This window comes from Rhodococcus sp. 2G (assembly GCF_001886355.1).
Classification (GTDB): Bacteria; Actinomycetota; Actinomycetes; order Mycobacteriales; family Mycobacteriaceae; genus Rhodococcus; species Rhodococcus pyridinivorans.
This window is the reverse complement of the sequence record NZ_CP018063.1, coordinates 1,608,866-2,070,238: the sequence shown is the minus strand read 5'-3', so window position 1 is coordinate 2,070,238 and position 461,373 is coordinate 1,608,866. Positions and strand designations below refer to the sequence as shown.

Here is a 461,373-nt window from a genome sequence, read left to right as displayed (position 1 = left end):
GTCCTCGCCGACCTGCAGACCATCCGCGAGAACAAGGGCGCCACCGCGGGCCTGCGGATGACCTACTTCGGCGACGGCGCCAACAACATGGCGCACTCGCTGATGCTCGGCGGCGTCACCGCCGGCATGCACGTGACCATCGCGTCCCCGGTCGGGTTCACCCCCGACTCACAGGTCGTCGACGCGAGCCGCGCACGGGCAGAGGAGACCGGCGGCAGCGTCACCGTCACCGACGACCCGCGTACCGGAGCCAGCGGCGCCGATGTGCTCGTCACCGACACCTGGGTGTCGATGGGGCAGGAGGACGACGGCAAGGATCGCGAGGCACCCTTCCGGCCGTTCCAGCTGAACGACGACCTCGTCTCCCTTGCCGACACCGACGCGATCGTGCTGCACTGCCTGCCGGCCTACCGCGGCAAGGAGATCACCGCCGAGGTCATCGACGGACCGCGGTCTGTGGTGTGGGACGAAGCCGAGAACCGCCTCCACGCACAGAAGGCCCTGCTGGTGTGGCTGCTCGAGCAGAGCCGGAGCTGACCGTGAGCACCGCGGCGAACCATGCGGACAGTGCGGCGACCGCGCCGACGCGCGCGGCGCGGCAGGCCCGCATAGTCGCACTGCTCGCCGCGCACCCGGTGCGCAGCCACACCGAACTCGCCGCACTCCTCGCCGAGGACAGCATCGAGGTGTCCACCGCCACCCTGTCCCGCGACCTCGAGGAACTCGGCGCCGTCAAGCTCCGCGCGGCCGATGGGGGCGCCGGGGTGTACGTCGTCCCGGAGGACGGCAGCCCTGTGCGCGGCGTGACCGGAGGCACCGACCGCCTGTCCCGGTTGCTCGGCGAACTGCTGGTGTCCACCGACTCCAGCGGCAACATCGCCGTGCTGCGCACCCCGCCGGGGGCGGCGCACTATCTGGCCAGTGCACTCGATCGGGCATCATTACCCGAGGTGGTCGGAACGATCGCCGGCGACGACACCATCGCGGTCATCGCCCGCGAACCGACGACGGGAGCCGAACTGGCCGCGAAAATCGAATCACTCGCCTGACCTACCACTCATAGACGCACGTCGAAATACGAAGGAGCACAAAGACAATGGCCGAACGCGTCGTACTCGCCTATTCGGGCGGGCTGGACACCTCCGTCGCCATCAGCTGGATCGGCAAGGAGACCGGCAAGGAGGTCGTCGCCGTGGCCATCGACCTCGGCCAGGGTGGCGAGGACATGGAGGTCGTGCGTCAGCGCGCCCTCGACTGCGGTGCCGTCGAATCGATCGTCGTCGACGCCAAGGACGAGTTCGCCAACGAGTACTGCCTGCCCACCGTCCAGGCCAACGCGCTCTACATGGATCGCTACCCGCTCGTCTCGGCCATCAGCCGCCCGCTGATCGTCAAGCACATCGTGCAGGCCGCCCGCGAGCACGGTGGCACCGTCGTCTCCCACGGCTGCACCGGCAAGGGCAACGATCAGGTCCGCTTCGAGGTCGGCTTCGGCGCCCTCGCACCCGACCTCCAGGTCATCGCACCGGTCCGCGACTACGCCTGGACCCGTGAGAAGGCCATCGCCTTCGCCGAGGAGAACGGCCTGCCCATCAACGTCACCAAGCGTTCGCCGTTCTCCATCGACCAGAACGTCTGGGGCCGCGCCGTCGAGACCGGCTTCCTCGAGGACCTGTGGAACGCCCCCACCAAGGACGTCTACGACTACACCGAGGACCCCACCGCCCACTGGCAGGCCCCCGACGAGCTGATCATCAGCTTCGAGGCCGGTCGCCCCGTCGCGATCGACGGCAAGCACGTCACCGTCCTCGAGGCCATCCAGGAACTCAACCGTCGCGCCGGCGCTCAGGGTGTGGGCCGCCTCGACATGGTCGAGGACCGCCTCGTCGGCATCAAGAGCCGCGAGATCTACGAGGCCCCCGGCGCCATCGCCCTCATCACCGCGCACCAGGAACTCGAGCACGTCACCCTCGAGCGCGAACTCGGCCGCTACAAGCGTCGCGTCGAGGAGCGCTGGAGCGAGCTGGTGTACGACGGCCTGTGGTACTCGCCGCTGAAGACCGCCCTCGACGCCTTCATCAAGAACACTCAGGAGCGCGTCACCGGCGACATCCGCATGGTGCTCCACGGCGGACACATCACCGTCAACGGCCGTCGCAGCCCCGAGTCGCTGTACGACTTCAACCTCGCCACCTACGACGAGGGTGACAGCTTCGACCAGTCCAACGCCAAGGGCTTCGTGCAGATCCACGGCCTGTCGTCGAAGGTCGCCGCGAAGCGCGATCTGGGCCTGTAGTCATGACGGCTCACGGCACCAACGAAGGTGCCCTGTGGGGCGGCCGGTTCGCATCCGGACCGGCCGCCGCCATGGCGGCGCTGAGCAAGTCCACGCACTTCGACTGGGCGCTCGCCCCGTACGACGTGCGCGCCTCCCAGGCCCACGCCAAGGTTCTGCACCGTGCCGGACTCCTCACCGACGACGACCTCGCCACGATGCTCGACGGCCTCGACCGGCTCGCCGCCGATGTGGCCTCCGGTGCGTTCGGCCCCGCCGAGTCCGACGAGGACGTGCACGGCGCGCTCGAACGGGGACTCATCGAACGGGTCGGCCCCGAGGTCGGCGGCCGGCTCCGCGCGGGCCGCTCCCGCAACGACCAGGTCGCGACGCTGTTCCGCATGTGGCTGCGCGACAGCGCGCGGCGCATCGCCGACGGTGTCCTCGATGTGGTCGATGCGATCGCCGACCAGGCCGCGGCGCACCCCGATGCCGTGATGCCGGGCAAGACGCACCTGCAGGCGGCGCAGCCCGTGCTGCTCGCGCACCACCTGCTCGCCCATGCGCATCCGTTGCTGCGCGACGTCGACCGGTTGCGCGACTTCGACAAGCGCGCGGCGGTCTCGCCGTATGGGTCGGGAGCGCTCGCCGGATCGTCGCTCGGTCTCGACCCCGACGCGATTGCGGCCGACCTGGGCTTCGACTCGGCGGCGGACAACTCGATCGACGCCACCAGCTCCCGCGACTTCGCGGCGGAAGCGGCATTCGTGTTCGCGCAGATCGCCGTCGACCTCTCCCGCATGGCGGAGGAGATCATCCTGTGGAGCACCCCCGAGTTCGGGTACGTCACCCTCGCGGACGAATGGTCGACCGGGTCGTCGATCATGCCGCAGAAGAAGAACCCGGACGTCTCCGAGCTCACCCGCGGTAAGGCCGGTCGCCTCATCGGCAACCTCACCGGTCTGCTGGCCACGCTCAAAGCGCAGCCGTTGGCCTACAACCGCGACCTGCAGGAGGACAAGGAGCCGGTCTTCGACTCCGTCGCACAGCTCGAGCTGCTGCTCCCGGCGATCGCAGGGCTCGTCTCGACGCTGACCTTCCACACCGAGCGCATGGCCGAGCTCGCACCCGCCGGATTCACCCTCGCGACCGACATCGCCGAGTGGATGGTCCGCCAGGGTGTGCCGTTCCGCGTCGCCCACGAGGCGGCCGGGGCGTGCGTGCGGGTCGCCGAAGGCCGCGGAGCCGGCCTCGAGGACCTCACAGATGAGGAGTTGGCCGGTGTAGATCCGGCACTGACCCCGCAGGTGCGGGAAGTGCTCACCGTCGAAGGCTCCATCGCCTCGCGCGACGCTCGCGGCGGCACCGCGGGCGTGCGGGTGGCCGAGCAACTCGGCCGCGTGCGCGACGCCGCGGCACAACTGCGCGACCGGGTTCGCGACTGACACGCCTGCCGTCCCGGGCACACCCCGAGTTGCCCGGGACGGTGAGGGCCGTGTGGCAGGCTGGCACATACTCTCGGCATGCAGCGGGTACCGGTGTAGAACCGCAGGTGCCGGGGACCGGTGCGGATACATCGTCGAGAAGGGGAACGGACCGTGGGACTGGACGCCGATGTAGTGACCGAGTCGGTGCGACGGCTCGTCGCCACTGCCCAGAACGGTCTCGAAGTCCTGCGCTTCGGTGGCCTCGAACCCGGACGGTCGTCGTCGCCCTATCAGGTCGTCGAGCGCACCTCCATGTACCGGCTCCGCCGGTACTTCCCCGAATCCGACACCGCCTCCACGGGCATCCCCGTCGTTCTCGTACCACCGATGATGGTGTCCGCCGAGGTGTACGACGTCACCCGTGACGCCGGCGCCGTCGGCAGCCTCCACGAAGCGGGTCTCGATCCGTGGGTCGTGGACTTCGGATCGCCCGACCAGGAGGAGGGCGGCTGGAAGCGCACCCTCACCGATCACATCCTCGCCCTCGACGAGGTCGTCGACTGCGTCCGTGCCTACACCGGTCGCGACGTGCATCTCGGCGGATACTCGCAGGGTGGCATGTTCTGCTATCAGGTCGCGGCCTATCGGCGCAGCCGCGGCATCGCGAGCCTGATCACCTTCGGCAGCCCGGTCGACACCCTCGCCGCCCTGCCGTTCGGGATCCCGGAGATCGTCGCGACCCACTCCGCCGACTTCCTTGCCGACCACGTCTTCAACCGCCTCGCGATCACCGGATGGATGGCGCGCACCGGCTTCCAGCTGCTCGATCCGGTCAAGACGCTGCGATCGCGCATCGACTTCCTGCTCCAGCTCCACGACCGGGAGGCGCTGTTGCCGCGCGAGCCGCAGCGCCGATTCCTCGACACCGAGGGATGGGTGGCGTGGTCCGGTCCCGCCGTCGCGGAGGTACTGCGCCAGTTCATCGCCCACAACCGCATGGTCAGCGGTGGGTTCGTCATCAATGACCGGGCCGTGAGCCTCGCCGAGATCACCTGTCCCGTCCTCGCAGTCGTCGGCGAGGTCGACGACATCGGGCAACCGCTCGCCGTGCGCGGCATCCGCAAGGCCGCACCCCGCGCGGAGGTCTACGAATACACCTTGCGCGCAGGTCATTTCGGACTCGTCGTGGGCAGTGTCGCCGGCCAGCAGACGTGGCCGTCGGTCGGGGAATGGGTGCAGTGGCGCGAGGGCGTCGGGGACCGGCCCGTCGGCATCGCGCCGATGGCGGCGCCGAACCCCACCGACGAGGGCACGGGCGTCTCGGTCGCATCCCGCATCACGCACACGGCCGCAACGCTCGCCGACGTCGGGACCGATCTCGGCAAGGGGCTCGCGGGGATCGCGGTCGGTGCCGTCCGCGGAGCACGCGATCTCACCGGGGAGGCCGCCCGCGCCCTTCCCCGCCTCGCGCGGCTCGGGCAGATCCAGCCGCGCACCCGCATCTCCGTCGGCGGTCTGCTCGCCGAGATCGGCCGCAAGTCGCCGAAGCGGGAGTGCTTCATCTTCGAGGACCGGGTCTACACCTTCGAGGCCGTCAACCGGCGGATCGACAACGTCGTCCTCGGGCTCGCCGACAATGGCATCCGTCCCGCGATGCACGTCGGCATCCTCATGGACGTGCGCCCCAGCGCAATGGCGGCGGTCGCGGCGATCTCCCGCCTCGGCGGCGTCTCCGCCCTCATCCCGCCGGGACCGGACATCGCCGAGGCCGTGCGACTGGGCGGTGTCGAAAAGATCGTCGCCGATCCCGAGAACCTCGACGCGGCCGTCGCGACCGGTCTTCCCGTGCTGGTCCTCGGCGGCGGCGACGTCCGCGACCTCGACGTCGAGCCCGGCGCCGACGTCGTCGATCTCGAACGACTCGACATCTCCTCCGTGCAACTGCCGGGCTGGTACGTCCCCGATCCCGGACTCGCGCGCGAACTCGCATTCATCCTGTTCTCCGGTGGTGGCGACACGCTCACGGTGCGGCGGGTCACCAACTACCGGTGGGCGCTGTCGGCCTTCGGTACCGCCACCGCCGCCTCGCTCGGCCGCGGTGACACCATGTACTGCCTTGCGCCCCTGCATCATTCGTCCGGTCTGCTGGTCAGTTTCGGCGGGGCGCTCGCGGGCGGGGCGCGTATCGCACTGTCGCGCGGGTTGAATCCGTCGCTCTTCAGCGACGAAGTGCACCGCTACGGCGTCACCGTCGTCACCTATACCTGGTCGATGATGCGTGAGGTGCTCGACAGCCCGTCGCTGCACATCGACGCCATCCATCCCATCCGGTTGTTCATCGGTTCCGGCATGCCACCGGGCCTGTGGCGCCGCACCCTCGACCGGTTTGAGCCCGCCCGGGTTCTCGAGTTCTACGCGTCGACCGAGGGCAACGTCGTGCTCGCGAACGTCTCCGGTTCGAAGATCGGCTCGAAGGGCCGGCCGTTGCCCGGTAGCGCCGATGTGCGCCTCGCTGCCTACGACGCCGGCGTCGGCCGACTCGTGGAGGACGAACGCGGCTTCGTGAGGGAGGCACAGGTCGGCGAGGTCGGACTGCTGCTCGGCAGGCCCGGTCCCGCAGCCTCGGCAATCACCGGTGTGATGCGCGGCGTGTTCGAACCGGGCGACGTGTGGGTGCCCACCGACAACCTGTTCCGACGCGACGACGACGGCGACTACTGGTTGCTCGACAGTCGGCGGACGGTGATTCCCACCTTCCACGGCCCGGTCTTCACCCAGAGCGTGGCGGACGTGCTCGAAGCGATCCCGCGTGTCGATCTCGCCGTCGCCTACGGCATCTCGGTGGGAGGTCGCGACCTCGCGGTCGCCGGCTGCTCGCTGCGGGGCAACCGTGCGCCGACGGCCGCGGAGATCACGGCGGCGTTCGACTCGGTCCCGGCAGACGAACGACCCGATCTCGTACACATCGTGCCCGACATTCCGTTGGGCCCGTCCTACCGCCCGTCCGCCGATCGTCTGCGCGAACAGGGATTGCCCGTGCCCACCGTCCGCACCTGGTACCTGAACCCCGACACCGGGACGTACAAGCGGTTCACCAAGGCCGTGGCCACGGCGTGGAAGGCGGGCACGGCCGGTTCGCCCGCCGGGGCGCGGTAGCCTGGGTCCGGTTCGGTTCCGCCCTTCGAAAGGACATCCGTGGCTGTCGATCCCACGTTGCTGAGCATTCTGGCCTGTCCGGAGGACAAGGGGCCGTTGCTTCTCGTCGACGACGCCGTCCTGTACAACCCGCGACTGCGGCGGGCGTATCCGATCGAGAACGGCATACCCGTCCTCCTCGTCGACGAGGCCCGCGAGGTCAGCGACGCCGAGCACGAGGACTTCACCGCGCGCGGTGTCGCCGGATGGAGCACCGACTGAGCCGCAATCGTCGATCCGTCCGCGGCGAACTCGAAGGACTCGATCCGGTCGAGGCTGCCGAAGCGCTGCTCGGAGCAACCGTCCGAGTGGGGGAGACCGCCGTCCTGCTGACGGAGGTCGAGGCCTACGGCGGCCCCGAGGACGGACCGTGGCCGGACCCGGCCGCGCACTCGTACCGCGGACCCACCCCGCGCAATTCGGTCATGTTCGGGCCCGCGGGGCACCTGTACGTCTACCGCAGTTACGGCCTGCACTTCTGCGCGAACATCTCCCTCGGTCCCGACGGCACCGCCGCGGCAGTGCTGTTGCGCGGTGGTGAGGTGATCGAGGGGGAGCAGGCCGTCCGTTCCCGACGCACGTCCGGCACGCCGTTCGCGAACCTTGCGCGCGGTCCGGGCAATCTCGCTGCTGCGCTCGGCCTCGATCTGGCCGACAACGGAATCGACGTGGATGCTTCCGACGCTCGGGTGCGGGTGGAACTTCCGGCCGAACCGCTGGTCGGAAAGGTCGTGCGGGGGCCGCGGGTGGGGATCAGCGTGGCGGCCGACAGGCCGTGGCGGTTGTGGGTTCGCGGGGCGATCGGGGTCTCCGCGTACCGGCGCAGCCCACGCGCGCCCGCTGCGCCTCGAGCGTGATGGGATGATCGAACGGTGACTGAGCACATTCTCGACGAACTGACCTGGCGCGGGCTCATCGCGCAATCGACCGATCTCGACGCACTTCGAGGCGAACTCGACAAGGGTCCGATCACCCTCTATGCCGGTTTCGATCCGACCGGCCCGAGCCTGCACGCCGGTCACCTCGTTCCGCTCCTCGCACTCAAGCGTTTCCAGCGCGCCGGCCATCGACCCATCGTTCTCGCAGGTGGCGCGACCGGCATGATCGGTGACCCGCGGGACGTGGGGGAGCGCACCATGAACTCCGCCGACACCGTCGCCGAATGGGCAGGGCGGATCCGTGGGCAGCTCGAGCGGTTCGTCGACTTCGACGACTCCCCGACGGGAGCCGTGGTCGTGAACAACCTCGACTGGACCGGCAAGCTGTCCGCGATCGACTTCCTGCGCGATATCGGGAAGCACTTCTCGATCAACGTGATGCTCGCCCGCGACACCGTCAAGCGCCGCCTCGAAGGTGACGGCATCTCGTACACCGAGTTCAGCTACATGCTCCTGCAGGCCAACGACTACGTGCAGCTCCGCCGCGAGTACGGATGTGCGCTGCAGGTCGGCGGTTCCGATCAGTGGGGAAACATCATCGCCGGCGTCGAGCTCAACCGCCGTACCGACGGTGAGAGCGTCCACGCCCTGACCGTCCCGCTCGTGACCTCGTCCGACGGCAAGAAGTTCGGCAAGTCCACCGGTGGTGGCAGCTTGTGGCTCGACCCGGAGATGACGAGCCCGTACGCCTGGTACCAGTACTTCGTCAACGCGGCCGACGCGGACGTCATGAAGTACCTGCGCTGGTTCACCTTCCTCGACAAGGACGAACTCGCCGAGCTCGAAACCGCCACCACTGAGCGTCCGCACGCACGCGAGGCTCAGAAGCGACTCGCAGCCGAGATGACCACGCTCGTGCACGGAGCGCACAACACCGCAGCGGTCGAGTTGGCCAGCCGCGCCCTGTTCGGTCGGGGAGAGCTCGGCGAGCTGGACGAGCCCACGCTCGCGGCTGCCCTGACCGAGGCGTCCGTGACGGAGCTCCGCGCCGGCGAGCCCGACACGATCATCGACCTGCTCGTCGCGTCGGGTCTGTGCGAGAGCAAGGGAGCCGCGCGTCGCACCATCAAGGAAGGCGGTGCGTCGGTCAACAACGTCCGCATTTCCTCGGAGGAGTGGACCCCCCGCGACGGAGAGCTGCTGCACGGACGCTGGCTCGTCCTGCGTCGAGGTAAGCGGAACTTCGCCGGCGTGCGAGTCGTCCGCGACTGAGGCCTTCGCCGACGCTGGCGAGCCCCTGACCAGCGGATTTGACGGCGCGTTAGCGTCGGCGTAACTTAGTCGTCGTTCGAGCGACACCGAACAGCCCGCCGGACCGAGAGGTTCGGAAACAGGCATGTTCGATGTCGCATCGATCGGCTCTCACAGAAGAGAACAGGAAAGCAGCGATTTGCGGCCCTGAAATCGGATGTGATAGCTTGGAGCGGTTGCATCGGAGCGAGCCGGACAGGTGTCCGGTAACGTAACGATGTGCGCGTGTTCTTTGAGAACTCAACAGTGTGCCGATGAATGTCAGTGCCAAATAATATTTGGTGCGACCATCGAATTTGTTCGGTGGTTGTTGCTGGACATCGCATTCTTCCGTCTGCGGTGATCCAGTGTTTGAGCTAGTTTGAGTTTTTTTGCTAGTGATTTGACTCTTTTGTCTTTGACTGATTGCCCCTTTTGGGGGTGATTGTGAGTCTTCAACGGAGAGTTTGATCCTGGCTCAGGACGAACGCTGGCGGCGTGCTTAACACATGCAAGTCGAACGATGAAGCCCAGCTTGCTGGGTGGATTAGTGGCGAACGGGTGAGTAACACGTGGGTGATCTGCCCTGCACTCTGGGATAAGCCTGGGAAACTGGGTCTAATACCGGATATGACCTCGGGATGCATGTCCTGGGGTGGAAAGTTTTTCGGTGCAGGATGAGCCCGCGGCCTATCAGCTTGTTGGTGGGGTAATGGCCTACCAAGGCGACGACGGGTAGCCGGCCTGAGAGGGCGACCGGCCACACTGGGACTGAGACACGGCCCAGACTCCTACGGGAGGCAGCAGTGGGGAATATTGCACAATGGGCGCAAGCCTGATGCAGCGACGCCGCGTGAGGGATGACGGCCTTCGGGTTGTAAACCTCTTTCACCCATGACGAAGCGCAAGTGACGGTAGTGGGAGAAGAAGCACCGGCCAACTACGTGCCAGCAGCCGCGGTAATACGTAGGGTGCGAGCGTTGTCCGGAATTACTGGGCGTAAAGAGCTCGTAGGCGGTTTGTCGCGTCGTCTGTGAAATCCCGCAGCTCAACTGCGGGCTTGCAGGCGATACGGGCAGACTCGAGTACTGCAGGGGAGACTGGAATTCCTGGTGTAGCGGTGAAATGCGCAGATATCAGGAGGAACACCGGTGGCGAAGGCGGGTCTCTGGGCAGTAACTGACGCTGAGGAGCGAAAGCGTGGGTAGCGAACAGGATTAGATACCCTGGTAGTCCACGCCGTAAACGGTGGGCGCTAGGTGTGGGTTTCCTTCCACGGGATCCGTGCCGTAGCCAACGCATTAAGCGCCCCGCCTGGGGAGTACGGCCGCAAGGCTAAAACTCAAAGGAATTGACGGGGGCCCGCACAAGCGGCGGAGCATGTGGATTAATTCGATGCAACGCGAAGAACCTTACCTGGGTTTGACATGTACCGGACGACTGCAGAGATGTGGTTTCCCTTGTGGCCGGTAGACAGGTGGTGCATGGCTGTCGTCAGCTCGTGTCGTGAGATGTTGGGTTAAGTCCCGCAACGAGCGCAACCCTTGTCCTGTGTTGCCAGCACGTGATGGTGGGGACTCGCAGGAGACTGCCGGGGTCAACTCGGAGGAAGGTGGGGACGACGTCAAGTCATCATGCCCCTTATGTCCAGGGCTTCACACATGCTACAATGGTCGGTACAGAGGGCTGCGATACCGTGAGGTGGAGCGAATCCCTTAAAGCCGGTCTCAGTTCGGATCGGGGTCTGCAACTCGACCCCGTGAAGTCGGAGTCGCTAGTAATCGCAGATCAGCAACGCTGCGGTGAATACGTTCCCGGGCCTTGTACACACCGCCCGTCACGTCATGAAAGTCGGTAACACCCGAAGCCGGTGGCCTAACCCCTTGTGGGAGGGAGCCGTCGAAGGTGGGATCGGCGATTGGGACGAAGTCGTAACAAGGTAGCCGTACCGGAAGGTGCGGCTGGATCACCTCCTTTCTAAGGAGCATTTCTCCCGGCGAGGGGTCACACAGGTGACTTCCTCACGGGCAGAGACTGTTTCGTTCCCGCAGGTGGAACGGCAGAAGCTCATGGGTGGAACGCTGACAACCATCACCGCGTATGGCGGGGATACAGATCCTCGTCGCGGTGGTTATATCGGTGCACTGTTGGGTCCTGAGAGAACACGCAATGTGTTTGATCAGCGACGATGTCGAAGAAAGTTCCGTGGAGTCCACGGGGTGAGTATTCGGTGTTGTGTGTTGTTTGAGAACTGCACAGTGGACGCGAGCATCTTTGTTGTAAGTGTTTATGAGCGTACGGTGGATGCCTTGGCACCAGGAGCCGATGAAGGACGTGGGAGGCTGCGATATGCCTCGGGGAGCTGTCAACCGAGCTGTGATCCGAGGATTTCCGAATGGGGAAACCCAGCACGAGTGATGTCGTGTTACCCGCATCTGAATATATAGGGTGTGTGGAGGGAACGTGGGGAAGTGAAACATCTCAGTACCCACAGGAAGAGAAAACAACATGTGATTCCGTGAGTAGTGGCGAGCGAAAGCGGATGAGGCTAAACCATGGGTGTGTGATAGCTGGCAGGCGTTGCATCCGTGGGGTTGTGGGGCTTTTCTTCCCGTCACTGTCATGACGGGCGAGAGTAAGAAACCGGTTGGTTAGTCGAAGTGGTCTGGAACGGCCTGTCGTAGAGGGTGAGAATCCCGTAGACGAAAACTTGCCGGCTCTCGTGAAAAGTACCCGAGTAGCACCGGGCCCGTGAAATCCGGTGTGAATCTGTCGGGACCACCCGATAAGCCTGAATACTCCCTGGTGACCGATAGCGGACTAGTACCGTGAGGGAAAGGTGAAAAGTACCCCGGGAGGGGAGTGAAATAGTACCTGAAACCGTGCGCTTACAATCCGTCAGAGCCGATGCACGATTCAGTTCGTGGTGGGTGATGGCGTGCCTTTTGAAGAATGAGCCTGCGAGTTAGTGGCATGTCGCGAGGTTAACCCGTGTGGGGTAGTCGTAGCGAAAGCGAGTCCGAATAGGGCGCATGAGTGGCATGTTCTAGACCCGAAGCGGAGTGATCTACCCATGGCCAGGGTGAAGCGATGGTAAGACGTCGTGGAGGCCCGAACCCACTTAGGTTGAAAACTGAGGGGATGAGTTGTGGGTAGGGGTGAAAGGCCAATCAAACTCCGTGATAGCTGGTTCTCCCCGAAATGCATTTAGGTGCAGCGTCGCGTGTTTCTCACCGGAGGTAGAGCTACTGGATGGTCTAGGGGGCCCACAAGCTTACCGAAATCAGCCAAACTCCGAATGCCGGTGAGTGAGAGCGCGGCAGTGAGACTGCGGGGGATAAGCTTCGTAGTCGAGAGGGAAACAGCCCAGATCGCCGGCTAAGGCCCCTAAGCGTGTACTAAGTGGAAAAGGATGTGGGATCGCTGAGACAACCAGGAGGTTGGCTTAGAAGCAGCCACCCTTGAAAGAGTGCGTAATAGCTCACTGGTCAAGTGGTTCTGCGCCGACAATGTAGCGGGGCTCAAGTACACCGCCGAAGCCGCGGCACTCACACAACACCCATTCGTTCCTGCGGGAACGTGTGCAGTGGTGTGGGTGGGTAGGGGAGCGTCGTGCAGCCGTGGAAGCGCCGGAGTGATCCAGGTGTGGAGGCTGTGCGAGTGAGAATGCAGGCATGAGTAGCGAAAGACGAGTGAGAAACTCGTCCGCCGGATGACCAAGGGTTCCTGGGCCAGGTTAATCCGCCCAGGGTGAGTCGGGACCTAAGGCGAGGCCGACAGGCGTAGTCGATGGACAACGGGTTGATATTCCCGTACCCGTGTATCCGCGCCCAATGGCGAATCAGTTGTGCTAACCGTCCAAAAGTTTCCGCTGTTCCTTCGGGAACTGTGGGGATGGCTGCACGGGACCCTGATTGTAGTAGTCAAGCGATGGGGTGACGCAGGAAGGTAGCTGGGCCAGGTGATGGAGTACCTGGTGTAAGCCGGTAGGGCGAATGGTAGGCAAATCCGCCATTCACACAGCCTGAGAGGTGATGCGTACCCGTTGAGGGGAATTCAGTGATCCTATGCTGCCGAGAAAAGCCTCTAGTGAGTTGGTACACGGCCCGTACCCCAAACCGACACAGGTGGTCAGGTAGAGAATACCGAGGCGATCGAGAGAACTGTGGTTAAGGAACTCGGCAAAATGCCCCCGTAACTTCGGGAGAAGGGGGACCACGCCCGGTGACGGCCCTTGCGGTCCGAGCTGGGGGTGGTCGCAGAGACCAGAGAGAAGCGACTGTTTACTAAAAACACAGGTCCGTGCGAAGTCGTAAGACGATGTATACGGACTGACGCCTGCCCGGTGCTGGAAGGTTAAGAGGACCGGTTAGCGGGGTTTACTCCGCGAAGCTGAGAATTTAAGCCCCAGTAAACGGCGGTGGTAACTATAACCATCCTAAGGTAGCGAAATTCCTTGTCGGGTAAGTTCCGACCTGCACGAATGGCGTAACGACTTCTCTGCTGTCTCGACCACAGACTCGGCGAAATTGCATTACGAGTAAAGATGCTCGTTACGCGCGGCAGGACGAAAAGACCCCGGGACCTTCACTATAGCTTGGTATTGGTGTTCGGTTCGGTTTGTGTAGGATAGGTGGGAGACTGTGAAGCTCATACGCCAGTATGGGTGGAGTCGTTGTTGAAATACCACTCTGATCGTATTGGACCTCTAACCTCGGACCATGATCTGGTTCAGGGACAGTGCCTGGTGGGTAGTTTAACTGGGGCGGTTGCCTCCCAAAATGTAACGGAGGCGCCCAAAGGTTCCCTCAGCCTGGTTGGCAATCAGGTGTCGAGTGCAAGTGCACAAGGGAGCTTGACTGTGAGACTGACAGGTCGAGCAGGGACGAAAGTCGGGACTAGTGATCCGGCACCGGCATGTGGAAGCGGTGTCGCTCAACGGATAAAAGGTACCCCGGGGATAACAGGCTGATCTTCCCCAAGAGTCCATATCGACGGGATGGTTTGGCACCTCGATGTCGGCTCGTCGCATCCTGGGGCTGGAGTAGGTCCCAAGGGTTGGGCTGTTCGCCCATTAAAGCGGCACGCGAGCTGGGTTTAGAACGTCGTGAGACAGTTCGGTCTCTATCCGCCGCGCGCGTTAGAAACTTGAGGAAGGCTGTCCCTAGTACGAGAGGACCGGGACGGACGAACCTCTGGTGTGCCAGTTGTCCCGCCAGGGGCATGGCTGGTTGGCTACGTTCGGAAGGGATAACCGCTGAAAGCATCTAAGCGGGAAGCCTGTTCCAAGATGAGGTTTCTCACCCCCTCGAGGGGGTAAGGCCCCCGGCAGACCACCGGGTTGATAGGCCGGAACTGGAAGCCCAGCAATGGGTGGAGGTGACCGGTACTAATAGGCCGAGGACTTACCACGAAGATGTTACGCGTCCACTGTGCGGTATCTGAAACAACACACACAGATCCGAAAATCCTGCAGCAGCAGGTGATTCGAGGAATCTGCGTGGACTATTGTTTCATAGAGTTACGGCGGTCATAGCGACAGGGAAACGCCCGGTCCCATTCCGAACCCGGAAGCTAAGCCTGTCTGCGCCGATGGTACTGCACTCGACAGGGTGTGGGAGAGTAGGACACCGCCGAACACCCGTTCCGAAAGGGGACCCACTCGTTTGGGTCCCCTTTCGTGTTTTCATGAGAGGATTTTTCTGTGTCCGACGGCAACGGTGAACGTCGGTCCTTCAGGAGTGGAGGATCCACTCCGTGGTCGGGCCGCAAGAACGAGCGCGAGGAACGCGCCGGCGACAGCCGCGACGAGCGCGCACCCCGCGACCGCGACGAGCGTGGACGCGGCGACGACCGCCGGCAGGGTGGCTACGGATCCGCCGGACGTTCGTCCGGACGAGACGACCGTCCGCAGCGCGGTGACGATCGGCGCCCGCACCGGAGCGACGATCGGCGCCCCCAGCGCGGTGACGATCGGCGCCCCCAGCGCAGTGACGACCGCCGTTCCTTCCAGGGCGGAGACCGCCGGGATCGCGGCCGCGACGACGCTCGTTCCGGTCGCAGCGACCGTCCCTACCGCGAACGTTCCGGAGGCGACGACCGCCCCCGCCGCAGCGATGACCGGTCGAGCCGCGGCGACGAGCGTGGTCGGCAGTACGGCGACCGTCCCCGTCAGGGTTCGGACCGTCCCGGCGGTGAGCGCAGCTACGGCAACCGCGACGATCGTCGTGGTGGCGACCAGCGAGGCAGTGACCAGCGAGGTGGCGGCGACCGGCGAGGCTATTCCGGCGACCGCCGTGGCCCCCAGTCCGGTGACCGTCGTGGCGAGGGAGCACCCCGTCGTCGTGGCGGTGAAGGTGGATTCGGTCCGGGTCGCGGGCGCGACGGCATCGCACCGCAGCGTCGCGATGCACGTCCGGACGAGCCGGACATCCCCGACGACGTCGAGGCATCCGAGCTCGACCCGACGATCCGCCGCGATCTGCTGAGCCTGGACAAGTCGAACGCGAACTCCGTCGCCCGGCATCTGGTGATGGCCGGTCGTCTGCTCGACGACGATCCTCGCGCCGCGCTCACCCATGCTCGCGCCGCCCGTCAGCGCGCCGGCCGCATCGCGGTCGTCCGCGAGGCCGCCGGCATCGCCGCCTACCACGCCGGGGAGTGGGCGGAGGCGCTGTCCGAACTCCGCGCAGCACGTCGCATGTCCGGTGGTACCGGACTGCTCGCCGTGATGGCCGACTGCGAACGCGGTCTCGGTCGCCCCGAGAAGGCGCTCGAACTGGGCCGGAGCGAGGAAGCTCGCAAGCTGACCGGCGACGAGGCGACAGAGCTGCGGATTGTCCTCGCCGGTGCCCGCATGGATCTCGGTCAGTACGACCAGGCCGTCGTCACCCTGCAGACGCCCGATCTCGACCCCGAGCGGACCGGTACACCGGCTGCCCGTCTCTTCTACGCCTACGCCGACGCTCTCGTCGCCGCCGGGCGGACCGAAGAAGGCCTGCAATGGTTCCTGCACTCCGCAGGCGCGGACATCGAAGGCGTCACCGACGCCGAGGAGCGGGTGGAGGAGCTCACCGGAGAGTCGCCGTGACCGACGGCACCGACGTTTCCGGCAGTACGGCTTCCAGCGACAGTCTGCGTCGGATCTACGACGTCCTGCTGCTCGACCTCGACGGCACCGTCTACCGGGGCGCCGAACCCGTCCCAGGTGCCCGCGAGGCGCTGGCCGCCGGTGACGACACCGTTCTGTACGTGACGAACAACGCCAGCCGCCGGCCGTCGGAGGTCGCCCTGCACCTGCGAGAACTCGGCTTCCCGGCCGACGACTCGTCGGTGGTGACGAGCTCGCAGTCCGCTGCGCGCCTGCTGGCCGAGCGGTTCCCGGCCGGTGTGCCGGTGCTCGTCGTCGGCACCGAGGCCCTGGCCGAGGAGGTGGCCGGTGTCGGCCTCACCCCGGTTCGGTCCGCGGACGCGCATCCGGTGGCGGTCGTGCAGGGGCATTCCCCGGACACCGGATGGGCGATCCTGGCGGAGGCGACGCTCGCCGTCCGCGCAGGCGCTCTGTGGGTGGCCACCAACGTCGACTCGACCCTGCCGACCGAGCGCGGACTCGTCCTCGGCAACGGGTCGATGGTCGCGGCGGTGCACAACGCCACCGGCGCGACCCCGATCGTGGCGGGCAAACCCGCAGCTCCGCTGCTCGAGGACGCGATCCGTCGCGGCGGTGCCCGTCGTCCCCTCGTCATCGGTGACCGGTTGGACACCGACATCGAAGGCGCCAACGCCGTCGGTGCGGATTCCCTGCTCGTGCTGACCGGGGTCAGCACCGTCGACGATCTGCTGCGGGCTCCGGCCGAGCAGCGCCCGACCTACGTCGCGGCCTCGCTCACGAGTCTCGATCAGCCGGCCGACCGGCTCCGTGTCGCATCGCACGACTCGTGGGACGTCACGGTCGACGGGGGTGATCTTCACCTCGCCGCCGCGCCGTCGGCCGCCGATCCGATGGAGGCGCTGCGGGGTCTGCTCGACATCGCCTGGGCCAACCCCGGATTCGGACAGGTCCGTCCGGTGGACGAGCGGGCGCGGTCCGTCGTGGACGCGTGGGCGGCGACGGTCTGATCCGCACCGGAGGGTGTAGCCCGGTCGCATCCATCGACTAGCGTGGACGGCGATGAGCACGCCGATTCCACGTCCGGGCGAACACCTTCCCGGCGCACGCCCCACCGTCGATCCCGCACACGTCCGCGAGGAGGTCGACGCTTTGCTGGCGCGTGTCCGCGAGGGCGCATCCGTCCCCGGTGCCGAGAGCGCCGATCAGTCCGTGCTGCTCGAGCAGGCCGACCTGCTCGAACGAGCCCACGAGGTCCTCGTGCAGGCTTTGTCGACCGTGGACAAGATCTGACGTGGCACGCCGGGCACGCGTCGACGCGGAACTGGTGCGGCGGGGTCTGGCGCGCTCACGCGAGCACGCCAGCGAACTGATCGCCGCAGGTCGGGTGCTGATCGCCGGCACCGTGGCCTCCAAACCGGCGACCGCCGTCGAACCGAACACGCCGCTGATCGTCACAGAGGGGAGCGACGAGGTCTCCTGGGCGTCCCGCGGTGCCCACAAGCTCCTCGGCGCCCTCGAGGCGTTCACGCCGCAGGGGTTGCAGGTGTCGGGGCGTCGCTGCCTCGACGCCGGCGCGTCGACCGGCGGTTTCACCGATGTCCTGCTGCACGAGGGTGCCGCGGAGGTCGTCGCAGTGGACGTCGGCTACGGCCAGCTGATCTGGCGCCTGCAGTCCGACGAGCGTGTCCACGTGATCGATCGAACGAATGTGCGTAGCATCGACGCGGAGACGATCGACGGGCGTGTCGACCTGGTGGTCGCGGACCTGTCGTTCATCTCGCTGAAGTTGGTGTTGCCGGCGTTCGTCGCCTGCGTCGCCCCCGGCGGCGACCTGCTGCCGATGGTCAAACCGCAGTTCGAGGTGGGCAAGGACCGGGTCGGCAGCGGTGGCGTGGTGCGCGATCCGGCGCTGCGCACCGAGGCGGTGCTCGACGTCGCGCGCGAAGCGCAACGCCAGGGTCTGCTCACCCTCGGAGCGGTGGCGAGTCCGCTGCCCGGACCGTCCGGGAACGTCGAGTACTTCCTGTGGCTGCGGGCCGGAGAGCCGGGGCCGGCGGAACTCGACCCTGCGGTGGTCGAACTGATCGAGCGTGCGGTGCAGGAAGGACCACAGTGAGCGAAGAGACCGCCGCGGAGGGCGCGGTGCGATCGGGCCGGGAGATCCTGCTGGTCTCCCATTCGGGGCGCGACGAGATAGCCGGCACCGCGCTGCGGGTCGCCAAGATGCTCGGTGAGGCCGGTATCGGTCTGCGCACCCTCGACGACGAGGCGGTGAGCAACGGACTCGGCGTCCTCGCCCTGCCGGGCAGTTTCATCAGCGTCGTCGAACCGGGACCGGAGGCGGCCGCCGGCTGCGAGATGGTGATCGTCCTCGGGGGCGACGGCAGCTTCCTCCGGGCCGCCGAACTCGCGCAGTACTCGGCGGTGCCCGTCCTCGGGATCAACCTCGGCCGCATCGGTTTCCTCGCCGAGTCCGAGGCCGAACACCTCGAGGAAGCGCTCATGCAGGTGGTGCGCCGCGAGTACCGCGTCGAACAACGCATGACGCTCGACGTGACGGTGCGCATGGACGCCGAGGTCCTCGACCGCGGGTGGGCGCTCAACGAGGCGAGTCTCGAGAACAAGTCGCGGCTCGGGGTCCTCGAGGTGGTGCTCGAGGTCGACGGTCGTCCGGTCTCGTCGTTCGGCTGCGACGGTGTCCTCGTCGCCACCCCGACGGGATCGACGGCCTACGCCTTCTCGGCCGGCGGACCGATCGTCTGGCCCGAACTCGAAGCGCTGCTGGTGATCCCGAGCAACGCACACGCTCTGTTCGCGCGCCCGCTGGTAACCAGCCCCGAGTCGATCATCGCCGTCGAGACCCTCGCCGGCGGCCACGACGGGGTGGTCTTCTGCGACGGTCGCCGCATCATCGACGTCCCGGCCGGGGCCCGGCTCGAAGTGGTGCGAGGATGCGATCCGGTCCGCTGGGTGCGGCTCGATTCGGCACCGTTCGCGGATCGGATGGTGCGCAAGTTCGAACTTCCGGTGAAGGGCTGGCGGGGAAGGAAACTCTGAGATGCTCGCAGAGATCCGGATCGACAACCTGGGTGTGATCTCCGAGGCGTACGCGCGCTTCCACGGGGGACTGACGGTGCTCACCGGCGAGACCGGTGCCGGCAAGACGATGGTCGTCACGAGCCTGCATCTGCTCTCCGGGGTGCGCGCCGACCCCTCCCGGGTACGGGTCGGCGCCAACCGCGCCGTGGTCGAAGGACGCTTCGAGATCGAACCGGCGCCCAGCCACATCGAACAGCAGATCGCCGAACTGCTCGAGGCCACCGGCGCCCAGCGCGACGAGGACGGCAGCATCATCGCCGTGCGCACCGTCGGCAGCGACGGCCGCTCCCGCGCCCACCTCGGCGGACGCAGCGTGCCGGTGGGGGTGCTGTCCGAATTCACCGGGCCGCTGCTGACCGTGCACGGCCAGAACGACCAGTTGCGGCTCCTGCGTCCCGACGAGCAGCGCGCCGCGCTCGACCGGTTCGGCGGCAAGACCGTCGCCGGTCTGCTCGACCGCTACCGAACCCGGCGACGCCGCTGGCTCGAGGCCCGCGCCGAACTGCAGGAACGCACCGAACGGTCGCGTGAGCTCGCGCAGGAGGCCGATCGCTTGCACTTCGGTCTCGACGAGATCGACCGCGTCGCACCCGAACCGGGGGAGGACACCCGCATCGTCGACGAGGTGCGGCGCCTGTCCGACCTCGACTCGCTGCGCGAGGCGGCCACCGTCGCGCACAACGCCCTCGCCGGCGACGACAGCGGCGACGCCGACGCGTACTCGGCGGCACTCGACCTGCTCGGCGAGGCCCGCGCCCGCCTCGAGGGCTGCGACGATCCCGCCCTGCGCGAGCTCGGGCCCCGCCTCGGCGAGGCGATCGCGGTGGTCACCGACGTCACCGGCGACATCTCCGGTTATCTGTCCGACCTGCCGTCCGACCCGAGCGCGCTCGAGACCCTGCTCAACCGGCAGGCGGAACTGAAGAACCTCACCCGCAAGTACGCCGCCGACATAGACGGCGTGCTCGAGTGGGCGCGCGAGGCCCGCGAACGCCTGTCCGGACTGGACGTCTCCGCGGAGGCGATCGACAAGCTCGCCGCCGAGGTCGACGCGGAGGCCGCCGCGACCGCGGAGACCGCCACCGCGCTGTCGGCGGCGCGGCACAAGGTCGCCGGCAAACTCGCGAAGGCCGTGAGCAAGGAACTGTCCGGCCTCGCGATGGGGCGCGCCGTGCTCGACGTGCACATCGCCGACCGCGCGGCGACCGTGAGCGACACCGCCCCGCTGTCGGTCGGCGACCGGCTCCTGCACGCCGGCGAATCAGGGATCGACGAGGTGGAGTTCCGGCTCGCTCCGCACAGCGACGCCCCGGCCCGCCCGCTCGCCCGCAGCGCGTCCGGCGGTGAGCTCTCCCGCGTCATGCTCGCCCTCGAAGTGGTGCTCGCCGGTTCCGAGCGCGGCGCGACGATGGTCTTCGACGAGGTCGACGCCGGGGTCGGTGGCCGCGCCGCCGTCGAGATCGGCCGGCGTCTCGCGCGCCTGTCGCGCACCCACCAGGTCATCGTGGTCACGCACCTGCCGCAGGTCGCGGCGTTCGCCGACACCCATCTCGTCGTCGACAAGGTCGACGACCGGGCCGGGGTGATCAGCAGCGGGGTGCGCACCCTCAGCGAGGAGGAGAGGGTTACCGAACTGGCCCGCATGCTCGCCGGTCTCGACGACACCGAGACCGGACGTGCGCACGCCGAGGAACTGCTGGCCGTCGCCCACGCCGAGCGCACCGGCTGACCCGCCCGGCGCGCCGGGGTGATGTTCACACGACTACCGGCGCGCCTCCACAACCTCACTCGTATACCGGCGCATCATCTCTTGCATGAAGATGCCGGCGCTGCTGTCCCGTAACAACGAAACGTTGCCCGGAGTGAGTGGCATTGCCCGGGTCGACAGGAACACCGCGAAGCTGCTGCGCCGGATCGGTCCCGGCGACGTGGTCGTCCTCGACGCCATCGACCTCGATCGTGTCACCGCCGACGCGCTCGTCGAGGCGGGCGTCACCGCGGTGATCAACGCGTCCCCGTCGATCTCGGGCCGGTACCCGAATCTCGGTCCCGAAGTGATCGTCGCGCACGACATCGTGCTCGTCGACAACGTCGGCACCGAGGTCTTCAAGAAGATCAAGGACGGCGCGAAGGTCCGGGTGCACGAGGGTGGCGTGTACGCGGGGGAGAAGCTCCTCATGGAGGGCGACGAGCAGACCGACATCGAGATCTCCGACCGCATGATCGAGGCGCGAACCGGGCTCGTCGATCACCTCGAGGCGTTCTCGGGCAACACCATCGAGTTCATCCGCTCGGAGAGCCCGCTGCTCATCGACGGCGTCGGCATCCCCGACATCGACCTGGACCTGCGCGACCGGCACGTCGTCGTCGTCTCCGACGGCCCCGGGCACGTGCAGGACCTCAAGGATCTCAAGCCGTTCATCAAGGAGTACTCACCGATCCTGGTGGGCGTCGGCCCCGGCGCGGACGCCCTCTCCAAGGCGGGCTATCGCCCCGACCTCATCGTCGGCGACCCCGACGAGATCGGCACTTCCACCCTCAAATCGGGCGCCGAAGTGGTGCTGCCCGCCGACCCGGACGGCCACGCCCCGGGTCTCGAGCGGATACAGGATCTCGGCATCGGCGCGATGACCTTCCCCGCCGTCGGCACCCCCACCGACCTGGCGCTGCTGCTCGTCGAGCATCACGGTGCGGCGCTGGTGGTGACCGTCGGCAGCACTGTCTCGCTCGACGAGTTCTTCGACCACGGCCGTCGCGACACCAATCCGTCGGCGGTGATGACCCGTCTGAAGGTCGGGCCGAAACTCGTCGATGCGAAGGCGGTGGCCACCCTCTACCGCAGCCGCGTCTCGGGCGGCGTGATCGCCCTGCTCGTCTTCGCGGCCCTCATCGCCGTGATCGCCGCACTCGCCGTGTCCAATCTCGGTGCCGACGTCGTCGAACTCGCCCGGCAGTGGTGGGACTCCGCCGTCGAGTGGATTCGGGGTCTGCGCGCGTGATCTCGATGCGCCATCACGTCGTCTCCCTGGTGGCGGTGTTCCTCGGCCTGGCGGTCGGGATCGTGCTCGGCTCCGGATTGCTGGCCGACAGCGTCGTCTCCGGTTTGCGCGACGACAAGGCCGAGCTGCGCCGCGAGATCCAGGAGGCCGAGGACCACGGCAGCCGGCTCGAGGCACAACTGCTCGCCGCCGACGGGTTCGACTCGACCGTCGGCCCGCGGATCGTGCGCGACGAACTCCTCGACCGCACCGTCCTTCTCGTGACCACCCCGGACGCCGCACCCGAGGACGTCGACGCCGTCGTGCGGTCCGTCGGTGATGCCGGCGGCCGGGTCACCGCCCGGATCGCGCTGACCGATTCGTTCGTCGACGCCTCCGGCACCGACCAGCTCCGCACAACCGTCACCAACGTCGTGCCCGCCGGCGTGGAACTGCAGACCGGCGCCGTCGACCCGGGCAGCCTCGCCGGGGATCTGCTCGGCGCGGCGCTGCTCGTCGACCCGGGCACCGGACAACCGCGCAGCACCCCCGAGGAACGCGCCCTCGCCCTGACCACGCTGCGCAGCGGCGGTTTCGTCACCTACGAGGACGGTCAGGTCGAACCGGCCCAGAGCGCCCTCGTTGTCACCGGCGACCACAGCGGCAACGCCGAACGCGCCGGCAATCGCGGGTCGCTCATCGCGCGCTTCGCCGGGGTCGTCGACGGCCGCGGCGCCGGCGCGGTGCTCGCCGGCCGCACGGGGGCAGCGGAGGGCAACGGACCGATCGCCGTCGTGCGGGCCGACGCCGCGCTCGCCGCGGGCCTGTCCACGGTCGACAATCTCGACCGCGAATCGGGGCGCCTGACGACGGTTCTGGCGCTGCGCGAGCAGTACGACGGGGGCACCGGCCGGTACGGGACGGGGCCGAGCGCCACCGCCGTCACCGTCGGCTCCCCGGCCCGCTGAGCGTCGCCGCCTGTGACGTCGATTGCACCGGGGGTCGGCAATCGCGAGTCGGGTACGCGCCCGCCCACGGAGGTGTTACCGTGAAGTTCCGTGGGTCGGCAGGCCCCAGCTGTATCGCATCAGTCCAAAAGTCCTGCACCTGACGTCACGGGAGCTTCTTTGCCACAGTCACGCCACTCGCGTACCCCTACCAAGCACATCTTCGTCAGCGGGGGCGTCGCGTCCTCTCTCGGCAAGGGGCTCACAGCGTCGAGCCTGGGCACTCTGCTCACCGCACGCGGCATGCGCGTGACGATGCAGAAGCTCGACCCGTACCTCAATGTCGACCCCGGCACGATGAATCCGTTCCAGCACGGTGAGGTCTTCGTCACCGAGGACGGCGCCGAGACCGACCTCGACGTGGGCCACTACGAGCGCTTCCTCGACCGCGACCTGTCCGCAGACGCGAACGTCACCACCGGGCAGGTGTACTCCACGGTCATCGCCAAGGAACGCCGCGGCGAATATCTCGGCGACACCGTGCAGGTCATCCCGCACATCACCGACGAGATCAAGCGCCGCATCCTCGCGATGGCCGCACCCGACTCCGAGGGCCAGACCCCCGACGTGGTGATCACCGAGATCGGCGGCACCGTCGGCGACATCGAGTCGCAGCCCTTCCTCGAGGCCGCCCGCCAGGTGCGCCACGAGGTCGGCCGCGACAACTGCTTCTTCCTGCACGTCTCGCTCGTGCCCTATCTCGGGCCGTCCGGTGAGCTGAAGACCAAGCCGACCCAGCACTCGGTGGCCGCGCTGCGCAACATCGGTATCCAGCCCGACGCGCTCGTACTGCGCTGCGACCGCGACGTGCCGGCCTCGCTCAAGGCGAAGATCTCGCTGATGTGCGACGTCGACGTCGCCGGCTGCATCTCCTGCCCCGACGCGCCGAGCATCTACGACATCCCGAAGGTGCTCCACAGCGAGGGGCTCGACGCCTACGTCGTGCGCCAGCTCGGCCTGCCCTTCCGGGACGTCGACTGGACCGTGTGGGGCAACCTGCTCGAGCGGGTCCACAACCCCCGCGAGACCGTCGAGGTCGCGCTCGTCGGCAAGTACATCGACCTGCCCGACGCCTATCTGTCGGTCACCGAGGCGCTGCGCGCCGGCGGTTTCGCGCACCGCGCGAAGGTCAAGATCCGCTGGGTCGCCTCCGACGAGTGCGAGACCGAGGCCGGTGCCGAGAAGCACCTCGGCGACGTCGACGCCGTCCTGATCCCCGGCGGCTTCGGCATCCGCGGCATCGAGGGCAAGCTCGGCGCCATCCGGTTCGCCCGCACCCGCCGGATCCCGCTGCTCGGCCTGTGCCTGGGCCTGCAGTGTGTCGTCATCGAGGCCGCGCGGTCGGTCGGCATCGAGGACGCGTCGTCCACCGAGTTCGATCCCGACACCACCGCCCCGGTGATCTCCACGATGGCGGACCAGGAACAGGCGGTCGCCGGTGAGGCCGATCTCGGCGGCACCATGCGTCTCGGTGCCTACCCGGCCACGCTGAAGAAGGGCTCGGTCGTGGCCAGGGCCTACGGCAGCGAGCAGGTCTCCGAACGGCACCGGCACCGCTACGAGGTCAACAACGCCTACCGCGACAAGATCGCCAAGTCCGGTCTGGTGTTCTCCGGCACCTCCCCGGACGGGCGACTCGTCGAGTTCGTCGAGTACCCGGCCGAGCAGCATCCGTTCTTCGTCGCCACCCAGGCGCACCCGGAACTCAAGAGCCGGCCCACCCGCCCGCACCCGCTGTTTTCCGGCCTCGTTGCCGCGGCACTGCAGTACAAGGCGGCTGAGCGACTCCCGGTCGACATCCACGGCGAGAACAGCACCTCCGAGGAATCGGTCGGCTCGACCGCGTCGACGTCCACCGCCGGCGACGCCGAGTAGTCGACATGGCGCAGCGACACGACTTCCGCACCCTGGACAGCCGGCGGATCTACACGGGCGCCATCGTGTCGCTGCGCGTCGACAACGTGGCGATGCCCGACGGGCACACCGCCGAACGCGAAGTGGTCGAACACCACGGTGCGGTCGCGGTGGTGGCCGTCGACGAGAAGGACCGGGTGGTGCTCGTGCACCAGTACCGGCACCCGCTCGGCCGGCGACTGTGGGAACTGCCCGCCGGGCTGCTCGACTCACCCGGCGAGGACCCCCTCGACACCGCCCGCCGCGAACTCGCCGAGGAGACCGGCCTGGCCGCCGCCGACTGGGAACTCCTCGTCGACATCGCGCTCTCACCCGGATTCACCGACGAAGCCGTGCGCGTCTTCGCCGCCCGCGGCCTGAGCGAGGTCGACCGGCCCGAACCCGAGCACGAGGAGGCCGATCTCGAGGTCCGCCGCGTCCCGGTGGACGAGGCCGTGGCGATGGTGCTGCGCGGGGAGATCGTCAACGCCACCGCGGTGTCCGGTCTCCTCGCGTTCGCAACCGCCCGCGCGACGGGCACCGCGACCCGCGCACCGGACGCGCCGTGGCCGGACCGGCCCACCACCTTCGCCCGCACGCGCGCGGAGGGGTGAGCAGTGCTGCCCGGTGAGGAGCGTCCCGCCACGCAGGTCGCTCCGCAGCCGTCCCCGACACTCACCGGGCAACTCGACGCCTATCTCGCGCACCTGACCGTCGAACGGGGGGTCGCGACGAACACCCTCGCCTCCTACCGCCGCGACCTGCTGCGCTACGTCGAACACCTCACCGACATCCACATCGGTGACCTCGCCGACGTGCACGAACACCACATCAGCGACTTCGCCGCGAGCCTGCGCCGCGGAGACCCGGAACGCAACCGCCCGGCGCTGGCAGCGAGCTCGGCCTCCCGCGCCCTGATCGCCGTGCGCGGCCTGCACCGCTTCGCCGCCGCCGAAGGACAGACCCCGGTCGACGTCGCCCGCACCGTCAAACCCCCGGCGGCCGGGCGTCGCCTGCCCAAGGCGCTGACCGTCGACCAGGTCACCGCGATCCTCGACGCCGCCGGCCGCGACGCCGACGGACCCCGCAGCATGCGCGACCGCGCCCTGCTCGAACTGCTGTACTCCACCGGCGCCCGCATCTCCGAGGCCGTCGGGCTCGACGTCGACGACATCGACACCGAATCACGCTCCGTGCTGCTGCGCGGCAAGGGCGGCAAACAGCGACTCGTCCCGGTCGGACGCCCGGCGCTCGGCGCGCTCGACGCCTATCTCGTGCGGGGACGACCCGCCCTGACAACCGGCCGCACCGCCGCGGTCTTCCTCAACGCGCGCGGCGGCCGCCTGTCGCGGCAGAGCGCGTGGAAGGTGCTGCAGACCGCCGCCGAACGCGCCGGAGTCGACGTCGGGGTGTCGCCGCACACGCTGCGGCACTCCTTCGCGACGCACCTGCTCGACGGTGGCGCCGACGTACGCGTGGTACAGGAGTTACTGGGGCATGCTTCTGTGACGACCACGCAGATATACACCCTGGTCACCGCCGGTGCCCTCCGCGAGGTATGGGCGCAGGCGCATCCGCGGGCACGATGACCGACTCCGCAGGGGACGCGTGTCCGTGCGGTGATCCTGCCGACGAAGCGGTAGCGTTCTGGGGACGAGCCGCCGGGTCACCCGACGGGTCGACGAGAAGACATCCGGGTCGCAAGACAGGGGGAGTACCGAACGTGGGCACACCTCGGCCACCCGCCACGTACACGGAGCCGGAGCACCTCCGGTCGAACACCGTCCCGGTCGACGCACACGGCCGCGAGGACACCGACAGAACGTCCACCACCGAGCCTTCCACCACCTCCGGAACCGCTGCCGAGCCCGATCTCGGACCGACCGGCCGGCCACGCCGTCCCGTCCCGGAACCGGTGCCGTTGTCCACCCACGGACCGGCCCGCATCATCGCGATGTGCAACCAGAAGGGCGGGGTCGGCAAGACCACCTCGACCATCAACCTCGGGGCGTCCCTCGCCGAGTACGGGCGCCGCGTCCTGCTCGTCGACCTCGACCCGCAGGGCGCACTGTCCGCCGGACTCGGTGTCGCCCACCACGATCTCGATCTCACCGTGCACAACCTGCTCGTCGAACCGCGGGTGTCCACCGACGACGTGCTCGTGCGCACCCACGTCGAGGGCCTCGACCTGCTGCCGAGCAACATCGACCTGTCGGCGGCCGAGATCCAGCTCGTCTCCGAGGTCGGCCGCGAACAGGCCCTGGGCCGCGCCCTGTACCCGATGCTCGACCGCTACGACTACATCCTCGTCGACTGCCAGCCGTCGCTGGGGTTGCTCACCGTCAACGCGCTCGCCTGCGCCGACTCGGTGCTCATCCCCATGGAATGCGAGTTCTTCAGCCTGCGCGGCCTTGCGCTGCTCAACGACACCGTCGCAAAGGTCCGCGACCGGCTCAACCCGAAGCTGACCGTTGCCGGCATCCTCGTCACCATGTTCGATCAGCGCACCCTGCACGGTCGTGAGGTGATGTCGCGGGTCGTCGAGGTCTTCGGCGATCTCGTCTACGACGCCGTCATCAACCGCACCGTCAAGTTCCCCGAGACCAGCGTCGCCGGCGAACCCATCACCCGCTGGGCGCCCACCTCTGCCGGCGCCGAATCGTACCGCGCACTCGCGCGGGAAGTGATCCACCGGAGCGGTCGCTGAGCCCCGTGCACGCTCCCGTTCACGACACCGCGGACACCGGCACGGCACCCGATGTGGAGGTCGACGCGGTGGTCCTCGAGGAACCCACCGAACCGGATCGGCCGGAGGTCGAGGAGACCACCTCGGGCTTCCATGTGCGCCTGCGCAACTTCGAGGGCCCGTTCGACCTGCTGCTCACCCTCATCTCGCAGCGTCGCCTCGACGTCACCGAGGTGGCTCTCCACGAGGTCACCGACGACTTCATCGCCTACACCCGCAAACTCGGTCCCGAACTCGGCCTCGATCAGACCACCGAGTTCCTGGTCGTCGCCGCGACCCTGCTCGACCTCAAAGCCGCCCGGCTGCTGCCCGCCGGCGAGGTCGACGACCCCGAGGACCTCGCCCTGCTCGAGGCCCGCGACCTGCTGTTCGCGCGTCTGCTGCAGTACCGGGCCTACAAGCAGATCGCCGAACAGTTCGCCGCCCTCGAGGCCGCCGCCCTGCGCCGCTATCCGCGCGCGGTGTCGCTCGAGGAGTGCTACGAGAATCTCGTACCGGAGGTCGTGCTCGGTGTCGACGCGCACCGCTTCGCCGAGATCGCGGCCGCGGCGTTCCGGCCGAAACCACCACCGACCGTCGGCCTCGACCACCTGCACACCCCGAAGGTGTCGGTTCCCGAACAGGCCGCCCACATCCTCGGCCTGCTGCGCGCCCGCGGCGCCGGCGTCTGGGTCGGATTCGACGAACTCGTCGCCGACTGCGATCTCGGACTGCTCGTCGTCGCCCGGTTCCTCGCGCTGCTCGAGCTCTACCGCGAACGTGCCGTCACCTTCGAACAACCCGACCCACTCGGACATCTGCAGGTCGCGTGGACAGGGGAGACCGACGGGGAGGCCATCGATTTCGAGGAGGACTACGGGTGAACGACGACACCGTCGCGCGGGAGCACGCGGACGACACCGTCGTGCGGGAGCACGCGGACGACGCTGCGCCCGAGAGTGACGCTGCGCCGGGGAGCGCGGACGACACCGCGCGGGAACGTGACGAAGACACTGCTGCGCCGGAACGCGCGTGGGACGGTGAACTTCTCGAGATCGCCGCCGACGAACTCACTGCGGCACTCGAGGCACTGTTGCTCGTCGTCGATACCCCCGCGCCGACCGAGCAGCTCGCGACCGCCATCGGGGTCACCGCCGACCGCGCCGAGGCCGCGCTGCGGCGTCTCGCACAGGACCTCACCGCGCGCGGATCCGGCATCGACCTGCGGTTCGCGGGCGACGGCTGGCGCTTCTACACGCGCCGCGATTTCGCGCCCTACGTCGAGAAGCTGCTGCAGGGTGGCGCGCGCACCAAGCTCACCCGCGCCGCACTCGAGACGCTCGCCGTGATCGCCTACCGGCAACCGGTCACGCGCAGCCGTGTCCGTGCCGTGCGTGGCGTCAACGTCGACGGGGTGATGCGCACCCTGCTCGCGCGGGATCTGATCGCAGAGGCGGGCACTGATCCGGAGACCGGCGGCACGCTCTACGTCACCACGGAGCTGTTTCTCGAACGTCTCGGCCTGGCATCTCTGCAGGATCTGCCGCCCGTTGCGCCGCTTCTGCCCGATGTCGATGTGATCGACGACATCGCCGACAGTCTCGAGTCGGACCCACGATTTGAGAGAATGGGTAGGAACGCGCGTCCCGAGACTCTCTCGCCCGCGGAGTTCGATCCAGAGAACTGACAGGAACCAAGTGAATACACCCGCTCGCCGTGATGGCACACCGGACCGTAGAAGAAACAATCCTCGTAGCGCGAACACGCGCAACACCGGGGGATCCCGCTCGGGACGCGCGGAAGCACCGCGTTCCCGAGGACGCACCGAAGCTCCCCGCTCCGATCGCCGGGCCACTCCCGGCCAGTCGGCCGGGGGCCGCAATCCGGCACAGTCGGCCGGAGGTCGCAATCCGGCACAGTCGGCCGGAGGTCGCAAACCGTCACAGTCGGCCGGAGGTCGCAAACCGTCACAGCCGGCCGCCGGTCGGAAACCGCACCGCAAGGGCACCTCGACCGGTAAGCCCTCCAAGCCTGCCGCCAAGCGCGTCGCGCAGCGCGTCGTTCCGACCGTGAGCAATGCCCGTCCCGCGCGGCACCAGCATCGCGAGGCAGGCCCCGCCCAGCTGCCCGCCGGTGAAGGCGTGCGGCTGCAGAAGGTGCTCGCCCAGGCCGGCGTCGCCTCGCGCCGCGCCGCCGAGGAACTCATCGCCGCGGGTCGCGTCGAGGTCGACGGCAACATCGTCGTCGAGCAGGGCCTGCGCGTGGACCCGGAGAACGCCGTGATCCGGGTCGACGGCGTCCGCGTCGTCATCAACAAGGATCTCGTGCACCTCGTGCTGAACAAGCCCCGCGGCTGGCAGTCCACGATGTCCGATGATCTCGGCCGTCCGTGCGTCGGCGACATCGTCTCCGAACGCGTCGCCGCCGGGCAGCGCCTGTTCCACGTCGGTCGTCTCGACGCCGACACCGAGGGGCTGCTGCTGCTCACCAACGACGGCGAACTGGCCCATCGGCTGATGCACCCGTCCTTCGAGGTGCCCAAGACCTACCTGGCGACCGTCAAGGGTGTGCTCGCCCGTGGTGTCGGCAAGCAGCTCAAGGCAGGCATCGAACTCGAGGACGGACCCGCCTCCGTCGACGAGTTCTCGCTGCTCGAGGTCCACGAGGGCCAGTCGCTCGTGCGGCTCGTGCTGCACGAGGGACGCAAGCACATCGTGCGACGTCTGCTCGACGCGGTCGGGTTCCCCGTGATCCGGCTCGTGCGCACCAACATCGGTCCCGTGGCGCTCGGCGACCAGCGTCCCGGCACCCTCCGTGTCCTCGGCCGCAACGAGGTCGGGGGCCTGTACCAGGCGGTGAAGCTGTGACCGGCGCACCGGCCGACGCGTTGGTCGTCGCGATGGACGGGCCGTCCGGCACGGGCAAGTCCACCGTCTCCAAGCGTCTCGCGCAGCATCTCGGTGCCGCCTATCTCGACACCGGCGCGATGTACCGCATCGCGACGCTGCACGCCCTGCGCCGCGTCACCGATCTGACCGATCCGGCCGCGATCGCCGCGGTCACCGCCGGCCTGCCGTGGTCGATCGGCACCGACCCCGCCGTCGAGGACATCCGCCTCGACGGGGACGACGTGCGCGAGGTCATCCGCGGCGCCGAGGTCACGGCCGCGGTCTCCGCGGTCTCCGCCGTGCCCGAGGTGCGCACCCTGCTCGTCGAGGCCCAGCAGCGGCTCGGCCGCGCCGAGCACCGCGTCGTGATCGAAGGACGCGACATCGGCACCGTCGTCTTCCCCGACGCGGACGTGAAGGTCTTCCTTACCGCTTCGGCGGAGGCCCGCGCGCACCGGCGCAACAACCAGAACATCGCCGAGGGTCGCGGCGACGACTACGAGGCGGTCCTCGCCGCGGTGCAGCGCCGCGACCACCTCGACTCCACCCGCGCGGTGTCCCCGCTGCGTGCGGCGGACGACGCGGTCGTCGTGGACACCAGCGACATGAACATCGACGAGGTGATCGCCGCGCTGCTCGCGGTGGTCACCGAGCAGACTGGAGCGAAGCTGTGAGCGACGACCTGAGTACCGACTACACCGGGTTCGACGGCGACGGCACGTGGTCGGAAGAAGGCGACTGGGACATCGAATTCGCCGAGGGCGGCGACCTCGAGGAGTTCGTCCCGGTCCCGACCGTCGCCGTGGTCGGCCGACCGAACGTCGGCAAATCCACCCTGGTCAACCGCATCATCGGCCGACGGGAAGCCGTCGTCGAGGACGTCCCGGGCGTCACCCGCGACCGCGTCTCGTACGAGGCGTCGTGGAACGGCCGCCGGTTCATGGTGCAGGACACCGGCGGATGGGAACCCGACGCGAAGGGCATGCAGCAGTCCGTGGCCCGCCAGGCGGAGGTCGCGATGCGCACCGCCGACGCGATCCTCGTCGTCGTCGATGCCACCGTGGGCGCCACCAGCGTGGACGAGGCCGTCGCGAAGGTGCTGCGTCGGTCGAAGACTCCGGTGCTGCTCGTGGCGAACAAGGTAGACGACGACCGTGTCGAATCCGAAGCCGCGACACTGTGGTCCCTCGGACTCGGCCAGCCCTATTCGGTATCGGCCACCCACGGTCGCGGCACCGGTGATCTGCTCGACGAGCTGCTCGCCAAGCTGCCGGCCACGCCCCGCGAGGGTACCGGTGGGGAAGGGCCTCGCCGCGTCGCGCTGGTGGGCAAGCCGAACGTCGGCAAGTCGAGCCTGCTCAACAAGCTCGCCGGCGACGAACGGTCGGTGGTGCACGACATCGCCGGCACCACCGTCGACCCGGTGGACTCGATCGTCGAGCTCGGCGGCAAGCCGTGGCGCTTCGTCGACACCGCCGGTCTGCGCAAGCGCGTCAACAGTGCGTCCGGCGCCGAGTTCTACGCCTCCCTGCGCACGCGGGGTGCGATCGACGCGGCCGAGGTGGCGGTGCTGCTCATCGACGCCTCGCAGCCCATCACCGAGCAGGATCAGCGGGTCATCACGATGGTCGTCGAGTCCGGGCGCGCCCTGGTGATCGCGTTCAACAAGTGGGATCTCGTCGACGAGGATCGCCGCTACGAACTCGGCCGCGAGATCGACCGCGACCTGTTGCGGGTTCCGTGGGCATCGCGGGTGAACATCTCCGCCAAGACCGGTCGCGCCGTGCAGAAGCTCGTCCCGGCCATGGAGACGGCCCTCGAGTCGTGGGACAAGCGCATCTCGACCGGACGCCTGAACTCGTGGCTCAAGGAGGTCGTGGCCGCGACTCCGCCGCCGATGCGTGGCGGTCGCCTGCCCCGGGTGTTGTTCGCCACCCAGGCGGCCACGCGGCCGCCGACCTTCGTGCTGTTCACCACGGGCTTCCTCGAGGCCGGCTACCGCCGCTTCCTCGAGCGTCGCCTGCGGGAGGAGTTCAACTTCGACGGCAGTCCCGTGCGGATCTCGGTGCGCGTGCGGGAGAAGCGCGACCGCCGCAAGTGAGCTCCCGACGTCCGGTCGTGAAAACGCGCTGACCAGCCGATTAGTGTTTCGGTCCGTTCCTGTTGTAATCTCTGAGAGCGCTCGGAGAGAGCGCGGACGGGCTGTGGCGCAGCTTGGTAGCGCACTTGACTGGGGGTCAAGTGGTCGCAGGTTCAAATCCTGTCAGCCCGACGTAAACGCCCAGGTGAGAGTAAGTTTCTCGCCTGGGCTTCGTCATGTCCCGGGGGCGTTTTTGCCTGGTCCCCCGGCCGGCCGAGCAGCCGCGTCGGTGCGGTGCGCGACGTTGGCTCGGCGGCTTCCTGTGGATAAGGGGACCAGAGCCGCAGCGAAGCGGTCGATCGGCGGTCACACCCTGCACCCCTGCCGGGCTCGCGGTGCCTTGGACTTCGCGGCACCGCGAGACGATCTAGTAGTGCCCCATAGAGTGGTGTAACTCGGTGGCCGAGATCGTCTGCGATTCCGTGTTGTGCACGGGTGTAGAGCGGCCACCGTGTGATCCTTCGAGTCAACCTTCTACCGAATCCTCGAACGGAGTCATCACGATGACCGCACCTCATATTGTCGACCCTGCAGGCCTGCTTGGCCAAGCCCTCGCCGACGCGTCGCCGGATCTGATGCGCGAGCTACTGCAGACCATGATCAACGCATTGCTCTCCGCCGATGCCGACGCCGTGTGCGGCGCCGAGTGGAACGCCCGCTCGGAACAGCGCACCAACCACCGCAACGGCTACCGCCACCGGCCCCTGGATACCCGGGTCGGCACCGTCGACGTCGCCGTCCCGAAGCTGCGCTCGGGCAGCTACTTCCCCGAGTGGCTGCTCGAGCGCCGCAAGCGAGCCGAGTCCGCGCTGATCACCGTCGTAGCCGACTGCTATCTGGCCGGGGTGTCTACCCGCCGGATGGACAAGCTGGTCAAGACCCTGGGTATCGACTCGCTGTCCAAGTCGCAGGTCTCACGCATGGCCCAGGACCTGGACGAGCAGGTCGCCGCGTTCCGGCACCGCCGCCTGGACGAGGCCGGGCCGTTCACCTTCGTCACCGCCGATGCGTTGACGATCAAGGTCCGCGAGAACAAGCAGGTCGTCAAGGCTTCCGTGCTGCTGGCCACCGGCGTCAACGGCGACGGCCACCGCGAGGTGCTGGGCATACAGGTCGCCACCAGTGAGACCACGGCCTCGTGGAACACCTTCTTCGCCGACCTGGTTGCCCGCGGCCTGGGCGGGGTGCGGCTGGTGACCTCCGATGCCCACGCCGGGCTCATCGAGGCGATCGCGGCGAACCTGCCCGGCGCCGCGTGGCAACGCTGCCGCACCCACTACTCGGCGAACCTCATGGCCGTGTGCCCCAAGTCCATGTGGCCGGCCGTGAAGGCGATGCTGCACAGCGTCTACGACCAGCCCACCGCGGAGGCGGTCAACGCGCAATTCGACCGGCTGCTGGAGTACGCCGAGCACCGGCTGCCCGAGGTCGCCGACCACCTCGGCGACGCCCGCGAAGACCTGCTCGCCTTCACCGCATTTCCCGACGACGTGTGGCGACAGATCTGGTCCAACAACCCCATATCGGTTAACCGGCCCTCCCACGACACGATCACGGTTGCAGCGTGAGGTCCTGAGCCGACGACCGGTTGAGGCGCATGCTGGCGGTGTCGGCTCCGATCGAAAGGCGGCGGACAATGACCGTTCGGGTGCGCATCAGCAGCAACGGGCATGTGATCGACGGCCAATGGGAAGGATGCGCAGCAGCAAACGCGTTCCTGACGCATCTGGCCGGACGCGGATTCAGTTCGGCAACGGTGCGGGCATATGCGTTCGACGTGCTCAATCTGGCCCGATTCCTGCTCGATCGCGACCTCACGGTGGCTGCGGTGACGCCGGTGACGGTGTTCGAGTGGGTCGACTGGCAGAACGTGCACCGCAAACCCCGCCCAGGCATGGCGACACGAGGTGATCGGGGCACTGCGGCATCGACGATCAACCGACGAGTCGCGGCGATACGCGCATTGTTCGAATACCTGGTGATGACCGGGATACGCACCGAAAATCCGGTGCCCTCACCGCGGCGCGGACAGGGACTGCGACCACCAGCGCGAGGACTGCTCGGACACCTCGGGCCGGGCCGACCCCGAGCCGGAGGCAGGCTGGTACGCCAACCGCGGCTACTGCCCGAGTCCCTCGACGCCGACGCGATCGAGCAGTTTGCGGCGTCGCTGCGCACCCATCGGGATCGAGCGATGTTGTGGGCGATGCTGTTCGGCGGGCTGCGCAACGCCGAGGTGCGATCCCTGCGGTTGGCAGACGTCGATTTCGGCCAGCGACGACTCCGGGTGCTCGGCAAAGGCTGCAAGGAACGGGTGGTGCCGGTCGATGCGGTGTTCTTCACCGAACTGTCGGCCTATCTGCGCCTCGAACGGCCACCGGGGTTGGCGACCGAGGAGTGTTTCGTGGTGCTGCGCGGCCCCACCGCGGGGGCGCCGGTGACCGAGGCGGGACTGCGGTCGCTGTTCCGGCGGCACCGGGACCTCTCCGGTGCGACGAGGGTGCGTCCGCACCGATTGCGCCACACCTACGGCACCGAACTCGCTGCCGCCGGAATCGATCTGATGGTGCTGCGAGAATTGATGGGGCATGTGTCTCCGGACACCACTGCCGAATATGTGCATTTGTCGGTCGAGCAGCTCGCCGCCGAATACGGCGCGGCCCGCGCCAGTCTCGCCGGAACACGACAATGAGCACCGCGGTGGTTGCGACGGTCGTCCTGCCGGCCGGACCGGGTGCGGTGCTCACCGACTACCTCGAGCACGTCGCCAGCCTCGGGCTCAGCGACAGGTCGGTGCGCGCTCGCACCCTCATCGCGACCACCTTCCTCACCACGCATCCGGACTTGCGGGACTGGATGACCCGACCCGCTGCCGACCGGCTGGCCGAACTACGCCGCACCGGGGCCTGGCCACTGCTGTGTCACCTCATCGGACGCGGCAACCTGCGGCTCGACCTCGAACTCGCGGCCGTCAAGAACCTCACCGGACTCGGCCGGGCCGTCGAGGACCGCGACCCGGACGGGTTCGCCGCGGTCCGGGCCGCCGGCCTGGTTTTGGGGTGGACACCGCAATGGGTCGAGACCGTCCTCGGCGAGTGCCTGGCGGTGCTGCTCGCCTGGCACGGCGGTTCCGTCAGCGGTGTGAGCGCCGAGACCGTCGGCGAGTTCGACGCCGCATTGGCTGCCACACAGTCAATCCCGGATACATCGAAACGCGCCTACCGCAACCGTATCGCGGGACTGCGACAAATGCTGTTTCAGGCCCGCATCGTCGACACCCCACCACGGCGCCGACCGTGGGCCCGCACCTACGCCCAACGCTTCGCCGACGCCCCGATGGCCGATCCGATCCGCGAGGCCCTGTTGCGTTACGTCACCGTCCGGGCATCGGTGCTCCGCCCGAAATCGGCCGAATCGCTGATCAACGACCTGCTGCCGTTCGCGGACTACCTCACCACCAACCATCCCGAGGTCACCTCCCTCGAGGATCTCGACCGCAGTCACATCGAGGGCTTCCTCGTCTGGAATCGCACCCGCACCTGGCGTGGGCAACGCGCCGCTGCCGGGGCCGGGCGCATCATCTCCAAGGCCGTGATCCAATCGACGGTACTGAGCGTGCGCAACCTGCTCGAGGACATCACCGAATGGGGCTGGGAGCAGGCCCCACCGCGCCGTCTGGTCTTCGCCGCCGACGTCCCGAAACTCGACCAACCGCTTCCGCGGGCATTGCCGCCCGACATCGATGCTGCGGTGATGAATGCGGTTTCCCAGCTGGATGATTCGTTCGCTCGTATCGGGTTGACGGTGCTGCGCGGAGCCGGTCTGCGGGTCGGGGAGCTACTGGATCTCGAGCTCGGCAGCGTCATCGATTACGGCCCGGCCGGGACCTGGCTCAAGGTTCCGTTGGGCAAGCTCGCCACCGAACGCATGGTCCCGCTCTCGGCGACCACTATCGCCGCGTTGGACGAGTGGACCGGCGGGCGTGGTATCTGTCGGCCATTGCCGCATCCCCGCACCGGAGAGTTGACCGATTTCCTGTTCGTCGCACACGGCCGCCGTCTCAGCCAGACCCGGCTGCGCAACGGTCTGCTCGCTGCCGTCGAGGCTTGCGGACTGCGTGGGGCCGGGGGTGCGCCGTTGGTGGTGACCCCGCATCAGCCGCGGCATACTTGGGCCACCGAACTCGCCAACGCCGGGATGAGCCTGCAGGCGTTGATGGCGTTGCTCGGGCATGTCACTCCGCAGATGACTTTGCGTTACGCCACTTTGGCTTCACCGACGTTGCGGGATGCCTATGACCAGGCGATGGGCAAGATGCGGCGGCGGTTCACGCTCACTCCGGTCGGCAAACCGATCGTCCCCGACGCGGTGAGTTGGCTCGGCAGTGAGATGCTCAAAACGCGTGTTGCCCACGGTTACTGTTCCCGTCACGAGAGCGCGGGTGCGTGTCCCTATGCCAACATCTGCGAGACCTGCGACAACTTCGTCACCGGACCTGAGTTCCGCGGCGCGCTCGAGGCGCAACGCACCGACATCCAGGCTCTCGAGGTCGATGCTCGTGACCGTGGATGGCCCGATGAAGCTGCCCGGCATCATCGTGTCGCTGAGGCGTTGACCGACCACTTGCAGCGTCTCGATCGCTGATTCGATGTGAGATCAGGGTTGATCTCATCCCTGAGGGCCGGATAACCGAGCGGCTCAACCGCGAGATCCGCCGCCGCACCGACGTCGTGGGCATCTTCCCCAACCGGGATGCCATCGTCCGCCTCATCGGCGCCGTCCTGGCCGAGCAGACCGACGAATGGGCCGAAGGCCGCCGATACCTCGGCCTAGAAGTGCTCAGCCGCTGCCGGCTCACCCTGACCACCAACACCGACACCAGCCAGGCGACGGAGGTGAGCACCGATGAACTGATGCAACTACCCGCCTGACCACCAACGAAGGATCAAAAACGAGTTACACCACTACCAGGGGCTTGACCGACGATCTGCTGAGAAGGGCGTTGGCCTGCCGGTAGTCGATTTTCACCTGGGCGAGGGCGGCCTGGAGCCTGAGCGAGTTGGCCCAGGCGTACTCGGGTCCCCGGACACCCCGGCGCTGGCGCACTCCAGCAACAGGCGGACGTTCGCTTCCCGCAGCCCCTCCAAGAAGGCGCCGATATCGAAGCCATAGACCCCGATCGTCATGATCGTGAGCATCGTATGCTCCCCATCTTCCTGCTGCTCGCGCCGGCGAGACCGGCACGAGCAGCAGGAGTGGCAAGGCTGCGTTACGCGACAGCGGTTCCTTCGAGTTCGATCATCTGACCGGGGATCGCCAGCCGCGTCACCCCGAGCATCGTGGTTGTGGGCGCGACGCCCGCGGCGCCGAGCCGCCCGGCGAGCACGCCGTAGTGCGGGAACAGCGCGTCCACGTCGGTGGTGTACACGTTGAGCCTGACGAGGTCTGCTAGGGACATGCCGGCCTCGGCGAGCACGGCTTCGAGGTTGTCCACGGCCAGCGCGAGCTGGGCCGCGATGTCCCCGTCGTGCTCGGGCCGGCCGTCCTTGCTCATCGCGGTCTGCCCCGAGATGTAGAGGGTCCGGGCGTGCCCTGCGACGACTTCGCCCTGGTTGAATCCCATCTCCTGCGACCATGTCACCGGGTTGACCGCTGTTCGTTCCATTGCCACTCCAATCGTTGCGACTGCGAGCGCCCGGCGGCCGGGTGGCCGCCGTCCTCAACGCCCGCAAACTCAGCCTCCCAACAAAACGCGACATCTTGTGTCATGATTTTTGATAGGGATGAAACTATGCGAGCCGATCGGTTGGTCTCACTGGTGCTGCTGCTGCGCCAGCGGGGTCGGATGACCGCGGACGAACTCGCCGGCGAGCTGGAGGTCTCCGCCCGCACGGTGCTGCGCGACATCGAGGCGCTGTCCACTGCCGGCGTCCCGGTCTACGCCGATCGCGGGCGACACGGCGGGTTTTCCCTGCTTCCCGGCTTCCGCACGGAGCTGACCGGACTGAACCATGACGAAGCCCTCGCGCTGCTGACCGCCGGGTCGGGCCGCGGCGAGAAGGTCTTCGGCCTCGGCACCGCGCTCGCTTCCGCGATGCGCAAGGTGGTCGATGCGCTGCCCGAAGGCCACCGCACCAGCCTGGACGATGCGGCCCGGCGGTTCCTGGTCGAGCCCGACACCGACCTGCTCTCACGACGGCTGGTCACCGAGGACGTGGCGAGTGACGTGATGGGCGTAGTCCGCCACGCCGTGCTCACCGGGCACAAGCTTCGCTTCCAGTACACCGCACCGGACACGGCACCCCGCTGGCACGCCGTCGATCCGATCGGTCTGGTCACCGTTCGCGACCGCACCTACCTGCTGGCCACCAAGTCGGGAGAGGATCGGACGTACCGGCTCTCACGCATGGTGACCGCCGAGGAGCTTCCGGAACTGGCCGAGCGTCCCGCGCAGGTTGACCTCGACCGAATCTGGGCCGAGCGCAGCGCCCAGTTCTTGTCGAAGAACCACATCCCTGTGCTGGTCAGGGTCGAACCCACGCGACGTGAGGAGTTGCTGAACACCGCGCGAGCTGTCCGCGCCGAGGAACCGGAGGAAGACGGCTGGGTGCGTCTCGACGTGACCTTCGAGGACCTGCGGCACGCTGTCTGGGCGATCTGGCAGCTCGACACCGCCGCCGAAGTCCTCGCACCCGAGTCGCTGCGTGCGGCCCTCCGCGACCGGGCGGCAACCCTCAATGCCAGATACGAGAGCTTTGCCCGGTCACCTGCGGAGCCTTCGCGCGGCTCAACGCCCGACAGCCACTAGGAGTGACGCCCACGCTACGGCGAAACTGACGGGCAGCGAAGTTCGGATCGCCCCACCCCACCCGCTCAGCGATCGTCGTGATCGGCGCAGCCGTGGTGCGCAGACATGCTGCCATTCGCTCCGTCCGGAGCATCGTCGGGTACGCGATCGGAGATTGCCCGAAGGGCGACGACGCCGAGGCAACAGTGTCCGACGGCGACGTCTCGTCGTGGGCGGTCCCGCGACGTGCGGTCGGGCGCGTGCTGGCCGATCTGGTCGACCGACCCGAGTACGCCCGCGCCACAGTGGCGGTCTCCTGACACGGATCGCGCCGAACGCTCCCGGAGCGGGGTGCGCACCGTCCACGATGAGAAATGCGTCGGCAGACGGTCATTCTTCGTGCGGCACCATCCGTGCCCTGCGGCACCCGCGAAAGGACCACGATGACCACACGATTCAATCCCTATCTCGCATTCCGCGATTCCGCGCGCGAGGCCATGGAGTTCTACAGGTCGGTGTTCGGCGGCGAACTGACGGTGAGCAGATTCGCGGACATGAACGCCTCGCAGGATCCGAGCGAGGACGACAAGGTGATGCACTCGATGCTCACCACCGACCGCGGCTTCGTGCTCATGGCCTCGGACACCCCGAACGGCATGGACTACACGCCCGGCACGAACTTCTCGCTGTCGCTCAGCGGGGACGACGAGAGCGTGCTCCGGGGTTGGTGGGACGCGCTGAGCGAGAGCGGTCGCGTCGACATGCCGCTCGAGCGTGCCCCCTGGGGCGATCTGTTCGGCATGTGCACCGATCGCTTCGGCGTGTCGTGGATGGTCAGCATCGGCGACCAGCAGGGCTGAACCCGCGCCGCTCGGCGCCCGTCAGCCGAGGCGGGCGTCGAGCTCGCGCACCAGTTTCGGTGGCGCGGTCTGCCGATAGGACATGTCGAGCAGTTCGGCGACCTCGTCCCAGTCCACCTCCGGACGGGCGAGGTCGTACCCGACCCACCCGGACGGCCCGAAATACATCGGCACATAGGTGTGGGGTTCCTCGAGCAGCGCGCGGCGCTCCTCCTCGTCGGGCTTGACGATGAGGGAGCGGGGAAACGGTGCGCGGGTGCCCTTCTCGCCGCCTCCGTAGACCGCGAAGGCCGTCCGGGTGGAGAAGAACGGACGGCCGTGCGAGATCTTCTCGGAGGCGCCGGGCAGGGCCAGCGCGAGCCAGCGCACACGAGCTAGCAGGGGATCCGCCTCGTCGAACATCACCGGATGCGGCATGAGCGGAGCGTACCGAGCGACTACGACAACGGTCGCGAGATCAACTCTTCCGACTCGTCAGCGCATGGATACCGGCGTGCAACAGCGGCTCGACGCCGCGGCCGAGTTCCTCGAACCCGTCGCCGACCGTCTTGCCCTGACGGAACCGGAAGTAGATGCCCTCGAGGATCACCGCGAGCTTGTAGTAGGCCAGGGCGAGGTGGAACGCCATGTCCGACAGGTCGCGTCCACCGGCGGCCTCGTACCGGGCAAGCAGTTCGTCGTCGCCGAGGAAGCCCGGAGCGCGGGACACCGTCGACACGGGGAACTCCGTGCTCTCCCGCGCCAGCCGCTGGTACACCAGCAGCAACGCCACATCGGTGAGGGGATCGCCGAGCGTGGCCATCTCCCAGTCCAGCACCGCGACCACCTTGTCGTCGTCGTCGACGAGAACGTTGTCGAGCCGGTAGTCGCCGTGCACGATGCCCACCTCGCCGTCGCCCGGCAGATTGTCGACGAGCAGCCGGTGCAGCTCGTCGGCGCCGTCGAGGTCCCGGCTGTGCGAGTTCTCGAGCTGGGTGGTCCAGCGCCGCACCTGCCGCTCGAGGAAGCCCTGGGGGCGGCCGAAGTCCTCGAGACCCACGGTCGCCGGGTCCACCGCGTGCAGGGCGGCCAGGGTGTCGACCATCCGCTCGGAGATCACGCGCGTGCGCTCGGCGCCGAGCGGTTCGAGTTCCTCCGCGGTGCGATAGGGCGTCCCGACGACCAGATCCATGAGATAGAAGGGCGCGCCGAGCACCGAATCGTCCTCGCACAGCAGATGCGAGCGGGGGACCGGTACCGCGGTGCCGGCGAGCGCGGAGATGACGCGGTACTCGCGAGCCATGTCGTGTGCGGTCGCGAGGACGTGTCCGAGTGGGGGACGGCGCAACACCAGCCGCCGATCGCCGTCGGTCACCTCGTAGGTGAGATTCGAGCGTCCGCCGCTGATCAGGCGCGCGCGGAGGGGACCGGAGAACAGGTCGGGGGCGGAGGTCTGCAGATAGGCATCGAGCGCATCGAGGTCGAGGCCGGCGGGCACGTCGTTCATCGAGCTCCTTTCCGTCGGCTCCCACTATGACCGCGGGTGGGGATCCGTGTTCGGAGAACTCCCACCCCACGCAGATAATCCGGACTGCACGGAAACCATAAATATCCAGAACTCCCCCCCTCGAGGCCGGTGTCACCGACACCGGCCAGGGCATGCGCCCAGCCGCCGGGGCAGTTGTGACGAACTACTGTCGACCCATGCCCGCTGCTCACCCTCTCGACAGAGACAACGTCCGCGACGCGCTGGACGCGTTCGATTCGCGCCGACTGCCGCTCGACGGCCGCCGGCACGCAGCCGTCGTCGTGGCGGTGCTCGACGACGGGAACGGTAACCCCGTCATGCCCCTCACACGGCGACCGACCCGTCTGCGGGCACATCCCGGCCAGTTCGCGTTGCCGGGCGGACGTCTGGACGAGGGGGAGCAGCCCGAGGAGGCCGCCCTGCGCGAGCTGCACGAGGAACTCGGAATCGACCTCGGCCCCGAGTCCGTCCTCGGCCGGCTCGACGACTACATCACCCGCTCCGGTTACGTCATGTCACCGTTCGTCGTGTGGTCGGACACCGCGGTGAGCGATCTGAAGCCCAGCCCCGACGAGGTCGACGTGCTCTTCGCCGTCACCACCGACGAACTCGACGTCGACCCGCGCTTCGTCACCATCCCCGAATCCGACAAGCCGGTGATCCAGTGGCCCTTCCGCGGTCACCTCGTGCACGCACCGACCGCCGCGGTGGTCTACCAATTCCGCGAAGTCGTGCTGCGCCGGCGGGCCACCCGCATCGACGGTCTCGAGCAGCCGGTCTTCGCCTGGCGCTGACACCCCGGAATCTCCGCTCGCGCGGCTGTGGAAGGCTGGACTCCGCGCCCGAACGGAACGCCGGCGGGGCATCACGAGAACGACCTCACGAGAACACGGAGCGGCCCCACCATGACCGATGCGACCGGAACCGCCGACGCGCGCGGATCGGACCGCATCCTCACCGTGCCGAACGTCCTCAGCTTCGTCCGGCTGCTGGGTGTGCCCGTCTTCCTCTATCTCATCCTCGTCGCCCACGCCGACGTCTGGGCGCTGATCCTGCTGGCCGCGAGTAGCATCACCGACTGGGCCGACGGCAAACTCGCCAGGCTGCTCGACCAGACCTCCCGCCTCGGAGCCCTTCTCGATCCCGCCGTCGACCGCCTCTATATCGTGGCCACCCTCGTCGCCCTCGTGGCGCGCGACATCGTGCCCTGGTGGATCGCGGTGATCCTCGTCGGCCGCGAACTCGTCCTGGCGCCGACCCTGGCCGTCTACCGGCGCCGGGAACTGTCCCCGCCGGACGTGCTCTACCTCGGCAAGGGCGCCACCTTCCTGCTCATGTGCGCGCTGCCGCTGATGCTCGGGGCCGTCGCCGTGCCCGCCTCGGAGCCGATCACCGGACCGCTCGGCTGGGCCGCCCTGATCTGGGGGACCGTACTGTACGTGTGGACCGGCCTGCTGTACCTCGGGCAGGCCGTCGTGACGGCACGGACCGTGCCGGCCGGGCGGTGATCCGATGAGCCGCGCGTGGGAACGCATCCGGCGCAATCCGGTGCCCTCGCTCCTGAAGTCGCTCCTCGAGGATCATCTCGACCCCGGCTACGCTGCGTCCGCCGCGGACCGGGCTGCGGGGCGCTCGAGCACCTCTCCGAGCGCGTCGCGCGCGTGGCTCGGCGCCGGAGTTCTCCTCGCCGGCCTCGTGATCGGCATCGCGTACGCGCACAACGCCGACGTGCAGGCCGGCACCGACAGCACCCGCGCCGAGATCCTCGACTCCCTCCGGGCAGGGGATGAACGCATCACCGCGCTCACTGCACAGCGGGACGAACTCGGTGCCGCGGTCGACGAACGACGCACCGCCCTGTTCTCCGACGGAGGCGACGGCGCGACCATCCTCGACCGACTCCGCGACGCCGAGGCCGCAGCCGCGGCAACACCGGTGCGCGGTCCGGGGATCACGGTCACCCTCACCGAACCCACCGCGCGACCGAACCTGTCGGATGCGGCGCGAATCGAGGACCGACCCACCGCGCTCGTCCTCGACCGCGACCTGCAGTCGGTCGTCAACGCGCTGTGGGCGGCCGGTGCGGAGGCCGTAGAGGTCGGGGGCGTGCGGGTGGGTCCCGGGGTGACCATTCGGCAGGCCGGGGGAGCGATGCTCGTCGACAACCGGCCCGTATTCTCCCCGTACACGATCTCGGCGGTGGGATCTCCCTCCCGACTGCAGACGACCTTCGTCGTCAGCGACGCCTACCTGCGCATCGCGGGGATACAGCAGCTCTACGGGGTGGGATTCACCCTCTCAGAGGAGGACGATCTCGAGTTTCCGGCCGCCACGGTCCGGAAACTCGGCAGCAGTGGAGAAACGGGGTACAGGTGAAGCGTCTCGAACACGGTCACGCGCTCTACGCGGTGCTCGCACTGGCGATCGGGATCGGCGCCGGAATCGTGTTCAGCCCACAGGTACCCGATGTCGTGCAGCCCTACCTGCCCATCGCGGTGGTCGCCGCGCTCGACACGGTCTTCGGCGGTCTGCGCGCCTATCTCGACGACATCTTCGACGCGAAGGTGTTCGTGGTGTCGTTCGTCTTCAACGTCCTCGTCGCCGCCCTGATCGTGTGGCTCGGCGACCAGCTCGGCGTGGGCACCCAGTTGTCGACCGCGGTCATCGTCGTCCTCGGCATCCGCATCTTTGGAAACGCTGCAGCCCTACGTCGTCGCCTGTTCGGGGCCTGACCGTGACCGAACCGCAACACCCCGGCCCCGCACCCGACACCGGCGCAACGCCCGAAACCGGCACTGCGCGCGCCACCCGATCGCAACGCGTCTTCCTCGTCCTCGCGGCGATTCTCGTCGTCCTGCTCGGCGCCGGCATCGCCACCCAGGTGCGTACGACCGATACCGGCGACGACCTCGACTCGGCGCGCCCTGCGGACCTGCTCGTGCTGCTCGACAACCTCAATCGCCGCGAAGCCGCTCTCCGCCAGGAGATCACCGAACTCGAGCGCACCCTCTCGAGTCTCGAACAGGAAGGCTCGGAAGCGGCGCTCGAGGAAGCCCGCACGCGCCTGTACACGCTGTCGGCGCAACTCGGCACCGAACCCGCCACCGGGCCCGGAGTGGTTCTCACCGTCGACGATCCGCGCGAGGGTGTCGGATCGGAGGTGCTGCTCGACATGATCCAGGAGCTGCGCGCGGCGGGTGCCGACACGATGCAGATCGCCGGGGCGAACGGTGAGACCGTGCGCATCGGGGTCGATTCGTGGGTCACCGGACCGGGCGGCGACATCGTCGTCGACGACCGCCGACTCGATGCTCCGTACACCGTCACCGCCATCGGCGACGGACCGACTCTCGCCGCCGCGCTGAACATTCCCGGCGGAGTGGTCGACACGGTCGCCCGTGCGGGCGGATCATTGTCCGTAGAACAGTCTCCGCAGGTGGAGGTGTCCGCCTTGCGGGAGATCGAGCCACGCCAATACTCTCAGCCCGGTAACTGAATCCGACGTTCCGGTCGAACGTCGTCTCCGAAAGGACCAGTCTTGACCGATTTCGCGACACCCGAGGATCTGCGGTACACCCCCGAGCACGAGTGGGTGCGCAGGACGGGCGCGACGACCGTGCGCATCGGGATCACCGACTACGCACAGTCCCAACTCGGCGACGTGGTCTTCGTGCAGCTGCCCGAGGCGGGCGCCGAGATCGCCGCCGGCGAGTCCTTCGGAGAGGTCGAGTCCACCAAGAGCGTGTCGGACGTGTTCGCGCCGCTGACCGCGAAGGTGACCGCCGTCAACATGGAACTCGACGCGAATCCCGAACTGGTGAACAGCAGCCCGTACGAGGACGGCTGGCTCGTCGACGTGGAGATGGGCAGCGAGAACGACCTCGACGAGGCGCTCGCGGAGACGCTCGACGCGGAAGGTTACCGCGGGATCACGGAAGGCTGACGGACCCGACAGGTAACGTGACCGCGACTGTCTGCGTCAGTACCCCCGAGCGGGGTACGGTCGGATATGGCGTGTGCCGTGTCGGACCTGAACGGGGCGAACGAATCAGCGACCGTCCGGGATCACCCGGGTGGTCGAACGGATAAGGAGAAACGGTGAGCGAGAACGGCAACGCGGGTTACGAGGAGACTCCTGCAGAGACCACTTCGGTATTTCGCGCCGACTTCCTGAACGAAGTGGAGGGCGCGGGTTCGGCCACCACCGAAGCGCCCGTCTCGGGTGTCGAGGGCCTGCCCGCCGGATCGGCGCTGCTGGTCGTCAAGCGGGGGCCCAATGCAGGATCGCGCTTCCTGCTCGACCAGCCCACCACCTCGGCGGGTCGGCATCCCGACAGCGACATCTTCCTCGACGACGTGACCGTCAGCCGTCGGCACGCCGAGTTCCGCCAGGACGAGGGCGAATTCCAGGTCGTCGACGTGGGAAGTCTCAACGGCACCTACGTCAACCGCGAGCCGGTCGACTCCGCCGTTCTCGCGAACGGCGACGAGGTGCAGATCGGCAAGTTCCGGCTGGTGTTCCTGACCGGTCCGCGAGGTAATCAGGGCGCAGGTAGCTGATGACCGCGGCCCGCCAGCCGGCGCCGGCCGGAATGTCGATCGGGTCGGTGCTCGACCGCCTGCGTCCGGAATTTCCGGACGTGACGATCTCGAAGATCCGGTTCCTCGAGGCCGAGGGACTGATCAGCCCGGAACGCACACCCTCGGGCTACCGCCGCTTCTCGATCGCCGATTGCGAGCGTCTGCGGTACGTGCTCACCGCGCAGCGCGATCAGTACCTTCCGCTCAAGGTGATCAAGGAGCAGCTCGAGGCGATCGACCGCGGCGCCGCCACGGTGGGATCGGTCGAGACCCGGATCACCCGGCCGCGTCCGCTGGCGGTGGCCCGCGGCGAGGTCTCGCCGGAGGATCTGCGCACCGATCGCGAGATCCGGGTGAGCCGCGAGGATCTGTGCACCCGTGCCGGGATCGACGCGGCCTTCCTCACCGAGCTGGTGGGGGCGGGCCTGCTCAAGCCGGGCCCGGCCGGTTTCTTCGACGAGGACGCGGTGCTGCTCGCCCGCACGGCGAAAGCGATGGCGGAGTTCGGCCTCGAGGTTCGGCACCTGCGGGCGTTCAAGCTTGCCGCCGACCGCGAGGCCGCGCTCGTCGCGCAGATCGCCGGCCCGATCGCGAAGGGCCGCGACGCCGGGGCACGGCAGCGCGCCGAGGAGATGGTGCGCGAACTGGCCGCACTGTCGTTGACATTGCACACCTGCCTGGTGAAAGCGGCGGTGCAAGGAGCCCTCGACCGTTAGGCGACGAATTCGTCGTCGAGTGCGACCACGGCCCCCCGTCAGGTGGTGACCTACGGCACCTGACGGATGCGCTGGAGGACACTAGAATTCCAGGCAGTACCTGTCGGGTGGTCCCACCACCGACGAGCAGCAGGACGGAGGCATCGCGATGAGCGAGATGCGGATAGTAGGGATTCGTATCGAACAGCCGCAGAACCAGCCTGTCCTCCTGCTGCGGGAGGTCGACGGCGATCGGTATCTGCCGATCTGGATCGGGCAGAACGAAGCGACCGCCATCGCCCTCGAACAGCAGGGGGTCGAACCGGCACGGCCGCTGACCCACGACCTGATCAAGAACCTCCTCGAGGCGTTCGGTCGCAACCTCCGCGAGGTGCGCATCGTCGACCTGCGCGAAGGGACGTTCTACGCGGATCTGGTCTTCGACGGAGGGATGCGTGTTTCCTGCCGGCCCTCCGACGGGGTCGCGGTGGCCTTGCGCATCGGCGCGCCGGTCCACGTCGAGGAACCGGTGCTCACCGAGGCAGGACTGGTCATGCCCGACGAACGGGAGGACGAGGTCGAGAAGTTCAAGGAGTTCCTCGACTCCGTCTCGCCCGACGATTTCAAGGCGACGGACGGCTGAGCGCCGTCCGTCGCACGGCGACGAGCGTTGGCGCGCGCGTCGGCCGTGACGGTAGTAATGTCGAACGTTGCCTTCCGGTCGGCGTGTCGCAGCCCGACGCCCAACACCGGAGCGTACGCTGAGTTGATCCGCCAGGGATGACTCGGTGAGCCTGGGAGGGCTCGATGATCGGATGTGGTCGGGGGATCCACCAATCGATCGTTGCGAGGCAGAACTGGGCGCGCGAGAGGGAGTCAGTAGTGCGAGATCGGACGAAGGGACAGCCACTCGGCGTCGATTCCGGCGATCGCTCGAATCCGGCGCCGCGGACGAACGAGACCGACGAGATCCAACCGGGCCTGTTTCCGGACAACTCGGCGCCCGACGAGCTCGTCGGCTACCGCGTGCCCATCGCCTGCCAGATCGCAGGAATCAGCTACCGCCAGCTCGACTACTGGGCCCGCACGAATCTGGTCGTACCGTCCATCCGCGGGGCTGCCGGTTCCGGTAGCCAACGGCTGTACTCGTTCAAGGACATCCTCGTCCTCAAGATCGTCAAGCGCCTGCTCGACACCGGCGTCTCGCTGCAGAACATCCGCGTCGCCGTCGACCATCTCCGCAGCCGTGGGGTGGGCGACCTCGCGAAGATCACTCTTTTCTCCGACGGCACCACCGTCTACGAATGTACGTCGCCCGAAGAGGTCGTCGACCTGCTGCAGGGCGGGCAGGGCGTCTTCGGGATCGCGGTGAGCGGCGCGATGCGCGAGCTCACCGGCAGCATCGCCGATTTCCCCGCCGAACGCGCCGACGGCGGCGGCGTCGAGGAACGCCCCGAGGACGAACTGGCGTCGCGTCGCCGCGAACGCATCAACCGCCGCATCGGCTGACCACACCACTGATGTCGCATCGGCCGACCACATGACCGCTCCACTCCACCGCCGGCGGCACTTTCCGCACCTGCGGTATTTCGACCCCCGCGACGTGAACTAGACTCGAAGACGCGTCGCCATCACGCGGGAGAGACCCGGACACCGAGCCGGGCGCCGAAGGAGCAGCACCTCCCCGTCAATCTCTCAGGCAACCGGGACCGCGTGAGCTCCGACGTCTCTGGAAAGTGGCGGGAGCACCCGCCCGCCCACGGGGAAAGGCTCTGGCCGGCCGAATCTCTCAGGCGCTCGCTCCGCGAGCTCACGACAGAGGGGGAGGAACCACCTCGCGCGACCGCGCGCATGTGGACCTCGCCGACCAGCCCGGGAGCTGCGATGACAGATGCCGTCACCTCGAACTTCGCCGATCGCCACATCGGCCCCGACACCGCCGGCCTGAACCGGATCCTCGACGTCGTGGGAGTCGATTCCCTCGACGCCCTCGCCACCGCCGCGGTGCCGGCCGCCATCCTCGACGACCGTGCAGACAACGTGCCGACCGGCCTCGACGTCCTCGACGCGCCCCGCTCCGAGCACGACGTACTCGCCGAACTGAAGGCACTCGCGTCGCAGAACACCGTGGCGACGTCGATGATCGGCCACGGCTACTACGACACGCTCACGCCGCCCGTGCTGCTGCGCAACATCATCGAGAACCCCGCCTGGTACACGGCCTACACCCCCTACCAGCCGGAGATCAGCCAGGGACGCCTCGAGGCGCTGCTGAACTTCCAGACCATGGTCGCCGACCTGACCGGCATGGAGATCGCGAACTCGTCGATGCTCGACGAGGCCACCGCCGCTGCCGAGGCCATGACCCTGCTGCGCCGCGCGAACCGCAAGTCCAAGAGCCCGCGCCTGGTCGTCGACGTCGACCTGTTCGCGCAGACCGCCGCGGTGCTGGCGACCCGCGCCGAACCGCTCGGTATCGAGATCGTCACCGTCGACCTCGCTGCCGACGGACTTCCCGAGGGCGAGTTCTTCGGGGTGATCCTCCAGGTGCCCGGCGCTTCGGGCCGGATCATCGACGCCGCTCCGATCATCGCGGCGGCCCACAACCGCGGCGCGCTCGTCGCCATCGGCGCCGACCTGCTGGCCATGACCTTGATCACCCCGCCCGGGGAGCAGGGCGCCGACGCGTGCTTCGGCACCACCCAGCGGTTCGGTGTGCCGATGGGCTTCGGCGGGCCGCACGCCGGCTACCTCGCCGTCGGTAGCGCCCACACCCGCACCCTGCCCGGACGCCTCGTCGGTGTCTCGGTGGACGCGGACGGCAACCCGGCCTACCGCCTCGCGTTGCAGACCCGTGAGCAGCACATCCGCCGTGAGAAGGCCACCAGCAACATCTGCACCGCCCAGGTGCTCCTCGCCGTGCTCGCGGCCATGTACGCCTCGTACCACGGCGCCGAAGGCCTCACCGGCATCGCCCGCCGCGTCGCCGGGCACGCCCGCCGCCTCGCCGACGGTCTGCGCGCCGGTGGCGTCGAGGTTGTCCACGATGAGTTCTTCGACACCGTCCTCGTGCGCGTCCCGGGGCGTGTCGACGCCGTGCTCGCCGCCGCCCTCGAGGCCGGCATCAACCTGCACCGGGACGACGACGATCACGTGTCGATCTCGTGCGACGAGGCCACCACCGCGGCGCACGTCGACGCGGTCCTGCGCGCCTTCGGCGTCACCGCCGGGGACGCCGCCGAGGGAACGGCGCTGCCGCAGGCTCTTGCCCGCACCAGCGAGTTCCTGCAGCATGCGGCGTTCACCCGCTACCGCACCGAGACCGCGATGATGCGTTACCTGCGGCGCCTGTCCGACAAGGACCTCGCCCTCGACCGGACGATGATCCCGCTGGGCTCGTGCACGATGAAGCTCAACGCCGCCGCCGAGATGGAAGCCATCACCTGGCCCGAGTTCGCGGGTCTGCACCCCTTCGCTCCGGCGGATCAGACGGCGGGGATCCGCCGCCTCATCGCCGACCTCGAAGGCTGGCTCGCCGCGGTGACGGGATACGACGCCGTGAGCCTGCAACCCAACGCCGGCAGCCAGGGCGAGTACGCGGGTCTGCTCGCGATCCGCCACTACCACCTCGATCGCGGCGACACCGATCGGGACATCTGCCTGATCCCGTCGAGCGCGCACGGCACCAATGCCGCATCCGCCGTGATGGCGGGCATGCGTGTCGAGGTCGTCGCGTGCCGCCCGAACGGGGATGTCGATCTCGACGACCTGCGCGCCAAGATCGCCGACCACGGTGCGCGCCTGGCCGCGATCATGATCACCTATCCGTCCACGCACGGTGTGTACGAGCACGACATCGCCGACATCTGCGGTGCCGTGCACGACGCCGGCGGTCAGGTGTACATCGACGGTGCCAACCTCAACGCTCTCGTGGGTCTGGCGCGGCCGGGCAAGTTCGGGGGCGATGTGAGCCACCTGAACCTGCACAAGACGTTCTGCATCCCGCACGGTGGCGGCGGTCCGGGTGTCGGCCCGATCGGCGTCCGTTCGCATCTGGCCCCGTACCTGCCGGGCCATCCGGCGGAGCCGGGACTCGGGGGAGCGGGACCGGTCTCGGCGGCGCCCTACGGATCGGCGTCGATCCTGCCGATCACCTGGGCGTACATCAAGATGATGGGTGCCGAGGGGCTGCGTCGCGCGTCGCTGACGGCGATCGCGTCGGCCAACTACATCGCGCGTCGTCTCGACGAGTACTTCCCGGTGCTGTACACGGGGGAGACCGGCATGGTCGCCCACGAGTGCATCCTCGATCTGCGTCCGCTGACGAAGGCGACGGGGGTGACGGTCGACGACGTCGCGAAGCGTCTGGCCGACTACGGCTTCCACGCGCCGACGATGAGCTTCCCGGTGGCCGGCACCCTCATGGTCGAGCCCACCGAGAGCGAGGACATCGCCGAACTCGACGCGTTCATCGACGCGATGATCTCGATCCGCGGTGAGATCGACCGGGTCGGGGCAGGGGAGTGGCCGGTGGACGACAATCCGCTGCGCGGCGCTCCGCACACCGCGGAATGCCTGGTGGGCGAGTGGAACCACCCGTATTCGCGGGAGATCGCGGTGTTCCCGATGGGGAAGAGCCGAGCCAAGGTTTGGCCGGCGGTGCGGCGTATCGACGGCGCACACGGCGACCGGAACCTGGTGTGCGCGTGCCCGCCCCTGGAGGCGTACAGCGGCTGATGCCGGGGATGTCCGACGGACACGTCCGTCGGACATCGTCATCGATGGGATAACTCCGAACGATACGGAAATCATAGAAATCCAGAACTGTCCCCCGCCTACAACTAAACTCACCGAGCCACTAAGACAAGGCCGTCAGTTCGCGGCGGTCAGCTCGAGGACGGAGATCTCCGGTGGAGTGCCGACCCGCACAGGCGGTCCCCACGCGCCGGTGCCCTGGGACGTGTAGATCTGCGTGTCGCCGAAGCGGTCGAGTCCGGTGACGGTCGGGTTGGCCAGGGAGACGAACGGCCGCAGCGGCCACATCTGTCCGCCGTGGGTGTGCCCGGACAGTTGCAGGTCGACTCCGAGCTCGCGTGCCTCGTCGACGTGCCGCGGCTGGTGGGCGGCGAGGATCACCGGGGTACCGTCCGCGATGCCGGCGAGGGCGGCGGGCATGTCGGGGTGGTGCGGTTCGGGGGCGGTGTAGTCGTGGACGCCGGCGAGCGCGACGACGTCGCCGTCCCGCTCGAGGACGACATGGTCGTTCCGCAGGGTGCGTACACCGAGCGTCTCCCAGTGATTCAGCCACGATTCGGCGTCGTCGGAGTAGTACTCGTGGTTGCCGCTGACGCCGTACACCCCGAGCGGGGCCTGCAGTTGCCGGAGCGGTTCGAGATCGGAGCCGACGAGTTCGACGGTGCCGTCGGCGAGGTCGCCGCCGAGCACGATCAGGTCGGGTTGCTCCTCGGCGACGAGGTCGACGACACCTTGCACGAAGTCGGCTCCGCGGGAGGGTCCGACGTGCAGGTCGGTGACGAGCGCGATGCGGGCACCGTCGAAGCCGGCAGGTAGGTCCTGCAGGGCGACGGGCACAGTGACGATCTGCGGCCGGTCGGCCTCGATCGTGCCGTATCCGACGGCGGCGACCGCGGCCACGACGAGCACGGCGGTCGCGATACGCAGCCCCCGTCGCGGGGTCTCGACGGTGCCGTCCTCGGTGATCGGCCGGGGTTGCCCGCGTCGGGCGAGGCGGGCGACGAACAACGCGACTCCGATGAGCAGGAGCCCGAGCATCAGGTACAGCACCACCGCCAACCAACTCCAGCCGAGGAACCCGATGGGGCGGGCCCAGGCAGGATCGAGCACCGTGCCCACCCCGGAGGCGCCGAGCGTGAGCACGAACAGGACGACGAGGACGAGATCGGCGGCGAGTGCGGCAGGTCGCGGCAGGCCGGGTGCCCGGACGAGTCGTCGATGCAGCAGGTAGGTGAGGAGGGCAAGGAAGACCCCCACGACGAGAAGTCGGAGCACGTCAGGACGTCAGCTTTCGGAGGAGGTCGGTGAGATCGGCGGGGTCGGTGGTGTCGACGACGGTGAGGCTGCCGTCGGTGGCTTCGGCGGCCTGCTCGAGGACGGGGTCGGCGCGGTCGCCGAGGACGACGACGTCGATCCGCACGGGGGTGTCGGGGGACGAGAGTTCATCGATCGCGGCGCGCAGGTCGCGGGCGGCTGCTTCGTCGGGGTCGTCGCTGTCGACGACGACGAGTACGGAGTTCGGTCGGCCCGGGTCGTAGTTGTCGACGGCGTCGCGGTAGGCGGCGGTGAGAGTGGCGTAGACGGGTTCGCGGTCGACGAGATCGATGTCGTCGAGGATCGAGGACATCGCCGCGCGCTTGGCTGCGGTGAGCCCGTCGCGGATGACGGCGACGCGGTGTCCCTCGGGGGTGTCGGCGAAGACGTACATGCCCATCACCGAGTTGATGGACGCGCGACGCATGGCCTCGCGTACGGCGCCTGCGGTCGCGGTGAGGTGGGTGCCGTCGCCGGCGGGGGTGCCCATGGAGGTGGAGGTGTCGACGACCATCGTGACCTTGCGCGGGGACACCGGGGCGAGACGCAGTGCGACGAGGACGTCGTCGACGGTGGGGTCGGCGGGGGCGAGGACGGTGTCGACGCGGGGCAGCGGAAGTTCCCCGGCGGGTTCGGGGACGGCGTCGGCGGTGCGGAAACCGTGGGCGGTGAGGATGCCGGCCTGCTCGGGGCGCCGCGCGTAGTCGGTGAACTCCGCGGCGGCGCGGGCGAGCGTCTCGTCGACCCAGGGGGCGTCGACGACGGCCGTGGGGAAGTCGACGACGGGCGCGACGCCGATCGGCAGGTGGCCGGTGAGGCCGCGGACCTGTCCATCTGTGAGGGCGCGGTGCAGTTGCTGTTCGATGACCGGCACGGCGTGGATCGGGGCCGCGGTGTCGGGGTGGGTGCCGAGCGCCGCGAGGGTGTCGGCGGTGGTACCGACCGCGCCGAGGGTGTCGGCGCCGAGGGCGAGGGTGCTCACGGCGGTGATGGCGGCGGGGGTGGCAACCTGTTCGAGGGTGACCGGTCCGGCGCCGATGCCGGTGGTGGCGGCGGTGACGGCTTCGAGGGCGAGGGTGGTGGCGTGGGTCTCGGTGCCGGTGGGCAGGGCGAGGCCGAGGGTGCCCCAGATGTCGAGTCCGCTCTCGCGCATGGCGGCGGGGTCGTTCTGGAGTCGGGGCAGGTCCTGCCAGCGGACGGTGGCGGTGGTGAGGGCGCGGCCGAGGTCGGTGGGGACGGCGAGCACGACCGGGGAGGTGGCGAGGGATCGGGGGGTGCCGTCGATGGCGTCGGCGGCGCGGGCGCTCATACGGGTGTCGAGGGGTACCCACAGGGCGGGTTCGGGGCCGAGCGTCGGATCCCAGGCGTCGGTGCCGAGGATGTCGGCGGCGGCGAGGCTGTCGACGGCGGTGATCTCGGCGGTGACGCAGTGGTCGCGGATGACGCGGACGCCGCCGTCGGTCCATTGTTCGGCGAGTTCGGTGAGGGCGGGGGCGATGAAAGGGTCGGCGGCGATGTGCAGGACGGTGTCGCCTTCGACGCAGGTTTCGGCGGCGGCGGTGGCCTGGTTGTCGATGTTGTCGCGGAGGCGGAACCAGCCGAGGACGGCGAGCAGGGAGAGTACTACGCCTAGGGTGACCACGATGACGCTGGTGCTGATTCCTCGTCGTCCGCTACCGCGATGTCGCCCGCTCACGTCGTGTCCGCCTCGTTTCGTTCGTCGATCCGATGGTCGAGTCTAGTGAGGGGCGGGATGTGATCCGGCTCCGCCGCGCGGTGCGGGGACGGGCAGGGCCCCGATCCGTGTGGATCGGGGCCCTGTGGTGTCGGTGTGCGGGTCAGGCGTACTTGGCCTTGTACTCGCGGCGACGACGGTGCAGGATCGGCTCGGTGTAGCCGCTGGGCTGCGTGGTGCCTTCGAGGATGAGTTCCTTGGCGGCCTGGAAGGCGATGCTGTCGTCGAAGTTCGGGGCGAGCGGCCGGTAGCCGGGGTCGCCTTCGTTTTGCCGGTCGACGACGGGGGCCATGCGCTCGAGGGAGGCGACGACGTCGTCGGCGGTGACGACGTCGTGGCGGATCCAGTTGGCGAGGAGCTGGCTGGAGATGCGCAGGGTGGCGCGGTCCTCCATGAGCGCGACGTCGTGGATGTCGGGGACCTTGGAGCAGCCGACGCCCTGGTCGATCCAGCGCACGACGTAGCCGAGGATGGACTGGCAGTTGTTGTCGAGTTCTTCGCGCTTCTCCTCGGCGGACCAGTTGGAGTTCTCGGCGAGGGGAATGGTGAGGATGTCGTCCACGGTGGCGCGGCTCTTGCCCTGGAGCTCGTTCTGGACCGCGAAGACGTCGACCTCGTGGTAGTGGGTGGCGTGCAGGGTGGCTCCGGTGGGTGAGGGCACCCAGGCGGTGTTGGCGCCGGCCTTGGGCTGGCCGATCTTCTGCTCGACCATGTCGCGCATGAGGTCGGTCATGGCCCACATGCCCTTGCCGATCTGGGCCTTGCCCTGCAGGCCGCAGGCGAGGCCGGTGTCGACGTTCCAGTCCTCGTAGGCGGCGATCCAGCGCTGCTGCTTCATGGCGGCCTTGCGGACGACGGGTCCGGCCTCCATGGAGGTGTGGATCTCGTCGCCGGTGCGGTCGAGGAAGCCGGTGTTGATGAACACCACGCGGTCGGAGGCGGCCTTGATGCAGGCGGCGAGGTTGACGGTGGTGCGTCGCTCCTCGTCCATGATGCCGACCTTGAGGGTGTTGGTGGGCAGGGAGAGGACCTCTTCGACGCGGCCGAACAGTTCGGTGGTGAAGGCGGATTCCTCGGGGCCGTGCTGCTTGGGCTTGACGATGTAGATCGAGCCGGTGCGGCTGTTGGCGAGCGGGCCGTGGTCCTCGTCGATGTGCAGACCGTGGATGGCGCACAGGCTGGTGATGAGCGCGTCGAGGATGCCTTCGGGGACCTCGTTGCCGTCGCGGTCGAGGATGGCGGGGTTGGTCATGAGGTGCCCGACGTTGCGGACGAACAGCAGGGAGCGGCCGTGCAGTTCGAGGTCGCTGCCGTCGAGGGCGGTGTAGACGCGGTTCGGGTTCAGCTTACGGGTGAGGGTCTTGCCGCCCTTGTCGAAGGACTCGGACAGGTCGCCGCGGTTGAGGCCGAGCCAGTTGCGGTAGCCGACGACCTTGTCGTCGGCGTCGACGGCGGCGACGGAGTCCTCGAAGTCCATGATGGTGGTGACGGCGGATTCGAGGACGACGTCCTTGACGCCGGCGGCGTCGGTGCTGCCGATGGGGGATTCGGGGTCGATCTGGATCTCGATGTGCAGACCGTGGTTGCGCAGCAGCACCGAGGAGGGGGTGGCCTTGTCGCCGAGGTAGCCGACGAGCTTGTCGGGCTGGGCGAGTCCGGTGACGGTGCCGCCCTCGAGGGTGACTTTCAGTTCGGTGCCGTCGATGCTGTAGCCGGTGGAGTCGGCGTGCGAGCCTTGCGCGAGGGGTGCGGCCTTGTCGAGGAAGTCGCGGGCCCAGGCGATGACCTTGTCGCCGCGGACCTTGTTGTAGCCGGTGCCCTTCTCGGCGCCGCCCTCTTCGGGGATGACGTCGGTGCCGTAGAGCGCGTCGTAGAGCGATCCCCACCGCGCGTTGGAAGCGTTGAGCGCGAAGCGGGCGTTGAGGACGGGCACGACGAGCTGCGGACCGGCGGTCTCGGCGATCTCGGTGTCGACGTTCTCGGTGCCGATGGTGAACGGTTCGGGGGTGGGGACGAGGTAGCCGATCTCTTCGAGGAAGGCCTTGTAGGCGACGGGGTCGTGGGGCTGTCCGGCGCGGTCGCGGTGCCAGCCGTCGATCTTGGCCTGGAGGTCGTCACGCTTGGCGAGCAGTGCCCGGTTCTTGGGGGCGAGGTCGTGGACGATCTTGTCGGTACCCGCCCAGAAGGTGTCCGCGTCGACCCCGCTGCCGGGGATGGCCTCGTTGTTGATGAAGTCGTAGAGAACCTGCGCGATCTGGAGTCCGCCGACCTGCACGCGTTCTGTCATCACCCTCACTCTTTCCGGTTGCTGTGCGGCCGGAAACGTCCCGGCCACACGGAATCGTCGATTATGTTACCCGCCGGTAGTAACGGACGCAGTGGTTCTGTGCGTCTGCAGGACGGTACATCGATTCACCAGCTCTTCTCTCAGAGCTGCGGCGCGACGGGTGAGCGCCGACTGCTCGCGGACGTACTGTGCGCGTCCTGCGGCAGTCTCGATCCTGATGGGCGAGTAGCCGTAGTCCTCGAGATCATACGGGCTCGCCCGCATGTCCAATTCACGGGCTGCGGACGCGTGTCGCAGGCACCGCACCGTCAGCTCCGAATCCGTCAGGGGCAGCAGCTTGTACGCCCACTTGTACAGATCCATGCCGGCGTGCAGACAGCCGGGTTGCTCGGTGCGTACCTGCTGGTCGCGGGTCAGTTCGGTGGCGTTGCGTGGGACGGCGTCGGGGGTGAAGAACCGGAACGCATCGTAATGGGTACATCGGAGCTGCATTGATTCCACCACTGTGTCGGTTCCGGTGTGGCCGAGCCGCAACGGCACCGACGAGTGCCGCACCCCGTCGGCTCCCGCCCGGTACACCATCGCCCATTCGTGCAATCCGAAGCAGCCGAGCTGCGGCGGCCGGGAGGAGGTCGCGGTGAGCAGCCCCGCGACGAAGCCGACGGTGTCGGCGCGTCGGTCGAGCACCTCCCGGCTCACCCGCACCCCCGGCTGCCCGTCGACGGTGGCCCGTTCGTAGCCGGGATGGTCGCGGTAGCCGCGCACCGCGGCCGCGCCGAGCAGCACGGTGCCGTAGCCGGGATGCCAGCGCCGCAGCTGACTCGGCCGCAGGCTGTAGTAGGTGAACAGGAAGTCGTGCACGGGATGGGTGCGGCCGGCGGCGCGTCGTTCGAGATGCCCGGCGAGCAGCTCGTCCACGGCGGCGTGATGGGCGTCGCGCCGCGCGGTCCACTCGTTCTCGGTGAGGATCGCCGGGCGGTCGGTCACGGACAGGGAGCGGGTCATGGTTCTCGTTCGGTCGATCGGGGTGCGGTGGTGCGGGGGCGGTTGCCCAGCGGATCCGCGACCCGGTGGGTGGCGTCGCGGACCGTTCCGACGAACTCTTCCACGAGGTCCTCGAGCGCGACGATGCCCCGCAGTGCTCCGGTGGTGTCGGTCACCCCGGCCAGATGCGCGTTGCTGCGGCGCAGCGCGGCGAGCGCCTCGTCGAGACCGTCGCCGATCCCGATGGTCGGCAGCTCCCGGATCACCGCGGCGGGGATGACGGTCTCGGGACCGGTGGATTGTTCCCGCACCAGATCGAGCACGTCCTTGATGTGCACATAGCCGGTGATCGTGCCGTCCGGACGGCGGGTGGGATATCGGGAGAAGCCGGTGGTGGTGACCGCGTGCTCGACGTCGCCGAGGGTCGGGCCCGCGCCGGTGTGCGGGACGGTGCGTACCCGAGCGAGCGGGATCATCACGTCGGCGACGGTGCGGTTGCCGGTGGCCAGGGCGCGGGTGAGGCGCTTGTGTTCCTCCTCGTCGAGCAGCCCCTCGGAGCGGGATTCGCCGATCATCTCCGTGAGCTCCACGGCGGAGACGGAGGTGTCGAGTTCGTCCTTCGGGTCGATGCGCGCCGCGCGGAGGGTGGCGTTGGCGCACAGGTTGTAGAAGGCGATGACCGGCCGGGCGGGTCGCATGAACAGCAGGTGGATCGGCACGAGCAGCATCGCGGCGCGTTCCGGGCCGGCGATGGCGATGTTCTTCGGCACCATCTCGCCGAGCAGGATGTGCAGCACCACCACGATCGTGAGCCCGATGGTGAACGCGATGGGGTGCAGCAGCGCGTCGGGCACCCCGGCCGCATGCAGCGGCACCTCGATCAGGTGCGCGATGGCCGGTTCGGCGACGCGGCCGAGCAGGATCGAGCAGATCGTGATGCCGAGCTGGGAGCCGGCGAGCATGAGCGAGAGGTGTTCGCCGGCGTGGATGACGGTGCGGGCCCGGGTCTTGCCCTGGGCGAGCAGCGTCTCGAGCCGGTCGCGGCGGACGGTGATGAGGGAGAACTCGGCGCCGACGAAGAAGGCGTTGCCGGCGAGCAGCAGAACGGCGAGGACGATTCCGAACCAGTCGCTCATCGCTGCGCACCCCCCTCGTCGGCGGCCGGGGCGTCGTCCCTGTCACCGTTGTCGCCGTCGGGGTTCTCGGGGTCGGGGGCGGCGCCGGGCACGAGCAGCACCCGGTCGATGCGGTGCCCGTCCATCTCGAGGATGCGCGCGTACCAGGTGAGGTCGCGTTCGCCGCGGCGCAGCGGCAGCTGGATCTCGTCGTCGACCTCGGGGATGCGGCCGAGTTCGGTGAGGATCAGCCCGGCGAGGGTCTCGTAGTCGCCGTCGGGGGCGCGGTAGCCGGTGAGCTGGGCGAGCTCGTCGGTGCGCAGCAGACCCGTGCACGACCAGCCCTCCCCGTCGCGGTGGGCGTCGAGTTCGGTCTCGTCGTGTTCGTCGCGGACGTCGCCGACGATCTCCTCGACGAGGTCCTCCATGGTGATCAGTCCGGCGGTGCCGCCGTATTCGTCGACGACGAGCGCGACCTGCATGCCGTCCGAGCGCACCCGTTCCATGACGGTGTCGCCGTCGAGGCTGGTCGGCACGGTGGGCACGAGGCGGGCGAGGGCGCCGACGGCGGTGGTGCCGCGCGCCGGGCCGGGCACGGTGAACGCGTGCTTGACATGCACGACGCCGAGCGGGGCGTCGAGGTCGCCGTCGACGATCGGGAAGCGGGAGTAGCCGGTGCGGGCGGACAGTTCGATGAGGTCGAGGACGGTGGCGTTGCGGTCGAGGCTCTCGACGGTGCTGCGTGGGGTCATGAGGTCCTCGGCGGTGCGGTCCCCGAACTGCAGGGATCGGTAGACCAGGCGGGCGGTGTGCTCGTCGAGGGTGCCGCTGCGGGCCGAGGCGCGCACCAGCGAACCGAGCTCCTGCGGGGAACGCGCCGAGCGCAGTTCCTCGGCCGGTTCGATGCCGAAGCGCCGCACGATGTGGTTGGCGGCGCCGTTGAGTCCGAGGATCGCCCAGCGGAACAGCAGGGAGAACGCCAGTTGGAGACCGGCGGTGGCGCGGGCGGTGCCCATGGGCCGGGCGATGGCGATGTTCTTGGGGACCAGTTCGCCGAAGACCATGGAGAAGGACGTGGCGATGAGCAGCGCGAGGACCAGCGAGGCGGTCGAGGCGACGGAGGTGCTCAATCCGATCGCGTCGAACAGGGGGGTGAAGAACTGCGCGAGGATCGGTTCGGCGAGATAGCCGGTGATCAGTGTGGTGATGGTGATGCCGAGCTGGGCGCCGGACAGCTGGAACGACAGGGTGCGGTGCGCGTGCTGGACCTGCCGGGCGCGCCGGTCGCCGTCGTGGGCGTGCGCGTCGACGGCGCTGCGTTCGAGGGCGGTCAGGGAGAACTCGGCGGCGACGAACAGGGCGGTGCCTGCGGTGAGCGCCACGAAGCCGAGGAGCGCGACGATATCGAGCAGGACGGACATCAGGGGCGGTCCTGCCGGGCGGGGTGGTGGCCGGGGTGGTGACCCGGCCCGATAGAGGATCCTTCCGGCCCGGAGTCGCACTCCGTGCAGGGGGAGGAGGTGTCGGGCGGTGGGGTGGCTGTGGGTGCCGCGGGCACCGGTGTCCTCTCGTCGGGTCCGGTCGCGGACGGTGTCTGCTTGCCGGAAGTGGTTTCGACGGGTACCGATTCTACTGAGGGTGGTTGCCGTGTGTTGCGGTGCCGGTGACGGCGTGGCGCCTACGGTGGGGATCGAGCAGGGGTCCCGGTGGAACGAAGGAGCGTGGATGAGCGGCGGCGAGGGTCCGGAACACGGTGGCGGCGAGCGGGTGCCGAGCCGGTGGGAGGAGATCGTGGCGGAGAATCCGGCGCATTCGTCGTGGTACGTCGAACGGTTCCGTGCGATGGTCGCCCGGGGGCAGGACACTGTCGGGGAGGCCCGGTTGATCGATGCGATGGTGCCGCGTGGGGCGCGGATTCTCGACGCAGGGTGCGGGCCGGGCCGGCTCGGCGGTTATCTGCATCGGGCCGGGCACAGTGTGGTCGGGGTGGATGTCGATCCGGTGCTGATCGCGGCGGCGGAGGAGGATCATCCGGGGCTGAGGTGGCTGGTGGGGGATCTGGCCGAGCTGGATCTGCCGGCCCGCGGTGTCGACGCCGATTTCGATGTGATCGTGTGCGCGGGGAATGTGATGACCTTCGTGGCGCCGTCGACCCGGGTGGCGGTGCTGCGCAATTTCGCGGCGCATCTGGCGCCGCAGGGCCGGGGGGTGATCGGTTTCGGGGCGGGCCGTGAGTATCCGTTCGAGGAGTTCTTCGCCGATGCGCAGCAGGCGGGTCTGGCGGTGCAGGTGCGGTTGTCGACCTGGGATCTGCGGCCGTTCAGCGATGACGCGGAGTTTCTGGTGGCGGTGCTGGGGCGGGCGTAGCCGCGGCGTCGGCGGGGGTGTCGGCGGCCTGGGCGCGGGAGAGCGCCACGGTGGTCACGAGCATCACGACGACGGCGGCGCTGACGAGGATCCGTCCGGGGCCGTCGGTGCGCAGGTGTTCGCCGAGCACGGTCATGCCGAGCACGATCGCGGCGAGCGGTTCGCCGACGGTCAGGGCGGGCAGCGATGCGGTGAGCGATCCGGCCTGGAAGGCGCGTTGCTGCAGGTAGATCGCGGTGGCGCCGGCGGCGACGAGTGTCCAGGTCTGCCACGAGCCGAGCAGTTGCGGGATGCCGTGTTCGGCGAGGTCGGTGACGTGTTTGGTGAACGCGCTGGTCACGCCGTAGAGGACGCCGGCGGCGATCCCGAACGACAGTGCCCGCCGTCGCGGGGAGAGCAGGGCGACGACGACTGCGGCGGCGGTGACGGCGAGCACCGTTCCGAGCGGCAGCGCCCAGCGGGCGGCGGCGGCATCTCCGGTGCCTTCGCTGGGGTTGCCGGCGAGCAGGAAGATCGCCAGCGCCGCGCACAGTGCGCCGGCGAGTAGCCAGGTGGTGCGGGTGACGCGGCGGCCGGTGGTGGCGGCGGCGAGCGGCAACGCGAACAGCAGTGACGCGACGAGCAGGGGCTGGACGAGCAGCACCGATCCGAAGACGAGCGCGATGACCTGCAGTACGTAGCTGCCGCCGTCGCCGAGGATGCCCGCCCACCAGCGGGGGCTGCGCAGCAGCGAGCCGACGAAGGAGTCGGTGTCGGGCACGGCAGCGGCCGAGGTCTGTTGCGCGACACTGCCGACCGCGATGAGCGCGGCGGCGGCGAGTGCGCACAGGACGGCGACTGCCGTGCCCGTCATCGGGTCAGGCCTGCACTTCGGAGCGGTCCCCGCTCCACAGGGTGTGGAACTTGCCGGGCTTGTCGGTGCGCTCGTAGGTGTGGGCACCGAAGAAGTCGCGCTGGCCCTGGGTGAGGGCGGCGGGCAGCCGGTCGGCGCGCAGCCCGTCGTAGTAGGACAGCGACGACGCGAAGGCCGGGACGGGGATGCCGAGTTGGGTGGCGGTGACCACGACGCGCCGCCAGCTGTCGATGCCGATCTCGATGGCGTCGCGGAAGTACGGTGCGAGGATCAGGCTGGGCAGGGCCGGGTCGGCGTCGTAGGCCTCTTTGATGCGGTTGAGGAACTGGGCGCGGATGATGCAGCCGCCGCGCCAGATCGTTGCGAGCGCGGCGCGGTCGACGTTCCAGCCGTATTCGGCGCTGCCGGCGGCGATCTGGTCGAAGCCCTGCGCGTAGGCGACGATCTTCGACGCGTACAGGGCGGCGCGGATGTCCTCGGTGAACTGCGCGGCGTCGGTGGGGGCGGCGCCGAGGTTGCCGGCGGCAAGGCCGCGGGCGGCGGCGCGCTGGTCGCGGGAGCCGGACAGGGCGCGGGCGAAGACGGCTTCGGCGATGCCGGTGACGGGGACGCCGAGGTCGAGGGCGGCCTTGACGGTCCAGCGGCCGGTGCCCTTCTGTTCGGCGGCGTCGACGATGACGTCGACGAGGGGTTTGCCGGTGGCGGCGTCGGTCTGGCGCAGCACCTCGGCGGTGATCTCGATGAGGTAGGACTCGAGGGTGCCGGTGTTCCAGTCGGCGAAGACGTCGGCGATCTGCCCGGCGTCGTAGCCGAGGGCGTCGCGCAGCAGGTGGTAGGCCTCGCCGATGAGCTGCATGTCGGCGTATTCGATGCCGTTGTGCACCATCTTCACGAAGTGGCCGGCGCCGTCGGGGCCGATGTGGGTGCAGCAGGGGGTGCCGTCGACCTGGGCCGCGATGGTTTCGAGCAGCGGGCCGAGCGCCTCGTACGATTCGGCGGGGCCGCCGGGCATGATGGACGGGCCGTTGAGGGCGCCTTCCTCGCCGCCGGAGATGCCGGCGCCGACGAAGTGCAGGCCGCGGGCGCGCAGGGCGGCTTCGCGGCGGATGGTGTCGGTGTAGAGGGCGTTGCCGCCGTCGATGATGATGTCGCCGGGTTCCATCGCGTCGGCGAGCTCGTTGATGACCGCGTCGGTGGCGTCGCCTGCCTTGACCATGATCAGGACGCGGCGCGGCTTTTCGAGGGCGGCGACGAATTCGTCGATGGTTTCGGTGCGGACGAAGGTGCCGTCGCTGCCGTGCTCGGCGAGCAGCGCGTCGGTCTTGGCGATGCTGCGGTTGTGGAGGGCGACGGTGTAGCCGTGGCGGGCGAAGTTGCGGGCGATGTTCGAGCCCATCACGGCCAGTCCGGTCACGCCGATCTGGGCTTGCGGTGTTTCGGTGCGTTCGACGGTCATGGTCTACAGCTTCCCCCGAAACGGGGGCCGATCGAAATCGGGGCGGGCCGAACGGTGCGGCGTGTCGCGGCTCAGAGGCCGAGCAGCAGGGACAGTTCGGTGAGCCAGGGCACCGCCACGGCGATGGTGGGTACGACGAGGATGGCGGCGGCGGCGGTGTAGGCGGCGGCGGAAATGCCGAGGTTGGGCCCCGGTCCGGTGAGGCGCTGCACGCGCAGCACGGTGCTCGGTCCGCCGACGGCGAGGGCGCCGGTGGGGGTGTGGGCGCCGGCGCAGGCGACGAGGGCGCGGGCCAGCGGTGCGGGGCCGGTCTTGCGGACGGCGGAGTCGTCGGCGAGCAGCTCGACGAGCAGTTTGACCGAGCCGAGCGCCGAGCCGGAGCGCACGACGCGGGGGAACGCTTCGTAGACGGCGGTGAACGCCTCGAGGATGAGGTCGTGGCGGGCGCGCAGGTGGGAGTGTTCGTGGCGCAGGATCGCGCGTAGTTCGTCGTCGCCGAGGTTGTCGAGGGTGCCTTCGCTGAGCACCACCCGGTGCCGCAGCCCGGGCAGGCAGTAGGCGATGGGGTCGGCGGTGTCGAGGATCCGCACGTGCGGGTGGTGGCGGACGGCGGCGCCGCTCTCGCGGCGGTCGAGCAGGTCGACGAGCATGCGGTGGCGGGAGCGGCGGCGGCGGGTGCGTACCGCGACGCGCAGCATGGAGAAGGTCAGGCGGGCACCGATGAACACGGTCAGGGCGAAGACGATGACGTAGGTCAGCCACAGGGGCAGACCGAGGGCGTCGATCTCTTCGAGGGGCCCGGTGGTGGGTCGGCCGTCGGCGCCGGGTGCGAGGAGGCGGGCGGCGATGGCCAGGCCGCAGGAGAACGCGGAGAGCACCGCCGCCAGGGCCACGGACTGCCACAGCACGAGGGCGGCCCGGGGGTTGCGGTGCGGCCAGGTGGCGCGGGCGAGCAGCCCCGGCACCGGACCGGCGAGGAGAAGCGCTGTGGTTCCGAAGAACAGCGCCGTGGTCGCGTTCATGACATCGAGTGTGTCAGCCGGCCCGCTCGGTGTCGTGGCCGGTGCTGTCGTCGCCGTGTTGCGCTTCGAGTTTCGCCAGCGCCGCGCGCAGGGCGGCGGCTTCGTCGGCGCCGACGCGGCCGACGAAGTGGACGAGGGCGGCGGCGCGGCCGGCGGTCTCGTCGGCTTGGTCGAGGGCGTCGACCATGAGGCTGGCGACGAGTTCGTCGCGGCCGTGCACCGGCAGGTAGCGGTGGGCGCGGTCGTCGCGTTGCTGGATGACGAGGTTCTTCTTGGCGAGGCGCTGCAGGACCGTCATGACGGTGGTGTACGCGAGGTTGCGTCGAGCCGAGAGGGCTTCGTGGACCTGCCGGACGGTCTGTGGTTCGGGGGTGGACCACAGGTGGTCCATCACTGCGCGTTCGAGTTCGCCGAGTGCTGCCATGGGTCGATTCTACGGATTTCTCCGACGAATGTGCGTACTACCCCTAGTCGTAGGTTCTGACCTGCGGTGGGACCATCGTCACCTCCGGTGGGGACCTCCGGCGGCGCCGTAGACGTGGCGGGTGCCGATGGGCACGATCAGCGGCCGGTCGGACACCGGATCGTCGATGACCGAGGCGTCGAGGTCGAACACCTCGCGCAGCAGTTCCACGGAGATCACCTCCGAGGGCACCCCGGAGGCGACGACGCGGCCGTCTTTCATCACCACGAGGTGGTCGCTGTAGCGCACGGCGAGGTTCAGGTCGTGCAGCACCATCACCACGGTGCGACCGAGTTCGCTGTGCAGCCGGTCGACGAGGTCGAGGACCTCCACCGAGTGCGCCAGGTCGAGATAGGTGGTCGGTTCGTCGAGCAGCAGGATGTCGGTGCCCTGTGCGAGCGCCATGGAGATCCAGGCGCGTTGCCGTTGCCCGCCGGACAGTTCGTCGATGGGCCGGTCGGCGAGGTCGGCGATGCCGGTACGTTCGAGGGCGATGGCGACCTCGTCCTCGTCGTCGGAGGACCACTGCCGGAACCACGACTGGTGCGGGTGCCGGCCGCGGGAGACCAGATCGGCGACGGTGAGCCCTTCGGGCGCGACGGGGGCCTGCGGCAGCATGCCGAGCACCCGGGCGACCTCGCGGGTGCGCATGGTGGTGATGTCGTGCCCGTCGAGCAGCACGGTGCCGGTGCGGGGCTTGAGCAGCCGGCTCAGCGCGCGCAGCAGGGTGGATTTGCCGCAGCCGTTGGGGCCGATGACGGTGGTGACGACCCCGGTGGGGATGGACAGGTCCAGGTCGTCGACGATGAGCCGTTCGCCGTAGCCGAGGCTGATGTGCTCGGCGACCAGTCGCGGCGCCGCGTGCTCGATCGGGCCGGGGGCCGGGACGGCAGGCAGATGGGTGTCGGTCATCGGGAGACCTTTCGGTTGGAACGCACCAGCAGGTACAGCAGGAAGGGGCCGCCGAGTGCGGAGGTGACCAGGCCGACGGGCAGCGGCACCGGCAGGATGGTGCGGGCGATGAGGTCGGCGGCGACGACGAACAGCGCCCCGGTCAGGGCGGAGGCGATGATCGGGCTGCCCGCCGAGCCGACGAGGCGCAGGGCGATCTGCGGGGCGGCGAGGGCGACGAAGCCGATGGGGCCGGCGGCGGCGGTGGCGACGGCGGCGAGCGCGCACGCCGCGACGAGCAGCAGCGCCTGCTGGGTCTGCAGCTTCACGCCGAGGGAGCGGGCGGTGTCGTCGCCGAGGCGCAGCGCCCCGACGGTGAAGGAGGCGGTCGCGGCCCAGCCGCCGACGAGCAGCAGCGCGATCGCGGCGGGCACCACCTGACTCCAGGAGACACCGTTGAGCGAGCCGGTCAGCCACACCTGGGCGCGGCTGACGTCGTTGATGTCGGCGGAGACGAGCATCCACTGGGTCAGGGCGATGAGCATGGCGTTGATACCGATGCCGATGAGCACGAGCCGGAAGCCGTCGGCGCCGCGCCGCCAGGCCAGCAGATAGATGACCGTGGCGGTGAGCAGCGCGCCGAGCAGCGCCGACATCGGCAATCCGAGGGTGGCGAGCAGTCCGACGATGGAACCGCCGCTGGTGACGACGATCAGGGCCACGGCGGCAGCGGAGGCGCCGGCGGTGATGCCGAGGATGTCGGGGCTGGCCAGGGCGTTGCGGGACACCGATTGGGTGATGGCGCCGGAGACCGCGAGGGCGGCGCCGACGACCACGGCGGCGATCCCGCGCGGGAGGCGCAGGTCGAAGACGATGAACCGGTCGAGGCGTTCCCCGCCGCCGAGGAGCACCTCGACGACCTGCAGGGGGCTGAGCGGGTAGTCGCCGCGGCCGAGGGAGATCGACAGCAGCACCGCGGTGGCGACGACGATCAGCGCGCACACGATGACCATGCGGGCACGCCAGACGACGGAGACGGAGCCGAGCCGGAAGGCGGGCCGGCCCGGGACGCGGGTGGAGACCTGCGCGGGTGAGCGGCGCTTGTCCGTCGTCGGCTCGTTCGTGTCGAGGGACGGGGTGGGGGTGTCGTTCACAAGGCCACCAGCTTCCGGCGACGGACGAGGGCGATGAAGAAGGGGGCGCCGATGAGGGCGAGCACGATGCCGACCTGCAGTTCGCCGGGGCGCACCACGATGCGGCCGACGACGTCGGCGAGGACGAGCAGTGCCCCGCCGAGCAGCCCGGCATAGGGCACGAGCCAGCGGTAGTCGGGGCCGGTGACCGCGCGGGCGATGTGCGGGACGATCAATCCGACGAAGGCGATGGGTCCGCAGGCGGCGGTGGCGGCGCCGGTGAGCACGGTGATCGCGGCGATGCCGATCACCCGGGTGGTGACGACGTTGGTGCCGAGCGAGCGGGCGACGTCCTCGCCGAGGCTGAGCAGGTTCAGGGCCGGGGTGGAGGCGAGCGCGATGAGCAGTCCGACGACGATGAACGGCAACACCTGCCAGAAGACGTCCATGCCGCGGCCGGCGACGGAGCCGACCACCCAGAAGCGGTAGCCGTCGAGGCTGGTCTGGTCGAGCAGCACGATGGTCTGGATCATCGCCTGCAGGAAGAACGCCACCGCCGCGCCCGCCAACGCGAGACTGAGCGGACTCGAGCCGCCGTTGCCGATGGACGCGAATCCGAACACCACGATGCTGGCGAGCGCGGACCCGGCGAAGGCGAACCACAGATACTGCCCCGGGGTGGAGAGCCCGAACAGGTAGATCGACAGCACCACCAGGAAGGCGGCGCCGGCGTTGATGCCGAGCAGACCGGCGTCGGCGAGCGGGTTGCGGGTGTGCCCCTGGATCAGTGCGCCGGCGACGCCGAGCGCGGTGCCGACCAGCAGCGCGAGCAGGGTGCGGGGGATGCGCAGCGAATGCACGATCACGTCGGTTTCGGAGCCGTCGTTGACGACGAGGGCGTGGAAGACCTCCGCGAAGGTCATCGGGCGGGCGCCGACGGCGATGCTGGCGAGCGCGCCGAGCACCAGCAGTACGAGCAGCGCGGCCAGGCCGAGCAGGCGCCGGCGGCGCAGGGCGGCGACGTTGCCGTCGGTGGGGCGCGGGGTGAACTCGTGGTGGCGGGCGTGGCGTTCGGTGACGATCTCGGTGCCGCGGCGCAGCAGGGCACGGCGGGTGCCGGCCGGTCCGGTGGTGGCGCGGTCGCGCAGCACGAGCCCGGTCCACTGCAGGCCCAGACTTTGGCCGGTGCGGCCGGCGCGGTAGCCGTGGTTCCACCACAGCAGTCCGGCGGCGGCGGCCAGGGCGGCGCCGCCGAAGACGATGCGGTCGGTCTGGCCGCCGCCGTTGGCGTCGGCGAGGGTGTCGACGACGAGGGCGCCGATGAGCAGGGGGATGGCGAGGAGCGCGAGGTCGCACAGGACGGCGGCGATCCGGCGTCCCGGGCGGGGCGGGGCGGTCGGGTCGGCGTCCGGTGGGGCGTGGGGGGTGACGGTCACGGGCGCGGGGTGCTCCTCGGGAAGGCGGTGGTGCGGTTCGGGTCGTCGCGGATCGTGGGGAACGCGAAGGCCTTCGGAGTTAGGTTACGGAATCCTATGTGCCGACGGGAGTAGGGGATGGGGTTGCGCACACCACCCCCGGATGCAATGGTTAGGCTTACCTAATCAAGATTCACCGTCGATCAGGAGGTGTCGGATGACGACGCTGCTGCTGCCGCCCACGGCGGCACCCGTCCGCCCGTTCGAGGACACGCGCGCTCGGCTGCGCGCACTCGCTGCGGGAGCCCCGCGCGTGTATGCGGTGGCCTGTATCGACGAAGAACCCCGCCGCCGCTGGTGGTTCCTCGGCGGCGGTGAACGCCAGCAGCGCATCGAGGCACTCTACGACCGTGCCCTGCTCGACACCGAGGACCCGCGCATCGCCGTCGAGCAGGTCGCCGGCGCCCTCATCCACGCCGTGGTCGGCCGCGTCCTCGCCCCCTACGCCCTCGAGGGCCGCGTCTGGGATCCGGGTCTGGACAATCTGTGGCTGCACCAGGACAGCGACGGCTGCATCGACTGGGCCGGTCTCGCCGACGACACCCTGCGGGTGCTGCCCGAGGACCGCGCCGTCGGGGAACGCGACGTGGTGGTGCTGCCGTGCGAGCAGGCGATGGCGGTGTGGACCGCGCACCGCGCCGCGACCGCTCTCGATGCCGTCCATCTCGCGCTGCGGTCCCTCGTCCCGCTCGACCGGAACCGCTTCTGGGCGATCGTCGGGCGCACCGTCGTCACCGGCGCCGCCCGGCTACCCGTGCTCGGTGGTGCCTCCCGCCGTACCGCCGCGCGCCGCGGTCAGGCATTGCTCGACGCCTTCGTCGCCGCCGGCTATCCCGTCCGAGGCCTTGCCGGATTAGGGCAGCCTTCCCTATAATCGAATCCGTTCCGACTGCCGGACCGCAGCGGAGTCCTGAGGGCTGCAGTGACTCCCGGTCCCTTCCCGCGGCGGGCCTCACATCCATGTGGGGCCCGCCGTCGTGTGTCCGGAGCCCTGCGCCGTCGACGCACAGCGCAACCGGCCGATCGCAGGCGCGGCGGTGGCGAACCCGGAGGATGCTGGAGGGATCCGCGCCGCGACCTGGGAAGCACCGAGAGATGACCACCCTGTGGATGATCGAAGACCTCGAACCGTGGCCCGACCCGCCTGCTCCCGGCCAGGTGTGTGAACCGACCACCTCCTGGATCACACCGGGCGCGAGCGACTGCATCCGCGAACTCGCGCGGCACGTGCCCGCCCGGGTCGAGCAGATCACCGTCGACGATCGGGTCGAGCTGCTCGCCCATCTCGGTCACGGCTTCACCACCGTGCTGCCACCGCAGCTCGACACCCTCGGCGACGTCGTGCTCACGGGGCATCTGGTGTGGGACCGCTATCTGTGGATGCTGTACCGCATCCGACCGCACGGGCGCGCCCGGGTCGCCGAACGGCATCCGGTGATCCAACGAACCAGGAGGATTCCGACCGCGGACGCGGGTTGGTACGGCGTCGAGTACGAGGGCCCGCGGACCGTGCACCGGTTCGGGCCGATCCCCGACGGCTACTCGATCGTCGCCTACGCGCTGCTGGTGACCCTGCAGTGACCACCCCGCCTGCCACGGTCGGAGGTGAGCCGTCCGAAAACCGCCATGTCCTACCATCGTTCGACGGCCACCTGTCCCGGCGGCCGGTCGAGACCGCGCACGAACAAGGGAAGCCCGTATGAGCGACCAGTCCACCTCCGCCCCGGCCCAGCACGACGTGCAGGCGATCAACGCCGTCAACGACACCGGCTTCAACACTGCCCTCGGCCTCGAGTTCGTCGAACTCGGCCCCGATCTCGCGCGAGCCCGGTGGACGATCACCCCCACGCAGCACCAGCCCTACGGCATCGTGCACGGCGGGGTGTACTGCGCGGTGATCGAGACCGTCGCCAGCGTCGCCGGCGCCAACTGGTTGGGGGACAAGGGCAACGTCGTCGGGGTCAACAACAACACCGACTTCCTCCGCGCCACCCGCGAAGGGGTCCTCACCGCGACCGGCACCCCGGTCCACCGCGGCCGCACCCAGCAGGTGTGGCGGGTGGAGATCGTCGACGAGCAGGACCGTCTCGTCGCGCAGGGACAGGTGCGCCTGGCGAACATCACGAACGCGGACCGCATCGGGCACTGACCCTGTAGCCGGGCGGCTCCGGCCGGGACACCGCGCCCGGCCGGAGCGCCGACGGTCAGCCCGCAGCCTGCGTCCCGCCGCGGCCCTGCCCGGCCGGCGCCTGCGCGGAGCGGTCCCCGTCCTTCGTCGCGCTCTCGCCGTTCTGCGAGTCGCCGTCGGGTTCGTCCGCGCGCATGTGCTCGAGCGCGATCCGCGCGAACACCTGCTGCTCGGTCGCGGCCATCTCGTTGCGGCCGGTGGAGAAGAACGCCTGCGCCCACGACAACAGCGTCGACAGCTTCGACGAGAACCCCACCAGATACAGCAGGTGGATGAACAACCACGCCACCCAGCCGAGGAACCCGCTGATCTCGAGTTTGCCGACCTTCGCGACCGCACTGAACCGCGAGATGGTCGCCATGCTGCCCTTGTCGAAATACTTGAACGGTTCCCGATGGGTCGGGTCGGCGCCGTCGAGGGAGGCGATGATCTGCCGGGCCGCGTACTTGCCGCCCTGCATCGCCACCTGCGCCAGACCGGGCAGCTTGTTCAGCGACATCATGTCGCCGATGACGAACACGTTCGGATGCCCCGGCAATGTCAGATCCGGCAGCACCTCCACCCGCCCCGCCCGGTCGACCTGCGCCCCGGACTGCTCGGCGAGCTGCTTGCCGAGCGGACTGGCCGACACGCCCGCCGACCACACCTTGCACTGCGACTCGATGCGCCGCTGCGAACCGTCCTTCTCCTTGACGACGAGACCGTCGGCGTCGACATCGGTGACCATCGCGCCGAGCTGGATCTCCACCCCGAGCCGCTCGAGGGTGTTACGGGCCTTGCGGCTGAGTTTGCCGCCGTAGACCGGCAACACATCGGAGGCGCCGTCGAGCAGCACCACCCGCGCCTCGGTCGGATCGATGTTGCGGAAGGTGCCCTTGAGGGTGCGGCGTGAGAGCTCGGCGATCTGCCCGGCCAGCTCCACCCCGGTCGGACCGGCACCGACCACCACGAAGGTCAGCAACCGGGCGCGTTCGTCGTGATCGTGGGACAGTTCGGCCTGCTCGAACGCCCCGAGGATCCGGCCGCGCAGCTCGAGGGCGTCGTCGATGGTCTTCATGCCCGGCGCGAACTCGGCGAACTGGTCGTTGCCGAAGTAGGACTGGCCGGCGCCGGCGGCGACGATGAGACTGTCGAAGGGCGTGGTGGTGTAGCGCTCGAGGAACCGGGAGGTCACCGTCCGGTTCTCCAGGTCGATCCTCTCGACGTCCCCGAGCAGCACCTGCGCGTTCTTCTGTTTGCGCAGCACCATGCGGGTCGCGGGGGCGATGTCGCCGACCGACAGGATGCCCGTGGCCACCTGGTACAGCAACGGCTGGAACAAGTGATGGGTGGTGCGCGCCACGAGCGTGACGTCCACATCGGCACGAGCCAGGGCCTGGGTCCCGAACAGCCCACCGAAACCGGATCCGATCACGACCACACGATGACGGCGGGGTTCGGTCTGCTCGACGCTCATGGATGCTCCTTCACGTTGCCGGATGGATTTTGTCCCCAGTCTTGCAGTTGCCGCGCCCGCCCACAGCGCAACCGACGAGCTAGCCCGGCCCGTCGCCGAGCGACCCGAGCAGCCCGTAGACGGGGTTGTGCCGGGCGGCGTGCCGCACCGCATCGTTGGTCGCCGAGGTGTACATCTGCACGGTCTGCAACGACCGGTGCCCGAGCAGCTGCTGCAACTCGACCATCGTTGCGCCGCTGTCGGCCAGGCTCGTCGCGAAGGTGTGCCGCAGCGCGTGGGCGAGCGCACCGCGTTTGCGTTCGGACTCGATACCCGCCCGGCGGTAGATGCGCCGCACCCGGTACTGCAGGGTGCCGCGGGTGATGCGTTTGCCGTCCGCGCCGACGAACAGCGGGTCGGCCGGGTCGTGCCGCTCCCACACGGGCAACTCGTCGCGGTCGCGGGTGCGGCGCCGCGCGGCGGGGAAGCGGGCGTAGCGTTCCTCGAGATAGGCGGTGACGATCGCCGTCCAGCTGTCTTCGAGGGGGATCTCCCGTTCGATCGCGCCCTTGCCGAGCACCCGCAGCACCGGTGCCCGGCAGCCACCGAGGATGCTGCCCACATCGAGCCGGATCAACTCGTCGGAGCGGATCCCGGTGAGCAGCAGGGTCGCGATGAGCGCGAGATCGCGTTGCGGCCAGTCCCGCGCCGACTCCGCGGGGCGTTGCGCCTCCACGGTGACGGTGTCGACGAGTTGGTTGATCGCGGTGGGGGAGAACGCTTTCGGGGTGGGTTGTGGTTTCTTGGGCTGCGCGATCGAGGCCATCGGGTTGCCTTCCGACACCCCTTCGGAGACGAGGAAGTTGCAGAAGTTGTTCCACACCGACCAGGCGCGGCGCACCGACGCCGGTTGCCGCTCGGCGGCGAACGCCGCGAATGCCGACCGCAGCCCGCGTACCGTCACGTCCCCGAGCGTCAACGCGTCCTCCGGCACGGCGGCAGTCGCCGCGAGATGCGCGCGCACCGCGTGCAGGTCGAGCCGGTAGGCCTTGATGGTGTGCGGAGACCGTTTCGCGGTCTGCAAGGTCTCCAGATACGACCCGATCCAGTCCGACAATCCCGGCTCGGTCGCGCTGCCCACCACGATGCCCCTCCCGTGAAGATCCGCTCGTACAGATGTGCGAGTCCAGTGTGACAGCAGGGACCGACGGGACAGCAGAGACCGCGTCCGGATTCGGGGAGACCGGCGCCGGGTACGCGATGGGCAACCGACCGTTCGTGGAGAGGAGCACCCCATGCCCGCAGGCGATGTCGAGACGTTCCACCAGGACGGATCCTGGCACAACCGCATCGAGGGCTCGAGCGACCTGCTCGGCACCTATCCCACCCGCGAGGAGGCCGTCGCCGCCGGCCGCGACGAGGCGCGCCGCCGCAAGGTCGAACACCTCGTTCACAACCTCGACGGGACGATCGGCGAACGCAACACCTACGGTCACGACCCGCGCGACATCCCGGGCTGATCGATCCCGAACCGACCGTCGCCGGGGCGATCGATACCGAGGAGGTCAGTCGCGGCGGCGTTTGGCGCGCGCGGCGAACTCGTCGAGCACCCGCACCACATCCTTGGCCTGCCAGATGCGATTGCGGCGCCCCTCGGTGATCTGCGTGAGGATCTCCGCATCCACCAGCCGATCGATGGCGATCTGCGCGTTGGCGCCGGTCACCGACAAGGCCGCGGCGGCCGACCGGTTGTCGATCACCGGCTGGCGCAGCAGCACGTCCGAGAGCCGGTGCACTGCCGAATCCCGCCGCGCCGTCACCCGGGACCGCCACAGCTCGCGTACCGCCTCGAGATCGGCGACGAGCGTGCGGCCGTTGGCGACCGCCGCGAACGACGCGTCGACGATCGAGTGCACGATCGGCCCGATGTCCCCGGCGCGGTAGGCGCCGAGCGCATCGAAGTACTCCCCGGTGTTGTGCAACAGGCCCGCCGAGACCGGCACGGCGACACTGCGGGTGAGCTGCCCGCCGCGCAACATCGCCTGGATAAGCGCGCGGCCCACCCGGCCGTTGCCGTCCGGGAACGGGTGGATGGTCTCGAACTGCGCGTGCGCGACCGCGATCTGCGCGACCACCGGCAGATCCACCCGGTGGGCGAAGGCCACCAGATCGTCGATCAGCTCGGGCACCCGCGCGTGGTGCGGGGGCACGAACTGCGCGGTGTGCGGGCCCAGGCTGCCCCCGCCGATCCACACCTGCTGGGTGCGCCACCGTCCCGCGATGGTCGGATCGTCGTACTCGAGCAGCGCGTGGTGCATCCGCAGGATCGCGGCGGCGTCGATCGCATCGGACAGCTCGAGCGCCGCGCGCATCGCCCGCACGTTGCCGACGATCAGGCGAGCGTTGCGGGAGGCGTGTTCGCCGAGTTCGGCGAGCGCGATCTGCTGCGCCCCGCTGGAGAGGTTCTCGATCTCCGAACTCGACGCGCTCTCGGTGCGCAGCAGGATGGAGGCGAACGGGGCGGTGATGTGCCCGACCTCGACATCGAAGCGGGTCAGTTCCGTCGCGGCTTCCTCGGTGAGGGCCTGCAGTTCGCCGTCGAGCGGGAGGGGCCGGTGGGCGATGAGCGGGGGGACCGCGGCGCGGTAGGGGCCGGTGGTCAGGCGTTTCTCCCGCCGCGAGCCGTAGGCATCGCTGTTCACCCACGGGTGCTGTTCGTAGGTGACCGCGGGCCAGCCGGACGCGACGTCAACCGATGCCATCCCCGGAACATACCATCGGATAGTCGATTATCCGATGGTATGGATCGGGGGTGGGTTCGGTTCCGGCCGTTGTGCACGGCCGGAACCGGAGGTTTGGGCCACAGGTGGTTCGGACGTAGGGTGCTGGGCCATGGCATTACCGACCTTCGACATCGACACGCCCATGGCCTATCACGTTGCGCAGCACAACATCCTGCAGAGACTCGATGCCGGCGACGACGCCGGGACGGTGCGGGAGGAATGGCGGCAGGCCATCGAGCGCATCATCGACAACCATCTCGCCGGCAACGACGCGCTGAGCTTCGTGACCGCTCCCGCGCTCGGCCCGGTCGACTGACGCACGCTCGGTACACCCCGCCTCGCGGACCGGCACGGCCCGCGGAGCGGGGACGCCGCGCTTGCGCCCCGTTACACGACGGTGTCGAACAACTGACCCACCCCATAGGTCACGACCATCGCGAGCGCACCGCCGAACACCACCCGCATCACCGCCCGGCCCCGCCGGGCCCGGCCGAGCCACGCACTGATCGATCCCGTCGCCGCCAGCGCACACAACACCGCCACGAACGTCACCGGGATCCGCACCGTGTCGGGCACCGACACCACCATCAGCAGCGGCACCAGCGCCCCCAGGGTGAACGACACGGCCGACGACAACGCCGCCGACCACGGATTCGCCAGTTCGGTCGGATCGATCCCCAACTCCACCTCGGCATGTGCGGCAAGCGGATCCCGCGCCGTCAACTCCTCCGCCGCGGCACGCGCCGTGACCGCCGACAATCCCTTGCCCTCGAGCAGGGCGGCGAGTTCGTCGAGTTCGGCCTCCGGCATGGCGGCGAGCTCACGACCTTCCGTGTACAGCGCCGCGCGCTCGGTGTCGCGTTGGGCGCTCACCGACACGTACTCGCCCAGCGCCATCGACACCGCCCCCGCGGCCAGCCCGGCCACACCGGCGGTGAGGATCGCCGCCTCGTTCGTCGTCGCGGCCGCCACACCGACGACCAGTCCCGCGGTCGAGACGATGCCGTCGTTCGCGCCGAGAACACCCGCCCGCAACCAGTTGAGTCTGCTCGCCAACCCGGCGGTGTGCGGTTCGCGGTCCTCGTGCCGCCTGCGGGAATCGTTCGGTGACGCCGGATCCGGACGGGGCATGTCGTGAAGCTACACCGACGGACGGCGGCGCGGGGGGATCCCCACGGCGGAGTATCGGCGCGCCTCCGCCGCGGCGACCGCCCACTCCGGATCCCCGGGCAGCGCACCCATCGGGTCCCGCTGCGCGCACGGCACACTCACATCGGCGGGCAGCACTGCGCGCTGCAGCGCCTGCACGATCCCCAACGGCCGATGAGCAGCCGGGGCCAGGCGGCCGATCCACCGACGATCGCGGGCCGTCATGTCGTGCCGCAGGCTCTCCATCAACGCCGCCACGGTTCCCGACGGCACCTCCGTCAACCACGAGCCGAACCGGCGGATCACCGCGCCCGGCAATCCGGCGACGGTGACCTGGGCGCGCGGCATGCCGGTGACCTGCCCGTAGAGGCGGAGCAACTCGGGATAATGCAGCGACTGTCCGCAGCCCACATCGAACGAGTCCGTGGGAGTGTCCGCGACGGCCGCCCCGAGCACTGCGGCGACCAGGTCGACGACCGCGATCGGCTCGACCCGCGAGTCCATCCAGTCGGGTACCACGGTGACGGGTAGGCGCCCCGCGAGTTGGCCGAGCACCTCGAAGCTCGTCGACCCGGAGCCGAGCACCATCCCGGCTCGCAGCGTGATCACCGTGCGGCGGGAGCGGGACAGTTCCTGCTCGACCTCCCAGCGCGAGAGCAGATGCTCGGACAGCGCGTCCGGCGCACACTCGGGGACGAACCCGGAGACGTAGACGACACGCGTCACTTGGGAGGCATCGACCGCGTGCCGGACGGTGCGGGCCGCTGCCAGGTCGAGGTCCCGGAAGTGCGCCGAGCGCATCCCGTGCACGAGATAGACCACGACGTCGACATCGTCGAGCGCCGGTGGGAGAGTGTGCGCGGCGGTGACGTCCACCTGCGCGGTCTCGACCTGGTCGTGCCACCAGAAGCGTCGCAAGGCCGCCGGGTTCCGAGCGGCGGCGCGCACGGTGCAGCCGATAGCGAGGAAGGCGGGGACGACCCGGCTGCCGACGTAGCCGGAGGCACCGATCACGAGAACTCTCATGCGCTGTCCCGTCCCTTGTCGCCTTCGGGAGGGATGCACGCGCGGGACCGTCGCGAAACATCAGGAGTGGTTCCCATCACCGGAAATAGTGTTACCGTTGGTCACAAATACAGTGGCCGGTACCGAAGGAGGCCTCCCATGTCGATGCTGCGCGGCAGCCCACTGCGACATCGGATCCTGTTCGTCCTCGCCGTCCCCCTCGGCGCCGGACTGCTGTCCGCCCTCGGACATCTCGTCCAGCGCCGCCACGGCCGGCCCACCTCCGTCTCCGAATCCCTCTTCGCCATCGCCAGCAGCCTGCGCCGCCGCACGCTGTTCACCCGCCCCACCGGCGGCCACCCCCCGGCCCCCGAGACGCCCGGACAACCATGACCACAGGACAACCATGACCACCCACACCGTCCCCAACGGGCCTATCCGACTCCACGTCGTCGAAGAAGGCAACCCGCACGGCCCGACGCTCGTCCTCGTCCACGGCTGGCCCGACACCCACGCCCTGTGGGACCGCGTCGCACCCCTGCTCGCCGACGACTTCCGCATCCTGCGCTACGACAACCGCGGCGCCGGCGCCTCCACCGTCCCCCGCGAGGTGGCGCACTACCGGCTCGAGCACCTCGCCGCCGACCTGCACGCCGTCATCGACGCCCTCGCCCCGAACGAACCGGTCCACCTGCTCGGCCACGACTGGGGCGCGGTGCTGTGCTGGGAAGCGGTGTGCGAACCCGACGCCGGCGATCGCATCGCCTCCTACACCTCGATCTCCGGACCCAACCTCGACCATCTCGGCCTGTGGATGCGCCGCCGTCTCCGGCGCAAACGCCCACTCGGCCCCGCCGAACAGGCTCTCGCCTCCGCCTACACCCTCGCCTTCCAGATCCCCGGTCTGCCGAATCCGGTGCTGCGCGGCCCGCTCGCCCACCACTGGCCGGCCTTCGTCGGGTTCTTCGACCGCACCGACCCCGCCGCGATCGCCCCCGTCGCCCCGACCCTCGCCGACGACATGGTGCACGGACTGTCCCTGTACCGGGCGAACATCCGCACGCGGCTCGCCCGACCCCGCGAGCGGCACACCGACGTCCCGGTCCAGCTGATCCAGAACCTGCGCGACCGAGCCGTACGCCCCGTCGGCTACGAGGACACCTCCCGCTGGGTCACCGACCTGCGCATCCACCCACTCGACGCCGGGCACTGGTCGCCGCGTTCCCACCCCCGCAACATCGCCGACGCCACCGCCCGGTTCGTGCAGCAGATCGAAGCCGCGCGCACCTGACCGCCCGACCTCAGCCGGACGACTCCGCGCGCGGCGCCGCCTCCACCGGCGGATCGTCGTCGTGCACCGGTAGCCGACGCGGACCCGGACCCTGCTGCCCGAGCACGTCACCGGGATTCGCGAGCGGACACGACGCCAAACTCAGACAACCGCAGCCGATGCAATCGGTGAAACTGTCGCGCAACGCGGTGAGATCCTCGATGCGGCGGGTCAGCCGGTCGTGCCACGCCCGCGACAGCCGCGCCCAGTCCTCCGTCGTCGGCACACGACTGTCCGGCAACGAATCGAACGCCTCCTTGATCTCCTCCAGGGACACCCCCACACCCTGCGCGACCTTGATGAACGCCACCTTGCGCAGCGTGTCGCGACGATAACGCCGCTGATTGCCCGAGGTGCGGCGACTGGTGATCAGACCACGCGACTCGTAGTAGTGCAGCGCCGAGACCGCCACCCCGGAACGGTCCGCCAACTGCCCGGGTGTCAGCCATATCGCAGGGTTCATCGGCCCCCTCCTCGCCCCGCGGACATCGTGATCGAGTTGTGCTGCACAGTACCGGCCACCGGAGGCACCGGGCACCCGGGTCGCGTGAGCACCCGGGGTCAGAACGACGGCGGCCCGAACTCGGCAGCGACCTCCGGCGCATCCATCCGCAACATGTCGTACGCGGTGTGCGCCAGCGTCCGCACCGACTTCGGATACGGCCGCTCGAACCGCTCGCAGACCCGCGCCGTCGCCAACGCCGCCTCGAACCGCCACTTACGCGAACCGCTCACGAACGTCCGGGCCTGGAACAGATAACTCGATGCGGGGATCGTCACGCCGACCACCGTAGAACCTCCGACCGGCACAACGGGGGAGCGGCACCCCGCGCGCCACGCCGATCCCACCCGTCCCGACCACATTCCTAAGGGAGTGTTAGGAACCGCCACAGACCCTTCCGCAACCACTGTGACCCGAACCACTGTGGGGAGCGCACAGATCCACGCAGCGAAAGGAGTCCCGGGTGAGCACCACCTCGACGGGCGAACGCCGAGTCATCGGCAACGTGTTGAAAGGCTCGGTCGGCAACCTGATCGAGTGGTACGACTGGTACGTCTACGCCGCGTTCAGCGTCTACTTCGCGAAGGAATTCTTCCCCGAAGGCGACCCCACCGCCCAACTGCTGTCCACCGCAGCGATCTTCGCCGTGGGATTCCTCATGCGACCGATCGGCGGCTGGATCATGGGCCGCTACGCCGACCGGCGCGGACGGCGCTCGGCGCTGACCCTGTCGGTCACCGTCATGGCCGTCGGCTCCCTCATCATCGCCGTCACCCCGGACTACGCGACCATCGGACTCGCCGCACCCCTTCTTCTCGTCCTCGCCCGCATGATGCAGGGACTGTCCGTCGGTGGTGAATACGCCACCAGCGCCACCTATCTCGCCGAGGTCGCCTCACCCGGACGCCGCGGGTTCTACTCCAGCTTCCAGTACGTCACCCTCGTCGCCGGACAGCTCATCGCCCTCGGCGTCCAGATCGTCCTGCAGCTCACCCTCTCCGCCGAGGCCATGCAGGCGTGGGGCTGGCGCATCCCGTTCGTCATCGGCGCCGTCGCCGCCGTCGCCGTGATGTGGCTGCGCCGCACCATGGACGAATCCGAAGCGTTCACCGAGGAAGTCGCGGCCAAGAGCGCCACCGACCGGCCGGAGAGCACGCCCGAGCAGGGCGGCATCCGGATGCTGCTGCAGTACCCCCGCGAATGCCTACTGGTGTGCGCGCTGACCCTCGGCGGCTGCGTGGCGTTCTACACCTACACCACCTACATGCAGAAATACATGATCAACACCTCCGGCATCTCCAAGGACACCGTCGCCTGGATCAACTTCGCCGCCCTGCTGGTGTTCATCGTCCTGCAACCCATCGGCGGGGCCCTGTCGGACCGCATCGGCCGCCGCAAACTGCTCATCTTCTTCGGGGTCGGCGGCACCGTGCTCACCGTCCCGTTGATGACGATCCTCGGCAGCACCACGAACCCGCTGATCGCGTTCGGGTTGATGATGCTCGGCCTGACCGTCGTCACCGGCTACACCTCGGTCAACGCCATCGTGAAGACCGAACTGTTCCCCACCAAGGTCCGCGCGCTCGGCGTCGGCCTGCCCTACGCGCTGACCCTGGCGATCTTCGGCGGCACCGTCGAAACCGTCGCACTCGCGCTCAAGCGCGCCGGCCACGAATCGCTATTCTTCTACTACGTGACCGGCTGCATCGCCGTCTCGCTCGTCGTGTACTTCTTCATGCGGGAGACCTCCGACGGCTCACCCCTGGACCGCACGAGCACCGACCGCACGAGCACCCACACCGACACCCCCGACGAGCACGCCGACCTGGCCACCTCGCGACACTGACCGAAAGGGACCCACGTGCAGATCGCGGTGGTCGAGGACGACGACGGCGTCGGCGACGCCCTCGTCGAAGCCCTCACCTCCCACGGCCACCGGCCGATCCGCATGCGGCGCGGCGCCGACCTGCTCCTCGGACACCGCGACCTCGACGTCGTCATCCTCGACCTCGGCCTGCCCGACGCCGACGGCCTGCAGGTGCTCCGGCAACTGCGGGCCGTCAACGACGTCCCCGTCGTGATCCTCACCGCGCGCGGCGACGAACGCTCGGTGGTACGCGGCCTGCGCGGCGGCGCCGACGACTACCTCGTCAAACCGGCCCGCCTGGCCGAACTGCTCGCCCGCGTGGACGTCGTCACCCAACGGCGCCGCGCACTGTCCGAGTCCTCCCGCATCGTCCGCGCCGGCGACGTCGTCGTCGACCTCGACGCCCGCGAAGTCGAGGTGGGCGGCGAACCGGTCACTCTCACCCCGAAGGAATTCGACCTGCTCGCCGTCCTCGTCGCCCGACCCGGCGCCGCGGTCAGCCGCCAACAACTCATGGACGCCGTGTGGGGCGACGCCTATGTGGCGATCTCCCGGTCGCTCGACGTGCACATGACCGGGCTGCGCGCCAAACTCGCCCGCCCCGGACTCATCTCCACCATCCGCGGCTACGGCTACCGGTGGGGCGGCTGACATGCAGCGACGCGTCCTGGCGGTGCTGCTCGTCTTCGCGACCGTCGCCGTCGTCGCCTTCGCCGTACCGCTCGCCCTCGCCACCAGCGCCGGCCGCACCGCCGTCCTGGGCGCGAACCGGGAAGCCGACGCCCACCACTTCGCCACCCTCGCCGTCCAGATGCGCGCCCCCGGCAGCACCGCCCTGCTCGACGAGGAGGTCACCCGCTACCACCGGCTCTACGACGAAGGCGTGCTGATCGTCGACGCCCGCGGCGCACCCCGCGCGAGCGCGGACCTGACCCCGACCGACCCCGGTGTGCCGGAGGCGATCACCGCCGGTCTACGCAATCAGAAACAGGGCATCGGCGGTCCGCTGACCCCGTGGTCCCCACACCGGGCCCTGCTCGCCGTACCGGTGGGCACCGGCGCCCAGGTCGAAGGAGCCGTCGTCGTAGACGTGTCCACCGACGCCGCCCGCCGCGACATCCGCACCTCGTGGCTGCTCATCGTCACCGGCGCAGCGGCGGCGCTCGTGCTCGTCACCATCCTCGCGACCGTGCTGTCACGGTGGACGGTCCGCCCGCTCACCGCGCTCACCGCGCGGGTCGCGGCGCTCACCGACAGCGTCCCGGCGCTGCATCCACGCTCCCGGACCGGGGACACCACCACCTCGGTCCGGCATCACGGCCCCCCGGAGGTCCGGGAACTCACGCAGGCCTTCGACACCATGTCCGAGGCGGTCCGCACGTCCACCCGCGCCCAGAGACAGCTCATCGCCGACACCGCGCACCAACTCCGGAACCCGCTCGCCGCCCTGCACATCCGACTCGACTCCCTCGAACCGCACGTCGGCGCCACCGGCGTGGAGACCTATCGGCGCACGGCCGTCGAAGTCGACCGGCTCGGCGGTATCCTCGACGGCCTGCTCGCCCTTGCCACCGCCGAATCACCTACCGATATCACCGAGACGGACGGGCACGACGGGTGCGATGTCGGCGCCGTCGTCGCCGACCGCGCGGATGCCTGGTCCGAGGCCCTGGCCGAGGCCGGTATGACCGTCAGCGTGGACGAACCGTCCGGGCAGCGCCTGCAGGCCGGCTTCTCCGCCGACCATCTCGCTCAGGTGCTCGATGTGCTGCTCAGCAACGCGAGGAAGTACGCCCGCGCGGCCACCGGGGTCCGCATCACCACCCGACACCACGACGGGACCATCCGGATCCGCGTCGAGGACGACGGCGCCGGAGTCGCACCCGACGAGCTCGGCGCCCTCACCTCCCGGTTCTTCCGCGGGTCCGGAGCCGACGGGCCCGGCACCGGTCTCGGGCTGTCCATCGCGGTCGCGCTCGTCGAGACCGGCGGCGGCACCCTCGACCTCGCCGCCGCCGACCCGCACGGACTGGCCGTCACCCTGACCCTGCCCGCCGACTCCCGCGCGGAGGCATCATGATCACCCGCCGCGATCTCCTGCGGTCCGTCGCGCTGCTGGCGGTGGGCGGAGCCGTCGCCGGCTGCACGCGCACCGGAGAGCGTGAGGAACTGATCCTGGCGGCAGGGGAGGAGGGTGGGTTCTTCTGGGAGTTCGCCGAACTCACCGCGGCCGCCGCCGACCGGGCGGGCCTGCCCATCGCGATAGTGCCGGAACGCACCCCGGGGTCGGTCACCAATCTCGCCGCGCTGACGGCGGGGAATGCGGAGCTGGCGTTGACCCTCACCGATGTCGCGGTGCGTGCCCACGACGAGGGCGCGCAGTTCACGGCGATCGGGCGGGTCTACGAGAACTACATGCAGTTGGCCGTGCGTGCAGACTCACCGATCCGGAAGATCGCCCAGTTGCAGGGCGCACGGATCAGCCTCGGCGCTCCCGGATCGGGTGCCGAATTCACCGGCGAACGCATCCTCGCCGTCGCCGGGCTCGCCGAGCCGGGAGCCGTCACCCGGGTGCACCTGTCGATGGCCGACGCCGGCCGCGCGCTGGTGGACGGCGAGATCGACGCGGTGCTGTGGGCGGGTGGTGTTCCTACCCCGTCGTTTGCGAACCTGGCTGTGTCGCTACGGCTGATCGATCTGTCCGTGCTCCTCGAACCGCTGCGGGCGCGCTTCGGTCCGCGTTACGAACCGGTGCTCATCCAGCCCGGCACCTACGGGCAGCCGGACGCCGTCGCCACCATCGGGTTGGGCAACCTCCTGCTCGCCGGAGCCTCGGTGTCGGACGAGGCGGCCGCCGCACTGGTCGATCTGCTCGTCGACCATGCCTCCGAACTCGTTCCGGCCCAGGCCACCGGCAGTCAGTTCCTCGACCGGCAGTCGCTGATCGTCACCGCCGATGTCCCGCTGCATCCGGGAGCGGTGGCCGCGTACCGGCGTCATCACGGCTGACGAGACGGGCGGACAGGGGAGAAGGGGCCCTGAATCGTGCCGACCCAGGCACATAGTGGGGTGGAAGGCATGCGCTGGTGTCGGTGGGATGCGGTGCGGAGATCGGGCTCGCCCTCGAGGTTCGAGGAGATCGGGACCGGATCGGCTGTGCAGGGGACATGCGCGGGGCACAATGGAACCGTTCACCTCTGTGTGCGTGAAATTCGTTGGCAGCCAACATGATTCATGGATAACGGTGATTATCCATCAAGTGTGGAAGAGGCGAGAAGGGGCGATCGGTGGTCGCAGCACCCCGGGGGACGGGATGATCCCGCGCCACCAACATGCGCATCGTCCGCGCGATCTGCGGCGCGCAACGCGCACGCGACGACCACACGGTGCTGCCGCAACGCCGCATCGGTGAACCGTGGGTCGGTGCAGTGTGCGCGTCGCTGCGGCATGGCACCCGATGCATGAGCAGCCGAACGCGCGTCGAGCGGATCGGCGGCTCGATCCGGCACGGGCGCCGGCAGGCCGGTCGCAGTCCGGAGGTGAGCCGGACTCGAGCCAGAGACCGAGTGACAGGTGGGGCCCATCGCATCGATCCGGGGCGAACCAGGGATCTCCGAACGCCTCGGACGCCCTGCCGCACCTGTCCGGAGGAGGTCCGGTTCCACTCTAGTTAACATAATATAGATTATCGGCAATTTTGATATGGGCGGTGAACTGGGGTTCGGCACTGAGAATCCCGATGCCGCCGAATGACGTCCCTGATCCGCAGATTCGCGCCGTCGTCGCACGCACTGCATCGCGTCGTGCGCCGTGCCGTCCGGCGCGCGTTGTTCCCTCCGCCTCGTGCGACGTGCGAACCGCGCCGCACGACGCGCTCCCGGCACTCGAGCTTGCTGCGCATTCGCGTGCCCGGCCCGGTCCGCCGCCTGGTGTCGGTTGGCTGCCTCGGACGCCCGATACGACCTTCCGGGCCCGCCACCCTCGCCCCCTGCCTGTCCGCCCAGCCGTCGTGAAAACGTCACAGTGACGTTTTCACGTGGTCAGCGGGTCCCGCTGTGGACACCTATCTGCGTCGATATCATCGGCGCGGCAGTGACAACGCGATCCGGGAAGGTCGACCGTGACGCAACCACGGCTCCTGCGTTCCTGGGTGGTCTTCGCGATCACCACCGTCCCGTTCTATCTCTGGGGTGCACTCACCGACGGTGAATTCGACATCACCGGTGCGCGTCTGCCGGTCAGTGCGTTGATGTTCGTCTGCCCGGCACTTGCGGCCCTCGCCGCCGGCGGCGGGCGCGAGTCGGCCCGGCGGCGCATGTGCACGCTGCCGCGCGCGCTGTGGCTGATCGTCGCACTGTTTGTATCAGCTGCGCTGGTGCTGGTCGCATCTATCGTGGTCGCCGGTACCGGTCCGTCCGGCATCTCGGTCTCCCTCGTGGCGGTCGCCGGTGCGTATTTCGTTGCGGCGGTGTGCGAGGAACTCGGGTGGACGGTGGACGCTCCTGGCGGCGAGCGGGATCTGCTCGCCTGTCGCGTCCGCGGTGGCCGTCGGGGTCGCCGTGCTCGTCCTGACCCTGTCTGCGGGTCGCGTCCCGCCGGGTCGAGGGTGCGGACTCCCCTCCTCCGCCTCGGACGATAAACCCAGAAACGTCACAGTGACGTATTAATCTCGCCTCCCGTATTATGACGCTCGCCGCAACCGCCGCAACTGCGCGGACAGATAATCCCGGGCACGGCGATGACCACCGACCCGGACGAGTTCGTCGGCGAGCTTCTCGAGCAGTCGTGACAGCAGCTCCTCCTCGGGTGACCAGCCCTCGCGCTGCCGGCACCGGTCGAGCCATTCGACCGGCGCGATGTGTCCGCGGTCGGCGTTGCAGCGTCGGCACGCGGCGACCTCGTTGGCGGTGATGCTCGGCCCGCCCTTCAGGCGCGGCACCAGATGATCGGTGGTCGGGGTGATCAGCCGCCCGAACTCCCGTCCACACCACAGGCACCGCCCGTCCTGACGGTCCAGGGCGAGCGAGAGTCGAGTGACGCGGTCCATCCTCCGATCGTCGCCTATCGGCGCCGCCGTAGTCGCCGATGAGTCCGATCCGGTGTCCCGGAGACTGTTTCAGGGGCGTGCTTCGAGGACGAGATTGAAGGGTGTTTCGGTGGCGCGGCGGAAGGTGCCGAATCCGGCTTCGGCCGCGACATCGGCGAGCCGTCGCTCCCCGGCCTGCGCGCCGAGCCCGAGCGCGACCGGCTGGTCGAGGGACGACGGGGTGCACAGCACCGTCGATGCGGCGTAGTACATCCGGCCGACCGGGTTGAGGTTCTCGGGCAGGCTGTCGCGGGCGAACGGTTCGACGAGCATCACCGCGCCGTCGTCGGCAAGCGCGCCGCGCGCGTACCGCAGTGCGCCGACGGGATCGCCCATGTCGTGCAGGCAGTCGAAGTAGCAGATCAGGTCGTAGTCGGATCCGGGGAAGTCGGTCGCGGAGGCGACGGTGAAGGTGGCGTTGTCGACGCCCTCCTCCGCGGCCAGTTCCGTCGCCCGCGCGATGGACGCGTCGTGGTAGTCGAAGCCGCGGATGGTGGACTGCGGGAACGCCTGCGCGAGCAGGGTCGTGGAGACACCGTGGCCGCAGCCGATGTCCGCGACGGTGGCGCCGGCGCGCAGTGTGTCGACGACCCCGTCGAGGGCGGGCAGCCACACGTCGACGAGGTTGGCGCGGTAGCCGGGGCGGAAGAACTGTTCGGTGCCGACGAACAGTTCGGGATCGTGTTCGTGCCAGCCGAAACCTTCGCCGTTGCGGATGCGTTCGGCGATGCGGCTGCGGTCCTTGTACACGGAGCCGATCAGGTGGAAGCCGCCGGCCAGGTAGACGGGGCTGTCCTCGCGGGCGAGGGCCATGGCGTGTTCCGGTGCCAGGCTGAACGTTCCGGCGTCGGGATCGTAGGTGAGATAGCCGCTGGCGGTCTCGGCGGAGAGCCATTCGCGCAGATAGCGTTCGCGGATGCCGGTGCGGTCGGCGAGTTGTTCGCTGCTGACCGGGCCGGCTTCGTCGAGCGCGCGCCACAGTCCGAGTTCGGCGCCGATGAGCACCAGTGCGCCGTTCATGGCCGCACCCATGTCGACGACGAGTTGTCCGAGGGTCTGCTCGAGTCGTGCTTGGTCGGGTTCGTGCATCTCCGTGGTCATCACGCACCTCCTGGCGATGGGAGTACTCGCTCACGGTAGGTCGCGTGGCCGGTTCCGCGGCGACGGCTCGGGTTCGATCGGGTGTCGATCCGGGTGGCGGTGCGTAGCGGGAGGTCACGAACCGGGTGGTGGCGGGAGGATTCGGGGGGTGCGTGGCGTGTTGCAGACAGCTACGCTTGTAGCAGACTGCAACATCAGGAGGCCGTCATGACGTCATCCACAGACAAGGTCACCCGCTTCGACGCCGAACTCGTCGACAGCGCCATCGCCGAGGGCGGCCGCCAGAACCGCACCGGACGCCAGCAACTCGAATACTGGGCCCGCATCGGCCGCGCGATGACCGCCCACGAGACCGCCTCCCTGCACCGGGTGCACGAGGCGCTGGCCGGGACACGGGAGCTGAGCGAGCTCACCGCCGCCGAGGGACGGCTGTTCGACGCGGAGATCGATGCGCGCCTGGCGGACGGGCTGGCCCGCACCGACTACGCCGAGGTTCTCGCCGCGCGTGGGGTCACCACGGTGGTGCTCGACGACGAAGGCCGGCTGGTCGAGCAGCGTCCCGACGGTAGTCGCCGGGTGCTCGACGACGCATGAGGCGTCTGGATCTGATCGTCGGTCCCAACGGTTCCGGCAAGTCGACGTTCGTCGAGTTGTCCCTCGCTCCCCTGCTGCCGCGCAGCGTGTTCGTCAATGCGGATGTGATCGCGCGGCAGCGCTGGCCCGACCGGGCGGAGGAGATGTCGTACGAGGCGGCGCAACTCGCCGCGGCGGCGCGGGACCGGTTGCTGCGGCAGGGCCGGTCGTTCATTGCGGAGACGGTGTTCTCGCATCCGTCGAAGCTGGAGTTGATCGACCGCGCGCACGAGGTGGGGTTCACGGTGGTGCTGCACGTGATGCTGGTGCCCGAGGCGATGTCGGTGCTGCGTGTACAGCGCCGGGTGGCCTCCGGTGGGCATGCGGTGCCCGAGGACAAGATTCGGGCGCGCTATCGGCGGTTGTGGCCGCTGGTGACCGAAGCGATCGGCCGCGCCGATCAGGCGTCGGTGTACGACACGGCGTCCGGGACCCCGGTGGTGGTGGCGCGGTTCGCCGGCGGGGTGCCGGTGGGTGCGGTGCGCTGGCCGGGATGGGCGCCGGCGGCGCTCACCGGGCTCGGCTGAGAGATCCGGGCCCGGTGGGCGGATGCGTCGAGGTCAGTTCCGGCGGTCCCCGTTGCGTCCGGCGACCTGCACCGCGACTCGTCCCCACCGGCGCAGCGCCGCGTCGCTCTCGGTCAGCCGCGCCGAGAGCACCGCGACGATCGTCTCCACCGCCCGGGCACTCACCATCTCGTGGTGATCGCAGTCGAGCCGGTACTGGTGGATCTCGCCGGCGATCACGTTGTGCCAGGCCGCCACCGCCGGGACCGGGGTCTCCGAGCGGGCCGCGGTGAAGAACAACGCGTCCCCGTCGAAGGTGTCCGGTTCGTGCCGCCGCGCGGCGCGGGCGGTGTCGGTCGACCCGGCGTGCAGCCGTTCGAGGTGGGCGGCGGTCAGGCCGGTGCCGCCCCCGAACGCCTCGTCGAGCACCGCGGCGGCGTGTTCGAAGCTCGGCTCATCGTCGTCGACGGGAAGCCCGAGATCGCGCAGCATGTCGCGGGTGCCGACGGCCGGGGACGCCCCGACCATCAGGTGGCTGTCGAGCAGGGCGAGGGTGTCGACGATCTCCCCGTCGCGGCGCAGTTCGACGGCGACGGCGTGCGCGACCACCCCTCCGAGCGACCAGCCCAGCAGGTGATATGGGCCGTGCGGCTGCACCCGGCGGATCTCCCGCACGTAGTGGCGGGCCAGCGCGGTGATGGTGTCGTGCCGCGGACCACCGGACAGGGCCGGCAACTGCAGACCGTAGACCGGCCGGTCGTCGTCGAGGCGGTGCGCGAGGGCGCTGTACGGCCAGGCCAGCCCCGCGGCGGGATGGATGCAGAACAGCGCGGTGCCGGTGCCGGGGCGCAGCGGCACGAGCACCCGGAACGCCTCGTCGATGCCGTTGCTCTCCTCGGACTCGCCGCTGCTCAGGTGTGCAGCGAGTTCTGCCGGGGTCGGATGGGTGAAGATCGACGCGATCGGCACCCGCCGCCCGAGTCGTTCCCCGAGCGCCGGTAGCAACCGGGTCGCCAGCAGCGAGGTGCCGCCGAGGTCGAAGAAGTCGTCGTCGACACCGACCCGGTCGAGGCCGAGATGCTCGGCGAACAGGTCGGTGACGAGCTTTTCGAGGTCGGTGCGCGGCGCCCGGTAGTCCCCGACCGGGGCGGTGAAATCCGGGGCGGGCAGCGCGGCGCGGTCGAGTTTGCCGGCCGGGGTGAGCGGGATGTCGTCGAGCACGGTGATCACCGCCGGCACCATGTGCGGCGGAAGATGCTGCGCGACGAACGTTTTCACCTCGGCGGCGGTGATGTCGGTATCGGGGGCGAGGCGGAGGTAGGACACCGGCACGGTCTGCCCGGACGGGGCGGTGTGGCCGAGGGTGTGGGCGAAGACCACCTGCGGGTGCGCGGTCAGCGTGGCGTCGATCTCGCCGAGTTCGACGCGGAAGCCGCGGATCTTGACCTGGAAGTCGGTGCGGCCGACGTAGTCGAGGCGATGATCGGTGGTCCACCGCACCAGATCCCCCGTGCGGTACATCCGCTCCCCCGAGCCGGTGAGATCGGGCACGAATCGGGCGGCGGTCAGCGCGGGCCGGTCGTGGTAGCCGCGGGCCAGACCCGGCCCGGCGACATATAGTTCCCCGGCCACCCCGGCCGGGACGGGTTGCAGCCGCCCGTCGAGGACCAGGGCGTGGAAACCGCGGCTGGGGGTGCCGATGGTGACGGGTTCGCCGACGGTGAGCGGCTCGCCGAGGGAGGTCATGATCGTCGCCTCGGTGGGACCGTAGGCGTCGATCACCCGCCGTGACGGCGCCCAGCGTGCCACCAGCTCCGGTGGGAGTGCTTCGCCGGCGACGAGCAGGGTGTGCAGTTCGGGGACGGTGTGCGGGTCGAGCGAGGCCAGCGCGGTGGGGGTGATGAAGGCGTGGCTGACCCGCTGTGCGCGCAGCACAGCGGCGAGCTCGTCGCCGCCGTAGACGTGCGGCGGCACGATCACCAGCGTCGCCGCGGCGCACAGCGCCATCATCTGCTCGAAGATCGACGCGTCGAAGCTCGGCGACGCCAGATGCGACACCCGGGCCGCGGCGGTGACCTGCAGACGGTCGCGTTCCTCCCGGGCGAGGGAGGCCAGGCCGCGGTGGGTGACCGCCACGCCCTTGGGGCGGCCGGTGGAGCCGGAGGTGTAGATCAGGTAGGCCGGTTGATCCGGGCGCAGCACCGTCGGCCGGTCCGCGTCGTCGATCGGTGTGACCGGCCCGGCGGTGAGGTCGAGGTCGTCGAGGACGAGCCAGTCCACCTCGTCGGGCAGCGCGTCGCGGTGCGCGGCGACGGTGATGCCGATGCGCGCGGCACTGTCGTCGAGCATGAAGGTGATGCGGTCGGCCGGATAGGTGGGGTCGACCGGCACGAATGCCGCGCCGCTGCGCACCGTCGCCCACACCGCGGTGACCGATTCGAGCGAGCGCGGGATCGCCAGGGCGATCACCTGTTCGGGTCCGGCGCCGCGGTCGAGCAGGCGCCGCGCGAGCCGGTGCGCGCGGGCGTCGAGTTCGCGGTAGGTGACCTGCCGGTCGTCGTCGACGACCGCGACCGCGTCCGGGGCGGTGGCAACGGCGGTGTCGAGCAGGTGCGGCCACAGCACCGCCGGTTCGGCCTGCGGTCCGATGGCGGGCACCAGCGCGGTGTGTTCTGCGGCGGTGAGCAGGTCGAGATCGCCGACGGGACGGTGCGGGTCGGCGGCGATCGCGTGCAGCAGCCGGGTGAACCGGTCGGCGAAGCCACGCACCGTCTCGGCGTCGAACAGGTCGGTGGCGTAGACGAAGGCGGCGTCGAGGCCACCTTCGGCGTTCTCCCCGATGAGCAGTTCGAGGTCGAAGTTGCACACCGTCGGGTCGAGGGCGACGCCCTGCACGCTCAGGTGCGGCAGTTCCACCGCGGGCAGTTCGGCGGTGTGGAATTCGATGGAGACCTGGAACAGCGGTGAGTGTGCGGTCGAGCGGGTCGGGGCGAGCGCGTCGACGACCCGGTCGAAGGGCAGGTCGGCGTGCGCGAAGGCATCGAGGTCGCTGTCGGTGACGGCGGTGAGCAGCTCGGTGAACGACGCTTGCGCGGGCACCGCGGTGCGCAGCACGACGGTGTTGACGAACATGCCCACCAGATCGTCGAGGGCGCGGTGTCCGCGACCGGCGACCGGCGAGCCGACGGCGATGTCGTCGCTGCCCGACAGGCGGGCGAGCAGCACCGCGAACGCCGCGTGCACGGTCATGAACACGGTGCTGTGCCGGACGGCGGCGAGCTGCTGCAGCCGGGCGAGCAGATCGGCGTCGACGGTGAAGCGGGTGATGTCGCCGCGGAAGGACTGCTGCGGCGGCCGGGGCCGGTTGGTGGGCAGCGGCAGCACCTCCGGCAGCCCCGCGAGGCGCTGCTGCCAGTAGGTGGTCTGGTCGGCGGCGAGGGTGCCGGGGTCGTCCGGGTCGCCGAGCCGGTCGAGTTGCCACAGGGTGTAGTCGGCGTACTGCACCGGCAGCGGTCCGAACGCCGGGGTCTCGCCGCGGCTGCGGGCGGCGTAGGCGATCATCAGGTCGCGGGCCAGCGGGCCGGTGGAGCCGCCGTCGGCGGCGATGTGGTGTACGACCAGCACGGCGAGATGGTCGTCGCGGCCGAAGGAGAACACCCGTGCCCGCACCGGGATGTCGACGGTGACGTCGAATCCGGCGCCGAGGAAGTCGGCGATGGCGGTGTGCACGGTGTCCTCCCCGGCGGGCACCACGTCCAGCGGCAGCGGAGCGTCGGCGGCGGCGAGGATCCGCTGGTGCGGCCCGGCCGCCGACGCCGGGTAGATGGTGCGCAGGCTCTCGTGCCGGGCCAGCACGTCGTGCAGGGCGGCGCCGAGCGCGGCCGGGGACAGATGCCCGGACAACCGGATCGCCAGGGGGATGTTGTAGGCGGCGGAGGTCGGATCGAACTGGTTGATGAACCACAGTCGTTGCTGCGCCGGGGAGAGGGGGATGTGCTCGGGGCGTGGTCCGGCGATCGGGCCGGAGGTGGTGTCGGCGGTGGGTTCCTCGACCTCGGTGGTGGGCCGGTGGTCGAGGTGTGCGGCGAGCGCGGCGACGGTGGGGGCTTCGAACAGGGCGCGCACCGGCACGGGTCGGCCGAGCCGGTCGCCGAGGCGGGCGACGGCGCGGGTGGCGAGCAGTGAGTTACCGCCGAGGTCGAAGAAGTTGTCGTCGACGCCGAGTCGGTCGAGGCCGAGCACGTCGGCGAGTTCGTCGGCGACGAGCGACTCGAGCGGGTCGGTGGGTGCCGGACGGTCGCCGGTGCCGGCGGTCAGGTTCGGTGCGGGCAGGGCGGCGCGGTCGAGTTTACCGACGGGGGTCAGCGGGATCTCGTCGAGCACGCTGATGACGGTGGGCACCATGTGCGCCGGGAGATGCTCGGAGACGTGGTATTTCACTGCGGCGTGGTCGATGTCGGCGCCGGGTGCGGGGTGCAGGTGGGCGACGAGGACCGTCTCTCCGCTCGGGGCGCGGTGCGCGACGGTGGCGGCGAATCCGACGGCCGGGTGGGCGGCGAGCACGGCGTCGATCTCGCCGAGTTCGACGCGGAAGCCGCGGATCTTGATCTGGAAGTCGCTGCGGCCGACGTATTCGATGCGCAGATCCCGCCGGTCGAGGTCACCGACCCAGCGCACCAGGTCCCCGGTGCGGTACATGCGTTCGCCGGGGGCGCCGTAGGGGTCGGCGACGAACCGGGCGGCGGTCAGCGCGGGCCGGGCGTGATAGCCGCGGGCCAGGCCCCAGCCGGCCAGGTACAGCTCACCGACGGCGCCGAACGGCACGGGTCGCAGCGCGGTGTCGAGGACGACGGCGTGCACCCCGCGCAGCGGACCGCCGAGGGTCAGTGGGTCGTCGACGCCCAGGGGGTCGCTGATCGCGGCCATGATGGTGGTCTCGGTGGGCCCGTAGGCGTCGACGAGACGCCGCGCGGGCGCCCAGGTGGCCTGCAGGTCCGCCGGCCACGCCTCCCCACCGACCGCGAGATCGGTGAGGTCGGTCGGATCCGCCGGGTCGAGGGAGGCGAGCGCGGCGGGGGTGATGAACCCGTGGGTGACCCGCTGCTCGCGCAGCAGCGCGCCGAGTTCGGCGCCGCCGACGATGTGCGGGGGCACGATCACCAGTTCGGCGCCGGACCCGAACGCCAGGAGGTATTCGAAGATCGACGCGTCGAAGCTCGGCGACGAGACGTGCATGACCCGCGCGCCGGGTCCGGCACCGAAGCGGCTGCGCTGGTCGCGGGCGAAGTTGTCCAGGCTGCGGTGGGTGGTGATCACACCCTTGGGGCGGCCGGTCGAGCCGGAGGTGTAGATCAGGTAGGCGGGATGATCGAGCCGCAGCGCGACGGGGCGGTCGGTGTCGTCGATCGTGGTGGTGTCCTCGCCCGCGGCGTCGCGGTCGAGGTCGTCGAGCAGCAGCCACGGCACCGTGTCCGGGAGCCGGTCGCGGTGTGCGGTGGTGGTCACACCGACGGTGGCGCCGCAGTCGTCGAGCATGAATGCGACGCGTTCGGCCGGATAGCGCGGGTCGACGGGCACGAACGCCGCCCCGGTCTTGGTGATCGCCCACATCGCGGTCACCGACTCGACGGAGCGGGCGATGCCGAGGGCGACGAAGGTCTCCGGTCCGGCGCCGCGGCGCAGCAGCACCCGCGCCAGCCGGGTGGAGCGTTCGTCGAGTTCGCGGTAGGTGAGCACCCGCTCCCCCTCGCGCAGGGCCGGCCGGTCCGGGTGTGCGGCGGCGGTCGCGGCGAGCAGTTGCGGCAGGGCGGCGTCGCTGCCCCCGGCCGGGCCGTGCACCGGCAGCAGCGCGTCCTGCTCGGTGGCGGTGAGTGCCGGCAGCGCGGTGATCGGGGCGGCCGGGTCGCCGGTGAGTGCGTCGAGCACAGCGGTGATGCGCGCGGCGATCGCGGCGACGGCGTCGCGGTCGAAGACCTCCGGCAGGTATTTCATGCGCAGGTGCACCGCGGTGTCGGTGTGCACGACCACCGACAGCGGGTAGTGCGCGGCGTCGCGGCCGGTGATGTCGGCGACCCGCATGCCGCCGAGGTCGGTGTCGCGGTCGAGACCGGCGCGTTCGACCGGGTACGACTCGAAGACGGTGAGGGTGTCGAATCGCACGGCGGCCCCGAGGTGCCGGTCGAGGGTGCCCAGGTCGAGATGGTGGTGATCGAGCAGGGCGACCTGTTCGGCCTGCACCCGGTCGACGAGCGCACCGACGGTGTCGTCGGGCCGCACGGTGATGCGCACCGGGACGGTGTTGATGAACAACCCGACCATCGCCTCGATGCCGGGGATCTGCGGTGGCCGCCCGGAGACGGTCGCCCCGAACACCACATCGGTGCGGCCGGTGAGGGCGCCGAGCACCACACCCCAGGCGGTCTGCACGAGGGTGTTGACGGTGACGCCGCGGGCGGTGGCGGTGTCGTGCAGCCGCACCGACAGAGCGGTGTCCAGGTCGAGGTCGAGGTCCTCGGAGATCCCGGCGGTGGTGCCGGGGCGGTGCTGCGGGGCGAGCAGGGTCGGTTCGTCCACCCCCGCGAGGGCGCGGCGGTAGGCGTCGAGGGAGGCTTCCGGGTCGCGGTCGGCGAGCCAGGTGAGGTAGCTGCCGTAGTGCGGCGCCGGGGGCAGTGCCCGCTGGTCCGCGTCGGTGGCGTAGAGCATCAGCAGTTCCCGGATCAGCACCGGGGTGGACCAGCCGTCGAGCAACAGGTGGTGGTTCGTCAACGCCAGCAGGTGCCGGCCCGGGCCGGTGTGCACGACGGTCGCGCGCAGCAGCGGCGTGGTCTCGGTGTCGAAGCGGGTGCGTCGATCGAGGGCGAGCAGTTGCGCGGCGGCGTCGTCCGGGTCGGGGTCGTCGCTGGTGTCGGCGACGGTGAACGGCACCTCCACGTGGGTGGGGATGACCTGGACGTGTCCGTCGCCGGCGGCGGGGAACGCCGCGCGCAGCGCCGGATGCCGGTCGAGCAGCAGTTGCAGGGAGCGGCGCATCCGGCTCGCGTCGACCTCGCCGCGCAGGTCGAGGACGAGCTGCACGATGTAGGCGTCGGGGCGGTCCCCGGCGAGCAGGGCGTGGAAGAGCAGCCCGGTCTGCAGCGGCGCGGTCGGCCACACCGTGTCCAGGGGCCCGTAGCGTTGCTCGAGGCGTTCGATGACGTCCTGGTGCAGTCGCACCAGCGGCAGATCCGAGGGGGTCAGGCCACCGGCGTGCGGGCTGCGGGTGTGCCGGGTTAGTGCGGTGGCGGCGGTGGCGAAGTGGTGCGCGAGGGCGGTGACGTCGGTGTCGTCGAGCAGCCCGGCCGGGTACGACCAGTGCACCTCGAGTACCGGCCCGGTGGGGGTGTCGGTGGTGACGGCGTTGATGTCGAGCACCGCGGCGGCGGGCATGTCCGGGCTCTGTGCCCCGCCGTGGGGGAAGCCGTCGATGGGCAGCCAGGGGGTGTCGGTGTCGGTGACCCCGGCGGTGGGGCGGCCGAGATAGTTGAAGCTGACCTGCGGCGTCGGTGCGTTCGCGAGTTCGGTGGCGGTGTCGGGGTCGAGATAGCGCAGCAGCCCGAAGCCGGTGCCGTGGTCGGGGACGGCGGCGAGGTGTTCCTTGACGGTCTTGACGGCGCGACCGGCGGCCGGGCCGGCGGCGAGCGCGTCGTCGAGGTCGATGCCGGTCAGGTCCAGGCGCAGCGGGTGGATGGTGGTGAACCAGCCGACGGTGCCGGACAGGTCGGCGCCGGCGGCGGCATTGCTGTCGCGGCCGTGCCCTTCGAGGTTGAGCAGCAGCTGGGCCGGGTGGTGGCCGCGGTCGCGGCGCCACGCCGCCACCGCGAGGGCGAGTGCGGTGAGCAGGCCGTGGTCGACGGCGCCGTGGAAGGCGTTGGGCACGGCGGTGAGCAGCGCCTCGGTGACGGAGGTGGGCAGTTCGGTGGCGACGGTGATGACGGTGGCGTTGGTGTCGCGGACCGGATCGAAGGGGCGGTGCCCGAGCGGCGGGTTCGGTCCGTCGAGCATGGCGCGCCAGAAGTCGAGTTCGGTGCGGCGGGTGGGGGCGGCGTCACGCAGGGCGTGGGCCCAGCGGCGCACGCTGGTGCCGGTGTGGAGGGGCAGCAGCGCACCACTCGTGGCGCCGTCGGCCGCGGCGGCCGCCCACGCGGCGGCCAGGTCGGGGACGAGGATGCGCCAGGACACCCCGTCGACGGCGAGATGGTGGATGACGATGAGCAGTCGGCCGGCGCCGCTGGTGGCGTCGAACCACACCAGCTGCACCACCCGCCCGCTGTGCGGGTCGAGGCGGTCGGCGGCGGCGTCGAGTTCGGCGGCGGCCAGGGCGAAGAAGTCGTCGCTGTCCGCGGCGCTGGTCACCGGCACCCGGTGGATGACGGTGTCGACGTCGACGCTGCCCGGGGCGGGCACGTGCAGGACGTGTCCGCCGGGGACGTCCGGCACCGCGTGCAGGTGCACGCGCAGCATGTCGTGCCGGTCGAGAACCGCGGTGACGATCGCCCGCAGCGTCGCCGCGTCCAGGCCGGTGGGCAGGCGCAGCAGCAGCGCCTGCGAGTAGCGGCCGATGCTGCCGCCGCGGTCGAGCATCCAGTGCGCGATCGGCGGTAGCGGCATGTCCCCGACCCCACCGCCGGGTAGTTCCGCGAGGGTTTCGGTGGGGGTGGCGGTGCCGACGACGGCGGCGAGCGCGGCGGGGGTCTTGTGTTCGAACACTTCGCGCGGAGTCAGGTCCAGGCCGGCGGCCTTCGCGCGGGAGACCAGCTGGATGGACATGATCGAATCGCCGCCCAGGGCGAAGAACGAATCGTCCACCCCCACCGTCGGCAGACCGAGGACCTGCGCGAACAGTTCCACCAGCACCGTTTCGTGGCCGCGCGCGGGGGCGCGGGAGACGGTGGTGCGGGCGGCGAAGTCGGGGGCGGGCAGTGCGCGCCGGTCGAGTTTGCCGGTTGCGGTGACCGGCAGCGTGTCGAGCACCATCAGGGTGGACGGCAGCATGTACGCGGCGAGTTCCCCGGCGGCATGCTCGAGCACCACGTCGACGTCGAGGTCGTGGCCGGGTTCGGGTACCGCGTAGCCGACGAGCCGGTCGGTACCGGAGGCCGGGTCGGTGTGGACGACGACCACGGCGCGGCCGACACCGGGGGCGCGCAGCAGCGCCGCTTCGATCTCGCCGAGCTCGATGCGGAAACCGCGCAGCTGCACCTGGAAGTCGGCGCGGCCGAGATATTCGATCTCGCCGTCACGGGTGCGGCGCGCCAGGTCCCCGGTGCGGTAGATCCGGTCGCCGGGGGCGCCGTGCGGGTCGGCGACGAACCGGGTGGCGGTCGGATCGGGGCGGTGCAGGTAGCCGCGGGAGAGCTGGGCGCCGGAGACGTACAGTTCGCCGATCACCCCGGCGGGCACCGGATGCAGCCGGTTGTCGAGGATGTGCAGGCGCAGCGACGGCAACGGTGGGCCGATCAGGCTTGCCGCGGCGGTGGCGGCGAGTTCGCGGGTGATGGTGCGGGCGGTGACGTGCACGGTGGTCTCGGTGATGCCGTACATGTTCACCAGCGTCGGGGCGGTGTCGTCGTGGCGCCGGTACCAGCGGTCGAGCTGCCCGAAGTCGAGGGCTTCCCCACCGAAGATCACCCGGCGCAGCGCCGGCAGGTCGGTGTCGGCGGCGCGGTCGGCGTCGATGAGCTGGTAGAAGGCCGTCGGGGTCTGGTTGAGCACGGTGACCCGTTCGCGGCGCAGCAGTGCCAGGAATTCCTGCGGGTTGCGGGCGGTGTGGTAGTCGACGACGACGAGCCGGCCACCGTGGGCGAGGGCGCCCCACAGTTCCCACACCGAGAAGTCGAAGGCGTAGGAGTGGAACAGTGTCCACACATCGGAGGCGTCGAAACCGAACATCTCGGTGGTGTCGGTGAGCAGGGTGACGACGGTGCGGTGCGGGACCATCACGCCCTTGGGGCGGCCGGTGGAGCCGGAGGTGTAGATGACGTACGCCGCCGCCTCCGGGTGCACGCGTGGCAATCCGTCACCGCCGCTGGGCATCTCGTCGAGGCGGGTGCGCACGGCCGGGTCGTGCAGGTCCACGATCGGCGGGGTGTGCGGGGGCAGAGCGGTGGCGTGGTCGGCGGTGGTGAGCAGGCACACCGGGGCCGCGTCGTCGAACATGTACGCGAGCCGGTCCGGGGGGAACGCCACGTCGATGGGCAGATAGGCGGCGCCGCTGTGCAATACGGCGAGCAGCGCGACGATCAGGTCGGTGCCGCGCGGCAGGGCGACGGCGACGAGCCGGTCGGGTCCGGCGCCGTGCTCGACGAGCAGCCGCGCCAGGCGCTGCACCCGGTCGGTGAGCTCGTCGTAGCGCAGCGTCCCGTCGGGGGCGGTGACCGCGATCGCCGCCGGGTCGAGTCCGGCGCCGCGGGCGTACAGATCGAGCAGCGACGCCGAGGCGGAGCCGAGCACGCTCGCCGTGGCCGGGCGCAGCGGCGCCGGGGCGGTGGGACGTTCGTCGTCGGTGAGCAGGTCGACGTCGCCGATGGGGCGGTGCGGGTCGGCGGTGACCGCGTCGAGCAGCCGCACCAGCCGCTGCGCGAAGGAAGCGACGGTGTCGGGATCGAACAGGTCGGTGGCGTAGGTGAACGCCGCGGGCATTCCGTCGCTCTCCCCTGTTCCGGTCGGGTCTGGGTCCTGCAGGGTCAGTTGCAGGTCGAACTTGGCGACGGGCAGCTCCGGGTCGAGGGCGTCGACCTCGAGTTCGGGCAGCACCAGGTGGGCCCGTTCGGTGTTGCCGTATTCGAGCACCACCTGGAACAGCGGGGACCGGTCGGTCTCGCGGGCCGGGGCGAGCACGTCGACGAGGGTCTCGAAGGGCAGCTCGGTGTGCCCGAAGGCCGCGAGGTCGATCTCGCGGGTGCGGTGCAGGTGGTCGGTGAACGACAGCGCCCCGTCGACGGGGGTGCGCAACACCACGGTGTTGACGAACATGCCGACCAGGTCGTCGAGGGCGCGGTGGCCGCGACCGGCGACCGGGGAGCCGATGACGATGTCGGATGTGCCGGTCAGGCGGGCCAGCAGCGCCGCGAACGCTGCGTGCACGGCCATGAACACGGTGGTGTCGTGCTCGGCGGCCAGCGCCTCGAGGCGCCGCTGCACGTCGGCGGGCACGGTGAAGCGGTGCAGGGCGCCGTGGAAACTGCGCTGGGTGGGGCGCGGCCGGTCGGTGGGCAGCGGCAGCAGTTCGGGGGCGTCGGCGAGGGTGTCGCGCCAGAACCGCAGCTGCGCGGCGGCGAGGGAGGTCGGGTCGTCCGGGTCGCCGAGCAGCCGGCGCTGCCACAGGGCGTAGTCGGCGTACTGCACCGGCAGCGGCGACCGATCCGGGTCCGTCCCGCCGGTGCGGGCGGTGTAGGCAAGCATCAGGTCGCGGGCCAGCGGCGCCATCGACGAGCCGTCCGCGGCGATGTGGTGCACCACCACCGCCAGGACATGGGCGTGCTCGTCCAGGCGCCACAGCCGTAGCCGCACCGGCACCGCCGCGGCCACGTCGAAACCGGCACCGACGAAGTCGGCGAGGTCGGTGGGCAGGTCGTCGCCGGTGACCGGCCGCGCCGTGAGCGCCGGCAGCACCCGGTCGGTGTCGACGACGACCTGGCGCGGGCCCTGTTCGTCGCCGGGATACCAGGTGCGCAGGCTCTCGTGCCGGTCGAGCACGTCGCGCACCGCTCCGGTCAGTGCCGCGACGTCGAGGCGGCCGGACAGGCGGATGGCGAGCGGAATGTTGTAGGCGGCGGAGGTGGTGTCGAACTGGTTGACGAACCACATGCGTTGCTGGGCCGGGGACAGCGGCAACCGTTCGGGCCGGTCGGCGGCGACCAGCGGCACCCGTCCGTGCCCACCGTGATCGTCGAGGATCCGCGCGGCGAGCGCCCGCACTGTGGGCGCCTCGAACAGGGCGCGGACCCCGGCGTCGGTGCCGAGCGCGGCGTTGAGGCGGGCGACGACGCGGGTGGCGATCAGCGAGTTGCCGCCGAGATCGAAGAAGTTGTCGTCGACGGAGACCTGCGGGTGCCCGAGGACCTCGGCGACGATCTCGGCGACGGTTGCCTCGAGGTCGGTGCTCGGGGGACGGTAGTCGCCGCCGAGCCGTGTCAGGTCCGGCACCGGCAGGGCGCGGCGGTCGAGTTTGCCGACCGGGGTCAGCGGCAGCTCGTCGAGCACCACCACCGCGGCGGGCACCATGTGACCGGGCAGCCGCGCCGCGGCCCAGGCGCGCAGTGCCCGCGGATCGATCTGCGTGGCGGTGGTGTCGGTGGTGTCGGGCAGTATGTAGGACACGAGCACGGTGTCGCCGCTGGGTGCGGGGTGCCCGATGGTGTGGGCGAAGGCGATCGCGTCGTGGGCGGTGAGCGCGGCGTCGATCTCGCCGAGTTCGATGCGGAAGCCGCGCACCTTGACCTGGAAGTCGGAGCGCCCCAGATATTCGACGGTGCCGTCGTGCCGCCAGCGCACCACATCCCCGGTGCGGTACATGCGTTCGCCGGGGGTGCCGTAGGGGTCGGCGACGAACCGGGCGGCCGTGAGGTCGGGGCGGCGATGGTAGCCGCGGGCCACGCCCGGCCCGGCGATGTACAGCTCGCCGGCCACCCCGACGGGGACGGGCCGCAGCCGGTCGTCGAGGACGGTCTGGTGGAAGCCGACGGCGGGGCCGCCGATGGTGACGGTGTGCCCGGGCCGCAGCTGCGGGCTGACGCTGGTCTCGATGGTGGCCTCGGACGGGCCGTAGCCGTTGAACATGCGCCGTCCCGGCGCCCAGCGCGCCACCAGTTCCGGTGGGCAGGCCTCGCCGGCGACGACGAGGACCTCGAGGTCGTCGAGTCCGGTGGGGTCGAGGGAGGCGAGCGCCGTGGGGGTGATGAAGGCGTGGGTGACCTTCTCCTCGCGCAGCAGCCGGGCGAGTTCGTCGCCGCCGTAGATGTCCGGCGGCACGATCACCAGGGTGGCGCCGGCGCAGAACGCCTTGGTGAACTCGAAGATCGACGCGTCGAAGCTCGGCGACGCCAGGTGCGAGACGCGAGCCTGGTGGGTGATGGTGAAGTGGCTGCGCACCTCGGCGTTGAGGTTGGTCATGCCGCGGTGGGTGACCACCACGCCCTTGGGGCGGCCGGTGGAGCCGGAGGTGTAGATCAGGTAGGCCGGGTGGTCGAAGTGCAGCGCGGCGGTGCGGTCGGCGTCGGTGATGGGTGCGTCGCTCGTCGCGGCGATCCGGGCGGCGACGGCGTCGTCGTCGAGCACCAGCCACGGCACCTCGGCGGGCAGCGCGTCGCGGTGCGCGGCGGTGGTGATGCCGAGGGCGGCAGCGCTGTCGGTGAGCATGTAGCTCACCCGCTCCGGCGGGTAGGCGGGGTCGACGGGCACGAACGCCGCGCCGGTCTTGGTGACCGCCCACACCACCGCGACCGATTCGAGCGAGCGGGTCAGCGCGAGCGCGACGACGGTTTCCGGACCGATCCGGTGCTCGTCGACGAGCAGCCGCGCCACGCGGGTGGACCAGGCGTCGAGTTCGGCGTAGGTGATCTGCCGGTCGGCGAAGCGCAGGGCGACCGCGTCGGGCAGGATCGCGGCGATCGAGGTGAGCAGTTCCGGCCACAGTTGCGGTGAGACCGGTGGCAGGCCCCGCGCCGGGGCCAGGTCGGCCAGTTCCCGGTCGGTGACGATGTCGATGTTGCCGACCGCGATGTCGGGGGTGTCGGTGATCGCCTCGACGATGCGCACGAACCGGTCGGCGAACGAGGCGACGGTGGCGGCGTCGAACAGGTCGGTGGCGTAGGTGAACGACGCGCGGATGCCGGCGGGGCCGTCGGCGTCGGTGGTCTCGGCGATGGACAGCTGCAGGTCGAACAGCGCCAGCATCGGGTCGAGGTCGATCACCCGCACCGACAGGTCGGGCAGTTCGATCTCGGGGCGTTCGGTGTCCTGGAATTCGAGCAGCACCTGGAACAGCGGGGTGTAGGCGGTCGAGCGGGGCGGGTCGAAGACCTCGACGAGCCGCTCGAACGGCACCTCGGTGTGCCCGAAGGCGGTCAGGTCGCCGGTGCGCATGCGGTCGAGCAGCGCGGTGAACGGCTCGTCGTCGTCGACGCGGGCGCGCAGCACCACGGTGTTGACGAACATGCCGACCAGGTCGTCGAGGGCCCGGTGGCCGCGCCCGGCGACGGGGGTGCCGACGACGATGTCGTCGCTGCCGGACAGGCGGGCGAGCAGCACCGTCAGTGCGGCGTGCACCAGCATGAACACCGACGCGTCGTGGGCGCGGGCGATGTCGAGCAGCCGGCGGTGCGCGGCCGCGTCGAGGGTGAACGGGATGCGGGCGCCGCGCCGCGACGGCTGCACCGGGCGCGGCCGATCCAGCGGCAGTTCGAGCAGTTCCGGGGCGCCGGCGAGGGCTGCGCGCCAGAACCGGAGCTGTTCGGCGGCCAGGGAATCGGGGTCGGTGTCGTCGCCGAGCACCCGGTGCTGCCAGAGGGTGTAGTCGACGTACTGCACCGGCAGCGGGGTCCACGGCGGGGTCTGCCCGGCGTGGCGGGCGCTGTAGGCGGCGATGACGTCGCGGGCCAGCGGCCCCATGGAGAAACCGTCGGCGGCGATGTGGTGGGCGACGAGCACGAGCACGTGCTCGTCCTCGGCCAGGGCGAGCACCCGGATGCGGGTGGGGATCTCGGTGGCCACATCGAATCCGGCCGCGAGGACCGGGGTGAGCTCGCTGTCGAGGTCGGTGCCGTCGTCGACGGTGAGCATCACCAGATCGGGGACGGCGGCGCCGGTGGGCACCACGACCTGCACGGGCCCGTCATCGGTGAGCGGATAGCGGGTGCGCAGCGATTCGTGCCGGGCGACGACGTCGCCGATGGCGTGCTGCAGCGCCGCCTGATCGAGCCTGCCGCTCAGGCGCAGCGCGACGGCGATGTTGTAGGCCGGGGAGGTGGTGTCGAACTGGTTGATGAACCACATCCGCTGCTGCGCCGGGGACAGCGGGACCGGGTCGGGGCGCGGCCCGGCCACCGGGGCGCCGCGCCCGGCGCCGGTACGGTCGGGCTGGTCGAGATGCGCGGCGAGATCGGCGACGACCGGATGATCGAAGATCTCCCGGATGCCGAGCTCACCGCCGGTGTCCGCGGCGAGCCGGGCGGCGGCGCGCATCGCGAGCAGGGAGGTACCACCGAGGTCGAGGAAGTGGTCGTCGGCGCCGACCCGGTCGACGCCGAGCAGGTCGGCGAAGACGGTGGCGACGAGCTGTTCGGTGGGGGTGCGCGGCGCCCGGTAGCCACCGGCGGCGGTCGGTGCCGGCGGAGCGGGCAGCGCGTTGCGGTCGAGTTTGCCGTTGGGGCCGACCGGCAGCGTGTCGAGGACGACGAGGGCGGCGGGCACCATGTAATCCGGCAGGTGCGCGGCGAGATCGGCGGTGACCGCGGCGGTGTCGATGCTGCGCCCCGGGGTGGGCACGAGATAGCCGGTGAGCCGGTCGTCGGCGCCGTGGTGGACGAGCACCACCGCCTGCCCGATCTCCTCGCGGGCGCGCAACACCTGCTCGATCTCCCCGAGCTCGATGCGCAGACCGCGGATCTTGACCTGGAAGTCGGTGCGCCCCAAGTACATCAGGGCGCCGTCGGCGCGGCGGGTGGCCAGATCCCCGGTGCGGTACATCCGCTCCCCCGGCGCCCCGAACGGGTCGGCGACGAACCGGTCGGCGCTCAGGCCCGGGCGGTCGAGATAGCCGCGGGCGAGCTGGATCCCGGCCAGATACAACTCGCCGGCGGCGCCGGCGGGCACCGGATGCAGCCGCGCGTCGAGCACGTAGGCGCGGGTGTTCCACACCGGGCGCCCGATCGGCACCGACCCGGCACCGGTGTCGGTGGTGGTCCAGGCGGTGACGTCCACCGCGGCCTCGGTGGGCCCGTACAGATTGTGCAGGGCGGTGTGCGGCAGCGCCTCCCGCAGCGCGGCGGCGGTCTCGGCGGGCAGCGCCTCCCCCGACGCGAACACGTGCCGCAGCGCGAGCGGCTCCCGGCCGCGGCCGTGCAGGGCGTCGACGAACACCGCGAGCATCGACGGCACGAAATGCGCCACGGTGACCCGCTCCTCGGCGAACAGCCGCAGCAGGTAACCGGGATCGCGGTGCCCGCCGGGGGCGGCGACGGCCAGCCGCGCCCCGACCTGCAGCGGCCAGAAGAACTCCCACACCGACACGTCGAAGGTGGCGGGGGTCTTCTGCACCACCGTGTCGTCGGCGGTCAGCGGATAGGTGTGCTGCATCCAGCGCAACCGGTTGGCGATCGCCGCGTGCGGCACCGCCACCCCCTTGGGGCGGCCGGTGGAGCCGGAGGTGAAGATCACGTAGGCGAGATGCGCGCCGGTCGGCTCCGGTCGATCCGCCGAGGTGAGGGCCGCCGGGGATTCGTCGGCGAGGTCGAGGCGGTCGATGCGCAGCACCTCGGCGCCGGTGTCGGGCAGGGCGTCGGCGACATCGCTGGTGGTGAGCACCGCGCGCGGGGCGGCGGTGTCGAGGACGTAGCGCAGCCGCTCGGCGGGATGCTCCGGATCCAGCGGCAGGTAGGCGGCACCGCTCTTGACGATCGCGTACATGCCGACGAGCAGATCCAGCGACCGCGGCGCGGCGAGGGCGATCACCCGGTCCGGTCCGGCGCCGGCGCGCAGCAACCGCCGCGCGAGCCGGTTGGTGACCGCGTCGAATTCGGCGTAGCCGAGGGTGTGGCCGTCGACGGTGACGGCCGGGGCGTGCGGGGTCGCGGCGACCTGCGCGGCGAACAGTTCCCCGAGGGTGGTGGCGGGTCCGGTGTCGGCGGTGGTGGCGTTCCACGTGTCGAGGACGGTGCGGCGTTCGTCGGCGGTGAGCAGCTCCACGTCGCCGACCGGCACCGCCGGATCCGCGGTGACCGTCTCGAGCAGCCCCACGAGGCGCTGCCCGATCGCGGCGGCGGTGGCGGGGTCGAACAGGTCGGTGGCGTAGGACAGCGCGCCGCGCAGTGCGTGGGTGCGGCCGTCGCCGTCGGCGACCGCGCCGAGCTGCAGATGCAGGTCGAATTTGGTGGTGTGCGTGTCGATTTCGGCGATGTCGACGTCCAGGCCGGGCAGGGTCAGGTGCGCGCCGGTGGTGTCGGAGAAGGCGAGCATCACCTGGAACAGCGGCGAGTAGGCCGCCGAGCGGGCGGGCACCACCGCATCGACGAGCCGGTCGAACGGCAGGTCGGTGTGCGCGAAGGCCGCCAGGTCGGTGTCGCGCACCGCGGCGAGGAAGTCTGCGAAGGACAGGTCGGCGGGTACGGCGGTGCGCAGCGCGACGGTGTTGACGAACATGCCGACCAGGTCGTCGAGGTGGCGGTGGCTGCGCCCGGCGACGGGGGTGCCGACGACGATGTCGTCGCCGCCGGACAGGCGGGCCAGCAGCACCGCCAGGGCGGCGTGCACGACCATGAACTCGGTGGCGGTGTGGGCGTGGGCGAGCTGCCGGATCCGCCCGTACAGCTCCGGGGCGATCTCGACGTCGACGCTCGCGCCGCGGAAGGACTGCTGCGGTGGGCGCGGCCGGTCGGTGGGCAGCGCCAGCAGGTCGGGGGCGCCGGTGAGGATCTCGCGCCAGTACTCGAGTTGCCGGGCGGCGCGGGAGGTCGGGTCGTCGACGTCGCCGAGCAGATCCGCGAACCACAGGGTGTAGTCGGCGTACTGCAGCGGCAGCGGCGCCCAGTCCGGGGCGGTGCCCGCGGCGCGGGCGGCGTAGGCGGTGACCAGATCCCGGGACAGCGGTGCCAGCGACGCGCCGTCGGCGGCGATGTGGTGCACCACCACGGCGAGCACGTGCTCGTCGCCGGCGACGCGGAACAGCCGCATCCGCAGCGGCGGGTCGACGGTGACGTCGAAACCGGCCGCGACCACCGCCGCGACGTCCGCGTCGAGATCGTCCGTGACCGTGGGGGTCAGATCCAGGGCGAGCGTGTCGACGGGCAGCACCTGCTGGATCGGCCCGGCCGGGGTGGCCGGGTAGACGGTGCGCAGCGCCTCGTGCCGGTCGAGCACATCGCGGGTCGCCGCGACCAGCGCCGCGTGGTCGAGGGCGCCGCGCAGCCGCAGCGCGATCGGGATGTTGTAGGCGGCCGAGGACGGGTCGAGCTGGTCGACGAACCACAGGCGTTGCTGGGCGGCGGAGACCGGGATGCGGTCCGGGCGCGGCAGCACCGGCGCCGGGGCGGGCCGGTCGACGTCGTCACCGGCGGGCAGGTTCGCCGCCAGCGCCCGCACGGTGGGGGCCTCGAACAGCGACCGCACCCCCAGATCGGTGCCGAAGGCGTCGTTGATGCGGGAGATCACCCGGGTGGCGACCAGCGAGTTGCCGCCGAGCTCGAAGAAGCTGTCGTCGGCGCCGACCTCGGCGACGCCGAGCTGGTCGGCGAAGATCGCGGCCAGCGCGGTCTCGGTCGGCGACATCGCCGCCGCCCCACCGGCGCCGGCGAAGACCGGTTCGGGCAGTGCCGTGCGGTCGAGTTTGCCGACGGCGGTCAGCGGGATCTCGTCGAGCACCATGATCGCGGCGGGCACCATGTGGGCGGGCAGCCGCGCCGCGAGCGCCGCGGCCAGCTGCTCCGGGTCGAGGGTGCAGCCGGCGTCGGGCAGCACATAGGACACGAGCATCTGTTCCCCGGAGGGCGCGGCGCGGCCGAGGGTGACGGCGAAGGCGACGTCGGGGCGGTCGCTGAGGGCGGCGTCGATCTCGCCGAGTTCGATGCGGAACCCGCGGATCTTGACCTGGAAGTCGGAGCGGCCGAGATATTCGACGGTCACCGAGCGGGCGGGACGGTGCGGGTCGCGGATGCGCCAGCGGGTGACGTCACCGGTGCGGTACATGCGCGAGCCGGGAGGGCCGAAGGGGTCGGCGACGAAACGGGTGGCGGTCAGGCCCGGCCGGTCGTGATAGCCGCGGGTGACGCCCGGCCCGGCGATGTACAGCTCCCCGGCGATCCCGACCGGCACCGGGTGCAACCGGCCGTCGAGGATCAGCTCGTCGATACCGCACACCGGGTGGCCGATGGTGACGGTCTCCCCCGGCACCAGCATGTCGGTGATATTGCAGACGATGGTGGTCTCGGTGGGCCCGTACGCGTTGTACATCCGGCGGCCGGGTGCCCAGCGCGCCACCAGTTCCGGTGGGCACGCCTCGCCCGCGACGGTGACCACCTCGCATTCGACGCCGGTCGGGTCCACCGACGCCAGCGCGGCCGGGGTGGAGAACAGGTGGGTGACCTGTTCGCGGCGCAGCAGCGCCGCCAGTTCGTCGCCGCCGTAGATGTGGGCGGGCACCACCACGAGGGTCGCGCCGATGGCGAAGGCGGTCATGTACTCGAAGATCGACGCGTCGAAGCTCGGCGAGGAGAAGTGCGAGACCCGGGCCGCCGGGGGTGGGGCCAGGCGGGTGTGCAGGGTCGCCGACAGGTTCGCCAGGCCGCGGTGCGGCACCACCACACCCTTGGGGCGGCCGGTGGAGCCGGAGGTGTAGATCAGGTAGGCGGGATGGTCGAACAGCAGGGTGGCCGGCCGGTCGTCGTCGGTGATCGGCTCATCGCTCGCCTGCGCGATCCGCGCGTCGAGATCCGGATCGAGGACGAGCCAGGGCACCGTGTCGGGCAGCTCGTCGCGGTGCGCGGCGGTGGTCAGGCCCAGGATCGCCCCGGAGTCGGTGAGCATGTACTCGATGCGTTCGGCCGGATACTTCGGGTCGACGGGCACGAAGGCGGCCCCGGACTTGGCGATCGCCCAGATCACCGCCACCGATTCGAGGGAGCGGGTGATGCCGACCGCGACGAAGGTCTCCGGTCCGGCGCCGGCGTCGATGAGGACGCGGGCGAGCCGGTTGGACCAGGCGTCGAGTTCGCCGTAGGTCATGCGCCGGTCCTCGCACACCACCGCCTCGGTGTCCGGCACCACCGCGGCGACCGCGCACAGGATCTCCGGCAGGGTCTGCGCGGAGCGGGCCGGGTCGCCGTGCGCCGGGACCAGACCGGCGACCTCGTCGCTGCCGACGAACGGCAGATCCCCGATGGGCAGGTGCGGGTCGGTGAGCACCGCGGTCAGGGCGCGGCCGAGTCGCCGGCCGGTGGTGGTGGCGGTGTGCGCGTCCACCCGGTCGGGCCGGTAGCCGGTGCGGACCTGCAGGGCGGTGCCGGTGGTGTCGATCGTCACGCGTAGCACCGCGTCCGCGGGGGCGGAGGTCGGGTCGTCGAGGGTGAGCACCACCGGGCAGGCGGGGGCGAGGCCGGCGAGCACGGCCGGGTCGACCTCGGCGTGGGCGGCGAGATCGGCGCCGAGGGTGCGCACGCGCCGCACCAGTTCGGCGAAGGGCTCGGCCGGGTCCAGCTCGACGCGCAGCGGCAGCACCCGCCCGTCGCGGGCCACGCCGACGAGGACGTCGTCGTGACCGGTGAGCCGGGCGATGAGCGCCGCCGTGGCGGCGTGCAGCACGGCGGCGACGGTGGTGTCCGGGGCGTCGCCCTCGGTGGTGGCGAAACGCGCGGCGAGCGCCGCGGCCGTGACCGCCAGGCGGTCCTCGACGTCGGCGGGGGTGTCGTCGGCGGGGGCGGTGACGGGGCGGGGCAGTTCGAGGCGTTCGGCGGCGTCGGCGAGCTGCTGCCGCCAGAAACCGGCGTCGGCGGCGGCGCGGCGGCGCTGCTCGCCCAGGGTCACGCTGGCCGGATGGATCACGGCGACCGCGCGGTCGGGGGCGCTGCGCAGGAAATCGTCGAGCAGTTCGACGAACCGGTCGTGGTGGGCACGGAGTTCGTCCTCGTCGTAGCGGTGCGGGTTGCCGCGGAAGTCGAGGAAGGTCCGGGCCGGGTCGCCGCTCTGATAGATGTTGACCAGCAGGTCCTCGACGGGACCGGAGGTCATGATGTGGAACTCGCCGCGGATGTCGCCGAGCACGATCTCCTGCCGGAACAGCATGACGTTGACCATCGGCCCGGCATAGCGGTACGGGTCGCCGGCGGCGCCGGTCTCGCGGCGGATGTCCTCGAGGCTGAATCGCTGGTGGCGCAGTGCCCCGGTGAGTTCGAGCTGCACCCGCCGCACCAGGTCGGTGCGGGTGTCGTCCGGTTCGAGAAAGATGTGCAGCGGCGCGGTGTTGACGAGCATGCCGCCGGAGCGGCGGGCCATGGCGGTGGTGCGGGCGAAGACCGGCAGGTTGATCATCACGTCGTCGCGGCCGGTCATCCGCGCCAGATAGCACGCGAACGCCGCGATGACCGCCGCCGTCGAGGACAGTCCCGGTTCGTCGTCGACCGCGGTCAGCGCGTCGACGAGGTCGTCGGGGAGGGTGTGGCTCGACAGCAGCGACACCGCCGCGGTGGGGGCGTCGCGTTGCGCCAGAGTCGAGCCGTCCTCGAGTCCGGCGACCCGCTCGATCCAGTAGTCGCGGTCGGTGCGGTAGCGCTCGGAGGTGCGGTACTCGCGGTCCCAGTCGTACAGGGCGCGCAGGTCGGCGGCTTTCGACGGTTCCGGCTCGCGGCCGTCGATCTCCGCGGTGTAGAGGGCGGCGATGCGGTTGACCATGGTCATCGCCGCGAATCCGTCGAGGGCGACGTGGTGGATGCGGGCGTACCAGAGGAACCGGTCGTCGGCGACCTGCAGGATCGTCATGTTCACCAGCAGGTCGTTCGCCAGGTCCACCGGGGTGGCGTAGTCGGCGGTCATCCACTCGTGCGCCGCGGCCATCGGGTCGGGTTCGCCGCGGAAGTCGAGCAGCGGGATCCCGTTGCGGTCCTCGACGGTGGGGTCGACGTACTGGACGGGTTCACCGTCGACGTCGACGACCCGCAGATAGGCGGACCGGAACTCGGCACCGGCGCGATATCCGCAGCGACGCAGCAGATCCAGGTCCGGGGCGCCGCGCAAATCCACATACTGCGCGATGCACACGGGTACCTCGGGTGCGAGCTGCTGCGCGAACCAGATGGCCCGTTGCGCGGACGACAGCGGGAAAGCGCCGACCGGTATCTGCGGACGACGGTGTCGCAGCGACATGTCCCCTCCGAAAGCGATGTTGTTGGCCGTGATCGGCGTATGTCCCCCGACATCGCGTGCAGGGGCCGACCCCGGTGCCGCTGGGCGTGCGGCGCCGCGATCGGACCCCCGTTCGATCGTGTGATCCCGTGTGACCGGGACCACACAACAAGCTAGACCACCTGTGCGCCCGGTACGACCGGATTGCGGCGACGACCGCACCACCACCCGCCGATGCGCCCCGGAGGCCGTGCCCGTGCCGCGACAGGACCGGTACGGAACCGCGAGTGACCTCGGAAATCGTTCCCGTGCAGGGGATCAGTCGCGTTTCGATAACGTTTTCCCGACGGCCGGGAGGAATGCCCTGTTCGTGACCGGAGTGACGAATGAGGTGGGCGTCGAAGCAGGATCGGGCGCGCCGGAAACGCCCCGAAACCGGACAGCTCTCCTTATTCTCGAAGCGGCCGTCACCTTCGTGCCCCCGTGCCGCGACCCGTGCGTGATCGGATCGCGACCGGATCGTCTCGTCCCGCCCGCTCGACCCGATTCGAAGGAGCCCGAGATGTTGCGTCGCCGATCCGCCCCGCTCGTCACCGCCCTGCTCGCCGCGGCCCTGCTCGCGGCCCCCGCCCAGGCCGCCGCCGACACCGCCCCGCCGGGGGTGCCGCTCGATCAGCTGCGCGCGGAGGTCGCCGACTCCCCCGAGACCCTCGCCGCGCTCGAGCGGCTCGTCGCCGACTCCGGCTCGGCGGATCCGTTCGCGCCGCCACCGAAGAACATCCCGCAGCCGTTCTCGTCACCCGCACCGACCGTCGGTCCGGGCTGCGGCGGCGGTTTCGTGCCGTTCGCGATGACCACCGCGTGGGTGCATCCCGGCCCGCACGGTCAGGTGCCGTTCGGGTCGATCGAGGTGATCGTCGAACCCACCGCCGGTGCGCCGGTGACCGCCTCGGACCTGAAGTTCGTGTGGATCAACATGGAGAACATCCGGGCCGGGGTCGCCACCCTCGACAACAACGGCGGCGGATTGCAGTCCACAGTGATCGACAGCGGTCCCGGTGCGGTGCTCGGCGCCCTGTTCGGCTCGCTGCAGTACGCCAACGGTGCGTTCTGCCAGGTGATCTACACCATGGGTGGCTTCTTCGCCTGAGCCCGCGCTCCCCGATCGGGGCGGTCAACGCAGTCGTTCGGCGTCGCGGGCCAGATCGAGCAGCTCCGCGCACAGGGCGGTCAGCTCGTCGGCCGCGGCGCCCTCGGCGACCGCGGTGGCGACGTCCTCGGCGGCGCAGCGCGCCCGGAACGCGCGGTCGGCGAGTGCCTCGACCTCGCCGGCGGTGAGCACCACCGAATCCTCGGGCAGTCCGGCGCGGCGGGCGCTGCTGCGCTGCTCGTAGGCGCGTTGCCGACACGACTGGCGGCAGTAGCGGCGTCGCCGCCCGGTGCCGATCTCCGGTACCGGGCGCCCGCACCACAGGCACGTGCTCGCTCGGGTGTCACGTCCGGTCACGAGCGTCACTGTACTGCCCACCTGCACCCCCCGGCGGGGCGGCGGGAACCCCGGACGCACGGGCCGGTGCGGGCACCGTGCGCGCGGCGGTGCGGCGGGTCGGTAGACTGGTCCCTCGGCTCCTCGGTGGGCCGCGGGAACGGAATCGGCTCCGCAGACGTTGAGCACAGTGGACGTCGAGCCCGGTGTCGATGTCGCACGGCATCGACACCCGGGCGGAGCACACAAGGAAGGACACCACCATGGCAGATCGTGTACTGCGAGGCAGCCGACTCGGGGCGGTGAGCTACGAAACCGACCGCGACCACGATCTGGCGCCGCGGCGAATCGCGCGCTACCGCTGCGACAACGGCGAGGAATACGACGTGCCGTTCGCGGACGACGCGGAGATCCCCGGCACCTGGATCTGCAAGAACGGCCTCGAGGGCACCCTGGTCGAGGGCGCCGCACCGGAGCCGAAGAAGGTCAAGCCGCCGCGCACCCACTGGGACATGCTGCTCGAGCGTCGCTCCGTCGAGGAACTCGAGGACCTGCTCAAGGAGCGCCTGGACCTGCTCAAGGCCAAGCGCCGCGGCGCCTGACACCCGCGCCGCCGAACACGTACGTGTGCCGCCCCGGACGATCGTCCGGGGCGGCACACGTCGTTACGGACCCCGCAAGCGCAGCCCGACGGGACGGTGGTTCCGCGAATTCGATTGCGGCCCCGCCACGAATCGATCAATCGTCGATATCGGCCGGACGGTGCGTGCAATCATGATCGCACGCCGATCGATCATGATCGGCACGCCCGATCCACGACCTTCGCGCCGGTGCTCCGGCGGGTCGCTTGCAAGGGGGTGAATGTCCGTGACCGACCGTCACCACACTGCGGCGGACGCGCCGTCGACACAGGCCGCCGCCGATTTGGCCGACCTGCGTGCCGAACTCGACGACATCGACCGGACCCTGCTCGACGGGATCCGCGCCCGCCTCGAGGTGTGCGGACGCGTCGCCGAACTCAAGCAACGCCACGGCCTCGACGTGCTGCAACCCGGCCGCATGGAGGTCGTGCACCGCCGCGCCCAGGACTACGCGCACCGGCACGGCCTGTCCGGCGACTTCGTGCGCTCGCTGTACACTCTGCTCATCGACGAGGCATGCCGGGTCGAGGACCGCATCGTCTCCGGCGGCGCCCCCGCGGACCGGGTCGGCTCCGGTCGCCGCGGCGACGGCACGAACTGAGGCCCGTCGTGTCCGCGCCCCGACCGATCCGCACGGTGTTGATCGACAACTACGACTCGTTCACCTACAACCTCTACGACCTGATCACCCGCGTCAACGGCATCCCGCCGCGGGTGCTCACCAACGATCGCAGCTGGGACGAGCTCGTCGCCGAACCGTTCGACAACATCGTCATCTCCCCCGGCCCGGGCCGACCCGACCGGGCCAGGGACTTCGGGATCAGCGCCCGCGCCCTCACCGACGCCGAAGTGCCGCTGCTCGGGGTGTGCCTGGGCCATCAAGGGCTGTGCCAGCTGTTCGGCAGCGCCGTGATCACCGCCCCCGAACCGGTGCACGGCCGCACCAGCCCGATCCTGCACGACGGCACCGGCCTGTTCGCCGGGCTGCCGTCGCCCTTCGAGGCGGTGCGCTACCACTCGCTGATCGCCGACCCCGTCCCCGACGAGCTCGTCGCCACCGCCCACACCCCGGACGGGTTGCTCATGGCCGTCGCGCACCGGCACCGGCCGCTGTGGGGGGTGCAGTTCCATCCCGAATCGATCGGCACCGCCCACGGCGCGCAACTGCTCGCCAACTTCCGCGACGCCACCCCGCCGCGCAGCCCGATCACCGTCACCGCCCCCGCCGATCCGGAACCGGTACCCGAACCGGCCCCGCGCTATCTGCTGGCCAGCCGCCGGCTGCCGCTGCACCCCGACCCGTCCGCCGTCTACGAGGCGCTCTTCGCCGCCGGCCCGCACGGTTTCTGGCTCGACGGCAGCGCCGCGCTGGAACCGCAGTCGCGGTTCACCGTCCTCGGCAACGGCGCCGGACCCCGTGCCGACTACCTGACCTACCGGGTCGGGGAGGGCATCGTGCGCGAACACCGCGCCGACGGCACCGTCGAGGAACACCGCCGACCCGTCTTCGACCATCTCACCGCCCGCCTCGCGGAGCGCCGCGTCGCCGCCCGCGACGACCTGCCGTTCGGGTTCGCGCTCGGCTACGTCGGGTATCTCGGCTACGAACTCAAGGCCGACGCCGGCGCGCAGCTCGTGCACACCTCCCCCTACGCCGACGCCGCGCTGGTCTTCGCCGACCGGGCGGTCGTCGTCGACCACGACGACCGCTGCTGCTATCTGCTGGCCCTGACCGAGGACACCGACGATCCCGAGACGCTCGCCTGGTTCGACGCGACCGCCGCGATCGTCGCGGCGCTGCCCGAACCGGTGACCGACGAGCAGATCCCGGTGCCGCTGATCGGCGCGGACGGTGGCCCGCAGCTGCGGCTGCGGCACTCCCCGCAGCGCTATCTCGATCTGATCGCCCAGTGCCAGAACGAGATTCGCAGCGGCGAGACCTACGAGGTGTGTCTGACGAACACCGTCACCGTCGACGGCGGCATCGACCCGCTGAGCACCTACCGGGTGCTGCGCCGCATCAGCCCCACCCCCTACAGTGCGCTGCTCGACTTCCCCGAGGTCGCGGTGCTCAGCGCCTCCCCGGAACGGTTCCTGCGGATCGACGCCGACGGCACCGTCGAATCGAAACCGATCAAGGGCACCCGCCCGCGCGGCCGCACCCCCGGCGAGGACGCGGCGCTGCGGGACGGACTGCACGCCAGCGAGAAGGACCGCTCCGAGAACCTGATGATCGTCGATCTGGTGCGCAACGACCTGTCGCGGGTGTGCGTGCCCGGCTCGGTGCACGTGCCGGCACTGTTCGCGGTGGAAACCTATGCGGCGGTGCATCAGCTGGTGTCCACGGTGCGCGGCACGCTGCGTCCGGACGTCTCGGCGGTGGACTGTGTGCGCGCCGCCTTCCCCGGCGGATCGATGACCGGTGCCCCGAAGCTGCGCACCATGGAGATCATCGACAAGCTCGAGGACGGCCCCCGCGGGGTGTACTCCGGGGCCATCGGATATCTGTCGCCGACCGGCGCCGCCGACCTGTCGGTGGTCATCCGCACCCTCGTCGCCACCGCCCACGAGGTCACCTTCGGGATCGGGGGGGCCATCGTGGCGCTGTCCGATCCGGACGACGAACTCGACGAGACCCTCGTCAAATCCGTGGTGATGCGCCGCTGCCTCGCCGCGGCCCGCGACACCACCCCGACCGACGGGACCGATGCGATCGGCTCCGCGGACCCGGACGATCTCGTCGACGGGCCACCGGTGCTCCCGGGGCGGGCCGGGCCGTGACCACGCCCGGCCGGGTGATCGTCGCCGGCGGATGCGGCGCCGTCGGCGCCTTGCTCACCGCGGCGTTGCGCGAGGCCGGCCGTCAGGTGCTCGTCGTCGACCCCGCCGCCGCCCCGGCTGCACCCGGGATGCTGCGCGCCGATCTGACCGCCCCCGACACCCGCCTCGCCGCGGCACTCGACGGCGCCGACATCGTGGTCCTCGCCGTCCCCGACGTCGTCGCCGGTGCCGCCCTGCCGGTGCTCGCGCGGCTGCTGCCCCCGCACACCCTGCTGGTGGAGACCCTGTCGGTGAAGACCCCGATCGCCGCGGCGCTGCACACCTACCGGCCCGGCGCCCCCACGCTCGGCATCAACCCGATGTTCGCCCCCGACCTCGGATTGCCCGGCCGGCCCGTGCTGACGGTGCGCCACCACGACGCACCGGTGGCGGCCGAATTCGTCGCGGCGCTGCGCGACTGGGGTGCCACCGTGGTCGAGACCACCGCCGACGAACACGACCGGATCACCGCCGCCGTGCAGGTGCTCACCCACGCCGCGATCCTCGCGTTCGGTATCGCCCTCGACCGGCTCGACGTGCCGGATGCCGCCGCGCGGGTCGCCGCGCCCCCGCACACCGTGCTGCGCGCGCTGCTCGCCCGCGTCTCCGGTGGCACCGCCGAGGTCTACCACGACATCCAGCTCACCAACCCGTACGCCGCCACCGCCCGCCGCGCCCTCGCCGGCGCGGTCGCCGATCTCGACGCCGCCACCGACGCCCTACCCGACTTCGCGGCGCTGCTCGACCGGGCCCGCGCCGCGCTCGGCGACGGGCAACCCGCCGCCGCGCAGCTGTGCGGGCAGCTGTTCGCGGCACTGCCCCGCGATCCGGGCGCGGTCGGCGGTCCGAGCGAGGAAAGGAGCCGGACATGAACGAATCCGACATCCCCGGCCCGCAGCTGCGCGCGCCGGAACTCCCGCAGTACGACCCGTCCGATCCGGCGGAGAGCGCGGTGATCGCCGGGCTGACCCGCTCGTGGCCGCGCCGCGCCGCCGTCAAGAAACCCGAGGTCGACCTCGACGCGCTGTTCGAGGCGGACCGCGCCGACTATCCCGAGCAGATGCTGCCCTTCGCCGAGCATCCGCGTTATCTCGCGCTCGACGAACAACAACAGGCGCGGCTGCGGGCCTGGGCGTGGATCGCCTACAACAAGAGCGTCGTCGACATCGAACAGCACGTCGTCAACCCCGGCTTCGCGTTGATCACCGAGGACGCCTTCGGTATCGGCCCGTCCGACACGGTGGTCACCGGGGTGCTCCAGGCGATGGTCGACGAGCAGTACCACACCCTCATGCACCAGCAGGCCAACGTGCTCACCCGCCGCCGCCGCGGCTGGGCGCTGAAGGAGTCGGTGCTGCCGCCGTGCCCGACCGTGCGCGAGCATCGCGCCGCGGTCGCGCACGCCGAGACCCCGCGGGACGCGGCGCTGGTGCAGCTGGCGTTCACCACCGTCGCAGAGACTTCGATCAGCGCCTATCTGGCGTTGCTCACCACCGACCCGGAGCTGCAACCGGTCAACCGCGCGACGGTGGCGGTGCACCGCCGCGACGAGCTGTGCCACGCCTCGCTGGCCGGTGAGCTGCTCACCGCGGTCCTCACCGAACTCGACGACACAGATCGGGTGCGGCTGCTCGACGCGCTCGGCACCGCGGTCGCGGCGTTCACCGGCTCCGACACCTCCACCTGGGCGGCGATCATCGCGCGCGAGAACATCCCCGGCGGCGACGAGTTGGTCGCCGACACCATCGCCGTGACCGAGGGCCGGCCGGTGGTGCAGGACTGCAGCGCCATCCGCCGGCTGTGCGCGGGACTGGGGCTCGGGGAGGAACTCGACGCCCGATGGCCGTGGCCGCGCAGCGCCTAGCGCCTCGGCCGCGCAGCGCCTAGCGCCTCGGCCGCACAGCGCCTAGCGCCTCGGCCGCACAGCGCCTAGCGCCTCGGCCGCACAGCGCCTGGTATCCCGGCCGCGCGGGCCGAGTCAGCGGCCCAGCAGTGCCCGCAACCGCGCGAGACGGCTGCGCAGCCCCCACACGGTGACCCGCACGAGGGCCTCCTGCACGATGTTGCCGTTCATCTTCGACTCGCCGATTTCCCGTTCGGTGAACGTGATGGGCACCTCGGCGACGGTGAATCCGGCCTGCAGGGTGCGCCACGCCAGATCGACCTGGAAGCAGTAGCCGTGCGAGGCGATCGCGTCGAGGTCGAGCTTCTCGAGCACCTCACGGCGGTAGGCGCGGTAGCCGCCGGTGATGTCCTGGATCGACACCCCCAGCGCGAGACGCGAGTAGATGTTGCCGCCGCGGGAGAGCACCTCGCGGTGCCACGGCCAGTTCACCACCGTGCCGCCGGGCACGTACCGGGAACCGAGCACCAGATCAGCGCCGGCGTCGACCTTCTCCAGCAGCAGGTGCAACTGCTCGGGGGCGTGGCTGCCGTCGGCGTCCATCTCCACGAGCACCGTGTAGTCGTGCTCGAGCCCCCACCGGAAACCGGCGATGTAGGCGGCACCGAGACCGTTCTTCTCGGTGCGGTGCAGCACCGCGATGCGCTCGTCGGCGGCGGCGAGGTCGTCGGCGAGGTCACCGGTGCCGTCGGGACTGCCGTCGTCGACGACGAGGACATGGGTGTGCGGCAGCGCAGCGTGCAGCCGCGTGATGATCCGACCGAGGTTCTCCCGCTCGTTGTAGGTCGGAATGATCACCAGGGTGCGGGCGCTGGGTGCGCTGTCGTTCCCGGCCGGCGTCGCCGCTGCCATCAGAGGTCCTCCTTGTCGAACCGGCCACCGGCCGGTGCTCCTGCTGCGCCGGTGCTGGTGCGAGCTGCCGCACCGGCCTTCTCCCGCCGTCCTCGCACCAGGACGAAACCGGCGGCGGCCACGGCCGCGGCGCAGAGCACAAGCTCCGGCGCCACTCCGAGCCGACTAGCCAGCGTAACGTCTGCGCGCACGGGCACCTGCGCCACCAGGGCATCGGGCACGAACAACGGTGTGCTCTGCTGCACCCGACCGGCCGGATCGACGATCGCGCTGACCCCGCTGGTCGCCGCGACGATCACGGCCCGGCCGTGCTCGACGGCCCGCACCCGCGACATCGCCAGCTGCTGGTAGGTCATCTCGGTGTCGCCGAAGGTGGCGTTGTTCGTCGGCACCGCCAGCAGCTGCGCGCCGGCGTCGATCGAGTCGCGGAACGCCCGGTCGAAGGCCACCTCGTAGCAGGTCGCCACCCCGATGTCGATGCCGCCGGCGGTGACCATGCCGTCGCCGTCGCCGGGCACGAAATGGCCGGCGCGGTCGGCGTACTCGGAGAACAACCGGAAGAACGACCGCCACGGCAGGTATTCGCCGAACGGCTGGATGATCTTCTTGTCGTGCCGCTCCCCCGGACCGGTCTGCGCGTCCCACACGATCACCGAATTGGTGGTGGTGCGGTCGTCGTTGACGAGCACCGCCCCGACGAGGATCGGCGCGTCGATCGCGGCGGACGCGGCGGAGATGTCGCGTGCGGCATCGGCGTTGCGCAGCGGGTCGATATCGGAGGCGTTCTCCGGCCAGATCACCACATCCGGGGCCGGGGCCCGTCCGGCGGCGACGTCCTCGGCGAGGACGAGGGTGCGGGCGACATGATTGTCGAGCACCGCCTTGCGTTGGGCGTTGAAGTCCAGGCCCAGGCGCGGCACACTGCCCTGGATCGCCGCGACCGTCACCGTCGACGAATCGTCGGTGGTGGTGCGCACCAGCGGCCACGCCGCCGCGGCGAGCAGCGGACCGAGCAGCGTCACCGCGACCGGCACCGTCCAGGCCCGCACGGGGCGGGGACGGCGGGAGGCGGTCAGGGCGAGGGCGGCGAGCCCGGCGCCGGTCGCGGCCACGGCGAACGACACCAGCGGGGCGCCGCCGACGACGGCGAGGGAGACGAACCCACCGTCGGGTTGGCCGAACGCCAGCCGACCCCACGGGAACCCGCCGAACGGGACGCTCGAGCGCAACCATTCGGTCAGGCTCCACGCCGCCGCGATCCACAACGGCGCGACCGGTAGCGACCGCAGGTGCACCACCAGCGCCCCGAACAGGCCGACGAAGACCGCCTCGGCGGCGGCGAGCGCCAACCACGGCAACGGCCCGACATAGACGCCGATCCAGGGCAGTAGCGGCACCAGGAATCCGAGGCCGGCGAGATAGCCGTAGCCGAACCCGGCGCGTCGCCGCAGCGGTACTGCAGTCGATACACCGACCAGGAGCGCGATCCCGACGGGGGCGAGGAACCACAGCGGACGCGGCGGGAACGACGCGAACAGCAACACTCCCGCGACGACGGCCAGCAACGCGCGCAGCGCGACGACACGCACCGCCCGCACGGTGACCGTCGCCAAGGGCCGGCCGGTCACCGCGCGTACACGACCCGGCCGCGGTGCACACTGCGCACCAGCACCGGATCGGCGGTGCCCGGGCCGAGATCCGGCAGCGGCGCCACCCGCGACCGCGGATCCGTCGACCATCGCTGCACCGAATCCTTCGGGGCGCTGACCACCAGCTCCCCGACCTCCCAGATCGCATACGACGCCGGCGCACCCGGATCGAGGGTGCCGGCCAGACCGTCACGCACCCCACCGGCACGCCACGCCCCGCGGGTCGCGGCGGCGAACGCCGCCCGAGGCGAGATCCCGCTGCCCTCGGTGCGGTGGTGCACCGCCGCCCGCAGCATCGGCCACGGCCGCGGCGCCGTCACCGGCGCATCCGAGCCGAACGCCAACGCCAGCCCGGTCGCTGCCAGCGGCGCGAACGCGTTCAACGCCGCGGCGCGGTCGGCGCCGAGCCGCTGCGCGTACATCCCGTCCGCCCCGCCCCACAGGGCGTCGAAGCTCGGCTGCATGCTCGCGATCACCCCGTACCGCGACAACACCTCCGCCTGCGCGACCGTCAACGACTCGACGTGCTCGAGCCGATGCCCGCGCGCGGCGAGCGCCGGTCCGCCGACCTCCGCGGCGACCGCCTCGAAGGCCGCGACCGCGGCGGTGGTCGCCGCGTCACCGATGACGTGGAAACCGGCCTGAATGCCCGCCGAGGTGCACGCGCGCACGTGCGCGGTCAGCTCGTCCTCGGTCAGATAGCGGGTGCCGCAGCAGTCCGGCAGATCGTCGTACGGGCGGGCCAGCGCGGCGGTGTGCGAACCGATCGACCCGTCGACGAACAGATCCCCGCCCAGGGCATCGGCGCCGGTCTCGGCGAGCAGCTCCGCGGCTTCCTCGCCGGTGCGCACCGCCTGACCCCAGTAGCCGCGCACCTGCACCGGATGGTCGGTGCCGAGCAGTTCGGTGAAGTCGTCGAGCCCGGAGATGTCGGGGCCGGCGCATTCGTGCACCGCGACGTAACCGTGCGCGGCGAAATCGTCGAGGGCCGCCAGGCGGGCGCGGGCACGCTGCGCGGCGGTCAGCCCGCGGCGGGCGGCGCCGCGCACCGCATGATGCGCCGCGGCGGTCAGCGGCTGCTGCGGATCGAAGCCGGCCAGCTCGTCGAGGGGTTGGGCGACGGCCCGCAACGCGCTCGACGCCGCCGCCGAATGCGCATCGATCCGGCCGAGATAGACGAGCCGGGCCGGGGCGGCGGCATCGAGGTCGGCGGTGGTCGGTGGCGTCGGGTCGGGCCAGCGGGTCTCGTCCCAGCCGTGCCCCCAGATCACCGCGTCGTCGTGCGCATCGGCGTGCGCGCGGACCCGGCGCAATGCGTCGTCGCGGTCGACGGCGTCGGTCAGATCCAGCCCGGTCAACGCCAGGCCGTGGCTGGTGGTGTGCACGTGGGTGTCGACGAAACCGGGGGCGACGAACGCGCCGTGCAGATCGACGATCTCGGCGTCCGGGTGCAGGGCGCGGCCGGGCCGGTCCTGCCCGACCCACACGACCGTGCCGTCGGTGACGGCCATCGCGGTGGCATCGGGGGCGCTGGCGCTGTAGATGCGGCCGCCGACGAGAAGCTGGGTGTGCGGTGCAGGGCTCACGAGTGCCCAGTCTGCCCGTTACCGCTCCTCGTGGCGGCGCGGGGTCTCCACGATCTCCCCTTCGAGCACGGTGCCACGGTCGTCGACCTGCTCGGTCACCGGCGGACCACCGGTCAGGTGCGGGGCACCGCCGACGACACTGTGATCGACGACCTGCCCGTCGACCACCACCAGCCGCTGCGCGGAGAACCCGGCGGCGCGGGCCCGCCGCGCGACCAGCGTGCGCACCGCCGGACGCAGCGCGGCGCGGGACGGCAGCAACAGCAGCACCCCGAGCACGGTGCTGACGATGCCGGGAATCAGCACCAGGGCCGCGCCGGCGCCGATGAGCGCGCCGTCGGTGAGCACCCGCTCCGGAGAATTCGCGTGCGGTGCCCGGCCGCCGCGCAGCTCACCGAGGTTGCGCAGCGCGCGGCGACCCAGGGCGGCGAGCACGAGATAACCGGCGGCGCTGACACCGAGGAAGATCAACACGGTGGCCAGGGCTCCGAGGGTGGAGCCGAGCCAGGCCAGCACCGCGATCTCCGCCACGACGTAGAGCACGAACAACAACGGGTACACGGCGGGACTTCCTTCCGTCGGCGGTTTCTGTCCGGTCAACGAACGGGCCACCGGTTTTGCTCCCGCACCCGACCCGCGGATGCGGCGCGTGATCGAATGGCCGCCATGACTGCAGGTGACTGGGCGTTGCTGATGACCGCCGCGACCGCCGCCGGCTGGGTGGACGCGGTGGTCGGCGGCGGCGGGCTGATCCTGCTGCCCGCCCTGTTCCTCGTCGCCCCGCAATTGACGCCGCAGGCGGCGCTGGCGACGAACAAGCTCACCGCGATCTGCGGGACCGGCGCGGCGGTGCTGACCTTCGCGCGGCGCATCCCGCTGCGCTGGTCGCTGCTCGGCCCCGCCGCCCTGGTCGCCGCGCTGGCCGCGGCGGCGGGGGCGGCGGCGGTCTCGCTCATCGACCGGGAGGTGTTCATCCCGATCGTGATGGTCGTGCTCGTCGCGGTGGCGGTGTTCGTCACCGCCCGCCCGAAACTCGGCACCGGCAGCACCCGCCGCCCGTCCACGCTGCGGCTGGCCACCGTCGTGGTCACGGCCGCGGCGGTGATCGGCTTCTACGACGGGATCCTCGGGCCCGGCACCGGCACCTTCTTCATCATCGTGTTCGCGGCGATGCTCGGCAGCGAGTTCGTCACCTCGGCGGCGATGGCGAAGGTGCTCAACTTCGGCTCGAATCTCGGGGCGCTGGTCCTGTTCGCCGTCGGCGGGCACGTGTGGTGGGCGCTCGGGGCGGCGCTGGCGGTGTGCAATGTCGCCGGCTCGGTGCTCGGCTCCCGGATGGCGCTCGCGCGCGGCGCCGGGTTCGTGCGGGTGGTGTTGCTGGTCGTGGTGGTGGCCATGGTGATCCGGCTCGGCATCGAGCAGTTCGGCTGAACCATCCCGCGGGGCTCGGTGCGGCAACCCCGGCCCCGCACATCCCGGCGTTACGGTGGGCGGGTGAATGCGGTGGACGACGATTTCCTGGCCCTGCCGTTGCACGCGGCCGCCGACGCGGGCCTGTCGGTCGCGCGGGCGGCGGGCGCGAGTCACGCCGATGTGCGGGTGCATCGGATCCGGACCGGGACGAGCATCCTGCGCGACGGCGCGCTGCAGGCGGCGGTGGACGACAGCGACTGCGGGGTGGCGGTGCGGGTGCTGCTCGACGGCACCTGGGGATTCGCGTCGCATCCGGTGCCCGGCCCGGACGGCGCCGCCGACGCCGCGGCCCGCGCCGTCGCGGTCGCCCGCACCCTGCGCGCGTTGAACCGGGATCCGGTGCAGTGGGCCGACGAAGCGGTCCACCGGGACGCGGTGTGGGTCTCGCCGTACGAGATCGACCCGTTCACCGTCCCCGCGGCCGAGCGCATCGCGGTGCTCGAGGACCGTTCGCGGCGATTGCAGGACGCCGTCGGTGTCGACCACGTCGCCGCGAATCTGACCCTGGTCAAGGAGCAGACCTTCTACGCCGATCTCGCCGGGTCGACGATCACCCAGCAGCGGGTGCGGATCCACTCCGACCTCGACGCGACCCGCGTCGACCGTGAGGCCGGCACCTTCGAGTCGATGCGCACCCTGGCCCCGCCGACCGGCCGCGGGTGGGAATTCGTGGCCTCGGACCGGTGGTGGGACTGGAGCCGTGAGCTCGCCGAGCTGCCCGCCCAGCTCGCGGAGAAGGCGCAGGCCCCGTCGGTGATCCCGGGCCGCACCGATCTGGTGATCGACCCGACGAATCTGTGGCTGACGATCCACGAATCGGTCGGGCACGCCACCGAATACGACCGGGCCATCGGCTACGAGGCCGCCTACGCCGGCACCTCCTTCGCCACCCCCGACCTGCTCGGCAGCCTGCGCTACGGCAGCGACGTCATGCACGTCACCGCCGACCGCACCGAACCGCACGGCATGGCCACCGTCGGCTACGACGACGACGGGGTCGCCGCCCAGTCCTGGGATCTCGTGAAGGACGGGGTGTTCGTCGGCTACCAACTCGACCGGGCGTTCGCCCCGAGGCTCGGGGTGGCCCGCTCGAACGGCTGCGCCTACGCCGATTCGGCGCATCACGTGCCGATCCAGCGGATGGCGAACGTGTCGCTGCAACCCGATCCGAGCGTCGATCGCAGCACCGCCGATCTGATCGCCGGGGTCGACGACGGGCTGTACATCGTCGGCGATCGCAGCTGGTCGATCGACATGCAGCGGCACAACTTCCAGTTCACCGGGCAGCGGTTCTACCGGATCCGCGGCGGCCGGCTCGCCGGTCAGGTCCGCGATGTGGCCTATCAGGCGTCGACCACCGAGTTCTGGGGTGCCCTCGAGGCGGTCGGCGGCGCGTCGACCTGGCAGCTCGGCGGCGCGATGAACTGCGGCAAGGCGCAACCCGGGCAGGTCGCGTCCGTCTCGCACGGTTGCCCGTCGGTGCTGGTGCGCGGCGTGAACGTGCTCAACACGGTGCAGGAAGGTGGCCGATGATCCCCGGAGACCGACTCGTCGAAACCGCCCTGGCGACCTCCCCTGCCGACGAGACCATCGTGATGGTCACCGACAGTGCCGAGGCGTCGCTGCGGTGGGCCGGCAGTTCGATGACCACCAACGGCTCCGCCCGTGCCCGCGGCGCCACGATCCTCGCGATCCGCCGCACCCCCGACGGCGCACACTGCGGGGTGGTCAGCGCCCCGATCGTCGACGCCGACGACATCGGCGCGGTGGTTGCCGCGGCGTGGGCGGCCGCGCAGCAGGCCCCGGCGGCACCGGATGCGATGCCGTTGATCGACGGCGACAACACCGACCCGCAGTGGGGCGACGAGGCCGTCGGTACCGACGTCGAGGTCTTCGCCCCGCTCCTCGACGGGCTCGCCGCCGGCTTCGACGACACCGACGCCCTCTACGGATTCGCCCACCACCAATCCACGACGATGTGGCTGGGCACCTCCACCGGGGTGCGGCGCCGCTGGGTGCAACGCGACGGCTCGCTCGAGATCAACGGCAAACGCGGCGGCCTGACCGGGGCGAGCGCCTGGGTCGGCGCCGGCACCGTCGACTTCACCGACATCGCAATGGATCCGCTGCGTGCCGAACTGGCGCGGCGGCTGGACTGGGCCGGTACCCGCGTCGACCTGCCCGCCGGACGGTACGAGACGCTGCTGCCACCCTCGGTGGTCGCGGACCTGATGATCCCGCTGCTGTGGTCCCTCGACGGGCGCGGCGCCGAGGAAGGCCGGTCGGTGTGGGCCGGGCCCGGCGGAACCCGCCTCGGCGAGCAGATCGCCGCGCTGCCGGTGACATTGACGTCCGATCCGGCCGCCCCGGGGCTCGGTATGCGCCGTTCGTGGTCGCCACCGCCTCCACCGACAGCGTCTCGGTGTTCGACACCGGGATGAGCGCCTCGCGGGTCGACTGGCTCCGCGACGGCGCCCTGCACGCGCTGGCGTATCCGCGGGCCGCAGCCGCCGAATTCGGGGCCACCCCCACGGCGCCGGGTGAGAATCTGCTGCTCACCGGTGGCAGCACCGCCGATGTGGACGACATGATCGCCCGCACCGAACGCGGTCTGCTGCTGACCACCGTCTGGTACCTGCGGGAGGTCGATCCGGCGGTGCTGTTGCTGACCGGCCTGACCCGCGACGGGGTGTATCTCGTCGAGGACGGGCAGGTGCGGGCGGCGGTGAACAACTTCCGGTTCAACGAATCCCCGGTCGATCTGCTCGGCCGCGCCACCGAGATCGGCGCCACCGAACGCACCCTGCCGCGGGAGTGGAAAGACTGGTTCACCCGCACCGCGATGCCGCCGGTGCGCATCCCCGACTTCCACATGTCCTCGGTCAGCGCCGCCCACTGACCTCCGGTCCGGTCGGTGACGTCCACCGACCGGACCGGTAGGCGCTCAGAGCAGGTCGGTGAGTTCCTTGCCGATCTCCTCGGGGGTGACCGTCGGCTCGAAGCAGCGCACCACCGCACCCTGCGGGTCGACGAGGAACTTGGTGAAGTTCCACTTCACCTCGTCGGTGCCGATCGCCTCCGGGCGGGTCTTGCTCACGTGCTCGAACAGGAAACCGTGCTGCGGCCCGAAATCACCGGGAGCCTCGGCGCGCAGGTGCCGGTAGAGCGCGGCCCCGCAGGTGAGGCCGAGATCACCACGGACCCTACGGGATCGGACGACCCGGGCGGGGCTGCCGGTGCGGGGTCAGTCCAGGTCACGGACGTGCCGGGCGGGGCTGCCCAGATGCAGCGTGTGCGGGGCACAGTCCTTCGTCACCAGCGAGTTCGCGCCGATCACTACACCGGCCCCGATGCTCACGCCCGGCATGACCACCGCACCGGAGCCGATCCACGCGCCGTCGCCGATGGTCACCGGCTCCCCCGTCAGCGTCGACGCGCGCTGTTCCGCGGTGCCCATGCGGTGGCTGCTGGTGAGCACCCGCACGTGGTCGCCGAGGAACACCCGCTGCCCGAGGGTGATGTCGGCGACCGTGTCGAAATAGCAACCGTGGTTGACGAACGAGCCCGCGCCGAGGGTGAGCCGGCCGAGGCCCTGCACCACCACGCCGGTGTGGATCAGGCTCGGCGGTGCGGCGTCGACACCGGCGCGGCGCAACCACTTCCAGCGACTCGAACCGGAGATCAGCGGGAGGCTCGCGAGCGCCACCGCGATCGCCTGGGACCGGTAGGTGTGAGAGCGCGCCACGACGCCTACCGGCCGGCCGTGTCGGCGGGATCGAGCGCACACGCCAACCCGACGGTGCCGGTGCGGCCACGGCGCACCACGCTCGCGCCGACGATGATCCGGCCGAGCAGCCCGTACTTGCGGGCGATCACCGACCGGGCGTGCGCCGAGCCGTCGGCGTCGAGCACCTCCCCCGTGCCGGGCACCGCCGCCGACTTCGCGTTGCCGCGCGCGTCGCAGATCGCCAGGGACACCCGCGGATCGCGGCGCAGTCGCCGCACCTTGTAGGCGTCGGCGACCGTCCACACCAGCAGCCGGTTCCCGTCGGGCGCCGCCCACACCGGGGTGTCCACCGCGCTGCCGTCCTTGCGGTAGGTGGTCAGCAGCACGAACTTGGCGGCGGCGAGGTCCGCGAAGGTGGGGGTCGTCGACTCGGGCATGGCCACCACCCTACAAACCGCACGGTCTCACGGCACCGCTCGTCCCGCCGGCGCCGCGTTCTACGCTGGCGGTCATGGCCGATACCGCTGTCGACGTGCACCTGCCCGCCGGGCATCTGACCTCCGCGCAGGTGCAGCTGCTCGCCGAACTCGCCCACACCCACGGCGGCGGCGAACTGCATCTGACCGCCCACGCCCAGCTGCAGGTGCGGGGTGACCACGCCGCGATCAGCGCGGCCGTCACCGCCGCCGGTCTCACCGTCGACGTGCCCACCCGCGCACGGCTTCTCGTCTCCCCGCTCAGCGGCCGCATCGGCGGACACCACGACCTGCGCGAACTCACCGCCGCGGTGCTTGCGCGCCTCGACGAGCGGCCGGTGCCGGCCGGCACCGTCCTCGGGCTCGACGACGGCACCGGCGACATCGTCGCCCTCGCCCCCACCGTCGCGGTCCTCGCCCGCCCCGACGGCCGCTTCGCGGTGATCCGCGACGGCGCCGACACCGGGGTGCGCGTCGACCCGCAGGACGCCGCAGAGGCGCTGCTCACCCCACCGACCGACCCCACCGGGGATCCGGAACCAGTGCCCGAGCAACCGCGGCCACCGATCGGCTGGCTCGACCAGCCCGACGGGGCCGTCACCCTCGCCGGCGGGCTGCCCAGCGGGATCCTCCCCGCGCGCCTGGCGGAATTCCTGGCCGCCGTCGAACGTCCGGTGATCGTCACCCCGTGGCGGTCGGTGCTGCTGTGCGATCTCGACGAGTGGACCGCCGAACAGGTGGTGCGGGTGCTCGCCCCCATGGGGTTGATCTTCGACGCCGACTCCCCGCACCTGCACTGAGCCGCCGCTGACCTGCACGAACGGGCGGACTTCGCGAACCGGGCCGTCGCCCCCGATCCGGCCCGCCGACGGTTCGGCCGCGCCTATCGTGGACGGATGAGCGGTCCGACAGCGGAATCCGACAGCTATGACGTGATCGTCCTCGGCGCGGGCCCGGCCGGGGAGAACGCCGCCCAGTACGCCATCGCCGGCAGCGACCGCACCGCGGTGCTCGTCGAACACGAACTCGTCGGCGGCGAATGTTCCTACTGGGCCTGCATGCCCAGCAAAGCTCTGCTGCGCCCCACCCAGGTGCTCACCACCGCCCGCAACATGCCCGGCGTCGCCGACAAAATCAGCGCCCACGGCGTCGAGGTACCGGCCGTACTCGCCCGCCGCGACAGCTTCACCCACAACCGCGACGACAGCTCCCAGGTGGACTGGGCGAAGGGCGCGGGCATCGACGTCGTCCGCGGCCACGGCCGCCTCGCCGGCGAACGCACCGTCACCGTCACCGGCAGCGACGGGGAGCGTCGCCTGCAGGCCCGGCACGCCGTGGTCCTGGCCACCGGCACCGTCCCGTCGATCCCGGACCTGCCCGGGCTGCGCGACGCGCTGCCGTGGACCTCCCGCGATGCGACGAACCTGCTCGAGGTCCCCCGCCGCGTGCTCGTCGTCGGCGGCGGTGTCGTCGCCTGCGAAACCGCCACCTGGCTGCGGCAACTCGGCGTCGAGGAACTCACCCTCGCGGTGCGCGGCGACCGGTTGCTGCCGCGCGTGGAGCCGTTCGCCGCCGAACGCGTCGCCACCCGCATGGCCCACAAGGGCCTGAATGTGCGCTACGGCACCGAGATCCGCTCGGTGCAGCGCCCCGACGTCAAGGACACCGGCGTCGGCCGCATCCACGGCGGTCCCGCCACCGTGGAGTTGTCCGACGGCAGCACTGTCGAGGTCGACGAGATCGTCGTCGCCGCCGGCCGCTGCCCCGCCGTGGACGGGCTCGGTCTCGACACTGTCGGCCTGACCGACCGGAAGGTGACCGTCGCCGACGATCTCACCGTCGACGGGGTCGACGGCCAGTGGCTGTATGCGGTCGGGGACATCGCCGGTCGCGCCGCACTGACCCACATGGGCAAATACCAGGCGCGGGTGTGCGGGGACGTCATCGCCGCCCGCGCCGAGAACCGCCCCACCGACGGGTCACGATTCCGGGCGAGCGCCGACCACGGCCAGGTCCCGCAGGTGATCTTCACCGTCCCGGAGATCGCCGCGGTCGGCCGCACCGCCGAGCAGGCCCGCGCCGACGGACTCGACGTCGAGGTCCTCGAGGCCGACATCGACGTCGCCGGGGCCTCGCTCGCCCGCGACGACTACGCCGGACACGCCGCGCTCGTCGTCGACCGCGCCACCGACACCCTGGTCGGCGCGACCTTCGTCGGTCAGGAGGTCGCCGAACTCGTCCACGCCGCCACCGTCGCCCTGGTGGGGAAGGTGCCGCTGGATGCGCTGTGGCATGCGGTGCCGTCCTATCCCACGATCAGCGAGATCTGGTTGCGGCTGCTCGAATCCCGCCGCAGCTGATCGTCTCTCGCGCGTGCAGTTGTCGTGGCGACACGCCGCGCGGCGACGAGAACTGCACGCCGACGGTCAGCGCGGCAGACGCCGCCACACCGCGCGCGGCAGCAGGCGCATCCCGAAGAACACCGACGGCATGCTGCGCCGCACCCTGCGCTCCCCCGACGGTGCCGAGGGCACGCAGGTCCCCGCGGTCTACGTGCATTTCGGCACGTAGACCGGCGACTTGTTGGAGCCCGGGCCGACGATGAGCGCGGGTTGCCTCCGGCGATGCGGACGCCACGGACCTCATCAACAGCGGTGACTGTCACCGGATGCGCCGGTGCCGCCACCTACCTGCTCACCGTTTGTTTCACGCCCGTAGTTCCCTGGCTCCGACCGACACCACCACCAGGACGGTGGGTTTGACAATGTGACGGCCGACCGGCGCGGACGACATCGTGAACGATCGAAGATCGTCATTCCGATTCCCCTGTCGATGTCCTTGTCGGCTCCCCGCGCCGGTGAAGGACAGTCGTACCGTAGGCTGGGACCAGGACGCGAGCGAGGGAAGGAGGCGATTGTGCTGGTAGGTGTGCTGGCCACAGTCCTCGGTTGTCTGCTCCATAGATGGGCAGCCGTGGCAGCCGCTCGACTGAATTTCGGCTCTCGGTTTCCTTATCTGTGGGGCATGTATCCGGTGCGTCCGACGCGTCGGGTCAAGCGCGCTCAGACAGCAGGGTGGCTGCTCAGCATTGTCGGTGCGTTCGGTGTCGCGAGGCGTTGTGGAATACGGCCCCTGGACGGAGTCTCGACGCCGTCCTCTCCATACTCGTCGTGGTCAACGCAGGTCCGAATCTCGTCACGACAGTCATTCATAACCGCACTGTTCCCCAACCTTGAGCAGTGGCGGTATCGGCTGTCGGGAACTTTCGCTCACGAATATTCAACATTCCCACAGACATCCGGCTGGTCCTGCAAGGTCGTGGACGCGATCGAGCGCTCCGAGACGGGCTGGACACGGACAAACGTCTACCTCGGGGTGCACGAGCGACGATGACCCTAGTCTCGGAAAGGTGCCTTTCGGAGAACTGGTCGCTCCGCCTCTGGGGCGGTAGGTGGACCCCTACCCGCAACGTCGCTGCTGAGGGGATCCCTGTGACTTTCCGAGACACGCCTCGACACCGATATCGGCCGGGGATCGTTCGGGTGTTCGCGCTGGCAGGTGTCGCCGTCGGCCTGATCTTGTATGTCGCTGCCTTCTTCATCACCGCACCGACCGAGGTGTGCATGACTCGACTGACATCGCACATGACCGGCTCCGAGGCAGTGGTAGCGACCTCAGCGAGCGCCGGCAAGCAGTGGGTGGGGATAGTCGCATCCCGCTGTCAGTGGACGTTCGCGACCGGGCCCCACGCCGGTGCTTCCGTGTCTGAGCATGTCGTGGAATGGGGGCCGTCGGCATTGGCGATCGTTGGTCTTGTCGTCGCGGTGGCCGGCGTGGGGAGCTGGATGTGGTTCCGCACCAAGCACATAAATGTTGCGCGGGCCGACCGCGGGTGACGTCACATCACTATCACTCATATCCCCCGGACGAGGACGCCACGCCGGCCTGGCTACGCGAGCACGAATGCGCGAGGCGAACGCTCACGTTCACCACGTCCAGCAACGTCGAGTATCGCCGTAGCTACCGGTACCCGTAGGCTTCAGCGGCCATAAGGGGTCTCGACCGAGCACGTCGCCTACAAGCAACAGGACCGACGACGCGATCACTAATGCGGGCTACCGACAGTGCGGCCCGGCCAAGGTGCTATCCGGCTCTTCGCACTTGGTAGGGGCTGGTGCCGATCGACCCCGATGCCGTGTCGGTGATTGAAAAAGGGCCCGCGCCCTTGTGAGCTGGGTGTTCTCAGGCATCCAGGACAGCAAGGAACGCGGGCATGCACCACGGTAGTTCATTGCTGCTCGATCTCGACGGCGTCATCGTCGAATCGGTGCAGCGCACGGTCGAGGGCAGCCGGATCGTGCAGATCGCAACGGCACCCGAATGGGTCGGAGTGTGCCCGCAGTGCGGGCAGAAATCATCGCGTTCGAAGGGTTGGGTCACCACCAGATCGCGGGATGTGCAGGTCGGACCCGACCGTCCGCTGTTGGTGTGGCGGAAACGGAAATGGTTGTGCACCAATACCTCCTGTGACCGTAAGGTGTTCACCGAGTCGACGCCGGGGGTGCCGTCCCGGGCACGGGTCACGCCACGAGCGAAGGCGCTGCTGGTCGACGCCGTCCTCGACGGGGACCGGTCGGTCGCCGCGGTCGCCGGCGACTACGGGTGCGCCTGGCACACCGTCCACGAGCACCTCGTCGTGGTCGCCGACGCCGCCCTGGCCGGCGAGCCTGAGGCGGTGATGGTGCTCGGGATCGATGAGACCCGGCGCGGGAAGGCGAAATGGGAAACCGATCCGGACACCGGTGTGCGGTCGTGGGTGGATCGGTGGGACACCGGACTGGTCGATCTGACCGGCGATCAAGGGTTGCTGGCGCAGGTCAACGGACGCACCTCGGCGGTGGTGATCGACTGGCTCGACGCCCGCGACGAGGCATGGAAGGCACAGATCATCCATGTCGCGATCGACATGTCGACGGTGTATGCGAAGGCGGTGCGCGAGGCATTGCCGCACGCGCAGCTGGTGGTGGACCGGTTCCACGTGGTCAAGAAGGCGAACGAGATGGTCGATACCGTCCGGCGCAGGGTCAACCAGGCCGAGCGGGGTCGGCGCGGCCGCAAGAGTGATGTCGAGTGGATCAATCGACGACGGTTGTTGCGGGCCGCGGAGCGCCTAACCGATGAGCAACGATCGGCCCTGTTCGAGAAGCTGACCGCCGCGGATCCGCACGGGGACATCGCTGCGGCATGGATCGCCAAAGAACTGCTGCGGGATGTGTTGCGCTGCACCGATCGTGGTGGCCTTCGCCATGAGATCCGGGACAGACTGTATCGGTTCTACACGTTCTGCGCGGCATGCCGGGTCCCGGAGATCGGCAAGCTGGCGACGACCGTCTCGGCGTGGCAGGAACCGATGATCCTGGCGATCACACCGGCCTGTCGAATGCGCGCAGTGAATCGTCCCTGGTTTCATTGAGGGTGAGCCAGATATCCCGGAAGGATCACCCCAGACTCAACATGGCGAACTACAAATACCCTCAGGAACTGCGTGAGCGAGCGACCCGACTCGCCGTCGAAGCCCGCCGCGACCCCGACACCCGCACCGGCGCCATCAACCGGATCGCCGAGCAGACCGGCGTCCACAAGGAAGCCCTGCGGACCTGGGTGCGCAAAGCCGAAGACGACGAGCTCCCCACTGAGCCCGTCGATGCCGAAGCACGGATCCGCCGTCTGGAGAAAGAGAACCGCGAACTACGGCAGTCGATGGAAATATTACGTTCTGCCACAGCTTTTTTCGCGAAGGCGGAGTTCGACCGCCGACTGAAGTGATCGTCGCCTTCATCGACGAACACAAACACCGCTGGGGGATCGAACCGATCTGTCGCGTTCTGTCGGAGAACACCGAGGTCAAGATCGCCCCGGGCACCTACTACGCCTTCATAGGTCGCGAACCCAGCGCCCGTGCACGCCGCGATGCCGTCCTCAAAGAACACATCATGCGCATCCACTCCCACCCACGGATGCGGGTCTACGGAATCCGCAAGATCCACGCCCAACTGGTCCGGGAAGGCCACGAGGTGGCCCGCTGCACCATCGAGCGGCTCTGCCGCGAACTCGGTGTCCGCGGCACCGTCCGCGGAAAATGGCCGCGCACGACGAAGCCGGCACCGGAAACCGATCAGCCCTGTGACCTCGTCGAACGAGACTTCACGGCCACTGCGCCGAACCAGTTGTGGGTGGCCGATCTGACGTATGTGCGGACGCAGTCCGGGTGGGTCTATGTCGCGTTCGTCCTGGATGCGTTCTCCCGCATGATCGTCGGGTGGCAGACCTCGACCCGGATGTACACCGACCTGGCGCTCGACGCGTTGAAGATGGGCCTGTGGGCACGACGACGCGCAGGCCGCGACGTCACCGGACTGGTCCATCACAGCGACCGCGGCGTGCAATACCGAGCGCTGCGCTACGCCCAGACCCTGGACCAGGCCGCCGCGGTCGCCTCCGTCGGATCGAAAGGCGACTCGTTCGATAATGCCATGGCCGAAGCGCTGAACTCGCTGTACAAGGCCGAGTTGATCTTCCTCGACGGTCCCTGGACCGGCCGGGAGGACGTCGAAGCGGCCACCGCGCAATGGGTGCATTGGTTCAATACCGAACGGGTCCACGGCATGCTCGACTATCGCACCCCAGCCGAGGTCGAGACCGCCTACTACGCACAACCGCCGGCCGCTTCTGCGGCCTGAGAACTGAACACACGCTCAGCCTCAACAAAACTCGGGACTTGACAGTCACCCGAGTACAGCGGTATGGGGGTCGAAATCACCGCGAGGTTACCGCGTTGCCACGTGAACACCTGGTAACGACCAGAGCCATCCAGCAGTTCATCGGCAACGACGATCTCGTCACCCGGCCGACCATTGATGTCGAGAACTCCGACGAATCCTCCGGCGGTGTGCAGGTCCGGGTTCTGCAACCGCTCCGCTGAGGTGGCAGAGGTGTGCGCCCGCGCCCCGGTCGCAGTCAGGACCTCGAGGACGTCTCCTGTTCGCCTCACCGTGTCGGGCAGGCTGTCACCGTCGATATCGGTTTCGGCGAGGACAACGCAGTCGGTCGATCCGGCACATACATCTGGAGCGTCCACCACCGTCGTCGTAGCAGTGTTTACACCGCTGTCGTCCCCAGCGGAAGGGGTGTTGTCAGTGCTGCACGCAGACAAGGCGACCAGCATGGACGCGGCGACCACCATCTGTAATCGAGTGCGACGGTTCAACTGGGATTTCCCCTTCTCGGGTCGGTCGACAACTCGCACCTCCGATCACATCAGTTCTCCGTGTTTACCGATGCGCTTCTGACAGCGCGGAGCCTGTACCGCGAGCGCCGGGAAGCTCATGGAGCAGGTCCACACGAGTACGTCGCCTCTACGCCCTCGACGGCACCGAAGGGTATGTCCCAACCTATTGGCCTCACGCTTTGCCTGCCACCGTGGCGCCCAACGCCGTGCTCATTGGCCTACCCCCGTACTAGAGACCATCGGGGATCACCGCGGCGGGGTGTTCATAGCTTTGGCTCGTCTGCGGGGCGCGTCAGCCTCCCCGGTACCGAGCCTCAGCGGCATGGCATCGGCGCTTCACACACTCTCCAACATCTGTAGCGAGCGTTACGCCGCCTCCTCGGCGAGCGCGTGGCAAGCCGGTTGGTGTCCTGCCGTTCGCTGTGGTCTCAGCGTGACTGGGCTGGTCCGGAGCTGGGCGAACCTGCGACGTCACCACGCTGGACCGCCAGCGCTGCTTGCAGGTCGATGGCATGCTTGCCCACGAAGCGGACGAATGCATCTTCCTCGGCGAGGACCACAGGTACAAGCACGCTTCCTCGGAATCCGATGTGCTGGCTGAGCAAAGCAGTGCGACGCTCGCCGTCGGTTGTGCTCTGAGCATGTCGGTACTTGGCCGCGCAGGTCGGACACAAGGCGAGACGGTTTTCTCGCAAATCCTGTCGACCGTCTGCGACGAACTGCACCGCTTCGAAGTAGTACTGCCCCTCAATCTTGAAGGGCATCGCCTCGGAGCACACCTGGCAAATCATGACGCCATCGTCATTGGTGTAGAACTGGCGCAGATAGCCTCGAGCATCACTGCGGTGGCCGGGCACTTGGATAAGAACCGACCGAAGCTTCTGTTCATACCGTCGCGTCGGGGCATCAGTGGACGCCTCTGCTGCTCGTTGGGCACGAAGCTCAGGTGCTGATGCCGGCTCCTCGGGGAGGCGGAGCTCCGCTTCGATATGGTCAAGGAAGCTCTTGAAACGGTCCGGGTCCCGCTTCCGCACGTCAGCAATCCTTCGGAAGTCCTCGAACGATTCGAACCCGTACTTACGCGCCACCTCCGCCTCATGTATGCGCTCTTGGGCACTGACCGCTGCTTTGCGACCGAACCCTGCCCGGTCCAACAGAGGTGAATCCGAAGGAGCCGAGAGACCTTCGGCCAGCTCCTCGGCAGTAATGTCTTCGGGCTTACGTAGGTTCCCGTCACGGTCCAGAATCCACGCCGTCGTCTGTAATGCCTGTAGGAGTTGGGATCTCATCGTATGGATAGGGCTGGACCCGTTGGCTCGGTAGGACGCGTTCGCATGTTGAACAGGCGAAGCAGCCACAAGCTCCCATAGACCCCGCAACAGAGTCTCATCATCGGACGACAGGATCGCGTCGAAGTGCGGGATCGTCCAGTCGGTGGACGATGACTTGCGGTTCTCTCGTTCCACCCACACCTGACGGAACTCACGGTTCTTCTTCGCCTCTGCTGCGGCGATACGCAGCTGGGACACTGCTCCGAGCGCACACGCCAAGGTGCACGCGTCCGCAAGTACCTGTGCATACTCGGGGTCGAGGCGTCCCGGCGGCACGCCTTGGTATTCGTCCGATTCGTAGAGGGCAGCGAGACCGGTCGAAGCGAAGGGTTCGTCCACGAAGACGTCCCGAGGTTTCGCCCAGTATCGGCTGCCGTTCCTCTGTACCGCGAGAAGAAGGGGTGTTCCGGAGTAGTCACTGCCTGCTACCGCCTTGTCCGCAATGAGCTGCTCGAGGACCTTCAGATCAGCGATGTGCTCGTCGGTAATCGCCCGTGGGATCTGTCCGTATGCCGACAAGCGGGTATCCAACTGGGCTTTGGCGTCCCACTTCCTCACCGTCGCCCTCGAGTAGAAGTCTCGCAGAGGGAAGTTGATGTCGGTATCGTCCTCCTCGGCGAACACTGCGAGCGAATCGACGACCAGACCGTCGCCTTCGAGACCGGGCACAGTAGGCATGTACGCCTCCAGTCCGGGAACATGACGAACACCCTCACCATCCTGGACACGGATCAACGGCGCACTACGCAGAACATCAGGGCCACTGGCCCCGCCGTCTCGGTACCCGTACCCGAACCCAACCCGAGGTTTGGGTATCACAGCCTCAAGCGCCATGTAGAAACGGCGTAACCACGAGTCACTCTTCGCACCGATCCAGTCATTCCACCAGTTCACCGTCTGCTGGGCATCGGCCGCGCCCTGATCGCCCGACGAACGCTCTACCTGCACATATGCATGGGCCACGCGGGTCAGCGTTGCGGACAACACCGAGCGGTCGAAGAGGATCGTGTCGAGGTCTGCGAGAAACGCCCGAGCGCGACCCTCTCGTTCCGGGATCCACCCTTTCGCGGTCGGGGTGGATTCATGGTGTCCAAGTGCACGAAGGGCGGTTGCGTCGTCCACTGACAGGATCGCTCGGGTCTGTGCCTCAGCGCGGAAGAGAGTCGTAGCCGGCGCATAGATACCGTTGTCTACCGTCGGGGTGAGGGGGCGCGTGTTGAACGCGTCGCGGACTTGCTCGCCGATGACGGCATATCGACTCGGCAATGGGTCGTTGCTGTGTGGCAGCGCCGCGAGCATATCGCTGGTGATCAGCCCGGCGTCGCGCATCTGGGGAAGCGCGGCGGTCACGAGTGTTGCAATGCCCCTTACAAGGATGTCGTTGTTCGGGTCGTCACGAACACTGTCTCTGGCCACTGTCGAGGCGAAGGGCGCGTGTATATGAAACTTCAGTCCCGACGTTTCCTTCGCGGCGGGGAAGTAGATGAACACCTTCCCGTCGGTTGGCTTGACCGAAAAATTCTTCGGGCCGGCGTCTTTCGATGCGTGGGGTTCGAGAGCGAACGCCGCTGCAACCGAGTACTTCGACCCGGCAACGTCTACATCCCCGATGAGGCGATACCAGTACGTCGAATCCTGCTCCTCGTGCACACTCTTGATCCGAGCAATGTTATTCCCGAGAGACTGTCGTACAAGTTCTCGTTTGCTGCCATCGGCGAGCGTGTAGCCGATCGATCGGATGTTCGTGAGAAACAGCAAGGTCGAGTGCGCTAGATCGTGCAGAGCGCGGGCGACCTCAATCACCGCGATGTCGGCAGGTTTGTCGTCCCGATCGAAGGGGAACCAGAACGTCGTCCATCCGCCGCGTGACTTTCCCTCTAGCGGAACGGGGACGAACAGATCGTGGATAGCGAATGCGGTTTCTCCTGAACGAATCTCAGGTGTGCTTGTGTATGCGAAGACCGCTTTGAATCCGACGCCGAACTTGCCGATGCGTGTGGCATCGTTGGCTTTGGTGGAATGACCGATGCTGGTGATCGAGTCGATATCACCGAGATCGAACATGCGGTTGCCATCGTGTTCGACGCGCAGACCGGTGTTGCGAAGATCGAAATTCACTGTATGAGCGCCTGCGTCTTCAGCGTTCTGCAGTAGCTCGTAGATGAAGTGCGCGTTGTCCGGGTAGAGGTCGGCCAGTAGTGTCCTCAAGCCCTCTTCGAACCCGTTCGCCTGCGTAATCGCCACCAAGTCCCGACGCAGTTGGGTCAAGTCCCTGAAATCGGTCACGGTGCCACCACCTCGAGTAGAACGTCGGCCAAATGCCGAGTCGTCAGATCAGCACCCGTGACCGCTCGCTCCTGCGCCGCGATGAGGCGATCGAATTTATCTCTCACCGAGGAAATTTCACTGCTGCGCATCTTCACGATCTTGGGGTCTTCAACATTCTTGATGTGCTCTTCGAGCACCCGTAGTTGTTGATCACGTTGTGCTCGAAGCGACGCAACGCGTTGTTCGCCTGCGGCGTGGGCACGGGCAATATGTCGCTCCCGGGCAGACTTCCATTCAAGATGGTGTCGCTGCTCCAGCATCTTGGAGCCCGGTGCATCCACTACCGCGTCGGGATCTCCGTCGACAGCCTTCGTCAACAGCACGTCGGCGATCTCCTCCACGGCAGGATCGGTACTGATGTAGCGCAGCGTCAGGGTGTCGCGCGAATCCAACCGCGTCCAGCCGTGGACAGCCACCGGGTACCGACCAGGAGCAACCAGGTCTGTGCGGACCCTCAAAGACGACATCGCCGGCCGCGTCAACGCTGCATGGCGAGCTGTCACCAGCACCAGAGGATGAGTCGTTCCGAGCAGTTCGACCGTGTCGTCGTCAACTGCAAGTTCCGAATCTGCGGTAAGGCGCAGCTGCGCCGGTCGGCGCCGTAACACTCGCTCGAGCCGAGGATCGCCGCCACACACAGATTGGAGATCGTCCGTCACCCGAGCGACTGCTTCGTCGTCCAGACGCACCACCGCCACTTTGCCGGCTTTGAGTGCGATACGCCGACCAATGGAGTCTTCAAAGTACAGACGCACCAGATCCCGGATCTTGTCTTCGGAAAGCCATTCGGTACTTGCCTCGGAGACCCGCGACTCGAACGACTCGGTGCTCAACCCGAGCAGTGCACTTTGCTGGTCCTCCAGTCGCTCCAATTCCTGAACCCGCGCGACCTCGTTGTCTGCAAGCTGACGAAGCCGCTCCTTCCTGTCTGTATCGGACAAACTCAGATCCTCAGCGATCCTACGTAGCTCTGACGTCAGATCACCCAGGATCTTCTCGCTGCCGCCGAGCGCCCGATGGAACACTCCGATGCGTGAAAGACAACGCTGGTAGATCTCTGCTTCGATCGTCCCCTCGGTCAAAATGTTGATGATCGCCACGGACTCGCTCTGCTGGCCCCGTCGGTCGATGCGCCCGATCCGTTGCTCGATCCGCATCGGATTCCAGGGAATGTCGTAGTTGACCAACATGTCGCAGAACTGATAGTCCAAGCCTTCCGTGCCCACCTCCGAGCACAGCATCACGTCGATCGCGTCGGGGTCGGACTGGGGCAGCTTGAACCGACGACGCAGCATGTGCCGATCTCCATCGGGCACCGCTCCGTGCACGACCGCAACTCGCACCCCCCACTGTCGCGTCTGCTCCTCGAGATATCGCAGGGTATGACGGAAAGTGCTGAACACCAGCACCTTGTTGTTGCTCGACCCTTGCTTGTCCTCCACAATCCCGCGGAGGACCTCAACCTTCGGATCCGGTAGTCCTTCCAGACGTGCAGCCATCCGCCCGATCTCACCGATCTGCTGTCGGAGACCATCAAGAACCGGCGCCGGCACGTCCGGCGCATCATCGTTCAACTCATACATGTCGAGCTTGTCCAAGCGGTTCTCGAGCACTTGAGCCACCAACGGCGCCAAACCGCTGATCGAACTCGCCGCCTGACGCCGAAGCATCGACATCAAGAACTCCACCGGCATCCCCGGCGCCTGCAGCTGAGTGATCCGACGCCCAACCTCGAGAACAGCGTCATAGACGGCTTCTTGCTCCGCAGTAAACGCGACCACCGGCGCACTGGGCTTACGGGTGGTGAAGGTACCGATATCGCGACGCCGCGTACGGGTGACAATCGACGAGAACGTGTTGAGGTCCTCCAACGTGCGGACCACTCGCAGACGCGCCCGCGAATCTGCCGGATCGGATGCGAGAAGATCGCGCACCTGCGCCACCCGAGGATCGACAGTCATCACCTGGCGACCCCATGACGTCGACAAAGCACCGTCCAGCGCCCGTCGAACCTCCGGCTGCCACTGCTCGTCTCCACCGCGCGCTGCCTCGACAGCCTCATAGAGAAAGTGGTTCGGCTCCAACATCTGCACAAAGTCCCGCTCGGTCGGGACAAGCTCGTCGCGAAGCAAGTTCACCAACGTGAAGAGATCCTGGCTGTCCGTCTGAAGCGGCGTCGCCGACAACAGGACCACAGCATTCGCCGACTCGGTCAGACGACGAACATTCTGATAGGCGTAGGTGGAACGGTTTCGAATATGGTGTGCCTCGTCGACAATCACCAGATCGAAGTGCGGGCCCGGCGCCAGGTCGGCCAAACCAACACGTCGAGGCCCGCCCGGTACCTCGCTGCCTACAAGAAGACGCTGGTCGAGCAGGGAGTACGGCAGGATCGCCTTCGCGAATCGTGACGGCCACTCCCCTTCACGCAATGTTTCCTCGAGGCAGAACCGCAACGAGGCGGTGTCGAGGTGCACGAAGTCTTCATCGAAGCGCTTGAGTTCGTTACGCCACTTCTCGTCGACGACCAGCGGCTTCGGGCAGATGACCAGCACCGAATGAGCTCGTTGCCGTGCCTGCAGTTCCTTGAGGATCAGACACGCTTCGATCGTCTTACCTACCCCGACATCATCGGCGATGAGGATGCGAGGCCGGTCGGCTTGGACGATTTTCAGCACAGGTCGGAACTGATAGGGCTCGTAGTCGATACGTCCGACGTTACGGGCATGCAGGTATCCCGTGTTCTTCTCGAGGAGCAACGTCGAGGTCAGTCCGGCACGCAACGCCGCAGCTGAGAGGATCTGCGGTGCTGACTCGGCAGAGATCGGTTCAATCTGTGACGCGAAATATCCATGCACGGCATTGTCGTGAAACACGTCGAATCGCAGCTCGCCGGCGATCTCGCGGGACCCGGTGACAACACCGATGACCTCTGGCCGAGCCACCAATCGAACTTGTGACCCCGGTCCGATGTCGGCCGTCCCCATATGTGCTCCCCTATTCTCGCCTCAAAGCAGTCCCACCGACCAACCGGCAGTGACTCGGTAGTTTATTGCCCCGCACCGTCTACAAGCCCCCCACCGGGGGCACAGTCACCAGCGGTAGATCCGCGCTCGCGAACTCTGACAGCGTCCCGCTCTCGAAGCCGGGGCCTACAGCTACCGTTGCATGCACTCCCTACGCCACTTCTTGTCGACGGCACGTGAAAACTGAACACGGCTGTCGACCGTCGCGTAATTCCCCAGGGGTTTCCGTCATGGAATTCCCCATGTCCGGGTGTGCTGAGTCGAGGGTAGCCGGGCCGGTGCCCGGGTTGGTTCAGTTCGCGGCCGCGGTGCGGTTCCCGGGGCGTTTGCGTGGCCGGTAGGACGGGCCGTCCATCAGGATCTGGTGGCTGGTGTTGATCAACCGATCGAGCAGGGACTCGGCCACGACCGGATTCGGGAACAGCGGATACCAGTCTTTCGGGGCCCGGTTGCTCGTCAGAACCAACGGCTTGCCGGCGATCGCCCGGTCGGATACCAGATCGTAGAGATCATCGGACTGGGTGGTGGTGTGCTCGCGCATCGCGAAGTCGTCGATGATCAACACCAGCGGCCGGGTGTATTCGCGCATCCGTTGGCCGATGGTGCGGTCGGCGTGTCCACCGGCCAGATCGGCGAGCATCCGGGAACACTTGACGAACCGCACGTCCCCGCCGCGTCGGGCCACATGATGCCCTAGCGCTTGTGCCACATGGGTTTTGCCGACGCCGACGGGTCCGTAGAGGATCACCGACTCGCCGGCGTCGAGCCACCGCAGCGCAGCGAGATCCCGCAGCATCGCGGCCGGGAGCTTCGGGTTGGCGGTGAAGTCGAAGTCCTCGAAGGTGGCCTGCTGCTCGAACTTGGCCCGGCGCACCCGCCGGGCCAAGGCGGCGGTTTCGCGGCGGGCGATCTCGTCCTCGCAGAGCACCTGCAGGAACTCGAGGTGCCCGAGCTGCCCGTCGCGGGTTTGCGCCAGGCGCGCGTCGAGGGTGTCGAGCATGCCGGTCAGCTTCAAGGTTTTCAACGCAGCCCGCAGGCTGGGATCATGGATGGTCATGACAGGTGTCCTCACAGCATCTAGTGAAAGTAATTGCAGTTCAATATTTCTGGCGATATGAACGGATCAAGCGGATCGTTCGGTGTCGAACGCGGCCGGCCCGCGCAACAACGCCGGCGCGGTGACCCCGGCATCGGCGACGTCCTGGCCGTCGTGTTCGGTGCCGGCGACGAGGATGCCCTTGACCGTGCGATAACGCGGATCACCGACCTCGAGGGCACGGGCGCAGGCCGCATCGATGCGGGCATCGTCGTAACGCGACCGCAGCCGGATGATGCCCTGGATCGATCGCAGTCGATGGATCGCGTTGACCTGGGACAATTCGTCGACGATCGCGACCGCGCCGGGTCCGATCTGCTCGGCCTGGACCCGGCACCACACCACCGTCTGCAACGTGAACGCGGTCTTCTCCGGCGGATAATGCTCGGGATTGGTCGCTCTCCCGGACAGGCGGCGCACATGGGTGGCCACGACCTGCTCGTCGTGGAAGATCTGCACCACATCCCCGGCGGTGCGCACCAGCAATCGTCGGCCGATCAGCTGCCACGGCGCCGAATACAACGCCTTGCCGGCCTTGACGTGACAGTCCGGGGCGAGTTTGCCGGTGGAGTAGACCACCGGCTCGAACCTCCTGGGCGGCAACGGCGTCAGGGTGTGCTTTTCGACGGCGTCGAACACCACCGCCGGGTGCGCACCACCGAGACCGCGATGCTGATGCCGGCCGTAGACGTCGGTGCACCATGCCAGTGCGGCGGCCTGCATCTGCGTCAGCGAGGTGAACTCGCGGCCCCGGAAGAACGAGTCCCGGATATAGGGCATGGGCCGTTCGATGCGTGGTTTGTCCTTGGGTTTGCCGGCCCGGGCCGGATCGATGAGCACCTGATAGAAGTCGGCGAGTTCGGCATAGGCCCGGTTGATCTGCGGATCGTAGAGATCGGGGCGGTCCACCCCGGTTTTGAGGTTGTCACACACCATCCGCGCCGGAGCGCCGCCGAAGAACTCGAACGCGGCCACATGCGAAGCGCACCACGAGGTTTGATCCATCCGCAGCACCGGTTGGACGAACAGCATCCGCGAACACGCCAGGATCATCGCGAACGCCCATACCGCCACCCGCCGATCCGTCGCCGGATCGCGCCACATCCCCAACTTGCCGTAGTCGACCTGGCCCTCGTCGCCCGGCGGAACCGGGCCGCGGGGAAAGGTTGCTTTCGACGCCGCGACCCGTTCGGCGAATCGTGTTGCGATATATCGCCGCACGGTCGATTCCGACACCGGGACACCGTGGTCGTCGCGCAGGCGTTGAGCGATCGTCGCCACGGTCACCGACTCGTCGAGTTGGCCCTCGATCCAGGTGTGGTGGGCGGCGATCGCCGGCCAGGTCACCGCCCGTGCCGTCGGGTCCACCACTTCCGGGAACCAGGACGTGATCAACTCGCGCCACAGGTTCTCGTCGAACTTGTCGCCGTCGCCAGGGGTCAGTCCCGCCGCCAGCGCCGGGGCCAAGTACTTGCGGATGGTTTTGCGGTCGAGTCCCAGGGCTGTCGAGATCTGCACCTGGGAGCGGCCGGCATGCCAATGCCGGAACAACTCCATCAGATCGGTCATCGTCCACGTTCTCCTTGCCACCGTCGGGCCCCTTCCCAGGCCCTCGGTGGACCTTGGGAAGAAGCGAACCTGCAGCAGCACCCACACCCCGGCCGACACGCCCCGAGGGTGGGGAATTACGTGACGGCCGGGTGAGGAATTACGTGACGGGTCGACCCCTCAACCTGGGGAATTACATGACCGCTGACACACGGCACGGCAGGCAGGTTCAAGTATTGGTCGCAACACCCCTGATAGAAGAGAGGTGTGCGACTGGGACGAAGAGGGCGAAAACGGCGACTCGAGCTGGAGACGCGGTACTGGGCACTGTTGGCCGGCGGTGTCAGCAGCGTCGAGGCATGCCGACAGCTCGGAATCGGACGCAAGACCGGCTACCGGTGGCGGGCGGAGTGCGGCGGGATTCCTCCGGAACGGTTGGCCGACGAGGCGCGATCGACCCGGTATCTGAGCCTGCTCGAACGCCAGCGCATCGCCACACTGCGAGCTGCTGGTCACCCGATCCGCGAGGTGGCCCGGCGTTTGGGCCGATCAGCGTCGACGGTCAGTCGTGAACTGCAGCGCAACACCTTTCCGCACGATCGCGGCGGCTATGACGCGACCTTGGCACACGCCCGCGCTACTGGACGCTCCCTCCGGCCCCGCCGGGGACGTCTGCTCGACGACCCGGATCTTCGGGCGACGGTACAGGACAAACTCGAGATCGAGTGGAGCCCGGAACAGATCGCCGCATGGCTGCGGGCCGAATATCTCGACCGTCCCGGCTGGCACGTGTGCCACGAAACCATCTACCAGGCGCTGTACAACAGCGGCCGGTCCGGTTTGTGCCGCACGTTGACCACCAAGCTCCGCACCAGACGTCCGCTGCGGCGCCGCCGGCGTCGGGCCGACGAACGCCGGATCCGGGTTCATCACCCCGTCCCAGTCGATCGACAGGCGTCCCGCTGTGGTCGAAACCCGCTGTAGGACTGGCGATTGGGAGGGGGATCTGATCGTCGGCCGGTCGGGCAGGTCCTCGATCGGTACGCTCGTCGAGCGGCGCAGCCGTTATGTCCGGCTCCTGCATCTACCGGGCGGACACCGCGCTGAACCGTTCGCCAAGGCACTGGGTGCGCTCTTCCAGCAGATTCCCGAGCAGGCGCGCTGGACCATGACCTGGGACCAGGGTTCTGAGATGGCACGTCATGATCTGTTCGGTCATCTGTTCGCCGAAGGCGTCTACTTCGCGCATCCAGCCTCACCGTGGTTGCGTGGCACCAACGAAAACACCAATGGCTTGCTCCGGCAGTATTTCCCCAAGGGCACCGATCTGTCCGTTCACGACGGCGAGACCCTGCGTGAGGTGGAAGATCGTCTCAACAACCGGCCACGCAAGAGTCTCGACTGGCGAACACCGGCGAAAGTTTTCGCCGAAAGTCTGGCACCATGAACCGACGGTGTTGCGACGACCGCTCGAATCCGCCCTTGAACCTGCCTGCCGGAAAGGGGTCAGTTTTCAGGTGCCGTTGACACTTCTCCTGGATTTCGGCACCGGGAACCTCTGCCACCATCGAGTTCCGCTCATGCACAGTTGATCCGACCGACGAGGGAAATTGCTACCTTCGTCGGGAACGCTCTCATGCACGACAGGAGACCGACGATCCCATGGCGCGTTCCGGAAAGACTCAAGCATCGAACAGGCGACGGCCCACAAAGCCGGTGACCGTCCCCACCAGAAAAGTCCCTGGGCCCACCAAAGCCACCGCCTCGGCACCGAAAGCACCCTTACCGCGCGAGGCAAACCCCATCAAGCACGAACGTCAGGCGTGCATGCGAGACTTCGACCCCGACCTACTCGACCAGCAGCCCGGATACCTCGCATGGCGCAGCCACCGGTTCCGCACTCGCCTGAGCCGAGAATGGGTCGACAACACCGGACGGATGCCAGCAGCCGGGGACCAAGCACGCGAAGCCGCCATACGGATCCGTCGACTCATCGACAAACATGGACACTTTCTCTTCGACACTCACCGCGCCTTAGAAGCCTTCCGCGAGGAGGACACACGCTTCAATGACCGAGTCGATCGCAGTGGTCACTCTCTCGACCAGCGACTTCGCCTGGCGATCACGACAGCACACGAGCTCCTGCCCCTCGCCTTCGTCCTACCTGCCGGAACGAACCCGATTCTGACTACCCTGTGCCGCCGCCTCACCGACCTCACCGACCGCGCGGATCGACTCATCACAAGCCACGGCCGTCACCAGGACGATCAACAATTGCGCTCCGCGGTCGACGAGGTGCATGCACTGATGAACGAACTACACGCGCTACGCAACTATCCCCCCGAAAAGTGGACCGCATTGCAAGCCAACTCCCGACGACAATTCGCCCAGTTGTACTTCGGCGGCTATGAGATGCTCGGCCACACCCAACCCCCGACGCCACCAACCACCCCGATCGGAGCACGACTTACCTTCACCGTCCTACCCGAAGGGACCTCGACTCGCCGTTTCGTATCCGAGCGACAGGCTTTCCACCGACGACAGTCCACTGCGAACACCCCGACCTTCGACCCACGACGAACCGACATCATCGACGAGCTCGTCGCACACTACGGCGCCAAACGATGCACCATCTACCGCGGCACCTCCGACACCGGACACGTCTACGACACCGGCGACAACATCAACGAGGACTACTTGGTGCTCGTCATCAGCAGCAAGATCGGCGACCACGCGGTCGCCATCAGCCCAGCTGCGGGCCGCCACGCTACCTACGTTGTGCGCCATGACGTAGGCAATCGGCAATGGAGCGAGGTATTCGCGCACCCGAAGATCGATGCCAAGAAGCTCGGCGCCGAACGTCTTGTCTTCCGCGAGAAACCTCCACTGGACCAGTACCAGTCGATGCGAGAGAAGATCAAGGCGCTGCTCAGTTGCAGCCCACGCGCCTTCCACGGCCGGCTGGACTACGTCCCGCAACGCCATACCTACGTCGCACGTTCCTGACCCCCCGACTACTGCAGCTTCACCTCCGTGGCGTAACCCTCCGGCCACAGCGATACGCCCCGCCGTCGCGGGTCCCGGAACAGCTGCCTGCTCGCAGATCGGTTCTCACCGACAACCTTGTGCCTCCCTGTTCAGCCCGTGGCCGAGTGCCTCGCTCCAGTCGCGACACGGTCATCCCACAGAAGTCCTCGACAAGATGTCGGGGTGGGATGTAACAATCCTCTTCGTTATCCCCCCTACAGGAATGACAGGGTATGAACCGTCTCGGGTTTGATGCCGCCTCCTTTCTTGAGGAGGATGCACATCATGTCCAAGCGTTACCCCGCCGAACAACGTGAACGAGCGGTGAAGATGGTCCTCGACCACCTCGACGAATATTCTTCGCCGTTCGCGGCGTGCAAAGCCATCGCCCCGAAGCTCGGCGTCGGTGTCGAGTCGCTGCGCACCTGGACCCGCCAGGCTCTGATCGATGCCGACAAGACACCCGGCGTGACCACCGCCGAGCAGCAACGAATCAAAGAGCTCGAACGCGAAATCCGAGACCTCCGTGAGGCCAACGAGATCTTGAAATCGGCCTCGATTTTCTTCGCGAGGGAGCTCGACCCTCGCCGCCGCTGATCTGCCAGTTCATCGACCAGATGCGTGCACAAGGACACCGGGTCGAGTCGATCTGCGCCGTGCTCACCGAGCGTGGCGTCAAGGTCGCCCCACGCACGTATCGGAACTGGAAACCGCTCCTCCGTCCCGCCGGACCGTCGCCGATGCACATCTGACGAACGCTCTGCGTGAGACCGTCGGCACCGCCGAAGGTCTCTACGGTCGCCGAAAGATGACCGTGCACCTGCGCAGACACGGCCACGACGTCGCGGCATGCACCGTCGACCGGTTGATGCGCGATGAAGGGCTGTCCGGAGCGGTCCGGGGCCGTCGGCACCGCACCACCATGCCCGGCGGCTCGGACAGTCGACGCGCCCCTGACCTGGTCGATCGTGATTTCACCGCCGAGGTTCCGAATCGGAAGTGGGTCACCGACTTCACCTATTGCCGCACCTGGGCGGGGTTCGTCTATGTCGCGTTCGTGATCGACTGCTTCTCGCGGGCGATCGTCGGCTGGCATGCCGCCACCGTCAAAGACACCGCGATGGTCACCACCGCCTTGAAGATGGCACTGTGGCGACGTGACCACACGGGCCACCCGGTCGGCTCAGGGTTGATCCACCATAGCGATGCCGGCAGTCAGTACACTTCCATTGCTTTCGCGGAAACCCTTGTGCTGGAGGGTATTGCCGCGTCGGTCGGCAGCGTCGGAGACGCATACGACAACGCTCTGGCCGAGAGCACGATCGGGTTGTTCAAGACCGAAATGATCGCCAAGGGAAACCGGTCAAGCCCCTGGTAGTGGTGTAACTCGTTTTTGATCCTTCGTTGGTGGTCAGGCGGGTAGTTGCATCAGTTCATCGGTGCTCACCTCCGTCGCCTGGCTGGTGTCGGTGTTGGTGGTCAGGGTGAGCCGGCAGCGGCTGAGCACTTCTAGGCCGAGGTATCGGCGGCCTTCGGCCCATTCGTCGGTCTGCTCGGCCAGGACGGCGCCGATGAGGCGGACGATGGCATCCCGGTTGGGGAAGATGCCCACGACGTCGGTGCGGCGGCGGATCTCGCGGTTGAGCCGCTCGGTTATCCGGCCCTCAGGGATGAGATCAACCCTGATCTCACATCGAATCAGCGATCGAGACGCTGCAAGTGGTCGGTCAACGCCTCAGCGACACGATGATGCCGGGCAGCTTCATCGGGCCATCCACGGTCACGAGCATCGACCTCGAGAGCCTGGATGTCGGTGCGTTGCGCCTCGAGCGCGCCGCGGAACTCAGGTCCGGTGACGAAGTTGTCGCAGGTCTCGCAGATGTTGGCATAGGGACACGCACCCGCGCTCTCGTGACGGGAACAGTAACCGTGGGCAACACGCGTTTTGAGCATCTCACTGCCGAGCCAACTCACCGCGTCGGGGACGATCGGTTTGCCGACCGGAGTGAGCGTGAACCGCCGCCGCATCTTGCCCATCGCCTGGTCATAGGCATCCCGCAACGTCGGTGAAGCCAAAGTGGCGTAACGCAAAGTCATCTGCGGAGTGACATGCCCGAGCAACGCCATCAACGCCTGCAGGCTCATCCCGGCGTTGGCGAGTTCGGTGGCCCAAGTATGCCGCAGCTGATGCGGGGTCACCACCAACGGCGCACCCCCGGCCCCACGCAGTCCGCAAGCCTCGACGGCAGCGAGCAGACCGTTGCGCAGCCGGGTCTGGCTGAGACGGCGGCCGTGTGCGACGAACAGGAAATCGGTCAACTCTCCGGTGCGGGGATGCGGCAATGGCCGACAGATACCACGCCCGCCGGTCCACTCGTCCAACGCGGCGATAGTGGTCGCCGAGAGCGGGACCATGCGTTCGGTGGCGAGCTTGCCCAACGGAACCTTGAGCCAGGTCCCGGCCGGGCCGTAATCGATGACGCTGCCGAGCTCGAGATCCAGTAGCTCCCCGACCCGCAGACCGGCTCCGCGCAGCACCGTCAACCCGATACGAGCGAACGAATCATCCAGCTGGGAAACCGCATTCATCACCGCAGCATCGATGTCGGGCGGCAATGCCCGCGGAAGCGGTTGGTCGAGTTTCGGGACGTCGGCGGCGAAGACCAGACGGCGCGGTGGGGCCTGCTCCCAGCCCCATTCGGTGATGTCCTCGAGCAGGTTGCGCACGCTCAGTACCGTCGATTGGATCACGGCCTTGGAGATGATGCGCCCGGCCCCGGCAGCGGCGCGTTGCCCACGCCAGGTGCGGGTGCGATTCCAGACGAGGAAGCCCTCGATGTGACTGCGGTCGAGATCCTCGAGGGAGGTGACCTCGGGATGGTTGGTGGTGAGGTAGTCCGCGAACGGCAGCAGGTCGTTGATCAGCGATTCGGCCGATTTCGGGCGGAGCACCGATGCCCGGACGGTGACGTAACGCAACAGGGCCTCGCGGATCGGATCGGCCATCGGGGCGTCGGCGAAGCGTTGGGCGTAGGTGCGGGCCCACGGTCGGCGCCGTGGTGGGGTGTCGACGATGCGGGCCTGAAACAGCATTTGTCGCAGTCCCGCGATACGGTTGCGGTAGGCGCGTTTCGATGTATCCGGGATTGACTGTGTGGCAGCCAATGCGGCGTCGAACTCGCCGACGGTCTCGGCGCTCACACCGCTGACGGAACCGCCGTGCCAGGCGAGCAGCACCGCCAGGCACTCGCCGAGGACGGTCTCGACCCATTGCGGTGTCCACCCCAAAACCAGGCCGGCGGCCCGGACCGCGGCGAACCCGTCCGGGTCGCGGTCCTCGACGGCCCGGCCGAGTCCGGTGAGGTTCTTGACGGCCGCGAGTTCGAGGTCGAGCCGCAGGTTGCCGCGTCCGATGAGGTGACACAGCAGTGGCCAGGCCCCGGTGCGGCGTAGTTCGGCCAGCCGGTCGGCAGCGGGTCGGGTCATCCAGTCCCGCAAGTCCGGATGCGTGGTGAGGAAGGTGGTCGCGATGAGGGTGCGAGCGCGCACCGACCTGTCGCTGAGCCCGAGGCTGGCGACGTGCTCGAGGTAGTCGGTGAGCACCGCACCCGGTCCGGCCGGCAGGACGACCGTCGCAACCACCGCGGTGCTCATTGTCGTGTTCCGGCGAGACTGGCGCGGGCCGCGCCGTATTCGGCGGCGAGCTGCTCGACCGACAAATGCACATATTCGGCAGTGGTGTCCGGAGACACATGCCCCATCAATTCTCGCAGCACCATCAGATCGATTCCGGCGGCAGCGAGTTCGGTGCCGTAGGTGTGGCGCAATCGGTGCGGACGCACCCTCGTCGCACCGGAGAGGTCCCGGTGCCGCCGGAACAGCGACCGCAGTCCCGCCTCGGTCACCGGCGCCCCCGCGGTGGGGCCGCGCAGCACCACGAAACACTCCTCGGTCGCCAACCCCGGTGGCCGTTCGAGGCGCAGATAGGCCGACAGTTCGGTGAAGAACACCGCATCGACCGGCACCACCCGTTCCTTGCAGCCTTTGCCGAGCACCCGGAGTCGTCGCTGGCCGAAATCGACGTCTGCCAACCGCAGGGATCGCACCTCGGCGTTGCGCAGCCCGCCGAACAGCATCGCCCACAACATCGCTCGATCCCGATGGGTGCGCAGCGACGCCGCAAACTGCTCGATCGCGTCGGCGTCGAGGGACTCGGGCAGTAGCCGCGGTTGGCGTACCAGCCTGCCTCCGGCTCGGGGTCGGCCCGGCCCGAGGTGTCCGAGCAGTCCTCGCGCTGGTGGTCGCAGTCCCTGTCCGCGCCGCGGTGAGGGCACCGGATTTTCGGTGCGTATCCCGGTCATCACCAGGTATTCGAACAATGCGCGTATCGCCGCGACTCGTCGGTTGATCGTCGATGCCGCAGTGCCCCGATCACCTCGTGTCGCCATGCCTGGGCGGGGTTTGCGGTGCACGTTCTGCCAGTCGACCCACTCGAACACCGTCACCGGCGTCACCGCAGCCACCGTGAGGTCGCGATCGAGCAGGAATCGGGCCAGATTGAGCACGTCGAACGCATATGCCCGCACCGTTGCCGAACTGAATCCGCGTCCGGCCAGATGCGTCAGGAACGCGTTTGCTGCTGCGCATCCTTCCCATTGGCCGTCGATCACATGCCCGTTGCTGCTGATGCGCACCCGAACGGTCATTGTCCGCCGCCTTTCGATCGGAGCCGACACCGCCAGCATGCGCCTCAACCGGTCGTCGGCTCAGGACCTCACGCTGCAACCGTGATCGTGTCGTGGGAGGGCCGGTTAACCGAGCTGGGGTTGTTGGACCAGATCTGTCGCCACACGTCGTCGGGAAATGCGGTGAAGGCGAGCAGGTCTTCGCGGGCGTCGCCGAGGTGGTCGGCGACCTCGGGCAGCCGGTGCTCGGCGTACTCCAGCAGCCGGTCGAATTGCGCGTTGACCGCCTCCGCGGTGGGCTGGTCGTAGACGCTGTGCAGCATCGCCTTCACGGCCGGCCACATGGACTTGGGGCACACGGCCATGAGGTTCGCCGAGTAGTGGGTGCGGCAGCGTTGCCACGCGGCGCCGGGCAGGTTCGCCGCGATCGCCTCGATGAGCCCGGCGTGGGCATCGGAGGTCACCAGCCGCACCCCGCCCAGGCCGCGGGCAACCAGGTCGGCGAAGAAGGTGTTCCACGAGGCCGTGGTCTCACTGGTGGCGACCTGTATGCCCAGCACCTCGCGGTGGCCGTCGCCGTTGACGCCGGTGGCCAGCAGCACGGAAGCCTTGACGACCTGCTTGTTCTCGCGGACCTTGATCGTCAACGCATCGGCGGTGACGAAGGTGAACGGCCCGGCCTCGTCCAGGCGGCGGTGCCGGAACGCGGCGACCTGCTCGTCCAGGTCCTGGGCCATGCGTGAGACCTGCGACTTGGACAGCGAGTCGATACCCAGGGTCTTGACCAGCTTGTCCATCCGGCGGGTAGACACCCCGGCCAGATAGCAGTCGGCTACGACGGTGATCAGCGCGGACTCGGCTCGCTTGCGGCGCTCGAGCAGCCACTCGGGGAAGTAGCTGCCCGAGCGCAGCTTCGGGACGGCGACGTCGACGGTGCCGACCCGGGTATCCAGGGGCCGGTGGCGGTAGCCGTTGCGGTGGTTGGTGCGCTGTTCCGAGCGGGCGTTCCACTCGGCGCCGCACACGGCGTCGGCATCGGCGGAGAGCAATGCGTTGATCATGGTCTGCAGTAGCTCGCGCATCAGATCCGGCGACGCGTCGGCGAGGGCTTGGCCAAGCAGGCCTGCAGGGTCGACAATATGAGGTGCGGTCATCGTGATGACTCCGTTCGAGGATTCGGTAGAAGGTTGACTCGAAGGATCACACGGTGGCCGCTCTACACCCGTGCACAACACGGAATCGCAGACGATCTCGGCCACCGAGTTACACCACTCTATGGGGCACTACTGGGAAACCCGTTCCATCCGGGTCCCTACAAGTCCGTCGAGGACGTCGAGTACGCCACGATGGAGTGGGTCGACTGGTTCAATCGCAGTCGCCTGCACAGCCGTCTCGGATACGTCCCGCCGGATGAATTCGAGGCGGCGTACTACGCTCACCTGTCGACTCCACAACCGGAGCCGTCACCGATATAGGAGCGGCAAGAAACCCGAGACGGTTCACTGCAAGACATTCTCGACAAGATCCCCGTCCTGGAACGGCGCCGGCGGGTCCGGCTCGACATCCCAGACGCTGCCGAAAGAGACCGGGCGGCCACCGACTGCGGGGTAATCGGTGACAGTGGATTCGACGAGGCACAGCATCGGGTGCGCATAGAGCGCGGCTAAGCGTGCTTGAACCGCGAAGATGTCGAGAACTACGCCGGCGGTGCGCCGGTCCATTTCGGCGAGGGTGTCATATCCGGCGATCGCGAGGACGGTGCCAGAGCTGGCGGGATCGCTGCCGTAGTCGAACCTGGCGACGTCGGATAGCACGTCATTGAGGGCGTCGAGGTTGCGGCCATAGTAGGAGGGAAAGGACATCGTCTCCGCGAATGCGGTGTGCATGTCCTCGACGGACGTCCACGGATGGGCGTCGATGCGGTGTACGAGGTATCCGAGATCCGTCAGGCGGGTGCAAGCGCTGTCGAGTTGGAATGCGTTGTCATACCGGTACACGTTGCCGTTTTGCAGGAGGCTCCAGTCGAAGCGTTGTCGCTGCTCGTTGAACAGATCGCGGTCGGTCGGATCGAACACACCTCTGCGGGTCATACCTTGAGCCTAGGTGGGTGCGCACCCTGACTAGGTCCGATCAAGACCGCTTGACGATCCGCTAACGGGATTGCGACTGGGCTGAAGATTCCGACAAGCTCGTGAAAATCAGGCACTGACACGATGTTGAGAACACGCAGATCGGATGCACAGAGAAGTGACACCGAGCAGTGGAACCTACACTTTTTGTAGGTTCCTCGGGAACGTGTCATTTTCCAAGGTTCATGTCACTCGGGCGCACACCGTAAAGTGCCCCGGCCAGCGAGGTTGAGGTCAGGTACGTGCAGGACTCAGGCACTCCTGACGCGACGACCCTCGCTGCGGCAGATCCCCATCGGAGCGCCGGTTGAGGTCCCCCCGAGACCGGCGAACGTCGGGGGATGACTGTCCCCGATCGGGTAATTATCGACGACCGGTCCTCGGTCCTCGGCCGGAACGGTGGGATGCGACCGGAAGGGGCTCTGTGGCCGCTAACGTGACAGGCGGGGAGGTGGCCAAAGTGGAGTCGATACCGTGGGTGCAAGTGCTGGTGCAGATGGTGCACGGTCCTGATTTTTCGATCCGTGGAATTGTGCGCAGCGTGGACCAAGACAACCGTCCACGCAACAAGGTCGGGTGGACGACGATCGGAAACCAGGTGCCGCCGACCCTCGCCGGCGGCGGTGTCGACGCGACTGAGATACGAGTGTGGCGCGATGGAATGCGTGTCCGCATCGAGGAGCCGGACGGCACTGTGGTGTTGTTGTGTGACGGCACCACGTGCTGGCGATTCCGGCCGAACCGGGATCTTCCGCTCGCTGCCCCGGTCGAAACGTTGCAATTTCGGGGCAATGGCACCGATCTGCTCGCCCGCCGGCCCGCCGCCCACTGGGTCGGCGACGACTTCACCCACCCCGTCGGCCAGATCGCAACGACACTCTTCCTCGACCGCCCGGCCTGGACATTCGAGTTGGCGCCACCACCGCACAAATCCCACCCGATGCAGATGGTCGTCGATCAGGCCACCGGACTGGTGCTTCAGCAACGCAGCGACGGAGCCGGCCTGGTGGAGGAATGGGTGGAGCTGACTGTAGGCGAGGTGTTCGACGACGCGTTGTTCGTCTGGAACGGTGCCGCAGACTCCGCCGAGGACGAGCGCCGCCGCCAACTCGCCGAGCATCACGATCGACGGGCCCAACGTCTCGACTGGTTCCGCACGCACGTGACCGCGGAGCCTTTGCAGGTCGCGGTCGTCGCGGACGTGAACGTGGACTACGTTCACACCTTCGACGAGCACACCGGCGCGTTCGAAGCCAGCCTGGGAAGGCAGATGATCACCGGATCCCTGGCTCGCCGCCCACGCTCATCCCAGCCGTGGGAGTTGAGGTGGGCGGGACCGGTTCATCGATGGTCCACCGCAGACTTCGACTGGGCAGTTGCTCTGCACGACACTGAACTTCCCGTCGAAAGTCTGGCCACGCTACAAACACGACTTCACCCAGGTGTGCCCGTTCTCGATCCATCTGACGGGATCTAGCCGGTACGTCGCCAGTAGCCGACCGTCATCCGGCGCTTCGCTCCGCATTCCGACCGAATCGAGGATTCCGACAAGTTCGCGAGAATTTCTGACTGACACGAAGTTGGAACGCCGCAGATCTACGCGCTGCACGACTGACAAGTTGGACGAGAACCTACACTGGCATAGGGTTCCACAATCGGTGTCGATTCCAGATTTCGTGTCGGTCGGCGCCGCACTGGGCGGACAGTGTGCACGTGCCCGGACCAGCGACGCTGGGGTCGGTATGTAAAGGACTCAAGTGCTTCTGCCGCGGGGTGTCCCTTCCGTCAAGATTGTTTCCGTCAAGGCAACGGCAAGGCTCAGGACCGGATGACGATGTAGCGTCCGGCGGTCTCCTGGAACTCGACGGCCGCGGCGATAGCCGCATCGTCGAGTGTCATAGAGGGGTCGGGAACGACGATGAGTTTGTCGTCATCGTCGTGGAGCCGGTGAACGATCGCGATGCAGGTGCCCTGTGCTGAGCTCATCGGTTCGGAAGGACCCAGATAGTAGGCATCGAGTTCGTCGCCGTCGGGCGCGAGTGTGCCGGGGACATAACCGTAGTTCGCCCGATAGAGAAATCCGTAGGTCGGGTGACGGCTTCCGTAGGGACGGTCGATCATCAGATCGACAATTCGGCCGAGGAACGGCCGCGCCAATCTCAGCGATTCGGATTCCTCGACAGGTGCGGGACCGGCCATCGTCACAGACTAGCGGGCGAGCTGGATCTGTACGCGGCCGATCGCGGCGCCCGATCGAACAGTTCGGCTCTGAGCATGACGAACAGGAACAGGTGCTGCCGTAGCCCATTTCCGGACAGCGATCGTTGACGGTGTTCTGGACTGGAAGGTTTGTGTCGGACGTCTGACACCGGCGCGGGCAGTCTTCCGTCGCGAAAGGGCCGGCAGCTGTGTACACGCCCTGTGACAGCTGAGCAACGAGACACGATGTCGGGCCGGTCATTGCAGGATCACCGAGAGTGCGTACGCGACGATGGAGTAACCCTCAGGGACGGGTCCGTCTCGGTGCACGATCTTTGGTCCCTCGTATTCGACGCTGTACCAGCCCACATATCCCGCCGGGGGCCCGACTGTCAAGTCCCGAGTTTTGTTGAGGCTGAGCGTGTGTTCAGTTCTCAGGCCGCAGAAGCGGCCGGCGGTTGTGCGTAGTAGGCGGTCTCGACCTCGGCTGGGGTGCGATAGTCGAGCATGCCGTGGACCCGTTCGGTATTGAACCAATGCACCCATTGCGCGGTGGCCGCTTCGACGTCCTCCCGGCCGGTCCAGGGACCGTCGAGGAAGATCAACTCGGCCTTGTACAGCGAGTTCAGCGCTTCGGCCATGGCATTATCGAACGAGTCGCCTTTCGATCCGACGGAGGCGACCGCGGCGGCCTGGTCCAGGGTCTGGGCGTAGCGCAGCGCTCGGTATTGCACGCCGCGGTCGCTGTGATGGACCAGTCCGGTGACGTCGCGGCCTGCGCGTCGTCGTGCCCACAGGCCCATCTTCAACGCGTCGAGCGCCAGGTCGGTGTACATCCGGGTCGAGGTCTGCCACCCGACGATCATGCGGGAGAACGCATCCAGGACGAACGCGACATAGACCCACCCGGACTGCGTCCGCACATACGTCAGATCGGCCACCCACAACTGGTTCGGCGCAGTGGCCGTGAAGTCTCGTTCGACGAGGTCACAGGGCTGATCGGTTTCCGGTGCCGGCTTCGTCGTGCGCGGCCATTTTCCGCGGACGGTGCCGCGGACACCGAGTTCGCGGCAGAGCCGCTCGATGGTGCAGCGGGCCACCTCGTGGCCTTCCCGGACCAGTTGGGCGTGGATCTTGCGGATTCCGTAGACCCGCATCCGTGGGTGGGAGTGGATGCGCATGATGTGTTCTTTGAGGACGGCATCGCGGCGTGCACGGGCGCTGGGTTCGCGACCTATGAAGGCGTAGTAGGTGCCCGGGGCGATCTTGACCTCGGTGTTCTCCGACAGAACGCGACAGATCGGTTCGATCCCCCAGCGGTGTTTGTGTTCGTCGATGAAGGCGACGATCACTTCAGTCGGCGGTCGAACTCCGCCTTCGCGAAAAAAGCTGTGGCAGAACGTAATATTTCCATCGACTGCCGTAGTTCGCGGTTCTCTTTCTCCAGACGGCGGATCCGTGCTTCGGCATCGACGGGCTCAGTGGGGAGCTCGTCGTCTTCGGCTTTGCGCACCCAGGTCCGCAGGGCTTCCTTGTGGACGCCGGTCTGCTCGGCGATCCGGTTGATGGCGCCGGTGCGGGTGTCGGGGTCGCGGCGGGCTTCGACGGCGAGTCGGGTCGCTCGCTCACGCAGTTCCTGAGGGTATTTGTAGTTCGCCATGTTGAGTCTGGGGTGATCCTTCCGGGATATCTGGCTCACCCTCAATGAAACCAGGGACGATTCAGACCGCCCGCTGGATCACCGGACGGCGTTCAGTGACCAGAGCCCGCCCGGCCGGCTGAGTGCGGTAGACCGTCCACAGGTAGCGGTCCCACACCAGGTGCCCGGTCAGCGTAACGTTCCCGACGGTATCGAGGCGCTGCGGCAGCATCGTGGTGAATCCGTGACCCAGGTGCGCGAGTTGCTCCACACGACCATCGACAGTGATCTCCTCCACCCAGGCGTACACGTGGTGCACGAGCTCGGCGACACACTCTGTCATGCCAGGGACGGCCCAGTACGTCGTCGGCTCGCACACCTGCCCGGGTGCGGGTTCGTCGGGCCAGAATTCGAGGTCTTCGATCATCCACAGTGTCGTCATCGTCAATCGACCGTCACATTGTCGAACCGATACCAGCCCTTGCCGATGCTCGCGAGATTCAACCGTTCGATATCCCGAGGTGTGCGGTCCGGGAAGTACACCCAGCCAGGGCTCGAGTGTGGAACAGGCCAGCTGCGCGCATCGTGGAAATAGACTTCGCCGGCGGTGGTGTCGTAGGCGACGTCGACATCGAACCGGCCGAGACGAAGATCGTGGGCGTAGCTGCGCTCCGGAGACGCCCGCAAGTCCGCGGCGATCTGCTCGAACTGCGGCCGAGCGTGCTCGAAGTCGGGGCGTACGAGCATTGCGATGCCGACCGCGACGAGAACTACCGATGGCAGTGCGCTGGTGTGCCACCGCCACCGTCGCCCGTGCGCGCGGTCGAACGCCATACGCAGTGCCCATCCCAGGCCCACACCGAGAAGCACGAGTATCGCAGCAGCGACCACCAGCAGATCACTTCGGCCGGTGGGCCAATAGTGACCGGAGGCGGCCACCAAGGCTGCTCCCGCGAGCGCGGCTATCCCCAGGAGACCGGCATCGGCTCGAGGCATGCGCCGGAGTTGCTCGACGGTATCCATGCCGACGAACCTACCGCGACGAACCCTGCGGAACTTCTGAGTCTTCCAACAAGATTGTGGGACTCCTTGGCTGGCACGCATTTGGGAAACCACAGTTCAGTGCGCTGTCCTACTGACACGTGCGGCAAGGACCTAAATGATTTGTAGGTTCCGCGGGAATGTGTCATTTTCCAAGTTTCATGCCACCCGGACGCACACTGTAGAAGCGCCCTGGACCAGCGAGGTTGAAGTTGGGTACGTGCAGGACTTAGGCGTGTGATCTTCGGGAAGAAGCAGCCGGGGATCTTCGGTGAAATGCGGCATGCGACGTTGAACTGCTCGAGGCTGAGGGCCTCCCTCGAGGACGAATGATCCGGCCGGATCGCCCCAGGTGGAGAATGCCGGCTGCGCTCAATGGTGCAGGCGGTCGAGGTAGTCGGTGAGCTCCCCGATCGGCGCGACGACCTCCCCTGTGTACCGTCCCCACACAGCTCGCCCATCGACGCTTCTGGGTGTCAGATGCCGGCCATCGGGCAACGTGGGCCATTGCAGCCATTCATCGACGTCCTGGAAGTAGGACGCGATCTCGACCGTGGTGGCGACGTCCTCCACCGCGCTGGAGATACCGAAACCGCTGTGCGGCGTGCCGCCGACGACGAGGGAGCACACCAACCCCGGCACCGGGACGACCTCGAGTCGGATGTCGATGCGCCACACCCCGGGATCGAACGTGTTCATCGCCTCGAAACGCAGCGTGTCCCGGGAGAGCCGGGCGAACGCGCAGACGAGCACATCCCGAATGTGATCGGCGGGTTCGAAGGTGAACTCGATGTCCCACCGCGAACCGAACTCCGGACCGGGTATGCGCATGCTGCGACACTATTCGATGCTCGTTCCGGAAGGTGGACGGAGAACATCGGTGTCCACCGGCTGCCGGGACCGTGACTCTTCTAGGCTGACGAGGTGTCCGAGAGGCGTGGCGAATACCGATTGGCGGTGCTGTGGTGGAGTGCCTTCGCCGGGATCGTCGTCTGCGCATTGAGCTACTGGTCGGTGGTGATGGCCATACGGCGCGCGTTCGACGTGCAGTCCTTTCCACCCGGCGGCGTCGACTACTGGCTGTGCTGGGCCGCTCCGCTCGTCGCAGTGGCGACAGCGGGCACGGTCACGCTCATCGTGTGGCGGCGTGCTCGGTTGGCCCTCGCGGGCTTTCTCGTGGCATTTCTGCTGACCGGCCTGTATATGGGCATGGTCGGCTATTCGGTCGACAGCATGCCGTACTACATGTGACCCGGGCACGGCCGGTGGGACATCAGCACAGCGCTCCGCTGTAGGTTCTTGTCGGATGTATCTGCGCTGAACCGTCGGCATCCCGCTGAACTGCTGATATCCCCAGTAGGATCAACTTTTTCGACGGCTACTGCCTCGTCCGGTGCAGGGAATCATGATCTGGACAGCACTCGACCGATCGGACCGGGTGGGGAACCTCGATGTGGGTCATGGTGTCCGATGTGCCTGCACGGGACGAACGGATCGACGTATGCCTGCCCTGCGTGGTCGGTCGGTGGCCGGTACAGGTTTGTCGAGCTGGTGCTGTGCGAAGCTACTGTCATGTTCGTGCCTGAGGTGAACTACCTGAACGTCTGGACGTTCCCGCAGCTCGTTCAGTTGCGGGGCTCCGGCAGGGATACTGACTGAGTGAGCATCACACGGTGTGACGAGGTGACTGCGGCACGGTGGATCGAAGAGCGCCCCGAGGACTGGAGTCGACTCGCCACGCGGGGTCCGGTCTGTTTCGACAGATATGCGCGTCTACGGATCATCCCGGACCCCAGCTACCCCGGGCAAAGCGAACATGAGGCTCACGTCGACCCTGGCGCCGTGCACGATACGGACCAGATCGGTGTCGTCCTGGCCGAATTGGCGCGGTACACCGGAACACCGGATGACTGCTATTTCCTGGTCTGGGACGGATGGCCGAGCTTTCGCCCGGGCGACCCGATGCCGAAGGTGTCGATCCCGAACCGCGACTTCTTCCTGTTCCACGGCACGCTCGCGGACTTCCCCGACTGGAACAGCCAGATCGAGGCGCTGCTCGACGACATCGAGGCGCCGACACCAGCGTTCGTGTGGCCGGCCGATCGAGCCTGGTGCGTGACGTGCGATGTCGATCCGCATTTCGCCACGATCGGCGGATCCGCCGAGGCGATCGCCACGCTCGTGGCCCTGCAAGAGGTCGATGTCGTCGAGGACGACCCCGACCGGGAGCCTCCCTACTATTACTGACGGCCCTGACCGGATCCGGCTGGCCGGCGTGCTCGGTCGGGCGGACGGGGTGTATTCCGACCTGCGTCTCGGCCCGGTCCGTTGTCGGCGGACGTGATCCTGGAAGCGGTAGGGCGGCGTGTCCGCCGTCGGCGCACGATGTCCGGATTACCGCACCACGAAGTCAGGACTCATCGTTCAGGGTGCCGCGGCCACGCTGCTCAGCGTGTAGATCGTGTCCCCGGCCGGTGAGCCGATGATCGACTCGAGCCACGGCAACTCGATCGGATCCCCGATCGGGAGGCCGGTACGCAGGTCGTAACGTGAGAGCACCGGCTGATTCTGATAATCGACCGCGGTGACGATCGCGTCCTGGACCGACACCCTCATAGTCTCGGCGGCCCCGGGCACGGTCCATTCGTGGACCACCGTCGGGGATCCGGTCACCGGCACCGACAGCACCTGCTTGTCCGGGTTGATCCAGTACAACCGGTCCTCGCTCACGCTCAGGGTTGCCCGCAGCGTACCTTTGCTGGCGTCCGGCATCTCCAAGACAGTGCGCTGGGGGATGCCGGTGTCGAGGTCGATGGACAGCACGGCCATCTCGCCGCCGCGGGGGGCAGGTGTTCGCCGACGCGGCGGGCTGCTGGGTCGGCGCCGAGCGATCGAAGCACAGGGATTATCGTCGGCGTCGCCCGTCCTTGTCGATGCGGCGTTGCCGGTCGACGGGTTCGTCGGGGTGCAGCATGCGTTGAAGATCGCCGATGGTCTCATCATCGAGGTCGGTATAGAGCACAACTGCTGCCCAATCCCAGTCGGGAGTCGACCAGACGTAGAAGCGCCCACCCCATGATGGTTCCCACCCCTCGGCGCTGCGGGGCCGACGCGAGAGCATCGTCAGGTCGTTTCCCGCATCGAATGCCCCTGTCTGCGGATCATGGAACGGGACCCGATCGGGAGTGAAATCCATCGGCACCCGCGTGCGCAGCGGCACCCCGGTGACGGCGGCGGTGAACCAGTGTCGCTGGTCGCGTTCGAGAGCGAACTGGCGCTCGCGGTACATCTGCTGTTCCTGCTCGGCGGTGAGTACCGGCCCCTCCCACACGAACAGAGTGTCGTCGACCGGTTCGCCGACGACGAGGTCGACGAACTGCGCGCCCAACCCCGCCTGCTCGATACGTTCACCCAACATCTGCCCGGTCTCGATGTCCACCCAGATCCGCATCGGATACGGCTTGCGCGGGGGCGGTGCCAACTCCACCGTCCAGCAACGCCGACCCGCGAACTCGACCTCCTCGACCGGACCGGTCGGCTGGGCGAAGTCGTCACCGGACCATTCGGCCGCGCTGCGCCGCCGCAACAGGAACTGACTGGTGCCCAGATACTGCACCTGACCGACCGGACCCATCCGCGGCCGTTGCGGATCCCGGGTGAAATCCCACGCGGCCGATCCGTCGGTAACAAAGACCGGGGTCCCGTCCTCGCGCTCAACGCGCAGCCGCGCACCGTGACGCCAAACACGGTGGCCGTCACCGGCCATCACCCAAAGTGTGCGCCCGGCAGACATGAACTGCTCAGTGTGCCCCTCCGGGTGCACCGCGCGGATCGTTCCCCGCACAGGCAGATCAGGACCGGTGGTCAGTGCCCGCAGTACCTCGATCCACGCCGTCATCATTCGACACTAACTGCTCGTGTCAGAATGACCTGGCACCCAGATGTCAACGACGGGTTAGAACGGCACACTACCGGTCATGTCGGCCCAACGCCGGTGCGAAACTCGTTCTTCGGATGACCATCGACACCTGTGCTGTTTGACGATCCTCAAACAGCACACCCCGACACGGTCCGGCACTCGATCGTGTCCTGCGGAAGACGGCCGTCCGACCGTCCTGCTTAACCGTCCTGCATGTCGGTCTCGAATAGCTGACTCAAACAGCACTTTCGTCGCCTCATGGACGGAATCCTGATCGGCTATTCCCGATGCAGCACCGCGGGCCAAGATCTGCAACCGCACCACGGAGCCCTCAAAGGCCGGAGTCCGCGACGACCGGATCTATACGGACAAGGGCGCTCTATACGGACAAGGGCTACGCGGGAGACAAGCGACATCGGCCCGGTCTGTGCGAAGCGCTCGCCGTCTGCCGCAGTCGTCAGCGCGGCAAACGCCGCCACATCGCCCGCGGCAGCAGGCGCATCCCGAAGAACACCGGGCGCAGCACCGCCGGCACCCACACCTCCCCGCGCCCGCGGTGCAGCGCCCGCACCGTCGCGTCGGCGACCTGCGGTGGGGTGCTCGACAACGGTGCCGGGCTCATGCCCTCCGTCATCCGGCCGATCACGAAACCGGGGCGCACCAGCAGCAGCGAGATTCCGCTGCCGTGCAAGGCATCCGTCAAGCCGGACGCGAAACCGTCGAGGCCGGCCTTCGCGGAGCCGTAGACGTAGTTGGCGCGGCGCACCCGCCACCCGGCCACGGAGGAGAACACCACCAGCCGACCCGAGCCTTGGCCGCGCAGCCGCTGCGCCAGGTCGGTGAGCAACGCGACCTGCGCGAGATAGTCGGTGTGCACGATCGACACCGCATGCGCGGCATCGGTTTCCGCGCGGGCCTGGTCGCCGAGGATGCCGAAGGCCAGCACCGCCACATCGATCGGCCCGAAGGCGGCGATCCGGTCGAGCACCGCGGTGTGGGTGTCGAGAGCATCGGCGTCGAACTCGACCGGATGCACCGCCGTGGCACCCGCTGCCCGCACGGCGGCGCACTCGTCGGCCAGGTCGTCGGCGCGACGCGCGGCCAGGATCACGGTGCGGCCCGCCGCGAGTCGGGTGGCGACCTCGACGCCGATCTCGCTGCGTCCCCCGAAGATGACGACGGTTCCCTGCGCGGTGTGGTTCATGCGGCCCAGTGTCCCGGGTCGATCTCCGGGATGCAGTGGCGGGGTTCCGCTCTCTGCGGGATGGACAGTGACCGCACCCCAAGCATCGACGTCTCCCTCGCCGACAAGCTGCTCGCCCTGCTCGACGAGCGGTGAACCCGGCCGGGTGTCAGCCCGGCAGCACCGTCAATCCGTGCGGGCGCAGGTTCATCGACTCGCAGCCGTCCTCGGTGACGACGACGATGTCCTCGATCCGCGCACCCCACTCACCGCGGAAGTAGATGCCCGGTTCGATGCTGAACGCCATGCCGGGCTGCAGGATGTCGTCGTTGCCGGAGACGATGTACGGCTCCTCGTGCACCGACAGGCCGATGCCGTGCCCGGTGCGGTGCACGAACGCCTCCCCGTAACCGGCGGCGGCAAGCAGGTTGCGGGCGGCGGCGTCGACGTCCTCGGCGCGCACGCCGGGCCGCACCGCATCCACTGCGGTCTGTTGTGCCTTCTCGAGCACCGCAATCTTCGTCGCGATCTCCGGGTCCGGTTCGCCGATGCTGTAGGTGCGGGTCGAATCCGAGTAATAACCCGGTTCGACGGGACCACCGATGTCGACGACGACGATGTCGCCGGATTCGATGACCCGCTCGGACACCTCGTGGTGCGGGTCGGCGCCGTGCGGGCCGGAACCGACGATGACGAACGCCGCCGCGGTGTGTCCCTCTTCGAGGATCGCGGCGGTGATGTCTGCGGCCACCTCGGCTTCGGTGCGTCCCGCGCGCAACCATTCACCCATGCGGGCGTGCACCCGGTCGATGGCGGCACCAGCGCGGCGCAACGCCTCGACCTCGTCGGTGTCCTTGACCATCCGCAGCTGCCGGATCACCGACGTCGCAAGCGCCGGGGCGTTGCCGAACCGGGCGGTCAGCGGCACCAGGTGCAGCGCCGGCATCGCCTCGGTCACCGCGAACGCCCCCGCCGTCGCGACGAGTTCGCGCACGAGCGCGTAAGGATCCTGACCGTCCACCCAGTCCCGCACCGGCAGACCGAGCTCACCGATCGCGGAGTCGTTCAGCGACGCCAACTCCAGCCGCGGCACCACCACGGTGGCGCCGGAGCCGTCGGTGGGGATCACCAGGCAGGTCAGGCGCTCGAACGACTCGGCGCGCGAACCGGTGAAATACCGCAGGTCCGGTCCGGGGGTGATGAGCAGCGCGTCGAAGCCGGCGGCGGCACCGAGTTCGGCGGCGCGGGCCAGGCGGGCCGCGTAACGGTCGGCGGGGAATCGGGGGGCGGCAGTGGTCATGTCTTCGAGCCTAGTGGCCGCGGCCGGATGGCAGGATGTGGTCCGTGACCGCACCGGAGAACCCCACGCCCGCACCGGACCCCACGCTGATGTTGCTCGACGGCGCGAGCCTGTGGTTCCGCGCCTTCCACGCCATCCCGGAGAAGGTCACCGCCCCCGACGGCAGCCCGGTCAACGCGGTGCGCGGCTTCGTGGACATGGTGGCCTCGCTGATCCGCACCCACCGCCCCACCCGGCTGGTGGTGTGCCTGGATCTGGACTGGCGGCCGGCCTTCCGTGTCGCGGCGATCCCCAGTTACAAGGCGCACCGGGTCGCCACCGGGTCGGACGGCACCGTCGAGGAGGTCCCACCCGCGCTGCTGCCGCAGGTGCCGGTGATCCTCGACGTGCTCGCCGCCGCCGGCATCGCCACCGGCGGGGCGGCCGGTTTCGAGGCCGACGACGTGCTCGGCACCCTCGCCGCCCGCGAGACCATCGACCGGGTGATCGTGGTCAGCGGCGACCGCGACCTGCTGCAGGTCGTCGCCGACAGTCCGGTGCCGGTGCGGGTGCTCTACGCCGGGCGCGGATTGGCCAAGGCCGAGTTGTTCGATCCGGCGTTGGTCGCCGAACGCTACGGGGTGCCCGGCGAGCGGGCCGGCGCCGCCTACGCCGAACTCGCGGTGCTGCGCGGCGACCCGTCGGACGGACTGCCCGGCGTCAAGGGGGTCGGGGAGAAGACCGCCGCGTCGTTGCTGCAGCAGTACGGCTCCCTCGACGCGGTGCGCGCGGCCGCGGTCGACGAGTCGTCGTCGATGGCGAAGGGCATGCGGGTCAAACTCGCCGCTGCGGCGGACTATCTGGATGCGGCGCTGCCGGTGGTGCGGGTCGCCACCGACGCCGACGTGGACCTGTCCCGTTCGGACGTGTTGCCGGCGGCACCGGCCGCTCCGGAGCAGCTCACCGCGCTGGCACAGCGGTGGGGTCTGGAACGGCCGGTGTCCGCGCTGGTCGCGGCCCTGGCCGACCGATGACCGCTTCCGGTCAGTTGGGGCGGCCGACCTCGTAGGTGCCGTTGTCGTCGGTGACGGTGACGGTCACCTCCCGGAACTGGCCGTCCACGGTGACCGCGCAGGTGAAGCTGTGGCCGGCCTCGACCTTCTGATCGCTCGGGCACTGCACGTCGCCGACCTGCCCGGCCCCGTAGGACTCGGTGAGCACCTTCGCGATGCCCGCCTGGGTGGATTCGGTGTCGAGGACCTTCCCACCGAACATCGTCGCGGCGAGGATCCCGACGATGGCGAGCACCACGACGAGCCCGGCGCCGCCGAGGATCCACGGCAGCTTCGACTTGCCGTTCTGCTGAGGCGCGCCGCCGGGCCGCTGCCAGGTGTTCGCGGGCGCTCCCCAGGGCTGCGCCCCGGCGGGCTGCTGCCCACCCCACCCGGGGACGGGCTGCGTCGGTTGCTGACCGGGCGCGCCCCACGGCTGCTGTGCGCCCGGTTGCTGACCCCAGCCCGGTGCCTGTCCTGGTGCCTGCTGACCGGGTGCCGGCTGCCCCCAGCCGGGGGCGGGCGGCTGCGGGGCCGGACCCCAGCCCTGTTGCGGCGCACCGGTCGGCGCACCCCACGGATTCTGTTGCCCGGCACCGGGCTGCGCGGGAGTCTGCTGCCCGGCGGGCGGCGCCCACCCGGGCTGCGGAGCGTTCCCGCCCGCACCGGTGTCGGGTTGCCACGGCGACTGCCCGGCGGTCGACTGTCCCCAGCCGGTGCCGCTGCCCTGCCCCCACTGCTGCTGGCCGGCGGGCGGCGCCCACGGTGATCCGGGCTGCTCACCGCCCCCGGAGGTCGGGTTGGGTGCCCATGGATCCGTCGATTCCGGCGGCTTCTGCCCCGGCGAGTCCTGCGGTTCGTTCGGCCCGGTCATCGTCGTCTCCACTCACCCTTCCCGTTGTGTGCCCATACGGTAGCGTCCACCCGCCGCGCGGGCATCCACGCCTACCGGGCGTCCCGGACACCCCGCAGGGGCCGGGTCATTCGGCGGTGGGATCGACGGCGACGACCCCGCGACGCACCGCCCCGACCGCCTTGCCGGCGGTGCGGGCGAGTTCCGGATCGTCCGCGCAGGTGCGGATCTGGTCGAGCAGATCGATCAGCTGCCGGCACCACCGCACGAAATCTCCGGGTGAAAGTTCCTTGCCGGCGGCCTCCGCAGCGACGAGCGCCTCGGTCAGCGACGCGGTCGACGCCCAGGTGTAGGCGGCGGTGACGAAACCCAGATCCGGTTCGCGGGTCGGGGGCAGCCGGTGCCGGATCTCGTCGGCCCGCAAGTCGTCGCAGATCCGGGTGGTTTCGGCCAGCGCGTGCCGGATCGAGCCGGTCGGCCCGACGACAGTGACCGGTTCGTCGGTGCGCGACTCGTAGATCACCGCCGAGGCGACCGCCGCGAGTTCGGCGGCGGACAGTCCCGCCCAGGCACGGCGACGCACGCATTCGGCGACCAGCAGATCCGATTCGGTGTAGATGCGGGCGAGCCGCTCCCCCGCCTCGGTGGTCGCCGGATCGTCACCCTCGGTGAGATAGCCGCGTTCGGTGAGCAGCGCGACGATCCGCTCGAAGGTGCGCGCCAGCGAATCCGTCGCCGCGGCGGCCTTGCGGCGCTGCTGCTGGGTTTCGCGCAGCAACCGGTGGTAGCGCTCCCCGGCACGCGCCAGCGAGTCCAGATCGGGGTGCTTGCGGGCCGGATGGTGCTTGAGTTCGCGGCGCAACGCGTCGATCTCGCGGGTGTCGCCCTTGGACGTGCTGCGCTTGGGACGGCGCGGCGGCACGAGGCCCTTCGACCGCAACGCCGACGCGATGTCGCGGCGCCCACGGCCGGTGCGGTGATCGACGTGCCGCGGCAGCCGCAGCGTGCCCAGCACCGTCGCCGGGGTCGGGAAGTCCCCGGCGGAGAGGCGACCGGACCACGCGTCGGCGGTGACGACCTGCGGCCGCGGATCGCCGGCGTCGGTGTCCGGCAGCACCACCACGGCCAGGCCGGTGTGTTTACCGGCGGGCACGGCGATGATGTCACCGCGCCGCAGGGTCACCAGCGACGCCACCGCCGCGGCCCGGCGATCCTGCATGCCGCGCCGCTCGTGGGCGCGTTCGGCGTCGGTCAGCTCGGCGCGCAACCGCAGATAGTCGAGGATCTCGCTGCCCTCACCGCCGAGCTGGTCGCGCAGCTGTGCGAGGGTGGCCTCGTTGCGGTCGATGCCGCGTTTGAGACCGACCACCGACTTGTCGGCCTGGAACTGGGCGAAAGACATCTCCAGCAGCGCCCGCGACCGCTCCACCCCGACGGCGTCGATGAGGTTGACCGCCATGTTGTAGGACGGGCGGAACGAGCTGCGCAGCGGGAAGGTGCGGGTGGAGGCGAGCCCGGCGACCGCCGCCGGTTCGATGCCCGGCTGCCACAGCACCACCGCGTGGCCCTCGACGTCGATGCCGCGCCGCCCGGCCCGGCCGGTCAGCTGCGTGTACTCGCCGGGGGTCAGCTCGGCGTGGGTGTCGCCGTTGAACTTGACGAGCTTTTCGAGCACCACGGTGCGGGCCGGCATGTTGATGCCCAGCGCGAGGGTCTCGGTGGCGAACACCGCCCGCACCAGCCCCCGCACGAACAGTTCTTCGACGGTGTGCCGGAAAGCCGGCAACATCCCGGCGTGGTGGGCGGCGATGCCGCGTTCGAGGGCGGTGCGCCACGACGCGTAGCCGAGGACCTCGAGGTCGCCGCGCGGCAGATCCCGGGTGTGCTCGTCGACGATCCGGCGGATCTCGGCGGCTTCGGTCTCGTCGGTCAGGTGCAGACCCGAGCGCAGGCACTGCTGCACCGCGGCGTCGCAACCGGCGCGGCTGAACACGAAGGTAATCGCCGGCAACAGACCGTCGCGGTCGAGACGGACGATGACCTCCGGGCGCGGCGGCGGCCGGAAGCGGGGGCCGCGTTCACCCCAGCGGTCCATCCCGGACAGACTCTGCCGTTGCCGCACCGCCGACGCCAGCTCCGGGTTGACGACGATGTCGCGGCGCCGCCGGGTCGGGGCGGTGTCGGTGTCGGCGCGGCGGTCGAACAGGTCGTAGATGCGGGAGCCGAGCATCATGTGCTGGTGCAGCGGGATGGGCCGCACCTCGTCGACGACGACGGTGGTGTCGCCGCGCACCGTGGTCATCCAGTCGCCGAACTCCTCGGCGTTCGACACGGTCGCCGACAGCGACGCCAGCCGCACGTCCTCGGGCAGGTGCAGGATCACCTCTTCCCACACCGCGCCGCGGAACCGGTCGGCGAGGAAGTGCACCTCGTCCATCACCACGTGGGTGAGCCCGATCAGGGCGGTGGACGACGCGTAGATCATGTTGCGCAGCACCTCGGTGGTCATCACCACCACCGGCGCATCGGAGTTGATGGACTGGTCGCCGGTGAGCAGACCCACCGAGTCCCGGCCGTGCCGGGCACACAGATCGGCGTACTTCTGGTTGCTCAGCGCCTTGATCGGGGTGGTGTAGAAGCACTTGGAACCGCCCTGCAGCGCCAGATACACCGCGAACTCTCCGACGACGGTCTTGCCGGCGCCGGTGGGGGCGCACACCAGCACCGAATGCCCACCCTCGAGGGCGCGGCACGCCTCGATCTGGAACGGGTCGAGCGGGAATCCGAGGCCGGTGGCGAACTCCGCGAGCTGCGGGGTGGGGACGAGCGGCGCGGTGCCGGTCTCGTCGTTACCGGCAGGGCCGGGAGTGGGGTCGCCGGTCACAGGGTGTCGGAGTAGTCGGTGCGGGCCGGATCGGTCCGTACGGTGTCGGTGGGCGCCGTCGGCGCTGCCGGCTCCACCGGGCTCGGGGCCGGGATCGTCGAACCCTCGTCGTCGTCGAGATCGGCCCAGCCCTCGGCGCGGGCCTTGCGGGCGCGGCGCCGGTCGGTCAGCCGGGCGATCTGGATGGCGAACTCCACGAGCAGCGTGAGCGCCAACGCCAGGGCGAGCATGGAGAACGGATCCTGGCCGGGGGTGGCGATGGCGGCGAAGACGAACACCGCCATGATCAGCCCGCGCCGCCACGCCTTGAGCTTGGCGTAGGGCAGCACCCCGACGCCGTTGAGCGCGACGATCACCAGCGGGATCTCGAAGGACACCCCGAAGATCACCAGCAGGTTGATGAGGAACCCGAAGTATTCGGCGCCCGACAGGGCGGTGACCTGCACGTCGTTGCCGACGGACAGCAGGAACGACAACGCGTGGGAGATCACCAGATAGGCCAGTACCGCGCCGGTGACGAACAGCGCCGCCCCGCAGGTGACGAAGCCGATCGCGTAGCGGCGTTCCTTGCGGTACAGGCCGGGGGTGACGAACGCCCACAGTTGGTACAGCCAGATCGGGCACGCCATGACGATGCCGGCGGTCGCGGCGACCTTCAGGCGCAGCATGAACTGCTCGAACGGTCCGGTGGCGAGCAGTCGGCACGAGCCGTCGTTGCTCAGGTCGGCGCGGGCCGAGGCGGGTAGGTCGCAGTAGGGGCCGCGCAGGATCTCCCCGAGGCTGTCGAGGCCGAACAGGCTGCGGCTGTACCAGACGAAGCCGAGGATGGTGGTGAGCACGATCGCAGCGAGAGCGATCAGCAGACGCGTGCGCAATTCGTAGAGGTGCTCGACCAGCGACATGGTGCCGTCGGGATTGGTCTTGCGCCGGCTTCGGCGCGGATCGAACGGGATGCGCACGGTGCGGTTCTCAGCTCCTGTCGAGACCACCGGCGTGCGGGCGTGCCGGGGTCAGCGGAACGCCGGGACACCCGTGGTGGGCGCCCCGGCAGGATGAACGTCGGTCAGGCAGACCGCGGTTCGGTGTGCGTGTTCGGCGCGGCGGGATCGGCTGTCGGCTGCGCGGCCGGCAACGGATTCGGCGCCGGCTGCGGCGTGGATGCCCGGGCGTCGTCGTTCTGCATCTCCTTGACCTCGCTCTTGAAGATCCGGAGCGAACGACCGAGACCGCGCGCGGCGTCGGGCAGCTTCTTCGAACCGAAGAGAATCACGACCACCAGCGCCACGATGGCCCAGTGCCAGGGGCTCATTGCACCCATTTACAACAACCTCCACTGATCGGCTCCGATCGATGCTACCGGACCTCGAGCACACACCGAGGCTTCGCGCCGGTGTATCCACCCACAATTTGCGGAGGGTTCACACCGATGTTGCACAACGCGACCGTCACGGTGTCGGACCCGCACCGCGGGTCGCGTTCTCCCCGTCGAGCTCGGCATAGGCCGCCAGCGCCGCCTCGGCCCGCGCCCGCACCGCGGCCCGCAACTCCGGTGGGTCGAGCACCTGCACCCCGGCGCCGAGACCGACGAGCAGCCGCGCCATCCACCCCGGCGACGCGTACCGCATCGACGCCTCGCACCTGCCGTCGGGAAGCACCTGCACGTCGGTGAGCGGGTAGTAGTCGAGCAGCCAGGTATACGACGGGGCGATGCGCAACCGCGCGGCGGGCAGCGACGGGTCGCCCTCGAACAGTTCGAGGTGCTCGTCGTCGGTGATCGCCCGGTGCGGCGGTCGCGTCGGCTCGTCGAGCACGGTGGCGGCGTCGATGCGGTCGAAGCGGAACAGCCGCACTCCTTCGGCGCTGCGGCACCACGCCTGCAGGTAGGCGTGTTCGTCGATGATGACGATGCGGATCGGGTCGACGTCGCGTTCGGAGACGGTGTCGCGGGAAGCCGAATAGTAGGTCAGGTGCACGGCGCGCCCGTCGCGCACCGCAGCCCGCACCTGTCCGGCGGCGTCGGAGTCCCCGGCTGCCTCCGGATCAGGCTCGGCAGTCGCCGCGGTGGCGGTGTCGGTGGTGGCGGTGTCGGCGGGCAGCGCGGCGGTCCCGGCGGCCGCCTCGATCTTCGCGATCGCCGACTGCGCCGCGGACGGGTCGACGACGCCGGGCATCTCCTGCAGCGACCGCAGCGCCACGAGCAGCGCGGTGGCCTCGGTGGAGGTCAGCCGCAGGGGTCGTTCGATGCCCGCGGTGAAGGTCACCACGATGCTGTCCTCGGAGAACGACAGGTCGATCAGATCACCGGGTCCGTAGCCGGGCAGGCCGCACACCCACAGCTGGTTCAGATCGTCCATCACCTGCTTGGGGGTGACCCCGAGATCGCGGGCGGCCTCGGCCGCGCTGATCCCCGGGTGCGCCAGGAAGTAGGGCACGAGATTGAGCAGTCGTCCCAGTCGCGCCGACAGTCGTGTGCTCATCGCTCCTCCTCCCCCGCATCCGTGACCGCCCGTTCGAGGATGCGGTGCACCTCGGCCCGCAACTCCGGTGGGTCGAGCACCAACGCGTCCGCGCCCTGCCCGGCGACGATCCGGGCGATCCATTCCCACGAGCGCACCGGCACCTCGAGTTCCACCCCGTCGCGGTCGCCGATCCGCCGGGCCGCGCCGGTCCGTCCGAGCCGGCGTAGCTCCCACGCGCGTCCATCGGCCACCCACAGGCGTGCCGATCCGCTGACCTCCGCCGGGGAGGTCGCGGCGAGCACCCGCCCCCGCAGATCCACGCCCTCCGGGATCTGCACCGCCCCCTCTGGGCCGATCGCGGTGATCTCGTCGCCGATGCGCGAGAGCCGGAAGGTGCGCACGGCGTCGCGATCGCGGTCGTGGCCGACGAGATACCAGCGGCCGTGCACGGTGACCACACCCCACGGTTCGACGGTGCGCGTCGACCACGGCTCGGTGGGGGAACTGCGGTGGGTGAACCGCACCGCGCGGCGCGCGTCGATCGCGGCGAGCAACGCCGTCAACGCGGGTTCGGAACCGCGGGCGCGCGGCGGCAGCGGCGCGACGACCTCCCCGCCGTCCGAGTCGACACGGATCCCGGCGGCGCGCAGCTTGAGCACCGCGCCCTGCGCCGCGGCGGTCAGCTCCGGCGATTCCCACAGCGCGGCGGCGACGGCCACGGCGGCGGTCTCCTCGCGGGTGAGGTCGATCTCGGGCAGTTCGTAGGCGTCGCGGTTGATGCGGTAGCCCTCCACCGTCGACGACCGCGACGGCCGGCCCGTCTCGAGGGGCACCCCGAGATCGCGCAGTTCGTTCTTGTCCCGCTCGAACATGCGGCTGAACGCCTCGTCGCTCGCGCATTCGGAGTAGCCGGCCACCGAGGCCCGGATCTTCTCCGCGGTCACGAACTGTCGGGTGGACAGCAGCGCGATGACCAGGTTCACCAGCCGTTCGACTTTCGAGATCGCCACGCGCCAACCCTAGTGCCCGCGCGCCGCCGGCACCGCATCACCGTCCATCGGAGCGGACCGGACGGTCCGCTCCGATGGACGACGGTACTCACATGGAGGCGATGAGCCGTTCGACGCGTTCGTCCACGGACCGGAACGGGTCCTTGCACAACACGGTGCGCTGCGCCTGGTCGTTGAGCTTCAGATGCACCCAGTCGACGGTGAAATCGCGGCCCGCGGCCTGCGCGGCGGCGATGAAATCACCGCGCAGCTTCGCGCGGGTGGTCTGCGGCGGGGTGTTCACCGCGGCGTCGACGGACTCGTCGTCGGTCACCCGCGCCGCCAGTCCCTTGCGTTGCAGCAGGTCGAACACACCGCGTCCGCGTTTGATGTCGTGATAGGCCAGGTCGAGCTGGGCGATCTTCGGGTCGGACAGCTCCATGTTGTAGCGGTCCTGGTAGCGCTGGAACAACTTGCGCTTGATCACCCAGTCGATCTCGGTGTCGACCTTCGCGAAGTCCTGCGATTCGACGGCGTCGAGGACGCGGCCCCACAGGTCCACCACCTGCGCGACGTGCGGGTCGGGTTCGCGCTGGTGCAGATATTCCACCGCCCGCGCGTGGTATTCGCGCTGGATGTCCAGGGCGCTGGCCTGCCGGCCGCCGGCCAGGCGCACCGGGCGCCGGCCCGTCAGGTCGTGGGAGACCTCGCGGATGGCGCGGATCGGGTTGTCGAGCGCGAAGTCCCGGAACGGCACCCCGGCCTCGATCATCTCGAGCACCAGCGCCGCCGACCCCACCTTGAGCATGGTGGTGGTCTCGGACATGTTCGAGTCCCCGACGATCACGTGCAGGCGCCGGTACTTCTCGGCGTCGGCGTGCGGCTCGTCGCGGGTGTTGATGATCGGCCGCGACCGGGTGGTCGCCGACGAGACGCCCTCCCAGATGTGCTCGGCGCGTTGCGACAGGCAGAAGGTGGCGGCTTTGGGGGTCTGCAGCACCTTCCCGGCGCCGCAGATCAGCTGGCGGGTCACCAGGAAGGGCAGCAGCACATCGGAGATGCGGGAGAACTCGCCGACGCGGGCGACGAGATAGTTCTCGTGGCAGCCGTAGGAGTTGCCCGCAGAGTCGGTGTTGTTCTTGAACAGGAAGATGTCGCCGCCGATGCCTTCCTCGGCCAGACGCTGCTCGGCGTCGATGAGCAGTTCCTCGAGGACCCGCTCACCGGCATGGTCGTGCTCGACGAGCTGGAGCAGGTCGTCGCACTCGGCGGTGGCGTACTCGGGGTGCGAGCCGACATCGAGATACAGTCGCGCCCCGTTCCGCAGGAAGACGTTCGAACTGCGCCCCCAGGACACCACCCGGCGGAACAGATAGCGGGCCACCTCGTCGGGGCTCAACCGACGATGCCCGTGGAAGGTACACGTGACGCCGAACTCCGTCTCGATACCCATGATTCGTCGCTGCACACTTCGACAGTACCGCGCGAACCCGACCCCCATGGGTCGCAACGACATCTACGGTCGAGGTGTGATCGTTCCCGAGCGTTACCGCACCGCCGACCGGGCCCTGTTCGAGCGCTCCGGGGCGCTGCGCGCGTCCCCCGCCGACCCGCTGCTGCGCGATCTCGGACGCGCCGCCAACCACAGTGTGCTGTGGGTGGCGTGCGCCGCGGTGTGCGCCACCGCCGGCGGTCACGCCCGCCGCGGAGCGGTGCGGGGTCTGCTGTCGGTAGCCGGGGCCAGCGCCTTGACCAACGGGCTGCTCAAACCGCTGTTGCCGCGCCGCCGGCCCCCGGCGCGCACCGACCCGAAGTTTCGACGCCGCACGGTGCCGATCCCCCGCTCGTCGTCGTTCCCGTCCGGGCACGCCGCGTCGGCGGCGGCGTTCGCGACCGGGGTGGCGCTCGAATCCCCTGCGGCTGGGGCGGTTCTGGCGCCGCTGGCCGCGGCGGTGGCCTATTCGCGGGTGCACACCGGCGTGCACTGGCCCGGCGACGTCGTCGTCGGCGCCGCGGTCGGGGCGACGGTGGCGTGGTCGACGCGCCGCTGGTGGGCGGTGCGCAGCCGCGAACCGGCGACCGTGCAGGTCGCGGCGGCCGCGCCCGCCCTGCCCGGCGGCGACGGAATGCTGCTGGTGGTCAACCGCGATGCCGGGACCGCCGAGGAGATCGCCGCGCGGGTCACCGCCGCGCTGCCGAGGGTGCGTCGCGTCGATCTGGATCCCGACGGTGATCCGGCGGCGCAGTCGGAACGTCTGCTGACCGAATATCGGCCGCAGGCGGTGGGGGTGTGCGGCGGGGACGGCACCGTCGCGGCGGTGCTCGACGTCGCCGTCGCCGCGCGGCTGCCGGTGGCGGTCTTCCCCGGCGGCACCCTCAACCATTTCGCGCTCGATCTCGGCGTGGTGGACCTGGACGAGACGGTGCGGGCGGTCACCGCCGGGCAGGCGGTGGCCGTCGGGCTCGGGCAGGTCACGGTGACCGGGCCGGACGGGCGCACGGTGCGGCGGTTCGTCAACACCGCCAGCCTCGGTGGCTATCCGGATGCGGTGCGGTTGCGGCAGCACTGGGAACCGCGGATCGGCAAGTGGCCGGCGGCGGGGTTGGCGATGCTCGCGGTGCTGCGCACGGCGAGCCCGATGCCGGTGCGGATCGACGGGGCGGGGCGGGCGGTGTGGTTGCTGTTCGTCGGCAACGGCCGCTACACCCCGGCAGATCAGGTGCCGATGTCCCGGGCGCATCTGGATCCGGGCACCCTCGACGTGCGGTATCTACCCGCGGAGAGTCGGTTCTCGCGGCTGCGTCTGCTCCTCGCTGCGGCGACCGGCACCCTCGGCGCGTCACCGATGTATCGGCAGCGGCACATCCCGGGCCTGGCGGTGGAGGTCATCGGGGACCCGGTGGCGTTGGCCACCGACGGGGAGGTCCTCGCCGACGGCACCGGTTTCGACTTCGAGGTGGTGCCGTCGGCGTTGACGGTCTATCGGCTCGCGGTGGATCAGCCCGCGTCGGGACCGGACTCGGTCTCCGAGCCGGTCGCGGTGTCGGACCCCGATTCGGGGGCCGGATCGGCGGGCGTCTCCGACGGCGCCGCCTGAGCGGACCCGGTGCTGGGCAGCAGCGCGTCGAGCGCCGCCCCCGAGATACGCCGGAAGGCGCGGCGCGGCCGCTGCTTCTCGAGCACCGCGACCTCGAGTTCCCCGCGGCCGAGCACCCGCGGCGCCGCGTCGGCGGTGGCGGGCTGCTGCAGCGCGGTCACCGCCACGGCGACCGCCTCGTCGAGCGGCAGACCCGGCTTGTACGACGAGCGCAGCGCGGTGATGATCGGTTCGGTGTTGCCGCCCATCACCACGAACTGCGGTTCGTCGACGATCGAGCCGTCGTATGTGATGCGGTACAGCTGCGGGCCGTCGTCGGTGTCGGCGCGCCCGACCTCGGCGACGCAGATCTCCACCTCGTACGGCTTGGGCTGCTCGGTGAAGATGGTGCCGAGGGTCTGCGCGTAGGCGTTCGCCAGTGCCCGCCCGGTCACGTCCCGCCGGTCGTAGGAGTAGCCGCGCATGTCGGCGTGCATGATCCCGGCGCGCCGCAGATTCTCGAACTCGTTGTACTTGCCGACAGCCGCGAAACCGACCCGGTCGTACAGTTCGCTGATCTTGTGCAGCGCCTTCGACGGATTCTCCGCCACCAGCAGCACACCGTCGGCGTAGGTCAACGCGATCACCGACCGGCCGCGGGCGATGCCCTTACGGGCCAGCTCCGAGCGATCGCGCATGATCTGCTCGGCGGACGCATAGTACGGAAGTGTCACCGGGCATCTCCTGCGGTGCGGTCGGCCACGATGGTGCGGGCCAGCTCGGACAGGGTTTCCTCCGCGACGGCCACGGCCCCGGCCGCGGTGATCACCACCGCCGTCGGGTAGATCCCGCGGGTGGTGTCGGGACCACCGGTGGCGGTGTCATCGTCGGCCGCGTCGTACAGCGCCTCGACGGCGCTGCGCAGCGCGCTCTGCTCGTCGGCATCGGCGCGGTAGAGCTTCTTGAGCGACGAGCGGGCGAACAACGATCCGGAGCCGACCGCGTGGTAGCCGGCGCGTTCCTCGTAGCGGCCCCCGACCACGTCGTAGGACACGATCCGCCCGGCGCGGTGCGCATCGGACGCGTCGAGGTCGAAACCGACCAGCAACGGCACCACGGCCAAGCCCTGCATGGCCGCACCGAGATTGCCGCGCACCATCGACGAGAGCCGATTGGCCTTGCCGTCGAAGGTCAGCGGCACACCTTCGATCTTCTCGTAGTGCTCGAGTTCGACCGCGAACAGTCGCACGAGCTCGATCGCCAGACCCGCGGTGCCGGCGATGCCGGCCGCCGAATAGTTGTCGGTGATGAACACCTTGTCGACATCGCGGGAGGCGATCAGGTTACCCATGGTCGCGCGCCGGTCGCCGGCGATGAGCACACCCCCGTCGAAGGTCAGCGCCACGATGGTGGTGCCGTGCGGGGCGAGGTCCACGTGGTCACCTCGTTCGAATCGGAACCGGTTCTCCGGCAGCATCTCCGGGGCGTGCATCCGCAGGTGGTCGGAGAACGACGACAAGGGCGACGCGAGGTGCAGCTTCGGCTGCACCTCGCGGTAGGGAAGAGAGGATCGTTCGGCTGTCACTGGCCACCTTTCTGCACATATGCCCGCACGAAGTCCTCTGCGTTCTCCTCGAGCACGTCGTCGATCTCGTCGAGAAGATCGTCGGTGTCCGAGGCGAGCTTCTCGCGACGCTCCTGACCGGCACCGCCGTCACCGACGACCTCGTCGTCGTCTCCGCCGCCACCGCGTGTGGTCTGCTCCTGTGCCATCGCCGCCGACCTCCTCCTGTACTCGGCGCGGAACCGTCACCGGTCGACGATCGGTGTGGTCACCGCTGCTTCGAACTCCTACCCTACCCAGCGAACCGGTCCACCGGTGGCGACACGCGTACTCGCGGCCTGTGATCCGGCCACCGCCCTCCGCCGGGAGGGGCGGTCAGTGAGTGAGCTGATCGACCAGTTCCGCCGCCGACTGCGCAGTCTCGAGCAGCTCCCCGACATGCGCGCGGCTGCCACGCAGCGGCTCGAGCGTCGGGATGCGCACCAACGATTCGCGACCGAGATCGAAGATCACCGAATCCCAGCTCGCCGCCGCGATATCGGCACCGAAACGGCGCAGGCACTCACCGCGGAAGTAGGCGCGGGTGTCCGAAGGCGGGGTGTGCACCGCATCGAGGACCTGCTGCTCGGACACCAGCCGCTGCATCGACCCGCGGGCCACGAGGCGGTTGTACAGGCCCTTGTCCAGGCGCACATCCGAGTACTGCAGGTCGACCATGTGCAGGCGCGGCGCCGACCAGGACAGTCCCTCGCGGTTGCGGAAGCCCTCGAGCAGCCGCAGCTTCGCGGGCCAGTCCAGCAGGTCGGCGCATTCCATCGGGTCGCGTTCGAGCAGATCGAGCACCATCGCCCACTTGTCGAGGATGTCGAGGATCCGCTTGTCCTCGGTGCCGTCGTGGAACTTCGCGACCCGCTCGTGGTAGATCCGCTGCAGCGCCAGACCTGTCAGCTCCCGGCCGTCGGCGAGCGCGACGGTCTTGCGCAGCGACGGGTCGTGGCTGATGTGGTGCACCGCGGTGACCGGGCGGGCGAGCTGCAGATCCGACAGGTCGATGCCGGCCTCGATCAGGTCGAGCACCAGCGCGGTGGTGCCGACCTTGAGGTAGGTGGACATCTCCGCCAGATTCGCATCGCCGATGATCACGTGCAGGCGCCGGTACTTGTCGGCGTCGGCGTGCGGCTCGTCGCGGGTGTTGATGATGCCGCGCTTGAGGGTGGTCTCGAGGCCGACCTCGACCTCGATGTAGTCGGCGCGCTGCGAGAGCTGGAAACCGGGCTCGTCACCGGACTGGCCGATCCCGACCCGGCCGGAGCCGGTGATGACCTGCCGGGAGACGAAGAACGGGGTCAGGCCCGCGACCACCGCGGAGAACGGGGTCTCGCGGTCCATCAGGTAGTTCTCGTGGGTGCCGTAGGAGGCGCCCTTGCCGTCGACATTGTTCTTGTACAGCTGCAGTCGCGGCGCGCCGGGCACACTCGACGCGTGCCGGGCGGCGGCCTCCATCACCCGTTCCCCGGCCTTGTCCCAGATCACCGCGTCGAGGGGGTCGGCGACCTCCGGGGCGGAGTATTCGGGGTGGGCGTGGTCGACGTACAGGCGCGCCCCGTTGGTGAGGATCATGTTCGCGGCACCGACCTCGTCGGCGTCGATGACCGGGGCCGGGCCGTTGAACCGCCCCAGATCGAAGCCCCGCGCGTCGCGCAGGGGCGATTCGACCTCGTAGTCCCAGCGGGTGCGGCGGGCGCGCGGCACCCCCTCGGCGGCCGCGTAGGCCAGCACCGCCTGCGTGGAGGTCAGGATCGGGTTCGCCGATGGCTCGTTGGGTGAGGAAATCCCGTACTCGACCTCGATACCGATGATCCGCTGCATGCCCTCGAGCCTAGGCGATCCGGACGCTCACGGTCGTGACCAGCCCCGCCACCGGTCAGCGGTGCGGCTGCGGGGTGCAGTCCAGATAGCCGTGCGCCCCGATCGCCTGCAGCGCCACCCGCACCGGCAGCGGCGCCCAGCTCGCCTGCGGATCGGTCCCGAGCCGCGGGTCGCGCGCCGGGATCGCCCTGCCCCGGGTGTGCACCACCGCCTCGCCGGCGGCGCACACGTTGCGCACCCAATCGGTGTCGGCGCCGTAGGTCAACGCGATCCGCAGATCGTCACCGACGGTGAACAGCAGCACCGGGGTGCGGAACACCCGGCCCGAGTGGCGCCCGCGATGCTCGACCACCGCGGTGCCCGGCAGCAGCTGCGCGAACGGGGTGGTGACCCGGTTGGTGACGATCTTGTTGAACCGGGCCAGGGTGCGCGGCAACGGCACGGTCGGTCCTCACCCTGGATAGGCCACGACGGCCGGACCTTCCGGAGGAGGGAAGGCCCGGCCGTCGCGGATCGATTGTCGCGGGGTCGATTCCTACAGGTACTGGCCGGTGTTCGACTCGGTGTCGATCGCGCGGCTCGCGCTGGCGTTCTTGCCGGTGACCAGGGTGCGGATGTACACGATCCGCTCGCCCTTCTTCCCCGAGATCCGGGCCCAGTCGTCCGGATTCGTGGTGTTGGGCAGGTCCTCGTTCTCGGCGAACTCGTCGACGATCGAATCGAGCAGGTGCTGCACCCGCAGACCGGGCGCCCCGGTCTCGAGCACCGACTTGATCGCATACTTCTTCGCCCGGTCGACGATGTTCTGGATCATCGCGCCGGAGTTGAAGTCCTTGAAGTACAGGACCTCCTTGTCGCCGTTGGCGTAGGTGACCTCGAGGAACCGGTTGTCCTCGGACTCGGCGTACATCCGCTCGACGACCCGCTCGATCATCGCCCGCACGCACGCGACCCGATCGCCGCCGAACTCGGCGAGATCGTCTGCGTGCACCGGCAGGCTCTCGGTCAGGTACTTCGAGAAGATGTCCTGCGCGGCCTCCGCGTCCGGACGCTCGATCTTGATCTTCACGTCGAGGCGGCCGGGCCGCAGGATCGCCGGGTCGATCATGTCCTCACGGTTCGACGCGCCGATGACGATGACGTTCTCGAGCCCTTCGACACCGTCGATCTCGGCGAGCAGCTGCGGCACCACCGTGGTCTCCACATCGGAGGACACACCGGAACCGCGGGTGCGGAAGATCGAATCCATCTCGTCGAAGAACACGATCACCGGGGTGCCCTCGGACGCCTTCTCCCGGGCCCGCTGGAAGATCAACCGGATGTGCCGTTCGGTCTCACCGACGAACTTGTTCAGCAGCTCCGGGCCCTTGATGTTCAGGAAGAACGACTTCGCTTCCTTCGAATCGTCCCCGCGGGCCTCGGCGATCTTCTTCGCCAGCGAGTTCGCGACCGCCTTCGCGATCAGGGTCTTACCGCAACCGGGCGGTCCGTACAGCAGCACACCCTTCGGCGGGCGCAGCGAGTACTCGCGGAACAGGTCCTTGTGCAGGAAGGGCAGCTCCACCGCGTCGCGGATCTGCTCGATCTGCCGGCCCAGACCGCCGATGTCGCTGTAGCCGACGTCCGGGACCTCCTCGAGCACGAGATCCTCGACCTCGGCCTTGGGGATCCGTTCGAAGGCGTAGCCGGCCTTGCTGTCGACCAGCAACGAATCACCGGGGCGCAGCGTGAACGAGTTCTCGTCGTCGACGAGCAGATCGGTCTTGTCGTCGGCGGCGGCCGCGGCGAGCGGGGCGGCCAGCCACACGATGCGTTCCTCGTCGGCGTGCCCGACCACCAGCGCGCGGGTGCCGTCGTCGAGCACCTCCCGCAGGGTGGTGATCTCGCCGACGCGTTCGAAACCACCGACCTCCACGACGGTCAACGCCTCGTTCAGCCGCACCGTCTGACCGGGCCGGAAGGTGTCGAGTTCGAGATTCGGGGACACCGCGACCCGCATCTTGCGGCCCGAGGTGAACACGTCGACGGTCTGATCGTCGAACGTCTCGAGCAGCACCCCATAGCCGCTCGGCGGCTGGGCCAGCCGGTCGACCTCCTCGCGCAGCGTGATCAGCTGCTGGCGCGCATCCTTGAGGGTCTCGAGCAGTTTGCCGTTGCGGACCGTGAGGGACTCGAGCCGGGCTTCGAGGTCGCGTACCTGATCGGACGGTTCGCCGAGCCGACGACGCAAGGTCGCCACCTCTGCGCGCAACTCTTCGATTTCGCGTGCCGCCGCAACCGCATCCGGCTTCTCTGACGAGCTCATAGCGACTCCCTCCACTGTCGGTCATTCCACGCTACCGGGACATCGCCCCACATGGGGGAGGACACGAAACAGTCGTGTTCCGAACATGTGTCGCGCGTGGGGCACGCCGTGGCGCCGCACCTCCGGCACGCTGTTAGGCTCCCCTAAATATCGTGCGTCGACCGTTTCTCTCGAAAGGTACTCCTCCGTGACCCCACGTCCAGTTCGCACACTCTGCGCCGCCACCGCGATCGCCGCCCTCACCGCCCTGACCGGCTGCAGCTCCGACGACGCCGGCGACGACACCGCTGCCACGACCAGCGCAACGACGACCACCAGCACCACCGTGACCGCCGCGGTCACCGTCGAGCAACTGCAGGAACAGATCGACGTGTTCTTCGACCCGGCCGCCACCACCGAGGACCGTGCCGCGGTCGTGGAGCACGGCGCCGCGCGCACCGCCGTGCTCGATCAGTTCACCGGTGTGCTCGCCGGTTACCCGCTCACCGGCACCGTCGGCGAGATCACCACGGTCGACGCCGACACCGTCACCGCGACCACCGAGGTCGCCGGCCCGCACGGCGGCGCCCCGATGCCGCTGACCTTCGAGCAGATCGACGGCACCTGGGTCATCGCCGACGAGAGCGCCTGCTCGATCCTGGCCGCGGGCACGCTCAGCTGCGAATAACCCCTGCGGGTCGGCGTCGGCTCAGCCCTTGCTGGGCCGGCGCTGCGGCTTCGGGGTCTCCACCCCGTCCTGCAGGCGCCGGGCACTGACCAGGAACGCCGTGTGCCCCTGCATCCGATGCTCCGGCCGCACCGCCAGCCCCACCACGTGCCAGCCGCGCACCATCGACTCCCACGAACGCGGCTCGGTCCAGCAGGTCTGCTCCCGCATCGCCTCGACCACCCGCGACAGCTGCGTCGTCGTCGCCACATAGACGATGAGTACCCCGCCGGGCACCAGCGCCTTCTTCACCGTCTCGAGCACATCCCAGGGGGCGAGCATGTCCAGCACCACCCGGTCGACGCGGCCGTACTTCTCGACGTCGTAGTCCGCCAGATCGCCGAGCACCGTCGTCCAGTTCGCCGGGCGCTGCCCGAAGAAGGTGTCGACATTGCGCTCGGCGTATTCGAGATGGTCCTCGCGCACCTCGTAGGAGATCACCCGGCCGCTCTCGCCGACGGCGCGCAGCAGCGAACACGTCAGCGCGCCGGAACCGGCGCCGGCCTCGAGCACCGTCGCGCCGGGAAAGATGTCGCCCTCCTGCACGATCTGCGCGGCGTCCTTCGGGTAGATCACCTGCGCACCGCGCGGCATCGACATCACATAGTCGACGAGCAGCGGACGCAACGCCAGATAGGGGGTGCCGTTGGTGGAGGTGACCACCACACCCTCGTCGGTGCCGATCAGATCGTCGTGCAGGATCCCGCCGCGATGGGTGTGGAACTCCTTGCCCGGTTCGAGCACCACGGTGTACTTGCGGCCCTTGGCGTCGGTCAACTGCACCCGGTCCCCCACCTGGAAGGGTCCGCTGCGCCCGAGTCCGCCTACCGCCATCGCCGTGTCCACCTTCGTTCCAGCCCCGCACCCGGGATCGGGCACGCGGGTCCGGCACCGTGTCGGACCCGCGTCCTAGCCTGCCAGGTGTGACCACAGCTGCGCCCACACCCCCCACCGACACGACGCGGCCGGTCGCCCTGTCCCCCTCCCGGGCCGCCGACTTCACCCGCTGCCCGCTGCTCTACCGCTTCAAGGCCGTCGACCGGCTCACCGCACCCCCGACCCGCGCCCAGGCACGCGGCACCGTCGTGCACGCCGCCCTCGAAGCGTTGTTCGGCCTCGACGGACCGGCCCGCACCGCCACCTCCGCGCAGACCCTGCTGCCCGACGCCCTGGCCCGGGTCCTCGCCGCCACCCCCGATCTGGGCGTGGACACCGACGACGCGGGGTTCCTCGCCGAGGCCGCCGCGCTGCTGGACACCTACTTCACCGTCGAGGACCCCACCGCGGTCACCGCCGACGGCTGCGAACTGCGGGTGGAGACCACCCTCGACGGCGACGTCCCGCTGCGCGGCATCATCGACCGCCTCGATGTCGACGCCACCGGTGCGGTGCATGTCGTCGACTACAAGACCGGCCGCGCCCCGTCCCCGCGCGGCGAGCGGGCGGCGCTGTTCCAGCTGAAGTTCTACGCGCTGATCGTGTGGCGGCAACGCGGCATCGTCCCGGCCTCGCTGCGGCTGCTGTATCTCGGCGACGGTCAGGTGCTGCACTACCGGCCCGACCCCGAGGAACTGCGCCGCTTCGAACGGATCGTGCGGGCGATGTGGGCGACGATCCGGCAGTTGCGCGCCAGCGGCGACTTCCGCCCCAATCCCGGTCCCGGCTGCCGGTGGTGCGATCATCGGGCATTGTGCCCGGCGTTCGGCGGTACCCCACCGCCGTATCCCGCCGACGGCGTTGCGACGCAATCGACACCGGGCGCGCCCCACCGCATCGAGCAGCAGGAGAATCCCGAGTGAGCGACGCCGCCTACTACGTGCCGGTCCCCCGGCCGACCACCCCCACCGGCCCGGTCGACGACGTCGAGATCGCGGTGTTCCGCCCCACCGAACACACCGTCAGCACCTGGGGACCGCACCTGCAGCACGGCGCCCCACCCTCGGCGCTGCTCGCCCGCGCCATCGACCGGCACCGGCCCCGCCCCGACACCCGCCTGAGCCGGCTCACCGTCGAACTGCTCGGCCCCGTCCCCCTCACCGACCTCGAGGTGCGCACCCACATCGAACGACCCGGTCGCCGCATCGAACTGGTCGTCGCCGAATTGTGGGCCACCGCCCCCGACGGCACCGACCGCCCGGTGGCGCGCGGCACCGGCTGGCGCCTCGAAACCATCGACCTGCCGCAGGTCGCGCGGACCTCCGAAACCCCGCTGCCCGCCCCCGACCACTTCGAAGCCACCGCCCCGCACGCCTTCTGGAAGGGCGGCTACATCGACACCGTCGAATGGCGCATCATCGTCCCCTTCGGCGCTCCCGGCCTGTCGTCGGCGTGGGTGCGCAGCGAGATCGCCCTCGTGGAAGGCGAAACCCCCAGCGGGCTCGACCGGTTGATGAGCGTCGCCGACGTCGCCAACGGTGTCGGATCCAAACTCGACCCCCGCGAGTACACCTTCCTCAACACCGAACTGACCGTGCACCTGTTCCGCGCCCCCGAGTTCCGCGAACAGGACTGGGTGGGGATCGCCGCGGAGATGTCCGTCGGACCCGACGGGGTCGGCATGACCGCCGGTCTGCTCTACGACGAGACCGGCGCGCTCGGCCGCATCGCCCAGAACGTGCAGGTGCGGTCCCGCTGATCAGCGGGACCGCACCGGAAGATGTCGGGATCGGTGCGCGTCTATTCGGGGGCGCGCATCGCCCGGCACGAGCGGATGTTCGACGCGAGGATCGCGCGGGCACCGATCTCGGCGAGCCGGTCCATCACCGCGTTGTGGCCCTTGCGCGGCACCATCGCCCGCACCGCCACCGAATTCTCGTTCGCCAACGGCGAGATCGTCGGCGACTCGAGACCGGGCGTGACCTGCACGGCCTGCTCGAGCAGGTGCTTCGGGCAGTCGTAATCGATCATCACGTACTGCTGCGCGAAGACCACACCCTCGAGACGGGCGATCAGCTGGTTGCGGGCCCGATCCGAGCGATCCGAATCCTCCCGCTCGATCAGCACACCCTCCGAATCGCACAACGACTCGCCGAAGGCTACGAGATCGTGCTGCCGCAACGTCCGGCCCGAGCCGACCACATCGGCGATCGCGTCGGCGACCCCGAGCTGGATGGAGATCTCCACCGCACCGTCGAGCCGGATCACCTCGGCCTCGATGCCGCGGGCGGCGAGATCACGACGCACCAGATTCGCGTACGAGGTGGCGATGCGCAGACCCTGCAGATCCTCGACCGACCAGTCGCGGCCCTTCGGCGCGGCGTACCGGAAACGCGAGGACCCGAAGCCCAGCGACAACCGCTCGGTGACCGGAGCCCCCGAATCCATCGCCAGGTCGCGGCCGGTGATCCCCAGATCCAGCTCGCCGGAACCGACGTAGATCGCGATGTCCTTCGGCCGCAGGAAGAAGAACTCGACGTCGTTGACCGGGTCGATGACCGTCAGATCCCGCGAGTCGGTGCGCCGACGGTAGCCGGCCTCCTGCAGGATCTCGGCGGCGGACTCGGACAGCGAACCTTTGTTGGGGACTGCGACGCGCAGCATGACGGATTGGGTCCTTTCGAACGACAAGCAGAAGCGAGGAAGGGATCTACAGGGGGCACGGACGGCGGCACCGGCACAGCGGGCCACCGGCCGTCACAGATGCTTGTAGACGTCCTCGAGCTTCAGACCCCGCCCCACCATCAGCACCTGCACCCAGTACAGCAGCTGCGAAATCTCCTCGGACAGTTCCTCGTCGGACTGGTACTCGGCGGCGATCCACACCTCACCGGCCTCTTCGAGTACCTTCTTGCCCTGGAAATGCACGCCGGCGTCCAGGGCGGCGACGGTGCCGGAGCCCTCGGGGCGGGTCGCGGCGCGTTCGGACAGCTCGGCGAACAGGGAATCGAAGGTCTTCACAGGGGTCGATTGTTTCATGCCCCGCCACCGGCCCCACAGCCAGGACACCAACCCTCGCTCAGAACTCGAGTTCCCGCCCGCTGACGAACCGCCGCTCCACCCCGCTGATCGGATCGGTGAACTCCAGCGACCGCGCCAGCAACCGCAGCGGATCGGTGAAATCGTCCGCGTCGCGCCGCCGGAACCACGGATAGAAGTTGTCCCCCACGATCGGCACCCCCAACGACGCCAGATGCAGCCGCAGCTGGTGGGTGCGACCGGTGCGCGGGAACAACCGGTAACGGGCCAGCTCCCCACGCCGCTCGACCAGCTCGATGCGCGTCTCCGAATTCGGTTCGTCGGCGAACTGCTCGGCCGTCGGCTCCCCGTGCCGCTTGACGATCCGCGTGCGCACCACCTGCGGGAACGACAGGTCGGACCGATAACCGGCGACCGCCTCGTACACCTTGCGCACCCGCTGACGCTCGAACAGCTCCTGATAGGGCCGCCGCCATGCCGGATCCGTCGTGCACAGCAACACCCCGGCGGTCATCCGGTCGAGCCGGTGCACCGGCACCAGATGCGGCAACTCCAGCTCGCGCCGCAACCGCACCACCACCGACTCGCGGATGTGCGCTCCGCGCGGGATCGTCGCCAGGAAATGCGGCTTGTCCACCACCACGAGACCGTCCTCCCGATGCAACACGCGCACCGGGAACGGCACCGGCACCTCCGGCGGCGGATCGCGGTAGAAGTACACGAACCGCGTCGGCTGATACGGCGTGCACGCATCGACGCGGCGGCCGTGCTCGTCGACCAACTCCCCCGCCCCCATGTGCGCCGCCCAGTCCTCCTCGGGGTGGCCGGCCTGCAGGAACTCGACGATCGTGGCCGCGTCGACATCGGCGGGCATCCGGATGCGGTCGGGGCCGAGCCCGTCGCGCACCGGCAGCGGTGCAGCACGCACCGGTCTACGCCTCCACGAGGTCCGGGACGCAGCCCTCGCACACCAGAGTCAACTCCCGGCCGTGGAGATCCGGATGATTCCGGTACCGCGAGGTCGGCGTCCCGCACAGGGTGCAGCGGCCGATCACCGGCGCCTCGGCGCTGAACTCGACGTTCATCCGCCCGTCGAAGACGTACAGCGAACCCTCCCACAGGCCCTCGTCTCCGAAGGTCTCGCCGTAGCGGACGATGCCACCGTCGAGCTGGTAGACCTCTTCGAACCCGCGATTGCGCATCAACGCCGACAGCACCTCACAGCGCACCCCACCGGTGCAGTAGGTGACCACCGGGCGGTTCTTGAGATGGTCGTAGCGTCCGCTGTCGAGCTCGGCGACGAAATCGCGGGTCGTGGCGACATCCGGCACGATCGCATCCCGGAACCGGCCGATCTGCGCCTCGAAGCGGTTGCGGCCGTCGAAGAACACCACCTCGTCGCCGCGCTCGGCGACCAGCTCGTGCACGCCGTGCGGCGACAGATGGGTGCCGCCGTCGACGATGCCGTTCTCGTCGACCTTCACCTCGTCGGGCACCCCGAACGTCACGATCTCCGGACGTACCTTCACCGACAGCCGCGGAAAGTCGTCGCCGGTGCCGTCGGACCACTTGATATCGGTGTCCTTGAAGGCCGCATAACCGCGCAAGCCACGCACGTACTTCTTCACGTCGGCGATGTCACCGCCGACGGTGCCGTTGATGCCGTGCTCCGAGATGAGAATCCGCCCGGTCAACCCCAACGACGACGCGAGGGTGTGCTGCCACAACCGGATCGCCTCCGGGTCGGGCAACGGGGTGAACTTGTAGAACAGCACGATCTTCGGGACCGCCACCTCAGGGCACCCCCGCACCGTGCAGCTCGTGCAGATCCTCGGCGCTCAACCCCTCGAGCGTGGACCGGAACACCCGCCGCTCCGAGCCGGGCACATCCACCAGTGACGGCACCACCAGCACCGTGCACCCGGCCGCATCCGCCGCGGCCGCCCCGGTCGGAGAATCCTCCACCGCCAGACACTGCGCCGGATCCAGACCGAGCAACTCCGCAGCCCGACGGTAGGGCGCCGGATCGGGTTTGCCGGCCGGCACCTCGTCGCCACACACCGAATGATCGAAATGCTCACGGCCCAGGGTCGCGAGGGCCACCTCACACAACGCCCGCTCGGTGTTGGTCACCAGCACCGACCCCAGTCCCGCCTCGCGGACGGTGCGCAGCGCGGCCTGCGCGCCGGGCCGCCACGTGAGCCCGTCGGCGAACAACCGGCCCATGTAGTCGGTCAGCCACGCCGCCGCAGCCGCCGCCTCGTCCGGGGACGGTTCCAGACCCAACCCGGCGAAGGTGCGCAGCACCGCCAGATCCATCGGCCCCCCGATCGTGGAGATGCGGGTCTCGTCGCTCATCGGCCCACCGAGATGCAACGACAACTCGTGCATCCCGATGTCCCACAAGCGTTCCGATTCGAGCAGGGTGCCGTCCATGTCCCACAGCACCGCCCGCAGCGCACCGGTCTGCACCGCGAGCGGCGCCTCCACCCGATCAGACATTGAAATACTTCGCCTCCGGGTGGTGCAGCACGAACGCATCGGTGGACTGCTCGGGATGCAACTGCAGCTCCTCCGACAACTCCACCCCGATCCGCTCGGGTTCGAGCAGCTCGACCAGTTTGATGCGGTCCTCGAGATTCGGGCACGCGCCGTAACCGAACGCGAACCGGGCACCGCGGTAGGCAAGCTTGAAGTACTCCGCGACCTCCTCCGGATCCTCGTCCGCGGCCGTGCCGCCCTCGGCGAACGCCAGCTCCTGCCGCACCCGCCGATGCCAGTACTCGGCCAGCGCCTCGGTCAGCTGCACACCGATGCCGTGCACCTCGAGATAGTCGCGGTACGAATTCGACGCGAACAACTCGTTCGCGAAGTCCGCGATCGGCTGCCCCATCGTCACCAACTGGAACGGCCACACATCCACCTGGCCCGACGCGAGCGCATCCTCCCGCGACCGCACGAAATCGGCGATGCACAGGAACCGCGAACGCTGCTGCCGCGGGAAGGTGAACCGGTAACGCTCGGGAGCATCCGGGCGCGGCTCGGTCAGCACCACCACGTCGTCACCCTCGGACACCGCCGGGAAGTAGCCGTACACCACCGCCGCGTGCTGCAGGATGCCCTCGGTCGCCAACCGGTCCAGCCAGTACCGCAACCGCGGCCGGCCCTCGGTCTCCACGAGCTCCTCGTAGCTCGGGCCGTCGCCACCGCGCTGCCCGCGCAGGCCCCACTGCCCCAGGAACAGCGCACGCTCGTCGACCAGCGCCGCATAGTCGGCCAGCGGGATGCCCTTGATCACCCGGGTGCCCCAGAACGGCGGCGTCGGCACCGGCAGATCCTTCGCGACGTCACTGCGCTCGGGGATCTCCGCCGGCGTTTCCGCGGCCTTGCGCTTCTCCGCGATCCGCTTGCTGCGCTCGTGCCGCTCCTTGCGCTCGGCGGCCTTGCGGGCGGCCTCGATCGCCTCCGGACTGTCCGGCGCCGGACCCTCACCGCGCTTCTCGGCCATGACCCGGTCCATCAGCGACAGACCCTCGAACGCATCGCGCGCGTAGGACACCTTGCCCTCGTAGACCTCCGCCAGATCGTTCTCGACGTAACTGCGGGTCAGCGCCGCACCACCGAGCAACACCGGGAACTGCTCCGCGACCCCGCGGGAGTTGAGCTCCTCGAGGTTCTCCTTCATCACCACCGTCGACTTCACCAGCAGACCCGACATGCCGATCACATCGGCGCGCTTGTCCACCGCCGCGTCGAGGATCGTCGCGATCGGCTGCTTGATGCCGAGGTTGACCACCTCGTAGCCGTTGTTCGACAGGATGATGTCCACGAGGTTCTTGCCGATGTCGTGCACATCGCCCTTGACCGTCGCCAGCACGATCCGGCCCTTGCCCTCGTCGCCCGTCGACTCCATGTGCGGCTCGAGGAACGCCACCGCGGTCTTCATCACTTCGGCGGACTGCAGCACGAACGGCAACTGCATCTGACCCGACCCGAACAGCTCACCGACAGTCTTCATGCCCGACAGCAGCGTGTCGTTGATGATCGCCAGCGGCGGGGTGGTCCTCATCGCCTCGGTCAGATCGTCCTCGAGACCGTTGCGCTCGCCGTCGACGATGCGCCGCTCGAGCCGCTCGAACAGCGGCAACGCCGCCAGCTCCTGCGCCCGCGACTCGCGTGCCGACGCCGCCGACACCCCCTCGAACAGCTCCATCAGCTTCTGCAGCGGGTCGTAACCCTCGCTGCGCCGGTCGTACACCAGATCCAGCGCGACCTGCCGCTGTTCCTCCGGGATCCGCGCCATCGGCAGAATCTTCGACGCGTGCACGATCGCCGTATCCAGACCCGCCGCGGTGCACTCGTTCAGGAACACCGAGTTCAACACCTGCCGCGCCGCCGGATTCAGACCGAACGACACATTCGAGATGCCCAGCGTGAAGTGCACCTCCGGATGCGTCTCGTGGAGGCGGCGGATCGCCTCGATCGTCTCGATCGCATCGCGCCGCACCTCCTCCTGACCCGTCGAGATCGGGAAGGTCAACGCATCGACGATGATGTCCTGCGGCGACAACCCCCACCGACCGGTCAGATCCGCGATCAACCGCTCGGCGATGCGCACCTTGTGCTCGGCGGTGCGGGCCTGGCCCTCCTCGTCGATCGTCAACGCGACCACCGCCGCGCCGTGCTCGACGACGTGCTCCATGATCCGCTCGAACCGCGAACCCGGACCGTCGCCGTCCTCGTAGTTCACCGAGTTCACCGCACACCGACCACCGAGATGCTCGAGACCCGCCTTGATCACGTCCGGCTCCGTCGAGTCGATCATGATCGGCAACGTCGACGACGTCGCGAACCGCGACGCCAGCTCCGCCATGTCCGCCGCCCCGTCACGCCCGACATAGTCGACGTTCAGATCAAGCATGTGCGCACCGTCGCGGATCTGATCCTTCGCGATGTCCAGGCACTTCTGCCAGTCCGCGGCGAGCATCGCCTCCCGGAACGCCTTCGACCCGTTCGTGTTGGTCCGCTCACCGATCATCAGGATCGACGCGTCCTGCTCGAACGGCACCGAGGTATACAGCGACGACACACCCGGCTCCGGCTGCGCGGCGCGCGGCGCCGGCTGCACCCCCCGCACCGCCGCCGCAACCTGCCGGATGTGCTCGGGGGTGGTGCCGCAGCAGCCACCGACGAAGGTCAACCCGTACTCGGAGACGAAACCTGCCAGGGCCTCGGCGAGCTCCTCCGGCTGCAGCGGGTACTCGGCGCCGTTCGCGCCCAGCACCGGCAGACCCGCATTCGGCATCACCGACACCGGGATCGTCGCGTGCTGCGACAGATACCGCAGGTGCTCGCTCATCTCCGCCGGACCGGTCGCGCAGTTCAACCCGATCAGGTCGATGCCGAGCGGCTCGAGGGCGGTCAGCGCGGCACCGATCTCGGAACCGAGCAGCATCGTGCCGGTGGTCTCCACTGTCACGTGGGTAACGATCGGGATCCGGCGACCGGCCTGCTCCATCGCCCGCTTGCTACCGATGATCGCGGCCTTCGCCTGCAACAGGTCCTGACAGGTCTCCACCAGGATCGCGTCGGCACCACCGTCGAGCATGCCCAGCGCCGCCTCACCGTAGGCGTCGCGCAGCGCAGCGAACGGCGCGTGGCCGAGGGTGGGCAGCTTCGTACCCGGACCCATCGACCCGATCACCATCCGGGCCATGCCGTCGGCGCCGGGACCCATCTCGTCGGCGACCTCGCGGGCGAGGCGGGTACCGAGCTCGGACAGCTCACGGATGCGGTCGGCGATGTCGTAGTCGGCGAGGTTGGGCAGGTTGCAGCCGAAGGTGTTCGTCGAGACGACATCGGCGCCGGCCTCGAAGTACGCCCGGTGGATCCCCCGGATCACATCGGGACGAGATTCGTTGAGGATCTCGTTGCACCCCTCCAAACCGCGGAAGTCGTCGAGCGACAGATCCGCGGCCTGCAACATGGTGCCCATCGCCCCGTCTCCGATGACAACGCGCTGGCTCAGCGCATCGAGCAGGACAGAATGAAGTGGGGTGGACATGCCCTTCAGACTAGTGGGCGCCCGGATCGGGCCGGGTCGTAGGCTGGACGAGTGAGTACACCAGAGTTTCCCGAGACCCCGGACCAGGACGTCCCCGTCCTGCGCGATCCGGTGCTCGTCGCCGCCTTCGAAGGGTGGAACGACGCCGGCGACGCCGCCAGCGGCGCCGTCGAACACCTCGAGTTGATCTGGGACGCCGAGCCGTTCGCGGAGCTGGACTCCGAGGAGTACTACGACTACCAGGTCAACCGGCCGCAGGTGCGGCTCGTCGACGGGGTCACCCGCGAGATCGACTGGCCCACCACCCGGCTGTCGCTGTGCTCCCCGCCCGGCAGCGACCGCGACATCGTCCTCCTGCACGGCATCGAGCCGAGCATGCGCTGGCGCAGCTTCTGCGACGCCATCATCGAACTCGTCGACGAGTTCGAGGTCCACACCGTCGTCCTGCTCGGCGCACTACTCGCCGACACCCCGCACACCCGCCCGGTCCCGGTGACCGGCACCGCCTACAGCTCCGAGGCCGCCGAACGCTTCAAGCTGCAGACCTCCCGCTACGAAGGACCCACCGGGATCACCGGCGTGCTGCAGGACGCCTTCGTCCGCGCGGGCATCCCCGCGGTGTCGTTCTGGGCGGCGATCCCCCACTATGTGTCCAACCCGCCGAACCCCAAGGCCACCGTGGCGCTGCTGCGCCGCGTCGAGGACGTCCTCGACCTCGAGGTGCCCCTTGGCGAACTCCCCCTCCTCGCCGAGGAGTGGGAACAGACCGTCACCGACATGATCGAGGACGACGAGGAGATCGCCGAGTACGTGCGCACCCTCGAGGAGCGCGGCGACGCCGAGGCCGAGGAGGACATCTCCGAGGTCATCGCCAAGATCGACGGCGACGCCCTCGCCGCCGAGTTCGAACGCTATCTGCGGCGACGGGGCCCCGGCGGCTTCAACAAGTGAGGGATCTGCGCGAACCGCTGCAGCGCACGGCGCTGTACGCGGGCGGCTTCCTCGGTCCCTTCGGCGGCAGTGTCGTCGTGTCGATGCTGCCGGAGATCGGCGCCGACACCGGTGTGTCCACCGGCACAGCCGCGACGACGGTCACCGCCTATCTCGGTGTGTTCGCCGCCGCGATGCTGTTCTCCGGCACGCTCGGCGCACGGTGGGGACGCGTCCGCACCGTGCGCACCGCCTATCTCGTCTACGCGGCGGTCTCGATCGCCGCGGCGCTGGCGCCGACCTTCTCGGTGCTCATCGGCACCCGCATGCTGCAGGGCGCGGCCAACGCGTTCACCACTCCGCTGCTGCTCGCGGCGCTGGCCGTTATCACCCCGAAGGACAGGCTCGGCCGCGCTCTCGGATTGTTCGGGGCGATGCAGGCCGCCGGCCAAACCGTCGCCCCACTGATCGGCGGTCTCGCCGCCGAGGTGAGCTGGAGATGGGCGTTCGTCGTGCTTGCCGGCGCCGCGCTGCTCCTGGCGCTCGCCGGCCTGCCCGAATGGGTGCGCGACGACCCGTCCGGTACCACTCGGGTCCGACTGCGCGACGCGCTGACCCCGCGCGTCCTGCGTATCGGGCTGGTCGCATTGCTCGGTTGGGGTGCGCTCGGCGGACTCGGATTCCTCCTCGCCTTCCGGGTCGAGGACGACTTCGGGTTGTCCCCGTCCGAACGCGGCGTGGTACTCACCGTGTTCGGACTCGCCGGCATCCTCAGTTCCCGGCCGGTCGGGATGCTCATCGACCGCGTCGGTGCCCGCGCGATCGTGCTCATCGGCGCGGTGAGCGGCGCAGCGCTGGTCGTGGTCGTCGGTACCGTCCCGTGGCTCGTCGTGCTCGGCGTCGCGTGGTTCCTGGCAGGTATCGCTTCGCAGTTCATCCTCGTCGGGGTCAACGCCGCGGTGCTCGGTGGGCCGGGCGGCAACCGCGGTGGCGCGGTGTCCGTCGTGCAGGCCTTCCGCTTCGGCGGTGCGGCCTTCTCCCCTCTCCTGCTGACGCCGGTGTACGGCGCCGACCCGGTCCTCGCGTTCCTGCTGCCTGCCGCGCTGCTCGGTGTGCTCGTTCCCCTGGCCATGACTCGACGCCCTGAGGCATCGAGCCGCTGACACCGACGTTTTCCTGGCAGGTTTGGTGGTTGGTAGCTGGTGCCGCGCTGTGTGGTGAGTAGGTCCTGAAGGAGGATGGGTTCTGGTTTTCTATGGTTTCCGTATCGTTCAGAATATCTCCAAAGCTCTCGAACCGGTCCCGCAGTCGCCTCAGACCGAGCGTCTCTCCCGTCCTCGCCCACCCGGCGTCCGGCCGGTCCACCGCTGGAACGCCACCGAGGAGCTCGACGCATCGGCGTAGCCCAGACAGTGCGCCACCTTCTCCACCGGCAGGCCCGCATCCAGCAGCTCCCCCGCCATCGTCCCCCAGCGTCTCGGCCACGATCGCCCGGTACGAGGCCCCCTCCTCCCCCAGCTGCCGCCGGAGGGTGCGCACACTCGACCCCAGCTCCGCGGCCACCTGGTCCTGCGTGGGGCCCTCCGCGGCCCGGCGCAGCAGCACTTCCCGCACGCGGGCGCCGAGCTCGCCGTGGTTCTGTCTGCGCTGCAGCAGTTCCGCGCACTCCCGCAGCAGTACGGCGGCGGCCTCCGGGCTCGCGGTCGGCATGGGCCGGTCCAACGCCCGCGCGTCCACTACCACCGCATGCGTCGACGTCGCGCTCCAGCAGGAAGCCCCGCAATCGAAGAAACGGGTGCCCACCTCGATGCCGTCGCGCACCGTCGCACAGCTCATCAGGGCGTAACCGAAGATCCCGTGCACCGCCGCCCGGATCGATGCGCGCTTCGGCACCACGGTGTTCCGGTGGCCTCTGGACGTCACCGACCGAGGATCCTTCGACGAATTCCTCAGCCTGGCCCACATGGAGTTCGGCGGGATCGACGTGCTCGTCAACAACGCCGGCATCATGCCCACCGGCGCGTTCCTCGAGGAGACCGACACGGTCATCGACCGGCAGATCGACATCAACGTCCGCGGTGTGATCCTCGGTTCGAAGCCGGCCGCGGCGCGGTTCACCGAACAGGGCTACGGACACATCGTCAATCTCGGCTCCGTCGTGGGCATCGAAGGCGCCCCCGGCCTCACGGTGTACTCCGCGACCGAGCACGCCATGGTCGGCCCGGACGAGGTCGCCGTCGCGATCGTGCAGGTGATCGCGACGGCTCGTCCCCGGCCTGCGGTACGTGCCCCGCACGGCGGGCGCGATCCTCGGAGCGCGGAAGGCGGTGCCGGAAGCGACCCGTCACCGCATCACCGCGGCATTCGGTCTGCAGTCGCTGGCACTGAACACCGACGAGACCGCGCGGGCGGCCTACCGTCGGCGCACCGAGGCTCCGAACCAGGCAGCGGCCGGCGAGGACTCGGCGGCGAAGAATCCCTCCGGCAGCGCACGCTGATCCGACGCGCGCTGCCGACCGGGGCTCAGTCTCCGGTCGGCAGCGCGCGCAGCGAGCGCACCGTGGCGTCGACGGCGCGAGCCGCCTCGGCGCCCTTCTTGACGAAGTGCCGCGTGAAGTACTCGACGTGCTCGTCGTGCTCGTGGAAGTTGTGCGGGGTGAGCACGACGGAGAAGACCGGCACATCGGTGTCGAGCTGGACGCGCATCAGGCCGTCGATCACCGCGGTGGCGACGAAGTCGTGCCGGTAGATGCCGCCGTCGACGACCAGCCCGGCCGCGACGATCGCGTCGTAGCGCCCGGTCTTCGCCAGTCGCTTGGCGTGCAGCGGGATCTCGAAGGCGCCGGGGACCTCGAAGAAGTCCAGGGCGTCCTGCGAGACGCCGAGGCGGGTGATCTCCTCGGTGAAGCCTGTACGTGCCTGGTCGACGATGGTGCGGTGCCAGGTCGCCTGAACGAACGCGATGCGCCCGGTGATGTCGGTCATGGTCACGAAACTAGCGTATGCCGCGTCATAGTTTGCGGTGCGGGAGAGGGGCTGTTCCGCACTGTGGGATTTCGATTATTTCTCTTTTCCGTCATGCACAGAGTGACTACGGTGGTGGATGTGACACAGTCGGCTCCCGCCCCCGAGAACACCATCGGTCCCCGCCCCGAGCGGTACATCGACATCTACCGTCGCGCCACCGCCCGACTCGAGGCGTGCCTGCCGCTCGGCTGGTCGCTGTCGAGCGACCGCCCCCGCTCCCCCGAGGCACCCACCCGGATGCTCGTCTCCGCCCCCGACGGCGACACCGTGTCCTTCTCCGTGGTCGCCTCCCGAGGTGTGCTCTCCGGCGACGTCGCGCGCATCGCCGCCGACCTGTCCGACTCCGACCGCGGCTTCGTGTGCGCCCACTATCTGTCCGATCCGGTGCGCCGCCAGCTCGACCGGCACGGCATCTCCTACGCCGACGCGACCGGCAACCTCTCGCTCGTCGCCGACCGCCCGGCGGTGTGGGTCCGCGACCGCGGCGCCGACGCCGACCCGTGGCGCGGCCCGGGCCGCCCGTCCGGGGTGCTCACCGGCGAACCGTCCGACCGCGTGGTGCGCGCACTCGCCGATCACGTCGGGGAGATCTCCGTCCCGGAACTGATCAAGCTGTCCGGCGCGTCCACCGGCGCGACCTACCGCGTCGTCGAGGTGCTCGCCGAACGTGAGCTCGTGCGCCGGGTCCCGCGCGGCCCGATCGTCGAGGTGCGCTGGGAACCGATGCTGCGGGCCTGGGCCGCCGAGCGGAAGGTGTGCGCGGTCCGCCGGTTCACCGCCCCCGAGGGCGTCACCGCGACCCGCGCGCGACTGGCCGAACGCATCGACATCCCCTACGCGCTCACCGGCGTCGGCGCCACCGACTACGCGGCCCCGACGCTGCTCGAGGTCTACGCCGACGACCCCGACGACTTCGCCGACAGTCTCGGCCTGCGCCCGGTCGAGCACGGCGGCGACGTCGTGGTGGCGATCCCCTGGTCGCCGGTGGTCTTCGAACGGATGGACCGTCGCAGCGGACTGCGCCATGCCGCCGTCTCACACGTCTACGCCGACCTGCTGACCGGCCCGTTCCGCAACGACGATGCCGCCGAACACGTCCGCTCCCGGCTCACCGCGGACGAGCACTGGCGACGCCCGGTCCGCTGACCGCTGCATCCGGCCGATCCCCCTCCCCGGATCCACGGCCGAGCCTTTCGATCTTTGTGTACGGTGCGAACCATGACGGGTCGCCGCGACGACAGGAGTACCGATCAGATGACCGCGCCGCGCACCGTGGAGGACCTACCGTCGGCACTCGACGGCGCCGCTCTGTCCGATCGTCTCGCGGGCCGCCGGCCCGCGGTCTTCCTCGACTACGACGGTGTGCTCACCCCGATCGTCGCCCGTCCCGAGGACGCGGTGTGGTCGGATGCCATGCGCCGCACCGTCCGTGAACTCGCCGACCGCGTGTCGGTGTGCATCGTCACCGGCCGCGACCGCGACGTCGTCCAGCAGCTCATGGGGGTCGACGATCTCGTCGTCGCCGGCAGCCACGGTTTCGACATCTGGAGCCCCACCCACGGGCAGATCGCCCACGACGTCCTCACCGACTTCACCGATCTGATCACCGAGACCACCGAGACCCTGCGCACCCGCCTGGACGGTCTCGACGGTGTCGGCATCGAACCGAAGCGCGCGTCGGTTGCCGTGCACTACCGGCAGGCCTCCCCCGAGGTGCACGACCGGGTGGGTGCGATCGTCGAGACGCTGTTGCAGGAGAACCCCGACCGGCTCGCCGTGGTGCCGGGAAAGATGGTCTACGAACTCAAACCGGCCGTGAACTGGAACAAAGGCAAGGCGGTCCTGCACCTGATCGAGGTCCTCGATCTCGCCTCCGACGACGTCGTGCCGCTCTATCTCGGCGACGACATCACCGACGAGGACGCCTTCCGGGCGTTGCGGGGTCGCGGCATCGGGATCCTCGTCGGCAGCCCCGACGACCCGGAGATGGCCGGACGCCGCACCGACGCCGAGTTCGTCCTCGCGTCGGTCGACGACGTCGAACGTTTCCTGTCGGCCCTGGGTAGATGACAGCGCCGCCGGGTGACAGCACCGCCGGACAGTTCGTGTCGAGTACGACCCGCCAGGAGGTTCGCGTGTACGACCCGGAGTTCACCCTCGACTACGACGGTTTCGATCCAGACGACGAACCCCTGCGCGAAGCCCTGACCTCGACGGGCAACGGCTACTTCTGTTCACGCGGCACCGCCGAGTGGGAAGACATGGGCGAGGTCCATTATCCGGGGACCTACGCGCATCGTTGCTACAACCGCGAGACCACCATCATGGGTGGCAGCCCGGTCCTGAACGAGGATCTGGTCAACCTCCCGAACTGGCTCGTGCTGAAGCTGCGCATCGACGGCGGCGAGGCGATCCGCCTGGCACAGGTGGAGATCCTCGACTACCGGCACGTCTACGACATCCGCACCGCCACCGTGGTCCGCGAACTGCGGTTCCGGGATCGGCACGGCCGCGAGACGTCGCTGCGCAGCAGGCGGTTCGTGAGCATGGAGCATCCGAACCAGGGCGCGCTCGAATGGTCGCTGACCCCGGAGAACTGGTCGGGGCGGGTCGAGATCGTCACCGCCCTCGACGGCCGGGTCTCCAACCGCGCCGTGGCCCGCTACCGCGATCTCGAGGCACGGCACCTCGATCCGGTCTCGCCGCGCACCTACGGCCCCGAGACGATCGCGCTGAAGGTGCAGATCCGCCAGTCCGACACCTACATCGCCCAGGCCGCCCGCACCCGGGTGTTCCGGGAGGGCTCGTGCGGGGCGATGCTCGTCGACCGCGATCTGTACCAGATGGAGGACTACATCCAGCAGGTCCTCTCCTTCGACATCGCCGAGGGCTCGACGGTGCGCATCGAGAAGATGGTGGCGATGTTCACCTCCCGCGACGACGCGATCACCGAGCCCCTCGCCTCCGCGGGCCGGCACGTGTTGCGCTATCCGGATTTCACCGAGGCGTACGACGAGCACGTCGCGGCCTGGGACGAGTTGTGGGACATCTGCGACATACGGCTGCCGCGGGAGCCGCGCGCGCAGTTGCTGCTGCGCCTGCACGTCTCGCACGTGCTGCAGGTCTGCTCACGGCACACCGCGCGCCTCGACGCGGGAGTGCCGGCGCGCGGACTCAACGGCGAGGCTTATCGCGGGCACGTGTTCTGGGACGAGATGTTCGTCTATCCCTTCCTGAACATGCGGGTCCCCGAGATCACCAAGGGACTGATCCTCTACCGTTACCGCCGGTTGGGCGAGGCGCAGGCCGCGGCGAGCGAGGCCGGTTACCGCGGCGCGATGTTCCCCTGGCAGAGCGGCAGCGACGGCACGGAGGAGACCCAGACGGTGCATCTCAATCCGATGTCGGGGCAATGGGATCCGGACTTGAGCCGGAACCAGCGTCACGTCAGCGCCGCGATCTTCTACAACGTGTGGCACTACTACCAGGCCACCGACGACGTCGACTTCCTGGCCGACTACGGCGCCGAGATGATGCTCGAGATCGCGCGGTTCTGGGCGTCGATCGCGCACTACAACCCGGAGCGGGACCGCTACGAGATCCATGGGGTGATGGGCCCGGACGAGTTCCACGAACGGTATCCGGGAGCCACCGAGGGCGGTCTGCGCAACAACGCGTACACGAACGTGATGGTCGCGTGGATCTCCGCGCGCGCCCTGGACGTCTTCGAGGTGCTGTCGAAGAGCCGACGGACGGCCCTGCGGGCCCGGTTGCGCGTCACCGACGAGGAACTGCGGACCTGGTCGGAGATGAGCCGGAGAATGTTCGTGCCCTACCACGACGGGGTGATCAGCCAGTTCGAGGGCTACGAGGATCTCGAGGAACTCGACTGGGAGCACTACCGCACCAAGTACGGCAACATCGGTCGGATGGACCGCATCCTGCGGGCGGAGGGCCGCGACCCGGATGCCTACAAGGTCGCCAAGCAGGCCGACACGGTGATGCTGTTCTTCCTGTTCGACGATGCCGAGTTGCGCCAGGTGTTCGAGCAGCTCGGTTATCCCTACGATCGCGACCTCGTGCGCCGCACCGTCGACTACTACGACCAGCGCACCTCGCACGGCTCAACGCTCAGTCACGTGACGTTCGCCGGTGTGCTCGCCACCTTCGACCCGCAGTCGTCGTGGCTGCGGTTCAAGCTCGCGCTCGAGAGCGATGTCAGCGACCTGCAGGGCGGCACCACCAAGGAAGGCATCCACATGGGGGTCATGGGCGGCACCCTCGATCTGGTGCAGCGCTACTACGTCGGTGCCCGCGCGTACGGCGACGTGCTCGTCTTCCGGCCCAAGCTCGTCTCGCACCTCGACGGGGTGTCGTTCTCCATGCGGTACCGCGGCACTCCCCTGCGGGTGCGGATCGACGGCGACAAGCTGTCGGTGCGCGCCGAGACCGAGGGCTTCCGGGTGCCGGTGCAGGTCGCGGTGGACGGCGAACTCGTCGAGCTCGGCGCCGGCGAGTCGCACGAGTTCCGGCTCGCCGCCGTCCCCGCCTGACCGCGAGGAGGACATCGTGCCAGAGACGCAGTCGCGGTTCCGTGCGGTGATCTTCGACGTCGACGGGGTGCTCGTCGATTCACCGCACGAGACGGCGTGGCGGGAAGCGCTGGCGGAGTTGATGACCGGCGACTGGCGCGACCTGCAACCCGAGACCTCCTGGACCGACGACGCGTTCACCGCGGCGGTGTACCGGCAGGTGCTGTCGGGTCGGCCGCGGATGGACGGCGCCCGCGCCGCGCTCGAATACTTCGCGGTGCCCGACGCCGAGCGCCGCGCGGTGGACTACGCCGAGCGCAAGCAGGCCCGGTTGCTGCGGTTGATCGACGAGCGCCGGTTCCGCGCCTACGAGGACGGGGTGCGCTTCGTCGCGGCCGTGCAGGCGGCGGGGATCGCGGTGGCCGCGGCGTCCTCGTCGAAGAATGCCGGGCTGTTCCTGCGGGCGGTCCCCGCCCACGACCGTCCTGGCGAGACGCTGCTCGACCGGTTCGACGCGGATCTGTCCGGCCGCCCGGTCGCCCACGGCAAACCCGACCCGGAACTGTTCCTCACCGCCGCCGACGAACTCGGGGTGACCGCCCAGGCGTGCGTGGTCGTCGAGGACGCGATCAGCGGGATCCGGGCGGCGAAGGCCGGCGGCATGTGGGCGCTCGGTGTCGCCCGTTTCGACGACGCCGCCGACCTCGAGGACGCGGGCGCCGATCTGGTGGTGACCTCCCTCGACGAGGTCGACGTCGACGCCTTCACCGCCGGGCGACTGGCCCGCCGCGGATCGGTTTGACGCTCAGTCTATTCCGACGCCCTGCCAGTGCCAGTCGGTGATCACCGGCATGTCCTCGCCGTGGGTACGCACGTAGCGGGTGTGTTCGGCGAGGATGTTCTCGAGTTCCTCGCGGGCGTGCCCGGCGATCGGCCGGATCCGCTCGACGCGGTCGAGGACGTCGAGCGCGAGGTGGTAGCGGTCGATGCGGTTGAGCACGCACATGTCGAACGGTGTGGTGGTCGTGCCCTCCTCGATGTAGCCGTGGACGTGGAAGTTCTCGTGGTTGGTGCGCCGGTAGACTAGACGGTGGATCAGCCACGGATAGCCGTGGTAGGCGAAGACCACCGGCTTGTCGGTGGTGAACAGCGCGTCGAAGTGCGCGCCCGGCAGCCCGTGCGGGTGCGCCCGGTCGTCCTGCAGCCGCATGAGGTCGACGACGTTGACCACCCGGATCCGCAGGTCGGGGAAGCGGCGGTGCAGGATGTCGACGGCTGCGAGGGTTTCCATCGTGGGGATGTCGCCGGCGCAGGCGAGCACCACATCCGGTTCGACGTCGCGGTCGGTCGAGGCCCACTGCCAGATCCCGATGCCCTTGCGGCAGTGGGTCATCGCGTCGTCGATGTCGAGGAACTGTACGGCCGGTTGCTTCCCGGCGACGATCACGTTGATGTACTGGCGGGTGCGCAAGCAATGATCGGCCACCGAAAGCAGGGTGTTGGCGTCCGGCGGCAGGTAGACGCGCACGACCTCGGGTTTCTTGTTGACGACGTGGTCGATGAATCCGGGATCCTGGTGCGAGAAGCCGTTGTGGTCCTGCCGCCACACGTGGGAGGTGAGCAGGTAGTTCAGCGACGGGATGGGGCGGCGCCAGCGGATCCGGTTCGTGGTGAGCAGCCATTTGGCGTGCTGGTTCACCATCGAGTCGACGAGGTGCGCGAAAGCCTCGTAGCTGGAGAACAATCCGTGTCGGCCGGTGAGCAGATACCCCTCGAGCCAGCCCTGGCAGGTGTGTTCGGACAGGATCTCCATGACGCGGCCGTCGGGGGCGACCCGGTCGTCACCCGGCTCGATGCGCGCGTTCCAGGTGCGGTCGGTGGCGTCGAGGACCGCGTCGAGGCGGTTGGAGTTGTTCTCGTCGGGCGCGAACATCCGGAAGTTCGTGGCGTTGCGCCGCATGACGTCGCGCAGGAAGGTGCCGAGGATGCGGGTGGCCTCGCCGGTGGCGGTGGCCGGTTCGGGAACGTCGACGGCGTAGTCGCGGAAGTCGGGCAGGATCAGATCCCGCAGCACCGCTCCCCCGTTGGCGTGCGGGTTGGCGCTCATCCGCCGGGTGCCACGGGGCGCGAGGTCGCGCAGGGCCGCGACGGGAACGCCGTCGTCGTCGAACAACTCCTTCGGCCGGTAGCTGCGCAGCCACTCCTCGAGGAGGCGGCGGTGCTCGTCGTTCCTGCGCGGATCACCGATCGGCACCTGGTGGGCGCGCCACGTGCCCTCGACCGGGGCGTCGTCGACCTCCACCGGGCCGGTCCAGCCCTTCGGGGACCGGAGCACGATCATCGGCCACGCCGGGCGGGTCGCGTTTCCCGAGCTGCGGGCGGTCTGCTGGATCTCGGAGATGCGGTCGAGCGACGCGTCGAGGGCGGCGGCGAAGCGCCGATGCATGTCTGCGGGATGGTCGCCGGCGACGACGATCGGTTCGTGCCCGTAGCCGCGCAGCAGCGAGATCAGTTCGTCCTCGCCGATGCGCGCGAGCACCGTCGGGTTGGCGATCTTGAAGCTGTTGAGGTGCAGGATCGGCAGTACCGCGCCGTCGCGGCGCGGGTCGACGAACTTCGTCGAATGCCAGCTCGCGGCCAGCGGCCCCGTTTCGGCTTCGCCGTCGCCGACGACCGCGGCGACGATCAGATCGGGATTGTCGAAGGCGGCGCCGTAGGCGTGCGAGAGGGAGTAGCCGAGTTCACCGCCCTCGTGGATCGATCCGGGGGTCTCGGGGGCGACGTGGCTGGGAATGCCGCCGGGGAACGAGAACTGGCGGAACAGGCGCCGCATGCCGTCCTCGTCGCGGGAGATATCCGGGTAGACCTCGCTGTAGGTGCCTTCGAGCCACGCCGCGGCCACCGGTCCGGGTCCGCCGTGACCGGGACCCATGACGTACATCATGTCCAGGTCGCGGGTGGTGATGGCGCGGTTGAGGTGCGCGTAGACGAAGTTCAATCCCGGTGTGGTGCCCCAGTGTCCGAGCAGCCGCGGTTTGATGTGTTCGGGCCGCAGCGGTTCGCGCAGCAGCGGATTGTCCATGAGGTAGATCTGGCCGACGGACAGATAGTTCGCGGCCCGCCACCACGCGTCGAGGGTGTCGAAGTCGGTGTCGGTGGTGGGGAGCTGCATCGTTCTCCTCGTCGTCGCTGATATCCGGCGCCGGCCAGGGCTTTCCCGCGAAAGCGCATGCGGGGCCCGGCCTGCCGCGTACCCTCGCTCGGAACGGTACCCAATCGGGGAGGTACCCACTCCCGGTACCGACCGGAACGATCCGACACCGGAAGTCGAATGCGAATGCCCTGGGTCAGGACCGCACAGTCGATTACGAAGCACCGCAGCGGCTGGTGATCCATCCCGTTCGCAGGCCGCGCGGTGGGGGTGATCGGGCGCTCGTGGCGTTCGCACACCTGGTCACGGCGGTGGCCGGTGGCCGCGGCTACTGGTTCGACGAGATGTACATGCTGGCCGTGGGCCGCAATCACCTCGACTGGGGGTTGGCCGACCAGCCGCCGGTCGCGCCGCTGATCGCATGGGTCGCCGAGGTGGTCGTGCCCGGGTCGGTCCTCGTGGGGTAGCCGTAGTACTCGGGAAAAATCGGGCGGATATGGCCAGGTAACCTGCTGACCTGGGAGTCTTCGTACTCAGGTGGGAGATGCGGGTGGCAGGCCAGGTGTTCACCGAAGAAGAGTTGATGTCCCTGCGGAGGTTCCCGGAGATCGGGCGGGAGGAGCTGTTCCGCTTCTTCACATTAACCCCGGCCGATGCGGCGTTCGTCGACCCAGGTCGAGGTCGCGGTCCAGCCGACCGGCTGGGTCGTGCTGTTGCCCTGTGCACGCTGCCGTGGCTGGGTTTCGTACCCGATGACGTGACCTCCGCACCACGGTCAGCGGTTCTGCGGCTGGCCGAGCAGCTTCGAGTCGATCCGGATGCGATCGGCTCCTACGGGCGGCGAGCAAAGACCCGCACAGATCATTTACTACTGGCGGCAAGGTATCTCGGGTGGCGGACGCCGACGACGTTGGAGTTCAAGGAACTCGACGAGTTCCTGTTGGCGCGGGCGATGGAGCACGATTCGCCGACCCTGCTGTTTCGGCTGGCCTGTGAATACCTGACCTCGGCGAAGGTGATCCGGCCGGGTCCGCTGACGGTGGTCAAGCGGATTGCCCATGCACGAGAGGTGGCGCAGGGAGAGACATTCGCCCGGCTGGCGCACGAATTCACCGCCGAACGCCGGACCGGACTCGATGGCCTGCTGGTGACCGATCCGATGATCGGAATGACCCGGCTGCGGTGGCTGGGTACCGGACCGGTGGAGGCCTCACCCGCCGCGGTGAAGGCCGAGATCGCGAAGTTGGAGTTCCTGCGCTCCCTCGGCGCGGACACCCTGGACTTGTCGGCACTGCCCGCGGAGCGGCGCCGGTTCCTGGCCACGATGGGTCGCCGCCTGACCGCGCAGGCGTTGACACGACGTGAGCCGCAACGGCGGTACCCGATCCTGCTGACGCTGGTGGCGCAGTCGGCCACCGAGGTACTCGACGAGGTGATCCAGTTGTTCGACCAGGCCATCTCGGCGCGGGAGAGCAAGGCCGGACACAAGATGCGCGAAGCGCTGGCCGAACGCGCCAAGTCCGGGGAGGACCGGCAGTCGCTGTTAGACGCGATCCTAGCCATCGTCGCCGACCCGGCGATGCCGGACGAGCAGGTCGGCGCACTGATCCGCGGCGAGAAGATCGGATGGCAACGGTTGCGGCCGGCGCAGTCGACCGCGCTGCCACCATTGCCGCGCGATCACGGCCACCTCGCCTCGCTGGACGGCTCCTACGGGTACCTGCGGCAGTTCACCCCACAGGTGCTGGCAGCAGTGACCTTCGCCGGCGGCACCGCCGCCACCGAGCTGCTGGGGGCGGTGGCGATCCTGCGGCACTTGAATGCCACCGGTGCCCGCAAGGTCCCCGACGATGCTCCGAACGGGTTCGTACCCGCCCGCTGGCGCGGCTACCTGGACACGGCGACCGAAAGCGGCAACACCAGCGCGTACCGCCCGCCACTACTGGGAGCTGTGCGTGCCGCTCGCCTTGCGCGACGGGCTGCGGTCGGGGGATGTGTGGGTGCCGGGCTCGCGCCGCTACTGCGATCCGACCGCCTACCTGCTCACCCGCGAAAAGTGGGCCGACCAGCGTGCAGAGTTCTGTCGACTGGTCGGCAAACCCGCCGACGCCACCACCGCGCTGGCCCAGCTGCAGGACGAGCTGCACACGGCGCTGGGCGAACTGGAACAGACTCTCAGCGAAGGCGATGGCCCGGTCCGCCTCGATGAGCGGGGCGATCTGGTGATCTCTCCATTGCCTGCGGAGGACGTGCCAGCCGAGTCGGTGGCACTCAAGGCGGAGCTGACCGAGATGCTGCCGTTCGCGCCGATCGTGTCGCTGTTGATCGAGATGGACCAGCGCACCGGGTTGCTGGACTGCTTCACCCACGCCGGCGGCAAGGCGACCCGCAGCCCGGAGCTGAAACGGAATCTGATCGCGGTGCTTCTGGCGCACGCGACCAACCTCGGGTTGACCCGCATGGCGGATGCCTGCGGCATCTCCTACGACACGCTGGCTTGGACCGCAGAGTGGTACGTGCGGGAGGAGACACTGCGGGCGGCGAACCTCGCGCTGATCGGCTACCACGGCCACGTTGCCGCTGACCCCGATTCTCGGCTCCGGCACGCTGTCGTCCTCGGATGGGCAGCAGTTCCCCACCCGCGGAAAATCGATCACGTCCAGGGCATTGAGCAGGTACTTCGCGCACGAGGGGCTCTCGACGTACACGCACGTGACCGACCAGCACACCACCTACGGGACCAAGATCATCGTCGCGACGAAACGCGAGGCGCACTATGTGCTCGACGAGATTCTCGGTAATGCCACCGATATCCCGATCACCGAACACGCCACCGACACGCACGGGGTGACGCTGGTCAACTTCGGCCTGTTCGACCTGCTGGGGTTGCAGCTCTCCCCGCGGATCCGGGATCTGGGCAAGATCACCCTGTACCGGACCGGCCCGAAATCACAGGCAGAGGCAAAGTCCCCGCTCGCGGGGCCGCTGCTGACCCGGCGGGCCAACCTCGAGCTGATTGCCGCGCACTGGGACGATCTGTTGCGCCTGTCCGGATCGCTAAAGTTCGGGCATGCCACCGCGTCGCTGCTGGTCGGCAAACTCTCCGCGTCGACCCGGCAGAACGCGCTCGCCGCAGCCCTCAAGGAGTACGGTGCGGTGCGGCGCACCATCTACGCTGCTCGCTATCTGTCCGATCCCGCGTACCGACGCAGGATTTCCCGTCAGCTCAACAAGGGCGAGTCGCTGCACGCCCTCAAACGTGACTTGCTGTATGCCCACGAGGGCACGATCCGTGCCCGCCACCTCGAGCAGCAGACCGAGCAGGCTTGGTGCCTGACGCTGGTCACCAACGCTATGGTGACCTGGACAACCGAGTACTACGGGCTGGCGGTCGAGTCGATGCGCAAGTCCGGACGGGCTATCGACGACGAGGTCCTGACCCATATCTCCCCGGCGCACAGCGAGAACATCAACTTCTTCGGCTCTATCGACGTCGACATCGAGGGTGAGCTGGCTCAGCTCGGCCCCACCGGTTACCGGCCGCTACGGATTGCCGACACCCTGTTCTGAGCGCCGCCTGACAGAGACAACCGCGCCCGATGGCAGGTTCCCGGGCAGGAGCGGTTTACGGATTCGGCGCTCGACGGTGTCGGTCGGTGCGCGGTGACAGCGGTGGTGGACGCCCTCGACCAGAACCCGTCATGGCGCTATTCCAGTACGTCCAGGGGGCGAGCCCGTCGGCGTGCTCGTCGCGCAGCACGCCAGCAGGCAGAGCCGTACAGCCCCGTTTCGAGATCGTGGGCGCGGCACATAGCACGCCGAACGCGACCCGGGATCGGACTTCCTCAACATACTGAACATTTGTTTTCTGTTACCAAAGTGATGCCTGATGCGTTTGCGCTTCATAGGAAAGCGTTTACGTTTTGAGGCAGCGATGGCGCCGCCGCTGACCCTGTACCACTCGAAAGACAGTAGGTGTCAGATGGATTTGCACACTCAGCGTGGTTCCTTCATGTCTCGACACAGATGGCTGGGCCGGTGTGTGGTCGCCGGCACGGCTGTGGTGAGGATTGCCGCCGGGGAGTCGGCAGCGCTCGCACAGCCGACCACCACCAGCCCGGCCGCTCCCACGACCACCACACTCTCGACCGCCCCAGACCTCGCACCGACGGACAGGCCAGTCGAGACCTCGGCTGATCCCTGCCTGGCACCCACGACCACACCGTCGTCCACCGCGACCGCGACGACGCCGCCATCCGTGCCGTGCGCGACGACTCCACCGGCGCCCGAGCCCGTGCCGACAATCTCGGCGACCGCTGCGGCGCCGCAGCCTGCGCAGGCCCCGGCGGTTCCCACGGAAGTGAGCACCCAGACCCCGGAATCGGGGCCGACAGAAGTACCACCGATCAGCAAGGTTCCCTACGCGTCGGGCCCCACGGAGAATCCGAACGCGACGATCGTGCCCGGACAGATGCGGTCCGACCGGCAGGAGATCCCGGAGCCGTTCACCAAGGCCGACGCCGACCTGGCCGAGACATTGGAGGCTCAGGCCCAGGCCTCCCGGTCTGCGTTCGCGCCGATGGCGTGTCAGTACTTTTGGCCGTCACCGCATATCGTGTGCGGGGCGATCCTCGACAAGTATCTATCCCTCGGTGCGGAGAACAGCTTCCTCAAGCACCCGATCAACGTCGAGCTGTCCAACCCCGACGGCATCGGATCCCGCCAGGAGTTTCTTGTCGGGCCAATCTACGCACATCCCACCGCCGGCGCTCACCCGGTCGTCAACAGCTTCATGACCAAATGGGGCTCGTTCGGCTGGGAGGCCAGCTTCCTGGGCTATCCCACCACCGATGAGATCGTCAATTCCGACGGGATCGGTCGCCGCCAGCACTTCCAGAACGCGGACATCTACTGGCACCCTGTCGCTTCACCTGGAGCAAATGTCATCGGTGGTGCGATCCGGGACAAATGGGCACTGACCGGTGGGGAGGGACCCGGCGGCCTGCTCGGGTACCCCATCACCGACGAGATCTGGGTCGGAGCCAGCAGCGAAGGCCGCATGAACCGCTTCGAACGCGGCGTCCTTTACTGGCACCCCAACCACGGAGCATGGCCCGTGACCAGTCCGGTCCTCGACGAATGGTCTACAGCAGGCTACGAGCAGAGCGTCTATGGATATCCTGTATCCGATGCGAGCCCGAACGACATCGGAGGAACGTTTCAGGCCTTTGAACATCGGGACATTGAAACGCCTCGTTCACCCGTCAGGTCAGCGTACTCCTGCATCGACGTTGCGCTTAGCACGGCCCAGGACTCCGGATTGACCTCCGGCTTCCAATTTGGTTGCACACCGTTCGGCGTAACGGTCACAGGCGCAGGCGGGCAGAATGTCTTCGTGGTACCGGATTCCGAGGAATTCAACCAGGCCCCGTCAATACCACGCCTCAACAACTCCACAATAGAGTGCGACACGATGGAGCCGACCAACATTTCCGCGCCGAGCTTGAACGGACCGCGTGTATCCAAGCATGTTGATTTGTGTATCGGTGCCGCATCCAGCTCGGGGCAGGTCGAGTGGAGCAAAGAGTTCGCCTTCCAAGTTGCAAACATTCTCGACAATAGGACTAACCAACGGGTCGAGACCAGAGTGACTACCCTCGGCTTCCCGTCACGAACTTTCGCTCTGACCTACCGAGTGCGACAGGATATTTCTAGAGCCGGGGATCGGACTGTAACGGAGAAGACCCTCGTTAATTCTGGGACGGACACCAATCCGGCATACAGTACCTATAATACTCCGCTCTCTGAGGGAAAATATTTCGTCGAGGTAATCAATCTCGGACTGGAGATTCCGTCGCTCGGATACGACCAAACATTTGGCGGGCTTCGGTTCGCGATCGGTCGGTACACTTGTTCGGAATATTCAGGAAGCGGGCCCGGCGACCTCTGCCAGTGGACAAACCCCATCGACGACCACACATAAACTGCGGCTCACGCGCAGCGAGCCAAGTGGGACATGGCCGAGCGGGAGTTTCACGGACGGGAAACCAACCAATTCTCGAAACTCCCGCTCCTTGTCGACCTGACGGTGCGCCTGATGCCATGGAGGTCCCGAGCCTCACCGAAGCGAGGTCGGGAAGGCGGACGATAGGCGGTAGCAAGGAAGCTCGCCCTAAAACACCTTTTCTTTTTATAACCTCAGTACGAGAGGTATCATGAGCTATTGGGACAACCTCTGCGAAACACGCTCCGTTTCCAGAATTCAGCAATTCGACCACATTGAAGAATCCGGGATCTCCAGTATCCTTATAAGGCCGTCGGGATACTTCTTGATAGAAATCGAAGGACAAACGTCAAGAGACGGAATTCTACGGTTTTTTCTTGCAACTGTCGCACCTATGGAATCGGCGTGGGAGGTGTTAGTCGACGGAGTCGAATACAGTCGCAATGTGGGACGAGTTGGGATGAGCTGGTTGAGGGCAGATGGAGAATCCTATACGACGTCTGCTCCCTACGTTCCGCGGCCACACTATCTCTGCCCATCTAACCTTGTGTTCTACGACAACCTGCCGATCTGGGGATCCACCATCGAGCGCTATGCTCGCGACTTCATTCCCGATCGCGTGTCTATGGGCAACGAGCGCTACAGTCGAATTTTGTTCCGTCCGGACGAACGTCGACAGAACGAGGGTAGTCGAGCGGAGATAATTATCGATTTGCTTCACCGGATAGCGGTCTACTACAAGATCGACCATCCCGATGGGGCAGGCATCGAAATGGCAGCCTCCAAGGCCCGAATCATATCCGAACCCGGGAATAGAGAGACCGAAGAGGTCTACGCGATCGATTTCCTTTAACGATCGGTCCCGTCGACTACCTTCTCCAGGTTCTCATCTGGAGAACAAACAGGTCCGCCGCTGGCCTGTACGCGCTCAGAGCCAGTTGCTACCGCTCGCACCGCATAAGAGACGCCCGGACCTAGGCCCGAGATATGATCTCTTTGCCCATCGTGGACGACGATCCTACGCCTCCAGGAGTGTGCAGCAGTGGACCACTACCATCGAGGTCGTGGCGTGGTTGATATTCTGTGCTTTCGGCGTTGTGGCATTGGTGGCGTGTGTGGTTCTGCCAAAGGGCTCCCGACATGAGCGGACCCCTGAATCCCCTTGGTTCTGGATGGTATTCCCTGTCACGTGCCTCATGATCGTAACCTCGGTAGGGGTCTTCATGGCCTGGCCACAGGCCATGAGCAGTTCCGGGAGTCTCTGGTGGGACTTGTCCGGTCCGAGAACACCGACAGGGCAATTCCTGTCGAGCGAGCAGTACCACGAGATCACCATGTGGAATCGGATGAGATGGCTGCTACCGGTGGCGTCTGTCGTAGGAATCGGGCTGTCCGTGTGGGCGTGGCGTCGAGGTCGCGTATAGGTGCACCTGCCCAACGTCGACGCAGAGTGTCGACGGCATGTGAATACTGACCCCGGCATGGCAGGCGGGCGAGTTCTGTTGCACCTGCGTGGGGTTTTGATTATGTGGACAACTCGGCGCGGGCAAGAGGCGGACCCAGGACCCGACTGGCCATTCAGGCATGTTCGGGGCACAGCAGCGTTGGGTCCGTTTGCCATCCGGCGTCGGTGAGCCACTGTTGTACCGGATCGGGCAGGACGTCGTTGGTGTCGATTTCGGCGGCGAATTCTCCGGCGAGGATGGGGCCGTCTCCACAGACGGTGCAGGCAACATCGACAGCAGGTTCTTCAGGTTGGCAATTGCGGCAATGGTTTCGAGCGACGATTTCGCCAGGGACGTCGAGGTCTCGGTGTAGCCAGGTGACGGCCACGTCGGCGCGTTGGTGAGCGGCCTCGGATCGGGTGCTGGGCTCGTGCCCGCAACTCGGGCAGGCACCCCGTGTCTTCCGCACCGGGACGGGGTGCTCGAGTATGTCCAGGCCAAGGTCGGTAGAGGTCGTTGTCTCGGAACCTGCCGATACATCGTCGGACTTGCTCAGGTGCCCATAAAGAGTGGTGCGGCGCACGCCGAGCAGTCCGGCGATCTGGGCGACGGTGTGCGTGTTGGCGTCGTAGAGACGTTGAGCGTGCTCGACCTGCTCGGCAGTGAGTTTCGGTGGGCGCCCGCCCTTGCGGCCGCGAGCCCTGGCTGCGGCAAGCCCATTGCGGGTGTTGGCCACGATCAACTCGCGTTGGAGCTCGGCGAGCACCGAGAGCATCCCGAACATGGCGCGGCCCTCTGCGGTGGCGGTGTCGATGCCCTGTTCGAGCACCTTCAGGCCGACGCCCTTTTTCCCGGAGTTCGGCGCCGAGGCCGATCAGGTGCAGTACCGAGCGGCCTAGCCGGTCGAGGCGTGTGATCGCGAGTTGGTCTCCCTGTCTCAGCAACCTGAGCACCAGATCCAGTTGGGGGCGGGATGCCTTCGCGCCGGAGGCGTGGTCGACGTGGATGTTCTCGTCGGAAACGCCGGCCCGGCGCAGCGCGTCGATCTGGTGATTCGGGTTCTGGTCGCCGGTCGAGACGCGGGCGTAGCCGATCAGCACGTGTCGACAATATCCGACGGTGAGGTTATCCGACGTAGTTTCTCGACACGGGTATTCAACATCCTCGACCTGGATAAACGGTTTCACGCTCAACCCTGTCGAGAAACGAAGGTTTTTCGACACAACCAAAGGTGGTGGTTACCGTCTCGGCCTCAACCCCCGCCACCTCCCGGCCGCCGGCCACTCCCGCGCGGTTCCACAGACCATAGGCGTGCACTCAGCCATATCCGCCCGATTTTTCCCGAGTACTACGGCTACCCCCTCGTGCTGCGGATACCGGCGATCGTGGCGACGGTGGCTGCGGTCGTGGTCGTCGCGCTGATCGCCCGCGAGCTGGGTGGTGATCGGCGTGGCGCTCGCCGCGCTCGTGCCGTCCGTCTCGGTGCCGATGTCCAACAGCGACGTCGGGGAACGGATCGCCGCGAGCACCGCGGGCGCGTACGAGGATCTGTCGGCGCACAGCCCAACCGCGCGTACGGCTATTTCCCTCTTCCCGACGAGTCGAGCACCGATGTGCTGTTCACCGGTGCCGACCCGTTCGACCTCGAACCGTATTTCACCGAGATCCGTGAGGTGCGCGGACCTGTGAGCGACGACATCGACGCCCGGGTGTGGCTGCTGACGGGAAGGACCACCGGGTGGCACGAGATCCGGCAGCAGATCCGCACACTCGACGTGGCGTGAGCTACGGCTGGGTGGCCTTCGCCTCGTTCTTCCGTTGCACCATCTCGCCGATCCAGGCCGGCGCGTACGGTGACGTGCAGCCCGGTGACGTCGGATAGTCCTTCAGCACCTCGAGGCGTTCGCCGATGTCGAGCGCGCGGGCCCGGTGGTCGGGGTGTTCGATGCCGACCTGCGCCAGGCACGTGTTCATCGCCCACTGCAATCGTTCGGGGGCGTCGCGCATCTGAGCGTCGATGATGTCGAGCAGGCCGGACAGGTCGAGGCCGTCGGCGTTCTTGACGACACGCTCGGCGGTGAGTGCCCAGCCTGCGCTCGCGACGATCGGATCTGGATCGGTCATCCATCGCCCGCGCAGCTCCTCCGCGTGCGGGTTCTTCTTCACGACGTAGTTCACGAACCAGTCGTGCACCTTCGGGGTGCCGGTCTCACGGACCATCGTGTCGAGTTCGTCGGCGGTGAACGCCTTCGGGCGGCAGATCAGCAGCGCGAGCAGCCGGGCGGCGGTGTCGCCGGTGGCCCAGAGTTGCTGCGCGAGCTCGTGCTGCGTCTTCACCCGCTTGGCGACGGCGCGCAGGGCGCTGAGGTTCACGCCGTGGTCGTCGCCGTGTTTCTCGTTCACCGCGCGGATCTTCGGGTCGTCGAGTGCAGCGAGTTCGGTGAGCAACTCGTCGATGGTCGGAGCGTCCGTTTTCGTCTGTGCCACCGCGATCTCCTGTCCGTATGTCGGTCGCGCCTCAGCCTACGAGCGTCGGGCGACGGCCTGGGCTGGTTCCATCGTCGATTCGGGTGGGTTCGGCGTCGCTGAGTGGGATCGGATCCACCCGGATCCGTTCACAGGCCGAGTTGGGTGACCGCGTTGCCGACGAGACCGGCGTGGTGGCGGCTGTACAGCGCGACCATCCGTTCGTCCGCGTGTCCGGTCTGCGTCATGATCGTCTGTGTGGTCGCGCCGCCGCGCACCGCCTGGGTGACGAACCCGGCCCGCAGGCTGTGCCCGCCCAGGGTGGCGACGAGGTCGTCGCTGAATCCGGCGCGGCGGGCGCGGCGCTGGATCATCGAGTGCACGGACTGCCCCGACAGCGCGGTCGTCCCCACCGCGCCGCTGTGGTGCACCGGCCGGAACAGGGGCCGGTCGCCGTCCTGCGTGCGCCCGGCCGCCAGACCACGGCAGCAGTGCTCGGCCGGGTCGGCCGCGGCGGTACCGAGCAGGTCGACGACGGCCTCGCGTCCGGACTCGTCCCACGCGTCGAGCACCTCCCGCCAGCGTCTATAGGCACACACCGGACAGGTGTGCGGATCGGACCCGTACGGCAGGGTGACCGTGCGGCCGCGCGCACTGCGGTCGGTCTTGGACCGGCGGACCGTCACGTAGAGCCCGTCGGCGCGGTGCGGGACGACGTCGGAGACGACGAGCCCGGTGAGCTCCGAGCGGCGCAGCGCCCCGGCCAATCCCATGAGCAGCAGCGCCGCGTCGCGACGTTCGGCGACGCGTTCGGCCCACCCTCCGTCGGCCGCCTCGACGCGCATCGCGGAGAGGATGGTGCGGATGTCGTCGGTGAGCAGCGGGGTCCGGCGCGCCGGCGGGGTGGCCCGATCGCGTCGGATGCCTCGCAGCAGGTCCCGGACCGATTCGTGCCCACCGGGTTTCGGTAGGCCCGCCAGGGCGTGCATCTTGTTGATGGTCGACACCCAGCGCGACAGCGTCGACGGCGCGTACGCCCAGCGTCCATCGGGGCGCACTTCGGCGGCCTTCTCGGTGAGGAACCAGCTCAGTTGCTCGGCGGTGGCCGGCATCGGACTGTGCCCGGTGCGTTCGCACCAGCGGGTGAAGATCGTCCAGTCGCCGATCTGGGCGGCGCGGGTGTTCTCCGAAGTCGCCTTCTCCCGCAGTCGCCGCATCGCGGTGGCGACCGTGTCCGGGACCGCGGGCCCCTCGGGACGGGGCAGATCCGGGCTGGTCACGGCGTGTTGATCCTCTGGACACGCAGGTCGCGGGCGAGATGATCGCGCTGTTCGATGACCAGGCGCCGCAGCGCGGCCGGGGCATCGGTGTGGGCCTCGAGCCAGGTGTCGACGGGTTCGAGGCTGTCGGCCGCGGGAAACAATCCGACGACGATGCGGCGGGCGATCTCGATGCTGCGGCTCGTCCACGTCTCACAGAGCACCGCGAAGTAATCGGTGTCGTAGGCGGAGATCAGGTCGCGGCGCTCCCCGGCGCGGAACCCGGCGATGGTCGCGTCGAGGTGGTCGTTGGTGAGGGTGTGGTCGGCGAGGATCGTCGCCCACGCGTGCGCCTTGACCTCGGCGCGCGGGCGAGAGGCGAGCGCGCGCAGGTGCGCGGTGCGTCCCGAGGCGGTGTCGTCGTTGCGCAGTTCCTCGTCGAGGTCGGCCTCGTCGGCGTCGCCGGTCGTGGTCAGCGCTGCCCACCAGCTCCATCGCAGGTCGGGGTCGAGGCGCAGGCCCTCCGGCGGTGCGAGGTTGCCGCACAGGATCGCTCGCAGGTCGGCGGCGTGCCGGTCGTCCACGCTCGCCGCGACACCGAGCGCGCGGGCGAATGCCAGCTGGGCGTCGCTGCCGGGTGCGACACCGTGCATTCCGTCCCAGGCCGCGTCGAGCCAGCGACGCCGCGCATCGGTGCGCGCCGAGTCCGGCACATAGTGTTCGACGGCCTGGGCCGCGTTGGCAAGCACCGCGGTGAGCAGCGCGATGTCCGCCTCGTACGGGGCGAACCCGGCGGCCATCGACAGATAGCGGTCGACGGCGAGTTCCCCGTCGCGGGTCGCGTTCCACAGCGCCGACCACAGCAGTCCGCGCGCGAGCGGTTCGCGGACGCGGTCCAGGGAGGACTCGACCGTGTCGAGCGACCGCGTGTCGAGGCGAACCTTGGCGTAGGTGAGGTCGTCGTCGTTGAGCAGCACCAGCGCCGCCTCGGGCAGGTCGACGGGGGTGCGTTCGTCGGCGAGGTCGACCTCGACGCGGTGGGTGCGGACGAGGTCGCCGGAGTCGTCGGAGTCGTAGCAGCCGACGGCGAGGCGATGCGGGCGCGGATCGCCCTGCACGATCTCGTACCCGGTCCCGGACTCCTCGAGATGCAGGGTTGATACGCCGGTGGTCTGCAGCCACGCCTGCGCCCACGACGTCAGGTCGCGGCCGGAGGTGCTCGACAGTTCGACGAGCAGATCGTCGAGGGCGGTGTTGCCGAAGGCGTGCTTGCGGAAGTACCGGCGGGCACCTTCGAAGAAGGCGTCGCGGCCGACATAGGCCACGAGCTGCTTGAGCACGCTCGCGCCCTTGGCGTAGGTGATGCCGTCGAAGTTCAGCTTCGCGGCCTCGAGGTCGACGATGTCGGCGACGATCGGATGCGTCGTGGGCAGCTGGTCCTGCAGATACGCCCAGGCCTTGCGGCGGTTCGCGAAGGCCACCCACGCGTCGGTGAACTTGGTGGCCTCAGCGCTGGTGAAGGCGCCCATGAAATCGGCGAACGACTCCTTCAGCCACAGGTCGTCCCACCACTTCATGGTCACCAGATCGCCGAACCACATGTGGGCCATCTCGTGGAGGATCGTGTTCGCGCGACCCTGATGCTGGGCGGCGGTGGCGGCACCGCGGAAAACGTACGCCTCGGTGAAGGTGACGCAGCCGGGGTTCTCCATCGCACCGAGGTTGTATTCGGGCACGAACACCTGGTCGTACTTGCCGAACGGATACGGATAGTCGAAGTGCTCGGCGTAGAAGTCCATGCCCTGCCGGGTGACCTCGACGATCTCGTCGGCGTCGAGATGCTCGGCGAGTGACGCGCGGCACAGCACTCCCAGCGGCACCGTCAGCTCGTCGCGGCTCCACGACGCGTCGACCCGGTGGTACGGGCCGGCGACGATCGCGGTGATGTAGGTGGAGATCGGCTGGGTCGGCGCGAACGTCACGGTCTGGGTGTCGTCGCGCTGCACCGTGCGCTCGGCGGCCTCGTTCGAGAGCACCTGCCAGCGGCGCGGGGCCGTGACCACGAAGGTGAACGGCGCCTTGAGATCCGGCTGTTCGAAGCACGCGAACACGCGACGGGCGTCGGCCGGTTCGTACTGGGTGTAGAGATAGGTTTCGCCGTCGACGGGGTCGACGAAGCGGTGCAGCCCCTCCCCCGACCGGCTGTACCGGCCGGTCGCGACGACGGTGACGACGTTGATCTCCTTCAGACCACCGATGGTGATCCGCGCGCCGTCGTAGACGACGGGCACGAGCTCACCGTTGATCGTCACCGACTCGACGGAGTCGCCGATGAAATCGAGCCAGGCCTCGTCGGTGGAGGCGGTGAATTCGAGCGTCGTGACCGTGGGGAATCCGGTGCGTCGGGCGTCGACGGCACCCCGCAGGTCGAGTTCGACGCGGTAGGAGTGCACGTCGAGTGCGCGGGCGCGCGCGGCGGTTTCGGCACGGGTCAGATTCGCGGAGCTCACGAGTCCCGATCCTGCCATCACGCGCCCGGACCCGGCGGTATTAGCCTGAATCCACCGATGCCCCCGGCGGGTAGCGGCGTGTCGAAATAAAGAAAGCGCCCCCTGAACTGGGATGATTGATGTTCTTCACGCACAAACCAGTCCAGTTCAAGAAAGGCACTTCCAGTGCAAGTGTCCCACACGTTCAACGCCGAGTCCGCACTGTTCGACGACGACAACATCGTGTCGTACGGCGGCCTGATACCGGTGATGACCTTGGCGCAGCTGACAGGCCTGTCCGACCTGCTGACCGAGAAGATCACGATCACCACCTCGAAAGTCAAATCCGGGGCAGCGAACCCCGCTCCGAAACTGACCACCCTGATCGTGCAGCAGTCCCCTTCGCCACGGGCAAGGGGTGCACATCGTTCCCTCCACAATCGCCTATCTGACCTGCGAACAGATCGACGATTTAGCGGCAGCGGCGGGCTTCAGTCGAGTATCCCGGACCGCGGACTGGAACGGCCATGCCTTTACTGACCAGTCCCGCAAACATATTTCCACGTATGCACTCAACAAGGAGATCTAGGACTATGACTGATCATGTGATGATCCTGAATCGGTGGGTCGACGAGTATGCCCAGTACGAAAAATACGTAGATCACACCCAACACACGGTCACCTACATCGCGACCAAAGTCGGCGTTGGCGGGATCCCCGTGTTCGCGAAAGACTTTCGACAGGTGGACTCTACGGACTCCTTTGAGACCGTTCTTGCTGCAGCAAACTCCCTGGTCGCCGAACACGGGATGCCGGACTATGTAATCGCCCTTTACGAGGACGACACCATCGTCGCTGCTCAACTGCGTGAGAGGTTCGGTTGCCCGGGCCCCAAGGTCGCGGACATCGTGAGATTCCGGGACAAACTTCATCAAGCACGAGTGATGGAGAAAGCAGGCATCCGGGCGCCCCGATTCGTCGCGGTCGAGGACCATGAGGACATCCGTGCGCTAGCGCAGGAAGTCGGGTTCCCGATCATCGTCAAACCTACCCTCGCGTCGTCATGCGTCGGCGTGACTGTCGTCAGATCCGCACAGGAAATTTCGAGGGTCGTACTCGATGACCAATACGTCTACATCGCTCAGTCCTACATCGATCTACCGACCTACAACATCGACGGACTCTACTCTCAAGGCGAGATAGTTCGCATCGGCACATCACGGAACTTCAACACCTGCCTGGAATTCCAAAGCGGAGGTTTCCTAGGATCGTTGGAGATCGATGATTCTCCCCTTCGACGCGGAATAGTTGATTATATCGATTCCGTTCTCAAAGCAATGTGCAGCAATGATGAAACAATTGTGTTCCACATCGAGATCTTCGTCGACCACAACGCTATGCCGGACCAGGCATGCACTTTTCTTGAGATGGGCTCGAGAGTCGGCGGCGCGGGAATACCCTTCGTGTGGCGCGAGATCTACAAGTTCGATCTGATGTGGATGCAATACGAACTCTCCTGCGGCCGTGGAATCAGCGCAGTAACGACAGGTCAACCTGAAGGCCGTGCAGGTTGGTTGCTTATGCAACTGCCTTATGAGCGGCCCTGCCGGATCGAGTCGGTGACGTCGATGATCGGTGTCACCCCGGGCCCTTATGCAGAGGCGCTCCCTGAACCGGGGCAGGTTGTTCCACTGACGAACACATTCTTCGAACATGTCGCCGGCCGCTTCCGTCTTTCCGGTGATAATTACACCGAACTGTTCGAGAACATGATGGCGACCGTGGAGGGCTTTTCGATCGAAGCCAGCCCCTATAGGTCAGAGGCTAGATAACGGGGTAGCGTCGAACGACCGGAAGTTCTGCGGCCAGCTCAGGAATGCCGGAGCGTCGACTGCCAGTCCCCCGCCGGAGGAAGGGCGAGCATAGACCCATCGCCCTTCTTCCCAGCCGGAGGGCTATTGCCGATAGTGGCTCAAGAAGTTGCCGAGGCGATCGAGCGCCGTACCGAGCTCATCGACCCTCGGCAGGGTCACCAGCCGAAAGTGGTCGGGCTTGGACCAGTTGAATGCCCGGCCGTGACTGATGAGGATCTTTTCCGAGCTCAGGAGGTCCAGCGCGAACTTCTCGTCGTCGACGATGCCGAATCGATCGGTATCAAGGCGCGGAAACAGGTATAGCGCGCCTTTTGCTTGCTCACAACTGACACCGTCGATCTTGTTGAGCATCCGGTGAGCGAGGTTGCGCTGTTCGGTCAACCGCCCCTTCGGCAGAAGCAGGTCGTTGATGGATTGATAGCCGCCGAGCGCCGTCTGAATGGCATGCTGCGCCGGGACATTGGCACACATCCGCATATTGGCGAGGAGCTTGATGCCCTCGATGAAACTGAAGGCGCGGTGACGTGGACCGGTAATGGCCAACCAGCCCGCGCGGAACCCGCACACCCGGTAGGCCTTGGACAGCCCCGAGTAGGTCAAACACAGGACGTCGCTGCCGGTCAATGAAGCCAGATTGGTTACGTCCTGGTTGTCGTAGACGATTTTCTCGTAGATTTCGTCCGCGAACAGTACGAGGTCATGTCTGCGTGCGATGTCGGCGAATCGTTGGAGCACTGCCGGCGAATAGACGGCACCGGTGGGGTTGTTCGGATTGATCACGACGATGCCCCGGGTGCGGTCGGTGATGCGCGCCTCGAGGTCTTCGAAATCCGGAGCCCAGGCGCTGGATTCATCCGTCAAGTAGTGCACCGGTGTTCCGCCCGCAAGCGCCACGGACGCAGTCCACAGCGGATAGTCCGGTGCTGGAATGAGGATCTCGTCCTCAGGATCACACATCGCCTGGAGGGTCATCGTGATCAGCTCGGAAACACCGTTTCCGAGGTAGACATCGTCTACGTCGAGTGCAGTAATGCCCCTGCTTTGGTAATACTGCACCACCGCAGTCCGGGCGGAGAACAATCCGCGTGAATCGCAGTATCCCTGAGAGGTGGGGAGATTCCGGATCATCGCCATCATGATCTCGTCGGGAGCTTCGAACCCGAACGGCGCCGGGTTGCCCACGTTCAGCCGGAGGATAGTGTGACCCTCGGCTTCGAGTTCTTCTGTCTTGTCCAGGATGCGTCCGCGGATGTCGTATCGCACCTGTTCGAGTTTGCGAGCCTGGTTGATGGGGCTACTCATTGAAGGGCGCTCTCCCGGGTTGATTTTGGCATGGGCGTCAACTCACCTTTCCGGTCGGGCAGTGCTCGAAGACGAGTGGTTCGGTGGCCGAAGCCATAAGGACCGGCGCTGAAGTGGGCCGGTATCGGCTTCGAAAACTCTCAAAGTGAAGCGTCCCGATGGCAGTTGTATAATGACGAACCCAACTTATCAAACCCGTCGTCCTGTTTTCGACCTGTTCGACATGCGTGGCGGTGGCACTGGTCGCGGCGCCAGCGACACTTCTGCTACTTGTGGTCGCCGCCCAATTCTTCGAAGACCAGCGCTGATAACCCTCCGATCTGCACAAGGTATGTCAACGACCCGCCGCCCATCGGGCTGGCCAGGACTTCACCGCATTCCACCACCCTTATAGCTCCACTCCCGGTAGCGGTTCAGCCGAGAACCGCGTCGTCCCAGTGCAGGTGGGACTGCTGCACGATCCGGTGACAGATTCGGTCACGCAGCCTGTGTGGCTGGTGTGGTCATGATGGTCTCGAACTCGACAGGCGTCAATCTGCCGAGCCGGAGCTGACGTCGCCGGCGGTGATAGGTCCGCTCGATCCAAGTCACGATCGCGATGCGCAACTGCTCGCGTGTGGCCCATCTCTGCCGGTCGAGGACGTTCTTCTGGAGCAGCGCAAAGAACGATTCCATCGCGGCATTGTCGCCGGCCGCACCCACCCGACCCATCGATCCGACCAGGTCGTGGCGGGCGAGGGCGCGGACAAATTTCCGGCTGCGAAATTGCGATCCACGGTCGGAATGAACCACACATCCGGCAACCGAGTCCCGCCGTGCCACTGCCGATTCGAGGGCCGTGACAGCCAGACGGGATTTCATCCGATCGCTGATCGAGTAGCCGACGATCCGGTTCGAGTACACGTCCTTGACCGCACACAGGTAGAGCTTGCCTTCCTCGGTTCTGTGTTCGGTGATATCGGTGAGCCACAAAGTGTTTGGAGCATCCGCGGTGAAGACGCGGCCGACGAGATCATCGTGCACCGGCGGCCCGGAGCGGCCCTTCTTCGAGCCACGTTTCTTGCCGAACACACTCCACCACCTGTTGGTCGAACAGATCCGCCACGCCGTGCGGTCCGACATCGACTCGCCCGCATCGCGGGCTTCGTCGGCGAGGAACCGGTAGCCGAACTCCGGGTCCTCGCGGTGGGCGTCGAACAGGGCGTTCGCCCGGTACGCCTCCTCGAGTTCGGCGTCGGTGACCGGGTCGGCGAGCCACCGGTAGTACGGCTGGCGCGCGATCCCCAGAACCCGGCACGTCACCGCGACGGGAATCCCGCCGGCGGCCAGCTCGCGGACGAGCGGGTACATCATTTTCCCGGAAGATTCGCCTGTGATAGATACGCCGCGGCCCGCCGCAGCACTTCGTTCTCCTGCTCAAGCAACCGGATCCGCTTTCTCAGCTCGCGGTTCTCTCTGGACTCCTCGTTCGTCGTCCCTGGCTTGGTGCCGTCCTCGACGTCGGCATTCCTGAGCCAGTTGGTCAGGCAGGATTCGCTGATGCCGAAGTCGGCGGCGATCTGCCGCAGGTGCTGACCTGGTTCGCGGTTGCGGGCCACGCGGACGACGTCGTCGCGGAACTCTTTCGGATAGGGCTTGGGCACGGGGTCCATCCTTCCAGCAGTGCCTCACGGCACCACAGTTCAGATGTCACCTATCCGTGCAGCAGTCCCGGTCGAGTCCTCTGCGGCGTCGGCGCATCGCCACTGACGCTCCGTACACGGCCAGCCGGCTTGTGTGCCGATCATCATCGTCGGTGCGCAGCACGACGACCGGGGTGCGGGTGACGTGCCCGGTCGAACCGGGAGGCCGGACCCGCTCGATGGACGTGTGGAGGATCCCCGCGGCGATCAGGTGTCGCACCACGAGCGCCACCCGGCTGAACAGATCACCCCGCCGGTCGTACACCGGTACATCGAAGCTGAACTGGCCCTCACGCTCGTGTGGATCGCCCGTCTCGGGGGCCGCCCACACCTGCGGGTGCAGACGCTCGGCGTCGAGCATCAGGGCGGGCAGGGCCGCACCCCCGTACGCGCGGGCGGCGGCGTCCGCGCGGCCTGCCTCATCAGTGGTGAGGGTGTCGTACGTCGAGATCCAGTCGGCGATGCGGAATCCTCCCCCGTCGGGCCACCAACTCAGCGCGTGGATGGTCTCGGTCGCGGCGTCGTCACCGTCGGCGGTGACCGTGAACGGAGCGGAGAAGGTCAGGTGGGTCTGCGTGTACGGCAGCTCCTCGGCCTGCACACCGAGCGCTGCGGCGTCGTCGTTGGTCAGTGCGTGTGCGGCAGCGATTGCGACCGCACTTGCGGCCGGTGAGGCGATGAGCAGCGGCATCTCGGCCAGTCGATCGGCGCGATCGGTCAGCCACTGGCCGACCATCGGCATCTCCGCGCCGGCAGCGAGGTCGCCGGTGGGCACGGCGGCGACGTAGCCGTAGGCGTGAGCGAGCCAGGCCGCCAAGCGCACACCGGTGGACTGCAGATCCGGATTCCAGGCCGCGGCCAGGTCCACCTCGACATGGGAGCGGAGCGCGGCTGCAAGGCGGTTCCGCAGCCACGCGACCGCTTCGGCGTGGTCGGTGACCGCGCTGGCGGCGGCGAGTCGGGCGTCCCAGGTGGGAAGCGCGTGCATGGTCATCGTGGGTGAGCTCCTCGATTCGGAGGTTGGACGGCGTCCGGGACGGCCGGACGCCTGAGCAGGGGGGTTGTTGTGCCGGTGGCGAGGATGCGGCGCTGGCGGGTGATGTCTCGGGTGCTCGCTTGGTGGGCGAGCACTACTGCGGCGGCGAGGGCCGCGAACAGCACGGTGAAGGCACCGACGACGAGGGCCACCATGGTGAACGGGAAGCTGGCGTCGGTCCACGTGAGGGACCAGACGGGATCCCCGGCACCATCTGGTGCGGCGAGGCGGTCGAGGCGGTAGGCCACGCGCATGAGGATCCATCCGACTGTGGCTCCGGTGAGGGCGGCCGTGGCGATGGCTGTGGCGGCGACGGCGTGTGGTGAGGCAGGACGCAGGGCGGTCATGGTGGCGGCGACGGTAGCTGGCGGGTTCACCGCTTCACCGCGTGGGTCGCTGCCTCCCCGGATCGGTTACTGGCCCGCCGGTCCGAACCGGTGTGTCACGTAGTTGCCGCCACCGCCTTCGTAGGTGGTGTCTCGGTTGTATTCGTCGTTGCCGACGATCACGCCGCCGGTACCGCGGGTCCAGGTGACGTCGTTGAGATATGTCAGTGCAGCCTGATACAGGCCGGTGACGGCGGCGTGGTCTCGGGCGTGGTTGTTCTGGGGGACTTCCCAGTGGAGGGTGCGTCCTTCGAGTGTCAGGCCGAACTCGCTCTCTCCCCATTCGCGGGTCCGAGCGTTGGGGATGGGAAACGCGGCGGCGATGACCGCTCGGGTCGGCTTGCGTCCGCCGTTGGATTTGACGATGGACTGTGCGCGCATCCGGGCATCGGCACGGCGATGCGTGTGCACGTCGTCGTACGACACCGGAATCGACACTCCGTAGGGGATCGCGGCAACCCGCTTGGCCAGGGGCAGGGCCTTGACGTCGTTCCACACAGCGTCGATTTCAGCCACGACGAGTGCCCTGTAGGTGATCGCGGAGGCGTTGAGTGCCTTGCGTAGACCGGGCACCGCGGCCGCTGGCAGGGTGATCGTCCCGGCCTCCCATTCGTAGCAGCTCATCTCTCGAAATCCTCTCGTGCGCTGGGGGGTCGGACTCTTCGATCGTCTCGATGGAGGAAGCCGGTGTTGCAGACCGTGGTCGCCACACGAGACGCCGGCGCCTGTCGGGCATCACGACGGACAGCACTGCGCTCGCCGACACCGCACTGCAACACCGCCACCACAGCCTCCGAACGATCGCTGGTGTCACCGCACATCGACCTGGGAGGTTTCCCGTGACCCCGTTGACGATCAGCTACGAGCGTTGCGTGCTCAACGCGCTGCTCGATGACCCCGACTCCTCGTTCGCCGAGCAGTTCGCGAACCTCGACTTCCACGACGCCGAGGCCGAGCGCGCATGCCTGGCATATCTGCGGTCGCTGCTCGAGTCGCTCACCGAGTACGCGGCGTGGAAGTCCAGCACCGAGGCGCGTGTGAGCGTCTACGGCGAGTTCACCTGCGACGGTGAGGGGTTCCCTACAGGAAACGGCCTGACGATGCAGGTTTTCCTCGATAGCTTCGGCATCGGCGATGTCGGGATCGACTCGGTATGGCAATTGCCGCTGGGCGAGGAGTTCACTGTCTTCGATCTGATCGACGGCACCGTCGCCTACTTCAACGAGTTGGTCCGCAGGTTGACCGGGCTGCTGTGTCCACCCCCGGCGCGGTCGCTCGCACTGTCGGTGTTCCCGCCCGATGTCGTGTGCAGCGAAGCCACCGAGGATCCTCACCTCAGCGACGTCGAGCGTGCCCGGCTGCGCGCGGCGACCGATGAACAGATCGCCAACGCGATCGACCAGGCGTGGCCTGCCGTGGAGGACCGTTGGTACGCGATCCATGACGAGCTGCAGCACGCGGCGGTGCGCGCCCTCGTGCACGAGTAGAACACGCCCCTTGGGCGGGAGGGCGGGCCAACGGGCGACGTCCTCCCACCCGGGGGTCAGCGTCGGTTCGGCCGGTCGAGGTCGAGGTACTGGCGTCTGGCTTCCTCGGCCAGCCAGGGGTAGGCCCGCGCAATCTCCACGAGCACCCGCTTCTTGATGACGGTGCCGGCAGTGTCGGACAGCTGTTGCCCGCCACTGCTGCGGACGCCGTTGCGGTGCGCGTCGTAGTTCGATCCGATGTGCCGCAGCCAATTCACGCACAGCCGTTTGAGGAATGCTTCGCTCGAGGTTGTCTCGGCCGGACGCTTGCCGGGCGCGAGGCGGGCGTTGTAGTGCGCGATCGCGCGGCGGACGAGCACCGGCGGCGCGAGCTGGACGACCTGCACATCGACTCGGGTGGCCGCGGTCATCGCCTTGGTGTGGTCAGGCGGGGTCATCGCGTGATCTCCGGGGCCGGATTGAATGCGACTGCTGCCTGCTGCGCGAGATGGTCTGCGGTGCCGGAGTCCTCGGCGGTCGCGCAGGAGCGTTTGAGGACCACGCCATCGATGTCGAGGACGCAGGTGACGTGCATGTCGGTGCCGGTCCCTGACACGCTCGCCGGGGTGAGACCGCGCCAAGCCTGCCGTTGGGTACTCATGGTCACTCCCCCCTGCGGGGCCCGCGTGGTGCTCGTCGGTGGGGTGGTCGGGGTTCGGGACGTCGAGGCCACCGGTATCTCCTGGGCGTAGCTCGGCGGTCCGGGGTCGGGTCCGGTCTGGGGAATGACAACGATGGTCCGCACCAGGTCGTCCTTGGTGGACGGGCAGCGCTGGTTGCTCGCGCTGATGTCCTGCCACACCGATTCGCGGTCGTCGCGACCGACAATCGCTGCGGTGACGATCACGTTCGTGGTGGCGGAGGGGTCGAAGTTGTCCCAGGACGTCGCCTTCGCGCCGGCCCCGGCATCGGCGGTGGTGTCGTCGGAGACGAAGATCCGCGAGGACTGCCACCGCATCCCGTCCGCCTCGGCGCCGGCCGCCGGCCGGGTGCCACCGCACGCCAACGATCGCGCATCGGCGGCGGACAGGCTTCGGGTGGTCGCGTTGGTGGCATCAGCACCGTCCGTCCACGACCGAAGGCTCATGCCGGGGATCGACTGGTTGGCCGGAAGGACCGATGCGGCGACGTTCGGCAGCTCCTGCTCGCGAAAGTCCGGTGCGCCGGTCATCGCTGCCGACAGCGCCAGCCCGCCTGCGACGGCGATGACCACCACGCTCGCGCCGACACCACCGAAGAGTGCGAGGGTGCGTTTGGAGATTCCGCCGGGCGCGGGTTCGTCCTCCGCGTCGGTGTCGGTGATAGGGCGGGGTCCCGGATCGTCGGTGCTGTCGATCGCTGCAGCAGCGAAGGTGAGGGCACCGCGGCACAGCACGTGCTGGGGATTCGCCATCACCTTCACCGGGCCGTGCACCCGAGCCGCTGCGGGCACGCCCGGGTCGTAGGCCAATCCACCGCACAGCATCAGCCGATGACTGATCGGCTCGGTGGCGCTCTCGTCGAGCCTCGTGAGCAGATCGCTGAACTGGGTGGCGAAGTAACGGTCGCCGGTTGCGTCGACCTCCTGCTCGGACAGCGTGATCCGTCCGACAGGCCGCGGCAGGTGGACGGTCACGGCGTCGTGGTCCGCGAGCGCTTCTCGGGCAGCGCGTATCCGAGGGACGCCGGCGAATCCCCAGCCTGGTGACGAACAAGTAGGGCTGAGCACCGGGCGCCTGCGCGGTCGCCACAGCGGCGGGCTATGCGTCGCCAAATCTGGCCGCGATGAGGCCATCGACGTCACGCGCCCAGCACAACGGGCCAGGGGCGCGAGCTGATCTATCTGACGCGCAGTGGGCACAGCTCGCTCCGCTGCTGCCGAGGGGGAAGAAGGTGGGGCGTCCACCAAAATGGACGAAACGCCAGCTCATCGACGGGATCCGGTGGCGGACCCGCACCGGGTCGCCGTGGCGAGGCGTGCCGGCCCGGTACGGGCCGTGGCAGACGGTCTACGGGTTGTTCCGCCGCTGGCAACGCGCCGGGGTGTGGGCGCAGATCCACACCCGGTTGCAGGCACTCGCCGACGCCGCCGGCGAGATCGTGTGGGATGTCAGCGTCGACTCGACCATCGCCCGCGCCCATCAGCACGCAGCCGGCGCCCGCCGAGACGGTGCCGGGCAGGTCGAGCCGCCCGGCGGGATCGAGGCTGAACCCGCCGATCACGCGTTGGGGCGCTCGCGTGGCGGCTGGACCACGAAAACCCATCTGGCGTGCGAGCGGGGCCGCAAACCGCTGTCGATCCTTGTCACCGCAGGTCAGCGTGGTGACAGTCCGCAGTTCGAGGCTGTTCTCGACGCGATTCGGGTGCCGAGGCTCGGGGTGGGAAGGCCGCGATGTCGCCCCGACGCGGTGCTGGCGGACAAGGCGTACAGCAGTGCCGCCAACCGCGAGTACCTCCGCGAGCGGGGCATTCGGGCGACGATCCCGGTCAAGTCCGAGCAGGTCGCCAACCAGAAGAAGAAGGGGTCGGCGGGTGGCCGGCCGCCCGCATTCGACCGCGAGCACTACAAGCAGCGGCACGCCGTCGAGTGCGGCATCAACCTGCTCAAGCAGAACCGGGCCGTCGCAACGAGATACGACAAACTCGCAGTCCGCTATACCGCCACTGTCTGCATCGCCGCCATCAACCTGTGGCTCCGCACCCCGCGCTTATGAAACACGACCTAGCCCATAAGAGACATGCTCTAACTGAACGGTATTGCGGCTAGGCCGCTGGTGGCCCAGTGGGTGTGTAGAGGCGATTAATGGTGAGGGCGGCAGCGAGTAGGCGGGAGTTGCTTGGTTCGCCGGGGTCGATTCCGGTGAGGTCGCCGACCCTGCGCAGCCGGTAGCTGAGGGTATTGGGATGGACGTGCAGATGTGCGGAGGCGCTTTTGCGGTCGGCTCCGAAACGCAGGTGCGCTTCGAGTGCTTCGAGCAGATGCGGTGCCCCCAGCAGCGGCACGATACGGGCCGCGAGCCGGTCGCGGGCCGCACCGGGCCGGGTGAGCTGGTACTCGAGCAGCAGGTCATCGAGGCAATACGCGCCGGGGGGTCGGCCCAGGGTGCGTGCGAGGGTGGCGAGTTCGGTGACCTCAGCCGCGGCGTCGGGTAGCTGCGTGCGCGGCACCGCGACCGATTCGGCGAGATAGATTACCGCACTGAGCTTCTCGGTGAGTATTGAGCTCAGGGAGTCGGTGCGCAGCCCATGCCCGGGGTCGGTGTGCACCGGGATCAGCGCGACTCCGGTGGAGCCGTCGAAGGAGACCAGCGCGGTGCCGTTGCTGAGTGTGTCCAGGGTGTGGTGCAGAATTCGGATCCGTCGCCGTGCCAGCAGGTCTGCGGTCGCGGTGCTCGGGTCTTCGGGTCGGGCGTGGATGGCCAGCACGGTGTAGGAGTCGGTCAGCGGGGTGTCGGCGCGGGCGGCGAGCGCTTCGACGGGTCGCCCGCGTAGCAGGGCCGAGCACAGTTCGCGGCGGGCTTCTCGGTCGGCGTTGTGGATGGACTGGCCGACCTCGGTGTAAGTCTCGGTCACGGTGATGGTGATGTTCTTGAGCAGGTCGAGCAGCCCGGATCCGATCGCCACCAGTTGGTCGATCTCCTCGGGTGCGGCGAGGGTGGCGGCCTCGGCGAGCACCGACTGGGCCGAGTTGTGGATGGCTTCGATCAGGCTCGCCAAGGGGAACCGGTCCTCGGCGTGACGTTCGGCGACCGGGGCCACGAAGTCGGCGACTTCGGCGCGGGTCAGGGCGCGGCCCTCGCTGATGGCTTGCAGGACCGCTCGTCCGCAGGCGTAGATGGAGGGCAGTACCTCGGGGCGGAAATGTCCGTCGGGTAGATCCGCCGCTGGTGGTGTGGCCCCCAGTCCATCGGCGAGTATCCGTTCAGCTATCTGCGGCCATCGGGGCAGCAGACGAGTGAGCAGCAGGGTGTCGGTGGCGAACGGCGGTGGAGCGGAGGACATGCAGAGATTGTGGCCCGCGACATCGAAAAGGGACACCCCGGCGAACGATCAGCGAGATGGTTTGTCTCCATCGACAAGAACCGCTTGCAGTAGTTCGTTCGTGCGTGCAGTGACGGCATCGGCCACCCGGTACAAACTCGCTGTACCGCCAAAGCGCAGCGGCTTTGATCACGCAACAGCCGCACTATGCGCCGAGCCACATGACCTGGTGTGGCGCTGCGAGGAGTAGATGGGAAGTACACATAAATGCTTGCAACGAGGCGACACTTGCGCTGGACGGTCTGCGCCGCGATCATTTCGTGCGTAGCGCTGGCGCAGAGTCCCGGAGTGGGAACCGCCGATACGGCGCCCTCGGCAGAAGCCGAGCTGGCGGCCTTCGCCGACACCCTCTCCGAGGGTCTTGCCCCGGCCCCCGACGGCCGCCAACCCAAGGCGATTGTCGATTCGGGCAGCGGATCGAGCAGTGGCTCCGGTAGCGGCTCGGGGTGGGGCAGCAGCACCGCTGCGGCCCCCGTCGGGCAGGGCCCGGAGCTGAGCGCGCCGCTGGCGGCCTTCGCCCACGGGCTGCTCAACCCCGATGTCGCCCCGGCCGGGGCCAACAAGTGGGACTGCAAACCCAGTCCTGAGCATCCGCGACCGGTAGTGCTGCTGCACGGCACCTGGCTCAACGCCTTCGACACCTTCTCTTTCCTGTCCCCGCAACTGGCCAGGGCCGGTTACTGCGTCTACGCGCTGAACTTCGGCAAGTCCGGTCTCGTGCAGGGCGGTGGAGTCGGGGCGATGCTGCCCGGCCGCTACGGTGTCGGGCCGATGGAGGAGTCCTCACTACAGGTCGCCGAATTCGTCGACCGTGTACGCACCGCGACCGGGGTGGACAAGGTCGACATCGTCGGGCACTCCCAGGGCGGCACCGTGGCCAACCACTACCTGAAATTCAACGGCGGCGCCGAAAGGGTCTCCAAACTCGTCACCTTCGGCGCCACCCACCACGGCACCACGCTGATGGGCATCGCCACCCTTGGCCGGACCATCAACAACCTCGGGGTCAACATCCTCGGGTTCGTCGAACCTATCGCGGGCATGTCGAATATCCAGCAGGCCGTCGGCTCGCCGTTCTACGCCACCCTCAATGCGGGCGGCGACACGGTGCCCGGGGTCGACTACACCGCGGTGGCCTCGCGCTGGGACGAGGTCACCAACCCCTACGACTGGGCATTCCTGCGCGCCGGCACCGGAGCCACCGTGCAGAACATCACCTTGCAAGAAGGGTGTGAACAGGACCTGTCCGACCACCTCACCATGATGTACTCGCCGCGCTCGGCGAGCATCGCTCTGAACGCCCTGGACCCGGCCGCCGCGACAGCGCCGGTGTGCACCTTCAACCCGTGGCTGATCGGCGGTGGCGGCAAACTATGACCACCAGCGTGACCGCGGGTTTGTGCGCGGCCGCACAGACCGAGAACATCGTGCGGCAACTGCTCGAGCGGATCCGCCGTCACAGCGGGCCGGGGGATCCGCTCCGCGAGGAGATCAACGCCGTCGTGGCCGGATGCCTGGACCTGGTGGCCGGCGAGGCGATGGCCCCGAGCGCCAGGATGGAACGCATCCACCGCGCCGCAGCGCGGTGGGCCGGAGTCGGGGTGCCAATCGAGACCGTGCACCGGCTCGTGCGCGAAGGCTTCCGACTCCACCTGGACACCCACCTCGACGATCGCCAATCACCGCCGCTGCGGCGCAATCAGATCGATCAGCTGATAGGGGCACAGAACGCGGTGAACGCGACCATGGCCAGAGCGTATCTGGAAGTTGCGCCAAGCACCGGCCCCGCACAGCAGCGGGAAGTGGCGCGTGCTCTGTTCGGTGGCCGCCATCCTGACCGGGTATCGCTGGAACACGGTGTGCCCCTCACACAGTGCTATACCGTCCTGGCGGTCGCGGCCACCGACGCGCGCGGTGCCCGGGCGATGGGCGCGTTTGCAGGAGTTGCCCGCGAGACAGTGCGGTTATCAAGTGCCGGCCTTGCTCAGCGAGTTCGGTGGCACAATCTTGGTCCCGGGCACGATCGCGGACGCCGAGGAGGGGCTGTGCACGTTCCTGACTCGGGTGCCACTGACCGCGTCGGTGGTCCGGGCCGACCCCCGCGGCGATACCCGCCGTCGCGGAGACCTCGCACGACCTGCTCGATGTGGCTCGCTGGGTTTATGGCAGCCCCGGGCTCTACCCGTTCGAGGATCTGGCCCTGGAATACCAGCTCACCCGGCCGGGCCCGACCCGTGACAGCCTGGCCGCCCTGCTGGACCCGAGCCCGAGCACCCGGAACTCTTGCAGACTCTGCGTGTACACATCAGCACCGATCTCAATCGTCGACTCAGCGCGCGGGCCATGTGCGTCCACGCGAACACCGTGGACTACCGGCTACGCCGGATCGGCACGCTGACCGGGCTGAACTGCACTCGTGCGACCGGGGTGTGACGCTTGCGTGCGGCCCTGATCGCACGCAACTCTCCACCCCAGTCCTCGATGGCGCAGTGTTCGAACCACAACGCGCTGCGAGCAGCGATAACACTGCCCTCCGGAGTTGAGGCCCCCAGTGCCCGGCCAATGCCGACGTCGAGCCTGCCCCGCGGGTGCAAACGAAACGATCGAATTATGTTGAAAGACAATTTTTTCTCACCACCAGTTCTTGCTAGGTTTGGGGTGTGCATACGGTCGATCGGCCGACTATCCCCTTTGCTGTATCGGTACCCCGACATATGGGCGCGCGAAAGGACCACCAGGATGAGCTCGCCCAGCGTTTCCGATGCTGCGCCCCCGACGCTCACCGACCATCCCGCCGCCCGAGCGACCCGCCCGGAAAACGACGAGTTCTACTGCCCACCCCCCGATCTTGCGGCCCGACCGCCGGGCGCGATCCTGCGCACACGCGTCACCGAGATCGCCTTGTTCGGTGTCATCGCTCAGCGGTTCCCTGCCTGGCAACTGCTCTACCGCACCAGCGATCTGCACGGGACCCCCGAAGTCGCCGTCACCACGGTGCTGCTACCGGCCGACGCCGAGGCCATAGCCCGCCCGCTGGTGTCGTTTCAATGCGCGATCGACGGTGTCGGGTCGAACTGCTTCCCCTCCTACGCCCTACGCCGGGGCGCGCGAGCGCTTGGCGCGATTCCGCAACTGGAACTACCGGTCATCGCCGAAGCCCTGGCCCGAGGCTGGGCGGTCTCGATCCCCGATCACGGAGGCATGGGCGGGCATTTCGGGGTCGCGCGCGAACCCGGCTATCGCGCCCTCGACGCCGCCCGCGCGGCACTGGCCTTCGAACCACTGGGCTTGACACCCACCACCGAGGTCGGCCTGTGGGGCTATTCCGGCGGAGGGCTGGCGACCGCGTGGGCGGCAGAAGTCGCCGCACACTATGCTCCCGACCTCAATATCGTCGGCGCGGTCGCGGGCTCGCCCGTCGGTGATCCCGGGGCCACCTTCGTCCGGCTCAACGGCTCACTGCTGTCCGGGTTCTCCACGGTCTGTGTCGCGGCATTGCAGCGCGCCTACCCAGAACTCGAGCAACTACTGGCCAATCACGCCAAACCCGAATTCCATACCCTCCTCGCCGACGCCGCCTCACGCACCACATTGGCACTGTTGTCACGATTTGCGGGCAAAAACCTGGACCGCTACAGCGAGTCCAGCTTCGCCGACCTGCTGAACCTGCCCGAGATGCGCGCCATCCTCGACGACATCCGTCCCGGGCTGCACGCGCCCTCGATGCCGGTCCTGGTCATTCAAGGTGTCAACGACGAACTGATCGCCGTCCAGGACGTGGACCGCCACGTCGAGCGATACCGGCGCGCCGGCGCACACGTGCGCTACGTCCGCGATCGTCTGAGTACGCACCTCGCCCTGCTCTACCTCGGCACCCCGATGACGATGGCTTGGCTGGCCGATCGATTCGGGGGTAACCCTCTGCCGCCCAGCACCACCACGACGGTGTGGTCGCTCACCTGGCGCGGATGCGATGTCGCGGCCCACCTACGATTCGCCGCAGTGTTCGTCCGGATGCTGTGCAGCAGGACTATCTCCCAACGTCACAAATAGGAAGGCACACTCCCGGCGGGTTCACGGACTCGTTTTGGTGGGCACGGGCTTCTCACAGCACCAGCATTATCCCGGGATAACGGCTTGCTATGAACCATCCCGGGTCTCATGCACACACTGTCATTTGTGTGCGACCGGTTGATCGGCACGGTGTTCAGCGTAGTACCTGGCTTCGTACTCGGCCGGTGGGATCCGCCCGAGGCGATGCATAAGCCGGCCGGTGTTGTACCAGTGCACCCACGCAAAGGCAGCCTCCTCGACGTCACTGATGGTGCGCAACGGGCCCTCGCGGAACGGGGAATCGTCGGCGATGCACTCGGTCTTGTAGAGCCCGATCGTCGTCTCTGCGAGAGCATCATCGTAGGCATCGGCCACCGAACCTATCGACGGCCGAATCCCTTGCAGGAACAGGGTTTCCCCGAACCAAAAAGCCGTATACTGCGAGCCCGCATCTGAGTGGTGAATAGTTCTCTCGCGCAACGGATTGCCGTGCATCGAGTGCAGCATGCAGGCCTGATTCACTGCCCGCTGCACAAACGCGGTCTCCTTCGACGTCGACACCTCCCAACCGACGATCGTGCCGGCGAACGCATCGATCACGAACGCCGTGTACGCGAAGCACGGCACCATCCGCACGTAGACATCCCACGCCGGTCAGCTGTCAAGCGGCGGCCGGATTCGGGCCGTCGTGAGCCTGGGGCCAGGCGGCCCGGTCGTCCCATGCCTCGCCGTGCTGCAGGCACCACCACAGGCGCCCGAGGAGCTTGTTGGCGAGGTTGCGCAGCGCGGCGTTGTGGTGGTCCCCGGCGGCTCGGCGTTTGTCGTAGTGGGCGCGGGCGCCGGCGGACTTGGTAAGCATCGCGAACGCCCACCAGTGGCAGGCGTCGCAGAGCAGCTTGTTGCGGACCTTGCGGGCCTTGACGTAGTGCGAGCGTCCGGAGGCGCGGGTGATCGGCGCCGTGCCTGCGAACGCCCGCAGCCCGGCTGGTGTGACGAATCGGGTTTGGTCGTCGCCGATTTCGGCGAGAACCCGGGCGGCGAGAATTGGCCCGAGTGCCGGGACCGAGCGCAGGATCGGTGCCTGCGGGTGCGTGTCGAAGACGCGGCCCAGTTCCTTCTCGAGGTCGTCGACGGCCCGGTGCATCGAGTCGACGATGCCGAGCAGCCCGGCGACCGCATGGCCGAGGGAGGCCTCGACCTGCGGCGGCTGCCGCAGCGTCGGGGCCCTCAGGTCGGTGAGAATCTGCTCGACCAGGCCGGGGTCGTTGCGGCGGCCGCAGCGGCGCAGCAGGTACTCCAGTCGGTGCCGGGTCAGTTTCTGCCCCGCCTCGAGGGTGGGCGCCGCCGTCAGCACCGTCAGCGCGGCACGGTGCTTCAGGTTCGGGAATGCTTGCAGCGCAGCAGGGTAGAACTCGAGCAGTACCGACCGGAGGCGGCTGATGGTTTGGTGCAGCGCCCAGATCGCCTCCTGATGCTGACGGGCCAGGGCCTTGACCGCCCGCCCGTGTTCGCTCACCGCCGGGAGCACCCGGTGCACGTCCGGGTCGGTGCGCAGGACGTTCGCCAGGACCGCGGCGTCGCCGGGATCGGACTTGCCGCCGGCCTGCCCGTGGCGTTCGCGGTAGCGGGCCACCGCACGCGGGTTGATCGGGTAGATGGTGAACCCGGCCTCGGCGAGGGCGACGACGAGCAGATTCTTGTCGGTCTCGATGGCGACCGGGGTGCCTTCGGGGGTGCCTCCGTGCTCGGCGATCATGCGCAGTAGGTCGTTGAAACCAGTTGCGCCGGTGTCGATTCGTGCTCGTGCGACGATGTGTCCGGTGTCGTCGGCGAGCGCAACGTCGTGGTGGGATTCGGCCCAGTCGATCCCGCAGTTGATCCCCATGTGCGGCCCCTTTCGTTTCGGCGTACCCTTGCGGAGCTCCAGGTGGTGCGGCGACCTAATGGACAGCGCTCGCGGCGCGGCATCTCACAAGCCGATCACGTTCCCGGGGGCGACTGGCAGGGCCACCACCGTCTACCTTTCAGACCTCTCACGCAGTCCGTGTCGTCAACAGCAGTGGTCACCTTCCAGCAGCTCACTGCTACAGCCTGCGCCCGGATCGGTGAAATCTCAGTGACCACCTGCCTGTCGCTTCCTCGTGTCGGATCGGGGTCCGACCCTCCCATTACGTGAAGTCGGCGACATAGAGCGCGTCGGGCCGCTCGACCCGGAAGTTCCGGTCGACCAGATCCGGTGGCCGCGGCGCCGACGGCTCCGAGATCGTGGTGCGGACCTTGGAGCGAGCGGCGCGGACCCAACTTCGGATTCGGGTGGCCGCGCGTGGCGCGCTGTCGTCGGGTGCTCGACTCCGGCCTGCTTCGACCTCTGGGGTGGTAGGACCGGCCGGCGCAACTGTGTCTTCGACGGTGGTGGCTCCTGGTTGTTCCGACCGCGGCTGCAGAGATTCGAGGCGCTGCGGTGGGGATGGAGCCACCTCTGGTGTCCACGACGGCACAGAAGGCCGCCACCATGAAGGTGGAGTCCACTGCGGCGGCGTCGACGTAGGAGGTCGAGGGGGCGGCCGCGAGAGGGTGAGAGTCGGGGCCCGCGGAATGACGACTTCGCCACCCGTTCCACCGGAACCGCGCTTCGAACCGGATCCATCACCTCCCGACGTCCCTCCTTCGGTACCGGACTCGGTCTCTCCTCGGTCGGGCCCCGAACAGGTCGAACACGCGTCGACTCCGGGCTTCCTCTGTGCTGCTGCGTGCATTGTGGACATCCCACCAACGAGAACCACTGCAAGGCAAAGCGTGAACAAGGCGCTGTATCGGCGTGACGGTGTCATCATGGTGCCCTCCGTGCGTGACATCCACTTTCGCGTCGCTTTACGGGCAACTCGCGAGTAGAGCACTACGCGAATCGGCGAACACGGTGGCGCACGCGGTGGCCTGCGGGTCCCCACCGATGTTTCGATCGCTGCCGCACCGCCGTTCGACGTCCTGCTGGTCTGGCACTGCACCCGGTCTCGCTCGTCGACCACGAACCGGCGTGCCGGGTCGCGCGACAGATGGACTACCGGTGGCAGGAATCCCCGGAACTCGACAGACCGGGACCGGCCGACCTCTGGCCGCAATGCAAAAATCCACCCCCACCGGCCCGGACGTGGCTGACAGAATGAAGCAGCCGGTCGTTCCGACCGGTATCGCTCGCCGGAAGGACATTCACGATGGCGCATGTCAACCTCGGTAAGCAGCACCCGGCCGCCTACAAGAGCGTATTGGCCCTGAACGAGGAGGTCGAGGAGGCCGTCGCGCGAGCCGGACTCGATGCGAAGCTGGCCGAACTGGTGAAGGTCCGGACGTCGCAGCTCACCGGATGCGCGTTCTGTCTGCGCATGCACACACGCGACGCGCTCGACAAGGGCGAGACCACCGATCGTCTCGCGGTCCTTGCCGCATGGTGGGAGTCGCAGTACTTCACCGAACATGAGCGGGCCGCGCTCGCCGAAGACGTCACTCACCACATGGAACCCGCTGGTCACGAGTGGGACAACGGATCACTGAGCGACGAGCAGGTCTCCGCGATCACGTGGCTCACGATCGTCATGAACGCGTGGAACCGCATCGCCGTCCGAAGCCACTACCCCGTCGCTCCGTGACCTGCGCCGGACACCACCTCCGACCGGAAGATCTCCCGCGTCAGAAGTCGGTGAGGTCCGGGAAGAACAACACCTGCCCGACGGTGATCTTGTTCGGATCGGCGATGTGATCGGCAGCCGCAACGATCGGGAACATCTCCGCGTTCCCGTAGTGGTGTTGCGCCAAGACCCGCAGGGTATCGCCGGCGACGGCGGTGTGCCGGAGATTGAGTCCCGGACGGATCAGCACGCGTCCGACCTCGACGTGGTCGGGGTCGGCGATGCGGTTCGGGAACGAAATGATCGGATGCAACTGCGCCGCGCCGTACCAGCGACGTGCCCGTTCCGAGAGCGTCTCCCCTGCGACCACGGTGTGCCCGACGTCCCCGAGTTCGGGAATGAGAAGCGATCGACCTACCCGGACAACGTTCGGATCCCCGATGTGGTTGGCCGCTGCGAGTACCGGAAAGAAAGTCCCGTCATCGTAGAAGTGCTGAGCCAGCCCCGACAGTGTTTCGCCGGACGCGACGGTGTGCCGGCGGGTGATATACGGGATGAGCAGTTCCTGACCCACACTGATCGTGTTCGGGTCGGCGATGCCGTTGGGGACAGCGATGACGGGGATAAGAGTTGCGTCGCCGTAGAACCTCTGAGCCAGCTTCGACAGGGTATCGCCTGCGGCAACTTCGTATTTCGTAACCATGGCCGTGCCCCTGGTGGTGTGGACGTCGGCGATTCGGATCGAGCCGCCGATGACCATGCTGCTCACCATCAGGAGCAGGTACACGCGTAGCGCGCTACCCGAATTCACTACCGAGGAGTCCCTTCGACCACGTCGGTGGCAGCAGTGGTCAGCAGAGAGGAGTGCGGCACCAAACCCGCACGAGTGAGCGCGCTCATCACGATGCTCTCGATGTGTCGCCACCGGCTCGGTCGGTAGGTGCGCTCGGGACGGAACGAACTATCGGTCATGGTCTGCCTTTACGACCGTCGCGCACCCCGGAAAGCGCGCGGAACGTGCTCGAAAAGGTTGGACACCGGCGTCCCACACGCCCCGGGCTCGCTGAGCCGGGGCGGCGTGGCCGACATGTCCGCATGTGGCCGGTCGGGCGGGCGACCCGTCAGTGCCGGCTGGTGGATTCGTCGGTGACGAGGCGGTACAGCACGTACACCGCGAACCACGCGATGAGCACCGACGCGATCACGAGCGCGATCTCGTAGAAGAGGACCATGTGCTCGATGCTACGACCCGCCGTGGCTACCTGCCTGTTATCACCGGAATTGTCCGCCGCGCCAGGTCGGCAGGTCGCGCGTTCCGAGTGCCACCTCGAGGGCCGCCTGTCCGGACAGTCGTGTCGAGTCCAGTACCGGTAACGGCGAGTCGGCCGGGGAGACCAACAGCGGGATCTCGGTGCACACCAGCGCAACCGCGTCGCATCCAGAGTCCGCGAGTCTGCCGATGAGGTCCACGAAGGACGTCCGGGTCTCGTCCCTGAAGACGCCGTGCACCAGTTGGTCGAAGATCGTCGCGTGTACCAGGTCCTGGTCGTCGTCGGTCGGGATGACGGCCTCGATCGCGCGTGCCACCAGTTCGCGAGGATACAGAGGGCCCTGCATGGTGAACCGCGTTCCCAGGATGCCGACGCGTCGGTGCCCGGCACGCTGCGCTGTGTCGGCCACGATGTCGATCAGGTGCAGCCCGGGAATTGCGAGTGGTTCGCCGGGTGCTTCGAGCGCGAGGTGTGCGGTGTTGTCCGGGCACACGAAGAAGTCGCAGCCGGCCCGGGCCAGTCGATCGACGCTGGTCGCCGGCACGGCGCGCACCGCTTCGTAGTCTCCGCGCTCCCACGCGGGCATGCAGCGCTCGAAGGAGATGCAGTCCATCGTCACGTCCGGATGTGCCGGGTGCCCGAGACGGTTGCTGTGCTGACAGACCTCACGCCAGCACAGCGAGGCACCTTCCCAGCTGTGGCCCAGGATTCCGACGTCTTTCACCCCTGCACCCTCTCTGTCCTGCACCTGTGGTCGCTCTCCGTGTGACGAGCGGGAGAGCGACCACGGCGGTGACGGATCAGGATCCGGACGACGATCCGGTCTCGATCAGCTGCGTGATGACGGCGACGAGAACATCCGCGAGGAACGTTGCTGCAGAGCCCATTCGATTACCTCTTCCTTCGGTGTACAGGTACGCACGCTCGGGCGAGCGCAGACTGCCTAGCGCTGCAATGGCTTTCATTGCATCCGCCGGCTGGGGCAGACAGTAGACAATTCTTGCTCCGCGCACTCGGTGACCGGCGCCACAGCCGAGGGGCGCTCCTCCCTCGGCAACCTTCCCGGCCCCGATCCGAGGGGTGCACAGTTTTCGATCCGCGCGCGTGTCTGATCGTCATAAGTGGGGATTATGACGATCAGTACGCACACTCGATCACAGATGAGATCAAGTTGTCTCTACTGCGCTCTTCGTTACGAAAAGCCACATCGCGTGGTTTTTACCCAGTTCACAGCGTTCCATATCGTTTCGTTTCATTACAGTTCCATTGCTTAATTACGTAACTAAATGCGGTACGATACCTGCGACCCGGGATTTCGACGCGCCACGACGAGGACCTCCATGACCGACGCACACTCCCCCACTCCCGAAGCGACCACCGACGAGGAGGACTCGAGCAAACCCCGGGTGGGACGCCCTCGGAAGTACGCCACGGCAGCCGACCGTGTGCGCGCCTATCGCGAACGCGAACGCGCCAAGAAAGAAGCCGCCGGCACGGCCCCGGCGGTCGTCGAGAGCCCGGACGATGCGGTCTCCGCGCTCACGGCCGCCACCACTGCCCTACGCGCCCTCGCAACCAACAGCGTCGAGCAGTACTCGGCGATCGCCGAACGGATCACCACCGCGGTCGACAAGCTCACCGACGCCGAGGCCCTCGAGGCGCAGATGACGCGGTCCGCCGCCGAACTCGCGAAGGTCAAAGCCGACGCCGACGCGAAGATCGTCCGTCTACGCGAACAACTCGCCCAGGCACTCGAGGACCGCGACAACGCCGACGCGGCAGTGGCCGCCGTCGACGCCGAACTCGCCGACGCTCGTACCGCACACACCGAACAGGTGCGCCGACTCGACGAGGCGCATCACGCCGAGTTGACGCGCCTCAAGGACGAGCACGCCGCAACACTGCAGCGGTGGAAGGACGAGTTCGAGGCCGCGACCGCCGAGCACACAGGGGTAGTCGGCGACCTGCGTGCGACGATCGTTCAGCAGGACGAATCCCTCACCGCGCAGCGACGCGAACTCGACGAGGCAGCAGCCCAGCGTGAGCGCGCGACCGTCGAGGTCACCGACCTGCAAGCCGAGATCGCGCGCCTGCAGGCCGCACTCGACCGGGAGGTCTCTACCCGCGAGCGCCTCGACACCGAGCTCACCACCGAGCGCGACCGCACCTCCGAGCTACGGAGCCGACTCGAGGAATCGCGAATCACCGCCGCGACGGCCCAGGCAGCCGAGACCGCGGCACGAGCACGCGGCGACGAACTGCGGGCCGAACTGTCGGCACTGCGCGACGAGATCACCGCCTTGCGCGACGAGACGAAGACGCTTCAGACTGAAAATCTGACGCTGAGAACCGAATCGACCTCTCTCCGCGCCGAACTGGATGCAGTGGGGGCCGCCGGGACGAGCTGAGCCGGTCGCCCGATCATCGAGAGGTTCGATGCCGATCTCCGCCGGCGGGGGCGAGCGTCAACCGAGCTGTTCGAACAACGACACGATGATGCCGTCCGGTCCCCGCACGTACGCCATTCGCACGCTGTTCTCGTATTCACCGATACCCCCGACGAGCCCGTAACCCTGCTCGGCTACAGCGTCGACGGCAACTTGGAGGTCGCCGACCTCGAACGACACATTGCGGATCCCGAGCTCGTTCGGCATCGCCGTCGGCGAACCGGGGAGGTGGTCGGGCGCGATGAAGCGCGAAAGCTCGAGCCGGGTCCCTCCGTCCGGGGGTCGGAGCATCACGATCTCGCAGTGCGTGCCGGGGAGTCCGCAGACGGTCGCAGGAAAGTCGCCCTGCACAGAGCCGGTGCCTTCGACCTCGAAGCCGAGGCCGGCGAAGAACGCCGTCGCAACGTCGAGGTCGGAGACGGTGAGGCCGACATGGTCGAAACGTCGTACGTGTGCCATGGGATCCATCCTTCGATGTTGTCTCGTCCGTTTACTGCTGGGACGGAGCCGGTGCTCGGATCTCGGCATTCCGCGGACTCGGTGGGATATCGGATCGTTCCCCACCACCGCATCGATGAGCTACGACGCGCCCCTCTGATCCGAGCAGCCCTGACAAGCATCAGCAGGCACAGCGCGATGCCCCATCCGATCTCCGACAGCATCACACCCGCACCACCGCCCCGTCATATCACACACCTGCTCATCCACATTCAGAGCAGTAGAGCCCGAATTGTTTCTGTGAGAAGTTCAATTCTTCCACTGCGACAGGGCATTTCGTTTTTACGACGCGCTGGTTATCTCCGCCGGTTCGGTGCATCCAGGCTTACCGGTAGCTACGGTCAAGGCCACGAACTCGGGGTGGATGTCTTCGTCGAAGGTCAAGGCACTCCGCTCGGAGCGACAGACCGGCCGACCCCGCGGCCACCGCTTCGGACTTCGGCGCACCCACCCGCACGGGTGCCGCGCCGCAGACCGGCTCGATCGACTGCGTTCGGTTCCCGAGCAGACTGAACAGTCATGTCAAGGTCCTTACCTCTGACTGTGGAAGGCGTCCGGGTAGAGCCGCTCCGCGATGGTTTCGACCGCCTCGACGTTGCCGATGGTGCCGGGATAGAAGTCGCTCTGTGGGACGCCGATGAGCAGACCGTCCCGAACCGCTGTGACGTTCGGGAATGTGGCGCGCAAGTATTCGAGCACCTGCTGTTCCTGCTTGTCGCTGGTGGTGCCGAACACAATGGCGTCGGGGTTGCGGCTGATGATCTCTTCAGGGTTGATCTCGGCCGAGAAGAAGTCCGCGAACTCCGGGGCGTCCGGGTCGAAGACGTTCTCGCCGCCGGCGGTGCGGATGATGTCGTACTCGATGCCCGCACCGATCGCACCGAGAACGTTCCCCTCGACCCAGACCTGGGCCACGGTCACAGGCTCTTCTCCTCTGATCGACTCTTCGACGGCCTCGAGGCGGTTCTGCGCGCCCTCGGCGAGCGCATCGGCCGCGTCGGCAACTCCGAGGATCTGCCCGAGGTTGGCGATGTCGATGAACAGGTCGGTGACTTGTGCGCTGGAGCGACGGTCCGCGCATCCGCCGGTGGCAACGTAGGCCTGGGCGCCGTTTTCGGAGAGTTGTTCGATGCTGGCGTAGCCCTGCTCGGCGGTGAACTCGTACTCGGTGGGCGAGACCACCAGATCCGGTGAGACCGTCAGGAGGTCCTCACGAGCCGGAGGCGTGTCCGTGCTGAGCACAGGGACGTCGGCAGCACGACCGGCGACGTCGTCAGGGAGTTCTGAGGTGCTGACCTGGGCCTGGCCGACGAGCGTGTCCTGGGCTCCGAGGCGCAGCAGCAGATCGGTCTGGGACGGCATCATGCCGACGACCCGAGTGGGCGGTTGCTCGAAGGTGAGCTCGCGCCCGCAGTTGCTGAACGTCACCGTCTCGCGCGTGCCTTCGGAAATGCCACTGCCGGTGGATGTCACGCTCGTGCCGCAGGCAGTGAGCAGAAGTGATGCGAGGACGAGAAGACCGACACCAGCGGTCAGGCCTTTACTCGCTGGTCTCGGGTTGCTGGAAAGAGAGTTCATCGGATGGGGATTTCCTTTCTCAGGGTGATACCGGCTTCATCGGCGGTGCGTACGCGCTCGTCGAAGACGAAGTGCCGTTGTCCGGTACGCGGGTGGACGACCGAGGTGGACTCGACATGGAAGACCGAACGGATGAGGTCGACGTCGAGCACTTCGTCGGGGGCTCCGTAGGCGATGAGCCCTCCGTCTGCGAGCACACCGATCGCGTCGCAGTTGCGAGCCGCGAGGTTGAGGTCGTGGAGGGCGACAAGTACTGTGCGCTCGGTCGTGCGCACAAGGTCGAGCAGCTCGAGCTGATGGGCAATATCGAGGTGATTCGTCGGCTCGTCGAGAATGAGCACCGGCGTGTCCTGTGTGAGCGCCCGGGCAAACAGCACGCGCTGCCGCTCACCGCCGGACAGCTCCGAGAACGCTCGAGATGCGAGGTGACCGGCGCCGACCTGGGCAAGCGCGCCCAGCGCGAGCGCGATGTCCGAGTCCGAGTCACGTCCGAAGCCCGCCCCGTGCGGGATGCGTCCGAGGAGTACAAGATCGAGGACGGGGATCTCGAATTCTTCGCTGTGCTCCTGCGTCATCACCGCCACCCTCTGCGCGAGCTGGCGGCGGGTGAGGGCGGCCAGCGAGGCATTGTCGTAGCGCACCGTCCCTGCTGATGGGATGTCGATTCCGGAGAGGGCGCGCAGCAGAGTCGATTTCCCGCTGCCGTTCGGCCCGAGCAGGCCCAGAACCGTGCCGGAAGGGACCTCGAAGCTGATGTCGCGGAGGATGTCCCGGTCTCCTCGGCGCGCGCCCAGTTGGTCGACGGTGACTCTCATCGGCTCATACCCAGCCGGTCGGCGCGGTCGCGGCGCAACAACCACAGGAAGAACGGGGCGCCGACCAGTGCGGTGAGCACTCCGAGAGGGACCTCCGCAGGTGCGGCCAGCGTGCGTGCCAGCAGGTCGCAGGTCGTGAGGAACACCGCTCCCCCCAGGACTGCGACCGGCAGCATCTTGCGGTGATCGGAGCCGACGATGATGCGGGCCACGTGCGGCACGACCAGGCCCACGAACCCGATGCCGCCGGAGACTGCCACCACCGCGCCGGTCAGAAGCGCGGCGGCGATGAGGACCGTGGCGCGCAACCCGTTGACGTTGATGCCGAGTGAGGTGGCCGCGTCGTCGCCGACGAGCAACGCGTTGAGCGCACGCGCACGGGTCGCGGCGAAGATCGCAACCGCGATCAACGCGATCACCGGGAGGAGCAACTGTGGCATCGTCGCCGCCGAGACGGAGCCGAGCAGAAAGAACATGATGCTGTACACGTTCTGTGCATCGGTTGAGATCGTCAGGTAGCTGGTGACTGCGCTGAACAACGATCCGAGAGCAACCCCTGCCAAGATCAGCCGTTGTGGAGCGATTCGACCGCCCTTGCACGCCAGGAGGTACACCGCACCCGTCGCGATCCCCGCCCCGATGAACGCTGATGCCCCGATACCGAGCGAACCGATCCCGATGCCGAGCACGATGTACGACACGGCCCCGACGCCGGCACCCGCCGAGACTCCGAGGATGTACGGCTCGGCGAGCGCATTGTGCGCCACGGCCTGGATGAGCGCTCCCGCCAGCGCGAGCGACGCACCGGTCAATGCCGCGAGAACGGCACGCGGAAGCCGGAACTGCCACACTGCGTTGTCCTGCATCGTCGTCAGCGAGCCGTCCGTCATCCACGGCATACCCGGCACCAGATGTCCGACAAGGATCTTCACCGCGTCCATCGCAGGTACCGCGATCGTCCCCACGCTCACGGACAACACAAGCATCACCACTAGGAGCACCGACAACGACGGCACCAGGATCCGCACCGCCAGCGCGCCCCTTCGGCGGGGGACGTGCGCGGCAGCGGCTGTGTCATGACCGGCCGCAGCTGAGAGGGAAACGGGCGGTTGCGGCGTTGCCGCAGCCGTCGAAATATCCGGTGTCATGCGTGTCGTCCTTCGGAAGAGCGGGTGCGTCGGGTGGTGTGTGCAGCGAAGCTGAGAAGCACCGAACCCATCGAGTGCAGACTGTCGAGATGATTGGAGCCGTGACCGGCGTGCGGTGCTTCCCACACGAGTGCTTCTGCTCCCGCTTCTCGGAGAACTGAGGCCAACGCATAGCTGTCATCGGGATTCACGCGCGAGTCCTCGGCGAGCACGATCCCGAGGAATCGCGGCAGCCTGTGCTCCGGGTCGATCATCTTCGCGCGGTGCAGCGGTGATATCGCACGAAGTTCCTGCGTGCCTTCGGGACTGCTCGTATCACCGAACTCGTCGAGCCAGATTCGGCCGAGCGGGTGCTTCTCGAGGGAGAGCAGATCCAAAGGTGCTGCCGTGGTGGCGAAGCCCGTGCATATTCCGCGATGGTCGAGAGCGCAACTCGCCACCACGGTTCCGCCGTGAGAAGCACCGGCGAGCACGAGCAATTCGGGGTTCGTCAAGTCTGCGCCGGCCAGACCACGAGCAGCGTCGGCAAGGTCATCGATCCCTCGCCGCTTCCCGGCGCCGTAACCGGCCCGACGCCACTGCTCACCGTGCTCCCCACCGCCACGGATGTGTGCTGTCGCGTATCTGCCCCCGGACTCCACCCACGCGGGAATCGTCGGTTCGAAGACGGGAAGGTCAGGGACTCCGAAGCCGCCGTAACACGTCAAAATGGTCGGGGCCGGGCCGGTGAGCCCTTTCGGAGAGGTGACGACGACCGTCAAAGTCTCCCCATCATCTGCCGCGAACTCGTGCCGCACAGTCTCGAAGTCTCCGGCGACCGTCGCCGCGCCACCGCCGCGGGTGCGCTCGTCGACGGTTACCACGTGCGGAGGCACTGCCGGTGCTTCGATTACGACATACGTTCTGCCGCCGTCGGCGCCCAGATCCGTGATCGATGCGACCGACCCGCCGCTATTCACGGGCCATTCGTCGATCACGGTTCCGTGTGCGAGTCGCAGTAGCACGCTGGCGCCGGCGCGAACCGCGCTCGCATGAACCGTGTCCCCGGTGACGGTGACGGCGGTCAGCCGCACCGCAGGGTCCATCCATCGCCATCGTTCCACCCCCGAATGCGCGTCGAGCACGTGCAATGCATTGCCCCCATACACGAGGACGTCGCCGTCGTTGATTCCGAATACACCCGTGATCGATGGGAAGGAACCGAGACGCGCACTGTTGTCGAGGCGGATCAATCGGGTCGGGCTCGCTGGTCGACTCTCGGCGAGAAGCATGTGGATGCCGGCAGAGAAGAGTCTGCATCGTGCATCACCGGCGACCGGTTCGACGGTGACTTCGTCGTGGACGACATCGACCTGCACGAGCCGTTGAGGGGAACGAGCAACCACTGCCAGCGACCGGGCGTCCGGAGTCCATTGCATCGGTTCGTAGCGGCAATGGATGTCGTTGTAGTGGCGGAGATTTCCGGAGGTGGTATCGAGCACGGCGAGAACCCCGTCTTCGTCTGCCCGCTCCGCGAGCTGAAGGGCGATGCGGCGGCCGTCAGGCGCCGGCGACATCGCCAGGATGTGCGCGTCCGGTTCGAAGATCGGTTGCTCCGATCCGGCGACGTAGATTCCGCGTGTGCGTCTGCCGGGCAAGCGGCTGAGTACGAACCCCGTGTCAGGTGTGCCGGGGCGGCCGTACTGTTCCCAACGTGCGAGCGCGGCATCGAGAGCATCGTTGATCGGGAAAGAGGATGAGGTCACGACTCAGCGGCCCATTCCGTCGTGAGGGCCTCCCGGCCAGAACAGCAAGCCCCCCTCGTCCACGGGGGTGGGAACAGTGACGGTCTCGAACGATCGGTCGGCGATCAGGTGGAGTTCGCCGTCCCCGCCGCGTGTGACGGCAACAGTGTCACCGGCGGGGGCAAGGGCGACGGCCCTGCGTTGCGCCGGTGCGTCACCGACCGGATCCCAGGGCAGGCGTCCCGGTGTCGGAGGGGCACTCATGTCGGGCAGTGACAGCTGCCGGTGAATGCGTAGCTGCGGTCTCTGCCGTTCGAAGATCGTAAGTTGGTCGCCGTCCGGATGGATCGTTGCGACTGCAGCGCGGGTGCGTGCCAGCGCGAAGCGAAAGGCAAGTCCCGGGGGCAGTGATGCGTGAGCGGTTCGGCCGGTGGTGAGATCGATCTCGACGAGGTGGTTCGTCCATTCCGCCCATGCAGTCGGGTTCGCCGGGCCCCCGCGCACAACACCTAGGGCTTTTCCTGCGTCGGAGTCCATGCGCAGGTAGAACGCACGACCGGGTACCGGCCACGGTACGATCCCCAGTGGCACAGGAACGCCCGCTTCCACCGCGAAGCGCTCGAGACCTCGGCTCGTCGCGGTGGCGAAGATTCCGGTCCGCGCATCTGCGACATCGCCATGCCCGTCGTCCGCGACCTCGGTCATCGCTCCGCGCAGGACGGGAACGTGGGGACCGACCCTGAGCGCTGCCGCGAGCGCGAGCGCCTCAATCGCCCCTGGCGAGCGATGCCGGAGGACGATGAACGGTTCACCGGTCGCTCGATCGCGGACGAGGCCCGCGCCGGGTTCGCCGATGCGTGAGCGGAACCGCCTGGATGTATTCGTATCGAGGTCGACGACTGTCACGACGTCACTCCACGGCTCGGAATTGGCACCGAAGCCTGTAGTTGCCACTACGTATCGTCCGCTCGGGTCACTTGCGATGTGTTCCACAGGCGTTGCGACCGGAACCGTCGCTGCGACGCCCTGTCGCACCACAATGAGTTCGCCGCGCAGATCATCGGCGAAGGCGTGCCCTCCCGATGTTCCCCCCAGGGAAAGAACCCCTGCGTGCTCCGCTGCGTGCCCGCGCCCGGGCCCGTGGAGCGTCGCTGTCGTATCGCTGATGCCGTACACGCGATCGGCGCGGTAATCGACGAGCACGAGCTGCGAAGGTCTCATGCGTCCACATGCTATTGATTCTGACAATCGTTTTCAATTATGCTCCGGTCGTTCGCCTCGCGGACACGGCCACCCCATCCGGTGCGGCCGACAGAACACACGAAGGAGAAGTCCCATGGACAAGCAGATCCTCGCCGAGATCGAAGAGACCGAGCAGCTGGCCCACCTGTCGGCCACGCACTCGAACGCACTCGTCGAGAACCCGTTCGACTGACCTTCGCAGCACACACTGCACACGCCCGGTCGAGCAGCCACCGGGGCTGCTCGACCGGGCTCGTTCGAAAGGCTGCCGATGTCCTCCAATTCTTCTGTTGTTGCGCTCCCTGGCGCTCCAGGCCATCTGATCGCCTCCAGGGACAACACAGTCACGCTCCGCACCACCGCGGGCACGCTCCTGCAGGTCCAGAACCCGCCGACCGATCTTCTTCCCGCACTGCAAGATCCGGCGTCAGCGACCAAGACTGCCTGCACCTACGTGCAGCGCCTGAACGAGGAAGTCGCCGAACGCGACACCGCCGACATGCAGGCACGCTGGCCCGAAGCGCGACGTGCAGTCATCCTTACCGGAACGGGACCGATCGCCGACGACACCGCCGACGCGCTCCGCACGTGGGGAGCCACACCGTCGCGTTTCGCCACCACCCAAGAACTCTCGAGAGATCCGATTCTCCGCGACGAAACCTGCGCCGACGATCCGAGCCTGGTGATCTCATACGCGGACTCGCCGAACGAGCGCCAACATTGGGGCCTGCTGGACGCACAACGTCGCCCGTCCGTCGCCTGGCTCCGCACATACCGAGAAGGCGACGTGTGTTTCGTGGACCCATTGACACTCGCTGCGGGCGACGCAACGGCCGACCACGTGCTACGGCGACGTATCGCCGCCAGCCTCACACCCACTGCGATGACCGAGTGGATCCACAACGCACCCGGTGCCACCACGGTGCCCGACACCTACGCCCGCGCCATGACAGTGAGCAAAGTCCTCACCGTCGCGCTTGCATGGGCGCAACAAGCGCCGACGCTGACACACCACCGCCACACACTCTGGAAACTCGTCCCCGCCACAGGCAGGACGACCGAACATCCGATCCTCGGATACGAACCGCCATACCTCCCCGACCAACCGCAGGCCACGGCATGACCCCGCCACCACTCCCCCGGTTACACACCATGACGACCTCGGACGACATCCGCCTCGGCGGCCTGTTGTGGGAGATCGACGACGCCGCCGGGATCGTCCTGCTCCGCACCCCGTACGACGCCCGGCGTCACACCGAGACCGGCCGATCCTGGGCAGGCCGCGGATACCACTGCCTGATCCAGGACGTACGCGGACGGTATCTTTCGTCCGGCGAATGGGATCCGTATCAGCATGAGACCATCGACGGCGCCGAGGTCATCGCGCAGCTCCGCGCGCACTTCCCGGGTCTACCGCTCATCGCATTCGGGGCCTCGTACGCTGCACATGCAGCACTCGAAGGCGCGTACGGCGCGATGCGGCACGAGCACTCAGCCCCCGACGGGATCATCGTGCTGGTGCCGGCACTGGGATTGGCAGAGACGGCATGGAATCCCGACGGTGCCCCTCAGATCGAACATCGCATCGCGTGGTGGCACGAGCACGGCATCGGCCCACGATCGCGGAAGCCGCTGCCCCCTGACGAGCTCGCCACCCGCGTTCGCCGAACCGAACAAATCGGCGTGATCTCAGCCGCCCGCGAATGGTCCTGGCCGGCAGCCGTGTTCGAGCGCTGGGAACGTCTCTGGACTGCGACGCACCTCAGCGTGCGCACCCGCTACGCAGAACTGATCTCACCATTGCTCGTCGTCACCGGAGCACACGACTTCTTCGACGCCGATGCCCGCCGCCTGGCCGCTTCCTGGCCGAGCGACAGTCATCTCGTGACCGGCCCGTGGGGGCATCGTCTCGCCGCAGACCTCACTGACCCCCACACGCGCGAACAACTCGACAACAGCGGAGGCATCGGGGGCATCATCGACGGCTGGCTCCGCACCCACACACCCTTCGCTGCACGGCTCGGCCGGCTCGAGCCCGCTCGTTACGTTTCTGCTTTCGATCCGGACAGCGGCAGCTGGCAGCAGAGCAGAACGGCAGCATGAGCAGAAAGGACCGCCCATGAACCCCCGAGACAGCGGCAAGAATTCACACAGCAGCGACCTCACCGTCCACGAGCTCCCTACACTGCCGGTCGAGTCACTGGTCGACGCAGAGTGCGGTGTCATCCGATCCGTACGCGCCGTTCCACACCCCGACGGCGCCCCCACCGCCTACCTGGGACTGACCGCGTCGGTAGCGGATGCTCGCCAGCTCGGGGAATGGCCCGCCGATCGCGTCTCGCTCGGCACGTCATTCGACGACCCGGACATTGCGCGGATCGCCGCGATCGCCGAGGGCGTCGAACGGTACTGCGGCAACTGGCTTCCCGCCGAGCTCCCTACCGAACAGTTCAGAATCGCTACATACGCAGACCTGCTGTCCGACGACAACGCCCCACTTCCACTCGACGACCTCCCCACATTTGCGTCGTGGCAGTACCAGCGATCGCGATTTCCCTACGCACCGTTGACGGAAACCACTCCCACGCTGTGGACCCGGTGTCAACGCACGGACGGTGAACACGCCTGGATCCCGGCGTCATTGATCTACCTGAACTGGCGGCAGTCGAGATTCCGACACCTGCCGCGAACGCATCACCTGAACTATGCAGGGATCGCTACCGGTCAAGGCGCCGACGATGCCCGGGACCGAGGTGTTCTCGAAGTCATCGAACGCGACGCACTGGAAGTCTGGTGGCACCTCGACGGGCCGACATACGGCATCGACCCGGACAGTGTTCCTGGCCTGCGTGACGATCTCACCGGGGGCAACTTCGAGGTGTCACTCGTCGCCATGCCTTCCGAGTTCGCTCCCGCTGTCGCCGCTCTCCTCCGCGACATGAAACGAGGGATCTACGCCGCCGGGTTCTCCGCTGCACTCGATCCGGACCGGGCCGCACGCAAGGCCGTCCTCGAAGCCGTGCATACCTGGGTCTACACCCAAGGTTGCACCACAGCCGACGGCTGGGTGTTCCGTGCAGTCGAACAGGGGCTCATGGCTCGCGGCCTCTACCTGGACTTCCGCAGCGACGCGCGCTACCTCGACGATGTCGGGGAACAGTTCGAGCATGTCGTCGACCTCGGCGCTCACGTACAGGTCTGGCTCGATCCGAGGGCCCGCCGCCACGCTCGACGCTTCACAGCCCCCGCACTCGGGATTCGGGCCATCGACGAAATGCCGACGGCCACGATGGCGGATATCTACGAACGGCTCGCCTCGCACGGGCATCAGATCTTCACGCGAGACGTGACCACCGCTGACATCCGGCGTACACCTCTACGCGTCGTTCGTACCTTCATCACCGGTCTCGTCCCGAACGCCCCGGCCGCATTCGCCTACTTCGGCATTCCCAGATTCCGAGCAGCCGCGCAGAATCGCGGCTGGCGCTCGACCTGGGAAGACAACGTCAACGACTTCTCACTCCTACCCCCTCCGCACATGTAGGCCCGCGATGACCACCTCGAATCGACCAGCGCACCCATCCGCACCGAACGAACCCGGTAGCAGCATCGGCCTCCCGCCGACGCTGGCGATGTCATTGACGGCACACACCCCCGGAGCCCCCCTCCCCCCAGGACCGCGGATGAACCCGTGGCGCCGATTCGGTACTCCATGTGTTCCCACAGAAGGACGAATCGAAGAGCTGCTCTGCGCCTTGTGGTACCCGGGCGACTGGCACCTCCGCGACGACGGCAGCGTCACAAGTATCGCGCGCCGGCCCATCCCGTCAGCCGGCGCGACATACGCGGTGCATACTCACGTGATTGTCGGCGGGGATGGAACCGACGGCCTCGATCCAGGCCACTATGCGTACGACCACGACAAAGGACAGCTTCTTCGCAGAGACAACGCCAGGGAAACCGCGGCGGGCTGGGAACTACCGCGCAGCCCTTCCCCAGGCTCGCGGTTGGTGTTCAGTGTGCAGCCAGGCCGTAGCTTCGGCCGATACCGGCACCGCGCGTGGCCGCTGTGGATCGCCGATGCCGCATATGCGCTGGAGGCGGTGCGCTTTCTTCTCGACACGGACTTCCCCACCGTCTTCGGCCCAGGGCCGGAGATCCGTGCACAACTCGGCGTGCCACCTGCTACCGAGACGTCCGCCTGGCTCTCTCGGGGCCTCGTACCCGAGATTCCGCTCGTCTCCATCGAACTGCCCAGCAACTGGGACATCGCCTCACAGCGGAGACATGCGCTTGCGCGGCGACGCTCACCGAAACTTGCCGACTTCGTACGAAATCCGGTCCGCGACACCAACGCCGCACACCTCGCCGAACTCGCAGGCCAGGCCTGGATTGCCCATGCCGACCGCATCGAGACATGGAAGATCATCCCGAGTGCCTCAGCCGAGACCATCTACGACGCCCTCTGGCATGCCCATCGCGCCGCCGCCCGGCTGTGCTACGACGCCGCGCTGTCCCAGAAAGTGAGATGCCGGCCTGTCTCCGGAATCCCTGCTGCGGCAGAGAGCTGGACGATGCACGCAGTGGCAATGCTCGACGGCGTCGAGAATAAGGAGGAAAAGGCCGAATGATGATCGTCCGCGAGCTGTGGCGTGAAGCGAGGCACTTCCCCGGATTGCTCGCCGGGAGCGTGCTGCTTGCTCTGCTGGTGTTCGCCAGTTATGTCGGCCAAGCGGTCGCGATCGCGTGGGCACTGACCGCGACGCTCCAGGGCACCGGCCCTACGGTGATCATCGCGCTGGCATCTGTCACAGGGCTCGCAGTTGCGCGAGTGCTGCTGATGGTGGCGCAAGATTCGGTCTCGGCGCGTCTCGGAGGCCTGGTTCGTCGAGAATTGCGGCATCGAGCAATCCGGTCGGCGTTGACCGCAGAACGGTTGCACGATGCGGGAACCCGCGACGGCTCCATTCGCGTCGCGCTCAGCGACGGCATCGATGGGACGGACACGTACGTCTCGAAGTACATCCCTGCCGTTGCTCTGATCCTCATAGCATGCCCGTGCATCGTCGTTGCTCTCGCGGTACTGAACCCCTGGGCGGGTTTGTGGGTCGCGGTCGCCGTGGTCATGGCTCTGGCAGGACCGCTTGCGTGGAAGACGATGATGTCGCGCCGGGGCCTCGAGCATTGGGACTCCTATGAAGCACTGAGCGCGGACCTGCTCGAGTCGCTTCGAGGCATGGCGACATTGCGTGCACTCGGCGACGTGCCCAGCACCCGGCAGCGGATGCACGAGCGATCGGAGGCGCTGCGCACGGCAACCGAACGGGTGATGCGAGTGTCCCTGGCAGAGACCGGCGTAACGGATTTCGCGATCCAGGCAGGTACCGTCGCCGCGGTCATGACGGCGATCGTCCACGCCGCGACCGGGCAACCCCCGGCGTTCGAGGTCTACCTGATTCTTCTGCTGTCCTCGGAAGCGTTCCGCCCGATCCGTGACCTGTCCCGCTACTGGCACGCCGGGTTCCTGGGGCTGACCGCGGTGCCCGGCCTGCACCGCTTGGGCGCGTTCGATTCGCCCGACAACGGTTCGGGTACGTGTGTCGTCGAACACGGAAGGTCCGGCAGGAACATACAGTGCCTGCAAGCTCGAGGACTGCGATACCGCTACCCAGGCTCCGACACCACGGTGTTGGAGAGTTTGGATATGACGGCACATCGGGGCGTACTCACGGCGATCATCGGTCCGTCCGGGGCCGGCAAATCGACGTTGTTCGACGTGCTCCTCGGCTTCCTGACACCCGAGTCGGGCACAGTCGAACTCGACGGCGAGTCCCTGCGCGCCGGAGACATCGCCGTCGTGTCGCAACGCCCCGTCCTGTTCACCGGAACGATCCGCGACAATCTCACCGTCACAGGCGAAACGACGGACGCCGACCTTGTGGACGCGTGCCGGGCAGCGGGCATCCTCGACGAGATTCTGGCCTTACCGTACGGTTTCGACAGCCGCGTCGCCGAAGCCGGCCTGAGCCTGTCCGGCGGTCAGCGGCAGCGTCTCGCGCTCGCACGCGCCCTGCTGACACGGCGTCCGGTGCTCCTCGTCGACGAGCCCACCAGTGCGCTCGATCCCGCACGCGCCGCTGAGGTAATGGAAACGCTCCGGGGACTGCTGCACGGATAGGTGACATCTGAACTGTGGTGCCGTGAGGCACTGCTGGAAGGATGGACCCCGTGCCCAAGCCCTATCCGAAAGAGTTCCGCGACGACGTCGTCCGCGTGGCCCGCAACCGCGAACCAGGTCAGCACCTGCGGCAGATCGCCGCCGACTTCGGCATCAGCGAATCCTGCCTGACCAACTGGCTCAGGAATGCCGACGTCGAGGACGGCACCAAGCCAGGGACGACGAACGAGGAGTCCAGAGAGAACCGCGAGCTGAGAAAGCGGATCCGGTTGCTTGAGCAGGAGAACGAAGTGCTGCGGCGGGCCGCGGCGTATCTATCACAGGCGAATCTTCCGGGAAAATGATGTACCCGCTCGTCCGCGAGCTGGCCGCCGGCGGGATTCCCGTCGCGGTGACGTGCCGGGTTCTGGGGATCGCGCGCCAGCCGTACTACCGGTGGCTCGCCGACCCGGTCACCGACGCCGAACTCGAGGAGGCGTACCGGGCGAACGCCCTGTTCGACGCCCACCGCGAGGACCCGGAGTTCGGCTACCGGTTCCTCGCCGACGAAGCCCGCGATGCGGGCGAGTCGATGTCGGACCGCACGGCGTGGCGGATCTGTTCGACCAACAGGTGGTGGAGTGTGTTCGGCAAGAAACGTGGCTCGAAGAAGGGCCGCTCCGGGCCGCCGGTGCACGATGATCTCGTCGGCCGCGTCTTCACCGCGGATGCTCCAAACACTTTGTGGCTCACCGATATCGAGCGCCACGAGGCGCTGTTGAACCGAGTGGGGGTGAGAGACCACCACGGCCGTGCTGTCGCAGCAGCACGGTGAAGCTGAGGGCAGCCTGATCCCCGGGACGGGGGTGCGGGTGGAAGCAGCCCTGACAACGACGAGACGCGTCAGCACTGCCAGATGGCGTGGGCTCGGCTAGCAAGACGGGAAGGCGTACGTGAGGAACCAGCGGCTGAACGCCCCTCAAGAGAGCCTCCGGCTCGAACCTGGTGGATCTGGGCCGGTTAGCAGCGCGCACCTGCAGTTCGCGTCCAATGACGCCGGACTGCGGGGAACTCCTTGGCTGGGTGATGTCGCCGGTCGGGAGGCCGTGGTGAAGGCCTGCGGCGTAGCCGCGGCGACGCTGCAGGGGCATAGTTGGGCGCCGACCCCGTCGAACGGTTCGGCAGTGAACGTGGGAACCACCGCGATGGCCCCCTACCCGGTCAGCAGCCTGCTGGCCGGCGGGAAGGCTCGTCGTCGGCTGATGCCGTCGCGGTGGGGCGGAGGACCCGTAGTAGTCCGAGGCCGGGAAAGCCGGTCACATGGCGAAGGGGTCCAGCGTGTTCGCAGCAACGAAGCACTCTCAGGAGTCCGCTGGTGAACACCGGCGAACCGAACCTCGATCTCTTCCCCGAGCGGGAGGAGGCCGAGTGGCGGGTACTGAGGATGCAGAAGAAGCTGCACCGGTGGGCGACGGAGGATCCCGACCGTCGCTTCGATGACCTCGCCAACCTTGTCTACGATCCGGCGTTCCTGGTCGTGGCGTGGCACAGGGTGCGGGGAAACAAGGGAGCACGAACAGCAGGTGTCGACGGGGTTACTCCCCGCGGCGTCGGTTGGGCGGTAACCGATCTGCTGGCCGGGGTCCGCGAGGACCTGAAGGCTGGGAGATTCACGCCGCTGCCGGTGCGGCAGAAGACGATTCCCAAGGCGGCGGGCAAGGTCCGTTCGCTGGGGATTCCGACTGCTCGTGACCGGGTCGTGCAGGCTGCGTTGAAACTGGTGCTCGAGCCGGTCTTCGAGGCGGATTTCAAGCCGTGTTCCTACGGCTTCCGTCCTCGTCGCCGTGCCCAGGACGCGATCGCCGAGATTCACTACCTTGCATCACCTACCCGGAACTACGAGTGGGTGTTCGAGGCGGACATCAAGGCATGCTTCGACGAGATCGACCACACCGCCCTCATGGGGCGGGTGCGCAGGCGCGTCGGGGACAAGCGGGTCCTGGGCTGGGTCAAGGCGTTCTTGCGGGCCGGGGTCCTCACCGAGGACGGCCTGAACCGCGAGACGATCACCGGCACACCTCAAGGTGGGATTCTCTCGCCGCTGCTGGCCAACATCGCCCTGTCCGTGCTGGACGAGCACTTCGCCGCCAAGTGGGAAGCACTCGGCCCGGAGTGGACACGTGCCAAGCATCGGCGCGCCGGGGGTGCGGTCATGAAGCTCGTCCGCTACGCCGACGACTTCGTAGTCCTCATCCACGGCCAACGCGCCGACGCAGAAGCGCTGTGGGACGAGGTCGGCGCGGTGCTCGCACCGATGGGCCTACGCCTGTCGACCGAGAAGACGAGGATCTGTCACATCGATGAGGGGTTCGACTTCCTCGGCTGGCGCATCCAGCGCCGTGCTTGGCGGAGCCGGACCGGCAAGAAGGCGATCTACACCTACCCGTCGAAGAAGTCGTTGGCTTCGATCATCGGCAAGGTGAGAATGCTGACGCGCCGTGCAACACATCGAACGCTCGCAGACCTGCTGCGCCGGTTGAATCCGACGCTGCGGGGCTGGTGCACTTACTTCCGCCATGGAGTGTCCTCGCGGACCTTCGGCTACCTCGACCATTTCGCCTTCTGGCGGGTCGTGGGCTGGCTCCGCAAACGACACCTCGGGCTGAACATGCACACCCTGGTCCGGCGCTATCTGCCCGGATGGCACATCCGTGCCGGCGGAATCGACATGTTCCGAGCAAACGCGGTCGCCATCGAGCGCTATCGCTATCGGGGCACCAAGATCCCGACCCCGTGGTCGAGTGCAACAAAGCCTGAACCTGTCCCAGCGGCATGAATACGTGGAGAGCCGGATGCGGTGAAAGTCGCACGTCCGGTTCGGAGGGCGGGCCGGGGAAACCCACTAGCCGAGAGGCTGGCAGGGCGCCCCGGTCCGACCCCTACACCGAACACAGAACCGAGGAAGGCAAGCTCTACCTGTGTGCGGTCAAGGACGTGTACTCGAACCGGATCGTCGGCTACTCGATCAGCGATCGGATGAAATCCCGTCTGGCTGTCACGGCCCTCGAATCGGCAGTGGCACGGCGGGACTCGGTTGCCGGATGTGTGGTTCATTCCGACCGTGGATCGCAATTTCGCAGCCGGAAATTTGTCCGCGCCCTCGCCCGCCACGACCTGGTCGGATCGATGGGTCGGGTGGGTGCGGCCGGCGACAATGCCGCGATGGAATCGTTCTTTGCGCTGCTCCAGAAGAACGTCCTCGACCGGCAGAGATGGGCCACACGCGAGCAGTTGCGCATCGCGATCGTGACTTGGATCGAGCGGACCTATCACCGCCGGCGACGTCAGCTCCGGCTCGGCAGATTGACGCCTGTCGAGTTCGAGACCATCATGACCACACCAGCCACACAGGCTGCGTGACCGAATCTGTCACCGGATCGTGCAGCAGTCCCCCGACATGCTGCGGCAGATCGGATCGTCGTGATGATCACGCACCGGCCCGAAAGCCTGTCCGGTGTCAACGAGCAGTTCCGGCTCGAGCACGGCCGGCTGGAAAGGAAACTCGTTTGAGCATCCGCAGCTCCCTCCATGCGTTCCGCGCGCTACTTCCCGCACTGCGCCCCGAATACCGCGGCATGCTCGTCAGCTATCTCACCGGCACAGCCAGCGCCCTCGTCCTTGCTGCGCTGGGCGTTCTCACCGCCTGGGGTATCGGACATACGGTCGTCGAACGCACCGTCCCCGGCGCGACGTGGTGGGTTGCTGTAACCGTTCTGGTGCTGGTCCGCGCTGTTCTGACCTGGCAGGAGATGAACGTCTCGCATGCCGTTGCCTACCGGGTGCTGGCTCGGCTGCGCATGGCGCTGTTCGACTCGTACGCACGCAGCGTGCCCGGACGCCGTCGTGAACACTCGGGCCGCGCGGCCGCGGTCGCGATGGACGACATCGAAAAGCTCGAGTTCTTCTACGCACACACACTCGCCCAAATCGCCACATCACTCACGGTGTTCATCTCTTCATTCGCCACGGCGTTCATCTTCCTGCCGTCCGCCGCGTGGATCATGCTGGCCGGAGCTGTACTCATCGCGGCCACCGCACTGGTCGCGCGACACCGGATCCAGCAGCTGGGTGATGCGGAGCAGCGACTGCGCGCGGACCTTTCGACGCAGATCGTCGATGCACTCGGATCGCTCCGAGAAGTCCTCTCCTACGAACTGGAAAGCAAGGTTGTCGCTGACACCCTTAACACGACGGAGCGGGCTACCGACGTCACCCGGCACCAGGGAAAGCTGACACAATTCGTTACCGGACTCCGCGAAGCGCTCGTCACCACGACCATCATCGGTGTCGTCCTTGTCGGTGCTTATGCGACCGGAGCGCTGGGCGGCGCCGCGACCGGAAACTTGCAGCTTGCGCTGCTCCCCTCGATGGTCGCTCTCACCCTCGCCGGTGTCTCGGCGGTCTCTGACGCTGCGACCACGCTCACGCAGCTCCATCCCCTCACGGCCAGCGCCGGACGCGTCCACGACGTCCTCCGGCGCGAGCCGGTTGTTTCCGAGCCGCCCTGCCCGCGCGCGATCCCCGACGGGCCGCTCGGACTGCGAATCCAGAACCTGTCGTTTACCTACGATGACCGTGCCATGGCGGTATGTGGCTGGTCTGTCGAAGTGCAACCGGGAGAACACGTCGGTCTCACCGGGGCTTCGGGAGCGGGCAAAAGCACGATCATCGCGCTGGCCGCACGGCTCTGGGAACCCCTGTCAGGAACGATCGAGCTGTTCGACGATCACGGCGAGCGCGTTCCGCTCCAGGACGTTGACGATTTTGCGCTCCGGCAGAGCGTCGCGCTGGTGGATCAGGAGACCACACTGTTCCATGGCACCGTGCGAGACAACCTGCTCCGCGGGGCAGGCCCGGTTTCGGATGACGAACTTCTCCGGATACTCGAACGCGTCGAAGCGGACGGGTGGGCCGGTCTCGACAGCGAGATCGGGCAGGGAGGGATCACTCTCTCCGGTGGGCAGCAGGCGCGCCTTGTCCTTGCCCGAGCGCTTGTTCGTCGGCCGCGGATCCTTCTCGTCGACGAAGTCACTGCCAGCCTCGATCCCGAGACCGAACACGCGATCTCCGGTGTTCTTGCCAACTACCCGGGCACCGTTGTAATTGCCTCGCACCGGGACGAAACCCTTCAGCGCATGCACCGGGTAGTCCCGATCCGATCTGCAAGTGAAGCCATCGCGTCACCGGCACGATAGGTAACGATCAGCTCGTGGTTCGGCCGCGCGGCGATGCGCGCCGCGCAGTCGACTCTATGGTCGACCCGGTTCAGCCCCTGATCGCCGGACGGCGGGGTCCCAGATTCCCGTCTCATCACCGCACAGTGCATCGTCATCGAAGTTCCCATTGCGGTTGCCGCAGGATCTGGTCCGGGCGGGGTCAATTCGCCACCAAGCGCAGATACAGCAATCTGTCATCAGCGACGATGACGCCGAGCTCGGGAGAACCCACCCGGATCAGCCGTCCGTAACGGACGACCCCGAGCACGATGACGGGCAGCTCCCGCGGCGAAAGGCCGAGCTCGTGCGGCTCCACACCGCGTTCAGAGACGGCGAACCCATCCTCGGGAGTCAACAGGTCCTCGATCATCTCCATCACCGTGGGAGTGGCAGGGGCCAGGCCCAGCAACCGGCCCGCCCGTCTCAGCGGACACCACGACCGTATCGGCACCAGACTGGCGCAGCACATGGCCCCGGCCAAGTGCAACACATCCGACTTGGTGGCCGAGCCCTGTACGGTCACCAGACCCTGCCGCGATGAGGAAGAACGCTCGCAGCGGCGCGATGACCAGGATGTTTACCAGCCGCGCCTGCGGGGTGAGCGGAGTGATGTCGCCGTAGCCGGTGGTCGACAGCGACACGGTGGCGTAGTAGACGCAATCCAACAGCGGCAACGGGGTTGTCCTGTACGTCGCGGTAGCCGTCCCGACCCAGATACACCACGATCACCGCCGCGGTCAGCGCGGCCAGGGCGTAACCGATGCGGCGCACGATCGCCCGGCCCGGGCTGGTCTGTTCCTCCGGGACCCGCAGCACCCCAACCAGAGCGAAGTCGGGACGGTCGGTGAGGGTATCCGAGCGTCGCAGCGGCACCCGCAATCTACTGGGCATCGACGGTCGGATCTGTCGATCGGACGGTGAAAAGCGCTACCCACGGCATGGTCATCAGCGTCTACGTAACCCTGATACTGAACCATCCCGGGTCTCATGCACACATTGTCATTTGTGTGCGACCGGTTGATCGGCACGGTGTTCAGCGTAGTACTTGGCTCCATACTCGGCCGGTGGGATCCGCCCAAGGCGGTGCATGAGCCGGCCGGTGTTGTACCAGTGCACCCACGCCGAGGTGGCTTCCTCGACGTCACTGACAGTGCGCAGCGGGCCCTTGCGGAACGGGGAATCGTCGGCGATGCACTCGGCCTTGTAGAGCCCGATCGTCGTCTCTGCGAGGGCATTATCGTAGGCATCGGCCACCGACCCTATCGACGGCCGAATCCCTTGCAGGAACAAGGTTTCCTCGAACCGAAGAGCCGTATACTGGGCGAGTTCAACCGGTCGATGCAACACCGGGCTACTGCAGGGAGCGTAGCTGCTCGGCGAAGACCTCGGCCGGGGTTCGCCAGCCGAGCACCTTGCGTGGCCTGTTGTTGATCGCCGGTCTGCAGGCAGTCAACTACGACGACAAGCTCGACGCTCGGTGGATGTCGCTGGTCACCGATCTCGACGGTCAACTGGCAGCGCAGATGAGCAGGGACTCCGACGCCGGGGCGATCACTTCGCTCTCGGACGACCATGAGGGTCTTGTCACGACGCTGACCGACATGATCGTCATGGCGTTCTCGAGGACCGATCGAACCCGCCGTCGCATCGAGTCGACTGATACGGCGGCGTGCTATCGCCTTCGTGGCGTGATGCGACCGGTCCACGCCCCTCTCTACTACCGGGAGGCAGTTCGCTTTTCCGCTACCTCTTCACCTTCGTTTCGTCGCGCCCTCAGAACAGCCCGACTGCTCGGATGATCAGACCGACGGCCACCACCAGGACCACGATCACCACGATCGCGATGGCGATGAGGGCCCCGGCACTGCGGCGCTGCGGCGGTTCGTGTTGCGGACCGCCCACAGCAGTCTCGGCGGGCGGAGTATCTCCGGGCGACACCCCGCCTCCGGGTTCGAGACCAGGAGTGTTCGCGGGATCAGGGTTCTGCGGGTCGAACTCGGACGCGTCGGGATTCTCGTCAGCCATACTCTCCTGTACCCGATTATCGGCGAGCAACGCGTCGACTTTTCTTCTTCGCAGCGCCGCACCTGCGAGTGCGCGGGGTACAACGTCTGGGACAACGGTTCGATGATCCCGGAATCGACGTGGCCGCCGATACGCCGGGATAAGCTGACAACGGCCGAACAATACACCGCTGCACGCTCCGGGAGCCGGTAACACCGCTGCTCCCAAGCCTTTTGACCTCGGGAGGAATCATGACCGACCCACAGCAGGATCCGAACAAGGAAGAAGGCCAGGAGGGCCCGGCGGACGGCGGTGCAGCCGGCGTCCCGGGCGTTCACGATGGCGGAGCTGACGGGGGTGCCGACGGGGGCGCCGACAGCGGAGCCGACGGCGGGGCTGACGGAGGTGCCGATGGCGGAGCCGACGGAGGCAGCTAGGTGTGAGGACTCCTCATATCGCATCCAGGACTCCGGCGTCGAAACGGACGCCGGAGTCCTGGAAACACGCTTGATCGACATCGGTCGGGAGAAGTTCGCGTCCGAAATCTGGGGACGTGCACCACTGCTGACGCGTCGCGCCGGCACATTCACCGACCTGTTCTCCGTCGAGGCAGTCGATGAACTCATCTCGCGACGAGGACTTCGCACGCCCTTTCTTCGCGTCGCCAAGGACGGGACGACACTGCCGGACTCGTCGTTCACCTCCCCCGGCGGTGTCGGAGCGACCATCTCCGACCAACTCGACGACACGATGCTCTGGCGTAACCTCGCCGACGGTGCCACCCTCGTCCTGCAGGCACTGCACCGCACATGGGAACCGATCTCGCAGTTCGGCACCGCTCTGAGCGACGAACTCGGACATCCCGTCCAGGTCAACGCGTACATCACTCCACCTCGGAACCAGGGGTTCTGCCACCACTACGACGTCCACGACGTCTTCGTCGTGCAGATCGAGGGAACGAAGAGGTGGGTGATCCACGAGCCCGTCCACCCGGCGCCGCTACGCAATCAACCCTGGACCGATCATCGCCCCGCTGTCGCCCGAGCCGCGACAGAGCCGGCGTGCATCGACACCGTGCTCGAACCCGGCGACTGCCTCTATCTGCCGCGAGGCTGGATCCATGCCGCCGAGGCCCGAGGGGAGATCTCCATCCACCTCACCGTCGGCATCCATACGTGGACGCGTCACGCACTTGCCGAGCATCTGACCCGAGCAGCGCTCACTGCGCTCGGCGACGATCCTGAGATGCGCGGTGCACTACCCATAGGCATCGACGATCCGGATGACGAGATCACTGCTGTACGTGAGCATCTCATCGCCGCACTGGCCGAGGCGGACGCCACCTCCCTGTTCCACCGTGCCCGGCGGGAGCAGGCGCGTCCGGCACCGCTGGGGCCGCTCGCCCAATTCGCCGCCGTCCACGATCTCGGCCCCGACACCACGGTGAAACTCCGCAGCGCGCTGTATGCGCGTCTGGAAGGTTCACACCTGGTCACGCGCGTCGGCCGCGTCACCGTGGCGGACGATGAAATGCCGTCTGTCACGCGCCTGCTCGACGGCGGATCCCACCCGACGAAAACCCTCGGGACCGACCTGGTCGAACGGCTGTTGCGCGCAGGGATCCTCGTCCCCGCGGAACAGTGACGGTGCACTGTGGCCTCAGCCGAACGCTTCTTCTGCGCAGACAGTGCCCGACAGCGGGGTGATCCGATGGCCGGCACGGCCCCACGCGGATTCGTTTGGATCCTCGTCGAATATCGGGGCAGATGGCCGGTGAACGGGTTCGAGGGGCTCGATCTCGACGCCGCGACCAAGACGGCCGTGTTCTCCGCCGCGCAGGCGGCCCGCGCACGCATACTGCTGGTCAAGCGCCCGGGCCGTCGTCGCCGCGGAGGACACGACCAATGGGCGGTGCTCCGCCGCGAGACCTCGGGCGCGGTGCGTCAGCAATGGGGAACGTGGGATCGCGAGGAGGATCTGACACAGATCGTCACCGCCCTCGAGACACCCGGCGACCTCGGTGGCCCCTCCGTCCTCTTGGTCTGCGCTCACGGTCACCACGATCCGTGCTGCGCCGTGCGTGGACGGCCGGTCGCGCGCGCTCTGGCCGAGCGCTGGCCCGATCAGGTCTGGGAATGCTCGCACGTAGGCGGAGACCGGTTCGCCGCCAACGTCGTCGTCGTACCCGACGGTGTCTACTACGGCGGTCTCGACGCCGAATCGTCCGTCCTCACGATCGAGGAACACTTCTTCGACCGGATCCACCACCACCATCTACGCGGCTACACCGATATGTCTCCGCCTCAGCAGGCCGCGCTCGCCGCCACGCTCCGACGCTTCGGTCCGGCCGGGCGCAGCGGTTACGTGATCGCCGAGAGTGTGCGCGAGGGTGATCGCTGGCGGGTCCGGCTCGCCGGTCGTGCACCGCACCCGGAGCGTGTCGACGTCGAACTGCAGGCCCACCGCACTCCCCCGTGCCGATTGACCTGCCGTGGAGCGCCGACGGGTTCCGTCATGCTCTACGAACCCACCTCGGTCCGCGCGGTGTGAGCGGACGGCCGCGCAATCGGCCGCAGGTCGTCACCCCAGCTCTTCCTCCGCCTTCGCGAGGGCCGCGAACTCCTCGTCCGGGGAGTTCGCGACGAGGTGGTGGCGGCTGTAGAGACCGAAGTAAGCCATGCATGCAGCGAACGCGGCGAACGTCCACAGAGCCGCAACAGGATCGACGAGGAAGGTGGCCACCACAGCGGCCGCAGCGATCACCAGCGCGAACGATGTCGTGACGATTCCACCGGGTGTGCGGTACGGACGCCGCATCCCGGGCTCGCGGACGCGCAGCACGATGTGGCTGACCATCATGAGTACATAACTCACGGCGGCACCGAAGACCGCCATGTTGAGGAGCATCGCGCCCTCACCGGTCAGCGACAGGACGAAACCGATCACGCCGGGAACGATCAACGCGAGCATGGGTGCCTTGCGGGAATTCGTCACCGACAGGCTCGTCGGCAGGTAGCCGGCCCGGGACAGCGCGAAAGTCTGCCGCGAGTACGCGTACATGATGGAGAAGAAGCTGGCGATCAACCCGGCGAGCCCGATGTAGTTGACGACCTTCGCCGCTGTCCCGTCACCCAGCGCCTCGACGAGCGGGTTGCCCGAGGTCGACAACCCCTCGGCGCCCAACGCACCGGTCGCCAGGAATAGCACGGTCGCTCCGGTCAGCAAGAGCACCAGCATGCTGGAGATGATGCCGCGCGGCACGTTCTTCTCCGGCTCACGAGCTTCCTCCGCAGCGAGAGGAACGCCCTCGATCGCCAGGAAGAACCAGATCGCGAACGGGACCGCGGCCCAGATACCGAAGTAACCGAACGGCAGGAAGCCCGAGGCGCCGACGGCATCGGTCGGCGCGATGTCCGTGAGATTGTCGGACTCGAACAGTCCCACCGCAGAGACTGCGAAGATCACGAGTCCGGCAAGTGCGATGGCGGTGATGACGAACATCGCCTTGAGCGCTTCGCCCGCACCGGTGAGGTGGATGCCGATGAAAATGGCGTAGACAGCGAGGTAGATCCACCATCCGTCGGTGATCCCGAAGATGTTCAACGATTCGACATAGCTGCCGATGAACGTCGCGATGGCCGCCGGTGCGATCGCATACTCGATGAGAATGGCCGTACCGGTGGCGAATCCGCCCCAGGGGCCGAGCGCGCGGCGGGCGAAGGTGTATCCGCCCCCTGCGGCCGGAAGGGCCGACGACAATTCCGCCATCCCGAGCACCATCGCGAAATACATGCCCGCGATGACCACGCCGGCGATGAGCAGACCGCCGAATCCGCCTTCGGCGAGTCCGTTGTTCCATCCGGCGTAGTCACCGGAGATGACATAACTGACACCGAGTCCCGCAAGGAGCACCCACCCTGCGGTTCCTTTACGAAGTGAACGTTTTTCGAGGTATTCGCTCTTCTCGGCGTGGAAGTCGGCGCCGTCGTGGTGCTTGCGGGTCCTCGAACTCTTCGATGGTTCTACGACTGCCATTCCGTCTCCCTGAGGCGATCGGTTCGTACGGCGGCGTCACGCCGAGGTGGAACGTCGCGCGAGCAGCTGCCGGTGTTCATGAGCTACCCCCCGGGGTCGTGGAGAATCGCGCAACGAGATGGAGTGCAGCCGTGTAACTCGGATGATCCAGCATCCTCCCGGGCGAACAGGGTGTCTGTTCGTTTCTCGAGTATCGGAGAAGACTGTTGCAACTCTGTTGCGCGCCTGTAATGGAACGCACGGTTACGCAGCCTGCGGGCGGTCTTCTACCAACCGACGACACGTGGAGGATTCGAAGTGACAGCGCCGCTGTGGGCGGTAGCGATCGTGGCCGTGGCTGCGTTCGGATGGGGCGCATCGGTAGTGTAGCGGGCTCATCGAAGTGTCGTGCGCCGATCCGAGGGTCCGCTCTCGGCCACGGGGCGTACCCGCATGGTGTCGGTCAGGCAGGTACAGGTCACCTTCGATTTCGTCGGACCCGAGCGAAGGCTGCGAAGAATCGGGTGCATCTCGATGTGCGCGTCGGCACAGGCTTGGAGAGCGACGAGCGACTGTCTGCTCTGCAAGCGGAGTCCGACCGACTGGTGACGCTCGGCGCTGCGCAAGTGAAGGTTCTGCACGCCGACGGTGTGGACGAGTCCTGCATCGTCGTGCAGGACATCGAAGGCAACGGGTTCTGTCTGGACTGAGCCCGTATACCTCGAAGTTCCGTGATCCGACAAACGATCACAGAGAAGCGGTGTGGTCCTCGACGATTCGCTCGGCAACTCGGGCGAGGGCGACGTTGAGATCCTGTGACAGCGTCCGCAGCATCACGAACGCGCGGGCGGTGTCGACGTCGCAGCGCTGGATCAGAACACCTTTGGCCTGGCAGATGGTGTCTCGGGTGGCCAACGCCGAGCGCAGATGCAGCTCCGCGCGTGCAGCCGTGAGCTCGGACGCCGCCTGCGCCGCCAATGCGATGCCCAGCGCCACCGCTGCACCGTCGAAAGTCTGCGGCTTCGATGCGAACAGGTTCAGCGAACCGGCGATATCGGTTCGGGTGTGAGTTGGAAGGACAACACACTGCCGACCCCGACCAGCAGGGCTTCCTCGGTGAACTGCGGCCACCGTCTCTCGGACCGCAGGTCGCTGCTGTAGACCACGCTCGTGACCCCGGCAGCGTCGATGCAGGGACCACCGGCGTCGCGTTGGATCCGACCGAGTTCCCGGGACGATGACGACGCCACTCCGTGCGCCTCGAATGTGTCCTTGCCGATGAGCACGATGTCGGCGCACTCGACCCCGGCGATCGTCACCGCGGCGGCCGTGGTCACCGCACGCAGTGCTTCACCGAAATCGTGCCGTCCGCTCGGCGGTCTTCATAGATCTCCAAGGGCCTTGATCAAGATTTCGATCGATTCGGCCATGAAATGCAGCCTCTTCCGCCTGTTTCACGATGCCGCGTGTCAAGGCGAGAAAGTGTCGGGCAAGATGCCCGTACCGCCCACGCTACTCGTGATTGTCGACGTGGGGTGAGGAACACCTGCTGGGCGTCCTGCGGAGACCTCAGGACTAGGGGGTGCCGACCAGGTCCGGAGATCAGAGGGTGTGGCCGAGGATGTGGGTGAGAGCGATGAGGGCGGCGAACCAGATGAGAGTTCCGCCGAGTGTGGCGAAGTCTGTGTACATGAGTGGTCTCGATCGTACGCCGGTTGAAGCATCAACGAAGATGTCCGCGGTCACAGTCCGTCACGCACGCGTTCGGCTTCCGCACGCTTGTCCCCACCGGGAATAGATAGCCATCGGGTCGCGTTGTGCTGGGCGGATCGGGTGCGTATTCGTGTCCCTCGGGCTCAACCCTTTGCCTTCACGGAAGTTCCGTTCGACTGGAGCCGTGTTGCGCCTTTCGCCGAGAGGCGACCGAACGCACCCGATCCCTTCACATTTCGTAACGCGAGTCGGCGCACTCCGCCACGCGAGCCTTCGCCAGCGGATGCGCTTCCCGCACGGATGTGGCCGACCCGCCCCGGCGACCGAATACCACCGGGTTCGGCCACCGCTCCACCGGGTACCTCCGGAAGACACCGACAGGTCCGAAAGAATAGCAAGTGCAGGAGGACATGTGCCCACCAACTTGACCGCCACCGACCTTCGAGAACTCCTCGATTCGACGCTCGATGACCCCGCACTCGTTCTGGAGGAGGGACGCTTCCGCGTGGTCGGAGGTCAGGAGCTCACGGATGAGAACCGAGCGTTCCTCGTGGTCACCAGGGAAGACCTCCGCAAGCAGCTACCGCAGGATCGGGACCACGACGAGAGCGACCTGGAGCTACAGGCGGGCGTGCTCGGCTCGACCGTCGCGAACCTCGGCGGGTGATCGCCTTGTATCGGCTGCCGACCGGAACAGTAGGTGACACACTCGGAGAATGAGCGAAGAACCCACATCCGCGCCGGTCTGGAACTACCTGATGGACATGGATGGTGTTCTCGTGCACGAGGATCACCTGATCCCCGGTGCCGACGCGTTCCTGACGGAGCTCCGCGACACCGGTACGCCGTTCATGGTGCTCACCAACAATTCCATCCGCACACCCCGAGATCTGCGGGCGCGCCTGCTGCGCTCCGGCCTCGACGTGCCCGAGAAATCGATCTGGACCTCCGCGCTGGCGACGGCGACGTTCCTCGCCAATCAACGTCCCGGTGGCAGCGCTTACGTGGTGGGTGAATCCGGATTGACCACCGCGCTGCACGACATCGGCTACGTCCTCACGGACAGCGACCCGGACTACGTCGTCCTCGGTGAGACACGCACGTATTCCTTCGAGGCGATCACCACCGCGATCCGACTGGTCGAACGCGGCGCCCGGTTCATCGCGACCAATCCGGACCCGACCGGCCCGTCACGAGAGGGTTCGCTTCCTGCCACCGGGGCAGTCGCAGCGCTCATCACCCGCGCGACCGGCCGTGAGCCGTATTTCGTGGGCAAGCCGAACGCCCTGATGATGCGGTCGGCCCTGCGTGCGATCGGTGCGCACTCCGCACACACGCTGATGATCGGTGATCGCATGGACACCGACATCGTCTGCGGCCTCGAGGCCGGTCTGCAGACACTGCTGGTCCTGACCGGCATTTCGACCCGCGAGTCCGTCGAGCGGTTCCCCTACCGCCCGACCCGCGTCATCAATTCGGTTGCGGATCTCGTTGGGTCAACGGCAAACCCGTTCTGAAGAGTATCGGGGGTCCGAACTTTCGGCCGGATCCGATGAGGGTGGGCTTTTCATGCACCGAGAGCGAAGGCGACCAGGAATCCCAGCGAAGTGCAGATACCGACCCACCATCCGCCTTCTCGATAGGCTTCCGGCATCAACGAGTCGGCGATCACCGCAATGGTGGCGCCTCCGGCGAATGCCTGGATCAGCGGAATTCCCGCTTCCGGCAGAGAATCGGCGAACGCAGTGGCCACCACAACCACCGCCACCAGCAGAACGGCCGTCACGCCCCAGATGAGCAGAGCAGAGCGATGCGACAGAGCCGACCGCATCGACGCCGCACCCGCCACCGCCTCGGGGATGTTGCCAACCGCCACGGCCACCAGCAACACGATTCCACCGCTGCCGGCTGCGAGAGTGGTCCCCAACGCAGCATTCTCCGGAACGCCGTCGAGGAGGGCCCCGAGCATCAGTGCCCAACCCAGGGCTGCAGGGCCGAGCATGTTCTCGATCACGCGATCGGCAACGACATAGACGACGGTTCCCAGCATCAAGGCCCCGCCGGCCGCCCACAACCCCTGGTCGGCGAAGGCCGGGGCGAACAGTTCTGTGGAGACCGCCGCCACCATGGCACCGGCGCCGAAGGCCATCAACCCCGCGAGCACCGGGCGGGGCAGGTTGTAGAGCAGGCCGATCGCAGCTCCGAGGAACAAGGGCACGGCGGTCCCCAGTCCGTACCACAGGGCCGTCAACATCGAACCGAACCCCCGCGTCGGCACCGTCCTCTACTCGTTACGCTCATGTGTACCTCTTCCGTCCCGGCGACCGGGTACCCAGGGACGTCACCGCCGACCGACTCGGCAGGGTCACCTATAACGCGATGATCGACGATTCCGTCGGCAAGGACACGGTGCCCAGGCATAATTTGCTCGAATCAGCGAGTATCGGCCCACCCCATCGATGAAGCACCGAGTCCGAGCGAAGCATCGTGAAGGGCCGAATCGACCGGTGGAGGATTCGTGCGCATGGGCCGTGCACCGATTATTCCGCGCGCCGCTCATCATGTCGGCGCACACTGGCGTGCTCTGTCCGAGATCAGGGGCACCGGTGACCGGTTCGTCCCGGCCCTGACCGAACCCCTGCCGCCTGCTGCGCGGCGTTGGATCAACCATGCGGTGGCCGAGGGCACGCCGATGGCCGCAGCCGCACGACTCGAGATGTCCGGGCAGATCCGGCTCGGATCCTGGCGACCGTTCACCGCTGTCCAACTCCTCGCCCCGACGTCGGGATTCGTGTGGGCTGCGACCACTCGGATCGGCCCGGTATCAGTGTCGGGGTACGACCGCTTCACCGACGGTTGTGGCGAGATGCGTTGGCGAATAGGGGGAATCATTCCGGTGATGTCCGCGGACGGCCCTGATGTCAGCGACAGCGCGGCCGGCCGCCTGGCCGGGGAGAGCATCTTCGTGCCGACGTCGTTTCCCCTCGCACGGTGGCGCGGCGACGAATTCGTCGCCGCGGCGACCTGGACGGTGGCCGGCCGCAAGGAAACCGTGCGTCTGGATGTCGCCGAGGACGGGGCGTTGTGCGGGGTGCGGATGCTGCGGTGGGGCAACCCCGACAATCACGAGTTCGGCCGGTATCCGTTCATCGTCGCGGTCGAGGCCGAACACCGGTTCGGTGGCATGACCATCGCCTCACGGATCCGCGCGAGCTGGGACACGGGAACCGGCACGGACGGCGAGTTCTTCCGCGCCGAGATCACCTCTGCCGACTTCTTCTGACGGTCCACGAGGCCTGCCGCGGAAACCGACGTCGTCACTGTCTGCCGGGTGTCTGTGTGCGGTCCCGCCGGTCGGCCGTCCACACCGATTGCAGCATGTGCCAGTCGGCGGGATGCGCGGCGATACCGGCGGCGAACCGGTCGGCCAGTAACTGGGTCGTGGCTTCTACGCCGCCTGCGGTATCGATCGGGGCGTCGATGTGGAACCCCCACCCGTCCGGAGTGAACCAGCAGTGCAGCGGCAGCAGCGGCGCACCCGTATCGATCGCGAGCTTGGCCGGGCCGGCAGGCATGCAGGCCGGTTCGCCGAAGAAGGTGACCGGCACGCCCGCTCCGGTCAAGTCACGCTCACCGAGGAGTCCGACGAACCGTCCCTCCCGGATCCGGGCGGTCAGCTGTTCGAACGGTGGAACTGTGCCACCGGTGAGCGGGATGATCTCGAAACCCAGGCCTTCCCGGAACCGGACGAAGCGGCGGAACAACGATTCCGGTTGCAGTCGCTCGGCGACGACGGTCGGTGTGCCGATCCGCTGTACGATCCACACTCCCGCCAGGTCCCAGTTCCCGCTGTGCGGAAGCGCCAGCACTGCGCCGCGCCCACGCGCGACGGCCTCGTGGATGTGTTCGAGACCGGTGGCCGCGGAGTCGATGGTCTCGGCCAGCCGTAGGGGATCCATCGACGGCAACCGGAACGCTTCGCACCAATACCGCGCGTACGAACGTAGACTCGCGCGCACGAGTTCGTTGGGCACCTCAGAGGGAGAGGTGGACAACACCCGAGCGAGGTTGCGTCGTAATTGGATCGGCCCGCCGTTTCGGGCCGCTCGATCCGCAGCCATCTCGAACAGGCGCCTCGCCGGCTTTTCCGGTAGCGCGCATACCGTCCACCAACCGGCGGCGTATGCGAGATCCCAGGCCCGATCCTTCATGCGCATCGAGTACCCCGAACGCGGAGGTCGACAACGATGACGACGCCGGCGACAGGGCTCAACAGCAGTATGAAGCCCACCATGAGCACGACCGCGACAGCTTCGAGGCGGTCGCGCCCCGTCCGACTTGCCAACAAAAATCCGGCTGCCTGCAGATTCGCTCTGCCGACAGCCGGATTCGGTGTGCCGTATCCAGTTCGCCTATCCGATGGGCTGGGCGGCCGGTGCCTCGCGCGACAGGATCGGAAGCCGCGACGCGAACGGCAGAAGCACCACGACGACCAGCGCGACCATCAACACGCCGAGCGCCATGCCCGACAGCACGTCGTGGACGTAGTGCACCCCCACCGTCACCCGGGAGAAGGCGAGCACCGCGGCGAGCGGAGCGACCAGCCAGATCAGACGCGGAGCCGCGAGGACACACGCCGTGGCGAACGACGCCGCGATGACGGAGTGGTTCGACGGCCAGGACCAGTCACCCACCTCGGGGCATTCCAGCACCGTCTCGATCCCGAGTGCGCGACACGGTCGCGGCTCCGTCACCACGAGCTTGACGAGTTCACTCGACAGGTAGGCACCCACGACACCGATACCGCCGACGGCGAGGGTGCCGAAGCTGCGTCGATCGTTCCGCCACAGCCACGCCGCGAGCACACCGGTGAAGGCGACCAGGACGAGCAGCCCCTTGTCCGCGACGAGACCTGCGAGCGGTCCGAGGAAGGACCCCTCGACGGTCTGAGCGACGGACAGATACAGGCGGTCGCGCATCGGTACCGTCGCCGCCGCGAGAAGAGTCAGCACGAGCGCCACCCCTACGGCAGGGATGAACATCGAGCGGACCAACCGCGGGGATACAGGAGGTGAATTCTCGGTGACGACCATGACCGAAGACGCTATCGCGCCACCTTGCCCGGCGGCAGACCGGCTGGTCGGGCGGGGTGACGGGGAGCTTCGAGCCTGCGACGCGTCCCGTTCCGAGGCGACTGCAGGCCGGCGGACGAAGTGGCTTCTGCCTCCCGCCCGGGCGATAGGCTCGCACGCGTGTGGCGAACCTGGATCCTCTCCGCAGCGATGGTGGCCGTCGCGGCGGTCGTTCTGCTCACTGGCGCATTCGACGTGACCTCGGTGGTGACGGCAGTACTGCTCCTCGTCTTTGCGTGGGTCACCTCTCCCCTGTTCTTCCCCCATCACGTCGACGACGCGACCGCCCGTCGCGACGCCGCAACCCGCGGCGTTCCGGTGGTGTACTGGCGCCCGGGGTGTACGTTCTGCATCCGGTTGCGCGCCACCCTGCGCACTCGCGCGCGTCGCGCGATCTGGGTGAACATCTGGCGGGATCCCGCTGCGGCCGCTCGGGTCCGGGAAGTCAACGGCGGGAACGAGACGGTGCCGACGGTGTTCGTCGGCGACGTGTCGCATACCAATCCCGACCCACGTTGGTTTCGCGATCAACTGGTCTGACGAGCCGACCCCCGACACGAACGAGGTCCCGGATCCGTGTGGATCCGGGACCTCGTTGATGCAGAGCGGTCAGCGGCGCACGCCTCGGCCGGTGACGGCCTTGACGAGGAACAGCAGGATGACCGCGCCGAGGAGGCAGGTCAGGAAGCTGAAGATCAGTCCGCCGCCTTCGACATCCACCCCGAAGACCTTCAGCAGGAAACCACCGATCAAGCCGCCGATGACGCCGACGACGATGTTGAGAAGAATGCCCTGCTGGGCGTCGGTGCCCATGATCTTGCTGCCGATCCAACCGGCGAGACCACCGATGATGATCCAACCGAGGATTCCGAGTCCGAGCATGTGCAGTCCTTTCGTGAACACTGGCTAGTTCGACCCAACTCAGATACCCAGTCGTCCCACCAGTCACACCTCTCACTTCTGACAAGTTCAGAGTGGCACGAATGCGACGCCCGGAAGGTCGGATTCGACGGCTCCGACCGTGGCACGTGCCGTCTGCCCGACGGGGACGGCTCGCGCTGGCACACTCGTGCGCATGACCCAGCCTCCCGTCACGATCACCGTCACCGGCCACGCCGAGCGCACCGTCGCACCCAACCGGTGCACGGCGGTGTTGCGGGTGCACGCCGACGGCTCGTCGCGCAAGCAGGCCGCCGAACCGGTGACCGCGGCCGTCGCCACCATCACCGATCTCGTCACCGAACTGCACAAGCGCACCCCGAACCCGGTGAAGCGGTGGACCTTCGATCGGGTACGCCACAGCCGGCGGCGCCCGTTCAACCGCGAAGGCAAGAACCGGCCGTGGGTGTACAACTCGTCGGCGTCGATCACCGTCACCTTCCACGAGTTCGACGCTGTGGGTGCGTTCGTCGAGCAGGTCGCCGAACTCGAGGTGGTCACCGTCGCCGATCTCCAGTGGTGGATCACCCGCAAGGCGCGAAAGAAGCGACTCGCACAGGTCCGCGACCTCGCCGTCCGCGACGCCCTCGACAAGGCGAAGGCGTACACGACGTCCTTGGGTCTCGACACCGTTCGTGCGGTGGCCATCGCCGATCCGGGCATGCTCGGCTCCCAGCCCTCACCCGTCCACGCGGGCGGCGCTCCGATGATGCGCACCGCGATGCTGCGCTCGGATGCGATGAGCGCACCCGAGTCCGCCGAACCCGCGCTGGTCTTCGAACCCGACCGCGTCACCCTCACCGCCGACGTCGAGGCGCGGTTCGAAGCGTCCCCCTAGCGCCGATGAAACTTCGGTGTTCCGGACCCCGCTCAGCGAGGTCGAGAACACCGAAACTCGAGCACCCTCCGCTCGATTCCTTGCGCGCCTTGTACAGACGGTGGCACGATGCCAGCACGCCGCCGATCCGCGCGGCCACAATCGAATAAGGCCCGCCAGGAGTTGCAGCTCCCGACGGGCCGGATGTCCGACTGTAAGGGAGTCGAACGTGGGTCAGAATACCCTGGCCGGCGGGGTGCGTCGTGGACCGCGCCTTGCCGCCAACTTCACCGTCCTCAGCAATGCCGTCATCACCGACGAGCGGCTGTCCTTCCGCGCGCGGGGTGTGCTCGTCTGGTTGCTGTCCAAGCCCGACGACTGGCGCACCCGCGCCGACTCGATCGCGGCGCAGTCGCCCAAAGAAGGTCGCGACGCCATCCGCTCGGCATTGCGCGAGCTCGCAGACCTCGGCTACCTGGTACGCGAGAAGATCCAGAACGAGCTCGGCCAATGGATCACCATCCAGACCATCTACGAACGTCCCGCCACCGACCCGGCGCCTGCGAATCCGACCCGCGGCAGCGCGGACATCGGAGACCCAGGCGCTCTTTCAAGTACCGATACACCAAGGACGGAAACCAACCGCACACCGCGCGTCGCGAAGACACCGCTCGGTCCCACGGTGGTTGAGCTTGCGGCAGCATGCAGGCAGGCCGGACTCACCGCGACCTTCGTCTACCTCAAACCCGATGCGGCAGCGGCGATCGAAGCACTCGTCGCCACACACGGCGTGCCGGCTCTGGTTGCGGCAGCGAAATCCGTGCACAGACCGGGCAATCCGATGCGACTGGCGCACGGATGGTTGCCGTTGTGGCGGTCGCTGTCGACGCCCCGTGTCCTCCACCCGAAGTGCGGCGACTGCGACGAGTACGGGTGGCTTCCCGATGACGAGCAGGGGCGTGCCGTGCGGTGCGGATGTCGCGCGCCTGTTGCGGCCTGAGATCCGATGCAAAGGCGCTCGGCCGAATTCCGTTGACCGATCGGATGGATCGGTTGTCTCATGAGGGGGAGGTGACGTTCTGCGGTAGACAGTCTCGCCGAGCTATCGACGGCGAGGGATGGTGATGGTGTCGGGAACCCGTATCGAAGTGCCCGTCGACGACGGCGTGCTGTCGGGACTCGGTTTCGGTGGCCGTGGGCCGGAAGTGCTTTTGGTCCACGGCAGCGGACACAACGCCGTCACTCGTGATCGCCTGGTGTTCATTCGTGCTCAGCAGAATGGCGTAAATTCCATTGCCCCAGCACTTGTCGAGGAGTACTACTGGGCGCTGGCGAATTTCGAGATCCTCGAGGAGAAACACGGCGATGGCCACCACGATCGAACGGCCGGACGGCACGAGCATTCATGGTCCGGGCAAGCTGTCTGCGGAGCGCTTGCAGCACGAGCTGGCGTTGCGTCGACGTGCGCAGCGGATACCGGCAAGGCGACGTCACGACGGAAGAGGCGGGCGTCGGCAGCAGCGACGTGCCGCCGCCGGAGCGTGGTAACTCTGCCCAGCATCGTCGAGGCCGCGGCGTGATCGGTCAGCGGCGCGCCGGCGAGGCGAGAGGAGAATCCCGACGACCTCCGGCGACGGCACTCCCCCACTGGCCGATACAACCGGACGAGCAGGGGGCATCAGCACGATCGCCGACGGTGCGGCGATGGCCACCGAGAGGATGCCGCCGAGGGGAAATCCGACCAGAACGTTGAGCCGGGACTTCGCGAGATCCCGCACCGTCCACTTCTCTTCCACCGCTCCGGAGGAGAAGAAGAACACCTCGTACGGAGTCCTCGCCGCACCGAACAACGCGATCGCGTAATACCGATATGCCGCCAGGTTTTCGCTGTCCGCCAGGGATGGAGTGAACATCTGGTTCGCGAGCTGCCTCCCAATCCGGGCCGATAAGGAACACCGCCACTGCGAACATGACCAGGCACAGTCCGACCACCCCGGTGACGTTCTCCATCACCGAGAACTTCACCCGCCAGATCACCAGCCACACCGCCAGGGCGGCTACCGGAATCCACATCTTCGGGTTCACACTGCTCGCCAACTGCAACGCCAGCGCGATACCACCGATCTCGGCGGTCCACGTCGACAGGTTGATCAGAAGCGACGCGCTCAGATTCGCCACTGCCATGCGCGGCCCGAGACGTTCGCGAATGATCTCGAAAGTGGCTCGGCCGCTGACCGCAGCGACGCGGCCGGACATCTGCGGAAGACACAGATTCCCAGCACGCCTACCGGCACCACCCAGGACAACCCGAAACGCGCGCCCACCACGGCATTGGTGACCAGATCACCGATGTCGAGAAATCCCCCGATCGCGGTGAGGATTCTGAGAGCGACGGCGAAGAGACTTTTCATCTAACCGTGTTCGCCGCCTGCAGGACCTCGGCGCGCAGGGTTCCCTGGCCGGGGGTGTCCACCTCTCGATCCGCGGTTGCCGAGACGGCCTGGTCGACCTCTTCGAGCATGTCCGACAGGGCGGTGTCCGTGGCGGCGGTGGTGTTGTGACCGTCGGCGAAACCTGCAGGCTCAGCTGAGCCGAGACCGCCGCCGAACCGATCTGCTGCGCTGCCCGACCGAAATTGCCTTCCACCCCGCCGCGCATCGAAGCGCACCCTGATGCGAAGACACCCAGGAGCAGCGCTGCAGCGACCACAGAAAGCAGCACACCCCTGCTCCGGCGTCCACCCGTCTCATGCGAGACGCGCCGTGAAGACCACGCTTTCCTCAGCAACCTCACGATAGAGGCCGGTTTCCGTCGCCGGTCGGTTTCGACAGCCGACACTCGCCGCGCTGTCGACCGGCGCCTATCGTTGTTCCCATGGATCCGCCCGTGACGCGGTACATCCAGCGCGACGGCGCCGCACTGGCGTATCAGATCGTGGGTGAGGGGCCACATCCGATCGCGTGGTTCTTCGAAGACATGATGCATCCGGATCTGATGTGGACCGATCCGCACTTCCACTACAACTTCGAACGTTGTGCCCGCTTCGCGCGTTCGCTGTTCTTCCAGCGACGCGGATTCGGACTGTCCGATCCCGTCGAGCACGTCCCCACGCTCGAGGAGCAGGCCGACGACGTCGTCGCGGTGCTCGACGACGCCGAGGTCGATCGCGCCACGCTCGTCGGCGCAGCCAGCACCTGCGGGCCCCTTGCCCTGGTAGCGGCTCGGCACCCCGACCGCGTTTCCGGGCTGGTCCTCGCCGAACCCTGGTCCGATACCCTGCTGTCCGACGGTGATCCGCCACCGGGATGGACTGCTGACGAGCGAGACCGGTTCGTCGAGTCGTATCGGGATGCGTACGCATGCTGGGGTCAAGGGAAGCTCACGTCCCTGGCGCACCCGACCCTCGATGTCCCACACAATCGACGGATCATGGCGCTGCTCGAACGCTGCTCCGCCACACCGAGAACTGCCCAGAAACATCTCGAGTGGGCTCTCCGCGCGAACTACTCCTTGATTCTGCCGGCAATCCAATGCCCGACGAAGGTGTTGCATCAGCCGGACACTCTGTTCGCTCGAGAGGCCGGCCGCAGGATGGCCGCGCAGATTCCGAACGGCCGCTTCTACGAGCTGCCACCGATCGCCCTCGGCGCAACCCTGGGTGAAGTGCTGATTCCTGTTCTCGACCACGTGGAGGAACTCGTCAGCGGCACGGACCATCCGGTCGAGGCCGATCGGTTCCTGGGCGCGGTTCTGTTCACCGATGTCGTCCGCTCCACCGACCTGCTCGCTGAGGTCGGTGACAACCGGTTCGCGAGGTTGCTGGGCGCGCACGACCGACTCGTGCGTGCGGAGGTCGAGGCCGGCGGAGGCACGCTGGTGGGCATCGCGGGCGATGGGACCCTCAGTGTCTTCGACGGTCCAGTGGCCGCACTGCAGTGCGCGCACCGGATTATCCGATCGACATCGACTCTCGGATTTTCTGTGCGCTCCGGCGTGCATGTCGGGTCGGTGACCCGCGCCGGTCCCGGGTTGACCGGAATGACGGTCCATATCGGAGCGCGGATCGCTGCCTCCTCCGGGCCTGGCGAGGTGCGATGCTCACAGGCGGTGCGCGAGCTTGCGGTCGGCGGAGATTTCGATTTCACCGACCTGGGCAGGCATCGGCTCAAAGGTGTGCCCGGTCAGGTCCAGGTGTTCAGGGCGACGGTCGGGGCCCGTCCTGCACAGCCTGCGCTGCCACCACGCCCGACCGTCTCGGACCGGGCAGTATTGACCATGGCGCGCCGGGCTCCCGGCATGCTTCGTGAGCTCGCCCGCCTCGCAGACCGTCGCAACAAGGCAGTGAGGCGTCCACGATGATCGTCGCCGACTAGGCTCGGCTCCGTGAGCGTGCGTGCAGGAATCATCGTGACCGGGACCGAAGTGCTAACGGGGAGGATCTCCGACCTGAACGGACCGTGGTTGTCCGACCAACTCCTGAAACTCGGCGTCGACGTCGCCCACATCACGATCTGCGGTGACCGGCCCGCCGACCTGACCGCACAGCTGCGTTTCCTCACCGAGCAGGGCGTCGATCTCATCGTCACCAGCGGGGGTCTCGGTCCCACCGCCGACGACCTCACCGTCCCCACCGTCGCCGAGTACTGCGATCGCGAACTGCTGCTCGACCCCGAACTCGAAGAACACATCGCAGGTGTCATCCGCCGGTTCCGCCCGGACACCCCCGATCTCGACACCGGGCCGACGCGTATCGGGATCCGGAAGCAGGCGCACGTGCCCGCCGGTGCCACCGCCCTGCCGCCCACCGGTACAGCGCCGGGCGTGGTCATCCCCGCGGTCACCGGCGAACGGCCGGTACCGACCATCGTCATCCTGCCCGGCCCGCCCGGTGAGCTGCAGGCGATGTGGCCGAGCGCGGTCGCCTCCCCCGCGGTCGCCGACGTGTTGGCGCGAGCCGACGACCTGCAGCAGCACACCGTGCGCGCCTACGGATTGCACGAGGCACAACTCGCCGAGACGCTGCGCCGGGCCGAATCAGAGATCGCCGGCCTCGAACGCCTCGAGATCACCACCTGTCTCCGACACGGCGAACTCGACATGGTGACGCGAGTCGCCTCCGGTGACGCGGATATCTACCATCGCCTTCTCGACGTCCTCACCGAACACCATGGACGCGAGATCTTCTCGACCGACGGTTCCACCATCGACGACCAGCTGATCGCCGTCCTCGACGGCCGCACGATCGCGACTGCGGAGTCGTGCACCGGCGGACTCGTCGCCGCGCGGCTCACCGACCGTCCCGGGTCGTCGGCCTATGTCATGGGTGGCGTCGTCTCGTACTCCAACGACGCGAAGTCCGATCTGACCGACGTACCGGCCGAGATGATCGCGGAACACGGGGCGGTGAGCGAGCAGGTCGCCGCAGCCATGGCCGAGGGTGCCCGACGGCGCCTGAAGGTCGACGTCGCGGTCTCCACCACCGGGGTCGCCGGCCCCGACGGGGGAACCGAGGCCAAGCCGGTGGGCACGGTGTGCTTCGGCGTCGCGATCGAGGGACGGCCGACGTACACGGTCACCCGCCGCTTCCCCGGAGACCGCGAACGGGTCCGGACTCTCACCACCACGGCGGCACTGCATCTGGTTGTCGGACAGCTCGGCCGGGATTGAGCCTGCACGCGCGCCCCTCGGCGGCCGTCAGTTCTCCCCCACCGCCTTCAGCTGTGCCCGAAGAGAATCCACTTCGGCTCGGAGGTCGTTGATCTCGTCGATGTAGGGACGGATCCGGGCGCGGACCGCTTCGTCGGTGTACTGCGGGATCAAGCTCCGTGAGCAGTTCCAGTCGAAGGCCTCGACATCGATGACGATGCTTCGCTCACATCGCGCCGAGATTCTCCGACCGTCACCGAGATCGCGCAGCCGGTCGAGAAGCTGCGGGTCGTCGTCCGCATCGACCACCCGCGCGGTACCGAAGACCTTCAACCGCCTCTTCAGCGGAAAGTCGGCGAGGAACAGCGCGACCCTCCCGTTGTCCGCGATGTTCCCGACCGAGACGAACTGCTGGTTGCCTCGGTGATCCGCAAACCCGATCGTCTGCCCACCGAGGTGGTGCAGGAACCCGACGGGTCCGCTGCGGTACTGGACATAGGGCCATCCGCTCGGGGTCACCGTCGCCATGTGGAACTGGAAGCTCTCGCGTACGAGAGCGAGTTCCCGGTCACCCAACGGCTGAGGTCCTCGGTCGGGTTCGTCGAGGTCGGCACCATAGGCAACGATGCTGCCCGCAGCTTCCTGACGAGCGACCGCCTCCGGGCCGAACGCCAGATGGTGATACCTCGATCCCATACCGATCTCCTCGCCGATGTCCGTTATGCCGACAGCGAGACAGTGCATCACAATCGACCGCGACCGGAAAGACGCGGGTGTCGACCCTGCAGTTCGCCGAACAGCGGCCGTCTGGTTTACGATACGGAACGTGTCGTATCTGAATGAGCCGCCTGCGCAACGCGGACGTCCACGCGACGCCGAACTCGAGCGTCGGATCACCACCACCGTTCTCGAACTACTGGCCGAACAAGGCTACGAGGGCGTGACGTTCGAAGCGGTCGCTCGACGTTGCCAGGCGTCGAAGGCAACGCTGTATCGACGTTGGCCGTCCAAGCGCGACATGGTGCTCGCAGCAGTGAAGGACGCCCCTGCGCATCCCTCGGCGGTTCCACTCCGGCGCGGCGACACACTCCGCGACGATCTGCTGATGCTTGCGCAACGCCTCAGCCTCACCATGTCCGCAACCGACAGCAACGCCGCCTTCATGCTGCTCCACGCGGGACTCGAAGACCCGGAGTTGTGCGACGCCATCGAGGAGACCGTCGGCCCCACAGGCGCACGCCTCCCCCAGGCGGTCCTCGACGATGCCGTTGCGCGAGGCGAACTCCCATCGGGCGCTCAACCATTCGCATACGAAGAGGTCGTGGGCACAGTCCTGCTCCTGCGACGAGCGAACGGTCTCACCGTCGACGACACCTACCTCGAAGCCCTCGTCGACACCGTCATCATTCCCGCGCTCACCGCGTCCGCCGGCCGAACGGACCTGCCCGCCGGGATCTTCTCCGGCCACCCCGAAACCTCCACCACGACTACGACTACGGAGACCCCATGACCCGCTGCACCATCGAGGACTTCACCTACCGCACGATCACCGGGGACGGCGGCGTGAAGCTCAACGTCGCCATCGGCGGGCAAGGTCCGGCCGTCGTCCTGCTGCACGGTTTCCCGCAGACCCACTACATGTGGCGCCACGTCGCCCACACACTCGCTGACGACCACACCGTGATCGTCCCCGACCTGCGCGGCTACGGCGCCAGCGACCAACCCCCGGCCGACAATCCCGAGTCGTATTCCAAGCGCACCATGGCGAACGACATCGTCGCGGTCGCCCGCGAGATCGGTTTCGACCACTTCGGGCTCGTCGGTCACGACCGCGGTGCGCTCGTCGCCGTCCGTGCGGGACTCGACCACCCCGACGCCGTCGACTACCTCGGCATCCTCGACGTCCTTCCCACGATGGACACCTGGGCCGTACTTCAGGGCGTGAACGCCAAGGTTGCCTGGCACCTCTACCTCATGGCCCAGCCCGCAGGGATGCCCGAGAAGATGATCGCCGCTGTCGCCCCGGAATTCTTCGGCTCGTTCCTCGATGCGTGGGACCCCACCGGAACCACCTTCACGCCCGAGGAGCGCGATCACTACGTCACCAGCTCGATCAACTCTGTCGACTCGATCGTGGCCGACTACCGCGCCACCGCCGGCATCGATCTCGACATGGACCTCGCCGACCGCGAACGCGGGGCTCGGCTCACCATGCCCGTCGCGGTCATCTCCCAGGACTGGGGCTCGCAACTGGGCTTCGACGCCTCGGCCCTCTGGCAGGCGTGGGCACCCGATCTCACCTACCAGGGCACCACCAGCGGCCACTTCATGGCCGAAGAGAACCCCGACGAGATCGCCGGCTTCATCACCGAGCTGGCCGCCCGCATCCCGGCCGACCAGCCCTGACGGACATGCCACCGGAGTCACCGGTCGGGGGTGACCACGATCACCGAAAAGCACGCATCCTTAACATGACGAACAAACGGGACATCGATATCATCGACCTCAGTTATTGTCTGGCGGGGGCACACGAGGAGAATCGCGCATGTCCCGGATCGATCGCAGACGCACACGCACCGTCGGCCTGCTCGCCGCAGGTCTGCTCACCGCAGGTCTGAGCGTCGCGGGTCCGGTCGGTTCCGCGTCCGCTGACCCGGTCCGCAATTGCCCTGAACGGTACGTCCTCGCCGTCGACGGAACCCGCGGCTTCGAAACCCGCGACTCGATCGACCCGGCATCCCCCTTGGCGAAGATCTCCGCTCGGTTCGAGTCTCCCGGCACCGTGGTCGAACACATCCGCTACCCCGCAGTGGTTGTGCCGTTGCCCGGGACCGGCTCGCACGACGATTTCGACGGCATCGACGACGACGGCACCATCGCCTACGACAGGTCGAAGCAGATCGGGCATCAGCGACTCCGCCAGACCATCACCGTCCGACACAGCACCTGCCCCGACTCGGACCTGTTGGTGCTCGGCTACTCGCAGGGCGCCTCGATCGCGGGCGATGTTCTCGCCGAGATCGCAGCCGACGGGTCCGTTCCCCCCGAACGGATCTCGGGCGTCCTCTATTCCGACCCCCGCGACGACCGCGGCGTCGAGACCCTGTTCCCGGGTCCCGTCGCTCCCGGTGTGACGCTCGGCGGCGGCCGGAACGACTTCGGTGAGATCCACGTCGAACGAGTCTGCATCGAAGGCGACGCGATCTGCGACGGTCGCACACCCGAGGACGGCAAGGACTGGCTCCGCGAGAACGTGACGGGGTACTTCCAGCTGCACACGAAGTACCCCGACTACCAGCCCTGACCGAGTCGGGCCGGAGAGTTCGCCGACCGCGCGGTGTGCATCAGTTCCAGAGTGACGAACTCGGGGGAGGTTGTGTGCGTGTTCTTCGCCGGAACCGCACACAACCTCCCCCGAGTTTCGACGGCCGCTACTCCTCCTCGACGCCACCAATGGCCCAACGCAAAAGGGAACCCATCCTCAGGTAAGGATGGGTTCCCTCGTCGGCGGGTCCCTAGCGGACTGTCGTTACTGCAGTCTGCGCAGGACTGTTATGCCTGTGCAGCGGCAGGTTCCTCGACGTGCTCCACGGGGCCGGCTTCCGTGACGGGATAGACGGGGTATTCCACACCCGACAGGTACTGGACCGTTCGCACGACCTGGCACGAGTAACCGAACTCGTTGTCGTACCAGACGTAGAGGATGGCGGTGTCGCCATCCACGATCGCTGCATTGGCGTCGATGATGCACGCCGCGCGCGAGCCGATGAAGTCGCTCGACACTGCGTCGGTGGCCGAGGTGTAGTCGAGGTTGCGGCGCAGCGCACCGGTGAGCGACTCCTGGTGCAGGTGCTCGAGCACCTCTTCCTTGGTGGTCTCACGAGTCAGCTGAAGGTGAAGGATCGCGACGGACACATCCGGCGTAGGAACGCGGATCGAGTTGCCGGTGATCTTCGCCTTCAGATCGGGAAGCGCCTTCGCGACCGCCGAAGCGGCGCCGGTCTCGGTGAGCACCAGGTTGAACGGCGCGGAACGTCCGCGACGGTCGGCCTTGTGGTAGTTGTCCAGCAGGTTCTGGTCGTTTGTGAACGAGTGCACCGTCTCGACGTGACCACGCACCACACCGAATTTGTCGTCCATGGTCTTCAGCGGCGGAACGATGGCATTGGTGGTGCAGGACGCGCACGACACGATCGTCTCGTCCGGGTCGAGGTCGCGGTGGTTGACACCGTGCACGATGTTCGGGAGATCACCCTTACCCGGTGCGGTGAGCACCACCTTGGCGATACCGGGGCGGAGATGCTTCGACAGACCGTCGCGGTCGCGCCAGATTCCGGTGTTGTCGATCAGGATGGCCTTGTCGATGCCGTACTCGGTGTAGTCGACGCTTTCCGGATCGTTGCTGTAGATGAACTTGATGACATTGCCGTTGGCGACCAAGGCGTTGTTCTCGGTGTCGACCTTGATCGTGCCGTTGAACTGTCCGTGGACGGAGTCGCGACGCAGCAGAGAGGCACGCTTGGTCAGGTCGTCGTCACCTCCCTTACGGACCACCACAGCACGCAGGTTCAGCCCATTGCCCGAGCCTGCCTTCTCGATGAGCAGACGGGCGACGAGCCGGCCGATTCGCCCGAACCCGTACAGGACCACGTCCTGCGGTTTCGCGGGGCTCGTCTGCGCGCCGCCGACCAGATCCGCGAGGCTCTCAGCGACGAAATCCGGGATGGATCGTCCGGCACCCTGGGCCTGATAATCCGTCACCAGCAGGCCGAGGTCGATCTTCGACGGCTGCAGGTCGAGGTCGGTCAACGCCTGGAGGAACGGGAAGGTTGCCTCGACCGACAGCTCGTCGCCGCGGATCTGACGCGCGAAACGGTGCGTCCGCAGAATACCGATCACCGACTTGTTCACGAGGGAGCGGCTGTGAAGCAAGATCGTGACCGAATGCCGGCGGTGCAGACCGCCGATGATCGGGATCATTGCTTCCGCAATAGCCTCTTGCGAGTTCCACTGTGCCAATTCCGGGGTGCTCACTGCGCTCCTCTGCCTTTCCGGCTCGTCTGACACGTCGCAGGCTGTTGGGTGCAGCCCAGACGAGACGCACGTCACTCGCCGGTCGGTGTCCGGATCGGTGGAACCGTACGCGACCGACGCCGATTACGGCGTGCGTACCGCCAAGCATATGAAAGAGCTCTCACGGTTCGACGCCCGGTAGGCGAATCGTGCCCGCGCGTGCGTGAAGCTGATCGTCTCTCCCCCGATAGGAAGACTTCGTCGGCACCCTGAGCTGTAGAAGAACCGGCGAGCTGCGTGTGTCGCCGGTCACAACACCTGTGGGGGTATGCGGGAAAACAGTTGCGACCTACTCGGATGGGAGCACTGAAACTCCGGCCTTTTCAAAACCTTCGAACCGCCAACAGATCTACTTGTCATTTCACACAACCGGGGCAGAGCCCAGGACTTATTCCGAGCTGCGAAAATCCGCTGCTCGCGCATGCCGATGCCAAGACCCTGCTGCACATGGCAAACCCGTGAGAAATGACGACGCCGAGGAAGACTTGCTTAGCCTCAATGCACCGAGCGTCTGATGCTGTCGTCGTGGCTTCCATTGCACGACTTGGGACAGGGTGTGGACATGGACGATCTTCCGACCTTCGATGTCGGGTTGTTCCACTGGTCTTTCGAGTCGTTGGCGGGCAGGGAGTGTCTGTTAGCCGAGAATCGGTCGGTTTCGTCCGAACACCGTGTCGAACAGGGCGTTCCACCCCGATTCCCACGGCCACTGTTGGGGTAGATGCAACGTCAACCGGCGCGCCGACGACGCGATCCGAGCAGGGACCGACACAATGGTCCGCCGGACAGTTCCGGTGGTGGCCTTGACCAGCTTCGGATCGCCTGTGACGGTAGCCGCGGCGCGGGTGAGGTTGAACGCCATCACCGCGCAGACCAGCCACGCAGCATTGGCAGTGAACCGAGACGACGGCAAATGAGCGAGCGCGGAGCTCTTCAGGTCCGCGTGGACCTGCTCGATGATCGCGTGATGGCGGTGGAGCTTGTCGGCGGCGACGGCATCGAGATCGGTGGCGTCGACGGTGGTGAAGAAGGCATGAAACCGCCAGACGTCGAACAATTCGCCCTGGCCCTGGTCCTTCTTCGGCCGCAGGTCGGGGATACGCCGTACGATCAACCGCCCCGGAACCCGGTGGGTCTTCTTCTTCGAGGCGAACGCGGTGAACGGTATCTCCGCGACCTCGGCAGCCGAGATCCAGCGTTCGGTGTCGTGGTCGTAGATCGCGTTGGTGTACTCGATCGGAGTCCACGCATCCTCGTCGATCGAGGCGATCGCGGTCTTGATGGGTGAGGTCAGGCGCACGGTGACCGAGACGTCGGCGCCGCCGCGCAGCGCCGCCCCGATGGTGGGATATCCGTAGAACGCCGAGTCGGCCCGCACCAGCGGTCTGGGCGTGGCCTGTGCCGTGGTTCGCGCCCCTGGGCCGGCGGTAGCTGTGTGCAGGTGCGCGACGGTGGTCAGGGTGTCGGCGATCATCCGGGCTGCTCCACGCGCTGATCCGCAGGACCCTTTGCGCAGACGCTGTCCGACGATCACCGGGGCCGCGGTGTCGGTGGTGACCGTGGTGATCAGCGCGTTCAGTCCGCGGACCCCGGAATAGCCGTATCCGGAACCCTGTTTGCCGTGCCCGTGCACTTCGATGATCGAATCGTCGATGTCGACCAGCACGCGTTCGGTGTCGATCCCGGCCACCAGCGGAGTTCTGGTGGCCAGTCCGCGCAGGAACCGGGAGGCAACGGCGTCGAGTTGCCGAACGTGCCCGAAGGTGAAGGTGCGCAGGAACGACCCCAGCGTCGACGGTGCGTACGGGCGGTCGAAGAGTGTTCCCATCGCCCCGTGCCGTAGTAATGCCATGTCGGCGATGCTGTCCGCGCCGGCGACCATTCCCGCGACGAGTGCTCCGATCTTGTCGCCGGAGTGAGCACCCTTGTCGGTGGGAACGCTGAGGTGTTCGTCGGCGAGAGCCTGCAGGCCGCAGTTCTGCGCCAGACCCATGATCGGAACCAGCCCAGCGGTCGACACGAGATTCGGATCGTCGAACCTCGCCGCAGCGACGGGCCGGGTGTGAGAGAGTTGCATCTACGAGATGCCCTTCGTTGTGGCCGAATTGTTTCTGTGAGAAGTTCAATTCTTTCACTACGACAGGGCATTTCGCCGTTACGACTCGCCCATCACATCAGCCTGATCGGTGCATCCAGGCTTAGTGGGCGTTGCAGGTTTTTTGATCGTTTCGACCCAGTCCGCAGCCTACGGGATGGCGCTAGTTCCTGACTGCAGCCAGAAGATGGGCGGTTACCGCATCCCAGTCGGGAAACTCGGCGCTGCCGAATTTGACCAGTTCACCCGTGAAGTCCTTCGCGCCATTGTGGTCGCGGTCGTCGACCAAGAAGTCTCCGTGATTGAGGTTCTTGTGGTGCGACAGGATCAATCGCTTGTAGGCGACGGAGGTGGGCTCGATGCCGAAATGCTTCTGCACCCACAGCAGCTTGTCCGACCACGCTGACGGGTTCTTCCACGGAGCAGTCGAGAGTATGTACGCATCGAAGTGTTCGGCCAGCAGTGTGAATGCTTCGATCGCACCGTCGACGGGATCCATCAGCGCGAAGATCCCGGGTGCCTCGTCATAGCGGTCCTGGTATTCCTGGAAATCGGCAGCGCCGAGCCGATCGATTCCGGACTTGAAGTGAACCAGCGTGTTGTCGAGGTCGACGTAGAGGATCTTTCGACGATCAGTCACGTCGTGACAATACCTGCGGCATCGTGAGGCGGTGCGCTTACGCCCTGCGTTTCAGCGTGAGTTGAGCCCATTGGTTCACAGGGGCCCGTCCGTCATAGGCCGGCATATCGACGCGGAGGCAGTCCGCCGAGTGGGACGGTTCGGTGTACTGGCTAGTCGGGTCGACCCCTGTCTCCGGGGCCGCCTGCGACCTACTGTCGAGGCCATGAGCGACAACACCCTGCCTCCCATGGCCACCTCCGATGGCGTCAACATCCCACACCGGTGGAGTGAAGACCTCATAGGAGATCCCGTCGCACTCTGGACCCTGGTCGACCTCATGAGCCACGGGCCGGGGTACCCGGCGACCGTCGACGGACTACGCACCCACCCGGACACCAGCCGGGAGGAGTACATCGAGGCGCTCCAGACCCTCGAACATCGTGGATACGTAGTCAACGGGCAGCTGCGCGACTTCACCCCCGAGGACTTCGGCGAAACACCGTGACCAGGGGCGATCACGTATTTCTCCGGATGAGAACCGCTCCGAGGATGTGCGTTTCCCAGCGTCGGCAGTGAGGCTACCCAGACCGGAGGACGTGCCATCGCCCCAGTTCAGGACCGGTGTTAGACCCGTCCGGGCATCTCGGTACTCCCGACAACCGACCGGACCTTCGTAGCCTTCGGACGGGGTCCTGTCGGCAGGGCACCCGCCGTTCGGAACATCTCAGAGTCCCGGCCGGAAGTACGACTGCACCCGCGGGCTCGCGGAATCTGCTAGTTCCTCCATGGTCCCCATAGCGAGCAACCGTCCCTCTTCGACGATCGCGATCAGATCTGCGTAGCCGGTGGCAGTGAGCATGGGGACATCGCCGGTGACCACGAGCAGAGCCGTCCCGCTGTCAGCACACTCGCGAAGCGATGTCCACACGCCGAATGCGGTCCCCCGGTCCAGAGAGGCGGTCGGACCGTCCGCAATCAGAATGTCGGGAGCAACGAGCAGGCCGCCGCGAGGGCCGCGCGCTGAATCTGCCCAGCCGAATGGTGTTTCGGCAAAGACGCGAGAGCGTCCACCGGATAGTAGACCGCCTCACACGCTCGAGCGACGGTCCGCTTGCCCTGCGGCTGCTCGAGCTCCCGCAGTTGCTCACCGACGGTGCGGTCGGGGACGAAGGCGTCGATGCCGTCCTGGGGTATGTAGCCGACGGTGCCCTCGATCAGCACCTCGCCGGTGATCTGCGCGGTCACGGGCAGACGATCGGTGAGGACATAGGTGATCATCGTTTTCCCGGCACCGGGACCTCCCAGCAGGGCGGTGATACACCCGGCCGGAACCTCCAAACTCACCTCGGTGAGAACCGTCTCGCTCCAACGACCGGTGTCGATGTGCACGGTCACAGAGCGCAGTTCGGCTGGCATGAAATCAGTGTCGAGCCTGGTGCTCTGCTGTCAACAACGTCGAATCTCCGCCAGCTCGGCCCTTCGCATGTATGCGACCGACGCGCGCCGTGCCGTCGACGGCGGGGCAGATGGTGAGTTCGTAGTCGTCACCCTCGGACTCGACGAACGGTGCGGTGACATGACAGTCGGTTAGGAGCCGTTGCGCATGCTCGAGTGCGACCGGCGTCGCGGTGCCGATGCATCGACCTATCGAAGGCTCGGCCGACGCAGCAGGGCGAGAACCATCCCTCACTCGGGGGGTAATTCCATTTGATTCGAGCTCGCGCCACGGTGTAGCAACAGGTGCGTTCCAGGCGCTGCCGGCAACCACGGCCGAGGGTCAACCCCCCACAGTGCGTCGCGCCGCGTCGGCAACCACCTCGGTGAAGGAACCACCGCTCTCGAGGACACGACGTTGCCGGATCGCGCCGTTGCCTCGGTCCAGGGTCACCGCCAGAGCGTCGTGCACGGAGGAATAGACGCCGAGTTCCTCGAGGACGGGCCGGAGCTGAGCGAGCAGGCGTCGGATCAGGTCGACAGCCGGAACCAACTGCGCAGAGCCGAGATCGACGCCGTGCCCCGCCAGACCGTCCCGGGCCGCTCTCCAGCACGCCGCGCGCAGCAGCTCCTGATCGACCGAAGGCGCCGCCTCACCGCGCTCGATCGACGCCGTCGCCTGGGCGACCAATGCATACACCAAGGTGGCCAGCGTGACGGTCTCTTCGACGGTCGCGGGCACGTCCGCGATGCGAATCTCGAGGGTCGGATGACGCGCGGAGATCCGCACATCCCAATAGACCATTCGAGGATCCAGGATCGTGCCGGTGGTGAGCAGCGATTCGACCGCCGCGTCGTATTCCGCGGCCGAGGCGCACTGCGGGGGCAGTCCCGCGCTCGGCCAGCGCCCCCACCGCAGGTATCGCCAGCTGGCATATCCGGTGTCCCGGCCGTCGGTGATCGGCGAGTTGGCGGTCAGCGCCAGCAGGGCGGGAAGCCATGGGCGCAGATGGTTGATGAGCTGGGCCGCGCGGTCACGATCGTCGACACCGATATGCACGTGGCATCCGCAGATCACGCCGTCGGTGACGCCACGATAGTGCTGTGCCATGCGTTGGTAGCGAGGCGTGACGGTGACCGATCCGCTCGGAGGTTCGAAGATCGGTGTGCCGACCGCTACGAGCCGGCATCCTGCGCGCGCTGCGGCGTCGGCGGCCGTCGCGCGGGAGCGGCGCAGCTCTTCGCGTAGGTCCTGCAGGTGTGTACATACCGTGGTGGCGGTCTCGACCTGACACGGGGAGAGCTCGACCTCGAGCTCGATGCCGAGTGTGCGTCCGGCCGCGAGCACGTCGAGACTGCGCAGGAGGGGACGACCGGTACGGGGATCGACCAGGACGAATTCCTCTTCGACGCCGATCGTGGCCGCCGCCCCGCCGCGCACAGGAGAGGTGTCGGTCGGTCCTGTGGCGGCCATGGCGTTCTCCCCACTCGAGATCTTTCACTCTACGAAGGAAGAGCGGCCGGCGTGGGTGTACTGCAGTCGGAGATCTGTCTTACCGGACGGTGCGTGCGCGTTGCCGGTTGGCGGCGTGGCGGAGCTGCAGAATCCGCAGACCCCCGGCGAGGCCGACGATCACCGCTCCGGCGATCGCAGCGAACAGCAGTGCCACACCCAGCGGCAACGAGAAGTCCCACGCGAACAGTTCGAGGGTGACGCTGTCCAGGTTCTGCAGGATGAACACCAATAGCAACAGCAGGATCAACACACCGACGATCAGGGCAGTCCACAACGCCCCGGTGCGGGTGCCTCTGATGCCTTTGCCCCGGGCGACGTCGGGGTGCAGCCTACTGGGAGCGTCCGGATCCGGTGTCGCCCCGGATGGCGGTACCGGAGTATCGCTACGTCGCGCGGGCGGCGAGAAATCGGGGTTCGAATCGCCAGGGCCCCTCGAGCTGGTCGTCATATTCGATCGGGTACCCCGGCCCTGTTCCGGTTATCCCACCGGCAGAATCTTTGCGGTCAGTTCACGTCCCGGCTCCGCACCAGAATCCCGGTGGCGACCACTGCGACGGCAATGTAGGCGGCGACGGTGATGAGCGCCCTCGGTCCCGAGATCACATCCACCACCCCGGGTGTGCCCTCCCCTCCCCCGGTCACCGCGCCGACGAACGATCCGGCTGCGGTTCCCGACAGGAAGGCCGTCACGTCCTCGACGAGATGCAGCGCGGAGCCGACGCCTCGCAGCAGATTCTCGACGACAACCGTCCATACCAGCCCCAGTCCGACCGACAGCGCCGCACTGCGGGCGTAGGTGCCGAGGGCGAAGCCGATCGTTCCCCACATCATGAACACGAGGTACGCCGCACCCGCGGAGCGAAGAAGTGCGCCGGCCGACGGCATCGTGAGCGGTTGTGTTTCGATCGTGGCGAGCGAGACGGACACGACCGTGCACAGCACAGCGGTGACGACCACCATCGCGGCAACGATCACCGCAAGAGCGAGCAGGGCACCGATTGTCGGGCGCAGACGGCCGTGAGTGAACACGGTCTTCCACGTTCCCCAGCTGTACCCGTTCCCGGCGATGAGAGCACCCAGGACGAGCACGAGCGCACCACCGAACAACGGTGTGCCCTGGACCAGGATGTCAGGGATCGATTCGGGCAGGGCGCTCTGCAGCAACGCTTCGGTCGGCTCCCCTTCCGTGGAGAAGCCGGCCGTTCCGGTCGTGTAGGAGACGTACGGGAATACGTAGCCGAAAACCATCGCGAGCAGGAACCACGTGCCGACCGTCGTCCACATCGCCGGCCACGAACGCAACCGGTACAACTCGGCACGCAAGCTCCGAGCAACGGTGTTGTGCCGTGCGGCAAGTGAGGTGGAATCGGAGTGCGAGCGGAGTGTCGAGGCGGACATGTCACGCCCCTTCGTGGGTGTGGAACGAGTGGTCATTTCGAGGAACACGTCCTCGAGGATGCGTTCGGCCGGTCCGACCGACAACACATCCACGCCGTCGGCGACGAGCGCGCGGACGACGTCGGGCCGCGATCGGGCGGCAGATCCAGCAGCACCGAGTCGCCGTCGATTTCGAACCCGTTCTCTCCGGCGAGATCCGATGCGATCGAGACCACCCGATGCCCGGGCGTGCCACGAACTTTCAGCACCGCGTCGCCGAGCAGGGTGGAGACGGTCGTTTCGCGCACCGGGCGCCCGGTGACGAGATCGGCAGGATCGGTATTCGCTCCGCACAAAATGACGCAGGGCCTCGGGTGACACCCTCTCACCGAATGTCCCACCACGGGCGCCGCTTCTGTAGGAACGCCGTCATCCCCTCCGCGGCTTCCTCGGAACCGAACATCCGCGCCGAACGTGCTGCCAGGTCGTCTCCGTAACGATCGAAGTCCTCGAGGATCCGCTGCGTGACGAGGCGTTTCGATTCGGCCAGACCCTGCGGTGAGCAGGCACGGATCTCCGCGAGCAACTCCACCAGGACAGCGTCGGTATCGGCCACCGACAGGGTGACGAGACCCTCGGAGGACGCCTCCTCGGGACCGAACCGTTCGCCGGTCAGGAAGTACCGTGCCGCTGCGCGCGGCGACAATCGCGGGAGCACGGTCAAAGAGATGATCGACGCGGCCAGACCGAGCCGTGCCTCGGTAAGTGCGAACGTCGACGCCGGCCCGGCGACCACGATGTCGCAGGCACCGATCAGACCCATGCCGCCGGCGCGGACGTGCCCGTCGATGCGGGCCAAGACCGGCTTGGGGAGCTCCAGGATCTTCCGGAGCAAGGCCGTCATGTCGCGGGTGCGTGCGGCAGCCGTTTCCTGCGCGGATCCGGAAGAGCCGCTCAGATCCGCTCCGGCACAGAATGTTCCACCGGTATGGGCGAGGATGACCGCGCGGACGGCGGGGTCGGCGGCCGCGTCGACGAGTCCGCGGCTCAATTGGGTCAGCAGCGGTACGGACAGGGCGTTGCGGTTGTGCGGGGAGTCGAGGGTCAGTGTCGCAGCGCCGTGGTCGACGACGTAGCGCACCACCACCGGATCGGGTTCGGTCATGACAACTCCTCGATGTGGTGGCCCCCTTCGCTGTCGGGGCTCTCGACCGGTGCGGACACGTCGTGCGGGGTGACGACAGCGAGGACGGTGCCGACGGCGACCTGATCGCCGACTTCGACGGCGAGCGTCGTGAGCGTGCCGGCAGTGGGTGCGGTGACGGTGTGCTCCATCTTCATCGCTTCGAGCCACACGAGCGGCCTCCCCGCTTCCACCACATCGCCGACGACAGCGCCGAGCCGGATCACCGATCCCGGCATGGGTGCGAGCAGTGATCCTGCAGCAATTCGGGCGGTGGGGTCCACGAAACGCGGCACCGCGGTCAAGTGCACCGGTCCGAGCGACGAGTCGACGTGTACCGCGTCGCCGTATCGCGCCACCACAAAATGCCGGCGGACACCGTCGACGTCCAGAACCACGCGATCCGGGGCGAACCCGACGACACCGAGGTCGTCACGGCCGTCGACGTGGACACCGTCGCGGGTGACTCGGTAACGCACCACGTGGTCATTGTGGACGCCCGTGAATCGTGTGGCCTGCGGCTGCGAGGGCAGATTCCGCCATCCCGAGGGCAGTCCCGCATTCACCGTGGCAGCGGTGCGATTGGTGGCCGACTCCGCCAGAGCAGCGGCGATCGCGGACACCGCTTCCGCGTGCGCTGAGGCGAGCGGTGCCGACAGTTCCGTGAGTCCGTGGGTGTCGAAGAAGGCGGTGTCGGTCTCCCCCGCACGGAAGGCGGGATGTTTCAGCACCGCGACGAGGAGGTCGCGGTTGGTGACGATGCCGTGGATCTCGGTGCGCGTCAACGTCGATGCCAGCAGCCGCACCGCGCGGTCACGGGTCGGTGCGTACGAGATGATCTTGGCGAGCATCGCGTCGTAGTGGACCCCGACCTCCGATCCCGCGAGGACACCGGAATCGACGCGCACACCGGTGTGCCGGAGCACGTCGAATTCGCGAACCTCCTGTGGCAGCGCGAAACGGTGCACGGTGCCGGACTGCGGTTGCCAGTCCCGGGCCGGGTCCTCGGCGTAGAGCCTGGCCTCCACGGAATGGCCGTGTACCGGGGGTGGTTCGGGGTCGAGGAGGTCACCGTCGGCGATGCGGAACTGGAGATCGACGAGATCGAGCCCGGTCGTACATTCGGTGACGGGATGCTCGACCTGCAGGCGCGTGTTCATCTCCAGGAAGTGGAACCGCCCCGAGCGGTCCGCGAGAAACTCGACGGTGCCGGCGCCCTCGTACCCGATGGCCTGAGCGGCGCGCCGGGCGGCGTCGAACAGGCGTGGACGCATCCCCTCGATCGCGTCGACGAGCGGCGAGGGGGCTTCCTCGATCACCTTCTGGTGGCGACGTTGGATCGAGCATTCGCGTTCGCCCACCGCCCACACCGTGCCGTGGCGGTCCGCGAGGATCTGGACCTCGATGTGCCGCCCGTTCTCGAGATACCGCTCGCAGAACACCGTCGGGTCGCCGAACGCCGACGCGGCCTCCCGGCGGGCAGCATCGAGTTGCCCCTGCAGGTCGGCCAATGTCCGCACCACCCGCATTCCGCGCCCTCCACCGCCGGCGGAGGCCTTGACGAGCACCGGGAGGTCGGCGTCGGTGATGTCGGCGGGGTCGAGTTCGGCGAGAACAGGGACGCCGGCGTCGGTCATGATCTTCTTGGCCTCGACCTTCGAGCCCATCCGTTCGATCGACTCCGGGCGCGGTCCGATCCAGATCAACCCCGCCTCGAGCACTTCGCGCGCGAATCGTGCGTTCTCGGAAAGGAATCCGTAACCCGGATGGACCGCGTCGGCGCCCGTCGCCAACGCTGCCGCGACGATCTTCTTCCCGTCGAGGTAGGTCTCGGAAGGGGTGACTCCCGCAAGTCGCACGGCGGCATCGGCGTCGCCGACATGCGGACTGTTCGCGTCGGCATCGGAGAACACCGCGATCCCCCCGAGTCCGGCCCGACGGCACGACGCGAACACGCGGCGGGCGATCTCCCCGCGATTCGCCACGAGCACCGTGGTGATGGTCGATTCGGTCACGGGAACCTCACATCCGGAAGACGCCGAAGGATTCGGCACCTGTGATCGGGGCGGTGGCAACAGCCGACAAGCACAGTCCCAGCACAGTGCGGGTATCGCGGGGGTCGATGATGCCGTCGTCGTAGAGACGACCGGACAGGAACATCGGCAGCGATTCGGCTTCGATCTGGTTCTCGACGGCCGCGCGCATCGCCTCGTCGGCGGCCTCGTCGAAGTCCTGGCCGCGTGCCTGCGCGGCAGCGCGTCCGACGAGAGAGATGACCCCGGCCAGTTGGGCACCGCCCATGACCGCAGACTTGGCGCTGGGCCACGCGAACAGGAACCGCGGATCGAAGGCACGTCCGCACATGCCGTAGTGACCGGCGCCGTAGGACGCGCCGATGAGGATGGAGATGTGCGGCACCGTGGAGTTGGCGACCGCGTTGATCATCATCGCCCCGTGCTTGATCATGCCGCGTTCCTCGTATTCCCGACCGACCATGTACCCGGTGGTGTTGTGCAGGAACAACAGCGGCGTATCGGCACGGTTCGCGAGTTGGATGAACTGGGCTGCCTTCTGCGATTCCTCGTTGAACAGCACGCCGCGCGCGTTGGCGAGAATCCCGACCGGATAGCCGTGCACCTGTGCCCAGCCGGTCACGAGCGACGACCCGTAGAGCGGTTTGAACTCGTCGAAGTCGGAATCGTCGACGACGCGGGCGATGACCTCACGCGGATCGAAGGGTTGCCGAAGATCCTCAGGGACGATCCCGAGCAGCTCCTCGGCGTCGTACCGCGGTTCGCGTACGTCCGTCCGGGGTGCAGGGCCGGCCTTGCGGTAGTTGAGGCGCCGCACAATGCTGCGACCGATGCGCACCGCGTCCTGTTCGTCGACCGCGAAGTGGTCGGCCAGACCCGAGATACGCGCGTGCATCTCGGCGCCGCCGAGCGACTCGTCGTCGGATTCCTCACCGGTGGCCATCTTCACCAGCGGCGGGCCGGCGAGAAACACCTTCGACCGCTTCTCGATCATCACGACGTGGTCGGACATGCCGGGGATGTATGCGCCGCCGGCGGTCAAATTGCCGAAGACCACCGCGATCGTGGGGATACCTGCCGCCGACAACCGGGTCAGATCGCGGAAGAGCCGGCCACCGGGAATGAACACTTCTTTTTGCGTGGGCAGATCCGCGCCGCCGGATTCGACGAGGGAGATCAGCGGCATCCGGTTCTGCAGGGCGATGTCGTCGGCACGCAACGTCTTGCGGAGCGTCCACGGGTTACTGGTTCCCCCGCGCACGGTGGGGTCGGTGGCCACGATGACACATTCGACGCCTTCGACCACACCGATGCCCGTGACGACGCTGCCGCCGACGGGAAACTCGGTGCCCCAGGCCGCGAGCGGTGAGAGCTCGAGGAACGGCGAGTCGGGGTCGAGGAGCAGTTCGATCCTCTCCCGCGCAAGCAACTTGCCTCGGTCGTGGTGTCGCCGGACGTACTTTTCTCCCCCGCCGGCGAGGGCCTTGCCGTGTTCTGTGTCGAGTTCGGCCAGGCGAGCACGCATTGTATCGGCGGCTGCGCCGTATTCGGTGGAGCCGGCATCCAGGGTCGAGATCAAGGTGCTCACGTGTGCTTCTCCAGCAGGACGGTGGGGATGTCGAGGTATCGGGCGCGCAACCATTCACCGAGGCCCTTGGCCTGGGGGTCGAAGCGGGCACGGGAGGCGACGCCACGACCGAGGATTCCCTCGATTACGAAGTTCACGGCCCGCAGGTTCGGGAGCAGATGACGTGTGACAGGCAAGGGTTCGATCTCGGGGAGCAGGTCCTTCAGCGTGTCGACGGTGAGAGTGTTTGCAAGCCATTGCCATTCGTCGTCGGATCGGACCCACAACCCGATGTTGGCGTCACCGCCCTTGTCGCCGCTGCGGGCACCGGCGATCGTGCCGAGCGGAACGCGACAAGTCTGTCCGGGCGACAGCGGCGCGGGCACACTCGGGTCCGGCAACGGTTCGAGGGTCCGGGTGGTCACCGCGGCCGGGATGTCGACGCGGGTGCCGTCTGGCAACACTGCAATGTGCGGCACGCGGGTCGCCTCGACGTACTCGGCCGTGTAGACACCGTAGGCGGTGCCCGGGCCGGGCGGAGCGGTGACGAAGAACCCGGGAGAGCTTGCGAGGGCGAACTCGACCGCCGTGGAGGTGAATGCGCGTCCGACGACGTCGGGATCGGAATCGCGCGCAGTGCAGCGCAGCAGAGCGCTCGCGGTTTCCTCCGTGTCGGCATCGGCATGGTCGGTGCGAGCGAGAGTCCATTCGAGTTCGGCAGGCCGCCTCGGCAGATTCGATTCCATCTGAGATCGCACCAACTGGGCCTTCGCGTCGATGTCCAGTCCGGTGAGGACGAAGACGACCTCGTTGTAGAACCCGGCGAGCGCGTTGAGGCACACCTTCAGAGTCGGTGGGGGCGGCTCGCCCTTCACGCCGGTGATGCGGACACGATCGGGTGCTTCCCGGCTCAGCGTGGCGGTGTCGATGCGCGCGGTGACATCGGGGTTCGCGTAGCGTCCGCCCGTCACCTCGTACAGCAGTTGTGCGGTGACCGTGCCGATGGTGACGGCTCCTCCCGTACCCGGGTGCTTGGTGATCGTCGCCGCGCCGTCCGCCTCGATCTCGGCGATGGGAAATCCGGGGCGGACGAGGTCGTCGAGTTCGACGAAGAATGCATAGTTTCCGCCGGTCGCCTGGGTACCACATTCGATGACGTGCCCGGCGACAACAGCACCCGCGAGTGCGTCGAAGTCATCGGGTGCCCAACCGAAGTGGGCGGCGGCGGGACCGACGATCACCGAAGCGTCGGTGACGCGTCCGGTCACGACGATGTCGGCTCCGGCATCGAGGCACCGCACGATGCCCCACGCACCGAGATATGCGTTCGCGGTGAGCGGGCGCGGGTCGGCGACGAAACCGAACTCGTCGATGCGAGTGAGGAGATCGTCGCCTTCGACGTGGGCGATGCGTGGTGACAGACCGAGCCGATCCGCAACCGTGTGCAGCGCCGAAGCCAGACCCGCGGGGTTGAGACCACCGGCGTTCGCGACGATCCGCACCCCCTTGTCGAGAGCGAGCCCCATGCAGTCCTCGGCCTGCCGCAGGAACGTCTTGGCGTAGCCGAGTTCCGGATTCTTCAGACGGTCGCGACCGAGGATGAGCATCGTCAGTTCGGCGAGGTAGTCACCGGTCACATAGTCCAGTTCGCCGCCTTCGAGCATCTCGCGCATCGCCGACAGACGGTCGCCGTAGAAACCGGAGCAGTTGGCGATTCGCACGACGCGGCTCACGCGATCCGCTCCTGGACCGTGCGTCCTGGCCGCTGTGGAACGAGCGGACAGAGATCGTCGAGAAGCTCACGCGACTCCACCATGTGGTCAGCGTCACATGTCGCTGCTCTCGGAGCAAGCACTCATGACTGTTTCGCGCGGCTCCTGGTCGTACCCCTCACCGCCGATAACGGGCTCACCGCTGTGTGCGGCGACGACTCCTCCCATCCGGCACGTCGGATTGCCCGGACGGTTCTGCGGCTCCTCGACTGCTCCCGAACTCGACGACATCTGCGTCCGCACCTCGGCCGGTCAGTGCCTGCACCACCATCTCGAGGTCGTGCAGCGTCACCTCATCGGCCGACGAACGGCCTTCTTCATCTCGAACGGAACGGGCCATGACAACTCCTGACAGAAGAACCACCGACCGCACCGTCGACCGTCACAACACGAACAGAACCATCGCCACACGAACCGGCGCCGGCAAGGCACCGGGCCCGACATCATCGGCAGGCCTGCGACACCGGTGAGTCTAATCCTGCTCGGACGTACTTTCGCCGCGATCGGTTGCGTGCACGTAACTGGCCCGGACGACGAACGTCGAAATCGTCACGGCTCCTCGTTCACGACTCCTGCCTACCTCGCGGCAGATACCGTGGATGCATACTTCACCGAGGTCAGGAGTTGCCGTGCCGAAGCTGGAGATCAAGCAGAAGGCCGAACTTTCCCGCAAGCAGGCGTCCGAGCGGTTGATCGCACTCGGCCGCGCCTTGGCGACGGGATCCGAAGTGGAACTGGACTCGGGCGGTGACACCATTTCGCTCGTCGTCGCCGACCGACTCGAATGGGAACTCGAAATCGAGGTGGACGGCGACCAGGTCGAGATCGAGGTCGAATTCAGTTGGCGCGACGCACCATCCGACAGCCCAAAAGCCGATGCGGACGAGGAGGAGGACGAGGAACCGGACGAGGAGCCGGACGAGGAAGCGGACACCGCCGAAGGTTCGGATGAGGACCCGGGTGAAGACGAGGACGAAGGCGAGCCGCAGCAAACCGAGCCGCGACGAAGAGCCCCGGTCAAGAAGACGGCGCGGCGTGGCCGGCCACGTAAACGCGTCGCCGACTGATCGATGCACAGCCCCTGCGCCGTTCCTCCTCTCTCGTCACCGTAGGGACGATGCAGCGCAGAGTCACCATTGACAGCTACTTCATCTCATTTGATACTTCAGAATCATGCTGCGCATCAGGTAGGTGATGGATGTGGCGGTCGAGGGAGGGAAACTTCTCGCGCGTGCCCTGGAGTCGGCCGAAGTATCGGACGCCTTTGCGCCACGCAGAAGTCGCCTGGATGCATTCCGGACCGCCGTCCTTATGCCGCATCGCGGAACCATCGCAGAGTCCAGGTTGCACCGATGAAGGCCGTCAGTTGCCATCGCGCGACGCTGTCGGTCGTCGACATCCCTACCCCCGGACCCAACCGAGGACAATTGCTCCTCGACGTTGTGCGTTGCGGCATCTGTGGATCGGATCTGCACGCAAGAGACCACATCGACGAGCTGACAGAGGCGATGTCTGCACTCGGTGTCAAACATGCTGCCGGCAGCGACATGCCGTTCGTCTTCGGGCATGAGTTCTGCGGTGAGGTGGCCGAGCGTGGCCGCGGCGTAAGTGGACGGTTCAAACGGGGCTCCAGGGTCGTATCGTTCCCGCTGCTGCGGGACCGCAACGGTGTGCACATGACAGGTCTGTCCCCGGCAGCGCCGGGAGCCTACGCAGAACAGGTATTGGCAGAGGCTGCACTTAGTTTCGTGGTACCCAATGGTCTGAGTTCCGACATCGCGGCACTGACCGAACCCATGGCTGTCGCGCTCCACGCCGTACGGCGCAGCGACATCTCGCGTCGTGATACCGCCATCGTGGTCGGTTGCGGTCCGGTAGGTCTAGCGATCGTGTGCCACCTGAAGGCGCAAGGGGTGGAAACGATCGTCGCTAGCGACCCGTCTCCGGGCCGCCGAGAACTCGCCCGACGATGCGGCGCGACCCTCGTCGTCGACCCCACGCAAAATTCGCCGTATGCGGCAGCACCTGGAGTGACGTCAGGTACCGAACTCTACGAGCTGGGTACGACTTCCATGGAGAAGTTACGGCGTCTACCCGGATGGGTGCCGCTCTACCGCATCGCTGAGAAGCTCGGCACGACCACACCGAAGCGTCCGGTCATTTTCGAATGCGTCGGCACCCCGGGCATGCTCGACTCGGTCCTGACATCGGCACCGTTCCATTCCCGTGTCGTAGTGGCCGGGGTGTGCATGGGCACCGACCGGTTCCGGCCGATGTTGGCCACCGGCAAAGAGATCGATCTGCGATTCGTCTTCGCCTACACGCCTCTGGAGTTCCGCGATACCTTGCATCTGCTCGCCGAGGGCAAAGTCGACGCAACAGCGATGGTCACCGGGACTGTCGGCTTACACGATGTGCCCTCCACATTCGAGGCCCTGCGCACTCCCCAGGACCAAGCCAAAGTACTGATCGACCCGTCCCTGGGTCGGCCCCGGCACCGTCCGTCTACCAGATGTACAGCGGGTACTCGGGAGCGCCGTTCAGGCGGTTGACGACAAGGCCGACGAGTACGAGCACCGCGGCAGCGGATCCTGCAAGGAGAATGAACTCCCAGCTGGGGACTGTTGTCGCGGTGGTCCCGATGACCGCAGTCGCCGCCGCCGGGGAATGTGGCACACGAGCCAGCATCATCGCAGCCAGAGCCAGGGCGCCGGCGAGCGCGCCGAGCCACAACGATTGGCCCAGCAGTCCGACCGAAGCGCCGACTGCGGCAGAGATGATTTGGCCGCCGACCACGTTGCGAGGTTGGGACAACGGAAGTTTCGGCGCCCCCACGACCAGGGCCATGCTGGCCGCCATCGAGGGGATGAGGAACGGACTTCCTGTCACCTCGGTCAGTGCGGCGAGCCCCAGAAGCCCGAGGGCCGCAGCAATCAGTGCGAGTGCGACCGTGCGCAGGGCCGGTCGTGGCGACGCGGAGGACCTCCACCAGGGACGACGAGCCGCGTCGAGGACGGGAGGGGACGACATGGACGGCGACGAATCGGCGACTGGGGCCTGCTGGGAGAACATCCGAACTCCTAACTAATCGTTAATGCATTAGCCGAGACTCTAGGGATAGATTGAAGTACATTGCAAGCACGAATGCACGCAGAACCCGATCGGGAGAGGACCGACCATGCGGACGCAGTACATCGAGAACGGCGTCCTGGTCCGGCCGCTCGAACCACCGTCCACCAATTTCCTGAGCAGCCGCTACTACGACGGTCGCGGCATCACCGACCTGTTCGACTCGCCCGACCGGGCCCACGCGTGGATGCAGACACTGAATGAAGAGATCAGCTTCCCTCGATCACCTTTCACACCGACCGAGGACCAGCTCGCGCAACTCCGACAACTCCGCGACACGCTCGGCTCCGTCTACCGCGACACGCTCGACGGTGATCCGGCCCAGGCAGCGGCCCACCTGCGCACGGTGCTCGATCGCACACGCATCACTCCCGGCATCGTTGTCGGTGACGATCGCCTCCACGTCCGCTGGACCACGGACTCCCACGACCCGTTCGAGGAATTGGTCGCCGAAATCGCTGTATCCGCAATCACAGCGGTAACCGGTCACGCGGCAACCTTGCTGTGCAAGTGCGAGGCACCACGGTGCGTGCTGTACTTCACCCGACTCAACGCACGTCAGCACTGGTGCAGTGACGTGTGCGGCAATCGCGCACGTGTCGCTCGCGCCGCGAGGACGCGCCGGAAATCGCATCCCGCAGAAGGCTCACAACCGAAAAGCGAGGCTCACAACCCTGGTGGTCGACCCGGGTTGTGAGCCTCACTTCTGCATTGTGAGCCTCCCGTCGAACGCCATCTGCGGTCAGCGGGCGTAGCGGTCGGCGAGATCGGCTCCGATCCGCGCCAGTTCCTCCTGCACCGTGACCAGCTCGAGGACCTCGACATCGTCGACTCCGTGAAGGTCCCCTGAGATACACCTCGCGACGGACGTGCGCACACCGACCCCGACGACCGGCGACCTGCACCCGCCTCGCTACGCTCCAGCCCATGAGTGAGCCGACTTCGACCTACGCCAACGTGACGCTCGACCCGCGTGCCAACGTCTACTTCGACGGCAAGTGCGTCAGCCACAACTTCCATCTGGCGGATGGAACCCGCAAGTCGGCCGGCGTGATCCTTCCCGCGACCCTGAACTTCGGCACCGTTGCACCGGAGGTCATGGAGCTGCACAGCGGCGCGTGCCGCGTCCGATTGGCCGGCGGCGAGGACTGGACCTCCTACGGTGCAGGCGACTCCTTCTCGGTGCCCGGCGACTCGTCGTTCGACATCGAGGTCACCGAGGCCGTCAGCTACGTCTGCCACTACGGCTGACCACACCCTCAGCATGCGAGAACGCTCCCACCGAGTCCTGCTCGGTGGGAGCGTTCTTCCGTTCGTGGCGACCGGCCACTACATACGAACCCGGCTCAGCCGGTGACCTCTGCGCGATCCGGCGAAGCTCCGGCCTGCGCCTTCCGCTGCGACGATGCGTGACCGACGAACATCGCCGACGCCACGATCCCGATGATCAGAACCGACGCGGGCAGCAGCATCGACTGGCTCAGCGCGGTGCTGAACTTCTCGGCGATCTGCTCCGGGAGACCGGCTCCCATCGTGGCTCCGCCGCCTTCACCGGCTTGCACCTCACCGAGTCCTTGCGCGGCCATCAAGGACGAGATCAAGGCACCGATCGCGGCGCTGCCCAGCACCGAACCGACCTGGCGGGTGGTGTTGTAGATGCCGGCACCGGCGCCCGCCTGATGGATGGGCAGGTTGTGCGTGGCGGTGGAGGCCAGCGGTGCCCAGATGCACGAGTTGGACATGCCGGCGATACCGGCGATGAGCAGGAACAGCACGATGGGGCTGTCCGGCGTCATGAGCACCGCGAAGCCGAAGATCGTCGCGGAGAAGAGCGTGAAGCCGACGGTGGGCAGCACCCGGGGCGGCATCCGGTCGGAGAACTTACCGATGAGCGGTGCGGTGAGACCGGTGACGATCGCCATCGGGGCGAAGATCAGGGCGGCTTTCGTGGGTGAGAATCCGCGGACCGTCTCGAGATAGAAGTAGGCCGGAACCATCAGGGCGGTCATGGCTGCGCCCATCGAGTAGTCCGCTACGCATGGTTCCGCAGCACCGAGGGTGATGCTTCATTCGATGCCGCTTCCGGAGCAGGAGAGGATCCGTCATGGCCGACCTGGACTCCCCATCGACCCGCGAGGTCTGCGGAACGCCGGACAGGACAGCGCGCACCGGCCCCGACAGGTGTCGGGAGCATTCCGGTCGTCGTTCACGTCGCGCATGATCCCGCGTCGCCGTCCCAGATCCTCAACTACGCCCAGTTCCCCGGCCGACCGACAGCGACCGCCGGTGTCGTCATCGCCCACTCGTGCTTCGGGACCACCGGCACAGCGCGACCTCCCTTCCATCTCGGTCGCACCGCGACATACGAGATCGGTCGCTGGTTGAGCCTACGCCGCATCTGGGGCGACGACGGCGATGCGATGCTCATGTTCACCTCCGGGCAGTCGCTCCGCATGCGGGCGTACCTGGAAGGACCGCGTGCGCCGTTCCTGCTCGGGGCGATGGACCCGGCCCAGACGGACCCACTCGCGCTCGGTCCGTCCGGCAACGGCGGGACACGAGCCGATACCTCGGCACTTGTGTCACTCGACGGCGAGGTGGACGAGCTGCGACGTCAGATCGCCTCGCTCCGGTCGCTTCTCGATCAGATCGGCGCAATCCTGGACCGCGTCGGCTGATCACCCACCACGGACCCGTCAGGACGCACTGTGAGCGAACCGTCGTCGATCATCGGTACCTGATTCCATTCCTACGAGGAGGACACCGACACCGCGAGGGACTACCGCCCTCGCGGGTTTCCGTTTCTCGCTCACCAGGTCCTCACGTTCGAATCGGGGCAACCATGAACCTGAGATGAGCGGTTCCGGCCGATGCGACGCACCGGCCGGAACCCGTCGTTCGAATACGGTCACGATCTGTGCAGCCACACACCGGCGCTGCCGAACCCCATGTTGTCCGCGCGACCGTCCCCGGTTGTATCCACCAGGAACCGCGGGGATGCCGATCGGTGCGCCACGATCCGGCGTTGTACCCGAAAATGTTGACGGCGAGCTGCGGCACCCATACGAGGTGCCCGCGAGTGAAGCCGCAGACAGTGAACGTGTTGCCCTTCATCAGGCACGGGACGCCACCTGCGGCCGCGCAGTTCTCGAGGTCGGAAACACCGAAGATCGTGTGCGGTCAGTGGTTGAGATGTTGCAGCCGTTCGTGTTCCGACAGTCCACCCCACACTCCGTGCGGTTCGCCGCTGAGTATCGCGTGGGTGCGGCACTCGGCCAGCACCGGGCAGTTCGCGCAGATGCGCTTCGCGACGACCTCGCGCCGCCTGCGGATGTTCGGTGGTTCGCCCTCCGGGGCGAAGAAGAAGTACTCGTCGGAGGTCCGGCAGTTGGCATGCTGTTGCCATCCGAGTCGCGGCCGGACACGCTCGGTCAGCATGGTCATCCGACCATCACCACCTCCAGTGTGCGGGGGCCGTGCACGCCCTCGACGCGTTCGAGTTCGATGTCCGACGTCGCGGACGGTCCGCTGATCATCGTGATCGGCCGCTCCGGGACGAGCCGGGCCAGCGCTTCGGGCACTCCCACCTCGACGTCGCCCATCGCCACCACACACACGTGCAGGTCGGGGACCAGTGTCAGCGCGCGTCGCCCCTGGTCGGGGTTGCCGTCGAGGAAGATCGTGCCCGTCTCGGCGCAGGTGACCGCAGAGCCGGTGACGACCCCGTCGAGATCACCGAGGTCGGCTGCAGGTCGGTCGGTGGAGTCGACCACCACCTCGCCACCGAACTCCGCCATCCACGAGCGTTCCAGGCCCTCCGGGATCCCGACGCGGCGCACCCCCCGATCCGTGAGAATCTTCGCCAGCACGACGGGTAGATCCTCCGGCGTGCTCTGGTGCACGTGGGCCTTGTAGTCGACCAGTCGGTCGACCAACAGCTCACGGCGTTCGGCGTCCGGCAGGGTGCGTCCGAGACGGTAGTCGCGCGGTACCTCGACCGGTACCGGCGGTGCCAGGGTCTGCGCCGAACGGATCCGGCCGAGAATCGCGTCGCGACTGCTCATCGCTGCTGTCCTTCCTCGCGTGCCTTCGCGAGCGCGGCACGTCCTTCGTCGGATGCCCACCATTGCCGGAAGGTCTGTTTCGGCGGGGCCGGCATGTCGCGGGCGTCTGTCCAGCCGGCCAGTGGACCGGGAAGATGGGTGATCTTTCCCTTCTTGCCGGCGAGGACGCGGCCGAGCCCGGCGGCCTTCTGCGCGGCCGTCCAGCGTCGTGAGGTCGACATGGCCAGCGAGGCTGCCTTCATCGCCGCGGCCTCGGGTCCGAAGCGGGCGTGTTCGACCTTCTGGTGGCGCAGTTCCACCAGCAACGAGGGGATGTCGATCTTGACGGGGCAGGCGTCGTAGCAGGCACCGCACAGGCTCGATGCGAACGGCAGGCTGGCGTTGGGGTCGTCGGGTTCGTCCATCCCGGCCAATTGCGGGCTGAGGACGGCGCCGATCGGGCCCGGATAGGTCGAGCCGTAGGCGTGGCCTCCGGTGCGCTCGTAGACCGGGCACACGTTCAGGCAGGCCGAGCAACGGATGCAGTGCAGTGCTTCACGTCCGATCTCGTCGGCGAGCGCGGCGGTGCGGCCGTTGTCGAGCAGCACGAGGTGGAATTCCTGCGGTCCGTCGCCGGGGGTGACACCGGTCCACATCGAGGTGTAGGGGTTCATGCGCTCCCCGGTCGACGAGCGCGGCAGCAGCTGCAGGAACACCTCGAGGTCGCGGAAGGTGGGCAGCAGCTTCTCGATACCCATGACGGTGATGAGCGTCTGCGGCAGCGTCAGGCACATGCGGCCGTTGCCCTCGGATTCGACGACGGCGAGGGTGCCGGTCTCGGCGATGCCGAAGTTCGCGCCCGACACCGCAACCGGCACCGTCATGAACTTGTGTCGCAAGAATTTTCGTGCCGCGGCTGCGAGATGGCGGGGGTTGTCGTCGAGGTCGGGGTCGACGTCCGGCATCTCACGCAGGAAGATCTCGCGGATCTCGGCGCGGTTGCGGTGGATGGCGGGCACGAGGATGTGCGAGGGCTTGTCGTGGCCGAGCTGGACGATGAGCTCGGCGAGGTCGGTCTCGTAGGCCGCGATCCCTTGTTCCTCGAGGTGCTCGTTGAGTCCGATCTCCTGGGTGGCCATCGATTTGACCTTGATGACCTCGTCGGATCCCGTCTTCCGGATCAGGTCGGTGACGATGGCGTTGGCCTCGGCGGCGTCGGCCGCCCAGTGCACCACGCCGCCGCGCGCGGTCACCGCCTCCTCGAGCTGGGTGAGCAACTCCGGGAGGCGGTTGAGCACGTCGGTCTTGATGGCGGCGCCGGCGTCGCGCAGTTGCTCCCAGTCGGGCAGTTCCCCGGTGACGTCCAGTCGCTTGGCACGGATCGTGTGGGTGGCCTTGCCGATGTTGCGGCGCAACTGCGGGTTCGCGAGTTCCTGGTGCGCTGCGTCGGGAAACTTCCTGATGCCGCGCAGATTTCCGGATCCACGCGGCGGGACGACGGGCATACCGAGTGCGGTCACGCGGGCACTCCCTTGGGGGCGACGGCCGGTTCCACGGAGGCGAGGATCTCGGCGAGGTGGATGGTGCGGGTACCGGTGCGCAGTCGTGTGAGACCGCCACCGATGTGCATCAGGCACGACGAGTCGCCGGCGCTGCAGTATTCGGCACCGGTGGCGGCGACATTGTTCAGCTTGTCGGCGAGCATCGCGGTGGAGGTCTCGGCGTTCTTGATCGCGAAGGTGCCGCCGAACCCGCAGCACGAGTCGGCCTCGGGCAGTTCGACGAGGTCGATCTCGCGCACGGCCCGCAACAGCTGGAGCGGCTTCTCCCCCACTCGCAGCATCCGCAGCGAGTGGCAGGTGGGGTGATAGGTCACCCGGTGGGGGAAGTAGGCGCCGACGTCGGTGACGCCGAGGACGTCGACGAGGAATTCGGACAACTCGTACGTCTTGGCCTTGACGGTGTCGACCCGCCCGCACAACGACGCGGAACCGTAACGGGAAGCGACGATTTCGTGCTGGTGGCGAACGGATCCGACGCATGATCCGGAAGGGGCGACGACGGCGTCGATACTGGTGTCGTCGAAGGCGTCGACGTAGTTCTCGACGAGCGGCAGCGCGTCGGGTTGGTAACCGGTGTTGACGTGCATCTGGCCGCAGCAGGTCTGGCGTTCGGGGAAGACGACGTCGTGCCCGAGCCGGGTGAGGAGCAGGGCGGTGGCCGAAACGGCCTTCGGGAACATCGTGTCGCCGAGGCACGTCGCGAACAGGGCGATTCGCATGGAGATCTCCGCATCGGGGGTGTGGTCTGACCACATTGAACCACACGTTCCGGAGATGCGCCGCACATTTTCGGATATCGACTGCACATTCCGTCAGGGGGTCGACTGTGACGCGGACCATGGTGTACCTTCACGTGGTCTGACCACATCGGTCGAAATCACATCCGCCGCCGACAGCGGCGCAACCACAGGAGTTTCGTGTGGCAACCCGTATATCGGCGGTGACATTCACTCCCGCCACTGACGCCATCGCAGGCAGCCTCACCGCATCGGCTCTCGTGGGCCTTGCGCCGCTGCTGACCTTCTTCGTCCTGCTCGCCGGCTTCAAACTCAAGGCCTGGTATTCCGGACTCGGTGCCCTCGTCGTCGCGCTCGTCGTCGCGATCATCGGTTTCGACATGCCCGCGCCGCTGGCCGGCCTGTCCGCCCTGCAGGGCATCACCTTCGGGCTCTTCCCGGTGATGTGGATCGTGATCACCGCGATCTGGTTCTACGAACTCACCGTCGTCAGTGGCCGGTTCGAGGATCTACGGCGCATCTTCAACTCGATCGGTCACGGCGACATGCGGATCCAGGCGATGCTCATCGCTTTCTGTTTCGGCGGCATGCTCGAAGCACTCGCCGGATTCGGCGCACCCGTCGCGATCACCGGCGCCATGCTCGTCACCCTCGGTATGCCCGCCCTGCGGGCCGCGGTCACGGTCCTGATCGCCAACACCGCACCGGTCGCCTTCGGCGCCATGGCCATCCCGATCACCACCGCCGGCGCCCTGACCGACATCCCCGCCACCGAGATCGCTGCCGTCGTCGGCCGTCAGACACCCGTCCTGGCGCTCTTCGTGCCGCTGTTGCTGCTCTTCCTCGTCGACGGTCGTCGCGGTGTCCGGCAGGCCTGGCCGATCGCACTGGTCACCGGCACGACCTTCGCACTCGCCCAGTTCTGGTGCTCGAGCCACTTCTCGTACGAACTCACCGATGTCGTCGCCTCGCTCGCCGGCCTCACCGCAGCCGTGCTCATGCTCCAGGTCTGGAAGCCGCGGACCCCCGAGGACCAACTATCACGCACCCGCACCCGCACCGATGCCGTCGCGGTCCAGGCCGGCAAGGAGGGACCCGGAGGCGCTCACGCTCCGCAGCGTCCCGTCGCCGACGAATCGCTGACCGCTTCGCGCGTCGTCATGGCCCTGTTCCCGTATCTACTGGTCATCACGGTGTTCGGTATCGCGAAGCTGTGGACCGTCGGTGTCGATCTGCCGGAGCGTCTCGCCGCCACCGACGTCAAGATCAAGTGGCCCGGCCTGTACGGCAATCTGATCACGGGCAACGGCGACGCATCGAGCAGCGCGGTCTACACGTTCTCGTGGCTGTCGTCGCCGGGAACACTGCTGCTGCTCAGCGGCGCGATCGTCACCCTCGTCTACGCACGGTGGGACAGCGGTGGCATGTTCCCGCTGACCGTCCGCCGGGCCGCGGCCACCTTCGGCACCACCGTCGTGAGGATGAAGCTCGCCATCGCCACGGTGGCCACCGTCCTGGGTCTGAGCTACGTGATGAATCAGTCCGGCCAAACCGTCGCGATCGGCACGTGGCTCGCCGGAACCGGCGCGATCTTCGCCCTGTTCTCCCCGATCCTCGGTTGGCTCGGCACCGCCGTCACAGGCTCGGACACCTCCGCCAACGCCCTGTTCGCCCGCCTTCAGCAGGCCGCCGGGCAGACCGCCGGCATCGACCCGACTCTGCTGGTCGCGGCGAACACCTCCGGTGGTGTGGTCGGCAAGCTGATCAGCCCGCAGAATCTCACCATCGCTGCCACCGCAGTCGATCGGCCGGGCAGCGAATCGGTGTTGCTGCGCAAGGTGATCGGCTACAGCATCGCGATGCTCGTCATCCTCTGTGTGCTGGTCTACCTGCAGTCCACCCCGGTGTTGTCCTGGATGCTTCCCTGATCCGGAATCGACTAGGCTCTGAAGTCATGTCGTCGTCCGAGGGTCGTGCGTGGGAGCAGGTGCTCAACCACTTGGAGCAGATGCTGGTCACGGGAGAACTCGGCCCGGGCCAGCGTCTGCCCCCGGAGCGCACGCTCGCCGCACAACTCGGCGTCGGCCGGTCCTCTGTTCGTGAGGCGCTGCGGGTGATGGAAGCCCTCGGTCTGCTCAGCACCCACACCGGATCCGGGCCGAACGCCGGCGCGATGATCGTCTCGCGACCCACCGGCGGGATGTCGATGCTCATGCGCCTGCAGGTCGCCGCGCAGAACTTCCCGGTCTCCGACATCGTCCGCACGCGCCTGGTGCTCGAGACGGAAGTGATGCAGACTCTGGCCGACCGGACCCCGGCACCGGAACTCATCCAGGCCGAGGAACTCTTGGACGCGATGGACGATCCGGAGTTGGCCGCACCCGAGTTCCTGGTTCTCGATGCCCAGTTCCACGTCGCGATGGCCGACGCGGCGGGCAACCTCGTCGTCGCGGCGATGATGGCCGGTCTGCGCGACTCCATCGAGAGCTACGTCCTCGCGGGCGCACCAAGTACCGACTGGCCCATGACCTGCGTGCGGCTGCGTCACGAGCACCGTGGTCTCGTCGACGCGGTCCGCGCCGGCGATGCCACGCTCGCCCGCAAGCGCATCGTCGAGCACATCCGCGGTTACTACACTCAGAGTTTCGGCGCCGACGCGTTCTGACGTCCGACTCGGGCGATGTCCACCGAAGGGTCTGTGACCGGTTCGGGGACGCGTGCGGATCGTCGGCGATCGACCAGCACCGCGAGTACCACGATGAGCAGCAGCGACCACCCCCAGGTAGGGCGCATGTACTCGGCATACCGTCCCGCCTCCACCCATCTGCCCGAGTACCATTCGTCGGCACTGAGGAAGCCGTACACCGCCAGCCAGGCCGGCCAGTTCCGCATCACGGACTGTGGGAGGACCACGCTCATGAGCAACGGGAACAGGAGCATCGAGTAGTACATCTGCCCGAGCGAACCGAGCAGGAACGACGCGGTCATCAGCACGCCGGCACCGGTGACGACGAAGAACACCTCGTCGTGCCGGTGGTAGCGGTGGAGCAGATACATCGTGGCCGCGGCGAGGAACGCGAAACCGATGCGCAGCGCGAGGATCAGTGGTTCGGGCAGACCGTAGTAGGTGCCATTGCCGGTGATCGAACTGTTGAAGTAGTCGCGGGACTGCAACAGATACGGAACGGTGCGTTCGACGAACTGCCACGGATCCGCAGCCCACGGCCACGCCAATGCGGTGAGCCCGACCGGCACCAATGCGGCGGTCAGGAGAACCTTGCTCTGGCGGCGCAGCACGGGAAGCAACAGCAACGGCGCGAGAATCGGTTTGATCGCGAAGGTCACCCCGATCGCCGCGCCCGCCCAGAGGTCCCGCCGCGCCAGCAACAGCGTCAGGAACGCCACCTGGCCGAGCAGGATCACCCCGTTGATGTTGGTGAACACCAGGGTGTTGATCACCGATTCGGACGCGAAGGCGACCGTCACCGCGATCGGGAACACCGCCGATCGCGCCGTGTACCCGAACATCCGCACGACGAGATACACGGCGACGAGGACGGCCGCCGCGTTGACCCCGATGAACGCCCATCGCGAGAGTTCGTGTTCGAGGACCGCGAACGGTGCGATCAGCAGCGAACCCGACGGCGGGTAGAGGTAGTGCGGGTCGACGTGTTCGTACGTCGCTGTGTAGACCGGTTCACGGTTCCAGAAGGCGACGGCTGCGCGGTAGACGCCAGTGAAGTCGTCCGTGCGCGCACCGTCCACGGCGCGGATCACCGTGCGATGGACGACGAGCATCACGGCGACCGGCCAGAAGACACACGTCAGCAGAGCCTGCGGTGACCGCACGGTCGGCTGGACCCACCACGGCCCACCGTCCCGACCGCGATCCGAGCTCTCGCTCATCGCTGATAAACGTCGGGAATCCCGTCGCCGTCCTCGTCGACCCGCTCGGCTGCCGTGATCCTGCGGTAGGCACGGTTACGGGCGACGAGAACAGTCGAGGCCAGAGCGGCGCTGAGCAACGATCCGCACAGCACGGCCACCTTCACGTGATCGGCTGCGACGGTGCCTGCACCGTAAGCGAGGTCGCCGATGAGCAGGGACACCGTGAAGCCGATACCACCGAGCAGGGACACACCCAGCACGTCCACCCAACTCAGCTCGTCGTCGAGATGTGCTCGGGTGAAGCGCGCCACCAGGTAGCTGACCCCGAAGATTCCGACGACCTTGCCGACGACCAGACCGGCGATCACCCCGGCGGAGATGGGATCGGTGAGGGCGTTCGCCAGGCCGGTGAATCCGCCGACGGTGACGCCGGCGGCGAAGAAGGCGAAGACCGGCACGGCAATTCCGGCGGACAGCGGCCGGATCCGGTGTTCGAGGTGCTCGGCGACCGGAATCGTGCGGTCCCCCACCTGCCGGGCGACGGGAACCGCGAAGCCGAGCAGTACACCGGCGATGGTCGCGTGCACACCGGATTCGTGGACCAGCCACCAGGTCACTGCCGCCAACGACGCCAGGAGCCACCAGGCACCGAAGCCGCGTCGGAGCGCGATGCCGAACAGCGCCAACGGGATCAGCGCCCCGCCCAGGTAGAGCAGGTTCACCTCGTCGGTGTAGAAGACCGCGATCACAGTCACGGCGAGCAGGTCGTCGACCACGGCGAGGGTGAGCAGGAACGTTCGCAGCGCCGACGGGAGATGACTACCGATGACGGCGAGAATCGCTACGGCGAACGCGATGTCGGTGGCCGTCGGGACCGCCCATCCGTTCAACGCGTCGGCGCCACCACGAAGATTGATGACGGCGAAGATCACGGCCGGGACGATCATGCCTCCCAGGGCGGCGGTCACCGGCATGGCGGCACGCCGCAGGTCCCGCAGACTGCCTTCGACGAATTCCCGTTTGAGTTCGACGCCGACGACGAAGAAGAACACGGCGAGCAGTCCGTCGGCCGCCCAGGTGCCCAGGGACAGGTCCAGGTGCCATGACGCCGGACCGATACGGGTCTCCCGCAGGGCGTGGTAGGAATCCGACCATCCGGTGTTCGCCCAGATCAATGCGATGACGGCGCCGATGAGCAGCAGGACACCGCCGACGGTCTCCTTGCGGAGGATCTCCGTCACACGGCGTGTGTCCTCCCATGTTCCGCGAGAGAGGAAAGGGACTCCGGAGAAGATGTTCGGCATCACAGGTCCTCGGAATTCTCGACGGCACGCGGTACGCGAACGTGGACCGGCTGGGTCGGATGCACCCGATCCGCATGGGCGGCAGTATGTTCCGATCCTCGGAGTGGAATCGGATACCGAAAACTAGGGCATCCCTGCGATTTCGGTGTCGCACGCCGACACGCAGCAGGGAGGCCGATGCGACCTCCGGCGCTGCGGTGGGAATGCCTCGCGAGAGTGCCGCTCACTGCGCCGGCTGCAGAGCTCGGGCGCGACGGGTGGCGACGGGACAGACGGGTACAGACACGGGTCCTCCGGTTCGACGACGTAATTCCTTCTGCCGACCAGACTTCCCGGCGCACCGAGATCGACCATACCGCATCGGGTCAGTTCGACGCGGTGCCCGTCACGTTCTCCTCGGGAGCGACCCGAACGGCGACCGTGGGTTCGTTCGTACCCCCATCCGGCGAGATGACGGTGGGATCGACGACGAGCACAGGCACATGAGAGTGCCCGATGAGGTATTCGGCGACGCTACCGAGCATCCGGGAGGACATGCCTCGTCCGCGGCGCCCTACGACGAGAACGTCGGCGTGGTGTTCCTCGGCGAACCAACCCAGGCATCGACCGGCCGGGCCGGCGAGGACGGCATATCCCACCGAAATATCACCCATCGATTCGACGGCCTGCTCGAGGCGTCGTCGCACCGTGGCGAGAAGTTCGGAGTCGGGATCGCCGGCGTCGTCGTAGGAGATCACGACGACGAGTTCGAGCACTCCACCGGCGGGGCCGAACAGTCGTCGCGCCGCATCCAGCGCATGCTTGGCCTCGGTGGATCCGTCGTAGCCGACCATCACGCGAAGTCCGCCCTTGTCGACCTCTCCGGCGTGCTGCCGGGCCACCGTCGTCACTTCGACGGACCGGGGAACACGCTCGATGCGCTCGAAGGCGATGGGGACGAACAGCGGTCCGAGGATGACGGCGATGATCGTCCAGCGAGGGTCGTGGCCTCGACGTGCCATCCACAGACCGGTCACGAGTCCTGACAGCACCCATACGACGAGGAAGGCGACGAAGACTGCCCAGTTCATGGCGTGCCCCCAGATGCGTGCGCCGAGAAGAGGTGTACCGCTGCGTTCATGTCATCCTCCGGGGTCGTCGAAGAAACCTGTTCCCGCCGACCAGTCTTCCCGGCACACCAGGGGAGACGATACCCGACCGCGTGATCTCACCCGTTGTTCCGACAGGTCTGCGCGCGGAGGACGTCGCCGCGAGGTCGCCCCGTCAGCGTCGAGTCGGACCCCCGGCGGTATCCGCCCGATCACTGTCCTGCAACTGCCGGATGGCGTCGACCAGCGGCGCCAGGACGGGTTCGGTTGCGGCCTCGTCGAGCGCCTCCCGCAGGGCGGCGTTGTGGGTGGGCCGGGCCTCTTCGAGCAGGCGCCGGCCGGCGTCGGTGACGTCGGTGTAGATGCCGCGGCGATCGGTGGGACACAGATAGCGCGCGAGCAACCCGCGGTCCTCGAGCCGGGTGACCAGCCGCGTCGTCGCGCTCTGACTGAGGACCACAGCGTCGGCGACCTGGCGCATCTGCAGGTGCCCGCCCTCCCCGTCGTGCTGACGGTTGAGCACGTCCAGCAGCGAGTATTCGCGCACGCTCAACTCGTGGCCGGACTGCAGAGCGCTCTCGATCCGGTTCTCGATTCGCCCGTGCAGGAGCGACAGCGCCGACCAACTGTTGGCCAACGCGGTCATCGACGGGTCCGTGGCGGTCATGGTCGGCTCCTGGGTCGGCTCGTACGAACAGGTGACGCGGACGGCATGCCGACGTCGCCACATCGCTCACTATACCCGCGCTTGCAATTAGCCAGCGTCTGCAATTATTGTCTACGCCAGTAAAGCGCGTCTGCGTCTCTTCTCGATCGAAGGATCGTTCTCATGCCACTTGCCCTGCTGGCCCTGGCCATCGGCGCCTTCGGAATCGGCACCACCGAATTCGTGATCATGGGGTTGCTCCCCCAGGTCGGATCGGATCTCGGAGTGTCGATCCCCACCGCCGGTTATCTCGTCACCGGCTACGCCCTCGGCGTCATGATCGGCGCCCCGATCATGACGGCGCTCGGCACCAGGATCTCCCGTAAGAACATGTTGATGCTGCTCATGGGCCTGTTCGTCCTGGGCAATGCCGTCTCTGCCCTCGCGCCCACCTTCGCCGTCATGCTGATCGGCCGCGTGGTCGCCTCCCTCGCTCATGGAGCGTTCTTCGGCATCGGCTCGGTGGTCGCCGCGGAGCTGGTGGCACCGCAGAAGAAGGCCGCTGCCATCTCCCTGATGTTCACCGGACTGACGGTGGCCAATGTCGTCGGCGTCCCACTGGGTACCTTCGTCGGCCACACCGCGGGCTGGCGGGCGACGTTCCTGGTCGTCGCCGCGCTCGGCGTCGTCGGCCTCGTGGGCGTCGCGAAACTCGTCCCCGACGTACCCCGACCCGAGGGCGTCCGGCTGCGCCACGAGATCGCGGCGTTCAAGAACGTCCAGGTCGTGCTGGCCATGACCATGACGGTCCTCGGCTTCGGGGGCGTGTTCGCCGCGATCACCTACATCGCACCGATCCTGACCGATGTCGGCGGTTTCGCCGAGTCCTCCGTCCCCTGGCTGATGGCCGTGTTCGGAACCGGCATGGTGGTCGGCAACCTCGTCGGGGGACATTTCGCCGACCGCAATCTCATGCCGATGCTCTACACCGCCCTGGCCGGCCTGGCCGTGGTGCTCGGTCTGTTCACCTTCCTGGCCTCCGACAAAACCGTGTCCGTCGCGGCGGTCTTCCTGATCGGCGCTCTCGGTTTCGCGACCGTCCCGCCCCTGCAGAAGCACGTGCTCGACCATGCGCACGGCGCCCCGACCCTGGCGTCCGCCGCCAACATCGGTGCCTTCAATCTCGGCAACGCTCTGGCCGCCTGGCTCGGCGGCATGGTGATATCCGCCGGATTCGGGTACACGGCACCCAACGCCGTCGGGGCCGTCCTGGCCGCGTCCGCACTGATCCCGGCGGTCCTGTCCCACCGCCTACAGCGAAAGGACGATCACGCCAACGCAACTCGCCCATCCGCAGAACCCGACCTCCACAGCACCTCCCGTACTGCCGTCGACCCCGTCCGACTCTGATCCCGAACTACGCGAACACCCCCGAAGGAGCACCATCTCGTGACATCGTCCACGATCCCCACCGTCACCCTGAACAACGGCGTCGAGATCCCCCAGCTCGGCTTCGGCGTCTTCCAGATCCCCGAGGACGAGACCACTGCGGCCGTCAGCTCCGCACTCGAGACCGGCTACCGCCACATCGACACCGCCGCGATCTACGGCAACGAGGCCGGCGTCGGCCGCGCGCTGGCGGACTCCGGACTGTCCCGCGACGAGCTGTTCATCACGACGAAGGTGTGGAACTCCGATCAGGGCTACGACGCCACCCTCCGTGCCTTCGACACGAGCCTCGCCGCGCTCGGCCTCGATCGTCTCGACCTCTACCTGATCCACTGGCCGACCCCGGCCCGCGACCTCTATGCCGACACCTGGCGTGCCCTCGAACGCCTCGTCGAGGAAGGACGCCTCCGCGCCGCGGGCGTGTCGAACTTCCAACCCGCCCACCTGCAGCGCCTGCTGGACGGCAGCTCGCTCGTCCCGGCGATCAACCAGATCGAATTGCACCCCGGTTTGCAGCAGAGCGAAGTGCGTGCCTTCCACGCCGAACACGGCATCGCCACCGAGGCATGGAGCCCGCTCGCCCAGGGCGCCGTGCTGAACGACGAGGAGATCACGTCGATCGCCGAACGCACCGGCAAGTCGCCGGCCCAGGTGGTGCTGCGCTGGCATCTGCAGCTCGGCAACGTCGTCATCCCCAAGTCCGTCACGCCGTCCCGGATCCGGGAGAACTTCGAGGTCTTCGACTTCGAGCTGACCGACGAGGACATGTCGACCATCGCCGGTGCCGATCGCGATCTGCGCACCGGACCTCATCCGGACCAGTTCAACTGACAGACCTCGCGGCTCCGGGCGGATCCACCGCCCGGAGCCGGTAAGGCGCTCGAAGAGCTGCGTTCAGGTGTACTCGACGGTCATCCTGTCGATGCTCCCGTCGAACGGGAACGGTGCACGGTCGAAGTAGTCGAGCGAAACCGGTGAACCCAGGCAGGTGCCGATGTCCAGGCAGTCGTTGGCCGTGAACAGCAACGGCGCACTGACCGGCACGACGCACTCCCCCACCGACTGCCCGTCGACTGACATCCGGACGTTCAACGGACCACCGGGGCGCGCTTCGGCGTACTTGGTGACCACCTCGACGAGGTGGTGCCCGGGTGCGATGCGGGTCGCCGAACGCATCTTCGTCCGCATCAGGATGAAGAGGTTGTACTCGTAGCAGAGGTAGCCGTCGTCGGCGAAGCACGTCAGGCCACCACCGTTGGCGCCCAGCGCATATAGGACGCCGTGCGCCCGCTCCGGGAAGGTCACCTCGATGCAGACCCGGTTGTTCTTGTTTCCCAATGCGGGAGCGCAGAATTCGGGCATACGCGTGACGTCACCGGTGAAATCCCAGCTCGTGTACGGCGTGGTGATGCGTTGCTCGGGATGGATCGCCGCGACCCAGAGACCCCCACCGATGGGAAGAGCGTTGTTCTTGGCCGCTTCGATCGCGAAGATCTCCCGCATCTGGGCCAACTTCTCGGGGTACTGCTCTGCGAGGTCGCGGTTCTGCGTCCAGTCCTCGTCGAGGTTGTAGAGCTCCCAGGTGTCGTCGTCCGGGCTCCAATCGCGGATCCCGCCGGGCAGCCCCGGCAGCCACGGTGCGCGGGGACCGAAGGCCGACGCCATCCATCCGTCGTGATAGATCGCTCGACTGCCCATGACCTCGAAGTACTGGGTGAGTTTGCCCGCCGGCGCGTCACGGTCCACGAACGTCCAGGCGAAACCGGCGCCGTCGATCGGATCCTGCGGAATCCCGTTGACGGTCCGCGGCGGTGTGATGCCCAGTAGCTCGTAGAAGGTCGGCACCAGGTCGTTGCAGTGAAGGAACTGGGTTCGCGGGGTGCGATCCGGCGTGATGCGCGCCGGCCAGCGCACCACCATGGGATTGCGGGTCCCCCCGAGATGGGACGCGAGAAGCTTCATGCCCTTGTAGGGTGTGCTCCCCGCCCAGGCCCATCCCGCGTGGTACATGTTGTCCGTCTTCGGGGAGCCGAGAACATCGAGTCCGCCGAGTTCGTCGAGCGCCGCGATGTGCTGGGCCGTGGTCGTGGGGATCCCGTTCTGCGCGAGCAGTTCGCTGATGGTGCCGTTCTGGCCCTCACCGGACGACCCGTTGTCGCCCCAGATGTAGAAGACCAGGGTGTTGTCGCGGTAGCCCAGCCGGTCGAGTTCGTCGAACAACCGCCCCACCTGGACGTCGCAGTGTTCAGCGTATCCGGCCGCGACCTCCATGAGGCGTCGTTGGAAGGGCTTCTCGTCGTCGGGGATGTCGTCCCAGGCCGTCATGGTGGGATGCCGCTCGGTGAGTTCGGCCTCCGGTGGGATCCAGCCCTTCTCCTTGGCCCGCTCGAACACCCGCTCGCGATAAGCGTCCCATCCGTCGTCGAACTTGCCCGCATACCGGTCGGCCCACGGCTTCATGATGTGGTGCGGCCCGTGCAGACAACCGCTGGCCCAGTACATGAAGAACGGCCGGGACGGATCGAGCGCCTTGTGGCGGCGCAACCAGCCGATCGCGTCGTCGGCAAGGTCCTCACTGAGGTGGTAGCCCTCCTCGGGAGTCTTCGGAGGCAAGACGACGGTGGTGTTGCGGACGAGATTCGGCTCGTACTGCGACGCCTCGCCGGCGAGGAAACCGTAGAAGTAGTCGAAACCGACTCCGGTGGGCCAGTTGTCGAAGGGACCCGCTGCGGTGGTCTCCTCCGCAGGGGTGTTGTGCCACTTGCCGAAAGCCGCTGTGGTGTAACCGTAGTGGCGCAGTACCTCGGCTCCGGTGGCGCTCGACTTCGGGATGTGCCCGGAATAGCCGTCCCAGTCGTTGGCCAGTTCGGCGATCTGCCCGTTTCCGACGCGGTGATGGTTGCGTCCGGTCAACAACGATGCGCGGGTGGGCGAACACATCGCCGTGGTGTGGAAGCGGTTGTAGCTGATGCCTTCGTCGAGCAGGCGGTCGAGCGTGGGTGTGCTCACCTCGCCGCCGAATGCGCTCGGCAGACCGGGGCCCGCGTCGTCGATGAGGACGACCAGGATGTTCGGGGCGTCGTCGGGAAGGCGACGGTGCTGTGCGCGTGGGCTGTAGACCGATTCCTGCATGGTCCGGCCTGCGATGCTTCCCGACGGCACCGGTGGGAACGGCAGAGTTTCTCCGCCCGGGATCGGATCCGGACGCAGATCCTGGCTCATGGTGGATACCTCTTCTCACCCCATCCGTTCCCAGTACACCACCGGTATCGGGCCGCACACACCCCTGATCAGGGTGAAACCTGCCCTGTTACGGGCGAATGATGCAGCGGAATCCGATATGGCACGTCGCGGTCTCCTCGGTGTCACCTTGACGGGCCGCGGGTCGGTACCGCAGGCAGTAGTTCGGGGCGCAGAGATGCGATCCGCCCTTGATGACACGGCGCGGATACGCTTCGCGCGGATCGTGTTCGGCCTTGTCGACGCGGGGATTCGTCGGGATGCAGCACGACGACGCCGGCGCGACGTTCTTGCCGCTCGAAGCATGGTTCGCGGTGAAGTAGTCGGCGGTCCACTCCCACACGTTGCCCGCCATGTCGTGGAGGCCGTATCCGTTCGGCCGGAAGTGTCCGACCGGTGAGGTTCCGGCGAATCCGTCCGTTTCGAGGTTCTGCCACGGGAATTCGCCCTGCCAGACGTTCCCGCCGGGCCGGCCCTTCGGTTCGTGCTCGTCGCCCCATGTGAAGGCCTTGCGGTCGAGTCCGCCGCGGGCGGCGAACTCCCATTCCGCCTCGGTCGGCAGTTCCTTGCCGGCCCACTCGGCGTAGGCGCGGGCATCGAACCACGACACGTGGGTGACGGGATGGCGTTCCCGCCCGCCGACGGTGCTCCCCGGCCCTTCGGGATGACGCCAGTTCGCGCCCGGGACGAACGACCACCACCTCGTGTAGTCATCGAGCGGTACCGGCCCCGGAGGCGGCGTGAACACGAGCGAGCCAGGCGCGAGCAGGGACGGATCGGCGCCGGGATAATCGGCGGGGTCGGGCGCGACTTCCGCGGTGGTGACGTATCCGGTGTCCTTCACGAAGCGCCGGAACTCGGCGACGGTCACCGGGTGCGTGTCCATCCAGAACCCGTCGACCGTCACCTGGTGGACCGGTCGTTCTTCCGGATAGAAATCCTCCGACCCCATCCAGAACATGCCTCCGGCGATGAGAGTCATGTTCTGTGTCGCAGCACGCGTCATGACGTCAGCCTCGCACGGCCCGGATCGGGGCGCGAGGGACGCACCGACGCGACGAGACCGCGCATTCACCGGTCCCGTCCCTGCCCCGTACCGCAGACTCGGGATATGCCCTCCACGACGACGGAACTGTCTCCGATGCTGGCGACCCTCGGTCCGCCGCCGACAGGGAACTGGGCGTTCGAGATGAAATGGGACGGCCAGCGCACCCTCGCCACGGTGACCGACGGACAGTGCCGGCTGACCAGCCGCACCGGGAACGACATCACCCGGAGCTTCCCCGAACTCCCCCACCTGCTCACCACCGCGACGGGCGGCCGGGACTGCATCGTCGACGGCGAGATCGTCACCCTCGATTCCGAGGGTCGGCCCTCCTTCGCCCGGTTGCAGCGCCGCATGCACGTCCACCGTCCCACCGAGGAGCTACGCGCCGAGCTACCGGTGCTGATCTACCTGTTCGACGTCCTCGCTCTCGACGGACAGTCCACGACGGAGTTGTCCTATCGGCAGCGCCGGGCCGTCCTCGACGATCTGATCGTCCCCGGACCTCGGGTTCAGCTGTCGCCCTACTGGACCGATGTCGACGCACCGACCATGCTCACGGTCGCGCACGAACACGGCCTCGAAGGGATCGTCGCCAAGGACCCGGACGCACCGTATCTACCCGGGACCCGCAGCGACGGCTGGATCAAGACGCCGCTGCGTCGGAACACCGAGGTGGTCGTCGTCGGGTGGCTCCCCGGATCCGGCAAGGCTGCCGGCGGCATCGGTTCACTGCTGCTCGGCGCGCACGACGACGAGGAACGGTTGGTGTTCATCGGCCGGGTCGGGACGGGATTCACCGCCGCGACCCGACGTGAGTTGCGATCGCAGCTGCGTCCCTTGGAACGACCGACGACCCCACTGGCGGTTGCGCCGCCGGCACGGGAGACCCACGGCGCCCACTGGGTGGAGCCCATCCTCGTCGGAGAGGTCGAGTACCGGGAGTACGCGGGTGGAAGCCTCCGGCATCCGAGCTGGCGAGGACTACGCACCGACAAGACGGTGCCGGAGGTCGATCTCCCGGGCCGACACTGACCGTCCGGTTACCGTGAGGCGCATGGACGTCCGTCGCAGTGTCGCCGATGCCCGAGTGGCCCGCCTCGCCACCGCCGACGGGTCCGGCGAGCCACACCTCGTCCCCATCGTGTTCGCCATCGACGGCGACGTGATCCACACCTGCGTCGACGACAAGCCGAAATCCACCCGGCGCCTCCGTCGACTCGCCGACATCGCCGAGAACCCGCGGGTGTGCGTGCTCGTCGACCACTACAGCGACGACTGGTCGCAGCTGTGGTGGGTCCGCATCGACGGCATCGCCACGGTCCACGACGCCGATACGCCCGAAGGAACTGCGGGCATCGACGCTCTCGTCCGCAAATACTCGCAGTACCAGGCGAAACGACCACCCGGACCGGTGATCACCATCGACAGGCTGCGCTGGCGGTCCTGGTCGGCGTGAGCAACTACCGGTCCAGCGTGAGCATCGCCTCGGCGATCTCGGCGACCGCCGCAGCGGGGACCGCGGTACCGGCATCGTCCAGGTCGAGCCACCGCACTCTCGGGATCTTGCGTGCGATGGCTTCTCGGTTGCCGACGGGGAAGAACGGAACGACGGGCTACGGGGGAAGCTGTGCGTGGCGCTGGGCCGACCCGAGCTCGCGACCGATGCACGGTTCGTCCACCACCGTGATCGCATCGAGCATCGCAGCGAACTCGACGAGGTCCTCACCGCGGCGTTCGCGACCGGGACGGTGCAGCACTGGTGCCGCATCCTGGAAGACCACGGCGTGCCGGTCTCCCCCATCCGGCATCTCGACGAGATCTACAGCGACCCGCACACCGCCGCGATCGGCATGGTCGGCACCGTCGACCATGCGTCCGGGCCTCTCGAACAGATCGCGTTCCCGGTCAATTTCGGAGGGGTACGACCGCCGCTGCGGTCGGCGCCGCCGCTGCACGGGGAACACACCGACGAGATCCTCGCGGGATATCAGGAGGTCTCCGTTCCGTCCTAGCGACGAACGTCTCGAATATCGCTGACCTACGGCCGTTTCCGATCGATCGGGAACGGCCGTAGGCCTGTTGGCCAGGGACGGCGATGGCGGCATCCCACTGCGGTGTTGCCGGGGTCACGCAGTGCGGCAGCACTTCTGAGGTCGACGCGTCCGGATTTCTCCGCGATACGCGGGGGTAACGTCCGCGAAACAAGAGCCGCGCATGATCGGCATCGATTGCACGACCGCCGACTCGCACGAAAGAACGATACATGCAGCTGACTCCCGCCGACACCGAGAAACTCCTTCTGGCCGTCGCCGGCATGGTGGCGCGCGACCGGCGGGACCGCGGCGTCCGACTGAACTATCCCGAAGCCGTTGCCCTGTTGTCCACCTGGGTGATCGAACGGGCACGCGAAGGCGCCGATGTCGCCGACCTCATGGTGAAGGGCCGCGAGGTCCTCGCCCGCGACGAGGTCATGGGCGGTGTCGCCGAGATGTTGACCGACGTGCAGGTCGAGGCCACTTTCCCGGACGGACGCAAGCTCGTCACGATCCACCACCCGATTTCCTGAAAGGAGCCCGACATGGCATCCGGACCGACTTCGGGACCCGGAGCGATTCGCGTCGCCGAGGGCTCCCTCACCCTCAACGCGGATCGCTCCGACGACGAGCGCATCACCCTTGTCTTCCTCAACACCGGTGACCGTCCCATCCAGATCGGATCGCACATCCACCTGCCGGACGCGAACGCGGCCCTCGAGTTCGACCGCGAACGCGCGCAGGGCTTCCGCCTGGACATCCCGTCGGGGACCTCGCAGCGATTCGAACCCGGCAGCAGCCGCGAACTGGACGCCGTCGCCCTGCGCGGGCGACGCGTCGTACCCGGCATCCAGGTGCGGAAGCAGGAGGACTGAGAACGTGGAGATCACACGCGCCGAGTACGCGGCACTGTACGGACCGACGGTGGGCGACCAGGTACGTCTGGGTGACACCGACCTGTGGATCCAGATCGAGGAGGACCGCACCTTCGGTGGTGAGGAAGCCGTCTTCGGTGGCGGCAAGTCCATCCGCGAATCGATGGCCCAAGGTGTGACGACCTGGGCCGAGGGTGCTCCCGACACCGTCATCACGAACGTGATCGTGCTGGACTGGTGGGGCATCGTGCGCGCCGATGTGGGCATCCGCGACGGTCGCATCGTCGCCCTCGGCCGCGCCGGGAACCCGGACATCGCCGACGGCGTGCACCCGAAGCTTCAGATCGGCCCGTCCACCGACGTCATCTCCGGTGAAGGTCGCATCCTTACCGCGGGCGCCTTCGACTCGCACGTGCACCTGCTGTCGCCGTCGCAGATCGTCGAGGCGCTCGCCACCGGCATCACCACCATCGCCGGCGGCGGAACCGGCCCGTCCGAGGGATCGAAGGCCACCACCGTCACGCCGGGTCCGTGGCATCTGATGCAGATGCACCGCGCGCTCGACGTGCTGCCGGTGAACGTGCTGTTGCTCGGCAAGGGCAACACCGTCTCCGCTGAGGGGCTGCGCGAGCAGGCCCTCTCCGGTGCCGCCGGGTACAAGGTGCACGAGGACTGGGGCTCCACTCCCGCCGCGATCGATGCGGCGCTGCGCGCGGCCGACGAGCACGGACTGCAGGTCGCGCTGCACTCGGACTCACTGAACGAGGCAGGCTTCGTGGAGAGCACGCTCGCCGCGATCGGTGGCCGCTCGATCCACGCCTTCCACGTCGAAGGCGCCGGAGGTGGGCACGCCCCGGACATCCTGAGCATCGCCGGATTGCCGCACATCATCCCGGGCTCGACCAACCCGACGTTGCCGCACACCATCAACACCGTCGACGAGCACCTCGACATGCTGATGGTCTGCCATCACCTCAACCCCGCCGTCCCGGAGGACCTCGCGTTCGCCGAGTCCCGGATCCGGGCCACCACCATCGCGGCCGAGGACATCCTGCACGACATGGGCGCGCTGTCGATCACCTCGTCCGACGCCCAGGCGATGGGTCGCATCGGTGAGGTCGTCACCCGCACCTGGCAGGTCGCGCACGTGATGAAGAATCGGCGCGGGGCGCTCGACGGCGGCATGCCCGCCGACAACGAACGGGCCCGCCGCTACATCGCGAAGTACACGATCAACCCTGCGATCGCGCATGGTGTCGACCACGAACTCGGTTCGATCGAGGTCGACAAGATGGCCGATCTGGTGCTGTGGGATCCGAAGTTCTTCGGTATCCGGCCGTCGCTGGTCATCAAGGGCGGATCGATCGCCTGGGCCGCACTCGGCGACCCCAACGCATCCATCCCGACACCGCAGCCGGTGCTGCAGCGACCAGCGTTCGGCGATGCGCTCGCCCCGCACACATCGGTGTCGTTCGTCTCCCCCGCCGCCCTCGACGACGGTCTGGAAGAACGACTCGGGTTGCGCCGCAGACTGTTACCACTGCGGCCGACCCGGCACATCGGCAAGGCCGACATGAAGCAGAACGACGTGTTGCCGCGCATCGAGATCCGTCCCGACACCTTCGACATCGACATCGACGGCGAGCGGGTCGTTCCGGCGCCGGCCACCGAACTGCCGCTCGCGCAGCTGTATTCGATGTTCTGATGTTGCCCGACACTCTGTCCCCCACCACAGTGCTGCTCCTCCTCGCAGACGGGCGCGCGCCGGTCGGCGGGAACGTCAACTCGGGCGGGCTCGAACCGGCGCTCCAGGGTGGGATGTCGCCGACCGAGGTGCGTCGCTTCCTCGTCGCGCGGTTGCGCACCTCGGCGGCAGTCGAGGCCGGCGTCGCCGTGGTCACCCGGCACGCCGTGGACTCCGATGCCGGAACCGCCCCGACGCTCCGGATCGACGAGATCGAGGACCACTGGGCGGCGCGCACTCCGGGCCCGGCCCAGCGCGACGCGTCCCGGTTGCTGGCCCGCGGTTACCTGCGACTGGCCCGGAACCTGTGGCCCTCCACCGTTCTCGACGACCTCGACGCCCGGACCCCGCGACCGTCGCGGGGACTGGTCGTCGGGGCCATCGCGGCGCTCGCGCGCATCCCGGCGATCGACACCGCCCGACTGGTGTTGTACGAGGAGGCGCAGGCGATCGTCGCGGCCTTCCTCAAACTGCACCCCACCGACCCGGCCACCGGTTCGCGATGGGCGCTCGAGGCCTGCGCTCATCTCGAACCGCTCATCGCCGAGCTGTCCGCTCTCACCGATCCGGCGGACATCCCGGCCACCGGTGGTCCCCAGACCGAATTGTGGGCCGAAGCCCACGCATCCGCTCCAGAAAGGCTGTTCCGTGCCTGAACACATCACCACCCGTTCGCTCCGTCTCGGCGTCGCCGGTCCCGTCGGCACGGGCAAGAGCTCGCTGATCGCGACCATCTGCCGCACCCTCGCGTCCGAGCTGCAGCTCGGCGTGATCACCAACGACATCTACACCGACGAGGACGCCCGTTTCCTCCGCTCGGCGGGCGTGCTCGACCCCGAGCGCATCCGCGCGGTGGAGACCGGTGCGTGCCCGCACACCGCGATCCGCGACGACGTGACCATGAACCTGCTGGCCGTCGAGGATCTCGAACGTGACTTCGCGCCGCTCGACGTCGTCCTGGTGGAGAGCGGCGGCGACAACCTCACCGCGACCTTCTCCCCCGCGCTCGTCGACGCGCAGATCTTCGTGCTCGATGTCGCCGGTGGTGGCGACGTCGCCCGCAAGGGCGGTCCGGGCATCAGCCGCGCCGACCTGCTCGTGGTGAACAAGACCGATCTGTCCCCCTATGTGGGTGTCGACGTGCCGCAGATGGTCGCCGACGCCGAGAAGGCCCGTGAGGGCGGACCGGTGCTGGCTCTGTCCCGGACCGACGCCGCATCCGTGCAGGCACTCGGTGACTGGGTGCGCGCGATGCTGGCAGCCCACCGCGCCGGGTCGCACACCCCTGTCGATCCCGGTCCGATGGCTCCGCACTTCCACGCCGACGAGGACGGCGACCACGATCACGGCCATGGGCACGGTCACGGTCACAGCCACGATCACGCCGTCGCACACACGCACGACTGATCATGTCCCGCACCATGATCCGAATCGACCGCGCGCCGGGCCGGGCACGCCTGGCCCTGCGGGCGGGCATGCTCGTCCCCCGCACGGTCGAGGTCGGTCCGGACCATGCGCGTGTCGCTCTCGTCGCCGCCGGCGCGTTGTTGCTCGGTGGTGACTCGGTGACCGTCGACGTCCACGTCGACGCCGGGTGCACGCTCGAACTGCAGGACATCGGTGGCACCGTCGCCTACGACGCCGACAACCGGTTGTCCCGGTGGGACGTGCGGATCACCGTCGCCGAGGGCGGCACCCTTGTCTGGGACACCTACCCGTTCGTGATCGCCACCGGTGCCCGCGTGTACCGCGACACCCGGATCGAACTCGCCTCCGACGCCGCCGCGAGCATGCGGGAGACCCTCGTCCTCGGACGCCACGGAGAAACCGGAGGTGCGATCCGCAGCCGTACCTCGGTCACTCTCGATCGTCGTCCCCTCTTCGTCGAGGAGTTGTACGCCCACGGAGCGTTCCCCGAACCCGGGATCCTCGGTTCCGCGCGGGTGCACGACGTCATCGCGACCTACGGACGACGCATCGAGGGCGACGGTGTCGTCCAGCTCGAAGGGCCCGGCAGCCTGCTGCGGTTCCTCGGCGCCGACGCCCACTCCTCGCCGCTCGAGTCGACCTGGCGCTCCTGGCGCTCCACACACGTTCACCCGTCCACCCTCGAAGGGAGTCTCACCCATGCACGTCCCTGACCATTTCCTCCCCATGAGCGCCACCGCGCCCGCCGCGGCGATCGCCACCGGTGCGGTCGTCCTCGCCGCCACCGCCGGGCGGCCGCGCATCACGATCCGGGACACCCTTCTCGCCGGAACGACCGCAGGGATGATCTTCGGCGCTCAGATGGTCAACTACCCCATTGCCGGCGGCATCAGCGGCCATCTCATCGGCGGCGCTCTCGCGACCGCGCTCCTCGGGCCCCGGCTCGCGCTTCTCGCGATGACCGCGGTCGTCGGTGTGCAGGCATTGCTGTTCGGGGACGGCGGGATCAACGCCCTCGGGGTGAACGTGCTGCTGATGGCGGTGCTGCCCGTCCTCGTCACCGCCGGTGTCCGCACGGGCGCCGAGCGACTCGGCCTCGGGAAGCTCACGCGGACCACCGCGATTGTCAGCGCCGGTCTGTCCGTGCCGGTGAGCGCCGCGGTTCTCGGAGTCGCGTACTCGGCGACCACCGGAACCGGCGCCGCAGCAGCATTGATCGGCGATCTGATCGCGGTCCACCTGGCCATCGGTCTCGGTGAAGCCCTCATCACGGCTGCCGTGCTGAGCGCCGTGATGGCGTTCGCGCCCGGCGTCGCCGCGTGGGACGCACGGTCCTCCGTCACTCCTGTTGTCGTTCGACGGGGTCTCGCCGCGATCGGCGGCCTGGGCGTGGTCAGCGCCTGTGCGCTGGCTCTGGTTGCGTCCGGCAGCCCGGACGGTCTCGAGCACATCGTCGGTGCCTATTCGCTGCCGGTCGGTGACGCCGCCTTCGCCGGCCTTCCCGGCCTCGCCGACTACGGCACGCTCAGCGGCACCGAATTCCTCGCGGCACTGGCCGGTCTCGCCACCACCGCGGTGATCGGCGCCGCCCTCGCCACGATGGGCCGCCGCACGCCGGTCCGTCAGAGCGCGTAACGGTCCTCTCGGAACCCTTCGAGCGGTGCGGTCGCTGATGCGGCCGCACCGTTCGGCGTTCCACGACCGCCACGTCCGTTGATCGTCTGCAGCGCCGTGACCTGGCGTTTCCACCGCCGATCAGGAATCTCGGAAATTTTTCGATTCGGTGGGAACCTTTCCGCCTCCCGGTCCCTCTTACCTGTGTCAGTCACCGAGACACCGAAAGAGGCACCGACCATGGCTACCAACTCCTTCCCCGGCAGCAGCTCCTCGAACGCCGACCGTGCCGCATCGCAGTCCACCGCAAGCGACCGCGCGGACTCGTCGTACGGCTCGCAGTCCTCCTACGACGGCAACTCCTCCTACGGTTCGTCCTCGGCCGACCAGTCGGGATCGACGAGCTACGAGTCCTACGAGCGTTACGAGCGGTACGACAGCTCCGGCTCCTCGAGCTCGGACTCGTCCTACGGCTCGGCGAGCAATTCGGGTGCGTCGAGCTCCGCCGGATCGGCCTCCTCGGCTTCCGATCGCGCCGCCGCGGAGAACGCCGAGTCCACCTCGACCGTGACCTCCGGATCCGCCTCCACCGAGCCGGTCGTGCTCGACGAGTACACCCTCGGTGACGGCACCCGCGTTGCCGACGTCGACATGGACGGCGACGGTCAGGTCGATCTGTCGCTGGTGGACTACGACGGCGACGGCCGGACCGACGCGCAGATCAGCGACTCCGACGGCGATGGCAACGCCGACCTGATCGAGTTCGACCGCGACGGCGACGGCTACATCGACGCCGCCGCCGGTGATCTCGACGGTGACGGCCGGCTCGATCTGGCCGTCTTCGACGAGGACGGTGACGGCGAGGTCGATGTGGTGGTGGACCTGCACTCCGGAGCGGTGGACTACGACGGCGACGGCATCGCCGACGACTACGTCGACGTCTCGGCCTTCGACAACGGTTCCGAGTCGACCGACGCCGGTTCCGATCTGGTCTGAGGCCCACTCCGACCGGTCCGAGACGAAGGGCAAGCAGGTGATGTCACCGCAGATGCGTGAGCGGATCGACGAACTGATCGCGGCGGCGGACGTCGCGGCGGACGGGCCCGAGCGCGCCGCCGCGACCGCACGACTCGCCGATCTGGGAGTCGAACGTCTGGCCGTCGCGCCCGGGACACGGTTCGATCCGAGCCGTCACCGTGCAGTGGCGGTGACGCCGGCAGCGGCACCGGCGGAGGAGAACCTGGTCGTCGCGATGATCCGGCCCGGCTGGTGTCACGAGGGGCAGATCCTGCGCTATGTCGAGGTGCGGGTGCAGGTTCCGCCGGCGCAGTGCCCCACTCCGGGGGCGTCGTGACACCCGCCACCGGGCGACGACCGTTCGCCGCTATAGAGTCCGCGACGGTCATCGCACCGTCCATGCAGGTTTTGTGGGTTCGCATTCGAGAGGCACGATCGAGATGAGCTGGGTTCTGGCGGTCGATTTCGGCACGTCCAACACGTCGGCGGCACACCGGATCGGCCCGGACCGGGTCGAATCACTGCCGCTGACCCACACCTCCAACCTCATGCCGTCCTCGGTGTACGTCGACCACACCGGGGCGATCACCACCGGCGACGTGGCCATCAACCAGGCCACCGTGGATCCGGCCGGCTTCGTCGCCTACCCCAAGACCCACGTGGCCGTCGGGTCGGTGATGGTCCGCGGCCAGGACGTCCCCGTCGCCCACACCATCGCCTCGGTCCTGCGCACCGTCTACAACCAGGCGCTCCCCCGGCACAACAACCACCCTCCGGCGGAGGTCGTGCTCACCCACCCCGAGGCCTGGTCCCAGCGCGAACTCGACGTGCTGCGGCACGCCGCGTCCCTGGCCGGTCTCGGCGGCAGCGTCTCGCTGATCTCCGAACCCCGCGCCGCCGCGTTCTACTATTCACGTCAGCACGATGCGAAGATCGTCAAGGGCTCGACGATCGCGGTGTTCGACTTCGGCGGCGGCACCCTCGACATCGCCGTACTCACCGCGACGAGCGAATGGACCTTCGAGGTCGTCCGGGCCGGCGGCGACAACACCCTCGGCGGCAAGAACCTCGACGCCACCGTCGCCCGCTGGGTCGACGAACGCCTGCGCGACGACGATCCGGATCTCGCGGCGTGGTTGCGCACCCCGGACGGGCTCGATGCCCGACGCACCCTCGACGATCAGATCCGCCGCGCCAAGGAACTGCTCTCCGAACATCCCTCGGCGACGATCCGGGTCACCGGCAACGGCGCGGATCTGACCTTCACCATCACCCGCGACGAGTTCGAGCAGCTCATCGAACCGCAGATCACCCGTGGCGTGCAGCTCGCCGCCCAGGTGCTGCGCGATGCCGGGGTGGACCGGTCGAGTCTGCAGGCGCTGTATCTGACCGGCGGCTCCTCACGGATCCCGTACGTGCATCGGCGGCTGTCCGAACTCGGACCCATCGCCACCCTCGACGACCCGAAGACCGTCGTGGCCAAGGGCGCGGCCGGGTTCGTCGCCGGCGGACGCACCACCGAACCCGCCGCGGACCTCGACACCGAGGTGCTGCGACCGGATGCTCCCAGCCCCGCAGCACCGCGAGCCGGTGTTCCGCGCCCGGGTACCCCGGCGGCACAACCGAACCCGGCACCGGCGCGCGACGTGGAGCGGTCACGACCGTCTCGGCCCCTGCTCATCGCCGGAGGCGCCGTGCTGGCGGTGCTCGTCGCCGCCGGGGCGGTCTTCGGCCTGACCCGTGGGGACGCGGACGACGGAGCGTCGGCCGGCGCCGCGGCCGCCCCCGCTGTGGCCGAGGACAGGTCGGACACCGGCGCACCGCCTCCGGCGACGTCGGATTCGGTCTATCGCAGCGAAAGCACCGACGAGGTGGTGGAACTGCTGCCGACCAAGTTGCTCACCGGGTCGAGTTCGTGCGAGAAGTCCGGCTTCTCCTCGGAAGGTGCCATGCAGGTCCGGTGCCAGATCAGCCCCAATTCCAACCTCGGGAAGGCGCTGGGCATGGAGCCCACCGACTACGAATCCGTGTCGGCGTACCGGGACGATCAGTACGCACGCTCGAACTTCATCCGGCTCCGCGACGCCAAGAACGACAACACCAGGATCGTCTCGGCGGACGGCACGCGCATCGCCGACTACGACCACCCGCCGGGCGGCAACTCGTACTTCACCGTCATCGACAAGTCCACCGGCCTCGTCGCGCAGTTCTCGACGACGACGGAGCGCGGCGAAGCACTGCTCGCCGAACTCGGTTGGAACGCCTGACCTGCCTTTCTCCCATACCTTCCTCTTCAGGAGTCCTCTTCTCATGCACATCCCTCGAACAGGCCGTCTCGCCCTGGCCCTGGCGGCCGTCACCGTCGTCACCGTGGCCGGTTGCGCGTCCGACAGCGACGCCACCGTCGTCGACGAGACCACCACGACCGAACAGACCTCTGCCGGTGTCGATCTCGACTCGCTCGATACCGGCGACTACAACACCCAGCCGCGCGATTTCGTCGCGCTGGGCATGGCGGCCGAGGACTTCGGTCCTGCGGTGGAAGGCCAGCGACTCGCCGAGTTCGTCATCCACCCGCACACAATCGACCCGGCCCTCACCGTCGGCGGATCGACCAACGGGATGTTCCTCGGCGGCACGGGCAACATCTTCTCCGGCAGCGAGAACGAGATCCTGAAAGAATTCTCGATCATCAATGCCTTCACCAGCTTCCGGAGCACCGACGACGACAGCCGCGAGTTCGGTGTCAGTGTCTGGCGATTCCCCACCCCCGAGGACGCCGCCGGCGCCGCGCAGGCCCTGTACGAGTACAAGCTCGCACCCGCGGACGGTCCGTTCGCCACCGGTCCGGAAACCCCGATATCGCTGCCGGCACTGCCCGACACACTGGCCACCACCTACTCCTGGCCGGAACTGGCCACCACCTCCCTGAGCACGCTCACCACACGCGGCATGTTCGTCGTCTACACCTACAGCGGCGACGACAGCGATGGGATCGAGTGGATCACCGATACCGCGACGCGCGGCGTGCAGCAGCAGATCGAACTGCTCGACCGGTTCCCGGCCACCCCCACCGACGAGATCGCCTCGCTGCCCATCGATCTGGACAAGGTGATGGCTCGGGCCGTGGGATTCGTCGACAGCGAGTACTCGCGTAACTCCGACATGGCGGTCTACGGACCCGACGGCTGGTTGCACTACGACTCCGCTCCGGCCGACACCGAGGTGGTGTTCGAACAGACCGGCACCGACCGTGTCGCGAAGGTCAACAGCGTCGTCTATCGCACCGCCGGCCCGGACGAGGCCGAGGTCCTGAAGGACGCGTTCGCTGCACACACGGCGGAGACCTATCCGGACCTCGTCGAGGATCCCTCGCTGACGCAAAGCCTCCCGAACACCACCTGTTGGTCGGGCGACGTCGCCGAGGGCCGAGCCGCCGCGTGCCTGATGACCTACGGCCGCTACATGGCCGAACTGTCCGGCTTCCGCTCGATCGGCAACGAGAACCCCGATTCCGACACCCTGCGCACCGTGCCGCAGCGCGTCGCGACGCAGTACGTCAAGTTCGTCCGCGCCGAGGAGATGGGCCTGGGCGAGAACTGACCTCCCTCGCGGTCCGGTGACCGTCGGTGCGCGCCACCGATGACGGTCACCGGACCGCTGCGCGACGCGGCCGGGTAGGTTACTCCGCGTACAGATGGGGGTGCCATGAACGAGACCGAGTTGATCGAGCGGTGCCGGTCCGGCGACCGGGCCGCGTTCGCCGCACTGGTGGAACCGTCGCGCACCCAGGTGTGGGCGGTATGTGTGCAGATCACCGGTAACCGCCACGACGCCGAGGACGCCCTGCAGGACGCCCTGATCGCCGCCTGGCAGAACCTCGACAAGTTCCGGGGCACCTCCCGGTTCGGCTCCTGGCTCTATCGCATCGCGAGCAACGCCGCGCTGGCGATCGTACGCAAGCGCCGCGAGATCCCCGACGACGAGATCGACCTCCGTCGGGCCTCCACGGTGCCGGGACCGGCCGATCGCGTCGTCGACACCGACGCGGTGCGTCACGCCCTCGCTCAACTCCCGGAACAGTTCCGGGTCGCGGTGGTGCTCCGCGAATACGCCCAGATGAGTTACGCCGAGATCGCCGAGCATCAGAACGTGCCGGTCGCGACGGTCAAGACCCGCATCAACCGGGGGCGAGCACAACTCGTCGAACTGCTCGATCCCACCCGCCTCGATCCCGCCGGTCTCGATCCCTGACCGGTAGATTGGGACGAGGCAGGAACATTCCGGGGCCCACACGACTCCAACCTGACGACGACGGACAACGGGGGAAGAAGGAAGAGCCCATGACAAGCGATGAGACCGATCCGCTGCCCTCACTGGGGGAGCTGCTCGGTATCGATGTGCTCGCCGACCTACCGGAACTGCCCGATCAGGTCTGGGAGCGCGCGCTCGACATCGCCACCGACCCCGGCACTGCCGCGGTCGATATCTCGTTGGTCCCGGACGACGACGAGATCGTTCCGGAGACGGTCACCGTCGACTCTGTCGACCTCGATCCTGCCCTCGACCCCGATGCCGACCTCGACAGCGCTGGTGGAATCGACCCCGGCCTTGTCGACGACGACAACGGCGAGGCTTCATCCGACGACGAGGCAGCCTCGTTCGGCTTCACCGACAACGTCGACGAGCCCGATCTCGGCGCGTAACCCGCCGACCGGGTCAGTGTCCGCGGACGATCACCGTATAGGCGTGCGTAAGCGCTGTCAGCGCCGTGTCCTCCGCCGCCGACCGCGTCGACACGCTCTGCGCCTGCACCGCGACAAGCTTCTGTTGCGCCATCGCTCGGATCTGCTCGGGTGACGCCGTCGGCTCCAGCCCCAACGCCTCGGCGATCGTGCCGCCGCGCAGCACCTGGTCCAGTTCGTCGACCGCCGGGGCGCTCGGGTCGGCCTGCAGCAGAGATCGCAACGCCCGCAACAACTCCACCGGCACCAGCGCCGGGTCAGTGCGCAGCGCCGAGACGATCTGCCGGATGGCGTCGCGCGCCGGATGCGAATAGACGAGGGCGTCGAGTTCGGCGAGGATCCGGCCGGCGCGGTGCAGCACCGCGAAGCGACGCAACGACTGTTCGAGCACCGCTCGCAGCGGATGGACGCCGGACACCCCGGACAACCACTGGTTGACCTGGTGCGCCCCACCCGTTGCCTGCGCGCGGGCGTGCACGAGCCCGTACTCCCCGATCAGCTCCAGCAGTCGCCACACCTGGTCGCGTGGCACCGGCAGCGCGGCCGGATCGGCGTCGAGCAGATCGAACAGCTCCAACGGGGCCAGTGGGTCGAGCGCCGCGAGCGCGCGGGCGTCGGCGTCGGTGAACGCACCGGTGTGGGAGGTCTGCGCGAGCAACCCGGCGACCGGCACCACCGTGCCGACCTGTCCCGCCAACCGCCGCGCGAGCACGTTCGCATGTTCGGCGGCGTGTCCGAGCGGATCGCGGTTGCCGAGCACCCCGCGGCCGAAACCGTCTGCGCGCGAGAGCACTCCGAGTGTGTTCAGCGGAGTGAAGCCGAGGCGCTGCAGGAATTCGACCTCGTCGGTGCGCGGCATCGAGTCGAACAGGAACACCGCCGCGTCGGCGTCGACGGACGCCGAGCGGGTCTGCTCGAACCCGTCGATCAATGCGCGCTCGGTGGCGGCGGCATTGGTGACGGTCAGCGTCGCCAGGCCGGGGGTGTCGACGAGGGTGATCGTGCTCAGCGCATGGGAGGGCAGGTAGCGGTGCACGTACGCGACCTGCTCCGGCGGGACGCCGAGGTCGACGGTGGTGCCGAGTGCCAGCGGCACGGGTCGGCGGGTGCCATCGGTGGACACCACGTCGGCGCGGGAGGGCGCACCGTTCTCGTAGACGGTGACGACATTGGTGGCCTCGAGCGCCGCGGTCTCGGCGACCGGCGCGCCGATCAGCGCGTTCACCAGGGTGGATTTGCCGGCCTTGAGCCGCCCGACGACGACGATGCGCGGCGGTGACCACAGGATCGCGCCGATACGGTTGGCGTGTGCGACGAGATCACCGCCGAGCGCGGCAAGTTGGTGCAGGGCCGCGTCGATGCGCTGGTGCACCGGATCGGGTGCCCCGGTCTGCGGTGGGATGTGCGGGGCGCTCATGTGGCACCTCCCCTCAGAGCCGTATCGATCGGGGTGATGCGGGCGCGGGTGATGCGCAGGTTCTTCTCCAGTCGTTCGATGTTCGCGGTGCGGGTCGCGGCGTCCGCCTGCGCGGCGCGCTTGGCCTCGTCGATACGCTTCTGCAACTCGGTGATCCGGTCCTGGAGGTGTTTGCGGCGACGCAGCACGATCTCCGGGCGGGTGGTGGCCATCGCGGCCTCGAGCATGCGGGTGGTGACGGTCCGCACGGTCGCGAGGGTCTCGCGCAGCCAGGTCAGCAGGTTCGTCTTGCCGGTGCGCATCGCCTTGAACCCGAGATTGATCGCCACCCAGGCGACGCCGGCGATGGCACCGGCCCCGATCACCGCGCCGAGCATGGTGGTGCCGATCATGCCCATCGTCAGCACGCTCGGATCCAGCAGCCCTTGGCGTTTCGAGCCCACCTCCCCGGTCACCAATGGATCGGTCTGCAGCGCCTCGAGGGTGATCTCGCGGATATGCTCCCACTGCTGCGGGTCGTCGAACAGGTCGGTGACGATCTTCTCGAGGTCGTCGAGGAACACCTGCGCGGTGGTGGCCATCGCGTCGAGCAGGTCGGCCTGGATCTGGGCGGTGAACACCTGCGGGGAGCGCCGCAGCACCTGCATCGACGACTTGTTGATGCGCGTCGTCCAGTCCTCGCGCACGCGGGCGAGCTCCTCGTCGAGACGGGTGATCGCCCGTTGCCGCGCGAGAGTGAGGTCGCGCTGCAGGTGCTGTTCCCATTGCTGCGCCTCGTCCTTGAGGCCCTCGAGCCGTTCCATCTCGGCGGTCAGGTCCGGGATCGCGGATTCGCCGTCGCGGACGACGGAGAGTTCGTCGCTGATTCCGGTTTCGATGCGGCGCAACCCGTCGAGGGCGACGCGCAGCGCGTCGGCTTCGGGACGGTGCCGTGCGGCGGCGACCCGCTCGTCGAGCATCCCCCACAGTCCGGGGAGCCCGGAGCAGGCGAGGCTGCGCTCGCGCACCGGGGAGCGTGGTAGGGCGGTCGCGGCCAGGGCACGCACGCTCGAGACGGCGACGACGGGGATGTCGCGGCCGACGTGTTCCGCGACGGCGCGGCGGTTCTCCGCGACGATCTGTTCCCAGCGGGTGAGGTTCTTGTCGGTCTTGGTGACCACCACCAGCACGTTCTCCACCCCGGTGGCGCTCTCGCGCAGGAACCGCATCTCCGGTTCGGTCAGAGGGGTCGACGCGTCGCACACCAGCACGAGCACGGCGGCCCGATCGGCGGAGTGAGCGGCCATCGCGGCGTGCCGGGGGTCGAGGCCGCCGATGCCGGGAGTGTCGACGACCGACGCGTTCGTGAGCTTGTCCGAGGCGATCGGCACGACCGCCGCGACCGGCAGCGCCTCGACGGTCGGGTCCTGGACGTAGCGGCCGCCGGTGGTGATCCACTCCCCCAGCTCGGCGTGGTCGATGCGCCGGCGCCCGTCGGGGAACACCAATTCGGCGGTGCCCTCCGGGAAATCGTCGGTGGCGGTGACGAAACGGGTTGCGACGGCGGTCGAGTGCTCGACGTCGTCGAGAGCGGCGCCGTCGCGGCCGATGAGAGCGCTGACCAGCAGACTCTTGCCGCGCTTGATCTCCCCCACCACCACGATCGACGCCGGCCGGCCGGTGTCGGCGAGTTTGCGTTCGGCGCGGTCGGCGACCTCGTCGTGCTTGTAGGCGCGCAGCACCTTGCACGCGCCGGCGATCAGGTCGGCCACAGACGGATCAGGAGACACGCGACGACACTACATACCGGCCGGTACGGGGGGCGTGCTCCACTCCGGCGTTCGGACTCGTGGCCGCGCCCACGATGATTTCCGGCTCCTGCCCCGGTCAACATTCGTGAACGGATCCGTCCGACTCCGGGAGACGTCATGACCCAGCAGACCACCCGCGCCCTTCCTCCGATCGTCGACGAGCAGACATGGCGGTCGGCGCTCGACGACCTACGGCGACGGGAGAAGGCCGCCACTCGCGAACTCGACGCCATCGCAGCGCAGCGCCGCCGGCTGCCGATGATCGAACTACCCGACTACACGCTGATCGGCGCCGACGGTCCGATCCGGCTCGTCGATGTGTTCCAGGGCCGCTCGCAGCTCATCACCTATCACCACATGTGGTCCGACGGTGCCGAATGGCAGTGCGGTGGATGCACGAGTCTCACGACGCAGTGGACCCGACTCGGCATCCTCGACAACTACGACGCCCGCGTGGTCATCGTCACCAACGGGCCGATCGACGAAGCCCTCGCCTACAAGGCGAAGGTGGGCAACACGATGGAGTGGTACTCGTCGTCGGAGAGTTCGTTCGGCGCCGACGTCGACGCACCTCCCGGTGGAGGGTTCGCGGTCAACGTGTTCCTGCGCGACGGCGACAAGGTCTACCGCACCTGGCACACCACGGGCCGGGGCACCGAACAGCTCAGCTACACCTTCGCGCTGATCGACCTTCTTCCGTGGGGCCGTCAGGAGGAATGGCAGGACTCGCCCGAGGGCTGGCCGCAGTCGCCGACCTATTCGGGGTGGCTCGACTCCCCCGACGTGGCGCGGCTCTACGGTCCCGGCACCGGCGCGCAGTGAGGGCCGGGTGACATGACGGACTCGACACCCTCGCGCAGCGGGCATCTGGCCATCAACGGCCTGAGTCTGTACTTCGAGGTGCACGGCGAACTCGGCGGGTCCGCTCCGCTGCCCTTGCTGCTGATTCCCGGCGCGTTCATGAGCACCGAATCGATGCCGTCCTGGGTGACCGCCTTCGCCGAACGGCGCCCGGTGATCGTCTTCGATCAGCAGGGGCACGGTCGCACCCGGGACACCGATCGTCCGATGTCGTACGAGCAGTTCGGCGACGATGCGGCGGAGTTGCTGCGGGCTCTGAACGTCGAGCGTGCGGACGTGATGGGTTATTCGCAGGGCGGCGGGGTGGCGTTGCAGGTGGCGCTCCGCCATCCGGACCTCGTCGGAAAGCTCGTCACGTTGTCGGCCACCTACCGGCAGGACGGTTGGTACGCGTCGGTGCTCGAGGGCGTCGGACATCTCGATGCCGAGGTGTTCGCCGGTTCCTCGGTCGAGAAGTCGTTCACGGAGCACACGCCCGATCCCGCGGCGTTCGCCGCCTACGTCGACAAGATGAAGGTCCTCAACATCGAGGACCAGCAGATCACGGACGAACAGATGCGGTCGATCACTGCGAACGCGATGGTGATCGTCGGCAACGCGGACGGCGTGAAACCGGAACACGCGGTGACGATGTTCCGGTTGCTCGGTGGCGGCGACGAGGAAGCAGCAGCGACGGGGATGCTGCAGAAGGTTCCCCGGGCGCGCCTGGTGATCCTCCCGGCGATGTCACACCTCGGCATCTCCGGCGAGGCGGACGTGCTGGTGCCGATGGTGACGGCGTTCCTCGACGACGTGCCGCCGGTGTCGCCGGAGCTCTTCTGAGCCGGCGGCCGGCGGACTTTCACTCGGCGAGATAGCGCAGCATCACGGCGGTCGTGAACTGTCGTGTCTCGACCAGGCGCAGATCGACGCGCTTCTCCAGGGGCGGGAACATCGGTGTGCCACCACCGAGCAGGACGGGTGAGACGAACACCTGGTACTCGTCGATGAGACCGTGCGGGATCAGCGACGCGGCGAGATTTGCCCCACCGACCTCCATGACGCCGTCGCCCTCGGTCTTGAGCCTGCGCACCTCCTCCACCGCGTCGTCGCTGACGAGGCGACTGTTCCAGTGGACCTCGGTGAGGTTGCGGGAGAAGACGACCTTGGGCGTGGTCGTCCACAACTCGGCGAAGTCGCGTTCGATGGGCGAGGCGTCGTCGGGCAGGTGCGGCCAGTACTCGGCCATCAGCTCGTACATCCGCCGGCCGTGCAGCGAGAGCTCGAGCTGACGGAACCGGTCGTTGTGGAACTGGTGCAGTTCGTCGTCGGGGTCGGTCCAGTCGATGTTGCCGTCGCGGTCGTTGATGTAACCGTCGAGGGACACGCCGAAGTCGTAGATCAGTTTTCTCATGCTCCGATAGACCGTCGGCGGGCCCCGAACTCATCGGCCCGGTGCGAACGTGTCGCGCTTACGGCTGGAGCAGCACGTCCAGGCCACGCTTGAAGTCGTCGATGCGGCGACCGAGAGCGTGGTGACCGCCGTTGACGAGCTCGGACACCCGGACGATCCCCGCGGTGTCCGCGACCTCGTTGAGGTTGCGCGACGTCCAGTACCAGGCAGCGGTGGTGAAGGCATTCTCCGGCGCAGCGAGCAGCTCGGGGTGCGCGACGAAGTCGACGCCGATGTGCTCGCTGACCTTCTCGTAGTTGTGGCGACCCGTGATCTGGATCGCGCCGCGACCCTTGTAGCGCTCACCGTCGCCGGGATGGGTGTTGCCGAGATCGGCACGACCCTCGTAGGCGCGACCGGACGCGTACTCCTCGAAGGTGCGGAAGGAGTCCGATTCGACGGCCAGCTGGGCGATGAACGCCGCTTGACGGACCGGATTGTCGATGCCGCTGCGCGCCATCGCCTCGTTCAGCGGCGCGATGAACTGCTCGACCTTCTCCGCCGGGATGCCCGGCACGATGCGGGTCAGTTCCTCGGGTGTGACGGCGGGCGGCGCGGGAGTCGTCTCGGCGACGAGTTCGACCACCGCGGTCGCCTCTGCGGATTCGGCCTCTTCCTCGACGTCGGTCACGGTCCAGCCGTCGGCGGCCAGGGCGTCGAAGTCGAGCGCCCGGAGCAGGTCGCGGGGCTCCTGGAAACGGGTCTGGGTGGGGGCGGTGGGTGCGGTGTCGGCATGGGCGGCGGAGGTACCGACGCCGAGCGCGGCGGTGAGGACGGCCGCCGCGGCGACCGCGGCACGGAAACGGCGCAATGATGAAACGGACAAAGGGTCGTGCTCCAAGATTCGCCGAAGCTGGTTCGGCCTTCGAACGGGGCCGCGGGCATCACCGGCGGGATCGTTACCACCGCACGGAGGGCCAACACGCGACCATCAGGTCACAACCAGGTAACGTCGCAGGTCGAGAGGTTTTCAAGCGATCGTGGCTGACGCCATCTGAACCCGAGAAAGTGATGCGCGCCATACTCGAAAGTCGATCATTGCGGCGCCCGCATTCGGCCGGCCCAGCGAGAACCCGTCGCCACAGCACCCGGCCGATCCCGTCCCTCGTCCACCGAGGATCGCTGCGATCTCATCAAATTAGTTGTGCAGCAATACCTTCGAGGACACGACGGCACGCGCCGAAGGTTTGTCCCACAGATGATCGAATCGAGGCCGCGATGGGTCGCCCCCTCGAGAACAGACCGGTTCGGTTCGACCCAGGAGAAGTACACCCCCGAGCTGGGTCGTAATCATTTCGTGTCCGACGACACACCTCGATAACGCGCAGCTGCACGCCCGCCGAGACCGTCCGCGTTCACAATGCGACGGACGCGAGCAGGAAGTACCGACCGGCATGTTCGCGCAGGTCGAAGGCCCCGACCATTCGGTCGGGTCTTCCATGATCAGCGCGTCGAAACGGGGTCGACGCGGCGTGTTGCAGTAGCGAGCCCCGGTTCACCGCGCGAACTACGCGGAGGAGTACCGACCGCCCTGTATGCCGCGCCGAAAACCCTCAGCGGTCGCGGTAGTACGCCCGGATCGCGCGGCTCATCACCTTGATCTCCCGGGTCCGCTCGTGCCGCAATCGGGCATCGGACCGCGCCGCGATCCATTCGTTCTCACGCCGCAGTTTGCGATGACTCTCCACTCGCCGGGCATCGAGGTCGCCGCGGTCGACGGCGGCACGAACCGCGCATCCCGGTTCGGTCTCATGCGCACAGTCCGCGAAGCGGCAGTACCGCACAAGCTCGTCGATCTCGGGAAAGGCGGAAGCGATGCCGGCACCGGCGTCCCACATCCCGACGCCCCGTAACCCCGGAGTGTCGATGAGGGTCACGCCCCCACCCAGAGGGAACATCTCCCGATCGGTCGTGGTGTGCCGGCCCTTGCCGTCCGCCTGCCGAACCGGTGCCGTCGCCTGGATGTCGCGACCGCACAGCGCGTTGACCAGTGTCGACTTCCCGGCGCCGGACGCTCCGACGAACACGACGGTGCCGTGGAGCAGCGTGCGCAGTTCGCTCAATCCGGATCGGTCCGGTGCGCAGACCTCGACCACGCTCGCTCCGGGTGCGAGCACGGCGACCTGCTCGAATACCGCTTCGGTCGCGAGGTCGACCTTCGTCAGGGCGACCACCGGTTGCGCGCCGCTGTCCCAGGCCAGCGCCAGCAGACGTTCCATGCGACCGAGATCGAGGGTGTCGGATGCGACCGTCACCACGACGGTGTCGACGTTGGCAGCGAGAACCTGCTCTTCCGAACGCCCCGACGCGTCGGTACGACGAATCGCGCCGGTACGCGGCAGCACCGCACAGACCCTGCCGGTCATATCGCCTTCGGTGGCCGGTTCGCGCACGATCACCCAGTCGCCGGTGCCGACCCTCACGACCCGGCCGGGGGATCCCTGGACGTCGTTGTCCGCGAACCGTTCCGCGATCTGCTCGGACCAGCCGTACTCGACCAGCGGATCGGTTCCGGGTGGGACATCGGGGTGCACGGTGACTCCTGGATCATGACGAGGCGCGGGTGGTCCGCTCCGACAGATCCGGTGGTGAACTGCGCACCCCGGCAATGCAATCGAATTTCCGCGTGCACCCTCAATCGCGGTGGGCCGACAGCAACCAGGCCGGGAGCATCGAGCGGCCCTTGTCGTCCCGCTGCCACGCGGCAGCATCCTCGTCGCCGAGAAACGCGTGGATGAATGCCGGCCGCACGTCGTCGACGGTCCAGAACTCGGCGACCGCGTCGCGCAACTCGTCGTCCGTCACCGGATTCGGTCCCTGACCCTCTTCCGGAAAGGCGTCCTTCGAGAAGGCGAGGACGAAGAAGGACGCGCTCGGAGCAGCGGCACGGGTGACGGCGCTCAGGTAGGCGCGGCGCCGGTCCACGGGCAGCGAATGGAACAGGGTGCTGTCGACGATCGTCGCGAACCGGCCGTCGAACCCCGTGAACGACGCGATATCGGCGACCTGGAAGGTCGCGGTAGTCAGGCCCCGCTCCGTCGCCGCGGCCCGAGCGGCTTCGATGGCGGTCGGCGACAGGTCGAGACCGACCACCGTGTACCCCTGTGCCGCGAGATGGAGGGAGGTCTCGGCATGTCCGCAGCCCGCGTCGAGCACGTCGCTGCGGAATCCGCCCTCGTCGATCAATCGGGCGATCTCGGGCTGGGGTTCGCCGATGTTCCACGGTACGGGGCCCGAAAACCCTTCGGCGACGCCCCGGTAGATGTCGTCCCACGGTGCAACCTGGCCGTCCTCGGTCATGGATCCGACGGTACGCCCGCCGCCGAATCCACCGCACCGATTCCGAATTCGGCACCGGTAATCGGTTCACTCGGCCGGGTTCGTGAGGAAGGATCGACAAGCGCCACCGTTCGAGAGGGGAACTCACTCGTGACCGAAACCGCCGCATCTGCACCCGCCGGCCCCGGCCGCGAACGTCAGGGGGTCGTGTACCGCAACGGCGCGCTGGGCCGGCGTCCGGCCGTCCCGACGTCCTTCGGCGACCTCGAACACGCCGCGCGACGCGCGAGTTCGAAGCGGGCCTGGGCGTATGTCGCGGGCGGCGCCGGCGAGGGACGCACGATGCGCAACAATCGGCGTGCGTTCGACCGATGGGCGATCGTCCCGCGCATGGCCCACGGAGTCACCGAACGCGACCTGAGTACGACCGTGGCAGGCACGTCGCTGTCCTCACCGTTGTTGCTGGCACCGATCGGCGCGGGAGCATTGATGGCCGCGGACAGCGACCTGGCGATCGCGCGGGCGGCCGCCGCGACCGGCGTGCCGTACATCTTCTCCAATCAAGGGTGCAATTCCATGGAGGACTGCGCTGCCGCAATGGGCTCTGCGTCCCGCTGGTTCCAGCTGTACTGGAGTTCCGACGAGGATCTCGTCGACAGCCTGCTGCGGCGGGCCGAAGCGGCGGGCGCCGAGGCCGTCGTCGTCACCCTCGACACGACGATGCTGGGATGGCGTCCGCAGGACCTGAATCTCGGGTCGTTGCCGTTCGCACGCGGCGAGGGCATCGCCCAGTACACCTCGGATCCCCGCTTCCTCGACATCGTCCGGCAGCGGCTCGACGCCGCCCGCGAGACGGTGAGGGAGCGACCCGACGTCACGCTCGGCGCGATCCGCACGCTGCTGTCGATGACCCGCAACCATCCGGGCCGATTCCTCGACAACCTCCGCTCCCCCGTGCCGCGCGCCGCCGCTGAGATCTTCCTCGACATCTACTCCAATCCGGGACTGAGCTGGAAGCATCTGGCCACGTTGCGGGAGCGGACGCGACTTCCCATCGTGCTCAAGGGAATTCTGCACCCCGATGATGCGCGTCGCGCGGTGGACCTCGGCGTCGATGCCCTCGTCGTGTCGAACCACGGTGGACGCCAGGTCGACGGATCGATCGCCTCGCTCGATGCCCTGCTCGACATCCGTGCCGCGATCGGCCGGGAGCCGACCGTGCTGCTGGACAGCGGGATCCGAAGCGGTGCCGACGTCTTCGTCGCGCTCGCGCTCGGCGCGGACGCCGTGCTGCTCGGCCGGCCCTACATGTACGGATTGGCGATCGCAGGTCGACAGGGTGTCGAGGAGGTGATCCGCAACGTGATCGCCGAGTTCGACCTCACCATGGCATTGACCGGTGCCCGTTCGGCCGCCGATATCGACGAACGGTTCGTCCGGCCGAATCCCTCCTTCTGAAACAGGGTCAGGCCTTGCGCGCACGCACCTTGCGGTACGGGGTCTCGTCGATGCGCGTGGTGATCTCGGCGACCATCCTGTCGTACGACTCGTTCTTGCGGGCGATGCCGATGAGTCGCTTGGTGGTGCGCGCGGCGGCGCCCAGGTTCATCGGGCGGCCCTCGATGCCGCACATCAGGCGCGCCCACTCCGGCAGCAGCGACAACATGTCGTCCTGCACGACGACGAAGGTGAACACCTTCACCGGATTGCCCCACAGGTTCGGCTTCCGGAGCGCGTGCGTCACCTCGGCGGCGGCGAGCGACAGCGACAACCAGTGGCGCTGCTCGTCGACGTACGCCTCGAGGTCGGCGCGGGTGGCGGGAAGACGGGCCGGGTCTGCGCCGACGAGCTCTGCGGCGATGTGCTGTTCGACGACGAACTTGTCCTGTTCGGCGGGGGTCAGGTCGAGGCCGAAAGCCTCCGCACCACGCAGCAGCGCGAACGCGAGAGCGTTGTGAGTCCAGTCGATCCACACGGGCTCGTCTGCGCGCAACGTCGTGCCGATGTGCAGCCGGTACTTCACGGTGTTGCGGTGGAGGACGAGTTCCTCGGAGGTCTGCACATAACTTCCGCCGGTTCGCAGGAACACCCCCGTCGTGTCCCGTAACCGCTCCGCGGCCGGGCTGTCGATCGCGAGCCGGCCAGCGTATCGGCGACAAACGCGTGGTCGTCGCGAAGTCACTTGCCAGCACCGCGATTTCACCCTCGTCTCGTCAGGCGAGGAGCGCGGCGTCGAGCACTCGGCGCGCCGCTGCGGGATCGTCGACATGGATCGCGAACCGGCTCACGAGCGCTGGACGGCGGCGATGTTCGAAGAAGGCCGGCAAGAGGGCCTCGACGGGTTCCGCGAGGACGAGATCGAGATTGGTGCCGTCGGGTCCGGGTAGGAACAGCACCTCACCGTCCACGCTCGTCTCCGTCGGCTGGAAGCGATGGCGCGGGATGCATCGCTGCAGGTTGTCGACGTCGATATGGGCCACGACCTGATGTCCGGAGCGCAGGACCAGGCCGTCCCGCGTCAGAAGATGCGGGTTGACGACACGATCCGCGAGCCACCCCACGAGAGGAAGAAGCGAGTACACCGACACGATCAGCAACGTCCAGCGCAGCCATTCCCAGGGCACGAGTATGTGGACCACCGCGATCTCGATGACCGAGGCCACGAGCCACGCGATCGGCACGCTCATCGTGCCTCGGGTGTAGCCGATCGTCGTCACGTCAGGTCCGACGCCGATGCGACGCCGTCGTATCAGGAACCACAGTGCGCGGTAGCTTCTCAACTCTGCGCGGATCACGGTCGCGGGCACGCGACCGACGAGTTCGTCGAGCACCCCCGCCCACGGTGTTCCGGATCGGCGCAGGACTCGGACGCGGAGTGCGCCGACGATCAGCACCAGGATCCCGAGAGATAGCTCGAATGCGAGCCAGACCTTCAGCGCGGCCGCCGGTGTGAGGACGCCCAGTGCAGCGAGGGCGGCGTTCGTACAGGCCACCACCACGGTGAAGACGAGGGCGGTTCGGTGGGCGAGCCGGACGGTGCGCTCGGTCATGCCTGCGATCCGTCCTGCTGCGGTCCCGAGTGCGCGGCAACGCGCCGGACGAACCCGATTGCGACGGCCTGCTGTGCCGGGTCCGGAAGGAACTCGGCGAGCACATCGGTGTTCGACTCGAGGGCCGTTGCCGCCTCGGACGCCCACGAGCCGAGCACCTCCCCCATGATCGGTATGTCGTCGAGCAGCGCGGTCATGCCGTCGATGACGGCGGTGATCTCGCCGGCCGCCGCGGTGGGATCCTGCCCGGCGAGCGCACCGAAGCGTCGGTAGACGGCGACCATGGCGTGCCGTTGTTCGGGGTCGTCGAGCAGGGTTCGCAGGGCGTCGAGATACTCCGGTGATGCCTGCCCGGTGAGGGCGAGCATCTCCCAGCTGTCGCGTTCGCGTACGAACAGAGTCCGGGTGTGCGGGTCATCCTCACCGTCGATGAGCTCGTCGAACGCGTCGACGATCGGCGCGGGCAAGGGCGAGAGCCGATCGCCGGCGCGGTGACGCTCGAGAATCGCGGCGAGTGCATCGCGCTTGACCTGCAGGGTCCGGATCTGGGCATCCGCCGCCTCGAGGAGCGATTCGAGGTCTGCGGTGAGATCGGATTCGGCATCGCGGTCGTCGCCATCGGTGAAGTGGCCACCGAGGACGGTCGCCACCGAACCGAGCGGGACACCCGACTGGGCGAGCCAGCGGATGCGCAGTAGGCGCACCAGGTCGGCGAGTTCGTAGTCCCGGTATCCGTTGGGTGTCCGTGAGGGTTCGGGCATGAGCCCGAGCCGGTGATAGTGCCGGACGGCGCGAACGGTGGTTCCTGCGGCCTGGGCCAAGTCACTGATCCTCATGGCTTCAGCATCGACCCTGACGCTACGTCAGGGTCAAGTCGTGGATGCGCCACACGTCGGGTGGGAACAACTCGAGGAGGACGGCGGTTGAGTGCAGTAAGGTAGTTGACAAATCAACTACATGACCGAGAGGGGTTACCGTGCCCGCCGTAACCGTCGACAACGTTCTCGCTCTTCCCCGCGTCGAAGAGCCCGTACCCGACGCGCTCTCGCGTCCCGTCCTGTCGGTGACCACCGCTCCGCGCGGCTTCGAAGGCGAAGGCTTCCCCGTCCGCCGTGCATTCGCGGGCATCGAAACGAAGTACCTCGACCCGTTCATCCACATGGATCAGATGGGCGAAGTGAACTACGCACCCGGCGAACCGAAAGGCACGCCCTGGCATCCGCACCGCGGCTTCGAGACCGTCACCTACATGATCGACGGCATCATGCAGCACCGCGACTCCCACGGAGGCGGCGGCACCATCGGTGGCGGCGACACCCAGTGGATGACCGCGGGCAGCGGCATCCTGCACATCGAAGCACCACCGGAACACCTGGTGGTCAGCGGCGGACTGTTCCACGGCGTGCAGCTGTGGGTGAATCTGCCCAAAGCCGAGAAGTTCGTCGCCCCGCGGTACCAGGACATCGGCGGCGGCGAGGTCGTCCTGCTGTCCTCGGCCGACGGCGGCGCGCTCATCCGGGTGATCGCCGGAGAGCTCGACGGGCACCGCGGCCCCGGTTCGACGCACACGCCGATCACCCTGCTGCACGCGACCGTGGCGCCGGGAGCGAGCGTCACCCTGCCGTGGAACCCCGAATTCAACGCCCTGGCATACGTGCTCGCCGGCGATGGCGCGGTCGGACCGGAACACCGTCCGATCCGCACCGGACAGACGGCCGTCTTCGGCAGGGGTGAGAGCCTGACGATCTCTGCTGCCGCGACGCAGGATTCGCGCACCGACGCCCTCGAGGTGTTCGTGCTCGGCGGCAAGCCGATTCGTGAACGCGTTGTCATGGCCGGTCCGTTCGTCATGAACACCCGCGCCGAGATCATCGAGGCGATGGAGGACTTCCAGGCCGGGCGATTCGGTTCCATTCCCGCCGTGCGCCCCTCAGACGGGAAGGCATAGACGGGTAGTTGCGATTCGGGTGGTTCAGGCCCCGGAAAGCGGGTCGAAGCCACCCGAATCGTCTATCCACTGTGGTCCACGAAGCGATCGCCGACGAGCACGGGCACGGTCGCACTCCGATCAGCCTCCGCCGCCACAGCGAGGGTTCACGCCCCTATCCTCACACATGCCACGAATCCGGTGTTCCCGACCGCGCTGAGCGAGGTCGAGAACACCAAATCGTCGGCCGCGCCGCTTCTACGCCAGCGCCAACGCTACGAGCGCGATCAGCGACGGCACGCTCTGGCAGAGCGACCCCACCACCCCGGTACCTCGTGGACGGCTCATCGCCATCCGGTCCGAGACGAACAATGCAATGCCGGCCAGGAACATGAACGAGCACGTGTAGACGACGAGGGTGCGGCCCGGCGTCTCGTGGCCGGTCCACCACAGGATCATGCCGGCGAGCGCTCCGGATCCGAGGAAGAGGTTGTAGAAGCCGACGTTGAACGCCCACATCCGCACCGGCTGGACGTCCTCGGTCGGGATGCGGAACACGTCCCGGTGGATGCTCGGACGGCGGAAGAGGATCGTCTCCCACACGAAGGCCAGCAGGTGCACCGCGGCGGCGACGAGGGCCGCGAGTTGTGCAACGACGATCATGGCGAGACCTCCTCGGCGAATCGGATGCCGTAACGGGTGGCGATCTGCCCGAACCTGCTCATCAGCGCGTCCTCGGGCAGGTACTGCTTCCCCAAGGCGTCGACATCGGTGAAGAAGCCGCTCATCCCGGTTCCGGGACAGACGAGGAGAAAGACCGCATCGTCGGTGAGGACCGAGAAGGTGTTCATCGTGCCCGCCGCGATGGTGAGCGTGTCACCGGCGGCGAGTTCGCAGCCCTCGCCGTCGAGCAGGACGAGGATCCGGCCGCGCAGCAGGTGGTAGGTCTTGGGCCAAGGCTCGGAGTGCAGGGGCGGTGGGCTGCCGCAGGGGGCCTCGACCAGCATGAGCTCGTAGGCGTCGCCGGTGTGTTCACCGGACGACAGGACGGTGACGACGGCGTCCGGCATCGACAATCGCCTGCCCGTACCGGCCCGTTCGAGATGAATCGTGGACACATCTGCGACGCTAGGGGCCCGGAAGCAGCCGAACCATCCCCTCAATCGGGGATGCTCCCGTCTCCCGGATCCGGCGCATACTGGGCTCATGCTCGAAGTGCGGGCGGAGCGGCTACGCCGCGAGATCCTGGAGTTCGCGGGCACCGGCGTCGGCGTCACCGCACTGCACCAACGTGCCATCGAACTGGTCGATCGCACCGTACGCAGCGACTTGACGTGCTGGGCACTGTTCGATCCCCTGACCCTGGCGTTCGGTTCGATGACCAGTGGGCGCAACCGCATTCCCGGTGAGTACGAGCCACTGCTCGCGGAATCGGAATGCGATGGACACGATCCCGCAACCTTCGCAGACATCGCCCGCAGTGGACGAACAGTGGTGCGGGCCTCGGATCTACCGTCGACCGAAGTCGCCCACAGCCTCCGGAACGCTGCGGTATGGCGTCCACTCGGACTCGACCGCGAGGTGCGAGTCGTCTTCACAGTGGACGGGTTGCGTTGGGGGGCAGCGGGTTTCGTCCGCTCGGGTCCGGACTTCACGGATCGGGAACTGGAGTTCCTGACAATGACCGCACCGGCGGTGGCGGTTGCGACCCGGGTGGCCGCCGTCCATACCCTGCACGCACGCCCCGGAGCCGATCCCGGTCCTGCCGTGATCGTGACGGATCCCGCGGGTGAGCCGGTCGCATCGACGGTCGCGGCGCGGATCTGGGAGGATCGGCTCGCCGGTCCGGTGCGACTGGCGCTGCTGTTGCGGGCGGCAACGTTCGGGGCTCGGGCGAGTACGACCGGGGTGTTCCGGGCACGTATCCGCAACGACGGCGGAGGCTGGATCGTCGTCCGTGCGGCGCCGTTGAGCGCCGACGGCGACGAGGCCCGCACGGCGGTCACGATCGAACCCGCGGCCGACAGTGAACTCACAGACATGCTGTTCGCCGCGTACGCGCTGACCGCCCGCGAGTGCGAAGTGTGCACCGACGTGCTGAACGGACTGTCGACGGCCGAGATCGCTCGGCACCGGGGCATCACGCCGAACACGGTGCACGACCATCTCAAATCCGTCTATGCGAAGACAGGGGCGGGTAGTCGCGCGGAACTCGTCGCTCGGTTGGCCGGCCGGCAGATGCCCCGACCGTCCCTGTCGCCCCCATACACGCCGACGATCAGGTCCGCGCACTGAGCGATCACGCTCACTACACATTGAGCGGGGTTGCTCGTTGTATGCCACAGTGCCACTCGGTGCATGCAGCTGCCACGCCCGAAATCCCTCTGTTCCAGAGCAGGTGACGTCGGCCCGTTGTTTTTTGCACCTTGTTGCACATAGTCTGGAGTGAGAGGGACCGCCCTAGACGAAGAAGGAACACACCATGACGCTGCCACCGATCCTGTCCGGCCCGCTGAGCCTGCCCCTGGTCGCTTCCCCGATGTTCATCGTGTCGGGACCGGAACTGGTGTCCGCCCAGTGCCAGGCCGGAGTCGTCGGGTCGTTCCCGGCACTCAACGCCCGTCCCCAGTCGATGCTTGTCGACTGGCTGCAGCAGATCACCGAGAGCAACGCCGACTACGCGGTGCGCCACCCCGAGGAGTACGTCGCGCCGTTCGCCGTCAACCAGATCGTGCACCGCTCCAACGAGCGACTCGAGCAGGACCTCGAGGTGATCGTCGAGCATCGGGTCCCCATTGTGATCACCTCGCTCGGTGCCCGAGAGGAAGTCAACGAGGCTGTTCACTCCTACGGCGGCATCGTCCTCCACGACGTGATCTCGAACGAGTTCGCGCACAAGGCAATCGACAAGGGCGCGGACGGCATCGTCGCCGTCGCCGCAGGCGCCGGCGGCCACGCCGGGACGCAGTCACCGTTCGCATTGCTCCAGGAGATCCGCCGGTGGTTCGACGGCCCCCTGCTGCTGTCCGGCTCCATCGCCCACGGCCGCTCGATCCTCGCTGCCCAGGCCGCCGGTGCCGACCTCGCCTACGCCGGCACAGCCTTCCTCGCCACCGAGGAGGCCCGCAGCGCCGACGACTACAAGAACATGATCGTCGACAGCACCGCCAAGGACATCGTCTACAGCAACCTGTTCACCGGCGTGCACGGCAACTACCTGCGGGGAAGCATCGTCGCCGCCGGACTCGACCCCGACGACCTCCCCGAGTCCGATCCGTCCGCCATGAACTTCGGGTCCGGTGGCAACACCGGCGCCAAGGCCTGGCGCGACATCTGGGGCGCCGGCCAGGGCCTCGGCGCGATCGAGTCCGTCGTCCCCGCCCGCGAGCTCGTCCAACGACTCCGCGACGAGTACGAGCTGGCGTGGACGTCCCTCGAACGACGCCGAGTCGCCATGATCGACGCCGGATAGCGTGACCTAGGCTGACGCGGTGTCTCTCAGGTTCGCCATCCTCACCGCACTGGTCGAGCGCGACAGCACCGGACTGGAACTGACGCGGCGCTTCGACCGGTCGATCGGGTACTTCTGGCCCGCGACCCACCAGCAGATCTACCGAGAACTGGACCGGATGCGGGCGGGCGACCTGATCCGTGAAGTCCCGACGGACGGAAAACCCGGTCGCGGTCAGCCCCGACGTTTCACCATCACAGCGGACGGTCGCCGACTGCTGCGCGGCTGGATCTCCGAGATCGAGGATCCGGACGTGGTGCGCTCCGGTGTCTCCGTGCGCCTGCGCGCGGCCGCGGCGCTCGACGATCCCGACGCCGCGCGTCCCGCGCTGGAACATCAACGCGCCTACCGGACGGCGATGCTCGAGCAGTATCGCGCCATCGAGCAACGCGACTTCGTCGAGGTCCGGGGCGACGCGCGGAGCACCCTGCAACATCTCGTGCTCCGCCTCGGCATCCTCCTCGAAGAAACGTGGCTGACCTGGCTGGACGAGGCGCTCGACACGATCGACCGGCTCGACCCGACACCGGATTCCTCCGCCGACCGCAGCGGAACGGTCCCGTAGACCGGAACACGAGAACCGGGCCGAGGCGTACCACGCGAGGGAGGTCGGCTTGTCTACACGGATGCAGGTCTACCTGTCACGGTGCGTTTCCGGCCTCAGGGTCGACTGCCGTCAGCGCGGTGATCAAGGTCCGACTCGGCCGCATCACGGCCACGGTCTTGTCCCTGTCCGGCCGGTAGTAGCCGCCGATGTCGACCGGCGCGCCCTGCACCTCGTTCAACTCTCGCACGATCGTGTCCTCGTCCCTGGCCAGTGCCTCGGCCAGCGGGGCGAACTGTTCTGCGAGTTCCGGATCCTCGGTCTGCGCGGCAAGCTCCTGTGCCCAGTACATCGCGAGGTAGAACTGGCTGCCCCGGTTGTCGAGCTCGCCGACCTTGCGCGACGGGCTCTTGTTCGTCTCCAGCAGCTTGCCGGTCGCTGCATCGAGCGCGTTCGCCACGATCTTGGCGCGCTCGTTGCCGGTCTTGATGCCGAGGTCCTCCAGGCTTACGGCCAACGCCAGGAACTCACCGAGCGAATCCCAGCGCAGGTGGTTCTCCTCCACCAACTGCTTGACGTGCTTGGGCGCCGACCCGCCGGCGCCCGTCTCGTAGAGGCCGCCACCCGCCATCAGCGGCACGATCGACAGCATCTTGGCGCTCGTACCGAGCTCGAGGATGGGGAACAGGTCGGTGAGGTAGTCACGCAGGATGTTGCCGGTCGCGGCGATGGTGTCCATTCCGCGGTTCAGCCGCTCCAGCGTGTACCGCATCGAGCGCACCTGCGACATGATGTGGATGTCGAGGCCATCGGTGTCATGATCCTGCAGGTACAGCTCGACCTTCTTGATCAACTCGTTCTCGTGGGGGCGGTACGGGTCGAGCCAGAACAGGACCGGCATACCGGAGTTGCGTGCCCGGGTGACCGCGAGCTTGACCCAGTCGCGGATCGGCGCGTCCTTGACGGTGCACATGCGCCAGATGTCACCCGCCTCGACGTGCTGGGTGAGCAGCACCTCACCGGTCTCGGCATCGACGAAGTTGGCCTCGCCCGCCTCCGGAACTTCGAAGGTCTTGTCGTGCGAGCCGTACTCCTCGGCCTTCTGCGCCATGAGACCGACGTTGGGAACGGTACCCATGGTCGTCGGGTCGAACGCGCCGTTGGTCTTACAGAAGTTGATGATCTCCTGGTAGATGCGCGCGAAAGTGGACTCCGGCATGACCGCCTTGACGTCCTTGGGTCGTCCGTCGGCGCCGTACATCTTGCCGCCCGAGCGAATCATTGCGGGCATCGAGGCATCCACGATGACATCGCTGGGGGAATGGAAGTTGGAGATGCCGCGTGCGGAATCGACCATGGCCAATTCGGGACGGTGCTCATGGCAGTTGTGCAGGTCCTGCTTGATTTCGTCGCGCTGCGTACTGGGCAGCGTCTCGATCTTGTCGTACAGGTCGCCGAGACCGTTGTTGACGTTGACGCCCAATTCGTCGAACAGCTTCTGATGCTTGGCGAAGGCGTCCTTGTAGAAGGTCTTCACCGCGTGGCCGAAGACAATGGGGTGCGAGACCTTCATCATCGTCGCCTTGACGTGAAGGGAGAACATCACGCCCGTCTTGCGCGCATCCTCCATCTGCTCCTCGTAGAACTCGAGCAACGCCTTCTTGCTCATGAACATGCTGTCCATGATGTCGCCCTCACCCAGCTCCACTTCGGGCTTGAGGACGATCGTCTCGCCATCCTTGGTGACCAGCTCCATCCGGACCTTGCGCGCCCGGTCCAGCGTCATCGACTTCTCGCCGTGGTAGAAGTCGCCGTGCCGCATGTGCGCGACGTGGCTGCGTGAGGCCATCGACCACTCGCCCATGCTGTGCGGGTGTTTACGGGCGTACTCCTTCACCGCCCGGGGTGCGCGCCGATCGGAGTTGCCTTCACGCAGGACAGGGTTGACCGCACTGCCGAGAATCTTGCCGTAGCGCTCCCGGATGGCACGCTCTTCGTCCGTCTTCGGGGCGTCCGGGAAATCCGGGACCTGGTAGCCCTTACTCTGCAGTTCCTTGATGGCAGCCAGGAGCTGCGGCACGGACGCACTGATGTTGGGCAGCTTGATGATGTTGGTCTCGGGCAGTTGCGTCAGACGACCCAGCTCGGCCAGGTTGTCCGGGACGCGCTGCTCTTCCGTGAGGTGCTCGGGGAACTCGGCCAGGATCCGCGCCGGCACCGAGATGTCGCTGGTCTCGACCTCGATGCCCGCGGCTCCAGCGAAGGTACGCACGATCGGCAGGAAGGCGTAGGTCGCAAGCAACGGCGCCTCGTCGGTCAACGTATAGATAATGGTCGACTGCTTGTCGGCGCTCATTCTTGTCTCGACTCCCTACGTCGGTCCGGTCCGCCTCACGAAATGCTCCGCGTGCGGGATTGCATCGGGTATCAGGCTACGTGCGAGAACTCGAGAACGACATTTACTCGCCGGTAACTCGAACTCCGCCGACAGGCTTCGACGGCCCCTCGGGCGCCCAACCGTCGACCTCATGTCCGCTCGCGACCGAGAACGCCGCAGTCCTGCGAGCCACCGCTTCGATGGCCCCTCGACCTGTCGTAACGCGGGTGCGACCGGCGCACAGCATCGCCGTCAGGAAAGAAGTCTTCACAAGCAGTGGGAAGACTACTGTCACAAGCGATTCCGTTGTCGAACCGGACTGTGATCCCTCGTCCGTCCGATCGCGGCTCGAATGCCGACGCCGGAAGATGCTGTCGGCGGGGACGATCGTTCCGTCGAGAATCGAGGTTCGTCGATCGTTGCTTGGGGGAGACGACCGCGGACCCGAGAGGGAACCGCACGCCTGCGTCCCGATGAAGTACTTCACATTTCTCGCCGACGACTCGACCCGAGCGTTTACCGACAGGAGCCCGCCACTACTCCGACATCAATCGCAGGCGGGCGCGGGAACATCCTCGAACAGCGGCGACCCGATCGGCACGAGGTACACCACGTCGAGGATCACCGGTTCCGTGCCGAGATTGCGACCGACGTGCAGATGGTCCGGACCCGAGGGTTCGTTGATGAAATCACCGGTCTCGAACATGACAGGCTCGCAGTCTCCTTCAGGATGCGTCAAGGTGCCGGCCCGCACGATGCCGAGCACGGGACCATCGTGATAGTGCCAACCGGTGCTACCGCCCGGTTCGATGGTGATCTCCCGAGCCACGGCGTGCACGCCGTCGGGTACGAACGGCAGCAGTCCCGGTGGCACCTCGATGTCCACCCATGTCACCCCTGAGATGCCCTCGCTCGGAGTGGCGTAGGCCCACCCGGGTATCGCCACCGCTACTGCACATGCCGTCGCCGCGAGTACACCCTGCACAGAGCGCTTCATGCGCACGGACGCTACCGTCTACACGACACTGCTGCAGGACAGCTCGCATTGCGACCCGCTCGCCTGCACCCGCGTCACTGTCGCCGGGTACGTCGAGCGGCCCGAAGGCGAGAAACTGGCCGCCGCGCGCGAAGCTCACCTGGCCGCTGTCCCCGGGACCCGCGTGTACATCGATTTCACCGACTTCACGCTCTGGGTTCTTCGGGTTCGGCGCGTGCGCTGGGTCGGTGGGTACGGGCGGATGGATTCGGCCACCGCCGAGGACTATGCCGAAGCATTGCCGGATTCTGTGACCCCGTCGGCAGCTCGTGCGATCGCGCATCTCAACGACGATCACGCCGACGCGCTGCTGGCGATGGCCCGGAAGCTCGGCGGGTTCCCGGATGCGACGGCGGCAACCTGTGTCGGAGCCGACCGATACGGCCTCGACCTCGATGTCACCACGCCGCGTGGGCGAGCCATGACGCATGCCCGCTATCTGTCACCGCCCGACTCCGACTACGAATTGCGCTCAGCGACAGTTGCTTTGGCTCGCGCGGCGCACCGCCAGACCGTCGTGGACACGTCCGTCTGCGTCGACGTCGGCGGCGAGGGCGTCACGGTAGTCGAGTCCCGCCTCGTTCACCGTGACGCCGTGGGCCGACAGGTGCAGGTCGTGCCGGGCGGCGAGCGCGAGGGCGTCGGTGACATCGAAGGGTCTCATGCGGTTCACGCTCTCTTCGCCGCGTCGTTCCGGTCTACCGATATCCTCGGACGGTCGTGGCGGCCCACGTGCTGCTACAGGCGGGGAACAGGTCGGCCCCACACGCGTGTCCTGCCCGGGAATCGCCGCCCACTCGTGGCAATGTCCACAGAATGCATCCGTACGACCAGGGGTTCGAGCCTCCGCAAGCGTGCTCCGAGTGGTGCCGGGCACGCTCGTTCGACCTGCAGGTGCTCGACGAGGGCGTCACTGTCGACCTCAAATGGTGGAACAGCCACCTCGAACGGACCGGGCACGATATCCGCCTCCGGGGAAGGAATCTCGACGGACGGATCATCGACGACGGCGACGCGATCGTCCAACGCAACGACCTCCGCCTCGACAGTGAACTGATCGAAGCCGACCACGCCGGTCTGGGGCTGTTGTTCCTGTGCGCGGCCTGGCGCAGCGCACATCCGCGACGACGCGGTGCCCGACGTTTTCCGGACGTCCGCGACGCACACGCCCCGAAGGACCGGCACCGGTTCACCAAGATCAAGGGAGTCCTCGACTACTGCGCGAAGACCAATTCGCTACCCGACACCGCGCGGCAGACCTGGTCCGGATGGCCGGACACCCCCGGCGTCGGCGTATCGCTCCTGGCGACCTATCTGTGGGCGGTCGAGGTGCGGACCGAGGCGGGCCCGGCGCAACTTCTCGATCAGCACGCGGTGTCGACGCTCATCCACGAAGGGTGGCTCGAGGATCCGTCGGTCGCCGACTTCACGCTGCGGCGCTATCACCGGTACCTCGAACTCCTCAACATGTGGGCGTCGTTGATCGCCACGCGTCCGGAGATGGTCGAGATGTGGCTCGTCGACCGGTGGCACGCCCGAATCTGCGAAGCCCGGGACGGGTCGCACGCGACTCCGCGATTGTTCTGATCCTCTTGGGCGTCGCGGTGAGGCCGCCCGAATCGTCCCGTGGAGGCTGATGCACACTCGCAGAATGGGGTCACCGACTACGACGAGCATCACCATGACGACCGGCGCGCAGTCGATTCCACAGCCGCGATGGAGACTTCCGCTGGTGGGTGATCTGCTCAGCATCGACGTGGCCAAGCCGGTTCAGCGTGAGATGCAGATGGCACAGGAACTCGGTGGGATCTTCGAACGCAAGATCCTGCAGCACCGGTTGATCGTGGTCTCGGGCGCCGATCTGGTGCGCGAGGTCAACGACGAGGAGAAGTGGGCGAAGTTCCTCGGCAAGCCGCTGCGCAAGCTTCGCGTCATCGCCGGCGACGGACTGTTCACCGCGTTCAACTCCGAACCGAACTGGAGCAAAGCCCACAACATCCTCGGGCCTGGCTTCAGCCAGGCCGCGATGCGTAGCTATCACGACTCGATGCTCACCGTCGTCGACCGACTGGTCGACAGCTGGGACAGCGCAGCGGCCGACGGCGAGTATGTGGACGTGCCGAAGAGCATGAAGTCGCTGACCTTCGACGTCATCGGCCGGTGCGGCTTCAGCTACGACTTCGACTCGTTTGGCCGCACTGAACCCGATCCGTTCATCGCGGCGATGAGCCGGGCGCTCGAGTACATCAACCGTTCGTCGAACGACATCCCCATCCTCCGGACACTGTTCGGCCGCAGTGCCAGGGAGCAGCATGAACACGACATCGCGCTGATGCAGGAGACGGTCGATCGCATCGTCGAGGAGCGGATGCGCTCCGGCGAGCAGCACGGCGATCTGCTGGACCTGATGATGCACACCGTCGATCCCGACACCGGCGAGCAGCTCGACCGTGAATCGATCCGCAATCAGGTGCTGACCTTCCTGGTCGCGGGTAACGAGACCACCGCGGCCACCCTGGGGTTCGCGGTCCATTTCCTGAGCCGACATCCCGAGGTGGTGGCGAAGGCGCGGGCCGAGATCGCCGAGGTCGTCGGTGCCGACGGCCGGATCGGGTACGAGCAGGTCGCCAAGCTGCGGTATGTGCGGCGGGTGGTGGACGAGACGCTGCGGTTGTGGCCGGCCGCCCCGGGTTACTTCCGCGAGGTACGCGGTGAGACCACCCTCGGCGGACGGACGCTGCCGAAGGGTTCGTGGGTGTTCGTGCTGTTGCCGCAACTGCACCGCGACCCGCTGTGGGCGACGATCCCGAGCGGTTCGACCCGGACCGGTTCGAGCCCGCGGCCGTGCGCAAACGGCCGGCGCACATCTTCAAACCGTGGGGCACCGGCATCCGGGCCTGTATCGGTCGGCAGTTCGCGCTGCACGAGGCGGTGCTCACGCTCGCGTCGCTGATCCGGCGATACGACTTCGCTCCGGAACCGGGCTACGAACTCGACGTTCACGAGGCGATCACATTGAAGCCCCGTGACCTACGGGTGCGGCTCTCCCCCGCCTGATCCGTCGCGTCGCCCCGGCAAGAGGGACGGCGGTCGGGTCGTCGACAGAGGCTGGCCGATCGGTGGCGACGAGCACGGCGATCCTTCCGATCATGCACTGAAGGACCACACGTCATCGCTCTATGCTCGGACGATGTTCCTTCTCTTCGGCTTCGGCACCAAGCGACAGAATCTCGGTCCAGGGCAGAACCGGACGTGTTCGCGCTGCCACAACACCACGCAGTGGCTCCGGATCCGGGAGTCCAAGCAGTTCACGCTGTTCTTCGTGCCGGTCGCGCGGTGGGGCCGCCGACAGTTGGAGCAGTGCGGGATCTGCGGTACCGCCGTGGAGATGTGAGCCCGGTCAGTCGGGATCGGCGAAGGCCACGAACGTCCTCGGCTGCCGTTCGGAGACGTGCCGTCGTCCAGGCACCGCCCGCCTCCGGCGTGCAGACCGTGACCGAACCGTTATAGTCGGCGTCGTGACTACAGTTCTCGGTGTCTCGGTCGGTGCCAGCGCGGTGCGCTTTGCGCGACGTGACACCGGGAGCCTCGACAGCCCCGTCTTCGGATCCCACTCGATGCCCGCCCTGCTCGACCGGCCGGCCGAGCTGGCCGCGGAGTCCATCGAGACGATGCTCGCCGAGACCGACGAGATCGAGCAGGTGCGCGCCATCGGCGTCGCCTACCAGAACGAGACGCAGGCCGATTTCGTCCAGGGCGCGATGAGCCGCCTGGACATCGACAACTTCCAGCTCGTCCCGGAAGTGACCGCCGCGCTCGAAATGCTGGAAACCACAGGAGATCTCGACGACCACGAAACACTCGTGTTCTACGACCTCGGCAGCTCGGGCCTCACCGTCACCGTCGTCGATCGGGGCACCCGCATCGCATTGAGCACGGCACGCTCGGACCGGATCAGCGGCGACCTCGTCGACCACCTGATCTACGACCACCACGTCGAACTGCAGCGCTTCGCCGAGCCGGCCGACATGGCGGCGCAGCGGGCCCTCACCGCCCGGTGCCGCGACGCGAAGGAGCAGCTGTCCTCGAAGGACGCGGTGTGCATGCCCGGCGAGGGGGGTCTGCTACTGCTCTCGCAGGCCAGCTTCGATTCGCTCATCGACGGACCTGTGAAGGCCTCGGCCCGCCTCACCCTCGACGTCATCCGCCGCTCGGGACGCACTCCCGACGCTGCGGTGCTCATCGGAGGCGGAGCGAACATTCCACTGGTCACCGCCGTGATGGAGTCGTGGCTCGACATTCCGGTGATCGTGCCCTCGCAGCCCGAACTCGTGGCGGCGGAAGGCGCGGCGCTCCTCGCCCGCCCGGACACTGCGAAGGTCGTCGAGATGGCGGAGTTCGCTGCGCCGACGGAGTTCACCGAGACCGCACAGTTCGCCCCGCATCTGGTCGCGCCGGACGCACCGACCGCAAGCTTCGCTGCCCCCGACATCCGGCAGGAGACCGAGACGCCCGCGCAGCCGCGGAACCGTCGACGCTTCCTGCTCGCCGGTGGTGCCGTCGTCGTCGCAGCGGCGATCGGCCTCGGTGTCGACCTGCTGCAGAATTCCGGTCGCGATCCGCAGCCCACCTCCACGCACCAGGAGACGCAGGAGCCACCGGCGCAACCGGCAGCGGAACCGCGGCCCACGACCACCACGGACGCATCGCCCGCGCCGGAAACCGTCCCGGCAGTGTCGGACGAGCAGTCGACGGCCATCGATCGCAGCGAGACCCGCAGCACCTACCGGCCGCAGACGACGGCGGAGACCTCCGCGCAGGTCCCCATCACCACCGGCGCGCAGGACGATGCGGCAGCCGACACCTCGGTGCCGTCACTCGAACCGGAGCCGGCCCCGATGGTCCCCGGGCTCCCCCAGTTCGAGCTGCCGCCGCCTCCGCAGATCCAGCTCCCGCAGCTGCCCAGCATTCCCGGGTTCTGATCAATCAGCCGCAGACTGCCGCGGTGCGGCGCGCCGTCTCAGGTTCCGGATGAGGCAGCAGTCGCTGCCACCACCGGGCCACCCGCGGACTAGGAATCAGTCGCGCGATATGGAACCGGTTCGTCTCGGGTCCGGTGCGAACCGGCGACGCGGGCGGCAGGATCCGCTTCCGCGGAGGCGGACGGCCGGGGACCGACCGTGGCCGCGGAGACCTTCGAGGCGCTGGGGGCACTCGCCGACGCGGCCGATGCCCACGCCCTGGCCCCGTTCGCGTACCGCGACCACGCCGACACCCAACGGTCCGTCGAAGCCGCCGCCGCGGCCGCGGCACTGGCTGCGCGATGCGATCACGCCTCGTCGCCTGCGCTGGACGAAGCGGCCCGCCCACTCCCCTTGACCAGCCGGGAACGGGAGTTCGCCGCCATGGTCACCGCCGGGCTGTCCAACCGGCAGATCGCCGACCGGCTCGTGGTGCCGGTCGGCACCGTCGAGGGGCACATCTACCGGGCGTGCACCGAACTCGACGTCTCCGACCGCACGGAGCTCGCCGAGTTGATGCGCGACACTGGCCGGCGCTAGCGCGACCTCCGGTTCATCCCATCGACTTCGATCCGTCGAGGGACTCGCGGATGATGTCGGCGTGTCCGGCGTGCTGCGTCGTCTCGGCGACGATGTGCAGCAGCGCGCGACGCACCGACCAGGCGTCCTCGATGTTCCAGGGGGCCTTGGGGAGTTCGTGGACGACGTCCAGCGACGGCAGCGTGCGCACCAACTCGTCGGTTCGGGCCGCCACCTCGTCGTAAGCGCGCAGCGCACCTTCGAGGGTCTCACCGGGCTGCAGCTGGAAGTCCTTGTCGCGTTCGGCGAAATCCTCTTCGGTCCACTCGGTGAAATCCTTCTCCATGTAGTCGGCTCCGACCACGAGGAAATCCGCCCAACCCCGCTCGACCTCGGTGACGTGCTTGATGAGACCACCGATCGTCAAGTTGCTCACCGTCGTTCGCTGCGACGCCTGTTCGGTGGTGAGATCGCGGGCCGTGAACCGCAGGAAGTGCCGCGCGTGGGCGAGGCTCGACAGCAGATCGCGGCGTTCCTGGTCGAGGGTCGGGGTGGCGTTCCGGGTGGTGGTGGTCTCGGTCATCGGGTACTCCTCGTCGTCGTGATCCGGCAAGATCTACGCTACGAGCCATTGGTGCCAGTTCGTGTCACTTATAGGTCGGCAGGTGCGGAAGAATGAGGTCATGTCCGACACGAGCTCCCGCATCCTGCGGCTTCTGTCGCTGTTGCAGACCCACCGCTACTGGCTCGGCGCCGAACTCGCCGACCGGATGGGCGTCTCGTTGCGCACCCTGCGCCGCGACATCGAACGGCTCCGCGATCTCGGATATCCGGTGCGGTCCGATCGCGGGGTCGGCGGTGGGTATCAGCTCGCGCCGGGCGCGTCGTTGCCACCGCTGGCTCTCGACGACGACGAAGCGGTCGCGCTCGCGGTCGGCCTACTCACCGCGGCCCAGACCTCGATCACCGGGATCGCCGAGATCTCCGTGCGCGCGCTGGCCAAGGTCATCCAGGTGATGCCGCCGCGGCTGCGACGCCAGGTGGAGGCGATCGATGCGGCGACGGTCTCCGCCGATATCCCCTGGGCGACCCGCGCGACCGATTCGCAGCAACTCGTCACCGTCGCGCGCGCCTGCCGCGACGACGAACGCATCGTCTTCGAGTACACCGCCGCCGACGGCACCGCGACGGGCCGGCGCGTCGAACCCCGGCAGCTCGTCTCCCTCGGGCGACGCTGGTATCTCGTCGGCTACGACCTCGACCGCGGTGACTGGCGCAGCTTCCGGCTCGACCGCATGGCCGAGACCACGGCCACTTGGATGCGTTTCCGACAACGCGAGCTGCCCGGCGGCGACGCCGCGGCCTTCGTCGAACGCGGCATCCGCAGCCGCTCCCAGGTGAAGGTCAGCGCCGAACTGGAGGCGTCGGAGCACGAGGTGCGCCGCCGGATCGGTCAGTGGGCCGAGGTGATCGCGATCGACTCCGAACGGTGCCGGATCGAGGTGGACGCCGACAGCATGGACTGGGCGGTATTCGCCGTGGGTATGTCCGGTGGGCGGCTGCTCGGCGCGTCGCCACCGGAGTTCGTCGAGTACCTGGAGAACTGGTCGAATCGGCTGGTCACCGCCGACGAACACTCGAAGTGACCATCCATCCGGCGCTATGACACATCCCACAATCGGCCGGGCATCGGAATGCCGTCGGGGGTGGGGGTGGTTGCGCCACCCATGGATCTGTTCACACCCGTAGCCCTCGGAGACCTCGAACTCGCGAACCGCATCGTCATGGCCCCGCTGACCCGCCTGCGTGGTGGTTCGGCCGGTGTACCCGGAGACCTGATCGTCGAGCACTACCGTCAGCGGGCGAGTGCCGGCCTGATCATCACCGAGGGAACCTATGTGAACTTCGAATCGCAGGCCTTCGTCGGTCAGCCCGGCATCGTCACCGACGAGCAGGTCGCCGGCTGGCGTCGCGTCGCGGATGCCGTGCACGAGCGCGACGGACGCGTCGTGCTGCAGTTGATGCACGGCGGCCGCGTCACGCATCCCGACGTCAACGGTGGCCGGCGTGTCGTCGGGCCGAGCGCGATCGCCATCGACGGCCAGGTGCACACCGAGCAGGGCAAGCAGCCCTACCCTGCGCCGCACGCGCTGACCATCGACGAGATCCCGTCCGTCGTCGATGATTTCGTCGCCTCGGCTCGCCGCGCGATCGATGCCGGATTCGACGGCGTCGAGGTCCACAGCGCCAACGGCTACCTGTTGCACGAATTCCTCTCCCCCGCATCGAATGTGCGGGACGACGAGTACGGCGGTTCGGTGGAGAACCGGATCCGCCTCGTCGTCGAAGTCGTGAAGGCCGTGTCGGCGGCAGTCGGCGCCGGACGTGTCGGGTTGCGGATCTCTCCCGAGCACAACATCCAGGACGCAGTCGAGACCGATCGCGACGATGTGCGTGCTGTCTACGGCGCTCTGGTCGACGCCCTGCAGCCCCTGGGCCTGGCGTATCTGTCGGTCCTGCACAAGGAGCCGACCGGAGATCTGGCGCAGGAGCTCCGGAAGCGTTTCGGCGGCAAGGTGATCGCCAACAGCGGTTTCGGCTCGCCGACCACGCGTGACGAGGCCGTGCAGCTGATCGACGATTCGCACGCCGACGCCGTGGCCGTCGGCCGCGCGCTGATCGCCAATCCCGACCTGGTCGAGCGCTGGCGAGACGGGCAGCCGGAGAACGCACCGCGTCCGGAGCTGTTCTATGCGTCCGGAGCCGAGGGGTACACCGACTACCCGTTCCTGCAGACCGTCTGAGCGTAAGCCCTACGAGGCGCTCGGATCCTTGCGCGCCGAACCGTTTCTCGCCGCTGCTGTAGCGCGGGCGAGCCTCGGTTCGGCGCGCGAGGTCGTTTCGGTCTCCCGAGACAGGTCGGGCATCATCCGTTCGAGCACCGGCCGCCAGCGCGCCACATCATCCGGGAAACACGTGCTCAGCAGCTCGACCATCGCCGACGGAGCGATCGAAGCGCCGGGCGACGCCCCGAGCAACCCGGCGATGCTGCCGTCCGCGCTCGCCACGACCTCGGTGCCGAAGGTCAGGACCCCGACCCTGCGACGATCGGGTTTGACGAGCTGAGCTCGTTGCCCCGCGTCGATCAACTCCCAGTCGGACTCCCGCGCCTCGGGACAGAATCGCTGCAGCTGCCGGAACTTCCGCGCGCGGGACGCGAGCAGCTGGCCGACGAGATAGCGCACCAGCGACAGATTCTGCAGGCCCACCGCCACCAACGGGGCGATGTTGTGCAGGCGCAGGGTGGTGAACAGATCGGTGAGCCGGCCGCGTGTGAGCAATCTCGTGCTGAACGTGGCGTACGGCCCGAACATCAACCACTCGCGGCCGTCGACGACCCGCTTGTCGAGATGCGGCACCGACATCGGTGGTGCTCCCACGTCGGCCTGGCTGTAGACCTTCGCTGCATGCTGGGACACCACGTCGGGCTCGCCGGTGCGCAGGAACTGCGCGCCGATGGGAAAGACGGCGAAACCTCGCACCTCCGGGATCCGGGCCTTCTGCAAGAGTTTCAGGGCGTACCCGCCGGCGCCGACGAACACGAACCGGGATCGGACCGAGAACCGTCCCGTCTTCGTGTGCCCGGAGACGGTCCACCGCCCGTTGGCGGCGCGGCGCAGTCGTGTGACCTCGTGTCCGGTACGAAGCTCGACGCCACGACGACGCGCGTCCGACAGCAGTCGGTGTGTCAGGGCACCGAAGTCGACGTCGGTGCCCGCCTCGTAGCGCGTGGCGGCGACCGGTTCGGAGCCCGAGCGACCGGTCATCACCAGCGGTGCCCACCGCGCGATCGTGTCGGGGTCCTCGCTGTACTCCATGGCCGAGAACAGCGGCGAGCGTTGCAGGGTGGCGTGCCGCTGTCGCAGATAGTCCACATCGCGTTCGCCGAAGACGACGTTCATATGCGGTGTCACGTTCACGAACGTCGCCTCGCCCGGGTCGTCGAGGGACTCCCAGAACTGCCGTGAGATCCGGAACTGTCCGCCGATCTCCTCGGCCCGGGTCGAATCCGCGGGATCGGGCATGTAGTTCAGTTCGCACAGACCTGCGTGGCCGGTGCCCGCGTTGTTCCATGGGGCGCTGCTCTCGGCCGCGACCTCGTCGAGTCGTTCCAGGACGAGGATCGACCGATCGGGTTCGAGTCGTGTCAGCAGTGCACCCAGTGTTGCCGACATGATGCCGCCGCCGATCAGGACGGCGTCGTACTCCTGGTCGCCGTACTGTGCTCCGTCGGCAGAATGCCTCCGATCCACCATCATTCACCTGCTTTCGCCGTTGTCGACCTTCAGCGTGCCCCCTTCCGATTCATCCGTCCAATGAGATCTTGCAGGCAGTACCATGCAGATGTGGATTGGTATGTGACGCCCGAGACCGCAATGGTCGCCCCGCTGCTCGTCGCCTTCGACGCCGCGGCGCGCGAAGGTCACATCACGCGCGCGGCGGATCTGCTCGACGTTCCCCAGTCTTCCGTCAGTCGCCGCATCCGGGCACTCGAGAAGGTAGTGGGTGTGGCGTTGTTCCAGCAGTCCGGGCGAGGAGTCGTGCTGACGACTGCCGGGAGGGAGTTGCACGAACGCACCCGGCATCTGGTCCGCGAACTCGACGGTGCGATCACCACGGTGCGTGAGCACGCCGATCCCGACCACGGCGTCGTCCGCTTCGGGTTCCCGCTCACCCTCGGGCCGGTGAGCATCCCGTCGTTGCTGGCCGAGTTCCACCGACTGGCCCCCGGCGTCCGGTTGCATCTGGTCCAGGCACACGGTGAAGAGCTCGCGGAGATGGTTCGCGACGGCCGGCTCGATCTCGCCGTCATCATCCCTCCACCGGAGGATCTGCCGGTCACCGTGCTCGCGCAACAGCGACTGTTGCTCCACCTCCCGAGCAGCCATCGACTCGCCGGCCGTGCCCGCCTCGACCTGCGCGATCTCGCGGACGATCACTTCATCGCCAGCCCACCCGACTATCACATCCGCAGAGAACTCGAATCAGCTTGCGAAGAAGCAGGATTCGAACCGTACATCGCGTTCGAGATCAGCGAGTTCGAAACGATCCGGGCATTGGTCGCCCAGGGCCTCGGTGTCGCACTGCTGCCTCGCTCGGAAACGCCTGTGCCCGGAATCGTCACCGTGCCGGTCGCCGGAATCGCGAATCGCACCATCGGATTGACGACCGGGACGAGGACGCCGTCCCCGGCGGTCGCGCGACTGCACGCTCACATCGCCGGGCACGCCGATAGATTCGACGGTCGCCGGCTCGATTCGTAGGTATCGTCCATCGAACGCAAGACATGGCGCACAGCTTCGCGAGCCGTGCGCCATCTCCTGCGTCGCCGGTCCCGACAAGGCGCAACTCCGGGTTCGAATGGTCGCCGGCGGGGTATGCCACACAGATGCGATCGCCCGCAAACAGTGGTACCCGACGCCGCTGCCTACCACCAGCAAGGCGGCGCACTGTGAAAACATGTTCGATCTGCGCCATCCGGGCAGGAGCCGGTAACGATCTGCGACGTGCTCCGGCCGGCGCTGGGGCGGTTCCCGTTCGGTCGGCCGGTGAAGACCGATCCATTGAGCAGATCGACACCACATTCGACGATTCGGCAGACACATCGACCCCCGAGCCCGTCGTCGCCTTTCTCTGACCTACCTACCGTCGAGGAGTTCTCCATGACAGCAACAGATCTCGGTTCCAGTGCCACGTTCGCCGGGCAACCGGTCGCCTCCCAGTTCATCGATGGGCAGTGGCGCGAGGGACGCTCCGACCGCGTCCTGACCGACACCAACCCGTTCGACGACAGCGTGGTCGCCACGATCCGCCTCGCTTCCGCCCAGGACGTTGACGCCGCCTACACCGCTGCCCGGGCAGCACAGACCGAGTGGGCCGCGACCGCTCCCGCCGAGCGCGCCACAGTCCTGCGTCGCGCCGCACAGATCCTCGAGCAGCGCCGAGCCGAGATCATCGACTGGCTGGTCGCCGAGTCCGGCTCGACGCGGATCAAGGCCGATACCGAGGTCTCCCTGGCCATCGGCATCACGCAGGAGGCGGCGTCGTTCCCGTCCCGGGTCCACGGATCGATCTTCGATTCGAACACCCCGAACCGTGAGATGCGGGTGTACCGAAAGCCCATCGGAGTGGTCGGGGTGATCAGCCCGTGGAATTTCCCGCTGCACCTGTCGCAGCGATCGGTGGCACCGGCGTTGGCGTTGGGCAATGCCGCGGTGATCAAGCCGGCCTCGGACACTCCGGTGACCGGCGGCCTGTTGATCGCGCGGATCTTCGAGGAAGCAGGCCTTCCGGCGGGAGTGTTGTCGGTGGTGATCGGCTCCGGTTCTGAGATCGGCGATGCTTTCGTCGAGCATCCCGTCCCGCGGTTGATCTCCTTCACCGGCTCGACACCGGTCGGCAAGCAGGTCGGTGCGGTCGCCACCGGCGGTAAGCACCTCAAGAAGGTGGCACTCGAATTGGGCGGCAACGCACCCCTGGTGGTCCTCGACGACGCCGATCTCGACGCGGCCGTCGAGGCAGCGGTGACCGGGTCGTTCTTGCATTCCGGACAGATCTGCATGGCCGTGAATCGCATCATCGTGCAGGCGCCGGTGTACGACGATTTCCTCGATCGGTTCACCCGAGCCGCGCAGGCCGTGTCCTACGGCGATCCGTCCGCAGACGGCACTTTGGTCGGGCCCGTCGTCAACGATTCGCAGTTGAAGGGCCTCGAGGAGAAGATCGAGCAGGCCCGGGACGCCGGAGCACGCGTTGCGCTCGGTGGGGAGATCGACGGCCGGGTCGTGCCTCCGCACGTGTTCGTCGACGTCACGTCCGATATGGAGATCGCCCGCGAGGAGATCTTCGGCCCGATGGTCGCGGTCCTACGCGCCGATGACGAAGCACACGCCCTCGAACTGGCCAACGACCACGAATTCGGTCTGTCCAGCGCGGTCTTCACGCAGAACATCGACCGGGGACTGCAATTCGCGCATCGGGTCGAGGCGGGCATGACGTTCATCAACGAGATGACCGTTCAGGACGAGGCACACGTGGCATTCGGTGGCGAACGCAACTCCGGGCTCGGACGATTCAACGGCGAGTGGGCGATCGAGGAGTTCACCACAGATCACACCATCGGCGTGACTCGGCTGGTGTAGGCACGCCGCAGCGCCCTCCGACTCCGATACGACATTCTGCCGTCTGCACCCTGCCCAGCCTCGGGGTGCAGACGGCAAGCTGTCACAGAAGCCTCCTCGGTTGACGGTGAGAACGCCCGGGCCGGCGTGCCGTTGCGTTCGCTGCCTCCTCTTTGTAGGCTCCGTTCATGGCAGGATTGTCGACAATCCTACAAACCCGGAGGCGGCCGATGGAGTTCCCGAACCGACGCGCCCATATTCTCTGCGGTCCCCGATCTTGACGCGGCGCACGCGATGAACGACGACCAGCTCAACATAGGACAGCGCCCCAGCGTCTCCTGCACGGACGAGGACGTCCGGATTCGCGTCCTCGCCGACAGACTCCGGACACTGGGCGTCCCGGTCGACACCTCCACGCGTCGACGGGCCGAGTACTCCTACGACGCCTCCAACTACCGGGTGCCACCTTCGGCCGTGGTCTTTCCTCGGTCGGTGGACGACGTCGTGGCGGTGGTGACCGTCTGCGGCGACACCGGGATTCCGTTGGTCAGCAGAGGGGGCGGGACCTCGATGGCGGGCAATGCCGTCGGCCCCGGTGTGATCGTCGACTTCTCCCGGCACATGAACCGCATCCTCGACATCGACGAGACGGCCGGTGTCGCCGACGTCGAACCGGGCGTCGTGCTCGCGACCCTCACGCGGGTGGCCGAGGACGCGTCCTCGGGCCGGACGACCTTCGCCCCCGATCCCTCCTCGAAGAACCGGGCCACGGTCGGTGGCGCGCTGGGCAACGACGCCTGCGGCAACCACTCGGTGCGCTACGGCCGCATGTCCGATCACGTCCACGAGATCGACCTCGTCACCGCCGACGGGTTCCGGCTCACCGCGGCGCAGCGAGGCCTGCGTGCCACCGATCCCGACGACGCGGCCGCTGCGGCGCGCGCGCAGCAGCTCGACGCCGAGCTCACCGCGCTGGCAGGCGAGCACCTGTTCGAGTTCCGCACCGAACTCGGGAGGATCCAACGGCAGGTCTCGGGTTACCACCTCGATCATCTGTTGCCGGAGAAGCGGTTCGACGTCGCCCGTGCGCTCGTCGGATCCGAGGGAACCTGCGCGGTGATCGTCGGTGCCCGCGTCGAGCTGGTTCCCCGCCCGTCCAGCGCGTTGCTGGTCTGCCTCGGCTACGACGATGTCGTCGACGCGGCCCGCGACATCGGAACCATCCTGGAGTTCTCGCCTGCGGCAGTCGAGGGTGTCGACGCGGCGATCGTCGAGACCATGCGGCTGCGTCGGGGCGAGAACTCCGTCCTCGGACTCCCGGTGGGAAACGCCTGGCTCTACGTCGACCTGGACGGTGACGACCCGGACTCCGTGGCCGCGGCCGCCGACGCACTGCTCGACAAACTTCGCCGGAACGGCCGCCTCGTCGACGGCCGCCTCGCGGCCGACACCACCGAGCGTGCTTCCCTGTGGCGGGTGCGCGAGGACGGCGCCGGACTGTCCTCCCGCCTGGCATACGGCGGCGAATCCTGGCCGGGCTGGGAGGATTCCGCTGTCGCGCCGGAGAACCTCGCCGATTACCTCCAGGACTTCCGCGCACTGCTCGACCGGCACGGCCTGCAGGGCGTGATGTACGGGCACTTCGGCGCCGGCTGCATGCACATCCGCATCACCTACGACCTGCGCACCGAGGAAGGCCGGCAGGTCTTCCGCGAGTTCATGCACGAGGCCGCGCGGCTGGTGGTCCGTCACGGCGGATCGCTCTCCGGAGAACACGGCGACGGCCGTGCCCGCTCGGAACTGCTGCCGGTGATGTACTCCGCGCGGATGATGAGCGCATTCCGCGCCTTCCGCACGATCTGGGACCCGCAAGGCATCCTGAACCCGGGATCGCTGACCGACCCGGCGCGGATCGATGACGATCTGGCGTTGGCGGACGTTCCCGAACGCACCTGGCGTACCCACTACGACCTGCACCCGATCGAGGCGGTCCGTCCCGACGGCGCGCGGCCGCAACACACCCCCGCCCCGTGGGTGCACGCCGTCCAGGGCTGCATCGGCGTCGGACGATGCCGGGCCGACTCCGGTGGCGTGATGTGCCCGAGCTACCGCGCGACCCGCGACGAGAAGGACTCCACTCGGGGCCGGGCCCGGGTCCTGCAGGAGATGGTGCGCGGCGCCCGCACAATCGAGCAAGGGTGGAAATCCGAGGAAGTGCGTGAGGCACTCGATCTGTGCCTGTCGTGCAAGGCCTGCTCGACCGACTGCCCGGCCGGCGTCGACATGGCCACCTACAAATCCGAGTTCTTCTCGCACTACTACGACGGCACACGACGACCGGTGTCGCATTATTCGCTGGGGTGGCTGCCACGCTGGCTCCGCCTCACGGGGTTGGCAGCACCGCTGGTCAACGCGGTCCTGCGCACTTCTCTCGCCAAGCGCGCCGCCGCACTCGGCGGCATTTCCCCCGACCGGGTATTTCCGCCCTTCGCCTCCCGGCGGGCCTGGAAGAAGGCCGTGCGCGACGCACTACGTGGCCGGTCCGGTTCGACGCCGGTGGTGCTGTTCGTCGACACCTTCACTCGCGGGTTGCGGCCGGAGGTCGCCGGTGCCGCCGCCCGCGTGCTCGCCTCGGCGGATCAGCAGGTGATGAGCTGCTCCGCAGACGCGTGCTGCGGACTGACGTGGATCTCCACCGGCCAGCTCGACACCGCGAAGAAGAAGCTCTCCCACGCCGCCCGCACACTGGACGACGGCACCGACCGGCCGATCGTCGTTGTCGAGCCGAGTTGCGCCGCCGCCCTGCGCAAGGACCTGCCCGAGCTGGTGCCCACCGAGGCTGCGCGTCGCGTCGCCGCACGGGTCCACAGCTTCGCGTCCTATCTGGACACCATGGTGCGCAACGGCTGGACACCCGCCCCTGCACAACCGCTACCGAACGAGATAGTGCTGCAGACCCATTGCCACGAGTACTCCGTGTTCGGCGCCGGAAGCCATCGCCGGATCCTGACCGCAGCGGGAGTCGACGACGTCCGCGACGCAGTCGGATGCTGCGGCGTGGCAGGAAACTTCGGATTCGAGAAACAACACCACGACATCAGCATGAAGGTCGCCGAGACCTCCCTCGCCCCGGCACTGCGCGCGGCCGACGACGACTCCGCGGTGGTCACCGACGGCTTCTCATGCGCGATGCAGGTTGCGCAGATCGACGTGTCCGCCCCGGGGCAACATCTCGCAGAACTTCTCGACCCCGGGCCACGAATGTCGATGAACAACACCATCTCCGAGGAGGAAAGCGCATGACCGATGCAACGATCGTCGGGACACGGGTGGGCGTCTCCGACGCAGTGTCCCGCGTCAGCACAGAATTGTTCATCGACGGTGAGTGGGTCGAATCGACCACCGGCGAACGATTCGAGGTCGTCGCCCCGGCGACCGAGGAGGTCATCGCGACCGTCGCGAACGGCAACGCCGACGACGCCCGGCGTGCCGTCGAGACCTGTGCTCGCGTGCAGAAGCACTGGGCGAAGACCGCTCCGCGCGAACGCAGCGTGATCCTTCGCCGGGCCTACGAGCTCATCCTGGAGCGGCAGGACGAGTTCGCGACCATCATGACCACCGAGATGGGCAAACCCTTCGCCGAGGCGAAGGGCGAGGTCGCCTACGCCGCGGAGTTCTTCCGGTGGTTCTCCGAGGAAGCCGTCCGCATCGGCGGCGATGTGACCAGCACCGGCGACGGCACGACCCGCATCCTGGTGTCCAAGGAGCCGGTGGGACCGTGCGTCCTCGTCACGCCGTGGAACTTCCCGCTCGCCATGGGTACCCGCAAGATCGGACCCGCCATCGCAGCCGGATGCACCATCGTCTTCAAACCCTCGGAGCTGACGCCGTTGACCTCGCTGGCCCTGGTCGACGTGCTCGTCGAGGCCGGTGTGCCCAAGGGTGTGCTGAACGTCGTGCCCACCACCGCACCCGGGGAGGTCGTCTCGACCTGGATGTCCAGCGGTATCGCACGCAAGATCAGTTTCACCGGTTCGACCGCGGTGGGCATCCGGCTGCTCGAACAGGCATCCCAGCACGTGATGCGCAGCTCGATGGAGCTGGGCGGAAATGCCCCGCTCATCGTATTCGAGGACGCCGATCTCGACCGGGCCGTCGACGGCGCGCTCGCCGCGAAGATGCGCAACATGGGTGAGGCCTGCACCGCCGCGAACCGCATCTTCGTGCACCGCGCGGTCGCCGATCGGTTCGCCGAGAAGCTCGCTGCCCGTATGGATGCCCTCGCCGTCGGGGACGGCCTGGTCGAGGGCACCCAAGTCGGTCCGCTGGTCGAGGAGAAGGCTCTGACGAAGGTGGAACGTCTCGTCGCCGATGCCGTCGAACGTGGAGCGCGCGTGGTGTGTGGCGGCAGCCGGCCCGAGGGACCCGGCTACTTCTACCCACCCACCGTCCTCGCCGACGTGTCGAAGGACGCCGCGTTGATGAGCGAGGAGATCTTCGGGCCGGTCGCGCCCATCGTCGTCTTCGATACCGAGGACGAGGTCGTCGAGATCGCCAACAACACGCCCTGGGGACTGGCCGGATACATCTTCACCCAGGATGTCGACCGCAGTTTCCGTGTCAGCGAAGCGCTCGAGGTCGGCATGATCGGGCTGAACACCGGCATCGTGTCCAACCCCGCGGCACCGTTCGGCGGCATCAAGGCATCGGGTCTCGGACGTGAGGGAAGCACCATCGGTATCGACGAGTTCCTCGAGGTCAAGTACGTCGCTGTTCCTCGTCGGTGACGCATGGTCTCACTGCGCCGCCGATCCTTGCGCGCCGAACCGTGTTTCGACGCAACTGCAACGCGCGCGAAGCCCTGTTCAGCGCAAGGTCGGTACGGCCTACCCGCGTAGCTCAGGAATCACCTGTTCACGCAACGGTTCCTGCTCGGCCGGCCGCAGTGCCGCACCACTTCGCGAGCGCGGCGTCGAGACCGTCCGTCGAGCCCCCCACCCATGCCACGTGCCCGTACGGGCGCACGAGCACAGCCGACGGCGCGTCCCCCTCACCGAGCAACGACAATCCCCAAGCGGCGTCGTAACGCGCCCACACGAGGTCGACGCATTCAGGACGATGCCCGGAATCGATTGGTGGACCGTCGGATTGCAGCAGAAGTGGGCGAGCCCGAACACTCGAACCGGCTTCTCCTCGGCAATGACGTCGAGATCCGGCATGCGTCGTCCCAGCAGCGGGTGTCCCTCACCGAGGTCGTAGGCGACGTCGAGGCCGGAGATCAACGCCGCGATCGGTGAGCCGGCATCGTCGACGCGGAGCACCTCGTCGATCAGATCGCGCAGGGCCTCCTAGCGCGAATCGGCCTTCTGGATGCCCAGGCCGACACCAAGTCCGCCGGTGGGGAGTTCCTCGGTGACCCGCACTTCGGCGATCAGGCTGCTACGTGTCGCAGCCGACCCCTCGAATCCGATCCCGGCCTCGCAGCGCACGACAGCGCACGACACTGCGCCCGCCACGTACCGAGCCTGGTGCACCCGAAGGTCGCGGTGTTCACCGTTCGCCCCTCGGCAAGGAAGCGCCCGGCGATCCCTCGATGATCGACGAGCGTCCCGGGTCAGCCCTCGATGATGCGCTTGATCGCGTCCAGGGTCGCCGGAATTCCGCTGCGGGCGGCCTGCTCCCGCGCGGCGATCCGGGCAGGTGCCTCCGCCCCCAACTTCTCGTGGAAGAATTTCTGCCCGGCTTCGGTGAACTCCCAGGTCTCCGTGAGTTCCGTGCCGGCGTCCGCGGGCTTGATGACGTAGCTCCAGCGCACGAGGCCCGGGCCGACCGACCATGCGAATTCGCGGCCCGGGGAGGCGACGACGACCTTCGACCGGGCCTCCCAGGTGCGTTCGGGGGTGACGTTCCGGCCGGTGAAGAAGGAACCGACCTCGGGGCCCTGCCCTTCGTCCCACCAGCACTCCGCGCAGACGGGCGACCATTCACCCGTGCGGGTGACGTCGGAGACGAGGGCGTACACCTCGTCGGGGGTGGCGGAAACGACGACGGAGGACTCGAAGGTCAGGGGTGTGGTCTGCATGGCCACCATCCTGCCCTGTCCCGATCAGTGCGGCGCGACGCACCTGCCTGCCCGCCTGCCCTTGCCGACGACTACGCAGTGACGGCTCTGGTCCCCACACGCGCGGGCACGGGTCCGGCCGCGACCAAGGTGAACGGCGTCTTTACCGGAAAATCGTCGTGAAGGGATTCCACCTCGAGTTTTCGCACCACACTGGCGAGGCCCAGGATTGCTTCGAGCATGGCGAAATGATCTCCGATGCAGGTGCGTGGGCCACCACCGAACGGCAGATACTGCCACCGCGACCTCGCTACCGATTGCCCGGGGGCGAACCGATCCGGGTCGAATTTCTCGGGCTCGTCCCAGAGCGACGGATCATGGTGGAGCGCGTAGGTGCCGACGATCGTATTCGTCCCGGCAGGGATACGGTAACCGTCGACCTCCACGTCGCGCATTGCCATTCGCGCGGCCGTCGCTGCGGGCGGACACATCCTCAGTGACTCATGGACTATCTGGACGGTGTAGGGCAGATCCCCGATATCGCTCGCGCGCAACAGGCGGTCTCCGATGGCTGCAGCCTCCCGCGCCACCCGCTCCTGCATCTCGCGATTGCGGCCGAGCTGCCACAAGCTGTAGGCGAGAGTGGTCGCGGTGGTGTCGTGACCCGCGAAGAGAAACGCGAGCAACTCGTCACGGATCTTCTCGTCGCTGAACGCTCTGCCAGTGACCGGATCGGTGAGCTCGAAGAACAGCTTGATCAATTCGGCGCCATTGCCAGCACCGCTCCGCGCGGCGTCCATCGCCTCGTCGAGCGTTTCGGTGACAACAGCCAACGAAACACGGAAACGATGACGGGCACGTGTCGGCAGCCATGTCGGGGTTCGTATCGGTTGCAGGGCACGTCGTCCCACGAATTGCACCACCTGTCCGAGTGGAACTCCGACAGCTTCGGATCTCTCGCTGAGATCCGTTCCGAAGAGTGACCGGCCAAGGACACGCAGGGTGAGTCGCCGGGTTTCGGTGTCGAGATCGATCGACCCGCCCTCGCTCCACTCTGCCGCCATCGTGTCGGCGACCTCGGCGATCCGGTCGGCGTAGACCGCTACGTGCTTCTTGGTGAACAAAGGCTGCAACGCACGACGGTGCGGCACCCACGAACCGTGAGGAAGATTGAAGAGATTGTCGCCGACCCACACCCGTCCCTCGACGTGGACGGTCATTTCCTTGTCGAAGGAACCGTCGGAACCGCCGAGAACATCGTGGGCGCCCTGCGGTGAGGTGACGATAGCGAAGGTCGGCGCCCACCGGGCAGGACCGATATGTACGAGGGTGACCGGCCCGCCTGCATCACGGAATTTCTCGGGACCGGTATCGAGATGTCGGAGTGCCCGGATGCGGTCGATCAAATGCATCGGCACGTCGGGCGCAATCGGAAAATCCTGGGCCTGTGCGCTTGTCCTGGCCATTCTCCGAGTGTGGTCCGCCTCGGACGGTCACACCAGACCCACTACCGAGTCATTGCGCAACCGCAACCTTGCTGAACTCGAAGGGCAGGCTCGCATGTAACAACAGTTTGACCCGCGGGAAGACCGGATCTCGAATTGCACTCTCGAGACGTAAAGCGGTGTCCGCGTGAGGATGTCCACTTGTACTCGCGCAATGTTGATCATCGGGATTATTCTGTTCGGGCTGCTCGTCGGCGCGGTGGCACAGCTCGTCGTGGGCAGGTCCGGGACCGGGATCGACTGGACTCTCGCGTTGGTCGCGGGCGTCGGGGGTTCGTTCATCGGCGGTCTGCTCATCAGCCTTCTCGCAGGTGACGGACTCGAATCACGCCCCAGCGGGATCATCGGCCCCTCGCCGGCGCGATCATCGTGACCGCTGCCTGGTCGGCCTGGAAGTCCCGGTCGCGTCAGGCCTAGCGCTATCGGTATCCCGCGACGAGAGACGATGCCCGAGTGACCTCACGCCCCGCAACCGAGCAGCGACTGCTCGACATCGTTCCCGGAAATCCGGTGTGCCGGGTCGTCCTGGACCGGGCGGGTGAACTCGGCATCGGAGACTGGTATCTCACCGCGGGCGGAGTCTTCCAGTCGGTCTGGAACTTTCTCGACGGCCGCGACCGGCAGGCCGGCATCCGGGACTACGGGTCTACGCTCCGCACGGTTTCGACGACCTGTTCGGGATGGTGCTCCTGGGCTGACCCCGTCTGAGCGCTCCGGGTTGAGTGAGAGTCTCGTGGCCCACGCTTGTGGGCAGGAAGGCTCAACCCATGGCAACGAGGAAACGGCACACGCCGGAGCAGATCGTCAGGAAGCTGGCCACTGCTGACCGGCTCATGGCCGAGGGTAAGGACGTCGCGGACGTCTGCCGCGAGCTCCAGGTCACCGAGGCGTCCTACTACCGGTGGCGTAACCAGTTCGGAGGGCTCAAGGCCGACGACGCGAAACGGCTCAAGGACCTCGAGAAGGAGAACGCCACGCTGAAGCGGCTCCTTGCCGACGCGGAGCTGGAGAAGGCCGCGTTGAAGGAGATCGCCCGGGGAAACTTCTGAGCCCGGAACGCCGGCGGGCAGCCGTGGAGCACCTCATCCGTGTGATGGGTGTGTCCGAGCGGTTCGCCTGCCGGGTCACCGGGCAGAACCGGACCACCCAGCGCCGCCCACCCGCCGCGGCTACGCCGGCCGATCCCGACGCGGGCTTGAGGATCTGGCTGAGGGGCTGGGCCAAGACCCACCCCCGCCGCGGGTTCCGGCCTGCCTACCACGACGCCCGCGCCGAGGGCTGGCTAGTGAACCACAAGAAGCTCCAGCGGCTGTGGCGAGAGGAAGGCCTCCGCGTCCCGCAACGCCGACGCCGCAAGCGGACCGGGACTTCGACGGTGCCGATCATCCCGCCCGCCGACAAGCCCGACGCCGTGTGGGCGGTGGACTTCCAGTTCGACTCCCCTACCGCGACCGCATGGCGGTCCTCGGGCAGCACCTGGTCCGTTTGGTTGCGCTGTCCCTCGAGCTCGACGAGGACTACTTCGACGAAGGCTTCCAGGACCACGTCATCACCACCCGCCTGCTGCACTACCCCCCGCAGGACGGCGTCGGCGAGGGGAACGAGCTCGGCGCCGGCGCTCACACCGACTGGGGCCTGATCACCATGTTGTACCAGGACGAGGTCGGCGGACCGGAGGTCCTCAACGCCGATGGCGAGTGGGTTCGGGCCCCACACATCCCCGGCACCTTCGTGGTCAACCTCGGTGACCTCGTCCCGAAGCTCACCAACGGGCTCTACCTGTCCAACACCCACCGCGTGCTCAACACCACCGGTGTCCGCCGGTACTCGGTGCCGACGTTCTTCGACCTCGACTACGACTACGTCGTCACCGCAGTCCCTACGGTCCTCGACGAGAACGAGCAGCCCGGCCCGGGCATCACGACCGGCGACCACCTCGCCGAAATGCTGCGTCGCACCTACGCAGCCAGTTGAGCCAGACACGCGCCGAAGAGACGACGTCCGGTGTAACAGAAACGTCACTCTACATTCCTTTGATGAATACACATTCCGACAAGACTTGCGACTACCGAACTGAAATGGAGGAGCACATGAACACCCCCGCCTTCGAGGTCCCCGTCGTGGACATCTCGGCCTACACCAGCGCCGGCACCGCCGAAGAGCGTGCCGCCGTCGCCCGCGCCATGGACAAGGCCTGCGCCGCCGTGGGATTCATCCAGATCCTCGGCCACCAGGTCCCCGACTCCGTCGTCACCGGCCTCAAGGAGGCGGTCGACGACTTCTTCGTCCTCCCCCTGGAGGAGAAGAAGGACTACGTCGTGCCGGGCAACCGTGGCTACAGCCCGCCCAAGAGCGAGTCGCTCAGCCTCAGCCTGGGAGTCGAGTCCGCGACCCGCATGAACGACTTCTTCGAGGCCTTCAACGTCGGCGCCGAGGCCGGCTGGTTCGACCGCCTCGACCTTTCCGACGACGACTACGGCGTCAACACCTGGCCCAACGTCGACGGGTTCCGCACCAAGGTCGAGGCCTACTACGACCACGCCGCACGCGTCGCGCGCACGCTCACCACCATCTTCGCCGACGCCCTGGGCGAGGACTCCGGCTTCTTCGACTACCTCACCGACCACTCCGTCGACGTGCTCCGGATGAACAACTACGCCCTCCCCGAGGGCACCGACGTCTCCCTGGACGGCGAGCTGACCGGGATGGGCGAGCACACCGACTTCGGAATCGTCACTGTGCTGTGGGCCGACCAGGTCGCCGGCCTCCAGGTCCTCGCCAAGGACGGCACCTGGCACGACGTCCAGCCCATCGAGGGAGCGCTCCTGGTCAACCTCGGCGACCTCACCGCCCGCCTCACCAACGACCAGTGGCTCTCCACCCTGCACCGCGTGAAGCCCCCGGTCATCGACGGCACCATCCAGCGCCGCCGGTCGGTGGCCTTCTTCCACGACGGCAACATCGACGCCACCATCTCCACCCTACCCAGCCGTCTCGACGCCGACGGCGGACTGGCCTACGAGCCCATCCTGGTCAAGGACCACATCGCCGCCAAGCTCAACGGCTCCCAGTACGGCAAGGCCAACACCGCCGCCGTCCGCGAGGCCTCCCGCGTCCTCGCCGCCCAGAACGCCTGAACCCAGCCCACGCCCACCCGGAAAGAGACCCAGCCCATGTCGAACACACTGACCGACGTCATCCCCCTGATCGACCTCGCCGACTGGCGCACCGGCGACGCCGGCGTCCAGGCCGCCGCCGCCGCGAAGGTCGACCAGGCCCTGCGTGACTCCGGCTTCCTCATGCTCGCCAACCACGACGTCGACCCGCAGCTCGCGGCCGACCTCCGCAGCGCCGCCAAGGCCTTCTTCTCCCTGCCGCGAGAGACCAAGGCTCGCTATGAGACCACCGTCGGTGGCCGCGGCTGGCTGCCCAGCGGGAAGGAGGCGAACTCCTTCGCCGGCGAGGAGGCTGACAAGGCCACCCCCGACATGAAGGAGAGCCTGACGATGGGCCGCCCGTACGCCACGGGCAACCCCACTCTCGACAGCACCGCCTTCGCCCCGAACGTGTGGCCCGACGAGGTGCCCGAGCTCGAGCTCCTCGCCACCACCTACATGGAGGCCATGTACGGGCTCTACGACGAGCTGCTTCGCATGTGCGGCGAGGCCCTCGGGCTCGGCCGCGAGTGGTTCATCGAGCGCTGCGCCAACGGCACCCGGACCCTCAACATCAACCGCTACCCCTCCCTGGAGGAGACCGGCGTCCCCAAGCCCGGCCAGTTCCGCGTCGGCGCGCACACCGACTGGAGCATCTTCACCCTCCTGGACCGCCAGCCCGGCTACGGCGGCTTCCAGGTCCAGCTCAGCGACGACGGCGAGTGGCTCGACGCGCCCTTCGTCGAGGGAACCCTGCTGGTCAACATCGGCGACCTCCTCGCCCGCTGGACCGGCGACCGGTGGCGCTCCACCCGCCACCGCGTCCTGCCACCGCAGGAGTCTGCGCCGGCCGAGGAGCTGATCTCCTTGATCCAGTTCTGCGACGCCAACGTCGACGCCATCGTTGAGACGATGCCCGCCCCGATCGGCAGCGGCACCACTTACGACGCCGTCCTGGCCGGGGAGTACCTGCGTCAGCGCGCCATCCAGGCGACCGTGAAGTGAGCACCGACGTGAACACCGAGACAGTCCCCGACGCCAACCCCGACACCAAGGCCGGTGTCGCGCTCTCGTTCGTGACCCTGGTCTGCCAAGACGTCGACGAGGTCTCCAACTTCTACGCCGAGCTCTTCGGCCTGGACCACGTCACCTACCTCGAGGGCGACTACTTCCGGGCCCTCCAGCTCGGAGGAACCATCCTCGGCTTCAACACCCCCGTCGCCTACGAGCTGCTCAACCTGCCCGAGAGCGACCTGTCGGCCTCCGCGCCGTCGTTCTGGACCTTCGAGGTCGACTCCGAGGAGGCCGTCGACACCCTCGCCGCAGCCGCCGTCGCAGCGGGCGCGACCTACCGCAAGGAACCTTTCCGGACCTACTACGACGCCTGGCAGGCGGTGCTGCTCGACCCCGAGAAGAACGTCTTCCGGATCAACAAGTCCGCCTGAGTCAGCCCACGGTGCGGGCGAGGCCTCTGTCAACGACGCCAGAGCCCTCGCGCGCACCGTGGCAGTGAGACAGGTCGGTAGACTTCCGACGCCCGCTGGGCACCGCAGTCCGTAGAGAGAAGTCGATGTTGCAGGCACCGTCGCCCGTCGTCCCCGCCCGAGCCCGGGAGTTCGTTCTCATGGAATCCGAGGAAGCCGTCTCCGACGCCGTTGCTCAGGCCGTCGGCGAGCGCGTGAAGTACTGGCGAACCGAGCGCGGTCTCCTGATGCGCGAGCTCGCCGACGCCGCCGGAATGAAGCAGCCCTTCCTCAGCAAGATCGAGAGCGGCAACGCCTCACCCTCCATGCTGAGCCTCTACCGGATCGCCACCGCCCTGAACATCACCCCCGGCGACCTCCTCCCAGCCGTCGCCCCGCAGCCTGGCGCGACCGTCATCCGAGCCGAGGAGGGCCGCATCGTCGCCGGCACTGAGCAGTCCAGTGTCCCGGTTCGATTGGTCGGCGGCTCCGAACAGCACTCCTTCGAGATCTCCGAGATGGAGTTCACCAAGGACCAGAACAACAATGAGTGGTTCGACTACCCCTCACCAGCGGCCACCTACCTCATCGAGGGACAGCTCAACGTCATCATCGAGGGCGACACCATCCATCGCCTGAAGCCGCGAGACACGATTTTCTACCCCGCCCGCATCCGCTCCAAGTGGGAAGCCGTGGGCGACGAGACCGTCCGCGTCCTCCACATCGTGACCCGGCCACGCCAGGCCTGACCTAGGGTCGGTGCTCGGTTGACGGACGGCGCCGGTCGGACGCTGGAGTAACCGGCGGCACCGAGGCTCGCAGCCCGTCTGTTGCCCACCGTGCGCAGCCCTGCACGTTATCCGCTCGTCCCGGGCTTCTTCGCCGCCGGCGGCGGCCGGCTCAGACACGCCACGTGCTGGCGAGCTGGCGGTCTTGCGGGAGAACGCCTACTCGCCGGTGACCACGGCTTCTGGCCACTGATTGCAACGCTTATCCCGGCGTCCACATGAAGCACTACGACATCGGCCTGGCACGGCCTGCGCCAGATCGCGTACTCCGACATCGACGGCAGTTAGGCCGCTGCCGGGATCCCGCCTTTACCGGGTTCAACCACCCCGACACCCGAGCCCACTAGGTCGTAACCACCATCGACTTCTGCTGATAGTCGAAGTAGGCACCTGAGGTGATCGCTTCGTACTGGTGACTTGACCCCGGAGTGTGGACACGCCAATCCCGGTTTGATGCCGGGGGAAGCGAGACGATCCACGTATGGCACGCAAGACCTACAGCGAGGAGTTCTGCCGCGACGCGGTCGACCTCTACGCCACCACCGACGGGGCGACGGTGAAGCAGATCGCCTCCGACCTCGGCATCACCGACGCGACCCTCTCGACCTGGCTGAAGGCGGCGGGAGTCGCGGTCCGGGGCCGGACCCCGAAGGACCCTCCCGAGGGCAGCTGCGGGCCGGAGTCGCCGGCGCAGGAACTGGCCCGGCTGCGGCGTGAGGTCGCGGACCTGAAGGCTGCCAAGGACCTGCTGTCCACCGAGCGTGACATCCTCCGTCGGGCCGCGAAGTATTTCGCCGGGGAGACGCGCTGGTGAGTCGCTTCCAGTTCGTCGCCGACAACTCCGCCACCTTCGAGGTGAAGCGACTCTGCACGGCCGTCGAGATCAAGCGGTCCTCCTACTACGCCTGGAAGGCCGGCACCCCGGCACGCGCCAAGCGGGCCGCCAGCGATGCGGCACTGGCGGCGAAGGTCCGAACGATCCAGGACCCCAAGACAGGTGGCGACCGGGCCTACGGCGCGCCGCGGGTCACGCACGAGCTCAACGCCGGGGTCCCACCCGAAGAGCGGGTCAACCACAAACGCGTGGCGCGGGTGATGCGCGAACACCACCTGGCCGGACTCCGGCTACGCAGGAAGGTCCGCACCACGATCCCCGCACCCGACGACGCCGTCGTGCCCGACCAACTCAACCGTGACTTCACCGCCAAGCAGATCAACACCCGCTACGTCGGGGACATCACCTACCTGCCCTGCGGCGACGGCGCCGGGGGCACGAGGTTCCTCTACCTCGCCACCGTGATCGACCTCTACTCCCGACGGCTGGTGGGCTGGTCCATCGCCGACCACATGCGCACCAGCCTCGTCGAAGACGCCCTCAACGCAGCCGCCCACGAACGAGGCTCACTCGCGGGCTCGGTGTTTCACAGCGACCACGGGTCGGTCTACTGCTCGGCCGACTACGCCCGCCTGTGCGCCGAGCTGGGCGTGTCCAGGTCGATGGGCCGGGTCGGCACATCGGCCGACAACGCGCTCGCGGAGTCGTTCAACGCCACCCTGAAGCGCGAGACCCTCGCAGGCGAGCACACGTGGCCCGACACAACCACCTGCCGGCGCGAAGTGTTCAAGTGGATCCTGCGCTACAACAACCGACGCCGGCACTCTGCCTGCGGCTACCTCTCACCAACCGCCTACGAGCACGCCACCGCCCCATCCACCACGACCAGCACTACGCTGGCCGCCTAACCACAAATCCCGTGTCCACACTCCGGGGCGAAGGCCCCTTCGCGGGTTCCGTGTCGTCGAGACTCTCGATCAAAGCGTCGTAATTCGGCTGATGGAAGAAGGCCATGCTGAATCGGGCTTGATCCCACTGCCCGTCGGACGGATTGACGACGCGGTGTCTGGTCGAGCTCCAGACGTCGTTGGTCCAGCGCTGCATGAGATCACCGATGTTGATCACGAAGGAGTCTGGCACCAGCGGGACGTCCTCCCATTCCTCGTCGTTCCAGACCTGCAGGCCTTGGACCGAGGGGTAGCCGTAGAGGATCGTGAGGCTGCCGAAGTCGGTGTGCGCGCCCCCGCGAAGTTGTCCCGGTTCGGGGGCCTTCTCCAGGGCAGGGTAGTAATAGAGGCCGAGATGATGAGGCTCAGCGAATGTGCTCGCTTGTGCTCAACGAAAGTGCCCACTCGCTGGCTGTTTCACTGTAGCGGTTGCCGTGTTCCGGTGGTGGCCCGACGGAGCTTCTCGGCTCGGGCGTGGTGATCGCGCAGGCGGTAGGAATTACCATCGAGGTTGAGCACGACCGATCGGTGCAGAAGTCGATCGAGCATCGCAGCGGCGACGGTCGTATCGCCGAGGACCTCACCCCACTCACCGACACCGCGGTTGGTGGTGATGATGATCGAAGTCTTCAGATAGCGTTGCGCGACAACCTGAAACAAGGCGGATGCGGCCTCACCCGGTAACGGAAGATAACCGAGCTCGTCGATCACCAACAGCGTCGGCCCGGCGTAGAACCGCATCGTTGTCGCCCATCGGCCTTCGATCGCAGCGCGGTGACAGCGGGCCGCCAGATCGGCGGCGGTGGTGAAATAGGTGCGATAGCCGGCATGCGCTGCCGCCCGCGCCAAACCCACCGACAGGTGGGCCTTTCCGACCCCCGGAGGGCCGATGAGCAGGACGTTCGTCGCAGTTTCGAGGAATCGGCAGGTGCCCAGTTCGGTGATCAGTGCCCGATCGAGTCCGGGGGCGGCGTCGTAGTCGAAGTCGTCGAGTGAGGCCGGGGTGGGCAGGCACGCGAACCGTAACCGTCCGGCCAATCTCCTCGCTTCGGTGGCGTCGACCTCGATCGACAGTAGCTGTTCGAGGGCTGCGGTCATCGACAGTCCGTCCTTTTGGGCCCGGTCGAGCACCGACGGCAGCGCTTCGGCGGCGTCGTGCAACTTGAGGGTGGCCAGGTGCCCGCGCAGACGCTGATAGAGACTCGTCGAGGTGGTGGTGTCGGGGGTGATGGTCATGCGAGGGTGTTCCTTCCGCGGGCAGCGCGCTCGTAGGCGGCCAGGTCGACAACCGTCGACCGCGGTGTCGTCGACGGCGAGTGATGGTCAGTGGTGTTGGTGCGCAGTACTTCTGCTGCAGCACGTGCGTCCGCACCGGGTGGGATGCGTTCCTTGCGGCGGTGCGGCCGGCCTCCGACCGCGGCCCCGGCCATCGCGGCCTGCTCGAGGGCGTGGACGTGGCCGTGATCGCGCACGATGACCCCGGCCCCGTCCGGAGCGAGCCGGTGCCGGGCGATGGTGATCTGCGAGGCGGTGACGATGTCGATCACCTCGTCGCCGAGCCGCCGGGTGACCTGCACCTGTGCCGCGGGCCAGTTCCGGGGGCACCGAGTAGCGGTTGCCGCGGTAGGCCACCAATGCTTGCCGGGAGACGGTCCGCGGTTCGCTGATGAGCACCGGATACGGATCGGCTGGCATCGGCGTCAGGGGTTCGCGGGCGGCGACGGTCAGCACCGAAGCCTTGCCGTCGGCGGTGGCGCGCATCCGGGCATCGGCGCGCAGGGTGCAGAACTTGTCCACGCTCGCCTGTGCCTGCTCGACGGTCAACTCATCGGCCACGGACCGCCACCATCTTTGTGCTGCAGTGTGATTGGCCTTCTCGACAACGCCTTTGCGGTTCCCGGCTCGCGGTGGGCAGATCGCCGGCACGACACCGTAGTACTTGGCGACACCGGCGAAGGAGGCGGTGACTTTCCCGCTGTCCGGGTGACAGACCGTGGCCATCCGATCGAACCGCCAGGTGCGGGTCAGGCCGCCGAGTTTGCGGCAGATCCGGTCGAGGCCGTCGATCAGATGCGGCTGGGTCATCGCCGGGGCGAGCACCCCACGCCACCGGCCGGAATGCGCGAGCGAACCGACCAGCAGGTAGGCGGTCTTGCCCCACCCCCACGATTCGGGTGGGTTCGGTAGTTCGACCCAGTCCCATTGGGTTTCCTCACCGGGTGGATGTTCGATGACCGCGTTGGGACGGTCGGTTGCGCACGCGCAGGCCTGGCAGACGGGCCGGAGTTTTCGTTGCCGGATCTGGCGGGTCAGCGTCTGATACGAGGCGGTGTAGCCGAGGTCCTCGAGTTCGTCGCACAAGGTCCTCGCCCACCACAGGTGCGGATCCTCGGTCAGACGGGCCGAGACGTAGTCGATGAACGGCTCGAATGGGTCTTCACCAGCGGATTTGCGGACTCCGGGTGTGGTAGTGCCGTTCAGATAGTTGCGGATCGTGCGCCGGTTTCGGCCGGTGTGCCGGGCGATCGCCGAGATCGTCCAGCCTCGTTTGTGCAGTGCGTGGATCTCCACGTCTTCCTCCCATGTCAACATGAGAAAACGGGTCTCCTTCGGGGTGCTGGTGCGTGGTCAGAGACCACCAGCATCGAAGGAGACCCGCCCTCATCGGCGGAGCCACACGGGTGAGCACTTTCGGTGAGCGGGACTGAGCAAGATCAATGAGCGCCATCAGAGATAGCTGTCGTGGTGATCGGTGAACTGCTCAAAGTAGTTCTGTTGCTTGCCGACGGCGAGGGCAAAGATCTGGCCGATGACGTCGGCGCGTCTGTCGAGGGTCGTGTAGTACCGCACAAGTGCGTCGCGGAACGCCTCGTTGATGAGGGGGTCTCCCCAGATCGGCGAGACCCAGTCGATGATGTCGAGGCGCCGCACGCGAAACTCCTCACGAAGATCCGGCGGCACCGTTCCATCGCCCTCGAGATTGCCGAGGGACATCGATGCGAACTGTTTCCAACCGGTGCCACGAACCGAATTGTCATGAGCGGCCTTCGTCGACTCTGGCTGCTCGTAGAACGATCGGATAGCGTCGAGCGCACCCTGCATGATTTCTGGGGCGACGCCGTGTCCGGTGACCACAAGGAAGCCCGTGTTGCGGCACGCATCGTCGACGGCGGCGACTACGGACTCCTTGTCAGTGCCGTCGATGAACGACTTCAGGTCGATGATGGGTACGTTGCGTGGCATTAGAATAACCTCTTTCTGGGTATGGGGTCTTGCCCCGAGCTACTGCAGCCCGATGGCGGGATCGATGAATTTGTTGGTGGCGAGATCCTCGGCGCTCAGGTTTGCGGGGAGGTTGGTTCCCCTTTTGCCGAGGATTGGACGCATGACGTCGATAAGCTTGTCGATGCGGTCCATGTCGAAGTTGCCCAGCGTCTGGTCGGGGCCGTTGCCGACGAAGCCGTAGGACGTGTCCTGGTACATCTGGGCTGACCCCGTCTGAGCGCTCCGGGTTGAGTGCGAGTCTCGTGGCCCACGCTTGTGGGCAGGAAGGCTCAACCCATGGCAACGAGGAAACGGCACACGCCGGAGCAGATCGTCAGGAAGCTGGCCACTGCTGACCGGCTCATGGCCGAGGGTAAGGACGTCGCGGACGTCTGCCGCGAGCTCCAGGTCACCGAGGCGTCCTACTACCGGTGGCGTAACCAGTTCGGAGGGCTCAAGGCCGACGACGCGAAACGGCTCAAGGACCTCGAGAAGGAGAACGCCACGCTGAAGCGGCTCCTTGCCGACGCGGAGCTGGAGAAGGCCGCGTTGAAGGAGATCGCCCGGGGAAACTTCTGAGCCCGGAACGCCGGCGGGCAGCCGTGGAGCACCTCATCCGTGTGATGGGTGTGTCCGAGCGGTTCGCCTGCCGGGTCACCGGGCAGAACCGGACCACCCAGCGCCGCCCACCCGCCGCGGCTACGCCGGCCGATCCCGACGCGGGCTTGAGGATCTGGCTGAGGGGCTGGGCCAAGACCCACCCCCGCCGCGGGTTCCGGCCTGCCTACCACGACGCCCGCGCCGAGGGCTGGCTAGTGAACCACAAGAAGCTCCAGCGGCTGTGGCGAGAGGAAGGCCTCCGCGTCCCGCAACGCCGACGCCGCAAGCGGACCGGGACTTCGACGGTGCCGATCATCCCGCCCGCCGACAAGCCCGACGCCGTGTGGGCGGTGGACTTCCAGTTCGACTCCACCACCGACGGTCGGCCGGTCAAGATCGCCACCATCGTCGACGAACACACCCGTGAATGCCTGGGTGGGCTCGTGGAGCGCAGCATCACCGGCGACGACCTGATCGACGAGCTCGACCGCATCGCCCTGACTCGCGGCTACCCCGGCGTCCTACGCTGCGACAACGGCCCCGAGCTGGCCTGCGACGCGATGGCCGAGTGGGCCCGGGAACGCGTCGGGCTGGCGTTCATCCCACCCGGCGAGCCGTGGCGCAACGGCTACGTCGAGTCCTTCAACAGCCGCATCCGTGACGAGTGCCTCAACATCAACATCTTCTGGTCCCTGGCCCAGGCCAGAGTCGTCATCAGCGATTGGAAGGAGGACTACAACCATCGCCGACGGCACAGCTCCCCCGGCTACCAGGCGCCAGCGGTCTACGCTGCTGCCTGCACCCATCGATGAACTCTCATCCAATCTGGATCAGTTCTTGGGGTCCGCCCACTCCGCCCGAATCCGGTGCTGGCACCTCGCAACGTGTACGAAGCGAAAGCCCGACGATGGCAGGTGGAATGGCCTCGATTGGTCGTCGAACCGTGGCCCGAGCGCTGACATCCTCATTCGCCGAGATCCTCGTCGAATCTGCGTCGCGCTTCCTCGATGCGAGGAAGATTCGTCGACGCCCACATCAACAGAGCGTCGATCGGTTCGCGCACCGTCTTCCCCAGTGCCGTGATGCGGTATTCGACCGCGACGGGACGGGTGTTCACCACCCGGCGTTCGACGATTCCGTTGCGTTCGAGTCTGCGCAACGTGGTCGTCAGGGATTTCTGCGTGACCTCGGGAACGGCGCGCCGCAGCTCGTTGAAGCGGCGCGGAGCCTCGCACAATTCGGTGAGCACGCTCAGGGACCACTTGTCGAGGATCTGCCCCAACAGTTCCCGGTGGGCGGCGACGGCGAGCAGATCGTGGTCAGCGGTATCCGACATGAAACCTGGTTTCGTTGAAGTGACTTCCGGATACCAAGTATAAATCAGATACCATTTGGTTCCGACCCCAGGAGAACTCCGTGTCCGTCACCCTGTTCAGCCCCGAAGGCACGCTGCCGAACGCTCCTTACCACCACGTCGCAGTCTCCACCGGCACGCGACAGGTCCATCTCGCCGGACAGGTCGCATACATGCCGGACGGCTCACCGATTCCTACCGAGCTGGCCGGTCAGGTGGCCCAAGCGCTGCGCAACGTCGCACGAGGCTTGGACGGAGCCGGCGCGACCTTCCGCGATGTCGTGCGCCTGACGTTCTACGTCACAGACTGGCATCCCGAGAAGATCGGACAGTTCATGGCCGGTGTGCAGGCCGTCGCGCAGGAGATCGATCTGCCCGATCCGATGCCGCCGGCATCGCTGATCGGTGTCGCGGCGCTCTACGAATCTGTCGTGCTCGTGGAGATCGAAGCCACCGCGGTTCTCGAGGGATGAGCGTCGTAGATCAGGCCGCGCAGATCCCGAAGACGGGGAATCCGTCGTCACCCGCAGTGGACCGGAACGCGACCCGCACCCGGGCCTCGGCGCAGTCGGGGAACGATCCTTCGATCTTCGAGTAGAGCCATGGCCCGTCGTCGAGTTCGACGATCGCGAGGGTGACCACGCTGTCGTCCTGCGCGCCGTCGTCGAGCGGTTCGACGACCTTCCAGGACACGATCGAGCCGGTGCCGGAGCAGCGGGCGGACTCGAGGTTCGCGCCGCCGCAGGAGGAGCAGCACGCTGTCTCCGGAGCGTGAAGCGTCGTGCAGCTTCCGCAGCGCAGGATCGTCATGCAGTTCTGCGTCGCGTGGGGCGCCATCGCAGTCCTTCCGTCAACGGAAAATGTCCGAGCCACGAAGCGGTCCGTCGTAGAGGGGGGCGGGACCCCGACGGGCCGATGACGTAGCTCCGATCATCGGCCCCCTATTCGAAGGTAGGTCGGCTCGGGACCTTTTCCATCGGTACGCGAGCACACAGATCGTGGGGGTTCGCTGGTCGCAGCGCACAATGCCGGGTCGGTCGACAGGGGCTTTCGGGTCGTTCGGGCCACCGGATGTCACTTGGACAAGCGCCGAAAAAACCTCCCTACCTGCAGATCTTCCCTACTTCGGCGTGTTCCAGCTCGCACCGGCACCCAGTGCCACGCGCGGACACTGTGCGCGCAGCCCGAACCACTACCGAAACAGTGTGCAGCCGCACCGGTGAACCGAGGGACGTTCGTCCTTCACGTGGAAGACAGCGGCACCCGATTCGCCGGGTCGACTCGCCCGCAAGCTCGGTCACTCCAACGCCGCACACTGCGCGCTGTTGCCCGGCAACGCACTCGAAGCGCTGGCCGGCCTTGCAGGACGTCGCCAGGAGTCGGGGCGGATCTGCCCCGCCGACGCGGATATGTCGGGCATGCCGCCCACGCTCATCCAGGTCGGCTCGCACTAATTGTTCTTGTGGACGCGGAGTCGATGGCCGACCGTCTCGCCGACGCCGGTATGGCGTGCGATCTGCAGATCGGCGAGATCGGACGGTTCGTTCGCAGCACCGTGCCCGGCTCCCGCTGACGCGCAGTCAGCCGGACGCGGGCGGAATCTCCGAATCGGGGGCGAGCACGGCGGCGCCGAGCCAGTGGCACAGCGCCAGCGCGTTCTCGAGGTCGAGCCGACACTCGCGGACACTGTGCCCGATCTGCTCCTCCGCCTTGCTGATCCGGTAGGCGACCGAGTTCCGGTGCAGATGTAGTCTTTCCGCTGTGGCGACGAAACTCCCTCCGCTGGAAAGGAATTCCCGCAGCGTGTGCCGCAGTTGCGCGGCAGCGGGATCGTCGGCGGCGAGGCGACCGAGCACATCCCCCACCCAGCCGCGGGCCCACTCGAGATTCGTGCACATCAACGCGACCGCGCCGACCTCGTCGATCGAGACGAGACGCGGACCCGGCAGCGCCGATGTCAGAGCCACCTCCCGCGCCTGCGCCGCCTGCCGATGGGTGCGGACGAAACCGTCGATCCCCTCCTGCGGCGCGCCGACGGCGACACCGACAGGTCGCTGCCATGCCGCGACGATCCCGGACAGTCCCCTCGGGTCGATGCGATCGACCGTGCCGAGCGGGATCCATGCCCATGCGGTGTACTCGTCGAACTGTTCGAACAGCACCCGACCTCCCCGCCCGAGATGTTCGGCCAGAGTCGTCACTGCCTGCTCGAGACCGTTCCATTCGGTGCCGGACCGGTCCCCACCGACCACCTCGATATCGTCCGTCCAGACGATCACCCCGAGGTGGCGCTGGCCGAGCCGGTAGCCGAGGGTGTGCTCGGCGTCCCCCACCTCGATCGGTCGTCCGGCCAGGATGTCCTGGATGCGGGCGGTCCGGGAGGCGTTGCGGTTGAGCAGCCAGGTATCGCGCTCGGTCTCGTAGACCCCGAGCAGCTTCTGCGACACCCCGTCGATCCCCGCGGAGAGTTTCATCAGGATCTCCACGCCCGCCTGCATCACTGCCGCGGCGTCGTCGCTGAGTCCGGCCAGCACCTCGAGGCACCAGCGCATGATGCTGTCCTGCGCGAGCCGGTTGCTGCGGTCGACCACCGAGACGGGGAATCCCTGTCGGGCCAGCATGCGCACCAGCGAGTAGGACGCCGCCGGGATCTCGATCTCCTCGAGGTCGTCCCGCAGGAACCGGGTCATGGCTGCGACGCCTTCCTCCGCGGCCTGGGCGAGGGAGCGGCGGGTGTGGCGGTCGGTGGACACCGCCTCGATCTCGGCCGAGATCCGCTCGGTCATGTACTGCGTGATCTCGGCGTGCCGCGTCGTCGACAGGTCGGCGACCGCCTCGATCAAGGCACGCGTGGCAGGTCCGGGATCGCCCACGCTGTGGGTGTCCTGTCCGATCTCGTGAGGATTCATCGTGTCCGATTCCGGAGGCTACGGCGTCTGTCCGAGTGCACTGCCTTGCCGAGCGCACCGCCTCGACCGTAACGGCTCGGGACGGGCCGCCACCGCGGATCGGGGCGTCCCTCGGGCAACGATCATGCCGACACTCACGCCGGGTGTTGTCCGGACCCGTCGGTTGCGCCGCCTAACCTGTCACGGTGAGTGAATCAGGCCGAGCGCGGTTCGGCGCGATGGAGGACGCGTTGGTGCGGGACGACCGCCTGCGCCTGTTCTCGTTCGCGACGGCCGAGAAAAGGGTGCACTACCTGTGGGTTCTGCGCGCATTCGATCACGCGCGCGGCAACTACTCGGTGCTGTTGCACGCCGGCGACGTCGAGAACGTCCTCACCCGACTGCCCGGCGCGAGCGGCGACGACGTGCCCGATTCCTCCGAGATCCCGGCGCTGCTCGAGCAGCTGCACGCGTGGGGTGTGCTCGAACGCAGCTACGACGGATCCCGGGCAGCGACGCTCGCCGAGTACCGCAACCGGCACTACGTCTACCAGTTCGGGCAGGCGGGCTACCGGGTGTTCCGCGCCGTGGAGGACGTGTTGTCCTCCCGCGGGGAGGACGTCTCGCTGTCACGTCTGGCCCTTCCCGATCTGCTTGCCGATCTCAACGATCTCGCCGACGCGAACGCCGCCGGCGACGGCGAGCTGGTCTACCGGAAGTTGAGCCGCCTCGACGCGACGTTGTCGGACATGGCCGAGCGCGCCGCCCGTTTCTATCTCGTCCTCGGCGAGCTGGTGCGCACCACCGAGGTCACCCCGAAGACCTTCCTCGCCCACAAGGACGCGCTGCTCACCCATATGCGCGAGTTCAGCACCGACCTGGCCCGCTACGCCCCGAAGCTTTCCACGGCGCTCGACCGGGTACAGGCCACCGGGGTTCAGAAGCTCAGCGCGGCCGCGGCCCGGCACGACGAGCGGGTGCTGCTCTCGTTCGAGGAACGCGAAGCGGACTGGGCGCAGCGCTGGTGGGGCGTCGAACACTGGTTCGTCGGTGTGGGCTCCGAACCGAGCGAATCCGAACGCCTGCGCGGCGCGACCATCAACGCGATCTCCGCGGTGCTCGGGCTGCTGCGCCGGCTCACCGAGCAGCGTCGCGGGGGTGTCAGCCGCGAGTCGCAGCTGCGGCATCTCGCGGGCTGGTTCGCTGCCGCGCCGTCCGAGGAGGCCGCGCACGCACTGTTCGATGCGGTGTTCGACCTGGGCCGGCCCCGACACTTCTCCGTCGCCCATCCCGATGCCGACATCGTGCCGGTCACCCGCTCGTGGTGGGAAGCGCCTCCCGTGGAGATCGCCCGCACCCTCGCCGAGACCGGCCGGCGCCCCGCAGCGGGAGCGCCGGGGCGGATCCAGCGCAACGACGCCGGAGTACGGCGGCTGCGCGAGGCGCAACTCGAGAAGCAGCGTCGCCGGGCCGAAGCGGCGCGTTCCCTCGCCGCCGGAGGGGTGCGCGAACGGAAGCTGAGCGAACCGGAAGCAGAGGTGCTGTTGAGCCTGCTCGACGCCGCACTGTCGGCCCGCGTGCCCGTGAGCGGGCGGGTGCGCAGCGACGATGCGTCCTCTGGTACGCAGAACGGCGTCAAGCTCACCCTCCGACCGAGCGGCGAGTCGACGGTGGTGCACACCGCGCGCGGGCGCCTGTATCTCGACGGTCTGTCGGTGGAGGTGCGATGAGGGCGCGTTCGATTCCGTCCGTCGAGCTGGATTCGTATCAGCGCGCCGCGCGGCTGGTGCTCACCCACCACCTCGTCACCGCGACCTTTCCCGACCGGTCGGCGCTGGCGACGGTGCGCCGCTGGGCCACCGAGCTGCGGGAGGATCTGCTCGCCACCTTCGGATACCGGCTCGAGGTCACCGAGACCACCGCGCGGCTGTTCACCGTCGCCGATCGCCTCGACGCGGGGGCGGGCACGTCGACGCACACCGGCCGGCCGTTCGACCGGCGCCGCTATGCCTATCTCGCGTTGGCGATCGCGGCGCTCGGTCGCGGCGCCGGGCAGATCACGCTGTCCGAACTCGCCGAGCACGTCGCGTCCGAGGCGAGCCGGGTGGACGGTGTCGAGCTCGACACCGAACGAGCCGCCGATCGCGATGCCTTCGTCGATGCCGTGACCTGGCTCGGCGTGCGCGGGGCGATCACCCTCGCCGACGGTGATGCGGGCAGGTGGGCGAGCGATCCCGACAGTGGTGAGGCGCTCTACGACGTCGACCGCGCGGTCGTGCATGCCCTGTTCCGGCCACCGCGGGCGTTGCAGCACCTCGAATCGGTGCGCGGCCTGCTCGGCAATGCCGGTGCCCCGCAATCGGATACGGCGGAGGTACGGAGGCGGGTGCGACGCGCACTGGTGCAGCGTCCCGTGGTGTACGCCGACGATCTCGACGACGACGAAGCGCTGCAGTTGGCGTTGCCGCGCACCACCGACGCAGTAGAGTTGCTCACCGGCCTGGTGTGTGAGCGTCGCGCCGAAGGCGTTGCGCTGGTGGATACCTCGGGACGACTGTCAGATGTACGGTTTCCGAACACGGGGACGGTCGCGCAGGTCGCGCTGTTGCTGGCCGGGGAGATGTGCGATCGCGTCCTCGATCCCGACGCCCCTGCCCCACCCCGGATACCCGTACCTACACAGACACAGGACGCTCTCCTCGCGGCCGTCGATTCCGCGATCCCGAGGTCGACGGTGTTCACCCCGCTCGCGGCGTCCGACACTCCGATCCCCGACGAGCTGGAGCAGGACGACGCCGCTCGTGCCCCGCTCGAGCATCCCTTGCTCGAGGATTCGTGGCTGGCGGGCACGGTCGGGCGTCTCGTCGACATCTACGGCCGGACCTTCGCCGCGCAGTGGCAGGCCGACCCCGCGGGACTGGCCGAGGCCGCGGTGGACATGCTCGATCGGCTGCGGCTGGTGGCCCGGGTACCCGGCGGGGTGCTCGTCCTGCCCGCGATCGCGCGCTTCCGCGGCGTGACGGTCAGTGTGCGCGAACGTGATCCGGAGATCGACCTGTTCCCCGAGACCACCCCGCCGACAGTCCCCGCACCCGATACGAACCCGACGGAGATCTCATGAGCAGCGCCCGATTCCGCCCCACGCGTGCCGGGATCATCAACCTGTGGGACTACCGCGACCAGGAGTTCTCGTTCGCCGACGGACGACTGGTGCTGCGCGGACCGAACGGGTCGGGCAAGACGAAGGCGCTCGAGGTGCTGTTCCCGTTCGTGCTCGACGGCCGGATCGAACCGCGACGTCTGAACCCGTTCGCCGGCGAGGAGCGCACCATGCGCTCGAACCTGCTGTACCGGGGGCAGGACAGCACCCACTCGTACGTGTGGATGGAGTTCTGCCGCGGCCGCGCCGACGACCCGGAGGCCGTCACCGTCGGCATCGGGATGCGCGCCACCCGCGGCAACGACAAGGTCACCCGCTGGCATTTCGTCGTCGACGGCCGTGTGGGAGTGGACTTCTCGCTGCTCGACGACGAGGACCGACCGCTCACCCGCAAACAACTGGTCGATCAGATCGGGGCCGACGCGATCGCCGATCGTCCCGTCGACTACCGGGCGGCGATCGACGCGCGCATGTTCGGTCTGGGCGCACAACGCTACGACCAGCTGATCAACCTGATCCTCACGCTGCGCCGCCCCCAGCTCGCCAAGAACCTCGACCCGAAGGGCCTCTCGCAGGCGCTGACCGACGGTCTTCGTCCCCTCGACGACGATCTCATCGTCGAGGCCGCCCGCTCGTTCTCCGCGATCGAGGAGGTCGAACGCACCCTCGAATCCCTCGCGGCCGCCGACGATGCGGCGCAGCAGTTCGTCAAGGTGTATTCGAAGTACATCCGGCAGCAGGCCCGTACCGCAGTCGACAAGGTCGCCACCCGTCTCGGGGTGGTGGACACCGCGGTGCGGTCGCTGCGTGAGGCGGCCGAGGCCCGCACCGAGGCCGCCACCGCACGCACGGCCTCGGAGGAACAGCTCCTGGTGGCCGAACGTGACCACGAACAGGCACGCACCACCCTCGAGGCACTGCACCGCTCCAGCGCCTACGAGGGCAAACAGCAACTCGACGACCTCGCCTCGGCGGTGAAGAACCTCGAGCGCACCACCGCCGCGCAGGCCGAGCAGGCGAACCGCGCCCAGGCCGCCGTGGCCGACCGGCTCCGCGACCACGACAGTGCCCGCGACGCGCTCGAGACGGCGACGGCGGCACGTCGTCGCGCCGAGGACGGGCTGAGTGCGGCGGCCGAGGACGCCGGCATCACATGGACCGGTCTCGACGGCATCGAACGGACCGAGCAGCTCAGCGCGGCGATCGACGCGCTCGCCGAGGAACGCGACGCCGACGTGCGCGTGGTGCGCAGCGCACTGTCCCAGCTCGACGGTGCCGCCGCTGCGCGGTCGCGGGCCGAGGCTGCCGCGGTGCGTGCTCGCGCGCAACGCGACACCGCGTCGGCGGCGGTGGAGGCCGGCGAGACCATGGTCGAGCTGTCCCGCAGCGAGGTCGCCGCCGAGCTGGGCCGGTGGTGGTCCGATCGCGCCGAGACCTTCGCGGCTGTGGGCCTGTCCACCCCGGTCTTCGAGGCGCTCGACACCGCCTTCGGCACCGTCGGTCAGGACGATGCCCCGTCCCCGGCGGCGGTGTTCGCCGAGCACACCGGGCCCGTGCTCGACGACCTGCGGTTCCGGCGTCGCGTGTGCGGCGCGGAGATCGAATCGCTCGGCACCCGGATCGCCGAACTCGAGGCCGAACGCACCGCCGTCGCAGCCGAAAGTGACGACGCTCCCCCGACCTTCCCGGCCCGCACCGGCAACCGCGACGATCTCGTCGGCGCGCCGCTGTGGCAGCTCGTCCGCTTCCGCGACGACGCCTCGGCGCAGGACGCCGCCGGTATCGAAGCGGCCCTGCAGGGCGCGAACCTGCTCGACGGGTGGATCACCGACGGCGTCGGCGACCTGCCGGACATCGAGTCGGAGCAATTGTTGGTGCCGCTGGCACCCGGGCACCGGCCGAGCGGTCCCACGCTCGCCGATGTACTCGTTCCCGAAACCGACACGGCCGTCCCCGAGGAACGGGTCGCCGCGGTGCTGTCGTCGATCGCATGGGCCACCGATCCCGGCCCGGACGCGCGGGTGTCGGTCGATGCGCACGGTAGGTTCCGGCAGGGAGTGCAGCTCGGTCGCCACGTCAAGGAGCAGGCCGAGTTCATCGGAGCCACCGCCCGCGCCCGGCGGCGGCAGCGTCGCATCGTCGAACTCGAGACCACCATCGCCGAGTGCCGAGCCGACGTGGCGTCGCTGCGCGAGCAGGATCGCGAGATCGGCGACCGGCTCACCGCACTCGACGAGGCCGTGAAGTCGTTGCCGCGCACCGGATCCGTGCTCGCCGCGCTACGTAAGGTCACCGAATGCGCCGGCGCGCTGCGGACCGCATCCGAATCCGCATCCGCCGCCGACCGCGATCTGGATCAAGCGATCGCCGCGGTCGCCACCAAAGAACAGCACCTGCGGTCGACGGCCGGCCGGCACCGGGCACCGCTCACCGCGACGGAACTCGACAGTCTCGATGCGGCCGTGCGGCACTTCCGTTCGCAGGGCCAGGCCTTGCAGCGCGCGCTGCGCGAGCAGGTCACCTGCGGTGATCGCCTCCGCGACAACGACGTTCGCCTCGACGAGGCGCGGGTCTCCGCCGAGAATGCGGCCGAACTCGCGGCGGAGAACGCCGAGACGCTGGCCAACGAGCAGCAGAAGCTCGAGACGCTACGCGAGTCGATCGGGGCGAGCGCCGACCGAATCGATGCCCAGCTCGACGAGGCCCGGCGCCGAATCGAGGCGGCGAAGACCGCCGAGCGGACCGCACGTAAGGCCCACGAGTCGGCGCTCGAGCGGATCGGCAAGGCCGAGGCCGCCCATACGGGCGCCGAGCAGACACTGCGGTCGGCGCTCACCGAGGCCCGCGCCGACGCCGATGCTCTGGCTCCCTTCGCCCGCCGCGACCTGCTGACCCTGCTAGGCGTGGAGAGCGAGCACATGTGGCCGTCCAGCGCCGCCGCGTGGCTCGACGCCGATCAGCTGACCTATCGGATCCGGCAGTCCCCCGACGACACCGTCGACGTGCTGCCCACCGAGGTTGTCGCGTTGTTCCGGGCACTCGACGCCGCCACCGACTCGGTCACGGCCTCCGAGTCGACCCGCAAGTCCACCGCGTCTGCACTGACCTCCGCGCTGCAGGAGTTCGACGCCGAACTCGCCCGGGGTCGCGACTACCGCCTGCATTGGGACGCTGCCGACGGCATCACCGTCGTGCAGGTACAGGACGAACAGGGGTACACGTCCGTCGCGGCGTTCGCGCAGCGCATCGCGCGGGCGCGGCAGGAACAGGAAACCCTGCTCACCGACTCCGAACGGCGCATCCTCGAGGACGCGCTGCTCACCGGTCTCGCGCAGCAGATCCACGAGCGCACCGTCGACGCCCGCGACCTCATCGCCCGGATGGGCACCGAGATGCGGCAACGGCACATGTCCTCGGGCAACACCATCGGGGTGCACTGGGTGCTCGCCGACCATCTCGACGAACCGGCCCGGGCAGTGTGCAAGCTCCTCGACCGTGACGCGTCGATGCTGGCTCCGGAGGATCTGGCGGGGATCCGCGCGCATTTCGCCTCGCGGATCCGCGCGGAGCGGGCCGCGCATCCGGAACGGTCGTACCCGGAGATCCTCGCCGCGACGCTGGATTACCGCCGGTGGCGGGTGTTCTCGTTCAGCCTCGTCGGTGCGGACGGCAGTGAGGACCGCCTCACCCCGGCCCGGCACTCGGCGTTGTCCGGTGGCGAACAGTCCGTCTCTCTACACCTGCCGTTGTTCGCCGCGGCGCACGTGATGCTCGATTCGGCCGACCCCCACGCGCCGCGCCTGCTCGCCCTCGACGAGGCCTTCGCCGGTGTGGATGACACCGGCCGCAGCGAATTGCTCGGCCTGTCCGTGCAATTCGACCTCGACCTGTTCATGACCGGTTTCGACCTGTGGATCACCTATGCGGGCGTGCCGGGGTGCGCGCACTACGACCTGTCGCATTCCGTGGCCGAGCACACCGTCGCCACGACGCTGCTGGTGTGGTCGGGTGGCGAACTGCTCGCCGAGCACGACGGGTCGGATCTGGAGAGCGCGCTCGGATCCCCGCGCACCCGACGGGTCACACGCCCGGTGGAAGGAGCCCTCGAGTTCACCTGATCGTGACGATGGTCACTGCGGCGTGTTCCTCCTCGATCGGGGCTCTCACCTGCGCCGCGGACCTACGATCCGGAAGATGACGAGGCTTCGGGTATCCAGACTCATCGTCGGCGCCGCGACCGTGGTCGGGCTGCTGCTGGACACGAGCCCCGCGGCAGCGGCACCGGCGCCCGGCGCACGGGTGACCGCGTCGCCGGACGGTTTCGCGCTCGACGGTCGGGCCTGGTGGCCCACCGGGTTCAACGCCTACCAGCTCGCCACCGACTGGTCGGTGAACTGGGGATGCGGAGCGATGGTGGACCTCGACGCCTATTTCGGTACGTTGCCCCCGAATTCGCTCACCCGCTTCAATCTCTTCCAGGCGCTCGCCGTCAACCGGTTCACCGGGCAACTCGACTTCGGACCGATGGACGCGGTCTTCGCCGCGGCCGAAGCGCACGATCAGATGCTGCTGCCGGTCCTGGCACCACAGGACGGCGCATGCGAGGACGAGGTTTTCAAGGGACGGCAATGGTACGTCGACGGGTGGACCGAATTCACCCCGGGACACGAACAGGTGGTGATGAGCTACCGGGACTGGATGCACACCGCCGTCGCCCGCTACCGGAACTCACCATCCCTCGCAGCATGGGAACTGGTCGGCGAACCGGAGACGAGTTCATGCACCGACCCCGCGTGCCACTGGTGGACCCGGTCGTGCGAGCCCGGCGCCGCGCAGGTGCTGCGCGACTTCTTCGACACGGCCGGAGCCGAACTGCGCGCCGTCGACCCACACACCCTGATCACGGCCGGCTACACCGGGGGCGGTCAGTGCGGCACCCAAGGTGACGAGTACCAGTTCGTCAGCGCCTCCCCCTATGTCGATGCCGTGCAGTACCACGACTACGGCGCCGACGGCCTGCCGTTGCCCGGCGATCAGTGGAACGGTCTCGCCCGGCGGGTCGCGCAAGCCGCAGCCGTCGGAAAGCCGTTGCTCGTGGCGGAGATCGGTGAGCTCGCCGGGTCCTGCGGGTCGCTCGGTGACCGCGCCGACCACATCACCACAAAGATCGAGGGCCAACGCGCCGCCGGCACCGCAGGTGCACTGCTGTGGGCGTTCGTGCCCGACCCGCGGGAAGCCGACTGTACCTACGACATCGGATTCGACGACCCGTTGTGGGATGTGGTCGAGGACCTCGGATCCCTCGAACCCTCCACCCTCCCGAACGCGCAGTTCTCTCCGTAAGAGCAGTCCTCACACATCGACGGTGAATCCGAGATCCACATCGCACGCGGCCTGCCCGGCGCGGATCCCCCAGCTCTCGGTCGGGATGTCGCGCACGATCACGGTCACGTGGTCGGCAGGAATCGCGAATGCGCCGAGCCGCTCGGTGATCTCGCGGTAGAGGCGCCGCTTGGCGTCCACGCTGCGCCCGGCGAAGCAGTCGACGATCACGAGGGTGTAGAGCTCGGGCGATGTCAGGGTCGGCGGCACCGCGAAGCGTTCGGGTTCGTGAACCACGAGCCGGATGTGCTTGTCGGCCTCCGGAATCCGGAAGGCAGCGACGAGCGCGTCGTGGACGGCGTCGATCATGCCGGTCTCGACCTCGCGGTCGTGGCGGGTGCGAACCTCGATGAGCGTGCTGGGCATCCGACACTTCTACCCGTCGGAGAACCCCTGTGCAACCTCGTGGGGCAGGGCGTCACCCATCCGCTGCGCCGGTCCCCAATCGGTCGCCGTCGCGGATCGGGAGCGCACGTAGTTCGGCAATGCGTTCATCAGCCGTGCCTGCCGTGCCTCGACCGCTCTGATCGAGTGTTCCGCGGCGGGCCAGTGCTGGGCGAGCAGTTCGTAGGCCACACGGCCGAAGAACATGCCGTCGATGCCGGCGAGGACGTCGGCCATGTGATCGTCGAGGTCGTCGTCCGCGACATCGGTGTGCGGGCACGAATGTCGTCCGACGATCGGCGGCCCCAGCAGGCATGCCGGCGATTCTCCGGTGTCGCCGCAGGTTGCCCACGCACACCCGGCCCACGAGCGCGGGATGCATCAGATGTCCGGGCGGATCCATCAGCCTGCTGACCCGAGGGAAACGGTCGACGACCACGGGATCGTTCTCGGCCGCGGCCAGGACCCGCGCCACGTACGCGTTCCCGAGTCGCGTCTGCACGCTGCGGGGTCCTTCGACTTCGGGCAGCGCGAGGTCGGAGCCGATCGCGAACTGCCACGCAGCACCGATCGGTTTCTTCGCGGCCCGGAAGAACCTGCGGGACAGGTCGTCCTCGCCGAGGGGTTCGGCGGTCCGGAGCGCGGCCACCACGTGGTCGGGTGCGTACGCCTCCACGGCGAAGATCATGCCGCCCAGGCTCGGTGGCGGTTCGCGACCGGCCCTCGCAGCGACCGTGAACAGCCACATGTCGTTCTTGTAGCCGAACAGCGCCATGCCCGCCGGACGTCCCGGCACAACACCGATCAACACCATCTTCTCCATCGGTATGCCCGGCGCGAGTCGTAGCAGCCGGCTGCGGTACACGACGTGGACGACGACCTGCTCTTCGACCGGTCGTCCGTAGCCGAGTTTCTCGAGACCCGCCGGGGTGCGGGCGCCCCGTCCCATCGCGTCGACCACCAGATCCGCCGTCATGATTCGAACACCGTCGCGGCTGCCCATCTGCACCCCGGTGACCCGGCGGCGGTCGGGTGTCGCCGTCAGGTCGCCGACGTTGTGTCCGTCGAGGAGGGTGATGTTCGGGATGGCGCGGACGCGTCGCCGGACATGGTGTTCGAGCAGCGGCCGACTCGGCACGTAGGTGGCTCGACGGTCGCGGAAGCGACGGTTCTCTGCACCGGACGGGAGGACGTCGCGTTCGACGACCGTCACCGCGTCGTAGGACTCTGCCGGCGCACGGGCCGCGAGCAGACCACCGACGCTCGCGCCCAGAACGATTGCATGGTCCCCGATCTTGTCCATCTCGTCATCTCCGTCGTCCGGTCGACTGTCGCACTCCGTGCCTGTACACGAAGTCTGTGGTGGCGATCGCCGAGGGTCGCGAGTAGCGCACTACTCGATTCGGAATCCGGTTGACCGGCCGCGGCGGCACTGCTTCGATCGGTGCCATGAGCGACCGCACGCGCCTGACCCGCAAACCCGAACGCGGCACCGACGATCCGGCGGTGCTGCACCGGCTTCTCGACGAGGCCCGCATCGCGCACGTGGGTTTCGTCCGCGAAGGATCGCCTGTGGTGCTGCCGATGGCGGTGGGCCGCGACGGGGACCGGTTACTGCTGCACGGCTCGACCGGCGCCGGCATGTTTCTCGCCGCGCGGTCCGGGATCGAGGTGTCGGTCGCGGTGACGCATCTCGACGGGCTCGTCTTCGCCCGGTCGGCCTTCGACCACAGCATGAACTACCGCAGTGCGGTGTTGTTCGGTGTAGCCACACCGGTCGCGCCGGGCGAGAAGGAACACGCATTGAAGGTGGTGACGGAGCATCTGATTCCCGGTCGGTGGGACGAGGTCCGGTCGCCGACACCGAAGGAACTGGCCGCCACCACGGTCCTGGAAGTGCCGCTCACCGAGGTGAGCGTAAAGGTCCGGGCGGCCGGACCGGGAGAGGACGCCGGGGACGGTGAAGACCACTCCGTGTGGGCGGGAGTGGTGCCGTTGCGGACCGTCGCCGACGATCCGATCCCGTCACCGATCACCGGGTCCTCGACCGCGTTGCCACGCTCCGTGCGCGCATTTCTGTGACATCGAACGGGCTGTCCGTTGTGACATCGAAGGGGCTTTCCGTCGTGTCCGCCCCCGAATCCGACATCGGTGATGAAAGGATGCCCGCGTCGAAGGAACAGATCGGAGTCGCCGCGAGTGCCATCAACGTCCGTGTCCGTGAAAGCCGCACGCAAGCGGCTCGGTGAGCTGGTCCGGGAGGTCAACGACGAGACCGTCGCCGTCGAGATCGTCGGCAAACGCGGCACGGGCGTCCTGATCTCCAAGGACCGCTATGCGGCGCTGCAGGAGGCAACCTTCCTGCTCCGCTCCCCCGAACTAATGGACAGCCTGCGCCGGGAGATGCAACGTTCGCTCGAGGCCGCCGCGTCGACGGGCCGGCGGCAGCCGCCGGCTGCTCGCCGGCGCGCGAAGAACAAGAAGAAGCGCAAGAAACGGCGTCGCGCCCGTTGACCGTCTCCATCCCGTACATCTGCACACCGCCGCCGAGCACTGCGGCCGGGCGGTGCAGATGCCGGAAGTCTCGCCGCGAGGCGGTGAAAGCGGTCGTCCAGCTCGCCGATCCCGACTGGTCCAGAATCGACCGAGACCGGTATTGTTCGCGAAATCCGTTGGGAACTCGCGAACAACACCGGTCTCGATTCGTCAGTATCGGGCGGTCAGGTGCCGCAGAAGGTCCGGAAGGACTCGGCGAACGAACGCGGTGCGGGCGAGACATATTCGTTCCACTCGGCACGCGCCTCGAAGGGATGTGTGACGACCTCGAGCAGCTTCGCGAACGGTTCGAGGTCGCCGCCGGTCGCTGCCTTCAGTGCGGCGTCGACCTGATGATTGCGCGGGATGTACAGCGGGTTGACGCGGTCCATCGCCTCCGCCCTCTCCCCTGCTGCCCGGTCGTCCCGCTCGGCCGCGGCGTGCCAGCGTTCGAGCCACGGCGCCGAGCGCTCACGCGGCACGAGTCCGTCGAGGGGTGCCGGATTGTCGCGCAGTTCGTCGGCGAGGGCACGGAAGGTCACCGTCCAGTCGGCGCGGTGCTCTTCCAGCAGCGTCAGCAGATCGTCGACCAGTTCCTGATCGAGAGAGTCCTCCGGGAGACCGAGTTTGGCGGCCAGACCGGACCGGTAGTGACGCTCGTAGCGGGTGTCGAAACTGTCCAGAACAGCGGTGACCGCGGCGATCGCCGCATCCGGAGTCGAATCGACGAGTCTGAGCAGGGTTTCGGCGAAACGCGCCAGATTCCACTTCAGGACGGCGGGCTGGTTGCCGAACGCATAGCGCCCGCTGTGGTCGATGGAACTGAACACCGCCGCCGGATCGAAGGCGTCGACGAAGGCGCACGGACCATAGTCGATGGTCTGCCCCGAGATGGTGGTGTTGTCGGTGTTCATCACCCCGTGGACGAAACCGACGAGCATCCACTGCGCCACCAGCGACGCCTGCGCCTCGACCACGGCGGTGAACAAGCCGAGGTAGCGGTTGTTCTCACCGGTCTCCGGCAGGTCGAGCAGATCCGGATAGTGCCGGGCGATCGCGTGGTCCGCCAGTGCGCGCACGACCTCGCCCTGCCGCGCCGCGAACTCGAAGGTCCCCACCCGCAGGTGGCTGGCCGCGACACGGGCCAGTACCGCGCCGGGTTCGGCGCCTTCTCGGTAGACCGGCCGACCGGTCGCCACCACCGACAACGAACGGGTGGTCGGGATGCCGAGCGCGTGCATGGCCTCGCTCACCAGATACTCGCGCAGCATCGGCCCGACGACCGCGAAGCCGTCCCCACCCCGGGAGAAGGGAGTGGGACCCGAACCCTTGAGATGCAGATCGACGCGGCCACCGTCCGCGTCGACGAGTTCACCGAGCAACAACGCCCGACCGTCGCCGAGCAGCGGAGCGTATCCGCCGAATTGATGTCCGGCATAGGCCATCGCGACCGGCTTGGCACCCGCCGGCACCTCCGCGCCGGCCAGGACGGCGACGCCGTCGGCGCTGCGCAACGCCGCCACGTCCAGTCCCAGCGACACCGCGAGGTCCTCGTTGAGCGCGAGCAGTTCCGGGTCGGGGGCCTCGGCGCCCTGCCACGCCACCGACAATCCGCTCAATTCGTCGGCGAAGGAACTGCCGAGACCGGATATCGTGGTGTTCGTGCCGACGGGGAAATCCGGAATCGCAGTCATCCTTCGAGGGTAACCGTGTGAGACCGACGCATGTCGCGGGCGAGGAGCACGCCGGTGGAGCCTGGTCACCGGCGGCGCATCATTCCGCCCCGGACCGGGTATCCGCCCCCGTGCATACCGACCCGGACGATCCTCGCCGTCCCATCCGGCGGATCCAGGTCCGCGACGTCGCCGAGCACCTCCGCGGTGTCCTGCGATCCGGACCAGCGGACCGGCACGACCATGTGATCACCGGCATCAGCGACGATTCCCGGACGGTGCGCCCCGGCGATCTGTACGTAGCGCTACCCGGACACCACGCCCACGGCCTGGACTTCGAAGCCGAAGCCGCCACCCATCGCGCGGTCGCGGTGCTCAGCGACCGGCCGTCGCGCCTGCTGCCCGCCTTCGTGGTCGATCGACCGCGCGGCGTGGTCGGCCCGTTGGCGTCGTGGATCCTCGGGCATCCCTCCCACGACCTGCAGGTCCACGGCATCACCGGCACCAACGGCAAGACGAGCGCGACCTATCTCCTCGACACCGCACTCGCGGCCACCGGCGTGGTGACCGGCATGATCGGCGGGGTCGTCGTGCGCGGTCCGGCCGGCACACGACCCGCGACCCGTACCACTCCCGAGGCCTCGGTCGTGCACCGCACGCTTGCCGAGTTCCGTGACCAGGGCGTGCAGGCGGTGACGCTCGAGGTGTCCTCGCACGGCATCAGTCAGGGCCGCGTCGACGGTGTGCGGTTCCGTACCGTCGCCTTCACCAATCTCGGGCCCGACCACCTCGACTTCCACCACACGATGGAGCAGTACTTCGCCGCCAAGGCGGCACTGTTCACCGCCGACCGCACGCAGACGGCCGTGGTGAACATCGACGACGAGTACGGGCGACGTCTGGCGGCCTCCGTCGACGTGCCGCTGTGGACGCACTCGACCTGCGATGCCCGCGCCGACGTGTACGCGGACTCGATCCGGTGCGATCTCCACGGCACCTGCTTCACCGTGCACACGCCGGCCGGGAGTGCGCCGGTGCGACTGTCGCTGCTCGGACCACACCAGGTGGCCAATGCGCTGACGGCGCTCACCTCGGTGGCCGCCGTCGACGGCGACGTCCTGCAGGCCGCAGCGGGTCTGGAGACCCTCGCGGGTGTGCCCGGCCGGCTCGAACGCGTCGACGCCGGTGAGGGTGTTCTCGCGCTCGTGGACTACATGCACAACACGTCCGGGCAACGCGAACTGTTGCCCTTCCTCCGGTCGCTCGCCCCCGAGCGGCGACTGGTCCTCGTGATCAGCGCGACCGGAGAACGCGATCCCGGCAAGCGATTTCCGCTCGGGCACACCGCCGCGACCTACGCCGACGTGGTGGTCGTGACCGACGACAGTCCCCTCTCGGAGGACCCGCGTGTGCTCAGGGATGCGGTCGCCGAAGGTGCCTTCGCAGCGCGCAGCGCCCGCGTCGTCGTCGAGGCCGACCGACGTCGCGCGTTCGATATCGCCGTCGCCCACACCGGCCCCGGAGACGTCGTCGTCGTGGCCGGACGCGGATGCGAGCCACGCCTGGTCTCCGGGGACACGGTGCAGGTGTTCGACGACCGGGACGAACTGCGGCGCGCATTGCACCGCGCGCAACGCAGGCCCGTTTCGCACGTTCCCAGCCCCTGAGCGTCGCGGGTCGCGAGGGCTGCAGCTCGTCACGTCCGGTTCGAGTGGTTCGTCGGTCGTCGCGCGTGCACCTTTCGTCGTGAGGCATCGGCATGTTGCGACACGATGTGCACAGCACCGAGGCAGGAGGGGCGGGCGGCTCGCACGGGCAGTAGCCGTTGGCAGGCCCGGCAGGTACCCGCCTCCCGACCTTACGCTTCGCCCCGTGTGTCGAGTAGTTCGTGGCACGGACAGAGCGACTATTCGCCGCGGTCGGTCCGACGAATTCGCCGGCGCAGCGCGACAACATCGCGAGCGTGCGACTCGTCCCCGAGCCGCACCGCGAGGGTCTTCTCTGCCAGCCCCGGTGGTAGCGCTGCGGAGAATTTCAGTCCGGCCACAGCGTTCGGTGCGACATGCGGGACGGTCCACGCGGGATCTGCCAGAGCCGCGTGCACCTCGGCCGGAGTGATACCCGGGAGCAACCGCAACGATTTCTCGTCGACCCGCTGGCGCGGATCCACCAGTTCGGGAAGCGAAGCCTGCACCGTGCGGTTGGCGGCCGTGCCTGCCCAGGTCCACCATCGGCCGGACTCTTCCCACGGCATCGTCAGCACAGACGCTTCCGCGTCGACGACGTCTGCGTAACCCTGACGGAGCTCCGCAAGCACGTTGTCTGCGCGGCGGGTGAGGGTCACGCCTGTGGGCGTGACGCCGAGGAGCACTGCGCGCATCCCCTGTGTGACGTCGTAGCTCACTCCGCCCCCGGTGCCGGACCACTTCGCCCTGCCGCCCCCGTCGACGGGTTCGACGAAGCACCGTCGTCGTTGCCAATCGATGTGGGTCACCAGCCATGAGCGACCACCGAGCAACAACACACGAGGACCGTCGACCTCTTCGACGAGCAGGTCGGTCCCCACGGTGCCGACCTCGTTGCGTCCGGCCAGCACGGTGAACTCCGGTGGGGCGCTGAAGACTGCGGTCAGGTCGGAGAAGTATCGGCGTCCGAACCGGCGTTCGGCCTCGGGACCGATGTGCAGAAAGCTGCCGTCCCGCTCGAAGTAGCCTTGGGCTTGGAGGAACGCCATGATCTCGTCGGCGTGCTCGTCGAAGATGGGCAGCGATCCCCACCAGTCCCTCCAGCTCTTCTCCCCCAGCCGGTGGTCCTGCAGACACAGCGCCAGCATCTGCTGAGCGGCGATGTGCCGAGGGGACGGTGGGGCGACGATCGGTTCGACCCATCCCCGCGACCAGCATTCGAGCATTCCCAGGGTGAGCAGCACCTGCTCGTCGTCGATGCCTAGGAACAGACAGTTGCGGACAGTACCCGGGCGGCGTCCTGTGCGGCCGAGCCGCTGCAGGAACGACGCGACGGTACGAGGTGAACCGATCTGGATGACGCGGTCGAGGTCGCCGACGTCGATACCCAGTTCGAGGGTGGAGGTCGCGACGATCACCGTGTCCCGCGCATCGGCGAAGGCCGCTTCGGACCGACGCCGTTCGGCCGCCGAGAGCGACGAGTGCGACAGGAAGGTCGTAATTCCCCGCTCCCGCAGGGCCGCACCGAGTTCTTCGGCGCGGCGCCTCGAGTCGACGAACACCAAACGCTTTTCCCCCTGGTGCAGCGCGGCGATGACCGTGGCGGCGTTGTCGATCGACCCCACGTGGTCGACGGTGATCTCGGGAGTCGTAGCCGCGGCAGGCACCGCGGGATCGACGACTCGGCGAGGCCGGCCGGGCGTCCCGCCCTGCAACCACTCCAGCAACTCGTCGGGGTTACCGACCGTGGCCGACAGGCCGATGCGCTGCAGAGGTCGGCCTGCGATACGTGCAAGTCGTTCGAGTACGGCGAGGAGGTGCCAGCCCCGGTCGTCGCCGGCGAAAGCATGCACTTCGTCGACGACGACGGCGCGTAGGCCTGCGAACAGTACGCGCGGGTCGACCTTGGTGGACACCAGCATCGCTTCGAGGGATTCCGGTGTGGTGAGCAGGATGTCGGGGCGCTCGCGCAGGATCCGCTGCCGCGCGGACTGGCCGACGTCGCCGTGCCACACGGCGGCGGTGCGGCCGAGCCACTGGGCGTAAGTGTGCATGCGTGGTTGGAGGTTGTTGAGCAGTGCCCGCAGCGGGCACACGTAGAGCACCGACGTGCCCTGCCAATCGTGCTCGGCCATCGCCGAGAGCAGAGGGAAAGCCGCCGCCTCGGTCTTGCCTCCCGCGGTCGGGGCGAGGACGAGAGCGTCCTCGCCCCCGAGGATCGGTTCGACGGCGACGGCTTGAGTGGGGCGAAGGCCGTCCCAACGCAGCGTGTTGACGAGGTGATACTGCACGCCGGGATGGAGGAGGGTGAATGCGCTGTCAGTCATGAATCGAATCGCTCGATCACATGCGGGTTCGGGGACACTCGTCGATCATTCGCGTCAGGACTGTCAACAGCAACTTCACTCCCACGGGGTGCTAGCGCATACGCTAGCATTGAGACGTGTCGAAAGCAGAGAAGCTTCGATCGAGGATCGCCCAAAATCCCCGGAACGTCCGCTACGAGGATCTGCATCGGTTGTGTGTGGAAGTCTTCGGGCCACCTCGCCACGATGGGGGTAGTCACGCCGTGTTTCGAACACCGTGGCCGGGCGATCCACGCGTGAACATCCAGCGCGGCAAGAACGGGGAGGCCAAGCCGTACCAGGTCAAACAGGTGTTGGCAGCGATCGAGAAGATGGAAGAGGAGTCATGAGCCGACCGGACGCACGTCACTACAGCTACCGAGTTCAGTGGTCGCCGGACGACGACGAGTACGTGGCCACCGTGCTGGAGTTCCCGGGATTGTCGTGGCTCGAAAGCGATCAGAGCGAAGCATTGGCCGGCCTTGTCCGTCTCGTCGAGAGTGTGATCGGCGATATGATCACCAACGGCGAAACCGTGCCGCAACCCTTCGCCGAACGTTCCTACAGCGGTACGATCTACGTTCGCACCTCCCCCGAGCTGCATCGACGTCTCGCAATCGAAGCTGCAGAACGTCACGTCTCTCTCAACCAGCTAGCCGTCCAGCGATTGGCGAACGCATAGCCCGTCGCACCCAGACGCCCACTCATTCATCGGCCGATCCGCGCCCGCAAGTAGATCCGCGACGGCGATCGCCGCGCACCTGCCGCCACACCGTGACCGGACGTTTCAACCGAATGCTTCGGCCAGAGCAGCGCGGAGTTCGCCTCGAGCGCCAGGCCGGTTGATTCCCGGAGGGGACGGCGAGGGACCGAAGACCACATGCGCATCCGGCACTACATCGTCGAATGAATGCTTCTTCCACCCGTCCCGAACTTTGCTGCCCAGCACCAGAACGGTTCGCGGGCAATGGATCAGTTCGGTGAAGGACCGGAAGTACTTCTTCCCTTTCGCCAGCTCGGTGTCGTCGGGATCGAACTTGCGGATCTCGAACGGGCAGATATTCCACGCAACACACCGGCGCCTCTCGATCCCGAGTTCGCGGAACATCTCGAACAGTGTCGCAGCCACTTTGTCGTCGTTGTCGAGCGAGATCAACCGACCCGCTCCTCGTCTCGGATCTGCGTCGGCCTGGGGTGCCTTGAGCAACAGAACGACGTCCGCGTCTACACCGCCGTAGGTCGGATCGAGGTACGGAAGGCGGTCGAGGCATTCTTCCCGTTTGCTGATGCGCCAGATCAGCCGGTTCAGTTCCAGAACCGATGGTGCCTTCTTCGCCTGTTCGAGCCGCGCCAGGCGGAGTGTGTCGTCACTCAACGCGCGCGGGCTGCTCGGAATCTCGAGGCAGCTCACAGGTCCAGCTCCACATCGTCCGCCGACGCGACCTCCCGTTCGGCCTCCGACAACTCGGATGCCCCGATCTTGATCTCGTAATCCGCATACGGGTCGAAATCGGGATGCAGTTCGATGACGTCGAGAACGTCGACGAGTTTGCGCAGGAACAGCCTGGGTGCAATCCCGACACGACCACCGAGACTCCCCGCGACTGCACCAGCAAACCGGCGAAGGAACTCGTCGTCCGCGGTCGACCGCACCCGTTCCCCCGCGTCGATGCCGGAGCAGAACAGCTCCCGCACCCGACCACCGAGCTCGACGAGCCGGTCGAGGTCGAAGCCTGTCAGTCGCAACTGTGGGGCGCGCGGGTTGTCGAAGCGCGGATCCCGGGAGAAGTCGGTGTGCAGCCGATCCGCCAGGGGCGGGAGCAGCTGGATGCCTTGCCGACCTTCGAAGAACGCCGGTGTGCCGGTGATCAGCAGGTACAGACCCGGAAAGTGTCCATCGTGGATCTCGTCGATCAACTGACGCAGCGCATTGAGCGCTTTCGCGCGGGCGTCCGAGCGCACCCGCTGCAGGGTTTCCACCTCGTCGAGCACCAGGAGCAGGCCGGCGTTGCCGGCGTCGGCCAACACTGCGAGCAGGCCGCGGAGGAAGCCGAGCGCGAGGAAATGGTCGAGGTCGCCTTTGATGCCGGCGCGGCGCTTGACCGATGCTGCGACATGCGGTTGGCCGCCGAGCCAGGCGACCAGCCCGTCGGCGCCGTCGTGGTCGCCTTCGGCCACCATCCGGCGGTAGGCCCGAATTGCCATGGGAAACACCGGTGCTCGCGCGGCGACGTCCGCGAGGCGACGTTCGAGGAGATCGTCGACGCTCACGCCCTGCTGGGTGGCGTCGTCTTCGATGGTGAACAGCCACGCATCAAGGATCGGACGCAGCGCGGAGGGCGGAATCGAGGCGGTATGCAGAGATTCGATGCTGCGCCGGTACACGGTTTCGAGCTTGTGCAGTGGCGTGTCGATCTCGTTGATCTGCACTTCGGCGACGGCGAAACCGCGTTTGGTGGCGCGATCGGCGAGCCAGCGGGCGAAGAAGGTCTTGCCGGAGCCGTAGTCCCCGCGCACGGCCTTGAACATCGCTCCCCCGCCGGCGACCACCTCGAGTTCGGCGTCGAGTTCGGATTCGAACCGGCCGAGTCCGACGGCGAGCTGGTCGAGACCGTTCGCGGGGACGGTGCCGCGTCGCAGCGCGTCGAGGATTTCTCGTCGCCTCCGTGGCGACACCGCCGCGTTCACGATTCGATCCCGAACTGTTCGCGCAGCGCCGCTTCGTCGAGTCCGACGACACCGCTGTCGAGCAGCAACACCTCGTAGCCTTCGACGTCCAGAACCCGCTTGATCTGTAGCAACGCGCCACCGACTCGGATCGGGGCCAGTCCGAGGAGGGCCGCTGCATGGGCGGTGGTCAGTTCCCGCGCCGGTGCCGCAAGCAGTGCAGCGAGCAGTGCGCGAATCTGGTCGGGACGCACCACGATCCGGCCTGCCAGCCGGATCTGATCGGCAAAGACCGTGGTGGCGAGCACCTGTTCGGCCACATCCCCACCGGCGTCGGCCACGAAACGTTCTTCGCTGTCGAAGAGGGTGGGTGCCGCCGGCTTCGCTGCCGGCGCTGGGCGCACTCGGGGGGCGTCGACCTGGACGGGGCTGTGCCACCAGGGTGGCTCGACCGGACCGAGTGCGGTGAGTGTGTCGGGACGCACTCCGGTGTGCAGAGCGAGCACGGGCACCACTACCTCCGCGGGACTGGCCCCGCCGTGGTAACCGGCGTTGACGGGTCCGTAGCGGATGGTGTCGTCGACGGCGAGCACCACCGATCGACTGTCGGTGAGCACCCGCGGTCCTCGTACCACGATTTCACCCTCGTCCACCCGGTCTAGGTCACCGTGTGCGCGCTGCCCGTACACGGTGACACGGTCGCGTTTGGCGGAGGTGCGGCGCTCGATGATGTGCCCGTGGTCGGAGGTGATGATCACCGCGCGACCTGCTCGCTGCGCGGCCTGCAGCAGCGGGCGCAGGTGGGTGATGGTGTCGATGCCCCAGTCGGTTCCGCCCGGGTCGGTGTGGTGGAGGGTGTCGTCGACGAAGTTCAGCACCGTAGCCACCAGCGGGCGGCCGGTGGTGTCGACGATGGCATTGGCGACGTCGGTGGCCAGATCCGCTCCGGCGGGCACGGTGTCGAGTGCCTTCTTGTGGAAGATCGGGTCGATGCGCCCCGGTGCCGCTTCCAGCTTCGCGTCCCGCAGGAGTTTGAGGAATCCGGTGCGTTCGGCAGTGTCGTTTCCTTCCCGCAGGTCGCCGGCCAACAGTGAACAGCGGCTCCGTTGCGTGAGGGTGGGCAGGACGGCAAGTGCGCCCGTTCGCCGGGAGGAGCCGAGGACACCCGCCTCCATCCAGCCGGATTCTGCGGCGGCCGCGGCAAGTTCCGTTGCGGCCGCGACCGATAACGCATCGACCACGATCAGTAGCGTGGGCGTCGACTTGGCCAGGGGCAGCACCACGGTGGGCAGTAACTGTTCGACGAGTACGCCGGTGGGGTGCGGCGTGTCGGCGAGGGCCGCTGCAAACCGACGATCGTGATCGCGGCGGTGCGAGGTGACCAAGGCGATGACCTGGGTAATCGCCTCGGCGAGACGCCGATGATCCGAACCGCGATGCGAGGTCACGAGGGCGGCATCGACCCAGCCGTCGACGTCGACGTATCGGCGGGTCAACGTGTCGAGCCCACTGTCGGTTGGGGTATCCACGACGAGCCACCGCAGCAACCGCACGGCGGCTTCGGCCGCTCGGCAGGAAGTGGACGTGCGGGCGGACAGGTGTTGCAGCACCCGCTCCCATGCGCGTTCGACACCGTCGATGCCCTCATGTTTCGGTCCGCGAGCGGCGTCGCCGGGCAGGGCGTTCTCGATGGCCTTTGCCAGCTCGTCGAGGCGCGCGACGAGGCCCTGGGGAAGCAGTTCGGACCGCTCGGCGAGATGTTCGATGTTCAGCTCGCGCACGTGTGCGGCGGCGGATTCGAGAACCGCGTGGCGTTCCCGTTCGACGAGGCTGCCGACAACCAGGCCCGAGGTGTCGTCGTACCACGCGGCGAGATCGTCGGCGCTGAGACTGTCGAGGCCGAAGCGCCCGAGAAATACTCCGAGCTTGAGATGAGTGGGGTCGGAGAACAACCCCGCAATGAGACCGAGTGGCACAAGTTCGGCGATCCGCTGGGCTTTCAGTAGCGCCGCCACGGGTTTGCCGAGTCTTCCCGCTCGCTCGGCAAGCCACTCCACGACGGCATTCATCACCTCGGGGCCCCCGTCTGCGCGGAGGCGAGCGAGGTTGTCGGTCACGTCGGGGCGACGGCTCCATTCGAGGATCGCCAAAGTGTCGATCTCGGTGGCGGGATCATCGGTGATCGCGAGCGTGCCGCGCGCGAGGGTCGACATCACGTGCGTGCGCGTCAGCACACCGCCCGGCGCGGGTGTGACTGCGGCGGTGGGGACCGCTGCAAGCAATCCGAGGGCCAATGCCCGGTCGTTGGGTACGCGGTAGAGGGCGGGTTCGATGGTGGTGGCCGCGAACGTCGAGCGCAGCGCGTCCCACGGGTCGGGGCTGAGGAGCCGGCCGTCGATGAGGTGGGACAGCACCCCGTCGCCGAGATCCTTGTCGTCGACGGGGGTGAGGATGACGAGCCACTGGTCGTCGGCGCGGGATTCCAGGGCCTCCCACACGGCGAGGGTGGATGGGCACGGCACGACCGTCACCGGGGTTCCGTCGTGCTGGAAGGTACCGCCGTCCCATGCAGGCGCGGCACGGAGACCGAGAACACCGCTCTTGTAGCGCTTTTCGACGGCTTTCGCGAGCTTGGCAGTGATGATCGGACGGGTGGCGGTAAGAGTGTTCATTCCACCCACCACTTCACATACAGGCGTTTTCCGTGCTCCGTGAAAGCGGCCTGCAACTGGGACGTAAGGGAGTTGAGGTCGTCGATGCCTTCGAGAGTCACTTCGTCAGGGTTGGTGCGAGAAGGCGTGATGCGATGCTTGGGAGGCTTCGGGGGAAGCGGCGGCTTGGGGGGTTGAGGCGTATTGTCCACCACCCACTCGACCACGCGGGTTTCCGTGCTGTTGAGCTGGTCGGCCAGGGAAACTCCCTGAGTGGTGATCAGCTCCTTCAGCTTCTTCACGATCACCCGCGCGGATTCGCCTCGCTCACCGTCGGCTTCGGCACCGGCGAGCAATGCTCCGACGAGTTTCCATTGGAAGCCTCGCAACGCTGCTGCGTCGTGCGCCGCTTCCGTCCGCATCCGACCGGCGGATTCCGCCGAGCCCGGCACAGGTTCGGTGGCGAGCAGGTCGATGAGCGCGACGTTACCGGGGGTGCCGGCCAGGGTGTCGAGGTAGTCGACGAGCGCCCGGGCGACGCTGATCCGGTCGGTGTCGGTGACATCCAGTTTCAGGACTCGGTGGGCGTCGGCCAGCCGGTCGGCGAGCTGACGCAGGTCCGAGGTCTTCTCCCCCGCCCTGGCGCGTACCTGCTGTGCGAAGTCGGCGACGTTCGCGCCCGTGAGGAAGGTACGCGGCATCGTGTAACCGAGTAGGTAGCTGACCGTGGTGCGGGCGGCGTCCCACGCCGCCTGTTCGGGCAGTTCCTCGGCGCGCAGTTCGATGCTCTCGCGCATCCGTCCGAGCGGCGGTGCCGGGACGGGCGCGCCCGCCTCGAACCAGGCACGTTTCCGGAGCAGCGCCCACGCAGCCACGATCAGGTCGCGCGCTTCGGGCCGCAGTCCCCACGCGGGACTTATCGAGTCGATGCGGTGCTGCAGCACGCCGACGGTGACGCGGTCGGTCTCTGCGGCCGCTCGGTCGAGTTCACCGGCCCAGTACGCGAAGGTGTCTTCACCGAACAGGAAGTGGTCTTCGGTGGCTTTGCCCACCTTCAGCGGCGCTGCGATGCGCTGCGCGACCTTGCGTTCGGCGCCGGCTGTGGGTACCCGTCCCTGGCGGTCCGCGACCGCCTCTTCCACGAAACCGCGGACGATCTCGTAGTGGCGGGGGGTGACCTCGTCGTCCGGGCTCGGGTACTGCGGATGGTTCGGGTACAGCGCCGTGAATGCCTGGTCGATGACCTTGTCGAAGGCGTCCCGCAGGTTCACTGCGGTGGGTAGTTTCGGGCTGAAGTCCTTGCTGAGGGAGGTGAGGATCTCGGTGTGACCGGGGTCGTCGACGAAATACTTCGGGTCGGCCGCTTCGATGCCGTAGGCCTGCTCGAGAAGCCGCTCGAAGGCATTGAGGGTTCCCCGGTAGAGGTTCTCGAGGATGCCTCGGGCCTGCGCCCGGTCGGCGGGTGAGAGGTGGTCGGTGTTCTCCTGCCAGCGATCCCCGGTGCCGCCGAACAGCCAGTCGAGCTTGACGAGCAAGGCGAGGTCTTGCCGGGCCTCGTCGGAGAAGAACTTCGGCAACCACACGATGGTGTGCCTGTCGCCGCCGGACAGGAGTCGGTCGATGCGGGCGATGTCGTCGGCCGCGGAGAATTCTCCCTCGTCGAAGGGGTAGTCGACGACGAGCCGCCAGGTGCCCGGTCGATTGTCGAAGTTCTGTTCGGGCACCGAGGAGGCGTCGCGGACGTTACCGAACACCACATCGACCTCACGACGGGAACCGCGCCAGATGACGGTGCGCGTCGCGCCGCCGGCGAGATCGTCCTGCCTGGTATCGACGCCGAGCGCCTTGTGCACGAGAGTGCGGATGAGCACCTTGCGCTTGCCGGAGTTGTCTTCGCCGCGGATGCGTTCGAGGACGGAGTTGTAGTCGACGTTGGACAGTTGCACCCGAATGATCGGGTTGGCGCCCTCGGAGACGGTGATCTCGGGGATGTCCTTGGCCCATTCGCGGACCACGCCCAGGACGACGCGGGCTTCGCCACCCTTCATGCGGCTCTTGATGGATCCGTGGTTGAGTGCCGCGAGGCGGGAGGCGGTGATGTCGCGCAGCGCCGGGACCTTCGGGGCGATGGCGGACAGCAAGAGGGTCTTGGCGATCCGGTCGTGAGCGCGGAATCCGGCGGGCACCGAGTCGGGATCGGTGTCGAGTTGCTCCTGGGTCACCTGGTGGCGGGTGAGCAGCAGGGGGAGCATCTTGTCGCGGTAGAGGGATTCGGCTGCTTTGAACAAGGTGGATGCCACACCGTCGATCGGTTCTTCACCGTCGACGATGGGTCCGAAGGCGTCGCCGACGGGGATGAGGTCGGCGGTGGTGAGGGTGTCGCGGCGTTCGACGAGCATGCGCTGCATCACCTTCAGCGCGGTGCGGTCGCGCTGCATCACGGAGGCCAGTTCGCGCAGCGTGGAAACCAGCGCCGGCGAGAACGGGTAGGTGAGCCGGAATTCCTGCTCGGAGGATCCGCGATGTTCCTCGGTGGTGTTCATCGAGTCACGCAGCACGTCCCACACTTCTGGGCTGCGTGTGACGGCGCGGAATGCCTCGTCGAGAGCCTGCTCGGCTTCGTCGTTCTTCGGTTGCAGCAGACGGATGTTCGCGACTTCGGCGAGATTGTCGTTGCCGAGTTCGATGGTGCGGAACCGGCCCTGCTGGTATTGCAGTACACGATCGGATGCGTCCTGCTCGGCACCGGAGGCGCCGGCATCGGCGAGCCACTTGCGCAGGTCCATCTGCCGCGAGATGAAGGAGACCAGAGGAATCGGCCGCGGGTTGCCGGAGCCTTCGACGAGCTTGGTGATCTTCTGCGATTCGCGGCTGAAGATCTCGTTGTTGCGCACGTAGAAGATCAGCCAGAGGATCAGTTCGTCGAGGAAGAGCACCACAGCGTCGTAGCCGAGTTCCTCGGCGTGCTCGGAAATGACGCTCAGGCCGCGGTCGAGGTCGACGTAGTCGGCCTGCTCGAGGAACGACGAGAAATAGTTGCGCACCAGCGCGGAGACGAGTTCCTTGCGCGACTCGCTCTCGGCACTTGCGGCGAGTCCGGCTCGGTAACGCTTGAGTGTCCAACTGTCGGAGACCAGTCCACCCCAGGCATCGTCGTCGCCTGTACTGTCGCCGCCGAGTCCGGCGAGGAACGGGCCGTCGCCCATCTTCTCGCGCAGGTGCTCGGCATCGGCGAGAAGTGTGTCGGACACATGCAGGGCCGGCAGCGGCGCTTCGGGATGGAGACGTCGGATCTGGTCGATGTAGCCGCGGAAGATCGCCTCTTCCATCGACTTGGTGCCGAGGAAGTGGTAGGTGAGGCTGAGGATCTTCTTGCCGGCGATGTCGGCGTCGTAGCGGTCGGTGAGGGCACGGAAGCGTTCGGTGCGCAGCGCGGGGTGGTTGCCGAGCAGGGCGTAGAGCACGGCCATGAAGTGCGATTTACCGGAGCCGAACGAACCGGCGAGGTAGGCGCCGCGCGAGGTGTTCTTCCGGATCGCGTCGGAGATGAGGGAGATGGCCGACGCGAAGTTGTCTTTGAGCGAGTCGGTGAGCACGTAGGCGTCAACGGTGGCGCGAATGTGTGCGTCGCCGTCGGTGCTGTCGGTCAAGCGCAGCACGTAGTCGTCGGCGCCGATACGTTCGGGAATGTCGATGACGTCCCGCAGCAGGATGCTCACGCTTTCTTTGCACTCCTTCATGGTCGTTCTCGGTACGGCGGCCATATCGAGGTCGCTGCGGGGTTCATCCTGCCAAAGAACAGCGGCGTTACTGATCCCGCCCGGCTCGGGCGTGCCGTGCGCTCAATCGGTCTCCTTCGGATGCCCCGGCTCGCATCGTTCGAGCAGCACTCGGCCGGCGATCTTGTCGCCCTTGGGGGCCGGATCGAGGAAGAACCAGATGCGCCCACCATCGGTGACTTTGTACTGGTAGCGGGCGAAGTTCCGTCCGCCGTACGTTCCGTAGGCGTACTCACCCTTCAGCTGGTAGAGCCGCGGGGTCTGCACCGTCGGCTCCCGTGTGAGAGTGTCCCACGCATCGACGGTGGCGTTGCGGGCCGTCGCCAACAGGTCGGTCCAGCCTTTCTGAGCGTCACGTGTGGCAAACACCAGTTGCCACTCGACGCGCTTGATCGGACGAGCAACCGCTTCCCCTCTTTTGCTCACGCGGAGCGATCCGGGCGTGCGACCATCTCGGCGGCATCCAGGTATTCCAGATCCGAACCATTTGCGGTGAGGTTGGGATCTGCGTACGCCTCGGCGGTCGCCTTCCATGCTTCGAGCAGGATCGCCAGCCGGTCGAAGCGGGCCACCGCGATGCACGCTCGTGCTGTGTCCTGGAACTCGGCGACGAACTCCCCTTGCAGGACCTTCGGCAGTAGACCGACCCACGGCAACACAACAGAGAGACGCGCGGCAATGCGCTCGAGTGCCGCCTCGTCGAGGGACGCGGCGAAGAGTTGCCCGACCACTCCGAGGGTGTCCAGTTCTGTCCGGCTCGCGGATTCCTCAGTCAACCGCAACGCAGGCGCATTGCGTCGCGTGAGCACCACTTCCCCTGCGTTGTCCAGAACGCCCAGGACTTCTTTCGGTGCTCTCAAGAATTCGGAGAACGTAGCGGTAGCTGTCGACTTGCTCATACAGCCATTACATCAGAACTAGTTCAGATATTCCATGGTTATCTCGGACCACCCCTCGCGGTGCAGTTGTACAACTGCCGCACATCGTCGCGAGCAGACATCCGAGCCCCATGTCTGCCGTGATCTTTACCCTTATGCAGAAGCACCCAATCCACAGGCACAAATGCATCGATCGGAGCCCACGGTGACCGAGCCCGTCCATTACACTCCTGCCCGGCAGGTCGTCAGCCAGATGTGGAAGAACGGGGGCAAGGCTCTCACCGCCGCAGTATCTGCAACTGCCGCGGCCTGCACGATCACAGGGTTCACCATGGAGGGCCGCAGGTGGTCCACCGTCGCGATCATCGGACTCGGGGTCATTCTCGGAGCAGCTCTCCTGGCTTGGTACCGCACAGCGATTCAGTCGAGCGTCACTGCCAACCAATTGTCGGAACTCGACGAGGACTACAGCCGATTCAAGAAGAACGTCCGTGAGATGTACGGCTATTGGGAGAAGGGACCGAACCACCGCGGTACCGATCCGGGGTACTGGAATCCGTATGTCGGCGGACAGGGCGGGCCGGGTGGAAACGGAGGTTCCGTCGCCGGAAGCGGCACTGCCAACGGGGGGAGGGGCGGCGACGGCGGTTGGCCCGGAGGGGGCGGAGGAGGAGGCGGCGCAGGCGGTCTCGTCATCGGTGACGGATCAGCGAATGGCGGCGACGGAGGTAGCGGCGCACACGGAACCGTTCCGTTCGGATAGCGACGAGCTCTGATGCCCAGCGATCCGCTCCGTAGCACTGAAGGAACGTCGCACGAAGACTCACAGAGTCCACTCGTCACAGTAGTGCCCCATAGAGTGGTGTAACTCGGTGGCCGAGTTCGTTACCGACTCCGTGTCGCTCACGGACATAGAGCGGCCACCGCGTGATCCTTCGAGTCAACCGTCTAAAGAATCCTCGAGGAGTCATCGCGATGACCGCACCCCACATTGTCGACCCTGCCGGCCTTCTTGGCCAAGCCCTCGCAGACGCGTCACCGGATCTGATGCGCGAACTGCTACAGACCATGATCAACGCCCTGCTCTCGGCCGATGCCGACGCCGTGTGCGGTGCCGAATGGAACGCACGATCTGCCGAACGCACCAACCGCCGCAACGGTTACCGTCACCGCCCCCTCGACACCCGGGTCGGCACCGTCGACGTCGCCATTCCGAAGCTGCGCTCGGGCAGCTACTTTCCCGAGTGGCTCCTCGAACGTCGCAAGCGGGCCGAGTCCGCGCTGATCACCGTCGTGGCCGACTGCTACCTGGCCGGTGTATCGACCCGCCGGATGGACAAACTGGTCAAGACACTCGGCATCGACTCACTGTCGAAGTCGCAGGTCGCACGCATGGCCACTGATCTCGACGAGCAGGTCGCCGCATTCCGCCATCGCCGCCTCGACGAAGCCGGACCGTTCACCTTTGTCACCGCCGACGCCCTGACGATCAAGGTCCGTGAGAACAAGCAGGTCGTCAAAGCCGTCGTACTGCTGGCCACCGGCGTCAACGGCGACGGCCACCGCGAAGTACTCGGCATGCAAGTGACCACCGCCGAAACCAAAGCCTCCTGGAACACCTTCTTCGCTGACCTGGTCGCCCGCGGCCTGGGCGGGGTACGTCTGGTGACCTCCGATGCTCATGCCGGGCTCATCGAAGCGATCGCAGCGAACCTGCCCGGCGCGGTATGGCAGCGCTGCCGCACCCACTGTGACTGTAAGGAATTAATGTGTCGATTCGGGTGTGTCGCCCTCTTGCTGTGGTATCGCGGCGAGCAGGGCGGCGGCGGTGCGGTAGCGGATGGGTGCCGGCAGCGGGGTGTAGCCGTCCTGTTCGAGCAGTGGCCGCACGTCGAGCAGCGCATTGCCGATGGTGCGGGGGCTGACCTGGAACAGCTCGGCCAGGACAGCGCGGGTGCACAGGCGCCGCAGGTGCAACACAGTGGCCAGGACACGTTCGGCATCGGTGATCTTCTGAAGGAAGATTCCGCCGCGGCCCCCGGGCATCCGTTCGCCGCCGCGTTGGGCGTAGCGGCGTCGTTCGACCATGGCGGCTTGCCGAACGGCGAGGCGTTCGACGAGTTCGTCCAGTTGCCGGCGACTCATGCCGGTCAGAGCCGGATGCGACAATGCTTCGGGGAGCAGCCGATTCGGTGCGGGGACGGAGGCCGGGTCATCACGGAGAAATCCCGCGAGGTCGGCGGCGGTGCTCAAGCGCAGCCCGATCATCGGGGTGACGCGGTGGCCGTGTTCGTCGAGCAGCATCCGCGTTTCGGCGATGATTTCGCCGATGGAGTTCGGATTGACCCCGAGCAGTTCCGAGAGCACCCGCTGGGAGCAGACCTGCCGCAGGTACACGATGGTGATCAGCAGGGCCGCGGCGTCCGAGAGCAACCGTCGCTTGCCGGCGCCCGGGGCCCGGCGGCGCCGACCGCCGCGTTGGTGCCAGCGGCGTTGCTCGGCGCGGGCGGCCTGCGCCGGTGCCAGCCGTGCGGTGAGTTCGTCCAGCTCCTTGCGAGTCATGCCGGTCAGGCGGGGGTCGGCGAGCATCGCGACGGCCGCGGCACGCTCGCCTTCTCGGTCGCGGCCGGGAACCGGAGCGGCGTCGGCGTGAGTGGGTTCGATGGTGTAGTTCCACGTTCCGCACTGGGCATGCGGGTGGATGGGTAACGCGCGCAACTCGTCTCGACCCACCGAAATCCCGATCGGGTAGTCGCCGGTGTCCAGTTCGGCCTCCACGCGCAGCCCGGTGCGGGTGCGGGTGGAGGCGATGGTCTTGACCACGACCTCGTGGCTGGTCAGCGGCCGGCCACGCCAGTTCATGGTGATCTGGGAGAACAACCGGTGCTCGATCTTATTCCACTTCGAGGTGCCGGGCGGGAAATGGCAGACGGTGATCGCCAATCCGGTCTCGGCTGCCAGTGCAGCCAATTCGGCCTTCCACAAACGGTATCGGTAGCTGTTGGAGCCACCGGCGTCGGCGGTGATCAGCAGCCGGCTCGCACGGGGGTAGTCGGCGGCGCCGCGGGCCTGCCACCAGCGGCGGATGGAGGCGACCGCGAACGCGGCGGTGTCGTGGTCGACGCCGACATTGACCCAACCGGCGTCGGTGGTCAGGTCGTAAACCCCGTACGGGATGGCCTGTTCGACATTCGGTCCGGTGAAGAAGCTGTGATCGACCACCCGCACCGGATCGCCGTGCGGTCGCCACTCACGGCCAGGGGCGGGCAGCTGGCCGAGTTGTTCCTTCTTCTTCGAATCGACGCTGATCACCGGCTCACCCGCCTCTTGGTGCACCTTGACCTGCTCGTTGATGTAGCGGAACTGCACATCCCGGTCCGGGTGCTGCTCACCTTCCAACGTCTTGGCGTTGGCCTGCAAACTGAATCCGTTGTCCCGCAACAACCGCCCCACCGTCGGTGCGGACACCGGGTGACCCTGCCGGGTCAGCTCCTCGGCCAGGTGCCGCAGCGACTTGGTTGTCCACCGCAACGGCGACTCCGGATCTCCACGCTCGTCCGGCTCGACCAGCGACAACAAAGCAGGCACCAGCCGCGGATCGATTGCGTCCGCGCTCTTGCGGCCTCCACCCGGACGGCGGACCCGACCCGTCGGTGTCGGTTGCTCACCGGCCTCGAGCTCGAATACGCCCTTGCGGACCGTGGTCTCGCTGACACCGGCTGCCCGGGCCACCGCCCGCACCCCGCCGTGCCCCAACGACCGGGCCTCCGTCGCCAACGCCAAACGTCGCTGCCGCTCGTTCAGATGCGGCAGCAAGACCTCGAACCGCTCCCGCAACCGACTCTCGAGCTCGCTCACGAACGCCCTACCGCACCGACCGGACTCGGATCACAAAACAACACTTTATTACCTTACAAGCACACTACGCCGCCAACCTCATGGCAGTGTGCCCCAAGTCCATGTGGCCGGCGGTCAAAGCGATGCTGCACAGCGTCTATGACCAGCCCACCGCCACCGCAGTGCACGAGCAGTTCGACCGGCTCCTCGAATACACCGACGGCCGATTGCCCGAGGTCGCCGACCACCTCGGCGACGCCCGCGAGGACCTGCTCGCCTTCACCGGCTTCCCCGATGACGTGTGGCGCCAGATCTGGTCCAACAACCCCATATCGGTTAACCGGCCCTCCCACGACACGATCACGGTTGCAGCGTGAGGTCCTGAGCCGACGACCGGTTGAGGCGCATGCTGGCGGTGTCGGCTCCGATCGAAAGGCGGCGGACAATGACCGTTCGGGTGCGCATCAGCAGCAACGGGCATGTGATCGACGGCCAATGGGAAGGATGCGCAGCAGCAAACGCGTTCCTGACGCATCTGGCCGGACGCGGATTCAGTTCGGCAACGGTGCGGGCATATGCGTTCGACGTGCTCAATCTGGCCCGATTCCTGCTCGATCGCGACCTCACGGTGGCTGCGGTGACGCCGGTGACGGTGTTCGAGTGGGTCGACTGGCAGAACGTGCACCGCAAACCCCGCCCAGGCATGGCGACACGAGGTGATCGGGGCACTGCGGCATCGACGATCAACCGACGAGTCGCGGCGATACGCGCATTGTTCGAATACCTGGTGATGACCGGGATACGCACCGAAAATCCGGTGCCCTCACCGCGGCGCGGACAGGGACTGCGACCACCAGCGCGAGGACTGCTCGGACACCTCGGGCCGGGCCGACCCCGAGCCGGAGGCAGGCTGGTACGCCAACCGCGGCTACTGCCCGAGTCCCTCGACGCCGACGCGATCGAGCAGTTTGCGGCGTCGCTGCGCACCCATCGGGATCGAGCGATGTTGTGGGCGATGCTGTTCGGCGGGCTGCGCAACGCCGAGGTGCGATCCCTGCGGTTGGCAGACGTCGATTTCGGCCAGCGACGACTCCGGGTGCTCGGCAAAGGCTGCAAGGAACGGGTGGTGCCGGTCGATGCGGTGTTCTTCACCGAACTGTCGGCCTATCTGCGCCTCGAACGGCCACCGGGGTTGGCGACCGAGGAGTGTTTCGTGGTGCTGCGCGGCCCCACCGCGGGGGCGCCGGTGACCGAGGCGGGACTGCGGTCGCTGTTCCGGCGGCACCGGGACCTCTCCGGTGCGACGAGGGTGCGTCCGCACCGATTGCGCCACACCTACGGCACCGAACTCGCTGCCGCCGGAATCGATCTGATGGTGCTGCGAGAATTGATGGGGCATGTGTCTCCGGACACCACTGCCGAATATGTGCATTTGTCGGTCGAGCAGCTCGCCGCCGAATACGGCGCGGCCCGCGCCAGTCTCGCCGGAACACGACAATGAGCACCGCGGTGGTTGCGACGGTCGTCCTGCCGGCCGGACCGGGTGCGGTGCTCACCGACTACCTCGAGCACGTCGCCAGCCTCGGGCTCAGCGACAGGTCGGTGCGCGCTCGCACCCTCATCGCGACCACCTTCCTCACCACGCATCCGGACTTGCGGGACTGGATGACCCGACCCGCTGCCGACCGGCTGGCCGAACTACGCCGCACCGGGGCCTGGCCACTGCTGTGTCACCTCATCGGACGCGGCAACCTGCGGCTCGACCTCGAACTCGCGGCCGTCAAGAACCTCACCGGACTCGGCCGGGCCGTCGAGGACCGCGACCCGGACGGGTTCGCCGCGGTCCGGGCCGCCGGCCTGGTTTTGGGGTGGACACCGCAATGGGTCGAGACCGTCCTCGGCGAGTGCCTGGCGGTGCTGCTCGCCTGGCACGGCGGTTCCGTCAGCGGTGTGAGCGCCGAGACCGTCGGCGAGTTCGACGCCGCATTGGCTGCCACACAGTCAATCCCGGATACATCGAAACGCGCCTACCGCAACCGTATCGCGGGACTGCGACAAATGCTGTTTCAGGCCCGCATCGTCGACACCCCACCACGGCGCCGACCGTGGGCCCGCACCTACGCCCAACGCTTCGCCGACGCCCCGATGGCCGATCCGATCCGCGAGGCCCTGTTGCGTTACGTCACCGTCCGGGCATCGGTGCTCCGCCCGAAATCGGCCGAATCGCTGATCAACGACCTGCTGCCGTTCGCGGACTACCTCACCACCAACCATCCCGAGGTCACCTCCCTCGAGGATCTCGACCGCAGTCACATCGAGGGCTTCCTCGTCTGGAATCGCACCCGCACCTGGCGTGGGCAACGCGCCGCTGCCGGGGCCGGGCGCATCATCTCCAAGGCCGTGATCCAATCGACGGTACTGAGCGTGCGCAACCTGCTCGAGGACATCACCGAATGGGGCTGGGAGCAGGCCCCACCGCGCCGTCTGGTCTTCGCCGCCGACGTCCCGAAACTCGACCAACCGCTTCCGCGGGCATTGCCGCCCGACATCGATGCTGCGGTGATGAATGCGGTTTCCCAGCTGGATGATTCGTTCGCTCGTATCGGGTTGACGGTGCTGCGCGGAGCCGGTCTGCGGGTCGGGGAGCTACTGGATCTCGAGCTCGGCAGCGTCATCGATTACGGCCCGGCCGGGACCTGGCTCAAGGTTCCGTTGGGCAAGCTCGCCACCGAACGCATGGTCCCGCTCTCGGCGACCACTATCGCCGCGTTGGACGAGTGGACCGGCGGGCGTGGTATCTGTCGGCCATTGCCGCATCCCCGCACCGGAGAGTTGACCGATTTCCTGTTCGTCGCACACGGCCGCCGTCTCAGCCAGACCCGGCTGCGCAACGGTCTGCTCGCTGCCGTCGAGGCTTGCGGACTGCGTGGGGCCGGGGGTGCGCCGTTGGTGGTGACCCCGCATCAGCTGCGGCATACTTGGGCCACCGAACTCGCCAACGCCGGGATGAGCCTGCAGGCGTTGATGGCGTTGCTCGGGCATGTCACTCCGCAGATGACTTTGCGTTACGCCACTTTGGCTTCACCGACGTTGCGGGATGCCTATGACCAGGCGATGGGCAAGATGCGGCGGCGGTTCACGCTCACTCCGGTCGGCAAACCGATCGTCCCCGACGCGGTGAGTTGGCTCGGCAGTGAGATGCTCAAAACGCGTGTTGCCCACGGTTACTGTTCCCGTCACGAGAGCGCGGGTGCGTGTCCCTATGCCAACATCTGCGAGACCTGCGACAACTTCGTCACCGGACCTGAGTTCCGCGGCGCGCTCGAGGCGCAACGCACCGACATCCAGGCTCTCGAGGTCGATGCTCGTGACCGTGGATGGCCCGATGAAGCTGCCCGGCATCATCGTGTCGCTGAGGCGTTGACCGACCACTTGCAGCGTCTCGATCGCTGATTCGATGTGAGATCAGGGTTGATCTCATCCCTGAGGGCCGGATAACCGAACGGCTCAACCGCGAAATTCGCCGCCGCACCGACGTTGTGGGCATCTTCCCCAACCGCGACGCCATCATCCGCCTCATCGGCGCCGTCCTGGCCGAACAGACCGACGAATGGGCCGAAGGCCGCCGCTACCTCGGACTCGAAGTCCTGGGCCGCTGCCGACTGACCCTGACCACCGACACCACCACAACAACGGAGACCATCACCGACCCACTGATCGAGTTGCCCGCCTAGAAATCCAACGAAGGATCAGAAACGAGTTACACCACTACTTGGGGCTTGACCCTCGTCACCCCTCGCAATAGCGCGGGGTGACGCAAATTCGGCAAGGCGCGCGGACGCCATCTCCTGCAGAGCAGTTCGGCACGCATTGATATGCCGAAGGCGCCTAGCACGGGCGGCCGTTCTGCTTTCATCGTCCTGAAACTGAAGCTCCCCAGACACTTCCGCGCGTACGTGATTGTCGAATAGGTCGAACGCTTGCACCACATGATCGATCGTCCGGAGAACTTCTTCGTCGTACAGAAAGACACGCGCTCGGGAGCGAGTGATCCCTCCCGGGATTTCCGGAGGGCTCCTCTCAAGGGAGGATGAAACCTATGGCAGCAGGATCGAAGCGGTACTCGGCTGAGTTGAAGCGAGACGCCGTGGACATGGTGGCCCAGTTGGTGGCCCACGGGTCGGCGGAGTGGCCGGCGATGCGCAAGACCGCAGATCTGTTGGGGGTGACCTCGGCGGAGACTGTCCGTCAGTGGGTTCGTAAGGCCCCGGCCGCTGATGCGGAAGGCGCCTCGAGGGCCGACAACGAGGAGATCCGCAGGCTCAAACAGGAGGTCGCCGAACTCAAACGGGCCAACGGCATCCTGAAAGCGGCGTCGGTTTTCTTCGCGGCCGAAATCGACCGGCCACACCGGTAATTGTGGACTTCATCCGCACCCACCAGGGACATCGGGTGGGTGCGGATGGTCTTATCTGGGGTGTCGATTCGATGTGCGCCGTGCTCTCTGAGCACGGCTGGCGCATCGCCCCGTCCACATACTACGACCACATCAACCGCGGGCCGAGCGCCCGTATGCTCGCTGACGCGCAGGTCATCGATGCGATCTTCATGCTCCGCAAGAACAAACCCCTGACCCGCGTTCTGGGCTCACGAAAGACATGGATAATGCTGCGCAGCAACGGATTAGATGTCGCCCGTTGCACGGTTGAACGGGTCATGCGGGAGATGGGATGGCACGGCGCGATCAAGAAGAAACGGGTGCGCACGACCATCCCTGACGCGGCGGCCAAGCGGCCGACGGATCTGGTCGACCGGCAGTTTTATGCCGCGGCACCCAACCGCCTGTGGGTGGCCGATTTCACCTACTGCCGCACCGAATCCGGTTGGGCGTACACAGCCTTCGTGACTGACGTGTTCGCCCGCAAGATCGTCGGCTGGAAGGTGGCCACGGAGATGACGGTGAACTTGGTGACCGATGCGATCAACAATGCGATCGACAACAGAAAACGTTGCGGGGTAGTCGATTTGAGCAAACTCGTCCATCATAGCGACGCCGGATCGCAGTATACTGCCATCGTGTTCGGGCAGCGATTGGCCGAGGAAGGGATCGCGGCCTCTATCGGCACCGTCGGGGACAGTTTCGACAATGCCCTGGCCGAATCGGTGAACTCGGACTACAAGAACGAACTGGTCGACAACCAGCCCCTGTTCCATGGAGCCACTGAGTTGTCGCTGGGCACCGCCGAATGGGTGGCGTTCTACAACCGAGAACGACCACACAGCTACTGCCACGACCTCACCCCCGACCGGGCAGAGCAACTCCACTACGATCGCATGCGCACCCTCAATCCGGAGGAAGCGCTCACACCATGAGCTCTCCGGAAACGCCGGGAGGGATCAGAGCGAGCCGCAACTCCGTCAGCATTCTCAGCCACTCACTTCGTTCGGTCGCTCGCGCCTCACTTTCCGAAAGCCGGAACGAAGTGGGGTACTCGAGCGCCGCCAGGTGCGCTTTGTCCAGAACCGGCCACAGCAGCATCAGTTCCGAGCGTTGCACGGCCAGCGCCGCGGAGTGAGTCTGTCGACGGTACAGCTCGTTCGCCTGCGCTCGGGCCTGATTCGCCTGCCAGAGCGCGACAACAACTGCGGCGAATGTCGCGAAACCGGTGAACCACGTTCCGTAGGCACTCCACTGGCTCGCATCCCAACCCCGAGCGTGCCCAACCCCCATCGACAAGGCCACGATCACCACACTCATACACGTCACAGCCGTCCCGCGGAACCACTTCGGTGTACTCGTGTGTCAGCGGTCATGTAATTCCCCAGGTTGATCCCTCCCGGCGTTTCCGGAGAGCTCATGGTGTGAGCGCTTCCTCCGGATTGAGGGTGCGCATGCGATCGTAGTGGAGTTGCTCTGCCCGGTCGGGGGTGAGGTCGTGGCAGTAGCTGTGTGGTCGTTCTCGGTTGTAGAACGCCACCCATTCGGCGGTGCCCAGCGACAACTCAGTGGCTCCATGGAACAGGGGCTGGTTGTCGACCAGTTCGTTCTTGTAGTCCGAGTTCACCGATTCGGCCAGGGCATTGTCGAAACTGTCCCCGACGGTGCCGATAGAGGCCGCGATCCCTTCCTCGGCCAATCGCTGCCCGAACACGATGGCAGTATACTGCGATCCGGCGTCGCTATGATGGACGAGTTTGCTCAAATCGACTACCCCGCAACGTTTTCTGTTGTCGATCGCATTGTTGATCGCATCGGTCACCAAGTTCACCGTCATCTCCGTGGCCACCTTCCAGCCGACGATCTTGCGGGCGAACACGTCAGTCACGAAGGCTGTGTACGCCCAACCGGATTCGGTGCGGCAGTAGGTGAAATCGGCCACCCACAGGCGGTTGGGTGCCGCGGCATAAAACTGCCGGTCGACCAGATCCGTCGGCCGCTTGGCCGCCGCGTCAGGGATGGTCGTGCGCACCCGTTTCTTCTTGATCGCGCCGTGCCATCCCATCTCCCGCATGACCCGTTCAACCGTGCAACGGGCGACATCTAATCCGTTGCTGCGCAGCATTATCCATGTCTTTCGTGAGCCCAGAACGCGGGTCAGGGGTTTGTTCTTGCGGAGCATGAAGATCGCATCGATGACCTGCGCGTCAGCGAGCATACGGGCGCTCGGCCCGCGGTTGATGTGGTCGTAGTATGTGGACGGGGCGATGCGCCAGCCGTGCTCAGAGAGCACGGCGCACATCGAATCGACACCCCAGATAAGACCATCCGCACCCACCCGATGTCCCTGGTGGGTGCGGATGAAGTCCACAATTACCGGTGTGGCCGGTCGATTTCGGCCGCGAAGAAAACCGACGCCGCTTTCAGGATGCCGTTGGCCCGTTTGAGTTCGGCGACCTCCTGTTTGAGCCTGCGGATCTCCTCGTTGTCGGCCCTCGAGGCGCCTTCCGCATCAGCGGCCGGGGCCTTACGAACCCACTGACGGACAGTCTCCGCCGAGGTCACCCCCAACAGATCTGCGGTCTTGCGCATCGCCGGCCACTCCGCCGACCCGTGGGCCACCAACTGGGCCACCATGTCCACGGCGTCTCGCTTCAACTCAGCCGAGTACCGCTTCGATCCTGCTGCCATAGGTTTCATCCTCCCTTGAGAGGAGCCCTCCGGAAATCCCGGGAGGGATCAGGTTGAGGGGTCGACCCGTCACGTAATTCCTCACCCGGCCGTCACGTAATTCCCCACTGAATCGTCCCTGGTTTCATTGAGGGTGAGCCAGATATCCCGGAAGGATCACCCCAGACTCAACATGGCGAACTACAAATACCCTCAGGAACTGCGTGAGCGAGCGACCCGACTCGCCGTCGAAGCCCGCCGCGACCCCGACACCCGCACCGGCGCCATCAACCGGATCGCCGAGCAGACCGGCGTCCACAAGGAAGCCCTGCGGACCTGGGTGCGCAAAGCCGAAGACGACGAGCTCCCCACTGAGCCCGTCGATGCCGAAGCACGGATCCGCCGTCTGGAGAAAGAGAACCGCGAACTACGGCAGTCGATGGAAATATTACGTTCTGCCACAGCTTTTTTCGCGAAGGCGGAGTTCGACCGCCGACTGAAGTGATCGTCGCCTTCATCGACGAACACAAACACCGCTGGGGGATCGAACCGATCTGTCGCGTTCTGTCGGAGAACACCGAGGTCAAGATCGCCCCGGGCACCTACTACGCCTTCATAGGTCGCGAACCCAGCGCCCGTGCACGCCGCGATGCCGTCCTCAAAGAACACATCATGCGCATCCACTCCCACCCACGGATGCGGGTCTACGGAATCCGCAAGATCCACGCCCAACTGGTCCGGGAAGGCCACGAGGTGGCCCGCTGCACCATCGAGCGGCTCTGCCGCGAACTCGGTGTCCGCGGCACCGTCCGCGGAAAATGGCCGCGCACGACGAAGCCGGCACCGGAAACCGATCAGCCCTGTGACCTCGTCGAACGAGACTTCACGGCCACTGCGCCGAACCAGTTGTGGGTGGCCGATCTGACGTATGTGCGGACGCAGTCCGGGTGGGTCTATGTCGCGTTCGTCCTGGATGCGTTCTCCCGCATGATCGTCGGGTGGCAGACCTCGACCCGGATGTACACCGACCTGGCGCTCGACGCGTTGAAGATGGGCCTGTGGGCACGACGACGCGCAGGCCGCGACGTCACCGGACTGGTCCATCACAGCGACCGCGGCGTGCAATACCGAGCGCTGCGCTACGCCCAGACCCTGGACCAGGCCGCCGCGGTCGCCTCCGTCGGATCGAAAGGCGACTCGTTCGATAATGCCATGGCCGAAGCGCTGAACTCGCTGTACAAGGCCGAGTTGATCTTCCTCGACGGTCCCTGGACCGGCCGGGAGGACGTCGAAGCGGCCACCGCGCAATGGGTGCATTGGTTCAATACCGAACGGGTCCACGGCATGCTCGACTATCGCACCCCAGCCGAGGTCGAGACCGCCTACTACGCACAACCGCCGGCCGCTTCTGCGGCCTGAGAACTGAACACACGCTCAGCCTCAACAAAACTCGGGACTTGACACACCCTCGGGGCGTGTCGGCCGGGGTGTGGGTGCTGCTGCAGGTTCGCTTCTTCCCAAGGTCCACCGAGGGCCTGGGAAGGGGCCCGACGGTGGCAAGGAGAACGTGGACGATGACCGATCTGATGGAGTTGTTCCGGCATTGGCATGCCGGCCGCTCCCAGGTGCAGATCTCGACAGCCCTGGGACTCGACCGCAAAACCATCCGCAAGTACTTGGCCCCGGCGCTGGCGGCGGGACTGACCCCTGGCGACGGCGACAAGTTCGACGAGAACCTGTGGCGCGAGTTGATCACGTCCTGGTTCCCGGAAGTGGTGGACCCGACGGCACGGGCGGTGACCTGGCCGGCGATCGCCGCCCACCACACCTGGATCGAGGGCCAACTCGACGAGTCGGTGACCGTGGCGACGATCGCTCAACGCCTGCGCGACGACCACGGTGTCCCGGTGTCGGAATCGACCGTGCGGCGATATATCGCAACACGATTCGCCGAACGGGTCGCGGCGTCGAAAGCAACCTTTCCCCGCGGCCCGGTTCCGCCGGGCGACGAGGGCCAGGTCGACTACGGCAAGTTGGGGATGTGGCGCGATCCGGCGACGGATCGGCGGGTGGCGGTATGGGCGTTCGCGATGATCCTGGCGTGTTCGCGGATGCTGTTCGTCCAACCGGTGCTGCGGATGGATCAAACCTCGTGGTGCGCTTCGCATGTGGCCGCGTTCGAGTTCTTCGGCGGCGCTCCGGCGCGGATGGTGTGTGACAACCTCAAAACCGGGGTGGACCGCCCCGATCTCTACGATCCGCAGATCAACCGGGCCTATGCCGAACTCGCCGACTTCTATCAGGTGCTCATCGATCCGGCCCGGGCCGGCAAACCCAAGGACAAACCACGCATCGAACGGCCCATGCCCTATATCCGGGACTCGTTCTTCCGGGGCCGCGAGTTCACCTCGCTGACGCAGATGCAGGCCGCCGCACTGGCATGGTGCACCGACGTCTACGGCCGGCATCAGCATCGCGGTCTCGGTGGTGCGCACCCGGCGGTGGTGTTCGACGCCGTCGAAAAGCACACCCTGACGCCGTTGCCGCCCAGGAGGTTCGAGCCGGTGGTCTACTCCACCGGCAAACTCGCCCCGGACTGTCACGTCAAGGCCGGCAAGGCGTTGTATTCGGCGCCGTGGCAGCTGATCGGCCGACGATTGCTGGTGCGCACCGCCGGGGATGTGGTGCAGATCTTCCACGACGAGCAGGTCGTGGCCACCCATGTGCGCCGCCTGTCCGGGAGAGCGACCAATCCCGAGCATTATCCGCCGGAGAAGACCGCGTTCACGTTGCAGACGGTGGTGTGGTGCCGGGTCCAGGCCGAGCAGATCGGACCCGGCGCGGTCGCGATCGTCGACGAATTGTCCCAGGTCAACGCGATCCATCGACTGCGATCGATCCAGGGCATCATCCGGCTGCGGTCGCGTTACGACGATGCCCGCATCGATGCGGCCTGCGCCCGTGCCCTCGAGGTCGGTGATCCGCGTTATCGCACGGTCAAGGGCATCCTCGTCGCCGGCACCGAACACGACGGCCAGGACGTCGCCGATGCCGGGGTCACCGCGCCGGCGTTGTTGCGCGGGCCGGCCGCGTTCGACACCGAACGATCCGCTTGATCCGTTCATATCGCCAGAAATATTGAACTGCAATTACTTTCACTAGATGCTGTGAGGACACCTGTCATGACCATCCATGATCCCAGCCTGCGGGCTGCGTTGAAAACCTTGAAGCTGACCGGCATGCTCGACACCCTCGACGCGCGCCTGGCGCAAACCCGCGACGGGCAGCTCGGGCACCTCGAGTTCCTGCAGGTGCTCTGCGAGGACGAGATCGCCCGCCGCGAAACCGCCGCCTTGGCCCGGCGGGTGCGCCGGGCCAAGTTCGAGCAGCAGGCCACCTTCGAGGACTTCGACTTCACCGCCAACCCGAAGCTCCCGGCCGCGATGCTGCGGGATCTCGCTGCGCTGCGGTGGCTCGACGCCGGCGAGTCGGTGATCCTCTACGGACCCGTCGGCGTCGGCAAAACCCATGTGGCACAAGCGCTAGGGCATCATGTGGCCCGACGCGGCGGGGACGTGCGGTTCGTCAAGTGTTCCCGGATGCTCGCCGATCTGGCCGGTGGACACGCCGACCGCACCATCGGCCAACGGATGCGCGAATACACCCGGCCGCTGGTGTTGATCATCGACGACTTCGCGATGCGCGAGCACACCACCACCCAGTCCGATGATCTCTACGATCTGGTATCCGACCGGGCGATCGCCGGCAAGCCGTTGGTTCTGACGAGCAACCGGGCCCCGAAAGACTGGTATCCGCTGTTCCCGAATCCGGTCGTGGCCGAGTCCCTGCTCGATCGGTTGATCAACACCAGCCACCAGATCCTGATGGACGGCCCGTCCTACCGGCCACGCAAACGCCCCGGGAACCGCACCGCGGCCGCGAACTGAACCAACCCGGGCACCGGCCCGGCTACCCTCGACTCAGCACACCCGGACATGGGGAATTCCATGACGGAAACCCCTGGGGAATTACGCGACGGTCGACACTCGTGACGTCGCCCCATAGGTTGCCCATCCGCGAAAGATACGCGAATGGACCAATCGCGCCTGAAGTCGGTCCGGACCGACGCTGAGCAGCTCTGTCCGAGAGTTGAGGGCAGAACCACACTCCGCAGCTTCGGACACATCCGCCGACACGAACAGGCGTTCGAGTTGACGCTGCTTGCTGCGCATGGGAGCATCCGAGCACCAACCTGAAAACAGGTCGACCCCGGCTGGTGCTGGTAACACCGAACCGGGGTCTGGGCACACGACAGATTGGACCTGTCATGCACCGTAGGGTGGAGTCTATCCACACGCCCCCAGGGCACAATTCTTATGGTTCGGCATTCGACGCCGACCTCCTCGTTCTTACCCCGTCGGGCTTCTCACTGACGTCCTGACCTACTGAGCCTCTCGACCGCGTCGGTCGGGAGGCTCGAGGTGGTTCGCTTTGACGTGTGCGCGGGCCGGTCCGGTAACCGCGGCACGTCGGGCATTCGTCGCTCATCTCCCGAGGTCCGACGTCAGCGCAGAAGACGCTGCACGCAGGGGTGCCATTCCCGTGCGTGAAACCGACTGGGCGCCAGTATCCTTCGTCTCCACTCTGGCGGTGGAGCACCCGATCGTGAGGGTCGACACGAACGACCGGGTCCAGCGCAAGCCGCACGTCATCTCCGACGTGGGGCCAGAAGCGTTGGCCGAGATGGTCTATCGGGGCATGGCGACCGGGCAGCGTTGGGGAAGGGGCCGAAGGCAAGCTCAGGGACCCGTAGGGTCTCCGATCGGTCAGGAGCAGTCGCCCGCAGGGCGTCCGATTGTCGGTTCTTTTCCCTCCTGATCGAGAACATCGGAACCGGCGTTCTTCCCCGCCCCCCGCTTCCATGGAGTTCGAGTCGACTACGGGCAGACGTCGAGCTCTCGCCCGCCACGGTGCAATGGACTACCTGTGTCGACGCGCACCGGGTTGCCGAGTACACCCGACCAAAACTGCGCGCCTCCCCGAACGCCGCCTCACAGAACCCGACTCACACGACCACGAGGTCGGACACCTCCTACGCGCCGGCGCAACACAGCATGTACCGCCGGACCGGACGTGTGCGGGCAACACGGAGGCCGGCGTCCTGGCGATCGAGCCGGACGCGCGCCTCTGATCGACCTACGCCGGGCCGCTCTCCTTCGTCGACTTCGCTGCTGTGCGACGACCTCGGGTAGGGGCCGGGGGCCGCCACGCGCCAAGATCCTCGGTTGTGACTCCGAGGTCCGCGCTGTGGGAGCGCAGAACTTCCTCGATGGTGTCGGCGACCGACTCACCGTATTCAGGGTCGATCTCGCCGTGCCACTGCCGTACCCACGGCAACAGCTCGGCCAGCCCGGCCAGCATCGGAGTCAGCTTGTCTGGATTCGCCTGGTCCCAGCCCTCGGCCGCAATGCGTTCGTCGACGAGGCCGGCGAGCGCGAGAGCTTGCTCGGCGTGATCCCACCCTGCCCAGCCGAGAAGCATCGTCGGGTCGGTGTCGCGGTTCGCGTTCGGATAGGAGATGAACCGTTCCTTCGGTACATCGAGTTTGCCGCGCCGCGACCAGTACGAAGTCTTCAGGAAATCGGCAGGCTTGTACTTCGGCGGCACCGGAATAGGGGCGTCGAGCTTCTCCCCCGCATCCTCTCGTCGCTGCAGGTCCCACGTGTCCTCCCACGCTTCGCGCTTGATGAGACCCGACGGCTTGTACCGCAGCGCCGCGAGGTACGGGACACCTTCTTCCTCGAGAAGCTTGGCCAATGCCGCCGAGGTGGACACCTCCTTGCTACCGGCCCACAACCGCAGCACCTGACGGAAGCCCTCGTCACTGTCGAGTCGATCGGCGAGTTGGGCGATACTGCGCGGGGTGGGGCGGTCACCTTCGAACCAGAGCTTACGACTTTCGATGCGGTCCAACAGCCAGTCACGCAGCGCTTCGGTGACGCGCTTGTCCCACGGATCGATCGCCCAGCGTCGCTTGTGCTCCGGCTTCTCCAACAACCGGATGCCCGGATTCGAGGCGATCAGATCAAGGCGTCGCTGCAGGAGGTCGCGGTACTCGGCGGGCAGGCGCGACGGGATCTCGGTGATTGGTGTGGATCTGTGCCGTTCGAACCACGCGGTGTGCTCACCGGATTCGACGGAACGCGCGAGAGCAATCTCGAACGCGCGCTCCCCCAGCGCGATTCCGGGCAGTTCCCCAGGGTAGGTGAGGTCATCGTCGATAAGGCCGTAAAGGCGGTAGCATTCCCAGTCGAGTTCCTCCTGGTGTGCGATCATCAGCGCACGAATCCGCTCGGACTCGCCGCGCGTGTGCTCAAGCGCCTCAGCGGACGGCACACCCTTCGCCGCAGCGGCCGAGGGAGTCTGCGAGTCAACTTCCCGCGCGAGTGCATCAAGAGTGCGGACGCGTTCCAATGGATAGGTCGACGGGAGCGGAAAGTCCTTCAGCGTCGTCCCATTGAACTGAAAGAAGTTCTCCCACTGATCCAAAGTTGTTCTGGCCCCGGAATTATCGACCGTACTTCCTTTGTTGTGGCACTTCTGCTTGAGCCAGAAGCACGCCACCGAACTGTTCAGCACTCCGAGTAACCGCAGGTGGTCGTCCTCGCTCGCCCCCTCCGGCAACTTGATCACCGGCGCGGTCTGCTTGAACACTTTGCCGCCACGGTCCAGGACGAAATGGTTGTGCGTCGCGACTTCGGCGAAGGTGATGGAGAGGGGGGTTCGGTACCGGTCCTTGAAGAACATCGAGTGGTCGAACCACCGAAGCCCTCTCTCTGCAAGAGTCTGCTGGAAGTCGATCCGCCCGGACAGTAGCGTGCGATTGCGCCAGAACAGACGCATCGCCGAATCGTCGACCTCACGAGGCTCCCCGTTGGTGTTGTACGGGAACAGTGTGACCAGACCTTCAGCAATTGCATAGTCGCGCACGTCCTCGCCTAGAACAACCGGGACCACATCGTCGGCGACGTGCAACGCACTGACCGACTCTCGCGGTAGATAGAAGCAGTCATCGGAACCTGTGTGGGTTGTGCGTCCCACAACCAACATCGCGTCTTTCAGTGGTGATCTCTTCCCGGACTCCACTCGGTTCATCAACCCGACAGCGCCACCGCCAGTGAGACTCCAAGGGTGTGCACGCAGTAGCTTCCGGTCGAGCTCGGCAACGCTAATCCATCCGTTGTCAAAACCCGGTTCGTCGATGTGGCCGACAATTGCAGACCATACGATGCCCTTCGCAGGTTCCTCCGGCCGCCCCGGCTCGCCGCGAACTCCCAGTACTGCACGCACCGTCCCCCCCACCGGTGTCCGGTTACGTCCTACAAGAATCACCGTTGGCGTGCCATGCCCGGGGATATACGCACCAGACGTGTCGATGACCCTACGAAGATCACGGGTGCTCAGGAATTCCTCGATCAGTTTGGAACCGAACTCTCGCTTCATGAAGGAGTTGGAGGTGATCTGCCCGACCCACCCCGGTTTACCGTTCGAATCGCTCTTGGCGAGATCGAAGAACAGTTCCATGAATGGCACCGTCAACGCGTACTTCCGATGACACGTCGAGTAGAGCTCACGGTACGTCTGGTTGAGCGCTTTGTCCTTGACTGTGATGTACGGCGGATTGCCCACCACCACATCGTGTTCCCGCTGCAGAATCGCTTTGAGCGCGTCTGCGTTCTCCGTCGCATACGCCATCTGCTCGGTGCCCGTGGACCACAGGTCGTCTGCAAGCGCTTGCTGCCGCGCACCCCACAGCAACGAGTCACCAGCTGCAAGGTTGAGTTCGATGTCGATCAACTTCTCGATCGACTTGTCCCCACTCGCATCCAACGCTGCGACCATCAGCCGGAACCGCGCGATCGCCACCGCGAACGGGTTGATGTCCACGCCGAACACCGACGCCAGGGCCTTCTGCACCAACACGCGACGGCCGAGTCCAGGAGCTTCGCTCTCCCACCGTTCCAGCAACCGGTGGAATGCACCGAGCAGGAAGTGGCCGGACCCGCAGGTCGGGTCGATCACCGTGAAGCCCTCGAGCGGCCGCTCTTTCAGCGCCGGTTCGAGGGTCTGGTCGAGGATGAACTCCTCGACGAACTCCGGGGTCTGCAGAAGCGCATAGGTCTTCTTCGCGAACTCCGAGAGGTCCTGATACACGTCACCCAGGAAGCGGGTGTCGACACCGGCGAAGCTCCACAGCGGCTCGCCGGATGCGTCCTTGTCCCACCAGAATTCGAGAAGGCCGCGCGCTGCGTCGCCCGAGGGCGCCACCTGGTGCATCGGCGAGTAGCTGTCGACCAGTCCGCGGGTGGCTTCCATCTTTGCGAAATGCGCGATGATCGTTTCGAGCCACTCGCGGTCGGTGTGCTCCGGGAACTCGGCGAAGTAGGCGCGCCGGGCGTCGAGCGCTTGCTGGCGCGCATCCGCATCCGGACCGCCGATCCACGCCTTCGACACCAGCGCGTGGTCTTCGCAGTAGCGCGCGAACACCGTCAACAGCACCCACGCGACCGCGGCCTGCGTGATCCGTTCGTCGCGCCACGCCTGCCACGACGCGGCCGTCCGCTGGGCCTGTAGCGCGGCGGTGTACTCGGCTCGCCACCGCTGCTCCACCCCGGGCTGGCGGGTGTCGACGTCCGCGCCGTCGACGCGCGCACGCAGGTCGTCCTCGAGGACGGTGACCTGCTTGCGCAGCGCCTTCACCAGTTCGGTCGCGGAAAAGTCCGCCATCACACCTTCTCGCTCTCCACGATCCCGGTCTTCCAGACCGGGTACACAACGAACTGTCCGCCGGGTGAACCCAACTGGATCGGCTGACCATCCACCAGCGCGCCGCGCTGGCCGCGCATCTGCGGCAACACCACCCATACCGGGCGGCGACGTGGTGCCGACAGGTCGGCCAGCCGGGCCAGTACGTCGAGGTAGCCGTACCGGGCCAGTGGCGACACCTCGGTGAGCACCAGCGGTCTCGGCTGCGCAGCGTCGCCGAATACTCGTTCTTCGAGGCCGGCGCAGACGCGCGGCATCACCTGCTCGAGCACCGCTCGCAGGCCCCGCGCGTCCTTGCTTCCCGCCGCCGCAGCATCTGCGCTTCGTACGAGATCCCACGGCACACCCCGCTCGGACGAGAAGGTCCGCATCCCGTCGATGATCGCTCCGGTGACGTCGACGACCTCGCCCTCGTGCGCCTCGACGAGTTCTCGCGCGACGACCTGGTGGTCGCCGGGCCGATGAACGGGCACTCCGAACACCAGGAAGCCGTTCTCCGCCAAGGAGCGCGCGACGAGCGAGTTCCGTGACGCACCACCGTCGCCGGTCGTGGCGGACACGACAGGTCCGGCGGGCGGTCCGGTGTGAGTGGCGGTGCGGGTGTGCAGGGAGGTTTCGCTCGGCGGTGCGGCCTGCTCGTAGCGGTAGGCAGTGCCGTCCCAGGTGAGGCCGAGGCCAGCGCGGTCAAGGTGTGCGTCGAGAGCGGGTCGGGCTGGGAGCCGGTCGAGCTCCGGGAATCGTGCGGCGACGCGCGCCCGGATCTCTGTCGGCGACAACGCCTCGGTCTGGGCGAGTCCGGCAAGGGCGATGCGCAGCGCGTCGGACGGGCCGAGGCTGCGGCTGTGCAGCTCACCGCGACCGGAGACGGCGGCGAACTTGGAGATTGCCGCCGCCAAGCGCACCAGACGCCCGTCCGGGGGCAGCGGCACCGGCACGTCCGGTCGGGCCGCGGCTGCGTAAGCGCGGGCGAACGCGCCGCGCAGCTCACGTGCCGCGGTGCCCATCGGGACCACCTGGGACATCGGGGTGGCGACCATGAGGTCGTCGGCGCGACGGCCCGCGGCTTCGGCTCCGGCGAGCAGAAGTTCGTCGTCGGCGACCAACGCGAGGCGTCCACCGTGGCGTCGGCGCACCCACCGCCGGGTTCCCTCGGCGGTTTCGTGCTCGGTGAGCCGATCCAGGGCGAGGCGCAATAGCCCGGCGGCGGCACGCTCCGCGAGACGCGGGGCCATGGCATCGGCGGCAGCGGCCGGGGCTTGGGGCAGCCGGGCGCGGATCTCGGCGGTGAGGGTGGAGATCGCTACTACCCCACCGGAATCGCGGAGGACCTGGTCGGCGACGTCGATGAGTTCGTCGAGCAGCTCCCGTGTCGCCGGGTTCTCCGCCCAGTCGGACTGCAGTTCCTTGAGAAGCTGGTTTCCTCGGGGTCCGCTCTTCTTCAACGCCGACGCCAGTTCGTTGCCGGACGCGAACGCATCGAGAGTGCCGGTGACACCGAGGAGCAGTTCCGCTGCACTGCGGCGGGTACTGGCCCTACCGGTGCCCACCGCCGATACCAACAGGGCGACGGCGTCGTCGAGGCCGAGCAGACCCTGCTGATCCTGGGGCTTTGCTGCGGATCGGCCGAGTTCTTTGACCCACGTGCGATGCCGGTCGCGGATCTCGGTGCGGGTGGCTTTTGCTTCCTTGGCGACCAGACGGTTGAGTCGGGTGGAATCGAGCACCAGCAACTCGCCGACCGTGGTGACCTGCGCCGCGGCAAGAGCAGACACGGCCCGTGCGCTCAGCCCGGCGGCAACAAGGGAGGTGCCGGCGACGACCTTGACTGCGCGAGTGGTCTTGTCTGCCTTCGCGGGAGCGGCGTCGAGGTCGGTGAACACCCGGCGCCAGTCGCGGAGCATTTCCTCGGCCGTGTCCGGGCGGGTCGCGACGTCGCGGGAGAGCGCCGAGGTGAAGTACGCGGTGAGACCTGCCGCGACGGGCGTCTCGAACATGGAGGGGGCGACGGTGACGTCGTCCTGCACGGTGGCCGGGTTCGCCTGTGGGTCCGGTCCGTACTGCGGGGCGCCGCCGGTGGCCATCTCGAACAGGACGACAGCAGCGCCGTAGCGTTCGGCGGCGGTGTCGTACTGGTTGCGTCCACCGGTACCGAGAAACGGGTCGAGATAGGGCGGGGTTCCGGCGTCGGTGTGGCGCAGATCGACCCCGGCCATCGAGAAGTCGAACAAGCGAAGATGCGCGTCGGCACGCGAGCTGGACTGGTGCACACCGAGGTTCGACGGCTTGAGGTCGCGGTGCACCACCCCGGCACGCTCGAGGGCAACGAGCGCCTGCAGCAGATCGGTACCCCAGCGTTCGAGCAGATCGATCGACAGCCGCCCGCCCTTGGCGGCCAACTCCTCCGCGAGGGTGGTGCGTCCCGCGTAGTGCACGACGAGAGCCGCGCGGCCGCCGACGTTCTCCTCGGAGGCCAGTTGCACGATGCGAGGATCGTCGAGTTTGCCGAGCACCTGCGCCTCGGCATGAAGCCGAGTGGCGGCCTCGTCGTCGCGGGCGACCTTGAGGACCCGCTCGTGATCGCCCGCCTTTCGGTCCACGACAAGGATGCCGACAGCGGTCGAGCCCGCGCCCAGGCGCCGCTTGTAGACGAAGCGGCCGTCGCCGAGTTCGTCGCCGGGTTTCGCGTCGAGCGGATCGGTTTCCCCCTCGGCGCGGAACAGCTCCGAACGCACCGCCTCGAGTCGCTCGAGGAAGTCGGCGACGGAAGAGATCCGTTCTGCGGGACGGGGGTCGGTGGCGGCGAGCACGAGTTGCCGCAGGATCGAGGGGACCTGCGGCAGCTCCACCGCCAGGTCGAGACCGCCGTCGCGGCGCAATCGGTCGAGCAGTTCGCCACGTTCCGTTGCCGGCGACTGCCCACCGGTGAGCAGGTAGAACGCGAGCGCACCGAGTCCGAAGACGTCCATCCGGGCCGGATCGGCGGGGTTCACGCCCTCGGGAGCGGTGAACAGCCGAGCCTGGTCGCTCAGGCTGCCGGCCATGAGGCTCAGCGGTCCCGCGGACAGGCGGGTGACGCCGGTTTCCGCGTTGGCGGGCAGCACACCCGCGGTGTCCCAGTCGGTCACCTGCGGTTGCGGACCGGTCTTGCGGTCGCGGACCACGATCGCCCGGGGGTTGAGGGTGCGGTGCACCACGCGGTGCCGATGCGCGTAGTGGACGATCTCGGCGATCTCGGCGAGCGCTGCGAGTTGCCGCTCCAGCGTCATCTCGCCGTGGTGGTCCGCGAGCCACAGATCCAGGCGGACGTCGCTCTCGGATGTCGGGAACACCAGGCCGATGCCGAGTTCCTTGTCCTTGACCACGTCGACGGGCACCTGCAGGCCGTCGTGCTTGAGCCGCGACAACAGCTTGTACTCGTGCTCCACACCGCGCGCCCGGGCGTGCTCCTCCGCGGACGTCGCCCCAGGCTTGGGCAGGTAGAAGCGGATGCGAGCGGCACGTTCCATGTCGACGTGATGGAAGGCGGGCCAATCCTGCCAGCCCTCGCCGTCGCCGAGCGGCTGATCGTCGATCACCCAGGAGCCGACCTCGCGCTGGCGGCGGGGTGCAAGTCCGATCGCAGCCATCAGATCGCGAATCAGCAGCGACTTCTCTTCGGACACCGGTTCGTGCTTCGACGGTGCGAGGAGCCGTTCGCTGATCCCGGGGAGATAGCTGCGGTGTTCGTTGCCGTCGATGCCGTACAGATTGATCGCGGAGCCGGCGGGCAGCATGCACTTCAGGTCCGGATGATGCAGGTACACGAGTTCCTGGACGTACGGGATGACGCCTTTGAGATTCTTCTGCCCGGTCTTCTCCGCCAGCCTGTCTTTGAGCAGCGACGAGAAATACTGCGCCTTCTTGCGGGCGAGCAGCAGCGGTGAATCCTCGGACCGATAGTTTCCGCGGCTCCACACGTGGTCGTTGCCGCGCAGCGTCCCGCTGTAGTACTTCAGCTCGATCAAGTACAGGGTGTCACGAGCAAGGACCAGCAGGTCCACCTCGTGCCAGCGGCCGCGGTTGTCGCGGAACTCGAAGTTCGACCACGCCCGGAACGGCGGGGCGTCGGGAAGGATCTCCTTGATCCGTTCGAGCCCTTCACGTTCATGGTCGAACGGGGAAGGGCTGACCTCGACCCACCGGTCACTGTGCACCGGGCTCCCCCTCTTCCATCCGATCGTTCACGTCCGTCACAACTTACCCGGACGGGTCATCCTGCTCAGGATCGGCAACACGGGCCCAGGCGTTACGGTCGGATTCGAGGGCGGTCGACGATAGGTGTAGTCGTCCCGGGCGCCGGACGATGCCGTGGCCGAGCCGGTGCCGTTCACCACGGCAATGGATCAGGTGAGTCCGATTCCCGTGCTTCGGCATCCGGGACGCTTGCGGCGGTGACCGACCCGGATACAGCGCTGCGGCGACCAGCGGGTGCAGGCGGTCGAGGTCGAATCCCGCTGCGGCACAGGCGACACGCCAGTCACCTGCACGACGCCGGTCGGGCGCGGCCTCGATCAGGACGGCGGCACGGCGAACTCACGCACGCGACGTGGGGGCATAGACTGCTCACCCATGGCCGGGAATCCCGCATTCGACCACCTCATCGAGTCGTTGATCGCCGCGGTGGGCCGATCCACCTTCGACCGCGGCGTGCGCTACGCCGATCGAGGCGCGGTCGTCGACTGCGGATTCGACGAGGACAATCTCGTCGGTTTCGGACGAATTGCCGGTACCCGGGTGTACCAGGCTGTCGTGCAACTCCACCCCGGACCGCGAGGACTCGAGTTCGAGTACGGCGAATGCTCGTGCCCGGTCGGCTACGACTGCAAGCACACCGTGGCGCTTCTGCTTGCGCTGCTTGTCCCACAGGAGGACATGACCCCGGACACGCCCTCGTGGGAAGCACCGTTCGAAGCTCTCTTCGCGGACCACGAGACCGGTAGCGGCGTGCCCCTTGCCCTGCAACTGGCGTTGACACAGCGAACGCACGCTCCGGCGCCGATGCTCACCGCGCGGGTGCTGCGCCCCGGACGCACGGGATGGGTCTCCGGCAACATTTCGTGGCAGAACATCGCCTACACCTACGACGTGAACGAGCAACACCGGCAGTTGCTGCTCGAATTCGCAGCGCTGGTACACGCCTCGACACGGAGTTACTACACTTCCGCCCAGACCACCCTCGATCTGTCGGCGGTGTCGCCGCGACTGTGGTCGCTGCTCGACGATGCCCACCGCCTCGGGATCGAGTTGCGCTACGCGAAGAAGAAGCACGGTGCGGTGCCGCCGCCGGGCACCGCCGACGTGCATGTCGACGTCGCCGATTCGGGCGACGGCCTGACCGTCACCCCAGCCCTGCACATCGGCGACGATTCGACCGGGACCGCCGTCGCGTTCATCGGCACCCCCGCCCACGGCGTCATCTACCTCCCTTCAGGGGATCACGACGGCGGCGCGCCGGCAGATCTACCGTTCCGCCTCGCGCAGCTCCGCAACCCCGTTGCCGCCGGCATGCAACAACTACTGCAGAGCAGCGGTGCGCTCACCGTGCCAGCAGATCAGGTGCCGCGGTTCGCGACCACCTACTACCCGCGCCTGCACCGAGCAGCGACCGTCACCTCCACCGACGGCTCGTTCACAGCACCGACCGTCAGCGGGCCGACGCTGCTCCTACACGTCGCCTTCCGTCCCGAACATCGCGCCGATCTGCACTGGCAGTTCGGCTACACCGTCGGCGACGGCGAGTACACGGTCGAGTTGTACGAACGTCTCGGCGACACCGTCCGCGACCGCGACGCCGAAGACGCGCTGCTCACCGAGATCCGGCCGGTGGTCGCCCCGTTCGGCCTGGACAACTCCGTCGACCGGCGGCTGTTCCCCCGCGTCGCCATCACCGACCTCGACACCGCACGACTGGTATCCGAACTGCTGCCCCTGCTGACCGGCCGTGACGATGTGCAGGTGCGCGTCGACGGCACCCCTGCCGATTACCGCGACGTCGGCGACAGCCTGCGCATCGGACTGTCCACCGAGGCCACCGCCGACTCCGACTGGTTCGACCTGAACATCACCATCGAACTCGACGGGGCCACCCTCCCTTTCCGGGAGGTGTTCACCGCACTCAGCGAGGGCGCGGCAACTCTGATGCTGCCCGACGGGGCCTACCTGCCCCTGGACAAACCCGAACTGCAACAACTGCGCCGACTCGTCGACGAAGCCCGCGCACTGCACGAAAACAACGATCCGGATCGATTGCAGCTGAGCCGATTCCAAGCCGGGATCTGGGAGGAACTGGCGGCGCTCGGTGTCGTCGACAAGCAGGCCGCAGCCTGGAAGAAACAGGTACAAGGCCTTCTCGACATGAAGGCGACAGCGAAGACCCGGGTGCCGAAGGCGGTACAGGCGACGCTGCGGCCGTACCAGCTCGACGGATTCCGGTGGTTGACGTTCCTGTGGACGCACGGACTCGGCGGAATCCTCGCCGACGACATGGGCCTCGGCAAGACCCTGCAGTCGCTTGCACTGATCTGCCACGCTCGCGCGAAGCGGCCGGCCGATGCTCCGGTACTCATCGTGGCGCCGACATCGGTGGTTCCGAACTGGGCCACCGAAGCCCGGCGATTCGCACCGGACCTGAACGTCGTGGCGATCACCGAGACATCCGCCAAACGCGGTGTGTCGCTGGGTGATCTGCTCGACGGGATCGACGTCGTCGTCACGTCGTACACGCTGCTGCGCCTGGATATCGACGAGTATCTCGAACGGGCTTGGTCGATGCTGCTGCTCGACGAGGCACAGTTCGTCAAGAACCACCGGGCGAAGGCATATCAGTGCGTGCGGCAGATCGAGGCACCGCTGAAGGTCGCGATCACCGGAACTCCGATGGAAAACAACCTGATGGAATTGTGGTCGCTGCTATCGATCACCGCACCCGGCCTGTTCCCCCATCCGACGAAGTTCCAGGACTACTACCGCAAACCCATCGAAAGCGGCAGTCACCCCGAACTGCTGGTGCAGCTGCGGCAGCGCATCAAACCGCTGATGTTGCGTCGCACCAAGGAACAGGTCGCCACCGACCTGCCGAAGAAACAGGAGCAGGTACTCGAGGTGGAACTCACACCGAAACACCGTGCCGTCTACGACCGGCAGTTGCAGCGCGAGAGGCAGAAAATTCTCGGGCTCGTCGACGACCTCGACAACAACCGCTTCACGATCCTGCGGTCGCTGACCCTGCTGCGGCAGATGAGCCTCGATCCGGGCCTCGTCGACGACGCGCATAACAAGGTCGGCTCCGCAAAGATCGATGCGCTGCTCGAACAGCTCGACGACGTGATCGTCGGCGGGCACCGAGCATTGGTGTTCAGCCAGTTCACCGGGTTCCTCGACCGCGTCCGGGCACGGCTCGACGCCGCCGGAATCGACTACCTGTATCTGGACGGCAAGACCCGCAAACGCGGAAAAGTACTCGAGGAATTCAAGTCCGGAGCGGCACCGGTGTTTCTCATCAGCCTCAAGGCCGGCGGATTCGGCCTGAATCTGGTGGAAGCGGACTACTGTTTCCTGCTCGACCCATGGTGGAATCCCGCGACGGAGGCGCAGGCCGTCGACCGTACCCACCGCATCGGGCAGACCCGCAACGTCATGGTGTACCGGCTGATCGCCCGCGACACCATCGAAGCGAAGGTGCGGGCGCTGCAATTACGCAAGGCGGAGCTGTTCTCGTCGGTCGTCGACGACGGAGAGATGTTCTCGTCGGCATTGACCGCCGACGACATCCGCGCCCTGCTGGCGTAGCTACGGTGCGTGGTCCTGGTAATGCCTGCTACCACACCACGCACCGACCCCTCAGCGCAGGTTCACACCAAGCAGCGCGTCGACCGCGTCGGCGAACAGACCCGGCGCCGATGCGTCGTCTCCCCCGCGCTCGACGGCGAAGGTCGCCCACCCGTCGAGGGCATCGAGGGCCTTCGGGGTGTCGAGGTCGTCGGCGAGGTGCTGGCGCAGGCGCGCGACCGTGTCCTCGGCGGAGGCGGCCGACGGCAGCGCCGCCGCCTGCTTCCACAACGCCAGTCGCGCCTCGGCGGCGGCGAGGACCTCGGACGTCCACGGACGGTCGACGCGGTAGTGCCCCGACAACAGCCCGAGCCGGATGGCGGCGGGGTCGACGCCCTCACCGCGCAGCTTGGAGACGAACACCAGATTGCCGCGCGACTTCGACATCTTCTCGCCGTCGAGGCCGATCATGCCGGTGTGCACGTAGTGCCGGGCGAAACGCCGGTCGCCGGTGACGGCTTCGGCGTGCGCGGCGGAATACTCGTGGTGCGGGAAGATCAGGTCGCTGCCGCCGCCCTGCACGTCGAAGCCGGAGCCGATGCGGTTGAGGGCGATGGCCGCGCACTCGATGTGCCAGCCGGGGCGTCCGGCACCGAAGGGCGACGGCCAGGCCGGTTCGCCGGGACGCTCCGCGCGCCACAGCAGGGCGTCGAGCGGGTCGCGCTTGCCGGGGCGCTCCGGGTCGCCGCCGCGCTCGGCGAAGAACCGCATCATCGTGTCGTGGTCGTAGCCGGACTCGTAACCGAACTGCTCGGTGGCGTCGGTCCGGAAGTAGACGTCGGGGTACTCGGCGTCGTCGACGATGTAGGCGGCACCGGAGGCGACGAGCTTCTCGACGAGTTCGACGACCTCGTTCACCGATTCGACGGCACCGATGTAGTCGCGTGGCGGCAGCACGCGCAGCGCCTCCATGTCCTCGCGGAACAGGGCCGTCTCGCGCATACCGAGGACGACCCAGTCCTCACCGTCGCGCTCGGCGCGTTCGAACAGCGGATCGTCGACGTCGGTGACGTTCTGCACGTAGTGGACGTCGTGGCCGGCGTCGCGCCAGATGCGGTTGACCAGATCGAAGGTCAGGTAGGTGGCGGCGTGGCCGAGGTGCGTGGCGTCGTAGGGGGTGATGCCGCACACGTACATCGTCGCGGTGTCGCCCGAGGTGACCGGACGCACCGCTCGGTCCGCGGTGTCGAACAACCGCAACGGAGGCCCCTGACCGGGGACGGACGGGATCGCGACGTCGGACCAAGATTGCATGACTACGAGCCTAATGGAGTCGCGGGAGTGCTCCGCGCGGGCACCCGGACGTGCGGCAGGCGAACGGCCGCGGCCTCAGAAGGCGGGCCAGGGAATGCGCCGGTCTCCGCGCGGATGCGGCATCACGGGACGCTCGAGCAAGCGGGAGATCCTGCGCTGCAGGGCACGCACCTCGATGGCGGTGATGTGCTCGCACAGCTCCTCGGCGAAGCCGCCGTCGAACCGGCGCAGCAGCTTGTCGAGGTCGGCGAGGAGGACCGGGTCGACCGGGTCGCCGCTCCACCCCCACAGCACGGTGCGCAGCTTGTCGTCCTGGTGCAGGCAGATGCCGTGATCGACGCCGTAGACGTGTCCGTCGAGACCTTCGAGGACGTGGCCGCCCTTGCGGTCGGCGTTGTTGAGGACGACGTCGAGCACCGCCATGCGCTGCAGGCGCGGATCGTCGGCGTGGACGAGCACCACCTCGGCGCCGTCCAAATCGCGGGCACGCAGGATCGGCAGCCACCCCTGCGCGACCGCACCGGCCGGGCACAGGTCCACCAGATCCAGGCGTTCCGTTCCGCCCTGCGCGGAGTCGACCGTGTCGATCCAGCGCTGCACCATGCCGGGACCGTACGGGCCGTCGCGCAGCACGGTGAGCGGGATGACGTCCCAGCCGAGCGCCTCGGAGATCAGGTACGAGGCGACCTCGCGTCCGGCGAGGGTGCCGTCGGGGAAGTCCCACAACGGCCGCTCCCCGCGGACAGGTTTGTAGACGCACCGCACCTCGGTGTCGCCGAGCTGCGCGTCGCACACGAGGGTCGCGTTGCTTGCGTGTGCGATCTGCCCGACGACGTCGAGGTCGCCGTCGGTCAGCACGCTCCGCACGTCCGGCGCCGTCACGCGGTCAGCTTTCTTCCTCGCCGAACCAGGCGGCCGGATCGAATCCGGGGGTACGCAGGTAACCGTTGGTGCGGACGCAGATGTGTCCGTCGGCGCCGATCGGTTCGCCGCACAGCGGGCAGGGCGCGCGCCCGGCCGAGACGACGAGTTCGGAGCGGGCCGCGAATTCGCGGGCCTGCACCGGGGTGAGGAATACCCGCACCGCGTCGGGACCTTCCTCGGTGTCGTCGAGCACCACGGACTCGTCGAGTTCGGTGTCGGTGACCGCGAGCAGCTCCACCACCACCGATCCGGCGTCGGCGTCCCAGCCCAGACCCATGGTGCCGACCCGGAACTCGGCCTCGATCGGTGTCACCAACGGGCTGACGTCGACCTCGGGGTCGTCGGGGATCACGGTGCCGAAGCGGCGCTGTACCTCTTCGAGCAACAGCCCCATCCGGTCGGCCAGGATCTGCACCTGCTGCTTCTCCAGAAGCACGCTCACTACACGGGACTCGTGCACGGCCTGCAGGTAGAACACCCGGTCGCCCGGTTCACCGACAGTGCCGGCGATGAACCGATCAGGTGTTCGAAACACGTGTATCGCGCGGGCCATCACACCTCCTCGAGTCCCCACACTCTGCCATGACGGACACTGCCATTATCCGCGTGCCGTCTCCTGTCGGTGCCCCTGCGGTGGGTCGCCGGGTTCCTCGACCGCGCCGGGCACTTCGCCGCCGGGCACGGACTTGGGTTCGGACGGCCCGGCAAGCCCGGACAGGTCCGAACCGGTGTCGTTCACGCGCAGCACGAACGGCCGGGTGTCGGTGTAGCGGACGACGCTGAGCGACGCCGGCTCGGCGACGATCCGCTGGAAGCTGTCGAGATGCGTCGCGAGCGCGTCGGCGAGGATCGACTTGATGACGTCGCCGTGGCTGCACGCGATCCACACGACGTCCTTGCCGTGCGCCTCGCGCAGACGCCGGTCGTGTTCGCGGATCGCAGCGACCGCGCGGGACTGCACCTGCGCGAGTCCTTCACCGTCCGGGAAGACCGCTGCGGAGGCGTGCTGCTGCACGACCGCCCACTGCGGTTCCTTGACCAGTTCCTTCAGTTCGCGTCCGGTCCACTGCCCGTAGTCGACCTCGGCGAGTCGCTCATCGACGACCGGTTCGAGTCCACGATCGGTCGCCAGCGGCTGCACTGTCTGCCGGCACCGCAGCAGCGGCGACCGCACGATCTCGGTGATCTCGAGCCCGGCCAACCGGGTGACGAGATTCTTCGCCTGGACGTGGCCGACCTCGTCGAGTTCGACACCGAGGGAACGACCGGCCAACACGTGCGAGGTGTTCGCCGTCGACCGTCCGTGCCGCAGCAGGATGACCGTCATGCGCCCAGCCTAGAGGTACCGCCTGTCGGCAGCCTCTCAGGTGGCGGAGACCACGCCGGTGGCGAGCAGTCCGAGCACGATCACGCCGAGAATCACTCGGTAGCCGACGAACCAGTACATCGAGTGGTTGACGACGAAGCGCAGCAACCAGGCGATCGCAGCGTAGCCGACCGCGAAGGCGATCACGGTCGCGACGAGCAACTGCGCCCCCGAGGCATTGAGCCCCTCCCCGGCCGGTTCGAAGGCGTCCGGCAGGCTGAACAGACCGGAGGCGACGACGGCGGGGATGGCGAGCAGGAACGAGTATCGAGCGGCAGCCTCGCGGGTGAGCCCGAGGAACAGACCGGCGGAGATGGTGCCGCCGGAGCGGGACACGCCGGGGATCAGGGCCAGCGCCTGCGCCGAACCCATGATCAGCCCGTCCTTGAGGGTGAGCTGACTCACGTCGCGCCGCTGTTTGCCGAAGTACTCGGCAGCTGCGATGACGATCGAAAACACGATGAGCATGGTGGCAACGAGCCACAGATTGCGGGCGACGGTGCGGATGTCGTCCTTGAACAGCACGCCGAGGATGCCGATCGGGATGGTGCCGAGGATGACGTACCAGCCCATCTTGTAATCGTGGTCGGAGCGGTGCTCCTTGTGGAACAGGCCGCGGAACCAGGCCCGCAGGATCCGCCAGATGTCCCCGGCGAAGAACACCAGAACGGCGGCCTCGGTGCCCAGCTGGGTGACTGCCGTGAAGGACGCGCCGGCGTCCTCTCCGAAGAAGATCTCCGAGACGATCCGCAGGTGGCCGGACGAGGAGATCGGCAGGAACTCCGTGAGGCCCTGCACGATGCCGAGGACGATCGTCTGCAGCCAGGTCATCGATTCGCCGATCATGCGGCGACCCCCGGCACGAAGGCTGCGGTGGGGACGGATCGGTGGTCGCGGATGCAGGGAGCAGTTCTCACTCGGCGAAGGGTACGTGGAACCCGACCGGTCGGCGCGCCGGACGCTGCCGCGCGCCTGTTGCGCATTAGGGTGCAGTACCAGGGTCGTGGCCGAGCGCGGCGACGTCCCGTCGTGTCGGGAGGAAACGCGGACGGTTATGGAATACAGGACAGTCGGTGCGAGCGGCCTGCGGGTTTCACGGCTCGGCCTGGGCACCTTGACGTGGGGTCGTGGAACGGACGGCGACGAGGCCGCAGCCCAGTTGTCGGCCTTCGTCGATGTGGGCGGCACGCTCGTCGACACCTCCCCCGCCTACGGGGACGGGGTCGCGCAACGGATCCTCGCCGAACTGCTCGACGACGTGGTGCCCCGCGACCAGCTGGTGCTGTCGGGCAGCTCCGGCATCGACACCACCACACTCGGTTCCGGCCGCGTGGACTGCTCCCGCTCGGGCCTGCTCAACCAGCTCGACGCGACCCTGCGTGAACTCGGCACCGACCACCTCGACGTGTGGCAGGTTGCGACGTGGGATCCGCACACCCCCGTCGACGAGGTGATGGACGCCCTCGAGTTCGCCGTCACCAGCGGGCGCGTGCGATACGTCGGGGTGCGCGGCTATCTCGGCTGGCAGCTCGCGACCGCCGCGGCCGCGGCCGCGGCCCGGCGCCCGGCGCCGCTGATCAGCACGCAGGTCGAGTACTCCCTGCTCGCCCGCGGCGTCGAGGACGAGTTGATCCCCGCCGCGGCCCACCACGGCGTGGGTGTGTTCGCGGCCGTGCCGCTCGCCGGCGGTGTTCTCACCGGTAAGTACCGGTCGGGGGTGCCGGCGGATTCGCGCGGCGCCGACGATGTGCACACGGAGGAAGTGCGCCGTTATCTCACCGAATCCGCGGTGCGCGTGGTCGACGCGGTCGCCACGGCCGCCGACGGGCTGGGCACCTCCCCGCTGGCCGTCGCGCTGGCGTGGGTGCGCGACCGGCCGCACGTGGCCTCGACGCTCGTGGGTGCCCGGGATCTCGCGCAACTGACCGGAGTGCTGGTCGCGGAGGAGTTGGCGTTGCCGCCGGCGATCGCCGCGGCGCTCGACGACGTGAGCGCGTGATCTCCGCGACACCGCCCGCACCCTGCCCTTATCCGGAAGGTTAGGCTAGCCTGCCGAGTACATTCGGTACAGGCAATGTGAGGGGAGGTCGGTCGATGGCCACGACCGAAGTCGTCGGATTCGCCGAACGGATCCGGCTCGAGACCCAGCAGGCGCACAGTGACACCGAGAACTCGGTGTTCGTCTCGGAACTGCTCGGCGGCAAGCTGTCGACCGAGGCCCACGCCGCGCTCATCGCGCAGACCTGGTTCGTCTACGACAGCCTCGAGCGGATCGGCCGCAGCTACGCCGACGACCCGATCGCCGGTCCCTTCCTCAGCGACGAACTGCTCCGCACCGCCGCGCTCGAAGCCGACCTCGACTTCCTCGTCGGCTCCGACTGGCGCGACCGCATCACGCCGCTGCCCGCAACGGTCGCCTACGTCGACCGGCTCGTGCAGGTCGCGGCGGTGTCCCCGGAAGCCTTCCTCGCGCATCACTATCTGCGTTATCTCGGCGACCTGTCCGGCGGCCAGATCATCCGCCGCATGCTCGAACGCGCCTACGGCTACGAGCGCGACGGGTTGCGCTTCTACATCTTCGACGGGATCCCGAAGACCAAGCCGTTCAAGGACGCCTACCGCGCGAAGCTCGACGCCGCACCGCTCGACGGCGACCAGCAACAGACCGTCATCGACGAGGCGAACCTCGTGTACGGGCTCAACGGTGCCCTGTTCGCCGACCTCGCGCGCGATATCGACCGGTATCGGGTGCGTGCCTGACCGATGTTCCGTTCCCTCCTCCGCCTTCCGGTCGCGCTGATCGCAGTGCTGGGTGTCCTCCTCGTCGCCGCATGCAGCGCCCCCACCACCGACGGCACGACCGTCACCGACGTCGCGACCGGTCCGCGCACCGCCGTCGTCGATGCCGAACCCGAGCCGATCACCACCGACCCGGCACCCGCGCTGCCGGCCACGGTGCGCGGCGTGGACGGCGTCGAGACCACGATCACCGACATCTCCCGGATCGTGGTGGCCGACCGCTCCGGCACCCTGGCGCAGACCGTGTACGCCCTCGGACTCGGCGACAAGCTCGTCGGCCGCTCCACCGCGTCCTTCCCCGCGATCCAGGACGTCCCCAACGTCACCCCCGGCGGGCACGGTCTCAACGCCGAGGCGATCCTTGCGCTGAACCCGACCGTCGTGCTCACCGACACCTCCATCGGTCCACTGGCGGTGCAGGAACAGATCCGCGCGACCGGCGTGCCCGTGGTGTTCGTCGACCCGGAACGCTCCCTCGACACCGTCGCCGACGACATCGAGGCGGTCGCGGCCGCGCTCGGCGTCCCCGAGGCCGGTGCCGCGCTCGCGCAGCGCACGCTCGACGAGATCGCCGCGGCGAAGGACTCGATCCCCGCCGACCATCCCGAACCCACCGTCGCATTCCTCTATCTGCGCGGTTCGGCAATCAAGATGCTCGGCGGCCCCGGATCGGGGGCCGATGCGCTCGTCGCAGCCGCCGGTGGTCGCGACGCCGGCATCCTCGCCGGCCTGGACTCACAGTTCGTGCCCATCACCAGCGAGGCGATGATCGCCTCGGCGCCCGACATCATCCTGGTGATGACGCACAGCCTCGACTCGGTGGGCGGACCGGACGGGCTCGCGCAGCTCCCGGGCGTCGCGCAGACCCCGGCCGGGAAGACGGGCACCATCGTGGACATGGACGATTCGACCCTGCTCAGCTTCGGCCCACAGACCGGCAAGGTCCTGGCCGCCCTGGTGGAGGCGTTCTACCCGCCGGACCGGTCGTGATCACCGGATGTCCGTGAGCGAAGAAGTCACCGAGGCCACCGGCCTGCCCGAACGGGCACTGCGGAAGGCCGGACGGGGACGCACCACCGTCGTCCTCGTCGGTCTCGTCGTCACCCTGCTCGCCCTGGCCGTCGCGTCGGCGTGCCTCGGACAGGTGCCCACGAGCCCGGCCGAGGTGGTCGGCAGTCTGCTGCACCGCATCGGGCTGAACCTCGGCCCGATGCCCGCCCATCCCGCCGGGGAAGTGACCTTGTGGGAGGTGCGCTTCCCGCGCGTGGTGCTCGCGATGCTCGTCGGTGCCGCCCTCGGCTGTTCCGGGGCGCTGTTGCAGGGCATCTTCGCCAATCCCCTCGCCGAACCCGGCGTGATCGGTGTGTCCTCCGGCGCCGCCGTCGGCGCGTCCGCGGTGATCGTGCTCGGCGGCGCATTCACCACCGGCTGGGCGCTGGCCGGCGCCGCACTCGTCTCCGGTCTGATCACCACCGTGCTGGTCTACGTACTGTCCCGATCGAACGGACGCACGGAAGTCGTCACGGTGATCCTCACCGGCGTCGCCGTCAACGCCGTCGCCGGCGGGCTCATCGCGTTCTTCACCTTCGTCGCCAGCCCCGCCGCCCGCGACCAGATCGTGTTCTGGCAGCTCGGCAGTCTCGGCGGAGCCACCTGGGACATCGTCGCGGTGGTCGCGCCGCTGACCCTGGCCGGTGTGCTCGTCGCGGTCCTGCTCGCCCCGAAACTCGACCTGCTGGCGCTCGGCGAGAGCGTCGCCCGGCATCTGGGTGTGGACGTCGAACGCGTCCGGCAGCTGTCGATCCTGGCGGTCGCCGTGCTGGTCAGCGGCGCCACCGCCTTCACCGGCATCATCATGTTCGTCGGCCTGGTCGTGCCGCACCTGATGCGCCTGGCTCTCGGCCCCGCCCACCGGGTGCTCGTCGTGGCGAGTGTGCTCGCCGGCGCGGTCGTCCTGCTCGCCGCCGACCTGGGGGCGCGCACCCTGGTCGAGAACGCCGACCTGCCGCTCGGCATGATCACCGCCCTCATCGGCGGCCCGGTCTTCTTCCTGATGCTGCGCCGCACCCGCGCGAAGCAGGGCGGATGGGCATGAGGCTGCTCCCCCGCTCCCTCGGAACCCCGGACGCGGCCGTCCCGGCCCGCTCGGCGCCCGGCACCGCGACGATGCGCGCGGTGGCTGTGCGACTGCGGCGCGGAGAGCGGGAGATCCTGCACGGCATCGACTTCGAGGTGCGCACCGGCGAGGTCGTCGCGCTCGTCGGCCCCAACGGAGCGGGTAAGTCCACCCTGCTCGCGGCGTTGTCCGGCGACCATCCGATCAGCGGTGGCACCGTCGAGGTCGAGGGCCGTCCCCTCGAACGGTGGTCGTCGATCGCGCTCGCTCGCCGTCGGGCGGTGCTGCCGCAGCAGCACACCGTCGGATTCCCGTTCACTGCCCGGCAGGTCGTGCGGATGGGACGGGCCGCGTGGGCGCGCACCCCGCGGCAGGACGACGACGATCGCATCGTCGCCGAGGCGTTCGGGACCTGCGACGTCGCCCATCTCGCCGACCGGCCGTTCCCCGCGCTGTCCGGCGGCGAACGCGCCCGGGTGGCGCTCGCACGGGTGCTGGCCCAGGACACCGAGACGCTGCTGCTCGACGAACCCACCGCGGCACTGGACCTCGGCCACCAGGAGGCGGTCATGCAAGTCGTGCGGGCCCGCGCCGACGACGGGCACGCCGTGGTCGTCGTGCTGCACGATCTCGGGTTGGCCGCCGCCTACGCCGACCGCGTCTGCGTGCTCGAACAGGGACGCATCGTCGCCGACGGCGCACCCGGCGACGTCCTCACCGAAGAGCTCCTCGGCCGCGTCTACCAGTACCCCGTGGCGATCGGCCGCCACCCCGAGACCGGCACCCCGCTCGTGTTGCCGCGACGTCCGAACCGCGACCGGTCCGCCTCGGCGCAGACCTGAGCAGCAGATCACATCCGGCCCGTCGGACGACCCACTGATTTCTTCCCCGCGACCGGCATCAGGAACACTGAAGGTCGGCGCGCCGGGCGCCGGAGCACGTCCGGCAGGTGCGAATCGAATCCGAGGACGAGGAGCAACGATGGGCAGAGCGGGGATCCGAGCGGTCACGATGGTGGGCGCGATCGCGATGGTCGTGCTGGCCGGCTGCTCGTCGGAGAGCACCCCGGACGTGCTGCAGACCATCGAACCCGCCACTCCTGCGGCCGCCCCCGAGGTCGGCCCGTCCCCTGCCGGCGACGTCCGTCCGCTCGACCTGCAGGTCGATGCGCTGGTCGTCGAACCGTCCACGGGTACCTTCGCCGCGCTCGTCGACGACGGAGCACGGGTCGCGTTGTTCGACGACATGGCGTTCGACGGTCCCGGGACGGAACCGCGCCTGGTGGGCCTGCCGTCGTCCGCCGCCACCGTCGTGACCGGCCCCGAGGGCAGTGTGCTCGCGCCCGTGTCCGGGGCCGTGCTGCGCATCGACGTCGCCGACGGCACCATCACCGAGGTCCCGGTCGACGGCAATGCCACGTCGGCGGCCGTGCTGTCCGACGGCCGCTGGGCCGTGGGCACCGACAACGGCCGCGTGCTCGTCGTCGACCCCGAATCCGGCGAGGTGGCCACCACCGTCGGTGGCCTCGCCTCCGTCGACGCCCTCGCCGTCACCGGTGACGCCGTCGCGGCGCTCGACCGCCGGCAGACCTCCCTCACCGAGCTCGACCTCGCCGACGCCCATCTCGGGCCCGCGCTGCGTGCCGGCGAAGGTGCGACGCAGCTGACCACCGACCCCTTCGGACGCGTCGTGATCACCGACACCACCGGCGACGAACTGCTCGTCTACACCCTCGACGCGATCGTCCTGCGGCAGCGTTATCCCGTCGGGCCCGCCCCGTACGCTGTGACCTACGACGAGACGCGGGACCTGATCTGGGTGACTCTGACGGGCAGCAACGAGGTCGTGGGCTACGATCTTTCGACCGGGATCCCGCGAGAACGCCACCGCTTCGCAACGGTGCGGCAACCGAATTCGATCGCCGTCGATCCGGCCGATGCGGCATTGGTGATCGCGTCGGCAACCGGTGACGGACTGCAACGGATCCCGATCGAAGGACAGTGATGGCGAACGAGCGACTCGGCCGGTTGACCCGGATGCCTGTCGGTTGGGACACCAGCAACGACGATTACGAATACGTGCCGCTCAAGCTGCCCCGGGACGTGTCCCGGGTGAGCGCGTCGATGCGTCTGGCGATCTCCGCCGAATTCCACGGCTGGGAACTCACCCGGGTGCGTCTGTATCCGGACGGGAGCCGGCGGGTGCTGCTGCGCCGCCGCAAGACCGCCCATCACGTCCCCGAACCCACCGTTGGTTGATAACAGATCCCGGACCGTCGTGGACCGGGCTTGCAGGGAGTAGTTCGTGTACCGCTATCTTCTTCGGCTCATGTTCCTGTTGCCGCCGGAACGAGCCCACCACCTCGCCTTCCTCGCGATGCGCTGGTCGACTCGCTTCGGGCCGCTGCGCGCCCTGGTGGCGAAGGTGCTCGTCACCGACGACCCCATCCTCCGCAACACCGTCTTCGGCGTGCAGTTCCCCACGCCGGTGGGTCTGGCGGCCGGTTTCGACAAGGACGCGACCGGTGTCGACGTGTGGGGTCCGCTCGGATTCGGGTTCGCCGAGATCGGCACCGTCACCGCCCAGGCCCAGCCGGGCAATCCGCAGCCGCGACTGTTCCGCCTCCCCGAGGACCGGGCGATCGTGAACCGGATGGGCTTCAACAACCACGGTGCCGGGGAGGCCGCCAATCGGCTCCGGCAGCGCCGCCGCACCGTTCCCATCGGCGCGAACATCGGTAAGACGAAGGTCGTGCCGGCCGAGCAGGCCGCCGAGGACTACACCGAGAGCGCACGACTCCTCGGCCCGCTCGCCGACTTCGTGGTCGTCAACGTCTCCTCCCCCAACACCCCCGGCCTGCGGGATCTGCAGGCCGTCGAGTCGCTGCGCCCGATCCTGGTCGCGGTGCTGGACACCGTGACGGTGCCGGTGCTCGTGAAGATCGCCCCGGATCTGTCCGACGAGGACGTCGACGCGGTGGCCGACCTGGCGCTCGAACTCGGGCTCGCCGGCATCGTCGCCACCAACACCACCATCCGCCGCGACGGATTGAACACCCCGCAGAGCCGCATCGAGGAGATCGGCGCGGGCGGCCTGTCGGGCGCCCCGGTCGCCGAGCGGTCCCTCGAGGTGCTGCGCCGGCTGCGCACGCGGGTCGGCGATCGCCTCACCCTGATCTCGGTGGGTGGCATCGAAACCACGGAGCAGGCGTTCGAGCGCATCCTCGCCGGCGCGTCGCTGGTCCAGGTTTACACCGGCTTCATCTACGGCGGTCCGTTCTGGGCGCGGCGCATCAACCGCGGTATCGCCCGCAAGCTGCGCGCGCACGGCTACCGCTCCATCGCCGACGCGGTGGGCGCCAGCACACGAGTGTGACCTGCAACGGACGGGGCCCGGGTCGTACTCGACCCGGGCCCCGTCCGTCACGACCTGTCAGCGCACCTCGTAGGTGCCGGTCAGCAGACCGCGGGCGATGGCGTGCCCGAAGACGTTGAAGCCGAGGAAGGCCGGGCTCGACTCGGGCGTGACACCCTCGAGCACCTCGACGTCGAGTGCGTGCACCGCGACGATGTAGCGGTGGTGGCCGTGTCCGGCCGGCGGAGCGGCACCGATGAACCCGTGGGCTCCGCCGTCGTGGCGCAGGGTCACGGCCTGCTCCGGAAGAGCATTCGAGTCGGCGCTACCCGCACCCGTCGGAAGTTCCGTGACCGAGGCCGGGATGTTCGCGACGGCCCAGTGCCAGAAACCCGACGCCGTGGGGGCGTCCGGATCGAACACCGTGACGACGAAGCTCTTCGTCTCGGCGGGGAAACCCGACCAGGACAGCTGCGGGGAGACGTCGCCGCCCCCGGGGATTCCGAACGCACCGCTGGCCTGCGGGAGTTTCCATTCCTCGCCCTCGGCGAAGTCCGCGCTGGTCACCTCGAAGATGGGCAGCTCGGGCAGGAACGTGTACGGGTCGTAATCGAAAGCCATTCCGGTCCTTTCGTGGCGGTTTCGTGTGTTCTAGGCGTGCATGAGGAAGTGTTCCATGACCCGGGTGCCGAAGCGCAGTGCCTCGACGGGGACACGCTCGTCGACACCGTGGAACAGCGCGGCGAAGTCCAGATCGGGCGGCAACTGCAGCGGCGCGAAACCGAAGCAGCGGATGCCGAGCTTGGCGAACGCCTTGGCGTCGGTGCCGGCCGAGAGCATGTACGGCACGGTCCGGCCGATCGGGTCGTGCGCGAGGATCGCCGCGTTCATCGCGTCGACGAGGTCGCCGTCGAAGGTGGTCTCGTACGGCTCGAGACCGGTGATCCACTCCCTGGTGACATTGGGCCCGATCAGCTCGTCGACAGTGCGTTCGAACTCGGCGAGCCGGCCCGGCAGGATACGGCAGTCGACGACGGCGTGCGCGGTGCGCGGGATGACGTTGGCCTTGTACCCGGCGTCGAGCATCGTGGGGTTCGCGGTGTCGCGCAGGGTCGCGCCCACGATGCGGGCGATCGACCCGAGCTTGGCGAGCGCCCCCTCGAGATCGGGCGAGGCCGGGTCGAAGTCCAGCCCGGTCTCCTCGCTCACGGCGGAGAGGAACTCGGCCACGGAATCGTTGACGACCAGAGGGAAGGTGTGGGATCCGAGCCGGGCCACCGCGCGGGAGAGGACGGTGACGGCGTTGTCCTCGTGCAGGAAGGAGCCGTGCCCGGCGACACCCGTGGCGGTCAGGCGCATCCAGCGCATGCCCTTCTCGGCCGTCTCGACCATGTACAGGCGACGTTCGGTGCCGTCGGGACGCGGCACGGTCAGGGAGAACCCGCCGACCTCCCCCACGGCCTCGGTCACGCCCTCGAACAGCTCGGGCCGGTGCTCGACCAGCCACTGCGAACCGAACTTGCCTCCGGCCTCCTCGTCGGCGACGAACGCGAACACCAGATCGCGCGGGGGCACGATGTTCTCGACCTTGAAGTAACGGGCGACGGCGATCATCATGCCGACCATGTCCTTCATGTCGACCGCGCCGCGTCCCCACACGTAACCGTTCTCGATGGCCCCGGAGAACGGGTGCACGCTCCAGTCCGCGGCCTCAGCCGGCACAACGTCGAGGTGGCCGTGGAGCATGAGGGCACCGCGGCTCGGGTCGGAGCCGGGCAGCCGCGCGAAGACGTTGCCGCGGCCCGGCGCTCCGGATTCGACGTAGGTCGTCTCGTAGCCGACCTCCTCGAGCACGGAGGCCACCCACTCGGCGCATTCGCGTTCGCCGCGGGTAGTGGTGGGTTCGCCGGTGTTCGAGGTGTCGAACCGGATGAGGCGGGAGACGAGGTCGACGACCTCCTCCTCCGCCCGGGACGGCTGGTGGGCGCTCGTGTCAATGGCCATGGTCGTATGTCTACCACCGCCCGTCCACCATCTCGACAGTTCGGATCACCGCAGGTGGAGGTGGCGATTTGGGACCGTGAGCGTGGTGGGTTACTCTTTCACAGCGCCCACGACGAGTGGGCGCGAGCACCAGGTCCGAGTGGCGGAATGGCAGACGCGCTAGCTTGAGGTGCTAGTGTCCTATTAACGGACGTGGGGGTTCAAGTCCCCCCTCGGACACTCTGAGTCGAGACAGACGACGAAGGCCCCGAACATCATGTTCGGGGCCTTCGTCGTTGTCGGGAGAAGATCGAGCGGGCGACAACCGATACCGCATTCGTCATCCGCTGCGGCAACGTGCTGCAGCGGATGACGAACAAGCGAGCGGATCCGCGCGAGGCGCGTCGAGTGCCGCGAGCGCGCCTGAAGTGCCGTTTTGGGGATCGGACGCCCCATGCGCTACTGTTTCTTCAGCGCCCGCGGGAGCGGGTTCTACCGACATGCCCCGTGTGGGCGTCGGTCCGAGTGGCGGAATGGCAGACGCGCTAGCTTGAGGTGCTAGTGTCCTATTAACGGACGTGGGGGTTCAAGTCCCCCCTCGGACACCCCGAAACCCGAAGGCCCCGAACCGATATCGGTTCGGGGCCTTCGGTTCGTCCGGGGTCCGCTCAGTCCCGGCGGCCCTTGCGGAAGTACCGGATCGGGCCGAAGAAGTTCACCGCGATGGTCAGCGTCCAGCGCAGCTTGCTGCCGTTGATCTTGTCGGCCGGTCGCCTCGCCAGATCGGCCCAGGCCGCGACGGCGAGCGACAACTGCACCACCGCGAGCAGGACCACCAGCACCTGCTGGGGGCGGCTCAGTTCGGCGAACTTCTTCTTGGACAAGGGGGAGCTCGGGCTCATCGTTCCTCCGGTACCTGCACGGGAATTCGGACACGATCATCCTGCCCGATACGATCGGGCATACAGCAGCACACGGAAAAAGGCAGATGAACCCCCACAGCGACACCACCGCCGAACCCGCCACCGACAGCTTCACCCGCATCGACCCCGACGACCTGGCCACCTGTCTGCGGGTGCTCGACCAGGCAGCGGGCCTCGACGCCGAACATCCCGACGCGATCGCCGTGCAGCGGGCCGTGGGGCACATGTTCAAGAAGTTCAAGCGGCTGCGCCGCAACGAGGCCCGCAAGCAGCGCGTCGACGCCGACCGTCAGGTGCTGTCCGCGACCGCCACCGCCTCCCCCACCCGCATCGACGACGAGACCGCCGGACTCCCGCTGGCGTCGTCGACTCGCGGTGCAAGCGCGGGAACGCTGCTGCGTCCGCGGCACTGCTACATCTGCAAGGACAAGTACACCCGCGTCGACGCCTTCTATCACCAGTTGTGCCCGACGTGCGCCGAGGAGAACCACGCAAAACGCGACGCGCGCACCGATCTGCGGGGCCGTCGCGCCCTGCTCACCGGCGGTCGCGCCAAGATCGGCATGTACATCGCATTGCGGTTGCTGCGCGACGGCGCTCACACCACCGTCACCACGCGGTTCCCCAACGACGCGATCCGCCGCTTCACCGCGATGGAGGAC

The 461,373-nt window shown here is 67.7% G+C and carries 392 protein-coding genes, 3 tRNA genes, 3 rRNA genes, 25 pseudogenes, 1 riboswitch and 3 other annotated features (2 of these 427 only partly in view); of the genes and pseudogenes, 234 read left to right on the top strand and 189 right to left on the bottom strand.

Translation table 11 applies throughout. The annotated features are described in order from the left end of the window. From argF to rrf, 11 genes are all read left to right on the top strand, one after another. Positions 1–537, top strand: the 3' portion of a protein-coding gene (argF, locus tag BO226_RS09665) for an ornithine carbamoyltransferase (RefSeq protein WP_071935101.1). It extends 393 nt beyond the left edge of the window; 537 of the gene's 930 nt are visible here — the last part of the coding sequence; its start codon lies off the left edge, out of view; it ends in the stop codon at positions 535–537. Next, positions 510–1,049, top strand: a complete 540-nt coding sequence (locus tag BO226_RS09660; protein ID WP_006554814.1) for an arginine repressor — start codon at positions 510–512, stop codon at positions 1,047–1,049. Before argF ends, BO226_RS09660 begins: the two co-directional genes overlap by 28 nt. Before the next feature lie 47 nt (positions 1,050–1,096). Continuing rightward, positions 1,097–2,296: an argininosuccinate synthase gene (locus BO226_RS09655; protein WP_006554815.1), complete on the top strand. Its 1,200-nt coding sequence runs from the start codon at positions 1,097–1,099 to the stop codon at positions 2,294–2,296. Between the two features lie 2 nt (positions 2,297–2,298). Further along, entirely contained in the window at positions 2,299–3,720 is a 1,422-nt protein-coding gene (gene argH, locus BO226_RS09650) for an argininosuccinate lyase (RefSeq protein WP_006554816.1), read from the top strand. A gap of 153 nt (positions 3,721–3,873) precedes the next feature. Beyond that, positions 3,874–6,858: an AMP-binding protein gene (locus BO226_RS09645; RefSeq protein WP_071935100.1), complete on the top strand. Its 2,985-nt coding sequence runs from the start codon at positions 3,874–3,876 to the stop codon at positions 6,856–6,858. Positions 6,859–6,897: 39 nt separating this feature from the next. Next, positions 6,898–7,119, top strand: coding sequence for a Trm112 family protein (locus BO226_RS09640; protein ID WP_024101120.1), 222 nt, complete (start codon positions 6,898–6,900; stop codon positions 7,117–7,119). Beyond that, the gene (locus BO226_RS09635; protein WP_071935099.1) at positions 7,104–7,754 is read left to right on the top strand and encodes a DNA-3-methyladenine glycosylase; all 651 of its coding nucleotides are present in this window, start codon (positions 7,104–7,106) and stop codon (positions 7,752–7,754) included. Before BO226_RS09640 ends, BO226_RS09635 begins: the two co-directional genes overlap by 16 nt. 15 nt (positions 7,755–7,769) lie before the next feature. Then, complete coding sequence (gene tyrS / locus BO226_RS09630) at positions 7,770–9,047, top strand: tyrosine--tRNA ligase (protein ID WP_060652963.1); 1,278 nt, start codon at positions 7,770–7,772, stop codon at positions 9,045–9,047. 473 nt (positions 9,048–9,520) lie between these two features. Further along, positions 9,521–11,042: ribosomal RNA gene (locus tag BO226_RS09625) — 16S ribosomal RNA — on the top strand. A 300-nt stretch (positions 11,043–11,342) separates the two neighbouring features. Then, positions 11,343–14,478: ribosomal RNA gene (locus BO226_RS09620) — 23S ribosomal RNA — on the top strand. 109 nt (positions 14,479–14,587) lie between these two features. Beyond that, positions 14,588–14,704 (top strand): 5S ribosomal RNA (rrf, locus tag BO226_RS09615). The 16S, 23S and 5S rRNA genes sit together here, the layout of an rRNA operon. A 47-nt stretch (positions 14,705–14,751) precedes the next feature. On the opposite strand, the gene BO226_RS28680 is transcribed toward rrf, so the two are convergent. Beyond that, positions 14,752–15,591, bottom strand: coding sequence for a hypothetical protein (locus BO226_RS28680; protein WP_071935098.1), 840 nt, complete (start codon positions 15,589–15,591; stop codon positions 14,752–14,754). Positions 15,592–15,597: 6 nt separating this feature from the next. Between BO226_RS28680 and BO226_RS28050 the strand changes: the two genes are divergently transcribed. The 22 genes and pseudogenes from BO226_RS28050 to BO226_RS09500 all read left to right on the top strand — a co-directional run. Beyond that, entirely contained in the window at positions 15,598–16,155 is a 558-nt protein-coding gene (locus BO226_RS28050) for a tetratricopeptide repeat protein (RefSeq protein ID WP_071935097.1), read from the top strand. Then, positions 16,152–17,183: an HAD-IIA family hydrolase gene (locus tag BO226_RS09600; RefSeq protein WP_019289626.1), complete on the top strand. Its 1,032-nt coding sequence runs from the start codon at positions 16,152–16,154 to the stop codon at positions 17,181–17,183. Before BO226_RS28050 ends, BO226_RS09600 begins: the two co-directional genes overlap by 4 nt. A 52-nt stretch (positions 17,184–17,235) precedes the next feature. After that, the gene (locus BO226_RS09595) at positions 17,236–17,466 is read left to right on the top strand and encodes a hypothetical protein (protein WP_019289625.1); all 231 of its coding nucleotides are present in this window, start codon (positions 17,236–17,238) and stop codon (positions 17,464–17,466) included. A gap of 1 nt (position 17,467) precedes the next feature. Further along, positions 17,468–18,292, top strand: a complete 825-nt coding sequence (locus BO226_RS09590; RefSeq protein ID WP_024101115.1) for a TlyA family RNA methyltransferase — start codon at positions 17,468–17,470, stop codon at positions 18,290–18,292. Further along, positions 18,289–19,233, top strand: a complete 945-nt coding sequence (locus BO226_RS09585; protein ID WP_006552721.1) for an NAD kinase — start codon at positions 18,289–18,291, stop codon at positions 19,231–19,233. Before BO226_RS09590 ends, BO226_RS09585 begins: the two co-directional genes overlap by 4 nt. Before the next feature lies 1 nt (position 19,234). Next, positions 19,235–21,004 (top strand): DNA repair protein RecN, encoded by a 1,770-nt coding sequence (gene recN / locus BO226_RS09580; protein WP_006552722.1) that lies wholly within the window; start codon positions 19,235–19,237, stop codon positions 21,002–21,004. Between the two features lie 85 nt (positions 21,005–21,089). Continuing rightward, complete coding sequence (gene steA, locus BO226_RS09575; RefSeq protein WP_019289622.1) at positions 21,090–22,274, top strand: putative cytokinetic ring protein SteA; 1,185 nt, start codon at positions 21,090–21,092, stop codon at positions 22,272–22,274. Then, positions 22,271–23,221 carry a copper transporter gene (locus BO226_RS09570; protein ID WP_071935096.1) on the top strand — a complete coding sequence of 317 codons (951 nt, stop codon included), beginning with the start codon at positions 22,271–22,273 and terminating at the stop codon, positions 23,219–23,221. The genes steA and BO226_RS09570 overlap by 4 nt, the downstream gene beginning before the upstream one ends. 159 nt (positions 23,222–23,380) lie before the next feature. Continuing rightward, positions 23,381–25,135, top strand: a complete 1,755-nt coding sequence (locus BO226_RS09565) for a CTP synthase (protein ID WP_024101113.1) — start codon at positions 23,381–23,383, stop codon at positions 25,133–25,135. Between the two features lie 5 nt (positions 25,136–25,140). Beyond that, complete coding sequence (locus tag BO226_RS09560; protein WP_071935095.1) at positions 25,141–25,767, top strand: NUDIX domain-containing protein; 627 nt, start codon at positions 25,141–25,143, stop codon at positions 25,765–25,767. Between the two features lie 3 nt (positions 25,768–25,770). Continuing rightward, positions 25,771–26,742, top strand: a complete 972-nt coding sequence (xerD, locus tag BO226_RS09555) for a site-specific tyrosine recombinase XerD (protein WP_071935094.1) — start codon at positions 25,771–25,773, stop codon at positions 26,740–26,742. Between the two features lie 134 nt (positions 26,743–26,876). Beyond that, positions 26,877–27,860: a ParA family protein gene (locus BO226_RS09550; protein WP_064061543.1), complete on the top strand. Its 984-nt coding sequence runs from the start codon at positions 26,877–26,879 to the stop codon at positions 27,858–27,860. A gap of 5 nt (positions 27,861–27,865) precedes the next feature. Next, positions 27,866–28,762 carry a segregation and condensation protein A gene (locus BO226_RS09545; RefSeq protein WP_082937684.1) on the top strand — a complete coding sequence of 299 codons (897 nt, stop codon included), beginning with the start codon at positions 27,866–27,868 and terminating at the stop codon, positions 28,760–28,762. A gap of 170 nt (positions 28,763–28,932) precedes the next feature. After that, positions 28,933–29,565 (top strand): SMC-Scp complex subunit ScpB, encoded by a 633-nt coding sequence (scpB, locus tag BO226_RS09540; protein ID WP_064852432.1) that lies wholly within the window; start codon positions 28,933–28,935, stop codon positions 29,563–29,565. Positions 29,566–29,575: 10 nt separating this feature from the next. Then, positions 29,576–30,745, top strand: coding sequence for a pseudouridine synthase (locus BO226_RS09535; RefSeq protein WP_232238097.1), 1,170 nt, complete (start codon positions 29,576–29,578; stop codon positions 30,743–30,745). A 32-nt stretch (positions 30,746–30,777) separates the two neighbouring features. After that, positions 30,778–31,440: a (d)CMP kinase gene (gene cmk, locus BO226_RS09530; protein WP_071936399.1), complete on the top strand. Its 663-nt coding sequence runs from the start codon at positions 30,778–30,780 to the stop codon at positions 31,438–31,440. Then, entirely contained in the window at positions 31,437–32,867 is a 1,431-nt protein-coding gene (der, locus tag BO226_RS09525; protein WP_019289613.1) for a ribosome biogenesis GTPase Der, read from the top strand. Before cmk ends, der begins: the two co-directional genes overlap by 4 nt. A 97-nt stretch (positions 32,868–32,964) precedes the next feature. After that, positions 32,965–33,038 (top strand) — tRNA-Pro (locus tag BO226_RS09520). Between the two features lie 371 nt (positions 33,039–33,409). After that, positions 33,410–34,426 (top strand): annotated as a pseudogene (locus BO226_RS09515) (IS256 family transposase); the annotation flags it as partial. 116 nt (positions 34,427–34,542) lie between these two features. Next, entirely contained in the window at positions 34,543–35,598 is a 1,056-nt protein-coding gene (locus BO226_RS09510) for a tyrosine-type recombinase/integrase (protein ID WP_064257805.1), read from the top strand. Beyond that, positions 35,595–37,550, top strand: a complete 1,956-nt coding sequence (locus tag BO226_RS09505) for a tyrosine-type recombinase/integrase (RefSeq protein ID WP_071935093.1) — start codon at positions 35,595–35,597, stop codon at positions 37,548–37,550. The genes BO226_RS09510 and BO226_RS09505 overlap by 4 nt, the downstream gene beginning before the upstream one ends. A 47-nt stretch (positions 37,551–37,597) precedes the next feature. Continuing rightward, positions 37,598–37,837, top strand: a pseudogene (locus BO226_RS09500) (transposase); the annotation flags it as partial. Positions 37,838–38,175: 338 nt separating this feature from the next. On the opposite strand, the gene BO226_RS09495 reads toward BO226_RS09500, so the two are convergent. After that, positions 38,176–38,571, bottom strand: coding sequence for a RidA family protein (locus tag BO226_RS09495; RefSeq protein ID WP_071935092.1), 396 nt, complete (start codon positions 38,569–38,571; stop codon positions 38,176–38,178). Between the two features lie 126 nt (positions 38,572–38,697). Between BO226_RS09495 and BO226_RS09490 the strand changes: the two genes are divergently transcribed. Then, complete coding sequence (locus BO226_RS09490; RefSeq protein ID WP_071935091.1) at positions 38,698–39,714, top strand: helix-turn-helix transcriptional regulator; 1,017 nt, start codon at positions 38,698–38,700, stop codon at positions 39,712–39,714. On the opposite strand, the gene BO226_RS28675 is transcribed toward BO226_RS09490, so the two are convergent. Then, a complete protein-coding gene (locus BO226_RS28675; RefSeq protein ID WP_350247647.1) occupies positions 39,641–39,829 on the bottom strand; it encodes a hypothetical protein in 189 nt (62 codons plus the stop codon). The two genes, BO226_RS09490 and BO226_RS28675, sit on opposite strands and share 74 nt — an antisense overlap. Between BO226_RS28675 and BO226_RS27675 the strand changes: the two genes are divergently transcribed. Continuing rightward, positions 39,792–40,013, top strand: a complete 222-nt coding sequence (locus tag BO226_RS27675) for a hypothetical protein (RefSeq protein ID WP_019289610.1) — start codon at positions 39,792–39,794, stop codon at positions 40,011–40,013. The two genes, BO226_RS28675 and BO226_RS27675, sit on opposite strands and share 38 nt — an antisense overlap. A 123-nt stretch (positions 40,014–40,136) precedes the next feature. Continuing rightward, a complete protein-coding gene (locus tag BO226_RS09480; RefSeq protein ID WP_006552737.1) occupies positions 40,137–40,553 on the top strand; it encodes a VOC family protein in 417 nt (138 codons plus the stop codon). Between the two features lie 21 nt (positions 40,554–40,574). Here the strand turns inward: BO226_RS09480 and BO226_RS09475 are convergent, their stop codons facing one another. Both BO226_RS09475 and BO226_RS09470 read right to left on the bottom strand, forming a co-directional pair. Beyond that, on the bottom strand, positions 40,575–40,970 hold the full coding sequence (locus BO226_RS09475) for an MmcQ/YjbR family DNA-binding protein (protein WP_071935089.1): 396 nt from the start codon (positions 40,968–40,970) through the stop codon (positions 40,575–40,577). Between the two features lie 40 nt (positions 40,971–41,010). Further along, positions 41,011–42,039 (bottom strand): phosphotransferase family protein, encoded by a 1,029-nt coding sequence (locus BO226_RS09470; protein WP_071935088.1) that lies wholly within the window; start codon positions 42,037–42,039, stop codon positions 41,011–41,013. Positions 42,040–42,236: 197 nt separating this feature from the next. Here BO226_RS09470 and BO226_RS09465 point away from each other — a divergent pair, with 197 nt between their 5' ends. From BO226_RS09465 to gcvP, 11 genes are all read left to right on the top strand, one after another. Then, complete coding sequence (locus tag BO226_RS09465; RefSeq protein WP_019289607.1) at positions 42,237–42,854, top strand: NUDIX hydrolase; 618 nt, start codon at positions 42,237–42,239, stop codon at positions 42,852–42,854. A gap of 111 nt (positions 42,855–42,965) precedes the next feature. Then, the gene (locus tag BO226_RS09460) at positions 42,966–43,568 is read left to right on the top strand and encodes a CDP-alcohol phosphatidyltransferase family protein (RefSeq protein WP_024101103.1); all 603 of its coding nucleotides are present in this window, start codon (positions 42,966–42,968) and stop codon (positions 43,566–43,568) included. Between the two features lie 4 nt (positions 43,569–43,572). Then, a complete protein-coding gene (locus tag BO226_RS09455; protein WP_071935087.1) occupies positions 43,573–44,436 on the top strand; it encodes a DUF881 domain-containing protein in 864 nt (287 codons plus the stop codon). After that, on the top strand, positions 44,433–44,792 hold the full coding sequence (locus BO226_RS09450) for a small basic family protein (RefSeq protein WP_006552743.1): 360 nt from the start codon (positions 44,433–44,435) through the stop codon (positions 44,790–44,792). The genes BO226_RS09455 and BO226_RS09450 overlap by 4 nt, the downstream gene beginning before the upstream one ends. A gap of 2 nt (positions 44,793–44,794) precedes the next feature. Next, entirely contained in the window at positions 44,795–45,556 is a 762-nt protein-coding gene (locus BO226_RS09445) for a DUF881 domain-containing protein (RefSeq protein ID WP_071935086.1), read from the top strand. A 42-nt stretch (positions 45,557–45,598) separates the two neighbouring features. Beyond that, positions 45,599–46,003, top strand: coding sequence for a glycine cleavage system protein GcvH (gcvH, locus tag BO226_RS09440; RefSeq protein WP_006552745.1), 405 nt, complete (start codon positions 45,599–45,601; stop codon positions 46,001–46,003). Positions 46,004–46,158: 155 nt separating this feature from the next. Further along, on the top strand, positions 46,159–46,620 hold the full coding sequence (gene garA, locus BO226_RS09435; RefSeq protein WP_006552746.1) for a glycogen accumulation regulator GarA: 462 nt from the start codon (positions 46,159–46,161) through the stop codon (positions 46,618–46,620). Continuing rightward, the gene (gene ftsR, locus BO226_RS09430) at positions 46,620–47,357 is read left to right on the top strand and encodes a transcriptional regulator FtsR (protein WP_006552747.1); all 738 of its coding nucleotides are present in this window, start codon (positions 46,620–46,622) and stop codon (positions 47,355–47,357) included. The genes garA and ftsR overlap by 1 nt, the downstream gene beginning before the upstream one ends. Before the next feature lie 148 nt (positions 47,358–47,505). Beyond that, on the top strand, positions 47,506–47,979 hold the full coding sequence (locus BO226_RS09425; protein WP_006552748.1) for a bifunctional nuclease family protein: 474 nt from the start codon (positions 47,506–47,508) through the stop codon (positions 47,977–47,979). A gap of 239 nt (positions 47,980–48,218) precedes the next feature. Further along, complete coding sequence (locus BO226_RS09420; protein WP_006552749.1) at positions 48,219–48,845, top strand: MerR family transcriptional regulator; 627 nt, start codon at positions 48,219–48,221, stop codon at positions 48,843–48,845. A gap of 117 nt (positions 48,846–48,962) precedes the next feature. Then, positions 48,963–49,058: riboswitch (glycine riboswitch) on the top strand. Between the two features lie 162 nt (positions 49,059–49,220). Beyond that, positions 49,221–52,073: an aminomethyl-transferring glycine dehydrogenase gene (gene gcvP / locus BO226_RS09415; protein WP_071935085.1), complete on the top strand. Its 2,853-nt coding sequence runs from the start codon at positions 49,221–49,223 to the stop codon at positions 52,071–52,073. Positions 52,074–52,208: 135 nt separating this feature from the next. Here gcvP and BO226_RS09410 read toward each other — a convergent pair whose 3' ends face one another. The 6 genes from BO226_RS09410 to BO226_RS09385 all read right to left on the bottom strand — a co-directional run bounded on the left by BO226_RS09410 (position 52,209) and on the right by BO226_RS09385 (position 60,947). Further along, the gene (locus BO226_RS09410) at positions 52,209–53,366 is read right to left on the bottom strand and encodes a metallophosphoesterase (RefSeq protein WP_024101098.1); all 1,158 of its coding nucleotides are present in this window, start codon (positions 53,364–53,366) and stop codon (positions 52,209–52,211) included. Position 53,367: 1 nt separating this feature from the next. Beyond that, positions 53,368–55,101 (bottom strand): substrate-binding domain-containing protein, encoded by a 1,734-nt coding sequence (locus BO226_RS09405; RefSeq protein WP_198040626.1) that lies wholly within the window; start codon positions 55,099–55,101, stop codon positions 53,368–53,370. Between the two features lie 142 nt (positions 55,102–55,243). Next, positions 55,244–57,427: a malate synthase G gene (locus tag BO226_RS09400; protein ID WP_064852428.1), complete on the bottom strand. Its 2,184-nt coding sequence runs from the start codon at positions 57,425–57,427 to the stop codon at positions 55,244–55,246. Between the two features lie 66 nt (positions 57,428–57,493). Beyond that, complete coding sequence (locus BO226_RS09395; RefSeq protein WP_071935083.1) at positions 57,494–58,432, bottom strand: 3-methyladenine DNA glycosylase; 939 nt, start codon at positions 58,430–58,432, stop codon at positions 57,494–57,496. Further along, on the bottom strand, positions 58,429–59,547 hold the full coding sequence (locus tag BO226_RS09390; RefSeq protein ID WP_006552756.1) for a hemolysin family protein: 1,119 nt from the start codon (positions 59,545–59,547) through the stop codon (positions 58,429–58,431). The genes BO226_RS09395 and BO226_RS09390 overlap by 4 nt, the downstream gene beginning before the upstream one ends. Then, a complete protein-coding gene (locus BO226_RS09385; protein ID WP_019289600.1) occupies positions 59,544–60,947 on the bottom strand; it encodes a hemolysin family protein in 1,404 nt (467 codons plus the stop codon). The genes BO226_RS09390 and BO226_RS09385 overlap by 4 nt, the downstream gene beginning before the upstream one ends. Before the next feature lie 304 nt (positions 60,948–61,251). On the opposite strand from BO226_RS09385, the gene BO226_RS09380 reads away from it, so the two are divergent. Further along, complete coding sequence (locus BO226_RS09380) at positions 61,252–61,893, top strand: class I SAM-dependent methyltransferase (protein WP_071935082.1); 642 nt, start codon at positions 61,252–61,254, stop codon at positions 61,891–61,893. On the opposite strand, the gene BO226_RS09375 is transcribed toward BO226_RS09380, so the two are convergent. The 7 genes from BO226_RS09375 to BO226_RS09345 form a co-directional block, all read right to left on the bottom strand. Further along, positions 61,847–62,746, bottom strand: coding sequence for a DMT family transporter (locus BO226_RS09375; protein ID WP_024101095.1), 900 nt, complete (start codon positions 62,744–62,746; stop codon positions 61,847–61,849). The genes BO226_RS09380 and BO226_RS09375 overlap by 47 nt on opposite strands. A 4-nt stretch (positions 62,747–62,750) precedes the next feature. Next, positions 62,751–64,202, bottom strand: a complete 1,452-nt coding sequence (gndA, locus tag BO226_RS09370) for an NADP-dependent phosphogluconate dehydrogenase (protein ID WP_006552760.1) — start codon at positions 64,200–64,202, stop codon at positions 62,751–62,753. 71 nt (positions 64,203–64,273) lie between these two features. Further along, positions 64,274–65,224, bottom strand: a complete 951-nt coding sequence (locus BO226_RS09365) for a M56 family metallopeptidase (RefSeq protein ID WP_006552761.1) — start codon at positions 65,222–65,224, stop codon at positions 64,274–64,276. Between the two features lie 13 nt (positions 65,225–65,237). Continuing rightward, positions 65,238–65,648, bottom strand: coding sequence for a BlaI/MecI/CopY family transcriptional regulator (locus BO226_RS09360; RefSeq protein WP_006552762.1), 411 nt, complete (start codon positions 65,646–65,648; stop codon positions 65,238–65,240). Positions 65,649–65,726: 78 nt separating this feature from the next. Further along, positions 65,727–66,599, bottom strand: a complete 873-nt coding sequence (locus tag BO226_RS09355; protein WP_006552763.1) for an ABC transporter ATP-binding protein — start codon at positions 66,597–66,599, stop codon at positions 65,727–65,729. Beyond that, positions 66,596–67,732 carry a FecCD family ABC transporter permease gene (locus BO226_RS09350; protein ID WP_019289597.1) on the bottom strand — a complete coding sequence of 379 codons (1,137 nt, stop codon included), beginning with the start codon at positions 67,730–67,732 and terminating at the stop codon, positions 66,596–66,598. The genes BO226_RS09355 and BO226_RS09350 overlap by 4 nt, the downstream gene beginning before the upstream one ends. Further along, entirely contained in the window at positions 67,729–69,147 is a 1,419-nt protein-coding gene (locus BO226_RS09345; protein ID WP_071935081.1) for a FecCD family ABC transporter permease, read from the bottom strand. Before BO226_RS09345 ends, BO226_RS09350 begins: the two co-directional genes overlap by 4 nt. Positions 69,148–69,343: 196 nt before the next feature. On the opposite strand from BO226_RS09345, the gene BO226_RS09340 reads away from it, so the two are divergent. From BO226_RS09340 to BO226_RS09330, 3 genes are all read left to right on the top strand, one after another. Then, entirely contained in the window at positions 69,344–70,060 is a 717-nt protein-coding gene (locus BO226_RS09340; RefSeq protein ID WP_071935080.1) for a hypothetical protein, read from the top strand. Between the two features lie 221 nt (positions 70,061–70,281). After that, positions 70,282–70,767, top strand: a complete 486-nt coding sequence (locus BO226_RS09335; RefSeq protein WP_071935079.1) for a hypothetical protein — start codon at positions 70,282–70,284, stop codon at positions 70,765–70,767. Between the two features lie 118 nt (positions 70,768–70,885). Beyond that, on the top strand, positions 70,886–71,335 hold the full coding sequence (locus BO226_RS09330; RefSeq protein ID WP_006552769.1) for a PaaI family thioesterase: 450 nt from the start codon (positions 70,886–70,888) through the stop codon (positions 71,333–71,335). A gap of 55 nt (positions 71,336–71,390) precedes the next feature. On the opposite strand, the gene BO226_RS09325 is transcribed toward BO226_RS09330, so the two are convergent. Together BO226_RS09325 and BO226_RS09320 are read right to left on the bottom strand one after the other, a co-directional pair. Next, entirely contained in the window at positions 71,391–72,830 is a 1,440-nt protein-coding gene (locus BO226_RS09325) for an NAD(P)/FAD-dependent oxidoreductase (RefSeq protein ID WP_019289593.1), read from the bottom strand. Between the two features lie 79 nt (positions 72,831–72,909). Then, complete coding sequence (locus BO226_RS09320) at positions 72,910–73,950, bottom strand: tyrosine-type recombinase/integrase (protein WP_071935078.1); 1,041 nt, start codon at positions 73,948–73,950, stop codon at positions 72,910–72,912. A gap of 154 nt (positions 73,951–74,104) precedes the next feature. Between BO226_RS09320 and BO226_RS09315 the strand changes: the two genes are divergently transcribed. Continuing rightward, on the top strand, positions 74,105–74,329 hold the full coding sequence (locus BO226_RS09315; RefSeq protein WP_024101088.1) for a DUF2188 domain-containing protein: 225 nt from the start codon (positions 74,105–74,107) through the stop codon (positions 74,327–74,329). A gap of 45 nt (positions 74,330–74,374) precedes the next feature. Here BO226_RS09315 and BO226_RS09310 read toward each other — a convergent pair whose 3' ends face one another. Beyond that, on the bottom strand, positions 74,375–75,571 hold the full coding sequence (locus BO226_RS09310; RefSeq protein WP_071935077.1) for a Fic family protein: 1,197 nt from the start codon (positions 75,569–75,571) through the stop codon (positions 74,375–74,377). A gap of 130 nt (positions 75,572–75,701) precedes the next feature. Here BO226_RS09310 and BO226_RS09305 point away from each other — a divergent pair, with 130 nt between their 5' ends. Further along, positions 75,702–75,908 carry a hypothetical protein gene (locus BO226_RS09305; protein ID WP_006552774.1) on the top strand — a complete coding sequence of 69 codons (207 nt, stop codon included), beginning with the start codon at positions 75,702–75,704 and terminating at the stop codon, positions 75,906–75,908. Positions 75,909–75,979: 71 nt separating this feature from the next. Here BO226_RS09305 and BO226_RS09300 read toward each other — a convergent pair whose 3' ends face one another. Continuing rightward, positions 75,980–76,723 (bottom strand): VIT1/CCC1 transporter family protein, encoded by a 744-nt coding sequence (locus tag BO226_RS09300; RefSeq protein WP_071935076.1) that lies wholly within the window; start codon positions 76,721–76,723, stop codon positions 75,980–75,982. Between the two features lie 9 nt (positions 76,724–76,732). Then, positions 76,733–77,767, bottom strand: a complete 1,035-nt coding sequence (locus tag BO226_RS09295; protein ID WP_071935075.1) for an NAD(P)H-binding protein — start codon at positions 77,765–77,767, stop codon at positions 76,733–76,735. A gap of 138 nt (positions 77,768–77,905) precedes the next feature. Here BO226_RS09295 and BO226_RS09290 point away from each other — a divergent pair, with 138 nt between their 5' ends. Beyond that, complete coding sequence (locus tag BO226_RS09290) at positions 77,906–78,139, top strand: hypothetical protein (protein WP_071935074.1); 234 nt, start codon at positions 77,906–77,908, stop codon at positions 78,137–78,139. Between the two features lie 13 nt (positions 78,140–78,152). Then, positions 78,153–79,037 (top strand): alpha/beta fold hydrolase, encoded by an 885-nt coding sequence (locus BO226_RS09285; protein ID WP_071935073.1) that lies wholly within the window; start codon positions 78,153–78,155, stop codon positions 79,035–79,037. 10 nt (positions 79,038–79,047) lie between these two features. On the opposite strand, the gene soxR is transcribed toward BO226_RS09285, so the two are convergent. Further along, a complete protein-coding gene (gene soxR / locus BO226_RS09280; protein WP_071935072.1) occupies positions 79,048–79,539 on the bottom strand; it encodes a redox-sensitive transcriptional activator SoxR in 492 nt (163 codons plus the stop codon). Between the two features lie 98 nt (positions 79,540–79,637). After that, positions 79,638–79,856 carry a hypothetical protein gene (locus BO226_RS09275; protein WP_231912079.1) on the bottom strand — a complete coding sequence of 73 codons (219 nt, stop codon included), beginning with the start codon at positions 79,854–79,856 and terminating at the stop codon, positions 79,638–79,640. A gap of 185 nt (positions 79,857–80,041) precedes the next feature. On the opposite strand from BO226_RS09275, the gene BO226_RS09270 reads away from it, so the two are divergent. The 5 genes from BO226_RS09270 to BO226_RS09250 all read left to right on the top strand — a co-directional run bounded on the left by BO226_RS09270 (position 80,042) and on the right by BO226_RS09250 (position 86,084). Beyond that, positions 80,042–81,424, top strand: coding sequence for an MFS transporter (locus tag BO226_RS09270; protein ID WP_006552781.1), 1,383 nt, complete (start codon positions 80,042–80,044; stop codon positions 81,422–81,424). 15 nt (positions 81,425–81,439) lie between these two features. Beyond that, entirely contained in the window at positions 81,440–82,096 is a 657-nt protein-coding gene (locus BO226_RS09265) for a response regulator transcription factor (RefSeq protein ID WP_006552782.1), read from the top strand. A 1-nt stretch (position 82,097) separates the two neighbouring features. Further along, positions 82,098–83,525: a sensor histidine kinase gene (locus BO226_RS09260; RefSeq protein WP_071935070.1), complete on the top strand. Its 1,428-nt coding sequence runs from the start codon at positions 82,098–82,100 to the stop codon at positions 83,523–83,525. Further along, the gene (locus BO226_RS09255; protein WP_071935069.1) at positions 83,522–84,454 is read left to right on the top strand and encodes a TAXI family TRAP transporter solute-binding subunit; all 933 of its coding nucleotides are present in this window, start codon (positions 83,522–83,524) and stop codon (positions 84,452–84,454) included. The genes BO226_RS09260 and BO226_RS09255 overlap by 4 nt, the downstream gene beginning before the upstream one ends. 1,111 nt (positions 84,455–85,565) lie before the next feature. Continuing rightward, a complete protein-coding gene (locus BO226_RS09250) occupies positions 85,566–86,084 on the top strand; it encodes a hypothetical protein (RefSeq protein ID WP_156895163.1) in 519 nt (172 codons plus the stop codon). Between the two features lie 42 nt (positions 86,085–86,126). Here the strand turns inward: BO226_RS09250 and BO226_RS09245 are convergent, their stop codons facing one another. Next, positions 86,127–86,492: an HNH endonuclease gene (locus BO226_RS09245; protein ID WP_071935067.1), complete on the bottom strand. Its 366-nt coding sequence runs from the start codon at positions 86,490–86,492 to the stop codon at positions 86,127–86,129. 69 nt (positions 86,493–86,561) lie between these two features. Then, positions 86,562–87,632 (bottom strand): class I SAM-dependent methyltransferase, encoded by a 1,071-nt coding sequence (locus tag BO226_RS09240; RefSeq protein WP_197481790.1) that lies wholly within the window; start codon positions 87,630–87,632, stop codon positions 86,562–86,564. 207 nt (positions 87,633–87,839) lie between these two features. Between BO226_RS09240 and BO226_RS09235 the strand changes: the two genes are divergently transcribed. After that, positions 87,840–88,226, top strand: coding sequence for a TA system antitoxin ParD family protein (locus tag BO226_RS09235; protein WP_016696422.1), 387 nt, complete (start codon positions 87,840–87,842; stop codon positions 88,224–88,226). Then, positions 88,223–88,792 carry a zeta toxin family protein gene (locus tag BO226_RS09230; RefSeq protein ID WP_071935066.1) on the top strand — a complete coding sequence of 190 codons (570 nt, stop codon included), beginning with the start codon at positions 88,223–88,225 and terminating at the stop codon, positions 88,790–88,792. Before BO226_RS09235 ends, BO226_RS09230 begins: the two co-directional genes overlap by 4 nt. Before the next feature lie 33 nt (positions 88,793–88,825). Here BO226_RS09230 and BO226_RS09225 read toward each other — a convergent pair whose 3' ends face one another. Then, entirely contained in the window at positions 88,826–110,875 is a 22,050-nt protein-coding gene (locus tag BO226_RS09225; RefSeq protein ID WP_071935065.1) for a non-ribosomal peptide synthetase, read from the bottom strand. Between the two features lie 541 nt (positions 110,876–111,416). On the opposite strand from BO226_RS09225, the gene BO226_RS09220 reads away from it, so the two are divergent. Further along, positions 111,417–112,004 carry a hypothetical protein gene (locus BO226_RS09220; protein ID WP_033098325.1) on the top strand — a complete coding sequence of 196 codons (588 nt, stop codon included), beginning with the start codon at positions 111,417–111,419 and terminating at the stop codon, positions 112,002–112,004. A 24-nt stretch (positions 112,005–112,028) separates the two neighbouring features. On the opposite strand, the gene BO226_RS09215 is transcribed toward BO226_RS09220, so the two are convergent. Next, positions 112,029–112,370: a hypothetical protein gene (locus tag BO226_RS09215; protein WP_006554803.1), complete on the bottom strand. Its 342-nt coding sequence runs from the start codon at positions 112,368–112,370 to the stop codon at positions 112,029–112,031. Positions 112,371–112,603: 233 nt separating this feature from the next. Here BO226_RS09215 and BO226_RS09210 point away from each other — a divergent pair, with 233 nt between their 5' ends. The 5 genes from BO226_RS09210 (at position 112,604) to BO226_RS09190 (ending at position 117,665) form a co-directional block, all read left to right on the top strand. Then, the gene (locus BO226_RS09210) at positions 112,604–112,942 is read left to right on the top strand and encodes an RNA polymerase-binding protein RbpA (RefSeq protein WP_006554802.1); all 339 of its coding nucleotides are present in this window, start codon (positions 112,604–112,606) and stop codon (positions 112,940–112,942) included. A gap of 259 nt (positions 112,943–113,201) precedes the next feature. After that, positions 113,202–113,582 carry a chorismate mutase gene (locus BO226_RS09205; protein WP_019289573.1) on the top strand — a complete coding sequence of 127 codons (381 nt, stop codon included), beginning with the start codon at positions 113,202–113,204 and terminating at the stop codon, positions 113,580–113,582. 8 nt (positions 113,583–113,590) lie between these two features. Further along, positions 113,591–115,762, top strand: coding sequence for an aminodeoxychorismate synthase component I (pabB, locus tag BO226_RS09200; RefSeq protein WP_071935064.1), 2,172 nt, complete (start codon positions 113,591–113,593; stop codon positions 115,760–115,762). Further along, positions 115,759–116,673, top strand: a complete 915-nt coding sequence (locus BO226_RS09195) for a prephenate dehydrogenase (RefSeq protein WP_071935063.1) — start codon at positions 115,759–115,761, stop codon at positions 116,671–116,673. The genes pabB and BO226_RS09195 overlap by 4 nt, the downstream gene beginning before the upstream one ends. Further along, positions 116,670–117,665, top strand: a complete 996-nt coding sequence (locus BO226_RS09190; RefSeq protein WP_024101058.1) for an AurF N-oxygenase family protein — start codon at positions 116,670–116,672, stop codon at positions 117,663–117,665. The genes BO226_RS09195 and BO226_RS09190 overlap by 4 nt, the downstream gene beginning before the upstream one ends. A 114-nt stretch (positions 117,666–117,779) precedes the next feature. Here the strand turns inward: BO226_RS09190 and BO226_RS09185 are convergent, their stop codons facing one another. From BO226_RS09185 to BO226_RS09170, 4 genes are read right to left on the bottom strand one after another with little or no spacing between them, the layout of a single operon-like run. Next, positions 117,780–118,556, bottom strand: a complete 777-nt coding sequence (locus BO226_RS09185) for a polyprenol monophosphomannose synthase (RefSeq protein ID WP_064255682.1) — start codon at positions 118,554–118,556, stop codon at positions 117,780–117,782. Further along, a complete protein-coding gene (lnt, locus tag BO226_RS09180) occupies positions 118,556–120,184 on the bottom strand; it encodes an apolipoprotein N-acyltransferase (RefSeq protein ID WP_071936398.1) in 1,629 nt (542 codons plus the stop codon). The genes BO226_RS09185 and lnt overlap by 1 nt, the downstream gene beginning before the upstream one ends. Beyond that, positions 120,181–121,791, bottom strand: coding sequence for an amidohydrolase (locus BO226_RS09175; RefSeq protein ID WP_071935062.1), 1,611 nt, complete (start codon positions 121,789–121,791; stop codon positions 120,181–120,183). The genes lnt and BO226_RS09175 overlap by 4 nt, the downstream gene beginning before the upstream one ends. Before the next feature lie 18 nt (positions 121,792–121,809). Then, entirely contained in the window at positions 121,810–122,352 is a 543-nt protein-coding gene (locus tag BO226_RS09170; protein WP_064255680.1) for an FxsA family protein, read from the bottom strand. A gap of 105 nt (positions 122,353–122,457) precedes the next feature. Between BO226_RS09170 and BO226_RS09165 the strand changes: the two genes are divergently transcribed. The 3 genes and pseudogenes from BO226_RS09165 to BO226_RS09155 all read left to right on the top strand — a co-directional run bounded on the left by BO226_RS09165 (position 122,458) and on the right by BO226_RS09155 (position 126,163). Then, a complete protein-coding gene (locus BO226_RS09165) occupies positions 122,458–123,222 on the top strand; it encodes a TSUP family transporter (protein ID WP_024101054.1) in 765 nt (254 codons plus the stop codon). A gap of 63 nt (positions 123,223–123,285) precedes the next feature. After that, positions 123,286–124,797: a TldD/PmbA family protein gene (locus tag BO226_RS09160; protein WP_071935061.1), complete on the top strand. Its 1,512-nt coding sequence runs from the start codon at positions 123,286–123,288 to the stop codon at positions 124,795–124,797. Next, positions 124,794–126,163: pseudogene (locus BO226_RS09155) on the top strand (metallopeptidase TldD-related protein). The gene BO226_RS09160 and the pseudogene BO226_RS09155 overlap by 4 nt, the downstream one beginning before the upstream one ends. A 45-nt stretch (positions 126,164–126,208) precedes the next feature. Here the strand turns inward: BO226_RS09155 and BO226_RS09150 are convergent. The 3 genes and pseudogenes from BO226_RS09150 to BO226_RS09140 all read right to left on the bottom strand — a co-directional run. Next, positions 126,209–126,430 (bottom strand): annotated as a pseudogene (locus BO226_RS09150) (glutathione peroxidase); the annotation flags it as partial. A gap of 78 nt (positions 126,431–126,508) precedes the next feature. After that, entirely contained in the window at positions 126,509–127,009 is a 501-nt protein-coding gene (locus BO226_RS09145) for an acyltransferase (RefSeq protein WP_071935060.1), read from the bottom strand. A gap of 5 nt (positions 127,010–127,014) precedes the next feature. Next, positions 127,015–127,428, bottom strand: a complete 414-nt coding sequence (locus tag BO226_RS09140) for a PPOX class F420-dependent oxidoreductase (protein WP_071936397.1) — start codon at positions 127,426–127,428, stop codon at positions 127,015–127,017. Positions 127,429–127,502: 74 nt separating this feature from the next. On the opposite strand from BO226_RS09140, the gene BO226_RS09135 reads away from it, so the two are divergent. The 6 genes and pseudogenes from BO226_RS09135 (at position 127,503) to BO226_RS09105 (ending at position 134,207) form a co-directional block, all read left to right on the top strand. Beyond that, complete coding sequence (locus BO226_RS09135; protein WP_071935059.1) at positions 127,503–128,267, top strand: precorrin-3B synthase; 765 nt, start codon at positions 127,503–127,505, stop codon at positions 128,265–128,267. Positions 128,268–128,363: 96 nt separating this feature from the next. Then, on the top strand, positions 128,364–129,827 hold the full coding sequence (locus BO226_RS09130; protein WP_071935058.1) for a dihydrolipoyl dehydrogenase family protein: 1,464 nt from the start codon (positions 128,364–128,366) through the stop codon (positions 129,825–129,827). Between the two features lie 13 nt (positions 129,828–129,840). Further along, complete coding sequence (locus tag BO226_RS09125; protein WP_071935057.1) at positions 129,841–130,038, top strand: hypothetical protein; 198 nt, start codon at positions 129,841–129,843, stop codon at positions 130,036–130,038. Between the two features lie 971 nt (positions 130,039–131,009). Next, on the top strand, positions 131,010–131,363 hold the full coding sequence (locus BO226_RS09120) for a hypothetical protein (RefSeq protein ID WP_071935056.1): 354 nt from the start codon (positions 131,010–131,012) through the stop codon (positions 131,361–131,363). Positions 131,364–131,694: 331 nt separating this feature from the next. Further along, positions 131,695–132,921 (top strand): annotated as a pseudogene (locus BO226_RS09115) (ISL3 family transposase); the annotation flags it as partial. A gap of 60 nt (positions 132,922–132,981) precedes the next feature. Continuing rightward, a protein-coding gene (locus BO226_RS09105) for an IS3 family transposase (RefSeq protein ID WP_156895129.1) occupies positions 132,982–134,207 on the top strand; the annotation gives its coding sequence in 2 pieces (ribosomal slippage) (positions 132,982–133,264 and positions 133,264–134,207; 1,227 coding nt in all). After that, positions 133,251–133,385 (top strand) — a sequence feature (AL1L pseudoknot). It overlaps the preceding gene by 135 nt. On the opposite strand, the gene BO226_RS09100 is transcribed toward BO226_RS09105, so the two are convergent. From BO226_RS09100 to istA (BO226_RS09080), 5 genes are all read right to left on the bottom strand, one after another. Beyond that, entirely contained in the window at positions 134,174–134,734 is a 561-nt protein-coding gene (locus tag BO226_RS09100) for a hypothetical protein (RefSeq protein ID WP_156895161.1), read from the bottom strand. The genes BO226_RS09105 and BO226_RS09100 overlap by 34 nt on opposite strands. A gap of 449 nt (positions 134,735–135,183) precedes the next feature. Next, positions 135,184–138,372 (bottom strand): sacsin N-terminal ATP-binding-like domain-containing protein, encoded by a 3,189-nt coding sequence (locus BO226_RS09095; RefSeq protein WP_071935054.1) that lies wholly within the window; start codon positions 138,370–138,372, stop codon positions 135,184–135,186. Then, positions 138,369–141,401 (bottom strand): DEAD/DEAH box helicase, encoded by a 3,033-nt coding sequence (locus BO226_RS09090; RefSeq protein WP_083543609.1) that lies wholly within the window; start codon positions 141,399–141,401, stop codon positions 138,369–138,371. Before BO226_RS09090 ends, BO226_RS09095 begins: the two co-directional genes overlap by 4 nt. A gap of 331 nt (positions 141,402–141,732) precedes the next feature. Then, positions 141,733–142,497, bottom strand: a complete 765-nt coding sequence (gene istB, locus BO226_RS09085; RefSeq protein ID WP_064257733.1) for an IS21-like element helper ATPase IstB — start codon at positions 142,495–142,497, stop codon at positions 141,733–141,735. Positions 142,498–142,563: 66 nt separating this feature from the next. Then, complete coding sequence (gene istA, locus BO226_RS09080) at positions 142,564–144,105, bottom strand: IS21 family transposase (protein WP_071934926.1); 1,542 nt, start codon at positions 144,103–144,105, stop codon at positions 142,564–142,566. Positions 144,106–144,351: 246 nt separating this feature from the next. Between istA (BO226_RS09080) and BO226_RS28670 the strand changes: the two genes are divergently transcribed. The 5 genes from BO226_RS28670 to BO226_RS09060 all read left to right on the top strand — a co-directional run bounded on the left by BO226_RS28670 (position 144,352) and on the right by BO226_RS09060 (position 148,489). Then, positions 144,352–145,068, top strand: a complete 717-nt coding sequence (locus BO226_RS28670; protein ID WP_442977344.1) for a transposase — start codon at positions 144,352–144,354, stop codon at positions 145,066–145,068. After that, positions 145,049–145,531 carry an IS30 family transposase gene (locus BO226_RS28665; protein ID WP_442977342.1) on the top strand — a complete coding sequence of 161 codons (483 nt, stop codon included), beginning with the start codon at positions 145,049–145,051 and terminating at the stop codon, positions 145,529–145,531. The genes BO226_RS28670 and BO226_RS28665 overlap by 20 nt, the downstream gene beginning before the upstream one ends. Before the next feature lie 380 nt (positions 145,532–145,911). Beyond that, positions 145,912–147,090, top strand: a complete 1,179-nt coding sequence (locus BO226_RS09070; RefSeq protein ID WP_071935052.1) for a hypothetical protein — start codon at positions 145,912–145,914, stop codon at positions 147,088–147,090. 306 nt (positions 147,091–147,396) lie between these two features. Continuing rightward, on the top strand, positions 147,397–147,708 hold the full coding sequence (locus BO226_RS09065; protein ID WP_198040625.1) for a transposase: 312 nt from the start codon (positions 147,397–147,399) through the stop codon (positions 147,706–147,708). A 1-nt stretch (position 147,709) separates the two neighbouring features. Further along, positions 147,710–148,489 (top strand): IS3 family transposase, encoded by a 780-nt coding sequence (locus BO226_RS09060; protein ID WP_156895159.1) that lies wholly within the window; start codon positions 147,710–147,712, stop codon positions 148,487–148,489. Positions 148,490–148,522: 33 nt separating this feature from the next. Here the strand turns inward: BO226_RS09060 and BO226_RS09055 are convergent. The 4 genes and pseudogenes from BO226_RS09055 to BO226_RS09040 all read right to left on the bottom strand — a co-directional run. Continuing rightward, a pseudogene (locus tag BO226_RS09055) lies at positions 148,523–148,762 on the bottom strand (transposase); the annotation flags it as partial. A gap of 47 nt (positions 148,763–148,809) precedes the next feature. Next, positions 148,810–150,765 (bottom strand): tyrosine-type recombinase/integrase, encoded by a 1,956-nt coding sequence (locus BO226_RS09050; RefSeq protein WP_064257806.1) that lies wholly within the window; start codon positions 150,763–150,765, stop codon positions 148,810–148,812. Further along, positions 150,762–151,817: a tyrosine-type recombinase/integrase gene (locus BO226_RS09045; RefSeq protein WP_064257805.1), complete on the bottom strand. Its 1,056-nt coding sequence runs from the start codon at positions 151,815–151,817 to the stop codon at positions 150,762–150,764. Before BO226_RS09045 ends, BO226_RS09050 begins: the two co-directional genes overlap by 4 nt. A gap of 113 nt (positions 151,818–151,930) precedes the next feature. Then, positions 151,931–152,950: pseudogene (locus tag BO226_RS09040) on the bottom strand (IS256 family transposase); the annotation flags it as partial. 144 nt (positions 152,951–153,094) lie between these two features. On the opposite strand from BO226_RS09040, the pseudogene BO226_RS27670 reads away from it, so the two are divergent. Beyond that, a pseudogene (locus tag BO226_RS27670) lies at positions 153,095–153,271 on the top strand (integrase core domain-containing protein); the annotation flags it as partial. Between the two features lie 24 nt (positions 153,272–153,295). On the opposite strand, the gene BO226_RS09030 reads toward BO226_RS27670, so the two are convergent. Further along, positions 153,296–153,886: a barstar family protein gene (locus BO226_RS09030; protein ID WP_232238096.1), complete on the bottom strand. Its 591-nt coding sequence runs from the start codon at positions 153,884–153,886 to the stop codon at positions 153,296–153,298. A gap of 580 nt (positions 153,887–154,466) precedes the next feature. Here BO226_RS09030 and BO226_RS09025 point away from each other — a divergent pair. Next, a complete protein-coding gene (locus tag BO226_RS09025; protein ID WP_198040623.1) occupies positions 154,467–155,402 on the top strand; it encodes a hypothetical protein in 936 nt (311 codons plus the stop codon). A gap of 341 nt (positions 155,403–155,743) precedes the next feature. Here BO226_RS09025 and BO226_RS09020 read toward each other — a convergent pair whose 3' ends face one another. From BO226_RS09020 to BO226_RS08995, 5 genes are all read right to left on the bottom strand, one after another. Beyond that, positions 155,744–156,124, bottom strand: a complete 381-nt coding sequence (locus BO226_RS09020; protein ID WP_071936395.1) for an inorganic diphosphatase — start codon at positions 156,122–156,124, stop codon at positions 155,744–155,746. 434 nt (positions 156,125–156,558) lie between these two features. After that, positions 156,559–157,784 (bottom strand): IS3 family transposase gene (locus BO226_RS09015; RefSeq protein WP_156895129.1). Its coding sequence is split into 2 segments (ribosomal slippage): positions 156,559–157,502 and positions 157,502–157,784, totalling 1,227 coding nucleotides; the frame shifts between segments, so codons are not numbered across the junction. Beyond that, positions 157,381–157,515: a sequence feature (AL1L pseudoknot), on the bottom strand. Its footprint overlaps the gene before it by 135 nt. A gap of 61 nt (positions 157,785–157,845) precedes the next feature. Next, positions 157,846–158,205 carry a hypothetical protein gene (locus BO226_RS09005; RefSeq protein ID WP_232238095.1) on the bottom strand — a complete coding sequence of 120 codons (360 nt, stop codon included), beginning with the start codon at positions 158,203–158,205 and terminating at the stop codon, positions 157,846–157,848. 2 nt (positions 158,206–158,207) lie between these two features. Beyond that, positions 158,208–158,786 (bottom strand): hypothetical protein, encoded by a 579-nt coding sequence (locus tag BO226_RS09000; RefSeq protein WP_071935048.1) that lies wholly within the window; start codon positions 158,784–158,786, stop codon positions 158,208–158,210. 390 nt (positions 158,787–159,176) lie between these two features. Then, complete coding sequence (locus BO226_RS08995) at positions 159,177–159,635, bottom strand: hypothetical protein (RefSeq protein ID WP_071935047.1); 459 nt, start codon at positions 159,633–159,635, stop codon at positions 159,177–159,179. A 93-nt stretch (positions 159,636–159,728) separates the two neighbouring features. Between BO226_RS08995 and BO226_RS08990 the strand changes: the two genes are divergently transcribed. Continuing rightward, on the top strand, positions 159,729–160,055 hold the full coding sequence (locus tag BO226_RS08990; RefSeq protein WP_156895157.1) for a hypothetical protein: 327 nt from the start codon (positions 159,729–159,731) through the stop codon (positions 160,053–160,055). A gap of 591 nt (positions 160,056–160,646) precedes the next feature. Next, positions 160,647–161,051 (top strand): hypothetical protein, encoded by a 405-nt coding sequence (locus BO226_RS08980; RefSeq protein WP_232238094.1) that lies wholly within the window; start codon positions 160,647–160,649, stop codon positions 161,049–161,051. A 177-nt stretch (positions 161,052–161,228) separates the two neighbouring features. Here the strand turns inward: BO226_RS08980 and BO226_RS08975 are convergent, their stop codons facing one another. The 4 genes from BO226_RS08975 to BO226_RS08960 form a co-directional block, all read right to left on the bottom strand. Continuing rightward, positions 161,229–161,633 carry a hypothetical protein gene (locus BO226_RS08975; RefSeq protein WP_071935043.1) on the bottom strand — a complete coding sequence of 135 codons (405 nt, stop codon included), beginning with the start codon at positions 161,631–161,633 and terminating at the stop codon, positions 161,229–161,231. A 76-nt stretch (positions 161,634–161,709) separates the two neighbouring features. Continuing rightward, positions 161,710–162,702, bottom strand: coding sequence for a hypothetical protein (locus tag BO226_RS27665; protein ID WP_198040622.1), 993 nt, complete (start codon positions 162,700–162,702; stop codon positions 161,710–161,712). 478 nt (positions 162,703–163,180) lie between these two features. Next, the gene (locus tag BO226_RS08965; RefSeq protein WP_071935041.1) at positions 163,181–163,927 is read right to left on the bottom strand and encodes an SDR family NAD(P)-dependent oxidoreductase; all 747 of its coding nucleotides are present in this window, start codon (positions 163,925–163,927) and stop codon (positions 163,181–163,183) included. 148 nt (positions 163,928–164,075) lie between these two features. After that, on the bottom strand, positions 164,076–165,206 hold the full coding sequence (locus tag BO226_RS08960; RefSeq protein ID WP_071935040.1) for a M24 family metallopeptidase: 1,131 nt from the start codon (positions 165,204–165,206) through the stop codon (positions 164,076–164,078). 35 nt (positions 165,207–165,241) lie between these two features. Between BO226_RS08960 and BO226_RS08955 the strand changes: the two genes are divergently transcribed. Beyond that, positions 165,242–166,219, top strand: a complete 978-nt coding sequence (locus BO226_RS08955; RefSeq protein WP_006552184.1) for a 5'-3' exonuclease — start codon at positions 165,242–165,244, stop codon at positions 166,217–166,219. Positions 166,220–166,229: 10 nt separating this feature from the next. Here BO226_RS08955 and BO226_RS28045 read toward each other — a convergent pair whose 3' ends face one another. The 7 genes from BO226_RS28045 to pafA all read right to left on the bottom strand — a co-directional run bounded on the left by BO226_RS28045 (position 166,230) and on the right by pafA (position 174,890). Then, positions 166,230–167,111: a DUF4333 domain-containing protein gene (locus BO226_RS28045; protein WP_071936394.1), complete on the bottom strand. Its 882-nt coding sequence runs from the start codon at positions 167,109–167,111 to the stop codon at positions 166,230–166,232. 106 nt (positions 167,112–167,217) lie between these two features. Then, complete coding sequence (locus tag BO226_RS08945) at positions 167,218–169,974, bottom strand: DEAD/DEAH box helicase (RefSeq protein ID WP_071935039.1); 2,757 nt, start codon at positions 169,972–169,974, stop codon at positions 167,218–167,220. Then, positions 169,971–170,933: a twin-arginine translocase subunit TatC gene (gene tatC / locus BO226_RS08940; protein ID WP_019289529.1), complete on the bottom strand. Its 963-nt coding sequence runs from the start codon at positions 170,931–170,933 to the stop codon at positions 169,971–169,973. The genes BO226_RS08945 and tatC overlap by 4 nt, the downstream gene beginning before the upstream one ends. Positions 170,934–171,037: 104 nt before the next feature. Beyond that, on the bottom strand, positions 171,038–171,292 hold the full coding sequence (gene tatA, locus BO226_RS08935) for a Sec-independent protein translocase subunit TatA (RefSeq protein ID WP_033098352.1): 255 nt from the start codon (positions 171,290–171,292) through the stop codon (positions 171,038–171,040). A gap of 127 nt (positions 171,293–171,419) precedes the next feature. Next, complete coding sequence (locus BO226_RS08930) at positions 171,420–172,451, bottom strand: helix-turn-helix transcriptional regulator (RefSeq protein WP_071935038.1); 1,032 nt, start codon at positions 172,449–172,451, stop codon at positions 171,420–171,422. Then, a complete protein-coding gene (locus tag BO226_RS08925) occupies positions 172,448–173,443 on the bottom strand; it encodes a helix-turn-helix transcriptional regulator (RefSeq protein ID WP_071935037.1) in 996 nt (331 codons plus the stop codon). Before BO226_RS08925 ends, BO226_RS08930 begins: the two co-directional genes overlap by 4 nt. 88 nt (positions 173,444–173,531) lie before the next feature. Then, positions 173,532–174,890, bottom strand: coding sequence for a Pup--protein ligase (gene pafA, locus BO226_RS08920; protein ID WP_006552177.1), 1,359 nt, complete (start codon positions 174,888–174,890; stop codon positions 173,532–173,534). Positions 174,891–174,921: 31 nt separating this feature from the next. Here pafA and BO226_RS08915 point away from each other — a divergent pair, with 31 nt between their 5' ends. Beyond that, positions 174,922–176,520, top strand: coding sequence for a bifunctional phosphatase PAP2/diacylglycerol kinase family protein (locus BO226_RS08915; protein WP_071935036.1), 1,599 nt, complete (start codon positions 174,922–174,924; stop codon positions 176,518–176,520). Here the strand turns inward: BO226_RS08915 and prcA are convergent. From prcA to arc, 6 genes are all read right to left on the bottom strand, one after another. After that, a complete protein-coding gene (prcA, locus tag BO226_RS08910; protein WP_071935035.1) occupies positions 176,421–177,233 on the bottom strand; it encodes a proteasome subunit alpha in 813 nt (270 codons plus the stop codon). The genes BO226_RS08915 and prcA overlap by 100 nt on opposite strands. Continuing rightward, positions 177,230–178,084: a proteasome subunit beta gene (prcB, locus tag BO226_RS08905; RefSeq protein WP_006552174.1), complete on the bottom strand. Its 855-nt coding sequence runs from the start codon at positions 178,082–178,084 to the stop codon at positions 177,230–177,232. Before prcB ends, prcA begins: the two co-directional genes overlap by 4 nt. Beyond that, positions 178,081–178,272, bottom strand: coding sequence for a ubiquitin-like protein Pup (locus tag BO226_RS08900; protein WP_006552173.1), 192 nt, complete (start codon positions 178,270–178,272; stop codon positions 178,081–178,083). Before BO226_RS08900 ends, prcB begins: the two co-directional genes overlap by 4 nt. Positions 178,273–178,438: 166 nt before the next feature. Beyond that, the gene (gene dop / locus BO226_RS08895; RefSeq protein WP_006552172.1) at positions 178,439–179,932 is read right to left on the bottom strand and encodes a depupylase/deamidase Dop; all 1,494 of its coding nucleotides are present in this window, start codon (positions 179,930–179,932) and stop codon (positions 178,439–178,441) included. 55 nt (positions 179,933–179,987) lie between these two features. Continuing rightward, positions 179,988–180,374 carry a nitroreductase family deazaflavin-dependent oxidoreductase gene (locus BO226_RS08890; RefSeq protein ID WP_071935034.1) on the bottom strand — a complete coding sequence of 129 codons (387 nt, stop codon included), beginning with the start codon at positions 180,372–180,374 and terminating at the stop codon, positions 179,988–179,990. 93 nt (positions 180,375–180,467) lie between these two features. Next, a complete protein-coding gene (arc, locus tag BO226_RS08885) occupies positions 180,468–182,237 on the bottom strand; it encodes a proteasome ATPase (RefSeq protein ID WP_024101038.1) in 1,770 nt (589 codons plus the stop codon). Positions 182,238–182,424: 187 nt separating this feature from the next. Here arc and BO226_RS08880 point away from each other — a divergent pair, with 187 nt between their 5' ends. After that, positions 182,425–182,904 (top strand): hypothetical protein, encoded by a 480-nt coding sequence (locus BO226_RS08880; protein ID WP_024101037.1) that lies wholly within the window; start codon positions 182,425–182,427, stop codon positions 182,902–182,904. 21 nt (positions 182,905–182,925) lie between these two features. On the opposite strand, the gene BO226_RS08875 is transcribed toward BO226_RS08880, so the two are convergent. Beyond that, positions 182,926–183,777: a tRNA (adenine-N1)-methyltransferase gene (locus BO226_RS08875; RefSeq protein WP_019289521.1), complete on the bottom strand. Its 852-nt coding sequence runs from the start codon at positions 183,775–183,777 to the stop codon at positions 182,926–182,928. Between the two features lie 89 nt (positions 183,778–183,866). On the opposite strand from BO226_RS08875, the gene BO226_RS08870 reads away from it, so the two are divergent. Then, positions 183,867–184,742 carry a RecB family exonuclease gene (locus BO226_RS08870; protein WP_071935033.1) on the top strand — a complete coding sequence of 292 codons (876 nt, stop codon included), beginning with the start codon at positions 183,867–183,869 and terminating at the stop codon, positions 184,740–184,742. Continuing rightward, the gene (locus BO226_RS08865; RefSeq protein WP_071935032.1) at positions 184,739–185,578 is read left to right on the top strand and encodes a thioesterase family protein; all 840 of its coding nucleotides are present in this window, start codon (positions 184,739–184,741) and stop codon (positions 185,576–185,578) included. Before BO226_RS08870 ends, BO226_RS08865 begins: the two co-directional genes overlap by 4 nt. Before the next feature lie 41 nt (positions 185,579–185,619). On the opposite strand, the gene hisG is transcribed toward BO226_RS08865, so the two are convergent. The 6 genes from hisG to metH form a co-directional block, all read right to left on the bottom strand. Beyond that, entirely contained in the window at positions 185,620–186,483 is an 864-nt protein-coding gene (hisG, locus tag BO226_RS08860) for an ATP phosphoribosyltransferase (RefSeq protein WP_006552165.1), read from the bottom strand. A gap of 93 nt (positions 186,484–186,576) precedes the next feature. Continuing rightward, positions 186,577–186,858: a phosphoribosyl-ATP diphosphatase gene (locus tag BO226_RS08855; protein ID WP_170318512.1), complete on the bottom strand. Its 282-nt coding sequence runs from the start codon at positions 186,856–186,858 to the stop codon at positions 186,577–186,579. 40 nt (positions 186,859–186,898) lie between these two features. Beyond that, complete coding sequence (locus BO226_RS08850; RefSeq protein ID WP_019289518.1) at positions 186,899–187,786, bottom strand: pseudouridine synthase; 888 nt, start codon at positions 187,784–187,786, stop codon at positions 186,899–186,901. 4 nt (positions 187,787–187,790) lie between these two features. Next, entirely contained in the window at positions 187,791–188,651 is an 861-nt protein-coding gene (gene trhO, locus BO226_RS08845; protein WP_019289517.1) for an oxygen-dependent tRNA uridine(34) hydroxylase TrhO, read from the bottom strand. A gap of 1 nt (position 188,652) precedes the next feature. After that, positions 188,653–189,360, bottom strand: a complete 708-nt coding sequence (locus BO226_RS08840) for an HAD family hydrolase (RefSeq protein ID WP_071935031.1) — start codon at positions 189,358–189,360, stop codon at positions 188,653–188,655. Next, on the bottom strand, positions 189,353–192,922 hold the full coding sequence (metH, locus tag BO226_RS08835) for a methionine synthase (RefSeq protein WP_033098342.1): 3,570 nt from the start codon (positions 192,920–192,922) through the stop codon (positions 189,353–189,355). The genes BO226_RS08840 and metH overlap by 8 nt, the downstream gene beginning before the upstream one ends. 51 nt (positions 192,923–192,973) lie before the next feature. Between metH and BO226_RS08830 the strand changes: the two genes are divergently transcribed. From BO226_RS08830 to BO226_RS26985, 5 genes and pseudogenes are all read left to right on the top strand, one after another. Beyond that, positions 192,974–193,873, top strand: coding sequence for a PAC2 family protein (locus tag BO226_RS08830; RefSeq protein WP_006552160.1), 900 nt, complete (start codon positions 192,974–192,976; stop codon positions 193,871–193,873). Then, entirely contained in the window at positions 193,870–195,015 is a 1,146-nt protein-coding gene (locus BO226_RS08825) for an MFS transporter (RefSeq protein WP_071935030.1), read from the top strand. Before BO226_RS08830 ends, BO226_RS08825 begins: the two co-directional genes overlap by 4 nt. Positions 195,016–195,383: 368 nt before the next feature. Continuing rightward, positions 195,384–195,698: a hypothetical protein gene (locus BO226_RS08820; RefSeq protein WP_071935029.1), complete on the top strand. Its 315-nt coding sequence runs from the start codon at positions 195,384–195,386 to the stop codon at positions 195,696–195,698. A 51-nt stretch (positions 195,699–195,749) separates the two neighbouring features. Beyond that, positions 195,750–196,013, top strand: a pseudogene (locus BO226_RS26990) (SDR family NAD(P)-dependent oxidoreductase); the annotation flags it as partial. Positions 196,014–196,137: 124 nt separating this feature from the next. Further along, positions 196,138–196,350, top strand: coding sequence for a hypothetical protein (locus BO226_RS26985; RefSeq protein ID WP_156895155.1), 213 nt, complete (start codon positions 196,138–196,140; stop codon positions 196,348–196,350). 25 nt (positions 196,351–196,375) lie between these two features. Here BO226_RS26985 and BO226_RS08810 read toward each other — a convergent pair whose 3' ends face one another. After that, positions 196,376–196,837: a 6,7-dimethyl-8-ribityllumazine synthase gene (locus tag BO226_RS08810; protein ID WP_006552156.1), complete on the bottom strand. Its 462-nt coding sequence runs from the start codon at positions 196,835–196,837 to the stop codon at positions 196,376–196,378. 120 nt (positions 196,838–196,957) lie between these two features. Between BO226_RS08810 and BO226_RS08805 the strand changes: the two genes are divergently transcribed. The 4 genes from BO226_RS08805 to BO226_RS08790 all read left to right on the top strand — a co-directional run bounded on the left by BO226_RS08805 (position 196,958) and on the right by BO226_RS08790 (position 202,213). Beyond that, positions 196,958–198,025, top strand: a complete 1,068-nt coding sequence (locus BO226_RS08805) for a hypothetical protein (protein WP_071936393.1) — start codon at positions 196,958–196,960, stop codon at positions 198,023–198,025. Between the two features lie 72 nt (positions 198,026–198,097). Further along, positions 198,098–198,949 carry a trehalose-phosphatase gene (gene otsB, locus BO226_RS08800; RefSeq protein WP_232238093.1) on the top strand — a complete coding sequence of 284 codons (852 nt, stop codon included), beginning with the start codon at positions 198,098–198,100 and terminating at the stop codon, positions 198,947–198,949. Further along, positions 198,946–201,432, top strand: a complete 2,487-nt coding sequence (locus tag BO226_RS08795; protein WP_071935027.1) for a glycoside hydrolase family 65 protein — start codon at positions 198,946–198,948, stop codon at positions 201,430–201,432. Before otsB ends, BO226_RS08795 begins: the two co-directional genes overlap by 4 nt. Before the next feature lie 16 nt (positions 201,433–201,448). Beyond that, on the top strand, positions 201,449–202,213 hold the full coding sequence (locus BO226_RS08790) for an HAD family hydrolase (RefSeq protein ID WP_071935026.1): 765 nt from the start codon (positions 201,449–201,451) through the stop codon (positions 202,211–202,213). 3 nt (positions 202,214–202,216) lie between these two features. Here the strand turns inward: BO226_RS08790 and BO226_RS08785 are convergent, their stop codons facing one another. Next, complete coding sequence (locus BO226_RS08785) at positions 202,217–204,583, bottom strand: phosphoketolase family protein (RefSeq protein ID WP_071935025.1); 2,367 nt, start codon at positions 204,581–204,583, stop codon at positions 202,217–202,219. 215 nt (positions 204,584–204,798) lie between these two features. Between BO226_RS08785 and BO226_RS08780 the strand changes: the two genes are divergently transcribed. Both BO226_RS08780 and BO226_RS28565 read left to right on the top strand, forming a co-directional pair. Continuing rightward, positions 204,799–205,029 carry a hypothetical protein gene (locus BO226_RS08780; protein ID WP_071935024.1) on the top strand — a complete coding sequence of 77 codons (231 nt, stop codon included), beginning with the start codon at positions 204,799–204,801 and terminating at the stop codon, positions 205,027–205,029. Between the two features lie 77 nt (positions 205,030–205,106). Next, a pseudogene (locus tag BO226_RS28565) lies at positions 205,107–208,132 on the top strand (Tn3 family transposase). A 426-nt stretch (positions 208,133–208,558) separates the two neighbouring features. On the opposite strand, the gene BO226_RS26980 reads toward BO226_RS28565, so the two are convergent. Continuing rightward, a complete protein-coding gene (locus BO226_RS26980; protein ID WP_071935023.1) occupies positions 208,559–208,918 on the bottom strand; it encodes a hypothetical protein in 360 nt (119 codons plus the stop codon). 4 nt (positions 208,919–208,922) lie between these two features. Between BO226_RS26980 and BO226_RS08765 the strand changes: the two genes are divergently transcribed. After that, the gene (locus BO226_RS08765) at positions 208,923–210,545 is read left to right on the top strand and encodes an LGFP repeat-containing protein (RefSeq protein ID WP_232238090.1); all 1,623 of its coding nucleotides are present in this window, start codon (positions 208,923–208,925) and stop codon (positions 210,543–210,545) included. Between the two features lie 568 nt (positions 210,546–211,113). Continuing rightward, the gene (locus tag BO226_RS27660) at positions 211,114–211,419 is read left to right on the top strand and encodes a hypothetical protein (RefSeq protein ID WP_071935021.1); all 306 of its coding nucleotides are present in this window, start codon (positions 211,114–211,116) and stop codon (positions 211,417–211,419) included. A 725-nt stretch (positions 211,420–212,144) separates the two neighbouring features. On the opposite strand, the pseudogene BO226_RS28025 reads toward BO226_RS27660, so the two are convergent. Then, positions 212,145–213,111: pseudogene (locus BO226_RS28025) on the bottom strand (recombinase family protein). A 294-nt stretch (positions 213,112–213,405) separates the two neighbouring features. On the opposite strand from BO226_RS28025, the gene BO226_RS27655 reads away from it, so the two are divergent. Continuing rightward, positions 213,406–213,795: a hypothetical protein gene (locus BO226_RS27655; protein WP_198040621.1), complete on the top strand. Its 390-nt coding sequence runs from the start codon at positions 213,406–213,408 to the stop codon at positions 213,793–213,795. A 1-nt stretch (position 213,796) separates the two neighbouring features. On the opposite strand, the gene BO226_RS08735 is transcribed toward BO226_RS27655, so the two are convergent. The 3 genes from BO226_RS08735 to pepN form a co-directional block, all read right to left on the bottom strand. Beyond that, the gene (locus tag BO226_RS08735) at positions 213,797–214,498 is read right to left on the bottom strand and encodes a DNA alkylation repair protein (RefSeq protein ID WP_064851800.1); all 702 of its coding nucleotides are present in this window, start codon (positions 214,496–214,498) and stop codon (positions 213,797–213,799) included. A gap of 128 nt (positions 214,499–214,626) precedes the next feature. Then, positions 214,627–215,757 carry a tyrosine-type recombinase/integrase gene (locus BO226_RS08730; protein WP_071935018.1) on the bottom strand — a complete coding sequence of 377 codons (1,131 nt, stop codon included), beginning with the start codon at positions 215,755–215,757 and terminating at the stop codon, positions 214,627–214,629. Then, positions 215,754–218,246 (bottom strand): aminopeptidase N, encoded by a 2,493-nt coding sequence (pepN, locus tag BO226_RS08725; protein ID WP_071936391.1) that lies wholly within the window; start codon positions 218,244–218,246, stop codon positions 215,754–215,756. Before pepN ends, BO226_RS08730 begins: the two co-directional genes overlap by 4 nt. A 165-nt stretch (positions 218,247–218,411) precedes the next feature. Here pepN and BO226_RS28015 point away from each other — a divergent pair. Both BO226_RS28015 and BO226_RS08715 read left to right on the top strand, forming a co-directional pair. Beyond that, positions 218,412–218,612, top strand: a pseudogene (locus BO226_RS28015) (IS1380 family transposase); the annotation flags it as partial. 206 nt (positions 218,613–218,818) lie between these two features. Continuing rightward, a complete protein-coding gene (locus BO226_RS08715) occupies positions 218,819–220,057 on the top strand; it encodes an ATP-grasp domain-containing protein (protein ID WP_071935016.1) in 1,239 nt (412 codons plus the stop codon). A 123-nt stretch (positions 220,058–220,180) separates the two neighbouring features. On the opposite strand, the gene BO226_RS08710 is transcribed toward BO226_RS08715, so the two are convergent. The 5 genes from BO226_RS08710 to BO226_RS08685 form a co-directional block, all read right to left on the bottom strand. After that, positions 220,181–221,401, bottom strand: a complete 1,221-nt coding sequence (locus tag BO226_RS08710; RefSeq protein WP_071935015.1) for a pyridoxal phosphate-dependent aminotransferase — start codon at positions 221,399–221,401, stop codon at positions 220,181–220,183. 477 nt (positions 221,402–221,878) lie between these two features. Continuing rightward, a protein-coding gene (locus tag BO226_RS08705; protein ID WP_112320133.1) for an IS3 family transposase occupies positions 221,879–223,044 on the bottom strand; the annotation gives its coding sequence in 2 pieces (ribosomal slippage) (positions 221,879–222,769 and positions 222,772–223,044; 1,164 coding nt in all). A gap of 46 nt (positions 223,045–223,090) precedes the next feature. Further along, entirely contained in the window at positions 223,091–224,077 is a 987-nt protein-coding gene (locus BO226_RS08695; protein WP_071935014.1) for a hypothetical protein, read from the bottom strand. Continuing rightward, positions 224,074–224,496, bottom strand: coding sequence for a hypothetical protein (locus BO226_RS08690; RefSeq protein WP_071935013.1), 423 nt, complete (start codon positions 224,494–224,496; stop codon positions 224,074–224,076). Before BO226_RS08690 ends, BO226_RS08695 begins: the two co-directional genes overlap by 4 nt. Before the next feature lie 36 nt (positions 224,497–224,532). Further along, positions 224,533–225,129 carry a hypothetical protein gene (locus tag BO226_RS08685; RefSeq protein WP_071935012.1) on the bottom strand — a complete coding sequence of 199 codons (597 nt, stop codon included), beginning with the start codon at positions 225,127–225,129 and terminating at the stop codon, positions 224,533–224,535. 215 nt (positions 225,130–225,344) lie between these two features. Between BO226_RS08685 and BO226_RS08680 the strand changes: the two genes are divergently transcribed. Beyond that, on the top strand, positions 225,345–225,992 hold the full coding sequence (locus BO226_RS08680) for a hypothetical protein (RefSeq protein WP_071935011.1): 648 nt from the start codon (positions 225,345–225,347) through the stop codon (positions 225,990–225,992). Positions 225,993–226,048: 56 nt separating this feature from the next. Here the strand turns inward: BO226_RS08680 and BO226_RS08675 are convergent, their stop codons facing one another. Both BO226_RS08675 and BO226_RS08670 read right to left on the bottom strand, forming a co-directional pair. Further along, on the bottom strand, positions 226,049–226,429 hold the full coding sequence (locus tag BO226_RS08675; protein ID WP_071935010.1) for a hypothetical protein: 381 nt from the start codon (positions 226,427–226,429) through the stop codon (positions 226,049–226,051). After that, the gene (locus BO226_RS08670; RefSeq protein ID WP_071935009.1) at positions 226,426–227,646 is read right to left on the bottom strand and encodes a hypothetical protein; all 1,221 of its coding nucleotides are present in this window, start codon (positions 227,644–227,646) and stop codon (positions 226,426–226,428) included. The genes BO226_RS08675 and BO226_RS08670 overlap by 4 nt, the downstream gene beginning before the upstream one ends. A gap of 149 nt (positions 227,647–227,795) precedes the next feature. Here BO226_RS08670 and BO226_RS08665 point away from each other — a divergent pair, with 149 nt between their 5' ends. Beyond that, a complete protein-coding gene (locus BO226_RS08665; RefSeq protein WP_071935008.1) occupies positions 227,796–228,725 on the top strand; it encodes an IS5 family transposase in 930 nt (309 codons plus the stop codon). A gap of 49 nt (positions 228,726–228,774) precedes the next feature. Here the strand turns inward: BO226_RS08665 and BO226_RS08660 are convergent, their stop codons facing one another. Continuing rightward, complete coding sequence (locus BO226_RS08660; protein ID WP_024102494.1) at positions 228,775–230,013, bottom strand: PucR family transcriptional regulator; 1,239 nt, start codon at positions 230,011–230,013, stop codon at positions 228,775–228,777. Between the two features lie 327 nt (positions 230,014–230,340). On the opposite strand from BO226_RS08660, the gene BO226_RS08655 reads away from it, so the two are divergent. From BO226_RS08655 to BO226_RS08645, 3 genes are all read left to right on the top strand, one after another. Continuing rightward, complete coding sequence (locus BO226_RS08655) at positions 230,341–231,429, top strand: esterase/lipase family protein (RefSeq protein WP_231913120.1); 1,089 nt, start codon at positions 230,341–230,343, stop codon at positions 231,427–231,429. A 906-nt stretch (positions 231,430–232,335) separates the two neighbouring features. Further along, on the top strand, positions 232,336–232,485 hold the full coding sequence (locus BO226_RS28660) for a helix-turn-helix domain-containing protein (protein ID WP_083543602.1): 150 nt from the start codon (positions 232,336–232,338) through the stop codon (positions 232,483–232,485). A 306-nt stretch (positions 232,486–232,791) separates the two neighbouring features. Next, positions 232,792–234,105 carry a lipase family protein gene (locus tag BO226_RS08645; protein WP_071935007.1) on the top strand — a complete coding sequence of 438 codons (1,314 nt, stop codon included), beginning with the start codon at positions 232,792–232,794 and terminating at the stop codon, positions 234,103–234,105. 120 nt (positions 234,106–234,225) lie between these two features. On the opposite strand, the pseudogene BO226_RS08640 reads toward BO226_RS08645, so the two are convergent. Together BO226_RS08640 and BO226_RS08635 are read right to left on the bottom strand one after the other, a co-directional pair. Then, positions 234,226–234,744: pseudogene (locus BO226_RS08640) on the bottom strand (DDE-type integrase/transposase/recombinase); the annotation flags it as partial. Between the two features lie 22 nt (positions 234,745–234,766). Next, positions 234,767–235,990, bottom strand: a complete 1,224-nt coding sequence (locus BO226_RS08635) for an IS110 family transposase (protein ID WP_071935006.1) — start codon at positions 235,988–235,990, stop codon at positions 234,767–234,769. A gap of 1,327 nt (positions 235,991–237,317) precedes the next feature. Between BO226_RS08635 and BO226_RS08625 the strand changes: the two genes are divergently transcribed. Beyond that, entirely contained in the window at positions 237,318–237,749 is a 432-nt protein-coding gene (locus BO226_RS08625) for a carboxymuconolactone decarboxylase family protein (RefSeq protein ID WP_019289498.1), read from the top strand. Positions 237,750–237,789: 40 nt separating this feature from the next. On the opposite strand, the gene BO226_RS08620 is transcribed toward BO226_RS08625, so the two are convergent. After that, on the bottom strand, positions 237,790–238,539 hold the full coding sequence (locus BO226_RS08620; RefSeq protein ID WP_232238089.1) for a LysM peptidoglycan-binding domain-containing protein: 750 nt from the start codon (positions 238,537–238,539) through the stop codon (positions 237,790–237,792). 461 nt (positions 238,540–239,000) lie between these two features. Next, on the bottom strand, positions 239,001–239,723 hold the full coding sequence (locus BO226_RS08615) for an aspartate/glutamate racemase family protein (RefSeq protein WP_071935004.1): 723 nt from the start codon (positions 239,721–239,723) through the stop codon (positions 239,001–239,003). Between the two features lie 616 nt (positions 239,724–240,339). On the opposite strand from BO226_RS08615, the gene BO226_RS08610 reads away from it, so the two are divergent. Further along, positions 240,340–241,407 carry a hypothetical protein gene (locus BO226_RS08610; RefSeq protein WP_071935003.1) on the top strand — a complete coding sequence of 356 codons (1,068 nt, stop codon included), beginning with the start codon at positions 240,340–240,342 and terminating at the stop codon, positions 241,405–241,407. 57 nt (positions 241,408–241,464) lie between these two features. On the opposite strand, the gene BO226_RS08605 is transcribed toward BO226_RS08610, so the two are convergent. The 6 genes from BO226_RS08605 to BO226_RS28010 form a co-directional block, all read right to left on the bottom strand. Next, positions 241,465–241,905, bottom strand: a complete 441-nt coding sequence (locus BO226_RS08605; protein WP_019289494.1) for a VOC family protein — start codon at positions 241,903–241,905, stop codon at positions 241,465–241,467. Positions 241,906–242,475: 570 nt separating this feature from the next. Beyond that, on the bottom strand, positions 242,476–243,372 hold the full coding sequence (locus tag BO226_RS08600; protein ID WP_230810866.1) for an ABC transporter substrate-binding protein: 897 nt from the start codon (positions 243,370–243,372) through the stop codon (positions 242,476–242,478). Positions 243,373–243,518: 146 nt separating this feature from the next. Further along, on the bottom strand, positions 243,519–244,337 hold the full coding sequence (locus tag BO226_RS08595) for an ABC transporter ATP-binding protein (protein ID WP_052040130.1): 819 nt from the start codon (positions 244,335–244,337) through the stop codon (positions 243,519–243,521). Next, positions 244,334–245,485, bottom strand: coding sequence for a FecCD family ABC transporter permease (locus tag BO226_RS08590; RefSeq protein WP_231780617.1), 1,152 nt, complete (start codon positions 245,483–245,485; stop codon positions 244,334–244,336). Before BO226_RS08590 ends, BO226_RS08595 begins: the two co-directional genes overlap by 4 nt. Then, positions 245,482–247,230, bottom strand: coding sequence for a prolyl oligopeptidase family serine peptidase (locus tag BO226_RS08585; RefSeq protein ID WP_019289487.1), 1,749 nt, complete (start codon positions 247,228–247,230; stop codon positions 245,482–245,484). Before BO226_RS08585 ends, BO226_RS08590 begins: the two co-directional genes overlap by 4 nt. A gap of 3 nt (positions 247,231–247,233) precedes the next feature. Continuing rightward, positions 247,234–247,473, bottom strand: a complete 240-nt coding sequence (locus tag BO226_RS28010; RefSeq protein WP_232238088.1) for a hypothetical protein — start codon at positions 247,471–247,473, stop codon at positions 247,234–247,236. A 414-nt stretch (positions 247,474–247,887) separates the two neighbouring features. Here BO226_RS28010 and BO226_RS28005 point away from each other — a divergent pair, with 414 nt between their 5' ends. From BO226_RS28005 to BO226_RS08530, 12 genes and pseudogenes are all read left to right on the top strand, one after another. Next, on the top strand, positions 247,888–248,070 hold the full coding sequence (locus BO226_RS28005) for a hypothetical protein (RefSeq protein ID WP_019289485.1): 183 nt from the start codon (positions 247,888–247,890) through the stop codon (positions 248,068–248,070). Between the two features lie 475 nt (positions 248,071–248,545). After that, positions 248,546–248,644 (top strand): streptamidine family RiPP, encoded by a 99-nt coding sequence (gene amiA, locus BO226_RS28400; RefSeq protein WP_016691944.1) that lies wholly within the window; start codon positions 248,546–248,548, stop codon positions 248,642–248,644. Between the two features lie 78 nt (positions 248,645–248,722). Then, the gene (locus tag BO226_RS08575) at positions 248,723–249,574 is read left to right on the top strand and encodes a hypothetical protein (protein WP_071935001.1); all 852 of its coding nucleotides are present in this window, start codon (positions 248,723–248,725) and stop codon (positions 249,572–249,574) included. Positions 249,575–249,603: 29 nt separating this feature from the next. Beyond that, positions 249,604–250,554, top strand: coding sequence for a CocE/NonD family hydrolase (locus BO226_RS08570; RefSeq protein ID WP_019289483.1), 951 nt, complete (start codon positions 249,604–249,606; stop codon positions 250,552–250,554). 16 nt (positions 250,555–250,570) lie between these two features. Beyond that, positions 250,571–251,995 carry a YcaO-like family protein gene (locus BO226_RS08565; protein ID WP_071934999.1) on the top strand — a complete coding sequence of 475 codons (1,425 nt, stop codon included), beginning with the start codon at positions 250,571–250,573 and terminating at the stop codon, positions 251,993–251,995. A gap of 139 nt (positions 251,996–252,134) precedes the next feature. Continuing rightward, a complete protein-coding gene (locus BO226_RS26960) occupies positions 252,135–253,082 on the top strand; it encodes a hypothetical protein (RefSeq protein WP_152640992.1) in 948 nt (315 codons plus the stop codon). Further along, a complete protein-coding gene (locus BO226_RS08555; protein WP_232238087.1) occupies positions 253,079–254,629 on the top strand; it encodes an ABC transporter ATP-binding protein/permease in 1,551 nt (516 codons plus the stop codon). Before BO226_RS26960 ends, BO226_RS08555 begins: the two co-directional genes overlap by 4 nt. 41 nt (positions 254,630–254,670) lie before the next feature. After that, on the top strand, positions 254,671–254,973 hold the full coding sequence (locus BO226_RS27650) for an IS3 family transposase (protein ID WP_011133513.1): 303 nt from the start codon (positions 254,671–254,673) through the stop codon (positions 254,971–254,973). Then, positions 254,970–255,443 (top strand): transposase, encoded by a 474-nt coding sequence (locus BO226_RS27645; protein WP_071934998.1) that lies wholly within the window; start codon positions 254,970–254,972, stop codon positions 255,441–255,443. Before BO226_RS27650 ends, BO226_RS27645 begins: the two co-directional genes overlap by 4 nt. A 609-nt stretch (positions 255,444–256,052) precedes the next feature. Beyond that, positions 256,053–257,444: a group II intron reverse transcriptase/maturase gene (gene ltrA / locus BO226_RS08540; protein WP_082899670.1), complete on the top strand. Its 1,392-nt coding sequence runs from the start codon at positions 256,053–256,055 to the stop codon at positions 257,442–257,444. A gap of 107 nt (positions 257,445–257,551) precedes the next feature. Beyond that, positions 257,552–258,028, top strand: a pseudogene (locus BO226_RS08535) (IS3 family transposase); the annotation flags it as partial. A gap of 215 nt (positions 258,029–258,243) precedes the next feature. Continuing rightward, the gene (locus BO226_RS08530; protein WP_083543729.1) at positions 258,244–259,863 is read left to right on the top strand and encodes an ABC transporter ATP-binding protein; all 1,620 of its coding nucleotides are present in this window, start codon (positions 258,244–258,246) and stop codon (positions 259,861–259,863) included. 181 nt (positions 259,864–260,044) lie between these two features. Here BO226_RS08530 and BO226_RS08525 read toward each other — a convergent pair. Then, positions 260,045–260,775: pseudogene (locus tag BO226_RS08525) on the bottom strand (potassium channel family protein). Positions 260,776–260,883: 108 nt separating this feature from the next. Next, positions 260,884–261,207 (bottom strand): annotated as a pseudogene (locus BO226_RS08520) (integrase core domain-containing protein); the annotation flags it as partial. Between the two features lie 101 nt (positions 261,208–261,308). On the opposite strand from BO226_RS08520, the gene BO226_RS08515 reads away from it, so the two are divergent. Continuing rightward, positions 261,309–261,683, top strand: coding sequence for a hypothetical protein (locus tag BO226_RS08515; RefSeq protein ID WP_071934997.1), 375 nt, complete (start codon positions 261,309–261,311; stop codon positions 261,681–261,683). Here the strand turns inward: BO226_RS08515 and BO226_RS08510 are convergent. Then, positions 261,658–261,909 (bottom strand): DUF6480 family protein, encoded by a 252-nt coding sequence (locus tag BO226_RS08510; RefSeq protein WP_019289476.1) that lies wholly within the window; start codon positions 261,907–261,909, stop codon positions 261,658–261,660. The genes BO226_RS08515 and BO226_RS08510 overlap by 26 nt on opposite strands. 230 nt (positions 261,910–262,139) lie before the next feature. Between BO226_RS08510 and BO226_RS08505 the strand changes: the two genes are divergently transcribed. From BO226_RS08505 to BO226_RS08495, 3 genes are all read left to right on the top strand, one after another. Next, the gene (locus BO226_RS08505) at positions 262,140–262,325 is read left to right on the top strand and encodes a BatC protein (protein ID WP_071934996.1); all 186 of its coding nucleotides are present in this window, start codon (positions 262,140–262,142) and stop codon (positions 262,323–262,325) included. After that, positions 262,300–263,532 carry a cupin domain-containing protein gene (locus BO226_RS08500; RefSeq protein WP_198040618.1) on the top strand — a complete coding sequence of 411 codons (1,233 nt, stop codon included), beginning with the start codon at positions 262,300–262,302 and terminating at the stop codon, positions 263,530–263,532. Before BO226_RS08505 ends, BO226_RS08500 begins: the two co-directional genes overlap by 26 nt. 129 nt (positions 263,533–263,661) lie before the next feature. After that, positions 263,662–264,438 (top strand): sucrase ferredoxin, encoded by a 777-nt coding sequence (locus BO226_RS08495; RefSeq protein WP_232238086.1) that lies wholly within the window; start codon positions 263,662–263,664, stop codon positions 264,436–264,438. Positions 264,439–264,468: 30 nt separating this feature from the next. On the opposite strand, the gene eat is transcribed toward BO226_RS08495, so the two are convergent. After that, complete coding sequence (gene eat / locus BO226_RS08490) at positions 264,469–265,923, bottom strand: ethanolamine permease (RefSeq protein WP_006552114.1); 1,455 nt, start codon at positions 265,921–265,923, stop codon at positions 264,469–264,471. A 230-nt stretch (positions 265,924–266,153) separates the two neighbouring features. Between eat and BO226_RS28655 the strand changes: the two genes are divergently transcribed. Further along, the gene (locus BO226_RS28655) at positions 266,154–266,612 is read left to right on the top strand and encodes a VOC family protein (RefSeq protein WP_442977311.1); all 459 of its coding nucleotides are present in this window, start codon (positions 266,154–266,156) and stop codon (positions 266,610–266,612) included. 37 nt (positions 266,613–266,649) lie between these two features. Here the strand turns inward: BO226_RS28655 and BO226_RS28000 are convergent, their stop codons facing one another. Together BO226_RS28000 and BO226_RS27995 are read right to left on the bottom strand one after the other, a co-directional pair. Then, positions 266,650–266,898, bottom strand: coding sequence for an ANTAR domain-containing protein (locus tag BO226_RS28000; protein WP_232238085.1), 249 nt, complete (start codon positions 266,896–266,898; stop codon positions 266,650–266,652). Positions 266,899–266,939: 41 nt separating this feature from the next. Next, positions 266,940–267,239 carry a hypothetical protein gene (locus BO226_RS27995; RefSeq protein ID WP_228045063.1) on the bottom strand — a complete coding sequence of 100 codons (300 nt, stop codon included), beginning with the start codon at positions 267,237–267,239 and terminating at the stop codon, positions 266,940–266,942. Between BO226_RS27995 and BO226_RS28650 the strand changes: the two genes are divergently transcribed. From BO226_RS28650 to BO226_RS08470, 3 genes are all read left to right on the top strand, one after another. Then, on the top strand, positions 267,181–267,441 hold the full coding sequence (locus BO226_RS28650) for a hypothetical protein (RefSeq protein WP_442971905.1): 261 nt from the start codon (positions 267,181–267,183) through the stop codon (positions 267,439–267,441). The genes BO226_RS27995 and BO226_RS28650 overlap by 59 nt on opposite strands. 586 nt (positions 267,442–268,027) lie before the next feature. Next, positions 268,028–268,282: a hypothetical protein gene (locus BO226_RS08475; protein ID WP_019289459.1), complete on the top strand. Its 255-nt coding sequence runs from the start codon at positions 268,028–268,030 to the stop codon at positions 268,280–268,282. A gap of 49 nt (positions 268,283–268,331) precedes the next feature. Beyond that, a complete protein-coding gene (locus BO226_RS08470; protein ID WP_006552097.1) occupies positions 268,332–269,132 on the top strand; it encodes an HAD-IIA family hydrolase in 801 nt (266 codons plus the stop codon). A 50-nt stretch (positions 269,133–269,182) separates the two neighbouring features. On the opposite strand, the gene BO226_RS08465 is transcribed toward BO226_RS08470, so the two are convergent. Further along, entirely contained in the window at positions 269,183–269,869 is a 687-nt protein-coding gene (locus tag BO226_RS08465) for a ZIP family metal transporter (protein WP_039958072.1), read from the bottom strand. Positions 269,870–270,139: 270 nt separating this feature from the next. On the opposite strand from BO226_RS08465, the gene BO226_RS08460 reads away from it, so the two are divergent. Further along, positions 270,140–270,898 carry a DUF6920 family protein gene (locus BO226_RS08460; RefSeq protein ID WP_230810880.1) on the top strand — a complete coding sequence of 253 codons (759 nt, stop codon included), beginning with the start codon at positions 270,140–270,142 and terminating at the stop codon, positions 270,896–270,898. 34 nt (positions 270,899–270,932) lie between these two features. Here the strand turns inward: BO226_RS08460 and BO226_RS08455 are convergent, their stop codons facing one another. Both BO226_RS08455 and BO226_RS08450 read right to left on the bottom strand, forming a co-directional pair. Then, positions 270,933–271,832 (bottom strand): phosphatidylinositol mannoside acyltransferase, encoded by a 900-nt coding sequence (locus BO226_RS08455; RefSeq protein WP_071934994.1) that lies wholly within the window; start codon positions 271,830–271,832, stop codon positions 270,933–270,935. A gap of 195 nt (positions 271,833–272,027) precedes the next feature. Next, positions 272,028–272,708, bottom strand: a complete 681-nt coding sequence (locus BO226_RS08450) for a phosphatase PAP2 family protein (RefSeq protein WP_232238084.1) — start codon at positions 272,706–272,708, stop codon at positions 272,028–272,030. 159 nt (positions 272,709–272,867) lie between these two features. Between BO226_RS08450 and BO226_RS08445 the strand changes: the two genes are divergently transcribed. Beyond that, positions 272,868–273,287, top strand: a complete 420-nt coding sequence (locus tag BO226_RS08445; RefSeq protein WP_006552091.1) for a glutaredoxin domain-containing protein — start codon at positions 272,868–272,870, stop codon at positions 273,285–273,287. 69 nt (positions 273,288–273,356) lie between these two features. On the opposite strand, the gene BO226_RS08440 is transcribed toward BO226_RS08445, so the two are convergent. Further along, entirely contained in the window at positions 273,357–273,629 is a 273-nt protein-coding gene (locus BO226_RS08440; protein ID WP_019289453.1) for a GlsB/YeaQ/YmgE family stress response membrane protein, read from the bottom strand. Between the two features lie 193 nt (positions 273,630–273,822). On the opposite strand from BO226_RS08440, the gene BO226_RS08435 reads away from it, so the two are divergent. From BO226_RS08435 to BO226_RS27640, 3 genes are all read left to right on the top strand, one after another. Further along, positions 273,823–274,524: an SIMPL domain-containing protein gene (locus BO226_RS08435; RefSeq protein ID WP_033098183.1), complete on the top strand. Its 702-nt coding sequence runs from the start codon at positions 273,823–273,825 to the stop codon at positions 274,522–274,524. 208 nt (positions 274,525–274,732) lie between these two features. Then, positions 274,733–275,503, top strand: a complete 771-nt coding sequence (locus BO226_RS08430; RefSeq protein WP_083543600.1) for a helix-turn-helix domain-containing protein — start codon at positions 274,733–274,735, stop codon at positions 275,501–275,503. Positions 275,504–275,627: 124 nt separating this feature from the next. Further along, on the top strand, positions 275,628–276,083 hold the full coding sequence (locus BO226_RS27640; RefSeq protein WP_197483276.1) for a hypothetical protein: 456 nt from the start codon (positions 275,628–275,630) through the stop codon (positions 276,081–276,083). Between the two features lie 66 nt (positions 276,084–276,149). On the opposite strand, the pseudogene BO226_RS08420 reads toward BO226_RS27640, so the two are convergent. Beyond that, positions 276,150–276,914, bottom strand: a pseudogene (locus BO226_RS08420) (NRAMP family divalent metal transporter); the annotation flags it as partial. After that, entirely contained in the window at positions 276,911–277,171 is a 261-nt protein-coding gene (locus tag BO226_RS08415; RefSeq protein WP_232238083.1) for a hypothetical protein, read from the bottom strand. The gene BO226_RS08415 and the pseudogene BO226_RS08420, both read right to left, overlap by 4 nt. Positions 277,172–277,377: 206 nt before the next feature. Between BO226_RS08415 and BO226_RS08410 the strand changes: the two genes are divergently transcribed. Further along, positions 277,378–278,862, top strand: a complete 1,485-nt coding sequence (locus tag BO226_RS08410) for an adenylate/guanylate cyclase domain-containing protein (protein WP_064852838.1) — start codon at positions 277,378–277,380, stop codon at positions 278,860–278,862. Between the two features lie 24 nt (positions 278,863–278,886). Then, entirely contained in the window at positions 278,887–280,170 is a 1,284-nt protein-coding gene (locus BO226_RS08405) for a competence/damage-inducible protein A (RefSeq protein ID WP_064852839.1), read from the top strand. Between the two features lie 27 nt (positions 280,171–280,197). Here the strand turns inward: BO226_RS08405 and BO226_RS08400 are convergent, their stop codons facing one another. Then, positions 280,198–280,845, bottom strand: coding sequence for a pyridoxamine 5'-phosphate oxidase family protein (locus BO226_RS08400; RefSeq protein ID WP_231780628.1), 648 nt, complete (start codon positions 280,843–280,845; stop codon positions 280,198–280,200). Positions 280,846–280,975: 130 nt separating this feature from the next. Between BO226_RS08400 and BO226_RS08395 the strand changes: the two genes are divergently transcribed. From BO226_RS08395 to BO226_RS08385, 3 genes are all read left to right on the top strand, one after another. Beyond that, entirely contained in the window at positions 280,976–281,659 is a 684-nt protein-coding gene (locus tag BO226_RS08395; protein WP_064852840.1) for a TetR/AcrR family transcriptional regulator, read from the top strand. Continuing rightward, positions 281,656–282,555 (top strand): alpha/beta fold hydrolase, encoded by a 900-nt coding sequence (locus tag BO226_RS08390; RefSeq protein WP_064255629.1) that lies wholly within the window; start codon positions 281,656–281,658, stop codon positions 282,553–282,555. Before BO226_RS08395 ends, BO226_RS08390 begins: the two co-directional genes overlap by 4 nt. 139 nt (positions 282,556–282,694) lie before the next feature. After that, positions 282,695–283,453, top strand: coding sequence for a cutinase family protein (locus tag BO226_RS08385; RefSeq protein ID WP_019289445.1), 759 nt, complete (start codon positions 282,695–282,697; stop codon positions 283,451–283,453). A gap of 248 nt (positions 283,454–283,701) precedes the next feature. On the opposite strand, the gene BO226_RS08380 is transcribed toward BO226_RS08385, so the two are convergent. The 3 genes from BO226_RS08380 to BO226_RS08370 all read right to left on the bottom strand — a co-directional run bounded on the left by BO226_RS08380 (position 283,702) and on the right by BO226_RS08370 (position 287,957). Continuing rightward, on the bottom strand, positions 283,702–285,183 hold the full coding sequence (locus BO226_RS08380) for a glyceraldehyde-3-phosphate dehydrogenase (protein ID WP_071934991.1): 1,482 nt from the start codon (positions 285,181–285,183) through the stop codon (positions 283,702–283,704). A 676-nt stretch (positions 285,184–285,859) separates the two neighbouring features. Further along, entirely contained in the window at positions 285,860–287,299 is a 1,440-nt protein-coding gene (locus BO226_RS08375) for an IS1380 family transposase (protein WP_071934730.1), read from the bottom strand. A 181-nt stretch (positions 287,300–287,480) separates the two neighbouring features. After that, positions 287,481–287,957: a 5' nucleotidase, NT5C type gene (locus tag BO226_RS08370; protein ID WP_064852842.1), complete on the bottom strand. Its 477-nt coding sequence runs from the start codon at positions 287,955–287,957 to the stop codon at positions 287,481–287,483. Between the two features lie 205 nt (positions 287,958–288,162). Here BO226_RS08370 and BO226_RS08365 point away from each other — a divergent pair, with 205 nt between their 5' ends. Continuing rightward, the gene (locus BO226_RS08365) at positions 288,163–288,444 is read left to right on the top strand and encodes a hypothetical protein (protein ID WP_064852843.1); all 282 of its coding nucleotides are present in this window, start codon (positions 288,163–288,165) and stop codon (positions 288,442–288,444) included. Between the two features lie 219 nt (positions 288,445–288,663). Here the strand turns inward: BO226_RS08365 and BO226_RS28395 are convergent, their stop codons facing one another. From BO226_RS28395 to BO226_RS08320, 9 genes are all read right to left on the bottom strand, one after another. Beyond that, entirely contained in the window at positions 288,664–288,798 is a 135-nt protein-coding gene (locus BO226_RS28395) for a hypothetical protein (protein ID WP_269666628.1), read from the bottom strand. Positions 288,799–288,914: 116 nt separating this feature from the next. Next, entirely contained in the window at positions 288,915–289,355 is a 441-nt protein-coding gene (locus BO226_RS27635; protein WP_197483274.1) for an ATP-binding cassette domain-containing protein, read from the bottom strand. 361 nt (positions 289,356–289,716) lie between these two features. Beyond that, positions 289,717–290,847 carry a carboxylate-amine ligase gene (locus BO226_RS08355; RefSeq protein WP_064852844.1) on the bottom strand — a complete coding sequence of 377 codons (1,131 nt, stop codon included), beginning with the start codon at positions 290,845–290,847 and terminating at the stop codon, positions 289,717–289,719. Positions 290,848–290,926: 79 nt separating this feature from the next. Continuing rightward, positions 290,927–291,337, bottom strand: coding sequence for a LapA family protein (locus BO226_RS08350; protein ID WP_024100963.1), 411 nt, complete (start codon positions 291,335–291,337; stop codon positions 290,927–290,929). A 56-nt stretch (positions 291,338–291,393) separates the two neighbouring features. Beyond that, positions 291,394–292,287 carry an ABC transporter permease gene (locus tag BO226_RS08345; RefSeq protein ID WP_071934990.1) on the bottom strand — a complete coding sequence of 298 codons (894 nt, stop codon included), beginning with the start codon at positions 292,285–292,287 and terminating at the stop codon, positions 291,394–291,396. A gap of 364 nt (positions 292,288–292,651) precedes the next feature. Beyond that, positions 292,652–293,431 carry an enoyl-CoA hydratase family protein gene (locus BO226_RS08335; RefSeq protein WP_071934989.1) on the bottom strand — a complete coding sequence of 260 codons (780 nt, stop codon included), beginning with the start codon at positions 293,429–293,431 and terminating at the stop codon, positions 292,652–292,654. After that, positions 293,428–295,464 (bottom strand): acetyl/propionyl/methylcrotonyl-CoA carboxylase subunit alpha, encoded by a 2,037-nt coding sequence (locus BO226_RS08330; protein WP_071934988.1) that lies wholly within the window; start codon positions 295,462–295,464, stop codon positions 293,428–293,430. The genes BO226_RS08335 and BO226_RS08330 overlap by 4 nt, the downstream gene beginning before the upstream one ends. Positions 295,465–295,471: 7 nt before the next feature. Beyond that, positions 295,472–297,070 (bottom strand): acyl-CoA carboxylase subunit beta, encoded by a 1,599-nt coding sequence (locus BO226_RS08325; protein WP_071934987.1) that lies wholly within the window; start codon positions 297,068–297,070, stop codon positions 295,472–295,474. After that, positions 297,067–298,722, bottom strand: coding sequence for an acyclic terpene utilization AtuA family protein (locus tag BO226_RS08320; RefSeq protein WP_232238114.1), 1,656 nt, complete (start codon positions 298,720–298,722; stop codon positions 297,067–297,069). The genes BO226_RS08325 and BO226_RS08320 overlap by 4 nt, the downstream gene beginning before the upstream one ends. Before the next feature lie 184 nt (positions 298,723–298,906). Between BO226_RS08320 and BO226_RS26945 the strand changes: the two genes are divergently transcribed. The 3 genes from BO226_RS26945 to BO226_RS08310 all read left to right on the top strand — a co-directional run bounded on the left by BO226_RS26945 (position 298,907) and on the right by BO226_RS08310 (position 301,373). Next, positions 298,907–299,173 carry a hypothetical protein gene (locus BO226_RS26945; RefSeq protein ID WP_156895141.1) on the top strand — a complete coding sequence of 89 codons (267 nt, stop codon included), beginning with the start codon at positions 298,907–298,909 and terminating at the stop codon, positions 299,171–299,173. Between the two features lie 277 nt (positions 299,174–299,450). Then, positions 299,451–299,888 (top strand): amphi-Trp domain-containing protein, encoded by a 438-nt coding sequence (locus tag BO226_RS08315; protein WP_064061003.1) that lies wholly within the window; start codon positions 299,451–299,453, stop codon positions 299,886–299,888. Between the two features lie 285 nt (positions 299,889–300,173). Then, positions 300,174–301,373 (top strand): zinc-binding dehydrogenase, encoded by a 1,200-nt coding sequence (locus tag BO226_RS08310; RefSeq protein WP_083543599.1) that lies wholly within the window; start codon positions 300,174–300,176, stop codon positions 301,371–301,373. Here BO226_RS08310 and BO226_RS08305 read toward each other — a convergent pair. Then, positions 301,327–301,893, bottom strand: a complete 567-nt coding sequence (locus BO226_RS08305) for an HPP family protein (protein ID WP_232238082.1) — start codon at positions 301,891–301,893, stop codon at positions 301,327–301,329. The two genes, BO226_RS08310 and BO226_RS08305, sit on opposite strands and share 47 nt — an antisense overlap. 106 nt (positions 301,894–301,999) lie before the next feature. Here BO226_RS08305 and BO226_RS08300 point away from each other — a divergent pair, with 106 nt between their 5' ends. Beyond that, complete coding sequence (locus BO226_RS08300; protein WP_024100953.1) at positions 302,000–302,647, top strand: CGNR zinc finger domain-containing protein; 648 nt, start codon at positions 302,000–302,002, stop codon at positions 302,645–302,647. Positions 302,648–302,692: 45 nt separating this feature from the next. Here BO226_RS08300 and BO226_RS28390 read toward each other — a convergent pair whose 3' ends face one another. Continuing rightward, a complete protein-coding gene (locus BO226_RS28390; protein WP_024100952.1) occupies positions 302,693–302,827 on the bottom strand; it encodes a hypothetical protein in 135 nt (44 codons plus the stop codon). Between the two features lie 50 nt (positions 302,828–302,877). On the opposite strand from BO226_RS28390, the gene ppnP reads away from it, so the two are divergent. Next, the gene (gene ppnP, locus BO226_RS08295) at positions 302,878–303,201 is read left to right on the top strand and encodes a pyrimidine/purine nucleoside phosphorylase (protein WP_006552067.1); all 324 of its coding nucleotides are present in this window, start codon (positions 302,878–302,880) and stop codon (positions 303,199–303,201) included. A 95-nt stretch (positions 303,202–303,296) separates the two neighbouring features. Here the strand turns inward: ppnP and BO226_RS08290 are convergent, their stop codons facing one another. Then, positions 303,297–303,959 (bottom strand): MFS transporter, encoded by a 663-nt coding sequence (locus tag BO226_RS08290; protein WP_332260666.1) that lies wholly within the window; start codon positions 303,957–303,959, stop codon positions 303,297–303,299. 372 nt (positions 303,960–304,331) lie between these two features. On the opposite strand from BO226_RS08290, the gene BO226_RS08285 reads away from it, so the two are divergent. Then, complete coding sequence (locus tag BO226_RS08285; RefSeq protein WP_006552066.1) at positions 304,332–304,628, top strand: hypothetical protein; 297 nt, start codon at positions 304,332–304,334, stop codon at positions 304,626–304,628. A gap of 502 nt (positions 304,629–305,130) precedes the next feature. On the opposite strand, the gene BO226_RS08280 is transcribed toward BO226_RS08285, so the two are convergent. From BO226_RS08280 to BO226_RS08265, 4 genes are read right to left on the bottom strand one after another with little or no spacing between them, the layout of a single operon-like run. Continuing rightward, a complete protein-coding gene (locus tag BO226_RS08280) occupies positions 305,131–305,394 on the bottom strand; it encodes a WhiB family transcriptional regulator (protein WP_006552065.1) in 264 nt (87 codons plus the stop codon). Beyond that, positions 305,391–306,014: a LutC/YkgG family protein gene (locus tag BO226_RS08275; RefSeq protein ID WP_064060998.1), complete on the bottom strand. Its 624-nt coding sequence runs from the start codon at positions 306,012–306,014 to the stop codon at positions 305,391–305,393. The genes BO226_RS08280 and BO226_RS08275 overlap by 4 nt, the downstream gene beginning before the upstream one ends. Beyond that, positions 306,011–307,513: a LutB/LldF family L-lactate oxidation iron-sulfur protein gene (locus BO226_RS08270; RefSeq protein WP_006552063.1), complete on the bottom strand. Its 1,503-nt coding sequence runs from the start codon at positions 307,511–307,513 to the stop codon at positions 306,011–306,013. Before BO226_RS08270 ends, BO226_RS08275 begins: the two co-directional genes overlap by 4 nt. After that, on the bottom strand, positions 307,510–308,274 hold the full coding sequence (locus BO226_RS08265) for a (Fe-S)-binding protein (RefSeq protein WP_024100947.1): 765 nt from the start codon (positions 308,272–308,274) through the stop codon (positions 307,510–307,512). Before BO226_RS08265 ends, BO226_RS08270 begins: the two co-directional genes overlap by 4 nt. 200 nt (positions 308,275–308,474) lie before the next feature. Between BO226_RS08265 and BO226_RS08260 the strand changes: the two genes are divergently transcribed. Beyond that, the gene (locus BO226_RS08260; protein ID WP_071934985.1) at positions 308,475–310,220 is read left to right on the top strand and encodes an L-lactate permease; all 1,746 of its coding nucleotides are present in this window, start codon (positions 308,475–308,477) and stop codon (positions 310,218–310,220) included. Between the two features lie 26 nt (positions 310,221–310,246). After that, positions 310,247–310,957, top strand: coding sequence for a FadR/GntR family transcriptional regulator (locus tag BO226_RS08255; protein ID WP_006552060.1), 711 nt, complete (start codon positions 310,247–310,249; stop codon positions 310,955–310,957). On the opposite strand, the gene BO226_RS08250 is transcribed toward BO226_RS08255, so the two are convergent. The 4 genes from BO226_RS08250 to BO226_RS08235 form a co-directional block, all read right to left on the bottom strand. Beyond that, on the bottom strand, positions 310,930–312,198 hold the full coding sequence (locus tag BO226_RS08250) for a glycosyltransferase family 87 protein (protein WP_071934984.1): 1,269 nt from the start codon (positions 312,196–312,198) through the stop codon (positions 310,930–310,932). The two genes, BO226_RS08255 and BO226_RS08250, sit on opposite strands and share 28 nt — an antisense overlap. After that, positions 312,195–313,421, bottom strand: a complete 1,227-nt coding sequence (nhaA, locus tag BO226_RS08245; protein WP_232238081.1) for a Na+/H+ antiporter NhaA — start codon at positions 313,419–313,421, stop codon at positions 312,195–312,197. Before nhaA ends, BO226_RS08250 begins: the two co-directional genes overlap by 4 nt. Before the next feature lie 428 nt (positions 313,422–313,849). Continuing rightward, positions 313,850–314,554, bottom strand: a complete 705-nt coding sequence (locus BO226_RS08240; protein WP_006552057.1) for a universal stress protein — start codon at positions 314,552–314,554, stop codon at positions 313,850–313,852. A gap of 193 nt (positions 314,555–314,747) precedes the next feature. Beyond that, entirely contained in the window at positions 314,748–315,239 is a 492-nt protein-coding gene (locus BO226_RS08235) for a MarR family winged helix-turn-helix transcriptional regulator (protein ID WP_006552056.1), read from the bottom strand. 162 nt (positions 315,240–315,401) lie between these two features. Between BO226_RS08235 and BO226_RS08230 the strand changes: the two genes are divergently transcribed. Further along, the gene (locus BO226_RS08230; protein ID WP_064060994.1) at positions 315,402–316,628 is read left to right on the top strand and encodes an MFS transporter; all 1,227 of its coding nucleotides are present in this window, start codon (positions 315,402–315,404) and stop codon (positions 316,626–316,628) included. Positions 316,629–316,667: 39 nt separating this feature from the next. Then, positions 316,668–317,498, top strand: coding sequence for an aldo/keto reductase (locus tag BO226_RS08225; RefSeq protein ID WP_071934983.1), 831 nt, complete (start codon positions 316,668–316,670; stop codon positions 317,496–317,498). A gap of 63 nt (positions 317,499–317,561) precedes the next feature. Here BO226_RS08225 and BO226_RS08220 read toward each other — a convergent pair whose 3' ends face one another. Together BO226_RS08220 and BO226_RS08215 are read right to left on the bottom strand one after the other, a co-directional pair. After that, complete coding sequence (locus BO226_RS08220) at positions 317,562–319,889, bottom strand: arylsulfatase (protein WP_071934982.1); 2,328 nt, start codon at positions 319,887–319,889, stop codon at positions 317,562–317,564. 88 nt (positions 319,890–319,977) lie between these two features. Next, positions 319,978–320,913, bottom strand: coding sequence for a formylglycine-generating enzyme family protein (locus BO226_RS08215; RefSeq protein ID WP_071934981.1), 936 nt, complete (start codon positions 320,911–320,913; stop codon positions 319,978–319,980). A gap of 105 nt (positions 320,914–321,018) precedes the next feature. On the opposite strand from BO226_RS08215, the gene ligD reads away from it, so the two are divergent. The 16 genes from ligD to BO226_RS08130 all read left to right on the top strand — a co-directional run bounded on the left by ligD (position 321,019) and on the right by BO226_RS08130 (position 334,372). Beyond that, positions 321,019–321,987, top strand: coding sequence for a non-homologous end-joining DNA ligase (gene ligD / locus BO226_RS08210; RefSeq protein ID WP_071934980.1), 969 nt, complete (start codon positions 321,019–321,021; stop codon positions 321,985–321,987). Between the two features lie 22 nt (positions 321,988–322,009). Next, entirely contained in the window at positions 322,010–322,411 is a 402-nt protein-coding gene (locus tag BO226_RS08205) for a TIGR03668 family PPOX class F420-dependent oxidoreductase (protein ID WP_024100938.1), read from the top strand. Positions 322,412–322,586: 175 nt separating this feature from the next. After that, positions 322,587–322,967: a CoA transferase gene (locus tag BO226_RS08195; protein ID WP_232238080.1), complete on the top strand. Its 381-nt coding sequence runs from the start codon at positions 322,587–322,589 to the stop codon at positions 322,965–322,967. A 251-nt stretch (positions 322,968–323,218) separates the two neighbouring features. After that, positions 323,219–323,521, top strand: a complete 303-nt coding sequence (locus BO226_RS08190) for an urease subunit gamma (protein ID WP_006552043.1) — start codon at positions 323,219–323,221, stop codon at positions 323,519–323,521. Between the two features lie 12 nt (positions 323,522–323,533). Continuing rightward, complete coding sequence (ureB, locus tag BO226_RS08185) at positions 323,534–323,863, top strand: urease subunit beta (protein ID WP_024100932.1); 330 nt, start codon at positions 323,534–323,536, stop codon at positions 323,861–323,863. Between the two features lie 4 nt (positions 323,864–323,867). Further along, on the top strand, positions 323,868–325,568 hold the full coding sequence (locus BO226_RS08180) for an urease subunit alpha (protein WP_071934979.1): 1,701 nt from the start codon (positions 323,868–323,870) through the stop codon (positions 325,566–325,568). After that, positions 325,568–326,263, top strand: coding sequence for an urease accessory protein UreF (locus tag BO226_RS08175; protein ID WP_041803344.1), 696 nt, complete (start codon positions 325,568–325,570; stop codon positions 326,261–326,263). The genes BO226_RS08180 and BO226_RS08175 overlap by 1 nt, the downstream gene beginning before the upstream one ends. After that, positions 326,256–327,014, top strand: a complete 759-nt coding sequence (ureG, locus tag BO226_RS08170) for an urease accessory protein UreG (RefSeq protein WP_024100929.1) — start codon at positions 326,256–326,258, stop codon at positions 327,012–327,014. Before BO226_RS08175 ends, ureG begins: the two co-directional genes overlap by 8 nt. A gap of 14 nt (positions 327,015–327,028) precedes the next feature. Continuing rightward, positions 327,029–327,748, top strand: a complete 720-nt coding sequence (locus BO226_RS08165) for an urease accessory protein UreD (RefSeq protein ID WP_232238079.1) — start codon at positions 327,029–327,031, stop codon at positions 327,746–327,748. A gap of 13 nt (positions 327,749–327,761) precedes the next feature. Next, positions 327,762–328,670, top strand: coding sequence for an energy-coupling factor ABC transporter permease (locus tag BO226_RS08160; RefSeq protein WP_231911942.1), 909 nt, complete (start codon positions 327,762–327,764; stop codon positions 328,668–328,670). A 219-nt stretch (positions 328,671–328,889) separates the two neighbouring features. Next, a complete protein-coding gene (locus BO226_RS08155) occupies positions 328,890–329,645 on the top strand; it encodes an FG-GAP repeat domain-containing protein (RefSeq protein ID WP_024100926.1) in 756 nt (251 codons plus the stop codon). 40 nt (positions 329,646–329,685) lie between these two features. Next, the gene (gene grpE / locus BO226_RS08150) at positions 329,686–330,003 is read left to right on the top strand and encodes a nucleotide exchange factor GrpE (protein ID WP_024100925.1); all 318 of its coding nucleotides are present in this window, start codon (positions 329,686–329,688) and stop codon (positions 330,001–330,003) included. 103 nt (positions 330,004–330,106) lie between these two features. Then, entirely contained in the window at positions 330,107–331,933 is a 1,827-nt protein-coding gene (locus BO226_RS08145; protein ID WP_041803690.1) for an Hsp70 family protein, read from the top strand. 43 nt (positions 331,934–331,976) lie between these two features. Beyond that, positions 331,977–333,269 carry a DUF7373 family lipoprotein gene (locus BO226_RS08140; RefSeq protein ID WP_071934978.1) on the top strand — a complete coding sequence of 431 codons (1,293 nt, stop codon included), beginning with the start codon at positions 331,977–331,979 and terminating at the stop codon, positions 333,267–333,269. Positions 333,270–333,374: 105 nt separating this feature from the next. Further along, entirely contained in the window at positions 333,375–333,920 is a 546-nt protein-coding gene (locus BO226_RS08135) for an RNA polymerase sigma factor (protein WP_071934977.1), read from the top strand. Positions 333,921–334,009: 89 nt separating this feature from the next. Next, complete coding sequence (locus tag BO226_RS08130) at positions 334,010–334,372, top strand: hypothetical protein (RefSeq protein WP_024100921.1); 363 nt, start codon at positions 334,010–334,012, stop codon at positions 334,370–334,372. A 13-nt stretch (positions 334,373–334,385) separates the two neighbouring features. Here the strand turns inward: BO226_RS08130 and BO226_RS08125 are convergent, their stop codons facing one another. Next, positions 334,386–335,828: a GTPase gene (locus BO226_RS08125; RefSeq protein ID WP_071934976.1), complete on the bottom strand. Its 1,443-nt coding sequence runs from the start codon at positions 335,826–335,828 to the stop codon at positions 334,386–334,388. Further along, the gene (locus BO226_RS08120) at positions 335,825–337,597 is read right to left on the bottom strand and encodes a dynamin family protein (protein ID WP_231911941.1); all 1,773 of its coding nucleotides are present in this window, start codon (positions 337,595–337,597) and stop codon (positions 335,825–335,827) included. The genes BO226_RS08125 and BO226_RS08120 overlap by 4 nt, the downstream gene beginning before the upstream one ends. Positions 337,598–337,735: 138 nt before the next feature. On the opposite strand from BO226_RS08120, the gene BO226_RS08115 reads away from it, so the two are divergent. Further along, complete coding sequence (locus BO226_RS08115) at positions 337,736–338,440, top strand: DUF899 domain-containing protein (RefSeq protein ID WP_071934975.1); 705 nt, start codon at positions 337,736–337,738, stop codon at positions 338,438–338,440. A gap of 12 nt (positions 338,441–338,452) precedes the next feature. Continuing rightward, positions 338,453–339,301 (top strand): alpha/beta fold hydrolase, encoded by an 849-nt coding sequence (locus BO226_RS08110; RefSeq protein WP_071934974.1) that lies wholly within the window; start codon positions 338,453–338,455, stop codon positions 339,299–339,301. 19 nt (positions 339,302–339,320) lie between these two features. Here BO226_RS08110 and BO226_RS08105 read toward each other — a convergent pair whose 3' ends face one another. The 4 genes from BO226_RS08105 to BO226_RS08090 form a co-directional block, all read right to left on the bottom strand. Next, positions 339,321–339,872 (bottom strand): dihydrofolate reductase family protein, encoded by a 552-nt coding sequence (locus tag BO226_RS08105; protein ID WP_071934973.1) that lies wholly within the window; start codon positions 339,870–339,872, stop codon positions 339,321–339,323. Positions 339,873–339,930: 58 nt separating this feature from the next. After that, positions 339,931–340,737, bottom strand: a complete 807-nt coding sequence (locus BO226_RS08100) for a glycoside hydrolase family 19 protein (protein ID WP_232238078.1) — start codon at positions 340,735–340,737, stop codon at positions 339,931–339,933. A 727-nt stretch (positions 340,738–341,464) separates the two neighbouring features. Further along, entirely contained in the window at positions 341,465–342,445 is a 981-nt protein-coding gene (gene rsgA, locus BO226_RS08095) for a ribosome small subunit-dependent GTPase A (RefSeq protein ID WP_071934971.1), read from the bottom strand. Positions 342,446–342,545: 100 nt separating this feature from the next. After that, the gene (locus tag BO226_RS08090; RefSeq protein ID WP_071934970.1) at positions 342,546–343,211 is read right to left on the bottom strand and encodes a class I SAM-dependent methyltransferase; all 666 of its coding nucleotides are present in this window, start codon (positions 343,209–343,211) and stop codon (positions 342,546–342,548) included. Between the two features lie 129 nt (positions 343,212–343,340). Between BO226_RS08090 and BO226_RS08085 the strand changes: the two genes are divergently transcribed. Next, positions 343,341–344,648: an alpha-hydroxy-acid oxidizing protein gene (locus BO226_RS08085; protein WP_071934969.1), complete on the top strand. Its 1,308-nt coding sequence runs from the start codon at positions 343,341–343,343 to the stop codon at positions 344,646–344,648. A 7-nt stretch (positions 344,649–344,655) separates the two neighbouring features. Here the strand turns inward: BO226_RS08085 and BO226_RS08080 are convergent, their stop codons facing one another. The 3 genes from BO226_RS08080 to BO226_RS08070 all read right to left on the bottom strand — a co-directional run bounded on the left by BO226_RS08080 (position 344,656) and on the right by BO226_RS08070 (position 347,076). Then, positions 344,656–345,252: an oxygenase MpaB family protein gene (locus BO226_RS08080; RefSeq protein ID WP_332260665.1), complete on the bottom strand. Its 597-nt coding sequence runs from the start codon at positions 345,250–345,252 to the stop codon at positions 344,656–344,658. Between the two features lie 151 nt (positions 345,253–345,403). Then, a complete protein-coding gene (locus tag BO226_RS08075) occupies positions 345,404–346,240 on the bottom strand; it encodes a hypothetical protein (RefSeq protein WP_071934967.1) in 837 nt (278 codons plus the stop codon). Then, the gene (locus BO226_RS08070; RefSeq protein ID WP_071934966.1) at positions 346,237–347,076 is read right to left on the bottom strand and encodes a MerR family DNA-binding transcriptional regulator; all 840 of its coding nucleotides are present in this window, start codon (positions 347,074–347,076) and stop codon (positions 346,237–346,239) included. The genes BO226_RS08075 and BO226_RS08070 overlap by 4 nt, the downstream gene beginning before the upstream one ends. A 140-nt stretch (positions 347,077–347,216) precedes the next feature. On the opposite strand from BO226_RS08070, the gene BO226_RS08065 reads away from it, so the two are divergent. Next, positions 347,217–348,188 carry a pirin family protein gene (locus BO226_RS08065; RefSeq protein ID WP_071934965.1) on the top strand — a complete coding sequence of 324 codons (972 nt, stop codon included), beginning with the start codon at positions 347,217–347,219 and terminating at the stop codon, positions 348,186–348,188. Positions 348,189–348,425: 237 nt separating this feature from the next. On the opposite strand, the gene BO226_RS08060 is transcribed toward BO226_RS08065, so the two are convergent. Both BO226_RS08060 and BO226_RS08055 read right to left on the bottom strand, forming a co-directional pair. Next, entirely contained in the window at positions 348,426–348,830 is a 405-nt protein-coding gene (locus BO226_RS08060; protein ID WP_071934964.1) for a DUF1304 domain-containing protein, read from the bottom strand. Then, positions 348,827–349,285, bottom strand: coding sequence for a hypothetical protein (locus BO226_RS08055; protein ID WP_071934963.1), 459 nt, complete (start codon positions 349,283–349,285; stop codon positions 348,827–348,829). Before BO226_RS08055 ends, BO226_RS08060 begins: the two co-directional genes overlap by 4 nt. A gap of 88 nt (positions 349,286–349,373) precedes the next feature. Here BO226_RS08055 and BO226_RS08050 point away from each other — a divergent pair, with 88 nt between their 5' ends. The 3 genes from BO226_RS08050 (at position 349,374) to BO226_RS08040 (ending at position 352,243) form a co-directional block, all read left to right on the top strand. After that, positions 349,374–350,462 carry a helix-turn-helix transcriptional regulator gene (locus tag BO226_RS08050; protein ID WP_071934962.1) on the top strand — a complete coding sequence of 363 codons (1,089 nt, stop codon included), beginning with the start codon at positions 349,374–349,376 and terminating at the stop codon, positions 350,460–350,462. A 187-nt stretch (positions 350,463–350,649) separates the two neighbouring features. Continuing rightward, a complete protein-coding gene (locus tag BO226_RS08045; RefSeq protein ID WP_024100901.1) occupies positions 350,650–351,639 on the top strand; it encodes an NAD(P)H-dependent flavin oxidoreductase in 990 nt (329 codons plus the stop codon). Positions 351,640–351,658: 19 nt separating this feature from the next. Continuing rightward, complete coding sequence (locus BO226_RS08040) at positions 351,659–352,243, top strand: PadR family transcriptional regulator (protein ID WP_006552020.1); 585 nt, start codon at positions 351,659–351,661, stop codon at positions 352,241–352,243. Positions 352,244–352,319: 76 nt separating this feature from the next. Here the strand turns inward: BO226_RS08040 and BO226_RS08035 are convergent, their stop codons facing one another. Both BO226_RS08035 and BO226_RS08030 read right to left on the bottom strand, forming a co-directional pair. Next, positions 352,320–354,578 (bottom strand): NADP-dependent isocitrate dehydrogenase, encoded by a 2,259-nt coding sequence (locus BO226_RS08035; RefSeq protein WP_024100900.1) that lies wholly within the window; start codon positions 354,576–354,578, stop codon positions 352,320–352,322. Positions 354,579–355,146: 568 nt separating this feature from the next. Then, complete coding sequence (locus BO226_RS08030; protein WP_064061039.1) at positions 355,147–355,596, bottom strand: cupin domain-containing protein; 450 nt, start codon at positions 355,594–355,596, stop codon at positions 355,147–355,149. A gap of 49 nt (positions 355,597–355,645) precedes the next feature. Between BO226_RS08030 and BO226_RS08025 the strand changes: the two are divergent. Then, a pseudogene (locus BO226_RS08025) lies at positions 355,646–356,149 on the top strand (DUF2470 domain-containing protein); the annotation flags it as partial. Here the strand turns inward: BO226_RS08025 and BO226_RS27630 are convergent. Then, positions 356,108–356,299: a hypothetical protein gene (locus tag BO226_RS27630; RefSeq protein ID WP_174556279.1), complete on the bottom strand. Its 192-nt coding sequence runs from the start codon at positions 356,297–356,299 to the stop codon at positions 356,108–356,110. The pseudogene BO226_RS08025 and the gene BO226_RS27630 overlap by 42 nt on opposite strands. A gap of 152 nt (positions 356,300–356,451) precedes the next feature. Here BO226_RS27630 and BO226_RS08015 point away from each other — a divergent pair, with 152 nt between their 5' ends. The 5 genes and pseudogenes from BO226_RS08015 (at position 356,452) to BO226_RS07995 (ending at position 361,196) form a co-directional block, all read left to right on the top strand. Continuing rightward, entirely contained in the window at positions 356,452–357,222 is a 771-nt protein-coding gene (locus tag BO226_RS08015) for an 8-oxoguanine DNA glycosylase OGG fold protein (RefSeq protein WP_071934960.1), read from the top strand. A 94-nt stretch (positions 357,223–357,316) separates the two neighbouring features. Then, positions 357,317–358,692 (top strand): annotated as a pseudogene (locus BO226_RS08010) (cytochrome P450). 133 nt (positions 358,693–358,825) lie between these two features. Next, a complete protein-coding gene (locus tag BO226_RS08005) occupies positions 358,826–359,029 on the top strand; it encodes a zinc-ribbon domain-containing protein (protein ID WP_064255692.1) in 204 nt (67 codons plus the stop codon). A gap of 124 nt (positions 359,030–359,153) precedes the next feature. Further along, positions 359,154–360,617, top strand: a complete 1,464-nt coding sequence (locus BO226_RS08000) for an Hsp70 family protein (RefSeq protein ID WP_071934959.1) — start codon at positions 359,154–359,156, stop codon at positions 360,615–360,617. Between the two features lie 198 nt (positions 360,618–360,815). Continuing rightward, a complete protein-coding gene (locus BO226_RS07995; protein ID WP_198040616.1) occupies positions 360,816–361,196 on the top strand; it encodes a helix-turn-helix domain-containing protein in 381 nt (126 codons plus the stop codon). 13 nt (positions 361,197–361,209) lie between these two features. Here BO226_RS07995 and BO226_RS07990 read toward each other — a convergent pair whose 3' ends face one another. Then, positions 361,210–361,758: a DinB family protein gene (locus BO226_RS07990; protein ID WP_197481784.1), complete on the bottom strand. Its 549-nt coding sequence runs from the start codon at positions 361,756–361,758 to the stop codon at positions 361,210–361,212. A 100-nt stretch (positions 361,759–361,858) separates the two neighbouring features. Here BO226_RS07990 and BO226_RS07985 point away from each other — a divergent pair, with 100 nt between their 5' ends. Continuing rightward, a complete protein-coding gene (locus BO226_RS07985) occupies positions 361,859–362,821 on the top strand; it encodes a helix-turn-helix transcriptional regulator (protein WP_071934958.1) in 963 nt (320 codons plus the stop codon). 81 nt (positions 362,822–362,902) lie between these two features. Next, entirely contained in the window at positions 362,903–363,979 is a 1,077-nt protein-coding gene (locus BO226_RS07980) for an alkene reductase (RefSeq protein ID WP_064255585.1), read from the top strand. A 9-nt stretch (positions 363,980–363,988) separates the two neighbouring features. Here the strand turns inward: BO226_RS07980 and mqo are convergent, their stop codons facing one another. Next, positions 363,989–365,494, bottom strand: a complete 1,506-nt coding sequence (gene mqo, locus BO226_RS07975) for a malate dehydrogenase (quinone) (RefSeq protein WP_064851900.1) — start codon at positions 365,492–365,494, stop codon at positions 363,989–363,991. Positions 365,495–365,581: 87 nt separating this feature from the next. On the opposite strand from mqo, the gene BO226_RS07970 reads away from it, so the two are divergent. The 4 genes from BO226_RS07970 (at position 365,582) to BO226_RS07955 (ending at position 373,143) form a co-directional block, all read left to right on the top strand. Further along, positions 365,582–366,499 (top strand): LysR substrate-binding domain-containing protein, encoded by a 918-nt coding sequence (locus tag BO226_RS07970; protein WP_232238077.1) that lies wholly within the window; start codon positions 365,582–365,584, stop codon positions 366,497–366,499. Positions 366,500–366,898: 399 nt separating this feature from the next. Beyond that, positions 366,899–368,377 carry an aldehyde dehydrogenase family protein gene (locus BO226_RS07965; protein ID WP_006552005.1) on the top strand — a complete coding sequence of 493 codons (1,479 nt, stop codon included), beginning with the start codon at positions 366,899–366,901 and terminating at the stop codon, positions 368,375–368,377. Positions 368,378–368,650: 273 nt separating this feature from the next. Then, positions 368,651–371,659: an FAD-binding and (Fe-S)-binding domain-containing protein gene (locus BO226_RS07960; protein WP_232238076.1), complete on the top strand. Its 3,009-nt coding sequence runs from the start codon at positions 368,651–368,653 to the stop codon at positions 371,657–371,659. Next, the gene (locus tag BO226_RS07955; RefSeq protein ID WP_071934956.1) at positions 371,656–373,143 is read left to right on the top strand and encodes an NAD-dependent succinate-semialdehyde dehydrogenase; all 1,488 of its coding nucleotides are present in this window, start codon (positions 371,656–371,658) and stop codon (positions 373,141–373,143) included. The genes BO226_RS07960 and BO226_RS07955 overlap by 4 nt, the downstream gene beginning before the upstream one ends. Positions 373,144–373,270: 127 nt before the next feature. Here the strand turns inward: BO226_RS07955 and BO226_RS28555 are convergent, their stop codons facing one another. Next, a complete protein-coding gene (locus BO226_RS28555) occupies positions 373,271–373,453 on the bottom strand; it encodes an aromatic-ring hydroxylase C-terminal domain-containing protein (protein ID WP_033096673.1) in 183 nt (60 codons plus the stop codon). 38 nt (positions 373,454–373,491) lie between these two features. On the opposite strand from BO226_RS28555, the gene BO226_RS26935 reads away from it, so the two are divergent. Next, on the top strand, positions 373,492–373,653 hold the full coding sequence (locus tag BO226_RS26935) for a hypothetical protein (RefSeq protein WP_156666046.1): 162 nt from the start codon (positions 373,492–373,494) through the stop codon (positions 373,651–373,653). A 51-nt stretch (positions 373,654–373,704) separates the two neighbouring features. Here the strand turns inward: BO226_RS26935 and BO226_RS07945 are convergent, their stop codons facing one another. The 3 genes from BO226_RS07945 to BO226_RS07935 form a co-directional block, all read right to left on the bottom strand. After that, positions 373,705–373,872 carry a hypothetical protein gene (locus BO226_RS07945; RefSeq protein ID WP_156895139.1) on the bottom strand — a complete coding sequence of 56 codons (168 nt, stop codon included), beginning with the start codon at positions 373,870–373,872 and terminating at the stop codon, positions 373,705–373,707. Between the two features lie 98 nt (positions 373,873–373,970). Beyond that, a complete protein-coding gene (locus BO226_RS07940) occupies positions 373,971–374,447 on the bottom strand; it encodes an SRPBCC family protein (protein WP_024100882.1) in 477 nt (158 codons plus the stop codon). 62 nt (positions 374,448–374,509) lie between these two features. Beyond that, the gene (locus BO226_RS07935; protein WP_332260670.1) at positions 374,510–375,829 is read right to left on the bottom strand and encodes a cytochrome P450; all 1,320 of its coding nucleotides are present in this window, start codon (positions 375,827–375,829) and stop codon (positions 374,510–374,512) included. 247 nt (positions 375,830–376,076) lie between these two features. Here BO226_RS07935 and BO226_RS07930 point away from each other — a divergent pair. The 9 genes and pseudogenes from BO226_RS07930 (at position 376,077) to BO226_RS07880 (ending at position 383,071) form a co-directional block, all read left to right on the top strand. Then, positions 376,077–376,339: pseudogene (locus BO226_RS07930) on the top strand (GlsB/YeaQ/YmgE family stress response membrane protein). 36 nt (positions 376,340–376,375) lie between these two features. Beyond that, the gene (locus BO226_RS07925) at positions 376,376–376,630 is read left to right on the top strand and encodes a nucleotidyltransferase family protein (protein WP_071934953.1); all 255 of its coding nucleotides are present in this window, start codon (positions 376,376–376,378) and stop codon (positions 376,628–376,630) included. A gap of 59 nt (positions 376,631–376,689) precedes the next feature. Further along, positions 376,690–377,363: pseudogene (locus tag BO226_RS26605) on the top strand (transposase); the annotation flags it as partial. A gap of 14 nt (positions 377,364–377,377) precedes the next feature. Further along, positions 377,378–377,896, top strand: a complete 519-nt coding sequence (locus tag BO226_RS07910) for an isopenicillin N synthase family dioxygenase (protein WP_083543595.1) — start codon at positions 377,378–377,380, stop codon at positions 377,894–377,896. Positions 377,897–378,012: 116 nt separating this feature from the next. After that, positions 378,013–379,059, top strand: a complete 1,047-nt coding sequence (locus BO226_RS07905; RefSeq protein WP_071936385.1) for an isopenicillin N synthase family dioxygenase — start codon at positions 378,013–378,015, stop codon at positions 379,057–379,059. A gap of 36 nt (positions 379,060–379,095) precedes the next feature. Then, a complete protein-coding gene (locus tag BO226_RS07900) occupies positions 379,096–380,082 on the top strand; it encodes an isopenicillin N synthase family dioxygenase (RefSeq protein WP_071934951.1) in 987 nt (328 codons plus the stop codon). A gap of 8 nt (positions 380,083–380,090) precedes the next feature. Further along, on the top strand, positions 380,091–380,522 hold the full coding sequence (locus BO226_RS07895) for a VOC family protein (protein WP_042329013.1): 432 nt from the start codon (positions 380,091–380,093) through the stop codon (positions 380,520–380,522). Positions 380,523–380,647: 125 nt separating this feature from the next. Then, positions 380,648–381,289, top strand: a complete 642-nt coding sequence (locus BO226_RS07890; protein ID WP_071934950.1) for a helix-turn-helix domain-containing protein — start codon at positions 380,648–380,650, stop codon at positions 381,287–381,289. Positions 381,290–381,809: 520 nt separating this feature from the next. After that, positions 381,810–383,071 (top strand): IS3 family transposase gene (locus BO226_RS07880; RefSeq protein ID WP_156895137.1). Its coding sequence is split into 2 segments (ribosomal slippage): positions 381,810–382,122 and positions 382,122–383,071, totalling 1,263 coding nucleotides; the frame shifts between segments, so codons are not numbered across the junction. Here BO226_RS07880 and BO226_RS26600 read toward each other — a convergent pair. The 5 genes and pseudogenes from BO226_RS26600 to BO226_RS07855 form a co-directional block, all read right to left on the bottom strand. Next, on the bottom strand, positions 383,055–383,441 hold the full coding sequence (locus BO226_RS26600; protein ID WP_083543594.1) for a 2OG-Fe(II) oxygenase family protein: 387 nt from the start codon (positions 383,439–383,441) through the stop codon (positions 383,055–383,057). The two genes, BO226_RS07880 and BO226_RS26600, sit on opposite strands and share 17 nt — an antisense overlap. Before the next feature lie 86 nt (positions 383,442–383,527). Beyond that, on the bottom strand, positions 383,528–384,346 hold the full coding sequence (istB, locus tag BO226_RS07870) for an IS21-like element helper ATPase IstB (RefSeq protein WP_071934946.1): 819 nt from the start codon (positions 384,344–384,346) through the stop codon (positions 383,528–383,530). Further along, positions 384,343–385,702, bottom strand: a pseudogene (locus BO226_RS07865) (IS21/IS408/IS1162 family transposase). Before BO226_RS07865 ends, istB (BO226_RS07870) begins: the two are co-directional and overlap by 4 nt. Positions 385,703–385,837: 135 nt before the next feature. After that, on the bottom strand, positions 385,838–386,353 hold the full coding sequence (locus BO226_RS07860; RefSeq protein WP_071934945.1) for a 2-oxoglutarate and iron-dependent oxygenase domain-containing protein: 516 nt from the start codon (positions 386,351–386,353) through the stop codon (positions 385,838–385,840). Between the two features lie 39 nt (positions 386,354–386,392). Next, the gene (locus tag BO226_RS07855; RefSeq protein WP_071934944.1) at positions 386,393–386,593 is read right to left on the bottom strand and encodes a hypothetical protein; all 201 of its coding nucleotides are present in this window, start codon (positions 386,591–386,593) and stop codon (positions 386,393–386,395) included. A gap of 78 nt (positions 386,594–386,671) precedes the next feature. On the opposite strand from BO226_RS07855, the gene BO226_RS07845 reads away from it, so the two are divergent. Further along, positions 386,672–387,786 (top strand): IS3 family transposase gene (locus BO226_RS07845; RefSeq protein ID WP_156895135.1). Its coding sequence is split into 2 segments (ribosomal slippage): positions 386,672–386,939 and positions 386,939–387,786, totalling 1,116 coding nucleotides; the frame shifts between segments, so codons are not numbered across the junction. Positions 387,787–387,938: 152 nt separating this feature from the next. On the opposite strand, the gene BO226_RS07840 is transcribed toward BO226_RS07845, so the two are convergent. Beyond that, positions 387,939–388,310 (bottom strand): winged helix-turn-helix transcriptional regulator, encoded by a 372-nt coding sequence (locus BO226_RS07840; protein ID WP_039587212.1) that lies wholly within the window; start codon positions 388,308–388,310, stop codon positions 387,939–387,941. An 80-nt stretch (positions 388,311–388,390) separates the two neighbouring features. On the opposite strand from BO226_RS07840, the gene BO226_RS07835 reads away from it, so the two are divergent. Continuing rightward, positions 388,391–388,801, top strand: coding sequence for a RidA family protein (locus tag BO226_RS07835; RefSeq protein ID WP_071934942.1), 411 nt, complete (start codon positions 388,391–388,393; stop codon positions 388,799–388,801). 10 nt (positions 388,802–388,811) lie between these two features. On the opposite strand, the gene BO226_RS07830 is transcribed toward BO226_RS07835, so the two are convergent. Continuing rightward, complete coding sequence (locus tag BO226_RS07830; protein WP_071934941.1) at positions 388,812–389,165, bottom strand: Zn-ribbon domain-containing OB-fold protein; 354 nt, start codon at positions 389,163–389,165, stop codon at positions 388,812–388,814. A gap of 488 nt (positions 389,166–389,653) precedes the next feature. On the opposite strand from BO226_RS07830, the gene BO226_RS28385 reads away from it, so the two are divergent. Next, complete coding sequence (locus BO226_RS28385; RefSeq protein WP_260782744.1) at positions 389,654–389,782, top strand: hypothetical protein; 129 nt, start codon at positions 389,654–389,656, stop codon at positions 389,780–389,782. Positions 389,783–389,908: 126 nt separating this feature from the next. Here the strand turns inward: BO226_RS28385 and BO226_RS07825 are convergent, their stop codons facing one another. After that, the gene (locus BO226_RS07825; protein ID WP_071934940.1) at positions 389,909–391,237 is read right to left on the bottom strand and encodes a PucR family transcriptional regulator; all 1,329 of its coding nucleotides are present in this window, start codon (positions 391,235–391,237) and stop codon (positions 389,909–389,911) included. A gap of 218 nt (positions 391,238–391,455) precedes the next feature. Here BO226_RS07825 and BO226_RS07820 point away from each other — a divergent pair, with 218 nt between their 5' ends. From BO226_RS07820 to BO226_RS07805, 4 genes are all read left to right on the top strand, one after another. Beyond that, positions 391,456–392,946, top strand: a complete 1,491-nt coding sequence (locus tag BO226_RS07820) for a TIGR02677 family protein (protein ID WP_041803338.1) — start codon at positions 391,456–391,458, stop codon at positions 392,944–392,946. Continuing rightward, positions 392,943–394,337 carry a TIGR02678 family protein gene (locus tag BO226_RS07815; protein ID WP_071934939.1) on the top strand — a complete coding sequence of 465 codons (1,395 nt, stop codon included), beginning with the start codon at positions 392,943–392,945 and terminating at the stop codon, positions 394,335–394,337. Before BO226_RS07820 ends, BO226_RS07815 begins: the two co-directional genes overlap by 4 nt. Further along, entirely contained in the window at positions 394,334–398,494 is a 4,161-nt protein-coding gene (locus BO226_RS07810) for a TIGR02680 family protein (protein WP_071934938.1), read from the top strand. Before BO226_RS07815 ends, BO226_RS07810 begins: the two co-directional genes overlap by 4 nt. Before the next feature lie 76 nt (positions 398,495–398,570). Further along, positions 398,571–399,719 (top strand): beta-mannosidase, encoded by a 1,149-nt coding sequence (locus BO226_RS07805; protein ID WP_071936383.1) that lies wholly within the window; start codon positions 398,571–398,573, stop codon positions 399,717–399,719. Positions 399,720–399,728: 9 nt separating this feature from the next. On the opposite strand, the gene BO226_RS07800 is transcribed toward BO226_RS07805, so the two are convergent. Both BO226_RS07800 and BO226_RS07795 read right to left on the bottom strand, forming a co-directional pair. Beyond that, positions 399,729–400,124 carry a tautomerase family protein gene (locus BO226_RS07800; RefSeq protein ID WP_024100872.1) on the bottom strand — a complete coding sequence of 132 codons (396 nt, stop codon included), beginning with the start codon at positions 400,122–400,124 and terminating at the stop codon, positions 399,729–399,731. A gap of 52 nt (positions 400,125–400,176) precedes the next feature. Further along, complete coding sequence (locus BO226_RS07795) at positions 400,177–401,445, bottom strand: hypothetical protein (RefSeq protein WP_071934937.1); 1,269 nt, start codon at positions 401,443–401,445, stop codon at positions 400,177–400,179. 146 nt (positions 401,446–401,591) lie between these two features. On the opposite strand from BO226_RS07795, the gene BO226_RS07790 reads away from it, so the two are divergent. Both BO226_RS07790 and BO226_RS07785 read left to right on the top strand, forming a co-directional pair. Continuing rightward, on the top strand, positions 401,592–402,224 hold the full coding sequence (locus BO226_RS07790; RefSeq protein ID WP_050993475.1) for a pyridoxamine 5'-phosphate oxidase family protein: 633 nt from the start codon (positions 401,592–401,594) through the stop codon (positions 402,222–402,224). Positions 402,225–402,356: 132 nt separating this feature from the next. Next, entirely contained in the window at positions 402,357–402,656 is a 300-nt protein-coding gene (locus BO226_RS07785) for a type II toxin-antitoxin system Phd/YefM family antitoxin (RefSeq protein WP_019289349.1), read from the top strand. A 206-nt stretch (positions 402,657–402,862) separates the two neighbouring features. On the opposite strand, the gene BO226_RS07780 is transcribed toward BO226_RS07785, so the two are convergent. Next, positions 402,863–404,371 (bottom strand): protein adenylyltransferase SelO, encoded by a 1,509-nt coding sequence (locus BO226_RS07780; protein ID WP_071934936.1) that lies wholly within the window; start codon positions 404,369–404,371, stop codon positions 402,863–402,865. A 110-nt stretch (positions 404,372–404,481) separates the two neighbouring features. Between BO226_RS07780 and BO226_RS07775 the strand changes: the two genes are divergently transcribed. Beyond that, positions 404,482–406,017 carry a UDP-N-acetylmuramoyl-L-alanyl-D-glutamate--2,6-diaminopimelate ligase gene (locus tag BO226_RS07775; protein WP_083543593.1) on the top strand — a complete coding sequence of 512 codons (1,536 nt, stop codon included), beginning with the start codon at positions 404,482–404,484 and terminating at the stop codon, positions 406,015–406,017. A 239-nt stretch (positions 406,018–406,256) separates the two neighbouring features. On the opposite strand, the gene BO226_RS07770 is transcribed toward BO226_RS07775, so the two are convergent. Then, complete coding sequence (locus BO226_RS07770) at positions 406,257–408,362, bottom strand: DEAD/DEAH box helicase (RefSeq protein ID WP_071934935.1); 2,106 nt, start codon at positions 408,360–408,362, stop codon at positions 406,257–406,259. A 116-nt stretch (positions 408,363–408,478) separates the two neighbouring features. Between BO226_RS07770 and BO226_RS07765 the strand changes: the two genes are divergently transcribed. Further along, entirely contained in the window at positions 408,479–408,730 is a 252-nt protein-coding gene (locus BO226_RS07765) for a toxin HicA (protein ID WP_037216603.1), read from the top strand. Then, entirely contained in the window at positions 408,727–409,062 is a 336-nt protein-coding gene (locus tag BO226_RS07760) for a type II toxin-antitoxin system HicB family antitoxin (protein WP_003934890.1), read from the top strand. The genes BO226_RS07765 and BO226_RS07760 overlap by 4 nt, the downstream gene beginning before the upstream one ends. 105 nt (positions 409,063–409,167) lie before the next feature. Here the strand turns inward: BO226_RS07760 and BO226_RS07755 are convergent, their stop codons facing one another. The 6 genes from BO226_RS07755 to BO226_RS07730 all read right to left on the bottom strand — a co-directional run bounded on the left by BO226_RS07755 (position 409,168) and on the right by BO226_RS07730 (position 418,376). Further along, entirely contained in the window at positions 409,168–409,755 is a 588-nt protein-coding gene (locus tag BO226_RS07755) for a uracil-DNA glycosylase family protein (RefSeq protein ID WP_156895133.1), read from the bottom strand. 32 nt (positions 409,756–409,787) lie between these two features. After that, positions 409,788–411,068, bottom strand: coding sequence for a BREX system ATP-binding protein BrxD (gene brxD / locus BO226_RS07750; protein ID WP_198040615.1), 1,281 nt, complete (start codon positions 411,066–411,068; stop codon positions 409,788–409,790). Beyond that, positions 411,065–413,719: a BREX-2 system phosphatase PglZ gene (gene pglZ, locus BO226_RS07745; protein ID WP_071934934.1), complete on the bottom strand. Its 2,655-nt coding sequence runs from the start codon at positions 413,717–413,719 to the stop codon at positions 411,065–411,067. The genes brxD and pglZ overlap by 4 nt, the downstream gene beginning before the upstream one ends. Beyond that, on the bottom strand, positions 413,716–417,417 hold the full coding sequence (locus tag BO226_RS07740; RefSeq protein ID WP_071934933.1) for a DUF6079 family protein: 3,702 nt from the start codon (positions 417,415–417,417) through the stop codon (positions 413,716–413,718). Before BO226_RS07740 ends, pglZ begins: the two co-directional genes overlap by 4 nt. Before the next feature lie 123 nt (positions 417,418–417,540). After that, a complete protein-coding gene (locus BO226_RS07735; RefSeq protein WP_232238074.1) occupies positions 417,541–417,846 on the bottom strand; it encodes a hypothetical protein in 306 nt (101 codons plus the stop codon). Between the two features lie 53 nt (positions 417,847–417,899). Beyond that, entirely contained in the window at positions 417,900–418,376 is a 477-nt protein-coding gene (locus tag BO226_RS07730; RefSeq protein ID WP_071934931.1) for a hypothetical protein, read from the bottom strand. Between the two features lie 184 nt (positions 418,377–418,560). Between BO226_RS07730 and BO226_RS07725 the strand changes: the two genes are divergently transcribed. After that, positions 418,561–419,118 (top strand): hypothetical protein, encoded by a 558-nt coding sequence (locus BO226_RS07725; protein WP_071934930.1) that lies wholly within the window; start codon positions 418,561–418,563, stop codon positions 419,116–419,118. A gap of 212 nt (positions 419,119–419,330) precedes the next feature. Continuing rightward, positions 419,331–420,104: pseudogene (locus tag BO226_RS07720) on the top strand (IS256 family transposase); the annotation flags it as partial. Between the two features lie 15 nt (positions 420,105–420,119). Here BO226_RS07720 and BO226_RS07715 read toward each other — a convergent pair. Beyond that, positions 420,120–422,213 (bottom strand): ISAzo13 family transposase, encoded by a 2,094-nt coding sequence (locus tag BO226_RS07715; protein WP_071934929.1) that lies wholly within the window; start codon positions 422,211–422,213, stop codon positions 420,120–420,122. 56 nt (positions 422,214–422,269) lie between these two features. Between BO226_RS07715 and BO226_RS07710 the strand changes: the two are divergent. The 5 genes and pseudogenes from BO226_RS07710 to BO226_RS07685 form a co-directional block, all read left to right on the top strand. Then, positions 422,270–422,569 (top strand): annotated as a pseudogene (locus BO226_RS07710) (transposase); the annotation flags it as partial. A gap of 68 nt (positions 422,570–422,637) precedes the next feature. Next, positions 422,638–423,693 carry a tyrosine-type recombinase/integrase gene (locus BO226_RS07705; protein ID WP_064257805.1) on the top strand — a complete coding sequence of 352 codons (1,056 nt, stop codon included), beginning with the start codon at positions 422,638–422,640 and terminating at the stop codon, positions 423,691–423,693. Continuing rightward, positions 423,690–425,645 carry a tyrosine-type recombinase/integrase gene (locus BO226_RS07700; protein WP_064257806.1) on the top strand — a complete coding sequence of 652 codons (1,956 nt, stop codon included), beginning with the start codon at positions 423,690–423,692 and terminating at the stop codon, positions 425,643–425,645. The genes BO226_RS07705 and BO226_RS07700 overlap by 4 nt, the downstream gene beginning before the upstream one ends. A 47-nt stretch (positions 425,646–425,692) precedes the next feature. Beyond that, positions 425,693–425,926: pseudogene (locus BO226_RS07695) on the top strand (transposase); the annotation flags it as partial. A 365-nt stretch (positions 425,927–426,291) separates the two neighbouring features. Beyond that, positions 426,292–427,565, top strand: a protein-coding gene (locus tag BO226_RS07685) for an IS3 family transposase (RefSeq protein ID WP_156354424.1) whose coding sequence is annotated in 2 segments (ribosomal slippage) — positions 426,292–426,571 and positions 426,571–427,565 — 1,275 coding nt in all. Because the reading frame shifts where the segments join, the coding sequence is not laid out codon by codon here. Here BO226_RS07685 and BO226_RS07680 read toward each other — a convergent pair. Further along, the gene (locus BO226_RS07680) at positions 427,555–427,950 is read right to left on the bottom strand and encodes a hypothetical protein (protein WP_156895131.1); all 396 of its coding nucleotides are present in this window, start codon (positions 427,948–427,950) and stop codon (positions 427,555–427,557) included. The genes BO226_RS07685 and BO226_RS07680 overlap by 11 nt on opposite strands. 97 nt (positions 427,951–428,047) lie before the next feature. Continuing rightward, positions 428,048–429,321 (bottom strand): IS3 family transposase gene (locus BO226_RS07675; protein WP_156354424.1). Its coding sequence is split into 2 segments (ribosomal slippage): positions 428,048–429,042 and positions 429,042–429,321, totalling 1,275 coding nucleotides; the frame shifts between segments, so codons are not numbered across the junction. 172 nt (positions 429,322–429,493) lie between these two features. Here BO226_RS07675 and BO226_RS07660 point away from each other — a divergent pair. The 3 genes from BO226_RS07660 (at position 429,494) to istB (BO226_RS27620) (ending at position 433,247) form a co-directional block, all read left to right on the top strand. Further along, positions 429,494–430,719 (top strand): IS3 family transposase gene (locus BO226_RS07660; protein WP_156895129.1). Its coding sequence is split into 2 segments (ribosomal slippage): positions 429,494–429,776 and positions 429,776–430,719, totalling 1,227 coding nucleotides; the frame shifts between segments, so codons are not numbered across the junction. Then, positions 429,763–429,897, top strand: a sequence feature (AL1L pseudoknot). It overlaps the preceding gene by 135 nt. A gap of 155 nt (positions 430,720–430,874) precedes the next feature. Next, the gene (gene istA, locus BO226_RS27625; RefSeq protein WP_071934926.1) at positions 430,875–432,416 is read left to right on the top strand and encodes an IS21 family transposase; all 1,542 of its coding nucleotides are present in this window, start codon (positions 430,875–430,877) and stop codon (positions 432,414–432,416) included. A 66-nt stretch (positions 432,417–432,482) separates the two neighbouring features. Beyond that, positions 432,483–433,247 (top strand): IS21-like element helper ATPase IstB, encoded by a 765-nt coding sequence (gene istB / locus BO226_RS27620; RefSeq protein ID WP_064257733.1) that lies wholly within the window; start codon positions 432,483–432,485, stop codon positions 433,245–433,247. A 1,249-nt stretch (positions 433,248–434,496) separates the two neighbouring features. Here the strand turns inward: istB (BO226_RS27620) and pglX are convergent. Further along, entirely contained in the window at positions 434,497–438,087 is a 3,591-nt protein-coding gene (gene pglX / locus BO226_RS07645) for a BREX-2 system adenine-specific DNA-methyltransferase PglX (RefSeq protein ID WP_071934925.1), read from the bottom strand. Continuing rightward, positions 438,087–442,319, bottom strand: coding sequence for a BREX system serine/threonine kinase PglW (gene pglW, locus BO226_RS07640; protein ID WP_071934924.1), 4,233 nt, complete (start codon positions 442,317–442,319; stop codon positions 438,087–438,089). Before pglW ends, pglX begins: the two co-directional genes overlap by 1 nt. Before the next feature lie 415 nt (positions 442,320–442,734). On the opposite strand from pglW, the gene BO226_RS07635 reads away from it, so the two are divergent. Continuing rightward, positions 442,735–445,953: a DEAD/DEAH box helicase gene (locus BO226_RS07635; protein WP_071936380.1), complete on the top strand. Its 3,219-nt coding sequence runs from the start codon at positions 442,735–442,737 to the stop codon at positions 445,951–445,953. A 51-nt stretch (positions 445,954–446,004) separates the two neighbouring features. Here BO226_RS07635 and mshC read toward each other — a convergent pair whose 3' ends face one another. From mshC to BO226_RS07610, 5 genes are all read right to left on the bottom strand, one after another. Then, complete coding sequence (mshC, locus tag BO226_RS07630) at positions 446,005–447,246, bottom strand: cysteine--1-D-myo-inosityl 2-amino-2-deoxy-alpha-D-glucopyranoside ligase (RefSeq protein ID WP_006551968.1); 1,242 nt, start codon at positions 447,244–447,246, stop codon at positions 446,005–446,007. Positions 447,247–447,321: 75 nt separating this feature from the next. Continuing rightward, complete coding sequence (locus tag BO226_RS07625) at positions 447,322–448,128, bottom strand: SCO1664 family protein (protein ID WP_006551967.1); 807 nt, start codon at positions 448,126–448,128, stop codon at positions 447,322–447,324. 4 nt (positions 448,129–448,132) lie between these two features. Continuing rightward, entirely contained in the window at positions 448,133–448,723 is a 591-nt protein-coding gene (locus BO226_RS07620; protein WP_006551966.1) for a DUF3090 domain-containing protein, read from the bottom strand. Between the two features lie 45 nt (positions 448,724–448,768). Beyond that, positions 448,769–449,497 carry a histidine phosphatase family protein gene (locus BO226_RS07615; protein WP_064851877.1) on the bottom strand — a complete coding sequence of 243 codons (729 nt, stop codon included), beginning with the start codon at positions 449,495–449,497 and terminating at the stop codon, positions 448,769–448,771. A gap of 36 nt (positions 449,498–449,533) precedes the next feature. After that, entirely contained in the window at positions 449,534–450,379 is an 846-nt protein-coding gene (locus BO226_RS07610) for an undecaprenyl-diphosphate phosphatase (RefSeq protein WP_174556291.1), read from the bottom strand. A gap of 211 nt (positions 450,380–450,590) precedes the next feature. On the opposite strand from BO226_RS07610, the gene BO226_RS07605 reads away from it, so the two are divergent. The 8 genes from BO226_RS07605 to BO226_RS07570 all read left to right on the top strand — a co-directional run bounded on the left by BO226_RS07605 (position 450,591) and on the right by BO226_RS07570 (position 457,826). Next, positions 450,591–451,535 carry an aldo/keto reductase gene (locus BO226_RS07605; protein WP_071934923.1) on the top strand — a complete coding sequence of 315 codons (945 nt, stop codon included), beginning with the start codon at positions 450,591–450,593 and terminating at the stop codon, positions 451,533–451,535. 95 nt (positions 451,536–451,630) lie between these two features. Further along, positions 451,631–452,296 carry a biliverdin-producing heme oxygenase gene (locus tag BO226_RS07600; RefSeq protein ID WP_006551961.1) on the top strand — a complete coding sequence of 222 codons (666 nt, stop codon included), beginning with the start codon at positions 451,631–451,633 and terminating at the stop codon, positions 452,294–452,296. A gap of 3 nt (positions 452,297–452,299) precedes the next feature. Beyond that, positions 452,300–453,325, top strand: a complete 1,026-nt coding sequence (locus tag BO226_RS07595; RefSeq protein ID WP_071934922.1) for a heme/hemin ABC transporter substrate-binding protein — start codon at positions 452,300–452,302, stop codon at positions 453,323–453,325. A gap of 7 nt (positions 453,326–453,332) precedes the next feature. Next, positions 453,333–454,430, top strand: coding sequence for a FecCD family ABC transporter permease (locus tag BO226_RS07590; protein ID WP_071934921.1), 1,098 nt, complete (start codon positions 453,333–453,335; stop codon positions 454,428–454,430). Next, positions 454,421–455,293 carry a heme ABC transporter ATP-binding protein gene (locus tag BO226_RS07585; protein ID WP_071934920.1) on the top strand — a complete coding sequence of 291 codons (873 nt, stop codon included), beginning with the start codon at positions 454,421–454,423 and terminating at the stop codon, positions 455,291–455,293. The genes BO226_RS07590 and BO226_RS07585 overlap by 10 nt, the downstream gene beginning before the upstream one ends. A 139-nt stretch (positions 455,294–455,432) precedes the next feature. Continuing rightward, entirely contained in the window at positions 455,433–456,455 is a 1,023-nt protein-coding gene (locus BO226_RS07580; protein WP_071934919.1) for a hypothetical protein, read from the top strand. Continuing rightward, positions 456,455–456,709 (top strand): DUF5703 family protein, encoded by a 255-nt coding sequence (locus BO226_RS07575; protein WP_071934918.1) that lies wholly within the window; start codon positions 456,455–456,457, stop codon positions 456,707–456,709. Before BO226_RS07580 ends, BO226_RS07575 begins: the two co-directional genes overlap by 1 nt. A 46-nt stretch (positions 456,710–456,755) precedes the next feature. Next, a complete protein-coding gene (locus BO226_RS07570) occupies positions 456,756–457,826 on the top strand; it encodes a quinone-dependent dihydroorotate dehydrogenase (RefSeq protein WP_071934917.1) in 1,071 nt (356 codons plus the stop codon). A 57-nt stretch (positions 457,827–457,883) separates the two neighbouring features. Here the strand turns inward: BO226_RS07570 and BO226_RS07565 are convergent, their stop codons facing one another. Together BO226_RS07565 and BO226_RS07560 are read right to left on the bottom strand one after the other, a co-directional pair. Further along, a complete protein-coding gene (locus BO226_RS07565) occupies positions 457,884–458,426 on the bottom strand; it encodes a YbhB/YbcL family Raf kinase inhibitor-like protein (protein ID WP_071934916.1) in 543 nt (180 codons plus the stop codon). 30 nt (positions 458,427–458,456) lie between these two features. Further along, entirely contained in the window at positions 458,457–459,809 is a 1,353-nt protein-coding gene (locus BO226_RS07560; RefSeq protein ID WP_024100852.1) for a M20/M25/M40 family metallo-hydrolase, read from the bottom strand. A 133-nt stretch (positions 459,810–459,942) separates the two neighbouring features. Between BO226_RS07560 and BO226_RS07555 the strand changes: the two genes are divergently transcribed. After that, a tRNA-Leu gene (locus BO226_RS07555) sits at positions 459,943–460,028 on the top strand. A gap of 279 nt (positions 460,029–460,307) precedes the next feature. Beyond that, positions 460,308–460,393 (top strand) — tRNA-Leu (locus tag BO226_RS07550). A 63-nt stretch (positions 460,394–460,456) separates the two neighbouring features. Here BO226_RS07550 and BO226_RS07545 read toward each other — a convergent pair. Then, positions 460,457–460,690, bottom strand: a complete 234-nt coding sequence (locus tag BO226_RS07545; RefSeq protein ID WP_071934915.1) for a PLDc N-terminal domain-containing protein — start codon at positions 460,688–460,690, stop codon at positions 460,457–460,459. A gap of 86 nt (positions 460,691–460,776) precedes the next feature. Between BO226_RS07545 and BO226_RS07540 the strand changes: the two genes are divergently transcribed. Then, a protein-coding gene (locus tag BO226_RS07540) for an SDR family oxidoreductase (RefSeq protein WP_071934914.1) crosses the window boundary here: on the top strand, positions 460,777–461,373 show its beginning. It continues 873 nt past the right edge of the window; 597 of the gene's 1,470 nt are visible here — the first part of the coding sequence; it begins with the start codon at positions 460,777–460,779; its stop codon lies off the right edge, out of view.

Coding starts and splice junctions, on each gene's coding strand:
- BO226_RS08715 (WP_071935016.1), top strand. CDS start 218,819: ATGACTGATCATGTGATGATCCTGAATCGGTGGGTCGACGAGTATGCC.
- BO226_RS08240 (WP_006552057.1), bottom strand. CDS start 314,554: ATGAACTGGGCAGTCTTCGTCGCCTTCCTCGTCGTATGGGTGCTGTCA.
- BO226_RS08840 (WP_071935031.1), bottom strand. CDS start 189,360: ATGTCTGATCGGGTGGAGGCGCCGCTCGCGGTGCAGACCGGTGCGCTG.
- ltrA (WP_082899670.1), top strand. CDS start 256,053: ATGCAGAAGAAGCTGCACCGGTGGGCGACGGAGGATCCCGACCGTCGC.
- BO226_RS07615 (WP_064851877.1), bottom strand. CDS start 449,497: ATGACGGTCATCCTGCTGCGGCACGGACGGTCGACGGCGAACACCTCG.
- BO226_RS08175 (WP_041803344.1), top strand. CDS start 325,568: ATGTTGCCCGACACTCTGTCCCCCACCACAGTGCTGCTCCTCCTCGCA.
- BO226_RS08450 (WP_232238084.1), bottom strand. CDS start 272,708: ATGGTCGTCACCGAGAATTCACCTCCTGTATCCCCGCGGTTGGTCCGC.
- BO226_RS08365 (WP_064852843.1), top strand. CDS start 288,163: ATGAGCGACAACACCCTGCCTCCCATGGCCACCTCCGATGGCGTCAAC.
- BO226_RS08855 (WP_170318512.1), bottom strand. CDS start 186,858: ATGAAACAATCGACCCCTGTGAAGACCTTCGATTCCCTGTTCGCCGAG.
- BO226_RS08110 (WP_071934974.1), top strand. CDS start 338,453: ATGACGGACTCGACACCCTCGCGCAGCGGGCATCTGGCCATCAACGGC.
- BO226_RS08105 (WP_071934973.1), bottom strand. CDS start 339,872: ATGAGAAAACTGATCTACGACTTCGGCGTGTCCCTCGACGGTTACATC.
- BO226_RS07910 (WP_083543595.1), top strand. CDS start 377,378: ATGGCGGTCCTCGGGCAGCACCTGGTCCGTTTGGTTGCGCTGTCCCTC.
- BO226_RS08605 (WP_019289494.1), bottom strand. CDS start 241,905: ATGGCACACGTACGACGTTTCGACCATGTCGGCCTCACCGTCTCCGAC.
- BO226_RS08915 (WP_071935036.1), top strand. CDS start 174,922: ATGGGTCGCAACGACATCTACGGTCGAGGTGTGATCGTTCCCGAGCGT.
- BO226_RS08300 (WP_024100953.1), top strand. CDS start 302,000: ATGCGGACGCAGTACATCGAGAACGGCGTCCTGGTCCGGCCGCTCGAA.
- BO226_RS08675 (WP_071935010.1), bottom strand. CDS start 226,429: ATGACCCCGCCTGACCACACCAAGGCGATGACCGCGGCCACCCGAGTC.
- BO226_RS07830 (WP_071934941.1), bottom strand. CDS start 389,165: ATGGCGCCCCACGCGACGCAGAACTGCATGACGATCCTGCGCTGCGGA.
- eat (WP_006552114.1), bottom strand. CDS start 265,923: ATGGCAGTCGTAGAACCATCGAAGAGTTCGAGGACCCGCAAGCACCAC.
- BO226_RS09255 (WP_071935069.1), top strand. CDS start 83,522: ATGATCACCCGCCGCGATCTCCTGCGGTCCGTCGCGCTGCTGGCGGTG.
- pglZ (WP_071934934.1), bottom strand. CDS start 413,719: ATGAACACTCTTACCGCCACCCGTCCGATCATCACTGCCAAGCTCGCG.
- BO226_RS08070 (WP_071934966.1), bottom strand. CDS start 347,076: ATGAGGATCAGTGACTTGGCCCAGGCCGCAGGAACCACCGTTCGCGCC.
- BO226_RS09245 (WP_071935067.1), bottom strand. CDS start 86,492: ATGGACCGCGTCACTCGACTCTCGCTCGCCCTGGACCGTCAGGACGGG.
- BO226_RS08470 (WP_006552097.1), top strand. CDS start 268,332: ATGAGCGAAGAACCCACATCCGCGCCGGTCTGGAACTACCTGATGGAC.
- ftsR (WP_006552747.1), top strand. CDS start 46,620: ATGACCGCGGCCCGCCAGCCGGCGCCGGCCGGAATGTCGATCGGGTCG.
- BO226_RS07860 (WP_071934945.1), bottom strand. CDS start 386,353: ATGCCACGCAACGTACCCATCATCGACCTGAAGTCGTTCATCGACGGC.
- BO226_RS09140 (WP_071936397.1), bottom strand. CDS start 127,428: ATGCCCGAGTCGACGACCCCCACCTTCGCGGACCTCGCCGCCGCCAAG.
- BO226_RS09235 (WP_016696422.1), top strand. CDS start 87,840: ATGACGTCATCCACAGACAAGGTCACCCGCTTCGACGCCGAACTCGTC.
- BO226_RS07595 (WP_071934922.1), top strand. CDS start 452,300: ATGTTCCGTTCCCTCCTCCGCCTTCCGGTCGCGCTGATCGCAGTGCTG.
- BO226_RS08795 (WP_071935027.1), top strand. CDS start 198,946: ATGACAGCGCCGCCGGGTGACAGCACCGCCGGACAGTTCGTGTCGAGT.
- BO226_RS27665 (WP_198040622.1), bottom strand. CDS start 162,702: ATGACGGCGTGGATCGAGGTACTGCGGGCACTGACCACCGGTCCTGAT.
- BO226_RS09380 (WP_071935082.1), top strand. CDS start 61,252: ATGAGCGGCGGCGAGGGTCCGGAACACGGTGGCGGCGAGCGGGTGCCG.
- BO226_RS07800 (WP_024100872.1), bottom strand. CDS start 400,124: ATGCCCAGCACGCTCATCGAGGTTCGCACCCGCCACGACCGCGAGGTC.
- BO226_RS07560 (WP_024100852.1), bottom strand. CDS start 459,809: ATGGCCATTGACACGAGCGCCCACCAGCCGTCCCGGGCGGAGGAGGAG.
- BO226_RS08440 (WP_019289453.1), bottom strand. CDS start 273,629: ATGCTCGGACTCGGAATCCTCGGTTGGATCATCATCGGTGGTCTCGCC.
- BO226_RS09390 (WP_006552756.1), bottom strand. CDS start 59,547: ATGAGCGACTGGTTCGGAATCGTCCTCGCCGTTCTGCTGCTCGCCGGC.
- BO226_RS28675 (WP_350247647.1), bottom strand. CDS start 39,829: ATGGCAGCATGTCTGCGCACCACGGCTGCGCCGATCACGACGATCGCT.
- BO226_RS07600 (WP_006551961.1), top strand. CDS start 451,631: ATGGCCACGACCGAAGTCGTCGGATTCGCCGAACGGATCCGGCTCGAG.
- BO226_RS08960 (WP_071935040.1), bottom strand. CDS start 165,206: ATGACCACTGCCGCCCCCCGATTCCCCGCCGACCGTTACGCGGCCCGC.
- BO226_RS08390 (WP_064255629.1), top strand. CDS start 281,656: ATGACCCGCTGCACCATCGAGGACTTCACCTACCGCACGATCACCGGG.
- BO226_RS07770 (WP_071934935.1), bottom strand. CDS start 408,362: ATGACTGACAGCGCATTCACCCTCCTCCATCCCGGCGTGCAGTATCAC.
- BO226_RS07955 (WP_071934956.1), top strand. CDS start 371,656: ATGACCGATGCAACGATCGTCGGGACACGGGTGGGCGTCTCCGACGCA.
- BO226_RS08665 (WP_071935008.1), top strand. CDS start 227,796: ATGAGGCCATCGACGTCACGCGCCCAGCACAACGGGCCAGGGGCGCGA.
- BO226_RS07855 (WP_071934944.1), bottom strand. CDS start 386,593: ATGTACCAGGACACGTCCTACGGCTTCGTCGGCAACGGCCCCGACCAG.
- BO226_RS08435 (WP_033098183.1), top strand. CDS start 273,823: ATGACCCAGCCTCCCGTCACGATCACCGTCACCGGCCACGCCGAGCGC.
- istA (WP_071934926.1), top strand. CDS start 430,875: ATGACCGATCTGATGGAGTTGTTCCGGCATTGGCATGCCGGCCGCTCC.
- BO226_RS07890 (WP_071934950.1), top strand. CDS start 380,648: ATGTTGCAGGCACCGTCGCCCGTCGTCCCCGCCCGAGCCCGGGAGTTC.
- BO226_RS08015 (WP_071934960.1), top strand. CDS start 356,452: ATGCATCCGTACGACCAGGGGTTCGAGCCTCCGCAAGCGTGCTCCGAG.
- BO226_RS08060 (WP_071934964.1), bottom strand. CDS start 348,830: ATGATCGTCGTTGCACAACTCGCGGCCCTCGTCGCCGCCGCGGTGCAC.
- BO226_RS08320 (WP_232238114.1), bottom strand. CDS start 298,722: ATGCGCGAGATGCTCGAAGGCGGCGAACTGGACTATGTGACCGGTGAC.
- BO226_RS09325 (WP_019289593.1), bottom strand. CDS start 72,830: ATGAGCGTCGAGCAGACCGAACCCCGCCGTCATCGTGTGGTCGTGATC.
- BO226_RS08345 (WP_071934990.1), bottom strand. CDS start 292,287: ATGTCCGCCTCGACACTCCGCTCGCACTCCGATTCCACCTCACTTGCC.
- BO226_RS08215 (WP_071934981.1), bottom strand. CDS start 320,913: ATGACGCGTGCTGCGACACAGAACATGACTCTCATCGCCGGAGGCATG.
- BO226_RS09655 (WP_006554815.1), top strand. CDS start 1,097: ATGGCCGAACGCGTCGTACTCGCCTATTCGGGCGGGCTGGACACCTCC.
- BO226_RS09330 (WP_006552769.1), top strand. CDS start 70,886: ATGAGCGACCAGTCCACCTCCGCCCCGGCCCAGCACGACGTGCAGGCG.
- BO226_RS08030 (WP_064061039.1), bottom strand. CDS start 355,596: ATGAAGCGCTCTGTGCAGGGTGTACTCGCGGCGACGGCATGTGCAGTA.
- BO226_RS07635 (WP_071936380.1), top strand. CDS start 442,735: ATGGCCGGGAATCCCGCATTCGACCACCTCATCGAGTCGTTGATCGCC.
- BO226_RS07940 (WP_024100882.1), bottom strand. CDS start 374,447: ATGGTGGCCATGCAGACCACACCCCTGACCTTCGAGTCCTCCGTCGTC.
- BO226_RS08045 (WP_024100901.1), top strand. CDS start 350,650: ATGACGCTGCCACCGATCCTGTCCGGCCCGCTGAGCCTGCCCCTGGTC.
- BO226_RS07680 (WP_156895131.1), bottom strand. CDS start 427,950: ATGAGTGTGGTGATCGTGGCCTTGTCGATGGGGGTTGGGCACGCTCGG.
- BO226_RS28045 (WP_071936394.1), bottom strand. CDS start 167,111: ATGACCGGGCCGAACGAACCGCAGGACTCGCCGGGGCAGAAGCCGCCG.
- BO226_RS28010 (WP_232238088.1), bottom strand. CDS start 247,473: ATGAGTGCCCCTCCGACACCGGGACGCCTGCCCTGGGATCCGGTCGGT.
- BO226_RS08375 (WP_071934730.1), bottom strand. CDS start 287,299: ATGCAACTCTCTCACACCCGGCCCGTCGCTGCGGCGAGGTTCGACGAT.
- BO226_RS08635 (WP_071935006.1), bottom strand. CDS start 235,990: ATGGGGATCAACTGCGGGATCGACTGGGCCGAATCCCACCACGACGTT.
- BO226_RS27645 (WP_071934998.1), top strand. CDS start 254,970: ATGATGTACCCGCTCGTCCGCGAGCTGGCCGCCGGCGGGATTCCCGTC.
- BO226_RS08555 (WP_232238087.1), top strand. CDS start 253,079: ATGATGATCGTCCGCGAGCTGTGGCGTGAAGCGAGGCACTTCCCCGGA.
- mqo (WP_064851900.1), bottom strand. CDS start 365,494: ATGATGGTGGATCGGAGGCATTCTGCCGACGGAGCACAGTACGGCGAC.
- BO226_RS09050 (WP_064257806.1), bottom strand. CDS start 150,765: ATGAGCACCGCGGTGGTTGCGACGGTCGTCCTGCCGGCCGGACCGGGT.
- BO226_RS07825 (WP_071934940.1), bottom strand. CDS start 391,237: ATGAATCCTCACGAGATCGGACAGGACACCCACAGCGTGGGCGATCCC.
- BO226_RS08610 (WP_071935003.1), top strand. CDS start 240,340: ATGACCGACGCACACTCCCCCACTCCCGAAGCGACCACCGACGAGGAG.
- BO226_RS07580 (WP_071934919.1), top strand. CDS start 455,433: ATGGGCAGAGCGGGGATCCGAGCGGTCACGATGGTGGGCGCGATCGCG.
- BO226_RS07545 (WP_071934915.1), bottom strand. CDS start 460,690: ATGAGCCCGAGCTCCCCCTTGTCCAAGAAGAAGTTCGCCGAACTGAGC.
- ureB (WP_024100932.1), top strand. CDS start 323,534: ATGGCATCCGGACCGACTTCGGGACCCGGAGCGATTCGCGTCGCCGAG.
- BO226_RS08335 (WP_071934989.1), bottom strand. CDS start 293,431: ATGACCGAACCCGATCCGGTGGTGGTGCGCTACGTCGTCGACCACGGC.
- BO226_RS08145 (WP_041803690.1), top strand. CDS start 330,107: ATGAGCTGGGTTCTGGCGGTCGATTTCGGCACGTCCAACACGTCGGCG.
- BO226_RS07815 (WP_071934939.1), top strand. CDS start 392,943: ATGAGGGCGCGTTCGATTCCGTCCGTCGAGCTGGATTCGTATCAGCGC.
- BO226_RS09460 (WP_024101103.1), top strand. CDS start 42,966: ATGACCGATGCGACCGGAACCGCCGACGCGCGCGGATCGGACCGCATC.
- BO226_RS27650 (WP_011133513.1), top strand. CDS start 254,671: ATGGACCCCGTGCCCAAGCCCTATCCGAAAGAGTTCCGCGACGACGTC.
- BO226_RS08570 (WP_019289483.1), top strand. CDS start 249,604: ATGACGACCTCGGACGACATCCGCCTCGGCGGCCTGTTGTGGGAGATC.
- BO226_RS09220 (WP_033098325.1), top strand. CDS start 111,417: ATGTTGCGTCGCCGATCCGCCCCGCTCGTCACCGCCCTGCTCGCCGCG.
- mshC (WP_006551968.1), bottom strand. CDS start 447,246: ATGCAATCTTGGTCCGACGTCGCGATCCCGTCCGTCCCCGGTCAGGGG.
- BO226_RS08190 (WP_006552043.1), top strand. CDS start 323,219: ATGCAGCTGACTCCCGCCGACACCGAGAAACTCCTTCTGGCCGTCGCC.
- dop (WP_006552172.1), bottom strand. CDS start 179,932: ATGCAGCGGATCATCGGTATCGAGGTCGAGTACGGGATTTCCTCACCC.
- BO226_RS08035 (WP_024100900.1), bottom strand. CDS start 354,578: ATGAGCGCCGACAAGCAGTCGACCATTATCTATACGTTGACCGACGAG.
- BO226_RS08565 (WP_071934999.1), top strand. CDS start 250,571: ATGAACCCCCGAGACAGCGGCAAGAATTCACACAGCAGCGACCTCACC.
- BO226_RS08695 (WP_071935014.1), bottom strand. CDS start 224,077: ATGACCATGCACGCGCTTCCCACCTGGGACGCCCGACTCGCCGCCGCC.
- BO226_RS08140 (WP_071934978.1), top strand. CDS start 331,977: ATGCACATCCCTCGAACAGGCCGTCTCGCCCTGGCCCTGGCGGCCGTC.
- BO226_RS09000 (WP_071935048.1), bottom strand. CDS start 158,786: ATGGATACCGTCGAGCAACTCCGGCGCATGCCTCGAGCCGATGCCGGT.
- soxR (WP_071935072.1), bottom strand. CDS start 79,539: ATGAACCCTGCGATATGGCTGACACCCGGGCAGTTGGCGGACCGTTCC.
- BO226_RS27640 (WP_197483276.1), top strand. CDS start 275,628: ATGGTGTCGGGAACCCGTATCGAAGTGCCCGTCGACGACGGCGTGCTG.
- BO226_RS09385 (WP_019289600.1), bottom strand. CDS start 60,947: ATGTCCGTCCTGCTCGATATCGTCGCGCTCCTCGGCTTCGTGGCGCTC.
- metH (WP_033098342.1), bottom strand. CDS start 192,922: ATGTCCACCCCACTTCATTCTGTCCTGCTCGATGCGCTGAGCCAGCGC.
- BO226_RS08075 (WP_071934967.1), bottom strand. CDS start 346,240: ATGACCGAGCGCACCGTCCGGCTCGCCCACCGAACCGCCCTCGTCTTC.
- BO226_RS08900 (WP_006552173.1), bottom strand. CDS start 178,272: ATGGCACAGGAGCAGACCACACGCGGTGGCGGCGGAGACGACGACGAG.
- BO226_RS08685 (WP_071935012.1), bottom strand. CDS start 225,129: ATGAGCTGCTACGAATGGGAGGCCGGGACGATCACCCTGCCAGCGGCC.
- BO226_RS07585 (WP_071934920.1), top strand. CDS start 454,421: ATGGGCATGAGGCTGCTCCCCCGCTCCCTCGGAACCCCGGACGCGGCC.
- BO226_RS08465 (WP_039958072.1), bottom strand. CDS start 269,869: ATGTTGACGGCCCTGTGGTACGGACTGGGGACCGCCGTGCCCTTGTTC.
- BO226_RS28395 (WP_269666628.1), bottom strand. CDS start 288,798: ATGCTCACTGCCACCGGCTACGCAGATCTGATCGCGATCGTCGAAGAG.
- BO226_RS07565 (WP_071934916.1), bottom strand. CDS start 458,426: ATGGCTTTCGATTACGACCCGTACACGTTCCTGCCCGAGCTGCCCATC.
- BO226_RS09505 (WP_071935093.1), top strand. CDS start 35,595: ATGAGCACCGCGGTGGTTGCGACGGTCGTCCTGCCGGCCGGACCGGGT.
- BO226_RS09375 (WP_024101095.1), bottom strand. CDS start 62,746: ATGACGGGCACGGCAGTCGCCGTCCTGTGCGCACTCGCCGCCGCCGCG.
- BO226_RS08255 (WP_006552060.1), top strand. CDS start 310,247: ATGTCGTCGTCCGAGGGTCGTGCGTGGGAGCAGGTGCTCAACCACTTG.
- BO226_RS09070 (WP_071935052.1), top strand. CDS start 145,912: ATGCGAGACTTCGACCCCGACCTACTCGACCAGCAGCCCGGATACCTC.
- BO226_RS09335 (WP_071935079.1), top strand. CDS start 70,282: ATGACCACCCTGTGGATGATCGAAGACCTCGAACCGTGGCCCGACCCG.
- BO226_RS07980 (WP_064255585.1), top strand. CDS start 362,903: ATGGATCTGTTCACACCCGTAGCCCTCGGAGACCTCGAACTCGCGAAC.
- BO226_RS07965 (WP_006552005.1), top strand. CDS start 366,899: ATGACAGCAACAGATCTCGGTTCCAGTGCCACGTTCGCCGGGCAACCG.
- amiA (WP_016691944.1), top strand. CDS start 248,546: ATGGACAAGCAGATCCTCGCCGAGATCGAAGAGACCGAGCAGCTGGCC.
- BO226_RS07990 (WP_197481784.1), bottom strand. CDS start 361,758: ATGACCGAGACCACCACCACCCGGAACGCCACCCCGACCCTCGACCAG.
- gndA (WP_006552760.1), bottom strand. CDS start 64,202: ATGACCGTCGAACGCACCGAAACACCGCAAGCCCAGATCGGCGTGACC.
- BO226_RS09475 (WP_071935089.1), bottom strand. CDS start 40,970: ATGCCGCATCCGGTGATGTTCGACGAGGCGGATCCCCTGCTAGCTCGT.
- BO226_RS09090 (WP_083543609.1), bottom strand. CDS start 141,401: ATGGGGACGGCCGACATCGGACCGGGGTCACAAGTTCGATTGGTGGCT.
- BO226_RS08785 (WP_071935025.1), bottom strand. CDS start 204,583: ATGCAGCTCCCCACCACCGACACCGACTTCGACACCCTCGACGCGTGG.
- BO226_RS08930 (WP_071935038.1), bottom strand. CDS start 172,451: ATGAGCACACGACTGTCGGCGCGACTGGGACGACTGCTCAATCTCGTG.
- BO226_RS08005 (WP_064255692.1), top strand. CDS start 358,826: ATGTTCCTTCTCTTCGGCTTCGGCACCAAGCGACAGAATCTCGGTCCA.
- BO226_RS07900 (WP_071934951.1), top strand. CDS start 379,096: ATGTCGAACACACTGACCGACGTCATCCCCCTGATCGACCTCGCCGAC.
- BO226_RS08460 (WP_230810880.1), top strand. CDS start 270,140: ATGGGCCGTGCACCGATTATTCCGCGCGCCGCTCATCATGTCGGCGCA.
- BO226_RS07810 (WP_071934938.1), top strand. CDS start 394,334: ATGAGCAGCGCCCGATTCCGCCCCACGCGTGCCGGGATCATCAACCTG.
- BO226_RS07700 (WP_064257806.1), top strand. CDS start 423,690: ATGAGCACCGCGGTGGTTGCGACGGTCGTCCTGCCGGCCGGACCGGGT.
- BO226_RS09005 (WP_232238095.1), bottom strand. CDS start 158,205: ATGACGACACTGTGGATGATCGAAGACCTCGAATTCTGGCCCGACGAA.
- BO226_RS07790 (WP_050993475.1), top strand. CDS start 401,592: ATGAGCGACCGCACGCGCCTGACCCGCAAACCCGAACGCGGCACCGAC.
- BO226_RS08810 (WP_006552156.1), bottom strand. CDS start 196,837: ATGACCGACATCACCGGGCGCATCGCGTTCGTTCAGGCGACCTGGCAC.
- BO226_RS08505 (WP_071934996.1), top strand. CDS start 262,140: ATGACCGACCCACAGCAGGATCCGAACAAGGAAGAAGGCCAGGAGGGC.
- BO226_RS08130 (WP_024100921.1), top strand. CDS start 334,010: ATGACAAGCGATGAGACCGATCCGCTGCCCTCACTGGGGGAGCTGCTC.
- BO226_RS09190 (WP_024101058.1), top strand. CDS start 116,670: ATGAACGAATCCGACATCCCCGGCCCGCAGCTGCGCGCGCCGGAACTC.
- BO226_RS09205 (WP_019289573.1), top strand. CDS start 113,202: ATGTCCGTGACCGACCGTCACCACACTGCGGCGGACGCGCCGTCGACA.
- BO226_RS08500 (WP_198040618.1), top strand. CDS start 262,300: ATGGCGGAGCCGACGGAGGCAGCTAGGTGTGAGGACTCCTCATATCGC.
- BO226_RS08645 (WP_071935007.1), top strand. CDS start 232,792: ATGAGCTCGCCCAGCGTTTCCGATGCTGCGCCCCCGACGCTCACCGAC.
- BO226_RS08510 (WP_019289476.1), bottom strand. CDS start 261,909: ATGGCTGACGAGAATCCCGACGCGTCCGAGTTCGACCCGCAGAACCCT.
- BO226_RS08305 (WP_232238082.1), bottom strand. CDS start 301,893: ATGTTCTCCCAGCAGGCCCCAGTCGCCGATTCGTCGCCGTCCATGTCG.
- BO226_RS08385 (WP_019289445.1), top strand. CDS start 282,695: ATGTCCCGGATCGATCGCAGACGCACACGCACCGTCGGCCTGCTCGCC.
- BO226_RS08710 (WP_071935015.1), bottom strand. CDS start 221,401: ATGAGTAGCCCCATCAACCAGGCTCGCAAACTCGAACAGGTGCGATAC.
- BO226_RS08205 (WP_024100938.1), top strand. CDS start 322,010: ATGGACGTCCGTCGCAGTGTCGCCGATGCCCGAGTGGCCCGCCTCGCC.
- BO226_RS07795 (WP_071934937.1), bottom strand. CDS start 401,445: ATGGACAAGATCGGGGACCATGCAATCGTTCTGGGCGCGAGCGTCGGT.
- BO226_RS09560 (WP_071935095.1), top strand. CDS start 25,141: ATGGCGCAGCGACACGACTTCCGCACCCTGGACAGCCGGCGGATCTAC.
- BO226_RS09045 (WP_064257805.1), bottom strand. CDS start 151,817: ATGACCGTTCGGGTGCGCATCAGCAGCAACGGGCATGTGATCGACGGC.
- BO226_RS08250 (WP_071934984.1), bottom strand. CDS start 312,198: ATGAGCGAGAGCTCGGATCGCGGTCGGGACGGTGGGCCGTGGTGGGTC.
- BO226_RS08265 (WP_024100947.1), bottom strand. CDS start 308,274: ATGCGAATCGCCCTGTTCGCGACGTGCCTCGGCGACACGATGTTCCCG.
- BO226_RS08875 (WP_019289521.1), bottom strand. CDS start 183,777: ATGGCGGTAGGCGGACTCGGGCGCAGCGGACCCTTCCAGGTGGGGGAC.
- BO226_RS08125 (WP_071934976.1), bottom strand. CDS start 335,828: ATGAGCGCCCCGCACATCCCACCGCAGACCGGGGCACCCGATCCGGTG.
- BO226_RS09225 (WP_071935065.1), bottom strand. CDS start 110,875: ATGTCGCTGCGACACCGTCGTCCGCAGATACCGGTCGGCGCTTTCCCG.
- BO226_RS08965 (WP_071935041.1), bottom strand. CDS start 163,927: ATGAACCACACCGCGCAGGGAACCGTCGTCATCTTCGGGGGACGCAGC.
- BO226_RS08530 (WP_083543729.1), top strand. CDS start 258,244: ATGCTCGTCAGCTATCTCACCGGCACAGCCAGCGCCCTCGTCCTTGCT.
- BO226_RS09290 (WP_071935074.1), top strand. CDS start 77,906: ATGTCGATGCTGCGCGGCAGCCCACTGCGACATCGGATCCTGTTCGTC.
- BO226_RS08400 (WP_231780628.1), bottom strand. CDS start 280,845: ATGGGATCGAGGTATCACCATCTGGCGTTCGGCCCGGAGGCGGTCGCT.
- BO226_RS08595 (WP_052040130.1), bottom strand. CDS start 244,337: ATGAGAGTCACCGTCGACCAACTGGGCGCGCGCCGAGGAGACCGGGAC.
- BO226_RS09135 (WP_071935059.1), top strand. CDS start 127,503: ATGGCCGATACCGCTGTCGACGTGCACCTGCCCGCCGGGCATCTGACC.
- BO226_RS07705 (WP_064257805.1), top strand. CDS start 422,638: ATGACCGTTCGGGTGCGCATCAGCAGCAACGGGCATGTGATCGACGGC.
- BO226_RS09065 (WP_198040625.1), top strand. CDS start 147,397: ATGTCCAAGCGTTACCCCGCCGAACAACGTGAACGAGCGGTGAAGATG.
- BO226_RS07985 (WP_071934958.1), top strand. CDS start 361,859: ATGTCCGACACGAGCTCCCGCATCCTGCGGCTTCTGTCGCTGTTGCAG.
- BO226_RS08350 (WP_024100963.1), bottom strand. CDS start 291,337: ATGACGACCAGCTCGAGGGGCCCTGGCGATTCGAACCCCGATTTCTCG.
- BO226_RS09310 (WP_071935077.1), bottom strand. CDS start 75,571: ATGGCATCGGTTGACGTCGCGTCCGGCTGGCCCGCGGTCACCTACGAA.
- BO226_RS09395 (WP_071935083.1), bottom strand. CDS start 58,432: ATGACCCGCTCCCTGTCCGTGACCGACCGCCCGGCGATCCTCACCGAG.
- BO226_RS09020 (WP_071936395.1), bottom strand. CDS start 156,124: ATGGCCGGTCCCGCACCTGTCGAGGAATCCGAATCGCTGAGATTGGCG.
- BO226_RS09305 (WP_006552774.1), top strand. CDS start 75,702: ATGGCATTACCGACCTTCGACATCGACACGCCCATGGCCTATCACGTT.
- BO226_RS08235 (WP_006552056.1), bottom strand. CDS start 315,239: ATGACCGCCACGGACCCGTCGATGACCGCGTTGGCCAACAGTTGGTCG.
- BO226_RS09465 (WP_019289607.1), top strand. CDS start 42,237: ATGCCCGCTGCTCACCCTCTCGACAGAGACAACGTCCGCGACGCGCTG.
- BO226_RS07935 (WP_332260670.1), bottom strand. CDS start 375,829: ATGCATTTGATCGACCGCATCCGGGCACTCCGACATCTCGATACCGGT.
- BO226_RS08230 (WP_064060994.1), top strand. CDS start 315,402: ATGCCACTTGCCCTGCTGGCCCTGGCCATCGGCGCCTTCGGAATCGGC.
- BO226_RS07730 (WP_071934931.1), bottom strand. CDS start 418,376: ATGAGCAAGTCGACAGCTACCGCTACGTTCTCCGAATTCTTGAGAGCA.
- BO226_RS07760 (WP_003934890.1), top strand. CDS start 408,727: ATGAGCCGACCGGACGCACGTCACTACAGCTACCGAGTTCAGTGGTCG.
- recN (WP_006552722.1), top strand. CDS start 19,235: ATGCTCGCAGAGATCCGGATCGACAACCTGGGTGTGATCTCCGAGGCG.
- BO226_RS07620 (WP_006551966.1), bottom strand. CDS start 448,723: ATGGCCCGCGCGATACACGTGTTTCGAACACCTGATCGGTTCATCGCC.
- hisG (WP_006552165.1), bottom strand. CDS start 186,483: ATGCTGCGCGTCGCAGTCCCCAACAAAGGTTCGCTGTCCGAGTCCGCC.
- BO226_RS09340 (WP_071935080.1), top strand. CDS start 69,344: ATGACGACGCTGCTGCTGCCGCCCACGGCGGCACCCGTCCGCCCGTTC.
- cmk (WP_071936399.1), top strand. CDS start 30,778: ATGGACGGGCCGTCCGGCACGGGCAAGTCCACCGTCTCCAAGCGTCTC.
- BO226_RS28655 (WP_442977311.1), top strand. CDS start 266,154: ATGGAACGCACGGTTACGCAGCCTGCGGGCGGTCTTCTACCAACCGAC.
- BO226_RS09400 (WP_064852428.1), bottom strand. CDS start 57,427: ATGACAGAACGCGTGCAGGTCGGCGGACTCCAGATCGCGCAGGTTCTC.
- BO226_RS09365 (WP_006552761.1), bottom strand. CDS start 65,224: ATGAACGCGACCACGGCGCTGTTCTTCGGAACCACAGCGCTTCTCCTC.
- BO226_RS08220 (WP_071934982.1), bottom strand. CDS start 319,889: ATGAGCCAGGATCTGCGTCCGGATCCGATCCCGGGCGGAGAAACTCTG.
- BO226_RS28005 (WP_019289485.1), top strand. CDS start 247,888: ATGCCCGTCGTCCGCGACCTCGGTCATCGCTCCGCGCAGGACGGGAAC.
- gcvP (WP_071935085.1), top strand. CDS start 49,221: ATGACAGATGCCGTCACCTCGAACTTCGCCGATCGCCACATCGGCCCC.
- BO226_RS08660 (WP_024102494.1), bottom strand. CDS start 230,013: ATGTCCTCCGCTCCACCGCCGTTCGCCACCGACACCCTGCTGCTCACT.
- BO226_RS09210 (WP_006554802.1), top strand. CDS start 112,604: ATGGCAGATCGTGTACTGCGAGGCAGCCGACTCGGGGCGGTGAGCTAC.
- BO226_RS08995 (WP_071935047.1), bottom strand. CDS start 159,635: ATGCGCATACCCGGTCCGGAGTTCGGTTCGCGGTGGGACATCGAGTTC.
- BO226_RS09480 (WP_006552737.1), top strand. CDS start 40,137: ATGACCACACGATTCAATCCCTATCTCGCATTCCGCGATTCCGCGCGC.
- ppnP (WP_006552067.1), top strand. CDS start 302,878: ATGAGTGAGCCGACTTCGACCTACGCCAACGTGACGCTCGACCCGCGT.
- argH (WP_006554816.1), top strand. CDS start 2,299: ATGACGGCTCACGGCACCAACGAAGGTGCCCTGTGGGGCGGCCGGTTC.
- BO226_RS28680 (WP_071935098.1), bottom strand. CDS start 15,591: ATGCCGGGCGACGGAGTTCGCGTTCGACTTGTCCAGGCTCAGCAGATC.
- BO226_RS27635 (WP_197483274.1), bottom strand. CDS start 289,355: ATGCCAGCCGAACTGCGCTCTGTGACCGTGCACATCGACACCGGTCGT.
- BO226_RS08975 (WP_071935043.1), bottom strand. CDS start 161,633: ATGGCCGTGCTGTCCATCGACCTCGACACCGGCATCCCCCAGCGCACT.
- istB (WP_064257733.1), bottom strand. CDS start 142,497: ATGACCATCCATGATCCCAGCCTGCGGGCTGCGTTGAAAACCTTGAAG.
- BO226_RS08455 (WP_071934994.1), bottom strand. CDS start 271,832: ATGCGCATGAAGGATCGGGCCTGGGATCTCGCATACGCCGCCGGTTGG.
- otsB (WP_232238093.1), top strand. CDS start 198,098: ATGACGGGTCGCCGCGACGACAGGAGTACCGATCAGATGACCGCGCCG.
- istB (WP_071934946.1), bottom strand. CDS start 384,346: ATGACCATCACCCCCGACACCACCACCTCGACGAGTCTCTATCAGCGT.
- BO226_RS08090 (WP_071934970.1), bottom strand. CDS start 343,211: ATGACCGAGGACGGCCAGGTTGCACCGTGGGACGACATCTACCGGGGC.
- istA (WP_071934926.1), bottom strand. CDS start 144,105: ATGACCGATCTGATGGAGTTGTTCCGGCATTGGCATGCCGGCCGCTCC.
- BO226_RS09260 (WP_071935070.1), top strand. CDS start 82,098: ATGCAGCGACGCGTCCTGGCGGTGCTGCTCGTCTTCGCGACCGTCGCC.
- arc (WP_024101038.1), bottom strand. CDS start 182,237: ATGAGCTCGTCAGAGAAGCCGGATGCGGTTGCGGCGGCACGCGAAATC.
- BO226_RS07905 (WP_071936385.1), top strand. CDS start 378,013: ATGAACACCCCCGCCTTCGAGGTCCCCGTCGTGGACATCTCGGCCTAC.
- istB (WP_064257733.1), top strand. CDS start 432,483: ATGACCATCCATGATCCCAGCCTGCGGGCTGCGTTGAAAACCTTGAAG.
- BO226_RS09300 (WP_071935076.1), bottom strand. CDS start 76,723: ATGCCCCGTCCGGATCCGGCGTCACCGAACGATTCCCGCAGGCGGCAC.
- BO226_RS08955 (WP_006552184.1), top strand. CDS start 165,242: ATGTGGTCCGTGACCGCACCGGAGAACCCCACGCCCGCACCGGACCCC.
- BO226_RS09495 (WP_071935092.1), bottom strand. CDS start 38,571: ATGGAACGAACAGCGGTCAACCCGGTGACATGGTCGCAGGAGATGGGA.
- BO226_RS28050 (WP_071935097.1), top strand. CDS start 15,598: ATGGCCGGTCGTCTGCTCGACGACGATCCTCGCGCCGCGCTCACCCAT.
- BO226_RS09360 (WP_006552762.1), bottom strand. CDS start 65,648: ATGGCAGCACTCGGCGAACTCGAACGCGCAGTGATGGACCACCTGTGG.
- BO226_RS26945 (WP_156895141.1), top strand. CDS start 298,907: ATGACTGTTTCGCGCGGCTCCTGGTCGTACCCCTCACCGCCGATAACG.
- BO226_RS09240 (WP_197481790.1), bottom strand. CDS start 87,632: ATGACCACGGAGATGCACGAACCCGACCAAGCACGACTCGAGCAGACC.
- BO226_RS09490 (WP_071935091.1), top strand. CDS start 38,698: ATGCGAGCCGATCGGTTGGTCTCACTGGTGCTGCTGCTGCGCCAGCGG.
- BO226_RS09130 (WP_071935058.1), top strand. CDS start 128,364: ATGAGCGGTCCGACAGCGGAATCCGACAGCTATGACGTGATCGTCCTC.
- BO226_RS08310 (WP_083543599.1), top strand. CDS start 300,174: ATGAAGGCCGTCAGTTGCCATCGCGCGACGCTGTCGGTCGTCGACATC.
- BO226_RS08050 (WP_071934962.1), top strand. CDS start 349,374: ATGCTCGAAGTGCGGGCGGAGCGGCTACGCCGCGAGATCCTGGAGTTC.
- BO226_RS27630 (WP_174556279.1), bottom strand. CDS start 356,299: ATGAGACCCTTCGATGTCACCGACGCCCTCGCGCTCGCCGCCCGGCAC.
- BO226_RS08410 (WP_064852838.1), top strand. CDS start 277,378: ATGGATCCGCCCGTGACGCGGTACATCCAGCGCGACGGCGCCGCACTG.
- BO226_RS07805 (WP_071936383.1), top strand. CDS start 398,571: ATGACGAGGCTTCGGGTATCCAGACTCATCGTCGGCGCCGCGACCGTG.
- BO226_RS08155 (WP_024100926.1), top strand. CDS start 328,890: ATGGCTACCAACTCCTTCCCCGGCAGCAGCTCCTCGAACGCCGACCGT.
- BO226_RS09355 (WP_006552763.1), bottom strand. CDS start 66,599: ATGACCGACACCCATCTGCCTGCCGTCCCGGCCCCCGGCCCGATCGAG.
- BO226_RS09425 (WP_006552748.1), top strand. CDS start 47,506: ATGAGCGAGATGCGGATAGTAGGGATTCGTATCGAACAGCCGCAGAAC.
- BO226_RS08135 (WP_071934977.1), top strand. CDS start 333,375: ATGAACGAGACCGAGTTGATCGAGCGGTGCCGGTCCGGCGACCGGGCC.
- BO226_RS09510 (WP_064257805.1), top strand. CDS start 34,543: ATGACCGTTCGGGTGCGCATCAGCAGCAACGGGCATGTGATCGACGGC.
- BO226_RS07960 (WP_232238076.1), top strand. CDS start 368,651: ATGAACGACGACCAGCTCAACATAGGACAGCGCCCCAGCGTCTCCTGC.
- pglX (WP_071934925.1), bottom strand. CDS start 438,087: ATGGCGGACTTTTCCGCGACCGAACTGGTGAAGGCGCTGCGCAAGCAG.
- BO226_RS08280 (WP_006552065.1), bottom strand. CDS start 305,394: ATGACCATGCTGACCGAGCGTGTCCGGCCGCGACTCGGATGGCAACAG.
- BO226_RS08290 (WP_332260666.1), bottom strand. CDS start 303,959: ATGACCGCCCTGATGGTTCCGGCCTACTTCTATCTCGAGACGGTCCGC.
- BO226_RS08625 (WP_019289498.1), top strand. CDS start 237,318: ATGGCGCATGTCAACCTCGGTAAGCAGCACCCGGCCGCCTACAAGAGC.
- BO226_RS09315 (WP_024101088.1), top strand. CDS start 74,105: ATGCCCGCAGGCGATGTCGAGACGTTCCACCAGGACGGATCCTGGCAC.
- BO226_RS08575 (WP_071935001.1), top strand. CDS start 248,723: ATGTCCTCCAATTCTTCTGTTGTTGCGCTCCCTGGCGCTCCAGGCCAT.
- BO226_RS07605 (WP_071934923.1), top strand. CDS start 450,591: ATGGAATACAGGACAGTCGGTGCGAGCGGCCTGCGGGTTTCACGGCTC.
- BO226_RS26960 (WP_152640992.1), top strand. CDS start 252,135: ATGAACCCGTGGCGCCGATTCGGTACTCCATGTGTTCCCACAGAAGGA.
- BO226_RS09470 (WP_071935088.1), bottom strand. CDS start 42,039: ATGAACGACGTGCCCGCCGGCCTCGACCTCGATGCGCTCGATGCCTAT.
- BO226_RS07780 (WP_071934936.1), bottom strand. CDS start 404,371: ATGACTGCGATTCCGGATTTCCCCGTCGGCACGAACACCACGATATCC.
- BO226_RS09165 (WP_024101054.1), top strand. CDS start 122,458: ATGACTGCAGGTGACTGGGCGTTGCTGATGACCGCCGCGACCGCCGCC.
- BO226_RS28650 (WP_442971905.1), top strand. CDS start 267,181: ATGAGCACGATGTCGGCGCACTCGACCCCGGCGATCGTCACCGCGGCG.
- BO226_RS07575 (WP_071934918.1), top strand. CDS start 456,455: ATGGCGAACGAGCGACTCGGCCGGTTGACCCGGATGCCTGTCGGTTGG.
- BO226_RS08275 (WP_064060998.1), bottom strand. CDS start 306,014: ATGAGCAGTCGCGACGCGATTCTCGGCCGGATCCGTTCGGCGCAGACC.
- BO226_RS09285 (WP_071935073.1), top strand. CDS start 78,153: ATGACCACCCACACCGTCCCCAACGGGCCTATCCGACTCCACGTCGTC.
- tatA (WP_033098352.1), bottom strand. CDS start 171,292: ATGGGTGCAATGAGCCCCTGGCACTGGGCCATCGTGGCGCTGGTGGTC.
- steA (WP_019289622.1), top strand. CDS start 21,090: ATGAAGATGCCGGCGCTGCTGTCCCGTAACAACGAAACGTTGCCCGGA.
- BO226_RS09230 (WP_071935066.1), top strand. CDS start 88,223: ATGAGGCGTCTGGATCTGATCGTCGGTCCCAACGGTTCCGGCAAGTCG.
- BO226_RS09635 (WP_071935099.1), top strand. CDS start 7,104: ATGGAGCACCGACTGAGCCGCAATCGTCGATCCGTCCGCGGCGAACTC.
- BO226_RS07590 (WP_071934921.1), top strand. CDS start 453,333: ATGTCCGTGAGCGAAGAAGTCACCGAGGCCACCGGCCTGCCCGAACGG.
- ligD (WP_071934980.1), top strand. CDS start 321,019: ATGCCCTCCACGACGACGGAACTGTCTCCGATGCTGGCGACCCTCGGT.
- BO226_RS08165 (WP_232238079.1), top strand. CDS start 327,029: ATGATCCGAATCGACCGCGCGCCGGGCCGGGCACGCCTGGCCCTGCGG.
- BO226_RS07840 (WP_039587212.1), bottom strand. CDS start 388,310: ATGTCGGATACCGCTGACCACGATCTGCTCGCCGTCGCCGCCCACCGG.
- BO226_RS08355 (WP_064852844.1), bottom strand. CDS start 290,847: ATGGCCGCCACAGGACCGACCGACACCTCTCCTGTGCGCGGCGGGGCG.
- BO226_RS08115 (WP_071934975.1), top strand. CDS start 337,736: ATGACCCAGCAGACCACCCGCGCCCTTCCTCCGATCGTCGACGAGCAG.
- BO226_RS09185 (WP_064255682.1), bottom strand. CDS start 118,556: ATGGCAGCGGCGACGCCGGCCGGGAACGACAGCGCACCCAGCGCCCGC.
- BO226_RS08590 (WP_231780617.1), bottom strand. CDS start 245,485: ATGACACCGGATATTTCGACGGCTGCGGCAACGCCGCAACCGCCCGTT.
- BO226_RS09030 (WP_232238096.1), bottom strand. CDS start 153,886: ATGACCCGCAGAGGTGTGTTCGATCCGACCGACCGCGATCTGTTCAAC.
- BO226_RS07820 (WP_041803338.1), top strand. CDS start 391,456: ATGGAGGACGCGTTGGTGCGGGACGACCGCCTGCGCCTGTTCTCGTTC.
- BO226_RS09595 (WP_019289625.1), top strand. CDS start 17,236: ATGAGCACGCCGATTCCACGTCCGGGCGAACACCTTCCCGGCGCACGC.
- grpE (WP_024100925.1), top strand. CDS start 329,686: ATGTCACCGCAGATGCGTGAGCGGATCGACGAACTGATCGCGGCGGCG.
- BO226_RS08160 (WP_231911942.1), top strand. CDS start 327,762: ATGAGCGCCACCGCGCCCGCCGCGGCGATCGCCACCGGTGCGGTCGTC.
- BO226_RS09455 (WP_071935087.1), top strand. CDS start 43,573: ATGAGCCGCGCGTGGGAACGCATCCGGCGCAATCCGGTGCCCTCGCTC.
- BO226_RS09295 (WP_071935075.1), bottom strand. CDS start 77,767: ATGAGAGTTCTCGTGATCGGTGCCTCCGGCTACGTCGGCAGCCGGGTC.